The 461,373-nt window shown below is 36.5% G+C and carries 419 protein-coding genes, 8 tRNA genes, 2 rRNA genes, 2 other RNA genes, 2 pseudogenes and 1 riboswitch (2 of these 434 cut by a window edge); of the genes and pseudogenes, 251 read left to right on the top strand and 182 right to left on the bottom strand.

All coding sequences use genetic code 11. The features are described from left to right. From rplQ to ctlX, 6 genes are all read left to right on the top strand, one after another. Window positions 1-240 carry the 3' portion of a 50S ribosomal protein L17 gene (rplQ, locus tag P164_RS10400; RefSeq protein ID WP_028376327.1) on the top strand. The gene continues 258 nt to the left of window position 1, outside the view, so 240 of the gene's 498 nt are visible here — the last part of the coding sequence; its start codon lies off the left edge, out of view; the stop codon is at window positions 238-240. Window positions 241-348: 108 nt separating this feature from the next. Next, entirely contained in the window at window positions 349-1,461 is a 1,113-nt protein-coding gene (gene carA / locus P164_RS10395; protein ID WP_028376326.1) for a glutamine-hydrolyzing carbamoyl-phosphate synthase small subunit, read from the top strand. Window positions 1,462-1,670: 209 nt separating this feature from the next. After that, entirely contained in the window at window positions 1,671-2,960 is a 1,290-nt protein-coding gene (eno, locus tag P164_RS10390; protein ID WP_028376325.1) for a phosphopyruvate hydratase, read from the top strand. Between the two features lie 280 nt (window positions 2,961-3,240). Next, window positions 3,241-4,527 carry a citrate synthase gene (locus P164_RS10385; RefSeq protein ID WP_028376324.1) on the top strand — a complete coding sequence of 429 codons (1,287 nt, stop codon included), beginning with the start codon at window positions 3,241-3,243 and terminating at the stop codon, window positions 4,525-4,527. Window positions 4,528-4,614: 87 nt separating this feature from the next. Next, complete coding sequence (locus tag P164_RS10380) at window positions 4,615-5,529, top strand: dimethylarginine dimethylaminohydrolase family protein (protein ID WP_028376323.1); 915 nt, start codon at window positions 4,615-4,617, stop codon at window positions 5,527-5,529. 87 nt (window positions 5,530-5,616) lie between these two features. Further along, window positions 5,617-6,549 carry a citrulline utilization hydrolase CtlX gene (gene ctlX, locus P164_RS10375; RefSeq protein WP_028376322.1) on the top strand — a complete coding sequence of 311 codons (933 nt, stop codon included), beginning with the start codon at window positions 5,617-5,619 and terminating at the stop codon, window positions 6,547-6,549. A 2-nt stretch (window positions 6,550-6,551) separates the two neighbouring features. On the opposite strand, the gene P164_RS10370 is transcribed toward ctlX, so the two are convergent. The 3 genes from P164_RS10370 to P164_RS10360 form a co-directional block, all read right to left on the bottom strand. Continuing rightward, window positions 6,552-8,012, bottom strand: a complete 1,461-nt coding sequence (locus P164_RS10370) for a BCCT family transporter (RefSeq protein ID WP_028376321.1) — start codon at window positions 8,010-8,012, stop codon at window positions 6,552-6,554. A 56-nt stretch (window positions 8,013-8,068) separates the two neighbouring features. After that, entirely contained in the window at window positions 8,069-9,505 is a 1,437-nt protein-coding gene (locus tag P164_RS10365; RefSeq protein WP_028376320.1) for an SDR family oxidoreductase, read from the bottom strand. A gap of 61 nt (window positions 9,506-9,566) precedes the next feature. Then, a complete protein-coding gene (locus tag P164_RS10360) occupies window positions 9,567-9,998 on the bottom strand; it encodes a hypothetical protein (RefSeq protein WP_028376319.1) in 432 nt (143 codons plus the stop codon). 149 nt (window positions 9,999-10,147) lie between these two features. Between P164_RS10360 and argS the strand changes: the two genes are divergently transcribed. Further along, window positions 10,148-11,923, top strand: coding sequence for an arginine--tRNA ligase (gene argS, locus P164_RS10355; RefSeq protein WP_028376318.1), 1,776 nt, complete (start codon window positions 10,148-10,150; stop codon window positions 11,921-11,923). Between the two features lie 3 nt (window positions 11,924-11,926). Here argS and P164_RS10350 read toward each other — a convergent pair whose 3' ends face one another. From P164_RS10350 to P164_RS10340, 3 genes are read right to left on the bottom strand one after another with little or no spacing between them, the layout of a single operon-like run. Then, window positions 11,927-14,467, bottom strand: coding sequence for a carboxypeptidase-like regulatory domain-containing protein (locus tag P164_RS10350; protein WP_028376317.1), 2,541 nt, complete (start codon window positions 14,465-14,467; stop codon window positions 11,927-11,929). After that, entirely contained in the window at window positions 14,457-15,368 is a 912-nt protein-coding gene (locus P164_RS10345; protein ID WP_028376316.1) for a FecR family protein, read from the bottom strand. Before P164_RS10345 ends, P164_RS10350 begins: the two co-directional genes overlap by 11 nt. A gap of 54 nt (window positions 15,369-15,422) precedes the next feature. Then, complete coding sequence (locus tag P164_RS10340) at window positions 15,423-15,935, bottom strand: RNA polymerase sigma factor (RefSeq protein ID WP_028376315.1); 513 nt, start codon at window positions 15,933-15,935, stop codon at window positions 15,423-15,425. A 150-nt stretch (window positions 15,936-16,085) separates the two neighbouring features. Between P164_RS10340 and P164_RS10335 the strand changes: the two genes are divergently transcribed. After that, the gene (locus P164_RS10335; protein WP_028376314.1) at window positions 16,086-17,150 is read left to right on the top strand and encodes a hypothetical protein; all 1,065 of its coding nucleotides are present in this window, start codon (window positions 16,086-16,088) and stop codon (window positions 17,148-17,150) included. Window positions 17,151-17,380: 230 nt separating this feature from the next. Here P164_RS10335 and P164_RS10330 read toward each other — a convergent pair whose 3' ends face one another. Continuing rightward, window positions 17,381-18,118, bottom strand: a complete 738-nt coding sequence (locus P164_RS10330) for a bacteriorhodopsin-like (protein WP_028376313.1) — start codon at window positions 18,116-18,118, stop codon at window positions 17,381-17,383. A gap of 108 nt (window positions 18,119-18,226) precedes the next feature. Here P164_RS10330 and P164_RS10325 point away from each other — a divergent pair, with 108 nt between their 5' ends. The 3 genes and pseudogenes from P164_RS10325 to P164_RS10315 all read left to right on the top strand — a co-directional run bounded on the left by P164_RS10325 (window position 18,227) and on the right by P164_RS10315 (window position 21,525). Beyond that, window positions 18,227-19,093, top strand: coding sequence for a Brp/Blh family beta-carotene 15,15'-dioxygenase (locus P164_RS10325; RefSeq protein ID WP_051621331.1), 867 nt, complete (start codon window positions 18,227-18,229; stop codon window positions 19,091-19,093). Window positions 19,094-19,238: 145 nt separating this feature from the next. After that, window positions 19,239-20,566, top strand: a pseudogene (gene ffh / locus P164_RS10320) (signal recognition particle protein). Between the two features lie 77 nt (window positions 20,567-20,643). Next, window positions 20,644-21,525: a bifunctional 5,10-methylenetetrahydrofolate dehydrogenase/5,10-methenyltetrahydrofolate cyclohydrolase gene (locus P164_RS10315; RefSeq protein ID WP_028376311.1), complete on the top strand. Its 882-nt coding sequence runs from the start codon at window positions 20,644-20,646 to the stop codon at window positions 21,523-21,525. A 70-nt stretch (window positions 21,526-21,595) separates the two neighbouring features. Here P164_RS10315 and ppgK read toward each other — a convergent pair whose 3' ends face one another. The 11 genes from ppgK to P164_RS10260 form a co-directional block, all read right to left on the bottom strand. After that, the gene (gene ppgK / locus P164_RS10310; protein ID WP_028376310.1) at window positions 21,596-22,339 is read right to left on the bottom strand and encodes a polyphosphate--glucose phosphotransferase; all 744 of its coding nucleotides are present in this window, start codon (window positions 22,337-22,339) and stop codon (window positions 21,596-21,598) included. Window positions 22,340-22,418: 79 nt separating this feature from the next. After that, a complete protein-coding gene (locus P164_RS10305) occupies window positions 22,419-22,898 on the bottom strand; it encodes a thiol-disulfide oxidoreductase DCC family protein (RefSeq protein WP_028376309.1) in 480 nt (159 codons plus the stop codon). Continuing rightward, window positions 22,882-23,934 (bottom strand): AI-2E family transporter, encoded by a 1,053-nt coding sequence (locus P164_RS10300; RefSeq protein ID WP_028376308.1) that lies wholly within the window; start codon window positions 23,932-23,934, stop codon window positions 22,882-22,884. Before P164_RS10300 ends, P164_RS10305 begins: the two co-directional genes overlap by 17 nt. Further along, window positions 23,931-24,350 carry a VOC family protein gene (locus tag P164_RS10295; protein WP_028376307.1) on the bottom strand — a complete coding sequence of 140 codons (420 nt, stop codon included), beginning with the start codon at window positions 24,348-24,350 and terminating at the stop codon, window positions 23,931-23,933. The genes P164_RS10300 and P164_RS10295 overlap by 4 nt, the downstream gene beginning before the upstream one ends. 19 nt (window positions 24,351-24,369) lie before the next feature. Further along, window positions 24,370-24,615, bottom strand: coding sequence for a Rho termination factor N-terminal domain-containing protein (locus tag P164_RS10290; RefSeq protein WP_028376306.1), 246 nt, complete (start codon window positions 24,613-24,615; stop codon window positions 24,370-24,372). Window positions 24,616-24,709: 94 nt separating this feature from the next. Next, a complete protein-coding gene (rluF, locus tag P164_RS10285; protein ID WP_035899752.1) occupies window positions 24,710-25,492 on the bottom strand; it encodes a 23S rRNA pseudouridine(2604) synthase RluF in 783 nt (260 codons plus the stop codon). 31 nt (window positions 25,493-25,523) lie between these two features. Continuing rightward, window positions 25,524-26,363, bottom strand: a complete 840-nt coding sequence (locus P164_RS10280; protein ID WP_028376305.1) for an alpha/beta hydrolase — start codon at window positions 26,361-26,363, stop codon at window positions 25,524-25,526. Between the two features lie 48 nt (window positions 26,364-26,411). Next, a complete protein-coding gene (locus P164_RS10275; protein ID WP_028376304.1) occupies window positions 26,412-26,615 on the bottom strand; it encodes a hypothetical protein in 204 nt (67 codons plus the stop codon). Window positions 26,616-26,726: 111 nt separating this feature from the next. After that, window positions 26,727-27,095 carry a cupin domain-containing protein gene (locus tag P164_RS10270; RefSeq protein WP_028376303.1) on the bottom strand — a complete coding sequence of 123 codons (369 nt, stop codon included), beginning with the start codon at window positions 27,093-27,095 and terminating at the stop codon, window positions 26,727-26,729. A gap of 20 nt (window positions 27,096-27,115) precedes the next feature. Next, entirely contained in the window at window positions 27,116-27,661 is a 546-nt protein-coding gene (locus tag P164_RS10265) for a hypothetical protein (RefSeq protein ID WP_028376302.1), read from the bottom strand. 25 nt (window positions 27,662-27,686) lie between these two features. After that, window positions 27,687-29,210, bottom strand: a complete 1,524-nt coding sequence (locus P164_RS10260) for a helicase HerA-like domain-containing protein (RefSeq protein WP_028376301.1) — start codon at window positions 29,208-29,210, stop codon at window positions 27,687-27,689. A 150-nt stretch (window positions 29,211-29,360) separates the two neighbouring features. On the opposite strand from P164_RS10260, the gene P164_RS10255 reads away from it, so the two are divergent. Continuing rightward, the gene (locus P164_RS10255; RefSeq protein ID WP_028376300.1) at window positions 29,361-29,993 is read left to right on the top strand and encodes a 7-carboxy-7-deazaguanine synthase QueE; all 633 of its coding nucleotides are present in this window, start codon (window positions 29,361-29,363) and stop codon (window positions 29,991-29,993) included. Window positions 29,994-30,050: 57 nt separating this feature from the next. Here the strand turns inward: P164_RS10255 and P164_RS10250 are convergent, their stop codons facing one another. Beyond that, entirely contained in the window at window positions 30,051-30,602 is a 552-nt protein-coding gene (locus P164_RS10250) for a DUF2911 domain-containing protein (RefSeq protein ID WP_028376299.1), read from the bottom strand. Window positions 30,603-30,857: 255 nt separating this feature from the next. Between P164_RS10250 and asnB the strand changes: the two genes are divergently transcribed. The 5 genes from asnB (at window position 30,858) to secDF (ending at window position 40,413) form a co-directional block, all read left to right on the top strand. Beyond that, entirely contained in the window at window positions 30,858-32,540 is a 1,683-nt protein-coding gene (asnB, locus tag P164_RS10245) for an asparagine synthase B (protein WP_028376298.1), read from the top strand. Between the two features lie 305 nt (window positions 32,541-32,845). Beyond that, window positions 32,846-34,786, top strand: coding sequence for a DNA topoisomerase (ATP-hydrolyzing) subunit B (gene gyrB / locus P164_RS10240; RefSeq protein ID WP_028376297.1), 1,941 nt, complete (start codon window positions 32,846-32,848; stop codon window positions 34,784-34,786). A gap of 117 nt (window positions 34,787-34,903) precedes the next feature. Next, entirely contained in the window at window positions 34,904-35,905 is a 1,002-nt protein-coding gene (locus tag P164_RS10235) for a DUF6588 family protein (protein ID WP_028376296.1), read from the top strand. A 186-nt stretch (window positions 35,906-36,091) separates the two neighbouring features. Then, entirely contained in the window at window positions 36,092-37,018 is a 927-nt protein-coding gene (mdh, locus tag P164_RS10230; protein WP_028376295.1) for a malate dehydrogenase, read from the top strand. Window positions 37,019-37,398: 380 nt separating this feature from the next. Beyond that, on the top strand, window positions 37,399-40,413 hold the full coding sequence (gene secDF / locus P164_RS10225) for a protein translocase subunit SecDF (RefSeq protein WP_028376294.1): 3,015 nt from the start codon (window positions 37,399-37,401) through the stop codon (window positions 40,411-40,413). Between the two features lie 94 nt (window positions 40,414-40,507). On the opposite strand, the gene P164_RS10220 is transcribed toward secDF, so the two are convergent. The 8 genes from P164_RS10220 to P164_RS10185 all read right to left on the bottom strand — a co-directional run bounded on the left by P164_RS10220 (window position 40,508) and on the right by P164_RS10185 (window position 48,240). Then, window positions 40,508-41,425 carry a glutaminase gene (locus P164_RS10220; RefSeq protein WP_028376293.1) on the bottom strand — a complete coding sequence of 306 codons (918 nt, stop codon included), beginning with the start codon at window positions 41,423-41,425 and terminating at the stop codon, window positions 40,508-40,510. Beyond that, window positions 41,426-41,911, bottom strand: coding sequence for a DUF192 domain-containing protein (locus P164_RS10215; protein WP_028376292.1), 486 nt, complete (start codon window positions 41,909-41,911; stop codon window positions 41,426-41,428). Window positions 41,912-41,916: 5 nt separating this feature from the next. Beyond that, window positions 41,917-42,852 carry a prolipoprotein diacylglyceryl transferase gene (lgt, locus tag P164_RS10210; protein ID WP_028376291.1) on the bottom strand — a complete coding sequence of 312 codons (936 nt, stop codon included), beginning with the start codon at window positions 42,850-42,852 and terminating at the stop codon, window positions 41,917-41,919. A gap of 62 nt (window positions 42,853-42,914) precedes the next feature. Beyond that, the gene (gene yidD / locus P164_RS10205) at window positions 42,915-43,163 is read right to left on the bottom strand and encodes a membrane protein insertion efficiency factor YidD (protein WP_028376290.1); all 249 of its coding nucleotides are present in this window, start codon (window positions 43,161-43,163) and stop codon (window positions 42,915-42,917) included. A 13-nt stretch (window positions 43,164-43,176) separates the two neighbouring features. Further along, entirely contained in the window at window positions 43,177-44,664 is a 1,488-nt protein-coding gene (gene cysS / locus P164_RS10200) for a cysteine--tRNA ligase (RefSeq protein WP_028376289.1), read from the bottom strand. A 44-nt stretch (window positions 44,665-44,708) separates the two neighbouring features. Beyond that, on the bottom strand, window positions 44,709-45,389 hold the full coding sequence (gene folE, locus P164_RS10195) for a GTP cyclohydrolase I FolE (protein WP_028376288.1): 681 nt from the start codon (window positions 45,387-45,389) through the stop codon (window positions 44,709-44,711). A 168-nt stretch (window positions 45,390-45,557) separates the two neighbouring features. Then, the gene (locus tag P164_RS10190; protein ID WP_028376287.1) at window positions 45,558-47,054 is read right to left on the bottom strand and encodes an OmpP1/FadL family transporter; all 1,497 of its coding nucleotides are present in this window, start codon (window positions 47,052-47,054) and stop codon (window positions 45,558-45,560) included. Between the two features lie 22 nt (window positions 47,055-47,076). Beyond that, window positions 47,077-48,240 (bottom strand): hypothetical protein, encoded by a 1,164-nt coding sequence (locus P164_RS10185; protein ID WP_028376286.1) that lies wholly within the window; start codon window positions 48,238-48,240, stop codon window positions 47,077-47,079. A gap of 130 nt (window positions 48,241-48,370) precedes the next feature. Here P164_RS10185 and proS point away from each other — a divergent pair, with 130 nt between their 5' ends. The 4 genes from proS (at window position 48,371) to rpsT (ending at window position 50,391) form a co-directional block, all read left to right on the top strand. Then, a complete protein-coding gene (gene proS, locus P164_RS10180) occupies window positions 48,371-49,843 on the top strand; it encodes a proline--tRNA ligase (RefSeq protein ID WP_028376285.1) in 1,473 nt (490 codons plus the stop codon). Window positions 49,844-49,929: 86 nt separating this feature from the next. Beyond that, window positions 49,930-50,001: transfer RNA gene (locus tag P164_RS10175), tRNA-Glu, on the top strand. A 46-nt stretch (window positions 50,002-50,047) separates the two neighbouring features. Further along, a tRNA-Glu gene (locus P164_RS10170) sits at window positions 50,048-50,119 on the top strand. Window positions 50,120-50,142: 23 nt separating this feature from the next. Next, the gene (gene rpsT, locus P164_RS10165; RefSeq protein ID WP_028376284.1) at window positions 50,143-50,391 is read left to right on the top strand and encodes a 30S ribosomal protein S20; all 249 of its coding nucleotides are present in this window, start codon (window positions 50,143-50,145) and stop codon (window positions 50,389-50,391) included. Window positions 50,392-50,738: 347 nt separating this feature from the next. Here rpsT and rho read toward each other — a convergent pair whose 3' ends face one another. Then, a complete protein-coding gene (gene rho, locus P164_RS10160; RefSeq protein WP_028376283.1) occupies window positions 50,739-52,475 on the bottom strand; it encodes a transcription termination factor Rho in 1,737 nt (578 codons plus the stop codon). A 210-nt stretch (window positions 52,476-52,685) separates the two neighbouring features. Between rho and P164_RS10155 the strand changes: the two genes are divergently transcribed. Next, complete coding sequence (locus P164_RS10155; RefSeq protein ID WP_028376282.1) at window positions 52,686-53,096, top strand: DUF4293 domain-containing protein; 411 nt, start codon at window positions 52,686-52,688, stop codon at window positions 53,094-53,096. A gap of 90 nt (window positions 53,097-53,186) precedes the next feature. Here the strand turns inward: P164_RS10155 and P164_RS10150 are convergent, their stop codons facing one another. Continuing rightward, the gene (locus tag P164_RS10150; RefSeq protein ID WP_028376281.1) at window positions 53,187-53,681 is read right to left on the bottom strand and encodes a metallophosphoesterase family protein; all 495 of its coding nucleotides are present in this window, start codon (window positions 53,679-53,681) and stop codon (window positions 53,187-53,189) included. Window positions 53,682-53,771: 90 nt separating this feature from the next. Here P164_RS10150 and truA point away from each other — a divergent pair, with 90 nt between their 5' ends. Both truA and P164_RS10140 read left to right on the top strand, forming a co-directional pair. Further along, a complete protein-coding gene (gene truA / locus P164_RS10145; protein WP_028376280.1) occupies window positions 53,772-54,542 on the top strand; it encodes a tRNA pseudouridine(38-40) synthase TruA in 771 nt (256 codons plus the stop codon). Continuing rightward, on the top strand, window positions 54,526-56,298 hold the full coding sequence (locus P164_RS10140; RefSeq protein ID WP_028376279.1) for an ABC transporter ATP-binding protein: 1,773 nt from the start codon (window positions 54,526-54,528) through the stop codon (window positions 56,296-56,298). The genes truA and P164_RS10140 overlap by 17 nt, the downstream gene beginning before the upstream one ends. A gap of 6 nt (window positions 56,299-56,304) precedes the next feature. Here P164_RS10140 and cdaA read toward each other — a convergent pair whose 3' ends face one another. Beyond that, entirely contained in the window at window positions 56,305-57,087 is a 783-nt protein-coding gene (gene cdaA / locus P164_RS10135) for a diadenylate cyclase CdaA (protein WP_028376278.1), read from the bottom strand. Between the two features lie 236 nt (window positions 57,088-57,323). Here cdaA and P164_RS10130 point away from each other — a divergent pair, with 236 nt between their 5' ends. The 3 genes from P164_RS10130 to P164_RS10120 all read left to right on the top strand — a co-directional run bounded on the left by P164_RS10130 (window position 57,324) and on the right by P164_RS10120 (window position 60,138). Further along, complete coding sequence (locus P164_RS10130) at window positions 57,324-57,683, top strand: BlaI/MecI/CopY family transcriptional regulator (protein WP_028376277.1); 360 nt, start codon at window positions 57,324-57,326, stop codon at window positions 57,681-57,683. A gap of 1 nt (window position 57,684) precedes the next feature. Next, window positions 57,685-59,484, top strand: a complete 1,800-nt coding sequence (locus P164_RS10125; protein ID WP_028376276.1) for a M56 family metallopeptidase — start codon at window positions 57,685-57,687, stop codon at window positions 59,482-59,484. A 501-nt stretch (window positions 59,485-59,985) separates the two neighbouring features. Then, window positions 59,986-60,138 (top strand): hypothetical protein, encoded by a 153-nt coding sequence (locus P164_RS10120; RefSeq protein ID WP_028376275.1) that lies wholly within the window; start codon window positions 59,986-59,988, stop codon window positions 60,136-60,138. Here the strand turns inward: P164_RS10120 and P164_RS10115 are convergent. Continuing rightward, window positions 60,135-60,647 carry an adenine phosphoribosyltransferase gene (locus tag P164_RS10115; RefSeq protein WP_028376274.1) on the bottom strand — a complete coding sequence of 171 codons (513 nt, stop codon included), beginning with the start codon at window positions 60,645-60,647 and terminating at the stop codon, window positions 60,135-60,137. The genes P164_RS10120 and P164_RS10115 overlap by 4 nt on opposite strands. 83 nt (window positions 60,648-60,730) lie before the next feature. On the opposite strand from P164_RS10115, the gene P164_RS10110 reads away from it, so the two are divergent. Next, complete coding sequence (locus P164_RS10110; RefSeq protein ID WP_028376273.1) at window positions 60,731-61,120, top strand: DUF423 domain-containing protein; 390 nt, start codon at window positions 60,731-60,733, stop codon at window positions 61,118-61,120. Between the two features lie 58 nt (window positions 61,121-61,178). Here P164_RS10110 and P164_RS10105 read toward each other — a convergent pair whose 3' ends face one another. The 5 genes from P164_RS10105 to thiM form a co-directional block, all read right to left on the bottom strand. Beyond that, a complete protein-coding gene (locus P164_RS10105) occupies window positions 61,179-63,233 on the bottom strand; it encodes a hypothetical protein (RefSeq protein WP_028376272.1) in 2,055 nt (684 codons plus the stop codon). A gap of 486 nt (window positions 63,234-63,719) precedes the next feature. Further along, a complete protein-coding gene (tenA, locus tag P164_RS10100; protein ID WP_028376271.1) occupies window positions 63,720-64,373 on the bottom strand; it encodes a thiaminase II in 654 nt (217 codons plus the stop codon). Continuing rightward, window positions 64,360-65,193: a bifunctional hydroxymethylpyrimidine kinase/phosphomethylpyrimidine kinase gene (thiD, locus tag P164_RS10095; protein ID WP_028376270.1), complete on the bottom strand. Its 834-nt coding sequence runs from the start codon at window positions 65,191-65,193 to the stop codon at window positions 64,360-64,362. Before thiD ends, tenA begins: the two co-directional genes overlap by 14 nt. 3 nt (window positions 65,194-65,196) lie before the next feature. Beyond that, a complete protein-coding gene (thiE, locus tag P164_RS10090) occupies window positions 65,197-65,856 on the bottom strand; it encodes a thiamine phosphate synthase (RefSeq protein ID WP_028376269.1) in 660 nt (219 codons plus the stop codon). Beyond that, window positions 65,857-66,651, bottom strand: a complete 795-nt coding sequence (gene thiM, locus P164_RS10085; RefSeq protein ID WP_028376268.1) for a hydroxyethylthiazole kinase — start codon at window positions 66,649-66,651, stop codon at window positions 65,857-65,859. Window positions 66,652-66,701: 50 nt separating this feature from the next. Continuing rightward, window positions 66,702-66,793: riboswitch (TPP riboswitch) on the bottom strand. Window positions 66,794-67,155: 362 nt separating this feature from the next. On the opposite strand from thiM, the gene P164_RS10080 reads away from it, so the two are divergent. Together P164_RS10080 and P164_RS10075 are read left to right on the top strand one after the other, a co-directional pair. Continuing rightward, window positions 67,156-68,022: an inositol oxygenase family protein gene (locus P164_RS10080; RefSeq protein ID WP_028376267.1), complete on the top strand. Its 867-nt coding sequence runs from the start codon at window positions 67,156-67,158 to the stop codon at window positions 68,020-68,022. Between the two features lie 25 nt (window positions 68,023-68,047). After that, window positions 68,048-69,616, top strand: coding sequence for a solute:sodium symporter family transporter (locus P164_RS10075; RefSeq protein ID WP_028376266.1), 1,569 nt, complete (start codon window positions 68,048-68,050; stop codon window positions 69,614-69,616). Between the two features lie 33 nt (window positions 69,617-69,649). Here P164_RS10075 and P164_RS10070 read toward each other — a convergent pair whose 3' ends face one another. The 5 genes from P164_RS10070 to P164_RS10050 all read right to left on the bottom strand — a co-directional run bounded on the left by P164_RS10070 (window position 69,650) and on the right by P164_RS10050 (window position 74,377). Next, entirely contained in the window at window positions 69,650-70,102 is a 453-nt protein-coding gene (locus P164_RS10070) for a hypothetical protein (protein ID WP_028376265.1), read from the bottom strand. 54 nt (window positions 70,103-70,156) lie between these two features. Then, window positions 70,157-72,571, bottom strand: a complete 2,415-nt coding sequence (locus P164_RS10065) for a DUF4982 domain-containing protein (RefSeq protein ID WP_035899748.1) — start codon at window positions 72,569-72,571, stop codon at window positions 70,157-70,159. A gap of 107 nt (window positions 72,572-72,678) precedes the next feature. Then, the gene (locus P164_RS10060) at window positions 72,679-72,903 is read right to left on the bottom strand and encodes a hypothetical protein (protein ID WP_028376264.1); all 225 of its coding nucleotides are present in this window, start codon (window positions 72,901-72,903) and stop codon (window positions 72,679-72,681) included. A gap of 140 nt (window positions 72,904-73,043) precedes the next feature. After that, window positions 73,044-73,823, bottom strand: a complete 780-nt coding sequence (locus P164_RS10055; RefSeq protein ID WP_081817363.1) for an anti-sigma factor — start codon at window positions 73,821-73,823, stop codon at window positions 73,044-73,046. Beyond that, window positions 73,820-74,377 (bottom strand): RNA polymerase sigma factor, encoded by a 558-nt coding sequence (locus tag P164_RS10050; RefSeq protein ID WP_028376263.1) that lies wholly within the window; start codon window positions 74,375-74,377, stop codon window positions 73,820-73,822. Before P164_RS10050 ends, P164_RS10055 begins: the two co-directional genes overlap by 4 nt. A 120-nt stretch (window positions 74,378-74,497) precedes the next feature. On the opposite strand from P164_RS10050, the gene P164_RS10045 reads away from it, so the two are divergent. The 7 genes from P164_RS10045 to P164_RS10015 all read left to right on the top strand — a co-directional run bounded on the left by P164_RS10045 (window position 74,498) and on the right by P164_RS10015 (window position 86,753). Further along, the gene (locus P164_RS10045) at window positions 74,498-75,010 is read left to right on the top strand and encodes a fasciclin domain-containing protein (RefSeq protein WP_028376262.1); all 513 of its coding nucleotides are present in this window, start codon (window positions 74,498-74,500) and stop codon (window positions 75,008-75,010) included. Between the two features lie 241 nt (window positions 75,011-75,251). After that, window positions 75,252-75,776, top strand: coding sequence for an RNA polymerase sigma factor (locus P164_RS10040; RefSeq protein ID WP_028376261.1), 525 nt, complete (start codon window positions 75,252-75,254; stop codon window positions 75,774-75,776). 99 nt (window positions 75,777-75,875) lie between these two features. Further along, window positions 75,876-77,027 (top strand): FecR family protein, encoded by a 1,152-nt coding sequence (locus P164_RS10035; protein ID WP_028376260.1) that lies wholly within the window; start codon window positions 75,876-75,878, stop codon window positions 77,025-77,027. Between the two features lie 147 nt (window positions 77,028-77,174). Beyond that, the gene (locus P164_RS10030) at window positions 77,175-80,579 is read left to right on the top strand and encodes a TonB-dependent receptor (protein WP_234405847.1); all 3,405 of its coding nucleotides are present in this window, start codon (window positions 77,175-77,177) and stop codon (window positions 80,577-80,579) included. Between the two features lie 10 nt (window positions 80,580-80,589). Then, window positions 80,590-81,936, top strand: coding sequence for a RagB/SusD family nutrient uptake outer membrane protein (locus tag P164_RS10025; RefSeq protein WP_028376258.1), 1,347 nt, complete (start codon window positions 80,590-80,592; stop codon window positions 81,934-81,936). An 83-nt stretch (window positions 81,937-82,019) separates the two neighbouring features. Then, the gene (locus P164_RS10020) at window positions 82,020-84,839 is read left to right on the top strand and encodes a M16 family metallopeptidase (RefSeq protein ID WP_035899744.1); all 2,820 of its coding nucleotides are present in this window, start codon (window positions 82,020-82,022) and stop codon (window positions 84,837-84,839) included. A 177-nt stretch (window positions 84,840-85,016) separates the two neighbouring features. Continuing rightward, the gene (locus P164_RS10015; protein ID WP_028376256.1) at window positions 85,017-86,753 is read left to right on the top strand and encodes an ABC transporter ATP-binding protein; all 1,737 of its coding nucleotides are present in this window, start codon (window positions 85,017-85,019) and stop codon (window positions 86,751-86,753) included. 48 nt (window positions 86,754-86,801) lie between these two features. Here the strand turns inward: P164_RS10015 and P164_RS10010 are convergent, their stop codons facing one another. The 9 genes from P164_RS10010 to P164_RS09970 all read right to left on the bottom strand — a co-directional run bounded on the left by P164_RS10010 (window position 86,802) and on the right by P164_RS09970 (window position 94,930). Next, window positions 86,802-87,953 (bottom strand): porin, encoded by a 1,152-nt coding sequence (locus tag P164_RS10010; RefSeq protein WP_028376255.1) that lies wholly within the window; start codon window positions 87,951-87,953, stop codon window positions 86,802-86,804. A 275-nt stretch (window positions 87,954-88,228) separates the two neighbouring features. Next, a tRNA-Arg gene (locus P164_RS10005) sits at window positions 88,229-88,302 on the bottom strand. 139 nt (window positions 88,303-88,441) lie between these two features. Beyond that, on the bottom strand, window positions 88,442-89,308 hold the full coding sequence (locus P164_RS10000) for a M57 family metalloprotease (RefSeq protein WP_028376254.1): 867 nt from the start codon (window positions 89,306-89,308) through the stop codon (window positions 88,442-88,444). A gap of 170 nt (window positions 89,309-89,478) precedes the next feature. Further along, window positions 89,479-89,754, bottom strand: coding sequence for an ATP-dependent Clp protease adaptor ClpS (locus tag P164_RS09995; RefSeq protein WP_028376253.1), 276 nt, complete (start codon window positions 89,752-89,754; stop codon window positions 89,479-89,481). A 25-nt stretch (window positions 89,755-89,779) separates the two neighbouring features. Continuing rightward, complete coding sequence (prmA, locus tag P164_RS09990) at window positions 89,780-90,616, bottom strand: 50S ribosomal protein L11 methyltransferase (protein ID WP_028376252.1); 837 nt, start codon at window positions 90,614-90,616, stop codon at window positions 89,780-89,782. A gap of 9 nt (window positions 90,617-90,625) precedes the next feature. Further along, a complete protein-coding gene (gene tpiA / locus P164_RS09985) occupies window positions 90,626-91,375 on the bottom strand; it encodes a triose-phosphate isomerase (RefSeq protein ID WP_028376251.1) in 750 nt (249 codons plus the stop codon). Between the two features lie 213 nt (window positions 91,376-91,588). Beyond that, window positions 91,589-92,665 (bottom strand): ABC transporter permease, encoded by a 1,077-nt coding sequence (locus P164_RS09980; protein WP_028376250.1) that lies wholly within the window; start codon window positions 92,663-92,665, stop codon window positions 91,589-91,591. Continuing rightward, window positions 92,662-94,374 carry a BT_3928 family protein gene (locus P164_RS09975; RefSeq protein WP_028376249.1) on the bottom strand — a complete coding sequence of 571 codons (1,713 nt, stop codon included), beginning with the start codon at window positions 94,372-94,374 and terminating at the stop codon, window positions 92,662-92,664. Before P164_RS09975 ends, P164_RS09980 begins: the two co-directional genes overlap by 4 nt. Window positions 94,375-94,378: 4 nt before the next feature. Then, a complete protein-coding gene (locus P164_RS09970) occupies window positions 94,379-94,930 on the bottom strand; it encodes a DUF1599 domain-containing protein (protein ID WP_028376248.1) in 552 nt (183 codons plus the stop codon). 155 nt (window positions 94,931-95,085) lie between these two features. Here P164_RS09970 and folP point away from each other — a divergent pair, with 155 nt between their 5' ends. Both folP and P164_RS09960 read left to right on the top strand, forming a co-directional pair. Then, complete coding sequence (gene folP / locus P164_RS09965) at window positions 95,086-95,913, top strand: dihydropteroate synthase (protein WP_028376247.1); 828 nt, start codon at window positions 95,086-95,088, stop codon at window positions 95,911-95,913. A 104-nt stretch (window positions 95,914-96,017) separates the two neighbouring features. Beyond that, window positions 96,018-96,971, top strand: a complete 954-nt coding sequence (locus P164_RS09960; RefSeq protein WP_028376246.1) for a calcium/sodium antiporter — start codon at window positions 96,018-96,020, stop codon at window positions 96,969-96,971. A 72-nt stretch (window positions 96,972-97,043) separates the two neighbouring features. On the opposite strand, the gene P164_RS09955 is transcribed toward P164_RS09960, so the two are convergent. Then, window positions 97,044-98,060: a glutamine synthetase beta-grasp domain-containing protein gene (locus P164_RS09955; RefSeq protein WP_028376245.1), complete on the bottom strand. Its 1,017-nt coding sequence runs from the start codon at window positions 98,058-98,060 to the stop codon at window positions 97,044-97,046. 201 nt (window positions 98,061-98,261) lie between these two features. On the opposite strand from P164_RS09955, the gene P164_RS09950 reads away from it, so the two are divergent. The 12 genes from P164_RS09950 (at window position 98,262) to P164_RS09895 (ending at window position 112,246) form a co-directional block, all read left to right on the top strand. Further along, window positions 98,262-100,445, top strand: a complete 2,184-nt coding sequence (locus P164_RS09950; RefSeq protein WP_028376244.1) for a glutamine synthetase III — start codon at window positions 98,262-98,264, stop codon at window positions 100,443-100,445. 413 nt (window positions 100,446-100,858) lie between these two features. Then, window positions 100,859-102,244 carry a hypothetical protein gene (locus P164_RS09945; protein WP_028376243.1) on the top strand — a complete coding sequence of 462 codons (1,386 nt, stop codon included), beginning with the start codon at window positions 100,859-100,861 and terminating at the stop codon, window positions 102,242-102,244. Window positions 102,245-102,342: 98 nt separating this feature from the next. After that, window positions 102,343-103,734 carry a hypothetical protein gene (locus P164_RS09940; RefSeq protein ID WP_028376242.1) on the top strand — a complete coding sequence of 464 codons (1,392 nt, stop codon included), beginning with the start codon at window positions 102,343-102,345 and terminating at the stop codon, window positions 103,732-103,734. A gap of 125 nt (window positions 103,735-103,859) precedes the next feature. Further along, complete coding sequence (locus P164_RS09935) at window positions 103,860-104,348, top strand: hypothetical protein (protein WP_028376241.1); 489 nt, start codon at window positions 103,860-103,862, stop codon at window positions 104,346-104,348. Further along, on the top strand, window positions 104,349-105,149 hold the full coding sequence (locus P164_RS09930) for a CsgE family curli-type amyloid fiber assembly protein (protein WP_028376240.1): 801 nt from the start codon (window positions 104,349-104,351) through the stop codon (window positions 105,147-105,149). A 1-nt stretch (window position 105,150) separates the two neighbouring features. Beyond that, complete coding sequence (locus tag P164_RS09925) at window positions 105,151-105,558, top strand: curli production assembly/transport component CsgF (protein WP_028376239.1); 408 nt, start codon at window positions 105,151-105,153, stop codon at window positions 105,556-105,558. A gap of 10 nt (window positions 105,559-105,568) precedes the next feature. Beyond that, window positions 105,569-106,963 (top strand): CsgG/HfaB family protein, encoded by a 1,395-nt coding sequence (locus P164_RS09920; protein WP_028376238.1) that lies wholly within the window; start codon window positions 105,569-105,571, stop codon window positions 106,961-106,963. Between the two features lie 32 nt (window positions 106,964-106,995). Further along, window positions 106,996-108,501, top strand: coding sequence for a carboxypeptidase regulatory-like domain-containing protein (locus P164_RS09915; RefSeq protein ID WP_028376237.1), 1,506 nt, complete (start codon window positions 106,996-106,998; stop codon window positions 108,499-108,501). Window positions 108,502-108,583: 82 nt separating this feature from the next. Next, window positions 108,584-109,762 (top strand): AIR synthase related protein, encoded by a 1,179-nt coding sequence (locus P164_RS09910; protein WP_028376236.1) that lies wholly within the window; start codon window positions 108,584-108,586, stop codon window positions 109,760-109,762. Between the two features lie 22 nt (window positions 109,763-109,784). Next, on the top strand, window positions 109,785-110,783 hold the full coding sequence (locus P164_RS09905) for a DUF3078 domain-containing protein (protein ID WP_035899740.1): 999 nt from the start codon (window positions 109,785-109,787) through the stop codon (window positions 110,781-110,783). An 82-nt stretch (window positions 110,784-110,865) separates the two neighbouring features. Then, window positions 110,866-111,606, top strand: a complete 741-nt coding sequence (locus P164_RS09900) for a hypothetical protein (protein WP_125411774.1) — start codon at window positions 110,866-110,868, stop codon at window positions 111,604-111,606. A gap of 106 nt (window positions 111,607-111,712) precedes the next feature. Further along, window positions 111,713-112,246, top strand: coding sequence for a hypothetical protein (locus P164_RS09895; protein ID WP_028376233.1), 534 nt, complete (start codon window positions 111,713-111,715; stop codon window positions 112,244-112,246). Between the two features lie 87 nt (window positions 112,247-112,333). Here P164_RS09895 and rhaM read toward each other — a convergent pair whose 3' ends face one another. The 10 genes from rhaM to P164_RS09845 all read right to left on the bottom strand — a co-directional run bounded on the left by rhaM (window position 112,334) and on the right by P164_RS09845 (window position 130,808). After that, window positions 112,334-112,654, bottom strand: a complete 321-nt coding sequence (rhaM, locus tag P164_RS09890) for an L-rhamnose mutarotase (protein WP_028376232.1) — start codon at window positions 112,652-112,654, stop codon at window positions 112,334-112,336. Window positions 112,655-112,743: 89 nt separating this feature from the next. After that, the gene (locus P164_RS09885; RefSeq protein WP_028376231.1) at window positions 112,744-114,120 is read right to left on the bottom strand and encodes a sulfatase-like hydrolase/transferase; all 1,377 of its coding nucleotides are present in this window, start codon (window positions 114,118-114,120) and stop codon (window positions 112,744-112,746) included. A 54-nt stretch (window positions 114,121-114,174) separates the two neighbouring features. Continuing rightward, window positions 114,175-115,554 carry a DUF4998 domain-containing protein gene (locus P164_RS09880; protein ID WP_081817362.1) on the bottom strand — a complete coding sequence of 460 codons (1,380 nt, stop codon included), beginning with the start codon at window positions 115,552-115,554 and terminating at the stop codon, window positions 114,175-114,177. A gap of 36 nt (window positions 115,555-115,590) precedes the next feature. Next, a complete protein-coding gene (locus P164_RS09875; protein ID WP_035899739.1) occupies window positions 115,591-117,342 on the bottom strand; it encodes a RagB/SusD family nutrient uptake outer membrane protein in 1,752 nt (583 codons plus the stop codon). Window positions 117,343-117,378: 36 nt separating this feature from the next. Next, window positions 117,379-120,570: a SusC/RagA family TonB-linked outer membrane protein gene (locus P164_RS09870; protein ID WP_028376229.1), complete on the bottom strand. Its 3,192-nt coding sequence runs from the start codon at window positions 120,568-120,570 to the stop codon at window positions 117,379-117,381. 20 nt (window positions 120,571-120,590) lie between these two features. After that, window positions 120,591-122,048 carry a fasciclin domain-containing protein gene (locus P164_RS09865; protein WP_028376228.1) on the bottom strand — a complete coding sequence of 486 codons (1,458 nt, stop codon included), beginning with the start codon at window positions 122,046-122,048 and terminating at the stop codon, window positions 120,591-120,593. Window positions 122,049-122,088: 40 nt separating this feature from the next. Further along, the gene (locus P164_RS09860; protein ID WP_028376227.1) at window positions 122,089-123,777 is read right to left on the bottom strand and encodes a fasciclin domain-containing protein; all 1,689 of its coding nucleotides are present in this window, start codon (window positions 123,775-123,777) and stop codon (window positions 122,089-122,091) included. A gap of 9 nt (window positions 123,778-123,786) precedes the next feature. Then, window positions 123,787-125,280 carry a RagB/SusD family nutrient uptake outer membrane protein gene (locus P164_RS09855; RefSeq protein ID WP_028376226.1) on the bottom strand — a complete coding sequence of 498 codons (1,494 nt, stop codon included), beginning with the start codon at window positions 125,278-125,280 and terminating at the stop codon, window positions 123,787-123,789. Window positions 125,281-125,290: 10 nt separating this feature from the next. Further along, complete coding sequence (locus P164_RS09850; protein ID WP_028376225.1) at window positions 125,291-128,575, bottom strand: SusC/RagA family TonB-linked outer membrane protein; 3,285 nt, start codon at window positions 128,573-128,575, stop codon at window positions 125,291-125,293. A gap of 1 nt (window position 128,576) precedes the next feature. Further along, entirely contained in the window at window positions 128,577-130,808 is a 2,232-nt protein-coding gene (locus P164_RS09845; protein WP_028376224.1) for a fasciclin domain-containing protein, read from the bottom strand. Window positions 130,809-131,409: 601 nt separating this feature from the next. Between P164_RS09845 and P164_RS09840 the strand changes: the two genes are divergently transcribed. From P164_RS09840 to P164_RS09785, 12 genes are all read left to right on the top strand, one after another. Then, on the top strand, window positions 131,410-132,633 hold the full coding sequence (locus tag P164_RS09840) for a glycoside hydrolase family 105 protein (protein WP_028376223.1): 1,224 nt from the start codon (window positions 131,410-131,412) through the stop codon (window positions 132,631-132,633). A gap of 23 nt (window positions 132,634-132,656) precedes the next feature. Then, on the top strand, window positions 132,657-133,664 hold the full coding sequence (locus P164_RS09835) for a DUF4861 family protein (RefSeq protein ID WP_028376222.1): 1,008 nt from the start codon (window positions 132,657-132,659) through the stop codon (window positions 133,662-133,664). 174 nt (window positions 133,665-133,838) lie between these two features. Further along, window positions 133,839-134,672 carry a 5-dehydro-4-deoxy-D-glucuronate isomerase gene (kduI, locus tag P164_RS09830; protein WP_028376221.1) on the top strand — a complete coding sequence of 278 codons (834 nt, stop codon included), beginning with the start codon at window positions 133,839-133,841 and terminating at the stop codon, window positions 134,670-134,672. 1 nt (window position 134,673) lies between these two features. Continuing rightward, on the top strand, window positions 134,674-135,435 hold the full coding sequence (locus P164_RS09825; RefSeq protein ID WP_028376220.1) for an SDR family NAD(P)-dependent oxidoreductase: 762 nt from the start codon (window positions 134,674-134,676) through the stop codon (window positions 135,433-135,435). Window positions 135,436-135,488: 53 nt separating this feature from the next. After that, on the top strand, window positions 135,489-136,916 hold the full coding sequence (gene uxaC, locus P164_RS09820) for a glucuronate isomerase (RefSeq protein WP_028376219.1): 1,428 nt from the start codon (window positions 135,489-135,491) through the stop codon (window positions 136,914-136,916). Window positions 136,917-136,921: 5 nt separating this feature from the next. Then, window positions 136,922-137,929, top strand: coding sequence for a sugar kinase (locus P164_RS09815; protein WP_028376218.1), 1,008 nt, complete (start codon window positions 136,922-136,924; stop codon window positions 137,927-137,929). 8 nt (window positions 137,930-137,937) lie between these two features. Next, window positions 137,938-138,609, top strand: coding sequence for a bifunctional 4-hydroxy-2-oxoglutarate aldolase/2-dehydro-3-deoxy-phosphogluconate aldolase (locus P164_RS09810; RefSeq protein WP_028376217.1), 672 nt, complete (start codon window positions 137,938-137,940; stop codon window positions 138,607-138,609). Next, window positions 138,606-139,598 (top strand): TRAP transporter substrate-binding protein, encoded by a 993-nt coding sequence (locus tag P164_RS09805; protein WP_035899735.1) that lies wholly within the window; start codon window positions 138,606-138,608, stop codon window positions 139,596-139,598. The genes P164_RS09810 and P164_RS09805 overlap by 4 nt, the downstream gene beginning before the upstream one ends. A gap of 1 nt (window position 139,599) precedes the next feature. After that, window positions 139,600-140,070 carry a TRAP transporter small permease gene (locus P164_RS09800; RefSeq protein WP_035899733.1) on the top strand — a complete coding sequence of 157 codons (471 nt, stop codon included), beginning with the start codon at window positions 139,600-139,602 and terminating at the stop codon, window positions 140,068-140,070. Then, window positions 140,067-141,353: a TRAP transporter large permease gene (locus P164_RS09795; RefSeq protein ID WP_028376214.1), complete on the top strand. Its 1,287-nt coding sequence runs from the start codon at window positions 140,067-140,069 to the stop codon at window positions 141,351-141,353. Before P164_RS09800 ends, P164_RS09795 begins: the two co-directional genes overlap by 4 nt. 26 nt (window positions 141,354-141,379) lie before the next feature. Further along, entirely contained in the window at window positions 141,380-142,819 is a 1,440-nt protein-coding gene (locus P164_RS09790) for a tagaturonate reductase (RefSeq protein ID WP_028376213.1), read from the top strand. Window positions 142,820-142,845: 26 nt separating this feature from the next. Further along, window positions 142,846-144,462 (top strand): UxaA family hydrolase, encoded by a 1,617-nt coding sequence (locus P164_RS09785; RefSeq protein ID WP_028376212.1) that lies wholly within the window; start codon window positions 142,846-142,848, stop codon window positions 144,460-144,462. Window positions 144,463-144,495: 33 nt separating this feature from the next. On the opposite strand, the gene P164_RS09780 is transcribed toward P164_RS09785, so the two are convergent. After that, window positions 144,496-145,542 carry a LacI family DNA-binding transcriptional regulator gene (locus tag P164_RS09780; RefSeq protein WP_028376211.1) on the bottom strand — a complete coding sequence of 349 codons (1,047 nt, stop codon included), beginning with the start codon at window positions 145,540-145,542 and terminating at the stop codon, window positions 144,496-144,498. A gap of 253 nt (window positions 145,543-145,795) precedes the next feature. Here P164_RS09780 and P164_RS09775 point away from each other — a divergent pair, with 253 nt between their 5' ends. The 18 genes from P164_RS09775 (at window position 145,796) to P164_RS09690 (ending at window position 166,172) form a co-directional block, all read left to right on the top strand. Next, on the top strand, window positions 145,796-147,250 hold the full coding sequence (locus P164_RS09775; protein WP_051621409.1) for a glycoside hydrolase family 28 protein: 1,455 nt from the start codon (window positions 145,796-145,798) through the stop codon (window positions 147,248-147,250). Window positions 147,251-147,298: 48 nt separating this feature from the next. Further along, on the top strand, window positions 147,299-150,406 hold the full coding sequence (locus P164_RS09770) for a SusC/RagA family TonB-linked outer membrane protein (protein ID WP_035899731.1): 3,108 nt from the start codon (window positions 147,299-147,301) through the stop codon (window positions 150,404-150,406). A gap of 4 nt (window positions 150,407-150,410) precedes the next feature. Then, a complete protein-coding gene (locus tag P164_RS09765) occupies window positions 150,411-152,039 on the top strand; it encodes a RagB/SusD family nutrient uptake outer membrane protein (protein ID WP_028376208.1) in 1,629 nt (542 codons plus the stop codon). Window positions 152,040-152,127: 88 nt separating this feature from the next. After that, a complete protein-coding gene (locus tag P164_RS09760; RefSeq protein ID WP_035899729.1) occupies window positions 152,128-153,759 on the top strand; it encodes a glycoside hydrolase 43 family protein in 1,632 nt (543 codons plus the stop codon). Between the two features lie 7 nt (window positions 153,760-153,766). Next, a complete protein-coding gene (locus P164_RS18980; RefSeq protein WP_081817360.1) occupies window positions 153,767-155,659 on the top strand; it encodes a pectinesterase family protein in 1,893 nt (630 codons plus the stop codon). A gap of 3 nt (window positions 155,660-155,662) precedes the next feature. Beyond that, window positions 155,663-156,445 (top strand): rhamnogalacturonan acetylesterase, encoded by a 783-nt coding sequence (locus P164_RS09750; protein WP_051621327.1) that lies wholly within the window; start codon window positions 155,663-155,665, stop codon window positions 156,443-156,445. A 23-nt stretch (window positions 156,446-156,468) separates the two neighbouring features. Beyond that, a complete protein-coding gene (locus tag P164_RS09745) occupies window positions 156,469-157,284 on the top strand; it encodes an SDR family oxidoreductase (protein ID WP_028376205.1) in 816 nt (271 codons plus the stop codon). A 72-nt stretch (window positions 157,285-157,356) separates the two neighbouring features. After that, entirely contained in the window at window positions 157,357-158,523 is a 1,167-nt protein-coding gene (gene uxuA, locus P164_RS09740; protein WP_028376204.1) for a mannonate dehydratase, read from the top strand. 3 nt (window positions 158,524-158,526) lie between these two features. Continuing rightward, on the top strand, window positions 158,527-158,871 hold the full coding sequence (locus P164_RS09735) for a cupin domain-containing protein (protein WP_051621326.1): 345 nt from the start codon (window positions 158,527-158,529) through the stop codon (window positions 158,869-158,871). A 202-nt stretch (window positions 158,872-159,073) separates the two neighbouring features. Next, complete coding sequence (locus tag P164_RS09730) at window positions 159,074-160,045, top strand: tetratricopeptide repeat protein (RefSeq protein ID WP_028376202.1); 972 nt, start codon at window positions 159,074-159,076, stop codon at window positions 160,043-160,045. Between the two features lie 94 nt (window positions 160,046-160,139). Then, a complete protein-coding gene (locus tag P164_RS09725; RefSeq protein WP_028376201.1) occupies window positions 160,140-161,189 on the top strand; it encodes a flavin monoamine oxidase family protein in 1,050 nt (349 codons plus the stop codon). Window positions 161,190-161,202: 13 nt separating this feature from the next. Beyond that, window positions 161,203-161,856: a Yip1 family protein gene (locus P164_RS09720; protein ID WP_028376200.1), complete on the top strand. Its 654-nt coding sequence runs from the start codon at window positions 161,203-161,205 to the stop codon at window positions 161,854-161,856. Between the two features lie 8 nt (window positions 161,857-161,864). Then, window positions 161,865-162,515, top strand: a complete 651-nt coding sequence (locus P164_RS09715; protein ID WP_028376199.1) for a hypothetical protein — start codon at window positions 161,865-161,867, stop codon at window positions 162,513-162,515. A gap of 51 nt (window positions 162,516-162,566) precedes the next feature. Then, a complete protein-coding gene (locus P164_RS09710) occupies window positions 162,567-163,289 on the top strand; it encodes a DsbA family oxidoreductase (protein ID WP_028376198.1) in 723 nt (240 codons plus the stop codon). 130 nt (window positions 163,290-163,419) lie between these two features. Next, window positions 163,420-164,232, top strand: a complete 813-nt coding sequence (modA, locus tag P164_RS09705) for a molybdate ABC transporter substrate-binding protein (protein WP_234405846.1) — start codon at window positions 163,420-163,422, stop codon at window positions 164,230-164,232. After that, window positions 164,225-164,629: a molybdopterin-binding protein gene (locus tag P164_RS09700; protein WP_051621325.1), complete on the top strand. Its 405-nt coding sequence runs from the start codon at window positions 164,225-164,227 to the stop codon at window positions 164,627-164,629. The genes modA and P164_RS09700 overlap by 8 nt, the downstream gene beginning before the upstream one ends. Further along, window positions 164,626-165,297, top strand: a complete 672-nt coding sequence (modB, locus tag P164_RS09695; protein ID WP_028376195.1) for a molybdate ABC transporter permease subunit — start codon at window positions 164,626-164,628, stop codon at window positions 165,295-165,297. The genes P164_RS09700 and modB overlap by 4 nt, the downstream gene beginning before the upstream one ends. Next, window positions 165,294-166,172, top strand: coding sequence for a sulfate/molybdate ABC transporter ATP-binding protein (locus P164_RS09690; protein ID WP_028376194.1), 879 nt, complete (start codon window positions 165,294-165,296; stop codon window positions 166,170-166,172). The genes modB and P164_RS09690 overlap by 4 nt, the downstream gene beginning before the upstream one ends. A gap of 172 nt (window positions 166,173-166,344) precedes the next feature. On the opposite strand, the gene P164_RS09685 is transcribed toward P164_RS09690, so the two are convergent. Both P164_RS09685 and P164_RS09680 read right to left on the bottom strand, forming a co-directional pair. Continuing rightward, on the bottom strand, window positions 166,345-169,950 hold the full coding sequence (locus P164_RS09685; protein WP_028376193.1) for a ShlB/FhaC/HecB family hemolysin secretion/activation protein: 3,606 nt from the start codon (window positions 169,948-169,950) through the stop codon (window positions 166,345-166,347). 226 nt (window positions 169,951-170,176) lie between these two features. Next, window positions 170,177-171,043: an SdiA-regulated domain-containing protein gene (locus P164_RS09680; protein WP_028376192.1), complete on the bottom strand. Its 867-nt coding sequence runs from the start codon at window positions 171,041-171,043 to the stop codon at window positions 170,177-170,179. Window positions 171,044-171,250: 207 nt separating this feature from the next. Between P164_RS09680 and P164_RS09675 the strand changes: the two genes are divergently transcribed. From P164_RS09675 to P164_RS09655, 5 genes are all read left to right on the top strand, one after another. Continuing rightward, complete coding sequence (locus P164_RS09675) at window positions 171,251-172,135, top strand: DUF808 domain-containing protein (protein ID WP_028376191.1); 885 nt, start codon at window positions 171,251-171,253, stop codon at window positions 172,133-172,135. Window positions 172,136-172,407: 272 nt separating this feature from the next. Further along, complete coding sequence (locus P164_RS09670; protein WP_028376190.1) at window positions 172,408-175,455, top strand: SusC/RagA family TonB-linked outer membrane protein; 3,048 nt, start codon at window positions 172,408-172,410, stop codon at window positions 175,453-175,455. 10 nt (window positions 175,456-175,465) lie between these two features. After that, window positions 175,466-177,109, top strand: coding sequence for a RagB/SusD family nutrient uptake outer membrane protein (locus P164_RS09665; RefSeq protein WP_159106026.1), 1,644 nt, complete (start codon window positions 175,466-175,468; stop codon window positions 177,107-177,109). Between the two features lie 170 nt (window positions 177,110-177,279). After that, window positions 177,280-178,068 carry an SDR family oxidoreductase gene (locus P164_RS09660; protein ID WP_234405845.1) on the top strand — a complete coding sequence of 263 codons (789 nt, stop codon included), beginning with the start codon at window positions 177,280-177,282 and terminating at the stop codon, window positions 178,066-178,068. Between the two features lie 162 nt (window positions 178,069-178,230). After that, a complete protein-coding gene (locus tag P164_RS09655) occupies window positions 178,231-178,455 on the top strand; it encodes a tautomerase family protein (RefSeq protein WP_028376187.1) in 225 nt (74 codons plus the stop codon). Between the two features lie 10 nt (window positions 178,456-178,465). Here P164_RS09655 and P164_RS09650 read toward each other — a convergent pair whose 3' ends face one another. The 3 genes from P164_RS09650 to P164_RS09640 all read right to left on the bottom strand — a co-directional run bounded on the left by P164_RS09650 (window position 178,466) and on the right by P164_RS09640 (window position 183,605). Then, window positions 178,466-179,242 carry a DUF1080 domain-containing protein gene (locus tag P164_RS09650; RefSeq protein ID WP_028376186.1) on the bottom strand — a complete coding sequence of 259 codons (777 nt, stop codon included), beginning with the start codon at window positions 179,240-179,242 and terminating at the stop codon, window positions 178,466-178,468. Window positions 179,243-179,276: 34 nt separating this feature from the next. Further along, window positions 179,277-182,309 carry a beta-L-arabinofuranosidase domain-containing protein gene (locus P164_RS09645; RefSeq protein WP_028376185.1) on the bottom strand — a complete coding sequence of 1,011 codons (3,033 nt, stop codon included), beginning with the start codon at window positions 182,307-182,309 and terminating at the stop codon, window positions 179,277-179,279. 267 nt (window positions 182,310-182,576) lie between these two features. Next, on the bottom strand, window positions 182,577-183,605 hold the full coding sequence (locus P164_RS09640; RefSeq protein ID WP_028376184.1) for a LacI family DNA-binding transcriptional regulator: 1,029 nt from the start codon (window positions 183,603-183,605) through the stop codon (window positions 182,577-182,579). A 250-nt stretch (window positions 183,606-183,855) separates the two neighbouring features. On the opposite strand from P164_RS09640, the gene P164_RS09635 reads away from it, so the two are divergent. The 18 genes from P164_RS09635 to P164_RS09550 all read left to right on the top strand — a co-directional run bounded on the left by P164_RS09635 (window position 183,856) and on the right by P164_RS09550 (window position 211,276). Further along, entirely contained in the window at window positions 183,856-186,957 is a 3,102-nt protein-coding gene (locus P164_RS09635; protein ID WP_028376183.1) for a SusC/RagA family TonB-linked outer membrane protein, read from the top strand. A gap of 18 nt (window positions 186,958-186,975) precedes the next feature. Next, window positions 186,976-188,337, top strand: coding sequence for a RagB/SusD family nutrient uptake outer membrane protein (locus P164_RS09630; RefSeq protein WP_028376182.1), 1,362 nt, complete (start codon window positions 186,976-186,978; stop codon window positions 188,335-188,337). A gap of 45 nt (window positions 188,338-188,382) precedes the next feature. Continuing rightward, window positions 188,383-189,816: a DNRLRE domain-containing protein gene (locus P164_RS09625; protein ID WP_081817359.1), complete on the top strand. Its 1,434-nt coding sequence runs from the start codon at window positions 188,383-188,385 to the stop codon at window positions 189,814-189,816. Window positions 189,817-189,829: 13 nt separating this feature from the next. Beyond that, a complete protein-coding gene (locus P164_RS09620) occupies window positions 189,830-190,594 on the top strand; it encodes a glycoside hydrolase family 16 protein (protein ID WP_028376180.1) in 765 nt (254 codons plus the stop codon). Window positions 190,595-190,701: 107 nt separating this feature from the next. Further along, complete coding sequence (locus tag P164_RS09615; RefSeq protein WP_028376179.1) at window positions 190,702-191,478, top strand: glucosamine-6-phosphate deaminase; 777 nt, start codon at window positions 190,702-190,704, stop codon at window positions 191,476-191,478. Between the two features lie 13 nt (window positions 191,479-191,491). After that, window positions 191,492-193,042 carry a family 20 glycosylhydrolase gene (locus P164_RS09610; RefSeq protein WP_081817358.1) on the top strand — a complete coding sequence of 517 codons (1,551 nt, stop codon included), beginning with the start codon at window positions 191,492-191,494 and terminating at the stop codon, window positions 193,040-193,042. Between the two features lie 28 nt (window positions 193,043-193,070). Then, window positions 193,071-194,543: a sodium:solute symporter family protein gene (locus P164_RS09605; RefSeq protein WP_028376177.1), complete on the top strand. Its 1,473-nt coding sequence runs from the start codon at window positions 193,071-193,073 to the stop codon at window positions 194,541-194,543. A gap of 12 nt (window positions 194,544-194,555) precedes the next feature. Further along, on the top strand, window positions 194,556-195,704 hold the full coding sequence (locus P164_RS09600) for an N-acetylglucosamine-6-phosphate deacetylase (RefSeq protein ID WP_028376176.1): 1,149 nt from the start codon (window positions 194,556-194,558) through the stop codon (window positions 195,702-195,704). Window positions 195,705-195,717: 13 nt separating this feature from the next. Further along, window positions 195,718-197,355, top strand: a complete 1,638-nt coding sequence (locus P164_RS09595; RefSeq protein WP_081817357.1) for a beta-N-acetylhexosaminidase — start codon at window positions 195,718-195,720, stop codon at window positions 197,353-197,355. A gap of 53 nt (window positions 197,356-197,408) precedes the next feature. Continuing rightward, the gene (nagB, locus tag P164_RS09590) at window positions 197,409-199,340 is read left to right on the top strand and encodes a glucosamine-6-phosphate deaminase (RefSeq protein WP_028376174.1); all 1,932 of its coding nucleotides are present in this window, start codon (window positions 197,409-197,411) and stop codon (window positions 199,338-199,340) included. A gap of 71 nt (window positions 199,341-199,411) precedes the next feature. Continuing rightward, on the top strand, window positions 199,412-201,232 hold the full coding sequence (locus P164_RS09585) for a sodium:solute symporter family protein (RefSeq protein ID WP_028376173.1): 1,821 nt from the start codon (window positions 199,412-199,414) through the stop codon (window positions 201,230-201,232). 31 nt (window positions 201,233-201,263) lie between these two features. Then, window positions 201,264-201,890 (top strand): copper homeostasis protein CutC, encoded by a 627-nt coding sequence (locus P164_RS09580; RefSeq protein WP_051621324.1) that lies wholly within the window; start codon window positions 201,264-201,266, stop codon window positions 201,888-201,890. Window positions 201,891-202,040: 150 nt separating this feature from the next. Further along, window positions 202,041-202,646 carry an RNA polymerase sigma-70 factor gene (locus P164_RS09575; protein ID WP_028376171.1) on the top strand — a complete coding sequence of 202 codons (606 nt, stop codon included), beginning with the start codon at window positions 202,041-202,043 and terminating at the stop codon, window positions 202,644-202,646. Window positions 202,647-202,722: 76 nt separating this feature from the next. Then, complete coding sequence (locus P164_RS09570) at window positions 202,723-203,835, top strand: FecR family protein (RefSeq protein WP_051621323.1); 1,113 nt, start codon at window positions 202,723-202,725, stop codon at window positions 203,833-203,835. Between the two features lie 10 nt (window positions 203,836-203,845). Next, entirely contained in the window at window positions 203,846-207,202 is a 3,357-nt protein-coding gene (locus tag P164_RS09565) for a SusC/RagA family TonB-linked outer membrane protein (RefSeq protein WP_051621322.1), read from the top strand. Window positions 207,203-207,212: 10 nt separating this feature from the next. Beyond that, window positions 207,213-208,673: a RagB/SusD family nutrient uptake outer membrane protein gene (locus P164_RS09560; RefSeq protein WP_028376169.1), complete on the top strand. Its 1,461-nt coding sequence runs from the start codon at window positions 207,213-207,215 to the stop codon at window positions 208,671-208,673. Further along, a complete protein-coding gene (locus P164_RS09555; RefSeq protein WP_028376168.1) occupies window positions 208,660-210,126 on the top strand; it encodes a hypothetical protein in 1,467 nt (488 codons plus the stop codon). Before P164_RS09560 ends, P164_RS09555 begins: the two co-directional genes overlap by 14 nt. Before the next feature lie 10 nt (window positions 210,127-210,136). After that, a complete protein-coding gene (locus P164_RS09550; RefSeq protein ID WP_234405844.1) occupies window positions 210,137-211,276 on the top strand; it encodes a cytochrome-c peroxidase in 1,140 nt (379 codons plus the stop codon). 10 nt (window positions 211,277-211,286) lie between these two features. On the opposite strand, the gene P164_RS09545 is transcribed toward P164_RS09550, so the two are convergent. After that, window positions 211,287-212,129 carry a helix-turn-helix domain-containing protein gene (locus P164_RS09545; protein ID WP_028376166.1) on the bottom strand — a complete coding sequence of 281 codons (843 nt, stop codon included), beginning with the start codon at window positions 212,127-212,129 and terminating at the stop codon, window positions 211,287-211,289. Between the two features lie 200 nt (window positions 212,130-212,329). Between P164_RS09545 and hxlB the strand changes: the two genes are divergently transcribed. Both hxlB and hxlA read left to right on the top strand, forming a co-directional pair. Then, window positions 212,330-212,911: a 6-phospho-3-hexuloisomerase gene (gene hxlB / locus P164_RS09540; protein ID WP_028376165.1), complete on the top strand. Its 582-nt coding sequence runs from the start codon at window positions 212,330-212,332 to the stop codon at window positions 212,909-212,911. 37 nt (window positions 212,912-212,948) lie between these two features. Continuing rightward, window positions 212,949-213,578: a 3-hexulose-6-phosphate synthase gene (gene hxlA / locus P164_RS09535; RefSeq protein ID WP_028376164.1), complete on the top strand. Its 630-nt coding sequence runs from the start codon at window positions 212,949-212,951 to the stop codon at window positions 213,576-213,578. A gap of 95 nt (window positions 213,579-213,673) precedes the next feature. On the opposite strand, the gene P164_RS09530 is transcribed toward hxlA, so the two are convergent. Then, window positions 213,674-215,158 (bottom strand): hypothetical protein, encoded by a 1,485-nt coding sequence (locus P164_RS09530; protein ID WP_028376163.1) that lies wholly within the window; start codon window positions 215,156-215,158, stop codon window positions 213,674-213,676. Window positions 215,159-215,361: 203 nt separating this feature from the next. Between P164_RS09530 and P164_RS09525 the strand changes: the two genes are divergently transcribed. Genes P164_RS09525 through P164_RS09510 form a run of 4 tightly spaced genes read left to right on the top strand, consistent with a single transcriptional unit; the run spans window position 215,362 to window position 226,595 of the window. Next, on the top strand, window positions 215,362-217,716 hold the full coding sequence (locus P164_RS09525) for a class I SAM-dependent DNA methyltransferase (RefSeq protein ID WP_028376162.1): 2,355 nt from the start codon (window positions 215,362-215,364) through the stop codon (window positions 217,714-217,716). Then, window positions 217,716-219,098, top strand: coding sequence for a restriction endonuclease subunit S (locus tag P164_RS09520; RefSeq protein ID WP_051621321.1), 1,383 nt, complete (start codon window positions 217,716-217,718; stop codon window positions 219,096-219,098). The genes P164_RS09525 and P164_RS09520 overlap by 1 nt, the downstream gene beginning before the upstream one ends. Before the next feature lie 2 nt (window positions 219,099-219,100). Continuing rightward, the gene (locus P164_RS09515; RefSeq protein WP_028376161.1) at window positions 219,101-223,555 is read left to right on the top strand and encodes a sacsin N-terminal ATP-binding-like domain-containing protein; all 4,455 of its coding nucleotides are present in this window, start codon (window positions 219,101-219,103) and stop codon (window positions 223,553-223,555) included. After that, complete coding sequence (locus P164_RS09510; RefSeq protein WP_028376160.1) at window positions 223,545-226,595, top strand: type I restriction endonuclease subunit R; 3,051 nt, start codon at window positions 223,545-223,547, stop codon at window positions 226,593-226,595. Before P164_RS09515 ends, P164_RS09510 begins: the two co-directional genes overlap by 11 nt. A 54-nt stretch (window positions 226,596-226,649) precedes the next feature. Here the strand turns inward: P164_RS09510 and P164_RS09505 are convergent, their stop codons facing one another. The 3 genes from P164_RS09505 to P164_RS09495 all read right to left on the bottom strand — a co-directional run bounded on the left by P164_RS09505 (window position 226,650) and on the right by P164_RS09495 (window position 228,988). After that, window positions 226,650-227,150 carry a YqiA/YcfP family alpha/beta fold hydrolase gene (locus P164_RS09505; protein WP_028376159.1) on the bottom strand — a complete coding sequence of 167 codons (501 nt, stop codon included), beginning with the start codon at window positions 227,148-227,150 and terminating at the stop codon, window positions 226,650-226,652. Window positions 227,151-227,683: 533 nt separating this feature from the next. Then, window positions 227,684-228,085, bottom strand: a transfer-messenger RNA (tmRNA) gene (gene ssrA / locus P164_RS09500). 81 nt (window positions 228,086-228,166) lie between these two features. Continuing rightward, window positions 228,167-228,988 carry a GIN domain-containing protein gene (locus P164_RS09495; RefSeq protein WP_028376158.1) on the bottom strand — a complete coding sequence of 274 codons (822 nt, stop codon included), beginning with the start codon at window positions 228,986-228,988 and terminating at the stop codon, window positions 228,167-228,169. Between the two features lie 148 nt (window positions 228,989-229,136). Between P164_RS09495 and P164_RS09490 the strand changes: the two genes are divergently transcribed. Next, on the top strand, window positions 229,137-230,342 hold the full coding sequence (locus P164_RS09490; protein ID WP_028376157.1) for an NAD(P)-dependent oxidoreductase: 1,206 nt from the start codon (window positions 229,137-229,139) through the stop codon (window positions 230,340-230,342). Between the two features lie 181 nt (window positions 230,343-230,523). Here P164_RS09490 and P164_RS09485 read toward each other — a convergent pair whose 3' ends face one another. The 8 genes from P164_RS09485 to P164_RS09450 form a co-directional block, all read right to left on the bottom strand. Beyond that, window positions 230,524-230,934 carry a DUF2809 domain-containing protein gene (locus P164_RS09485; RefSeq protein WP_035899726.1) on the bottom strand — a complete coding sequence of 137 codons (411 nt, stop codon included), beginning with the start codon at window positions 230,932-230,934 and terminating at the stop codon, window positions 230,524-230,526. After that, the gene (locus tag P164_RS09480; RefSeq protein WP_051621320.1) at window positions 230,918-231,592 is read right to left on the bottom strand and encodes a DUF1361 domain-containing protein; all 675 of its coding nucleotides are present in this window, start codon (window positions 231,590-231,592) and stop codon (window positions 230,918-230,920) included. The genes P164_RS09485 and P164_RS09480 overlap by 17 nt, the downstream gene beginning before the upstream one ends. 65 nt (window positions 231,593-231,657) lie before the next feature. Continuing rightward, entirely contained in the window at window positions 231,658-233,034 is a 1,377-nt protein-coding gene (gene creD / locus P164_RS09475; protein WP_028376155.1) for a cell envelope integrity protein CreD, read from the bottom strand. A gap of 104 nt (window positions 233,035-233,138) precedes the next feature. Then, complete coding sequence (locus P164_RS09470) at window positions 233,139-233,432, bottom strand: winged helix-turn-helix domain-containing protein (RefSeq protein WP_028376154.1); 294 nt, start codon at window positions 233,430-233,432, stop codon at window positions 233,139-233,141. A 61-nt stretch (window positions 233,433-233,493) separates the two neighbouring features. Beyond that, window positions 233,494-234,123 carry a hypothetical protein gene (locus tag P164_RS09465; RefSeq protein WP_028376153.1) on the bottom strand — a complete coding sequence of 210 codons (630 nt, stop codon included), beginning with the start codon at window positions 234,121-234,123 and terminating at the stop codon, window positions 233,494-233,496. Between the two features lie 107 nt (window positions 234,124-234,230). Beyond that, the gene (locus P164_RS09460; protein ID WP_028376152.1) at window positions 234,231-235,088 is read right to left on the bottom strand and encodes a universal stress protein; all 858 of its coding nucleotides are present in this window, start codon (window positions 235,086-235,088) and stop codon (window positions 234,231-234,233) included. Window positions 235,089-235,090: 2 nt separating this feature from the next. Next, complete coding sequence (locus P164_RS09455) at window positions 235,091-236,701, bottom strand: BCCT family transporter (protein ID WP_028376151.1); 1,611 nt, start codon at window positions 236,699-236,701, stop codon at window positions 235,091-235,093. 14 nt (window positions 236,702-236,715) lie between these two features. After that, window positions 236,716-237,861, bottom strand: a complete 1,146-nt coding sequence (locus tag P164_RS09450; protein WP_028376150.1) for a hypothetical protein — start codon at window positions 237,859-237,861, stop codon at window positions 236,716-236,718. A 135-nt stretch (window positions 237,862-237,996) separates the two neighbouring features. Between P164_RS09450 and P164_RS09445 the strand changes: the two genes are divergently transcribed. Next, entirely contained in the window at window positions 237,997-238,344 is a 348-nt protein-coding gene (locus P164_RS09445; protein ID WP_028376149.1) for a DUF1801 domain-containing protein, read from the top strand. Window positions 238,345-238,618: 274 nt separating this feature from the next. Then, window positions 238,619-239,518: a hypothetical protein gene (locus P164_RS09440; RefSeq protein WP_028376148.1), complete on the top strand. Its 900-nt coding sequence runs from the start codon at window positions 238,619-238,621 to the stop codon at window positions 239,516-239,518. A gap of 78 nt (window positions 239,519-239,596) precedes the next feature. Here P164_RS09440 and kdsA read toward each other — a convergent pair whose 3' ends face one another. After that, complete coding sequence (kdsA, locus tag P164_RS09435) at window positions 239,597-240,412, bottom strand: 3-deoxy-8-phosphooctulonate synthase (protein ID WP_028376147.1); 816 nt, start codon at window positions 240,410-240,412, stop codon at window positions 239,597-239,599. A gap of 762 nt (window positions 240,413-241,174) precedes the next feature. Between kdsA and typA the strand changes: the two genes are divergently transcribed. The 6 genes from typA (at window position 241,175) to P164_RS09405 (ending at window position 247,979) form a co-directional block, all read left to right on the top strand. After that, the gene (gene typA / locus P164_RS09430; protein WP_028376146.1) at window positions 241,175-242,968 is read left to right on the top strand and encodes a translational GTPase TypA; all 1,794 of its coding nucleotides are present in this window, start codon (window positions 241,175-241,177) and stop codon (window positions 242,966-242,968) included. A 128-nt stretch (window positions 242,969-243,096) separates the two neighbouring features. After that, complete coding sequence (locus P164_RS09425) at window positions 243,097-243,444, top strand: hypothetical protein (RefSeq protein ID WP_028376145.1); 348 nt, start codon at window positions 243,097-243,099, stop codon at window positions 243,442-243,444. Between the two features lie 147 nt (window positions 243,445-243,591). Further along, window positions 243,592-244,593 (top strand): hypothetical protein, encoded by a 1,002-nt coding sequence (locus P164_RS09420; protein WP_051621319.1) that lies wholly within the window; start codon window positions 243,592-243,594, stop codon window positions 244,591-244,593. After that, on the top strand, window positions 244,590-245,690 hold the full coding sequence (locus P164_RS09415) for a DegT/DnrJ/EryC1/StrS family aminotransferase (protein ID WP_028376143.1): 1,101 nt from the start codon (window positions 244,590-244,592) through the stop codon (window positions 245,688-245,690). The genes P164_RS09420 and P164_RS09415 overlap by 4 nt, the downstream gene beginning before the upstream one ends. Then, a complete protein-coding gene (locus P164_RS09410) occupies window positions 245,683-246,972 on the top strand; it encodes an O-antigen translocase (protein WP_035899724.1) in 1,290 nt (429 codons plus the stop codon). Before P164_RS09415 ends, P164_RS09410 begins: the two co-directional genes overlap by 8 nt. Continuing rightward, complete coding sequence (locus P164_RS09405; RefSeq protein WP_028376141.1) at window positions 246,969-247,979, top strand: acyltransferase family protein; 1,011 nt, start codon at window positions 246,969-246,971, stop codon at window positions 247,977-247,979. Before P164_RS09410 ends, P164_RS09405 begins: the two co-directional genes overlap by 4 nt. On the opposite strand, the gene P164_RS09400 is transcribed toward P164_RS09405, so the two are convergent. Beyond that, complete coding sequence (locus tag P164_RS09400; RefSeq protein WP_028376140.1) at window positions 247,948-249,099, bottom strand: glycosyltransferase; 1,152 nt, start codon at window positions 249,097-249,099, stop codon at window positions 247,948-247,950. The genes P164_RS09405 and P164_RS09400 overlap by 32 nt on opposite strands. Window positions 249,100-249,137: 38 nt before the next feature. Between P164_RS09400 and P164_RS09395 the strand changes: the two genes are divergently transcribed. After that, window positions 249,138-250,259: a glycosyltransferase gene (locus P164_RS09395; RefSeq protein WP_410503390.1), complete on the top strand. Its 1,122-nt coding sequence runs from the start codon at window positions 249,138-249,140 to the stop codon at window positions 250,257-250,259. Further along, the gene (locus P164_RS09390) at window positions 250,228-250,626 is read left to right on the top strand and encodes a sugar 3,4-ketoisomerase (RefSeq protein ID WP_035899722.1); all 399 of its coding nucleotides are present in this window, start codon (window positions 250,228-250,230) and stop codon (window positions 250,624-250,626) included. The genes P164_RS09395 and P164_RS09390 overlap by 32 nt, the downstream gene beginning before the upstream one ends. Here P164_RS09390 and P164_RS09385 read toward each other — a convergent pair. The 3 genes from P164_RS09385 to P164_RS09375 are packed head-to-tail and all read right to left on the bottom strand — an operon-like array spanning window position 250,613 to window position 253,127. Then, window positions 250,613-251,545: a glycosyltransferase family 2 protein gene (locus tag P164_RS09385; RefSeq protein ID WP_028376137.1), complete on the bottom strand. Its 933-nt coding sequence runs from the start codon at window positions 251,543-251,545 to the stop codon at window positions 250,613-250,615. The two genes, P164_RS09390 and P164_RS09385, sit on opposite strands and share 14 nt — an antisense overlap. Then, the gene (locus tag P164_RS09380; protein ID WP_028376136.1) at window positions 251,538-252,428 is read right to left on the bottom strand and encodes a glycosyltransferase family 2 protein; all 891 of its coding nucleotides are present in this window, start codon (window positions 252,426-252,428) and stop codon (window positions 251,538-251,540) included. The genes P164_RS09385 and P164_RS09380 overlap by 8 nt, the downstream gene beginning before the upstream one ends. Window positions 252,429-252,443: 15 nt before the next feature. Next, complete coding sequence (locus P164_RS09375) at window positions 252,444-253,127, bottom strand: cell division ATP-binding protein FtsE (RefSeq protein ID WP_028376135.1); 684 nt, start codon at window positions 253,125-253,127, stop codon at window positions 252,444-252,446. Window positions 253,128-253,470: 343 nt separating this feature from the next. Between P164_RS09375 and P164_RS09370 the strand changes: the two genes are divergently transcribed. The 3 genes from P164_RS09370 to P164_RS09360 all read left to right on the top strand — a co-directional run bounded on the left by P164_RS09370 (window position 253,471) and on the right by P164_RS09360 (window position 260,025). Beyond that, window positions 253,471-256,488: a tetratricopeptide repeat protein gene (locus tag P164_RS09370; protein ID WP_028376134.1), complete on the top strand. Its 3,018-nt coding sequence runs from the start codon at window positions 253,471-253,473 to the stop codon at window positions 256,486-256,488. A gap of 54 nt (window positions 256,489-256,542) precedes the next feature. Next, on the top strand, window positions 256,543-258,291 hold the full coding sequence (locus P164_RS09365) for a TonB-dependent receptor (protein ID WP_035899721.1): 1,749 nt from the start codon (window positions 256,543-256,545) through the stop codon (window positions 258,289-258,291). A 99-nt stretch (window positions 258,292-258,390) separates the two neighbouring features. Beyond that, window positions 258,391-260,025 (top strand): amidohydrolase, encoded by a 1,635-nt coding sequence (locus tag P164_RS09360; protein ID WP_028376132.1) that lies wholly within the window; start codon window positions 258,391-258,393, stop codon window positions 260,023-260,025. 105 nt (window positions 260,026-260,130) lie between these two features. On the opposite strand, the gene P164_RS09355 is transcribed toward P164_RS09360, so the two are convergent. The 4 genes from P164_RS09355 to P164_RS09340 form a co-directional block, all read right to left on the bottom strand. Beyond that, window positions 260,131-260,898: a hypothetical protein gene (locus tag P164_RS09355; RefSeq protein ID WP_125411772.1), complete on the bottom strand. Its 768-nt coding sequence runs from the start codon at window positions 260,896-260,898 to the stop codon at window positions 260,131-260,133. A gap of 78 nt (window positions 260,899-260,976) precedes the next feature. Continuing rightward, window positions 260,977-262,104: a lactonase family protein gene (locus P164_RS09350; protein WP_028376130.1), complete on the bottom strand. Its 1,128-nt coding sequence runs from the start codon at window positions 262,102-262,104 to the stop codon at window positions 260,977-260,979. 141 nt (window positions 262,105-262,245) lie between these two features. After that, window positions 262,246-263,043 carry an MBL fold metallo-hydrolase gene (locus P164_RS09345; protein WP_035900044.1) on the bottom strand — a complete coding sequence of 266 codons (798 nt, stop codon included), beginning with the start codon at window positions 263,041-263,043 and terminating at the stop codon, window positions 262,246-262,248. Window positions 263,044-263,119: 76 nt separating this feature from the next. Then, window positions 263,120-263,584 carry a GNAT family N-acetyltransferase gene (locus tag P164_RS09340; protein WP_035899719.1) on the bottom strand — a complete coding sequence of 155 codons (465 nt, stop codon included), beginning with the start codon at window positions 263,582-263,584 and terminating at the stop codon, window positions 263,120-263,122. Window positions 263,585-263,713: 129 nt separating this feature from the next. On the opposite strand from P164_RS09340, the gene P164_RS09335 reads away from it, so the two are divergent. The 3 genes from P164_RS09335 (at window position 263,714) to P164_RS09325 (ending at window position 265,978) form a co-directional block, all read left to right on the top strand. Next, window positions 263,714-264,889, top strand: a complete 1,176-nt coding sequence (locus tag P164_RS09335) for a trans-sulfuration enzyme family protein (RefSeq protein ID WP_028376127.1) — start codon at window positions 263,714-263,716, stop codon at window positions 264,887-264,889. Window positions 264,890-265,098: 209 nt separating this feature from the next. Beyond that, window positions 265,099-265,815 carry a bacillithiol biosynthesis deacetylase BshB1 gene (gene bshB1, locus P164_RS09330; protein ID WP_028376126.1) on the top strand — a complete coding sequence of 239 codons (717 nt, stop codon included), beginning with the start codon at window positions 265,099-265,101 and terminating at the stop codon, window positions 265,813-265,815. Window positions 265,816-265,902: 87 nt separating this feature from the next. Then, window positions 265,903-265,978: transfer RNA gene (locus tag P164_RS09325), tRNA-His, on the top strand. 83 nt (window positions 265,979-266,061) lie between these two features. Here the strand turns inward: P164_RS09325 and P164_RS09320 are convergent. The 16 genes from P164_RS09320 to P164_RS09245 all read right to left on the bottom strand — a co-directional run bounded on the left by P164_RS09320 (window position 266,062) and on the right by P164_RS09245 (window position 285,314). Further along, window positions 266,062-266,898, bottom strand: a complete 837-nt coding sequence (locus P164_RS09320) for an alpha/beta hydrolase (RefSeq protein WP_410503389.1) — start codon at window positions 266,896-266,898, stop codon at window positions 266,062-266,064. Between the two features lie 156 nt (window positions 266,899-267,054). Beyond that, complete coding sequence (locus P164_RS09315) at window positions 267,055-267,807, bottom strand: hypothetical protein (protein ID WP_028376124.1); 753 nt, start codon at window positions 267,805-267,807, stop codon at window positions 267,055-267,057. A 53-nt stretch (window positions 267,808-267,860) separates the two neighbouring features. Beyond that, on the bottom strand, window positions 267,861-268,490 hold the full coding sequence (locus P164_RS09310) for a hypothetical protein (protein WP_028376123.1): 630 nt from the start codon (window positions 268,488-268,490) through the stop codon (window positions 267,861-267,863). 158 nt (window positions 268,491-268,648) lie between these two features. Further along, a complete protein-coding gene (locus tag P164_RS09305; protein ID WP_051621318.1) occupies window positions 268,649-269,494 on the bottom strand; it encodes a hypothetical protein in 846 nt (281 codons plus the stop codon). Between the two features lie 151 nt (window positions 269,495-269,645). After that, window positions 269,646-270,239, bottom strand: coding sequence for an outer membrane beta-barrel protein (locus tag P164_RS09300; protein ID WP_051621317.1), 594 nt, complete (start codon window positions 270,237-270,239; stop codon window positions 269,646-269,648). A gap of 204 nt (window positions 270,240-270,443) precedes the next feature. Further along, window positions 270,444-272,741 (bottom strand): catalase/peroxidase HPI, encoded by a 2,298-nt coding sequence (gene katG, locus P164_RS09295; RefSeq protein ID WP_028376122.1) that lies wholly within the window; start codon window positions 272,739-272,741, stop codon window positions 270,444-270,446. 333 nt (window positions 272,742-273,074) lie between these two features. Further along, window positions 273,075-273,674 carry a GNAT family N-acetyltransferase gene (locus P164_RS09290; RefSeq protein ID WP_028376121.1) on the bottom strand — a complete coding sequence of 200 codons (600 nt, stop codon included), beginning with the start codon at window positions 273,672-273,674 and terminating at the stop codon, window positions 273,075-273,077. Between the two features lie 140 nt (window positions 273,675-273,814). Next, the gene (locus P164_RS09285) at window positions 273,815-274,831 is read right to left on the bottom strand and encodes an inorganic phosphate transporter (RefSeq protein ID WP_028376120.1); all 1,017 of its coding nucleotides are present in this window, start codon (window positions 274,829-274,831) and stop codon (window positions 273,815-273,817) included. 1 nt (window position 274,832) lies between these two features. Beyond that, on the bottom strand, window positions 274,833-275,558 hold the full coding sequence (locus P164_RS09280; RefSeq protein WP_028376119.1) for a DUF2490 domain-containing protein: 726 nt from the start codon (window positions 275,556-275,558) through the stop codon (window positions 274,833-274,835). 203 nt (window positions 275,559-275,761) lie between these two features. Next, window positions 275,762-276,190, bottom strand: a complete 429-nt coding sequence (locus P164_RS09275; RefSeq protein ID WP_028376118.1) for a MauE/DoxX family redox-associated membrane protein — start codon at window positions 276,188-276,190, stop codon at window positions 275,762-275,764. Between the two features lie 165 nt (window positions 276,191-276,355). Further along, complete coding sequence (locus P164_RS09270) at window positions 276,356-277,399, bottom strand: M28 family metallopeptidase (RefSeq protein ID WP_028376117.1); 1,044 nt, start codon at window positions 277,397-277,399, stop codon at window positions 276,356-276,358. A 102-nt stretch (window positions 277,400-277,501) separates the two neighbouring features. Continuing rightward, window positions 277,502-278,203, bottom strand: coding sequence for an HAD family hydrolase (locus P164_RS09265; RefSeq protein WP_234405842.1), 702 nt, complete (start codon window positions 278,201-278,203; stop codon window positions 277,502-277,504). Between the two features lie 177 nt (window positions 278,204-278,380). Continuing rightward, a complete protein-coding gene (locus tag P164_RS09260; RefSeq protein WP_028376116.1) occupies window positions 278,381-279,712 on the bottom strand; it encodes a hypothetical protein in 1,332 nt (443 codons plus the stop codon). Between the two features lie 476 nt (window positions 279,713-280,188). After that, on the bottom strand, window positions 280,189-282,702 hold the full coding sequence (locus P164_RS09255) for a T9SS type B sorting domain-containing protein (RefSeq protein WP_081817356.1): 2,514 nt from the start codon (window positions 282,700-282,702) through the stop codon (window positions 280,189-280,191). Window positions 282,703-282,708: 6 nt separating this feature from the next. Next, complete coding sequence (locus P164_RS09250; protein WP_028376115.1) at window positions 282,709-284,247, bottom strand: hypothetical protein; 1,539 nt, start codon at window positions 284,245-284,247, stop codon at window positions 282,709-282,711. 8 nt (window positions 284,248-284,255) lie between these two features. Beyond that, complete coding sequence (locus P164_RS09245) at window positions 284,256-285,314, bottom strand: glutaminyl-peptide cyclotransferase (protein WP_028376114.1); 1,059 nt, start codon at window positions 285,312-285,314, stop codon at window positions 284,256-284,258. Window positions 285,315-285,402: 88 nt separating this feature from the next. Here P164_RS09245 and ffs point away from each other — a divergent pair. The 3 genes from ffs (at window position 285,403) to fsa (ending at window position 287,128) form a co-directional block, all read left to right on the top strand. After that, an RNA gene (ffs, locus tag P164_RS09240) (signal recognition particle sRNA small type) lies at window positions 285,403-285,502 on the top strand. Between the two features lie 45 nt (window positions 285,503-285,547). Continuing rightward, complete coding sequence (locus P164_RS09235) at window positions 285,548-286,351, top strand: SDR family oxidoreductase (protein ID WP_028376113.1); 804 nt, start codon at window positions 285,548-285,550, stop codon at window positions 286,349-286,351. A gap of 123 nt (window positions 286,352-286,474) precedes the next feature. Beyond that, window positions 286,475-287,128: a fructose-6-phosphate aldolase gene (gene fsa, locus P164_RS09230; RefSeq protein WP_028376112.1), complete on the top strand. Its 654-nt coding sequence runs from the start codon at window positions 286,475-286,477 to the stop codon at window positions 287,126-287,128. 87 nt (window positions 287,129-287,215) lie between these two features. On the opposite strand, the gene P164_RS09225 is transcribed toward fsa, so the two are convergent. Further along, a complete protein-coding gene (locus P164_RS09225; RefSeq protein ID WP_028376111.1) occupies window positions 287,216-288,631 on the bottom strand; it encodes a TlpA family protein disulfide reductase in 1,416 nt (471 codons plus the stop codon). 171 nt (window positions 288,632-288,802) lie between these two features. Here P164_RS09225 and P164_RS09220 point away from each other — a divergent pair, with 171 nt between their 5' ends. After that, window positions 288,803-290,428, top strand: coding sequence for an ABC-F family ATP-binding cassette domain-containing protein (locus P164_RS09220; RefSeq protein WP_028376110.1), 1,626 nt, complete (start codon window positions 288,803-288,805; stop codon window positions 290,426-290,428). A 74-nt stretch (window positions 290,429-290,502) separates the two neighbouring features. On the opposite strand, the gene P164_RS09215 is transcribed toward P164_RS09220, so the two are convergent. From P164_RS09215 to recG, 5 genes are all read right to left on the bottom strand, one after another. Beyond that, window positions 290,503-291,093 (bottom strand): hypothetical protein, encoded by a 591-nt coding sequence (locus tag P164_RS09215; protein ID WP_028376109.1) that lies wholly within the window; start codon window positions 291,091-291,093, stop codon window positions 290,503-290,505. A 145-nt stretch (window positions 291,094-291,238) separates the two neighbouring features. Continuing rightward, window positions 291,239-291,745 carry a DUF2007 domain-containing protein gene (locus tag P164_RS09210; RefSeq protein WP_035899718.1) on the bottom strand — a complete coding sequence of 169 codons (507 nt, stop codon included), beginning with the start codon at window positions 291,743-291,745 and terminating at the stop codon, window positions 291,239-291,241. Next, window positions 291,742-292,464, bottom strand: a complete 723-nt coding sequence (locus tag P164_RS09205) for a hypothetical protein (RefSeq protein WP_028376108.1) — start codon at window positions 292,462-292,464, stop codon at window positions 291,742-291,744. The genes P164_RS09210 and P164_RS09205 overlap by 4 nt, the downstream gene beginning before the upstream one ends. A gap of 70 nt (window positions 292,465-292,534) precedes the next feature. After that, on the bottom strand, window positions 292,535-294,961 hold the full coding sequence (pheT, locus tag P164_RS09200; RefSeq protein WP_028376107.1) for a phenylalanine--tRNA ligase subunit beta: 2,427 nt from the start codon (window positions 294,959-294,961) through the stop codon (window positions 292,535-292,537). Between the two features lie 201 nt (window positions 294,962-295,162). Continuing rightward, entirely contained in the window at window positions 295,163-297,268 is a 2,106-nt protein-coding gene (recG, locus tag P164_RS09195) for an ATP-dependent DNA helicase RecG (protein WP_028376106.1), read from the bottom strand. Between the two features lie 202 nt (window positions 297,269-297,470). Between recG and P164_RS09190 the strand changes: the two genes are divergently transcribed. After that, complete coding sequence (locus P164_RS09190) at window positions 297,471-299,540, top strand: M1 family metallopeptidase (RefSeq protein ID WP_028376105.1); 2,070 nt, start codon at window positions 297,471-297,473, stop codon at window positions 299,538-299,540. Beyond that, window positions 299,540-300,463 carry a patatin family protein gene (locus P164_RS09185; RefSeq protein WP_028376104.1) on the top strand — a complete coding sequence of 308 codons (924 nt, stop codon included), beginning with the start codon at window positions 299,540-299,542 and terminating at the stop codon, window positions 300,461-300,463. The genes P164_RS09190 and P164_RS09185 overlap by 1 nt, the downstream gene beginning before the upstream one ends. 5 nt (window positions 300,464-300,468) lie before the next feature. Here P164_RS09185 and P164_RS09180 read toward each other — a convergent pair whose 3' ends face one another. The 7 genes from P164_RS09180 to P164_RS09150 all read right to left on the bottom strand — a co-directional run bounded on the left by P164_RS09180 (window position 300,469) and on the right by P164_RS09150 (window position 307,417). Continuing rightward, complete coding sequence (locus tag P164_RS09180; RefSeq protein ID WP_051621315.1) at window positions 300,469-300,867, bottom strand: hypothetical protein; 399 nt, start codon at window positions 300,865-300,867, stop codon at window positions 300,469-300,471. Window positions 300,868-300,965: 98 nt separating this feature from the next. Continuing rightward, the gene (locus tag P164_RS09175) at window positions 300,966-302,426 is read right to left on the bottom strand and encodes a potassium/proton antiporter (protein WP_028376103.1); all 1,461 of its coding nucleotides are present in this window, start codon (window positions 302,424-302,426) and stop codon (window positions 300,966-300,968) included. A 100-nt stretch (window positions 302,427-302,526) separates the two neighbouring features. Then, window positions 302,527-303,045 (bottom strand): DUF3124 domain-containing protein, encoded by a 519-nt coding sequence (locus P164_RS09170; RefSeq protein ID WP_051621314.1) that lies wholly within the window; start codon window positions 303,043-303,045, stop codon window positions 302,527-302,529. 160 nt (window positions 303,046-303,205) lie between these two features. Continuing rightward, a complete protein-coding gene (locus P164_RS09165) occupies window positions 303,206-303,724 on the bottom strand; it encodes a hypothetical protein (RefSeq protein ID WP_028376101.1) in 519 nt (172 codons plus the stop codon). Window positions 303,725-303,727: 3 nt separating this feature from the next. Then, window positions 303,728-305,341 carry an FMN-binding glutamate synthase family protein gene (locus P164_RS09160; protein WP_028376100.1) on the bottom strand — a complete coding sequence of 538 codons (1,614 nt, stop codon included), beginning with the start codon at window positions 305,339-305,341 and terminating at the stop codon, window positions 303,728-303,730. A 240-nt stretch (window positions 305,342-305,581) separates the two neighbouring features. After that, window positions 305,582-306,862 (bottom strand): amidohydrolase, encoded by a 1,281-nt coding sequence (locus tag P164_RS09155; protein ID WP_028376099.1) that lies wholly within the window; start codon window positions 306,860-306,862, stop codon window positions 305,582-305,584. A 9-nt stretch (window positions 306,863-306,871) separates the two neighbouring features. Further along, window positions 306,872-307,417, bottom strand: a complete 546-nt coding sequence (locus P164_RS09150) for a DsrE family protein (protein WP_035899717.1) — start codon at window positions 307,415-307,417, stop codon at window positions 306,872-306,874. Between the two features lie 198 nt (window positions 307,418-307,615). On the opposite strand from P164_RS09150, the gene P164_RS09145 reads away from it, so the two are divergent. Beyond that, a complete protein-coding gene (locus P164_RS09145; protein ID WP_028376097.1) occupies window positions 307,616-309,943 on the top strand; it encodes an ATP-dependent helicase in 2,328 nt (775 codons plus the stop codon). Between the two features lie 33 nt (window positions 309,944-309,976). On the opposite strand, the gene P164_RS09140 is transcribed toward P164_RS09145, so the two are convergent. Then, window positions 309,977-310,801, bottom strand: coding sequence for a UDP-2,3-diacylglucosamine diphosphatase (locus P164_RS09140; RefSeq protein WP_028376096.1), 825 nt, complete (start codon window positions 310,799-310,801; stop codon window positions 309,977-309,979). 158 nt (window positions 310,802-310,959) lie between these two features. On the opposite strand from P164_RS09140, the gene aroC reads away from it, so the two are divergent. The 5 genes from aroC (at window position 310,960) to P164_RS09115 (ending at window position 315,810) form a co-directional block, all read left to right on the top strand. Next, window positions 310,960-312,024 carry a chorismate synthase gene (gene aroC / locus P164_RS09135; RefSeq protein WP_028376095.1) on the top strand — a complete coding sequence of 355 codons (1,065 nt, stop codon included), beginning with the start codon at window positions 310,960-310,962 and terminating at the stop codon, window positions 312,022-312,024. A gap of 131 nt (window positions 312,025-312,155) precedes the next feature. Beyond that, complete coding sequence (locus tag P164_RS09130) at window positions 312,156-312,569, top strand: MbcA/ParS/Xre antitoxin family protein (RefSeq protein ID WP_035899716.1); 414 nt, start codon at window positions 312,156-312,158, stop codon at window positions 312,567-312,569. A gap of 8 nt (window positions 312,570-312,577) precedes the next feature. Next, complete coding sequence (locus tag P164_RS09125) at window positions 312,578-313,030, top strand: RES family NAD+ phosphorylase (RefSeq protein WP_028376093.1); 453 nt, start codon at window positions 312,578-312,580, stop codon at window positions 313,028-313,030. A 74-nt stretch (window positions 313,031-313,104) separates the two neighbouring features. Then, a complete protein-coding gene (locus P164_RS09120) occupies window positions 313,105-314,550 on the top strand; it encodes a dicarboxylate/amino acid:cation symporter (protein WP_028376092.1) in 1,446 nt (481 codons plus the stop codon). Between the two features lie 135 nt (window positions 314,551-314,685). Then, window positions 314,686-315,810: a lamin tail domain-containing protein gene (locus P164_RS09115; protein ID WP_028376091.1), complete on the top strand. Its 1,125-nt coding sequence runs from the start codon at window positions 314,686-314,688 to the stop codon at window positions 315,808-315,810. Here P164_RS09115 and P164_RS09110 read toward each other — a convergent pair. The 5 genes and pseudogenes from P164_RS09110 to P164_RS09090 all read right to left on the bottom strand — a co-directional run. After that, a pseudogene (locus P164_RS09110) lies at window positions 315,790-316,125 on the bottom strand (HAD-IA family hydrolase); the annotation flags it as partial. The gene P164_RS09115 and the pseudogene P164_RS09110 overlap by 21 nt on opposite strands. Before the next feature lie 31 nt (window positions 316,126-316,156). Next, on the bottom strand, window positions 316,157-316,450 hold the full coding sequence (locus P164_RS09105; protein ID WP_051621312.1) for a hypothetical protein: 294 nt from the start codon (window positions 316,448-316,450) through the stop codon (window positions 316,157-316,159). A 9-nt stretch (window positions 316,451-316,459) separates the two neighbouring features. Continuing rightward, window positions 316,460-318,376 carry a mucoidy inhibitor MuiA family protein gene (locus P164_RS09100; RefSeq protein WP_028376090.1) on the bottom strand — a complete coding sequence of 639 codons (1,917 nt, stop codon included), beginning with the start codon at window positions 318,374-318,376 and terminating at the stop codon, window positions 316,460-316,462. Window positions 318,377-318,450: 74 nt separating this feature from the next. After that, window positions 318,451-318,849 (bottom strand): thiol-disulfide oxidoreductase DCC family protein, encoded by a 399-nt coding sequence (locus P164_RS09095; RefSeq protein ID WP_028376089.1) that lies wholly within the window; start codon window positions 318,847-318,849, stop codon window positions 318,451-318,453. After that, window positions 318,850-321,024: an endonuclease MutS2 gene (locus P164_RS09090; RefSeq protein WP_028376088.1), complete on the bottom strand. Its 2,175-nt coding sequence runs from the start codon at window positions 321,022-321,024 to the stop codon at window positions 318,850-318,852. 137 nt (window positions 321,025-321,161) lie between these two features. Here P164_RS09090 and ung point away from each other — a divergent pair, with 137 nt between their 5' ends. Then, window positions 321,162-321,827 carry a uracil-DNA glycosylase gene (gene ung / locus P164_RS09085; protein ID WP_028376087.1) on the top strand — a complete coding sequence of 222 codons (666 nt, stop codon included), beginning with the start codon at window positions 321,162-321,164 and terminating at the stop codon, window positions 321,825-321,827. Window positions 321,828-321,908: 81 nt separating this feature from the next. On the opposite strand, the gene P164_RS18710 is transcribed toward ung, so the two are convergent. The 7 genes from P164_RS18710 to P164_RS09055 all read right to left on the bottom strand — a co-directional run bounded on the left by P164_RS18710 (window position 321,909) and on the right by P164_RS09055 (window position 328,244). Then, window positions 321,909-322,070 (bottom strand): hypothetical protein, encoded by a 162-nt coding sequence (locus tag P164_RS18710; RefSeq protein ID WP_159106025.1) that lies wholly within the window; start codon window positions 322,068-322,070, stop codon window positions 321,909-321,911. 88 nt (window positions 322,071-322,158) lie between these two features. Continuing rightward, window positions 322,159-323,010 (bottom strand): substrate-binding domain-containing protein, encoded by an 852-nt coding sequence (locus P164_RS09080; RefSeq protein WP_028376086.1) that lies wholly within the window; start codon window positions 323,008-323,010, stop codon window positions 322,159-322,161. Between the two features lie 4 nt (window positions 323,011-323,014). Further along, entirely contained in the window at window positions 323,015-325,066 is a 2,052-nt protein-coding gene (gene ppk1 / locus P164_RS09075) for a polyphosphate kinase 1 (protein ID WP_028376085.1), read from the bottom strand. A gap of 71 nt (window positions 325,067-325,137) precedes the next feature. Then, window positions 325,138-326,010 (bottom strand): nucleoside phosphorylase, encoded by an 873-nt coding sequence (locus P164_RS09070; protein WP_028376084.1) that lies wholly within the window; start codon window positions 326,008-326,010, stop codon window positions 325,138-325,140. Then, window positions 325,991-326,947, bottom strand: a complete 957-nt coding sequence (locus tag P164_RS09065; RefSeq protein WP_028376083.1) for a DUF1835 domain-containing protein — start codon at window positions 326,945-326,947, stop codon at window positions 325,991-325,993. The genes P164_RS09070 and P164_RS09065 overlap by 20 nt, the downstream gene beginning before the upstream one ends. Before the next feature lie 10 nt (window positions 326,948-326,957). After that, the gene (locus P164_RS09060) at window positions 326,958-327,290 is read right to left on the bottom strand and encodes a translation initiation factor (RefSeq protein WP_028376082.1); all 333 of its coding nucleotides are present in this window, start codon (window positions 327,288-327,290) and stop codon (window positions 326,958-326,960) included. A gap of 3 nt (window positions 327,291-327,293) precedes the next feature. Beyond that, on the bottom strand, window positions 327,294-328,244 hold the full coding sequence (locus tag P164_RS09055; RefSeq protein ID WP_028376081.1) for an isopenicillin N synthase family dioxygenase: 951 nt from the start codon (window positions 328,242-328,244) through the stop codon (window positions 327,294-327,296). 151 nt (window positions 328,245-328,395) lie between these two features. Between P164_RS09055 and P164_RS09050 the strand changes: the two genes are divergently transcribed. The 12 genes from P164_RS09050 (at window position 328,396) to P164_RS08995 (ending at window position 343,899) form a co-directional block, all read left to right on the top strand. Continuing rightward, complete coding sequence (locus tag P164_RS09050) at window positions 328,396-330,405, top strand: thiamine pyrophosphate-dependent enzyme (RefSeq protein WP_028376080.1); 2,010 nt, start codon at window positions 328,396-328,398, stop codon at window positions 330,403-330,405. Window positions 330,406-330,549: 144 nt separating this feature from the next. Beyond that, window positions 330,550-330,708, top strand: coding sequence for a DUF1328 family protein (locus tag P164_RS09045; RefSeq protein WP_081817355.1), 159 nt, complete (start codon window positions 330,550-330,552; stop codon window positions 330,706-330,708). A 19-nt stretch (window positions 330,709-330,727) separates the two neighbouring features. Continuing rightward, window positions 330,728-331,213, top strand: a complete 486-nt coding sequence (locus tag P164_RS09040; protein WP_028376079.1) for a lipocalin family protein — start codon at window positions 330,728-330,730, stop codon at window positions 331,211-331,213. 87 nt (window positions 331,214-331,300) lie between these two features. Further along, a complete protein-coding gene (locus P164_RS09035; RefSeq protein WP_028376078.1) occupies window positions 331,301-332,005 on the top strand; it encodes an OmpA family protein in 705 nt (234 codons plus the stop codon). A 109-nt stretch (window positions 332,006-332,114) separates the two neighbouring features. After that, window positions 332,115-333,239 (top strand): NAD(P)/FAD-dependent oxidoreductase, encoded by a 1,125-nt coding sequence (locus tag P164_RS09030; protein WP_028376077.1) that lies wholly within the window; start codon window positions 332,115-332,117, stop codon window positions 333,237-333,239. Further along, the gene (locus tag P164_RS09025) at window positions 333,236-333,937 is read left to right on the top strand and encodes a methyltransferase domain-containing protein (protein WP_028376076.1); all 702 of its coding nucleotides are present in this window, start codon (window positions 333,236-333,238) and stop codon (window positions 333,935-333,937) included. Before P164_RS09030 ends, P164_RS09025 begins: the two co-directional genes overlap by 4 nt. Then, a complete protein-coding gene (locus P164_RS09020; RefSeq protein ID WP_028376075.1) occupies window positions 333,913-334,980 on the top strand; it encodes a type III polyketide synthase in 1,068 nt (355 codons plus the stop codon). Before P164_RS09025 ends, P164_RS09020 begins: the two co-directional genes overlap by 25 nt. Further along, a complete protein-coding gene (locus tag P164_RS09015; RefSeq protein WP_028376074.1) occupies window positions 334,974-335,780 on the top strand; it encodes an SDR family oxidoreductase in 807 nt (268 codons plus the stop codon). The genes P164_RS09020 and P164_RS09015 overlap by 7 nt, the downstream gene beginning before the upstream one ends. Window positions 335,781-335,809: 29 nt before the next feature. Further along, complete coding sequence (locus P164_RS09010; protein WP_028376073.1) at window positions 335,810-336,826, top strand: threonine aldolase family protein; 1,017 nt, start codon at window positions 335,810-335,812, stop codon at window positions 336,824-336,826. 252 nt (window positions 336,827-337,078) lie between these two features. Continuing rightward, window positions 337,079-340,432 carry a DUF2126 domain-containing protein gene (locus P164_RS09005; RefSeq protein ID WP_028376072.1) on the top strand — a complete coding sequence of 1,118 codons (3,354 nt, stop codon included), beginning with the start codon at window positions 337,079-337,081 and terminating at the stop codon, window positions 340,430-340,432. Window positions 340,433-340,447: 15 nt separating this feature from the next. Continuing rightward, window positions 340,448-343,009, top strand: a complete 2,562-nt coding sequence (locus P164_RS09000; RefSeq protein ID WP_028376071.1) for a circularly permuted type 2 ATP-grasp protein — start codon at window positions 340,448-340,450, stop codon at window positions 343,007-343,009. After that, window positions 343,009-343,899, top strand: coding sequence for a transglutaminase N-terminal domain-containing protein (locus tag P164_RS08995; protein WP_028376070.1), 891 nt, complete (start codon window positions 343,009-343,011; stop codon window positions 343,897-343,899). Before P164_RS09000 ends, P164_RS08995 begins: the two co-directional genes overlap by 1 nt. A gap of 6 nt (window positions 343,900-343,905) precedes the next feature. Here P164_RS08995 and P164_RS08990 read toward each other — a convergent pair whose 3' ends face one another. From P164_RS08990 to P164_RS08975, 4 genes are all read right to left on the bottom strand, one after another. Then, window positions 343,906-344,364: a GNAT family N-acetyltransferase gene (locus P164_RS08990; RefSeq protein ID WP_028376069.1), complete on the bottom strand. Its 459-nt coding sequence runs from the start codon at window positions 344,362-344,364 to the stop codon at window positions 343,906-343,908. A gap of 332 nt (window positions 344,365-344,696) precedes the next feature. Beyond that, window positions 344,697-344,927, bottom strand: coding sequence for a hypothetical protein (locus P164_RS08985; RefSeq protein WP_028376068.1), 231 nt, complete (start codon window positions 344,925-344,927; stop codon window positions 344,697-344,699). A gap of 285 nt (window positions 344,928-345,212) precedes the next feature. Beyond that, entirely contained in the window at window positions 345,213-346,523 is a 1,311-nt protein-coding gene (gene xylA, locus P164_RS08980) for a xylose isomerase (RefSeq protein WP_028376067.1), read from the bottom strand. A 2-nt stretch (window positions 346,524-346,525) separates the two neighbouring features. Next, window positions 346,526-348,016, bottom strand: a complete 1,491-nt coding sequence (locus P164_RS08975) for a xylulokinase (RefSeq protein ID WP_028376066.1) — start codon at window positions 348,014-348,016, stop codon at window positions 346,526-346,528. A 146-nt stretch (window positions 348,017-348,162) separates the two neighbouring features. On the opposite strand from P164_RS08975, the gene P164_RS08970 reads away from it, so the two are divergent. After that, window positions 348,163-348,864, top strand: coding sequence for an NUDIX hydrolase (locus tag P164_RS08970; RefSeq protein ID WP_028376065.1), 702 nt, complete (start codon window positions 348,163-348,165; stop codon window positions 348,862-348,864). A 68-nt stretch (window positions 348,865-348,932) separates the two neighbouring features. Here the strand turns inward: P164_RS08970 and P164_RS08965 are convergent, their stop codons facing one another. The 4 genes from P164_RS08965 to P164_RS08950 form a co-directional block, all read right to left on the bottom strand. Then, on the bottom strand, window positions 348,933-350,012 hold the full coding sequence (locus P164_RS08965; protein ID WP_028376064.1) for a mechanosensitive ion channel family protein: 1,080 nt from the start codon (window positions 350,010-350,012) through the stop codon (window positions 348,933-348,935). A 160-nt stretch (window positions 350,013-350,172) separates the two neighbouring features. Beyond that, window positions 350,173-350,415, bottom strand: a complete 243-nt coding sequence (locus tag P164_RS08960) for a GIY-YIG nuclease family protein (RefSeq protein WP_028376063.1) — start codon at window positions 350,413-350,415, stop codon at window positions 350,173-350,175. A gap of 119 nt (window positions 350,416-350,534) precedes the next feature. Further along, complete coding sequence (locus P164_RS08955) at window positions 350,535-350,777, bottom strand: GIY-YIG nuclease family protein (protein ID WP_117434314.1); 243 nt, start codon at window positions 350,775-350,777, stop codon at window positions 350,535-350,537. 99 nt (window positions 350,778-350,876) lie between these two features. Continuing rightward, the gene (locus tag P164_RS08950; protein ID WP_028376061.1) at window positions 350,877-351,140 is read right to left on the bottom strand and encodes a GIY-YIG nuclease family protein; all 264 of its coding nucleotides are present in this window, start codon (window positions 351,138-351,140) and stop codon (window positions 350,877-350,879) included. A 246-nt stretch (window positions 351,141-351,386) separates the two neighbouring features. Here P164_RS08950 and P164_RS08945 point away from each other — a divergent pair, with 246 nt between their 5' ends. Beyond that, entirely contained in the window at window positions 351,387-352,589 is a 1,203-nt protein-coding gene (locus tag P164_RS08945) for a site-specific integrase (protein WP_028376060.1), read from the top strand. A gap of 127 nt (window positions 352,590-352,716) precedes the next feature. After that, a complete protein-coding gene (locus P164_RS08940; RefSeq protein WP_028376059.1) occupies window positions 352,717-352,953 on the top strand; it encodes a hypothetical protein in 237 nt (78 codons plus the stop codon). Between the two features lie 202 nt (window positions 352,954-353,155). On the opposite strand, the gene P164_RS08935 is transcribed toward P164_RS08940, so the two are convergent. The 5 genes from P164_RS08935 to P164_RS08915 all read right to left on the bottom strand — a co-directional run bounded on the left by P164_RS08935 (window position 353,156) and on the right by P164_RS08915 (window position 358,001). Continuing rightward, the gene (locus tag P164_RS08935) at window positions 353,156-353,962 is read right to left on the bottom strand and encodes a hypothetical protein (protein ID WP_028376058.1); all 807 of its coding nucleotides are present in this window, start codon (window positions 353,960-353,962) and stop codon (window positions 353,156-353,158) included. A gap of 192 nt (window positions 353,963-354,154) precedes the next feature. Continuing rightward, on the bottom strand, window positions 354,155-355,285 hold the full coding sequence (locus P164_RS08930; protein ID WP_051621311.1) for a hypothetical protein: 1,131 nt from the start codon (window positions 355,283-355,285) through the stop codon (window positions 354,155-354,157). 318 nt (window positions 355,286-355,603) lie between these two features. Beyond that, window positions 355,604-356,044 (bottom strand): hypothetical protein, encoded by a 441-nt coding sequence (locus P164_RS08925; protein WP_028376057.1) that lies wholly within the window; start codon window positions 356,042-356,044, stop codon window positions 355,604-355,606. Beyond that, window positions 356,028-357,353: an AAA family ATPase gene (locus P164_RS08920; protein WP_028376056.1), complete on the bottom strand. Its 1,326-nt coding sequence runs from the start codon at window positions 357,351-357,353 to the stop codon at window positions 356,028-356,030. Before P164_RS08920 ends, P164_RS08925 begins: the two co-directional genes overlap by 17 nt. 216 nt (window positions 357,354-357,569) lie before the next feature. Then, complete coding sequence (locus P164_RS08915) at window positions 357,570-358,001, bottom strand: IS30 family transposase (RefSeq protein WP_117434313.1); 432 nt, start codon at window positions 357,999-358,001, stop codon at window positions 357,570-357,572. Window positions 358,002-358,159: 158 nt separating this feature from the next. Here P164_RS08915 and P164_RS08910 point away from each other — a divergent pair, with 158 nt between their 5' ends. The 8 genes from P164_RS08910 to P164_RS08875 all read left to right on the top strand — a co-directional run bounded on the left by P164_RS08910 (window position 358,160) and on the right by P164_RS08875 (window position 362,742). Next, entirely contained in the window at window positions 358,160-358,798 is a 639-nt protein-coding gene (locus P164_RS08910; RefSeq protein WP_028376055.1) for a hypothetical protein, read from the top strand. A 96-nt stretch (window positions 358,799-358,894) separates the two neighbouring features. Beyond that, complete coding sequence (locus tag P164_RS08905) at window positions 358,895-359,548, top strand: heavy metal-binding domain-containing protein (RefSeq protein ID WP_051621309.1); 654 nt, start codon at window positions 358,895-358,897, stop codon at window positions 359,546-359,548. Window positions 359,549-359,617: 69 nt separating this feature from the next. Continuing rightward, window positions 359,618-359,869 (top strand): hypothetical protein, encoded by a 252-nt coding sequence (locus P164_RS08900; protein WP_028376054.1) that lies wholly within the window; start codon window positions 359,618-359,620, stop codon window positions 359,867-359,869. Between the two features lie 467 nt (window positions 359,870-360,336). After that, on the top strand, window positions 360,337-360,561 hold the full coding sequence (locus P164_RS08890; RefSeq protein WP_028376052.1) for a hypothetical protein: 225 nt from the start codon (window positions 360,337-360,339) through the stop codon (window positions 360,559-360,561). A gap of 15 nt (window positions 360,562-360,576) precedes the next feature. After that, window positions 360,577-360,726, top strand: coding sequence for a hypothetical protein (locus P164_RS18705; RefSeq protein WP_159106024.1), 150 nt, complete (start codon window positions 360,577-360,579; stop codon window positions 360,724-360,726). 69 nt (window positions 360,727-360,795) lie between these two features. Continuing rightward, window positions 360,796-361,143 carry a hypothetical protein gene (locus tag P164_RS08885; RefSeq protein WP_028376051.1) on the top strand — a complete coding sequence of 116 codons (348 nt, stop codon included), beginning with the start codon at window positions 360,796-360,798 and terminating at the stop codon, window positions 361,141-361,143. A 208-nt stretch (window positions 361,144-361,351) separates the two neighbouring features. Beyond that, window positions 361,352-361,621: a hypothetical protein gene (locus tag P164_RS08880; protein WP_028376050.1), complete on the top strand. Its 270-nt coding sequence runs from the start codon at window positions 361,352-361,354 to the stop codon at window positions 361,619-361,621. An 11-nt stretch (window positions 361,622-361,632) separates the two neighbouring features. After that, window positions 361,633-362,742 (top strand): hypothetical protein, encoded by a 1,110-nt coding sequence (locus tag P164_RS08875; protein WP_028376049.1) that lies wholly within the window; start codon window positions 361,633-361,635, stop codon window positions 362,740-362,742. Window positions 362,743-362,875: 133 nt separating this feature from the next. On the opposite strand, the gene P164_RS08870 is transcribed toward P164_RS08875, so the two are convergent. After that, window positions 362,876-363,139: a hypothetical protein gene (locus P164_RS08870; protein ID WP_028376048.1), complete on the bottom strand. Its 264-nt coding sequence runs from the start codon at window positions 363,137-363,139 to the stop codon at window positions 362,876-362,878. A 441-nt stretch (window positions 363,140-363,580) separates the two neighbouring features. On the opposite strand from P164_RS08870, the gene P164_RS08860 reads away from it, so the two are divergent. Further along, complete coding sequence (locus P164_RS08860) at window positions 363,581-364,372, top strand: sigma-70 family RNA polymerase sigma factor (protein WP_028376046.1); 792 nt, start codon at window positions 363,581-363,583, stop codon at window positions 364,370-364,372. Window position 364,373: 1 nt separating this feature from the next. Continuing rightward, window positions 364,374-365,471, top strand: a complete 1,098-nt coding sequence (locus P164_RS08855) for a hypothetical protein (protein WP_028376045.1) — start codon at window positions 364,374-364,376, stop codon at window positions 365,469-365,471. Between the two features lie 580 nt (window positions 365,472-366,051). Here the strand turns inward: P164_RS08855 and P164_RS08850 are convergent. The 12 genes from P164_RS08850 to P164_RS08795 form a co-directional block, all read right to left on the bottom strand. After that, entirely contained in the window at window positions 366,052-366,810 is a 759-nt protein-coding gene (locus P164_RS08850) for an endonuclease/exonuclease/phosphatase family protein (RefSeq protein ID WP_051621405.1), read from the bottom strand. Between the two features lie 93 nt (window positions 366,811-366,903). Continuing rightward, on the bottom strand, window positions 366,904-367,761 hold the full coding sequence (locus P164_RS08845) for an endonuclease/exonuclease/phosphatase family protein (RefSeq protein ID WP_028376043.1): 858 nt from the start codon (window positions 367,759-367,761) through the stop codon (window positions 366,904-366,906). After that, window positions 367,761-369,500: a RagB/SusD family nutrient uptake outer membrane protein gene (locus P164_RS08840; protein ID WP_028376042.1), complete on the bottom strand. Its 1,740-nt coding sequence runs from the start codon at window positions 369,498-369,500 to the stop codon at window positions 367,761-367,763. The genes P164_RS08845 and P164_RS08840 overlap by 1 nt, the downstream gene beginning before the upstream one ends. An 11-nt stretch (window positions 369,501-369,511) precedes the next feature. Further along, entirely contained in the window at window positions 369,512-372,793 is a 3,282-nt protein-coding gene (locus tag P164_RS08835) for a SusC/RagA family TonB-linked outer membrane protein (RefSeq protein WP_028376041.1), read from the bottom strand. A 657-nt stretch (window positions 372,794-373,450) separates the two neighbouring features. After that, the gene (locus P164_RS08830; protein ID WP_028376040.1) at window positions 373,451-373,771 is read right to left on the bottom strand and encodes a DUF6730 family protein; all 321 of its coding nucleotides are present in this window, start codon (window positions 373,769-373,771) and stop codon (window positions 373,451-373,453) included. Further along, a complete protein-coding gene (locus P164_RS08825) occupies window positions 373,768-374,592 on the bottom strand; it encodes a relaxase/mobilization nuclease domain-containing protein (RefSeq protein WP_028376039.1) in 825 nt (274 codons plus the stop codon). Before P164_RS08825 ends, P164_RS08830 begins: the two co-directional genes overlap by 4 nt. Further along, window positions 374,589-374,885, bottom strand: a complete 297-nt coding sequence (gene mbpA, locus P164_RS08820; protein ID WP_028376038.1) for a mobilization protein MbpA — start codon at window positions 374,883-374,885, stop codon at window positions 374,589-374,591. The genes P164_RS08825 and mbpA overlap by 4 nt, the downstream gene beginning before the upstream one ends. Window positions 374,886-374,974: 89 nt before the next feature. Beyond that, entirely contained in the window at window positions 374,975-375,829 is an 855-nt protein-coding gene (locus tag P164_RS08815; RefSeq protein WP_028376037.1) for a toprim domain-containing protein, read from the bottom strand. 185 nt (window positions 375,830-376,014) lie between these two features. After that, window positions 376,015-377,232 carry a primase-helicase family protein gene (locus tag P164_RS08810; protein WP_035899714.1) on the bottom strand — a complete coding sequence of 406 codons (1,218 nt, stop codon included), beginning with the start codon at window positions 377,230-377,232 and terminating at the stop codon, window positions 376,015-376,017. 63 nt (window positions 377,233-377,295) lie between these two features. Then, window positions 377,296-377,577, bottom strand: a complete 282-nt coding sequence (locus tag P164_RS08805; protein WP_028376035.1) for a helix-turn-helix transcriptional regulator — start codon at window positions 377,575-377,577, stop codon at window positions 377,296-377,298. Window positions 377,578-378,301: 724 nt separating this feature from the next. Beyond that, window positions 378,302-378,700, bottom strand: coding sequence for a hypothetical protein (locus tag P164_RS08800; RefSeq protein WP_028376034.1), 399 nt, complete (start codon window positions 378,698-378,700; stop codon window positions 378,302-378,304). A gap of 1 nt (window position 378,701) precedes the next feature. Then, window positions 378,702-379,418: a helix-turn-helix domain-containing protein gene (locus P164_RS08795; protein WP_159106023.1), complete on the bottom strand. Its 717-nt coding sequence runs from the start codon at window positions 379,416-379,418 to the stop codon at window positions 378,702-378,704. Window positions 379,419-379,569: 151 nt separating this feature from the next. Between P164_RS08795 and P164_RS18700 the strand changes: the two genes are divergently transcribed. The 40 genes from P164_RS18700 (at window position 379,570) to P164_RS08615 (ending at window position 401,778) form a co-directional block, all read left to right on the top strand. Beyond that, window positions 379,570-379,842 (top strand): hypothetical protein, encoded by a 273-nt coding sequence (locus P164_RS18700; RefSeq protein ID WP_028376033.1) that lies wholly within the window; start codon window positions 379,570-379,572, stop codon window positions 379,840-379,842. A gap of 70 nt (window positions 379,843-379,912) precedes the next feature. Further along, window positions 379,913-380,524 (top strand): helix-turn-helix domain-containing protein, encoded by a 612-nt coding sequence (locus P164_RS08785; RefSeq protein ID WP_028376032.1) that lies wholly within the window; start codon window positions 379,913-379,915, stop codon window positions 380,522-380,524. 96 nt (window positions 380,525-380,620) lie between these two features. Beyond that, complete coding sequence (locus P164_RS18590; protein WP_125411771.1) at window positions 380,621-380,812, top strand: hypothetical protein; 192 nt, start codon at window positions 380,621-380,623, stop codon at window positions 380,810-380,812. Next, a complete protein-coding gene (locus P164_RS18695) occupies window positions 380,799-380,942 on the top strand; it encodes a hypothetical protein (protein ID WP_159106022.1) in 144 nt (47 codons plus the stop codon). The genes P164_RS18590 and P164_RS18695 overlap by 14 nt, the downstream gene beginning before the upstream one ends. Continuing rightward, on the top strand, window positions 380,939-381,286 hold the full coding sequence (locus P164_RS08775; protein ID WP_028376030.1) for a hypothetical protein: 348 nt from the start codon (window positions 380,939-380,941) through the stop codon (window positions 381,284-381,286). Before P164_RS18695 ends, P164_RS08775 begins: the two co-directional genes overlap by 4 nt. A gap of 2 nt (window positions 381,287-381,288) precedes the next feature. Then, window positions 381,289-382,596: a hypothetical protein gene (locus P164_RS08770; protein ID WP_028376029.1), complete on the top strand. Its 1,308-nt coding sequence runs from the start codon at window positions 381,289-381,291 to the stop codon at window positions 382,594-382,596. A gap of 5 nt (window positions 382,597-382,601) precedes the next feature. Continuing rightward, window positions 382,602-382,796 (top strand): hypothetical protein, encoded by a 195-nt coding sequence (locus P164_RS08765; protein ID WP_028376028.1) that lies wholly within the window; start codon window positions 382,602-382,604, stop codon window positions 382,794-382,796. Window positions 382,797-382,818: 22 nt separating this feature from the next. Continuing rightward, window positions 382,819-383,214, top strand: coding sequence for a hypothetical protein (locus P164_RS08760; RefSeq protein ID WP_028376027.1), 396 nt, complete (start codon window positions 382,819-382,821; stop codon window positions 383,212-383,214). Then, window positions 383,214-383,924, top strand: a complete 711-nt coding sequence (locus P164_RS08755) for a lambda exonuclease family protein (RefSeq protein WP_051621307.1) — start codon at window positions 383,214-383,216, stop codon at window positions 383,922-383,924. Before P164_RS08760 ends, P164_RS08755 begins: the two co-directional genes overlap by 1 nt. Then, window positions 383,911-384,381, top strand: a complete 471-nt coding sequence (locus P164_RS08750) for a hypothetical protein (RefSeq protein WP_028376026.1) — start codon at window positions 383,911-383,913, stop codon at window positions 384,379-384,381. The genes P164_RS08755 and P164_RS08750 overlap by 14 nt, the downstream gene beginning before the upstream one ends. Window position 384,382: 1 nt before the next feature. Continuing rightward, window positions 384,383-384,790 (top strand): YopX family protein, encoded by a 408-nt coding sequence (locus tag P164_RS08745; RefSeq protein WP_028376025.1) that lies wholly within the window; start codon window positions 384,383-384,385, stop codon window positions 384,788-384,790. Between the two features lie 3 nt (window positions 384,791-384,793). After that, window positions 384,794-385,075: a DUF3127 domain-containing protein gene (locus P164_RS08740; protein WP_051621306.1), complete on the top strand. Its 282-nt coding sequence runs from the start codon at window positions 384,794-384,796 to the stop codon at window positions 385,073-385,075. A gap of 10 nt (window positions 385,076-385,085) precedes the next feature. After that, on the top strand, window positions 385,086-385,469 hold the full coding sequence (locus tag P164_RS08735; protein ID WP_028376024.1) for a MarR family transcriptional regulator: 384 nt from the start codon (window positions 385,086-385,088) through the stop codon (window positions 385,467-385,469). Between the two features lies 1 nt (window position 385,470). Further along, a complete protein-coding gene (locus P164_RS08730; protein ID WP_028376023.1) occupies window positions 385,471-386,034 on the top strand; it encodes a hypothetical protein in 564 nt (187 codons plus the stop codon). Window positions 386,035-386,405: 371 nt separating this feature from the next. Beyond that, on the top strand, window positions 386,406-386,681 hold the full coding sequence (locus tag P164_RS08720; protein ID WP_028376022.1) for a hypothetical protein: 276 nt from the start codon (window positions 386,406-386,408) through the stop codon (window positions 386,679-386,681). After that, entirely contained in the window at window positions 386,678-388,225 is a 1,548-nt protein-coding gene (locus P164_RS08715; protein ID WP_028376021.1) for a class I SAM-dependent methyltransferase, read from the top strand. The genes P164_RS08720 and P164_RS08715 overlap by 4 nt, the downstream gene beginning before the upstream one ends. Before the next feature lie 7 nt (window positions 388,226-388,232). After that, window positions 388,233-388,901, top strand: coding sequence for a hypothetical protein (locus P164_RS08710; RefSeq protein ID WP_028376020.1), 669 nt, complete (start codon window positions 388,233-388,235; stop codon window positions 388,899-388,901). After that, a complete protein-coding gene (locus P164_RS08705) occupies window positions 388,901-389,809 on the top strand; it encodes a hypothetical protein (RefSeq protein ID WP_028376019.1) in 909 nt (302 codons plus the stop codon). Before P164_RS08710 ends, P164_RS08705 begins: the two co-directional genes overlap by 1 nt. Further along, on the top strand, window positions 389,806-390,267 hold the full coding sequence (locus tag P164_RS08700; protein WP_028376018.1) for a helix-turn-helix domain-containing protein: 462 nt from the start codon (window positions 389,806-389,808) through the stop codon (window positions 390,265-390,267). The genes P164_RS08705 and P164_RS08700 overlap by 4 nt, the downstream gene beginning before the upstream one ends. Beyond that, window positions 390,260-391,063, top strand: a complete 804-nt coding sequence (locus tag P164_RS08695) for an HNH endonuclease signature motif containing protein (RefSeq protein ID WP_051621305.1) — start codon at window positions 390,260-390,262, stop codon at window positions 391,061-391,063. Before P164_RS08700 ends, P164_RS08695 begins: the two co-directional genes overlap by 8 nt. Next, window positions 391,050-391,298 (top strand): hypothetical protein, encoded by a 249-nt coding sequence (locus P164_RS08690; protein ID WP_035899712.1) that lies wholly within the window; start codon window positions 391,050-391,052, stop codon window positions 391,296-391,298. The genes P164_RS08695 and P164_RS08690 overlap by 14 nt, the downstream gene beginning before the upstream one ends. Before the next feature lie 406 nt (window positions 391,299-391,704). After that, on the top strand, window positions 391,705-391,845 hold the full coding sequence (locus tag P164_RS18690; protein ID WP_159106021.1) for a DUF6965 family protein: 141 nt from the start codon (window positions 391,705-391,707) through the stop codon (window positions 391,843-391,845). Window positions 391,846-391,856: 11 nt separating this feature from the next. Further along, on the top strand, window positions 391,857-392,561 hold the full coding sequence (locus P164_RS08685) for a hypothetical protein (protein ID WP_159106020.1): 705 nt from the start codon (window positions 391,857-391,859) through the stop codon (window positions 392,559-392,561). Beyond that, entirely contained in the window at window positions 392,558-392,890 is a 333-nt protein-coding gene (locus tag P164_RS08680; RefSeq protein WP_028376016.1) for an HNH endonuclease, read from the top strand. Before P164_RS08685 ends, P164_RS08680 begins: the two co-directional genes overlap by 4 nt. A gap of 82 nt (window positions 392,891-392,972) precedes the next feature. Then, the gene (locus P164_RS18585; RefSeq protein WP_125411770.1) at window positions 392,973-393,248 is read left to right on the top strand and encodes a hypothetical protein; all 276 of its coding nucleotides are present in this window, start codon (window positions 392,973-392,975) and stop codon (window positions 393,246-393,248) included. 69 nt (window positions 393,249-393,317) lie between these two features. Further along, window positions 393,318-393,482 carry a hypothetical protein gene (locus P164_RS18685; protein WP_159106019.1) on the top strand — a complete coding sequence of 55 codons (165 nt, stop codon included), beginning with the start codon at window positions 393,318-393,320 and terminating at the stop codon, window positions 393,480-393,482. Continuing rightward, window positions 393,475-393,825, top strand: a complete 351-nt coding sequence (locus P164_RS08675; RefSeq protein ID WP_028376015.1) for a hypothetical protein — start codon at window positions 393,475-393,477, stop codon at window positions 393,823-393,825. Before P164_RS18685 ends, P164_RS08675 begins: the two co-directional genes overlap by 8 nt. Beyond that, window positions 393,810-393,953 (top strand): hypothetical protein, encoded by a 144-nt coding sequence (locus tag P164_RS18680; protein WP_159106018.1) that lies wholly within the window; start codon window positions 393,810-393,812, stop codon window positions 393,951-393,953. The genes P164_RS08675 and P164_RS18680 overlap by 16 nt, the downstream gene beginning before the upstream one ends. Before the next feature lie 123 nt (window positions 393,954-394,076). Further along, window positions 394,077-394,193 (top strand) — tRNA-OTHER (locus tag P164_RS18675). A gap of 13 nt (window positions 394,194-394,206) precedes the next feature. Beyond that, window positions 394,207-394,806, top strand: coding sequence for a terminase small subunit (locus P164_RS08670; RefSeq protein WP_051621304.1), 600 nt, complete (start codon window positions 394,207-394,209; stop codon window positions 394,804-394,806). Next, window positions 394,790-396,289 (top strand): phage terminase large subunit, encoded by a 1,500-nt coding sequence (terL, locus tag P164_RS08665; protein ID WP_051621303.1) that lies wholly within the window; start codon window positions 394,790-394,792, stop codon window positions 396,287-396,289. The genes P164_RS08670 and terL overlap by 17 nt, the downstream gene beginning before the upstream one ends. Before the next feature lie 3 nt (window positions 396,290-396,292). Next, window positions 396,293-397,633 carry a phage portal protein gene (locus tag P164_RS08660; protein ID WP_028376014.1) on the top strand — a complete coding sequence of 447 codons (1,341 nt, stop codon included), beginning with the start codon at window positions 396,293-396,295 and terminating at the stop codon, window positions 397,631-397,633. Next, on the top strand, window positions 397,633-397,989 hold the full coding sequence (locus tag P164_RS08655) for a hypothetical protein (protein WP_028376013.1): 357 nt from the start codon (window positions 397,633-397,635) through the stop codon (window positions 397,987-397,989). Before P164_RS08660 ends, P164_RS08655 begins: the two co-directional genes overlap by 1 nt. Further along, window positions 397,979-398,302 carry a hypothetical protein gene (locus P164_RS08650; protein WP_028376012.1) on the top strand — a complete coding sequence of 108 codons (324 nt, stop codon included), beginning with the start codon at window positions 397,979-397,981 and terminating at the stop codon, window positions 398,300-398,302. The genes P164_RS08655 and P164_RS08650 overlap by 11 nt, the downstream gene beginning before the upstream one ends. Window positions 398,303-398,897: 595 nt before the next feature. After that, on the top strand, window positions 398,898-399,623 hold the full coding sequence (locus tag P164_RS08640; protein WP_028376010.1) for a ParB/Srx family N-terminal domain-containing protein: 726 nt from the start codon (window positions 398,898-398,900) through the stop codon (window positions 399,621-399,623). Window positions 399,624-399,689: 66 nt separating this feature from the next. Next, the gene (locus tag P164_RS08635; protein ID WP_028376009.1) at window positions 399,690-399,965 is read left to right on the top strand and encodes a hypothetical protein; all 276 of its coding nucleotides are present in this window, start codon (window positions 399,690-399,692) and stop codon (window positions 399,963-399,965) included. Between the two features lie 57 nt (window positions 399,966-400,022). Continuing rightward, window positions 400,023-400,994 carry a hypothetical protein gene (locus P164_RS08630; protein ID WP_125411769.1) on the top strand — a complete coding sequence of 324 codons (972 nt, stop codon included), beginning with the start codon at window positions 400,023-400,025 and terminating at the stop codon, window positions 400,992-400,994. 5 nt (window positions 400,995-400,999) lie between these two features. After that, entirely contained in the window at window positions 401,000-401,221 is a 222-nt protein-coding gene (locus P164_RS08625; protein ID WP_028376008.1) for a hypothetical protein, read from the top strand. Further along, window positions 401,208-401,609, top strand: coding sequence for an NUMOD4 domain-containing protein (locus P164_RS08620; RefSeq protein WP_051621301.1), 402 nt, complete (start codon window positions 401,208-401,210; stop codon window positions 401,607-401,609). The genes P164_RS08625 and P164_RS08620 overlap by 14 nt, the downstream gene beginning before the upstream one ends. Further along, entirely contained in the window at window positions 401,596-401,778 is a 183-nt protein-coding gene (locus P164_RS08615) for a hypothetical protein (protein WP_028376007.1), read from the top strand. Before P164_RS08620 ends, P164_RS08615 begins: the two co-directional genes overlap by 14 nt. 35 nt (window positions 401,779-401,813) lie before the next feature. On the opposite strand, the gene P164_RS08610 is transcribed toward P164_RS08615, so the two are convergent. Next, window positions 401,814-402,866, bottom strand: a complete 1,053-nt coding sequence (locus P164_RS08610) for a nucleotide-binding protein (RefSeq protein WP_051621300.1) — start codon at window positions 402,864-402,866, stop codon at window positions 401,814-401,816. Between the two features lie 5 nt (window positions 402,867-402,871). Continuing rightward, a complete protein-coding gene (locus tag P164_RS08605) occupies window positions 402,872-403,078 on the bottom strand; it encodes a helix-turn-helix domain-containing protein (RefSeq protein ID WP_125411768.1) in 207 nt (68 codons plus the stop codon). Between the two features lie 118 nt (window positions 403,079-403,196). Here P164_RS08605 and P164_RS08600 point away from each other — a divergent pair, with 118 nt between their 5' ends. The 22 genes from P164_RS08600 to P164_RS08495 all read left to right on the top strand — a co-directional run bounded on the left by P164_RS08600 (window position 403,197) and on the right by P164_RS08495 (window position 413,693). After that, window positions 403,197-403,397: a hypothetical protein gene (locus P164_RS08600; protein WP_125411767.1), complete on the top strand. Its 201-nt coding sequence runs from the start codon at window positions 403,197-403,199 to the stop codon at window positions 403,395-403,397. 2 nt (window positions 403,398-403,399) lie between these two features. Next, on the top strand, window positions 403,400-403,723 hold the full coding sequence (locus P164_RS08595) for a hypothetical protein (protein WP_028376004.1): 324 nt from the start codon (window positions 403,400-403,402) through the stop codon (window positions 403,721-403,723). Continuing rightward, entirely contained in the window at window positions 403,720-404,022 is a 303-nt protein-coding gene (locus P164_RS08590) for a hypothetical protein (protein WP_028376003.1), read from the top strand. The genes P164_RS08595 and P164_RS08590 overlap by 4 nt, the downstream gene beginning before the upstream one ends. A gap of 53 nt (window positions 404,023-404,075) precedes the next feature. Next, complete coding sequence (locus P164_RS08585) at window positions 404,076-404,717, top strand: hypothetical protein (protein WP_028376002.1); 642 nt, start codon at window positions 404,076-404,078, stop codon at window positions 404,715-404,717. Continuing rightward, on the top strand, window positions 404,717-404,971 hold the full coding sequence (locus P164_RS08580) for a hypothetical protein (protein ID WP_028376001.1): 255 nt from the start codon (window positions 404,717-404,719) through the stop codon (window positions 404,969-404,971). Before P164_RS08585 ends, P164_RS08580 begins: the two co-directional genes overlap by 1 nt. 157 nt (window positions 404,972-405,128) lie before the next feature. Further along, window positions 405,129-405,356, top strand: coding sequence for a hypothetical protein (locus P164_RS08575; RefSeq protein WP_035899707.1), 228 nt, complete (start codon window positions 405,129-405,131; stop codon window positions 405,354-405,356). After that, window positions 405,356-405,706: a hypothetical protein gene (locus P164_RS08570; protein ID WP_028376000.1), complete on the top strand. Its 351-nt coding sequence runs from the start codon at window positions 405,356-405,358 to the stop codon at window positions 405,704-405,706. The genes P164_RS08575 and P164_RS08570 overlap by 1 nt, the downstream gene beginning before the upstream one ends. Window positions 405,707-405,711: 5 nt before the next feature. Next, window positions 405,712-406,017 (top strand): hypothetical protein, encoded by a 306-nt coding sequence (locus tag P164_RS08565; protein ID WP_028375999.1) that lies wholly within the window; start codon window positions 405,712-405,714, stop codon window positions 406,015-406,017. A gap of 160 nt (window positions 406,018-406,177) precedes the next feature. Next, on the top strand, window positions 406,178-406,711 hold the full coding sequence (locus P164_RS08560) for a hypothetical protein (RefSeq protein WP_051621299.1): 534 nt from the start codon (window positions 406,178-406,180) through the stop codon (window positions 406,709-406,711). A 226-nt stretch (window positions 406,712-406,937) separates the two neighbouring features. Then, complete coding sequence (locus tag P164_RS08555) at window positions 406,938-407,129, top strand: hypothetical protein (RefSeq protein ID WP_125411766.1); 192 nt, start codon at window positions 406,938-406,940, stop codon at window positions 407,127-407,129. A 70-nt stretch (window positions 407,130-407,199) separates the two neighbouring features. Further along, on the top strand, window positions 407,200-407,412 hold the full coding sequence (locus tag P164_RS08550) for a hypothetical protein (protein WP_028375997.1): 213 nt from the start codon (window positions 407,200-407,202) through the stop codon (window positions 407,410-407,412). Between the two features lie 301 nt (window positions 407,413-407,713). Beyond that, window positions 407,714-407,911 carry a hypothetical protein gene (locus P164_RS08545; RefSeq protein WP_028375996.1) on the top strand — a complete coding sequence of 66 codons (198 nt, stop codon included), beginning with the start codon at window positions 407,714-407,716 and terminating at the stop codon, window positions 407,909-407,911. An 85-nt stretch (window positions 407,912-407,996) separates the two neighbouring features. Continuing rightward, window positions 407,997-408,797 (top strand): tyrosine-type recombinase/integrase, encoded by an 801-nt coding sequence (locus P164_RS08540; RefSeq protein WP_159106017.1) that lies wholly within the window; start codon window positions 407,997-407,999, stop codon window positions 408,795-408,797. A gap of 163 nt (window positions 408,798-408,960) precedes the next feature. Beyond that, entirely contained in the window at window positions 408,961-409,581 is a 621-nt protein-coding gene (locus P164_RS08535) for a hypothetical protein (RefSeq protein ID WP_028375995.1), read from the top strand. 18 nt (window positions 409,582-409,599) lie between these two features. Then, window positions 409,600-409,968, top strand: a complete 369-nt coding sequence (locus P164_RS08530) for a hypothetical protein (RefSeq protein WP_028375994.1) — start codon at window positions 409,600-409,602, stop codon at window positions 409,966-409,968. Next, entirely contained in the window at window positions 409,968-411,260 is a 1,293-nt protein-coding gene (locus tag P164_RS08525; protein ID WP_028375993.1) for a major capsid protein, read from the top strand. Before P164_RS08530 ends, P164_RS08525 begins: the two co-directional genes overlap by 1 nt. After that, the gene (locus P164_RS08520) at window positions 411,260-411,559 is read left to right on the top strand and encodes a DUF6706 family protein (protein ID WP_028375992.1); all 300 of its coding nucleotides are present in this window, start codon (window positions 411,260-411,262) and stop codon (window positions 411,557-411,559) included. Before P164_RS08525 ends, P164_RS08520 begins: the two co-directional genes overlap by 1 nt. Beyond that, entirely contained in the window at window positions 411,556-411,840 is a 285-nt protein-coding gene (locus P164_RS08515) for a hypothetical protein (protein ID WP_028375991.1), read from the top strand. Before P164_RS08520 ends, P164_RS08515 begins: the two co-directional genes overlap by 4 nt. Next, a complete protein-coding gene (locus P164_RS08510) occupies window positions 411,828-412,256 on the top strand; it encodes a hypothetical protein (protein ID WP_051621297.1) in 429 nt (142 codons plus the stop codon). The genes P164_RS08515 and P164_RS08510 overlap by 13 nt, the downstream gene beginning before the upstream one ends. 160 nt (window positions 412,257-412,416) lie before the next feature. Then, window positions 412,417-412,635, top strand: coding sequence for a hypothetical protein (locus P164_RS18580; protein ID WP_125411765.1), 219 nt, complete (start codon window positions 412,417-412,419; stop codon window positions 412,633-412,635). After that, window positions 412,632-413,171 (top strand): hypothetical protein, encoded by a 540-nt coding sequence (locus tag P164_RS08500; RefSeq protein ID WP_028375989.1) that lies wholly within the window; start codon window positions 412,632-412,634, stop codon window positions 413,169-413,171. The genes P164_RS18580 and P164_RS08500 overlap by 4 nt, the downstream gene beginning before the upstream one ends. 66 nt (window positions 413,172-413,237) lie before the next feature. Next, window positions 413,238-413,693, top strand: a complete 456-nt coding sequence (locus tag P164_RS08495) for a hypothetical protein (protein ID WP_028375988.1) — start codon at window positions 413,238-413,240, stop codon at window positions 413,691-413,693. 188 nt (window positions 413,694-413,881) lie between these two features. Here the strand turns inward: P164_RS08495 and P164_RS08490 are convergent, their stop codons facing one another. Beyond that, on the bottom strand, window positions 413,882-414,529 hold the full coding sequence (locus tag P164_RS08490) for a hypothetical protein (protein WP_028375987.1): 648 nt from the start codon (window positions 414,527-414,529) through the stop codon (window positions 413,882-413,884). A 136-nt stretch (window positions 414,530-414,665) separates the two neighbouring features. Here P164_RS08490 and P164_RS08485 point away from each other — a divergent pair, with 136 nt between their 5' ends. From P164_RS08485 to P164_RS08450, 8 genes are all read left to right on the top strand, one after another. Beyond that, window positions 414,666-418,676 (top strand): phage tail tape measure protein, encoded by a 4,011-nt coding sequence (locus P164_RS08485; RefSeq protein ID WP_028375986.1) that lies wholly within the window; start codon window positions 414,666-414,668, stop codon window positions 418,674-418,676. Beyond that, complete coding sequence (locus P164_RS08480; protein ID WP_028375985.1) at window positions 418,677-421,094, top strand: phage tail protein; 2,418 nt, start codon at window positions 418,677-418,679, stop codon at window positions 421,092-421,094. Next, window positions 421,094-422,311, top strand: a complete 1,218-nt coding sequence (locus tag P164_RS08475) for a hypothetical protein (RefSeq protein WP_028375984.1) — start codon at window positions 421,094-421,096, stop codon at window positions 422,309-422,311. Before P164_RS08480 ends, P164_RS08475 begins: the two co-directional genes overlap by 1 nt. Further along, window positions 422,311-424,218: a hypothetical protein gene (locus P164_RS08470; RefSeq protein WP_028375983.1), complete on the top strand. Its 1,908-nt coding sequence runs from the start codon at window positions 422,311-422,313 to the stop codon at window positions 424,216-424,218. Before P164_RS08475 ends, P164_RS08470 begins: the two co-directional genes overlap by 1 nt. A gap of 45 nt (window positions 424,219-424,263) precedes the next feature. Continuing rightward, window positions 424,264-424,830, top strand: a complete 567-nt coding sequence (locus P164_RS08465) for a phage holin family protein (protein ID WP_051621296.1) — start codon at window positions 424,264-424,266, stop codon at window positions 424,828-424,830. A gap of 58 nt (window positions 424,831-424,888) precedes the next feature. After that, window positions 424,889-425,119, top strand: coding sequence for a hypothetical protein (locus P164_RS08460; protein WP_159106016.1), 231 nt, complete (start codon window positions 424,889-424,891; stop codon window positions 425,117-425,119). Continuing rightward, window positions 425,119-425,712: an N-acetylmuramidase family protein gene (locus P164_RS08455; RefSeq protein WP_051621295.1), complete on the top strand. Its 594-nt coding sequence runs from the start codon at window positions 425,119-425,121 to the stop codon at window positions 425,710-425,712. The genes P164_RS08460 and P164_RS08455 overlap by 1 nt, the downstream gene beginning before the upstream one ends. 93 nt (window positions 425,713-425,805) lie before the next feature. Then, window positions 425,806-426,492 (top strand): hypothetical protein, encoded by a 687-nt coding sequence (locus tag P164_RS08450; RefSeq protein ID WP_028375980.1) that lies wholly within the window; start codon window positions 425,806-425,808, stop codon window positions 426,490-426,492. Here P164_RS08450 and P164_RS08445 read toward each other — a convergent pair. After that, entirely contained in the window at window positions 426,489-426,755 is a 267-nt protein-coding gene (locus P164_RS08445; protein ID WP_028375979.1) for a hypothetical protein, read from the bottom strand. The genes P164_RS08450 and P164_RS08445 overlap by 4 nt on opposite strands. Window positions 426,756-427,072: 317 nt before the next feature. Between P164_RS08445 and P164_RS08440 the strand changes: the two genes are divergently transcribed. Continuing rightward, the gene (locus P164_RS08440; RefSeq protein ID WP_028375978.1) at window positions 427,073-427,417 is read left to right on the top strand and encodes a hypothetical protein; all 345 of its coding nucleotides are present in this window, start codon (window positions 427,073-427,075) and stop codon (window positions 427,415-427,417) included. 41 nt (window positions 427,418-427,458) lie between these two features. Beyond that, the gene (locus P164_RS18975) at window positions 427,459-427,881 is read left to right on the top strand and encodes a hypothetical protein (RefSeq protein WP_035899704.1); all 423 of its coding nucleotides are present in this window, start codon (window positions 427,459-427,461) and stop codon (window positions 427,879-427,881) included. On the opposite strand, the gene P164_RS08430 is transcribed toward P164_RS18975, so the two are convergent. Together P164_RS08430 and P164_RS08425 are read right to left on the bottom strand one after the other, a co-directional pair. Further along, entirely contained in the window at window positions 427,859-429,052 is a 1,194-nt protein-coding gene (locus tag P164_RS08430) for a tyrosine-type recombinase/integrase (RefSeq protein ID WP_028375976.1), read from the bottom strand. The two genes, P164_RS18975 and P164_RS08430, sit on opposite strands and share 23 nt — an antisense overlap. A 112-nt stretch (window positions 429,053-429,164) precedes the next feature. After that, window positions 429,165-429,238: transfer RNA gene (locus P164_RS08425), tRNA-Met, on the bottom strand. Window positions 429,239-429,416: 178 nt separating this feature from the next. Here P164_RS08425 and P164_RS08420 point away from each other — a divergent pair. Beyond that, window positions 429,417-429,809 carry an START-like domain-containing protein gene (locus P164_RS08420; RefSeq protein ID WP_028375975.1) on the top strand — a complete coding sequence of 131 codons (393 nt, stop codon included), beginning with the start codon at window positions 429,417-429,419 and terminating at the stop codon, window positions 429,807-429,809. Window positions 429,810-429,861: 52 nt separating this feature from the next. Beyond that, window positions 429,862-430,701, top strand: a complete 840-nt coding sequence (locus tag P164_RS08415) for an aminotransferase class IV (RefSeq protein ID WP_028375974.1) — start codon at window positions 429,862-429,864, stop codon at window positions 430,699-430,701. A gap of 3 nt (window positions 430,702-430,704) precedes the next feature. Here P164_RS08415 and P164_RS08410 read toward each other — a convergent pair whose 3' ends face one another. From P164_RS08410 to P164_RS08390, 5 genes are all read right to left on the bottom strand, one after another. Next, complete coding sequence (locus P164_RS08410; protein WP_028375973.1) at window positions 430,705-431,265, bottom strand: YqgE/AlgH family protein; 561 nt, start codon at window positions 431,263-431,265, stop codon at window positions 430,705-430,707. 112 nt (window positions 431,266-431,377) lie between these two features. Continuing rightward, window positions 431,378-431,650 carry an HU family DNA-binding protein gene (locus P164_RS08405; protein ID WP_028375972.1) on the bottom strand — a complete coding sequence of 91 codons (273 nt, stop codon included), beginning with the start codon at window positions 431,648-431,650 and terminating at the stop codon, window positions 431,378-431,380. A gap of 184 nt (window positions 431,651-431,834) precedes the next feature. Next, window positions 431,835-432,797: a methionyl-tRNA formyltransferase gene (gene fmt, locus P164_RS08400; protein WP_028375971.1), complete on the bottom strand. Its 963-nt coding sequence runs from the start codon at window positions 432,795-432,797 to the stop codon at window positions 431,835-431,837. Next, window positions 432,794-434,698, bottom strand: coding sequence for an ATP-dependent DNA helicase RecQ (locus P164_RS08395; RefSeq protein ID WP_028375970.1), 1,905 nt, complete (start codon window positions 434,696-434,698; stop codon window positions 432,794-432,796). Before P164_RS08395 ends, fmt begins: the two co-directional genes overlap by 4 nt. Next, complete coding sequence (locus P164_RS08390) at window positions 434,689-435,231, bottom strand: AAA family ATPase (RefSeq protein ID WP_028375969.1); 543 nt, start codon at window positions 435,229-435,231, stop codon at window positions 434,689-434,691. The genes P164_RS08395 and P164_RS08390 overlap by 10 nt, the downstream gene beginning before the upstream one ends. 148 nt (window positions 435,232-435,379) lie before the next feature. Here P164_RS08390 and P164_RS08385 point away from each other — a divergent pair, with 148 nt between their 5' ends. The 3 genes from P164_RS08385 (at window position 435,380) to murA (ending at window position 437,762) form a co-directional block, all read left to right on the top strand. Further along, complete coding sequence (locus P164_RS08385) at window positions 435,380-435,670, top strand: DUF493 family protein (protein ID WP_028375968.1); 291 nt, start codon at window positions 435,380-435,382, stop codon at window positions 435,668-435,670. A gap of 120 nt (window positions 435,671-435,790) precedes the next feature. Beyond that, window positions 435,791-436,429 carry a DUF4290 domain-containing protein gene (locus P164_RS08380; protein WP_028375967.1) on the top strand — a complete coding sequence of 213 codons (639 nt, stop codon included), beginning with the start codon at window positions 435,791-435,793 and terminating at the stop codon, window positions 436,427-436,429. 19 nt (window positions 436,430-436,448) lie between these two features. Further along, a complete protein-coding gene (gene murA / locus P164_RS08375; RefSeq protein ID WP_028375966.1) occupies window positions 436,449-437,762 on the top strand; it encodes a UDP-N-acetylglucosamine 1-carboxyvinyltransferase in 1,314 nt (437 codons plus the stop codon). 95 nt (window positions 437,763-437,857) lie between these two features. Here murA and P164_RS08370 read toward each other — a convergent pair whose 3' ends face one another. Continuing rightward, the gene (locus P164_RS08370) at window positions 437,858-438,379 is read right to left on the bottom strand and encodes a 5' nucleotidase, NT5C type (protein ID WP_028375965.1); all 522 of its coding nucleotides are present in this window, start codon (window positions 438,377-438,379) and stop codon (window positions 437,858-437,860) included. A 401-nt stretch (window positions 438,380-438,780) separates the two neighbouring features. Here P164_RS08370 and P164_RS08360 point away from each other — a divergent pair, with 401 nt between their 5' ends. Beyond that, window positions 438,781-439,467 (top strand): ATP-binding cassette domain-containing protein, encoded by a 687-nt coding sequence (locus tag P164_RS08360; RefSeq protein ID WP_028375963.1) that lies wholly within the window; start codon window positions 438,781-438,783, stop codon window positions 439,465-439,467. Between the two features lie 322 nt (window positions 439,468-439,789). On the opposite strand, the gene P164_RS08350 is transcribed toward P164_RS08360, so the two are convergent. The 3 genes from P164_RS08350 to P164_RS08340 are packed head-to-tail and all read right to left on the bottom strand — an operon-like array spanning window position 439,790 to window position 442,359. Further along, window positions 439,790-441,094, bottom strand: coding sequence for a cryptochrome/photolyase family protein (locus P164_RS08350; protein WP_028375961.1), 1,305 nt, complete (start codon window positions 441,092-441,094; stop codon window positions 439,790-439,792). 50 nt (window positions 441,095-441,144) lie between these two features. After that, the gene (locus tag P164_RS08345; RefSeq protein ID WP_028375960.1) at window positions 441,145-441,843 is read right to left on the bottom strand and encodes an SDR family NAD(P)-dependent oxidoreductase; all 699 of its coding nucleotides are present in this window, start codon (window positions 441,841-441,843) and stop codon (window positions 441,145-441,147) included. Between the two features lie 3 nt (window positions 441,844-441,846). After that, complete coding sequence (locus P164_RS08340) at window positions 441,847-442,359, bottom strand: SRPBCC family protein (protein ID WP_028375959.1); 513 nt, start codon at window positions 442,357-442,359, stop codon at window positions 441,847-441,849. Between the two features lie 308 nt (window positions 442,360-442,667). Here P164_RS08340 and P164_RS08335 point away from each other — a divergent pair, with 308 nt between their 5' ends. After that, window positions 442,668-443,507: a DUF2911 domain-containing protein gene (locus P164_RS08335; RefSeq protein ID WP_028375958.1), complete on the top strand. Its 840-nt coding sequence runs from the start codon at window positions 442,668-442,670 to the stop codon at window positions 443,505-443,507. Window positions 443,508-443,561: 54 nt separating this feature from the next. Here the strand turns inward: P164_RS08335 and P164_RS08330 are convergent, their stop codons facing one another. The 9 genes from P164_RS08330 to P164_RS08290 all read right to left on the bottom strand — a co-directional run bounded on the left by P164_RS08330 (window position 443,562) and on the right by P164_RS08290 (window position 454,069). Beyond that, entirely contained in the window at window positions 443,562-444,533 is a 972-nt protein-coding gene (locus P164_RS08330; protein ID WP_028375957.1) for a Gfo/Idh/MocA family protein, read from the bottom strand. Then, window positions 444,533-446,263: a sodium:solute symporter gene (locus P164_RS08325; protein ID WP_028375956.1), complete on the bottom strand. Its 1,731-nt coding sequence runs from the start codon at window positions 446,261-446,263 to the stop codon at window positions 444,533-444,535. The genes P164_RS08330 and P164_RS08325 overlap by 1 nt, the downstream gene beginning before the upstream one ends. A gap of 108 nt (window positions 446,264-446,371) precedes the next feature. Further along, the gene (locus P164_RS08320; RefSeq protein ID WP_028375955.1) at window positions 446,372-448,879 is read right to left on the bottom strand and encodes a PIG-L family deacetylase; all 2,508 of its coding nucleotides are present in this window, start codon (window positions 448,877-448,879) and stop codon (window positions 446,372-446,374) included. A 149-nt stretch (window positions 448,880-449,028) separates the two neighbouring features. Then, the gene (locus tag P164_RS08315; protein WP_028375954.1) at window positions 449,029-449,619 is read right to left on the bottom strand and encodes a Maf family nucleotide pyrophosphatase; all 591 of its coding nucleotides are present in this window, start codon (window positions 449,617-449,619) and stop codon (window positions 449,029-449,031) included. A 34-nt stretch (window positions 449,620-449,653) separates the two neighbouring features. Then, window positions 449,654-450,607: a geranylgeranylglycerol-phosphate geranylgeranyltransferase gene (locus P164_RS08310; RefSeq protein ID WP_081817350.1), complete on the bottom strand. Its 954-nt coding sequence runs from the start codon at window positions 450,605-450,607 to the stop codon at window positions 449,654-449,656. A 38-nt stretch (window positions 450,608-450,645) separates the two neighbouring features. Continuing rightward, window positions 450,646-451,380, bottom strand: coding sequence for a head GIN domain-containing protein (locus tag P164_RS08305; protein WP_028375952.1), 735 nt, complete (start codon window positions 451,378-451,380; stop codon window positions 450,646-450,648). A gap of 30 nt (window positions 451,381-451,410) precedes the next feature. Further along, on the bottom strand, window positions 451,411-453,150 hold the full coding sequence (locus P164_RS08300) for a PspC domain-containing protein (protein ID WP_028375951.1): 1,740 nt from the start codon (window positions 453,148-453,150) through the stop codon (window positions 451,411-451,413). Next, window positions 453,143-453,487 (bottom strand): PadR family transcriptional regulator, encoded by a 345-nt coding sequence (locus P164_RS08295; RefSeq protein WP_028375950.1) that lies wholly within the window; start codon window positions 453,485-453,487, stop codon window positions 453,143-453,145. The genes P164_RS08300 and P164_RS08295 overlap by 8 nt, the downstream gene beginning before the upstream one ends. 69 nt (window positions 453,488-453,556) lie before the next feature. Beyond that, on the bottom strand, window positions 453,557-454,069 hold the full coding sequence (locus P164_RS08290) for a DUF4870 domain-containing protein (RefSeq protein ID WP_028375949.1): 513 nt from the start codon (window positions 454,067-454,069) through the stop codon (window positions 453,557-453,559). Window positions 454,070-454,214: 145 nt separating this feature from the next. On the opposite strand from P164_RS08290, the gene P164_RS08285 reads away from it, so the two are divergent. The 3 genes from P164_RS08285 (at window position 454,215) to P164_RS08275 (ending at window position 455,949) form a co-directional block, all read left to right on the top strand. Next, complete coding sequence (locus P164_RS08285) at window positions 454,215-454,676, top strand: DUF4442 domain-containing protein (RefSeq protein ID WP_028375948.1); 462 nt, start codon at window positions 454,215-454,217, stop codon at window positions 454,674-454,676. 138 nt (window positions 454,677-454,814) lie between these two features. Beyond that, window positions 454,815-455,615, top strand: coding sequence for a TIGR00266 family protein (locus P164_RS08280; protein WP_028375947.1), 801 nt, complete (start codon window positions 454,815-454,817; stop codon window positions 455,613-455,615). A gap of 136 nt (window positions 455,616-455,751) precedes the next feature. After that, window positions 455,752-455,949, top strand: coding sequence for a hypothetical protein (locus P164_RS08275; RefSeq protein WP_028375946.1), 198 nt, complete (start codon window positions 455,752-455,754; stop codon window positions 455,947-455,949). Window positions 455,950-456,005: 56 nt separating this feature from the next. Here P164_RS08275 and P164_RS08270 read toward each other — a convergent pair whose 3' ends face one another. After that, entirely contained in the window at window positions 456,006-456,950 is a 945-nt protein-coding gene (locus P164_RS08270) for a LysR family transcriptional regulator (protein ID WP_028375945.1), read from the bottom strand. A gap of 1,107 nt (window positions 456,951-458,057) precedes the next feature. Between P164_RS08270 and P164_RS08265 the strand changes: the two genes are divergently transcribed. The 4 genes from P164_RS08265 to P164_RS08250 all read left to right on the top strand — a co-directional run. After that, window positions 458,058-459,576, top strand: a 16S ribosomal RNA gene (locus P164_RS08265). Between the two features lie 151 nt (window positions 459,577-459,727). Then, window positions 459,728-459,801, top strand: a tRNA-Ile gene (locus P164_RS08260). Window positions 459,802-459,943: 142 nt separating this feature from the next. Continuing rightward, window positions 459,944-460,020: transfer RNA gene (locus P164_RS08255), tRNA-Ala, on the top strand. 243 nt (window positions 460,021-460,263) lie between these two features. Then, window positions 460,264-461,373, top strand: a 23S ribosomal RNA gene (locus P164_RS08250); it runs 1,721 nt beyond the window's last position. Together the 16S and 23S rRNA genes with 2 tRNA genes alongside form the textbook arrangement of a ribosomal RNA operon.

The following is a 461,373-nucleotide window of genomic DNA, read 5'->3' as shown; positions in this document are numbered from 1 at the left end:
GTAGGAGATCGTCCAGGTGGTTATACGCGTATTATCAAGTTAGGTAATCGTTTAGGTGACAACGCTGATATGGCGATGATCGAGCTTGTTGATTACAATGAGATTTATAACTTAGGTAAAACTAAGAAAAAATCTACTCGTAGAGCCGGTAAGAAAGTTGCTAATACAGAAGCTGATGCTGCTGCTACTAAAAAGGAAGCTCCTAAAAAAGAGACCAAAGGTTCTGATGAAGAAGAATAGCAATTTCTTTAATATCGAATAAATTTTAAAAAGGATAAGCCGTTTAGGTTTATCCTTTTTTTTATAATTAATTTTGCCACAATTCAATTAGTATTTTAAAAGAACAACATGAAGTATCAAACCAATCGTAAAGCATTAATTCTACTTGCTGACGGAACTATTTTTTATGGTAAAGCTGTAGGAGACAAAGAAGGTACAGCCTTTGGAGAAGTTTGTTTTAATACCGGTATGACCGGATATCAGGAGATTTTTACTGATCCGTCTTATTTTGGTCAGTTAATGGTTACTACAAATGCTCACATAGGTAACTATGGTGGCAATAATGATGAGACCGAATCTGGTTCTGTGAAGATTGCAGGTTTAATTTGCCGTAATTTTAGTTATAATTATTCACGTACTCGTGTTGATGAGTCTTTGCAATCTTTTCTTGATAAGAATAATCTATTCGCAATTTCAGACGTAGATACCCGGGCTTTGGTTTCTTACATAAGAGATAATGGTGCTATGAATGCTGTAATTTCTACAGATGTCGATAATATAGAGGCACTCAAAAAACAATTAGCAAACGTACCAGATATGAATGGTCTGGAATTGGCGTCAAAAGTGTCAACCAAAGAGCCCTATTTTTTTGGTGATGAAAATGCATCATACAAAGTGGCTGCTCTTGATTTGGGAATTAAGAAAAATATCTTGCGTAATATGGTTTCACGTGATATATATATTAAGGTATTTCCTTACAATGCTACATTTGAAGAAATGGAATCCTGGAATCCCGACGGCTATTTTCTTTCGAACGGGCCTGGAGATCCAGATCCTTTGAAGCAAGTTATAGAGACCACAAAGAATATTTTAGCTGCCGATAAACCACTTTTTGGGATATGTTTAGGTCATCAAATAATTGCACTAGCAAATGGTATAAGTACTTTCAAAATGCACCACGGGCATAGAGGAATAAATCACCCTGTGATGAATCATGTCTCAGGTAAAGGCGAGATTACTTCTCAAAATCATGGGTTTTCGGTAAATTATGAGGAGGCTAAATCAAATGCTAATTTAGAAGTTACACATCAACATTTAAATGACAATACGGTTATGGGTTTAAGGATGAAAGACAAAGCTTGTTTTTCAGTTCAATATCATCCTGAAGCTGGGCCTGGTCCTAATGATGCGACCTATTTATTTGATGAATTTATAGGTTTAATGAAAAAGAAAACTGCATAAGCATAAAACCAGATAAATAACACTTTTAAGAAATTATAGAAATGTGATAAAAATAGCCATTTCTTAATAGGTTTTGTAAGTATTTTATATCTGGGCTTGTAGTTTTAAATTATCATTAAATTACAGCTAAACCACTTGCTAAGGTTTATAAATACTGGCTTATTCAGTATATTGCGCATACTAAAAGAACTAATCAATTTTAAAATAATATGAGTATAATTATCAATATCCACGCACGTCAAATCTTAGACTCACGAGGAAACCCCACAGTAGAAGTAGATGTTTTAACCGAAAATGGAGTTTTAGGTAGAGCAGCAGTTCCTTCAGGAGCTTCTACTGGTGAGCACGAGGCTGTTGAACTTCGTGATGGGGGTAAAGATTATATGGGTAAGGGCGTTTTAAAAGCTATTGATAACGTTAATACAATTATTGCTCAAGAACTCCTAGGGGTTTCTGTATTTGAACAAAATTTGATAGATCAAACAATGATTGATCTTGATGGAACGGCTAATAAATCTAAATTAGGTGCTAACGCAATTTTAGGAGTTTCTCTTGCAGCAGCAAAAGCAGCAGCAAATGAATTGAACATGCCTCTTTATCGTTACGTAGGTGGTGTTAGTGCAAATACACTTCCTGTACCTATGATGAATATTATAAATGGTGGGTCACATAGTGATGCTCCTATCGCTTTTCAGGAATTTATGGTTATGCCGGTTAAAGCAGAAAGCTTTACACACGCTATGAAAATGGGTACAGAGATTTTTCATAACCTTAAAAAAGTATTGCACGATCGTGGCCTAAGCACTGCTGTAGGAGATGAAGGAGGTTTTGCACCAACACTCGAAGGAACTGAAGATGCTATTGAAAGTATTCAAAAGGCTGTAGAGAATGCAGGTTACAAATTTGGAGACGAAGTAATGATCGCTTTAGATTGTGCAGCAGCAGAATTTTATGTAAACGGAAAATACGATTATACTAAATTTGAAGGTGATAAAGGTGTTATTCGCTCTAGTGAAGAGCAGGCAACTTATCTTGCCGAATTAGCAGCAAAATACCCTATTATCTCTATAGAAGATGGTATGGATGAGAATGACTGGGAGGGATGGAAATCTTTAACAGAAAAGATTGGCGATAAAGTACAGCTGGTAGGTGACGATTTGTTTGTTACTAATGTTGAGCGCCTTTCTAAAGGAATTGAAAACGGTATTGCTAATTCAATTTTAATTAAAGTAAATCAAATTGGTACGTTAACTGAAACTATAGCTGCTGTTAATATGGCTCACAATGCCGGTTATACCTCAGTAATGTCTCACCGTTCTGGTGAAACTGAAGATACAACTATCGCAGATCTTGCAGTTGCACTTAATACAGGACAAATAAAAACCGGTTCTGCATCGCGTAGTGATCGTATGGCAAAATACAATCAATTGCTGCGTATAGAAGAAGAATTAGGATCTGTTGCTTATTTTCCTAAAATGAATGCTTTTAAAATAAATTAATCTTATTAAAAAATATAATTTAAAAACACCCATATGGGTGTTTTTTTGATTTAAAGAGGTTTAGAAAACTCCTTATTATTTCAGATATTTTATTGAGATCATTTTTCATTTTAGAGGTTAAAACTTTATTGTTTTAAAATAGCTGTCTATATAAACCGGTTGTCAAATTATTTTGTTTTTTTTAACCTCGTGAATGCCCTATTTGCTTTAGTAATCTCTCTTAATTTTGTATTTTAGCAACACTTGAATTTTTTGATAATTAGCTAAAACATATAATATAATGGCAGATAATGCTACGTTGACAATTGAGGGTAAATCCTATGAATTTCCTGTTATTACAGGCACTGAAAATGAAAATGCAATCGATATAGCTACTCTAAGAGCTGTAACTGGTGGTTATACTACTATAGATCCTGGTTATAAAAATACGGGTAGTTGTGAAAGCGCAATTACATTTTTAAACGGAGAGGAAGGCATATTACGATATAGAGGCTATTCTATTGAGGAACTTGCAGAAAAAGCTTCTTTTTTAGAAGTTGTTTATCTTTTAATTTTTGGTGAGCTGCCTACTCAAGATGAGCTTAAAAAGTTTCATAATGATATTAAAGAAGAAAATCACGTAGATGAAGATATAAAGAAAATCTTGAATGGTTTTCCTAAATCTGCTCATCCTATGGGGGTTTTAGCTTCACTTACTTCTGCATTAACAGCATTTAATCCTGGAGCGGTAAATGTTGATTCTGAAGAAGATATGTATAAAGCTATTGTTAAACTATTGGGTAAATTTCCTGTTTTAGTAGCCTGGACAATGCGTACTAAAATGAGTAAACCTCTTGATTATGGTGATGACAGTTTAGGCTACGTAGAAAACTTACATAAAATGATGTTTTCTAAGCCTAATAGCGAGTACAAAGTAGATCCTGTAATTATTGAGGCTATTGATAAACTCTTAATCTTACACGCAGATCACGAGCAAAACTGTTCTACATCTACCGTACGTATAGTAGGTTCTTCACACGCAGGTTTATTTGCTTCAATCTCAGCGGGTATTTCGGCACTTTGGGGACCATTGCACGGAGGAGCAAATCAAGCAGTTATAGAAATGCTTGAAGCTATTAAAGCAGATGGGGGTGATACTAAAAAATACATGCAAAAAGCTAAGGACAAAGAAGATCCTTTCCGTCTAATGGGCTTTGGTCATAGAGTTTACAAAAATTTTGATCCCAGAGCAAAAATTATTAAAAAGGCTGCAGATGATGTACTAGAGCAACTAGGTATAAATGACGAGGTATTGACAATAGCTAAGGGGCTTGAGAAAGAAGCTTTAGAAGATGATTACTTTGTAAAGCGTAAGTTATATCCTAATGTTGATTTCTATTCAGGTATAATTTATCGTGCTTTAGGTATACCCGTCGAAATGTTTACAGTAATGTTTGCAATGGGTCGTATACCGGGTTGGATTGCACAATGGAGAGAAATGCGTTTACGCAAAGAGCCTATAGGAAGACCTCGTCAGGTTTATATAGGAGAGACTTTGAGATCATTTAAACCTATGGAAGAGCGCTAAACCTTCTGGTTTTCTATTATAATAGCGGGTTTTTGATCATTGTCAGAAACCCGCTTTATGTTTATATATTTTTGATAATTACATTTTATGATAAAACTTAATATAAACGATGAGACCTCACGTCTTCGTTCTGTGATATTAGGAACCGCAAAAAGCAATGGTGGCGTGCCTGCTCTTGAAGATGCATACGACCCTAAATCTATGTTGTATATTAAATCAAATACCTATCCTAAAGAGGAGGATATGGTAAGTGAGATAGAAGCTGTAGAAGAAGTTTTTAATAAATATGGGGTACAGGTTTTTAGACCCAAATTAATTGAGAATTATAACCAAATATTTACTAGAGATATAGGTTTTGTAATTGATGATATATTTATAAAAGCAAATATATTACCAGATAGAGAACAGGAAATCGAAGCTATTGAGCATGTTTTAGCTCAAATAGATCCCGATAAAATAATACGATTTCCTGAAGAGGCTCACATTGAAGGGGGTGATGTAATGCCTGTGGGAGATTACATTTTAGTGGGAGTTTATAGAGAACCAGATTATTCAGATTATATTATTGCACGTACAAATATGCTTGCAGTAAAATTTTTACAGCAAACATTTCCTGAAAAAAAGGTTATGTCTTTCAATCTTAGAAAATCTAACGTAAATCCTTATGAAAACGCCCTTCATTTAGATTGCTGTTTTCAACCCGTTGGAGATAAATATGCCATTCTACATAAAAATGGTTTTTTAATAGAGGAAGAATATGAGTGGTTATTAAATCATTTTGGTAAAGAAAATGTCTTTGAGATAGATTCTGATGAAATGTTTAGTATGAATTCAAACATTTTTTCTATATCTCAAGATGTTGTAATATCTGAACGAAATTTCACCAGATTAAACACGTGGCTTCGCAGTAAAGGTATTACAGTAGAAGAAGTTCCTTATGCCGAAATATCTAAGCAAGAAGGACTTTTAAGATGTAGTACACTTCCTTTAATTAGAGAGTGAAATACTTTAAAATTTACATTTAAATGCGTAGGAAAATCGTGTGCACAATCAAAATACGTATTCTACATTTGCTTGAAAATTTTCCCTATGAAACAAGTTACTGATACTGTGTTAATGGTGCGCCCTGTTGCATTTAGAATGAATGAACAAACCGCCGTTAATAATTACTTTCAAGAAGAGTTAGCTCTTAAAAATGATGAAATAAACAAAAAGGCACAAGGGGAGTTCGATAAGTTTGTATCAAAGTTAAAAACTGCCGGTATTAACGTACTTATTTTAGATGATGATAAAACATTAGATACTCCAGATTCAATATTCCCGAATAATTGGGTAAGTACCCATGAGAATGGAAATATTGCTATTTACCCCATGTATGCAGAAAATAGAAGAAAAGAGCGCCGAGAAGAGTTCTTTACCCTTCTAGAAGAATCAGGATTTATAATTAATAATATCATTGACTATACAGAAGCAGAAGAGGAAGGCCTTTTTTTAGAAGGTACAGGAAGTATCATTTTAGATCGAATAAATGAGAAAGCCTATTGTGCACTTTCTGCACGTGCAGACGAAGATTTGTTTATCGAATTTTGTGAAGAGTTTGAGTATCTTCCAGTTATTTTCACTGCGTATCAATCTGTTGAGGGTAAACGTCTGCCCATCTATCATACAAATGTTATGATGTGTGTAGCAGAAGAGTTTTGTGTGATTTGTTTAGAGTGTATAGATGATAAGAAAGAGCGAAAATTTGTACTGAATCAGCTAAAGGAATCAGGTAAAGAAATCATTTCCATTTCTGAGAAACAAATGCATCAATTTGCCGGCAATATGCTTCAGGTTGCTAATGCTGAAGGTAAAAAATATCTGGTAATGAGCTCGAGTGCACATCAATCGTTAAATAAAGGTCAGATAGAAAGTATATCTAAATACAGTGAGATTCTTAGCAGTGATTTAGAAACTATTGAAACGTGTGGTGGAGGTAGTGCCCGTTGTATGATGGCAGAAATTTTTCTTCCTAGAAAATAAATCTATTTTTTCCAGTGACTCAGGTTCATTAACCATTTAAGAATCATCCAAACCATAAATAAACTTAGAGGCAGTGATGTTATTATGAGCAACTTTTGTGCGGCTATTAATACATTACTTTCTTTACGTACAAATCCTAATATAACGAGGCCTACCGCACTTAGAGTGAGAATTATACTCCATAAAATACGGTGACTCTTTGAAGGTTCTTTTGTTGCAGTAGAAGTAAATGTGCTTAATACATAGATTGCAGAATCTAATGAAGTAACTAAAAAACCTATAAGTAATAAAACAACTATACTATTTACAACAACCTGAAGCGGGTAATTAGATAGAAATACAAAAAGCGACGTAAATACATTATCAAATTCTCCTGAATACATTTGCCAACTTGTTATAAGTTCAAATGCTGACTGCCCAAAAACTGTAAACCACAGGAATGTTCCTAAAGAGGGAAGAAGTAGTACTCCTATTATTATTTCTCTAATGGTTCTTCCGCGACTAATACGAGCGATAAAAATACCTGTAAACGGTGCCCAGGCTATCCAGAATGCCCAGTAATAATAGGTCCAATCTGTTAGGAATTGCGTGCCGGGATTGTAGTTACCCAGCGCAAGGCTCATAGGTATAAAGTCTACAACATAATGATAAAATGATATTGCAAATTGTTTTAGTATGGCTATTACATCGCTTTGTATAATGACAAAGAAAAGTAATGCGAGGGTGAGGTAAATATTTGCAGTAGATAAACGCTTAATACCTTTTTCAACACCGCTTAATGCTGAAGTTAAAGAGAGTACGCCTACTACTAGAATAAGTGCTATGATGTAGTTAGAACTTAATGTAATTCCGAGTAAATGATCTAAGCCGCCTTTAATTTGGCTGGCACCTAAACCTACGGCTGCAACAAGACCAAATACCGTTGTAAGCAGGGTCAAAAGGTCAATTATAAATCTTCCGGTAAATTTTAATTTATGTTCTTTATTTTCTAAGTTGTTGAATATTGTACTACTGGTTAAAACAGGTCTGCTAAATTTAAAAACTGCTGTACCTATGGCTAAAGCAAAAAGTGCATAAAATGCCCATGCCGTAAATCCCCACTGGTAAAATGTAAATTCAAGAGCGATTGTTTGTTTAGATGCATTGGTATTTATAGGGGGATTTAAAAGCATATAAACAGGTTCTTGTACGGCTCTTAATAAAATACCGGCTCCCATTCCTGCACTGTAAAGCATCGAGACCCAGGCCATTCTTGAAAATGCAGGTTTTTCATTAGATTTTCCCAGTTTATAAGTTCCCCATTTAGAAATTGCCACAGCGACTAATATAAGAACACAACATAAACCCAGAACCAGGTAAAATTGGCCGAAGTAGTTTCGAACTTCGAGAGATATATTCTCAATTATGTTATAACTCTCTTCAGTAAAAGCATAAAAGAAAAAACATATAATTAATAGAATCACAATTGCTGTTTTAAGCAGTAGCGCATCCTTAAAGATTTTTGTGGGTCTGATAGTTCTTATTTTTTAGGATTATATTTTGCGATACTCCGAATCATTCCATCAAAAATGAAATAGTGAAAAGGTAACATGCTAAACCAGTACAATCTACCCCAAAGCCCCCGAGGTCTAAAGGTAGCTGTTTGATGCAGTACATTATGATCATCAATTTCCCAATCTAACCAGGCTTCGCCCGGTACTTTCATTTCAGCAAAAAGCAATAATCTTTTTTCTTTTTTATCGGCTAATAATACTCTCCAGAAATCAAGAGAATCTCCCTCATATAGTTCGTGAGAATGGGTGCGTCCTCTTCTAAGTCCTACACCACCAAAAATTTTATCTATAAATCCGCGTATCTTCCAAAGTCTATTTGCATAATACCAGCCACGATTTCCCCCTATAGACCAAATATTTTCTAGTGCTTGTTCGGGATTTTTTAGTTGTATTCTTTGTCGATCTTTTAAACAACCAAATTCAGGAACTTTAATATATTCACTTACATCTTTTCTAAATCTTCCGCTTACCATAGAGTCTTTCCAGCTTGAGACAACTTGATTTTGTTCTATCTTTTCAAAAGCCAATTTGATAGCCTCTGTGTAGGTGAGCGGTTTTATATTGAGTAATTCCTGTAATCTGGTGTCTCTGGTAATTACTTCAACGCGCATACTGTCTACCAGATTTAACGCAAGTTTGTAACTCGTGGAGGTTACAAAATATAACCAATAGGAAGATATTTTAGGACTCATTATCGGTACATTAATAATGGTAAGTGACAGACCGCGTATTTTAGCGTAGAGCAACATCATCTCTTTGTAAGAAAGAATATCTGGACCGCCAATGTCAAATGATTCATTATAACATTTGTCATTTCCTAAAACACCAGATAAGAATTGTAATACATTGCGAATTGCAATCGGTTGGCAACGGGTGGTGACCCATTTAGGAGTGATCATCACAGGTAGTTTTTCACATAAATCACGTATAATTTCAAATGACGAACTTCCTGATCCTACAATTATCGCAGCTCTTAAAACAGTAAGATTAAAATTTCCCTGATACAAAGTATCTTCTACTTGTTTACGGGATCTAAGATGCTTGCTTAAGTTTTCTTCATTAACAATACCACTCAGGTATATTACTTGCTTACAAGCAGTTTCCGCGAGGTATTTATTAAAGTTTTGTGCAGACCGTTCTTCTTTCTCATCAAAGTCTGATGTAGATGAGGTCATTGAGTGAATAAGATAATAAGCTGCGTCTAAATCTTTAGGAAGCTTGTTTAAGTCTGGTTCTTCGAGAAAATCTATTTCTACAATTGCAATACGTTCGCGTGTGCGCGCATTTACAGATAGCCGGTTTTTGTCTCTAACAGCACAAATAATTTCGTGCCCTTGCTCAAGCAACATAGGTAGCAAACGCATGCCAATGTAGCCATTAGCGCCTGTGAGTAAAATTTTCATAAAGCATTTTTATAAAGATAGGTATTACTAAAACTATTTAAGGTACTGTTAGGTACTCAAACTACATACCTTCGGGAAGTTCTGGTAAGTTTTCTGCTTTATAATCCATTATTTTTTTGATAAAACTGTGGGTAGTTTTGTCTTTAGCTTTAGCTCGTATTTTTATAAAATAATTATCTCTGTAAATACTGTATTCTTCAGCCTTGCCTTTGTATAAGGTGAGTTTGTAATACGGTATTATTAGCGCATAGGATTCTAGTAATGATCTAAAACCAACGATAATACCATTCGGGCGCATTTCTATATTGCACGTATCAACATAACTGTCAAGAATGAGCAGGTTATGAATCTCAATGCTTGTGGTCGTTATAAATAATTTTGAAGAGCCAATGCCGCGCATTTTTATACGTTCACGCAGTGTAAATGGCGCACCTACCTCAGCATTAATTTTTCGTTTTATTTCCGGGTTATTGTAAGAAACATTCAGTAACATTTTTTCTTTTAAAGATACAAGTTTGTGTAGAAATTATATTTAGCAATCCTTAAATAGAATTAAAATAGAGACTATGTATTAGGCTGTAGGCTTTTCGCTTTGCTAAAGCCTGCTTTTGCTTATCTTTGCGGCTTCAGAAAAAAACACTCATGAATTTACCAGAAAAATTAAGTCAAGCCGTTAAAGATGCAGTACGAAACCTTTTTAATGCCGAATTAAACGAAGTAGAACTACAACCTACACGCAAGGATTTTGAAGGTGATTTAACGGTTGTGGTATTTCCTATTTTGCGAGTTGCTAAAGGAAACCCTGCGGTTATTGGCGAGCAAATAGGGGCCTATGTAAAGGAGAATCTTACCGAAATTTCTGATTTTAATGTGGTTAAAGGTTTTCTGAATCTGGTTATAGCAGACAGTTACTATTTAGAGTTTTTTAAGCAAATACGTTCTATAGAAAATTACGGACATAAATCTGCAGAAGGTAAGGCTTTGATGGTAGAGTACTCTTCACCAAATACGAATAAGCCGTTGCATTTAGGCCACGTACGCAATAATCTGTTAGGATATTCTGTAGCAGAAATCATAAAAGCCTCAGGTAAAAAAGTTTATAAAACACAAATTATAAATGACCGTGGGATTCATATTTGTAAAAGTATGCTTGCCTGGAAAAAATTTGGTGAGGGTGAAACACCGGAGTCTACAGGTTTAAAAGGAGACAAACTGGTAGGTAATTACTACGTGAAGTTTGATAAAGCCTACAAAGAAGAGCAATCATATCTAGTAGCTCAGGGAAAGACAAAGGAAGAAGCAGAGAAACAAGCTCCTTTAATCCTCGAGGCACAGGATATGTTACGCAAATGGGAATCAGGAGATAAGGAGGTAGTTGCGCTTTGGGAAATGATGAACAGCTGGGTTTATGCAGGTTTTGAAGAAACGTATAAAAATCTGGGTGTAGATTTTGACAGTTACTATTATGAAAGCAATACCTATTTATTAGGTAAAGATAATATTGAAGAAGGCCTTAGAAACGGAGTTTTTTATAGAAAGGAAGATGGTTCAGTCTGGTGCGATTTAACAGCAGACGGTCTTGATGAAAAAATAGTTTTGCGTAGCGATGGTACTGCGGTATATATGACGCAAGATATAGGTACAGCAATACAACGTGTAAAAGATCACAACGATGTAGGCGGAATGATTTATACGGTAGGTAATGAGCAGGATTATCATTTTAAAGTCTTGTTTTTAATTCTGAAAAAACTAGGATATGACTGGGCTGAAAACCTGTATCATTTAAGCTATGGAATGGTAGACTTGCCAAGCGGAAAAATGAAAAGCCGCGAAGGTACTGTAGTTGACGCAGATGATCTTATTAATGAAATGACAACCACAGCAGGCAATATTGCTGAAGAATTAGGTAAGCTTGATGGCTATAGCGATACAGAGAAGCAGGAGTTGTATAAGATAATAGGGCTGGGTGCATTAAAATATTATATTCTTAAAGTAGATCCTAAAAAACGTATTCTTTTCAATCCCGAAGAGTCTGTAGATTTTCAAGGAAATACAGGACCTTTTATACAGTATACCTATGCGCGTATTCAGTCTATTTTGAGAAAGGCAGTAGATAATGGGGTGCCGGTTACTGCAGATCATAATGACTTACATCCTAAAGAAAAAGAACTGATAAAGCAAGTCGCTTTATATCCTGAAACCATAAAATTAGCAGCAGAAAATCACAGTCCGGCTTTAATTGCTAATTACACGTATGATTTGGTTAAAGAGTTTAATTCTTTTTACCAGCAAGTTTCGATTTTAGGAGCAGATAGAGATGAAGAGAAAAGCTTCCGCGTAGCGCTCTCAAAAAAAGTTAGTGAAGTAATAGCATCAGCTTTTAGCTTATTAGGAATAGAGGTTCCTGAGCGTATGTAGATTTTAGAAATTTATGCGTAAGGAGGCATTGGGCGTAATTCCTAGCGAAGTATTTACGATAGCTAGGGTTTCTTGTCTATTTTCAGGATTAACTTCATAATACTGCTGAATTGTGTTTTGAGTATCTAGAATGTTGAGAACGCCTACAGTAAATTTTGACATAACTTTTTGCCACTTAAATTCATAAGCTAGAGAAGCATCTAACCTAAAAAAATCATCTAGATTTTCGGCGTTAGGTAATCCATAATTTACAACGCTATAGTTATTGCCAGCTGGTAAGGTTTCTGGCTCAATAGGTTTTGTATATGGTCTGCCACTTCGGTATGTTGCACCAGCTGCAATTTTTAAATTTTTAAAGATTGCATAATTTGTTGCTAGCGTAAAGGAATGTCTAATATCTGTATTGTTAGGAAACGAAGCTGGGCTTAATTTTTCAAAGGTATAATCATTTTGTGAAAACGTATAGGTAAGCCAAGCACTTGCGTTGCTTAAATTTTTGTTCAAAATAACTTCAATACCATTTGCAGTATAACTTCCTGAAGTCTTAATGAATTGAAATTGATTTTGAAAACCTTGATTTGAAGCTGTAATACCAGAGACCCTTTTATAAAACCCTGTTATGTCTATAAGCCAGCCCCGATGATTGTAGTCAAAACCCAGAGATAGTTGTTTACTGCGTATAAGTGGGATATCATTATCGTTAGCTAAAATCCATCGTCTATTTTCAACGCCTAGAAAATCATTTTCAAAATCAATAATTTGAGTGGCGGTCTGATATTTAAACTCACCCTGAAGTTTTACTGAGAAGTAGTTTGCAAACTTTTGCCGGGCATTAATTCTGGGCTCAATGCGAAGCTTTTTAAATTTTTCAAAATATGAAACCCGTACACCAGATCTAAGAAACAGCCCCTTATATTCTAAAGATAAATCATTAAATATACTGTGGCTCCGTAATACGTTTTTTTGCCGTTGGTTAAAAAGAGGTTGGTTAACACGAGTTACATTGCGTATTCCGGTTTCAATAAATTGATATCCATGCAACCAACTTAGTTGTGGAGATAATAGTAGTGTGCCTTTGTATTTTATACTGGTTTCTAACACCTCATTTTCTTGATCTAATTGCTGTTGCGAAGCTGTTTCAAACTCTTCAGAATCTATATTGTATTTGGTATAATAAGCATTTATATAGGTCGTGTACGCGTTGGACCACGTGGAGCTGAGATTTACACCAAAGGCTAGATTTTTTTGTGATAATTGACTTTGTTTAGCGGGAATATTCTCTTCGGTAGTAGTTTCTTCATAAAAAAGATCATTGCTAATTTTGATAAAGCTTAAGCGTATTTTTTGCTTGTCGTTGAAATTGTAAAGCATTTTCCCTGAATAATCGTAAAACGAAAAATCTGAGGAGGTTTGTTGATTTGGATTTGTAGTTTCTTGTTGATTATTAATTTCAGAGTCCTGAAAACTACGTTTGTAATAGGCTTTATAGGTAGGTGTTTGCAATTGATCTGTTAGAGATCTTCTGCCAGAAAATTGAAAGGCAAGTTTATCACTTAAAGGTATCTGTAGAAATGCATCTGTACTTAGGGCATTTAAACCCACGCTGCCTGTTAAGTTTTTGTCTATTTTATCTGAAGTAAACATACTTACAGTGGCGCTAACACCACCACTATATTCTGAAGAAGTTCCATTTTTTCCTACTTCTACGCGTTCTGTGAGGTTGGGATTGTAGGCCGAAATCAACCCAAAAAAATGACCTGAATGATACATAACTATATCATCCCACAACATTAGATTTTCGTCTTGAGTACCACCTCGTACATTAATATTGTTTAAACTTTCATCAATACTTTCTATGCCCGGTAACACTTGTATAGTTTGTAGAACATCGGGATCTGTGAGTCCCGGCAGAATACCAAATTTTTTACTGTTAATGATTAATTTATCATCCTGACTGCGTTGTAACCCTCTAGTGAGAAACCGAGTAATTACAATTTCTTCTAAATTAATTTTCTCTGGTGTAAGCGGTATATTTAAGCAATTTCCGGTAGTTGAGACTAGCTCTTTTACAGGTATAGTAGAGGTTTTATAGCCAATAAAAGAAATTGAGATGTTAAGATTTACTGTTTCAGTAACGATGCTGAAAGCACCATTATTATTTGCTATAGAGCCTTGATTTTTACTTAAACTTATACTAGCACCCGGTAATATTTCACCTGTTTCTGAATCAGTTACCACCCCACAGAGTGAGATGTTTTTTTTAGAAGGAGAGATGGTAATATACCGCTCATCTAGTGCTATTGCTTCAAAGGAGGTTTTAGTATTTAAAAATATAAGAGCTTCGTTAAGCGTACTAAACTTTAAATTTGATGGTACTTTAAAATCTGCAATAGTCTTTACGCCGTATGAGAATTTAACATCAAATTGATTTTCCAGTTGAGTTAGCAATTGCTCTAGAGCCTGACCTTGATTATTTTGAGTATAACCAGGCAGGTTTACATATAACAAAATTATGATTAGAATGTACCACTTTTTAATTTGCATACAAGCGAATGGTTTTCTTTCCTATATATTCAAAATTTAATCCTAAGGGAATAGCCACAGATTTCAAAGCTTTTTCTAAATCTGTTGTACTAAAACTGCCCGTAAATAATTGCTTTAGGTCTATATATTCAGTAGTGATTTTCACATCGTACTTTCGTTCTAATTCATTTATCACGTATTTAACAGGTACCTCATCAAAATTGCTTTCATCTGTAATCCATGATGGTTGTTTGGCAGCAAGGCCGTCTATTTTTTCTCCTGAGCCATTTATAAAACGGTACCGCTCACCCGATAATAGAATTATTTTTTGATTATTAAAAGTTACGCGCACTCTGCCCTCATAACATTGCACTTCAAAATAATCATTGTGATCTCTTACATTAAACTGAGTTCCTAAAACTTGTACAACTCCTGTAGTTGTTGTTACCTTAAAATCGCTTCCCTTTGTTACTTTAAAAAAGGCTTCGCCTTCTAAATTTACTTCACGGTTCCCTTTTTTCCACTCTTTAATAGTGTAAGAAAGCCTACTTTCCGAATTTAGCAGAACATCTGAAGCATCAGGTAGTTGTGTTTGTTTTGTTTGTGCAACTTTGGCTACGGTATCTATCTGCCGCTCACTAAAAATAAAGTAGGTTGAAAATAATAAAATTACTACCGCCGCAGCCGCAGCACCCATCCATTTAAAATTAGGTGTTACTAATTTTGATTTGGTTCTTTCTTCTAATTTAGTCTTTAAATCTGCATAGCTTTTTGTCAAATCTAATTGCTCAGTCTTCAGGTTAGTAGAATAATTCGCTATTTGAGCATATTTTTTATAATCAGAGGTTTTTTTAAATGCTTCTAATTCTAAAGGACTCATTTCGCCATTAAGCCATTTTAATATGTTTTTTTCATTTTCCATAAACGCTATTCTATGAGTAAGACAACCATAATTTGAAATACCCTACTTAGATATTTAGATATTAGGTATTTCAGCTCTCAATGCTTTTAAAGCTAGACTCATTCTTTTTTCTACGGCTTTGATTGAAATGTCTAACAGTTCTGCAATTTCTTTGTATTTTTTTCCGTCAATTCTATTCATTAAAAAAACCTCTCGCTGACCTTCACTCAGATTAGAGATTGCAGTTCGTAGTTTTGATTTAAATTCTTGTTCTTCCAGTATAAATTCAGGATCTTGAAAAGAGCGATCCTCGGTAAGAGTTTTTTTCTCATAGTTAAGCACAACTTTTTGATGCTTTACACTATTTAAAAATTGATTATTTATAGTCGTAAATAAATAAGTTTTTGCTTTTGAGAATTCAATACGATTACAATTCTCCCAAATTTTAATAAATGCCTCTTGTGTTAAGTCAAGTGCCTGTGACTCATCTCCACATTTATAGAATGCAAAATTTTTTGCGCCTTGTATTAGAGAAATATAAAAATTCTGAAATACAGTTTCTTTACATAAATTATTTAATTCTGAAATTTTCAAAGCATTAGGGAATTACAGGAGCTTATTATAAATTAAAAAATAACAAAATTAATCTTTATTATTTTTGAGGTAGGGTAAATAGATTTTAAGTTGTCTTAGTGTTGAATGTGATAAAATTTAAATTCAAATCTAAATTTAATAATTATGAAAAATTTGAAATCAATACTAGGAATTTTTACGATTGCTACACTTTTGTTTACCTCCTGTCAAAACGAAGAGGACGTTTACATAGATCAAGGAAGTGAGACTAATGCGTCTAATTCAAAAACTGCAGATTTACTAACGCGTAATAATGCTTCTGATGGGTCTAACGATGATATACTAGATGGGATTAGTTGTGCTTCTATCGTATTTCCTGTTGTAGCAACTATAAATGGTCAAGAAGTAACTTTAGTTAGTGAGTCTAGTCTTAGTCTTGTTGCAGAACTTTTTGCAAAATTTACAAATGATGATGATTCGGTAGAATTTCAGTATCCTATACAAGTGCAGTTAAGTAACTATTCTAAAGTTACCATTGCAAATCAACAAGAGTTTGACGCTTTAAGGAAAACTTGCGAAAGCAGTGATGAAACAAGAGACGACGCAATCTCGTGTTTAGATCTTAACTTCCCAATACGCGTTTTTACTTTTGATGCAAATGCACAACAAACAGGAAGCGTTGTCTTAACTAGTAAACAAGAGACTTATACTTTTATTAGCGGCCTAGATGAGAATCAATTTTTTAGTATTCAATATCCTATAAGTGCGTCTTCTGAAAGTAATAGCCAGATCGCTATAAATTCTGATCTTGAATTTGCAGAGCAACTAGAATCGTGTGAAGCGAGTGATGATTTAGAAGATGAAGCAGAAGCAGAAGCCTTAAATTTGAGAAAAGAACTAGAAGGTTTTCTAAGTGATACTACATTTAAAATCGATTCTGGCATTAAAGCAGGAGCAGATTTTACGTCAAATTTTGCAAATTTTACATTTAATTTTGCAAATGATGGCCAAGTTAAAGTACGTAATAAGGTTACAAATATTTTAGAAAATGTCGAAGCTGAGTTTGAGACTGAGTCAGAGACTGTGGTTCTTCTTGATTTAGAATTTGAAGGAAACTCTAGTTTTTCAATTCTCAATGGTACTTTTAAAGTAATTTCTCAGACTTCAAGCAAAATAGAACTTGAGAGCAGAACAGACAGTAGTTTTAAAATTGTTTTTTCTAAAATTTAAGACCATTTTCTACAATGATAAAGCTATATCGTATTTGCGATATGGCTTTTTGTATTTAAAAAATATCAAGCTTAAAAGTTATTGAAGTGATAGCATCAGCTTTTAGCTTATTGGGAATAGAGGTTCCTGAGCGTATGTAGATTTTAGACATAACATATAAAAAATAAAAGCGGAACTAAATAAATAGTTCCGCTTTCAGTTTAAACCTTTTTATTACTAACTAAAATCGCTTAAACAGTTTTCTTATTTTCGGTAGACATTATAGCGAGATTATATACAACCAGGCCAAATCCTATTTTGTTAATTGCATCACCAATGTTATAAATAACATCCATACTTAGACCATCAAACCAGCCGCTATAAAATCCGGGAGTTCCTGCCATATATCCTAAAGGATAAATTGCCCAGCCTACTAAAACAAACCAACATAAGGTCTTGTGTGCTTTTAAAACGTGCCCACCGGCACTAGTTGCTAGTTTTTTAGCACTTCCCAGCCAGATATCGTATACGATTACAAAGTAAGCGATACCCGAAATTAAGCCCCAAATTTGTGCCTGATCACGATAAATAGTTTCCCCGATGTAACCTGTAACCAGCATTACAACAGAAAGGAAAATAAGGCGCCACATTAAAGAGCGTTTTGCACCCGCAACTCTTAAAATCAGATAAAATTCAACACACATTAAAGGTACGGTAAGAACCCAGTCTACATATCTAAAGAAGGTAGGTGATTCTGAATAGTCTTCCCAGTATCCTCTCATATAGAAGTAATGTACGGCTGCAATAAATGTAATTAATCCTGAGACTAGAATTGAAGTTTTCCATTTACGGTCAAAGTCGTTCATTGATAAGAAGAAAAACGCTGATGCAGCCATCATAGCCATGCTTCCCACAAAAAAGGTGAAGCCAACGTAGTCGTCTGTCGCCATTTGTGCAATGGCACTAAAAGTCATTGTAAAAGTTTTCATAGCAATATTTTTTTTGTTTAACTAAATTTACAAATCTTTGAACATAATAATTGCATTTTTAATAAATTTTATTTGTAAAAATTGCATTTTTCTTAAAAATAATACGTGTTGAGGTCATTATTAATAATCATAACTTTTTTTTTACTCTGGGTAAGTTCTTTTTTAACACCCTGGGGTGAAAATTTTTGTGGTCTTATTCTAATATTGACCATAGGAGTATTACATGGTTCAAATGACATTAAGCTTCTTGTGAATTTAGATGCTACAAAAAGTAATTTGAATTCTAAGTGGCGCTATCTCTTGTTTTATATACTAATCGTAATTCTAGGAGCGGTTTGTTTTTATCTATTGCCTACAAGTGCATTACTTTTATTTATAGGTATAAGTGCCTATCATTTTGGAGAACAGCATTGGAGTAACCAATTTATATCTAGAGCACGTAAAACTAAGATTTATGCGTTTTTTTATGGTCTAACTATTTTCTTGCTCTTATTTTATTTTAATCCCCTTGAAGTTCAGGAAGTGGTAGTAAACCTGACGGCATTTGAGGTGCCGTTAAGTTGGTTTCTTCCTCTGTTACTAACAAGCCTCGGTATTCTGTTTATTCTTACGTACGTGTACCGAAATCTGCTAACTTGTAATTTTGTTTTAGAAGGGTTCTACCTACTTATATTTAGCATCATTTTTAGTAGTACTCCCTTAATTTGGGGTTTTGCTATTTACTTTGTGATTTGGCATAGTATTCCTTCGCTTAACGATCAGCTTATTTTTTTATATGGAGATGTTTCCCGAAGTAGCATATTTAGATATATAAAAAGCTCTGCTATCTATTGGTTTTTTTCGATTTTAGGACTTTTGGGAGTATATTTTTTCGTGGGTACAGATGTTGCTATGCTGCTTCCTATTTTGTTTTCTTTTTTAGCGGCGATTACATTTCCGCACGTTTTTGTAATTGATCAAATACAAAAGATGTAAACCTTTAATCTCAGTAACAAAATCATTAAATTTGTAACCGTATTCCGTAATTTGGAATTCTGTATTTCGAAAATTTCTCGAAACATAAAATAAGAATCCATCAATTGCCTCTTTAAATTACAGGAGGTTGTTTATTTGAGAACCTATGTTTGATAATTTAAGTGATAAGTTAGATAAGGCGATGCACGTGCTTAAGGGGCACGGTCAGATTACAGAAGTAAACGTAGCCGAAACTCTTAAAGAAATACGTCGTGCACTTGTAGATGCAGACGTAAATTATAAAATCGCAAAAGATTTTACCAGTACCGTTAAGGATAAAGCACTGGGGCAAGATGTATTATCTGCGTTAAAACCGGGTCAGTTAATGACTAAACTGGTTAAAGACGAACTCACAAAATTAATGGGAGGAGATGCAGAAGGAATTAATCTTTCTGGTAATCCTACTGTTATTTTAATGTCTGGTTTGCAGGGTAGTGGTAAAACTACTTTTTCTGGGAAGCTGGCAAATTATTTGAAAACTAAAAAGACCAAAAAACCTTTACTTGTAGCCTGTGACGTGTATCGTCCTGCAGCGATAGATCAACTTCACGTGGTGGGAGATCAAATAGGCGTTGAGGTATATTCTAACAGAGAAGAGAAAGATCCTGTAAAAATATCACAAGCCGGTATTGCTCACGCAAAAGCAAATGGTTTTAATGTGGTAATTATAGATACCGCGGGTCGACTTGCTGTTGACCAGGCAATGATGAATGAGATTGCGGCTGTGCATAAAGCAATTGAACCTCAGGAGACGTTATTTGTAGTTGACTCTATGACCGGTCAGGATGCTGTAAATACCGCAAAGGCATTTAATGATATTTTAAATTTTGACGGGGTTGTTTTAACAAAATTAGATGGAGATACCCGTGGTGGTGCAGCTTTATCTATTAAAACGGTTGTTAATAAACCCATTAAATTTATAGGTACTGGTGAAAAGATGGAAGCTATTGATGTCTTCTATCCTTCCCGTATGGCAGACCGTATTCTTGGGATGGGAGATGTTGTATCTCTTGTAGAACGTGCTCAGGAACAATTTGACGAAGATGAAGCCCGTAAGCTGCAAAAGAAAATTGCTAAAAATCAGTTTGGTTTTGATGATTTCTTAAAGCAAATTCAGCAGATTAAGAAAATGGGTAATATGAAAGATCTTATCGGGATGATACCCGGGCCGGCAAAGCCTTAAAAGGTCTTGATATAGATGATGATGCTTTTAAAGGTATTGAAGCTATAATACACAGCATGACTCCAGATGAGCGTACGCAGCCTTCAATTATTAACAGCAGTCGTAAAAAACGTATTAGTAAAGGATCAGGAACTTCGGTACAGGAAGTCAATCAATTATTGAAGCAGTTTACTCAAATGAGTAAAATGATGAAAATGATGCAAGGAGGTGGCGGAGCCAAGATGATGCAGATGATGAATAATATGCGATAAAATTAGTTAAATGTTAATGGTTAAAAGTTGTAAGTGCTTTTCCAATAACAATTAACGCCTAACATTTATTATTGAATATGACTATTCTAGACGGAAAAAAAACCAGTGATGATTTAAAAAATGAAATCGCTCTGGAAGTTAAAGAAATGAAAGCCAGAGGTGAAAAAGTACCTCATCTTGCAGCGGTTTTAGTAGGGAATGATGGTGCGAGTCTTACTTATGTAGGAAGTAAAGTGCGTTCTTGTGAGCGTATAGGTTTTGATTCTACGTTAATTAAGTTAGCTGAAGAAACTACTGAGGAAGAACTTCTAGATCAAATAGATAAGCTTAATAAGAATCCTGAAATAGATGGGTATATTGTGCAGCTTCCGTTACCAAAACATATTGATGAGCAAAAGGTACTACTTGCTGTAGATCCAGATAAAGATGTAGATGGTTTTCATCCTACAAACTTTGGCAAAATGGCTCAGGATATGCCGGTTTTTATTCCTGCTACACCTTTTGGTATTATGGAATTATTAAAGCGCTATAATGTTCCTACTGAAGGTAAACACACTGTTGTAATAGGTCGCAGTCATATTGTAGGGCGTCCTATGAGTATATTAATGTCTCAGAAAGGTAACCCGGGTAACAGCACCGTAACTCTTGCTCATAGCCGTACAACTAATTTAGAAGAATTAACTAAACAGGCAGATATTATTATTACCGCATTAGGTGTTCCTGAATTTCTAAAAGCAGATATGGTTAAAGAGGGCGTGACGATTATAGATGTAGGTATAACTCGAGTTCCAGACAAGACTAAAGAACGTGGTTACCGCATTACTGGTGATGTAGACTTTGAAGCGGTAAGTAAAAAAGCAGATTTTATTACTCCTGTTCCTGGTGGAGTAGGACCTATGACTATCGCAATGTTGTTAAAGAATACTTTGCTGGCAAGAGCAAGACATAATGCACTATAAGTTTAATAAATAGGTTACAATAAAAAAGAGGTCTTTATAAAGACCTCTTTTTTATTAGGATTATAATATTTTATTTCAACAGATGCCGTGCACCCAGAGCAGCACCTATAATTCCTGCGTGATTACGTGTATGAGCCGCCATAATAGGAATATCAGTTTTAAGATATTTAATATATTCATCTAAGTTTTTACTGGCGCCACCACCTATTATTATAAGTTCGGGTTGACTAATTTGACTTACTAACTGAATAAATTTATTAAAGCGTTTTCCCCACTTTTTAAAACTCATTTCGTTATCTAGACGTACCCGACGAGAAGCAAATTCTTCAATTGAGGTTTTCTTCTTGTACTTCATTTGTCCCAATTCAAAATTAGGAATGAGTTCGCCATTAAAGAAAACACCACTTCCTATACCGGTTCCTATAGTTACGGTTATAACCAGACCTTGCACTCCTTTCCCAACACCAAACTCCATCTCTGCGAGACCAGCAGCATCTGCATCATTCATTACATTTACAGGTAAGCCTATTTTTTGAGAAATCATATCATCTACCTGTAAACCCAACCAGGATTTATCAAGATTACCATGTTCAAGGGCTTTACCTTTATGAATTACTGTAGGAAAACCAACACCCACAACACCTTTCCAATCCCAATTTTTTACAACTTCGGCAATCGTTTTTACCATTGCTTTAGGTTCACGGGGCATTGGAGTGTCTAGTCTAAATCTATCGCCTAAATATTTCTCCTGATCCAGATTAACAGGTACTCCTTTAATACCAGATCCTCCTACATCAACTCCAAGAATTTCCATATAATGTGTTTATTCTTAATTATAAATTTGCTTAAAAACGTTTTCTTATTTTAAGCTGTTTGCATTAATAGCTGGCAATTTATTGAAAAAGCACAAAAACGAAGAGAAGAATACAAAAAATATATAAAAGCCAATACGGTTTTAAATTTGTAGGATTACTACCAAATAGAATTTTAACCCATTTGAATACCATAGGTCTGTTTTTGGCTATAAAATTATAAGCATGATCACTCAACCACCTAAAAGCGCTGTATTTTATATACCATCTGTGAAAAGGATAATCTTTAGAAGGAATAGACTCATACAATTTATAAGCAGAATCGGGACCGCTATAAATAAACCCATCTAAATCTATAAATCGGCTGGCTTTTTTAAATTCTTTAAGTGGGATATCTGGAAAATTTTGAGCAGATTCCTGAAATGTTGTATAATAAACAGCATCGCCCGTCGCAAATTTCCAGCGGGTGACCCAAAATTTACAGAAACCACATGCTCCATCCCAAATTAAGATAGGTTTACTATTAGGTATATGTGTTGTTCTGTTAAGCTTCTGAAACATCAGTGTTTAATTCTTCTTCAAGTTGAGGATCAGAGTCTCCATATTCGTGCTTGTAAATTTTTACAATTAGTAAGAATAAGCTGATGACTAGTGGTCCAAATATTAACCCTATAAAACCAAATAAAGGCACACCTACTATAACTCCAATTAAAGTAACTAAAGGATGTACGTTTGCTAGTTTTTCGAGTACATAAAGTCTAATAAGATTATCTGTAGATCCTACTACGACTAGACCGTAAATAGCAATACCTACTGCTTGCAAGTTGTCACCACCCGCTACCATTAGAATAACAACTGGGACAATACCTAATAAAGTTCCCACAAATGGAATCATACTTCCTATAGCTGTAATAACAAACCAAAAGAATGGATCGGGTACCCCAAAAATGAGAAACCCTATCAAAGCTACTACACCCTGTGCAATTGCTACAAGTGGTATTCCCAGTGCATTACTCTTTACCATTGCAACACTTTCTTCGCCAATACGTTTAATGCTTTCAGCATCTAAAGGGATAAATGCAAACAAAGATTTGCGCATTTCGGTACGATTTATAAGCATGTAATAGAGCATAAAGTACATAATACCTACAGCTATAAATACATTAAAAGTGCCACCTGCAAAATTCTGAAGGTTTGTAGATACCCAACTGGTAATAGAGTTGGTATCTATGGATTCGCTAACCTTAAAGCCTAAATCTGCCTCCCAGGTCCCCACTTGTTCTTTAACAACTTCAATCACCCGTTCTGAGTTTTTTACAGCTTTTCCTATTTTATTGGTAAGCATCATCACGGTTAGCCCTATAGGAACAATAATAATAAGAAAAGAAGCGAGCATTGCAAGACCAGCCGCTAAACCGGGTTTCCAACCACGTTTTACCAGTTTTTTTACAAACTTACGTAGTAAAACGTATAAGGTTATCGCTCCTAATACCCCAGATAAATAAGGAATCATCTCCTCAAGGATTAGTATAAAGAGGAATAGTATTAAAATAATTAAAAAAAGCTGCCTTACGAGTTCTGGTTTGAGTTTATTCATTTTGCAAATAGTTGAGACATGTCTTTAAAGCTTTTAAATTCTAAAGCATTACCACAAGGATCATAAAAGAACATAGTGGCTTGCTCACCTACCTGACCTTTAAATCGAATGTAAGGTTCAATTACAAACTGTATATTTTTAGCTCTTAATTTATCTGCAAAAACCTGAAAATGTTCCCAGTCGAGGACCACACCAAAATGAGGTACGGGAACGTGTTTTCCGTCAACCTCATTATGATGTATTGTGGCCGACTCTTCTTTAGGTTTGTAGTGAATTACTAATTGATGCCCAAAAAAATCAAAGTCAACCCACTCATCTGTACTGCGACCTTCAGCAAGTTCTAAAGTATCGCGGTAAAATATACGGGCTCTTTGTACATCGTCAACAGGTATTGCAAGATGAAATGGTGAAGGCATGGTTAGATTAGGTTTTTGGTTAGTTGTTTCTTAAAGCTTTAATAAGTTCTTTTTTGGTCATTTTTGAACGACCGCTTATGTCAACGTCTTTAGCCTGCTCGTATAATTCTTTCTTAGTGCGGTCTTCATACTTTTCAGCTTTACCACCTTTTTTGCCAGAATCTGGCGTGTTTGCTATACGTGCAGATTTTTCTTTGCTGTAACCCTTATCGCGTAAAGCTTCGTATTGTTCTTCATTTTTTACAGAAGGAATTCGATCTGCCATAATTTTAAATTAAAAGGTGTTATTTAAAATTATAACGAATATACGAGTTGACAACCCGCATTAACACAGGTTTAATTATTGAATTCTTCGACAGTTATTCAATTCTTCTTCGTGGGCCACTTGGTTTTGGAGTGTTGCTTCCTTCAGCGATAAATTCTTTAGTACTATTTACTAAAAGCGCATTTAGGTCTTTTAATTCGGTTTTAGTAAATTCTCTGTATTTGCCTACACCTACATCAAGGTGTATATTCATAATACGCACACGTTTTAAGCGGGTTACATTGTAGCCCAGGTGTTCACACATACGGCGTATTTGTCTATTGAGACCCTGAGTGAGAATTATTTTAAATCTGTTTTTACCTAACTGCTCTACTTCGCATTTACGGGTAATAGTGTCGAGTATAGGTACGCCACCAGCCATACTTTTTACAAAAGAAGCGGTCACGGGCTTGTCAACTTCTACAATATATTCTTTATCATGGTTATTGCGTGCACGCAGTATCTTATTTACAATATCTCCATCATTAGTTAAAAAAATAAGTCCTTCACTAGCTTTGTCAAGTCTTCCCACAGGAAAAATACGAGTGGGATAGTTGATGTAGTCTATTATATTATTCTTTTCGACACGCGTATCTGTAGTGCATACAATACCTACAGGTTTATTAAAAACCAAATATACAGGTGCATCCTGTTTTTCGCCTACAAGCTTACCATTTACACGTATTTCGTCATCGGCACTTACCTTGGTGCCCATTTCGGGTACACTGCCATTTACAGTAATTCTACCTGCGTCAATTAATTTATCTGCTTCACGTCGAGAACAAAATCCTACCTCGCTGAGGTATTTGTTTATTCGGGTTTTAGTGGGTTCTTCCATAGTTGTAAATGTAACGTGTTTAAAAATCAAATTAACGTTTAAGAAAATCTACGATTTGATCGTTCACTTTTGTATCGTAAAGAGAATGATTTAGCCCTTTTGTTTCTATATATTCTGAATTTTTATAAGTAGCGTGTATTGACTTTGAGCCTGAAGCCGGAGTAATAGTGTCGTCTTTATCGTGAATGATTAAGGCGGGAGTTTCAATATTTTTAGCAAAAACTGAAGAAGAAAAATCTTTAGTTTTAAAATTGAATCGCTTCAAGAAGTAATTCTCGAGTGCATTCATTACCCGGTCGCTAAGATTTAATATTTTTTGATAATCAGTTAAAATACTTTCAAGTCTATCTGGAGCACCTAATACGACCAGTTTTTTAGGTTTGAATGTTGATTTTTGAGATTGGTTAAATAGAACTGTCATCCCTCCAATAGAATGACCTATCATATAATCTGGCTGGTATTTATCTAATATAGCAGTTAAAACTTGATCATAAATAGGTACGTATAGATATTTACCCGTACTGTAGCCGTGTGCAGGTGCATCAAATGCTATAATTGTATAATTTTCACTTTTTAAGCGTACAATCATTTCTTTCCAACGATGCGTGTGACTTTCCCAACCGTGTACGAGTAAAATTGTTTTTTCTCCACCAGACCATTTATAGGGTTGAATACTCAGCTCATCTATTTGTAAAGCCGGTTCAAGATTTGGTTTTAAAAAATCTTCGTGATGCGGACCTATTCTGCCTCTTCTAGGCTTACTAAAAATTTTAAAAGCCTTTTTTGCTGCCGCTTGAGGACTAACTAGCGCCAGAGTGTTTACGTAGTTTCCTAAGATTTTAGGAAGCATTTTCATAAAAAGTTTATTCATAAAAAAACCCTCTTTTGAAGAGGGTCAAATATAAGGGTTATGATATTTCTAGCGTTTGTTTTCAGCATCTATCACGTCAGTATCTTTTCTATATTTAAGAAGAGATATACCAGATAAGAAGAAAACGCCTCCTAAAATGGCCATTGCCCAAGGGCTAAGTCCTGTGCTTATACTTCCGAAGATGCCTAAAACACCTGCAACCAGTGCAATTGCACCTCCTATTACCATAACTAGAGCTAAAATCTTAATCATAATTGAAATTCGTATTGGTTATGGTTCAAAAGTAGCAGAATGTAAACGTTCAGCCTCGTAGATTAACGATGCTTTGGCTTATAATTAATAGGATTTTAATAAATAGAGAAACTATTTCTCTCTATTAACGTGCTCAAAATCAAAAGCAGGCTTGCATACAGATATATATGTACAGGGTTCGTCAAACGGATTACTGTACTGAACTCTGGTGCCTGCATTAATTTTTATTGACTGCCCTGCTTCTAAAATTATAGATTCTTCATTTATAAGAAATTGCTTTTTACCAGCTATAATAAATGTATATTCATCAAATTCTGGAGTTTGAAAGGGTTCACTCCATTGTGGCGGCGCAATCATATGTGCAATACTTAAATCTGAATTGCCATCGCTTGCTTTACCGAAATGTTCACCTATATACTTCCCGTCATCTGTAGGTACTATAAAAGGATTCTTTTGAATATAATAATTTTTGTTTTTCACAATACGTTCGGTTTGAAGACTTACCAGCCTATCATAAAATACTTAATTTTGGCGTTATCCGGAATTTCCGCTTCAGAAACTTTAGCATCCATATTAAAACGTAATTCTCCGGCTAGCTCTTTACGGTCTATCGTAAAATAGGCATTGATATCATCTACAAATACCACTACGCTACTAATTAGAGTTTCAATACGAGAGATATCGTAAGCTTCAGTAATATCTTTAAACGTACTATTTAGATTGATGCCTTCCTGGGTTGTGTATCGCGCATCAAATATTTGAACTGTGCGTATTGTCTTAGGTGTACCTTCTTTTATAGGCATTAAACTCAAAAGTTGTTTGCCGCCCTTTTCATAAATCTCGATTGCATTTACATTAAGCTCTTCGCTCAATCCAGAGTTTTGATCAACAACACTGTCATTTTCAAAAAGTGTTTTTAATTCAGAAGTTGTGGTTTCTTTTGTAAGTGGTCCCACACTGTCTGCAGTTACACTGTAAGGATTGTCAGAATTACAAGAGACGAGAAAAAGGTTAGTTAATAGGGTTATGAGTAAAATACGTTTCATTAGAATATTAGAGTTTAGTTTGTTTTTATTTGATCATCTTTCCTAAGATACCTAAAACACCACGTATTACCGTCGCGCTGGTAAGCACTTTAATTATTGCTTTTTCTGTTGTGCTGCTTCGGGTAGAAGTACGAGCACTACGTTTTACTGTTGCACGTTCTTGTTGCGCCTTTTCTTTTACCTCAGCACTCTCTGCTTTTTTAATCTTTTCATTCAATAATTCGTAAGCACTTTCCCGATCAACAGTGGAGTTGTATTTAGAAACTAGCGTAGATTTTCGGTTTAAATCATCAAGCTCATCCTGGGTTAAAATATCCATACGCGACATGGGTGCGCGCATCATTGTAGCTGCAAGGGGAGTAGGGCGACCTTTCTCATCGAGTGCCGAAACTAAAGCTTCGCCGGTACCCAAAGATGTGAGCACTTCCTTGGTATCGTAATATTCAGAGTCAGGATAATTCTCGGCAGTAAGTTTTATGGCTTTGCGGTCTTTTGCTGTAAAAGCCCTAAGTGCATGCTGAATTTTTAATCCTAACTGACTTAAAACACCTTCGGGTACATCTGTAGGATTTTGAGTAACAAAATATAAACCTACACCTTTAGATCGTATTAATTTGACAATACTTTCAATTTGATTGTGCAAAGCTTTAGAGGCTTCCCTAAATATAAGATGTGCTTCATCTATAAATATGACCAGCTCGGGTCGTTCACTATCTCCCTGTTCTGGAAATGTACTGTATATCTCTGCTAGTAAGCTCAACATAAATGTTGAAAATAATTGCGGTCGATCCTGAATGTCTGTTAGCCTTATGATATTAATTTTTCCTCTTCCGTTCTCATCAAGACGTAAAAGATCGTCAACCTCAAAAGATTTTTCTCCAAAGAAAATATCTGCTCCCTGTTGTTCTAGTTGTACAATTTTACGTAGAATTGACCCTGCCGAAGCTGTAGATATTCTTCCGTATAAATCCTGTATTTCTTCTTTACCTTCCTCTGTAGCGTATTGCAATACTTTTTTAAAATCTTTAAGATCAAGCAGTGGTAAACTTTTATCGTCGCAGTACTTAAAGAGTATGGCAATAATACCCGCTTGTGCATCTGAAGCATCAAGAATACGCGAGAATAATACAGGGCCAAATTCACTCACGGTAGCTCTAAGCCGCACTCCGTTTTGTTCAGATAGCGTAAGTAATTCTACAGGAAAATCTTTAGTTGTATAGGGTATTCCTATTTTCTCATGGCGTTCGTCAATTTTAGGATGACCAGCTCCTGCCTTTGCAATCCCGCTCAAATCACCTTTCATATCCATCAATAAGACAGGAACTCCTTTTTCTGAAAGATTTTCAGCTAAGACCTGCAGCGTTTTAGTCTTACCGGTACCGGTCGCTCCTGCAATTAAGCCGTGGCGATTTAAGGTTTTAAGCGGAATTTTTACGTGGGCACCACTAATGGTTTTTCCATTAAGCATTGCTGCTCCCACAGTAATAAATTCTCCTTTAAAGCTGTTGCCTTGTACAATATGTTCTTTAAACGCTTCAGATTGATCCATAAGTTGAAATTTGGTCAAAAATAAGGATTAATACTAAAAAGCATAGGGGTAGAAAAATTTAAATACCACTCGATAATCTTTTACTAGTGTATGCTAAAATAAGTTGTTAAGCCTTGGCAACGATTTTAATGCGCCGTATCTTTGCCGCTTATGACAAAAGAGGCAATAGCAACCCGGGTAAAGCTGGGAGAATTACTTCCTTTAATGGAAGAGTTTTATACAATTCAGGGTGAAGGAGCACATACAGGTACACCGGCTTATTTTATACGGGTAGGTGGTTGTGATGTAGGCTGTCATTGGTGTGATGTAAAAGAAAGTTGGGATGCTGCAATACATCCTCCTACAGAAGCAGCTGCAATTGTAGCAAATGCAGTTAAGTATAGTAAAACCATTGTTATTACAGGGGGTGAACCACTAATGTGGGATATGGAGCATCTTACGAGTCTTCTCAAGGCAGAAGGCCTTAAGGTGCATATAGAAACCTCTGGCGCCTACGAGTTGAGTGGTCACTGGGATTGGATTTGTCTTTCTCCAAAAAAGCGCATGTTACCTAAACCGCGTATTTATAAAGAAGCGCACGAATTAAAAGTAATAATCTTTAATAAATCTGATTTCGCTTTTGCGGAAGAACATGCAGCCCTCGCAAATGAGGATTGTGAATTGTATTTACAATCAGAATGGAGTGTACGCGATAAAATGACGCCTTTAATAGTAGATTATGTAATGGCAAACCCCAAGTGGAAAATAAGTTTACAAACTCATAAATATCTTAATATACCGTAAAGAAAAAAGGCTTCCAGTTATCTGGAAGCCTTTTTTAATTTATTTAGAAATACAATATTATTGAATTTCTTCAACTGGTATTTGTATATACGTGTCATCCCACCCTAAAAACATGTCAGAACCTGCTTCCGTAGGTTGAAAAGATATTGAGAATGACTCAATAGGAGCAGCTGTTTTATGAACTGGCGTTGTAAAACGTACCAGGTCGCGTTCTTCTTTATAACCGTAAGCTCCCCAGGTGTCTAGATCTTTATTTAGTATTACAGTCCATTCTTTTTCTCCTGGTATGGTAAATAGTGTGTAAGTACCTGCAACAACTTTTTTGTCGCCCAGCATCATATCTTTATAGAATTTAATCTCTGTAGATTCATTAGCACCGGTGCGCCATACCTCACCGTATTTCTGTAAACCATCTTTAGTTGCAAAAACATCACGTCCTTTACGTTGAGGTCTGCTGTAAATAACACGTACTCTAGGAGCTTTATCCTGCCCTCTAAACATTGCAATGTCTAATGGACTTTTATCTAATTCACTAAATTTTTGAGCGTTTACCGTATTGCCCATTACTAAAAATGCAAGCAAAAAACTGCTGATTATAAGAGATTTCATTTAATTTTTTTTAGAATTTATTTTTAAATATGCATACAAATGTACAATGGTCAAGAGCTTAGGTTTGTTAAGGCTTTATTAAAATGCCAGATGATTTATAATATAAATTTTAAGTATTAAAGAATGCCGTTTTTAATTATAAACTAATACACTTTTGAGATAAAATGTTATAATATGTAACTATAATGACTTTATTCGTTTGTCAATTAGAATTGAATTAGCATCTTTGACCTATCAAATTAAAACAATACGATTATGTGCGGGATAGTATGTGCCTATGAATTGAAGCAACCGGCTGAAGTGTTAAGACCTCAGTTATTAGAAATGTCAAAAAAAATACGTCACCGTGGTCCAGACTGGAATGGGGTGTATGCAGATGATAAAGCAATATTAGCTCACGAGCGTTTATCTATTGTAGATCCCAGATCGGGAAAACAACCATTGTTAAGCCCAGACGGAAAACTAATTCTTGCAGCTAATGGCGAAATTTATAATCACCGCGAACTGCGTAAGCAATTTGAGGGTAAATATGATTTTCAAACAGAATCAGATTGTGAAGTAATTCTTGCTTTGTATCAAGAAAAAGGCCCTGCCTTTTTAGATGAGATGAATGGAATTTTTGCCTTCTCTTTATATGACGCTGCTAAAGATGAGTATTTTGTAGCAAGAGATCATATGGGTATTATTCCACTTTATATGGGTTGGGATGAGCACGGTACTTTTTATGTAGCTTCAGAACTTAAAGCTCTTGAAGGAACCTGTACAAAGATTAAATTATTTCCTCCAGGACACTATTTACACAGTGCAGATGGTGAATTGAGACAGTGGTACAAGCGTGACTGGATGGAGTATGATGCTGTAAAAGATAACGAGACCAGTATTGAAAAATTACGTGATGCTTTAGAAGCAGCGGTACACCGTCAACTAATGTCTGATGTACCTTACGGAGTACTACTTTCTGGGGGATTAGATTCTTCAATCACTTCTGCGGTAGCAAAAAAATATGCTGAAAAGAGAATTGAATCCGGAGACACAGATGGGGCATGGTGGCCAAGATTACACTCGTTTTCTGTAGGGCTTGAAGGTTCGCCAGATTTAGCTGCTGCTCAAAAAGTTGCAGATCATATAGGTACTGTGCATCATGAAATAAAATTTACAATACAAGAAGGTCTTGATGCGATAAAAGATGTTATTTATAACCTCGAGACTTACGATATTACAACCATTAGAGCTTCTACGCCTATGTATCTTATGGCGCGTGTGATTAAATCTATGGGTGTAAAAATGGTACTTTCTGGAGAAGGTGCAGATGAGGTTTTTGGAGGGTATTTATATTTTCATAAAGCTCCTAATGCTCAGGAATTTCACGAAGAGACAGTACGTAAATTAAGTAAATTACATATGTATGATTGCCTACGTGCTAACAAGTCACTTGCTGCTTGGGGTATTGAAGGTCGTGTGCCATTCTTAGATAAAGAATTTATGGATGTGGCAATGAGCATTAATCCTCAGGACAAAATGATTAATGGAGAGCGTATGGAGAAGTGGGTGCTGCGTAAAGCTTTTGAATCATACTTGCCAGAAAGTGTTGCCTGGAGACAGAAAGAGCAATTTTCTGATGGGGTAGGTTACAGCTGGATAGATACTCTTAAGGAGGTTGTAAATGAGAAAATAAGTGATGAGCAATTAGCCAATGCTAAGTATAAATTTCCTATACAAACACCTACAAATAAAGAAGAGTACTACTATAGAAGTATTTTTACAGATCATTTCCCTAGCGATGCAGCAGCGTGGTCTGTGCCTCAGGAAGCCTCTGTAGCGTGCAGTACTAAAATTGCTTTAGAGTGGGATGAGGCATTTAAAAATATGAACGATCCTTCTGGAAGAGCGGTTGCAAATGTGCATTCTGATGCATATATTAAAAAACAACACGCGTAAGCTGTTGAGGTTAAATTTTGAAGCCGCTTTCTTGTTTAGAAAGCGGCTTTTTTTTGTCATTAAGGGTATTGAAAATAATATAAACTATTAATAACCTGTTTTTACGCTTTTTTTACACATTTTGTTGATAACTTAAAGCCTTTGGCTCGGGTTTTGCCTATATATGGGGATGCTATTTTTTATATTTGTTAGCTATCAAAAAACACGACCTTTGAGGGTTATTTTTTGATTATTAGGCAATAATTAGATAGAGCAAAAAGTTTCCGCTTTAAGAAAAACAGAACATTTTAATTAAATAAAGATATATGAGCGAAGAAGCCAATAAGAAGCAATATTCGGCAGATAGTATTCAGGCGCTTGAGGGAATGGAGCACGTGCGTATGCGCCCCTCAATGTATATTGGAGATGTGGGAGTACGTGGTTTGCACCACTTGGTTTATGAGGTTGTAGATAATTCAATTGATGAGGCTATGGCTGGGCATTGTGATGCCATAGATGTTGTCATAAATGAAAATAATTCGATATCAGTTAAAGATAACGGTCGCGGTATACCGGTAGATTTACACAAAAAAGAAGGTGTGTCTGCTCTACAGGTAGTTATGACTAAAATTGGTGCCGGAGGTAAATTTGATAAAGACTCCTATAAAGTTTCTGGTGGTTTACACGGTGTTGGTGTGAGTTGTGTAAATGCACTTTCAGACCATTTGCGTGCTACTGTTTATCGTGATGGTAAAATATGGGAGCAGGAGTATGAGAAAGGTAAAGCGATGTATCCTGTTAAAGCTATAGGTGATACTACAGACAGGGGTACCGCGGTGACTTTTTTACCAGATCCTACAATTTTTCAACAAACTATAGAATTTAATTATGATACGCTGGCAAGTAGAATGCGCGAGCTATCTTACTTAAATAAGGGCATCACAATAACCCTTACAGATAAGCGTCATAAAAATGATAAAGGTGAGTTTGATGTAGAAACTTTTCATTCTGAAGAAGGGTTGAAAGAGTTTGTACGGTTTATGGATGGCAATCGTCAGCCTATAATAGGCCACGTTATCTCTATGGAAGGTGAGAAGAATGACATTCCTGTTGAGGTTGCAATGATTTATAATGACAGCTATGCAGAGAATCTACACTCGTATGTAAACAATATTAATACACACGAGGGAGGAACACATTTAGCTGGTTTTAGACGGGGTTTAACAACTTCTCTTAAAAAATATGCAGATGCTTCTGGTCTTCTCGATAAATTGAAATTTGATATTGCAGGTGATGACTTTAGAGAGGGTCTTACTGCAATTATTTCGGTAAAAGTTGCTGAACCACAATTTGAGGGTCAAACGAAAACTAAATTAGGTAACAGAGAGGTTACTTCAGCAGTATCGCAAGCAGTTTCAGAAATGCTTGAGATCTATTTAGAAGAACACCCTGATGATGCCAAAACTATTGTTCAAAAAGTTATTCTTGCAGCTCAGGCACGTCACGCAGCTAAAAAAGCGCGTGAGATGGTTCAGCGTAAAACGGTGATGAGTATAGGTGGTTTACCTGGAAAATTAGCCGATTGTTCAGAAACTGATCCTAAAGAGTGTGAAGTGTTTCTAGTCGAGGGAGATTCGGCAGGTGGTACTGCAAAAATGGGTCGTGATCGTAATTTTCAGGCAATTCTTCCACTTCGTGGAAAAATTCTGAATGTAGAAAAAGCGATGCAGCACAAGGTTTTTGAAAATGAAGAGATTAAAAATATCTTTACTGCATTAGGAGTTACCATTGGTACAGAAGAAGATAGCAAAGCACTTAACTTAAGTAAACTTCGTTATCATAAAATTGTAATTATGTGTGATGCCGATGTAGATGGTAGTCACATTGCAACATTGATTCTTACCTTTTTCTTCCGCTATATGCGCGAATTAGTTGAAGGTGGTCACGTCTATATTGCTACTCCGCCTCTTTACCTGGTTAAAAAAGGTAAAAAAATGCGCTATGCCTGGTCTGAAAAAGAACGTGATGAGTATAACGAAGCTATGGGCGGTAGTGCCGGTATTCAACGTTATAAAGGTCTTGGGGAGATGAACGCAGAACAACTTTGGGATACAACTATGAATCCTGAATTTAGAACGCTTCGCCAGGTTACTATAGATAATGGTACCGAAGCAGATCGTATTTTTTCTATGTTAATGGGAGATGAGGTGCCGCCTCGTAGAGAGTTTATAGAGAAAAATGCTATTTATGCAAATATAGACGTCTAGTCTTATTTATAAAGAATTGTTTAAAACCTGTTTTGAAAGAAACAGGTTTTTTTATTGTTTTAAGTTATGATTACGAGTGCTTTCGCTATTTTTGACTGAACCAAATCAATATCATTTATGAAAAACTATCTACTTACTTTAATTGTTACAGCCTGTACATTATCAGCTTATAGCCAGGATGATGGTTTTGAAGCTATTGTAAAAGCAGGAAGAGCAGATGCAAACACGTTAATGGGGGCGTATATAGCACCGGCTATGGAAGGTCTTGTTTATAGTATGTCTGGAGGCTGGTATCATACTGCAAAGACACACAAGCAATTGGGTTTTGATATTACTATAGGTTTTAACGGGGCTATAGTTCCTTCAGAAAAGGAGATATTTTCTTTAGGGAGTCTTAATTTTCGAAATCAATATACTGCCAGTTCAGATTTAACACCTACCGTTGCCGGTAACGCTACACCTTCTGAAGTTACATTTAACACCTCTGAGGGTGATGTTACCTTTACTATGCCAGAGGGAGTTAAAGATGATTTACCTATTAATGCAGTTCCTGCGCCGGCAATACAAGCGAGTTTAGGTGTTTTTAAAGGTACAGATTTAATGGTGCGCTTTGTTCCTGAAGTGGGAAGTGATAATGTAAAGGGGAAGCTTTTTGGTGCGGGATTCAAACATAACATTATGCAGTATTTCGGTCCTTTAGATAACTTGCCCTTAAATGTGGCGGTAGTAGGTGCATTTACAACGATGAATGTAGATTATGATATTCAGGCAGAATCTACCATAGATGGTTCTAATCAGGCTGCAGAGTTTAAACTGAATTCATATACGGTACAGGGAGTAGCATCTTTAGACTTTCCTATTGTAACTGTGTATGGCGGGTTAGGTTTTACAGGTGGTAAATCTGAGTTGAATGTATTAGGTACTTATGAGTATGCAACAAACGGAAGTGCGACCAATAATGGTACAATTACAGATCCTATAATGTTGTCTTATAATCCGTCTAGTGTGAGAGCTTCTTTAGGAGCGCGTTTAAATCTTGCATTTTTTAAGATTTTTGCAGACTATACGGTTCAGGAATATAGCAATGTTAGTGCAGGTATTGCATTTAGTTTTAGATAGCATTTTACAGTTTATAAAATAAGGATGACTTTCAGTATTGAAAGTCATCCTTATTTAGGTCAATTTTAAAAGCTTAGTTGCTATCATACTCTTTTAGAAATCGTATTTTTGAAAAGCGCAAACGTTAACGTTTTATAGTTGGTTTTTGTGCTTAATTAATATATTATTCACTAAAATAAAAATAGAATGAAAGTTACCGTAGTAGGAGCAGGAGCAGTAGGTGCGAGTTGTGCCGAATATATTGCAATGAAAAATTTTGCCTCAGATGTTATTCTCTTAGATATTAAAGAAGGGTTTGCAGAAGGTAAAGCAATGGATTTAATGCAAACTGCGTCATTAAATGCTTTTGATACCCGCATAACTGGTACCACAGGCGATTATTCTAAAACAGCTAATAGTGATGTAGCTGTAATTACTAGTGGGATTCCTCGTAAACCGGGTATGACCAGAGAAGAATTAATTGGCATAAATGCAGGAATCGTAAAGGATGTTGCGACTAATTTAATTAAACATTCTCCTAATGTAATTATAATCGTTGTGAGTAACCCTATGGATACTATGGCTTACCTGGTACATAAAGCTACAGGACTTCCTAAAAATCAAATTATAGGAATGGGTGGTGCGTTAGACAGCGCTCGTTTTAAATACCGTTTAGCTGAAGCATTAGAATGCCCTATCTCTGACGTAGATGGTATGGTTATAGGCGGTCATAGTGATACAGGTATGATTCCATTAACCCGTTTAGCAACCCGTAATAGCGTATTAGCTTCAGAATTTTTAGCTGAAGATCGTTTAAATCAGGTTCTTGAAGATACTAAAGTAGGGGGTGCTACACTTACAAAATTATTAGGTACTTCTGCGTGGTATGCTCCGGGAGCGGCTGTGTCAGGAATGGTGCAGGCAATCGCTTGTGATCAGAAAAAAATGTTTCCGTGTTCAGTTTTATTAGAAGGTGAATATGGCTTAGAAGATATTTGCATAGGTGTTCCGGTGCTTTTAGGTAAAAATGGTATCGAGAAAATCGTTACTATAGAACTAAGTGATGCCGAAAAAGCAAAAATGCAGGAAAGTGCAGATGCCGTGCGTAAAACCAATGGATTACTTGAATTTTAATTTGAGATCACTTTGATTAAAAATGCCACCTTTGGGGTGGCATTTTTTTTTAAACCTAATTGAATGCACGTATAATTCTTAAAAATCTCGAGGAAGTCACTAAGCGGCAAATTGAGGTTAATATCTATTAAAAATTAAAGGATTAAAGTATCTGCTTTTAAGATTGTGTAGCTATATAGTAAAGACTGAATTTTATTTATTTCGTAAATAATTGATTCACAAATTATTGGTCTGTTTTTAATTAATTAGTTTTAATATTAAAAAGTTAAAGGAATCTAAAATATATTTATTGGCGTTTCTGCATTGAAACCCTATATTTGCACGTTTTAAAAAATTGCCCGGAAAAAGTTCGGGAAGAATTAATAAATATTTATAGAATAATGCAGAATAAAGGACTCATACGAGTATTTGCGATTTTATTTGGGTTGGTGAGTTTATACCAGCTTTCGTTTACGTACTTTACAAATAAGGCAGAAGACGAAGCTTCGGCTTACGCAGAGCGTCAGGTATCAAATACTGTAGAAGATTATGTAGATAGACGGGGTGAAGTAGAGCGTCGCTATTTAGATTCTGTAGGTAATAATCCTATCGCTTTAGGTATTACTTACAATGATGCAAAAGCTAAAGAGCTTAATAAAGGTCTGGATCTTAAAGGTGGTATGAATGCTATTCTTGAGATTTCTGTTGCAGATATTCTTAAAGGTTTAAGTAATAACAGTACAGATCCTGCATTTAACCAGGCATTAGATCAAGCTGCTGAAGCACAAAAGGATAGTCAAAATAGTTTCCTTGATGATTTCTTCGATGCTTTTAATGCTCTTCCGGGAGACAATAAACTAGCTTCTCCAGACATTTTTGCAAATACTACTTTAGGAGAGAAAGTAAACTTCAACATGAGTAATGCTGAGGTTGAGCCTGTTATTGAGAAAGAAGTCGAAGAGTCTATAAAGTCTGCTTTTGAAGTATTGCGTAATCGTATTGATAAGTTTGGGGTTACTCAACCTAATATTCAGCGTTTAGACAATCAATCAAGAATACTTATTGAACTTCCTGGTGCAACAGATATTGAGCGCGTGAAGTTTCAGTTAGAAAGTACTGCTCAGTTAGAGTTTTATAAAACACATTATGCAGCTAACGTTGCTCCTTATTTATTTGAGGTAAATACAGTTCTTAAAGATCTTGTAGCTCCTGCTACAAATGAAGAGGTAGAAGCTGTTACTGTTGATTCTACCGAAACTAAAGATGATTCTATTGAAGAGTTATTAGCTAGTGAAGAAGATTCAGTAAGCACAACTACTCAGAATAATCCTTTATTTGAGCTTTTCAGCTTTAATCCTGCTATTCAACAATATGGGCAGGCTGCTGTTGTAGGTTATGCTCAGGCAAAAGATACAGCGACAATTAACAGCTATTTATCTAAACCGGAAGTTGTGCGTTTACGCCCACAAGATTTGCGTTATGCAAAATTTAGATGGGGAACTGCAGAAGGAGAAACTAGTGTAGTAGGTCTTTACGCATTAAAATCTGACAGAAGCGGAACTCCTGCTATGGACGGTGATGTGGTACAGGATTCTCGTCAACAATACACACAATCTGGCTTACCATCTGTAGGTATAGATTTTGAAGGTCAGGGTCCAGGACAATGGGCTAAATTAACAGGAGAAGTTGCAAGTGAAGGAAATGCTATCGCGATTGTTCTTGACGATGTAGTTTATTCTGCTGCAACCGCTAAGCAGGAGATTAAAGGTGGTGCTACAGAGATTTCTGGTAGTTTTACGGTTACTGAAGCTCAGGATTTAGCAAATGTTTTAAAAGCTGGTAAATTACCTGCTTCAGCAAAAATTATTTCTTACGACGTTGTAGGTCCTTCACTAGGTCAGGAAGCTATCAACAGTGGTTTGATTTCTTTTGTACTTGCATTGGTTTTAGTACTAGTTTGGATGGTATTCTATTACGGTAAAGCAGGTCTTTTTGCAGATATTGCTCTTGCAGTAAACATTTTATTTATTTTCGGAATTCTTGCTGGTCTGGGAGCGGTACTTACACTTCCTGGTATTGCAGGTATCGTACTTACAATAGGTATGTCTGTAGATGCAAACGTGCTTATTTTTGAGCGTATTAAAGAAGAGCTTGCAAAAGGTAAGTCGCAAAAAGATGCAATTAAAGATGGTTTTAGTAATGCACTTTCTTCTATTCTTGATGCTAACATAACAACATTCCTTACTGCCTTAATTTTATTCTTATTTGGTACAGGACCTATACAAGGTTTTGCTACTACTTTAATGATAGGTATAGCAACATCATTATTTACAGCAATTTTTGTTACACGTCTCTTCATCGACGGATACGGTAAAAATGGTAAGTCACTAGAATTCTGTACTGCAGCTACACGTAACTTATTCACTAATTTCAATAAAGATTTCTTAGCAAAACGTAAAATTGCTTATATCGTAAGTGGTGCATTGATCATTGTTAGTTTAATTTCTTTATTTACTAATGGTTTAGATCAAGGGGTAGACTTCGTAGGTGGTCGTAACTACACAGTGCGTTTTGAACAACCTGTAAATGCTAGTGAAGTTGAAGGTAAACTGATTGCAGAACTAGAAAGTGCGCAGGCCAAAACATATGGTGAAGCAAACCAGTTAAAAATCACTACTAAATATAGAATTGACGAAGAGGCTTCTGAAGTTGATGATGATATTCAGCAAAAATTATTTTCTGCTTTAGGTAGTTATTTACCAGGAGATCTTACTTATGCTCAATTTGTAAAAGGTGGGTCTAGTGAAGCTAAAATAGGTATACTTGAGTATAATAAAGTAGGTCCTACTATCGCAGATGATATAAAGAAAGATTCATTCTGGGCAGTTTTAGGTTCTCTTGTAGTGGTGTTCTTATACATCTTATTACGTTTTAGAAGATGGCAATTTTCATTGGGAGCTGTCGCTGCAGTATTCCACGATGTATTAATTGTTTTAGGTATCTTCTCATTGACTTATAAGTTTATGCCATTTAATATGGAAGTAGATCAGTCATTCATCGCTGCGATTCTTACAGTAATTGGATACTCGCTGAATGATACGGTGGTTGTATTTGACCGTATCAGAGAATTTATGAAAGAATATGGTCCTACTCGTAAAATGGATCTTATAATAAATCAGGCAATCAACAGTACTATAAGCCGTACGTTAAATACCTCGATGACTACATTAATCGTATTACTTGCGATCTTCATTTTTGGAGGTGCTAGTATAATGGGCTTCATGTTTGCATTGATTGTGGGTGTTGTAGTAGGTACATACTCATCTATCTTTATCGCAACGCCGGTTATGTTTGATACGATACAGAAAAAGGCTTTAAAGCCTGAAGTAGAAGTTGAAGAAGAGACAGTAGCTTAACTACTGAATTTAATTCATAAAAAGAGAGCCGATAGTTTAAAACTATCGGCTCTCTTTTTTTATGCCTAATACTTAAAAGTATTCTTGGGTTTATTTAGAATACAGATTGCTCTGTTTTAGTTGTAAGAAGCTCCAGTGCTTTTAGTCCTAATTCAGAATTACCTTTAGAATTCAAAGGTGGACTCCAAACCGCTATACTGTAATATTTAGGATGCAAGGCTACAATGCCTCCGCCCACACCACTTTTACCCGGTAAACCTACGCTAAACGCAAACTCACCAGACTCATCATAAAACCCACAGGTAAGCATTAATGCATTAATACGTTTTGCTAATGTAGAATCTAGTACAGCGGCTTCTGAGCTCAAATCATATTTTCCGTAGTTAAGAAAAATTGTAAAGGCTTGTGCCAGCTGTTTACAATTCATCGCTATAGCACACTGATGAAAATAAAAATCTAAAACCTCATTAACATCATTTTTGATATTACCAAAGTCCTTCATAAGATGCGTTAGTGCAGCATTACGATATTTGTGCTCCATTTCTGAAGCAGCAACTTTATGATTGTATTCTATGGTTTGATCTTCGGCGAGATCTCTTACGTATTGAAGTAGTTCTTCCTTAGGATTATCAAGTTCAGACATCAAAATATCTGCCACTACGAGAGCCCCGGCATTAATAAACGGATTGCGTGGAATACCTTTCTCATATTCTAATTGAACAAGCGAATTAAAAGGGTCTCCAGAGGGTTCTACGCCTATACGCGTCCAGATATGATTGCCTACTAATTTAAGAGCAAGTGACAGGCTTAAAACCTTTGATATACTTTGTATTGAAAAGCGTTCTAAAGCATCTCCGGTAGCGTATCCTTTTCCGTCTGTGCATTGAAGATAAATACCAAACTTATTAGGATCTACGTTCCCTAGCTCAGGTATGTAGGTTGCTACTTTGCCTGCTGCGTTAAACAGAGAGATTTCTGCAACTATCTCATCAAGAACTTTTTGATAATCCATTTAATTACGTGTCCAGCTTACAGAGTCTCCTTCTTTAATATTCCATTCTTTTGCAAAACCCGCATTAGTTTCAAGAACATAAGTAACCGGTACTTCTGAAGGTAGATTAGATTCATCAAGAGGCATCGCATTCTCAATGATAGTGGCAATTTTTTTATCTTTAGTAATGAAAAATAAATCTAACGGGATGTAAGTGTTTTTCATATAGAAATTGTGAGGTCGCTCATCTTGAAAGATGAAAAGCATACCTTGATTTCCTTCCATAGATTCTCTATACATAAGACCCGTAGAGGTCTCGTATTCTGTTTCAGCAAATTCTATATCTAAGGCTTTAGTGCTGCTGTCTACTTTAATTATGTTGAGTTCTCCTTCTTTAGTGAATGTAATAGGGGCTTGATCTAATGCGTTCTCTTCAGAAGTATTCTCATCTTTACAAGAAGTGAGTACGAGAGCAGTTATAATTAATAAAAGAAATTGACGGTACATTGTATTTAGTATTTAGGGTTTTTCTTTTGATTAAAACCGCGTATAATTAAAAATATTCCAATAAGTATAAAAGGAACACTCAGTATTTGACCGGTATTCAACCCAAAGATCCAATTTTCACGACCTTCTACCTGTGCTCTTTTAAAATATTCTACAATAAATCGAACCGTCCATAAAAGCACGAGAAATAAACCGAAAATGAGTCCTTCTTTTTTGCGTAGTTCAGTTTTCCAATACACAAACATCAAAATTAGAAAGACAAAAACATAACCTGTAGCTTCCATTAGCTGACCCGGAAAACGATATGGTATATCTGCAATATAATTTGCAAATTGAGGATCGTCTGTAAGTGCTCTAAAAGCTTTATGCTCATTAGGAATTCCGGTAAGGCGTTGCACCTCGTATTTATTGTATTGATCCTGAACAAATTTAATTCCGAGATTAGAATCGGTTATTTTTCCTACCATTTCAGAGTTAAAGAAGTTACCTATACGCACAAAAATAGCACCCAAGGAAACAGGGAGTATTACGCGGTCTAATAACCACAAGACACTCTTTTTTAATATTTTTTTATTGTACAGGTACATGGCGAAAATCATACCTATTGCAGCGCCGTGACTTGCCAAACCCTGAAAACCGGTGTATTCTATCTCGGGTACAAATCTAAATGGAAGTAAAACCGATAGCGGATCTTCCCATAATAATTCGGTTTGATAAAAGAAAACATGTCCTAATCGTGCACCTAGTAAGATTGCTAAAACCGAATAGATAAATAAAGGATCTAGTTTTTCTTCCTCGACACCCTCGTACTTATAAACTTTCTTCATTAAATACCAGCCTAGAGAAAAGGCCAGAACAAACATAAGGCTATAATAATGTATGGTTAAAAATCCCAGATCTAAGCCTGTAGAAGGATTCCAAGTCATTTTTAAAGGAAGCATAAGCATAAAAAGTTTTGTGCGTAAATATATAAAAGCCTGTAGGCTTCTAAGTTGTTTTTATATTAATTATGTGAATGGTGATTTTCCCGTTTAGGGACAGGGTCATAACCAGAGCCGCCCCAGGGATTACAACTTGCAATACGTTTTATTGCTAACCACATTCCCTTAAAAACCCCGTACGTTTGAATGGCTTCTACGCTATAATGAGAACACGTGGGTTCATACCTGCAGGCAGGAGGCAAAATAGGCGATACAAATTTTTGATATAAACGAATGGGAAAAATAAGTATGTTTTTAGCTAAATTTTTCACCTTCAATTATTATTTAGGAGAATGTATATGTGGTTCCATCTCGACCATCCTTAAGTTGAATCCCTAATTCTAGAAGTTGATCTCTTATTTGATCACTGGTTGCAAAATCTTTGTTAGCACGGGCGTCTTTTCGAAGTTGAATTAATAACTCAATCGCACCGTTAAGTTTATCTGAATTAGACTCAGCTGTAGCATTTAAATCTTCAAGGCCTAAAATATCAAAAACAAACGAATGAATGACTTTTTGAAATGCTTCAAGGTCTGTCTTAGTTATTGTGGCTTTGCCTTCTTTAATCTGATGAATAAACTTAGCTCCTTCAAAAAGTTGGGCTATTAAAATAGGTGAGTTAAAATCATCATTCATCGCATCATAACACGATTGTGACCAGGATGCTACATCTATTGAACTTTGTGCTGAAGTAGGTAATCCCTCAAGCAAATTAATGGCTTCCATAAGACGGTTAAATCCTTTTTCGCTTGCGAGTAACGCATCATTACTAAAATCAAGAACACTGCGGTAATGTGCCTGCATTATGAAGAAGCGCGCAACACTGGGGGAGTAACCTTTTGTTAAAAAAGGGCTTTCACCGCTAAAAATTTCAGCCGGAAAAATATTGTTACCGGTGCTTTTAGACATTTTTTTGCCATTAAGGGTAAGCATATTTGCATGCAGCCAATAATTAACCGGGTCTTTACCGTTTGATGCTTCAGATTGAGCAATCTCACACTCGTGATGCGGAAATTTTAAATCCATACCACCACCGTGAATATCAAATTTTTCGCCAAGGTATTTTGTACTCATAGCTGTACACTCTAAGTGCCAACCCGGGAAACCGTCACCCCAGGGTGATGGCCAGCGCATAATGTGCTGGGGTTCTGCTTTTTTCCAAAGTGCAAAATCCTGAGCATTTTTCTTTTCACTTTGAGCAGTAAGTTCTCGAGTATTGGTAATCATATCCTCAAGTAATCTACCACTCAGTTTGCCGTAATTATGAGTTTCATTAAATTTTAGAACGTCAAAATAAACAGATCCATTTTTAGTATACGCATATCCGTTCTCTAAAATTTCCTTGATAATTTCTATCTGTTCAATGATATGCCCTGTTGCGGTAGGTTCTATGCTGGGAGGAAGGCAATTAAATTTTTGAAGTATGGTATGAAAGTCTATAGTGTACTGTTGTACAACCTCCATAGGCTCTATTTGTTCTAGTCTTGCTTTTTTAGATATTTTATCTTCACCCTCATCTGCATCATCTGTTAAATGACCCGCATCTGTGATATTTCTAACATAGCGTACTTTGTAACCTAAATGCTTTAGATATCTAAAAATCATATCAAAAGACATAAACGTGCGTACGTTACCTAAATGTACATTACTGTAAACTGTAGGTCCGCAAACATACATCCCTACGTTTCCTTCTAATATCGGTTTAAAAAGTTCCTTTTCGCCAGATAAAGAATTGTAAAGAGTAACGGCTTGATTAGAATACAATGACGTCATAAAAATGGTTTGTATATGCTTATGTTAAATGAGAAGTACGTTGCTTAAAAAGCAGTATCTAATTTAATGTAATCTAGAAATTCACGACGTACAGATTCTTCTTTAAATCTTCCGCCAAATTCACTTGTTACTGTGCTGCTTTCAATATCGCGAATGCCGCGGCTATTTACACACAGGTGCTTTGCATCAATAACACATGCAACGTCCTGAGTTCCTAAAGCCTTTTGTAATTCTTGAACCACTTGCATCGTAAGGCGTTCCTGAACCTGTGGTCGCTTAGCATAATAATCTACAATACGATTCATTTTAGAAAGTCCTACAACGCTACCGTTAGAAATATAAGCTACGTGCGCTCTACCTACGATAGGTAATAAGTGGTGCTCGCAGGTTGAGTAAACAGTAATGTTTTTCTCTACAAGCATTTCGCCGTATTTATAATTATTTTCAAAGGTTGAAGCTTTAGGCTTTCGCTGTGGATTAAGACCTCCAAATATCTCATTTACAAACATTTTAGCAACTCGGTTTGGAGTTCCTTTTAAACTGTCATCTGTAAGATCTAAGCCTAATGTTTGCATAATGTGAGTTACATCATCCTTAATAAGAGCAATTTTTTCAGCATCACTCATTTCAAAAGCATCTTCTCTTAGGGGAGTTTCGGCTGAAGCGCTGTGGTGATTATCACCTGCTTCATCGATTGCTTTTAGTTCTTCGTTTTCAAAATTCATATTCATAAAGCTATTAGTCGCTGCTTAGGCTAAAGGCTTGCAAAGATAGTTAATTTAACAATTTAAAAACGTCTTAAAGTCATCAGTTTTAATTGTGTTAGAGATGTTAAAGATCAAAAAAACCCTCAAAAATATTTTGAGGGTTTTCTACTACTTTGCGCAAATTCTTTAAAGCTGAAAAGAGAGAGATGCGACAATATTTGTATTTATTGTGTCTATATATGCTGTGTTAGCAAATGCCCCATCATACAAAGCTGTATTACTTTGCTGTTTTGCCCAGTCATATGCTAAATCAATTCGTGCATTACCTATTGCATAACCCAGACCTAAGGAGTAACCACTACGGTCACTTAAAATTGCATCGTTTTTGTAAGGACTTTCTATAAATTTATAACCTCCTCTAAAACTCCAGTCACCAGAAAGAAACTCACCTCCTATTTTATACGTAGAGGCGCCCGTTAATTGATTCTCAATATTTGCATTTACTTGCTGAAAAAAAACATCATTATCTGGTCTGTATTTCATAGACGTATAATCTTCATATGAGTAATCAAAGCTTATAAATCCGTTAGAGCCAAAAATATATGCTATACTACCTGTTGCTTTTCCGGGTGTTTGAAGATCATAATCTTCATATATGTTGGTGACATTTGGAGATAAAACGACATTGCCATTAATTCCGTTGGTCGATAAATATTGGTCAGTTTCTTCAGAAATAGTGTAATACGTAGGAGTATCATAGGTAGCTCCTAAGCGTAAACTTGGAGAAATATGATAAATACCTCCTAATTGCAAGGATGCGCCAGTACCATAAGTTCTTAATTCATTATCAAACCGTGTGCTTGATACTGCGTTTGCTGAGCCATTTGCATTCTCAAAGAGAATAGTTTCTTTTCTGAAATTAAATGTATGTGCATTTAAATTTATTCCCAAATACAAATTTTCAGAAACCTGTGCAGCTGCGTTAAATGTAAATCTACTATTATTACCATAACTTAAATACTGATATTCCTGATCAAACGAATTGCCGTTCTGAGCGCTAGTATAGTTTGTATTGTTGATGTTGTCAGTTTCAGGATTTATTAAATATCCCTGATATCCTAAAAAAGCTTGTTGCGCACCAAAACTTTCATTTTCGCCTAAAAATTGATATAAACTTGCTGTAGTTTCATCATCTCGCAATTCTAAAAGATCTAATGGAACTCCCTGCGCATATCCTGAAAAGTAATCTGCAATAGAATTTGTACTTGTACCTGAAGCCACATACCCGTTGTCAAAATCGTTTGAACGATCATAATTAAAACTAAATGCAAACTTTCTAAGTTTACCGTTTCCTTGAGAAACAAATACACCTCCAAACTGGTTTAAGTCTATATCAGATTTGTCAGAAACAGTAATACCATCATTATAATAAGTTTGATTATCATAGTTTCCAGATGATAAGGATAATGATACAAAGCTTTTATTAAAAACTGCTGAACCTGCCGGATTGTTGTTAATAGCAGAAACGTCACCGCCTAAGGCGCCAAATGCACCGCTAACACCACGATACCTTGCGGTACCCGTAATGTCTTGTGAACTGTACCGTACCGCATCGCTTACGGTTTGGGCATAAAATACCTGCCCACTTAAACCTATGAATAGGAGTATGAGAATATTTTTCATTATGAATTATTTTGATGTTTGATTAACGGCCACCACGTCTTCCTCCAGAACTGCTTCTGCTCGATCCAGAACTACTTGATCTCGAAGGGGCAGATGTTCTTGCCGGAGCAGCACTTCTCGTTGGAGCAGATGTCCTTGCAGGAACTGAGCTCCTTACTGGAGTGCTCGCAGAGTTGCTTCTTGAGTACGTGCCCGATCTTGAGGGTGTAGCTGTAGATCTATTAATAACCGTTTTAGAATTTGTTGAAGTTCTTGTGGTATTGCTGCTTCTACGTGCTGTACTATTATAAATAGAATTGGATCTCGACGTATTAGCAGAGGTTCTCGAAGCATTACTTCTAGAAGTAGGATTTACGCCTACATTGTTACGGCTGTACGTTCTACTAGTACGTGCGTAATTTACTGATGAATTTCTTGATCTTGAAGTAACAGTAGATTGGGAATTTGCAGTTCTACTAGTGCTATAGGTGTTGTTTGAGCGTCTGTTGTTGGCATAGGCATATCTCCCGTTGTTATAACCAGAGTAATATCGGTTAGCATAAAATGGGTAATTTCTATAGCCATATCCAAAATATGGATTATACCCATAATAAAATGGCGATCTCCATCCTAAACCGTAACCATATCCATAACCAAAGGCTGGATATCCTCCCCAGGCATAACCTGAAAAGAAAGGATCGAAACCAAAACCTACGTAGCCATGAGGGCCATATCCAAAACCACCATATCCAAAACCACCATATCCAAAACCATTACCCCAAAAAGGCCTGGCAAAACCAAAACCCATTTGATTGTAAAATGATGGATATATATTTACAATTACCTCATCATAGGTATCTCCCCAACCTGCATTTGAATTGTAGGTAAGGTCTCCTTGAGATATCGCATTTTCATCAGTATACTGAGAATTTGAGCTGTAAGATTCTACATCTGTAAATATTGATCCATCATCCTGTGCTGTCTGCAAATCTGATGCACCCTGAGAAAAATAATTTGCATAAACGCTAGCATTAGAGCTTGCTACTTCCTGCTCATAATTAGTGTCAGACATGCGGGTACTAGTGCCATATATTCCATCATTCATAGAATATTGAGATGGCCCGCAGGAAATAAATCCTACTAAAGTGAAAACAGCAGCAACAGCTGGTTTTATAAAAGTTCCTAGAGTTAAGTTCACGCCTCGCATATCATCCGTATTTTATTGTTGTACATTGTAAATTTAGTTAGTTTTGCGGTCAATTTTGTGCATTTAACAAACATGTTGCAAAACTTTCAATTAAAGATAAAGTCACAATATTTGTGCCAAATAAACATATATGGGAAAGAATTTAACTACGAGGGCAGAGGATTATTCAAAATGGTATAACGAGTTGGTTGTAAAGGCTGATCTAGCTGAGAATTCGGGTGTTAGAGGTTGTATGGTGATTAAGCCTTATGGCTATGCGATCTGGGAAAAAATGCAGGCAGAATTAGATCGAATGTTTAAAGATACGGGCCATGAGAATGCTTATTTTCCGTTGTTTATTCCTAAATCTTATTTTAGTAAAGAAGCAAGCCATGTAGATGGTTTTGCAAAAGAATGCGCAGTTGTAACACATTATCGTTTAAAAAATGATATAGATGGGAGTATTATTGTTGATCCCGATGCTAAACTAGAAGAAGAGTTAATTGTTCGCCCAACTTCTGAAACAATTATTTGGGATACTTATAGAAAGTGGATTCAGTCTTATCGAGATCTTCCTATAAAAATTAATCAATGGGCAAATGTGGTGCGTTGGGAAATGCGTACACGTTTATTTTTAAGAACTTCAGAATTTTTATGGCAAGAAGGTCATACAGCTCATGCTACGCAGCAGGAGGCGATAGAAGAAGCGCAGCAAATGATGCGTATTTATGCTGATTTTGCTGAAAATTTTATGGCAATGCCGGTTATAAAGGGAACCAAGACCGAAAGTGAGCGTTTTGCAGGAGCTTTAGATACGTATTGTATTGAAGCTTTAATGCAAGACGGTAAGGCTCTTCAGGCGGGTACCAGTCATTTTTTAGGTCAGAATTTCGCTAAAGCATTTGATGTGAAGTTTGCAACTAAAGAAGGCGGGCAGGAACATGTTTGGGCAACATCCTGGGGTGTTTCAACGCGATTAATGGGTGCTTTAGTAATGACACACAGTGATGATAATGGACTCGTATTACCTCCTAACCTTGCTCCAATACAAGTTGTAATAGTTCCTATTTATAGGGGAGAAGATCAGTTAGATTCAATTTCACAAGTTGCAAGAGAGCTTCAGCGTGAACTTAAGTTATTAGGTGTTTCTGTTAAATATGATGATAGAGACACACACAAACCAGGTTGGAAATTTAATGAGTACGAACTTAAAGGTGTGCCATTGCGTATAGCAATAGGCCCAAGAGACCTTGAGAAGCGTACCGTTGAGTTAGCACGTAGAGATACCCTTACTAAAGAAACTGTTTCTAAAGATGCTATAGTAGACCGTGTACAGGAACTTCTTACAGAAATGCAAAAAGCGCTTTTTGATAAGGCAAAGAATTTTAGGGATAGTCATATCACCGAAGTAGATACCTATGATGAATTTAAAGATATTTTAGAAAATAAGACCGGATTTGTTAGTGCGTTTTGGGATGGTACAAAAGAAAGTGAAGAGCGTATAAAATCAGAAACTAAAGCTACGATTAGATGTATTCCGTTGAATTTCAAAGAGGAAGAGGGTGTGTGTGTTTACAGTGGCAATCCTGCAAAAATGCGTGTTCTCTTTGCTAAGGCATATTAATTGAATTTTTTTTAAAAAATATTCAATTAGCTATTGCACGATCTAAAAATATGTGTATTTTTGCATCCGCAATTAAGCGAAAGATTGGTCCGTTCGTCTAGGGGTTAGGACGCCAGGTTTTCATCCTGGTAACAGGGGTTCGAGTCCCCTACGGACTACAGTAAGGTTGGTTGTGCGCCTAAAAGCATAAATATTTGACATAATGGCCCGTTCGTCTATCGGTTAGGACGCCAGGTTTTCATCCTGGTAAGAGGGGTTCGATTCCCCTACGGGCTACAATTTAAAAACAAAACAAGATAATGGCAAATCACAAGTCATCTCTAAAGAGAATTAGAAATAGCGAAGTAAAGCGTTTAAGAAATCGTTACCAGAGCAGAACTACTCGTAACGCAATGAAGAGATTGCGTGAGGCAGATAAAGCTGAAGCAACAACTTTGTTTCCATCTGTGGTTTCTATGATTGATAAGTTAGCTAAGAATAATATCATTCACGATAACAAAGCTTCTAACTTAAAATCTCAACTTGCTAAGCACGTGAACGCGTTATAGTAACTTGTTTTAAAAACTTAAAAACGCCTACAAGCAATTGTAGGCGTTTTTTTTGTTTATAATCCAGATTTATTTGAGCACTATGTGGGTTGTGCTTTTAAGAGTTGAAGGTTTCTAAATATTTATAATTTAGAGGAATTGATAGTTTGTTTTATTTATAGGGATTCTAAAGATCTTTTTTATTTAGTGAGGTTATTAAACTAATTCTAAGTTTATGATCGAGGTTGGTGTCTAATTTGATTTATCAGGATATAAGTATCATTAAAAGTTTAAGGCTGAGAAAATATAAAATGAAAAACCCGGTATCTTGAGATACCGGGTTTTATTATAATAAATATTGACTCTTATTATCCGTTCATTGATATTAAGAACTCCTCGTTATTTCTAGTTTGTTTTATGCGCTCGCTAACAAATTCCATAGCTTCAACGGGATTCATATCAGCAAGATATTTACGCATTACCCACATTCTTTGTATTGCGTTATCACTTAATAATAAATCATCTCGTCTAGTACTTGAAGAAGTAAGGTCTATAGCAGGGAAAATTCTTCGGTTTGCAATCTTACGATCTAACTGAAGCTCCATGTTACCGGTTCCTTTAAATTCTTCAAAAATAACCTCGTCCATTTTTGAGCCTGTTTCTGTAAGAGCAGTAGCAATGATAGTCAATGATCCGCCATTTTCTATATTTCTGGCAGCACCAAAGAAACGCTTTGGCTTATGAAGTGCATTTGCATCTACACCACCACTTAAAATTTTACCTGAAGCAGGTTGTACTGTGTTGTAAGCTCTTGCTAAACGCGTAATTGAATCCAGTAGTATAACCACATCGTGACCACACTCTACAAGGCGCTTTGCTTTCTCTAATACAATATTTGCAACGCGCACATGCTCGTGAGCTTCCTTATCAAAAGTAGAAGCTACAACTTCGCCTTTTACATTACGTTGCATATCTGTTACTTCCTCAGGACGCTCATCAATAAGTAATATCATTTGATAAACCTCTGGGTGATTAGCTGCAATTGCATTTGCAACATCCTTAAGAAGCATAGTTTTACCTGTTTTGGGTTGTGATACAATCATACCACGTTGCCCTTTTCCTATAGGGGCAAACAAATCCATCACACGAGTGGAGATTGTGCTTTGACGGTCTGCAATATTGAATTTTTCTTTAGGAAATAAAGGTGTTAAATGCTCAAAAGAAACGCGATCACGTACTACACTAGGATCTAAGCCATTTATTTTTGATACTTTAATAAGTGGAAAATATTTCTCACCTTCTTTAGGTGGGCGAATAACTCCAAGTACAGTGTCTCCTGTTTTTAATCCAAATAATCTGATTTGAGACTGAGATACATAAATATCATCTGGTGATGATAGATAATTGTAATCTGATGAGCGTAAAAAGCCATACCCATCCTGCATAATATCTAATACTCCTTCGCTTTCTATTAGTCCTTCAAATTCATAATCTGGCTCTCTGTAACGGTTACGCGTGTCTTTGTTTCCGTTATTGCCAGAGTTTGTATTGCGGTTATTATTACGATTATTAGAGTTGTTATTGTTGTTTGAGTTGCTATTACTATTACCGTTAGTATCTCTTTCTCTAGTATTAGAGCGGTTATTAGAATTAGAAGAATTTTCGTTACGAGCTCTAGTTTTTTGAGGCTTATTGTCGTTTTGTTTAGAAGAATCAGACTCAGACTTTGCAGGTCTTGGTTTGCGCTGTCTGTCTTCTTTTATTTCAGGTTTTTCTGTCTTGACATCCTCATTTTTAGCTGCAGCAGCTGGCTCTGGTTTCTTAGAATTATCTCGTTCAGGACGATTATTCTTAGGATTGTTTTTGTTTTGAGCTCTTGGTTTTGGTGTCTTTTGAACCTCTGGAGTATTCGGTTTTGTAGATTTCTCGTTAGAGGAGACTTCTATAACTTCTGCCACAGCTTTAGGATCTGCAGCTTGTTGATCTAGGACTTTATATACTAAGTCTAGTTTTTTTAAGGTCCTGTATTTGGGGATATCTAGGCCTTTAGCTATTTCCTGAAGTTCGGGAAGTTTCTTAGCTTTTAATTCTGAAATATTAAACATTAAATATAAGTATGAATTTCTGTATCGTATTGAATTTGAAAGCTGACAAAAAATTTTGAAGAAGGTCTAAGAAATTTTTCGGCAAGTAAGTAACCAACAAAGAAGTGGTTAGGCTTTCTAATGCAATTATACGATAATATTTTTTATTTAAATGATCCTAGTCTCAAAGAAGTTTATATTTTTGTGACCCTTAACAGGTTTATAGAATATATGATTCAACGTATACAGAGTATTTATCTTTTTCTTGCGGCAGTAGTTTCTGCTTGTTTGCTTTTTGCTATTCCGGTATATAGTACAGCAGGAGGTGACTTAGTTTACGCTGTTGATAAATTAGAGTTAGTAGGGTTGTTTTTTGGAAGCGCTTTACTATCTTTGATTACTATTTTTTTATTTAAAAACAGAAAGCTTCAGTTTGTTCTGGGCCGACTTAATATAATATTGAACTTTATTTTGCTAGGTGTATTGGTTTACCAGTCGCAAATCTTATCTGGAGGGGCGGCGGCTCCTGAGAAGGGTATTGGGATGCTAATCCCCATCATTTCTATCGTTTTTATCGCTTTGGCCAACAAAGCAATTAAGCGGGATGAGGATCTTGTAAAATCTGTTGACCGGTTACGATAGATCTACTATCTTAGTTAATTAGTGCAAAAACCCTGTAAGTATGCCAACTTGCAGGGTTTTTCTTTTTATCTAAATTAGATCGTGTGTGATTTATTTTCTTTCGATCTCAATAACTTCGAGATTTTCTATATTTCCGTTATCTACGGTAAATCTTAGCATAGTACGTACTTTATGAAAGCCGTGAATGCCTATTGCACCAGGGTTCATGTGTAACAGATTAAGCTTGCGATCTGGCATTACTTTTAAAATGTGAGAGTGACCACAAATAAAGAGTTTAGGCGGGTTTGCGCGTAATTTTTCGCGTATTGCCGGGGAATATCTACCGGGATAACCACCAATGTGAGTTATCAAAACATCAACACCTTCACAGATAAATCTATTATTTAAAGGAAATTCTTTCCTGATTTCGTGATCATCTATGTTACCAAATACTGCCCGCAAGGGTTTTATTTTTTTTAAGGCGTCTGTGACTTCAAGACTGCCTATATCTCCCGCGTGCCAGATTTCATCTGCTTTTTCGGCATACGCTAAAATACGATCATCTATATAGCTATGCGTGTCACTAAGGAGGAGAATTTTTTTCATAAATTAATCAGATTTAGTCAAAATCTATTGAGAAGAATCATGACTTCCTGCAAAGATGTATCTTTGCAGGCTTAATTACAAACCTACAGATTGCGGTATTTTATCGAGATAGCATATGATGGTCAACCCTATCACGGTTGGCAGCGGCAGCCCCATAGTATAAGTGTGCAAGAGGTTTTAGAAGACGCTTTGTCTACATTATTACGAGGTGATGTTGCTGTTACCGGAGCTGGGAGAACAGATGCCGGTGTTCATGCAAAACAACTCTTTGCTCACTTTGACGTAGAGGTTGCTTTTTCAGAAGAAGAATTAAAGCATTTGCAGCACCGTTTAAACCGGTTTATGCCCCAGAGTATTGCGGTAAATTCAATTTTACCTGTTAGGGAAGAAGCACACGCGCGGTTTGATGCTGTTGCGCGCAGTTATGAATATAAAATACATCAGGCTAAGAATCCATTTTTAAACAATCAATCTTATTTTTTTGAGAAAGAACTTGATGTAGATCTTATGAATCTTGCGGCTGGGCACTTGCTCGGTAAACAAGATTTTAAAAGTTTCAGCAGATCAAATACAGACGTGAAAACTTATCTTTGCGAGATTACTAAGGCGAACTGGGAACGTAAAGACGAGCAATTAATTTTTACAATTACTGCAGACCGTTTTTTGCGTAATATGGTACGTGCTGTGGTAGGAACCTTATTAGATGTTGGGATGCAAAATATAGCGCCTTCGCAGGTAAAAACTATAATTGCCAGCAGAGCACGTTCTGAAGCAGGAGCATCGGCACCGGCACACGGGCTATACTTAACGGCAGTTAAATATCCAGAAGAAATTTTTAAGATAGATGGCAGAAGAGACTAAGGGTAATGCATTTGATTTTGGGCTTTTTAAGCGTTTGCTTGGTTATACTAAGCCATATCGCGTAAGGCTTTACTTTGTGGCTTTTGCCGCAATATTAATATCTGTTTTTGCTGTATTAAGGCCTATCTATCTGGAGCTTGCAATAGATCAAGGTATGCAGCCTAAAGATATTGATAGCTTAATTTATTATATTCAGCTTACCCTGGTTGTTTTATTAGGTGAATCCCTATTTCAACTGCTATTTATTTATTTTGCAAACTGGCTGGGTCAACAAGTAGTACGTGACATTCGTGTGAAACTTTTTGGTCATATGATTCGCTTTAAAATGCAGTATTATGATAAATCTGCTGTAGGTAGGTTGGTTACCCGTGCTGTTAATGATATTGAAACCATAGCAAGTATATTTAGCGAAGGTCTATTTATGATAATTAGTGACATGCTCAAAATGCTTGTTATTGCGGGTGTTATGCTTTATAAAAGCTGGCAATTAGCACTCATCGTTTTTGTTATTCTACCTTTTATACTTTATGCAACCCGTATTTTTCAAAAGAAGATGAAAGTCGCTTTTGAAGAAGTACGTACGCAGGTAGCTAATTTAAATTCGTTTGTACAGGAGCGTGTAACCGGGATGAAAATCGTACAGATTTTCTCAAGAGAAGATATAGAGCGTGAGAAATTTGATGGCATAAATAAGAAACATATGCGTGCCTGGAATAAGACGGTTTGGTATAACTCGATTTTCTTTCCGGTTGCAGAAATGGTTACTTCAATAACAATTGGTCTTTTGGTTTGGTACGGCGGTCTGCGGGCAGCACAAAGTGATGTTATAACTATAGGTTTAGTTACTGCTTTTATACAATTTTCGCAAATGCTTTTTACGCCTTTAAGGCAAATAGCAGATAAGTTTAATACGCTACAAATGGGTATGGTAGCCGCAAACCGGGTCTTTGCCATACTAGATACCGATTCTAGAATTGAAGATAAAGGAACTCATATTTTAAAGAATATTAAAGGTGATCTTGCTTTTGAAGATGTGCGTTTTAGTTATATTTCTAATGAAGAAGTCTTAAAGGGGATTAACCTCGAAGTAAAAGCAGGAGAGACGGTTGCCATTGTAGGTTCTACAGGTGCAGGAAAATCTACGATAATTAATCTACTAGGTCGTTTTTATGAAATAGACAGTGGTAAAATTAAAATTGATGGTATAGATATTAAAGAGGTAAAACTAAGTTCGCTGCGTGCTGAAATCGCTGTTGTTTTGCAAGATGTATTCTTATTTGCAGATTCTATATTAAATAACATAACCTTAAATAATCCTAATATCACTGAAGCAGACGTAATTGAAGCTGCTAAAGCTATTGGTGTAGATTCTTTTATAAGTAGTCTGCCTAACGGCTATCATTATAATGTTAAGGAACGAGGGGCAATGCTCTCTAGTGGCCAGCGACAGCTTATTGCATTTCTACGTGCATACGTGAGCAATCCTGGAATTTTGGTTCTTGATGAAGCAACTTCATCTGTAGATTCTAATAGCGAACAGCTTATTCAAAAAGCGATAAATAAAATTACAAAAGGCAGAACTTCTATTGTTATAGCACACCGCCTTGCCACTATAAAGAAAGCAGATAAGATTATTGTTATGGATAAAGGCGTAATCGTTGAGATAGGCAGTCATAAAGAGCTCCTTCAAAAGGAGGGTGGTTATTACCGCAATCTTTATGAAGTTCAATTTGCGGCTAATCAAGAAATCGTTTAATTCTTTTTAAGAAAGATCTTTCCGTAACAGTTCTATAAGTTCCTGAGTGGTTTTAAAGAGTACAAATTCCCCATCTTTTAAATAACTTATTGCTCCGGTTTCTTCACTCACTACTAGGGCTACTGCATCTGTTTTTTCTGTTATACCTACAGCTGCTCTGTGCCGTAAACCAAAACGTAGCGGTATGTTACGTTCATTAGAAACAGGAAGAATGGCTCGGGTTGCGGTAATTCTATTTTCTTCGATAATTACAGCTCCGTCGTGAAGTGTAGAGTTCTTGAAAAAGATACTTTGTAAAATGGGTTTGTTTACTTCCAGATTCATAGAATCCCCGGTGTTTTTTACAAAATCTAGATTTGTAGTACGTTGAATCACAATTAACGCTCCCGTTTTATCGCTTCCCATTTTCTCACAGGCTTCAATGATTACTTCAACTTTAGTGTTTGAAGAATCTTTGGCTTCATCTTGTAAAAATTTAATGTGCTTTAAAAATCCGCTTTTGCGACCTATGTTAGTAGATCCTATCATTAAAAGAAACTTACGTATTTCTTGTTGAAAGACAACAATCAAAGCAAACATCCCAGCACCTATAAACTGTCCTAGAATGGTACTTAACATTTCCATTTGTAACAACTGGGTGATTTTCCAGATGACCCAGATAATACAAATTCCTAGAAATATATTAATAGCAACAGTCCCTTTAACAAGTTTGTAAAGGTAGTAGAGTAGGGTTGCAACTAATAGAATATCGACTAAATCGAGTATTCTAAAATTTTCAAGAATGTCCAAGGGCTAATAGGTTTCTGTAAAAATAGGTAAAAATTTCACGCTTCTAGAATACGATTTTATAGTAATGAGACTAAAAAACTATATATATAGTTTTAAAACTATAAAAATAGTTGTTTACCTAATTTTTTAGTTTTACATTTGATCAACTGCTTATAATTAGTTGTTTAAGTATGTAATTATAGTTACAAAAGCAGAAATAGCATAGAATGAAAGCCAAAACCCCTAAAATTATAGAGATGGAAAAATTAACAAATAAGGAAGAAGAGATTATGCACGTGCTTTGGAATCTAGAAAAAGCATTCGTTAAAGAAGTGCAGGCTGGTCTCGAGGATGAAAACTTACATTACAATACCGTATCTACAATTGTTAGAAATCTTGAAGAGAAAGGTTATGTGGGATATAAAGCATATGGTAAAACACATCAATATTTTCCTATTATTACTAAAGAAGCTTACGGTCATAAATTCTGGAACGAAGCTACAAGACGATTTTTTGATAGTTCGTATAAAAATATGGTTTCCTTTTTTGCTAAGGAAGAGAAGATTACAGCAAACGAATTGCGTGAGATTCTCGAATTAATTGAAAATAAACAGTAGTATGTTACTTATAACCTACCTATTAAAAAGCGCCGCTATATTAGCTATTTTTTATGTGGCCTATAAACTGTTATTAGAAAAAGAAACCTTTTTTAAACTAAACAGACATTTTTTATTTATTGGAATCCTCACAGCAATCTTTGCACCCGCAATTACATTGAGTCGTACAGTTTATAAAAAAGAACCGCTTATAAATTTTGATATTCCCGTGCAGAATAGCGTCTCGCATGACGTTACAACAGCGGCCTGGCTAGATATCAATGGCTGGCAAATTGCCGGTTTAATATATGGAGTAGGGGTTTTAATAATGATTTTTTTACTGTTTAAAAAAATTATAAATATTCTGATTTTTATTAAAAAGACAGCCTCTACAACACGTAATGGATTTCATTATATTCAAATTGATGGTTTAGAAACTCCATTTTCATTTTTTAATTATATTGTTTTAGACCATACGGGTCATAACCAGGCAGAACTGGATATGATCATTCTTCACGAGCAAACCCACGCGCGCCAGCGTCACAGTTTAGATATGCTTCTGATGCAAGTTACATTGGTGATGCTTTGGTTTAATCCTTTTGCGTGGCTTTATAAGAAAGCAGTAGATCAAAACTTAGAATACCTCGCAGACTTTGCTACAGCCAGTCAAGTTGCAGATCAAAAACAATATCAAATGGCATTGGTACGCGTTGCTTTACCGCAAAGAGTACCAAGCCTTACACATTCATTTTATCAATCATTTATTAAAAAGCGAATAGTTATGTTAAACAAACAAGAATCAAAAAGGATCAATAAGTGGAAAATGCTTCTGGTTTTACCGGTAATGGCAGCATTTATGTGGAGTTTTAATGTAAAAGAAGTTGTAAGCTATACTTCGGAAAGCGAGGCGGAAAATGCTACTGTTTCAGGGGAGCAAGCTGCACAATCTGCGTCATTAGCAACCTCTCAAAAAGAAACTGGTGAAACTTCAGAAATGAAAACAAATCCAGTTATAGAATTAACTCCTAAAACTGAATCACCTATGACCAACTTAAAAGAATTTAAAAAGGTGATTTCTAAATCTGCTACAAAAGCAGAATTAGATGCTTTAGTAAAAGAGTTGAAATCTGAATACAAGGTTTCGCTAAAGTATTCAAAGCTTAAATACAACAGCCAGGGCTTAATTACATCTATAACTTTAAATGTAGTAGATGAAGAATCTGGTAGCAAATCAAGCTCGTCTTACAATAGCTCAAACCCTATAGGAGATATTGTTATTTATAGATCTGAAGATGGAAGTTTTGGAGTGGTTTCTGCTTCAAATAGTATCACACAACGTTCAGGTACAAATACAATTGTAAGTGGTAGTGATGCTATGCGAGAACAAATGGATGCTCGTCGTGCTCAAATGGATGAGCGTAGAGCAGAAATGGAGAAGCGCCGTGAGGAAATGGATAAAAGACGTGAAGAAATGGACGCGCGAAGGTTAGAACTTGATCAGCAACGTGAAGAAATGGAGAAGCAAAGTAAATCCATTAATCAGAAAATTGATGAAGAAGAAAAACCTATTAAAATTGAGTTGCGCGAGAAACATTCAAATGCAAAATATGTTAAAGATCAAAATGCTGAAAATGAATCCTCAAAAGCTCTAATCGTAATAGATGGTAAAGTTGTGGAGAATAAAAATTTAAATAGCATAGATCCTGCTACTATAGAATCTATAAATGTTCTTAAAGGTGAAGAACAAACAAAACAATATAAAGATCAAATGAAAGGAAAAACAGGAGTTATCATAATTAAACTGAAAAAAGGTAGCAATTAGTATTTATAATTTATCAACTTTTAAGACCTGCTTTTCTTATTTTGAATTGCAGGTCTTTTTTATTAAATATGATGAGTAGGTTATTTTTATGTCAAATTAGCCTCGAAAAACCCTAGAATTGTAAAATTACTTAAAATAGAACCCTGTAATTGTTTCATATTTTATACTTAGCTGTCAGTTTAATTAATCTATGTAATCGAAAGTAAGAAGTAGGTATTGTAATATGTAGCATATTTCATTTTTATACTTACAATACTGTATTCAATTGCATTAATAATGCTTGAAATAATTGTAGATGTGATTTTTACTTGCATTCTTTGTAGAACAAATCATTCATCAATCAAAAAATCACAGTTATGGTAACTTTAATTCTTACAATTATCGAGACACTATTCAGTTAAAGAAATGAAGTCTTAACACTTTCTGAAAGCGCGCTCAGAATTGTGTTTAATAATCTAAATTTGAAAGAAATAGATCTTTAAAGTTTAAAATTTGAAGTTTATGAAAAAGCAACTATTTAAAACTTTGGCAAAAATCAATAAAAGGGTTTTGCCTAGTTTTACTAAAAAAGAGTTAGACCTTACTAAGGCTAGCAAATTTCAATTGGCGCTTTTTGGATATAAATTATGGGTTACTAAAAATTCTTTAGACTAGTAATGTACAATGCTATGAAGTGGATAGTTGCTAATTTTAGATCTTCCTTCCAGGAAATTTAGTTCCATTAAAAAATTACATTGTACTACAGTACCTTCACATTTTTCTACCAGTTTACAAGCTGCTGCTGCTGTCCCGCCAGTTGCTAAAACATCATCGTGAACAATAACTAAATCTCCGGGTTTAATACTGTTCTCCTGAATTTCGATAGAATCTTCACCATACTCAAGCGCATAGCTTTGGCTAATTATGGCTCCCGGTAATTTTCCCGGTTTGCGAATGGGCACAAAACCCAGTTTTAATTTTTGGGCTAAAAGAATGCCTAATAAAAATCCTCTACTTTCTATGCCTACAATTTTTGTAGCATCAAAACCGTATAAACCCTTTGCAAGTAGCTCTACAGCTTTGTTTGTAGCTTCAGGATTAGCGAGTAGGGGACTAATATCTTTAAAAGTTATCCCTTCTTTAGGGAAGTTAGGTACGTCTGTAATATAATTTTTCAAATTCATTTTTTGAAGATATAATTTTCAGCTCAAAGTTGTGTTTAAATAGTTCTCAAAATTTACCTTTAAATTCTATTCAATTATAAATTATGGAAATTTTAGTAAGTCAGTTTTTTGGATCGTTGTTTGGTTTTTTAGCAATTGTGTTTGGTGCTTTTGGTGCTCACGCGCTCAAGAAAAAATTAAATGAAGATCAAATGAGAAGTTTTGAGACTGGAATAAAATATCAAATGTATCACGCCATTCTATTATTGGTTTTAAGCTTCAATCTTAATTTTAATTCGCGTTTAGAATCAGTAATTATTATATGTTTCAGCCTTGGTACATTTTTATTTTCTTTTTCCATTTACGGTCTTTGCCTTAGTAGTGCTGCAGGAACTAAAATGCGATTTTTAGGACCTATAACTCCATTAGGAGGCTTGTTGCTTGCTGTAGGGTGGTTATTATTAATGGTACATTTTTTTCAGAGTTATTTTTAATTATAAAAGGCTCCCAGATAGGGAGCCTTTTAAATTTAGATTAGATAAATTCAGGGACTTAATTATTGTATAAATACATAGAAGCGGCTGCTGCTAGCGTATTGTTAACTGTAGGAGCGATATTACCACCTTGAGTAAGTGCATTTGCAAATGCATAAACTGCGCCTTGTGCAACATCTACTACAAATACTGTTTTAGTCTTATGGTCGTAAGCAATATCTATAGGGTTATTCATTAATGTTGCAGCTCCAGTAATTATATTTTGATTACTTGTTGCAATGGTACCGCCATCGGCAGTTGCAGTAAGTAATGCGTTAAAGTTTTGTACTACGTGAATTCCACCGTCAATCGCACCACCTGCAGCAAGACCTATATTTGTCATAACAAGTACATCATCTGCTTCACTATAATCAATACCATGTGTTCTTACGATACCTGCAATACCTATAGTTTTAGTAGCAGATATAGAACCGTCTGTAGTATTTGCCGTTAAAAAGTCTTCAAATACTGCGAGTTGGTTAGAACCAGGTCCGTCAATTACAGCAAGAAGGTCATTACCTTTAAATGTAATTCCCCAAACGCTTCTTAATGTTCCCCCTGTTAGATCTACAAAATCTGGAGTAAATGAATTTACAAGAGTAAATGCAGTACCAGAATACGAGTAAACAAATAACATTCCACTTGCGTTATCAGCAACTACAACTTTATTGCCATAAACGGCGATCTCTCTTGGGCTTGTTAAGTTTGCGTTAGCAGTACTTGTAAAAGTTGCTGTCGCAGTCATCGCTGCGCCAGAGAATGCGCTATAGTATTCTAGTTGCGCTGCAGGTGTGCGAGCTCCCTGAATTAAAATATTTGTAAGTGCAGAGTAGAAGATACCTTCAGAACCTGTAGCACCAGAGGTAACAGTTTTTAACGTAGCACCAGAACCGTCATAAATTGTTATATCACCATTAGCAGTACTAGTAGTATATAATTGTGTCATTTTATTCATAGAAGCCATTCCGGTTTTACCATCTGTCTCGTCGCTCGAGAAGTATATTGAAGAAGCTCCTGCAAGATCTTTGGAAAACGAAGGTGTTAAGTTACCACCAGTTCCGATACTCGTAAATCCTAATACTTTCCCGTTTCCTACTTCAGAAATGTAAACCGCATCAGTTTCAGAGTCGTAAGCAACATCAATAGGATTTCCCATCATCGTGTTTGATCCTGCAACACGTACTTGCATACTTAATGGTAAAACTTCACCATCTGATAAAGCATCAAATTTTGTTGAAAAATTAGAAATCATATGAAAACCACCATCATTATTTGCATCAGCAGCACTACCTATATCTGTCATTATCATAACATCATCATTGCCATCGTATGTCAAACCGTGTGTTCTCACGATACCTTCAATCGTAACTCGCTTAGTAGGATTTAAAGTACCCGTGGTTGCATTAGCAGCAAAATCTGCAAATACGGCAAGTTCATTAGAGCCAGGACCATCTACTACTGCGTATAAATCATTTCCTCTAAATGCAATTCCCCAAACAGGAAATTGAACATCTACAGTTGCAGTAAGACTAAAACTAGAACCATTTAATGTATATACATAAAAGGTATTATCAGAATTGTCTGAAACAACATAAGTATCACCTATTACAGCAATTTCTCTGGGACTAGTTAAATCTGCAGAGCTAGTAAAGTCTGCCGTTAGAGTTGAGGTGTTAAGGGCACTTGTACCGGAGAACGCTTGCAATACACCAGATGGCATTGCAGCGGCTTGTACTAATAAATCTGAAGCAGCATTGTAATAAATCCCTTCGGTTACTGTAGAATTTGTAGTAAAAGTTACTAGTGAATCTCCAGAAATACTGTATTTGAAAATTGAAGGATTTGAAGCGTTTGTGTTTGTAACGTAAAGCTCAGAACGTCTTCCCGGAGTTACAGGAACTGCACAAGGCGCACAAGATCCCCCACAATCGATACCTGTTTCTGTACCGTTCATTATCCCATCATCACAAGTTGCAATTGCAATAGGATCTTCAGAATAGTCATCATTGTCGCAACTACTTAGACTCAAAAGAGCCAGTGAAAGCATACTAATTTTGGTAAAAATGTGTTTCATAATATTGAGTATTTTGGATTAATTAAGAGTTACATCCGTTAGGATACTCAATATGTACGGAGTATTGATAGTTAGGGTTTTAGCAATGTTTATTAAATATTTGTTAAAAACCAGAAGCGGGATTTACACATTTTGAATATTTTATATCTATTTAGAAAAGTTTCTTTTATCCAATTGGCAGATTTGAAAATCCAAAAGTTCACGGCTTAGACTTAAGCTCGTTTTGTAGTAGTTTGAGAAATGTAAACCTATCTCATTAACTTTTGATTCGGTTAATTTGACTACGTCTATGAGCAAAAAAAAATCCCTTAGAATAATCTAAGGGATTTTGAAATATATAATTAACGCTTATTGATTTCGATATTAAAGGCGGCTAATCCAAATAAATATAAAGAAAACATTTTGTCAATCTTACTTACTTATCTTAATGACGATAGGTTTATGCCCGCGTGACAAAATTTATTTTATTTAATTGAATTTTAACAATTAGACCTCCCAGCTATTCAGTTTAGAAGCACTATCCCAAAACATAAATTCAAGTTGACAACCCGTGTAAAAGGCATTGTGCATTTTTTCAAGTTGACTTTGACTACAGTTTTGTGCTACCCTATCGCATATGGCAATTGCTTGATCTACCAGCAATCCAAATTCTTCACCGGCATAAGTATCAATCCATTTTTGATAAGGATTGTTTTTTGAGGTTTGATTAGCATAAATAAAATCACCTACTTCTTTATAAATCCAAAAGCACGGTAATACCGCTGCCATTGCAACTTCAACCTGATCTAGTGCGGCTGTACTTTTTAAAAAGTGAATATAGTGATGGCAGGCAGGGCTTATTTGCTGTGACTTGGTGATTTTAAAATCATTAAAAAAGGATTCGTGTAAAGCATTTTCAACTACAATAGCTCCTTCAGCAAAGCGAGTATAAGCAAGAATATCCTGCACGTCGTGACAACGCGCTGCGATTAATGCCAGTGCTCTCCCAAAATTTTCTAAATAAATTGAATCTTGTTGAATATAAAATTGGAACTGCTCAAGAGGTAGCGATCCATCTGCTAATTGATTGATGAATGGCATTTTAATTATCGTGTCGTATATAGGTCGAATACGTTCCCAGCTAATATTACTCCATTTCATTTTTTATAAGTTTTTGAGGATCAAAAAAGTGATTTAATGGTCCGTTACCGTTACCTATCACCACATCTTTTGCGTGATAGATTGCTTTATGCACATAGTCCTGTCCTAATTGTACTGCACGCTCTAAGGTTTTGCCTTGTGCGATATACGAAGCAATCGCCGAAGAAAGCGTACAACCAGATCCGTGCATATTTCGGGTTTCATAACGCTCAAAGGAATATTCTAAAACGCTTCCGTCTTCTTTAAAGTAGAGTGAAGTGAGGGTGCTTTCATTTAAATGTCCACCTTTTAATAAAACCGATTTGCATCCTAGTTGTAAAATTTTTTGACCAGCAACATACATATCGTCGAGATTTTTCACGTCCATTTTGGCTAACAACGCAGCCTCATCCATATTAGGTGTAATGATTGAAGCGATTGGAAACAAATGAGTAACAAGACTTTTTATTGTTGCTTCTTCAATCAATTTATGACCACTGGTAGCTACCATAACGGGGTCAAAAACTATAGGTATGCTAGGATGCTGGTTGAGGTATCTTGCAATAGTTTCTACCAGTTGCGGGGTATGTACCATTCCTATTTTTACTGCGGAAGGTAATATATCATCAAAAATAGAAGCTAATTGCTCATCAACTACAGATACAGGAATTGAGAAAATTGACTTTACTCCGGTTGTGTTTTGAACGGGTAGTGCTGTTAATACCGTAGTAGCATAACACCCCAGAGCAGAAATTGTTTTTAAATCTGCTTGAAGTCCCGCGCCACCACTGCCGTCAAAACCTGCAATACTCATGACAGAAGGATATGTATAATTTTTCATGAGCTAGCTTAAGTTGCGTTTATATGTTGATGCCTTTTCAATTTCATTACGTATTAAAGAAGCTGCTTTTTGAGGATTATCTGCACCACATATTGCCGAAACAACAGCCACACAATCTGCACCAGCTTCAATTATCTCTCTTGTATTTGATGCTTTTATACTGCCTATTGCAACCAGAGGTTTTTCGGTAGCATTTCTAATTTGCTGTATTCCTTCTATTCCCCAGGCAGTGACGGTATCAGTTTTTGTGGGAGTTTTAAACACCGGACTTATTCCCAGATAATCTGATGTATAGGTTTGCTCGTTGTATAATTGCTCTAGATATTCGATAGAGTAGCCTAATAACTTACAGGTTTGCCAGTCTTTTCTAATTACTGTGGGATTTATATCGTTATTACCTACGTGTATTCCGTAAGCTTTTGCTTTCTGGGCAACGCTTAGATTGTCATTAATTATTAACGGAACATCATATTTAGAAAGTACTTCTTTTAACCGAATAGCTTTGTCTAAAAAACGGTTATGTGTGGTGTTTTTTTCGCGTAGCTGTATAAGGTCTACACCACCTTTAACAGCCTCTTCTGCTAATTTTAGAAAGTCTTTGCCAGCACAGGCTTCCTCAGATAGGACTAAATATAAGCGGTACGGAAATGAATTTATATTCATTTAATTAGAAAGTTTAATATGCTGTAAAAATTCGGTTTCTGTGATGTTATACAATTTGTCCAGAATATTCATTTGTAAACTTCCTGGACCTGCGCTGTTTTTTGCGGCGAGTTCTCCTGCAATACTAATTAGGGCAGTTGCTGCAACTGCAGCTTCAGTTTTATTAGTAATTACGGCAATAAATGCAGCAAGTATGGCGGTTGCAGAACACCCCATACCCGTAATTTTTGTCATTAATGCATTCCCATTATTTAATTTAAATTCTTGACCTTCATTTACAATAACATCAGTTTCGCCAGAGATTACTACAAGACATCCAAATTCTTTAGTTAAGTATCTGGCAGCATCTATAGCTTCAAGACTAGACGCAGTACTATCAACACCTTTAGTTTGTGTTTTATTGTGTTTTGCTAATGCCAGGATTTCTGACGCATTGCCACGTATTGCAGCAGGTTTAAGTTCTAAAAGTCTATTTAATACCTCATCGCGATATGGCGTAGCACCTGCGCCCACAGGATCTAAAATCCAGGGTTTGTTGTTGTGGTTTGCCTCGGTTGCTGCAATGAGCATAGATTCTACCCAGTACTCATCTAAGGTGCCTATATTAACTACAAGTGCGTTGCATATTTTTTGCATGGAAGCCATCTCATGGTGTGCGTGCGCCATAATAGGAGATGCGCCAATGGCGAGAAGTGCATTTGCAGTGTTATTCATCACCACATAATTTGTGATGTTTTGCACTAGTGGCGATTGATTTCTTACGGTTAAAATATGTTGCCAGAGTTTCTCGTTCATCGCGTATGTTTTAAAAATTTGCGGCTAGAGGATACTGCTCTTTCTGGAATTGAAGTTCTGATACTTTTCCCTACGCTGGTGTTAACCAAACAGGTTCAAAGGGACTGTCTCAATTCTAGATAGAATACCCCTAAAGCCAATTCAAAGATAACAGTTTTAAGACAGATTACCGAAGCAGCAAATACCAAACTATTAATATTCTGGTATACTCTAGATGCTCAATAATATTTATGTGATCTCTTATAAAACTCCCGTTTTTGCAATGGATATGGCGAGGTTGTACATATAACTGCATAGTTTATCCATATGCTTAATAAAGATTAAATCTATTCTTGTAAAGCGTATTGATTACCTAAAAACTAAGATTTTAAAATTTTAGGTTTGAACAAACTCGAAATCGATTGCGAATTGTTGATTTTAGTAAATTTATAGAGGTTTCAAGAGTTTTTAGTCAACTCTTTAACTATGTGCCAACAAAAAAAGTTTAATTAAAAAATATATACTATGGATGCTACAGCAAACGGCCCTATGCATAATCTAGACGATTGGGAAGATGATTTATTAAACAGATATCCAGATCCGGAACCTTCAGAGAAAAGTGAGGAAGAATTTAGAAACTATATAGATTCAGATCGGGTAGATACAGTTAAAGAATTTTACCGCGTAAATCACAAATATCAGACGTATGACTTTGTTACTCAAAAGGAAAACGAATTTTTAAAGTTTGATCGCAGAGAAATGTCTATTTGGGAAGCCATTGATTTCCTGAATACGCTTGTAGACGATAGTGATCCTGATATTGACTTAGATCAATTGCAGCATTTACTACAAACATCTGAAGCTATACGTGCAGACGGTCACCCAGACTGGTTTGTACTTACCGGATTTTTACACGACGTAGGTAAAGTATTATGTCTTTTTGGAGAGCCACAATGGGCAGTTGTAGGAGATACTTTCCCGGTAGGGTGTGCTTTTTCAGACAAAATAGTTTACCCGGAGTTTTTTAAAGACAATCCTGATACCTACAATCAAGAGTACAATACCAAACTAGGTGTTTATGAAGAAAATTGTGGTCTAGATAAGGTTAAAATGAGTTGGGGACACGATGAATATCTGTATCAGATTCTTAAAGATTATCTGCCCGAACCTGCTTTGTATATGATACGGTATCACTCGTTTTACTCACAACATAGGGAAAATGCATATGCACATTTAATGACTCAAAAGGATCACGAGATGTTTGAGTGGGTTAAGAAATTTAATCCCTACGATTTATATTCAAAAGCACCGGTGCCACCAGATTCTAAAAAGTTGAGACCGTATTACGAAGAATTGGTAAAAAAATACTTACCAGAAACCTTAAAGTTTTAATAGGGCACAGAAGACTTTTTAAATTATGACAGCTACCTATATAGGTTTTTTTGGATTCACCTTATTTGTAATTTTTTATACGACATGGAAACTTCGTAAAGATCAGTTTACAACCGCAAATGGTTATTTTTTAGCCGGCAGAACTCTTACCGGAACTGTGATTGCGGGATCAATGATTCTTACAAATATATCTACAGAACATCTTATAGGTATGAATGGGAGTTCGTATCAAAATGGTATTATCGTAATCGCCTGGGAAGTCACCTCGGCGATTGCGCTTGTTATTGCAGCCTTATTTTTTATACCCCGATTTATACGAATGGGGCTCACCACAATTCCTGAATATCTCGAGAAACGTTTTGACAGTACCACACGATCTGTAGTCGCATTTTTATTAATGCTCTCCTTTGTGGTAACACTGTTGCCAATTGTATTGTATACAGGTGCGATAAATATCGAAAGTGTTTTTAGTTTTTCTGAAATGTTTGATATTTCTAGATCTACAGCACTTGTCTATACCGTCCTGGTTATAGGAGTAATCGGTTCTTTGTATGCGATTTTTGGCGGACTGAAAGCTGTTGCCTATTCCGATACTTTGAATGGAGTAGGGCTTATGGCAGGAGGAATTTTGATTCCGCTATTTGCGTTATATCAAATAGGTGACGGAAGTATTTTTGGCGGAATGCAAACCGTTTATGATTTTGCTCCCGAAAAGTTTGACATCATAGGTGCTGAAGATTCTAACCTTCCTTTTTCAACTTTGTTTACCGGATTAATGATTAATCAGGTATATTTCTGGGGGATGAATCAAGCTATTATTCAGCGTGCATTTGGTGCCAAGAATCTTGCTGAAGCGCAGAAAGGGCTTATTTATACTGGTGTTTTGAAGCTTTTTGTCCCCATTATCATCGTGTTGCCGGGACTTATAGCGTATTATTACTTTCAAGATGAATTTCAAGCAACACCAGATTTAATTTATCCATTGCTCGTAAAGAAAGTATTGCCTACCTACTTATTCGGCTTCTTTGCTGCCGTAATTCTGGGAGCAGTATTAAGTACCTTTAATAGTGTACTCAACTCTGCAAGCACCATATTTTGTCTTGATATTTATAAGAAGCTTATTAACCCAACCGTATCTGATAAAAAGTTGGTGCGCTTTGGTAAGTTATCTTCATTAGTTTTAGCAGTTTTAGCTATTGCTGTTGCTCCTATGGTTGCATACGCACCAGATGGGTTGTATTTGTTATTACAGGAACTCAATGGTATTTTCTTTATCCCGATTTCTTCAGTAATTATAGCCGGTATTTTCTTCAAACAAATAAATGCAAAAGGAGCAAAGGCAGGTTTACTATTTGGCTTTTCGTTCTATATTCTTACAACGTTTATTCTAAAATTAGACATCCACTTTGTGCATCTTTGGGGTATTGAGTTTGTTCTAAATTTCCTGATTATGTTTCTGGTATCTAAAGTTACCTTTAAAGGTAATTATGTTCAGGAATTGTACCCCAATCCAAGTGAACCCTGGAAATATGTAAACGTGGCAGGGTCTATACTGGTAGCGCTCACCGTAGGAATATATATATGGCTATCCTAATAGAATTTTTTTAAGTCAATTATAAAGATTGACTTAAAAGGCAAGTTGATAAACCGGCTCATCTTCTTTAAAGTCAAAGAGTTTTGAAAAGTCCATCACATTTGCAACATTATCAAGTTTGCATAAAACAGCGACTGCCTCACACATTCCATTAAACATGACTTCTTTTGAGTTGCGGTCGATAGTTTTGTTTTGCTTTCGCGAAAGCGGAAGTGTGTATCCACAACCTTTTAAAAAGGCAGCTTCAATTTCCAATAATTCTAAAGGTGAGTAGCCATTTAATCTGCGACCAAAGGCTTCATTCACTTTGCCTACGTAAGTAAGTTGTAAAGAACCGTGTCCTTCCGTTAGATGTTTCCAGGTATCCGTATTATCGAGAATATTGCCTACCGCACAACTTTTACAACATTCTGGGTTGAGATTACCATTGTGAAAGGCGGTATAAAGCTTACTAATAGCTTGTTCCAGACGAGATGAGGTTTTCATAGCTTATCGTTTTTCTTTTTTATAAAGTTACAAAAAAGGGAGATAGGTAATGTCTCAATTTATTGATGCACTATTTAAATCTAGTGTAGCCGTTTTTAAATTAGTTCCACTTACTTTAAGTTTAATAGTTCCGGGTTTAGTATCACTTTGCACTAAGACTACAAGTTTACCGCTAAATAATTGCATCGTTGGCTCGTGAAATAATTCAAGCGAAGTCGCATCACCATTACAGGCAGCACGATAACTTCCCTTACCTGTAACTTTAAATTGTAACTGATTTGTGGCAGTAGGGCAAGGGTTCCCTTCTTTATCTACCACAGAAACGGTTACAAATGATAAATCTTTACCATCTGCATTTAAAGTGGTGCGATCTGCATTAAGTTTTAATGCATAAGGTTTACCGGCAGTTTTCACTTCTTTTTCAGCAACTGGGTTTCCTTTAGCATCTAATGCTACAACTTTAAGGGTGCCGGGTTCATAAATCACATCATTCCACATTAATCGAAAACGAGTTTGTGGAGTTGCATCATTTTTAGTTTGTATTCCCTGACTTTTACCATTTATAAAAAGTTCTGCGCTGTCGTAACTGGTATACACAAAAACCGGAGTTTTCTCACCCTCACGACCTTCCCAGTTCCAATGCGGTAACAGATGCAAGGTTTCCTGCTGAGTGTTCCAGCGGCTGCGGTATAGATAATAACGATCTTTGGGAATTCCTGCCAGATCAATCATGCCAAAGTACGAACTGCGTGAAGGCCAGCTCTCATCATAAGGTGTAGGTTCACCTAGATAGTCAAAACCCGTCCAAACAAACTCTCCAATAACCCAGGGTTTATCATCTTGTAAAATAAAATCATCTTCAGGGAGATTAGACCAGCTGCAATATTCTAAATCATATGACGAACTCTGAAAATCTGGATATTGTTTCATACTTGCCTTTTCAGCCGGAAATTTATAAACACCTCTTGAGCTCACTGTCGAGGCAGTTTCTGAGCCTAAAATAAAACCTTGAGGAAATTTATCATAAGCATCTTCATATAAATGCACTCGGTAATTAAGTCCGGGAATATCGAGAATAGCACCAAACCCAGACTCCATGGTATTTTTAACCTGGTCCATACCCACAGTTACAGGGCGTGTAGGGTCTTCTCTATGGAAAATATCTTGCAACCATCGCGCTCGTTTTACACCTGCGCTTCCGTACTGATCTGGCACTTCATTACCTGCACTCCACATAACGATAGATGGATGATTTCGGGTTGCACGAACTAAATTAACCACATCCTTTTCGGCATATTCATCAAAAAAACGGTTGTAACCATTTTCAACTTTAGGTTTTTTCCACTCGTCAAAACTTTCTGCGAGAAACATAAAACCCATCTCGTCTGCAAGTTCCAATTGCTCAAACGAGGGCATATTGTGAGAACTACGTATGGCGTCACAGCCTAAGTCTTTTAAAATTTTCATCTGGCGGCGCAGTGCAGCTTTATTTACTGCGGTACCGAGGGGTCCCAAATCGTGATGCAAACAAACTCCTTTAAATTTGCGGGTTTCTCCATTAAGTTGAAAGCCGGTTTCTGCTGAATAGGAGATAGAACGAATACCAAATTTTGTCGTCACTTCATCTTTTAATTCATTACCCGAATAAAGTCTTGAAACTGCTGTGTACAAATACGGATTTTCAGGACTCCATAAATTGGGTTTTTTAACCTTTAGATTTTGATCAAACTGATTGCTATACGCTATTGCTGTAGAATCTTGAGTAATTTGATTACCATCTTTATCAAAAACTGTGGTAACCAGTTTTAAATTATTTCCGCTAACCTCAGTTTTAATATTAATTTTTGCTTCTTCTTGCGTAGCAATAGGAGTAGTGATAAAGGTTCCCCATTGATCTATACTTTGTTTGTCTTTAATTATAAGGCTTACGTTACGATACAAACCAGCACCTGGATACCAGCGTGAGGAGAATTCTTTATTACTTAATTCTACGGCAAGTGTGTTTTCACCATTTTTTAAAAATGCCGTGATATCAAAATAGAAATAAGAATATCCATAAGCCCATTCGCCAATTTTTTTTCCGTTGAGGTAAACCTGTGGTTCGCTCATTGCTCCTTCAAATAATAAAAGCACTTTTTTATCTTCTGAATATTCTGGCACTTCAAAATTTGTACGATACCAGCCGGTTCCTGTAAAAGGTAAAGAGCCGGTACGTCCTGTTTTTTCGGTGGCGGTTTGTTCACCATTTTGAGTTATGGCAACGGTTTGTTTATCGATCTCCTTGTCAAACGGACCGTAAATAGCCCAATCGTGAGGTACTGTTACCTCTTCCCAATTAGAATCATCAAAAGAAGGAAGTGCAGCATCTTTAAAATTTCCTTTTTGAAAACGCCAACCAGTATGTAATTCAGTAACCGTACGGGTTTGACCAAATAAGGTTAACGTGGAAAGTAAAAAAAGAGAATAGATCTAAGAACCATAATTGAACGCATAAATTTTAATACCGATATAAAAATACGGCATTAAATGTAGATAGTACGCTTTATGATTATTTGATAGGGATGTAGTTATTTTCCTTATGGAAACATATCACAACGGCACGCATACCATTGTTTTGTAAAAGACTCCAGCTTGTCTAGATAAATATTAATTTTTTTTTGCCCTTCAATGAAATGCTCACCGTCTTCAAGTTGCGGTTTATTGATTGTAGTATTAATTATGATTTCTGAAGGAATCAATAGTGATTTTACGCGTTCATCTAAAACAGCGTACTCTTTTAAATCTGGAAGAATCAATTGCATCCTTATGTTTTAAATTAATTTATTGCACTTTATAGGTCGTAAAAAGGCAAGTAAGCTTTCTAAAATTGGCCCTTTTCACGCTGCAATTTGAGGATCTAAAATTTATTTAAAGATTGAAATCCTAGAGATTAATCTTAGATTTATCTGAGGTAAACATTAGATACCAGACGGGAAACAGTAGGATGATCATTACCTCCTGCAGGTTCTATAGTTATGTTTAAAGATGTTGCTTTATCTATATAATTCATCGCCAGCAAATCACTTTCTTTAGCAATAACACCCATATCTATCATCACACCTTCTACATCTGCCCACATCTGGTAATCGTGATTTTCGTCTAACTTAGGTAAATCTTTAGCGTTAACGATGATTGATTTTTCCTTGTGATTCACATAAGTAACAATCTTTGCACCGGGAGCTAGCTCATTTCCCTTGAGAATGTATTGTTCAGTTTCAGGAGATTTTAAGAGCGCTAACAGTTTTGATGTGTGTTCTGCACTGGTATTAAGATTTTCTATGTTTTCAATCAAGACTGAATTTTCAGTATCTACTAGCTTTAATTGATTGCGAGTGTCACTTAATTGTTTTAAAATGTAAAGACTAGTAATCATAAATAGCGCAGCAAGTGTAGCCGCTATACCTAGATATGTCTTTAACGAGTTTTTTTTCGCGACAGAATTCCCTTTGAGGTTTGAGCCCCTAACAACCTTCATTAAAGAATCTTTTACTTTTTCTGGAGGAGTAATTGCATTTTCTAAAGCCATTAACTCAAAATTAGATTCCAGCGAGTTTAATTGTTCTTTTAAATCGGCATCTTTCAGTATTAATTCTTCAATCTTTTGTTCATCGGCACGACTCAGCTCACCTAAAAGATATTGCTCTAAGATGTTATGTTCTAATATGTATGACTTATCCATCATCGTATCATTTCAATTAAAATCATTAACCATACCAAAGCTTTACTATAGGTGGTCTGCAATTTTTTTAAAGCTTGTTTTATATATGATTTAAATGTTCCTAACGGGACATTCATTTCTTTATGAGCTTCGTTATGTGTTAACCCTTTAAAATAGACTAACTCTAAAGCTTTCTGGTGGTGTGTTTCTAATTGTTTAAGGCTTCCTTTAAGTTTTAAGTAGTCCTGTTCTTGAGTTAAAGGTTCTTCTTCTAAATTATATACGCTAAAATCATCTGTCTGGATGAGTTTATTTTCTGACCTTAAAAAGTTTAGCGCTTTATTTTTTGCAATACGATAGGACCAGGTGTAAAATTTCCCTTTTTTAGAATCGTATTGATGGGATTTCTCCCATATCGTTAAGAACGTGTCTTGTAGAATATTTTGAGATTCCTGTTCATCTTTACAAACCCTAAGGATTACACCATACAATGCAGGAGCATATTTGTCATAAAGACTCGCTAATGCTGACTCTTCTTTATTCTTAAGTCTTTCAATAAGAAATTTGTCGTTCTGCATGAATGTTAAAGATTTACCAAAAAAGAGCTTATGCTCATCTAGCGTAAATTATCTCGTGTAAATATAAATGAATGCGCTTCAAAACACAGCGCAAACGTTTAACCAAAAAATCAAATTTTTATGAAAAAGCTAGTATTTATTTTAACTGCTGTATTTACGTTAACTGCAAGTCAGTTTGTATCTGCGCAAAAAACAATTGTTGATGTCGCTGTAGGCAACGAAGATTTCTCCACGTTGGTAACAGCACTTAAAGCGGCAGATTTAGTTTCTGCATTGCAAGGTGATGGTCCTTTTACAGTATTTGCACCTAATAATGCTGCATTTGGTAAAGTAGATTCAGAAACTTTAGGAATGTTGCTAAAGCCCGAAAACAAAGATGCTCTAGCCGGCATACTAACGTATCACGTAATTTCTGGTAAGCTTGCTGCTGCAGATGTAGTTGCTGCTTTAAAGGAAGGAAACGGTAGCGTTACATTAGAAACTTTAAATGGACAGAGCATTACTGTAATGCAAAAAGATGGTAAGATCTGGTTAAAAGATCAAAAAGGAAATTACAGTGAGATCATTGCTACTGATGTTATGGGTAGTAATGGCGTAATTCACGTAATTGACACTGTTGTAATGCCAGAATAATTAGGGAAATCAATTGCTATGATTGTGAAGGGAAATCTTTTTTAAAGGTTTCCCTTTATATTTTTAATGGGTCGAAGACTTATGAAGAACTGAAATTTCGGATCATTTTTTTAAAATATCGTCAACATTAAAGTTGCTTCTGTGCGTCTTAAGTAAAAACATATAATAATTAGCTTTAAAATCTGCTGTTAAAAAGAACTAAACTATATTTATCCGGTAACTATAAGAAAGTCCCTACTTTTTGAATACTTCGGCCGGCGAAATAAAATCTGTTTTTCAAAACGATTACAAAAATCTTTGTGTTTTTGCATACGGCTATGTGCTTGATAAAGACAATGCAAAAGATATTGTGCAGGAGGTTTTTGTTAAATTGTTAGAGCTAGATCATTTAAATCATATAAATAATTTACCTGCTTATATTAAAACAAGTGTTTACAATGCGTGTTTAAAATCTATACGTCAAAACTCAACAACTAAAATTCTAACTCAGGCAGAACATCGAATACCTTCTGAAAATCTTACTCAGGAAAATCAAATAATACAAGAGGAAGAGTCTCGCAGTATTCTTAAAGAATTAGATCTTTTACCTAAAGAATGCAGAAGAGCTTTTGAACTCTGCGTTATACATGGTTATAAATATACAGATGCAGCAGAAAGTCTTCATATTTCTAAGAATACATTAAAAACACATATAAAAAAGGCATATAGAATTTTGCGAGAGTCAATGAAATATGCGCAGGTTTTATGGGCTTTCATTGGTTATTAAATGTTAAATTTAGCCTTTTTATAATTTTTTTCGCATTTGGAGTCACCCTAAACTATTTTGTAATGCTCTTACTAGTAGAACCCATATTATGGTGCTACTATGAAAAAAGAAATTAATCTTCTTATAAAAAAACTCAACGGAACACTTACTCCTGAGGAATCTGTATTATTTGATCTTTGGAATAATGAATCTGCAGATAATAAACACTTCTTTAATAAAATATCCACTTTAAAATTAAGAGGTGCAGATATAGAAGAATTACAAAATCTTGACACAGATCAAGCCTGGGAAATTGTTTTAAGTAAAGTAAAAGATCAAAAACCTGCTGTATCACTTTTACCTAAGAAAAAAATTAAAGTATGGCATTATGCCGCTGCCGCTGTTATTGCCATTCTTATAACTTTTAATTTTGTATATCGTCCTTTTGCTGACGCCGTTAATACTCAAAACGCCCTAAGTGTAGAAACTGAAAATGGAGCGATTGAAGTTATTCGATCTAACAAGCAGATTCAATTATTTGATAAAAAAGGGATTCAGATTGCATCTCAAAATGCAGATACATTAAGCTATACAAATTCTACAGCAACTACAGAAATTGCATACAACACTTTAAACGTACCTAACGGAAATTCATTTACCTTAAAATTAGGAGATGGTTCGGTTATACGGCTTAATGCCGGCAGTAGGTTAACCTACCCTATAAATTTTAAACCGGGTACAGAGCGATTACTTACTCTTAAAGGCGAAGCGTACTTTGATGTAAGTAAGCAAAAAAACCAACCTTTTATTATTTCAACTCAAGGTTTAAACGTTGAGGTTTTAGGTACATCTTTTAACGTAAACTCTTATGCCGAAAATAATCTGGTAGCAGTAGCTCTGGTAGAAGGTTCTGTGCAAATGTATAATGATTCTAAAATTCAAAATCAATCTGTTGTTCTTAAGCCAAATCAGTTAGGCTCCTTTAATCCAAATTTAAACTCGATTTCTGTACAGCAAGCAAATATGTGGGAACATACTGCCTGGTTAGAAGGGAGATTGATTATTAGAGACGCATCCTTTACAGAAATTCTTCAGAAAATTGAAAGAAAGTATGCGGTTACCATCATAAATAAAAATACAACTATTAATAAAGAACGTTTTAATGCAAGCTTTGATACCGAAACTGTAGATGAGGTTTTAGAAGCTTTTGCTCTTGATGCGCCATTTAAATTTACGCATAAAGAGAACGTGATAATCATTAATAATCTGTAAAAAAAATCAGGAAATGCGCCAACATTCCCTGATCTAATAAATGTAAAGTCAACTAGTTCAAATTAATTAACCTAACAACGTAAATGTATGAAAATCCCTATTTGTACGAGGCATATAATGTCTCGTTTACACAAACATTCTCTAGCGATGAAAATCACTACGCTATTACTTTTTGTATCCTTATTTAGTCTACAGGCAAACTCGTATTCCCAGCGGAATAAAGTTACGCTTAATCTTAATGACGCCAGTATAGTACAGGTACTAGCCGAAATAGAGACCAAAACAGATTTTAAGTTTATTTATAATGTAAAAACATTAAGTACAGATAAACTACTATCTATTCACGTGAACGACGAAAAAATTAACGTGGTTCTCGACCAAATTTTAGCCGCGTCCAAGACAGATTATGTCATACGTAAAAATCTAATCGTACTTAAGCCCGCTCCAGAAGTTGCTGTAAGTTCATTTATTGAGTCTGTAGAAAATTCTGTGCAAAAGCGAGTAACTGGTGTCGTTATAGATGCTAATGGTTTGCCCTTACCCGGAGTAACAGTTAAGATTAAAAATACTCGTATAGGGGCTTCAACAGATTTTGACGGTAAGTACAGTATTGCTGCTGCGGCTAATGAAACTCTTATATTTTCCTATGTTGGTTTTGAAACCTATGAGACTGCCGTAGCTGGCAGAAGCCAGATAGATATAACCTTAAAAGAGTCACTTGAAGAAATGAGTGAAGTCGTGGTTATAGGATATGGTGAAGTAAAAAAAGAAAACATCACGGGTTCTGTGGGAGTGGTCGATATGGAAGGTTTTCAAAATCAGGCACCAACCATTAATGTAGATCAAGGCTTACAAGGTCTTGTAGCGGGTGTAAATGTAAGTTCACCTAATGGCCAACCGGGTTCGGCTTCAAAAATTCGTATACGTGGTACAACTTCTCTTTTTGGTTCTAACCAGCCTTTATATGTTATTGATGGGATTCCTGTTGTTTCAGAAAGTAATATACCGGTAGGTGGTACCGAAGGCAGTAACCTGGGGCAAGAATTAGACAATCAAGGATTGAGTACGCCTATAGGAAACATAAACCCTAGTGATATTAAATCTATTACCGTTTTAAAAGATGCGTCTGCTGCTGCTATTTATGGATCTCGTGCAGCAAACGGAGTTATCGTCATTACGACAAAACAAGGTACAAAAGATGGTAAAACACAATTTGAGTTAAGTGCTTCTACCACTGTACAAAAGACACCTACTTTAGATGTTTTAAATGCAGCGCAGTTTAAAGAAGTATGGCTTACTGCTGTTAATTCAAGTTCAAATACAGATGCGTTTTCACAAAGTATTCGTGACGGTTCTTACTTCGGAAACGCAGATACAAATTGGGAAGAGGAACTTAATCCATCTAATCAGGTTTCTTCAAATTATAATTTGAGTATACGCGGCGGAAACGCAAGTACACAGTATTCAACGTCACTTTCTGCACTTAGTGAGCAGGGAGCACTTGAAGGTTCAGACAGAAAACGCTATACATTAAATCTAAACTTAAATACTAAAGCGACCGAAAAATGGACGTTTGGCACACGTTTACAAACCACTTTTTCAGATCAGAACGCTACAGATTCAGGCTTATTTGATCGTATATACATTTACAGACCAGATGTTCCTGTTTTTGATGAAGATGGAAATTATACATTTTCACCAGGCAGTAATTTTGAAAATCCAATAGCATTATCCCAGGCAAATAATACGAATAAAACGTTCCTGTTTTTAGGTACATTTTTCACTCAATTAGAACTGGTAGAAGGTTTAAAAGCGGAAACCAGATTGTCTATTAATTACAATACAGGAAATCAAAACAGCTACTATCCTGAATACTTATCGCGTGGTGGGTGGAGTCGTCTGCAAGGAGATGGTGATGGTTACGCACAGGATAGCAGATCACAATCGTCTGTAGTGCAATGGAACTCAAATCTTACCTATTCAAAAACTTTTAATGATTTACACAGCATAGAAAGTGTATTAGGAACTACGTTTGAGAAAGTTAGTTCTTCATATAATAAAGCTTTTGGAGAGGGCTTTAGCAATGGAGTTTTAAGCAACGTGAGTAGTGCAACTTCTAGTAATGGAGGTTTATCAACTAGCCAGGGCTCAGGACTGCATTCTTATTTTGGTCGTGTTCATTATGATTATGACGATCGTTATTTACTAACGGTTTTGGGTAGGGTAGATGGTTCTTCAAAGTTTGCTGTAGAAAATAAATATGCTTTTTTCCCTGCTGCTGCGGTAGCCTGGAGAGCTTCCGAAGAAGCCTTCTTAAAAGGAAATAAAACACTAAACAACCTAAAATTTAAAGCGAGTTTGGGAACAACCGGGCAACAGGATTTTGGTCCGTACCAGTGGCGTACGCTATATGAAACGTATACTTATGGTGGTAGCGCAGTTATTTTAACGCAATTGGGTAACGACAAGCTGAAATGGGAAACTACGCAGCAATTAGATTTTGGTGTTGAGTTTGGGTTCTTAAATGATCGTATTTCAGGGGAATTTGGATATTATGAAAAAAATACCAGAGATGCTATATTTCCTGTAATTCCTCCCGGAAACACTGGGACGGGATCAATATTAGCAAATGTAGGAGAAACCCAAAACAGAGGTTTAGAACTGTTAGTTAATATAGGAGTTATTCGTTCTAAAGATTTTTCGTGGGATTTGCGTATAAATGCTACTAAAAATAATAATAAGCTTACTAAAATAGCAGATGATTACAAAGATGATGAAGGATTTGTAACCGGTATTCCCGGTAATGGTGGTCGGTTACGAGAAGGGAGCCCTATAGGTTTAATTTATGGGTATAGAGCAGAAGGTCTCTTTCAAGATCAGGCAAGTATAGATGCTTTAAATGCAAATGCAACGGGCGGGGTCTATCAAGACGACGAGACAGCACCTGGAGATATAAGGTTTAAAGATATTTCAGGACCAGAAGGTGTGCCAGATGGTATAATATCATCTTTTGATCAGGAAGTAATAGGTGATGCACAGGCAGATTTGTTTGGGGGTATTTCAAGTACTTTTAGATATAAACAATTATCTCTTGCGGCTCAGTTTAGTTACTCTGTGGGAAATGATTTATTCTGGTTTTCGCAAACGCGTAATGTAAACTTTCAAAGCTCATTTTTTGCTGAAAATAAAATTACAGATGTTCTTAACGCGTGGACCCCAGAAAATCCTACAAATGTACCTAGATCTGTTTACAGAGATCCTAATGGTAATGGTAGCATCTCTAGTTTTTATGTGCACGACGGCTCATATCTACGATTAAATACGCTTAATCTACGCTATGAATTTTCTAAAGAATTTTTAAATAGATTCTCATTTTTTAATGGTTTAGCCATTTACGGTATCGCTCAAAACCTGTTTACGATTACAAACTATCCCGGAGCAAATCCGCAGGGAGGAAGTTTGTTTGATAATGACATATCGGGTTCAGGAAGAGATACTAACAGATATCCGCTTCAAAGCGCTTACACCTTAGGTATTAACTTAAGATTTTAATTCTACACTTATGAAAAAATATATTTTATACAGTTTACTAGCTGCATTGACGGTTTCTTGTGAAATAGTTGATGCGATAGATCAAAATCCACCAAATAACCTCGTTCCAGATAATGTGATTCAAAACAGCGATGATGCAGAAGCATTACTTAGTGGAGCTTACGGTCAGATTGTTTCTTTTACTTCTGCACATTACTATATGTATTCAGAATTAATACCCAGTGCGATGATAGGTACGATGAGTACAGCGGGTGGGGGTACTGCAAATTCAGAATTTCAGGAAAACGATTTGCATTCAGATAACGCTAACGTAAATAGTTATTGGAAGATTATTTACGCAGTTATGGATGCTTCTAACAATAGTATTAAACTCACGCAACAACTTTCTGAAAGCGAAATTTCAGAGACGTTGCGAAGTGAGATTATCGGCGAAGCCCATTTTTTACGCGCGATGACCACTTTTGATGCGTTGCGCTATTTTGGTCAGTTTTACGATAGATCTAGTGCGTTAGGAGTAGTTCTAAGAACCGAACCTGTAAACTTTGTAACCCGTAGTAAGCCTAGAAGTACTGTTGAAGAATGTTATACACAGATTCTTGCAGATCTTGATTTTGCAATAAATAACGCACCAGATTTTACGGTAAATTACAGAGCTTCTAAAATAGCTGCTCAAGCACTAAGAGCTCGTGTTTTATTATATATGGGAGCCTACGCAGATGCAGCTGCCGCAGCAGATCTTGTTATAAATAATACTGCGCGATCGCTTGAACCCTCCTATGCAGATGTTTTTAGTAAAGGTTTAAATTCTAAAGAATTAATACTGCAGATCTATAGAGACGCTAATTCAGACACCGATCAAAATAACAGAAAGCGTTTTTATTCGGGTAGAGCCGGTAATACGTGGTTTCCTACCTTGATGGCAGGTGACTCGAGGCAACCTTTAACCTATTCTGGTTTGACGGTGCTAAAAACAAACAATGCAGCCACTTTTAGACCCACGTATTTTATGCGTCTTGCTGAACTATATCTTATTAAATCTGAAGCTCTTGCCCGCAGCGGTGCAACTGTTGAAGCGAGCCTTATACCCCTAAATGTAATACGCAACAGAGCAGGTAATGATGATGCAGTGGCAACCACAACAGATGAAGTTTTAGAACTGGTTTTTGAAGAAACTATAAAAGAACTTGCTTTTGAGAATGGTGCAGACTGGTTTGCAGCCATACGTTTTGATAAGGCAATGCAGTTAAAACCTACCATCACCAGTATCAACCAGTATATTCTCCCAATACCTCTGGCAGAAATAGAAGGTAACGAATTCATAAAATTTGAAGATCAAAACCCAGGTTACAATTTCTAAAAATTAAGGATTAGCCATATAATTCTCTTTTACAGGATTGCTTGCAATATCTGCAGGTAATCCTTTTACTTAAAAACAAGCACATGACACGTTTACTCACAATTATTAGTATTGTTTTACTAACCTTTAATGCTCCCTTACAGGCACAGGAGAAAACAAATTTTACCAATTTAAAACAGCAGTTACCTTTAGATCCTTCAGTGATTACAGGAAAACTAGAAAACGGTTTAACGTATTACATAAAGGAAAATTCAAGACCTCAAGATAAAGCAGAACTGCGTCTGGTAATTAATGCAGGTTCTATCTTAGAAGATGAAGACCAGCGCGGATTAGCGCATTTTGTAGAGCATATGGCATTTAACGGTACCACAAGTTTTCAGAAAAATGAACTTATTGATTATTTACAAAGTATAGGGGTTGAGTTTGGTGCAGATTTAAATGCGCATACTGGTTTTGATGAGACCGTATATAAGCTTACTGTTCCTACAGATGATCAGGAGATCTTTGACACCAGCATGCAAATTTTAAAAGATTGGGCTGGTGGTATTACTTTTTCAAATGAAGAAATAGACAATGAGCGAGGTGTTGTAGCAGAAGAGCTGAGAGCACGCAGCGGTGCGGGATCTAGAATGTATGATGAGTCTATACCGGTAATAACAAACAATGCGCGCTATGCAAGTCGGTTACCTATAGGAAGTCTGGATGTAATTCTAAATTCAGATTATGAGGCTATGAAACGTTTTTACAGAGACTGGTACAGACCAGATTTAATGGCTCTTGTACTGGTAGGTGACTTTGATGCTAAAAAAGCAGAAGCACAAGTAAAATCTCTTTTTAGTGACTTAGAAGTACCACAAAGGCCTAAGGAGCGTACTGTGTATAAAATAGAAACGGCTAATAAACCGGTGGCTAAGGTGATTACAGATAAAGAGACTCAGAATACTACGGTAGCTTTTTACTATAAGAAAGAACACGAGAAAACGCTAAGTTTTGAAGATTATAAAACTTCACTTCTTGAAAGCTTATACTCCGGGATGTTGCGAGAACGTTTTAATGAACTTACACAAGATAAAGATGCGCCTTTCTTAAGTGCTTCGGCAGGAATAGGTTTTTTCTTAGGCAATAAAGACAGTTATTTTTTAAGAGCAAATTTAAAAGAGGACCAGGTATTAAAAGGAATAGAAGCCGTTATTGCAGAAAGCGAGCGTGCAAAACGTTTTGGCTTTACAGAAACAGAGTTAGAACGCTACAAAGCAAAAGTTCTTCAGAATGCAGTGCTTTTTAAAACGGAAGCAGATAAAATACCCAATCGTATTTATGTAGAAGCGCTAATTGATAATTTCACTTTTGAAGATCCTGTAGTTAGTGAAGATTTTAGGTATAATTTTTATAAAGAAATTTTACCAACGATTAGCTTAAACGAGGTTAACGCAGTAGCACAAACCTGGGTAGCTACTTCAGATGTTGCTATTATTGTAAATGCTCCAGAGCAAGACCTTGCCAAATTACCTGAAGAAGCTAAGCTTTTAAATATTTTAAAAAATGGAGAAGGTTTGAATTTAAAGCCTTATGTAGATGATATGGCGAATGTAGCGCTGATGAAAGATAAGCCGCAACCCGGTAAACTTACAGCTACATCTTATAATGATAAAGTAGACGTTACAACCTGGGAATTTGCTAATGGGGTTACCGTTATTGTTAAACCTACAACCTTTCAGAATGATATGATTGCTGTACGTGGGTTTAGACCGGGTGGTAGTTCTGTAGCACCAGATAGTATTTATGTTTCGGCACGTGAAGCCGGTAGAATTGTTTCAGAAAGTGGGGTAAATTCAATTTCTAATATTCAATTACAAAAATTGAATATGGGTAGAGATGTCAAAGTAACGCCATATATTAATTATTATGATGAGCTAATTTCAGCAAGCAGCAATAGAGAAGATCTGGAGCGTATGTTTCAAATGATTCATTTATACTTTACAGCGCCTAATAAAGATGCAAATATTTTTGGCTCTCATAAAGAGCAATTAATTTCTTTATATAAAGGGGCAGATGATAACCCGGGTTCTTATTTTGAAAAAGTGATTGCACAGACGATGATGAATAATCATTTACGAGCTGTACCTCTTGAGGTCGATCAAATAGAAGCAGAGCTAAATATTGATGAGGTTTATGATTTTTACAAAGAGCGTTTTTCTAATGCAAATGAGTTTACATTTATTTTTGCAGGGAACTTTGATCCTGATCAAATTAAAGAGTTATCAACACAATATCTCGCGAGTTTACCATCTAATCTAGATGAAGGAAGCAACTGGGAAGATATAGGTTTAAGGAGAGTCACCGGGAAAATTAAAAAAACGGTAAATAAAGGGATTGATGATAAAGCTCAGGTAGCAATGCGATATACGGGCACACTTGATTATTCTCCTGAAAAATTGAAAAAACTCAACCTACTTGCAAAGGTTTTAAAAATTAGACTTACTGAAGAATTGCGAGAAGAAATGGGTGGCGTTTATGGTGTGCGCGTAAGTGGTTTTACAACAGACAGGCCTTACGACTGGTACAGAATGGATATACGTTTTACTTGTGCTCCTGAGAATGTTGAGGTATTAAAGGACAAGGTTTTTGAAGAAATTGCCGCTATTAAAAAAAATGGCGTTTCTCAAGAAAATGTTGATAAAATTAAAGAAGCAGAATTAAGCAATACTGAAGAGTTTCTAAACTATGACTCGTTCTGGATCGCTAAAATTAAAGAAGCTTATGAGTTGGGGCGGGATTATGACAGCTTTTTAAACTACAAAGAAGATATTTCAGCAATCGATTCAGATTATTTTAAAGATGCAGCAATGATTTATTTTGATGAAACTAATTATGCAGAATTTGTATTACTCCCAGAAGAGTAATAGAATATTTTAAATGTTTTTGTAACCCTCACTTATTGGTGAGGGTTTTTGTTTTTATAACTATTTAGAGCCATATTTTAAATCAAGTAATTGTTGTTTAGCGTACTCCTTAAATAAGATTACAGGGGAGGATAATTTTTTACAAATTTTAACGACTAAGGTTTTAAACTATTTTTAATGTCAGAAAAAAAAGTAAGTATTCTCAGTGCTTTTAAAACCATTATTTGGCCCAGAAGAAAGCTGGTGTTTATAGGGTTAATTTTAATTGTGATTAGCAAGGCAGCAAGCTTTGTAGCACCCCTGTCTCTTAAATATTTAATGGATGATATTATACCTAATAAGAATGTAGAACTACTCAAGCTCTTAGTCGCAGCTGTAGGACTCGCTATTTTAATTCAAGCAGCAACGTCGTTTTTATTGACTAAGATTTTGAGCGTACAGGCTCAATATATGATCTCAGAGTTGAGAGCTCAGGTTCAAAAAAAGGTACTGTCTTTACCCATTCGGTTTTTTGATAATACAAAATCGGGAGCGCTGGTCTCCCGTATAATGAGTGATGTAGAGGGCGTACGTAACTTAATAGGAACAGGATTAGTACAACTGGTAGGAGGTAGTATCACAGCTGTGGTATCACTCGTTTTGCTGTTACGCATAAGCTGGACGATGACTTTGTTTACGCTTATTCCACTGGCTGTTTTTGCACTGATTGCGCTAAAGGCTTTTAAGATCATTCGACCTATTTTTAGAAATAGAGGGGTTATAAATGCCGAAGTCACAGGAAGGCTTACAGAAACTTTAGGGGGTGTACGCGTAATTAAAGGTTTTAATGCTGAAGAACAGGAGAATAAAATATTTGAAGAAGGTGTAGAGCGACTTTTTCAAAATGTAAAAAAGAGTTTAACGGCGACTGCGTTAATGACCAGCTCTTCAACATTTTTGTTAGGATTGGCTACCACCGGAATAATGGGAATAGGAGGTTATAAAATTATGATGGGCGAATTAACTATAGGTGATTTCCTGACTTTTACATTTTTGTTAGGATTAATGATAGCGCCCATTGTTCAAATGAGTAATATAGGAAGTCAATTAACAGAAGCTTTAGCAGGTCTTGATCGTACTGAAGAACTGATGAATATGACACCAGAATCTGACGAGAAAAACCGTACTCAACATCTTCAAAACTTTAAAGGACATATTGTTTTTGAGAATGTATCTTTTGCTTACGAGGAAAATAAAGAGGTGTTGACGGGGATTAATTTTGAAGCAAAATCGGGTGAAGTTGTAGCTTTAGTTGGAAGTTCAGGTTCTGGAAAAAGTACCATCGCAGGCCTTGCGGCCACATTTTTAAATCCGCAGTCTGGTACAATAACCGTAGATGGGCAGGATATATCAAAAGTGAATTTAAATAGCTTTAGGAAACATCTTGGTGTTGTTTTACAAGATGAATTTCTATTTGAAGGCAGTATACGACAGAATATTTTGTTTCCCAGGCCTAACGCTACTGAGGATGAATTGCAAGCGGCGGTTAATGCAGCATACGTAAATGAATTTACAGATAGGTTTGAGGACGGTTTAGATACTTTAATAGGTGAGCGTGGTGTAAAATTGTCTGGTGGTCAACGTCAACGAATCGCAATCGCGAGAGCTGTTTTAGCAAATCCTAAAATTTTAATTTTAGACGAAGCAACTTCTAATCTCGATACCGAAAGTGAGGCATTAATTCAAAAAAGTCTGGCTACCTTAACTCAGGGAAGAACAACCTTTGTTATAGCCCACCGCTTAAGTACCATTAGAAAAGCAGATCAAATCTTAGTCATAGAAAATGGTCAGATTGCAGAGCGCGGAACACACGATGTACTTATTGCTAACCAGGGGAGATACTATAACTTATTTACCTATCAGGCACGTATCTAAAGTTTTCTCTAAATTTTTCCGAAGTAAAAACCTTTAAGGGCCGTTGATTTATAAGAGCAATAAAGGAGCTATAAATCCAACTCGCACTTCATTTTTATTAAAAGATGATGCGCCAAATGAATTTATCGCATACTCTGAATAATCATAGTACCTACCTATATAGGCAAAATAAAACTTTACATTAAGATCTTTAAACGGACTGTAATACACAGTAGGTATCACGCCATAACTGGTTCTTATCAATTTATTGTCAGCTTGTGCATTATCGCGAGCGCTACTGGTCATTAATGTCAACAATCCTTCAATTTTAGGGCTAAAACGATACTTACCACGAAACCAGTTTTCAATATAGGTCACATTTTCTGCGGCTATTTCGTTATCAATAACCCGGGTAACAATGCCCTTTGTATCAATTTCTTCATAACTGTAATGAAAGTCATACATTAAGGTTATGTTTTTGTTTTCATATTTATGTCCCAGTGTAAAAAATGTGGTACCTCTATCTTTAACTTCTGTAGAATGACTCAAACTGTATATTGTTTCTAGTTTACCGTCAAAAAAGCTTCCGCGCCAGTTGCCTACAAAGGTAACCGGCCAGTCTGGTTCCTGTATATTTTCTGCAACCACATCGCCATAGATGTCTTCATAAAGGGCTGTTCTTGAGTTTAACACCTGTATCCCAAACGTATTATGTTCAGCAGTTTTATAGCTTAAACCGGCTCCGGTAACAAAGGCCAGTGCATTACCATAAATATCATTGTATTCAAGCACATCACGAGCAATAAATTCATACTCATAACCACCGTATAAAGCTGTCATTTTGCCAAGATACATATTGAGTGCATTACTCAATTTAACATCTATATATGCCAGTTCTATATTACTTCCCAGCCTATCGAGGCTTTGTACATCACCACTTTTATTGAAGCGATTTCTAAATTTAAATTTGAGTTTATCATTTATTTTTGCGGCAATTCCCAGGGCTGTAAAGCCATTTTCAAATTGGAGACCGTTGTAGTAATTGTCACCACCTCTAAAGGTATAGGCTTGAAAGTCCATACGTAGATCAAAGGTGATATCTATATTTTTTAAAAGACCTGCTTTATCAACCGGAATTATAGGTTCATCAGGGCTGCCGTCTTGTTGAGAAAACCCCCAAAATGAGGTGAATGTTAGAATGGCAAATAAAACAGACTTCATAGAATATGTAAAAATTAGATAGGCAGAAATATAGCTAAGTTGAGCGATACATCAATTTTAGGTGGCTTTTAGAAGATTTTCTTCGGAAGCTCTTTTAGAAAATTACTAAAATTATTTTTAAAAAATGTGGCGCTTCTTATTAAGCTAACGCAACAGATTGACAATACTTCACTTTTTGAACTAAAATTTATACAGACTTTGAGTTCTAAATTATTAGGTATGAAAATATGATAAACAAAAAAACCACACTTTAAAAAGTGTGGTTTTAAATTTTGTGACCTTGCCAGGATTCAAACCTGGAACCTCCTGAGCCGTAATCAGGTGCGCTATTCAGTTGCGCCACAAGGCCTTTATTTCAGCAAAAAATCAACATATATTTGTCTCATTTTGCGGGTGCAAATATAAGTCTTTTTTGACTATCTACAAGAATAAACTAAAAAAAAAGCCATTTAATTTTTAAATGGCTTTCTCTAGGGGTATTTTGTTTACTAGTACATGTTATTTAAAGCGGTAATATCATTAGCATTAAACTCACCATCTTCACTAGCGCTAAAGCAAGCTAACATAATTGATGTAGCATCATAACCACTAGGTGTACCGGGTACTAAGTTTACATCTCCACCTTCATTTACATTATCTCCACAACTCTGTCTGCTAAACCAGTCTGTATGTCTAAAACCTACAGAATGTCCTATCTCGTGCGTAATAACGTGCTCTACTACATTTGTATCATAATTTGCTAAACCATAGATCTGAACAAATTTATGGGGTAAACCATTACTTGGAAACCCTGCGCTCCCACCTGCACCACTTGGGTTATTTACAGTATTATTGTAAACAACCATATCTTTATTTTGATAGTTTGTACCAAAGGTTAGATTGAAGCTTATAGATACGCCACTTAATCTATTGTAGTTATCTACTGCCCACTGTAATGCTGTACGTTCTTTTGTACTTAGTGCCTGGTTTCCGCCGGTATATCCTATTATAGATATAGTACGTCCCTGAGATACTAAAGCAGAAGTTCTGTATTGTTTACTCTGCGTTGCACCTTTTTCTACTTTTGTCAAATTGACCATTGCGGTTAATTGCTCTGGGGTTACGATAACATCTTCTTCTAAGAATAGGCGGGGTTCAGAAGTGCCATCAGGAAAATAGAAATCATCCCATTTTACAAATCGGGTATTCATTCCTAAATCTTCAACCTGATCAAGAATTGCCTGAGACACCTCAAGTGTAGCAGTTTGTTGCATTTCTACTTCAGGAGTTTCGGTTGCATCTTCAGAACAAGAGGCAAAAACTAAAGAACAACCTAAGCTGAATAGAGCAGCTTTTCTAAATGTGTGTACTAACATAGATTTAAATTTTATTAATGATTTCTGAAAACTATTAAAAAAAACTTAATATGAAAACCTTTAAACGTTAAAAGTTTGCATATTATCGACTGAATCGATTTAATCGGTAAGTAATTAACAAGAAAAAGCCTCTGAGAGGAGGCTTTTAATTAATTATATTTGAGTTAGTTTCAGATGATTTCGGCGCTCAATCCCGCATCAAGTAATGCGCTGCATCTGGGTTCTAAATAATCGTAACTACCTGTTTTAACGGTACATTTACCTTTATAGTGAACAATGAGTGAGCATTGTTCTGCTTGTATGGGCGTATGCTCGCACACATGTATTAAAGTTTCTATAACGTGGTCAAAGGTATTAACGTCGTCATTATAAACAATTATCTCATTATTTCGATCTTCGGCCTCGAGGACATCTACTTCTTCTTGAATCTTTTCTCTTGTGCTCATATGTAAAAAACTTAAATTCAGGGTTTTAATTTTTTACAAATTTACAAGCTACCCAATTATTTCTTTCAAAATTCATGATAAAATTTAGCCCATGTTGATTACAAACTTCGGTAATTGCAGGAATATCTTGGGTATAAAAGCCGCTAAGAAGCAAAGTACCTGTATGATTTAGACAACCTGCATAAGCTGGTATATCTGCTAAAAGAATATTTCTATTAATATTAGCGATTATTAAATCATACTGTTTGCCGTCTAGAAGTTTTACATCTCCTTCAAAAGCTTCAATAAATGACACTCCGTTTCGCTCTACATTTTCTACCGTGTTTTCATAACACCACGGGTCTATATCTATTGCCTCAACCGGCTTAGCGTCTTTCATAGCAGCGAGTATTGCTAGAATACCAGTGCCACAACCCATATCTAAAGTTTTTTTGCCGGTTACATCTAGCTTTAAAAGATGTTTAATCATCAAATGTGTGGTCTCGTGATGACCTGTACCAAATGACATTTTAGGTTCAATAACAATATCATACTCGGTATCTGGTTTAGGATGAAAAGGTGCTCTAACCGAGCAAATACCATCAACTTCTATGGGCTCAAAGTTTTTTTCCCATTCCTCATTCCAATTAACAGGTTCGATATGATTAACAGTATAACTAATTTCAAACTCCTGATTTTTGAGAATATAAATATTCTCAAGTAAATCATTGCGATTTAATGAGGATACGATATAAGCTTTAACGCCATCTTCGGTCTCATCAAAACTTTCAAAATCAAGTTCGCCAAGTTGTGCAATGAGTATTTCTACCCCCGGGTTTACGGGATTTACTTTAAACTCATACTCAGAATATGCTTCAGCCATTAATATATATTAAAATGCATTTACAATTGCCATAAAATCTTCTGCTTTTAATGAAGCGCCACCTATTAAACCACCGTCAACATCTGGTTTTGAGAAAATTTCCTGTGCATTGTTAGGTTTTACACTTCCACCATAAAGAATGGTAACTTCATCAGCTATTTCCTGTGAGTACTCATCGGCAATGGTTTTGCGTATAAATGCGTGCATTTCCTGAGCTTGATCAGGGCTGGCAGTCTCACCGGTTCCTATTGCCCAAACAGGCTCATAAGCTAATATTATATTTTTCCATGCAGCTGCATCTAAGTGAAATAATGCATTACTAATTTGTTTATTTACCACTTCAAAATGCTCGCTAAAGTTTCGGTCTTTTAATTCTTCTCCAAAACAGTAAATTACCGTCATATCATTTTCTAATGCAGTATTTACTTTTTCTGCTAAAAGATCTTCTTTTTCATCAAAATACGCGCGACGCTCACTATGACCTAAAATAACTGTTTTAATACCAATACTTTTTAACATACCTGCACTTATCTCGCCGGTAAAAGCACCCGAAGCAGATTGATGCATATTTTGAGCAGCTACGCTTATATCTAAGCCTTTTACAGCCTCAAAAGCACTGTAAAGATTAGTATAGGGAGGTGCAATTATAACTTCTGCCTCAGAAGTTTTAGCGATTTTCTTTAAGTCTGAAATTAAATCTTGAGTTTCAGCAAGATCTGTATTCATTTTCCAGTTACCGGCTACGATGTTTTTTCTCATTGTATTTTGATTAGTAGTTGTTTGTATTAATAACTATTACGTTGTGATATTATTATTAAATTCAGTTTTATAAAGTTTTCCTGAAGATTTTCGGCACATTTGCTTTTATTAAACGGTCGCAAAGCGGAAAATAAATCGTGAAAAAGTGACTATGCTTAAAATAAGAATAAGCTATAAAATTAACGTTAGTAAGGCTATTCTACAACATTTGACCTACCTAATACGTACTTTAGGATCGAGAAGTCCATAAATGAGGTCAACCAGAATGTTTATGAGAATAAACATCGTTGCAATTACTAAAACAGATCCCATAATTATAGGTAAGTCTAGTGTATTTAAGGCATCAACGATTTCTTTTCCCAAACCATTCCACCCAAAAATATATTCTACAAAAACGGCTCCCGCTAGCATCGAAGCAAACCAACCCGAAACAGCTGTAACTACCGGGTTTAATGCATTTTTAAGGGCATGGCGCCATACAATTTGCCATTTGTTTAAGCCTTTTGCCTGTGCCGTACGTATATATTCCTGATTGTAAACCTCTAAAAGCGAATTACGCATTAATTGAATGACAACAGCTAATGGCCGAATGCCTAAAACAATAGCGGGCAATACTATATTTTTCCACTGTATAGTAATGGCTTCGCCAAAATCATCGATCTCATAAAGGCTTCCTGTCATATTAAGATTTGTATACTTGTGAAGTACATATCCAAAAAGCCACGCAAATAGAATGGCGCTAAAAAAACTGGGGACACTCATTCCCAGTGTACTTATTACCTGTATAAATTTGTCTAACCAGGTATCACGAGCATTGGCAGATACGATTCCTAAAAAAATACCCAATAGTATGGCAAGTGTAATTGCACTCACTGCAAGAACTATAGTATTTGGTAGCGTTTCTGAAATAACTTCAACAACGGTTTTTCCTGTTTTTTGAAACGACTCTCTTAAGTAAGGTTCTTTTAAAACTATGGCGTGAACACGTGTTGTTATGAGTGTGATATACGTGTATTTACCAGAGGATAAACTGGTATAATTTGCACCAGATTTATTGTGTATTGAGATAGGGGATAAGTCATTTAAATAGTACCCATACTGCGTTAATATGGGTTGATCAAAACCATATTTATGCTTAATAATCGCCAGTTGCTGAGGATCTTCGTTTTGATCAAGCATCATACGCGCAGGGTCTCCCGGAAGCACGGTAAATAACAAAAACACCACAGTAACTACTCCAAATAGAGTAAGCAGGGCATAACCGATTTTATTTAGAATGTAAGTAATCAGAGCGTTTTAATATCAGATAGTTTTAATGTCTTATAACTAGCGTTTTTGCCCATTAAATCTGTAGCATATTCTTCAATAGTACTTGTAAAACCTGCTGCAGCACGTCTTTCATTTACAGATTCAGGGTCTTTTATTGGCCAAATGAAAAATCCGTTTGCCGCTGTAATCTGAGCTTGAGTTCCGTACAGTTGTTCCTTGCGTTGCTGCATAAGATACTTGTCTTCTAAGGCAGCGACTTGAGTCATTGGGATTTCTCCCTGAGCCGCAGCTTTTTTAAATAGATCTAGATATTCTTCTATCTGAATAGGATTGTGCCGTATCACTTCAAGCGCGATAAGATTAGTAGGTTCGCCTACTAATGATTTTCCGGGATAGCCGTAATTATCTAAAATCGTTTTAATAATTTTTAAATTACTGGTGTCTATCATGCGCTGTTTTTTCCAAAGATCACCAGTGTAATCTTCTTTAGCGATACCTAAATCCTGCGCAAGTTTTTCACGTTTATCAGGATCTGATTCCTGTAATAAAGGGCGATACAATTGGTCATAGCGCGAGATGCTGTCTAATTTGTTTTTTAATACTAAATTGAGAGCAGATTTTGCAGTTGGCAAAACTTCAAGATCAATTTCTTTAGCATCGTTCCAGTGTTTTTTTTGAAGAATTGTACCATTATGTAACTTTAAAATACCGGGATTACTGCGTACAATTGTTTTTAAAACGGTAGCGTCTGTAAAGTAAAAATCAAAATTTATATTCTGTTTTTCTTTGAGATCATTAACCTCATTTTCGCCCGAAGATGTAAGACCAATTACGGTATATCCCTTTTTTAATGCGTCGTTTGTGAGTTCCTTAATAACCGGCCAGCCATTCCATTCTGTTTTATTAATATCGTACGCTATAATTACGATGAGATTGGGTGTGTTTAGAAAATCTTCAGTATAATTCTCACCTTCTTTTTCTATTGTAAAATCGTGTATAGGTGGTACATAACCTTGTGTAACAACTTCGGTTTCTACACCTAGAAACGTTCCTTCAGAAGAGGGGTATTCTCCTTGAGTGGTAATAATTTTTTGAGAACCATTAACGTCAAATTTCCAGTGGTAGTCAAAAACGGCTTTCTCTGCTCCCTCAGGAATTTCCATTCCTTCCTGAATATTTACACCTACTTTATACGCTCTAAAGTCAAAAACCGGAAGGTGCATTAAAACATAATATCCAAAACTTAAGCATCCTATAAATGTGGCAAAGATGACAATAGACCTACCGAAATTAGAAAAGAAAGGCTGAATGTGTTTTAGATTGAAAAACAAAAACAAAATAAGAATTAATAAAACTACATCTTTTGAAAACGACTGCCACGGGGTAAGCGGTAACGCATCTCCAAAACAACCACAGTCTGTCACTTTATTAAAATAGGCAGAATAGAAGGTAAGGAAGGTGAAAAACAAGATCATGAGCAATAGAAGCCACATCGTAGGCTTTTTATAATAGCCTATAATTAATGCAACTCCCAGAACCAGCTCAACGATAACTAACAAGATTGCAAGTCCCAGTGCAAACGGACTCAAAAACTCCATATTTAAGACATCTGGAGAGAAGTACTCCTGTAGCTTAAAAGAGAATCCTACAGGATCATTGAGTTTAATAAATCCTGAAATTATAAAGAGAATACCTACAAAAATGCGAATTACACCAACTAGTTTTTTCAAATTTTTATTGTTTTGCGGAACCTTCTTCCATTAATATTAAGGCAAATACTGCGTAGTTAAGCATGTCCTGGTAATTTGCATCTATCCCTTCAGAAACCAGGGTTTTGCCTTTGTTATCTTCTATTTGCTTTACCCGTAATAATTTTTGTAAAATAAGATCTGTTAATGAACTAATACGCATATCACGCCAGGCCTCACCATAATCGTGATTTTTATTTTCCATTAGATTTTTAGTGATAGCTACATGTTTATCATACAACTTTAACGCTTCATCAAGATCTAAATCGGGTTGATCTACCACTCCACGATCTAGTTGTATCAACGCCATTACCGAGTAATTTATGATTCCTATAAATTCTGAAGCTTCGTCTTCATCTACTTTATGTACAGCATTTTGCTGAAGCCCACGTATACGTTGTGCTTTAATAAAAATTTGATCTGTCAATGACGGAAGTCTCAATATGCGCCACGCACTTCCGTAGTCATTCATTTTTTTAGAAAATAAATTACGACAGGTGGTAATTACCGCGTCGTATTGTGTCGAAGTCTGCTTCATTAATATAGTTTAACTACCCGAGGGGCTTTGGTGCTTCAATTGTATCTGAATGTATATTTCTTGAAGTCTATAAATATCGATTCAAGAAAGAGGCTCATTCATTTTGCGTAAATTTCGCCTAAAATAAGCAATCTAAAAAAACATAGTACATTTTCATGAAAAGCATTAACTGTAAAGGAACACTTATAGATCTTTCAAAACCGAAAGTGATGGGAATTCTTAATGTTACCCCAGATTCTTTTTTTGATGGAGGTAATTACTCTAGTGATTCTAAACTATTGAATCAAACAGAAAAAATGCTAAAAGAAGGTGCTACTTTTATTGATGTAGGAGCATACAGTTCTAGGCCGGGAGCTACAGATATTTCTGTAGATGAAGAGCAAAAACGTCTGTTACCCGTTATAGAGTCTATTTTAAAACATTTTCCTGCAACCCTACTTTCTATAGATACCTTTAGGGCTGAAGTGGCGCGCAAAGCAATAGATACAGGTGCTGCAATAATAAATGATATTTCCGCAGGTATGCTTGATGAGCAAATGCTTACTACAGTTGCAGACTTACAAGTGCCTTACATTATGATGCATATGAAAGGTACTCCGCAAACAATGGCAGGTCTTGCGTATTATGATGATGTGCTCAAAGAAGTGCTTTTTTATCTAAGTGAACGAGTAGCCGCTGCTCGAGAATTAGGTGTAAATGACCTTATTTTAGACCCTGGATTTGGTTTTGGTAAAATCAGTACTCATAATTTTGAACTTTTAAATAATGCTGAAAAGTTTGAAATAACGGGTCTACCTTTTCTAATTGGGATTTCCAGAAAAGGAATGATTTATAAAACACTTGACATTTCTGCTGCGGAAGCTTTAAATGGTACAACGGTTCTTAACACTATCGCTTTGCAAAAGGGAGCTTCTATTCTGCGGGTGCATGATGTGAGAGAAGCCGTGCAGGCTATAAAATTACTAGAGGTACTTTCAAATTAAATTGGAATCTTTATTAAGTTCACTTATTTCTTGAGTTAGGATGGGTTTCTATATTCTCCATTTTATGGGTTGGTTATGTATCTTCGCTGCATTAAAAAAGGTTTATGAGTATTGTTTTTATTTTGGTGGGTCTCACGCTTCTGGTTATAGGAGGTGAGTTTTTAGTTAGAGCTTCTGTGGGTTTATCTTTTAAGCTTAAGCTGTCTAAAATGGTAATAGGCTTAACAGTAGTTTCGTTTGCCACCTCGTCTCCAGAATTATTAGTTAGTTTACAGGCAGCGTTAGACGGTTCGCCAGATATCGCTTTGGGCAATGTCATAGGGAGTAACATCGCAAACATTGCATTGGTTTTAGGGCTTACGGCTATTATTTCTACATTAGGAATAGATAATGATTTCTTTAAATTTAACTGGCCGGTTATGGTTTTGTTTTCTTTAGGACTCTATCTGGCACTTATGAATGACCGTACGATCTCAAAGCTAGAAGGATTTATTCTACTGGTATCTTTAGTTTTTTACCTCATTATTTTAATACGTAGGGCAAAAAAGTCACAAGCGACTCAAGAAGGGCAAAATGACGAAATTGATGCCGGTCTCTCTAAAACCTCCTATTTTAAAATTACAGTTTGGTTAGTTATTGGTGCTGTAGCTTTATATTTTGGATCAGAGTGGTTAGTACAGGGGGCTAAAGAATTAGCAGAATCTGTAGGGATAAGCGACTATGCAATTTCAGTAACTGTTATTGCAATAGGTACGAGTGTGCCAGAGCTTGCGGCTTCAATCATAGCAGCTTTAAAGAAGGAGAAGGCAATCTCGTTAGGAAACCTCATAGGGTCTAATATTTTTAATATCGCTTCAGTATTAGGATTAACGGCAGTGATAACTCCTATACCGGTAATTGATGATCGAATTCTAGATACTAATATGTTTTGGTTATTAGGTTTTGCCATTATTCTTTTGCCGCTGGGATATCTTCCCTTACGATTAGAATTAAACCGCTGGAAAGGGTTTATTCTATTTGCTGCCTATTGCGTGTTTATAGGTTTAGCTTTCAGTTAAAGATTCTTTTCAGTATACAGCATAAAAAAAGCCCGCTTATTGCGGGCTTTTATTTTATATATAGAAAACTTACTATAATTTAGCTTCAGCTCCTTTTACAGTTTTAACAATTCTACCGGCAATACGGTATGGGTCACCGTTAGAAGCAGGACGACGATCTTCTAACCATCCTTTCCAACCTCTTTCAACAGCAATAATAGGAATACGTATAGACGCTCCTCTATCTGATACACCATAAGAGAAATCGCTTATAGAAGCAGTCTCATGTTTCCCGGTTAAACGCTGATCGTTAAACTCGCCATAAACTTCTATATGCTCTTTAACTACAGGTCTAAATGCTTCACAAATCGTGTCATAAACATCCTTAGAACCAGCAGTTCTCAATGTTGTGTTTGAGAAGTTTGCGTGCATTCCAGAACCATTCCAGTCACCTTTAATAGGTTTTGGGTGGAATTCTATATAATACCCGTAATCTTCAGTTAGACGTTGTAATAAGTAACGCGCTACCCAAATTTCATCTCCTGCCTTTTTAGCACCTTTAGCAAAAAGTTGGAATTCCCATTGGCCACTTGCAACCTCCTGGTTGATACCTTCAAAGTTAAGACCTGCATCGATACATAAATCTGCGTGCTCTTCTACGAAAGCTCTACCGTGTGTGTTTTTACCACCTACTGAACAGTAATACATACCTTGAGGACCAGGATAACCACCTACAGGGAAACCTAAAGGAAGTTGTGTGTTTTTATCCATTATAAAATATTCCTGCTCAAAACCGAACCAGAAATCATTATCGTCATCGTCAATTTGTGCTCTATAGTTAGACTCGTGTGGAGTACCGTCTGCATTTAGAACTTCAGTCATTACTAAATAACCGTCTCTGCGTGCAGGATCAGGATATATAGCTACGGGCTTTAGCAAGCAATCAGAAGATCCACCTTCAGCTTGCTTAGTTGAAGAACCGTCAAAAGACCATACTGAACAATCTTCTAGTTTTCCACTAAAATCATCTTCAACTTTGGTTTTACTTCTTAGATTGGCAGTTGGCGAATAACCATCTAACCAGATATACTCTAATTTTGATTTGCCCATAATAAAATTAATTTTAAATTTTTTGAATTAAACTAATAACAAATATAACAAATCTTTAATATCTAGCATTTCAATTTTAGGGGGTGTGTAGTTAAAATTGATTGAATAAATTTAATTTACCCCCTAGGATGTAGGGGTGTATTGCGGAATTATATATTTTTACCCTCTAGAATTTTTAAATTCATAAAAATCTATCAAAAAATGAATACTTTACGATTTTTTGCTCTTAAAGAAAGTCTTTCGAGAAAACCTGTTTTTATTGAAGAAAGTGAAAGAAGATCAGCGCTTTATGGTAAACATGTCTTTGGTAAGCATGCAATGCGCCAGGTTCTTTCTGTAGATGCCTATGATGCGGTGCAGGATGCTGTAAATACAGGTACAAAAATTGATAGATTAATGGCAGATAGTATAGCCGCAGGGATGAAGCAATGGGCTATAAGTCTTGGAGCAACACATTATACACACTGGTTTCAACCATTAACAGGAGCTACTGCAGAAAAGCACGATGCTTTTTTTGAATGTTTGCCAGACGGAAGTGCTATAGAAAAATTTGAAGGAGCAAAATTAGTTCAGCAAGAACCAGATGCTTCTTCGTTTCCACATGGGGGAATTCGTAATACCTTTGAAGCTCGAGGGTATACAGCCTGGGATCCTACTTCCGCAGCCTTTATTTTAGATACTACCTTATGTATTCCTACAGTGTTTGTTTCTTATACAGGAGAGGCCCTAGATAATAAAACTCCTTTACTAAGAGCACTTAATGCAATTGATACATCAGCGACCGAAGTTGCTAAATATTTTAATAAAGGCGTTACCAAAGTGACTGCAACTCTAGGTTGGGAGCAGGAGTATTTTCTTATAGATTCTGCTTTGGCTGCTTCACGCCCAGATATTATGCAAACCGGTCGCGCATTATTAGGTCACGCTCCCGCAAAAGGACAGCAATTAGATGATCATTATTTTGGGTCTATACCGTCAAGAGCATTAAATTTTATGAAAGATCTGGAGCAACAATGTATGCTGCTGGGTATTCCTGTTAAAACTAGGCATAATGAAGTTGCTCCAAACCAGTTTGAGCTTGCTCCGATTTTTGAAGAAGCCAATCTCGCTGTAGATCACAATTCGTTAATTATGGATTTGATGGCGCGTGTTGCAGAGCGTCATAAATTAAAAGTTCTTTTTCACGAGAAGCCCTTTGAAGGCATTAACGGAAGTGGAAAACACAATAACTGGTCACTGGCTACAGATACAGGTGTTAACCTGTTAAGTCCGGGAAGCACCCCTATGAAGAATTTACAGTTCTTGACGTTCTTTATTAACACAATAAAGGCGGTTCAGGATTATGAGGAATTGCTAAGAGCTTCAGTAGCATCGGCATCTAATGATCACAGGCTGGGAGCTAATGAAGCGCCGCCCGCAATAATGTCTGTCTTTATAGGAAAACAATTAACTAAGGTTCTTGACGAACTTGAAAAAGTATCTGACGGAAAATTGTCACCTCAGGAAAAGACAGATTTAAAACTGAATGTAGTAGGTAAAATTCCTGAAATTTTACTGGATAATACAGATCGTAACCGTACCTCGCCTTTTGCGTTTACAGGAAATAAATTTGAGTTTAGAGCTGTAGGATCTACCGCAAATTGCGCTAAGCCAATGGTCGTTTTAAATACCATCGTTGCTAAACAATTAAAAGATTTTAAGATTGAAGTAGACTCCCTTGTAGATAAGAAAGGAATGAAAAAAGACGATGCCATTTTTAATATTCTTAGAGAATATATAAAGGCATCTAAGAAAATTCGTTTTGAAGGAGATGGTTACAGTCCAGAGTGGGAGTCTGAAGCTAAAAAGCGAAAATTAAGTAATAACCGAACCACGCCTGAGGCTCTAGATATTCAGCTTTCAAAAATCACCACATCATTGTTTGAGGAGATGGAGGTTATGAATGCGGTTGAACTGAAAGCACGTCATGAGATAGAACTCGAAGAGTATGTGAAACGTGTACAAATAGAAAGTAGAGTTTTAGGTGATATGGCAAGAAATCATATAATTCCTACAGCAATTAGATATCAGAATTTACTCATCGAGAATGTTAAAGGTTTAAAAGAAATTTTTGAAGCAGACTATAAAATTATAGCGAAAGAGCAGATTAAAATTATTGAGCAAATCTCTACGTATATCAAACAAATTAATGAGGGTATTACAGCAATGATAGAAATACGTAAAAAAGCTAATCAATTAGGAATGAAAGACCGGGCTTCTATGTACAAAGACTCTGTAATTCCTTTTTTTAAAGAAATACGTTATGCCTCAGATAAATTAGAATTATTAGTCGAAGACAAATTATGGCCTCTTGCTAAAAACAGAGAATTATTGAATCTTCGTTAAAATCTCAGTCTTGTTTTTAACACATTTACGTAAATAAATTGTTACCTAAATAATTCTTTCCTACTTATCGTGTAGGTTAAAGACTACACTTTTTTTTCTGTATGATAAAAGGGTGTTTTTCCCTTTTCAGCCGTCAACCTACTATCTACAAGGCTTTTATAGCTACAACGATTTCGCTAGATGTAACTTTCATCGAAAAGTTATAGAAATCATAAAATCAGCACTTTAGTTTTTCCTAATTTAGCCTTGCGTTGAAACCGAAAACGGATAATGCTGATTGAAATTCTTCGCAACCCTCTATCTCCTAAATTTTTTGTTTTGGTTGTTTAGATCACCCCTTGATCATAGCCAGAAACTGTTGTTAAGTATATTATTAACCATTCTATATATTATTAATTTAAAAACTTTCTATTATGAAAAAAGTTGTACTAAGCGTCGGAGCGCTAATGTTGGGAGTTGTCGCTTTTGCGCAGAATAATACTGGTACCAGTATTCAGGAAGGCTCAAACCAAATGATTAAGGTGCGTCAGGTAGGTGAGATCAACAATACTGATGTGAATCAGGATGGAGATGGAAATTACACGTCTGTTCTTCAAACAGGTCTTAACGGCCCATCGGTATCAGATCCAGGAGGTCTAGGGAATGATGCACAGGTTATGCAAGATGGTGTAACTAACAAATCTTACACCACACAAGATGGTGATGAAAATAACGCATCTACAGATCAATTAGGTACCGATAACTATTCTGAAATTCAACAGGGTGTAGGATATGCGGTAGGAAATGTTGCAGATGTTATACAAGATGGTGAGCGTAATGCAGCTATTACCCGTCAATTTTTTGACGATAACAAAGCTTTAACTACTCAAATAGGAAATGATAACTATGCTGATATAAATCAAAATGCAGCTCCTAACGATGCTAGTGCGCCGGGAACAGGTGATCGTAATGATGCATTTATTTTTCAGGATGGAGACATGAACCAGTCGTTCATACGTCAAAATACTGTTGACAATGTTCTGGGGGGTAATGTTGCAGTTGCTCAGGTTGAAGGAAATAACAACTATTCAGATCAATTTCAAGAAGGTCAAGAAAATGAGGCTTTTGTAAATCAAGGAAATGAAGCTGTATTAGATGCATTAACAGTACCATCATCATGGGTTTCTTTAGCTAGTGGTAATGTAACATCACCTATTTTAGAGTCTAATGGTGCAGGATCTACAAATGCTAAAGCTTTCCAGATTCAGGACGGTACTGGAAACAGAGCTGAAGCTCATCAGTTTGGTAGTGGGACGGCCGGAGGAGATATTAGTATTCAAAGTCAAGTAGGTTCTGAAAACATTTCAAGAGTTTTTCAGAATAATGACGGAAATGTTAATGGTGATGGTAACTATGCAGATGTTGAGCAAAGCGGTTCTGATAATACAAATTTCACAATGCAATGGGGAAGAAATAATGATGCATTTCACAAGCAAGAAGGGACTGCAAATATTTCAGAATCTTTCCAAAGATGGAATGGAAACTATCTTGATGTATACCAAAATGGTACTGCAAACCAGGCAGATGTTACGCAATTTGGTATAGATGGGTCAGTAGTTATTTCTCAATATGGAACAGGAAACCTTTTCGCTGCAGAGCAAAACGGATTTAATCCAGGAGGAGGGAGTAATAATCAGGTTAATGTTTTACAACAAAACGCTGGTATGACAAATGTACAGGACCCTACTGTTCTTACAAGAGATATTCCTTCTATGCGTACTCAACAAACACTAAGATCTGATATGGATCTCAATAACTAATTAAATAATAATAGATAAACATCGGTTCTTTTTAAACCGATGTTTTCTTTTAAAAGAAAATTAACCATTCTATATATTAATAATTAAAACATTCTATTATGAAAAAAGTAATTTTAAGTGCCAGCGCACTCCTTATGGGTGTAGCCGCATTCGCACAAAGCAATACTGGTACCAGTATTCAGGAAGGCTCTAACCAGATGATTAAAGTGCGTCAGGTAGGGGAAATCAATAACACAGATGTTAATCAGGCGGGCGATGGTAACTACGCGTCTGTTCTTCAAACAGGGCTTAATGGTCCTACTGTTTCTGATCCGGGAGGAATGGACAATGAAGCTCAGGTAATGCAGGATGGAACAACGAACAAATCGTATACTACGCAAGACGGTGATGAAAATGAAGCTACCACAAATCAAACTGGTATCGATAATTATTCAGAAATTCAACAAGGTGTAGGATACGCTGTAGGTAATGTCGCTGAAGTTATTCAGGATGGGGAAGGCAACGAGGCATTTACACGTCAATTTATTGATGATAATAATGCTTTGACTACTCAGATGGGTAATTTGAATTACGCTGATATTCGCCAGAATGCAGCTCCTAATAATGCCAGTGCACCGGGAACAGATGATCGTAATGATGCTACTATTTTCCAAGATGGAGACATGAACCAATCATTCATTCGTCAAAATACTGTTGACAATGTTTTAGGTGGTAATGTAGCTCTTGCGCAAGTAGAGGGAAATAGTAATTATTCTGATCAGGTTCAGGAAGGTCAAGAGAATAATGCTACTGTAAATCAAGGGAACGACGCTGTTTTGAACGCAGGTTACTATGATCCTAATTCTTTTGGATGGGGTACTGCAAGTGGAACATTTATATTTCCAGTTTTTGGATCTAACGGTTCAGGATCTGAAAATGCTAAGGCTTTTCAAGTGCAAGATGGAACTAACAACTTAGCTCAATCTCATCAATTTGGTAGTGGTAATTCAGGTGGTGATATCTCAGTTCAAAATCAAGTGGGATCTAACAATGAGTCTCTTGTTTATCAAAACAACTTAGGTAGCGCTAATGGAGATGGTAACTATGCAGATCTTGATCAGGATGGAGATGGCAACTTAGCATCTGCAATTCAGTGGGGTAGCGATAATGATGCGTATCATAAACAAGAAGGAAATTCTAATAACTCTCAATCTTTTCAAAGATGGAATAGTAATTATGTAGATCATTTCCAAGATGGTGCTAATAACTTTGCGGTTTCAACTCAATTTGGTATAGGTGGTTCATCTGTAATCTCTCAATATGGTTCAGGTCATAACTTCTTTGCAGATCAAAATGTATCGAATCCAGGAGGCGGTAGTAATAATCAAGTAAATGTTTTACAACAGGATTCAGGTATGACTAATGCACAGGATGCTACAGTATTAACTAGAAATACTCCTGCAATGAGAACTCCACAAACTCCAAGAACTGATATGGATCTTAATAACTAGTAAGAGTTTTTAATTAATTATAAATTATAAAACCTAAGGGGATTGATAGAATATTAATCCTCTTAGATTTTATTTTAAATCAGAAGCTTATGTATTACAAGTATATTTTATTAAATAGTTTGCTAATGCTTTCATTTCAAGCTATTAGCGCTCAAAATTATATAAGTAATCCCAATGTAGAGGAGAAAATTTTAGAAGGAAGCATGCTCAATCAAGAAGCTTTAAACCTTGTAGGTTTATTTAATGATACAAATTCTAGAAATACTGAACTTAACAATAATGAGATTTATATTAAACAAATAGGCAGTTATAATCTGACCAATATTAATATCACTAGCAAGGCAAGTGATATTAGTGTTACTCAGAATGGTAATGCCAATGATGTGAATTTAGAATATAATGTTAATACGGCAATTTCAGAAATACAACAATTAGGTAACCGTAATAGTATTACAGATTTTGTGTTGGATCCATCCGCAGATATTTCTCTTGATCTTATACAAAATGGTAATGATCTAAGCTTTGAAAGACAGGGAGTCAATGATTTGACTAAGTCACTTAAATTTAGACAAAATGGATTTTCCCAATCCCTTATAGTAAGAAGTATAGATTAAATGCAAATTTTATCTAACATAATAGTATATAAAAAATCAATTTTATTTTTGATTTTTTGTGTTTTAACCAATCCGGTAATAGGACAATTTTTAAATAAAGAAATTGAAGCAAAAATTATCGTAGATCAAAACAGTGAATTTTTTACAATAAGAGCAATTGCAGAAAACAAAACTTTTGCAGATCGAAGTTTACAATATGAGTTTTCAGCATTTAAAAGCGATTCTTTAAAAAAGATTTCTAAAAATACACAGGAGGGACGCTTTGTGATAGGAGCTAATGAAAAAAAAGAATTAGCAGAATCAATTTTAAACTCTTCAGAACGTAACAGGGTAATTATCCTATTAGTTATTTATGATGAAAATAAAAAACCACTTGGACAAGACCGGGTAGTTTTTAATGATATTGAAGAAAACGAAGAGTTGACAATTTCTAGACCTGTTCCGGAATCTAGTAAAATTGAAATTTCTAAAGAGACATCTTTGAGTCAAGATGGTTTTGAAATAGAAGGCTTAATTATTGAAAATAGCATAACCAAAGTGGGGCGTGATTTTTATCAATTATTTTATTCAAAATATTTCTTGTCAGGATTAAAATCAAATAAAAATATTATCATCACTGAAAGTCCAGGTAGAAGCAGAAATACAAGGATTTCAATAAAAGTAGATAATCAATTAGTATGGCAATTTTTTTCAAATCCATCTAGAGATTATTTAGAACGACAAGCAAATGCAACACTTAATAGTGTTCTGCAGCAGCTTCAAAATCTTGAACGTATTAAAGACGAGTTTATTAGATATTAGTATGAAGAAAATTATTTACATTATATTCTTGGCTTTTAGCTTTAGCTGTTACTCACAGCAATTTTCTTATAAGCCCCTTAATCCCGCTTTTGGAGGGGACACCTTTAATTATAACTGGCTATTAAGTTCAGCAACATCCCAAAATGCTTTAACTGCAAAACAAAGTGCTAATGAAACTCAATCAGATCTAGAGCGCTTTGGCGACAATTTAAATAGGCAGATTCTAAGTCAAATATCACGATCTCTGTTAAACACGCAAATTGCAGGTATCGGCGACTTTCAAGAACCCGGAACTTTCACTTTTGGCAATCTTAACGTAGAAGTCTTTGAAGGAGAAGAAGGTTTAACCATTAATATTTTAGATACATCAACAGGAGAACAAACTCAGGTCATAGTCCCCAATAATTAATTACAACAATATGAGACATTTTATACGCTTTGCTATTTTGCTAGCCGTATTTAGCCTGCATTCTTGCGGAGCCTTTTTTAATCAACCCTTAGATCAAACACCTTCTCATTCTGGAGAATTTTCAAAATCAACTAGATCCCTTCTTGATTTACCTGCAGCCCAGGATCCTGTTGAGGTAGCAGTGTATAACTTTAGAGATCAAACGGGGCAGTATAAAGCTGTAGAAAATGGTAGCACATTTAGTACTGCCGTTACACAAGGAGGGACTACCATTTTGCTTAAAGCTTTAGAAGATTCTGGATGGTTTATTCCTATTGAAAGAGAAAATTTAAGCAATCTTTCAACTGAAAGAAATATTATAAGAAATACAAAACAGGAATATATAAAAAATTTAAATCCTAATGAACCTCCATTGCCCCCTCTAAAATATGCTGGAGTAATTCTTGAAGGAGGTATTGTTTCTTATGATACAAATATAATAACAGGAGGTATTGGTGCACGATATTTTGGGTTAGGAGGATCTGCTAAATACCGGCAGGATCGTATAACAGTTTATTTAAGAATGGTTTCTACAAGTAACGGAGAGATTTTAAAAACGGTATATGTATCTAAAACAATTCTATCTCAGGCTCTTGATGCTAATTTTTTCAGATTTGTTAAATTTCAACGCTTATTAGAAGCAGAAATGGGGATTACTCAGAATGAGCCTGTTCAAATTGCAGTTCAAGATGCTATTGAGAAGGCTGTGCGCGCATTAATTATAGAAGGTGTAGAAAGTGGTTATTGGTCTGCAAAAGGTGGGAAAGCTGTAAATGAAGAGTTGGTTCTAAACTATAATGAAGAAAAAGAACTAGAACAATCTGCACGATTATACGAGCGAACATTTTATGAGCCAAAATTTAATGACGCCTTAGACGTAACATTTGCAGCTACACTATTTGATGGGGATTATACCGAAAAACGGATAGGGCCTATGGCAAAGCTGGGTTACAGCCATTATTTTAATAAAATTATAGGTTTCAATTTGAATGCAGGAGTATTTCAGTTTAAAAGCGGAAGTACTTACGAAGATGTTTATGGAAGTATCGATCTCAACGCTCAATTTAGATTACTTCCTAATGATAAGCTTTCTCCATATTTATTTGCTGGTGGAGGTATTATCTTAGGATTTAGCGATTCTAAACAGGCCTTAAATTCTAAAAAGACAAGTGGCAAAATTCAATATGGAGCAGGAATCGAATACTCGATTATGCCTAAATTAGGAATTAAGATTTTTGCAGAAAACAATATCACTTTTACAGATGAAATAGAAGGTGTAGTGAATGGTAAGAGAGATGATTTTTATTGGAATTTTGGTTTAGGTCTTAATTATTACTTCAATCTTAAATCTAAGAAACAAAATTAGTACAACAATAAAGTATTAAACAGCTTTTATTTATGAGAAATATTATATATATATACATTCTTTTTATAGGCATTTTTTCTATAGGATGCAGTGAAGATACAATTAGTGAAATAGGAACTGGTAAATTAGCAGGTACAGTTGTAGAACAAAGTTCAAATATCCCTCTTGCAAATGTCAAAATCTCTACAAACCCGGCGTCAAGTACTACATTTTCTGATGATGAGGGCAATTTTCAGTTAGATGAAATCTCTTCAGGTTCATATTCTGTTCAAGCTGAACTAGAAGGTTATGCCACAGCTTTTGAAGCAGCTGCGGTAACAGTAGGAGGGATAAGCAATGTTGTTTTTGAATTAAAAACAGCTTCAGATAATAACAAGTCTCCTTTGACGCCAAATTTACTGTATCCAGAAGATGGTGATATAATATTTACATCTGATATAGAGTTTGTATGGTCTTCTGCATCTAGTGATAATGATGATATATCCTATATCTTACAGTTAAGAAATGGCAGAACTAATAGTTCTGAAATATATACAATTGTAAATGATACTACATTTAGTGTGTCTAACTTAGAATTAGGAACTAGTTATTTTTGGCAGATAGCAGCAGATGATTCAATAAACGATAAAGTTCAAAGCTCTATAAGCCAGTTTCAAACAGATTTAAATGAAGATTTTAACTTCTTATTTACACGCCTTCAAGATGGTAACTCTGTCATATATGCTGGATCTTCTAAGGACTTTGGAGTCGAATTTCAGGTTACATCTAGTTCTACTAATAGTTATAGGCCCAGAAAAAATTTAGACGTCAATAAAATGGCCTTTTTAAGAACTTCTGGAGGGGTTACTAATATATTCACTGCTAACTTAGATGGTACAGATTTAAAACAAATTACCTCATCCATACCTGTAAATGGCTTCAGATTAGACGAAATAGATTTCGCGTGGGCAGTAAATGGTTCTAAAATTTACTATCCTAGTTTTGATAAACTTTATAGCGTTGATGCTACAGGAGGAGGAACAAGACTTATTTATCAAACCACAGATGGTAGTTTTATAACCGAGGTGAGTACTACAGATTTTAACAATAATGTGATAGCACTCAAAACAAATAATTCTAGTGGATATGGGGTTAAAATTTTTACCTTAAACCTAAATACAAAAACTATAGAGCGTACAATTCTTGAAAATGTTAATGGCGCAGCAGGAGGATTAGGTTTAAATGCTAATGCTTCGCAATTAATTTATTCTAGAGATATTAGTGGATCTGAAAACGACCAATATCGTATTTTTCAAAGTAGATTATTTTTATATGATTTTAACACGGGTCTATCAACTCAATTAGAGACAGATGTAGCTTTAGGAGAGAATGAACTTGACCCTATATTCTCTCCATCTGAAGGTTCTATTGCTTTTACACGAGTAAAAAATAATATAGGAGCGACTCCTTCTATTTATAATTATATTTTTAATGATAATTCTGGAGACGATGATCAACTCTTATTTTTAAACGCAGCAATGCCAGATTGGGAAGAATAATTTAATTAACTAATCAACCTTAAGAACGTCCTGAAATTTCAGGACGTTTTTATTTCTTACTTTTGCCAAATAATTAACAAGGATGAGTCAGGAGATTTCTAAAAGGTACGCGGGTCGTGGTGTTTCGGCTGGTAAAGAAGATGTGCATAACGCAATTAAAAATGTAGATAAAGGGTTGTTTCCACAAGCCTTTTGTAAAATTGTTCCAGATTATCTTACGGGTAGCGATGAGCATTGTCTTATTATGCATGCAGATGGCGCAGGTACAAAATCTTCATTAGCCTACATGTACTGGAAAGAGACCGGTGATATTTCTGTGTGGAAGGGAATAGCCCAAGATGCATTAATTATGAATGTTGATGACCTGCTTTGCGTGGGAGCAACAGATAATATTTTGCTTTCCTCTACTATAGGTAGAAATAAAAATCTAATTACGGGTGAGGTTATTTCTGCAATTATTAACGGTACTGAAGAGCTTATTGAAGACTTAAGCAATCACGGCGTTACCATTAAAAGTACTGGTGGTGAGACGGCAGATGTAGGTGATCTTGTACGTACAATTATTGTAGACTCTACGGTTACTGCGAGAATGAAGCGAGAAGATGTTGTAGATAATGCACATATTAAACCTGGTGATGTAATTGTTGGATTGGCAAGTTTTGGCCAGGCTACTTATGAAAAAGAATATAATGGAGGAATGGGAAGTAATGGTCTTACTTCGGCACGTCACGATGTTTTTGGTAGTTATTTAGCCGAAAAATATCCTGAAAGTTTTGATCACGCTGTACCCTCAGATTTAGTGTATAGTGGTTCTAAAAAACTAACGGATGCGATAGATAATTCATCGCTAAATGCAGGGAAATTAGTTTTATCACCTACGCGTACCTATGCACCTGTCATTAAAAAAATTCTTCAGGAAGTTGATCGCAATTTATTACACGGCATGGTACATTGTAGTGGAGGAGCACAGACCAAAGTTTTGCACTTCGTTAATAATGTACATATTGTAAAAGATAACCTTTTTGAACTTCCGCCATTATTTAAACTTATACAGGAAGAAAGTGGCACGAGCTGGAGAGAAATGTATCAGGTTTTTAATATGGGACATCGTATGGAACTTTACGTAGATCCTGCTTTGGCTGAAGAAATCATTGCTATTTCCAAATCTTTTAATATAGAAGCTCAGGTTATAGGAAGGGTTGAAGCTTCAGAATCTAAAAAATTAACAATTAAAAGTACGTTTGGCACGTTTACCTATTAGTAGTAATTAAATAATTTTCGGTTTGTATAAGATTTTTTTCTCCTTAGCGCTATTGTCTGGCTTACTTTTTAATCAAGCACTAACGGCACAGCACGTGGCTTTTCCACTACCTATTAAGAAAAACCTTATTAAAAAACTTACAGACCAAATCATTATTCAAGAACCCACAAACTGGACTGAAATAAACAGAGTAGGTCTAGATTTGAGTGAAGTTGCTTTTGTAAACTGGAATTCAGGAGGTAGTAACTCTATTTCAGGATTAGCAGAGCTTGTTATAGAAAGAAATTATAATGATGAGCGCACTAAATGGAGAAATAAACTTTCAGGTAGATTTGGTATAAATAGTCAGGAAGGAAGAGAGATTAGAAAAACCGATGACATGATTGAGATCACGTCTGATTATGGGTATCGCAGGGATACTATTTCTAACTGGTATTATTCTGCAAAATTTAGATTTGCTTCACAATTTACAAATGGTTATAAATACCCAGATACTAGTGTGCCTATTTCTCAATTTATGGCACCCGGCTATATATTTTTAGGAGTAGGAAGTGAATATGGTAAGCGTATAGATAACCTATCTATATACGCTTCTCCCTTAACTTATAAATCAACATTTGTTTTAGATCAAGATTTGGCAAATAATGGCTCATTTGGTGTAACACCAGCCGTACGTGATGCTGATGGAAACATCATTAAAGAAGGTGAGAATGTAAATAGCGAACTAGGAATTCTCTTACAAAGTGTGTTGAAGGCAAAGCTAATGGAGAATATAAATTTTACAAATTCTATAAATCTCTATACAGATTATTTAAATAGCTTTGGAAACGTAGATGTTGACTGGGAATTAAATTTGAATTTTAAGGTGAATAGTTTTGTACTTGCCAGATTAGGTTCGCATTTAAAATATGATAACGATATTAAGATTACCGAAACAAATGTTGACGGTGAGGAGATTACGATGGGAGCCAGAACACAATGGAAACAGCAACTAGGTATCGGGGTTATTGTTGACTTTTAAAAAAAAACTCATTTTCTGAAAACCCTCCATTCTGTTTTATCGTATGTTTATTACTCTCAACTTTTTCTATGATTAAAACATTATGAGTTTTCTAAAGTCCATAAATTCTAAGGATAGAATTTACTTTATACTTTTCGTCGTATTAGCCATATTGGTTAATTTGACCGTTATTGCGTATATGGACTTAGAAACCAGTCGATTAATTCGATTGATTACTGTTTTTCTCTTTTTTATATACTACACTTTAAAACGAGGACATTTTAACGTTTGGATGCTTTCTGTTCTAGCATTTTTCTTTGTAAAAGATGTGTTTTTTCAGTTTTATGAGGAGGCCTGGGGGTATAAACTTTATTTAATTTTTGGAACATTAGGCTATTTGACCATTGTTTTAGAGCGTTTACCCAAACTTTCTGAAATTAAATTTAAGCCGGGAATTGTTCTTATAACAGCCATTTTAGTGGCAGCTAATACTTATACGCTTTACATTATTATGAATATGGTAAGTTATACCTTTCATGATGGTGTAGAACCTGTACTTTTATATTTATATGGAGCATCAATGATGCTACTAGGTGTAGAGGCAATCGCCTATAACAATAAGTATAACAGCACACGTTCGTTAATTTATACCTTCTTTGCATTTGGTTTTGTTTTTTCTGACATTGCCGCACTTTTTGCATACTATTTTGGATTCGATATTTTTTATTACTTCGATAGATTCTTATTTTTATCTGCTCTGGGTATGTATGTTCACTACAGCCTCAACTATGAGAGTATTAGAGAAGAGTACTTTCAGTATGAGATGATAGATAAAAATTTATAGGTCACCCGGCTTCTCATTTCTATTAACTTTTTCTTTTTTATAGTAAGCATCAGATTTATTTTTCCTGAAAAGTTTTAATATTGATTCAACTAATTAATTTTAAATGATGAAAAATCTTCTGGGCATAGGTTCACGCATAAAACACGATCAATTGGGTCTGGGTGTTGTGACAAACATTACTTCAAAATTGTACTGGGTAACATTTATTGAAAACGGGTTAGAAACGATAGATATTGATTCTGATTTTGAGGTTATTGAAGCGGTTGAAGATGATGTTGACAGTGTTAGCTTCTATGAAGTCGAAAAGACGCTAAGAAATCTTCTGAAGCAGTATTCAGATATATCAGAGGTTGTTCCTATAGCAGATAAATGGAGAGGAGGCTCGATTACTTTAAATCCCGCTGATCCTAATCTGGCCAATAAAGAAATCCCTATAGATAGTTTTTTTCATAAGATTGTTATGGTACGGGATCGCATACGTGTTATGGAGCAAAAAATTAATGCTAGTAAAAACCTGGATGATCAGGAGAAAATAGATTTACAGCAATATATTACGCGTATTTATGGTAGTCTAACCACTTTTAATGTTTTATTTAAAAACAGTACGCAAAATTTTAAAGGAGAAGGTAAATCTAAGTAGCGATAAAAGCTCAGATTAAATAAATTCAGTAAATGGTCTAAGAGAAATTAATGAATCTCTTAGACCGTTTTCTAAAAACAATTGGTTTTACCTATTGTTTTTCAGTTTAAACACTTCTTTTAAAGTCCCTTCAACGGGAGAGTTATCAGCATTTGTTTCCATAATATCTGCCATATTGGCCCACCATTTTTTAACTATGGGGTCATTCGGTAAACGTGCAGTGCTGTGATTTGATTCTAAATTTTGAAAACCAAAAAGTGTCCCTGTATGCTCATCGAGATAGATAAAATATTCCTTAATTCCAGAATTATTAAGAAGTGATTCTAGTTCTGGCCAAATATGATCGTGACGGCGTTTATATTCTTCTTCAAAACCCGGTATTAATTTCATCGTAAATGCGTGAGTCATAAGTTTAAGAGGCTTATTGTTTTTTTTAAAATTTATAATTTCTAGTCGTATAGTTTACCTTCGGAAACTGCACTATCTATATAAAGGCGCTAATTTCTTAATTCTACATTAACTTTTGGAGTATCCTTGCTAAATTCAGCTTTAAGTACATCCTGAAGGTATCTTAGTTTTATAGGATTAGTTAAGCTTAGATTCTTAGTTTCAGAAGGATCAATTTCTATATTGTAAAGGGCATAATCAGGTGCACGTTCTAAGTGTCTGGTGCGTATTAGCTTAAAAGGTTTGATAATTAAGCTTTCTTGAAGATGACCGCGTAAGTAAATAGGTTTTGAGCGTTCTAAAGTAGTTTGTTTTAAAAGGTGCTGAGCAGGCTCCCCTTCTACAGTAACCGGTATTTTAGTTGTTAATGCCCATTTTAAAAAGGTAGGCATCCAGTCTGTAACATTTATATAATTAGAACTTTCACCTTGTTCGATGTGATTTTTCCAGGATATAATAGCCGGAACCCGTATAGCTCCCTCATAATTTGAAGTTTTAAAATCTCGAAGCGGTAAATTGCTTCCCAGCGTTAAATTAGGTCCGAATTTACCTGCATAGAGTTCGTTTGAAGGAATCCAGTTTTGCTGTGCTCCATTGTCGCTTATAAACAAAACAACAGTATTTTCTATTAGGTTGTGATCATTTAGAGCATTTAGAACCCTGCCAATACCAGAATCCATATGGCTCATTGCAGCTGCGTATGCTCTGCGGCTGCTATCTTTTATCACAGTATATTTTTCTAACCATTGTTGAGGCTCTTGCAGGGGTATATGAGGAGCGCTGTATGCTAATTGTAGATAAAAGGGGGTTGTAGTGTTTTGCTCATAAATATAATTGACTGCGGCATTTGTCAAAAGATCTGTTACGTGACCATCTTCAGTAATAAATTTTCCATTTTTATACCAGGTACTATCGCCATTTTTGTAGGTGTGTGCGTATTGATCTAGTTGACCGTGCAGAAAGCCGTAAGAAGTATCAAAACCATAAGCTTCGGGCCCATTTTCGGGTTTCAAGCCCAGATGCCATTTACCCATTAAAGCGGTTTTATAGTTTAACGCTTTTAAAGACTGCGGAAGAGTTTTAAGAGAGTCTGGCAAACTCAATTCACTGCGCCCGCTAATGGGAGCAACAATGCCCATTCTACTGGCAGGTCTGCCAGTTAAAAAACTAGCACGAGCAGGTGAGCAGGTGGGATAGGTGTAAAACCTATTAAGTTGAAGACCAGATTCTGCAAGGCTGTCTAATGTAGGTGTCTTAATTTCAGAACCATTAAAACTAAAATCATTCCAGCCGGCGTCGTCTGCGATAATTACCAGAAAATTAGGTTTTACAACTTTTTGAAAATCTTCCGTAACGTCTGTTTTAGTTTTATTTTGACAAGCGCTGAGTACTAGAAACAGCAATGCTGCAGTAAAAAGCTGCAGCATTGTTAGTTTATTAATAATTTTGATTAAGTATTTAGATTTCAAAGTAATACGCATTTAATTTTTAAGGTCGATTAATCTTTTAATCTCATTTAAGTAAACTTGTTTAGCCTCATCTGTAAGTTGAAAGTAAAACGAACCACCAGAATCTGCTCCAAACCCAAAATAAGTACGAGGGCCTGCAGGAGACTCACCGGCACCTTCATAAAATTCTACATTGGGCTCAAAACGTACATAAAGCATGGCACCACCTTCATCATTATTTGCTTCGCCGGGAGCACTTGTAACCATTACTTTTCCGTTTGTTTGGGTAGCAGTGTAAAGAAGGTTTATAGGGGTGCTTAGCCAGGATAATAAATCATTATTTTCTAGCGTAACGTTTTGAAAAACGGCATCTGTGGGGTCTTCAATCTTAGCCTTCATCACTACCGAAGAAGTTGTGAACGGTACAGGATCACTTGCCTGATTAAACCAATTAATACGACTATTGCGAGATATCCATTGAGAATTTAAAATTAAGGGTACTGTTAATGAATTCCAGGCCGTTTTACTGGTGCCATTAAAATTACCAGAACTACCGGAACGACCTATAATTACTAAATCTGCACCGTTCAATTCATCAATTTTACTTTGATCATTGGGGTCAAATCTACTATGATCATACTTCGTGCTTACAATAAAGCCGTTTGTACGCAACCATTCAATTTGAACATTATCATTTGCACCATTTGCAATAAAATAAATTACCGGAGGTGCAGCAAATGAGGTCTCTGTATAATTAGAATATATGGTATCTATTGCCGTAGGAGTAGGGCGGTAGGCTGATCTATATTTAAGAACAGATTTATTTTTATAATCTGGTATAGAGATCGTATTTAAATTAGCATCTAAATATACATCTTCAGTATCACCATCTAGATTGATATAGGTGATTTCGGTACCTATTATACCGCTGCTAGCGGCTGTAGGGCCATATTCTAAATCAAGTTTATTATCTAATAAAAGTCCCGATATTAATTCTCTGTTTAAAGCGCTATTTTTAAACTCTTCACCAAAAACGGCAGCCGCACCTTTCAGGATTTTAGAACTTTCACCGGTATTACTAAAAGTTTGAACTTCAAAAGTATATAGGCGTTCTTCAAGGTTTTCAATAAGAGCATTTATAGTATCTGGAGTCGATGTTGCATTTACAGGAATAGACAATGCGCCAGCATCCCAGGTAATTTTAACCTCAGATATGTTCTCATCATCTATGACACCCTTAACAAGTACTCTATTTTCTCCAGACTGAATTTCAAAGAATTTTAATTCTGCCAGAGCATTTGTTTCATCATCAGGACTTAGCAAGTATTGATCGTCAGACTTACAAGAAATACCACTAATGACAATAAAAGTCAAGAGTAGTAGTCGTGTCGAAATTTTTCTAATCAGTTTCATAGTAACTCTTTTATATTAAGTTTAAATGCTAATTATTTAATCTTCGGTACTCCAAACAAAGGGTAAGTACCAGTTTTCTTTAGACATCAGTTTTGTACGGATTGAGGCAGCCTGTGAATTGCCGTCTGCAGCTAATTTTGCGTATACTTTATCGGCTAAAAATGACGGGTCGTTTCTTCTTAATGCGACCCTCACAAGGTCTCCCCATCTGTTACCCTCGTATGCTAGTTCTAGAGCTGCTTCTTCAATGATATTATTCTCTATAGAAATTAAGCTGTCACCTACAACCGGTGCGCGTTCTATGTAGGCGCGGCCTCTTAAACCACCACTACGATGCCAGTCTGCTCTAAATCTGGGAAAGTCGCCATTACGCGCATCAAAGTCGTATGGGAACGGCTGAAACGTTTGCTCTATATCTGTCTTATCTGTCACGCCAGCAACGGTATATTCATTGCGTATCCCAAAGTTTAATAATGCATCTGCAATTCTATGTTGATTGTCACGGTTTGCAGCTTCTGCATATCGAAGATGTAAGGTTGCAGCTCTGTACAAAAACCAATTTCCATCTGTTTGAAAAACGTCGATAGGCATTTGTCTAATAGGATCTAAGAAGTTATAGATATACTTCATAATTACCTCATCACCATCTATCATATTATAGGAGAAGCGCTTTCCTCTAGCGTCATACGGAAAGCCATTTTGCTGCTTTTGATTTTCCCAAAGATTCATTGCATTCTTTGAAGGCTTAACCAGATAATCACCACCGCGATTAGAAAATAGGTCTATAAAGGGATTTTTAGGAGCAAAGTCGCTATCAAACGGTAATGACCAAATCCATTCGGTATTCCATAATACATCGCGCTCTCTGGCAAAGATTGAGCGCCATCCTTGCGTATTATTATTAACCAGAGATCGAGCATCCTGCTCACTATATCTTCTATATCCTACGGCTAAATCATTATTTGAGGCAATCTCAGCATATTTAATTCTGTACACATCATAACGCTCAACATCATTACCGCTTCTGGAGCCTGTTTCCATCACATTTTTGTAGTGTATTGCTGCCTGTGTATAATTTTTATTCCACAATTGTAAATCACCTAAAATGCATTCTTTATTGATAAAAAATTTTGCCGTATTGTATCCATCTACATCAATAACTAAAGTGCTGTCCTCAGAATAAGGGCTTGTATAGTTAAGCCCTTCAGTAAACTCAACGAGGTTTTGTATTAACTCTTGAAAAGGGATTTTTGGATATTTTGAGGTGTCTAATACATCATTCAGGTTTTCTAAAGGTTCTGTAATATAAGGCACTTCACCATAATGAATACCTAACTGCAGATATACCCATGAGCGTAATGCACCTATATCTGAATAGCGCTGATTGTATTCTGTCTGCGTGAATTTTTTATCAGCAAGCATCTTATCAAAATTCTTAAGATTGTCATTACAGTTTTGAATAACCTCATAGAAGTCTTTAGGATTTGCAAATCTATTATCTGATGTTACAGCGTGTTGCGAAAGTTCAATAAGTTCTGGATCTGAGTTACGTGTTGTAGTCATCAAATCTGCACGTAATTCATTAAGTAATACGTATTTTTCAGCAAGCTGCATAAACTTTCCGTAGGTACCTACAATTGCTGCATCTGCATCAAAAACATCTCTGTATACCTGATCAGAATTTAATTTATCTTGAGGCTCAACGTCTAGATACTCCTGGCAGGACGTAAAGCTTAATATAAAAGCAAGCACCCCAAGAGTTATAGTTTTTCTGTTAATTTGAATCATTGTCATCATTTTTCTTAGCTCTATAAGATTATGTTATTATAGCCCCAGGCGTACGCCTATTTGTATTGTAGTAAATTGAGGTACAAGACCTATATCTGCACCTTGTCCAAAAATGGATGAGGTAGCGCTAAACTCAGGATCGTAACCTAAATAATCTGTTAGTGTAAATAAATTGTTTGCTGTTGCATAAATTTTTACGGCATTTAAATAATCAAGATCAAGTGGTATATCATAGGCCAGAACTAGCGTTTTAAGTCTTAAATATGAACCGTCTTCAATCCATCGGTCTGAAAAAGAGGCATTACCCATAGGATCTCCCCAAACTGCTCTGGGGATTGAAGTTTGCTGCCCTTCTGCAACCCAGCGATTACGTACTGCAATGCTCTGATTTTCATAACCACTCATTTTTTCTAAATTATTGCGAAGGCCATTATAAATATCATTACCCACAGAAAAGTTGAATAAGGCTGAAAGACTAAGTCTTTTGTAGGCAAAACTCGTACTCACGCTTCCTGTAAAGTCTGGGTTGGGATTTCCTATTACTGTGCGGTCTTTCTCATCAATTACCTGATCACCGTTAAGGTCTGTAAATATTACATCACCACCTTGAAAAGGAGCAAAATTACCATTACCCAAAGGTATTTTTGAACCTGCCGTAGTCGCCTCTGCTGTTGTGGCATAGACGCCATTTGTTTGATACCCAAAAAATAAATTAGCATCTTCCCCTTCGTGCGTGATATATGTAGCACCACCAAACTGAGATAAAATCATCTCATTAGGAATATCTGTTACTTCATTTATATAACGTGATAGCCTAAAACCTAAATCAAATTTTATATCTGAAGTATTTACTAATCTGCTGTTTAATGAAAGATCGATACCGCGGGTTTGCATAGTACCGCTATTAGAAACAATATTATCAAAACCACTTGTTGTGCTAATGGTTTCATACGTAATCATATCTGTTGTTTTATTCTCATAAACATCAACCGATGCATTTAAGCGCTCATTAAAAAGCGCTATATCTGCACCCAGATTAATTTTACGTACCGTTTCCCACTTCAATTCTGGGTTTCCTATATTATCACGCACCAGACCTTGAAGTCCTAATAAGTTTTGTGATACATACAATTGTTGAGCTGTATAGTTACCTATATCATCGTTACCTGTAAACCCTACACTACCTCTCAACTTTAAGAGGTTAATCGCCTTTATATTTTTTAAGAAATTTTCTGAAGAAATAAGCCATCCTGCAGATAATGATCCCATTGTAGCAAAACGAGATCCTCCTATAGTTACACCTCCATCTTCAATTGCATCACCAAAACGGCTAGAACCATCTAAAGCTGCATTAAAGGTTACAAAGTATTTATTTAGATAATCATACTCTGCGCTTAAATAGGAGTTTACCCAGTTCCATTCGCCCAGTGCACCACCTACAAATCGTAAAAGATTACTTCCTGCACCTACACTGGTAAAATCATCTGTAGCAGAATTAAACCCTAGGCCCAGATCACTTTCAGAATTATTATTTTGAGTACGTAAGCCCAGGCGCAGGTCAAGTTTATTTTTAAAGTCTAATTGTTTTGAGTAATTAAGATAGGTATCTGTAAGAATGCTGTACAATCGTTGCACTTCACTACCACTTCTGTTAGTTGCAATTGCAGTAGGCAGCACAAGATCTGCAACACCAAAATCTGGAATAAAGAAACTCTCGCGCTCTTTGTTATAGCTGATACCAACTATGGTATGGGCACTAAAATTTTTATTAAACTGATATTTAAAATTAAGGTTACCAAAAAAGCGGTAATTTTTATTTACTCCAAAACCATTATCTAAAATAGCTAAAGGGTTACTTACATTAAATAAATCTACATCGTCTAAATTAGGTGAAACTTCACCTGAAGCATTTATGGCATTTATCGCCATAAAAGGAGATTTAGTTAGTGATAAATATAACGGACTCGTTTTGTAAGCTAAGCCTTGATCGCTTTGGTATTCTGTATTATGTATAAAAGAAAGGTTAGCGTCTACAAAAAGTTTGTCTGTAAGTTTTAAGGAAGCATTTAAACGAGTGTTGTAGCGCTCCAGGCCAGAATTTTTTAGGATTCCGTCACTGTTTAAATATCCTACCGAAAGACCATATTTAGCGATATCGTCACCACCTCTAATCTTCAGATAATAGTTTTGATTACCACTATTTTTAAAAACCTGTTCTTGCCAGCTTGTATTATTTCGATATCTGAAGTAGTTACCGGTAGAACGGTCCTCACTTACCCAGGGCTGATTTTCAATTTGGGTTTGACTGTCTCCACGGGTAGCTACTAACTGCGATAAATAACTTCGATATTCACCAGAATTTAATACAGGAAGACGATCTGGAATTTGGTTAACACCGCCGTACATTGTAAAATCTATTTTAGTGCTTAAATCTACAGCTCGGGTTGTGGTAATAATTATGACACCATTTGCACCTTTTGTCCCGTAAAGTGATGAGCCATCTTTAAGAACAGAAACATCTTCAATATCTTTGACATCTAACATAGATAGAGGAGAAGAGGTGTTATTCTGAATTATCCCTGACCCGTAATCTTCATCATCGTAAATCAAGCCATCTACGATTAATAGCGGTTTGTTAGTTGCATAAAGCGAATTAAATCCTCTTAAGGTAAGATAAGCCCCAGAGCCTTGTACCCCAGATTTGCGTACGCTGTTAAGACCAGCAACTTTACCTTGTAGAAAGTCTCCTACAGATTCATTAACAGGATTGCTCCATTGCAATTCATCAAAATCTTCAACGTGCGTAGCCTGTGTACCGGTATATTGTAATTGATCGTTACCCGGTAAACGAGCAACTTCATAAAATGGAGAATAATTAGCTTCAAACAATTCTATTTCAAAACCATTTTCTCTATTATTAATAGGGAATACTTTTGCTTGATATTCTAAACCACTTATACTTAATAGCGCATTTAGATGCGGTACTTTTATTGAAAATGTACCATCTTCATTAGTAATAGCAGCAGAAAAGTTTTCAACGGCAATACTTATTCCTGAAATTCCTTTGCCGGTTTTAGCATCTTTGATAAGACCTTCTACTGCTATACCTTCTTGACTCCGGGTTTTAACCGCTGTAGAATCTGCAGAAGTTTGCGCATAAAGTCCTTCATCTATTCCACCGAAGAACAGTATGCTAAGAAGACAGGTTAGTTGTAATTTTTTGAGCATAACGATTGGTTTAAAAGACTTTATTTAATTACAGGTACTAGTTTAAGATAATCTAGACTTAAGGTGTTTGCACCGTCTGAGGTTGAGTTTGCAGCCATAAGCGAGACCAGTGTTTGACCACTTCCTTTTAGAGTTAATTCAAATTCACCTACATAAACTTCTTCGTAAACATTAGGCGCTACGTTAGTATAAGGTAATTCTGCAAATGGCTCATTTAAGCTACCATCAACTGCAGATATAAAACCTCCTATATTCACGCGTTGCTGAAAGGTATTAGTTTGTATATCATTTATAGCTCGCCAGTAAACCTTATAGGTGGTGGTGTATAAATTAGACGCACCATAGTAAATGGTAAATCTATTTACACGGTGATTCTGTATCATTATATCATTAAAGATGTTTCCGCTAGGATCTTCTTTTTCACGATAAAATGTATTGCCGCGTTTATCTCCCTGGCTAAATTGAAAAGGTTCTTCTCCTTCAATGATCGTTGTGAGCAGGCGGGTTTCGAGGGGTACTTCTAATTTACCCATCACATAAACAACGCCATTGCTTAATTGTATCTCTTCAGCTATAGTAGCGTCATTTAACGGTACTTTTACTCCAAATTTAGACACTAACGTATCGGGTAAATTCTCGCGAGCAATTGCTTTATGAAAAGCCAAATCTCGTACTGTAAAATAATTTGTATAGGTTGTAGTAGAGTCTTCACTTATACGATTCATATAAGGTCTTAATCGCTCGGTCTCCGTTACAAAGCTTCCGTCTTCTAAAAGAAAAAAGGTGTATTTATTTTCCTCATTATTAAGATTGTAGACATTTGTAAAGTAGGAGTTCGTTAATGAATCTGCATAAATACCGGGTAGTGCTAATGACTTTTGAACGCTATCTCTAGAATAAATATTAACATCATTAAGATCTATTAAATATTTACTCATTGCGTTAGTAGAAGCTTTATTCTTTATAAACTCCCAAATATTCTTTTTAGGAGTCAAAGCTTTATCGATGATATGATATAAACCGTTTGATGTGTACTTATCTGCTTCTATAACATTTGCATCTACCATTACCTTACCGAATTTAAACTCCAGGTATTTGTTTGAATACATTTTTACGGTAACCGTATCTTGCTTCGTTACTGAAGAGAAAGCGGTTAGTGCAATATGATTTTCTACAAAGAGTTTCTTTGCAGCTGCACTTGCTAATGCTGACGCTTCTACCTGAGCTAAAGCCTCATTTGTAGGAGCCCACACCGTAAAAGTTTTTGAAGAAGCAAGAATCTTATCATAGCCGGTTTCCGTGAGTAATTTGCCAAATTCTGAAGTTTGCGCTGATGCGGTGAGTGCTTCACCCAGATTAACACTTAAATTGGTATCGCTGGTTTCTGCGTGTTCTTCCCAGGGGTCAGAACAGGAAATTACACCTGCAAGTAGTAGACCGGCAATAAGTGGCTTTATATAAGTTTTTATTGATATCATCCTAAAGGGATTAAGTTTTTTACTCATTTTATTTTGTGTTCTATTCAAAGATTAAACCATCTCCACCAGCTTGAAATTTTGGGTAAAGCTGGTCCATATCTATAGGTCTGAACTCGATTACATCAATCCACGTGTTACCGTTGCTACTATCTTGAATAGCTTCAAGTGTAATGTTATGAGTTCCTGTAGTTTCAATAGTTATAATACCTACTAACCTGCAATTAAATCGGTTAGTACTGGGTTCTATATGCCGCTTATAGCCTTGAGATTCTAATACCCGTTCTGGAAGATCTGTGTTACCATACTCTCTAAAATTTATAAGTCTGGGTAACGCAACACCATCAACAGAAACTTGTGCAGCGGCAGAAGAGCGTTCATTAACTCTATACGATACCCATACTTTATACTGCCCTTTGATAATTACAGGAGAAGTAAACGTCATGGGGTTAAGGTGACCTTGTCTAAATCTGTTTAAATCAATTACATCACCGTGCCAGGCTCTGTCAAGCTGCGAGCTACTTCCTATGGCAGCGGCTATATAACCCAATGATTGGCTATCTGGCCAGGATACTAAGCTTAACTCTGAGTTTTTAAGATAAACACCAGGAGCTCCCGGGGTTCTAAAGACCGAACTTAATTGTCTAAATTCCGGTTGATCTGCAACATCAAAATACACGGGAGCAGGTAATCTTTTCTTAATAAAAAAGTTTTCATTTACCAGGTGTAGCGTACCGTTTGATGCGGTTATATCACTGTTATCTCGATCTATGGCAACTCCTTTTTCAAGAATCCCGTTAAACGTTTCTTCGTTAAGTAATAAGGTGTCTAATGCCAGTTTAACTGTAATTACTTCTAGCGGGGCCTTTGTAATGACCGCAGGAGTAACCGCAAGATCTGCCAGATAGTTAAGCCCGGGCAGGATTCGGTATGCTACGAATAGGTTTAAACTATCCTTAGGGTTTAAAGGGTCTCCTAAATGGCTATATCTGTTTTTTAAATCTTCTAGCGTATTTAAGCCAGAATCTTCAAATGCTTCATTTGTTTGTGCTAACACGGTTAAGTAACTGGGAATACTATCTGCATCATAAGTGACCGGTAAATTTAGTTTGTCATACCAGCCGGTAGCTTTTACAGCTTCTGTAAAGAGCGTAAGAGAGGTGTCACTATCTAACGTTTGTGCAAGCGTTTTATCTGCAACGCGTAGCACCTTATCTAAAACGTGAATAACACCATTACCTACTTCAATATTAGAAGAGATAATATTTGATGTTTTATTTACAGTTATACTTGAAGTCCCATTTTTATTAGACGCTCCTGTGATTAAGAATTGTCCTTGTAAACTGGGCGCAGCGATTTTACCGTCTGTAAATTCTGTCGTTTTTATAGTTTGTTCAAGAATATGAAGTTTAGTTAAATCCTGTAATTCATCTACAGGGATGTCTGATAGTGAACTTACACCCATATCTGATAGTAAAGCAGCCACAGCATCATTGTCTGGTAAGAACAATGTGTAGGTGCCATAGGTATTCATAAAAGACGCGTAATCTGTAATTTCCAAAATTTCTAAAAAGGATGAATATTCCTCGTTAGCCTTTAAAAACTCCGTTATATTAAGTGTCTCATCTGTAGATTCTTTAAATTTTTCTGAAGTACAGTTAATAACCGTACTGGCCAATACAAAGACTAGTATAAGTCTGAGCAAAATGGGTAAGGTGAATATTTTTTTCATGACTTAAGATTATTTATAAAATGGGTTCTGTATTAAAGCTTTATTAGTAATCAGCTCATTTTCACTAATAGGTAAATAATGGCTGTTAGGGTCTTGCAGTTTTGTAGTAATACTTTGCTGTTGATTTGCAGGAGCACTTTGTAGTGCTACGCTCAATAATATATCGAGATATGCATAATTTTCTTTGCGCGCATTGCGCAGAATATCAAACCAGCGTTTGCCTTCAAAAGCAAATTCACGAGCGCGTTCTGCAAGTATATAAAGTCTAATTGCGTCTTGATTGTCTACACTAATCTGTTCTTGAGTTTGGCGTATAGCATCTCTTTTTTCGCGCAACTCACTTACAATAGCCAGCGCTTCTTCACCACGATTTAACTCATTAAGAGCTTCAGCTTTCATGAGTAATGCATCTGCATATCTGTAAACAAACCAGTGAGTGTCTGACTCTTGTAATGATTTTCTAACAGTTGTATTGAGACCGGTATATTTATAAATTTCATTAGTACCCGGTACAAGCGAACCACGTTCCCCGCGTATATCTTTATTTTCAGGATTATTAAAATCTACACCAAATACTTGCTCTAAAACAGGAGTGGCTGCGAGGTACTGTGGGCGCTGAAAGAATATACTATAAAATGGATTTAGGTTTTGAGTGGTGTATTGAAACTCAAATATACTTTCTGAAGAATTTCCTTGGGCGTAGACGATATTCAACCATTGTGAGTTGGCATCGATAAGCGCAAAGTCGCCGGTGTTTATGATTTTATTGGTTGCTTTTAAGGCTTCTTCATAATTTTCCATCCATAGGTAAACATCAGCCTGCATCGCATTTATAGCGTATTTAGTAATTCTACCTTTGTTTTGATCGCGAGCACCATAATCTTCAACTCCTAACCGTTCTGCCTCATTGAGATCTAAAAGTACCTGCGCAAAAACCTCGGCTTGTGGTGTTGTAGGTATTTGAAAATTTTCTTTATCAGATAAGGTTGCTGTTAACTTTACCGGTACATCTTTAAAGGTACGTGCGAGCGTAAAGTATAAATAAGCGCGTATCGCTAAAACTTCAGATAAATAATTATTGAGTTGCTCTTGTGTTAGAGTGGGATCTTGAGCTAAAACGCCAGGAGCCAACTCAATAACCGTATTACAATAATTAATAACCCTGTAAAATGAAGACCAGTTTGAAGTGGTATTAGAGGGTAAAATATTTGTAGTTAATACATCGCGTTGATCTTCTGAAGCCTGAGCACCGGGACTAACCATACCTCCACGTAACTCGCCATACATAAATATGTATTCTGCAATAGTCAAATCGTTTTCAGAAGGAGGTGGGTTAAGTAATGAAGAGTAGACACCTATAACACCAGCCTGTATATCTTCTTTTGTTTTCCAGAATTCATCGCGTACCGTACCATCTTCTGGTTTTAGGTCAAGGTAGCTATCACATGACTGTGTCATTACAGCCAGGATAAGTATTAATGTGTATAATATTTTAGTGCGCATAGCTTAATATTTAAAATCGTGTTTGAATACCTATGGTGAATCTGCGTGTAGGAGGTGTACGTGAGTAATCTATAGCTATTTCAAAGGGATCACCACCACGTCTTGAAACCTCAGGATCCTGACCTCGATAATTTGTAAATGTGAGTAAATTGTCTGCAGTTAGAAATACACGTAAATCATCAACTTTCATCTTTCTTAAAAATGGTTTGCTGAAACTGTAGCTAAACGTGGCAGATCTAAATCGTAAAAATGAGGCATCTTCTACATAGCGGTCAGAACCTAACCAGTTATATCCACCGCGATAAATAGCTCTGGGAATATTAGTCACATCTCCCGGGTTGCGCCATCTTGATAATACTGCGGTACTTTGATTATCAAATGAATATAGATTTGTGGTGCGCATATCGGTACCATTAATGATATCATAATTTAATCTGTAGGTAAAAAACATTAAAAGTTTAAACTGATCATTAAAGGTGATTGTAGGACCAAAACCTCCTGTAAATTTTGGATTGCTATTTCCCAGATATACGACATCACGACTGTCTATGTTACCATCTTTATTGATGTCTTCATAAATAGCATCTCCCGGTTGAAATACATAATCAGTATTAGGGAAATTAAATCGCATAAACACTTCCTGACCATTAGGACCTATAATTACATTGTTATTTGCATCTCTTGCTTTAGTGGCTTCTAAATCTGTATAGACCCCTTTAAAACGATACCCGTAGAAAGAACCAAATGGATTATCAATTTGTAAGAAGCGTTTAAACTCGCCGTTACGATCTATATTGCCACTCTCACTTGGGAAAAATTCTGAAATCTCTCGTATAATGTTTTGGTTTTGAGAAATATTGAAGTTAAAATCTATCTGCCATTTATCAGATTTGTAAGGAGTGGTATATAAACCTACTTCCCAACCTTGATTATCTATTGTTCCTACGTTTTGGTCAGACACACTGCCGTAACCGGAAACAGACGATATTGCTAAATTTTCAAATAGTAAATTAGTAGTTCGGTTTTGATATACATCTACATCAAGAATTACTTTCTTATTAAATAATTGAAGATTAAGCCCTAAGTTTTTACCGGTAAGGGTTTCAGAACGTAAATTATCTAATTGAATATTTTGAGGATAGACACCATTTAAGCCTAGATATTCAGTATCAAAGTTTCCGTAGATATTAAAATAACGGTAATCATATCTGGGTGTTCCTCCAGATTGACCATAACTGGCACGTAAACTTAAATCGTCTAAGAAATCAAAGCTCTCCATAAAAGGCTCTCCAGAAACTCTCCATCTCGTAGATATTGAAGGAAACAGGGAGTACCGGTTGTCTGCACTAAACTTTGAATTACCATCTCCGCGTATACCTACATTAAGTATATACCGATCGAGCAGGCTGTATTGTGCACTTACTAATGCAGCAACACTGCGTGATTGGCTGTTATTAGTGTATAAGCGTAAATTAGAATTTTGCGTTCTTGATGGGACTGAAGGATCAGTTAAAAGAGAAGAAGCCGTATTAGCTGTTAAAGCCTGATGTGACTCATATCTGTAATCATTTGTTTGAAGGCTAAAAAGTGCCTGTAAACTTTGTTTTGTGCCTAAATCTGGTGTATAGATCAGGTTTGTTTTTGTCGTAACTGTAGACGCATCTATATCTGCATCTGAAGCCTGATTAACAACCGTTTCTGTGATAGGTCTGCCGGTTGCGTTTTGAGGTAAAAAAGCTTTTGCTTTTGTGCTGTTAAAGTCAAACTGAAGGTCAAATGTAGATACTAAACGCTTAGGTATTAGATCTACCTGTAAGTTAAAATGTGGTACAATACGATCACCGGTTTGTTTATTACTGGCATATTCTGCGAGTGCTACCGGGTTGTAGGTACTCGGGTATGAACCTTGTATATTTATTGCCGGTGAAAAGTAGTTAGGGGTTAGATCACCCACATCGTCATACTCATAAATGCTCATGTTAGGCATCTTAGTGTATGCTACACTTCTTAACCTATCACGATCTGAAGTGCCAAAGGTATTTACATAATTACGATCTGTATCCGTATGGGTATAGGAGATATCTGTTCTAAACCGAATACGGTCTGAAACGATATAATCTAAATTTAATCTACCGTTTATACGTTCAAAACCGGTTCCTTTTGTAACTCCTTTAGAATTGTAATATCCTACCGATGTATAATAACGCGCTTTCTCACCCCCGCCTTGAAGCGATAAGGTATGCTCCCCGGTAAGACCGGTTTGGGTAATCGCTTTTACCCAATCTGTGTTATTTCCGTAGTTTTTAAAGAAATAAACCTCCTGGGGGTCATACTGAAATTCTTTAACGGTAAGCGTATTTAAAGGAATACCATCCCGGTTCATAAACTCTTCTGGGATTAATTGTGAATATTGGTCACCATTGAGCATAGGGATTGTGTTGGGTAATTGAGAATAGGTTCCTGTAAAATTGTATCCTATTTTAGGAGATCCTACAGAACCCCTTTTTGTATTGATTACTAAAACACCACCTGAGGCACGTGAACCCCACATTGCGGTTGCGGCAGCATCTTTTAAAATGGTAATACTCTCAATATCTGAAGGCGCTATATTTAAAAGTGCCGCATAACCCTGTTGATCTGCTGTCCCAAAATTAAAATCCTGTGGGATTGAAGTTTCATACGGCATACCGTCTACCACGATCAACGGGTCTGATGACCCAGATATTGATGAGGTACCTCGTATTCTAATTTGCATACCGGCACCGGGATCACCAGAGTTTGCAACAATATCAACCCCGGGAACACGGCCCTGTAAGGCTTCATCAATCGAAGCGGCCTGTGTATTTTCTACCTCGCTGGCGTTAACTGTTACATTACTGGTAGTTTGATTACGTTCTGCGATATTTAGCAAACCGCTTTCAACTTTTTTATCTACCGTAATCATTACCGTTTCTAACTCATCAACAGATGCGGTAAGTTTTACAGCATAACTGCTTTTTCCGGTAAGCGGTATCGTTTGCGAAGTATATCCCAGCGTTGAGATCACTAATTTGTTAGAAGGGCTTTTAACCCGCATTGCAAAATTTCCATCAAAATCAGAAATAACACCGGTTACGGTACGATTGTCTGCATCCTGTTCTGCAATGGTTGCTCCGGGAATTGGCTGGCCGTTACTGATATCGGTTATCGTTCCACGTACTACTAAATCACTGTTTTGAGCATTCAAAGCAGTGTTTGAAAAAACCAGCATTAGAAGTGTGAAACAATATAAAAAATAGGTAGTTTTTTGTCTCATCTTATTCTGTATATAAAAGATAGTTGTCAACTAGGTGAATTAATGATCGGTCTGCCAGATTGTTACTAAAGGCAGGTATGTAATTTGCAACGCGATTTGCAGCATCTGTAAAGAATAAATCATCTTGAGCGCTGCTAATATTGATATAGGTTTTTTCGCCCAGTTCGTCTTTTAGTAAGGTTTCAGTAAGACCGTTTATGAGTCCGTCATCAGACGCAGTACGTGTAGCTAGAATATGGTATTTTATAAAGTCTGCAACTTTATCTTTCTCACCCTGAGAGCTGGGGTTATAATTAGGAATACCTGTCGTGGTATCTCCCGGAAGTACGCCATCTCTAACAGCTTGAATGATAGCGTCATTGTTAGGGATTACAAATGTGTAAGAAGTACCTAACTCTATACCATCTATAACTCCCGCATTTTTGTCATAAAGTGATGCATTCTCTAAGAAACTATAAAAATTAGCATATTCAGAATCAGGTACTTCAGCGAGTCTTTTTAAATCAAGACCTTGTGGTTCTTCACTAAACTCTAGAAGTTTATCTATGTAATAGGTACGGCCGTTGCGTTGATCTTCAAAACCTAAAATATTAACCCGGTTGTCTAAGACCTCATTTCCTGCCGCATAAACCTGACCATTTTCCCATTTGATATATTCACCAGGAAGGTCAAAGTCTCCAGAACGGATGATTCCTGAACCAGATAAATCATTTAATTCGTTATTTGGAGTAGGTATGATTCCATTAAATAGAACACGTATTAAACGTGATCGTGCGATGTTTGCCGGCAAGACATTACCTTCAGGAGAAGTATAAGTATAGGAGGATGTGGGAATGTCATACCCAAAACCAAGATCTGCTAATACCGTATCAGATGGTAAGAATAGGGTATACCTCGCAGATAGGTTACTTATAATCTCGCGAAAACCCGAACCATCATTAAATAGTCTGGTTGCCAGCGTAAACTTAGGATCTAAATATGCAGAAGTATATACACTATAAAAAAGATTTGATTCCTGCACTTTATTGGTTCCGTAGAAAAAACCATTGCTCAAAACCTGAGCTTCAATAACATTAGAGTTAAAATCTATACGCAGATCTTCTCCCAGTTCATTATTATAGCCCGAAGCTAACGAAGGCCATACGGCACTTTGAACCATATGCGCATTAAAGAAATCTTCAAAGACATATTTTGGTAATTTATTTAAAGCAGTATAATTCTTAAGTAAGATTTCATCAATAAACTCTTGTAGAACTGCATTTTCGGGCACTATTAAGGTGTAGGCTTCACTTTGACCATCATTATCAGACTCTTTAATATAGTTTTCATTATTAGGTGAAAACGAAAGAGCTGCATCATAAACCTTTACAAAAACATTGTCAGATTTACGTGTGAAATTTTGATACGTTGTAGTAGCATCCTGATCAAAAATATAATTGACCAGATTATTCTCGAGCATACTTCTAAAAAGGCTGTAATTACTACTTTCTTCAAGCTTTTGATCCAGGTTGATTAGCGGTATTGAAACTTCACTTACTTCGTGTATTATTCCATTTTCTGCAACGATATCGGTTTCTACGGCTTCGGCTTGAAGTACGTTAAATCCCGTATAGGTAGAGTTAGGATAGAAATAATTATAGTCACTTGCCCCAAGACCCGCATTAGTCATATACTCCTCTAAAAAGTAAGTGAGGTATTTATTATTATTGTCGCCGGGAATGTAGTAATCTCCACCAGGTGAATTATTTCTGTTAGAGCCTACAACAATCATAGACTTACCATTAACAGTTTTAGTTTGAAAACCATCGTAGTAAGCCGTTCTTCTTCTAAATGAATTGCTTTCTTCCCAGCCGCCACGCGATTGATAATCACTTAAACGTTCTGTTCTAAACGCATTATAAATAAGTGCGTAGCGTACAATCTTTGCTGCAGTAACCGAATCTATTTGAGAAACATTAGAAATATTGTTTTCGGCAAAGTATTTACTAAATGCAGCATCATTAGGAGCCATCATCGTCCAGTAGCCAGACTTACTTAAAATATCTTTATAACCTGCCTTATCAATAAGCGTCGTGAAGTTTGAAAAATTACCCCGTGCTTCAAGTTGTTGAAATATGGGGTCTTCTAAATCATCAGGACGGGCGTAATATTCATCTACTTCTTCTCTGCTGCAACTACCCAAAGTAACCAGCACAAAAAGGAGTAATAAATAGTGATGTAATTTTTTATTCATTCTTAAAAACTGTTAAATACGAAATGAAATTTTAACGTTCGAATTAATTGCGAAATCGTTTGCAATCAAATGTAGTGGGCTGTTAGTTGCTTGGCGTCCTGTACCTTCCTGCTATCTCAGTGGTTAAACGTTTTACTTAAACTATTTTAACAAAAAAGAATCATAATGAGGGTAGTTGGTCGTAATTATCAGCGATTTGAAAGAGTTTATTTTTGAAGGCACTATTCTCCCTAGTATTCAATTTTTTGGTTTTAAAGGCATTTGTTATAAAAGTGGACTCGAATAAGGGTGTGTAAAGGAGAGAGGATGGGAGAAAACCAGAAAAATGTAAACGAAAATTACACTCATAATACAGTTTAAACTATGACAAGGTAGAATTTCACCAATTTTAAATTTTCTGCATTAGAGTGCTTCACAACTTTTTTGAGATATATCTGTGAAAATGGAAATCATTTTAGATATTTTAAAATAGTTTATAGAATTAACGCGCAATTTTTTGTTTATTTTACAATGTATGTTATGTTTGTGTAATCGATTGTATAAAGATGCATTTGTCTTTCAATCGTTTTAGTGAGTTCTATAAATCTTTTATTTAGAAACTATGAAAGTTCATTTTATCCATTTCTTTGCATTTGTATTGCTATTAGCAGGCATGACTTCATGCAAGGATAATTCATCAAAACCACAGGAATTATCAAGTGTAAAAGTTAAAGACACTTTAGCTGATCAATTATGGTCTGTACAAATGGCAGAGTCTATTATGAAGCGTAACCCACAGGCTTATCAAATAGATGGTAGAGATGATGCTAAATGGGATTATGTACACGGTTTAGTCTTAAAGGGTTTTGTAGATTTATATGAAGTATCTGGTCGCGAAAGATATTATGATTATGCAGCGCAATATACAGACACACTTATTGCTGAAGATGGTACTATTGCAACATACAAATTAGAAGATTACAACATAGATATGATTAATGCAGGAAAATTATTGTTTCCTATCTATACAAAATCTCAAAATGATAAATACCTAAAAGCAATGCAGCTTTTAATGAAACAACTGGCAGATCATCCTAAAACATCCCAGGGTGGTTTCTGGCATAAAAAACGCTATCCTTCTCAAATGTGGTTAGATGGCCTTTATATGGGAGCACCTTTCTATGCAGAATATACTAAAACATTTGAAGAGGGTAAGAGTCTTGATGATGTTGCACTACAATTTGAATTAATTCAAAAAAATGCATTAGATGCAGAAACCGGTTTGCTTTACCACGGTTGGGATGAAAGTAAAGAGCAGAAGTGGGCGAATCCTGAAACCGGAGTTTCACCTCATTTTTGGTCGAGATCATTAGGCTGGTATGCTATGGCTTTAGTAGATGTACTTGATTATTTTCCTGAAGAGCATCCTAAGAGAGCAGAACTAATTTCCTATTTAAATAATCTTGCTGAGGCAATAGTTGCTTTTCAGGATGAGAGCGGTTTATGGTATCAGGTAACTAATTTAGGTGATAAAGAAGGTAATTATCTTGAGGCTTCCGGTAGTGCAATGTTTGCATATTCATTTGCTAAGGGAGCTAATAAAGGCTATTTAGATGCTAAATTTAAGGATGCAGCAAATAAAGCATTTGATGGGTTAATAAACCAACTTATCGTAAGAGATGAAGATGGTACGATTACCCTAACTCAGGTTTGTGCGGTAGCCGGTCTTGGTGGCGATCCCTACCGGGACGGTTCTTTTGAATATTACGTAAACGAGCGTAAGCAGGATAATGATCCTAAGGGTACAGGACCTTTCATAATGGCAGCATTACAATTAGAGCGTTAATAATTATTCAAATACATAAGAATATGAAATCAAGATTTTTAGTTGGGGCTTTTGCAGTTTTAGCATTCACAGCCTGTAAAGAAAATAAAGACGATAAAGCTGAAAATGAAATTAAGGAAGTTTCGGTAGATAAGAAAGGAAAAACCTACGCCGAGGTTTCTATAAAAGAAGGCGGAAGCTGGAATATGGAGACCAGAGAATATCTGCAGGGAAGTTTTAAAAATGTTGACTTTTTGGAGGTTCCAGAAGCCCATACAGATCATTCTTGGTATATACGTTACGAAGGTCCCGGTTGGGAAAATAAGCAGGTAGCGTACCGTTTATATTTAGACTGGCGTAATGCACTCGATATATTTGGGAAACGCGTAGATACCTTAGTGTTACCCTATGTGGGTCAGGATGGTTTTGACTCGTATCATGAAAATGCACCCTGGGGACAAGACATTTTAAAAGCCGGTAAATCTATGGGTATAGGTGGTTATGGGCGTTTTACAGGAGATACGATAGCACATTTTAATACGGTAGAAAAAACTACGGCTAAAGTTGATAATTCAGATGAGGCTTCTTCAGTAACCATTAATTATACAGGTTGGAAAACAGGAGAGGTGATTACTGATCTTAAATCTGAAATAAGCATTTTTCCTGAAGACCGTTTCTTAAAAATAAGCTTAACTCCCGGCTCTGCTATAGACGGCTTAGCAACAGGTATTGTGAAGTTTGATGATATCGCGCGTATTGAGCAGACTAGTGAAAATGGTAAGTGGGCCTATATAGCAACCTATGGAAAACAAACACTTGCAGGGGTAGATGATCAATTAGGTATGGCATTATTTTATAATACAGAACAAGCTACAGTTACAGAAGGACCTCACGATCATTTAGTAGTTTTTAAACCTTCTTTAGAACCGCAGACGTATTATATTATAGCAGCGTGGGATCAGGAAAAAGACGGTATAACCAGTGAAGAAAGCTTTAAACTAGACATAAAACTGAAACTTCAAAAGCTAGATGCAGAAGGTGTACTAGAATAATTGCCTACGACTTACCACACAGTACAGGATGAGCCCTAAAAAATCTAAACTTATTTTTAGAGCAGTTCAATAATTAAGTAAGAACGGTAATAAATCAAAAATGTATATTTTACATTTAAAAAAGGATTCGTAAATTACCGTCTTTAAGAAATTACAATATTTAAAATAACAACCATGACAAACTCAGAATTTAGATACGCACACCATCCGGAAGATGTAAAAAGATATACTACTCAAGAACTTAGAGCGCATTTCTTAATTCCGAATGTGTTTGTGAAAGATGAGATAAATCTAACCTATACGATGTATGACCGTTACATCGCGGGCGGTGCGTTCCCGGTAAGCAAAGCTTTAAAGTTAGAGCCTATAGATGATTTAAAGGCCGAAAATTTCTTAGATCGTCGGGAATTAGGAGTTATCAATGTAGGCGGTAAAGGTAAAATCACTGTTGATGGTACTGTTTATGAACTTTTACACAAGGAAGCACTATATATAGGAAAAGGAGTCAAAGAAGTGATTTTTGAAGCAACAGAAGAGCAGCCATATTTCTATATAAATTCAGCTCCCGCACATCACGCGTATCCTACCAAGAAAGTAACTAAGAACGAAGCAGAAATTGTTGAATTAGGCGACACAAAATATTCTAATAAACGTACTATAAACAAGCTTCTTGTAAACAGCGTTGTAGATACTTGCCAACTACAAATGGGAATGACAGAGTTAGCTCCCGGAAATGTATGGAACACAATGCCGGCGCATACCCATACACGCAGAATGGAAGTGTATTTCTATTTTGATCTTGAAGAGGGGCAGACCATTAGCCACTTTATGGGGCAACCAGACGAAACCCGTCATATATTTATGAAAAACCACCAGGCAGTAATATCACCAGAATGGTCTATTCATTCAGGTGCAGGGACTTCTAACTATACCTTTATTTGGGGAATGGCAGGCGAGAATATGGATTATGGAGATATGGATGGCGTTTCACCAGAAGATTTAAAATAACATGAGTTTATTCAGTTTAGAAGGTAAAACAGCTTTAGTTACAGGCTGTAAAAGAGGAATAGGTTTCGCAATGGCGGAAGCTCTTGCAGAAGCGGGAGCAGATATTCTGGGAGTTTCAGCATCTTTAGAAACCTCAGGCTCTGCAATTGAAAAAGCAGTTTTAGCAACCGGAAGAAAATTTACCGGCTATCAATGTGATTTTTCAGATCGTAAATCACTCTATGCTTTTATAGAAAAAGTAAAAGCAGAAAATCCTACAATAGATATTTTAGTGAATAATGCAGGTACCATTTTGCGCGCTCCTGCAGCAGAACACAGCGATGAATACTGGGATAAAGTAATTGAAGTAAATCAAAATGCACAGTTTATTTTAAGTAGGGAGTTGGGCAAAGAAATGATAAAAAGAGGTAGTGGTAAAGTGATTTTTACCGCTTCACTTTTAACATTTCAAGGCGGAATTACGGTTCCAGGCTATGCAGCTTCAAAAGGTGCTATAGGTCAACTTACAATGGCGTTGTCTAATGAGTGGGCAGGTAAGGGAGTTCAGGTAAATGCAATCGCTCCGGGATATATCGCAACAGATAATACAGAAGCATTGCGCGACGATCCTGAGCGTAGTTCTTCAATTTTAGGAAGAATTCCTGCTGGCAGATGGGGACAGCCAGATGATTTTAAAGGCCCTATAATATTTTTAGCTTCAAAAGCCAGCGATTATATGAGTGGTCATGTGATGACTGTAGACGGTGGCTGGATGGGTAGATAATTTTTTATTCCATAGATAAAATCTCTTTTTTAGATCGTAATACGTTAATACAAATGAGTTCAACTAAGACGTCAAATCACGTAAATAGCACGTTTATCACAGATAATTTTTTACTGCAAAACAAATTTGCAGAAGATTTGTATCATAATTATGCTGCTTCACAGCCTATAATAGATTATCACAATCATTTGCCACCTGCAGAGATTCTTGCAGACCATCAGTTTAAAAATCTTACTCAGGTTTGGTTAAAAGGAGATCATTATAAATGGCGTGCAATGCGTGCGTTAGGTATAGATGAACGTTTTATTACCGGTGATGCTACAGATGAAGAGAAGTTTTTAGCCTGGGCAAAAACGGTTCCGCATACCCTGCGTAACCCATTATATCACTGGACGCATTTAGAATTAAAACGCTATTTTGATATTGATGAATTGCTAAATGAAGAAACCGGACCGGCTATTTATAAAGAGGTAAACCGAAAGCTTCAAACTCCTGAGTATAGCGTACACGGGCTGCTTAAAAAAATGAATGTAGAGACCGTTTGTACAACAGAAGACCCTCTAGATTCACTCGAATTTCACAAAGCTTTTGATGCTAAAAAAGCCGGACTCAAAATGAGTACCGCATTTAGACCAGATAAAGCAATCTTAATAGAAGCTGATACTTACAATGCATACCTTGATGATTTAGCAGATGTTTCGGGGGTGCGTATTGATGCTTATGAAGACTTAAAAGAAGCATTACGTAAGCGTATCGAATATTTTAATGAAAATGGATGTATGCTTTGTGATCACGGTTTAAATTATGTTTCCTGGGAGCCGGTATCAGAAGAAGAGGTCAAGCAACTATTTAAAAAACGAAGAGGCGGTGCTCAATTAACACATCTCGAAGCAGAACAATTTAAAACCGCAATTCTGGTATTTTTAGGAGAAGCCTATCACGAATTTGGGTGGGTACAGCAGTTTCATTTAGGTGCATTGCGTAATAACAATAAGCGTATGCTTAGCCAGTTAGGGCCAGATACCGGTTGGGATTCTATAGGAGATTATAAGCAGGCAGAAGGTTTATCAAACTTTTTAAATGCGCTTGATAGTAAAGACAAATTAACAAAGACCATCATCTACAACCTTAATCCTGCAGACAATGAGATTTTTGCAACGATGATAGGCAACTTTAATGATGGTAGTGTACGAGGCAAAGTGCAATGGGGATCTGGCTGGTGGTTTTTAGACCAGAAAGACGGTATGGAAAAACAACTGAATGCGCTTTCTAATATGGGGCTGGTAAGTTGTTTTATAGGTATGCTTACAGACAGCAGGAGCTTTTTATCGTTTCCGCGTCACGAGTATTTTAGACGTATACTTTGTAATTTATTAGGTAAAGAAATGGCCGCGGGAGAGATTCCAAAAGATATGGATCTGGTAGGTAAAATGGTAGCAAATATAAGTTATCATAATGCTAAGAATTATTTCAACTTTTAAATTTAATGGCTGAAACCAAAAATATAGTAACCTTTGGGGAAGTGTTGTTGCGTCTTTCTCCTGCAGAGAATCGCAAATTAATGCAGGCAACTTCTTTAGACTTTTTCTTTGGAGGTACAGAGATGAATGTAGGCGCTTCATTATCGTATTTAGGCGAATCAGTTAAGCATATTACTGCAGTTTCTAATGATCTGGTAGGTGATGCAGCTATCGCAAGTATGCGTCAATACGGTCTAGATGTTTCTTCGGTACAAAAGGTAAATCATCCCATAGGTCAATATTTACTTGAAGTAGGCTCGGGAATGCGTAGCAGCCAGATCGCTTATAACAGACTCAACGGCTCTTTTGCTAATATTCAGGATATAGATTGGGATACTCAATTTGAAGATGCAGATTTCTTTCACTGGACCGGGATTTCACCCGCAATTTCAGAAGGGGCATACCAGGCTTTAAAAGCGGCTTTAGTTTCCGCGAATGCGAAAGGAATACATATTACCGCAGATCCTGCATACCGAAGTAATTTATGGCAATATGGCCGTAATGGTCAGGAAGTTTTAAAAGAACTGGTAAGCTTATCTACAATTTTCATTGGGGGTGTTAATGAGATTAATGAGATTTTAGGAACTTCATTTAAACTCGATAAGGACGGCTTTATTGAAGCTAGTAAACACCTTATGAATGCCTGTCCCAATATCACACAGGTTTTTGATAAAATACGTACCGGTGTAAGTGCCTCGTGGCAGAAAATTTACGGCAGAGCCTGGGTTGAAAACACCTATTTAGAAACGTCAGAATTAGAGATAACACAAGTGGTAGATCGTATAGGTACCGGTGATGCGTATGCAGCAGGGCTTATTTATGGCCTAAGACATTTTGATGCCGAAAAAGCGCTTGATTTTGCAAATGCTGCCTGTGCTTTAAAGCATACCATTTTAGGAGATGTAAACCTTGTTTCGGTAGCAGAAATTACTGAAGTGATGCAAGGAAATACTGGAGGAAGAATTAAAAGATAATATAAATAATGGCAAAATATACGCGAATAGAAGCGGTAACCCGAATGCACGAAAACGGAATTGTTCCGGTTTTTTATCATCAGGATATCGAAGTTTGTAAACAGATTTTAAAAGCCTGTTATGAAGGTGGATCTCGAGTTTTTGAGTTCACAAATAGGGGAGATTATGCACACGAGGTTTTTGGCGAATTGAATAAATATGCTAAGGCAAACCTTGATGGAATGATCTTAGGTGTTGGATCTGTTTTAGATGCCGGTACAACTTCATTATACTTGCAATTAGGTGCAGATTTTATAGTTTCTCCTATAGTAAATGCAGAAATGGCAAAGGCTTGCAACCGTAGAAAAGTAGGATGGATGCCCGGCTGTGGTTCGGTTACTGAAATCTCATATGCTGAAGAATTAGGTGCTGAGGTAGTTAAGATCTTTCCGGGCCAGCAAGTAGGTGGGCCAGAGTTCGTAAAAGCTGTTAAGGGCCCCTTGCCGTGGGCGAGTATTATGCCTACCGGTGGTGTAAGTCCTACCGAAGAGAATTTAAAGTCCTGGTTTAATGCCGGTGTGCATTGTGTAGGTATTGGCTCAAAACTCTTTATTAAGAATGCAGATGGTGCCTTTGATTACACCGCAATAACAGCAAAAATTGAAGAAGCTCTTGATCTTGTAAAAAAGATTAGATCATGAACATTTACTCAAAATATATAGTATTCTTCTTAAGTACAGTATTACTGTTAAGTAGTTTTAGTTGTGCCGAAATAAGTGATACGCGGGTTATTAAACTTGCTCACGGCCTAGATGTTACACATCCCGTACATAAAGCAATGGTCTTTATGGGAGAGCGCCTTGAAGAAAAATCTGGAGGTAAATTATCTCTAGATATTTATCCCAGCCAGCAATTAGGTTCAGAACGCGAGTGTCTAGAACTTTTACAGATAGGAAGTCTGGGAATGACAAAAGTTTCAACAGGAGTTTTAGAAAATTTTGCACCTCAATTAAAGGTTTTTGGACTGCCATTTTTGTTTAGAGATGCAGACCACCGTTTTGCAGTTTTAGAAGGTCCTATAGGCGAAGAATTATTAAATGCTAGTATTCCGCAACGACTTAAAGGCTTAACATTTTATGATGCCGGTAGTAGAAGTTTTTATACAAAAGAGCCGGTAGAACATCCTGAAGATTTAAAAGGATTAAAGTTGCGTGTGATGGAAAGTCAGACCGCGATGAATATGGTTAAAAGTTTAGGAGGCTCTCCTACACCTATCGCCTGGGGAGAGTTATATACAGCATTGCAACAGGGTGTTGTAGACGGTGCCGAAAATAACTTACCTAGTTTTTATCTATCTCATCACTACGAGGTTTGTAAATACTTTATCGTTGACGAGCATACCGCTTTACCAGACGAATTATTAATAAGTACGGTAATCTGGAATAAGCTTTCTCAACAGGAACAAAAGTGGGTAAAAGAAGCTGCGATGGAGTCTCTAGAATATGAGAAAAAAATCTGGCACGAGGCCGAAATGGAAGCACTAAGTGAAATTCAAAAAGCGGGGGTAAAAATTATTAGACCAGAGAAAGAACCCTTTAGAGCATTAGTGCAACCTATGTACACTGAATTTGAACAGAATCCCGAGATGAAAAAATTAATCGAAGCCATTCAAGCGGTAAAGAGTGAATAGTATGAAAAAAACATTAGATAAAATTTTAGGTTCGATTTTGGTTTTTTTGATGGCCTCAATCGTTATAGCAGTTCTTTGGCAGGTATTCTCAAGATATGTATTGCAATCTGCGAGTTCGTTTACCGAAGAGATTGCACGCTATCTGTTAATTTGGATAGGTATTCTGGGAGCTGCTTATGCTTCAGGACAGCAAGAGCATCTGGCAATTAATATTCTTCCGCCCAAATTAAATCCTGAAAACCGCATAAAGCTGCGTATCGGCATTAATATTTTGATTATGCTCTTTGCATTTTTTGCATTAATCATAGGTGGAGGTAATTTAGTGTATGTTAATTACGAGTTGGGACAATATTCTGCTGCTTTAGGTTTGCCTTTAGGAGTTGTGTATATGGTTCTTCCCATTAGTGGGATTTTAGTTATTATATATAAAGCTATAGAATTAGCGAACCCAAAAAAATACTTGTTATCATGATTGAAATTTTAATTCTTGTACTCGTGTTTTTTGTATTGCTGGCAATAGGAGTTCCGGTGGCTTGGTCTATTGGGATCTCGTGTTTACTTACCATCATGGTTTCTATAGATTCATTGGCTAGTTTTACTACCATTGCACAGCGTATGGCAACTGGTCTCGATAGTTTTTCACTCCTCGCAATACCGCTATTTGTACTGGCAGGACAAATAATGAATCAGGGGGGTATTGCCCTACGGCTTATAAATTTTGCAAAGGCTTTAATGGGGGCTTTACCGGGGGGTCTTATCTATGTTAATGTAATTGCTGCGATGCTTTTTGGAGCAATCTCAGGTTCTGCAGTAGCGGCAACATCTGCAATAGGTGGTATTTTAGGACCTTTTATGGAAAAAGAGAACTACTCTAAAGAATTTGGTGCAGCAATAAACATCACGGCCTCTACTACTGGATTAGTGATACCTCCTTCAAATGTACTTATTGTTTATTCTTTAGCGAGTGGTGGTGTTTCTATCGCATCTTTATTTCTTGCGGGTTATATACCTGGTATTTTAATGGGATTAGCCCTTATGGTAGTGGCGGCATTCTGGATTAAGAATAAAGGATATCCTGCAGGAGAACGTAGTAGTATGGGAGTTGTTTTGCGTACTTTTTTTGATGCGTTACCTAGTTTATTTTTATTAGTTGTAGTTATTGGCGGGATCGTTACCGGTGTATTTACCGCTACCGAAGCTTCAGGTATTGCTGTATTGTACACCTTAGTTTTATCATTCGCCTATCGCGAATTAAAAATATCAAGTTTAAAAAGTATCTTTTTAAGTTCGGTAGGTACAACGGCGATTGTAATGTTACTAATTGCGACTTCTATGAGTATGTCGTGGGTGATGTCTTTTGAAAATATTCCGCAGAACGTAAGCGCAGCTTTATTGGCACTTAGCGATAATAAGTTTGTGATACTTATTATCATAAACGTCTTACTACTTTTTGTAGGTACGTTTATGGATATGACTCCAGCTGTTTTAATTTTTACACCTATTTTCTTACCTGTGGTAACAAGTATGGGCGTAGATCCTGTGCAGTTTGGTATTATGATGGTAATGAATTTGTGTGTAGGATTATGTACACCACCGGTGGGAGCCGTTCTTTTTATTGGAGTAGGGGTAGCAAAAACATCAATTCAAAAAATCATGAAACCGCTTTTACCGCTTTATGCAGTAATGGCTATCGTTTTACTTTTAGTAACATTTATACCGGCAATCAGTCTTTGGTTACCTTCTTTATTTGAATAATTTAAATCCCTAACGTAAACAACCCGATGAAAAATTTAACCAGACAAAACTCAGGATATACTGAAAAACTACCCATTAAGGTTATTCAATATGGAGAGGGTAATTTTTTAAGAGCTTTTGTAGATTATATTATAGATAAACTCAACAAAGAAGCCCAGTTTAATGCAGGTGTTGCTGTAATACAGCCACTCGCAGGAGGACTAATACAAATGCTTAATGAGCAGGATGGTCTCTATAATCTGTTTTTAAAAGGAATTAAAAATGGTAGTGAGACCGAAGAAATTCATACCATTTCGTGTATTCAAAAAGGGATTAATCCATATGAAGATTATGCGGCTTATTTAGCATTAGCTGAAGAAGAAGCGTTAGAATTTTTGATTTCTAATACTACAGAGGCAGGTATAAGTTATGATGATCAGGATACGCTGGAAGGTGCTCCGCATAATAGTTTTCCTGCAAAAGTGACTGCATTGCTTTATAAACGCTTTAAGCACTTTAAGGGAGCTGCAGATAAAGGTCTGACCATTATTCCGTGTGAATTAATTAATCACAATGCAGATACACTTAAGAAAATAATTTTGCAGTATGCAGACTTATGGGAGCTTAGCGATGATTTTAAATCCTGGATTGAAATTCACAACAGTTTTCACAATACATTAGTAGATCGTATTGTACCCGGCTATCCTAAAGACGATATAGAATTATATCAAAGTCAGCTAGAATTTAAAGATAATTTGATTGTTTCTGCAGAGACTTTTTTACTGTGGGTTATTGAAGGTGGAGCAGCTTTAAAGGCTAAAATTCCCTTTGATAAAATAGATGAGAATATTCTCGTCGTTGATGATATGCAGCCGTATAGAACGCGTAAAGTACGTATTTTAAATGGTGCACATACTACTATGGTCCCTTTTTCTATTTTGTATGGTAACGATACGGTAAAAGAAACGATAGACAATTCTTTTACAGGAACCTTTGTACGTGATGCAGTATTCAATGAGATTAATCACACATTAGATTTACCTGACGAAGAACTTAACACGTTTGCAGATGCAGTATTTGATCGATTCAGAAATCCGTTTATAAAGCACCAACTTTCGAGTATAGCACTTAATACTGTTTCTAAATTTAAGGTTCGTGTTTTACCAAGTTTATTAGCTTATCACGAAAAATACAATCGATTACCAATAAATCTTACCTTTGCACTAGCGTGTTTAATTCGGTTTTATAGAGGCAGCTATAAAGAGCAGTCTTTACCTGTACAGGATGATGCTGAAGTGGTTGCTGTATTTAATAAATTATGGTCGACTCATGATTATAAACTTATTGCACATGAAGTTCTGAGTTATACAGCATTTTGGGATCAGGATTTAACTAAAGTTGATGATCTTGAAGATCAAATCACAAAAGCATTAGAGCTAATTGATGCACACGGCATAGAAGAAGGATACAATAAATTTAAGGGTTAAAATTGGCCTTTTTAATATAGAATAAAATGATAAGTAAGCTTATAAAAGTACATCCCAGCGATAATGTAGCCGTAGCACTTGTAGATTTATATACGGGAGATAGCTTACAATTTGAGGGAAAAACACTTTTGGTATTAGACGACTGTAAAGCGAAGCATAAAATTTCGTTAGTTGATCTCGCTCCAGGAGATTCGATTTATATGTACGGTGTTTTAGTGGGTAAGGCTTTAAGTCAGATACCAGTGGGCGGAGTACTTACTACTCAAAATGTAAAACATGAGGCAAATTCGGTATCTCAAAAAACAGAAACTACTTCGTGGACAGCTCCAGATATCACCAAATGGAAAGACCGAACCTTTATGGGATACCATCGAGAAGACGGGCAGGTAGGGACCGCAAATGTATGGCTGTTTTTTCCATTGGTATTTTGTGAAAACCGAAATATCGAATTATTAAAAGATGTTTTTGAAAAAGAACTTTCATTTCATAAAGCTAGCCGTCAACGCCAATTATTGCGCAACCTAATACAGGGTGTACCCGAAGATACCGCGGTAGTAGAAATTGAAGAAGAGCAAGCTATTTTTGATAATATTGAGGTGAAATTTATAACCCATCAGGGTGGTTGTGGGGGTATTCGACAGGATGCTGTCGCACTTTCAAAATTACTGGCAGGTTATGTAAATAACCCTAATGTTGCCGGGGCAACTGTATTGAGTTTGGGTTGTCAAAACCTGCAAATAGACATCTTTAAAAATGCTCTTGCGGGTATAACTTCAGATGTAAAAAAGCCTGTTTTAATTTATGAGCAGCAAGCTGAAGGAACTGTTGATGCGATGCTTGCCAGGATAATTAAAGATTCTTTTGAAGGTATTAAAAAAGCTAATGGCATTCAGCGCAAGCCTGCGTCTATTGCCAAGTTAAAAATGGGATTAGAATGTGGTGGTTCTGATGGGTTTTCGGGTATATCAGCTAATCCTGCATTAGGATATGCTTCAGATTTGCTGGCAGCAGTAGGAGGCTCTCCTATACTTTCAGAATTTCCTGAATTATGTGGCGTAGAGCAAGAACTGGTTAATCGTTGCGTTAACGACGAAGATGCATCCCGTTTTATGCAACTGATGAAAGCTTATGAAAAATCTGCTATCGATGCAGGTTCTGGCTTTGATATGAATCCGTCACCAGGGAACATCAAAGATGGCTTAATTACAGATGCGATGAAATCTGCAGGTGCAGCAAAAAAAGGTGGCACATCACCTATACAGGCGATATTAGATTACGGCGAATACGTAACTAAACCGGGATTAAACCTGTTATGCACACCAGGAAATGATGTAGAAAGTACAACGGCTATGGTAGGTTCTGGAGCTACAGTTGTAGTATTTACAACCGGGTTAGGAACACCTACAGGAAACCCAATTGCTCCGGTTTTAAAGGTAGCTTCAAACAGTACACTTGCCAGACGTATGCCAGATATTATAGATATAGATAGCGGTGGGGTTATACGTGGCGAAAAAACCATTGAAGAGATGGGAGAAGAAATTCTAGAATACGTAATACAGGTTGCAAGTGGTGCAATTGAATCTAAAGCAGATATTCTGGGGCAAGACGATTTTATTCCGTGGAAAAGGGGCGTCTCCTTATAATTTAAAAAATAGCGTTAATAACTACTAAGGGAGTTACAGATTTACTGCAACTCCCTTTTTTAATGAAGTCTCACGTTCATAAAGTTCTGGCATCAAAACTACCTTTTTCTCAACTTTAAGGCTTTTAGATTGTTCATTTATTTGTTCTAGAAAAACCTGTGCAGCAATTTGGCCCATCAGCATAGGAGTTTGACCAACACTGGTTAACGGGCACTCCAGATATTTTGTAAAAGGTTCATTACTAAAACCTACCACGCCTACCTCTTCGGGTATTTTTATTCCGCGGCTGCGTAGTTCTCGTAATCCACCCAGAGCTACATAATCGCTGGCCGAAAAGAAAGCATCAAATTTTATATTCTTATCAAGAAGCTCTTTTACAGCGTCAATACCCGCTTCAACGGTGCTGCTAACCTCTAAAATGAGGTTTTCATTTATAGCTATATCATAGGCTTTTAAGGCTGCAATATAACCGTCATAACGATGCTTGTATATTTCTAATTTAGGATCACCACCTATATGTACAATTTGTTTATATCCTTGTTGAATTAAATGCTCTGTCGCCATAAAAGCACCTTCAAAATCATTTATGGTAACCGAACTGACACCTTTAATATTTTTTTTACGGTCAAAAAAGATAAGCGGTACGCCGTCGTCCTGTATTTCCTGAATATGAGATAAGTCTTCTGTTGTTTTAGAAACCGAAATAAAAATACCGTCTATATGCGTGTTGAGTAGGGTTTTAATCTGGCGGGCTTCATTTGCCACATCTTCGTGTGACTGGCAAATGATAACGTGATATCCTTTAGGGGTCAATTCTTCTTCAATACCGCGTATTACTGAAGCAAAAAAAGTGTGATTAATATACGGTACGACAACTCCCACGTTAAAGGTACGACCACTTTTAAGTGCGAGAGCTAAAGTATTTTGCTGGTAATTTAATTCTTTTGCCATTTTCAAGACCAGTTCTTTGGTCTTGGGACTTACCCGGTTACTATCATTTAATGCTCGGGAAACAGTCGCTGCACTGATATTTAATTTTTTTGAAATATCATAAATGGTAATCTTTTCTTTTTGGCGCATGTCGTAGGGTATGTAATCGTTTTCAATTTAAAATAAATTTTCAATTCGAGATACTTTTGCTTGTATTTATAGCATTCTTTTTTGGATTTAATGAGTAGTTTCTGACTTAAACAAATTAATTGTTTAAAATAAATGAATATTTAATAATTCTTTAAGCATTTTATTTGCATAATCATATTAAATAATTACTTTTATGCAATCGATTGTATTTTATGTTGCAATTGTGAATGCTTTAATCTTGAAAATATTTTCAATGTCTAATCAAAAAAGAAATCGATTGCGTAAAATTTCGCTGACTGTTTGCCTAATAGTTATAGGAGTATTCGTAGCATGTAAAAATCAATCTCAAACGGGGGGAATCCAGGAAGCCACAGTAGAAGTTGACCCTTGGCTAGAAGCAGACCGAATCATAGAAAAAATAGGAACTATAGAATTTCCTGACGTACAATTTATAATTACAGATTATGGTGCTGTGGCTGACGGTACAACTTTAAATACTCAGGCTTTTAAAAACGCTATTGAAAAGTGTAATGCTTCGGGCGGTGGTCGTGTAATTGTACCTGCGGGAACTTATCTAACGGGGCCTATTCATTTAAAAAGTAATGTAGACTTGCATCTTGAAAAAGGAGCAGAAGTACTGTTTACAAAAGATCACCAAGCGTATTTACCGGCGGTACACACCTCATATGAAGGTATGGAGATTATGAATTACTCCCCCTTAATTTATGCTAAAGGGCAAAAAAATATCGCAGTAACAGGAAGCGGAACGTTCAATGGACAGGCTAGCAATGAAAATTGGTGGCCATGGTCTGGAGCAGAACGTTATGGGCATCAAGAAGGTACTCCTCAACAAAAAGATGAACACAATTTGCCTACACTATTTAAAATGATTGAAGATGGTGTTGCTGTTGAAAATCGGGTTTTTGGAGCAGAACATCAATTGCGTCCTTTATTTTTTCAGACTTTAGAATGTGAAAATGTATTAATTCAGGGGGTGACATTTACTAATGCACCGTTTTGGGTTATACACCCTTTAAAATCAAAATATATAACGGTAGATGGCGTAACGGTGAACAGTCACGGTCCTAATAATGATGGTTGTGATCCAGAATATTCGAGTTATGTGCACATTACCAATTGTAAATTTAATACCGGTGATGATTGTATTGCGATCAAATCTGGTCGTAATGCAGACGGTCGTCGTGTAAATATTCCTAGTGAGAACATAGTCGTAGAAAATTGCGAAATGAAAGATGGTCATGGTGGTGTGGTAATGGGAAGTGAGATTTCGGCAGGTGTGCGGAACGTTTTTGTACGCAACTGTGTTATGAACAGTCCTAATCTTGATAGAGCAATACGCATTAAAACAAATACACTTCGTGGAGGTTTTGTCGAAAATCTTTATGTAAAAGATATTGAGGTAGGGCAGGTTAAAGAGGCTGTACTTAAAATCAATTTATATTATGGGATTTACGGAGTTCAGGAAGGGGAATTTATACCCACTATAAAAAACATAAACCTCGAGAATATTACAGTAGAAAATGGGGGAGAGTACGGTGTTTTAATTAAAGGAAGACCCGAAAAGTTGATATCGGGAATTACGTTAAAGAATGTGACTATAAATGGTGCACAACAACCCACATCAATAGAAAATTGCGAACCTATAACATACATCAATACCAAAATAAACAATACCATTATGAAATAAACCAGACTGCTTATTTAAAAATTTACACACACAATTAAACTTATTAAAATGAATTATTTAATTACTCATCTCCTCTTTCGAGGAAAAAAGAGAGGACTGTTTGTACTTGCTTTCAGTCTCTGTTCTTTATTCGGCTTTAGCCAGAATGCGCGTACCATTACAGGAACGGTTTCAGCAGCTGATGACAGTATGCCCTTACCCGGAGTTAACGTATTAGTTGAAGGTACAAATGCTGCAACTGTTACTGATTTTGATGGAAATTTTCAGTTAGAAGTTACAGGTAATGACGCAACACTTGTTGTAAGTTATGTAGGTTTTTTAACCAAACGTCTGCCGGTAGGCTCTCAAAGTAGTTTTACGATATCGTTGGAGACCGATGTTCAATCTCTAAGTGAGGTGGTTGTCGTAGGATATGGTACCGTTAAAAAGTCAGACCTTACCGGTGCAGTAGGTACGGTTGACTCAGGAAGTTTAACCGAACGTAACCTTACAAATCCTGTAGAATCTTTACAGGGGCTGGTTGCCGGTGTTGAGGTAAGTAATTCAACCGGTCGTATTGGCGATGGTTACAATATCACTATACGTGGTCAAAATTCTATTGGCGGTGGAGGTAATCCTTTATTTGTGGTTGACGGTGTACCTACAGATAATATCGATTTCCTCAATCCTCAGGATATTGAGCGTATGGATATTCTAAAGGATGCTTCCTCTACAGCGATCTATGGTTCTCGTGGGTCTAATGGTGTTGTTATCGTTACAACACGTAGTGGAGCAGGTGCAAAAGGTGGTCTTACCGTAAGTGTAGAATCATTTGTTGGAGTTAAAGATGTTGCGCGTTTACCTAAATTTATGGATCCGCAGACGTGGTGGGAATATCACCAGGGTGCTTATTTAGCTACTGCTGCTAAAGACCCAAACACCGGTGCAGTAACTGAGGCGACTTTATTTGATGCCGTTGCAGGGACAGGAAATTCAGAACTATTTAGACGTGTAGCTGCAAACCAGTCTTTTGATTGGTATGATGCTGTTTTAAAAACAGGTATTCAACAAAACACTTATGTAAATGCATCTGGAAGAGCTGAAAACGGTTTAGGTTATAACTTAGGATTAGGGTACCAGACAGAAACCGGAAACATAGAAAATGAAGAGTTAAATAAATACACGTTAAAACTAGGTGTAGATCATAAGATTAATGAGAAGTTTACCTTAGGTACTAATATTACGGTAACCTTAACAGATCAGGATCAGGGTAGTGATATAGCCATGCAGGAGGCTTTTAGACTAAATCCATTTTTAGATCCTTATGACATTGATGGAGAAACGCTATTTCCATTACCTGGAAAACTAGTTGGTCCAGACGGAAATTTTATTATAGATAAGACCAGTACGTATAATCCTCTTTTAGAAATTGAAAATGCAATCGATAACATTCGTAGATGGAATATAATTGGGAATACGTATTTTGAATATAAGCCTCTAGAATGGTTGTCCTTTAAGACCTCGCTTGCTGCAGGATATTCAGATAATCGCCGAGGAAGATCTTGGGGACCACTTACAGATACCGGTAGTAAAAACAACGATCTGTCTTCTGCTCGATTGGATCAGATACAAAACTTCAATTATACCTGGGATAACCAGTTTAATATAACGAAGACTTTTAATGAAATACATAATGTAAATCTTTTAGGTTTATACAGTATGTTTTCAGATCGTAACGAAAGTTCTTTCGCATCCTCTCGAAATATGCCTTTTGATACCAGTTTTTACAATATAGGTAGTGGGGAACAGGGCACTTATGATTTAGGTTCTAATTATTTTAAAACTACATTAAGATCCTACGCATTACGATTTAATTACTCGTATGACGATAAATATTTACTTACACTTTCTAATAGATGGGATGGTTCTTCAGTATTTCCTGAAGATAACCGTTGGGATTCATTTCCTTCAGCAGCATTGGGGTGGAATATCTCTAACGAAGATTTCTTAACCGAGTCTGCTGTTGTAAGTAACTTGAAACTTCGTGCTAGTTTTGGTTATACCGGGAATAATAAAATTAACCCGTATTCCTCATTAAATACACTAGATACACAAACGTATTATGATTATGCAGGTCAGGCTTCAAACGGATTTATATCTAACCAGATTGCAAACGCACAATTAAAGTGGGAACGTACCCGTGAATTTAACGTAGGTCTTGATTTCGGTTTATATAGAGATCGTATTACAGGTAGTATTGATGTTTATGATCGTTTATCTGATGATCTACTATTTACTCAGGATTTACCAAGTGAAACCGGTTTTGCAAATATCGCAGCAAACGTTGCTTCTGTAAGTAACCGTGGGGTAGAGATCGCACTCACAACACGCAATATTCAAACAGAAGATATCACCTGGACAACGTCGTTTACTTTTACTAAAAATACTAATGAATTACGCTCTATTTACGGGCAGGATCAGGTAGATGATGTGGGTAATAACTTGTTTATAGGAGAATCGCTAGATGCGCTTTATAATTACAAGTTTACCGGAATCTGGCAAGCAGACGAGATTGATGAAGCTGCAGGTTATGGGTTAAAAGAAGGGCAGGAAAAACTTCTCGATGTTAATGGTGACGGTAAATATACACCAGATGCAGATCGTGTTATTTTAGGATCTACAAATCCAGACTGGACGGGTAGTTTCTTTAGCTCTTTACGCGTTAAGAATTTTGACCTTTCTACTTCAGTAATTGTTACGCAGGGAGTTTTAGTTTATAGTAATTACCATGCAAATTTTGCAGATACCCGTGATCGCGGTCGTCAAAAATTAGATATAGACTGGTATATACCTGCAAACGATGCCGGTATTCCTGCCAGAGCTTCTAACACACATCCACAACCTCGTAATGAAGGTAGTTTTTGGAGAAATAATGGAGTAGGCTATTACAGAGATGCGTCTTTTGTTAAAGTAAAAAACATAGCCTTAGGATATAACTTAAGTGGTAAAGCATTAGAATCTCTTAACCTTTCGCAGCTACGCGTGTATGCTAACGTACTCAATCCATTTGTTTTTACAGAGTATGACGGGTACGATCCCGAGTGGGCAGGGGCATCACTTCAAACAGGAAGACCTAGTTATGTTACCTATCAGGTAGGTTTTAATTTAAAATTTTAAGAAGATGAAAAAGACAAGATATATAATAGGATGTCTGGTACTGCTGCTCGCGGTGACCAGTTGTCAGGATTTTTTAGAGGAGGAAAATGAGTCGTTTGCCGTTGCCGAAGAATTCTATCTTACAGCAGAAGGATATCAGTCGTTGATTAATGCAAATTATTCACAACTACGTGAACTTTACGGAAATGAACCATGGTTGTATGCCTGCGGAACAGATTTATATGCTGAAGGTCGTGATGCCGAACCTACGGGATTAAGCCAGTATACAGATCTTAACCCTTCATCTGAAGGTGTAGCAGCACTGTATGATAACGCTTATAAAGCGATTCAAACCGCAAATACCGCTATTTTTTATGCAGACTTAACTGCAAATACCAGTGTACTTACGCAGCAAATAGGACAGGTGCGCTATTTAAGAGCAAATGCCTATTTCTTATTGGTTCAAACTTATGGAGGTGTGCCTTTGGTTACAGAATATTTTAAAGAGCCGGTCCTTAGTTTTGACCGTGATTCTGCAGAGAATATCTACAGTTTTATTATCACTGAACTAGAAGGAGCACTAAATCAGGTAGCTACAGGTGCTTTTCAGGGAAAAGTAACACAGCGTGCCGTAAACCATTTATTAGCTAAAGTGTACTTAACCAGAGGTTATGAAGATTTTGGTACGCAGGCAGATTTTGATACGGCTGCAAGTTATGCAGATGCTGCGATTGCAGGAGAGCGTTTAACGCTGCCATTTGATGAATTATGGGCACCGGGTAATCCCACGTATGCAATTAATTCAGAAACATTATTTTCTGTACAATATGATCCTAAATCGGTGAGTACCGACCCTCAGACTTTGGGGCATCAACAAACATCGTATTTTGGACCGTATCAAGGTGGAACTGAAGTAGCTGGCAATGCACCGAGTAGAAGGTATTTATTATGTCCTACTCAATTTGCTATTGATTTGTTTACTGAAGACGATACCCGTTATAATGCGACATTTATGGTTGAGGTTTATAATCGTTATTTTGACTTTTACGATGTAGAAGATACGAGTACTCTTCCTGTAGCGCATTATTACGCACCAGCCTGGGAGGCAACTCCTGCAGACAAGGCTGCTTATATGGCTGCACATCCAGAAGCTGTTTATCACGACTATGGTAGTTATGTACCTTCAGTAAATCCTTCAACAGATTATCAAACTATTCCGGTTAGAAAATTTGATGATCCTGCAGCTCCATTTGGTGGAAGTACCAGCAGAAGAGATATTATTTTATCACGATTAGGAGAAACCTATTTAATCGCTGCAGAAGCATATCTTCAGGCAGGCGATCCGGCAACGGGTTTATTACGTCTTAACGAAGTACGTCGCCGTGCAGGAGTTGTACCAGCGCAAGCGGGAGACTTTGATATAGATTATATTCTTGATGAGCGTGGACGTGAATTATTAGGAGAGTATCACCGTTGGTTTGATCTAAAGCGTACCGGCAAATTGGTTGAGCGTGCTTCTGCTTATCACTATCTGGTTAATGAAGCTAATTTTCAAGGAGCTAACGGCGAATTAAAAATTCTTAGACCTTTACCACAAACCGCTATCGATTTAAATCAAAACAGAGATTTTCAACAAAATCCTGCGTATCAATAGCCTTAATTAATTGCAAAAACAAAGAAAAAAGCTTGCCGGTTTCGGTTAAGCTTTTTTCTGTTTTAGAATAATGCAGAATCTAAACCTTATGGAATATTTAAAACGGATATCACTCTTTGCCTATATACTCGCACAAAGCTTTACGAGTGCGGCTCAAAAAAGTATTTCGCAAGTTTGGGTTGCAGATCAGAAAAACGGTACCTATACAAATCCCATACTTCACGCAGATTATTCAGACCCAGATGTTGTGGGTGTTGATGGGGATTTTTATATGACGTCTTCAAGTTTTAATGCTGCTCCGGGATTACCAATATTACATTCCCGTGATTTGGTAAACTGGCAACTTATAAATTATGCATTACCCAGGCAGTTTCCAGATGAGGTATTTAGTATTCCGCAGCATGGTAATGGTGTTTGGGCACCCAGTATACGGTATCACAATAACGAATTTTACATCTTCTGGGGTGATCCTGATCAGGGGATTTTCCGCATTAAAACAAAAGATCCACGAGGTGAATGGGATGAGCCTGTTTTAGTATTCAAAGCTAAAGGAGCAATAGACCCATGTCCGCTTTGGGATGATGATGGTAATGCATATTTAGTACACGGGTGGGCAGGAAGTCGCGCCGGTGTAAAAAGCTTACTTACCGTACATAGAATGAATGTAGAAGCAACACAAGTTCTTGACGCCGGCAAGCACGTTTTTGATGGTCATGAAAATCACCCTACTGTAGAAGGGTCTAAATTTTACAAACGCAATGGCTACTACTATATTTTTGCACCTGCAGGCGGGGTAAGTACCGGCTGGCAATTAATTCTTCGATCTAAAAACGTGTATGGGCCTTATGAAGAGCAAGTCGTTTTAGAGCAGGGGAGTACATTGATTAATGGTCCGCATCAGGGAGCCTGGGTGGCAACTGGGCAGGGTGAAGACTGGTTTTTTCATTTTCAGGATAAAGATGTCTATGGTCGTGTGGTCCACCTTCAGCCTATATCGTGGAAAAATGATTGGCCGGTTATGGGTAAGGATTTTGATAATAATGGAATAGGAGAGCCGGTATTAGCCTATACAAAGCCGAAAGTAGACTTAATATATCCTATTGCAACACCACCTGAAACAGACGAATTTAATACCGATACTTTAGGAATACAATGGCAGTGGCAGGCAAATCCTAATGTAATGTGGAGTGCGCAAATACGCGGTAAAGAATACCTGCGCTTGTTTTCTATAAAGCCTGAAACACGACAACCAAATTTGTGGATGACGCCTAACTTACTCCTTCAGAAGTTTCCGTCACCACAGTTTACAGCAACTACACTTGTTAAATTAGAACCTGAAGAAGCAACTACGGGTAAACGGGCGGGCTTAATGATTTTTGGGATGCACTATGCAACACTCACCTTAACACACGATAAAGACGGATTTTTTATTGAGCAAACACAGGCGCTAGATGCAGAGAACGGTGCAGATGAGTTTACAAATGAGGTAAAACGAATTGCTACAAACACTGCTTATTTTAAAGTTGAAGTAAGTGCACCCGATGCGACTTGCAGGTTTAGCTATAGTGAAGATGGGAAAGCGTTTAAAAAAATAGGAAAAGCATTCACCGCCAAACCCGGAAAATGGGTGGGAGCAAAAGTGGGTATATTTAGCGTAAGCAGTCTAGATGCAAAACGTGGCGGTTACGCAGACTTTGATTTTTTTAGAATTATAAAATAAAAAAGCGATGTATAGAATTTTAAACCTGTTAACTCTTTTTTTAATACTTACCGGTAGTTGTATTGCACAGAAAAAGGAGATTGAGGTAAAACCTTACACGATTAGCACCACTTATCAGAAACTAAAAAAAGAGTATCCGTTTATCACACCGGTCACAACTTTAAAAGAAGGCCAATTTTCTGCGGAAGAAGACGTCGTTTATGCCCGTGTTTCTGGTAAAGATTTAAAAGCAGACGTGTATTACCCCAAGAATAAATCAGTAACAAGTCCAGCGGTTTTGCTGGTTTTTGGAGGTGGCTGGATTAGTGGAAGTAAAGAAAATGTAAGGCCTATGGCACAGCATTTAGCTAACAATGGGTTTGTAGCAGTTACTGCAGAATACCGTTTAAGCACAGATACACCTTTTCCCGGGGCGGTTTTAGATTTAAAAACGGCTTTACGATTTATGAGGGATCACGCAGAGAAGTACAACATCAATCCAGATCAAATTGCAATTCTGGGTAATTCTGCCGGTGCTCAACTGGCCACTTTAGTAGGAGTTACAGGTAATTCAAAAAGATTTGATAGTATAGATTATAAAACGTCAGATGTAGTGCAGGCAATTATTAATGTTGACGGTATCGTTTCTTTTATTCACCCGGAGGCTGAAGAAAGTGAGATCGCAGGGAAGTGGCTAGGCGGTTTACAGGATCAAAACCCAAAAAACTGGAGAGAAGCTTCTCCATTAGAATATGTAAATGCCACTACACCACCCACGCTTTTTATAAACAGTACCGTATCTCGTTTTCACGCTGGTCGTGATGATATGGTTTCTCAATTAAACGAGTACGGGATTTATAATGAAGTACATACCATCCCAGAAACACCGCATTCGTTCTGGTTAATGAATCCCTGGTTTGAAAAAACATTACAGTATAGCCTATCATTTTTAAACCGGATTTTTATTGCGGAAACAGCTCGTGTTTACCACAAGATTACAGTTGCTCAAGACGACAGTGGTGATTTTAAAAGTATACAGGAAGCCATAAATAGTACCCGCGATTTGGGTCCTGATTACGTACGTATATTTATAAAAAAAGGAATTTACAACGAGAAAATCACCATCCCAGCCTGGAAGCGAAAGATTGCCCTAATAGGAGAAGACCGTGATCAGGTTATTCTGGTAAACAGCGATTATTCAGGGAAAGTAGATGCGGTGACCCGGGAGGTTTTGAGTACGTTTACTTCGGCTACTTTAAAAGTTGAGGGACAGGATTTTTATGCTGAAAATTTAACCATACAAAATACGTGGTGTAATAAAGGTCAGGCAGTATCATTACACGCAGCAGGAGATCGTTCTGTATTTAAAAATTGTAAAATTTTAGGATGTCAGGATACTGTTTATACTGCCGGCGAAGACAACCGTATGCTATTTGAAAATTGCTATATTGAGGGAACTACAGATTTTATATTTGGGCAGGCAACCGCATTCTTTGACAATTGTGAGATTAAAAGTTTGGCAGATTCTTATGTTACGGCAGCTTCAACCCCAGCAAGACAGCAATACGGTTATGTATTTTCAGATTGTACACTTACTGCAGATGCTGCAGTCTCAAAAGTTTATCTAGGCAGACCCTGGAGACCCTATGCGAAAACCGTTTTTTTAAATTGTAAACTGGGAGCCCACATACTTCCCGAAGGATGGGAAGTCTGGGATGGCGATGTCATGTTTCCCCACAAAGAGCGCACGGTTTTTTATGCGGAATATAACAGCAGCGGTGCAGGAGCAAACCCGCAAGAACGCGTATGGTGGTCGCATCAGATTTATGAAAACGAGTTGGCACAATACACTAAAGCTTCCGTTTTAAATGGCCATGATAACTGGAATCCTGATGCATATTCTTCAATCTTAAACAATTAAAAAATGAATTTAAAACAGCTACTCTTTAGTTTCTTATTTGCTTGGGTTACGTTAGTTTCCGCGCAGCAAAAAACCACATTGTATCTCATAGGAGATTCAACAATGGCAGATAAAAAAAATCCTGAGGTTAATCCTGAACACGGCTGGGGACAAATGCTTCCGGGGCTTGTGAGTGATTCCTTAACTATAAGTAATCACGCAGTAAACGGTCGCAGTAGTAAAAGTTTTATAACAGAAGGCCGCTGGCAGGTAGTTTTAGATTCGTTGAAGACGGGGGATTATCTATTTGTACAATTTGGTCATAATGACGAAAAAATTTTAGACAGCACACGCTACACCTTCCCGTTTACACAATACCGCTACAATTTGGAGCGATTTGTAAACGAGTCACGAGCTAAAGGTGCGATTCCCGTTCTGCTGTCGTCTATTGTGCGACGTAATTTTAATGATGCCGGTGTTTTAGTAGATACCCACGGGGACTATCCGCTAGTAGCACGCATGACCGCAAAAGATCTTAATGTACCATTTATAGACCTTCAATTTCTAACAGAAAGACTTGAAAAAGGCTATGGAGTAGAAGATTCTAAACAGCTGCATTTGCATTTTGCAGCCGGTGAAAACACGTATTACAAAACCGAAAAACACGATGATACACACCTTTCTAAATTAGGGGCAACTTTGGTCGCTACATTGGCATTACAGGAAGTTGCACTACAGGATTTAGCATTAAAAACCTATATAAAAGATTCCGTTTTAAGCAAAGAAATTGTTTCTTTAAAAGACTAATCAATAACCAAAAAACCAAGAATATGAAATCGTTGATTTCTGTAGAGAATAAAATAATTGTAATTAGCGGAGCAACCGGTGTTCTGGGTGAATCGATGACCCGATCACTAGCTGAAGCAGGCGCTCACGTTGTAATTCTGGGGCGTAGCAAAGATAAAGTTGATGCGCTGGTAAGTAGCATTAAGCAACACGGGCACGAGGCCACCGGCGTAGTGGCAGATGTAACCAATAAAGAAGCTTTGACGCAGGTAAAAGAGGAGATTGCAGAACATTTAGGTTATATAGATGTTTTGATTAATGCCGCAGGCGGCAATATGGCCGGAGCTTTAATTATGCCTAACCAAACGCTTGCAGATGCAGACTTAGAGCAGATGCGTAAGGTGATCGATTTGAATTACATAGGAACCTTCTTACCTACGCAGATTTTTCTCCCGTTGTTAGAAAAGTCAGTAAAAGCGTGTGTTGTTAATATCTCATCAGTTGCAGCACATTTACCTCTTACACGGGTGATGGGCTATGCTTCAGCAAAATCTGCTATTGAAAATCTTACTCAGTTTCTGGCAGTTGAATTTGCACAAAAGCAGGAAAATCCGGTTCGGGTAAATGCACTGGCGCCAGGCTTTTTCTTAACCGAGCAAAACCGTGATTTATTAACCAATAAAGATGGGAGTCTTACCGATCGAGGTGAGAAAATCATCGCACATACACCACTGGGAAAATTTGGTAATCCTGAAGATTTAAATGGTGCCATTCACTGGTTGTGCAGCGATGCCGCAAGTTTTGTTACCGGAACAGTTGTCACTGTAGATGGTGGTTTTAAAGTATTTGCAGGCGTTTAATGCTGCATTTTAATTTCAAATTTAGAATTAGGCAGATGCTGTTGCGATCTGTTATCCTTTAAAATTTATAAGATGAATCAAACAATGCGTTGGTACGGGCCTAAAGATCCTGTATCGCTTCAAGATATAAGACAGGCAGGTGCAACCGGTGTGGTACACGCAATGCACGAAATTAAAAACGGAGAAATCTGGACACTCGAAGCGCTTGAGAAGCGTAAAGCCGAAATTAATGCGGCAGGTTTAGACTGGCATGTGGTTGAAAGTTTACCGGTAACCGAGCCTATGAAAACCCGAACCGGAGTGTTTCAGCAGCATATAGAGAATTACAAGATTTCGCTTCAGAATTTAGGTAAGATAGGTGTAAATGTGGTGTGTTATAATTTTATGCCCGTGTTAGACTGGACGCGTACTCAACTGGCATATCCGCTGGCAAACGGAGCAACGGCATTGCGTTTTGAATGGGCACTTTTAGCAGCTTTTGACTGTTTTATGCTTAAACGTAAAAATGCAGAGCGAGACTATAAGGAGTCTATACTTGCAGATGCGAAACATTTTATGAATACCGCTTCTGAAGCAGAAAAAAAGAAATTAGAAAGTGCGATAATCGCCGGACTACCTGGAGCAGAAGAAGGGTATACCTTAACTGCTTTTCAAGAAGCTTTAGATACTTATGCAACTATTGACGAGGCTAAAGCTCAAGAACATTTGAAGCTATTTTTAGATGCAGTCTTACCCACTGCAGAGCAGGCAGGTGTAGCGATGGCGATACACCCAGATGATCCGCCGCACGCGTTCTTTGGCTTGCCACGTATTATGAGCAAAGCTTCAGATGTTGCTCGTTTACTGGCAGATAATTCTAGTGCTTTTAACGGAATTACCTTTTGCACCGGCTCTTTTGGAGCACGACCAGATAATGATTTGGTACAAATGGTTAAAGACTATGGCAGCCACATTCATTTTATACATTTGCGCAGTACAAGACGCGATACCAGCGGCAGTTTTTATGAAGACAATCATTTAGAAGGTGACGTGCCTATGCCGGCTGTGATTTATGAATTATTAGAGGTAGAAAAGCAATGCGGTAAACAATTACCTATGCGTCCTGATCACGGGCATCAAATGCTCGATGATTTAAAGAAGCCTTTGGCGCACCCGGGATATACCGCAATTGGCCGTTTAAAAGGTCTGGCAGAATTACGTGGCGTTATTGCCGGAATCGAATATATGCAAAACCGATAATCAATGTCCATAAAATGGGAAAGCGATTTATTTTTTAAATCTAAAAAAGCTAATTGGGAGCAGGCAGATAGCGGGATTACCCGTCAGATTGTAGCACATAACCAAGACCTTATGGTCGTAAGTGTAAAATTTAAACCCGGAGCCATAGGCCGTATTCACGACCATTTGCACACACAAGGATCTTATGTGGCTTCGGGAAAATTTAAGATTACTATAAATGGTAACAGCGAAATTCTGGAAGCCGGTGATGGTTTTTACGTTCCCCCACACGCACCCCACGGTGCCGAATGTCTGGAAGAAGGGATTCTCATAGACGCCTTTAATCCGGCTCGGGAAGATTTTTTATAAAACTTGAAAAGCGGCTTTTTAGCTGCTTTTTTTTTGCGCTAACGCTGAATTTGTATTAGAATATAATGATGAAAATTTCGAGCTAATTAGTTACAAATGAGGAAAGCTGTAATTACTGTTTAAAATTATATACTATCTTGTTGATATAATTACAGATAATTATTAATCTATGAGTTATTAGCCTGCTATTTATATTTTAAGGATGAAAAAAACACTACTAATTTTAACTGTTATGTTCGGTTTTTTTGCGGCGTTTGCTCAGGAAGAAGACGGTTCCCAACAAGATATTCTTCTCAGCCAATTATCAAAAAATGCTTGTGAGTGTATAGATGCTATAAGTACTTACGATAAGCATAGGGCAGAGGTTGCTTTAGAAATCAATAAATGCCTTGACGAGTTAGCCGGTGTATACCAGATGGGTTCAAAATTTCAAAATATAAATCCTGATAAAGATGCGGTGGTAAGTGAAGATGGTAAACAAAAAATAGATATTGTTATAAATACAAATAAGGAGTCTGATGAATACAAAGATTATTATTATACAGTAGAGCGTTATATGATGCAAAATTGTATGGCTTTAAAAGAGACGATTACAAGTAATGACAAACAAAGCGATAAATCACTGTCTGAAAATCGCAAAGCCTATATGTATTATGTTGATGGTGTCGATGCTTCAGAAAATGAAGAATTTGCGAAGGCTGCCGCCTATTTTGAAAAAGCAGTCAAAGAAGATCCTGATTTTGCTTTTGCTTGGGACAATCTGGGATTGATGTATAGAAAGCTCAACAAATTTGACGAAGCAATCGCAGCTTATGAAAGCTCGCTAAAAGTTGATCCCTATGGTTTGATGCCCTTACAAAATATTGCCATCGTTTATCAGTATAAAGAAGACTACACCAACGCTCTAAAATCGTATGAACGTCTGGCAGCAATAGATGCCAGTAATCCTGAGGTATTTTACGGTATAGGAACCATTTATGCACTGAAACTAAATGAATATGAGAAAGGGCTTGAGGCAATGTGTAAGGCCTATAAGCGCTATATTGAACTTAAATCGCCCTACAGAGCAGATGCTGAAAAAGTGATGCGTATTATTTATGCTGAAATGAAAGAAGCAGGTAATGAAGCACAATTTAATGAGATCTTAGAAGCAAATGATATTAATACGGATTAGGATGTGAAGAGTACATAAACTAGAGAATTTTCAATCTGACAATACTTTTGTTTTTTTAACTACAACTAAACCTAAGCTTCCTTAATTTTACTAGATGATACTAATAATAGGTGCGGGTTTAAGTGGGTTGTTAACAGGATACCGTTTACAGCAAAAAGAAATTCCTTTTAAAATTTTAGAGGCCAGAGATCGGGTAGGAGGAAGAATACATACCGCGTTTGATACCGCTGAGACGCCGGTAGAAATGGGAGCTACCTGGTTTGGTGATCAACATACATATTTAATCGCTTTACTAAAGGAGCTTGGCCTTTCTTCTTTTGAACAGTATATGACGGGTACGGTGTTTTTTCAGCCGTTTTCTACTTCTCCGGCACAATCTATTCAAGTACCCAGCCAACCGCCCAGTTATCGTATTGCCGGCGGCACTTCGCATTTGATACAAACACTTTATAAAAAGTTAGATGAAAATGCGGTTTTACTCAATCAGCCTGTAAACGAAATTCAGTTTCATTTTGATAAAGTAGTCGTTAAAGCAGATGATGTTTTTGAAGCTGATAAAGTGGTTCTTGCACTTCCGCCAAAATTGTGGTCTAAGCGTATTCAATTTTCACCGGCTTTACCCGACTTAATAACACATACGGCACAACAAACACAAACCTGGATGGAAGATTCTATCAAAGTGGCACTAACGTTTAAGACACCATTCTGGGAAGAAAATAAGCTATCGGGAACCCTATTTAGCAATACCGGACCTATAACTGAATTTTACGACCACTGCGATCACAAGCGTTCTAAATATGCGTTGTGTGGTTTTATGAATGCTTCTTTTAAGTTGCTTGATGCTACTGAACGCCAGATGCGGGTTATGAGCCAGTTACAAAATGTTTTTGGCGAACCGGTAACCCATTTTATTGAATATAAAGAATGCATCTGGAGCCGGGAAACGCATACCTATGAATCTTCTGAGAGTCCGCTTTTTCCTCATCAAAATAATGGGAATCCTGTTTTTCAGGATTCATTTTTTGAAGACAGATTACTGGTGTCGGGTTCAGAGACGGCAACTGAGTTTCCGGGATATATGGATGGTGCTGTATATGCAGCAAATGAAACCGTTCAAAAATTAATAGATGGTAAAAACCCTTAAAATAAATTAGCCTATGCAACAAACCACTACTCCTCAGGAATCTGTAGAAAACCTGACAGACCGTGAAATATTTACTCGAATATGGGTATTTCCGCGGGAAGTTTTCAAATATATAGAAGCTAAAAAATACGACGAGCATGTTTATGTGTTGCTCATTTTAGCGGGTATTGTGCGCGGCTTTGACCGCGCTATCGAAAAAGATTTAGGAGATAATTTAAGTTTGGGAGCCGTACTGGGTTTTAGTATTGTAGGCGGTGCTTTACTGGGGTGGGTTTCGTATTATATTTATGCTTCGTTACTTAGTTATACCGGTAAATGGATAGGTGGTAGAGCAGATTCTAAAGGTATTCTACGGGTATTGGCCTACGGGTCGTTACCTATGATTTTAACCCTTGTATTTTTAGTTCCACAGGTAGGTATTTACGGAATAGCATTATTTCAGGCAGATGGAGATATTACCAGCGGCGGAATGTTAGAAAATATTGCATTCTGGGGTTCGGTTTTATTAGAAACGGTTCTGGTAATTTGGTCGCTTGTTCTCATAATTATAGGTATTTCTGAAGTGCAACAAAGCTCAATAGCTACTGCAATCTTAAATCTGCTATTGCCTATAGTTATTTTCATCTTACCCATTTTACTTATTGCGGGTCTTTTTTCAGTATTATAAACTAAAATATGTACAAAAAGCTGGTAGTTTTAGTTGCTTTAGTGTTTTTAAGTTCTTGCGCTGCTAAGTTAAATGGTTTACAGGTGTATCAGGATTTAATTAATCGCGAACCTATTACAGATTTTAAATCCTATCTACCGGAAGAAACACCGCTTTTAAAATCTAATACCGACTATAAATTCAGTTTAAAAGTAGAAGATCCTGTACTTATTTATAAAGCCGATTCGTTGACTCGATCTAATTTTAAAATGCTTCACTTTGCTCCGAAACCAGATAGCATTTATCGTATTTCGGTATATAGTCTATGCGATTGTTTAGGCATTAAAAAACAGTTATTTGTACCTCAAATGCGGCTAGCAGACATTGAGGGTAATAGTTTTAAGGCGAACCTGGTGGCGCAGAAAATAGACTATCCTAAAAAAAGTAAGGCAAAGGCACTTTCATTTATGCGAGAATATGTTTTGGTAGATTCATTACCAGAGACGCTACGTATTTATATCTATGCAGACAACTCGAGACCGGGTCAGGAAGTAGATAAATTTTCAGTTAATACATTGGCCGGTTTGTTTCCGCTTACGATACCTTTTTCTCTAAAATCTACTACTGTAGGAGATTTTGTCATTCGCGTTTCGGCAGCGCATAAACTTAGCCCATTGTAAGGTATACGCTGTATTTACGACTAGTATCTGGTAACCCCTATAAATTATAACATGACACCAAATACAATGAAAGTCGAAATATGGAGTGATATCATGTGTCCGTTTTGCTATATAGGCAAGCGTAATTTTGATAAAGCTTTAGAGCAGTTTTCACATCGTGACCGCATAGAAGTTATATGGAAGAGTTTTTCATTAGCACCAGATCTTAAAACAGATGCTTCGATACACAGCAAACAGTATTTACAAGATCGCAAGGGTATGAGTGCAGAGCAGGCACAAAATGCGATAGATCACGTAACCGATTATGCTAAGGCAACCGGCCTTGATTTTGATTATGATAAGGTAATTGTCGCAAATACACATAAAGGGCACCAATTGATACATCTTGCCGGTCAGCAAGGTCTGCAGGATGCTATGAAAGAACGCTTGTTGAAAGCATATTTTATAGACGGTTTAAATGTAGATGATACAAATGTGCTGGTACAGTTGGGCGTAGAAGTAGGCCTTACTGAAGAAGCGATACATACCGAATTGAGAGAAGAGAACTTTGCTGCTTTTATAGAGCAGGACATAGCAGAAGCACAGCAACTGGGAGTAAGCGGTGTTCCGTTCTTTGTTTTTGACCGAAAATATGCGGTTTCAGGAGCACAACCCGAAGAGCAATTTTCTGAAGTTATTGATAAAGCATATAGCGAGTGGCACGCTAAACACAATTCATTAGAATTTGAAGTGATGCAAGGGCAGAGCTGCGATGCAGATGGAAATTGTGATTAAGAAAAATAGAACTAGTACATTTTTGATGAGCGCTTTCAGAACCCTGAAAGCGTTTTTTTTTAGTGCACGGTAAATTTTAAACGATTTGTTCTAGTTTCTCTCAGAGTAAGTTCGTTTTAAAAGCCTTATTTTGTTATCACTCATACTCTATTTAAAAATGCACAACAGTTTTAAGATTGTAAATAGACTGCTCGTAGTTTTAACCGTACTTGGTATAAGTATGCTTTTGATTACTTGTAAACAAAAATCTGAAACCGTTTTAAGTATCGCAACTGCGGCAAATATGCAGTTTGCGATTCACGAATTAGCAGCAGACTTTACGGCCAAAACAGGTGTAAAATGCCAGATTGTAATAAGTTCATCTGGTAAACTTACCGCTCAGATTAAAGAAGGCGCGCCCTATGATATTTTTGTAGCGGCAGATCTAACCTATCCGCAGGCGGTATATGATGCCGGGATGGCGATAAATCCTCCTAAGATATATGCATACGGTAAACTGGTTTTATGGTCCTATTCAGACGAGTCATTGCCTATTTTACGTATGCTTACCAGTGCTTCTATACAGCATATTGCACTGGCAAACCCTGAGACTGCACCCTATGGCAGTGCGGCTATTTCAGTATTAAAAAGTCAGCATTTATACGATTCTATCTCCCATAAGTTGGTTTATGGCGAAAGCATAGCTCAGACGAATCAATTTATAACTTCTGGCGCAGCCGAGATAGGCTTTACAGCATTAGCAGTAGTAAAATCTCCTGCACTTAAAAACAAAGGTAACTGGGCTATTATCGATGAAAAACTTTACGATCCCATAGCTCAGGGCGTGGTGGTGCTTAACCGGGAAGGCGCAAACTTAAATGCGGCAGCGGCTTTTTATGATTATCTTTTTTCGCCTGAAGCGCAGAAAATACTTTCAGATTTTGGATATTCGGGAAATGAATAAACTACACGGTCATATACACGCTTTGGAAGTAAGCGGCAATTTAACGATAGTTGAGGTTGCTGTGACTTCTGAGTTATTTCTCAAAGCAATCGTGATTGATACCCCGCAAACTGCAGACTATTTACAAAAAGGACATAAAGTATCGCTTGTCTTTAAAGAAACTGAAGTAATTATAGGAATAGGTGAACAATCTAATGTGAGTTTGCAAAATCAACTACCTGCGACCATTTTAGGTATTGAAAAAGGAAAATTATTAAGTAAAATCAAACTCAGTACTACTGCCGGTGCTCTTACTTCAATCATAAGTACAGCAGCAGTTATGAAGCTAAATCTTGCGGTCTCAAGTGAGGTTGTAGCAATGGTTAAGTTAAACGAAGTTATGCTACGTAGATTATGAATTGGGAACCTCTGTTGCTCACATTTAAACTTGCTCTGGTGGTTACTTTAATTTTATTAATCATCGCAACTCCCATTGCCTACTGGCTTAGCAACTCTAAATCCCGTTTAAAACCGGTCGTAGAAACTTTAGTAAGTATGCCTCTGGTTTTACCGCCCACCGTTTTAGGATTCTATTTTTTAATGGCATTTAGTCATAATAATGGGGTGGGAAGTTGGTTAAATTCTGTTTTGGGTATAAAACTGGTTTTCTCATTTACAGGATTAGTAATTGCTTCAGTAATTTACAGTTTACCGTTTATGGTGCATCCTATACAATCTGGTTTGAGTTCGATCTCCAAGTCGATTACAGAAGCTTCTTATGTAATGGGAAAATCAAAATGGGAAACCTTATTTAAAATTCAGTTACCTCAAATTAAACCGGCAATACTAACCGGTATAGTATTGTCTTTTGCGCATACGGTAGGAGAGTTTGGTGTGGTTTTGATGATAGGTGGAAACATTCCCGGTAAAACAAAAGTAGCATCTATAGCAATTTACGATGAGGTGGAAGCACTTAATTATGACGCGGCTAATTTTTACTCGTTGGTACTTTTTGCAATTACTTTTTGCATACTGCTTTTGGTTTATCTCGTAAACGGAAACTACTTTAAAAGCTTCTTCAAATGATAAAACTTGATCTCAGCAAAACGTTACAGGCGGCAGAAGGGGAAATGCTATTACGTTTAAATCTACAAATTGAAGCGGGCGAGTTTGTAAATCTTTACGGTCCTTCGGGTGTGGGTAAAACCTCGACCTTACGTATGATTAGCGGTTTAATGAAACCCGATTCAGGAACTCTTAGTGTTCATGAGGAAGTTTGGTTTGATGCCTCAAAAAAAGTAAATCTTCAGCCTCAAAAACGAAAAGTAGGCTATGTCTTTCAGGATTATGCCTTGTTTCCGCATATGACGGTTCTTGAGAATTTAGAGTTTGCTAAAGCGAAAGGAAGCCAGAATAACCCAATCCCAGATCTTTTAGAACTTATGGAGTTGGGCCAGTTGCAAACCCGTAAGCCCGATACATTAAGCGGTGGTCAAAAACAGCGCGTCGCGTTGGCACGTGCACTCGTTCAAAAACCTGAAATTCTATTGCTTGATGAGCCGCTGGCCGCTTTAGACACTACAATAAGATACAAGCTGCAGGAATATCTTAAACGCGTACATAACGAATTTAATTTAACCACGATTCTTATCTCTCACGACATTAGCGAAATTGTAAAACTAGCAGATCGCGTGGTTTGTTTAGAAAATGGTTTAATTGCAAAACAAGGAACTCCCGAGCAGGTATTTATTAATCAAAATCTAAGTGGAAAATTTAAATTCACTGGTGAAGTTCTAAAAATAGATATAGAAGAAATTATAGGCATTGTAACGGTGCGCATTCATACCGAAGTCGTTAAAGTGGTCATTCAACATGAGGAGGCAGAACACTTAAAACCCGGAGACAAGGTGCTGGTTGTTTCTAAAGCATTCAACCCGTTACTCTATAAATTAGAAGGATAGTTTAGTATTTAACATTTTTTATTTTCAGAAAAACAAGTAGTCTCGTTTCTAAAATTTTAAAGCGTCTAGAATTCTCATTTTTACTTCAGGTTAAAATGATAATGTTGTAAAGCAAAAAATCCTGCTTTGTTAAAAGCAGGATTTTGATTTGATTTAAATTGTGTTTTCAATTTTAGAACGCAAAACCTAAAGTAAAAACTAAGCGGTTAGACTCATCACTCAAGTAGTAACCCACATTTGCGGTAAGTGCCTTAAATCCGTTTATAAATACAGAACCCCCATAACTGTTGTGCCATTGGTCTGAATTATCATTTTCCGTCCATACACGGCCGTAATCAAAACCTGCAGAAACACCTATACGTAGTGGTATAAAGTTGGTTTTAATTTCAGAAAGTCCTACTCGTAAATCGGTGCTTTGATAAAATGATGTTTGCCCATTAAAACGCTCATTACGAAAACCTCTTAAACTTTGATTTCCGCCTAAAGTTGCCCCGTGGTAAAACTCGTAGTTATCTCCAAAGTTCATATGTGCACCTACTTTTGTTGCTAAAACTGCCATTCCGCTAGGGTGTAAGGGTATATCAACAGAAAGGGTTGGTTTTAGGTAGGTAAACTCGTTGTTGTATTCATCAATATTAGACTTGTAACCCGCAACCAGATCAAACTGATACCCTCTTCTAATAAAAGCAATCTCACCTGCTTTGTTTTTATACTGAAAACTGGCTTCTGCACCGGCATAGGTTTGATTGTCAAACACATCATCTGTAGGGTTTAAATTTACAGGAGGTATATTAATACCTGTAACACCGTTTATGTCGTACTCAACATTAAGGGACTCAATACCGGCACCTAAACTAATAGTTACATTATCCTTTCTGTATTTTAAAGATGGAAAGACACTCCATTGTTTGATGCGTACCCGGTTAAAATCGCGATCTACGGCATCATCGTCATAAAACGTGTCGTTTCCGGTTCCAAAATAATTGATTGCATAATTAGGACTGGTGTAGCGTGCATCTAAGGCAAAATTCCAGTTGTAAAATACGTGAGCAAATTCTCCCTGATAAATAAGTTCAAAACCGTTGGTTGCTGAATAAAATTGTGCTGTTATAGATTGTTGAGTTGAGAACGGGTTATTAGCCAAACCATACGTTGTATAGGTGTCTTTTACACCTACTTTAAAACCGGCATCCGGGTCAAAACCAATACTTGGGAACAATGTGTTTGCATTTAATTTACGAGAAGCATCATTGTAGTTATTAATTGTATAACTATCAACTAACCATTTGCGTGTAACCGAATTGGTAAATGTGTTTTTCTTACTCTTGTAATCATACACTTTTGCACGTTTAGTATTTTCAAAATCGTAAATGTCATTATTTTCTCCTCCTAAAATTTTAAGCGGAATATAATGGTCGCCGGTTCCTATAATTTTAAAGGTGTCGTCATCATCAAGACCGTAAATCCAGATTTCTTTAGTAAGTGATTGATCATACGTTCTTTCAAAAATAACATCTTCTGAAGTAGTTAATCTTACCGTTGTTTTTCCGTCTGGTTGGCGTGTGATTAAGAAGTCATCTTTTTCACCGGTTCCGGTAATAATCTGGTGACTCATTAAATAATCGTAATACCGTTTTGCGATAGATTTAAGATTATCACGACGCCCTTTCAAACTACGTTTGATGTTAACAATGCTTTCATCTTGTGCAGCTTCGGGAAGCGTAGCAAAAGCTTTATCAATTGTTTCGTCAGTTAGATTTTCCTGAATAAATTGTACTTGCTTTTCCCAGTCTGCCCAGGTGATTTCCTTTAAAAATGCCTGATCAAGAGGATATGCGTAACGACTCATCCATTTGACATTATCAACATCATCATCATATTTTTCCATAGAGCGAAAATCAATCATCCCCATTTTTAAAATACTAAGTACGAGACCGTCGTATTTAGGAAACGCCTGATCGCGGTCACGACGAATAGCTTTATATGATTTGTTACCGTCTTCTTTCTCGTACTCGGCCCAACGCCATTGGTCATAGTGACGGTCGTAGTCACCTACAATAAAATCCATGAGGCGTATCTTTAAATACGTGGGTTCATCTACCTGATTCTTCTTAGAATCGCGGGTTTCTGCCAGTAAATCTTTTGTACTTATAATATCGTCTGCATTACCAAAACGTGAAAAATCTTTATTCTCATCACCTGCATGAGCTTCAAACATATAAAGCTTGTCACCATAATCTTCATTGTAAATGCCCAGCTGTTTCTGTTTTGGTAAGTAATAGAGTTTAGGTTGTGCATTGTAAATATCTAAACTATCAAAAATAGGATTTAAAGCAAACGGGGCATAGGGTTGTGCAGTGGTGTAAAAGTCCTGTACAATATCTTCTGCAATGGTATTCTGCATAAAGTCTTCTACATAATGATCTTTAATTTTAGACTGAATAAAACGTACCGCACTTTTACGAATTTCACGAGCTGTATATTCATGTTCTTCATCATCTATAAGGCGAAGCGAGTGCGATTGATTACCACCGCCTTCTGAAATTGCACGAAGATTGCCGGGTAATTTTGACAAATCAAGTACAGGGACTTCAACTTCTCTACTGTACAAATCGCGGTAATGATTACCCCATAGCATTCGGTAAAATCCACTTTTGTTTGTTTCTTCTTTAGTGTAGATCGAAGTTTTAAATGTAGGCCCAAGATTACTAATGTCAGGATAGGTTACATCTTTAGGCTGTGTTTGCTCAGAGCGTATTACTTTTTCAAATAATTTTTTAGTTTCTCCTTTACCAGTTTCAAAAAACTCAACCTTAGTACTGCGATTTTTATAAACCGTAAGTCGTGCAAAACCATTTGTTTTAGCCGCAAACTCATCATCTTTTGTGTTGCGCACCTTATCGAGTTTTGCAGATGCAGCCCCACTTATAATTTGAGGAACATCGTGATGAGTAAGGTATTGAAGGTTTCTGTCACTTGCCGAAACAAAAATCACATCAGGAAACATACCTGCCAGGGTTTCTAAAGTACCGCCTAGCTTCTCACGTTCATTGCTATGAAAATCCTCTTTGCTAGTACCTCCTATACTCTCAATAAAACTTTGTTTAGAGTTTGAGGAAACCGAGTGATACACCGCAACTATCACCGTTTTATTTTGCTCGTCTTTTAAATCATCTTTAAACTTTGCAAAAAAATCATCACGAGTTTTAATGTCACACTTGTTGTTGAGATACAGATGATCATCCCAATCTTCAAGAAACCACTGTGAATCTATCATCAACAGTTCGGTGTTTTTCATACCTAGATCTTCAATTTCGCGAGGACAACCGTCATTAGGCCAGAATTTGACTTTGCTATGGTCTTGTATAAAAGACTCCATATCGTCTATATTTTCGTGCCCATTCTTATTCCATTCATTTTCCCCGGGCATAAAAATTACGTTCCCATTAAAATCACTTAAGGGTTGCATTATACTTTTTTCAAGAAGTTCTTCAGTTTTCTTTTGATCAGATTTTTTTGGGGGATACCCATCTTTAGTGATGTTTCCTAAAGCTACGAAAGTTGCATTTTTATCGCTTTTAGACATTGCATTGATAGCCTGTAAAACTGATTGGGTAGGATTACCCGTCTGCAATTCTGTATTGCCTGTAAAATAAAAAACCTGTTCAATTTCCTGTTTCTGAGCAAAACCAAATTGGCTTATTAAGAGTATAAGAGCTAAAAATAAATATGCTTTATTAATCTGTGAGGGTACCGCGGGTGCGTATTTGTGAATCATATGGTGGAGGTGAAATTTTATAAATCGAAAGTATAGTAAATATGTTAATGCTTAAAAACTTTTAACCCTCTATAACACTGTTTTAATGAAGTGTTAAGAGTTTTTAAATTACAGCTCTAAAAATTCAATCAAATAGATCTACGGTAGAGTATTTTAGAAACTGAAACTTCTCTGAAGAATTTTAGCGAAAAGTATGCAGGTGAGATGTATAAATCGCTCTAAAATATTATTGTTCATCAAGGGTGACTTCCATAAGAGTTGCTACACCCGAAGCAGCTTCATTAGCAATATAAAGTTTACCGTCTGGACTAAAAGTTATTCCTTCGGGCTGCGCAAAGTGAAAGGTATTTAATTCGTGTAGGGCTTTAATACTTCCGTTGGGATTTAGAATGAGCAATTTTGGTTTTTTACCATCTACAATGTAATAATCTCCTGTTTTTGGATGAATTGCCAGATCTGAAGGATTGAAGGTTTTTTGTTCTTTTTTCTTTTGAAAACCAGCAAAAGCTTCGGCATTCATATCTATTTGTACCACCGGATTTTCTTTCTGAACTTTAGTATCTAAAGGAATTTCATAAAGACCCTTAAACCGTTTTTCATTGAGTCCTTTATCTTTAGAAACTGTGATAAGATTACGAGTTTTAGGGTTGAAAGCAAGACTCTCTATATTATTGTCTTCGTCAAAGGGGGTATTAAAATGACTTACATTTAATGTGTCTTTCATATAATTAAGAACCTCAAAAATACGACCGTCGCTGCGCATTATATATGCGTTTGTGCTATCTAACGCAATGGCCTCATAATCTCCATTTTCAGCAAATTCTACGTCATAAGAAATCTCTTCGCTATTCAAGTTATAATGATAAATATAACCGTCTTCGTCTTGTATACAGGCGAGTGTAGAATCGTTAACCCAGGCCAGACCGCTTACTTCGTTTAAAAGTTCTGGCAATTCCCAGGTTTTTACAATAGTGTAAGTAGCGTTTTCTAGTATCTCTTTTTCTTCAGCAATTGATTTTTTATAAAAAGCATAAGATAATATGCCAGAAAAGCACAACGCGCCAACAATCACATAATGTGCAAGATATTTCATAGCTGATTTTTAAAAGGATTTCGTTTGTTCTTAACTGAAGTAAAACTAAGAAATAGAATTCTACACGGGTCTGGCTTTAAAATAACTTTAATGTTTGTAGGCTTAATTGAAATCTAAACACATATATAATCCAATAAATTATAAAATATTTAATTCCATTTTAAAAATCGGGAACTTATATTGCTGCCCTAACCAAAAACAGGCTTTATGGCTTCAGGATTTTTTGCCCTTTTAGATGATATAGCAGCATTAATGGATGATGTTGCAGTAATGAGTAAGGTAGCAGGTAAAAAAACTGCCGGAATTTTAGGCGATGACCTGGCTGTAAATGCAGAGAAAGCTTCGGGATTTATGTCTGACCGTGAATTGCCTGTTTTGTGGTCAATTACTAAAGGTTCGCTTCTCAATAAAATTATCATTCTGCCAATTGCCTTCTTGCTGAGTGCTTTTTTACCGGTCGCGATAACTGTGATTTTAATTTTAGGAGGGCTCTATCTTGCCTACGAAGGTGCAGAAAAATTATACGAGTATTTTGTGCCTCACAAGAAGCATAACGATATTCAAAATCTGGACAATCTTTCTGAAGAGGAGTTAATGACCCGTGAAAAGGAAAAGGTAAAATCTGCAATTTTAACCGATTTTATACTGTCTGTTGAGATCGTAATTATTGCTTTGGGTACGGTGAGCACAGAACCCATAGCAACTCAGATTGGCGTTGTTACCGTCATTGCCCTTCTGGCTACCGTGGGCGTTTACGGAATTGTTGCACTCATCGTGCGTATGGATGAATTTGGGACCAAACTAATCAACTTAAACGAGGAGGAAGATAGTTTTTCAGACAAGGTTGGTTTGTTTTTAGTAAATGCATTGCCCTGGGTAATTAAAAGTCTTGGTGTAATAGGTACCATCGCACTTTTCCTTGTTGCCGGAGGAATTTTTGTGCACAATCTGGACTTTTTTCATCATTTAGAAGAAATTCTGCATTTGCCGGCAATCCTTTTTGAATTCCTTGCAGGGTTGGTCATTGGCTTTATTGTTCTTTTGATATTTAATGGTGCAAAAAAAATAATCAAACCCAAAGCAGCGCACTAGTTCTATTTTTTAATAGTTACTGATTTAGCAAAATCTATTTAAGTACTATTGTTAATTCAACATAAAAAAACCTGTAAGTAACTAATACTTACAGGTTTTTTTATGTTTTAGAATATAGTACATCGACTCTTAAATAGATTGTGATTCATGATCAAATAACAATTCATTAACATAAAACTGATTTTTTATTAATGAATTCAATAAAAATACTTAATTTCACAAATGTAAAAAACACACTTAAATAACTAAATCGATTTCTTAAACTAACCTTTATGATTAAAAAGCGACTCAAAAAATTAGGGGAATCAAGTAAAAAACAACATAATGTATTACGCAATATTTATGTATTTATTTTTATGATTTTGCCTGCCTTAGCCTTAGCGCAAAGCTCGGAGGTGACAGGAACCGTAGTTTCAACGGATGACGGAATGCCCATTCCGGGTGTTAATATTGTATTGAAAGGAAAATCTACAGGAGCAGTAACAGATTTTGACGGTAATTATACAATTACAGTAACTTCTCCAGACGATATACTTGTATTTACTTTTTTGGGTTTTGAACCTAAGGAAGTTAAAGTAAATGGTCAACGTGTTATAGATGTAAGCTTAGCGCAAAACTTAGATCAGTTGAGCGAGGTGGTTGTAATAGGTTACGGTAAGCAAGAGCGAAGTGCTATCTCTGGAGCTGTATCAGAAATTAGTGCAAAAGAAATCTCAGAGAGTCCGGCACCTAACTTAAGTAATGCTTTAGTAGGACAATCTGCTGGTATTATTGCTACCCAACGTTCGGGAGAACCGGGTAATGATGGGAGTAATATATTTATTAGGGGTATAGGTACTACAGGAGATGCTTCTCCAATTTATGTGATAGATGGTATTGTGCGTAGCTCAAGAGATTTTTCTCAATTAAACTCTAATGAGATTGAGTCTTTTTCGGTTCTTAAAGATGCTGCAAGTGCTGCGGTATTTGGAGTGCGAGGAGGTAATGGGGTTATTCTTGTAACTACTAAAAGAGGTGCTTCCGGTAAAATGCAAATTTCATTTTCAAGTAGTATTGGGGTTCAAGAACGTACAAACGAACCAGAATTTTTAAATTCGTACGATTTTGCAACACTGTATAATGAGGCGTTAGTAAACCAAGGTGATGAGCCGTTTTATACGCAAGAAGATTTAGATAAATATCTAAATAATTCTAGTCCAGATACACATCCCAACTCCGACTGGCTTTCAGTTTTAGATGATACTGCTCTTTTAAGAAAATATGGTATATCTGCAAATGGAGGTTCAGAAAATGTACAATATGCAGTTTCTTTTGGGTATTTAGATCAAGATGGTATTGTGCCTTCCAATAATTTTAAGCGTTATAACTTTAGATCGAATATTGATGCACAAGTTACCAACACGACCAAATTATCTTTTGACCTTTCTGGGCGTGATGAAAATGCAAATAATGTAGCTTCTCCAGAGTTGTTTCGTTGGATTATGGGAACACCACCAAATGAAGTGCCAATACAATGGTCAGATGGTAGCTACTCGGGCGGTCCTGCATATTTGGCTTTGCCGGAAAATGGATACAGAAATAAACGCGAACAAGCATTTAGAGGACGTATACAATTAGAACAAGAATTGCCTGTTGAAGGTTTAACCATAAAAGGTATTGCTTCTTACGACAAGACTTTTACAGATCAAAAGAACTTCGTATACCCGCAAACACCTTATTTCGATAGATTAAGTGATGGTACTTTTGTAAAACAACCCGCAATTACTGAGTTGTATCAAGATAACAACGATTTTCAATCTATTACTTTACAAGCGCATTTAAACTATGAAAAGTCATTTGATAACTCAGATTTTTCAGCGTTGATCTTGTATACACAAACTCAAGAAAAATGGAGATTTTTAAGTGGCTATAGAGATCAATACACTCTAAATATTGACGAGTTAGATTTTGGTGGTGTTGCAAATAGAAACAATAGAGGTTATTCGGGTACCAGAGCAAGACAAGGTGTTGTAGGTAGATTAAACTGGACACTTGCTAATAAATATATTTTAGAAGGAAGTTTTCGTGCAGACGGGTCAGAACAGTTTGCAGCAGATAAACGTTGGGGATTCTTTCCTTCGGGATCTGTAGGATATATCATATCTAGAGAACCTTTCTTACAAAACTCGGAAGTTATAGATTTTCTAAAAGTGAGAAGTTCTTATGGGGTTTTGGGTAATGACCGTTTAAACAATGCTCGTTTCTTATACCTGCAATCATTTAACCAGTCTGGTAATGCAGTCTTTGGCGACGGAGATGTGCAGCCTTCTATTATAGAAGGAATTTTAGCAAACCCAAATGTTACTTGGGAAACCGTAAAGAAATTTAATATAGGATTTGACGCTACCCTATGGAACAAAAATTTATCGATAACCTTTGATTATTTTAACGATAAGCGTAGTGATATCTTAGGAACCCGTAATTTATCGGTACCCGACTTATTAGGAGTTGGCTTACCTGTAGAAAACCTTTCTAAAGTAGATAACCGTGGTGTAGAATTAACCTTAGGTCATTCTCGTACAGTAAATGATGATTTTAGTTACTCAATAGGAGGGAACTTTACCTATGTTAAAAACAAGATTGTATTTATTGACGAGGCCGAGTCTGTAAATGAAAACATAAGAAGAACAGGATTACCTATTGGTGCACAGTTTGGTTACAAAGCATTGGGACTTTTTCAAACTCAGGAAGAAGTAGACAATGCAGCTACTCAGGTAGGTAATACAGCACCTGGAGATATACGTTATGAAGATATAAATGGTGACGGAACTATTGATGACCTGGATCGTGTTTATATAGGAAGCTCAAATACTCCAGAAATTATCTTTGGTTTTAACTCTAATTTTCAATATAAAAACTTTGAATTATCATTCTTACTTCAGGGTGCTACAAATGTTAACCAGTATTATTCAGGTGAAGCAGCATGGCCATTTTTTGTAGGAGCAGGTGCATTAAAATCAAACTTAGATCGCTGGACACCTACCAATACAGATGCTAGTGAGCCACGTGTTTTGATCAATGCAGACAACAACCACGCAGGTTCTTCTTTCTGGCTGCGAGATGCATCATACTTACGACTTAAGAATATCGAGATTGCGTATAATGTGCCTAAAGATCTTTTTGGTAAAAACTTATTTCAGGGAATACGCATTTACGTAAATGCAAATAATGTATTTACATGGACAGGCATTGATAACTATGATCCTGAAAACGGCGATTCTAGAGCTTGGGGATATCCTCAAATGAGAATCTATAATGCCGGGATTAACTTTAATTTTTAAGAAAATTGATATGAAAAATATTATGATAAAACACTATCGATTTATAGGAGTATTTGTAGCCGTCTTAATAGCTACAGGTTGTCAGGAAGATTTTCTAGATCAGACACCTAAAGACTCACTTACTGAAGAGACCGTATGGACAGACCCTCAGGGAGCTACACAATTTGTAAATGCAATATATGGCGAGATGCCTTCTGGTTTTGATAGAAGCTATGATGGCTGGGCAAAAGGTTTGTATCTTCTTGATGGAGCATCAGATGATGGCGATGTGTCTATGGGATGGACGCATTCTACCTTATTACAAAATGCACAGTTTTTACCTAGCTATGTGCCGTGGGGAAATATGTGGGGAACCTATTATAACCTTATACGTAAAACCAATGTAGCTCTAGAAAATTTAGAGCGACTTGAAGACGAAGAGCTTAAAACACGTCTTACTGGTGAGGTTTATTATTTAAGAGGCTTTATCTATCACGAATTATTAAGATTATTTGGTGCTAAAACAGAAGGTGGTAAACCTACTGGTGTTCCATTAATAGAAACTTCTCTTGATATTGAAGACGACTTGCAAATACCACGTGCAACCTATGCCGAGGTAGTAGATTTTATAGTTGCAGACCTTGATAGAGCAGCCTCAATATTACCTACAAAAGGAGGTATAGCAGCTGGTAGAGCTACTGCCGATGCAGCAAAAGCTATTAAAGGTAGAGTGTTGCTTTATGCAGAACGCTGGGAAGAGTCTGCTGCTGCGTCTAATGAGCTTATTGGGGCAAACTATTCTTTATTTGGAAATTATAAAGAACTGTTTCTTACTAAGAATAATGAAGAAATCATCTTTGCAAAGAAATTTGCTTATCCTGATAAACATCACCAAAGCAATGCCGGTGGAACAGCTGGAGCAGGTTGGGATGTATACAACACGCCACCCTCTTTTAGAGGACCTAGTGATGCGGGTTGGGGAGGAAATTTACCTACCCAAAATCTGGTTGATTCGTATGATATGATTGATGGAGAACCACAAGACGAATCAACTTTATATGACCCGGAAAATCCTTATGAAAATTTAGATCCGCGTTTTGAACAAACTATTGTGCACAATGGATCTACTTTTAGAGGGCGTGAGATAGAGCTTTTTGAAGGTGGAATTGATAAACCATTTATTTATACAGGATATTTCTTGCGTAAATTTCACAATGAAGACTTAGCAATTTACTCACGATCAAGCGATCAAGACTGGATTTTTGTACGTTATGCCGAAGTGTTATTAAATTACGCCGAAGCTAAAAATGAAGCTACTGGTCCAGATGCATCTATTTATGAAGCTATAAATAGTATACGTAATCGTGCAGGAATGCCAGATCTGGAAGCAGGTTTGTCTAAAGATGCTTTACGTGAAGCTATTAGAAATGAGCGTAGAATAGAGCTTGCTTTTGAAGAGCACCGTTTCTTTGATATTCGCCGTTGGAAAATAGCCGAATCGCTACTTAATGGTCCTGTACAGGGAATAAAAATCATCAAGAATGCAGACGGCTCATTAGACTATGCTAAAGTTGATTTTGAGCAGCGTAGCTTCCCTAGTAAATTATATGTATTGCCTATTCCTCAGGGAGAGATTGATAAAAATCCTGCAGCAGAGCAAATACTAGGTTGGTAAAACAATTTTAATTGAAATTTATTTTAAAGCCTTGTCAATTAGTTTGACAAGGCTTTTTTTAGCTAAAGCCCTTACATTTCTCAATCTATTCAAACCTTAAGATGGTATTAACGGCTTCTTGGTTTTTGGCTGGTTAACTTTGATTTAGATACAAATTATAAAAAAGAGGTATGATGAAAGATGATGTAATAATAATTACCGGTGCTGCAATGGGACTAGGACTGGCGACAGCGCAATTACTTGCAAAAGAAGGAGCAAAATTAGTGTTGGTAGACTTTAATGAGGAGGCTTTAAACAGAACAGTAGAGAACCTTAAATCTACCTATCCGGAAGTAAAAATCATAAGTCTGCTGGCAGATGTTTCTAAAGAAGATGAGGTCAAAAATTATGTTGATACTGCAGTAAATGAATTTGGCAGAATTGATGGTTTTTATAATAATGCCGGGATAGAAGGTAAGCAAGCTTCGGTAACAAATTATGATCTAGATATATTTAAGAAAGTTATAGATATTAATCTTATGGGAGTTTATTATGGCCTGCGTTATGTGATCCCTGTTATGCAAAAGCAAAAGTACGGGCGCATAGTAAATGTATCTTCGGTAGGAGGTATACGTGGGGTTCTTAATCAAATGCCTTATGTAGCTAGTAAACATGCTGTAAGCGGAATGACCAAAAATGCTGCATTAGAATATGGTAAAGATGGTATTCTTACCAATGCAATTGCACCGGGAGCAATTTTAACTCCTATGGTTGCCGAAGCTTTTAAGCAAATCAACCCCGATGATCCCAAAGCTGCAGAAAAAGAATACGCCAGTCATAATCCTACACGTGCATTAGGAGATCCTAAAGATGTTGCTAGCGTGGTTGCTTATTTACTAAGTAAAACAAACGGATATGTAAGCGGGCAAACCATTGCTATAGATGGTGGGGAGTCTAATATGTACGGTAGTCCAGAATAACGAGATTCAGATGAATTTAAAAGTCCTGTTTACTTTTTAAACAGGACTTTTTTACTTTCGCAGAAGCGAAATACTATAGGAGTTAAAACTAAATCAACACAATAATTTTGTTCTAATTAAGCTAGGCTAAATAAACCCTACAATTGTCTTAATAATTACATTATGCCACACATCACACTTAAGAGTTTTCCATTAACTGAAGAAGAGCGAACAAAAGTAACCGAAGCATTGTCTCAAGCCCTGCAACAATCTCTAGGTAAGTCTGAAGCTTCTATTTCTGTCGCAATAGAAGAGGTACCCAAAGAAAACTGGCAAGAACAGGTGTATAACACCGAGATTGCACCACATATGGATACGCTTACTAAAAAACCGGGTTACTCGTACTAAGAGTTTTAGCTTATAACTTTTTAAGCTTGATATCTTTAAAGATGACTCCCTGACCTTCGGCTTGTAAACCTATATAACCGCTTGTAAGTGGTTTACCATCTACTTTATATTGTGGGTCAAAACCATTGGCAACTTCTCCACCGGTCTGAGTTTTTGTATACTCAAGCACTTGCTCACCATTTACTTTATGAATTACGAGCGAGTCTTTATAAACGATGAGATCTGCTTCAATCCACGTGTCCCAGGTATAGGTTTTTGAAGACGAACTGATACAATGGTCATTAGATTTTTGACCCTTATAAAACACATCAGTTCCCGGGGAACACATGTTTCCAGTGGGTCTGGGCTTGCCCGGTTCGGCTTCTGCCAGCATTTGATATTCTACCGAAATAGGCCAGTCCTGCTCTTTTAAAATAGTTTTAGGGTCTTGTGAATGAAACATAACGCCACTGTTGCGATATGTATAACTGGGTGCATCCTGCATCCATTCATCTGTAAATTTGTATTTGAATTTTAGATGAAAGGATTCATAAGGTTGCTTATAAAATAAATGCCCGTAGCGGTTGTCAAACGTGTCATAATCTTCATAACTCACCACGATAGCACTGTCTATAACACGAAAAGTATTGGCGTAATTATCTCCTAAGTCGTGGTGAAAAAATTTGGCTTCCCAACCATCCAAATTTTTACCATTAAACAAAATTTCCCATTCATTTTCTGCCGGTTTATTGCAAGAGAATAAACCCAATACAGGAAGTAAGAATACCATCGATTTAAAAACACGCATAATTCTAGTTGTTGTTGTGTTATAAATATCGGTATTATTCTAAAGCTACATCAAGATAAACGGAATGTCTTCCGTAGGTTTCATAAAAAGGTTTAAATACAACACCATCTATTGTAAATTCTAAGTGTTCAGGATTCCCTGAAATGGTTTCTCCCAGATTATTTGCTTTTAATACTATTTTTCTCCAGTCCTTACGTGGTGCATCTTCTTGTGCTGCCAGTAAAACCGGACCGTAAAATAGACTTGCTATATTCTGCTGATCCATCACCGGGTCTAAATGAAACTGAAAAGGCATTGTTAATTCTACCGTATCTCCATTTTTCCAAGTTCTGTTTATTGATATATACGTGCCAGGAACTGCTTTTGTTTTTTGAACCTTGCCATTAATTTTAACTGTAAATCCACCGGTTGCCCAACCCGGAACACGCACATTTAGATCAAATTTTCCTGTTCCGTTTACCGTTAATAGGGTGTGATTTTCCTTAGGAAAAGCTGTTTCTTGCTTTATGATGATATTGCGTTCTTTCCAGTCTAAAGTAGAGGGAATGAACAGATTTACATAGAGTGCTGTGTTGTCTTCATTTTTGAAATAAATCGAATTTTGAAGTTTGGTGCTGCTTTCTAAAGCCGTACCATTACAACAGGTAAAACCTTTCATATCTGGATTACCAAAATGCTTTTGAGAACCCGGGCGCAACGGGATGTGATACGTATTTGCGGGGCTGTCTTCTGCCACCGATGCTAATATCTGGTTGTATAACCCCTGCTCGTAATAATCCATATATTCGGGACGCTGCTCGTATAAAAATAAGTTGCGGGTAAGTTTGAGCATATTGTAAGTTCCGCAGGTTTCATTTTGTCCTCCAGATGAAAGTCCGTTTTCATAAAGCGTTGCCGGCTGACTCACAAAGCATTCTGCATTAGCCGGGTTGCGGGCACCTGCCACACCACCTATGCTGTACATATAGTCATTTTTGGTCTTGTACCAAAAATTATCGGCAACTTTAAAATATTCGGGAGTGTTAGAATCGCGATACATTTCTAATACACCTACAATCTGAGGAATGTGCTGGTTTGCGTGTAAACCGCGAAAAGTATCTACATTTTTAGCAAGACCGTGGGAGTGTTGTGCGTCACCATAAAACATGTCGATATTGTCAAACAGTTTTGCTGTTTCCAGATAGCTAGGTTGGTTAGTTATACGCGATAAACGTGCCATAGCCTCATTCATTCCGCCAAATTCTCCTGCGATATAGGTGTTCCACATACTGATTAGTGTTTCGGTAGGAACCTGACTTAAACGGGCGTGTACCCAATCTCCCATACCTTTTGCAACTTCAAGAGCTTTCTCATTTCCGGTAACTTCATATACATCCATAAGACCTGCAAGAATTTTATGCAGTGTATAATAGGGCGCCCAGATTTTTGTGTTTTCGGTGCCGTATTTAGCACCGTGTTCTAGCATGATAAATTGGTCTGGCGGGTATGCGCTAATAAATCCTGTTCCCCAGTTCCAGTAATCGGTGCGAATGCCTGCCTCGCTCAAGTCTGAATCATAATCGGTTTTACCTGCTGCTACAGGAACCGCTGTAGGCTCTGAAACAAAACTGCCACCTGCCGTTTTAGGTTTACCTGAACGTTGTGATAACTCATAAAGCGTATTGACCATATAGTCAATTTTTTCGGCGAATGCTTTTTGAAGTGTTACATCATAGCTTGTGCTGGCGTAGGCTTGTGCAATAGCAGTAAGATAATGACCCGTAGCGTGACCGCGTAATTTAGTTTCTTGTGAATCCCAAACGCCTAAAGGCTCTGCACCCTCAGGTTGTGGTTGACCAAAAGCATTACGAAACATATACAGGAAAGCATCTGGATTGGTCTCGACAAGAGTATTGATGAATTTATCCCGGTTCTCAATAAATTTTGAACTGTGCTCTTGTGAATCTGCATTAAGCGAAACAGCGCTAAGATCAAAAGTTTCGAGTTTGCGTTCTGGTGTATTTTGTGTGCTTGCAGTAGTTACAGTTACTGTTGCTTTGGGTTTAAAACTGGTGCCGGGTACATTTCCGGTTACTTTATAAGTACCTGTTTTTAATACCGAAGCATTATCTGTAGGAGCAGGCCAAAGAACCCGTACCTGCGGACCATTAATTCCTTTTTTATACGTGCCATTTACATAACGGGGTAATCTGGGTAATTGTCCTACAAGCGTGGTGACAGTTACATCAGAGACTCCAGTTAAAAATTGATTATAAAGTTGGGGTGTATCTTTAGGAAACTGCGGTAAATCATCTTCAAGTTCTTTACGCTCATTTACAACACCTTCCTCACCTTTTAAAGAGTTATTATAAATCGTATTTATTTGATTTTCGCTTAACGGAATACGGTAAATTCTAAAGTCGTGCAGTTTGGCATCAAGTGATTTCCCAATACTTATTACAGGGTTTTTACCAAAAATTGCATCCAAATCAAATTTTAAATTACCGGCTGTTTTTGCTAATTCACCATTTATATACGTGTGCATAGTTTGCGCAGGGAAATCGATAACAACGGTAATATGTTGCCATTTTTTTACAGGAAGTGCATCAATTTTAGTTTCAGCAATGACTTTGGAATCTTTAGAAATTCTGGTTACTAAACCATTTTCTTTTTTGGTTCCTGAAGGAACTACATATAAATATGTGCTTTTATCTTTACCGAAGTTAAAAAACTCTGCGTTTTGAATTTCAGAATTTAAATAAATCCAACCCGAAATACTAAGTGATTCGATGTTATTTAGGGTAGCTGCAGGAAGCGTGATGTAAGTTTTAGAGGTAGCATTTAAATGGAGTACTTTATCAAATACAGGGTCTTCTACATAAGAGTTTTCGGCAGTATTAAATGTGGCATGTAGATTGTTACGCGACCAATCTTTTGCATTTTCATCAAAAATATACCGAGCGATAAGTCCTGTTTCTCCAATGCCATCCAGAATTTGATCTCCGTTTTGCGCGTGTAATTGTGTACTATAGAAAATAGCGCATAGGAAGTAAAAAACTAGGTAAGGAGAAAATTTAAAAGCATTCATAGTTTTAGATTTAGAAAAACTGCTAATGTGTAGGCCTGTGATATACAATCTTTAAATAATATAGTGAAGCATACGAGTTACGTAAAGTTACAATTAGCGGGATAAGATTCTGATCTGATGTTAACCGTACTTGATACTATTTTAATAGAATAAGACAAAACAAGTTCCTCAAATGGAGAGAATAGTATCAAAAAAGAAAAATTTATTATATTAGAAATAATAATAAACTTATGTTGAGGATATTGAAATTGTCATATAATAAAAAGTTTACATAGATTTTAAAGTAGACTCTCTAACGATGAGTTCGGTCTGTATGGAGATAGTCTCAGATTTTATCGATTCTTCTTCATCTTCTATTAAGCGAATAGAAAGTTTGGCAGCTTCTACACCCATCTCAAAAGCGCGGTCATTTACAGTTGTAATATGCGGTTCTATAACACGAGAAATCGGGTAGTTACTAAAGCCTACAATTGCTGTTTCATCTGGAATTTTTACGCCTGCTTTCATAAATACCTGTAAGACGCTTACCGCTGTATAATCATTAGCACAAAAGATACCGTCTGGTAAAACAGGTAGTTCTAAAAATTTATTGGCCTGTATTACGCCTTCTTCATAACTCAGATTATGAGTAAGGCCAACCATATTGGGCTCGTGTGGGATTTTATGTTTTTTTAAAGCAGCTTTATAGCCTTCATAACGTGCTTTAAAAATTGCAGTAGACTGGTTACCGGCAATATGGGCAATGCGTTTACAGCCTTTATGTATAAGATGTTCGGTAGCGGTAAATGATGACTCAAAGTCATTAATCACTACGCTGTTTACATCCATATTATAAGGAACACGGTCATAGAATACCAACGGGATCCCTAATTTTTTAAATTTTTTAAAATGATCGTACTTATCGGTTTCTATGGCGAGACAGACAATAATGCCTTCTACCATTTTATTTTGAAGAATCTTTGTAATCTCCTGTTCCCGCTTCATTAAATCTTTAGACTGAAAGATGGTTACATTATAACCTGCTTTATACGCATAATCTTCAATCCCACTAATTACCAAAGAGTGGAAGTAGATATCAATACGCGGAACAATGATCCCTATAGACTGGGTTTTCTTTTTTCTAAAACTAGAAGCAATAGAGTTGGGCGTGAAGCCTAATTCTTCAGCTTTTTGTTGGACCAATTTTGTGGTGGCTTCACTAATGCCAGGATGATTACCCATTGCTCTAGAAATTGTAGATGCAGATAGGTTTAATTCTCTGGCTAAATCTTTTAATGTCGTTCTTGATTTTTTCATATATAAACAACAAACGTTTGCGTAAAGATATTAAAAGTTTTATTAAATCGATTTATTTATAATAGTCAAATTAACCATTAAAAATATATTTTATTGAGATATTATCAGTAAAAATAACTATTCAGTGATTTTTGTGTCATAATGTTTCTTAAATTTATTATGCAAACGTTTGCATAATAAATTACTTAATTCTACATTTGAGACAATCAATTGCTTTAGAATAGTCTAATCGATCAACGAATTTTAAATTATGAGCAAAAAAAACAACAGGCATCCGGTAGGATTTAAAAGAAGTGTCAACTCTCTTTTGCGGCAAGTTGCAACCGCAGTACTCTTCTTTTTAATATCTGTCTTATCGTATGGTCAGGATGCAACAGTTTCTGGTACGGTAACAAATGCAAGTACAGGCGAACCGCTTATAGGGGTGAATGTAATCCTAAAAGGAACATCCAAAGGAGTTTCTACAGATCTTGATGGGAACTACAGTATCTCAAATGTAACTTCAGATGCGGTTTTAAGCTTTTCATTTTTGGGTTTTGAAAATAAAGAGGTTTCTGTAAGCGCACAGATCGCTATTAATATAACACTAACGCCAGTTGCTAATGAACTTGATGAGTTAGTTATTGTGGGTTATGGTAAAAAGAAAAAACGAAATTTAACCGGTTCGATTGCTTCGGTAGGTAGTGAGGAGATTGAACAAACCAATCAGCAGGATGCGGTTTCTATTTTACAAGGTAGAGCAGCTGGTGTGCAGGTAACGTCAAACTCTGGTGCTCCCGGTGGTGCAATGACTATTAGAGTGCGTGGAAATTCTTCATTAAACTCTGGTAATGACCCGCTATATGTTGTAGATGGTGTGCCTATTGAGTCTAACAGTTTGTCATCGCTGAATGGTTCAGAAAATTTTGGATTAAATCCATTGGCAGATATTAATCCCGGAGACATAGAATCTATCGAGGTTTTAAAAGATGCTGCATCAACCGCAATATATGGATCTCGTGCCGCAAATGGAGTGGTGATGATTACAACAAAAAGAGGTAAGGAAGGTAAAGCACAGATTAATTTAACCGTATTTACAGGTGTTAGTGAGATTACGCGTAAGCTTAGTGTTTTAAATGCGAGTCAGTACCGAGAAGTAATTCTGGATTCTTACCGTAATATGGATAATCCTGTTGAACCTATTTTTGCAGTTTTAGATTCGTTAAGTCCCAGAAATAATGGTGATGTAGACTGGCAGGAAGAATTACTGCGTGTTGCGCCACAATACAAAATAGACCTTTCGGTACGTGGTGGTTCAGAAAATGTAAAATACTCATGGAGTTCGTCATTCCTTAATCAGGATGGTGTGATTTTAAACAACAATTATAAACGGGTTACTTCCCGGTTAAATGTTGATTTTAATGCTTCAAATAAACTGAAATTTGGTCAAAGTATCTCATATACTAACGCGATCAATAATAGAATAAATGCCGGTGGATCGGGTAACTTAAGTGTTGTACGTGAATTATTAATTCGTCCGCCAACTTATTCAATGTACTTGCCAGACGGTTCTTTAAATGGATATCAATTTGGGAAAAGAAATCCGGTAGGTCTTGCTGAGTTAGCAACACATTTAAATAAGACAAACCGTATAATAGGTAATGAGTATGCCGAATATCAATTTACAGATGCTCTAAAATTAAGAAGTAATGTAAATCTTGATTTTGTATCTATGAAAGAAGATGAATTTATTCCTTCTAGCTTAGATTATAGACCGGGCTATAATACCGGTGCTGTGCGCTCATTAACCAATTTAACTTGGGGTAATGAGACCTATTTAACGTATGATAAGCAAGTAAATGAGGTACACAATATTTCCGGACTTTTAGGTTTTAGTTTCCAAAACTGGAAATATGAACAAACCGGTCTTGACGGAATGTTTTTCCCTAGTGATAATATTAGAACTCTTAATGGTGCAGGTACAATCTCTGGACAAGAAGTAAACATTAGTACAGAGCACTCTATGCTTTCTTACTTTGGACGTTTGTCTTATGATTATAAAGGAAAATATTTAGCAGAAGTAAATCTTAGAGCAGATGGTTCCTCACGTTTTGGAGCAGATAACCGATTTGGTTATTTCCCATCAGCATCTGTAGGATGGCGTTTTTCTGATGAAGAGTTTCTAAAAGACAATACGGTTATTAATGATGCTAAATTTCGCTTTAGCGCAGGTCAAACCGGTAACGAGGCGATAGGAAATTATACCTCACAGGGTGAATTTGCAGTGGGTGTAAATTACTTAGATTACTCGGGAGCAGCTCCTACAGTAATGCCTAATGCTGGTTTAACATGGGAAACTACCACACAATATGACGCTGGTTTAGATTTATCACTGTGGAATAACAGAGTGAGTTTAACTACAGATTATTATGTAAAACTTACTGAAGATTTGCTTTACAATGTGCCAATTCCAAGAACGACTGGTTTTTCATTTATAACCCAAAACATAGGGAGTATAGAAAACAAAGGTTTTGAATTTACTTTAACGACACGTAATCTGGTAGGCGACTTTAAGTGGGATACCAACTTCAATATTAGTTCAAACAGCAATCAGGTTAAAGATTTACCGGATGAACTGTTAACCAACGGGTATATCCAAAACGGAAACTACCACATTTTAAGAGAAGGCTTGCCAATTGGGACATTCTACGGGTATAAATTTAATGGAGTTTACTCAAGAGATGAGGACAATGTGAATGGTATTACTAACGGATCTCAAGGAGCAGTTTTCAAAGGAGGAGATCCTATCTGGGAAGATGTAAATGGTGATAATATTATAGATGCAGACGATAGACAAATAATAGGTGATGCAACTCCAGATTTCTTTGGTGGAATCACAAATAACCTGTCTTATAAGAATTTTAGCTTAAGTGTTTTCTTTCAGTTTTCTTATGGTAATGATATTTATAGTGAGATTAATCACCAGCGTAACTCAGTAGTACGTTATAATAATCTTTCTACAGATGCATTAGATAGATGGAGAGAGCAGGGTGATGTTACAGATTTTCCAAGACCATTGCGTGATGATCCTTTAGAAAGCGACAGTCGTATTCAAAGTCGTTGGGTAGAAGATGGATCTTATATCAAATTAAAGAATGTAAACCTGAGCTACAGTTTTCCTGAAAAGCTAATTGGTCGTTTTGGTCTTTCAAAATTAGATGCTTATGTAACCGGGACTAATCTTATTACCTGGACAAAATATACAGGTTTTGATCCTGATGTAAACTCATACAGTGGTTTGCGTGCAGGAGTAGATGAGGGGTCGTATCCGCAGAGTCGTACGATTATTCTAGGATTGAATTTTGGATTTTAAGAGGTAAAAATTAAAGACATGGAAAAATTACAGAAATTACTAGTAGCCCTTATTTTGTTGAGTACCCTATCGTGCTCTCAGGATATTTTAGATAAAGAACCATTAAGCAGTTTTTCTGCACAAGGCTTTTATAAAACCACAAGTGATGCTCAGGCAGGTGTATATGGTATTTATGAGTCTCTGCAATCTAACTACCGCATCAATTTTGCATATTGGGGCGAGGGTAGAGCAGATGCTGTTGAGACCAATCACTCAGGAGATCCTTTATTACTAAAGCAGAATTCTTTAAATAAAACCATGAGTTCTGCACAGTGGAACTCTTTATACCAAACGATAAGTCGAGCAAACTACGCAATTAAGTATGTGCCGGAAGTTTCAGAAAGTGAATTTGGTATGCGATTAGTAGGAGAAGCGAGAGCTTTAAGAGCCTTGTCCTATTTCTATGCAGTACGCATCTGGGGTGATGTTCCTTTAATTACAGAACCTTATGAAAGTGTAGAACAAGAGCTTTTTGTAGAACGTACAGATAAAGAACTTGTACTTGACCAGATTGTAGAAGATCTAAAATTTGCTGCAGAAAATTGCAATACAAATTTTGGCGGTGAGCGCGATCGTGTTCTTATAACTCAGGGCGGTGCAAATGCACTATTGACTCAGGTATATATGTGGCGTAAAGACTATCAAAACGCAAGCAGCACAGCAGATTTAGTTTTAGACAACAGTTTGTATTCATTAGTGAGTATGGCCGACTGGTCTAAAATTTTTACTACAGGTTATTCTAACGAAAGTATTTTTGAAGTAGGCTATAATGATGTGCAGACAAATGCATTACGTGTATTGTATGCTTTAGGATCTGATAGTGATTATTTACCCAGTCAAAAATTTAGAAATTCATTTGAAGACGGGGATTTAAGACAAACAAAAATTTATGACACTACAGCTGCAGAGCCTCGTAAAATATGGAAGTATTTTGGCGAAGGATTTAATGATGAGAGTCCGGACCCTTCATCTAATAATATTGTTTTAGTACGTCTTGCAGATATTATGTTATTAAAGGCTGAAGCTCTAAATGAATTGGGACAAACAACTGATGCACTAGACCTGTTAAATGTAATAAGAAATCGCGCAGGTCTTGAAAATCTTGATGAGGCTGGAGCAATTGCTGCATACGGAGATGTACAAGCTGCAATACTTCACGAGCGCGCTATAGAACTTTCTTATGAAGGTCACCGCTGGTTTGACCTGGTAAGAACCGGTAAAGCGATACAGGTTATGCAGCCTATAAGTGGCTTAAGTGACGAGGCAAACCTGGTATGGCCTATACACGAAGATGCTTTAAATAGAAACCCTAATCTTGATCAGAACTCTTTTTACCAGTAGTAAGACGAGACAGTTAGTCAATGTTTAATTAATAAAATTAAAGTGATGAAGAATATTAAAACTAGTTATTTTTTGCTAATTGGGGTTCTTATAAGTCTGGTAACCAGTTGCGAAATACAAGAAAATTTTGAGTATCAAAACTCGGGTTCTACAGGAAACTTAGGTGTTTCTGCCTGGGAATATATTCAGTCTAGCGATTCACTGGTTTTGCTTGAAGCAGCAATATCGCGCGTTGGGCTAGAATCTATTTATATGGATATGGAAGCCAAAACATTTATAGCGCCTACCAATGCTGCTTTTGAACAATACCTAGCGGCAAATTCGTATGCAAGTCTAGAAGATGTGCCAGAGCCTATTTTAAGAAATACTCTGCGTTATCATATAGTAAATGATGTTGTATTGTTTACAGACCCTGAGCTTGCAGATAGCAATAATCCTATTGCTTATAGTACAGTAAACGGTCAAATTATGTATTTGTCTCATAATACAAATTATCAGGGACAGGTAAATGAAGGAACCAGTAAACAGTGGACTATTGTTACTTCTAATTTGGTTCCTACCAATGGGGCGATGCATATTGTTTCTTCTATTGTATATTTTTCTGCGCCTGCAAGTAATTTAAATATCCCAGATCCTTCTGTAAAAACGGATACGATTTATCCTAAGCATGACAGCTATATCAATGGAGGTTCTAGCTCTGGTGTAAACTATGGTAGAGATATAATTATGAAAGTGAAAAATGTTACGGGTAATGGTGACTTTGATCGTAAGGCATATATGATGTTTGACCTAAATGAGTTTGATACGGAAGGGGTAATTACAGATGTACGTCTGGACATGGCAGTGAAGTTTACCGCTGCAAAAGGAGTAAGTATGAATCTGTTTGCGGTGAGTGATACTTTATGGAATGAGTCGAGTTTGACATTTGATAATGCAACACTACCTACCGAAGATCCTATAGCTAGTTTAACAACTACTAAAATAACCACTTTTGCTTTTGACGTAACCGATTTTTTTAACAGCCTTGACAAACGTCAAAGTGTTTCTTTCGTACTAGACGGAGAAGCAGGAACCGATGAGACCGATGAGTTTGCTACTAAAGAAAATACAACTTTAAGTGCACCTATGCTTATTGCAACCATAGCTTCAGGTAATAATGTACTTGATTTAATTACCAACACAGGGTTTACCGTTACTAGCGGGGAAACCTATGTATTGAGTGATGAAGTTCTTGAAGTATCGGGTGCAGCTGCTGCAGATATCATTTTTACATTAGAAGAAATTCCGCAAAATGGATGGTTAATACGTGGTGCAGATATTCTTAAAGCGGGTGATCGTCTTACCCAACAGGATGTAAATTCTAAGAATTTAGTGTATATAAGTAACGGGACAGGTACAGAAGATGCTATAGTATTATCTGCTAGAGACCGTGCAGGATCAAGTTTGGAGAGCTTTAGTATTGATATTACAGTTCAATAAAAAACAGCACAAGATGAATTTTAATTTTCTAAATAAAAATACCACAGCCAGTTGTGTACTGGTTGCATTTTTACTGCTGTTCAGTTCTTGTGCAAACTCTCAGGATAATGAAGAACTACCTATTGTAAACTCAACCCGGGTTATAAATTTCTCGGGTTATGAGTGGGTTGTTCGTACCAGTGATGAAGGTAAAGAAGGTCCCGGGCCTAATTACTTTTCAGATTCCGAAGAAAATGTTTGGGTAGATGAGGAGGGCAGATTGCATCTTAAAGTCGTTGAACGCAACGGAAATTGGTACTGTTCCGGGGTTATTTTGCGACAATCTTATGGATTTAAAAAGTATATTTTTTACGTGTCTAGCCGGGTAGATAATTTGGATCAAAATATTGTAGGTGGTTTGTTTACCCATATCACTGATGATCAAGAAATAGATATCGAGTTTTCAAGATGGTCTGATCCCGAAAATCAAAATTCGCAGTTTGCGGTTCAGCCTTCTTTTAAAGCCGGAAACAAAGTACGTTACGATCTTAATCTCGACGACAACCTATCTACTCATTTTTTTGATTGGAAACCTGAAAGTATCGAGTTTGCCAGTTATAAAGGGCATACACGTACTCCAGAAGCAGATGCAATTGTAAATACGTGGACGTATACAGGAGAAGATGTGCCACCACATACAGACGAAAGGTTAAAAATAAATCTGTGGCTCTTTAGAGGAGCAAGTCCTGCAAATGGTACCGGAGGCGAAATGATTATTGATCGCGTCGAAATTTATTAGGTCAAAAAAAATTCAATTAAACATATACGATAGGAGAAAAGGCTTTGCAGTCAGTTTGTTGATTGCTAGCTGGTTTATGAGCTCTTATCGGCAAAAAATAAAATTAAATGTTAGAATCTCACGAAGCTATAAATGTCCTTTCAACAGGTGAGTTAGCTGGTATTGCAGCCGGTAAGACAATAGAAAGTTGCATTAATAAATTGCAAAAAACTCAGGACAGTATACGCATAGTATTTGCGGCTGCACCTTCTCAGGATTCTATGTTAGCGTACCTATCAAATTCTAAAACTATACATTGGGATAAAGTTGTTGCGTTTAATATGGATGAGTATATAGGCTTACCTGCGGGGGCTCCACAGTCTTTTGCAAACTATCTTGAGGAGAATTTATTTTCTAAAATTTCGCTTAAATCGAAATATACCATAAACCCCAATCTAGATATTGATGAGGAATTAATACGGTATTCTAAATTAATAAGCGAAGCGCCTATAGATATTGTCTGTTTAGGTATAGGTGAAAATGGTCATATTGCATTTAATGATCCGCCGGTAGCAGATTTTAATGATCCGCACATTATAAAAACTGTAATTTTAGATAAACCATGTCGTACGCAGCAAGTAAACGATGGTTGTTTTGAAGCACTTGATGAGGTGCCAAAAAAAGCATTAACGCTTACAATACCTACTCTTCTAAGCGGTAAAAATTTGTTTTGTGTAGTACTGGGAGCTAAAAAAAGTGAGGCGGTTAAAAATACATTTGCTGGTGCAGTTACTACCGCTTGTCCTGCATCTATTCTTACAACGCATAACAATTGCAAGTTTTTCTTTGACGAAGCAGCATTTAAAGAAGCAGCTAAGCTTGAAGTAAAGATTCTAAACGACTAATTTGATACTATCTATGAGATTCAATTTTTTATACAAAGCAATATTTAGCGTTTGCATAATATTAGTAAGCTCATGTGGTGTTATTGCTCAAAAACAGGAAACCGATTTTAAGGTAAAAGGCTTTCATCTAGATTTACGTATTCAGGTAATGACGCCAGCTGCATTAAAAGATTTTGCAGACCAACTAGCTGAATTTGGGATGAACACGCTAGTGATGGAGTATGAGGCAACATATCCTTTTAAAAAACACGCAACCATTACTAATGAGTATTCATACACCCGCGAAGAAGTAGAAGAGTTCATTGCCTATTGCAATTCGTTAGGAATTGAAGTGGTGCCCCTACAGCAAAGTTTAGGACATTTAGAATATATTTTACGTAATCCAAGATACAGCGAGTTAAAAGAAGATCGTATAGATATCTCTCAGGTTTGTCCTATGAAAATAGTTGAAAGTAAACAATTGTTTACTGAACTGTTTACAGATATGGCAGATATGCATGACTCTGAATACATTCACATAGGCGGTGATGAAACCCGACTCTTAGGACATTGCGAACTCTGTAAAGCACGAGTTGAAGAAGTAGGCACCTCTAAGCTGTTTGTAGATTATATGTCTATGATTACACAAATCGTGGTAGACCTGGGTAAAAAGCCGGTAATGTGGGCAGACATAATTCTTAAACATCCGGAGGCAGCTCAGGAATTACCCAAAGAAACCATTTTTGTTGACTGGAATTACGGTTGGAAAATTAATCACTTTGGTGATATACCCGCTTTACAAGAAAAAGGTTTTTCATTTTGGGGATCTCCCGCAATACGCAGTCATCCGGATAACTGGTATGTAACCGACTGGAAAACACATTTTAAAAATCAAAGAGATTTTATACCCTATTCTCGTGACGCGGGTTATGAAGGTATGGTGATGACCTCGTGGTCTACAAGTGGGGTTTACGGGTTTACTTGGGATGTAGATTATAGTGTGGTAGATATGGTACAGCTTAGAAATACCTATCCGCTTTCTGGGTTTAGAATTCTCATTGCAAGCTATGCCGAAGCTCTAAAAACTAAAGACACGCTAGATACTAAAAAGTTTATAGAAAGCTATGCTAAAACCCGTTTTGGACTAGCTACCAAAGATATCCAGCGATTTGTTACGTTCTTAGACAGCAAACCCGAATTGATTGTAAATGGAACACCTAAAGAAAGTGAGAGTATAGCTGCAATGATTGATTATTTAGGGGCTATACGTGATGAATTGGCTCTTGTAAATGTAAATAATAATAAAGATGAATTTGCTCATTTTAAACTTATGGCAGATTTAAGAATTTATTACTTAAACTTTAAACAAGTAGAAGCTGCCTATAATTCTGTAGACTATACAAGTGATCAGGCACCGCAACTGTTAAAACAATTAGATAGTTTGTTAGCAGAAGCTAAAATATTAAACACCAGATTCTATAATTTGAATAAAGGGTTTTTATATGATGCAGAATTAGAAGATCAAAATGCATTACGCCTACAACAAGTAGAAGTGTTGTATGATCGTTTATCAAAACTGAAATAAAAAATAAATAATAAACAGACCCTCTTACATGGAATTATTAGACTGGATTGTATTGTCACTTTATTTTGTAATGCTATTATCTATAGGGTTATGGGCGTATTTTCGGGTTAAAAATTCTGAAGACTTTTATACAGCCGGTGGTAAATTACCCTGGTGGTTGTCGGGTATTTCACATCACGTATCGGGGTATAGCGGGGCAGTTTTTGTTGCTTATGCCGGTATCGCTTATACCCACGGATTTACCTTGTATGTATGGTGGGCTTTTACCGTAGGTATTGCAACTATGATTGCTGCGTATCATATTGCACCCAGATGGTCTAGATTACGTATTTATGCAGGTGTTCAATCACCCACCGAATATTTATTAATGCGCTATAATCTTACCACGCAGCAACTTATTGCATGGGCAGGTGCAATTATTAAAGTCTTTGATACAGGAGGTAAACTTGCAGCAATTGCGGTGCTTTTAAATGTATTTAGTGGAACTTCCATCACCTTTGGTATCCTGCTAGTGGGTACCATCTCACTGGTTTACATAACCATTGGCGGACTTTGGGCCGATGTATGGAATGATTTTGGACAATTTGTAGTACAACTGCTTGCCGGCTTAACGATGTTTGTAATGATTATCATCAAACTTGACGAAGGTTTTGTAGGCATATTTAATATGTGGGATCGGCTTCCGGAAGGAAACTCAGATTTTTTTAACGATCCGTATACCTTATCGTTTGCTTTTGTAATGCTGGTCATTAATTTCTTTAGTTATAGCGGAGGAACCTGGAATCTTGCTACACGATTTATATCCTCATCATCAGGAAAAACGGCTAAAAAAGCAGCAATTTTATCCTCTTGTCTTTACTTTATATGGCCGCTTATTTTACTCTATCCTATGTTTGCTGCGCCTTTATTTTTTGAAAATCTTTCAGACCCCACATTGTCTTATGGCAAGATGGTTTTAGATTTTCTTCCACAAGGACTGGTAGGATTAGTATTGGCTTCATTATTTGCAAATACACTCTCAATGACGGCTTCAGACTCTAATACGGTTTCGGCAGTAATAAGTAGAGATATTTTACCCAATCTTTTTCCGAAGATTAAAAACTACTCAAACAAGCAACTGCTCAAACTCGCTCGTATTACAACCTTAAGTTTTACCATACTTACCATTGTTACCGCTTTAAATGCAGGGGTTTTTGGCGGTGTTTTTGGATTGATTATTTCTTGGTTTGCTGCTCTATTAGGACCTATTGCAATCCCAATGATTTTAGGTCTATTACCTGTTTTTAGAAAAAGTGACGGGCGAGTAGCGATCATATCTATTGTAGGTGGTCTATGTTTTTTTATTGCACTCAAATTTTTCCCGGTAGATTCATTTGCGTTAGAAGTGGGTGGTCCTACGTTTGTATCGCTCATTCTTTACATTGTTCTGGGATTCTTAAATAAACGGGAAGTCCCCGCACGTGTTAATCAATTACATCTTAATCTGGATAATAATCATTAAAGCCACCATAAGATGACAAGCATTATAAAAGGTATTCACTATAAAACGGAGCAACCTGTTGCGTTAGAAATCAATGCTGGTTTAATCAAAACAAGTACTACGGGTAACGGGGTTAATCCCAATCAATTTATTGCACCAGGTTTAGTAGACTTACAAATAAATGGGTTTAAAGGTATCGATTTTAATGAACCGGTTTTAACCGAGGAGCAAGTTCTCGCAATTACTCAGGCTTTGTTTGAGGAAGGAGTAACCCGTTATTTTCCCACATTGATAACCAATAGTGATGCAGCTATAAGTAACACACTCAACGTATTGTTAAATAGCTGCTCGCAAAATAAACATATAAATGAGAGTATTGCAGGGATACATCTCGAAGGCCCGTTTTTATCATCAGAAGATGGTCCTCGTGGTGCGCATCCTTTAAAATATATACAAAACCCAGATTGGGATCTTTTTTGCAAATGGCAGGAAATTGCTCAAGGCAAAATAAAAATCATAACCCTTGCACCCGAATTACCGGGAGCTATAGCATTTATAAAACACTGTGTAGCGGCAGGTGTGATCGTAGCAATAGGGCATACAGCTGCAAATTCTGAGCAAATACGTGAGGCCGTAGCTGCGGGAGCACGATTTTCTACCCATTTGGGCAATGCTTCACATTTGGTTTTACCAAGGCATGATAATTACATTTGGGAGCAACTCGCTTCAGAAGAGTTGTGGGCGACCTTAATTGCAGATGGTTTTCACTTACCCCAAGCTTTGCTTAATGTGTTTTTAAAAGTGAAAAAAAACAAGAGTATTCTGGTAAGTGACGCTACAAAATTTGCCGGTTTAAAACCGGGATCGTACCAAAGTCATATAGGTAGTGCTGTTGAGCTTGATGCCAGCGGCAAACTTTTTATGAGTGGAAGTCCTAAAATGCTTGCCGGTTCTGCTCGCTCCTTATTAGACTGTGTAGATTATTTAATAAGTACCAGACTAGACAGTACAGCAAACATCCTCGATAGGGCATCATTGCGTCCTAACGAACTGTTGGGAGACACAAGACGTTGTGGTATAAAAGAAGGAAATATCGCAGATCTTATTGTTTTTGAAAGAGATGCCGGCACAACAAAAATTATACAAACTATCAAATCGGGAGAAGTTGTTTATTCTCTTTAAATCGAATTGAATTATGAAAATACAATCCAACCTCAGTAGTAATAAATTGCCTTTTGCAATTTTTATTTTCTGTTTTACACTCTTTACTACGCATTTCGCGAAAGCACAAAAACAGGTGCAAATTATACCGCAACCCACAAGTGTAACTTATGGTAATGGGGCTTTTAAACTAAGTGACAAGGTCACCATTACTGCAGCAGACGGACTTGAAAATGAAGTGCAGTTTCTTTCAGCTTTGCTTAAAAAAGGATTTGCTAAAACTCCAATAGTAGCAAATAAAAAGAACGGAATTCATTTAAAACTGGATGCAAATTTAAGTGGAGAATTAGGCGAAGAGGGATACAAGTTGCGCGTAGAACGAAAAAAACTTTCTATTACGGGAGCTACTGCAGCGGGTGTTTATTATGGTATTGAGTCATTGAGACAGCTGCTTCCCGTAGATTTTGAATTTGATAAAACCTTTGATTCGATAAAAATTCCAGTTGTAGAAATTACAGATACTCCGCGCTTTCCTTGGCGTGCCTTTATGCTTGATGAGTCGAGACATTTTAAAGGAAAAGAAGCCGTAAAAACTATTTTAGATCAAATGGCGATGCTTAAAATGAATACTTTTCATTGGCATTTAACAGACGATCAGGGTTGGAGAATTGAGATTAAAAAATATCCAAAATTAACCGAGATAGGTTCTAAGCGAAAAGATACCCAGCTGAGTAGAAAAAGCGAGGAGCGTGTAGGAGAACCGCATGAAGGATTTTACACGCAAAGCGAAATTAAAGAGATTTTGGCATACGCCGAAACTAAGCATATTACGGTTGTTCCTGAGATTGAGATGCCGGGTCATGCCACAGCTGCAATTGCTGCATACCCCTGGTTGAGCTCAATGGGCGTACCGCAGGAAGTATCGGTAACCTTCGGAAAATTAGATGATTCTTTTAATGTTGCAGATCCTAAAGTGATCACATTTTTAACCGACGTGTTGGATGAGGTAATTAAGTTATTTCCGGGAAAAGTTATTCATATAGGTGGTGATGAGGTCAATTTCAAACCGTGGGAAGATTCTAAAGTAGCGCAAGACTTTATGCGTAAAAATGATCTGGAAACTCCTATAGACTTACAGATTTATTTTACCAATCAGATATCAAATTATATAGATAGTACCGGAAAAAGAATGATGGGGTGGAATGAGATTATGGGTACAGATATTCACGAAGATGATGGTGAAACCGCTGCCGAAGCAAAACAAAAACTGGCAGAATCTGCTATTGTACATTTCTGGAAAGGAGATTTAAAACTTATCAATGAAGCAGTTGAGCAAGGCTATGATGTGGTAAATTCTAATCACTGGGATACATATCTAGATTATACCTATGAGCGTACACCTTTATCAAAGTCCTATGCATTCAATCCGGTTCCTGAAGGATTAAATACGCAATACCATTCTAAAATTTTAGGTACAGGAGCTCAGATGTGGAGCGAGTGGATTCCTACTGTTGCCAGTATGGAACAACAGGTTTTTCCACGACTGGCAGCCTATGCAGAAGTAGGTTGGACTGCTTTGGAAAACAAAGATTTTGAACGATTTGAAAATACTATGCAACAGATTAAGCAACGCTGGAAATTAATGGGAATTAATTTCTATGAAGAAAATTAAAAAGGATTACCCAAGCATTCAACTACAGTATAAAACGTCACAAGAACACAACTATGCAAACAAGCGTTAAGAATTCGACACTTATAAATTATGAACCGGCGGGTAAATTTGAAGAGACCCGTTTTGAAAAAATCCACAACATCAGCTTTTCGCGATCTGGTGAGGCTTCGGTTATCGTAGCACACGAGATAGCAGATTTAATTCGTAGTAAAGCAGCTGCGGGAGCACAGTGTGTGTTAGGTTTAGCAACCGGTTCATCGCCTATTAATGTGTATGCTGAGTTGGTACGTATGCATAAGGAAGAGGGTTTAAGTTTTAAAAACGTAGTAACCTTCAATCTTGATGAATACTGGCCTATGGATAAGTCTGATGTACAGAGTTATCATTATTTTATGCACGAGCATTTATTCAATCATATAGACATTCCTGCAGAAAATGTAAATATCCCTGATGGCACAATTGCTCAGGAAGCGATTAAACCCTATTGCATTGGTTATGAAGCTAAAATAAAAGCCGCTGGTGGATTAGATTTTCAACTTTTGGGCATAGGTAGAACGGGTCACGTAGGTTTTAATGAGCCGGGCTCGCATTTTAATTCGGGTACCCGAATGATTACTTTAGATTATTTAACCCGTGCAGATGCTGCAGGTTCATTTAGAGGTATTTCTAATGTTCCTAAAAAAGCCATCACGATGGGAATCAATACGGTGCTTAATGCAAACCGTATTGTGCTCTTGGGTTGGGGACAAAATAAAGCAGAGATTTTAAAAGAAACTATAGAAGGAGAAATCTCTTCTACGGTTCCTGCAACGTATTTGCAGGAACACGATAACACCACGTTTGTACTGGACGACGCCGCAGCTTCAGAACTTACCCGAGTAAAAACACCGTGGCTGGTAGGTACCTGTGATTGGACTAAAGAACTCACTGCAAAGGCTGTTTTTTGGCTTTGCCAAAAAACAAACAAAACAATATTAAGTCTTACCGATAAAGATTACAACGACCATGGTATGTCAGACTTACTGGCGTTACAGGGCTCTGCATACAACCTGAACATAGAGATGTTCAACAAGTTGCAACATACGATTACCGGCTGGCCGGGAGGTAAACCGGGAGCAGACGATACTAACCGTCCTGAGCGTGCTACCCCAGCCAAAAAACGAATAATAATTTTTAGTCCGCATCCTGATGATGATGTAATCTCTATGGGAGGCACTTTTGACCGTCTGGTAGAACAGGGTCACGAAGTGCATATCGCTTATCAAACCAGTGGAAATATTGCAGTAAGCGATACCGAAGCCTTGAAATTTGCTGAAGTAGCCGCACAATTGGGTAATAACGATTGTGAGCGTTTCAGTAAAATTGCAGAGCAAATTAAAAACAAGCAGCGTAATGAAGTAGATCCTCTAGAAGTACGCCAGTTAAAAGGCTTAATCAGGCGTTGTGAATCTCTGGGAGCTACACGATTTGAAGGCGTTGCAGACGAGCAGGTGCACTTTTTAAACCTTCCGTTTTACGAGACAGGAAGTATTAAGAAAAACCCGATGTCGCAGCAGGATGTTGCTGTGGTAAACGAGCTTATTTCTACAGTAAAACCGCATCAGATTTATGCTGCGGGCGATCTCGCCGATCCCCACGGAACCCACAAAGTCTGTCTTGATATTATTTTTGAATCCCTCGAGCAGCTCAAAAAAGAAGCGTATATGAGCGATTGCTGGGTGTGGTTGTACCGCGGTGCGTGGCACGAGTTTGAAATGCACGAGATTGAAATGGCCGTACCTATGAGTCCAGACCAGGTGCTTAAAAAACGACAGGCAATTTTTTACCACCAGTCTCAAAAAGACGGAGTAATGTTTCAGGGAGAAGATTTACGCGAATTTTGGGTACGTGCAGAAGACCGAAACAAAGAAACGGCTCAGAAATACAGAGATTTAGGACTGGCACAATATGCCGCAATGGAAGCTTTTATGCGCTATCATTTCTAAAAAGAATACTGAAAATAGCATCAGTTAAAGAATCTAAAATAGTAATAACAATACCAATAATAATAGATAGTATGGTAGCTCTAGAAACGCTTGATTATGCCATTATCATCAGCTTTTTTGCAATCACTTTAATCATAGGATTACTGGTCGCAAAAAAATCAGGTAAGAGCTCTTCAGAATATTTTTTATCGGGTAGAAATATGCCGTGGTGGCTACTGGGAATCTCGATGGTTGCCACGACGTTTTCTACAGATACGCCTAATCTGGTTACTGATATTGTGCGTAATCAGGGAGTAAGTGGTAACTGGGTATGGTGGGCTTTTCTAATCACCGGTTTGCTTACCGTGTTTGTATATGCTAAGCTATGGCGTAAATCTGGGGTAAATACAGATATTGAATTTTACGAATTGCGTTATGGTGGCAAACCTGCAAAGTTTTTACGCGGATTTAGAGCTATTTATTTAGGCGTTATTTTTAATGTTTTGGCGATGAGTGCTGTGACTTTGGCGGCGATAAAAATCGGTCAAATTATGTTAGGGTTGAGTCCGTTAGAAACTATAGGCTATGCAGGATTGGTAACGGTTATTTTTAGTACCATTGGCGGATTTAAAGGAGTGGTCTATACCGATTTTATTCTCTTTTTTGCCGCTATGGCAGGAGGAATAGGAGCTGCGTATTACTGTGTGAATCTACCAGAAGTTGGCGGTATGAGCGGACTGATGACACATCCTGAAGTAATAGATAAACTAGCTATTCTGCCAGACTTTAGCGATACAAGTTTAGTAGTTACCTTACTTATTATTCCGCTTGCGGTGCAGTGGTGGAGCGCGTGGTATCCCGGGGCAGAACCCGGTGGCGGTGGGTATATCGCTCAGCGTATGCTGGCTGCAAAAGATGAAAATCACGCAATAGGCGCTACCTTTTTCTTCAACGCTTTGCATTATGCATTACGCCCGTGGCCATGGATTTTAGTAGCCTTAGCTTCTCTAGTTGTATATCCTGATATTGCCAGTATTCACGAGGCATTTCCCAACATTGTAGAAAGTAAACTGGGAGATGATTTGGCCTATTCGGCGATGCTAACTAAGTTACCAACCGGTCTTTTAGGTTTGGTAATGGCTTCGCTAATTGCAGCATATATGTCTACCATATCAACGCATTTAAACTGGGGGTCATCCTACGTGGTAAACGATTTTTATGCCCGCTATGTTAAGAAAGAAGCCTCTCAAAAAGAACTGGTAAATGTAGGTCGAATTTCTACCGTAATGTTGATGGTAGTGAGTTCGGCATTGGCACTGGTGCTTACTAACGCGTATCAGTTATTCAATATAATTTTGATGTTTGGAGCGGGTACCGGACTTATATTTATCCTGCGTTGGTTCTGGTGGAGAATCAATGCGTGGAGTGAAATCTCGGCAATGTTCTCTTCCGGAGTAATTTCAATACTATTTAATTTTAGTCCGTTAGGCTTGTTGTTATTTGGTACTACCCAAGAAGATGGGATGCTTCCAAACTGGTCAACCTATCCGTTGATTGTATTGTTAACGACCGTAGTGTGGGTTGCAGTTACCTTTTTAACCAAACCCGAAAAAGACAAAACCTTATTTGATTTCTACAAGCAAACGCAACCCGGTGGACCGGGCTGGCAACGCATTATCCAGCGAGCCAGTAAAGAAGGAAATAATTTAATTACCAATACCCAAAAGTGGTCTGTGCCAGCAGGAATACTAGCCACTTTAGTAGGTTGCGTTACTATATATGGTGCACTGTTTAGCACCGGCTACTGGATATACGGGTACTTTACTCAAGCCACGATTTTAACAGCACTCACGCTTATTTCAACCTTAGTTCTGGTAAAACTATGGAAGCGCATAAAAACGCGAGTTTTTTAGAATAAATCGAAAAGTTCAAAGCGTTAAGAATATGAAAATCAACAAAGAAGCCTGTGTAGAAAGTGTAGAACAAGCAGTACAAGCACAACGTCAGGGCGCAACCCGTATCGAGCTCGTGTCTCATTATGAAGTAGGAGGATTGACACCATCAAAAACCCTAATAACGGAAGTGCAACAGGCAGTAAGCATACCCATACGGGTAATGATACGTCCGCGAGCAGGAGGATTTAATTATACTCAAGAAGAACTTGATGTCATGCTATCCAGCATTGATGAGTGTAAAGAATTGCAAGTAGAAGGCGTGGTATTTGGGGTTTTAAAAGCAGATAATACACTAGATACTGCAGCAATAAAGACCCTTACAAAACGCGCGTACCCTTTAAAAGTGGTTATCCACAAAGCGATAGACGAGACTCCGGATATATTTAAAGCGCTGCAAAAACTTTTAAAAATTAAGGGAATCACTACCATACTTACTTCGGGAGGAAAACCCAATGCTACTGAAGGTGCAACTATTTTAAAAGAACTTATACGCATTGCAGGTAGCCAAATTGAGATTATGGCGCAAGGTGAGATTACGTCTATGAATTTTGAAGAACTTCATCATATTATTTCAGCAAATGCGTACCACGGGAAATATCTTGTAGGGGAGATATGAGCAATTTAGGCGAATACAGAATTCTTAAATTTCATAAGCTTTTAAGAGTGACTAAATAATTTAAATAAGTGATTATTCAATTTAATTTTTCTGCCATTATTCATTTTCATTCTAAGTAAGCCTTAAGTTTGTAGTTGTAAGACTCATTTAATGCCCCTACAAAATAAAGACGCTACAGATGCATTGCTATTTTCTCAATTCAAAAAAGGAAATGAGCGTGCCTTTACGCACTATTTTGACTTGTATTACGCGGCGCTTGTTGGTTTTAGTAAACAATTTGTTTATGATGAAGATCAAGCACGGGGAGTAGCTCAGGAAGCTTTTGTAAATCTTTGGGTAAATAGAAATCTGGTTGATAAACCTGCGGGAATTAAATCTTTTTTATATACCTCGGCAAAATCTAAATGTCTCAATCTTTTAAAGCACGAAAAAGTGGTGCGTAAATATCAAGACAAAACCCTGGCCGATAAAGAACGCAATCTTAATTTAGAAGTGTTGCATGCACTCGATTTTGATAGTTTTAGCCTATTAGAATTAGAGGAAACAATCGCTCATTTAATTGCAGAATTGCCAGAGCAAACGCAGTTAATATTTAAAATGAAACGAATTGAGAATAAAAAAAATTTAGAAATAGCTGAGGAGCTTTCCATTTCTGTAAAAACGGTAGAAGCTCATATGACACGGGCATTAGCCTACTTAAGAGAATCCCTCATCGACTACCTTCCGGCCTTTTTAATTGCTCTGATTTTAAAGTAATCTTAAAAAATTCACAATTTAACATAGGGTTTGTTGATACTGAGTTGTACCTAATATAAAGCAACTCTAAAAATCAATGAATTCATCAATTCTTTATAAATACTTTAATAATGAAGCTTCAGAAGAAGAAGTGGCTTTATTGTTTGATTGGATAGCAAAAGATCCTCTCAATAAAAAGGAGTTTATCAGATTAAAAACGGCCTGGACATTATCAGAATCCAGTACGATTGCACCTGCACGTTTAAAACACGATAGGGCACAACTTAAACTTTCTAAAAAAATATTTAAACCCTGGCGTTATGCTGGAATTCTTATAGTTCTGGTAGGAGTGGGCCTTGCCTGGTTTGCCACTCAACAAAATAAAGCCAAAATAGAGGAGTCTATTGTGCTTGAGATTAATCAAGAAGAGAATCATAATCTTACAAATGTTACGCATAATATTATTACCACTTTAGAAGGTACGGTCGTTGCAGAAGTTGCTAAAGATGAAATTCATTTTCTGGAGCAAAAAGATACGCTTAAGGTGACCAGCCAATTAATTAAAGTACCCTTCGGTAAAACCTATAAGATTATACTCTCAGAAGGTTCGGTGGTGTATTTAAATGCGGGTAGTTCACTTCAATTCCCAAGTTCATTTACCGGCAAAACCCGTGAAGTGAGACTTACGGGTGAAGGATTTTTTGATATAGCTAAAAATGAAAATCAGCCATTTATAGTACACGCAGCAAGGCTTAATGTTCGCGTTTTAGGAACTCGTTTTAATGTACAGGCTTATGCCGAAATGAATAGCGTTGAAACAGCACTAGAAGAGGGGCGTGTACAAGTAGGACTTGAAAACGGCTCAAATTTAGAATTAACCTTAATTCCCGGTGAAGTGGCTACTTATATAAAGAGTTCTAAAAGCCTAATTAAGGCTAATAAAAATATTGAAGCTATTACTGCCTGGACTCGTGGCGAACTTCTTTTAAATAATACGCCCAGTACCGAAATATTTAGAAAGTTAGAAAGACATTTTAATGTTAAGATTCTAAATGATTACGAGGCACTCAATAGACAAACCTTTAGTGGTGCCGTAAAATTAGAGCGTAGTATTGAAGAAATTTTACAATTACTAAAGCTAGACACTCCATTTGATTTTACAATTAAAAATAACCAAATCACCATTACTCAACCTTCTCCAAAAAACTAAGCCTTTGCGTATGAATTCATTATTACACACCTTTAAAACAAGTCGTGTTTTAAAAATAATTTTTGCTTTTATAATTCTTATAACCACTCAAAATGTATTTTCTCAGCAAAAGTCTATTACCCTTGATTTAGAAAATACCACTTTAAACCAGGTGGTTAATAGCATCGAAAAACAAACTCCCTATCGTTTTGTTTACAATGCCGGAAAGGTAGATTTACAACAACGCATACAAACTAAAACCATAACGGGCACAATAAAAACACTGCTTAATGCAGTTTTTAATACTCTTCCCTATAGCTATCGCATTCAGGGAGAACAAATCATTATTCTGGCTACTGAAGTAGAAACAACCCAGCAAACCCAAACGCGAGTTATTAAGGGTAAAATTACGGGTCCTGATGGGTACGGACTTCCGGGTGCTACGATTAGAATTCTGAATACTGGTAAAGGTGCGATGACCAATCTTGACGGCGAATTTCTCTATAAACTTACCGGAACTCTTATTGAAGAAACCCAACTTGAGATAAAATATTTGGGTTACGAGTCTCAAATTATTTTGGTAGGTGACCAAAGTACGTTTGCAATTCAACTTACTGAGGCTCAAAACGAGTTAGACCAAGTGATTATTACTTCTTCTTACGGAACAAAAAAATTAAAGGAAGAGGTAGTAGGAAGTATTGTTACGCTAACAAATGATGAAATACCCACACAGCAAGCTACCGAAAGCGTTGATAAAATGCTTGAAGGACAACTAGCCGGTGTTTTGGTTGAAAATACATCTGGAGTAGGTGGCCCGGTGAAAATTAATATACGTGGTCAAGGTTCATTAACACCTTTAGGTAATGCTATTTTAGGAACATCTACCCAGCCTCTAATTATTATAGATGGTGTTATAATGACTGAAGAAACAGGTATTGATAATGCCTTTTTTGATGGTTCAGGAACTTCTGCAGAGACCTTTAATAATCCTTTGGCACAAATAGCTCCAGATGATATTGAAAGTATAAATGTTTTAAAAGATGCAGCCGCTGTGGGTGTTTATGGTGCAGATGGTGCAAATGGGGTTATTATAATAACCACAAAAAAAGGTAAGCGTGGTAAGACTAAATTTAATTTTTCGTCTCAATTAGGTATCTCTGAAGCGATTAATCAAATCAAGTATCTAAGTGGTGATCAATACACGCAATTACGCAATGAATACCTCAAAAATACAGGAGGTAATCTCTTACCACAAACAACTATAAACACAAATTGGTTTGATTTACTTAATCAAACAGGTGTTTACAAAAAGTACAATTTAAGCGCCTCAGGTGCTTCAGAACGCTTCAACTATAGAGCCAGTGTAACCTATTTAGATATAGATGAACCACAAGTGGGTAATGGTGCTAAACAAGTTAACGGAAATGTAAGTCTTGGCTATACTGCACCTAAATTTAATATAGGAATCTCGCTTACACCTAGCTATATAAAAAAGACAGAGCCTAACGCATATTACAACTACGCTTTCATCCCTACAATAGCGCCGTATAATGAGGATGGCTCTTTTGCAGACATAGGGGTTACCACTCTGGCAAACCCCTTTGCTGCAATAGCGCAAAACAGAAATGAATCTAATTCCTACGGCATCTTAGGAAGCTTAAATGTAGGATATCAACTTACTCCCGGTTTAAAGGTTTCTTCTCTTTTTGGTCTGGATTACAAAGACAAAACGCAGGATCGCTATTTTTCTGGGGCAAATGAAAGCGGACAAGGTAACGGAACTTTTAGTTTAGATGGCGTTAGTTATCCCAAATGGGGACGCAGACTTATAAACGATAGAAATTCTACGCGCTGGAACTGGCAAACACAAGCCTTTTACGAAAAGCAATTAGGTGTTCACCATTTTGATATTTTGGGCGGTTTAGAATTAAGTGAAGAAAAAACCGATTTGGCTTACGATTCGGGTACCGGTTTTATCAATCCGGGTGTGATTAATGCCGTTAGCGATGCCATACAAGATGATGATCCTGCTACCGAAGTTGATGAGCGTCTTTCAAATCAGGTATATCGCGTTGATGTTAACAACAACTCGAGAGTATCTTTTTACTCGCAGTTTAATTACAATTATAAGGGTAAATATTTTCTCCTGGCAAACTTTAGAAGAGATGAAAGTTCTGTTTTTGGGACTGATAGTAACATAGCGTATAATGGCGGTGCAGGTTTGAGCTGGATTGTTTCTAAAGAAAATTTTCTAAATTCTGTAGATTGGCTAGACTTCTTAAAATTAAAAGCTAGTTACGGAAGTACAGGAAACTCTCGTATAGGTTCGTACAGATCTTTGGGTCTTTATACCCGCAGAATTAATGGAGGCTATAACTTTCTTAGCGAAGCTGTTCCCAGTGCAGCACCCAACCCTAAGTTGAAATGGGAAAAGAATAATAAGTTCAATGCAGGTCTAGATCTCAATCTATTTAACAGGTTACAACTTACTGCAGAATATTATTATGATGATTTACAAGATTTAATCACCTCTCGGGATATCCCAACCGAAAATGGGTTTAGCTTCCTGCAGCTTAATGCAGCACAGATGTACAATAAAGGTTTTGAATTTAGTGTACGTATGAAGTGGTTTACCGCAGAAAAATTTAAATGGAGCACTTCTTTTAATCTGGCAACGCTAGATAATAAAGTGACCGATTTAGTAGGTCTTGGTAGCGATTACTCGATTGCTTCAAATGCTTTGGCTCAAAAAATAGGCTACAGTACTTCTACCATTTGGGGAATTAACTGGGTAGGTATCGATCCTGCTACAGGACGGGATTTGGTCTCAAAAAACGGACAAGTTTATGACTTAGCCACCTATCGCTCTTTATTTAATGAAGATGACTGGGAGCCTATAGGCAATAGACAACCCGATGTTTATGGCGGTTTTAGCAACACTTTTCAAATAGGGACAGGGTTTACACTGGCAGTTAGAGGTTCTTATCAAATTGGAGGTAAAGAGCTTATATCAGATATATTGTCCTCACAGTATAATGTAACTACAAATCGTAATCTTTCTGTAAATGCTTTTGATTACTGGCGTGGTCCCGGTGATACTTCAGCTTTACAGCCGGTAGTAACCAGCTCAAATCCGCTGGCATCAAATATGAGCAAGAATGTATATGATGCCACATTTGTAAAATTAAGTAACATCAATCTTTCTTATAACGTGCCTATAGATACTTCAAAACTCTTTTTAGATCAGTTATCGGTATTTGTAGATGTTTCTAATGTTGCGTATTGGTATAAAGATAACCCTGCAAATGGGCGCAATGGTATACGCGAACTCAATTTTACCTATCCTCAGGCACGTACAATTTCTTGCGGATTAAAAACCAGTTTTTAACCAGACAGTTATGAAAAATATATTTTTAAAATTTACGATAGTGTTGCTAAGTCTTAGTGTTTTAGGCTGTAGTGACTTTTTAGAACAAGAACCGGGTAGTCAGATATCTATAGACGAGCAACTGGCAACTAAAGAAGGAATACTCGAGGCGCTCGCGGGTTTATATTCTAATGTAGAAGCTACACTACGTACGAGCCCTTATACAGTTTATGCAGATTTACAAGGCGGAAATATAAAATTCTCACCCGTAGCTTCGGGAAGTAGACTAGGTCAAATCAATGTGCCGGCAAATCTGGAACAGGTTTATAGCTTTACTGATACGGCTTTAGATAGTGACCTGGATAGTTTTTACGATGCCTGTTATACAAATATAAATGCAGCTAATCTTATTATCGAAAATCTGGATACTGCCGCAAATCTTTCCGCAGAAGAGCGTGATCAGATTCACGCAGAAGCACTTGTATTTAGAGGATTAATGCATTTTATGCTGGTACAGGTCTATGCGCAGGACTTTAATTTTTCTTCGGAAGTTAAAAAAGGAATTGTTTATAAAACCGAAAGTTTACAGGAAGAATTGCAGTATGCTGCCAGAGCAACGTTAACCGAAACCTATGATGCAATTGCAACCGATTTTAATACCGCACTTAATCTTTTTACAGAGACACAGGTTCTTGCCGGTCCAGATTATTCGTATGTAAATTTATCCAATGCTAAAGCTTTGTTAGCACGTGTTTATCTATCTCAGCAAGACTGGCAAAATGCTTTTGACCTTGCAGAAGATGTGATTTTAACTTCAGGTGTGACGCTTACGCCTCAGGCAGATTATGTAGCCTCATGGGAACAGCCACTGGCACCCATTTCTGAAACCTTATTAGAACTTTCGGTACGAAGAGACACTGACGGATCACTAGGAGGATCGCTGGCGGCAACTTACGGTATAAGTTCGTCAACCTCGTACGGCGATTTTGTTGCATCACAAGATTTACTCGATTTATACGAAGCAGATGATGTACGTAAAGACATGTTTATTGAGGCCTCATTACCTACTTTAGAAGGGATACAGCAGGTAAACCGAAACTATTATTTTACTAAAAAATTTCAGGGAGAACCGTCTACTCCGGTCATACGATTGAGTGAGCTGTATCTTATTGCAGCAGAAGCGGCACAGCAACTTGGCCGTACTAGTGATGCGCTTGGGTATTTAAACGCAATTCGGGAACGATCAAACTTACCAGCCCTTACAGATGCCGCAAATCTCGAAGAATTAATTTTTCTGGAGCGCAGGCGCGAACTCGCTTTTGAAAGGCATTTACTTTTTGATCTTAAACGACAGGGTCGCTCTATAAACCGCAATGACGGGTGTATTGCACAAACCTGTACACTCAACTACCCGTCAAACTTTTTTGTACTTCCCATACCCCAAAACAATATAAATCTTAACGCAAATCTTATACAAAATGAAGGCTACTAAACTTCTATTATTACTCGTTTTAGGAATCATTTTGGCGTGTACAGATGATGATCTAAGCAATCAGGAAAATCAGGATTTTACATCCTTTGTACGATTTAATTTTCTAGTTAACAGCAACAACGAACCGTTAGAATTTCCTGAGGTAACCGGAAGACGGCTTCCGGTGTCTAGCTATACCAATACCTCATTAAAGACGGTAAAAATCCCGGTAAGTATGAGTTCGCGATCACTTGAAGGAACAATTACAGCGGCTTATGAAATCGCATCTACTTTACCTGCTACGGCGTATACAGCAATACCCGAGCAACTTAGTTTTACGGCAACACAGCCTACAGATACCATTTTTGTAACCTTCAATTACCGATGGACAGGTAATGACGAACTCGAGTTTACCTTGACTTCGGTTTCTGATGCTTCGGTTCAACTGGGAAATTTAAACACTACGAGTCCTAATACAACTTTTACATTAGCACTGGGAGACATAAACACTTCGTATCGTTTTAATACCAGTCGTATCGAGTTAGCCGGTACAGCAGGGGAGACGACCACTTTTAGAGTAGAATTTCCTGCAGGTTATATCGCTTCAGAAATTGACGATGCTTCTTTATTTCAATATTTAAATGGGTTTGATTTTGATCTGGAACGCTCAAAATTAGGTGTAGATTTTATTGAATATACCCTTACGCTAAATGAAAATCTGGCTAATGACGATGTAAACTTTCAGTCTATTGTATCGCTTGCACCGGTAACTAATTATCAAATTTTAGGTAATAGTAATTTATTGGTAATAAAGCCTATTAAGACCAATCGGGTTTTAGCAACTAATCCTGCTTCGCATTTTTACGACACCAGCAATCCGTTTTATTTAGCACGAGGCGAAAACTGGATTGATCACGATAATGATGGCCTATGTACCTGGAGATCCTGGACAGCATTTGCCGTGCCTGTAGTGGTATCTGCAGATGATCCCAATGCAATTTTAGGTTCAGATAACGGTACTCCCGAGACCGATGATGATATTTATTACGATGCCTATAAAATTGGGTTTAAATCACCTTTAGCGGGCAGAACTACAAATCCGTTTAACCTGCAACGTTTCTTTAGTAATGAATCTACCAATGCCGATAACTCGCCCGGGTTTAATATAGAGGCTGCAATCGAATTTTTTCCGGAATCGGGGACTAGCTTAACGCAAGGAACAGTTGCGGTTATTCCGCAATTTTTAGCGATTTCTAATCAAGATGATGAGCAGTTTGAACTGGCAATTTCAGGTAGCGGAACCTATAGGCAAGTGCATGAATCCTTATGGGAAATAAAGCTGGAGCTGCGTATAGCTAATGACAAATTGTATGGCGGCACCATAACTTCAGAATACTTTATTTACAGTGATAGGGGTTATGATGATCCTGTAGATCTCCCCGGAAACAGTTGTGTAAATGAAATCGAACTTTAAACTCTTACCTATGCGATTGTTATTTGGATTACTATTTTTTGCAGGTTTTTGTGTAGGTTGTAAAGAACAGGCAGCAGAAGCAGATTATGAGTCTATAGCCTACTTACGGGAAGTCTATGCATCAGGGAATCCTGAAAATTGGCCAAAACCCCATTTAGATAGTTCTTTAACAGACTTTGAGGACATTGGGCATTTGCCTGAAGTGATTCATCCTGAGGACAACCCTTTTTCTAAAGCAAAAGTAGATCTGGGTAAGAAGTTATTTTTTGATCCGCGATTGTCTGTTAGTGGACAAATAGCCTGTGCTTCATGTCACAATTCTGAATTGGCCTGGACCGATAATATCACGCGTTCCTTTGGCCACGATCGTCAAAACGGTAAACGGAATGCGATGACCATTATGAACGCAGCATTTGCCCACGAATTGTTTTGGGATGGAAGGGCAAAGAGTCTGGAAGATCAGGCGCGGTTTCCTATCGCAGATCAGGTAGAGATGAATGAAGAACTGAATATTGCTGTTGATAAGATTGCAGCAGTTGAAGGTTATAAACCGTTATTCAAAGAGGCATTTGGAGCGGAAGAAGTATCATTAAATAAAATTCAAAAAGCAATTGCAACCTTTGAGCGTACCATTGTAAGTCACACCAGTAAATTTGATCGGTTTATAGACAACAAACCTGAGGTGTTTACAGATGAAGAAGTGCTGGGTTTGCATTTGTTTAGAACCAAAGCCCGATGCATCAATTGTCACAATACAGGGTATTTTAGCGATAATCAATACCATAATGATGGGCAGGTCTTATTTGGAACTAAAGATGAAGATTTTGGGCGCTTTAATGTAACCGGAGATACTGCAGACATCGGTAAATTTAGGACACCTACCTTGCGTGAAGTAGCCCGCACCGGCCCGTGGATGCATCACGGTCATTTTCCGTCTATAAAAGATGTAATTGAATTTTATAATCTGGGAAACCCTCAGGTGGTTCAAAAACGATATTTAGGAACTCCCCGGGATTCGCTAATTCCTGAAGTCTCCCCATTACTTCAAAAATTAAATCTTACGCGTGAGGAAATGAATGCCTTAGAAGCTTTTATAGGTACATTGTCTTCTGGAGATACGCGTGTACGCGCTCCGCAATTGCCACAATAAAAGGATAAGTTTAAGCATACAAGGTATTGTCGTGTACAATCACATGTTGTTTAACCTTATCCTGAAATTCGTTTGGAGACTGATTGGTGTGTAATTTAAAAAACCGACTAAAATAGGACGGGTCTTTAAATTGTAGATTGTAAGCGATTTCTTTAATGGTATTTTCGCTGTGAATGATTTGGCGTTTCGCTTCAAGAATAACCCGATCGTGTATTAATTGAACAGCCGTTTTATCGAGTTTTTCTTTCAATATTTGGTTGAGTCGCTTGGTACTCATATCGAGCTTGTTTGCGTAAAAAGCTGCTTTACGCTCTTCAAAAAAATTGAGTTCGATGAGCATCATAAACTCATAAATGCGTTTTTCATTAATATCTTGCAGGGTAAAATGCTGTTCTTTTAACTGAATTAATTTCAGTAGAAAAACCTTGAGAAGCGCTTTAATCATAATGAGATTTACTTCATCCTGACTGTATTCTTCGTTCATCAAATTGTAAATCGCCAGAAGACCTTTCTCACTTTCATCTGTAACCTGAAGACAGGAAAACTCCCCCTGAATATTAAACATTCTAAAAACATCCAGTAAAAATTCCTTTAGGTCATCTTCAAGGAGTTCTTGCTTAAACGAAATAAGTACTCCTTTTTTACCCGCTTTATTGAGTTGGTGTACACGGTAAGGCGGAATCAAATAAATCCAATCGCCTCGTAAGGTTTGAAAATCGTGCTGTGGCTCGTGTAGCGCTTCCTCATTATTCAACCATACAATTTCAAAAAACTCACGTCTTCCGGGGTCATCTAAATAGGAAGGAGGGCAATTTGCAAGATCGCGTATGTAGATTGTTTTATCGCTTAGCATACTAGGGAGTGCGTTAGGTTAATTTTCAGCTTAATAAGATGTAAAGAGAGTCTAATTTCCATATAGTACCACAATACCAGCGCTTCTTAACAAAATTTTATGTGTGATTGGCAAATTGTACCAGACATCTGCCATATAGTAACACTGCTCTGCATATTCAACAGGTAACTTTGCTAAGCGTTATTAAAATTAAAAAATGTATGGAAACTTTAGATAGCGATTTAGCAAGTATTAGTGAGCAGGCAATGACCTCTATACTCCATGAGCATTTAGAACTTATGAAGCATTTTGATTTTGAAGAACTACGCAATTTAGTCGCTCCCATTACAAATGCAGGTTCTATCTTTTTAATAGGTATGGGGCGTAGCGGTCTTATGATGCAGGCGGCAGCAATGCGTCTGATGCATTTAGGTTTTGATGCTTATGTTGTAGGAGAGACCACCACACCAGCCATACAGGAAGGTGATTTACTTATCGCAGGCTCTGGATCTGGAACCACGGCTACAGTAATTAGAGCAGCTGAGACGGCTAAAGAAGTGGGAGCAGAAGTGGTAAGTTTTACGACCGATAAAACGTCGAAGCTAGCAGCATTGAGCAGATATGTTGTACACATACCAGCAGCGCGGAAGGAGGCGCATAACAATACAATTTCAGAACAATATGCAGGAAGCCTTTTTGAACAGGGACTCTTATTGTTTTTTGACGCACTTATACAAACCCTTTGGAAGGTAGATGGCAGCAGTGCCGAAACTTTATACAAGCGTCATTCCAATTTAGAATAACACGCAATACACTAATAAATAAATTAAAAAAAATAGTATGACTAAGTTACAAGTAGCAATAGATTTATTAAGTACTAAAGAGGCACTGGCTCTTGCAGAGAAAGTAGCACCTTATGTAGATATTATAGAATTAGGAACGCCGTTAATTAAGAGTGAAGGTGTTTCGGTAATACGAGCGATGAAAGATGCATTTCCTGACAAGCAGGTATTTGCAGATTTCAAAACTGCAGATACCGGTGAGTTAGAAGCGGGTCTTGCTTTTGACGCAGGAGCAGATTTTGTCACGATTTTAGGATCTGTAGATGATGCGACGATTAAAGGAGCTGTTAAAGCAGCAAATGAGCGTAATAAAGGAGTTGTTGTAGATACAATAGGTGTTAAAGACCGCGTAAAGCGCGCCAAGGAAGTTTCAGAATTTGGAGTGAAATTTGTTGAGCTACATGCCGGTTTAGATGAGCAGGCTCTTGATGGTTACTCGATACAGGTGCTTATTGATGAAGCTAAACGTGCCGGTGTACCGGTATCTATCGCAGGTGGTGTTAATAAAGACACGATTAAAGCTGTTAAAGAATCTGGAGCTGTTGTAGTGGTTGCCGGTGGTGCAATTTACGGCGCTGAAGATCCTGCAGCTGCAGCAAAAGAATTACACGATTTACTAAACGCTTAGTAGATTTATAAAATAAATTTAAAACCCCCTGCAAATCGACAGATTTGCAGGGGGTTTTTTGTTGTGGTGTGTTTGCTTTGACCCGGTAGGCTTATTTATAAATTAAAGGTGTAACCTAAAGAAATATAACCACTCGATTCTAAATTGGTTATTGTTGTTTGTGGAGGCTCTACATAATCTTTAGTAAAATCTAACGCTTTACTTTTGCGTTCGACATATCCAAAAATACCACCAAAGTCTAATACGAGATTGTGCTTCTCACCATAACTGAAACCAAGCCCCGTGAGCAATCTTGGGCGAAGGTCTTTTTCAATAGAAAGACCGGGACCAAAAGCTATATGAGCTCCTAATTTTCGACTTTTGTCAAGCTTAAATCCGTATCTGAAGTTAACCGATATGCCGAATTCACCTGAAATACGACCTTCATCAACTACATTATAAATTGTTGTGGAGTCATTTTTTGCATTAGCGATAACAGAATATCTATCATTCTTCAAATTAGAATAATAAAATGAAGTACCTACACTATAATAGTCTCTTGATTTGAAGATAGGGAATGAAAATTTAATTTCTTCCGTATCAAGAATTCCGGTTGTGTCTCTGGGTGATTTAGTTACCGTAATCTCTGTTTGATCACCATTAAACTGTATGGGGAACGATTTAAAGTAGTTGCGTTTGTTTAGAAAGATAATAGGAGCTATTAAGTTATAAATCTTATCTGCTGTTGTAGCATCAAGTAATTTATTTGTGCCACTAATTAATTTATCATAGTCGTTTTTTATCTTCTCAGATAACTCTTTTTCTACTTTGTTTTCAACCTTACTTAGAAATATGATGAGCTGTTTATCATTAAGTTTCTCTTTATACTCTTTAAGGTGCAAATTAATTTGAGATAGATTAAGAGCCAGGCTGTCATTTAAAATGGTAATGATTTTCTGGGAATTATAGTATAGTAAAGTATCAGAAAATGATGTTGTATACTCAGAAGCAATTTGATCTAGTCGTGCAGTATAGAGTCTCGATTTTAGGTTGTCAAAAATGGTCAAGCTCTGTTTTAATTTTGCGGCATCATTGGCAAGTACTTGCTGATTGTATTTAACTAGTGTGTCAAATTTTTCTTGAGGTATTTGTATTTCCTGTTTATTGTTTTTTACTTCAGAAGAATCTTTTTGTTCAAGTTCTTTGATTATTTGCTCTGCATTATTAAAAGAGGCAACCAGTCCTGAAAGGGCATCTAAGGGAAGACTATCAAAAGTAGGCAGATTTAGAGCTTCTGTATTATAGGTACTGTCCTTAGAGTTGATAGAGATGCGGTATCTGTTTAAGTTTATATTAGCTACATAGATTTGGTATAAATCACCTTTCTTAATTTTTTTAGGTAAACGATATGAATTCTTTTTATCGTAATCCAGAATTATTTTAAAAAGCTTGTGGCCTTCTTCATAGTCAGAGTTATCTGCATCATTGCTAATAGTGGATTGAGCTATTAAATCTTCCAAAGTCGTTTCACCACCTTTATCCTGCGCCGTTAAAAGAAAAATATTCCCTAGAAAAAAACTCGTAAGTATTAATTGCTTCATAATCGTATTATTTTGATTTTAAGTTGGTTGTTAACGTAAATTAAAGGTTTTAGATTTTTTTAACAAATCTTATATATGGGTGTTTTCCACCTTTTTTAGATCAATACAGATTTCTGTACATCCTATATTTTCTTTAATAATATATTTGAGCAATGCAGAAAGAACGCTATATTCCCAAACAATCCATTTAACCTACACTTTTAATGAATCAACAAGTACACAACAAACTCGTTTCGTTTATATGGTCTATAGCAGACGACTGCCTGCGTGATGTTTATGTGCGCGGTAAATACCGTGACGTTATCTTACCTATGGTGGTTTTGCGCCGACTCGATGCGCTGCTCGAAACCACAAAAGATGCCGTTTTGGAAGAAGTTCGGTTTCAAAAAGAGGAAATGGAGTTTGTAGAGTTTGAAGGCGGCGGTTTGCAGGATGCTTCAGGCTATGTGTTTTACAATACCAGTAAATGGACGTTGCAACGCCTGCACGATACGGCAACAAACAGCCAGCAACTGCTTCAGGCAAATTTTGAAGAATACCTGGCGGGTTTCAGTAGTAATGTAAAAGAAATTATAGACAAGTTTAATCTCAAAAGGCAAATCAGTCATATGGCCAATAAGGACGTATTGCTAGATGTGCTGGAGAAATTTACGTCACCGTATATCAATCTTACCCCAAACGAAAAACCCGATCCGGAAGGCCGAAAACTACCTGCCCTCACTAATCTTGGAATGGGTTATGTTTTTGAAGAACTCATCAGGAAATTTAATGAGGAAAACAACGAGGAAGCCGGTGAACACTTTACACCCCGGGAGGTAATTGAGTTGATGACGCATCTGGTTTTTGAGCCCGTAAAAGAGAATCTACCGCCTGTAATGACCATTTACGATCCTGCTTGTGGAAGTGGTGGGATGCTCACCGAATCTCAGAATTTTATCAAGGATGAGGAAGGTGCTATAAAAGCTTTGGGCGATGTGTACCTCTACGGGAAGGAAATCAATGACGAGACTTACGCCATTTGCAAGAGTGATATGATGATAAAGGGGAATAACCCCGAGAACATTCGCGTAGGTTCTACTTTATCTGTAGATGAGTTCGCCGGTACTACTTTTGACTATATGCTGTCTAATCCGCCGTATGGCAAATCGTGGAGCAGTGAGACTAAATACATCAAAGATGGGAAAGAAATTATAGATCCTCGTTTTAAAGTAGTGCTTAATGATTACTGGGGTAATGAGGAAGAAGCAGATGCCACACCAAGAAGCAGTGACGGGCAGTTGCTGTTTTTGATGGAAATGGTAAACAAGATGAAGCCTTTGCACAAGAGTCCCGCAGGTTCCCGCATTGCTTCAGTACATAATGGGAGCAGTCTGTTTACAGGTGATGCCGGTGGAGGTGAGAGCAACATTCGCCGCTATATTATTGAGAACGACTTGCTGGAGTGTATTGTACAAATGCCTAACAACCTGTTTTACAACACAGGAATTACGACCTACATCTGGTTATTAAGCAACAACAAAACCGCTAACCGAAAAGGAAAAGTACAGCTTATAGATGCCGGGCAATTATACCGTAAACTGCGGAAAAACCTGGGGAATAAAAACTGTGAGTTTGCACCCGAGCATATTACAGAAATTGTTGACGTGTACATGCGTATGACAGCGCAGACTGCTGAAGCATCGAATGCAGAACAGGCAGAAGCGCAGGTGTTTGATAATGCAGACTTTGGCTATTATAAAGTAAGTATAGAACGCCCACAGCGTTTAAAGACGCAAATGACACTAGATAAGATCGAAACCCTGCGTTTTGAAAAGTATCTGGAAGAACCGATGCAGTATGCGTATACCACTTATGGAGATAGGGTATACACTGATTTGGCTTCGCTCGAAAAAAATATTATTGCCTGGTGTGAAGAGAACGAATTAGATCTTACCAGCAAGAACAAAAAGAAACTGCTAAGCCCGGCTACCTGGACCAAAAATCACGAACTCGTTCAACTGGCGCAAAAACTTTACGACTCATTGGGCGAGCAAGAGTATATGGACTTTAATGCCTTTACTAAAGAAGCGGATAAAATCTTTAAAGACTTAAAACTAAAACCCAGCGCTACACAGAAAAAAGCCATTTACGGGGCGGTGAGTGCATACGATGCCCAGGCTGAAAAGGTTATTAAGAAAAAAGAAAAACTAACCGGAGACAAACTCAAAGATCTCTTAAGCCATTTAGGTTGTACCGCAGAAGAACTTGTAGACTTTGGTTATTTCCCAACCGCTAAAACAGGAGAATACCTTACCTACGAGACCGAAACCAACCTGCGTGATACCGAAAACGTACCGCTTAAAGAACCCATATACGCCTATTTTTTAAGAGAAGTAAAACCCCACGTACCCGAAGCCTGGATCAATCTGGATGCTACCAAAATAGGCTATGAGATAAGCTTTAATAAATACTTCTACAAGCATACACCCTTACGCAGTATCGAAGAAGTTACTCACGATATTTTGGAGTTAGAAAAACAAAGCGATGGTTTAATTGCTGAAATTCTAAACCTGGCCTAATGGAAATACCACAAACAAAAAACAAGCGGGCTGAGACAACAAAAGGCTATGAGCACTATAAAGACTCGGGTGTTGAATGGTTGGGGGAGATTCCCGTACATTGGAAAGTATTAAGCTTTAGATATATAATTTATGTTCTAACCGATTTTACAGCAAATGGTTCTTTTGGTGATTTAGCGAAAAATGTAGAATATTTAGATTTTAAGAATTATTCAAGGTTGATACGTTTGACTGATTTAAGGAAGGATTTGAAAAATGATGGAATATATCTAAGCGAAAAATCACATAACTTTTTGAGCAAATCGGAATTGCAAGGAGGGGAATTATTAATGGCAAATGTTGGAGCTTATGCCGGATTAGCTTGGATAATGCCTTATTTGAAAGAAAGAGCTTCTTTAGGACCAAATATGTTTTTAATTAAGTTAATAGATGATTGCTCTATTAAGTATTTTGAATTGTTAATTAATTCTTTGTCATATAAATATTATATCCAAGAAGTTGCAAAATCCTCAGCACAGCCAAAACTGAATAAAGACAATATACGCCAATTAAGGATTCTCTTTCCACCACGTAAAGAACAAACTGCTATTGCACAATTTCTATATGAAAAGACAGAGAAGATAGATGCCGCGGTAGCTTTAAAGGAGCAACAGATTAAGCTGCTTCAGGAGCGTAAACAAATACTCATACACAAAGCAGTTACCCGTGGTTTAGATGATTCGGTTGCATTTAAAGATAGCAGTGTGGAGTGGATTGGTGCCATTCCTGAGCATTGGGATATAACCGCAGTTAAATATTTATTGGAAATACCAATTACAGATGGCCCGCATACAACACCTGACTTATTAGACGAAGGCATTCCATTTATTTCAGCTGAAGCCATAAAGAATGGTGAAATTGATTTTAACAAAAAACGAGGATTTATTTCAGAAAAAGACCATCAAATATTTTCTTTAAAATATTTACCTAAGAGGAATGATATTTATATGGTCAAGTCAGGTGCTACAACTGGTAATATAGCAATGGTCAAAACTGATGAAGAGTTCAGTATTTGGTCACCCTTAGCAGTTTTCCGGTCAAATTTAAAAAGAATTATACCTAAATATTTATATAATTATTTAGAATCACCTTCATTTAAAAAAGGTGTTGAATTAAGTTGGAGCTTTGGTACACAGCAAAATATAGGTATGGGTGTTTTATCAAATCTCCCTATTTCTTATCCTCCAATTTCAGAACAGAGAGAAATCTCAGAATATATTGAAACAGCTTCTCAAAAAATTGAAACTGCCATAAGCTTAAAACAGCAGGAGATCGAGAAACTTAAAGAGTATAAAAGCAGTTTGATCAATAGTGTCGTAACGGGTAAAGTAAAGGTGTTTTAGGTATGGAAAATACGTCAATAAAAGAGCAAGTTCAGGCTATAATAAATAAACGTTGGGAAGAACTCAGAAATCCAAAAAGCCTCTTGAGTTTAAATAGTATAGAAAAGCAAACTAACCAAGGTTATAATGGCAGGCAATTATTGGAGTTATTCCAAAACTGTGAAGACGAAGGGGCTTCCAGGGTTAAAATTTATTTAGACACTCAAAGACAAGTTTTAGAAATAAGCAATGATGGCTCTAAACCTTTTTCAATAAAAGGATATGATTCAATTTTTTATCCAGGCTTATCTTCTAAGGTTTCGTCAGATTATATAGGTAATAAGGGGCTTGGCTTTCGTTCTATTATCAATTGGGCTTCAAAAATTTCCATTATAAGTAATGGTTTTGCGTTGGTATTTGATTCTGATATAAAAAGGGATATACTTTTAAATCAAATTGGCTATTCAGAAAATGAGTTATCACAAATAAGAATAGAAAGAAAGTTAAATGATAACATTTACCCTTTACCTTTATTGAACAGCTGTAAAATTAATGAGGTTGTTAACCCTAGTGACTTCACAACAACAATATCTGTAGAATACGAAAAAGAGTTTGAAGTAAGCATTAAGGAGCAATTAAAATCCATAAGTGAAAAGACATTACTCTTCTTAAAAAATATAGAAACCATTGAAATCGGCGGTGACTTTATTAATCAAACTATTACAGTAAAAAGAAAGAAGATCTCAGATAATAGATTTGAGATAAGTCATAATGGTAATGTTTACCATGTAATAAGTGACAATGGAGTTGTTGATAAAAGCTTGATTGAAGATAAAGATTCTAGTGAACCTAAAAAGTACAGTGTAAAAATAGCTTACAACGATAGTTTGACTTTTAAAGACAAGGTGTTGTATAACTATTTTAAAACTCAAATTCCTTTTGAGTTACCTTTTGTCGCTCACGCCAGTCTAGAACTAGATCAAAATAGAAACCATAGTCTAAAGTCCAGGGTAAATCCTTTTGTATTAGAAAAGTTATTTCTACTTCATCAAGAATTAGTTGAAGATTTAAAACAGAAACATTTTAAGTCTTGGTTACCTTATCAATCTATTAATCGTCAAGGTAATAATATTTACGAACCGTATTTAAACTTAATTACCAAACATTGGAATAAATTTGAAGTATATCCAATTCTATCTGGTCTATATGTCACGTCATTGGTGGCTAAAAATTTAGGAAATCGAATTGCGGCATTTATCTCAGATAATCAATTGGAACATATTTATGGTGAGCAGATGGTATTCTGTGATCTTAAAATTACTCCAAATCAATACATAGATAGGCCCAATAATTATAAGGCCATAATTGAAAGTTTAGCTGTTAATTTGACAATAAATCAAAGAGCATTATTTATAAGCTTACTATTAGAAATTTACCCTAGAGAAAAGTTTAAGGTGTTAATTGATGAGAAACTTCAATTAATAGAAGCAGATGATTTTGTTTACACAGATAAGACATCAGAAAATAAAGGCTTACAGGTACCTAGCTATTCAAGTATACGATTTTTAAATTCTAATTTATACCAAGCTTTAATAGTACAGCTAAAATTGCAATCAGCACCGTACAAATCTAGAAGCTTAAAAGATAAGTTAGAAGTCATTTCAGATGTTCATTCTTTTGAACCACAAACAGTAATAAAAAAAATAATAAGTGAAACTGACAATTACCTTAAAAATAATGAGTTTAAAAAAGATGATGTCATAAAAGAGTTTTATCAAAAACTATATTACAATTATAAATTAAGAGGTGATAGTCAAGTATTAGACTATGATGCAATAATACCTTGTTTGACTGAAGATAATCAGCTTAAAAACACTAAAGGACTTGCCTTATCAGACGAGTTTGAAATTGGCAGGATTTCAAACCAAATTTTCGGGAATTTGTATGAAAGCTCAGATGTAATTGCTAAACTCTCTAAATTTGGTTTACAAAATGAGGATATTGGTCAGGTTGAAAGATTTTTGAGATGGCTTGGTGTTAACCCTATTTCTATAATTGAAAAAATTAATTCCAACATTGAACCTAATTTTTTACAATATTCCGCAAAAGTACATAATGCATCAATAACAAATTATAATCTATATACCATCAAGAATTTTGAGAAAATTCTGAATACTGAATCTGTAGGTATAAATCATCTTATTAGTTGGCTTATAATTGATGATAAATTAAAGTTTCTTTTTAAGAATTATACTGAAAAATATTCTGCTATTAATGAAACGCTACAATATACCTTTCGTGGAACAAAAAAGGATATTAGACCGTTTGAAAATTATATCTATTTCAAGATATCTAATCACTTCAATATCACCAATTATCTAATAACGAGTAAAAAACAAGAGTGGTTTAATCCGTTCAAAATTGATTATGATTATTTATTCAAGATTAATAATGATTTAGATAAAACAGAGGTAGATAAAATTCTCACTTTTTTTGGAGCAAAAAGGGATTTTAATGATTTAGATATTAATTATTTAAAAATAAAAACGCAAGAGCTTGCTGAAAGGCAAAATAAAAATGGCTCACAGGTATTTTACAAAAATCTTGTTGGGCATTTTAAGGAAAATAATGAACAGATATTGGGCGTAGATTTATACGCTAGAGAAGGTGATGATATTGTCGTTAAAGAGGCTGGCCAAGTTTATTTTAGTGATCGGATACAATTACCGGACACGCTCACAAGAAAATTCCCAATCTTTTACTATCCCTCTAGATCAGGAGCTTCACGAGCAATACAAATGTTCGGTCTCAAAGATTTAAACACTCTAGATCTAAGAATTAATGAGAAAAAGGTAAACGATTTAATTACTAATGATTTTAAAAAATTCATTAAAGAGATTAAACCTTTCATCTTAGCTTTTAGATTAGATAAAATCACAAGAGAAGACGTAAAAAATGGCCAGGTTCAATTATTAAATAAGCTAAAAATAGAATGTTGCGAAAAATTAGTGTGTAGTATTAATGATGAGATATTTAACATCGAACCCTACAACTACATATTTAACGATGATACTTTTTATTTTAATATACCCCATAACTCAGATGTAGTTGAATTAAGGCAGAAAAAACTTTTTAGAGATAATTTATCAGACGTTTTTTTAAAAGTTTTTGACACGTTTGATGAAAAGAAAATCTTTGAGGCTATTATCATGCAATCACAAGATGATAATGTATATGATTTGAAAAATGAATTAGCAGATGGGATTTTGGATGAAGCAAAACTTTTGTTGGGAGAAATAAGCGTAAGGTTGTCCATTTGGAAATCACTCTTTAAAATTAAGGGTATTGAAGTTCCCGTAGATTTCAATGAAAATAATATAGAGCAATATATTATGACATATTTTCCTGAAATGGATCGAAGGATGTTATTCAATTCTGATGGTAATTTAGAGGAACTCGCAAAAATCAGGTGGTGTTTCAATAAATTAAATGTCGATTTAAAGAAGTATAATAACGTTACAGATTACAAGCTCTCTTTTGATTCCTTATATACAAAAGAGCTTTCTTCATTTTATGAGAAGCATAAGAAAAAAGTGAAAAATCAGGTTTGGTATTATTTATCTCGAACTTCACGAGAGGAACAAGCCTACTTTATAGAGTATTTACACCAAATTGAAACTTTAATTAGTGATTTTAGTTTAAATCAAAACAAAAACATCTATGATTTTAAAATTGAAATTCTGAAACTTTTAAATAACAAATTAGCATTTGTTGAATTTGAATTTGATGATGATAAATTTCAAGATTATGATTTGGTTGAGAATAAAAATAATGAAGAATTTAGTGAAGATGAGAAACTTCATATTCGAAAAGACAAGTTATTAAATAGTCTAAGTTATTTTGAAAATAATATAGATTTCATAAAGAAAAAACTATCCGAAAAGAAAACTCAAAGTATTGAAAATAAAGAACTTCAATTTAATTTAAATCAAAGTAGTGAACCAGAACTAGTGGAGGATTTTGAAGTTGAAAACGTATTTGACAATAATATAGGAGTGAATGATGGATTTTGGTTAGGAGGAGCTAATGGTTCAAATACTACGCTATCAGACAATGAAAAGAAAAAATTAGGAAATAGTGTTGAGGAAGTAGTCAAAAATTATTTGCTTAGTAAACCCGATTTATACTCTAAAGTAGAACTTATAGCAAAAACAAATGAAAGTGCACACTATGACATTAAATACTTTGATAACAAAGGTGATGAGTTGAAGTACGTAGAAAGTAAGTACTACAATGGATTTTCTTTTGACATATCAGAATCTGAAAGAGAATTTGGTTATACTAATGCACAAAAATATGAGATTTGGTTAGTGAATAAAAATTCTAAAATATTCGTCATTAAGGATATTAAGAATCTAGGTAAACTAAAGCCTTTAAAATATAGGGTGAAAATAATATTAAAAGAACATGCAGTCTAAAACCAATGAACAAGCCCTTGAGGCAGCGATAGAACAAACGCTTACCGGCACAACACTAGAGCGTTTAAAAGAAGACGGCACCAGTGTTCGGGAGGCGCAGGCGGGCTATCATACTCCGGGAACTTTTGTAATTGGTGATGCAACAGATTTTGATGCACGCTATTCACTAGATAAGCACTTTTTTTGGGAGTTTCTCGAGAACACGCAGCAAGACGAACTCGATAAACTCAAACGTGCCTCAGACTGGCAGTTAAAAATCCTTGAGCGTTATGACCGTATGGTTAAAAAATACGGCCTATTACGTCTTATGCGCAAAGGGCTTGAGGTAGAAGATGCACATCTTACGCTGTTATATCAGTTACCACTAGCCAGTAGCAGCAAGACCATACAAGATAATTTTAATAAAAACCGTTTTAGCATTTCCCGTCAGGTACGCTACAATCCAGAGAATCTTAGAGAAGAGATCGATATGGTTGTGTTTATAAATGGGTTGCCTATTGCCACCTTAGAACTTAAAAATCACTGGACGGGACAGAATGCCGCTACTCACGGGGTTAAACAATACAAATACGACCGGGACTTTAGACAACCGTTGTTAAACTTTGGGCGTTGTCTGGTGCATTTTGCAGTAGATACCGATGACGTGTTTATGACCACTAAACTTACTGGGGCAAGTAGTTTTTTCCTTCCGTTTAACAAAGGCAACAATAGCGGTAAAGGGAATCCCGTGAATCCGTTTGGGCATAAAACTGCCTATTTGTGGGAAGAAGTTTTTCAGCCTAAAAGTCTGGTCAATATCATTCAGCATTTTGTGCGTTTTGATGGGAAATCTACTGACAAGCTGGCAACACGTACTTTATTTTTCCCAAGGTATCATCAGTTGGATGTTGTGCGTAAATTGATTGATGACGTATCTCATAAAGGAGTTGGTCAAACCTATTTAATACAACACTCGGCAGGTTCCGGTAAATCCAATTCGATCACTTGGGCGGCCTATCAGCTAATAGAAACCTATCCTGCAACAGCAGCAGTACCCGGAGCAAAAAGTCTGGAGCATCCGCTCTTTGATTCGGTAATTGTGGTCACAGACCGCCGTATTCTCGATAAGCAGTTACGCGATAACATCCGCGAGTTTTCCGAAGTAAAGAACATCCTGGCACCTGCCCGTTCTTCTCAGGAATTGAAAGACAGTCTGGAACAGGGCAAAAAAATCATCATTACCACGATTCAGAAATTTCCATTTATTATAGATGGGATATCCGATCTTAGTGACCGCAGGTTTGCAGTTATTATTGATGAAGCCCATAGTTCGCAGGGAGGTACCACCGCCGGTAAGATGAATCAGGCAATGGGAATGGCAGAAACTGACGAGGATGAAGAAGACGGGCAGGACAAAATCTTAAAAGCGATGAAAGCGCGTAAGATGAAAGGCAACGCCTCTTATTTTGCTTTTACCGCAACTCCTAAAAATGCAACCTTAGAACGTTTTGGCACCAAACAGGAAGACGGCAGGTTTAAACCCTTTCACCTGTACTCGATGAAACAAGCCATTGAAGAAGGTTTTATTCTTGATGTACTTGCTAATTATACCACCTATAAGAGTTATTACGAGATTGAAAAGTCTATTGAAGACAATCCGTTGTTTGATACAGCAAAAGCGCAGAAGAAGCTTAGAGCCTTTGTGGAAAAAGATAAACGTACCATAGCGACTAAAGCAGAACTGATGATGGAGCACTTTATAACAAAAGTGGTTAATACAAAAAAGCTGAAGGGGAAGGCAAAAGCGCTGGTTGTTACTCAAAGTATAGAATCGGCTATACGGTATTATCAGGCAATTAATACCTATCTGGAAAGTAAAGGAAATCCTTTTCAAATTATAGTGGCATTTTCCGGTAAAAAGAAGGTAGACGGCATTGAATATACAGAAGCAGATCTCAACGGTTTTGCCGATTCTGAAACCAAAGATCAATTTGATACCGATGCCTATAAAATGCTGGTTGTAGCCAATAAATACCTTACCGGTTTTGATCAACCTAAACTGGCTACGATGTATGTAGATAAAAAACTACAAGGCGTTCTTGCGGTACAGGCACTGAGTCGTCTTAATCGTTCGGCATCTAAATACGGTAAAAAAACAGAGGACTTGTTTGTACTTGATTTTTTCAATAAGGTAGATGATATTCAAGAATCCTTTGAGCCTTTTTACACATCTACAACATTAAGTAAAGCTACAGATGTGAACGTACTCCATGAGTTGAAAGACGCATTGGATGAAGTGGGCGTTTATGAATGGACTGAGGTAGAAGATTTTGTTGAAAAGTATTTTGATAAGGTAGATGCTCAACAATTGAGTCCCATTATAGATACTGCTGCAAACCGCTTCAATGTAGAACTTGATCTTGAAGATAATGCCAAAGCCGATTTTAAAATTAAGGCGAAACAATTCGTAAAAATTTACGGTCAGATGGCAGCTATAATGCCATACGAAATGCTAGTCTGGGAAAAATTGTTTTGGTTTCTAAAGTTTTTAATACCAAAACTAATCGTAAAAGATCCAGATGGCGAGGCAATAGATGAGTTGCTAGAATCTGTTGATCTTTCTACCTACGGTCTGGAGCGCACAAAAGTGAATGAGGCTATTGTTTTAGATGACGGGGAATCTGAGTTAGATCCTCAAAAAGCGACTCCGAGGGGAGCTCACGGCAGTACCGAAGAAAAAGACGAGTTAAATGAGATTATTAAATCATTTAATGAACGCTGGTTTCAAGGGTGGGATAGTACTCCAGATGAACAAAGAATCAAACTTTTAACGCTATCCAAAAGTATAGAAGCTCATCCTGATTATGAATTAAAATATCTAAATAATCCAGATACCCAAAACAAGGAACTTGCACTTCATAGAATGTTTAAGGATGTTTTAAATAAACAGCGCAAGCAGGATATGGAATTGTATCGTTTAACGGCTAAAGATGAATCTTTTTATCAAGGAATATTTGATACGATGAAGCGAATTATAGATCACAGTCGACCTAATCTTTAAAATCTGCTAATGAACCTAAACCCACCTCTTTTCCAGATGGGTTTTTTTATAGCCTTATCTCACTATCCCCTGCAACTCAAAAAACAACCCTACTTCCTCCTCAAAAATATCTTTTGGTGTACGATGACTCATTTCAGCACGCAGATGCACATGGTAATCAAAACCCCGTTTAAGTTGGTCTCCTAAAAAGCTTAATGTGTCGCTGGGATCGACAACAGTGTCTTTACCGCCTAAAACCACCTGCCCAAATCCGGAACTCGGAGCTTTAAAGTCCGGGATATTTTGAACAACAGAGCGCTTTACTAAAGCAGGATTAAACAGTAAAACAGGCTTGTTGAAAGCCAGCCCCAGGTGGTATGCTGCAAAACCGCCCATACTGCTGCCCATAACGTAATCAATAGCCTCCGTTTTATAGATTTCGTAGATCTGCTGTACTGCATCAGGATTATTTTTATAGTCTAAATCTGGCGCTATAACAGTCGCGTACTGTTCAAGAATAGCCTTTTTAGCAGCACTGAGTTTGCTTTCGAGTCCGTGAAGGTAGAGTATGGTCATAAGGTATGTTGTTTGGTATTTAAATGTACAGAATCTTTTTGCCGTTTTGAGTTCTTGGATTCTTGGTTTCCTTTTGCTGTTTTCCGTTTGTATATGGTTTTCTGTTTTCCGATTTCCGGTTTCTACTTTTTACCGCTTACCTCTAAGCTCTCACTTTAATCATTAATATTAACATTTAACAGATAACAAAAAATCCCTAAGCAAAAAGGCTTAGGGATTTTAAGATTGTGGAGTCGGGCGGGCCAGGGTCACAGACCGTTCAACAAATTGACTCAAGTACTGTAAATTCTAAATCAGGTTTATTAGAGACAGATCGTTTCAATTAACTTTTAACAGATAAAAAAAAATCCCTGAGCCAAAAGGCTTAGGGATTTTAAGATTGTGGAGTCGGGCGGGCCAGGGTCGCAGACCGTTCAATAAATTGACTCAAGTACTGTAAATTCTAAATCAGGTTTATTAGAGACAGATCGTTTCAATTAACTTTTAACAGATAACAAAAAATCCCTGAGCCGAAAGGCTTAGGGATTTTAAGATTGTGGAGTCGGGCGGGTTCGAACCGCCGTGCAAACAGGCAACTCAATAGCTTTCTACGCGCTTATTTGCCAATTGTTTTTCGAATACAACCCGGTCGGCAACTACCAAGCAATACCTTATTCTCGATTAAGCTTCACTACCACATCAAGACCCTGCGATAGCTATGTTTACTTTTTCGGTACCTCTAAGCGAAACGCCGTAAACCAGGGCTTTTCAGAGGTATCATGGTCTCATACCTTGTATGAGATTAAGTAAATCCTACTGTGATTCGGATTATGCAGCCATGGCGTAGTTATTCTCGCCGTTTAAAAAGTGTGAAACATGAGATTTACGAGCTTGTGTCCCAGCGCTCGGCGTGCTTACTACTCAATTAGACCCGCTGTCAAAACCAAATCGACCCCGTTTCTAAAATATCCTCGATAATTTGAGGGCTGCAAAGATACTAAAGTTCTTCGGCATTCAAACTATCAAGGATTATTGTTTTATTTCTTTTCTATAGAAGCATCGTCTTTTAATGCTTCGGTCTTGATATCTCCTTTACCATATACCTTTACAGAAGCCTTATCCTGTGCATATACTTTCAAGTTATTGGCTGCATACACTTCAGTTGCCGTGCGACCACTTAAAGTCACGTACCCGTCTTTAGATTCAAATCGAGCACCTTTGTAATTTGATTTTCCTGATGAGGTTAATTGCAGCGTATTTGTTTTTCCTCTTGGCGAAAACTCTGCGTTTTCATCAAGTGTAAAAGTACTTTCGGTAGTATTATAATCTCCTTTAAGATCGGTACGATCGGTCATTTTTAAGGTGAAATTTTTAGCATTTAATCTGCAATCACCACCAGCATTCCCCATAAGGTTAAACATGGTTTTATCGCTATTCAGTTTAAATTCAAACCTTGAAGCATCGTATGCGGTTAACGTAAAATCAGAAACTTCAAGAAGCCCGGGAGACTTAAATTCGGCATCCTTCTTAAGAATAATATGTTGCGGATTATCTAGCTTTAAATAAACTTTCAACTCCTTAGCATTAGTAATGCGCATATTAGGTTTTATAACCAAAACGCTGTCTGTTACTTTAAAATCAATTACACTTACTAGATTACGATCTGTAGTTAAAATGTAACTGTTGTTAGGCGATTGTGCCAATTCTAACTCAATACCTTCACCTATCTCTACCGTGTTAATACCAGACTCCAGTTTTCCCACAATAGACATTACATCTTTATCTCCTTTAATTTTGTTCTGCGCATTACACGAGGTTAAAATTGTAGTTACAGCAAGAACAAGTAGTTTAAATTTCATAATTTTTTATTTTCTCAAAAATACGCAGAATGTTAACACTTTTATCTCAATAAACTATTAAAACTTAACCCGCCGGAGGTTAGCATACCTGTGCATAAATCTATTAAAATTGTAAATTACAGACTTAAAATCTCAATACATGACCCACATTACATTTGCATTACTTAAAGAAGGAAAAACACCACCAGATCACAGAGCAGTATTGTCACCTACTTCTATGACTGACGCTCAGGAGCGATATCCTAAAGCCCGGTTTATAGTAGAATCTTCGTCTGTACGGGTTTTTCCTGATGTAGCCTATGAGAAGGCCGAATTTGAGGTTTTGCGTGACGTGTCTGCAGCTGATGTAATGCTAGGTGTTAAAGAGGTGCGCATTGAGGATTTGATACCTAATAAGAAGTACTTTTTCTTTAGCCATACCATTAAAAAACAACCGTATAACAGAGCCTTATTAAAAGCTGTTTTAGATAAAAATATTGAACTTTATGATCACGAAGTAATCACAAATAAGCGCGGTTTACGCTTAATAGGCTTCGGAAGATATGCAGGCCTGGTAGGTGCTTACAATGGTTTTAGAGCCTACGGTTTAAAACATAAGTTATATGATTTGCCACCGGCATCAATATTGACAGATATAGATGCATTGCACGGTCAATTGGCTAAAATTGAGCTACCCGCTTTAAAAATAGTCCTTACCGGAACCGGAAAAGTAGCGACCGGAGCCGCCGAAATTTTAAATACAATGGGTATTAAAAAAGTTTCGGTAACAGAGTATCTCACAAAAACATTTAAGCAAGCGGTTTATGTGCAGCTGGGCATAAAAGATTACACGAGAAAAAAAGATGGTTCAGCTGCCAGTAATGCTGAATTCTTTAAAGACCCCTCAGGTTATGAATCTAATTTTATGCGCTTCGCGGAAGTAACACAGCTCTTTATAGCGGGGCATTTTTATGGTGATGGAGCTCCATATTTATTTACCCGGGAAGATGCTAAAGCCGAAAATTTTAAGATAGAAGTCATTGCCGATATTTCGTGTGATGTAGATGGCCCTGTAGCCTCTACGCTGCGCGCCTCTACCATTGCAGATCCTTTTTATGGTTATGACGCAAAGACTGAAACTGAAGTAGCAATGGATGCTGAAGGTGCAATAACGGTAATGGCAGTAGATAATTTACCCTGCGAATTGCCAAAGGATGCCAGTGAAGGTTTTGGTGAGATGTTTATAGAACACGTACTGCCGGCATTTTTTGATAAGGATAAAGATGGTATTCTACAACGCGCCCGTATGACACAAAATGGTAAACTAACAAAACGTTTTAGCTACCTGCAGGATTATGTAGACGGTAAAGAATAAAACGAAAAACGAAATACGAAAGGGGAAAAGGGAAAAACGAAAGGGAAAAAGGAAAAGGGAAAAACGAAAAACGAAAAACGAAGTAATTAGTATCTGCTCAATAAGATCATTTTGAGCGCAGTCGAGAAACCTTTTAGCGAACTTATAAAATCCTTGTATCGCCTACTCAATCACAGATAAGCTATTTTCTCTTCGGAAGCTTTTGGGAATTAGGTCGGGAAGATTGTGCATATTCTATACCCCAAATTGTTAAAATTCCTAGAGTATACATCAATATATCTAACCATGAGAAATGACTGCCAAATATTAAAGCGGCCCATTTCTTATAAGCTATAGGAAAGAATTGTGTGAGATTTATAATCTGAAGAAATTCTATTATAAAGGAAAAAACCAGGGTGATGATCAATCCGTTTTTAACGGAAACCTTTGATGCAGTCATTAATAGACAATACACCAAAATCACAACTAAGAAATCTCCCAGATTTGCCCGTACAAATCCGGTTTTAAGAAAGGTAGCGATGGCAATTTCTAGAATCAAAATAAACACAAATCCCAGCAGATAGGCGAGACGAGAATTACGGATTAGTTTCATCTGTATTTAATAGTTTAAGAGATTTAAGAACGGTATAGATTAATGTTAGCAGTAGCCCTAAACTAGCGCTAACAACTAAAATAGGCCAATTTTCAAAAGGGTTTATTACAAAATACCATACATCGTGTAGCAAGGCGAGCGGGTTAGTAAGTACATCCCACGAATTATAGCGAAGTACTCTACCCAGATATAGGCCATAACCACACAGGCAAAATATTATAAATGTAAGCATCTGTAACATTACGCTGTTTATTTTTGGTTTCCATATTTTTTGCATTGCCACCACCGAAACTAATCCTGCATATAATGCTAAACTAGAAAATGCCAAAATGAGTATAAAATCAAATAGATATTGACCGGTAGTATTCATTTTTAAGTGAACAAAATCTGTAAATATGTAGGGCGCATTGGGCAAAAACAAAACCCAGATAAACGTTAACAGGCTTAATAAAATAGGCTTTTGAAGCAGTGATTTGTAATACAGCATCGTCCACGTGATACCTAGCGGAACAAGTGCTAAAAAAAGATTCCAAATTAGAAATAAGCCAAATAAACTGTGGGTTATTTTGATGCGTGTCATTATCAAAAGAGCACAAACAGCAGCGGCAAAAGTCAGCCTTTTTAAGTGTTGATAGTTTTGAAGAAATACTGTTTTCATTAAATTAATTTTTTTAAAAGCCAGCCTTGCTCTGGAGCAAGCCGGCTTCTATTTTTTAGCATTATTTAAGAGTTCCAGTCAATTTTCCGCGAAGCGTACATCACGACTGCAAGAATGATAAATAACCCAATGCTTCCTACGAGCAGTGCATAATTTTCAAGCTGAATAATGACATATATGAAGCTGTACAATAGGGTTAGTGAAGCACCAATAAATAAAGGAAACTTTACGTTTTTGAGAATACTTCTAGAGTATAAGGTGATCAAAATAACCACAGAACAACCGGAAACAAAATAGGCGTTGAAGTAACTGCTGTGCTCAGAAATAGAAATGAGTAGCGTGTAAAACATAATTAGTGAAATACCTATCATCAGGTACTGAAACGGATGAATAGGTATTTTACTTAACGTCTGTATTAAAAAGAAAATAAGAAAGGTGAGCCCAATAACCAGAAAACCGTATTTGGCAGTTCGTTCACTTTTTTGATACTCATCTACCGGAATCATAAAATTTACACCAAAAGCATACGCATTCAAATCAGGTAAACGGTCAAAGAATTGTTGCGAGAAGGGGCGGTTAATATCCAATACGTTCCAGCGCGCATCAAAGCCGGTTTCAGTAAGCTTGTCTTGATTATAGGGAAGATAGTTACCCGTAAAATTGTTTGTTTCCCAATTGGAAGTAATTTGAGCTTCGGTGGTTTTGCCTATGGGCACAAAACGTATTTGTTCGCTACCGTTTACTTCTAAATTTATGCTAAATGCAACTGCCTTTTCCTTCGGAAGTTGAGCAACTTCAATAGGTTTGCTTTCCATTAAATGCATATTCAACCCATTAGTCCTGGGATTTTCATTTGTATCGTATTTTGAAGAAAAAGGATAACTATGTTCATTAAGTTTAATCTTTACTTCGGCGCTTACTCCCTTTAAATTAGAGGTCTTTAAAATTACGCGCGCTTTATCCCACAGAATATCTTCGGGTTGAAGTGACACATCAGAGAAGTCTGGGACGGCAAACGTTCCGTTTAATAGGGTTTGTGAACTAAACACCGTGGTTTTGTAAATGCTTCGGTTTTTAATTTCGGGGTTGACTGTTGAGGTTATATTTAATTTTTCGGGAAAGAAATATGCGTATTTAATTTCTTCTACAACTTCAGTTAAAACTTCTCTAGTTTGTTTATTCGTAATGGCTTTCTCGTGGTAGGTTTTATACGGGATTTTAAAAATAGGTCCGTAAATCAAAACTTCATCTCCCCATTTTTCATTGATTTCGCTTACAACTTCCTGCTGCCGAAAGGCGCGTTCTTCAATAAGATTTTGCACAAAAAATAGCGGAATTAGGAGAATAAGGGTAAGAAAACCTACCATAAACATACGTGCAGTGATTGAGTTTTTAACCCAATAGATAATCTTGTTGTGCTGCTGTGGTTCTTGCGTGCTCATATTAAGAATTTTAAAAAGTGGTTACTATTTATTAGTAAATGAGAATTCATTTAGTAAAGTACTTTGAAATACAAAGTGGATAAATAAAAAAATAGATTTTAGTATTATGGGTTTATCAGTTTTTCTAGAGCCTCAATATGTTTTGTAAACGCATCTTTACCTAAAGAAGTAGCGATATAACGGGTATTAGGCTTTCGGTTAATGAATGATTTTTCAACTTTGATGTACGCTTCTTTTTCTAATGCTTTAGTATGACTGGCGATGTTGCCGTCTGTCGCGCCCAGCAATTCTTTCAGCATATTAAAATCGGCAAAATCATTAACCATAAGAATGCTCATAATCCCCAGTCTAATGCGGTGATCAAAAGCCTTATTTATATGTTGAATGATGTTTTTCAAGGTATTGAATCTGTTATCTGGTTTAAATTTTCAGTCTCTAGAGAGCGAATAGGCGAGGGTACTAGCGGTCGTATTTGTTGTACAATATAGCTCCATAAATAATATGAAGCACACCAAAGCCCAATGCCCAAAAATACAATCCGTATCCTATAAATTGTGTTGCAATAAGACCAATTATTATATTGACTATGCCCAAGTATTTAATATCACCAATGGTAAATTTACTGGCATTCACCAGGGCAAGACCATAAAATAAAAGTGTTGCAGGAGCAACCAGCCCGGCAATATTATATTGAATAAGGACTATACAAAATAGACCACCAGTAATAAGCGGAATCGCAAAATTTGCCAATAAGCGTTTTGAAATAGGATTCCAGATTTTTTCATTCTGTTTTTTTGCTTTGCGTAAGGTGAGTACTAAACCAGTCACTATGGCTGCAAAAAGTACTAGAAGAGCGATGCCAATTAAATTGAAAAAGAGGGTGGTATAGGTGTCATCTGAGATGTACTGAGTTTCTGTATAGCTTAAGTCTTCAAACTTTTGAATCTGAAAATAGGCAGCTATTGCGCCAATAAGTGCGTAAATGCCTGCTAGAATTCCGGAGAGTCCGCTAAGTGAAATAAATCGAGATGAGCGACTCATCATATTTTTGATGTCGCTAATATCTTTGAGATAGTTTTTTGTTTCCATACAAAAGTACTTTGAATTGCAAAGTAAAACTAAAATTTTGTACAAACCAAAAATAAAAAAAGCCTCACCAAAAGGTGAAGCTTTTAGTTTTTGCTCACATTCAGAAATTACCTCACAACCAGTAACGGGGAGCTAAGGCTTTCATTAAAAAGCTCTTCAGTAAGACTTCCTATTAGCAGCGTAGAAATATTGCTGCCACCTTTGTCTGAAAGAATCACTAAATGAGGTTTGCGTTTTTCGATCTCCATTAAAAATTTCTGACCGATGCTTTTGTCTTTTGCAAAGAGAAATTCGTTAGTATCAGGAGGAGTTACCGCTAGTTTTTTAAAAAATTTAGCAGATTTCTGTCTGAGGTGCGTTTCTACTTTTACCAGTGCATTATCACGTACAACATATTGAGAAAACTGAATAGGAATATGATAAATATGAAGTGCATTTAATTGTACAGCTGTTGTGTTGCGCAGTTCTTCTGCAAAGAAAAATGATTTTCGGGATGGGCTCGAAAAGTCTGTACCTACCCAAACTGTATCTAAGTGCAACTCGGCTGTTTTAGGTACGGTAAGTATACTGCATTTTAATAATCTCAGTAATTTTGAAGTTACCACTCCTGTACCATCTTTTGCAGGCTTGTTACCTACTACAACAAGATTAATCTGATATTTATTGGTGATATAATGTATGAGAGATTCGGTGTTAGAGTCTTCAGAAATAAGGACTTCCCAATTTACATTAGCAGTAAATGTATTTTCAATCTGTTCATTAAGTTCATCGCCTATGAGTTGGTCAAGGTTCACTTTTTGCAACTCTTCTTCAAACAGGTCTGAAATCTCGTATTTCTTAATGTTATGAACAAAATAAACGTTTTCTACCGCTAACTTTTCGGCGAGAAACGAGCTGTATTTAATTAGATATTTATCTATTGAAGACAGGTCTAATGCAACAAGTATGTTTTTTACTTTTTCCATTTTTATTCGGCTTTTTTTCTACGTGCGACAATTTCTTTGACAACATCTTCATAATCGTCCATCTGCTTTTCTGATTTCTTTTTTTCTAATTTTTGATAATCTTCCCGCAGTCCTATGTAGAGGGAATAGCACATAATCAATAAAATAATAGCAAAGGGTAAACCGGTGACAATGGTTGCGGTCTGTAATGCCTCGAGGCCACCGCCAATTAAAAGTACAGCAGCAACGGTACCTTCGGTAATTGCCCAAAAGATGCGCTGACCTACCGGAGCTTCAATTTTCCCTCCGGTAGTTAAACTATCTACAACAAGAGAGCCAGAATCTGATGAGGTTATGAAGAAGCCTGCTATAAGAATAACCGCAACAACGTTTATAACCATTGAGAGTGGGTAGTCTTCAAAAAAGACAAAAAGCGCCGTAGCAACATCATCCTGTACCGCTGATACTATTGCTGTATTACCACCTAGTGCCTGTTGAATAGCAACACTACCAAAAGTTGACATCCAGAAAAAGGTAACTAAAGAAGGTACTAATAACACGCCCAAAATAAACTCTCTAATGGTTCTACCTTTTGAAATACGGGCAATAAACATACCCACAAAAGGAGACCAGCCTATCCACCAGCCCCAGTAAAAAACGGTCCAGTTATTTTGCCAGGATGAACCTTCAAAAGTCTCACTCCAGGTAGAAATTTTGATGAAATTAAAGAGATAGCTTCCTGTATTCTCAACAAAAGAGCGGAAGATAAAGAGGGTAGGACCCAGAATTAAAGCAAGTAAGAGCAATACAACCGCAATACGCATATTCCATTCACTCAAAATACGCACGCCTTTATCAACTCCCAGAACCACAGAGGTGGTTGCTATTAATGTTATACCGGCGATTAATAACACCTGAGTAAGTGTACCATCGGAAACACCAAAAACATGATTCAAACCACTGGCAATTTGCTGGACACCAAAGCCTAGTGAGGTCGCCAGTCCAAAAAGAGTTGCTAGAACTGCAAAAATATCAATAGCATCTCCAATCTTTCCGTGTATTTTATCTCCTAAAAAAGGATAAAAAACAGACCTGATGGTAAGGGGTAAGCCACGGGAATAGGTAAAGTAGGATAAGGCTAATCCTACCAGCGCATAAACACCCCAGGCGTGAAACCCCCAGTGTAAAAAGGTGAAATTCATCGCTTCCTGCGCTGCGGCTACCGTATTAGGAGCTGCGGTAGGCGGGGTTGTTAAATGAGTTACAGGTTCTGCAACGCCAAAAAACAGTAATCCTATACCCATACCTGCGCTAAACAACATAGCAAACCAGGATATGGTTTTAAATTCGGGTTTTGCTTTTTGACCACCTATTCTTAGTTTCCCATATTTACTTAGAGCGAGATAAATCAGAAAAATCAAAAACAGATTGATGCATAGTATGAAAAACCAATCTGCTTTTTCTGCTACCGCATGCTGTATATCACTAAATATTTTCTGCGCTTTTTCCTCAAATAGGATCGTAAGTGTAATACTTATTACAATAATTATTGCCGAAGTAAAAAATACGGGTCCGTTGACCTGTAAGCCAAAGATGGATTTCCTTTCGTCACTGCGTGTAATTTTTTTTGCCATAATTTTTTATTTCATTAAAAGTAGTAACCAACATTTATATTAAACCGAGCTTCCCATTTTGCATCGGGATTACCTACTGCAAAATCATCTACAAAGTTTCCGCCTAGCCAGGAATGATTATATCCTGCGGCATAATCTATATAGGTATAAACAGACCCTGCAGTAACCAGAACTCCGGTGACATTTTGAAAAGAATCTGTAAACTCCTGTTCTTTTTTCTGCATATAACCAAAATCGTTATACAATTCAATTTGTGAAATAGGTCCCCAGTTCACTTTAACTTTTTTAGAGATAGCTGCGGTGTACATATTAAAATCGCTGGCAATGGCATACGGGGTACCGTAAGCTCCCATCATAATGGTTTTATGAGATTCACCCGGGGCATTTTTTGGAGCATGAGAAACGGTTATAGCTTCTGTTTTTAAGTTCCAGTTTTCCCAATCTACCTCGTAGTGCAGAGCAAGGGCATAGTGACTTCCGTTTTTATCTGTGTCTATATTGTACAGACTCCCATACTGTCCTGAAAAACCTATTCTATGCGCAGCCTTATCACCCAATTTTCGTACGACCTTTCCATTAAATTGATTAGTTTCTTTGTTGCGACCCACAACATCATACGAATATCTGCTCGAGCTGTTTTCTACATCTCCGCCAAAATTTAATTCTTCGGCATTTTTCAAAAAAGCAAAAGCATATTCCCAGTCATCGTCTGTATGCACATATTTTAATCCCATATCGTGATCATCTTCGAGACCTACGTAATAGGTAATATTGAAAAACCAATTATGTGAATTGTATTGCTTAATACCAAAAGGAACATAGACTAGGCCGGCGTGCAGCTCATTTTTTTCATTAAAGCGATATCCTACCCAACCTTGCTTTAAAAAACTTCCACCAAAGGCATCGGAGTAAAAGCGATATTCGGCATTTAAAAAGATGTTTTTATAGGAAGCTTTCGCATTAATTCTAAACATGTCATACCCTAATTCACCTCCTCTGGTTTTTTGTTCTTCTTTCCAGGAAGAATACACATAATTAAATCGCAGTGCACCGCCTAACTCAAGCCTGGGTTTCTCATCCTCCTGACTGAAACAACCCAGAGGTGCCATTAAAAGAATAACTATTTTAAAGTGGTTAGGAAGCTTTAAAATTTTATGCATTGTCGTTGTTAGTAGGGTTAATTTGGAAAACTAAGCGGAATTTTACGCTTTATTAAATTTTAGTATGTCAATTAGTATTTTTTTAAGGGTGACAGGCTTAACTTTATGAAAACCTTTTGATTTACAGTATTTTTAATGAATCCTGCAGAAGACTATATTTTTACGAAACCCGAACCGTATCGAAGTATTTTAATCGAATTGCAGGTGCTAATTAAATATGCCGTGCCCCAGGCAGTACTATTGTATAAATGGCATTTGCCTTTTTATTATTTGAATGGTAGGATGTTTTGTTTTCTAAATTTTAGAAAAACTTTTGTCGAGCTTAGTTTCCCTAAAGGTATTTTACTCAAAGATTCTAATACAAGGCTTACAGCAGGAGAAGGCCGGAAAAATCTACGTTCGCTGCGCTATCAAAATCTAGAAGAACTAGATGCAGAAATTGCAATTGGATTTTTAGAGCAAATGAAAGAGCTTTTAATATAAAAACCTGACTCAACTGAAATATATTTCTTATTTGAAGTCCTAATATTTATAGTTAAAAACTAATTTAATTAGGTTTCTTAGTTATTGATAAACTTGTTCTTGGTTAAAAATAAGTAGTATTTTAATAAACGAAGTAATCTATATACCGGGTCTTTTTCTATTTTTCCCTCATCTTATCAATTTTGATATGAAATAGGATTTAGAAGCCTATAAATTGAGTTTAAAATCTCAAGACAAAACTGATTGATCAATAAAACAAGATAAAAAGAATAAAATGAGAAGAATTTTGAAAAGTCTAATGCTGACATGTTTTATTATATGCACAGGTATAGTTATAGCACAGGAACCAGAAACGTTTAACACTGAAAATTATATATTGTACAAGCCATCAAAAACCGATGCCATATTAATACTTTTTGGTGGATTTGGTGAAGATGGAGTGGGTATTGAAAACGAGTTTCCAATAACGGATTTAGCTATTTCAAAAAATGTAGCAGTATTCTATTTAAATTACAATAGAAAAATCATTTTACAAGATGAAGAGAAAACTCAATTGGCTGCAATGTTACAGACATTGATATCCTCAAATGATCTTCCCAAGGATGCCATTTACATAGGCGGTTTATCTAGTGGCGGGGCAATGGCTCTTTTAATTAGTAATTATTTGACTGAAAATGTAGCGTACGACATCAAGCCGGTTGGTGTTTTTGCAGTTGACTCTCCAATAGATCTTGCAGCAATGTATCGTATTGCCAAACAAAATGTGGAGCGTAATTTTTCACCCGCCGACGCTGGGGAAAGTACATTTATACTTCAATTCTTTAATACCCAATTAGGAGATCCGGATGTTGAAATCACTCCTTATGAAAAGCACAGTTCGTTTGTTTATGAAACCGAAAACTTCCAAAACCTTAAAGCTTTAAAGAATACTAAAATCCGTTTGTACACGGAGCCAGATAAAACCTGGTGGAAACAAAATATGGGTGTTGAGTATGAGCAAATGAATGCGTTTCATTTAGAAAGAATGTCTCAGTTTTTGATGAGTCAGGATTACAAACACGTTGAGTTTATTAGTACTAAAGATAAGGGATATAGGGCAGACGGTACTAGACATCCGCACAGTTGGTCTATTGTAGATCAGGAAGATTTATTAAAGTGGATTCTTAACTTATAGAATATAATGAAGATAAAAATAAAAAATCCGTGTAGAATGAATTTTCTACACGGATTTTTTACTTCTATAATTTTTATTTTACTCGGCAACTACTTTACGTATTGCTACCAGCTTGGTTAATAAATCTTCTAGCAAACTTAAATCAAGCATATTGGCTCCGTCACTCTTTGCATTTTTAGGATCAAAGTGCGTTTCTATAAACAGACCATCTACACCTGCCGCAATACCTGCTTTTGCCATAGTGCCTATAAGTGCAGGACGACCACCGGTTACGCCACTGGTTTGATTGGGTTGTTGTAAACTGTGGGTTACATCAAGTACGGTAGGTGCATATTGACGCATGGTTGGGATGCCTCTAAAATCTACAATCATATCTTGATAGCCAAACATCGTCCCACGATCGGTAATCCATACATTTTCATTGCCGGTTTCGGTTACTTTGGTTACGGCGTGTTGCATAGATTCCGGACTCATAAATTGTCCTTTTTTAAGGTTGACAACTTTACCGGTTTCGGCGGCAGCCACAACAAGATCGGTTTGACGTACCAGAAACGCAGGTATTTGTAAAACATCTACATAAGCAGCAGCCATAGCGGCATCTTCATTTACGTGAATATCAGTTACGGTAGGTACGTCAAAAGTTTCAGAAACTTTGCGTAGAATCTTTAATGCTTTCTCGTCTCCAATTCCTGTAAAACTATCAAGACGGCTGCGATTTGCTTTTTTAAAACTTCCTTTAAAAACGTAAGGAATATTCAATTTATCAGTGATTCCAACAATTTTTTCAGCAATGCGTAATGCCATTTCTTCGCCTTCTATAGCACAAGGTCCTGCGAGTAAGAAGAAGTTGTTAGAATCTGTATGTTTTATTTTAGGAATATTTGTGAGTTTCATCGCTTAGGTTTTAAGGCAGTAAAGATAAGGCATTGGAAATAGGAAAAAGTTAGAAGTTAAAGGTTAAAAGTATAAAGTAGAAAGTAGCACCTTAAATGCACCGTTTCTTGGCTCGCGGCACTCAGGGGCCGGAAAAATTTAGTATCAGTCGGCAGTCTTAGTGGGCAGTATGCTGAATTCAAAGTTTAAGGTTGAAAAATTCAAGGATTTTTAAAAAGGTTATTTTTTAAAGATTCCGGGGTTCCACCAGAAAAAGTAAAAAGTTTGTCAGTTTTATGGCAGCGTTTTCTAGGTAAGTGTTAAAAGGTAAAAAGCAAAAAGTAAAAAGTAAAAAGTGGAAAATAGCAAGTTACACGGATTGTCAGTTTGAGCGCAGTCGAGAACCTATCGTTGATGACAACTACCAGCTACAAATTACGTATGGGAATAAATCAGAAGCAAAAATTCTAATTTACGGTTGACTTTTAACAGCAACCACATAAACGCTAATATAGATACTTATAGCATTACTTATTAACCCGCGGCAGGGATAGCAGCGGTATCCTTTTTTGTGAACGAGAGACTTTCTACGCCTTTTGGCGTATTCCGTAAAGTTATTAGCAAAAAAGATATAGCGAATAGCCCGGTTGCTGCTTGTGACTGATTTTCAATTTTTTAGAAGTTTTTTAATAAGCAGCAAGCCGCCCAGATTATAATTAAAAATAAGTGCTTAAAAATCCATTAATTAACCATATCTTTGCGCCCTTAAAATAAGGGCATCTTATGGAAATTAAAAACATTGCGATTATCGCTCACGTTGACCACGGTAAAACTACGTTGGTCGACAAAATCATGTACCATTGTCAATTGTTTCGTGAAAACGAAAACACGGGAGATCTTATCCTGGATAACAATGACTTAGAGCGCGAACGCGGTATTACTATTACGTCAAAGAACGTTTCAGTAATGTATAAGGGTACAAAAATCAACATTATTGATACTCCTGGTCACGCCGATTTTGGTGGAGAGGTAGAGCGTGTATTAAACATGGCTGATGGTGTACTTTTATTAGTTGATGCTTTTGAAGGACCAATGCCACAAACCCGTTTTGTACTTCAAAAAGCGATAGACTTAGGTCTTAAGCCTTGCGTGGTAATCAATAAAGTAGATAAAGAAAACTGTACTCCAGAAGAAGTTCACGAGAAAGTTTTTGACTTAATGTTTGAATTAGGTGCCGAAGAATGGCAGCTAGATTTCCCTACCGTTTACGGTTCTGCTAAGAACAACTGGATGAGTGATCATTGGGAAAATCAAACCGAAAATATAGAGCCCCTTCTTGATATGGTTATGGAGCACATTCCTGCACCAAAAATTGAAGAAGGTACAGTACAAATGCTTATTACATCATTAGACTTCTCTTCTTTTACCGGTCGTATTGCGATAGGTCGTTTACAAAGAGGGATTCTTAAAGAAGGTATGCAAGTATCTTTAGTGAAGCGTGACGGTACCGTTAAAAAAGTAAAAATTAAAGAATTACACACCTTTGAAGGTTTAGGACGTCTAAAAGTTCCTGAAGTTCTTCCGGGTGATATTTGTGCACTTGTAGGTATTGAAGGATTTGAGATAGGTGATACTATCGCAGATTTTGAAAATCCTGAAGCTTTGAAAACTATCGCTATTGATGAGCCTACAATGAGTATGCTTTTCACTATTAACGATTCTCCTTTCTTTGGTAAAGACGGTAAATTTGTGACTTCACGTCATATTAAAGACCGTTTATGGAAAGAGCTTGAGAAAAACTTAGCGCTTCGTGTTGAAGAAACCGGTAGTGCAGATAAGTTTATGGTTTTTGGTCGTGGGGTATTACACCTTTCTGTATTAATCGAGACTATGCGTCGCGAAGGTTACGAACTTCAAATAGGTCAGCCACAGGTAATCATTAAAGAAATTGATGGTGTTAAATGTGAGCCTATAGAAGAATTAACAATCGACTTACCAGAGAGTGTTTCTGGTAAAGCTGTTGAGATGGTTTCTATGCGTAAAGGTGAGATGCTAAGTATGGAAGCTAAAGGTGAGCGTATGATATGCCAGTTTATGATCCCATCACGTGGTATCATTGGCTTACGTAACCAATTGCTTACAGCTACTGCAGGTGAGGCTATTATGGCACACCGTTTTAAAGAGTATCAGCCTTTTAAAGGTACTATTCCAGGACGTATTAGTGGTTCTTTAGTTTCTATGGAAAACGGAAATGCAATACCGTATTCTATTGATAAATTACAGGATCGTGGTAAGTTCTTCGTATCTCCGGGTGAAGATATTTATGAAGGTCAGGTAATTGGTGAAAACTCACGTCAGGATGATATGAATATTAACATTACCAAAGCGAAGAAGCAGTCTAACGTACGTTCATCTGGTGCAGATGATAAAGCGAAGATTGTACCTGCAATCAAATTCTCATTAGAAGAAGCATTAGAGTACATTCAGAAAGATGAGTATGTTGAGGTAACACCTAACCACCTGCGTTTGCGTAAGGTATGGTTAAATGAAAATGATCGTAAACGTAACAAGATTTAATCTTACGTTTTAAGTTATAACAAAAAGCATTTCCGCAAGGAAGTGCTTTTTTTTTGCATTCTTTTTTAATTTGACGCAACCCTTTTTATTATTTTACATCTATTTTATATAACGCTAAAACAGTTCGTATGTTAATTAGATTTAAGTTGGTAATGGTTTTAATGGCAATACTATTTGCCGGTAGTTGTTCTAAAGATGATCAGGATTTCCCTACTACTACCGCAGAACTGCAAGTAAAGGTTAATGATACCTTACTTATAGCATCTAGAGAAACTGCGCCTGTTGAGGGTGGTCGTGAAGTTTCGGTAGAACCAAAACACGGAAAAGTATTTATAGATGCTTTTACGATAAAATATCTTGCAGATACAGGTTACACCGGTGAAGACTATTTAGAGATTACAAATAAAGGGTCTATAGGTGATGGTAACTATTTTATAACTTCTGTTGAGCAATATGCTATAAAAGTTAGTGAGTAGAACTAATAGCTATTAACACGATTAAAAAAGCACTTCTAACCCAGAAGTGCTTTTTTAGTTTAGCATGTTTCTAGAATTAATCCTAAACTTTGATTGCTGTTGCTCAAATCAATTTTTTGTAATTTACCCTGTTCTAAAACCGCACGTTTGTCAACTTTCAAAATTTTAAAATATACTACAGCATACAAATCCCGTTGGGATCGCTTTGTAGCTTCGTTAAACGGAACCTACAAAGGTTCTAAAAATACTTCATTCTTATTTCAGCGTGATTTTATGGAGTATCATAACGATCGGTTTGAAGATTACAGTTTGATGGTTTTTGAAGGCGATCAGGTGCTTGCGGTGCTTCCTGCAAATAGAGACGGGAACAAAGTCTATTCCCATCAAGGTTTAACTTATGGTGGTCTTGTGCTTGATGCCGAAATACGCCTGCAGACTGTCTTAGAAGTTTTTAAACAATTACTTCAATTTCTTTCGCAAAGCGGAATACTAACACTTGAAATTAAAGTGTTACCGCAATTTTATCAGGAATTACCGGGAGATGAACTCGATTATTTGCTATTTCTAACGGATGCAACACTCGTTAAAACCGAAGCAGCTTCCGTAATTGATTTACACAACCGCATCCCACTGCACAGCTCGCGTAAAGACGGAATACGGAAAGCAAAAAATAACGGTTTAGAACTCGTAGAGACTAAAGATTTTACATCTTTTTGGAATACCATTCTTATCCCAAACCTGCAGTTACGACACGACACTATACCTGTTCATAGCTTAACGGAGATTAGTATGCTTGCCGAAAAATTTCCATACAATATACGTCAGTTTAATGTGCTTGATGCAGAAGAAACCTGCGTAGCGGGCGCTACTATTTTCGAAACGCCTACAGTAGCACACGTTCAATACATTTCGGCAAATGAAGACCGGCAGCAACTGGGAAGTTTAGATTTGCTTTTTGATTATTTAATTTCAAAATATAGTAAAGAAAAGTATTATTTTGATTTTGGAACTTCAAACGAAGAAGCCGGTAAGAAGCTCAATGGCGGACTCCAATTCTGGAAAGAAGGTTTCGGTGCCCGAACTCGCGTTCAGCGCACCTATAGCGTCGCTACAGCAAATCATACCCTCCTTAATGATGTTGTACTATGATTCCGTTTTTAGATCTTCAGAAAGTTAATGCGCCCTATACAGCGTCTTTTAAGAAACGGTTTGATGATTTTTTACAGGATGGTACTTTTATTTTAGGAGGTGCTGTTTCTCAATTTGAACTGGAATTTGCAAAGTACTGTAACACATCTCATTGCATCGGGACAGGAAATGGTTTTGATTCACTTCGGCTTATTTTTGAAGGCTTAAAGCTACAAGGAAAACTAAATATTGGAGACAGCGTTATAGTCGCTGCAAACTCGTATATCGCTACTGTTATTGCGGTTTTAAGTGCCGGGTTAAAGCCTTTGTTTGTTGAAGTTGAAGAACAGTTTTTTAATATTGATTTACAGAAAATAGGCGTGCCTGATGCATCTGTAAAAGCGGTTTTAATCACACATCTATATGGGCAATTAGGAGCAGTTGAAGCAATTTCCGCTTATACTAAAAAGCACAATTTACTGCTGATTGAAGATGCTAGCCAGGCTCATGGAGCTAAATTAAATGGTTGTAAATCCGGAAGTTTTGGTGTTGCGGCGGCCTTTAGTTGCTATCCTACAAAAAACCTGGGAGCATTAGGCGATGCAGGTTTGATCACAACTTCAGATGCAACCCTTGCAGAGATTATAAAAAAACTAAGAAACTACGGTAGAAGTTCAGCCTATGAAAATGAGTATACAGGTTTTAATTCGCGTCTAGATCCGTTACAAGCTATATTTTTAAGTGAGAAGCTAAACGATTTAGATGCACAAAATACCCAGCGCAGATCAATTGCCGCGCGCTATGCTGCAGAAATTAATAATGAACATATAAAACTTCCGCTTTGGGATTTATCTGAAAATCATGTTTTTTATGTTTACGTAGTTCGGGTTAAAAACAGATCACATTTTTTAATGTATTTAGAATCTTGTGAAGTTGGTTTTGCACTTCATTATCCTATACCGCCGTATAGGCAGGCGGCTTTAAAAGACTACAATTCACTCAGCTTTCCCATAACGGAAACTTTAGCAAACGAGAGTGTAAGCATCCCTTTAAATACAACACTTACCGAATCTGAAATTACAATCATAATAGCAGTTTTAAACGCGTATAATGCTTAAGTATTTACGACTGCTTATCGCACAAAATATACTGCTTAAAGTAAGTTTGTTTAATGCCATAGGTATTTTTGTGCGTGTGGTTTGCGGGTTAATCACTTCAAAATTAATTGCGTTTTATCTGGGCGCTTCGGGAATGGCAATTCTTGGGGATTTGCGTAACTTTTTAAGCTCGGTACAGAGCGTAAGTCAGTTGGGAATTAGTAACGGGGTCATTAAATATACTGCTGAATATAAAACAGAGAAATATAGATTTAATCGTTTAGTAGCGACTGCTCTAAAAATAGGATTAGGATGCTCGATAGTAGTAGGTTGTATCTTAGTAGTATTCTCAAATCCTATAAATTATTTTGTGTTTAATGGCGTACATGACTATGCATCTATAATTAAAATTACAGGTTTTGTATTGCCTCTATTTACTCTTAATGCATTACTGGTAAACGTTATTAATGGGATGGGAGCTTATAAAAAAGTCATTCAAATTAATGTAGCCACTAATGTTCTGGGTGTGGTCGTTTCCGCCTTATTAATTATTTACTTCAATCTTTTTGGAGCTTTACTGGCCTTAGTAATTTCAGGAGTAATGGCTTTTGTGATAACAGGTGTTTTTCTGTTGAACAAGCGGCATTATTTTTTACAAATGGTAGGAGAGCGCATAGATATTGAAATCGTAAAAAAGTTAGCTTCTTATGGCGGGATGACTCTTTTTTCTGCAATTGCATCACCCTGGGTTTATATAGCGATTCGTAAACATATTATTAAAACTGACGGAATTGTAAATGCCGGTTACTGGGATGCGATGCTGCGCCTTTCTGAATATTATATGATGTTTGCCACCACATTGATGACGCTTTATTTTTTACCTAAGCTCTCTGCGGTTGCCTCAAAAAAGGAATTTAGAACAGAAGTTTTAAATTTTTATAAAACCATTTTGCCATTTTTTGGAGTTGGTTTAATTCTTATTTTTTTGTTGAAATCATACATTATAAAGATTGTATTTAATGCCTCATTCTTAGAGATGCGATCTATTTTTATATGGCAACTTGCAGGAGATTTTTTTAGGGTGGCTAGCCTGGTAATTGCATATCAATTAGTAGCAAAAAATAAGTTTTGGTTATTTATAGGTACTCAAATACTATCCTTATCAATAATCTACTTATCTAGCCGGATTTTTATAGATGCTTATGGCTTTATAGGTGCAGCAATGGGACATTTATTAAGTTATGCCTTGTATTTGCTGGTTATGGTTGGGGTATTTTACAAATCCTTATTCGGTAGATTATGATTAAATCACTGGCTTCATTGCGTTTTGTGTTTGCTTTTATGGTGTTTTTACATCATATAGGTATTTTACAAGATGCTATAGGTCACGCCTTTTTTTACAGTCTCAGCGGTTTTATACTCTCGTATGTTTATCAAGAGCGATTTGTGCAACAGCGGTTTACTACACGTGCATTTCTAAAACTTCGATTTAGTAGATTATATCCTTTGTATATTCTCACACTGCTGGTTGCAATTCCTCTTACAATTGATGCATTTGCGCTTGAGCCTATTGAGGAAATTTTAAAATTGGTGAGCAGTATTTTTATGCTTCAAAGTTTTATTCCTGTAGCAGATTATTATTTTTCTTTTAACGGTTTGGCGTGGAGTATATCAGATTTGTTTTTCTTTTATACGCTCTTTCCAATACTTATTAAAGGGCTGTACAAAGCTTCCGCGAAAGCATTACTGGGAAGTTCTATTTTAGTTATGCTGGGTATTTTTGGCTTAATGCAAATTGTACCCGAAGCCTGGCAGCACTGGTTTTTTTATGTGAATCCGTTTTTGCGTTTAGCAGATTTTGTATTGGGAATGGTACTCTTTCAATTATTAAAAAATGTAGTATTTAAAAAATACGAACCCAGATTCACATTTTACGAAATAGTTGCGTGTTTACTGCTTATAGGATTTTACTGGGGGGCACCATTGTTTCCTAAAGTGTTGCGGTATTCAATCTATTATTGGATTCCTATGACAGTTTTTATTGGTGTTTTTGCAGTTCAAAAAGGATATATATCGCGTCTTTTAACTAATAGGGTGATGCTACTTTTAGGAGAACTCAGTTTTGGGTTTTACCTCTGGCATCAGCTAATTATACGTTATGCCTATCGTTTTGTAAATCATTACCAATTGGGAATAAATATATGGCTATTGATAAGCCTGTGTTTTATACTAATACTTGTAGTAAGTTGGTTCTCGTATCGCTATTTTGAAATGCCAATCAAGCGGAAACTGCGTCAGTTTTGGGTTTAGCCGTTTCCCAGGCTTTAATGTATTGTTTTGCTATAGCAGTACTATCGTGATATTCTTCTATAAACTTTCGGGCATTCAAGCCTATTTCAGTGATGAGAGAAGGATTTAAAATGAGTTGCTCCAAATCATCAGCGATTATTTCAGCGTCAGGTATAGTATGTATAGCCACACTATTTTTAGCAAGCTTGTAGTGTTTTGTAAAAAGCTCACCGGCACCGGTAAACACTACTTTGCCTTTTGCCATCGCTTCTAGAGCATTGTAACCTTGATCTTCGGCGTAGGTCTGATCTAAAATGATATGTGCATTATCGTATGCGTTTATATATTCGGCGTACGGAATATTAGAAACTGAAACTACCTGAACACGATTGGGATATTTATTCTGAATAATTTCAAGTGCTGCTTCAAAATAGTTGTTTCCTTTTTTATAATAATTTACCTGATTGATGCCGTGAAAAATCACAATAGGATTTGGTTTAGGAAGTGGTAGCGCAACGAGTTTTTCTAAATGAATAGGATTGGGAATAAGACCATAATAATCATCCACATTTGTATAAGCAGGATGGTAATCAAAATCTGTACTTATAATGAGGTCCTTTAATTTAAATATGAAGTCGTGGTATTTTTTATGACTTAAAGAAATATACTGCTCACTATACGGAAACTCAATTTCAGGATGTTGTAAAATAGGATGATGCTTCAGTTTATTAAGGTTGCTTAAATAAATTAAATCATCGCCACAGGCCAGAATAACTAATTTAGGAGTTAATTGCCGCAGCTGTTCTATGATTCTACGTTCTATAAAATAAGGAGTTTTTAAGGGGTATTCATTAATAAGCTGAATAACATCATAAGGTTTTTGATCTACCAGATAATCTAATGCTCGGTAACCAATTTCAAGCGTAGCAATATCAAATTTTGTGAGTCGGTACAGGGCTTTTCGATAAAAGTTTAACAGCGAGTAACCGGTTATACGCTTTGCTTTTAGTTTTACGTCTGAAGGGTAGTCTTTAAAAGCATCCCCCGTACTCATTAAAGTTACGGTGTGACCTAAATTTTCCAGTCCGGCTTTTAGACTGTTGTGCAGATTGCTGTATTCACCTACCAGCAGAATTCTCATAATTTGCGTTACTTTTAGCCTGAAAAGATACACATTCTCTGAGATCAAATCTTAAAAATATAGGTATTCTAACCGAGTCGCTAGCGGGAGGTGGTGCAGAGCGATCTGCAGCTTTACTATCAATAGAGCTTACAGATTTGGGCTATGAGGTGCACCTTTGCACAATTACAGACGCCGTGGGGTATGCCTACAAGGGGAAGTTGCTAAATCTTGGGTTATTGAAGAATACCCGTAATGATCCCTTTAATAAATTAAAAAGGTTCCTCTATTTTAAAAACTACCTGAAACAGAATCAGATTCAGGTGGTGCTTGATTTTAGAATGCGTAGTTCTATTATTAAGGAAATTGTAATTAGAAAGTTTTTTTACAAAACGAGTCTTCCGGTTTATATGGTGCGCAGTTCACATATAGCGTATTACTTTCCAAAAAATAAAACGCTCAACAAATGGTTTTTTAAGAATAGCTTTATAAATGTACTCAGTCATTCAACCAGATTAGAGCTAGAAAAATGCTACAAGCTTCAACATATTGAAGTTATACCCAATTCTATTTCGTTAGCATCATACGCAGATTATTATGATTTACCAGATGGAATTCAAAATACATATATCATTGCTTCGGGAAGATTAGAACGGGGTGTTAAGCAATTTGATAAATTAATTGAAGCGTATGCAGAAAGTATATTGCCCGAACATAATATAGATTTGTTGATTCTGGGACAGGGTGAAATGCTTGAAACTTTAAAAGCACTGGTGGCAAGGAAACATTTACAACATCGTGTACATTTTAAAGGCTTTGTCGACAATCCTGAAAATTATGTGGCCAATGCGCTTTTTTCGGTAATGTGTAGTAACTACGAGGGATTTCCCAGAGTTATTCTTGAAAGTCTGGCGTGTCAAACTTCAGTAATAGCGACCAACAGCCCTACCGGTCCTGCAGAAATTTTAGACGGCAGTAACGGCATTCTCGTACCGTATCAAGATTTTAAAGGCTTAACTAAGGCCATGAATGAATTAGCCTTAAACACCGAACTTAGACTTAAATTTAAAGCTGCTGCCCGAGCTAGTATTCGTAAATTTGACACTTCAGTAATTAGTACAGACTGGCAAAATTATTTGGAACGCATTTATGAATATTCCCAGACGCATAGCATTACCTAAGATAGAGGATCAACGAGGAAATCTTTCGGTAATAGAACAAGATTCGCTCCCTTTTAAATTTAAAAGGGTTTACTATTTATATGATGTGCCTAGTGGCGCTTCGCGTGGCGGCCATGCACATCGAAAACAGAGTGAATTTCTAATTGCATTATCAGGAAGTTTTGATGTGCTTATAAAAACAGGAATCGGACAGGAGGTTTTTACCTTAAATAAACCTAATGAAGGCTTGTTGATACCTAATGGATATTGGCGTGAGCTTGATAATTTTTCAAGTGCTGGTATTTGCCTGGTTGCAGCAGAAGACGCTTTTAAAGAAGACGATTATATTCGTGACTTTGAAGATTTTGTCGCATTTAAAAACTCGTAAGTCGCTTTCCTTTAAAAAGCATTTTCTGTTTAAAATAGCGTATGCTGTTGAGCATTGCTGGAGGTGCGTTTAATAAAAAACGCTGCTTGTTATTTAAAAAGTTGGTATCTACATTTTTTCTCATTGCTATGAAGGCTTCAGTAGCGCGTTCTGCCTTATAAGAATTACAGAGGTAATAATAGTTGAGATTAATAAACCTCTTTAAGGAGTAATTACCTGCGTTTTCTAAAAGGTATTTGGCATAATCAGGTTGTTTTTTAAAACTCAGTTTGCTGCGCGTAATTTGATTTTCACTTTCGTATCTATAGTGGCAGGTCGTAGTAGCGTCAAAAGCCAATTTATAATTGAGGTTTGCACGTATAAAAAAATCGGTATCCTCAGCGTAGGTTATTGTTGGATCAAAGCCGCCAATAGTGCGAATGATTTCTTTTTTAAAACCGAAACTACTGGGAGTAATAAACGGCTGTTGTGCACTTGTTATAAAAAAATCTTCAATGAGAAGAGTAGTTGTTTTAAAGCCTGTGTTTGTTTTTGGTTTTATGAGTAATCCGTTAGGCAATAATTCACTGTAAGCAGTGCCGTAAAGCTGAGCTTCAGGGTAGGAATCAATAAGATTTGCAATCTTTTGAAGATGATTGGGAAGCCATATATCATCTGCATCTATAAGGCAAATTACACTACCTAAGGCGTGTTCTATTCCCGTGTTTCGGGCATTTGAGAGTCCGTTATTAGCTTGATTTATAAGTTTAGTTTTTTCATTTTTAAGACTTAATACGTGATGTTCACTTCCATCGGTACTCCCGTCATTAATAACCACTACTTCATAATCTGTAAAGTTTTGAGCATACACAGATTGTAAGGTTTCTTTAATGAAATTTGCCTTGTTATATAGCGGTATGACGACAGTAATTTTAGGCATCTTCTTTCAGGATTTTAAGAAAATAATACAAACGATAGGCATCAAATAGTTTTAACGAGGGTTTTGAAGAAAGTAAGTTTTTTATCACCTTCTTTTGAATGCGATGGAACAATTTTATATAGCCATTAGCAACACCTGTTTTTTGCATTTTGAGTGCGATTTGCTGTAAGGGTCTGTAATCTTCTGCAATAAGGTCGTGACGCTGCAAATAGACTAAAGTTTGCAAACCTTCATAGGTTTTTTGAAGATATGATTCAGAATCTTCAAGTCCTAAATGCATCACCGGATTTTCAAGATGCAAAACAACTGCCTTAAGTTTTTTTAATCTGTAGGTTAGGTAAATGTCTAACCCATACAAATTTGTAAGAGGCATATTCAACTCCAGATAAAGACTTTTAGTGATGGCTAACCCCGCTGCGGTGATAGATTTGTAAGGATTGAATTCACGTTCTTTTTTTAACCGGCTTTCGCGGTTTTTACCATAAACCCAACGCAGCATTTTGTTGTTTTCAGGAAATTCTTTTGAGTATGCGATACCTCCAAAAATAACCTGAGCACGTTGCATATTTAAAACTATTTGCTCAAGAAAATCTGAGTTAACCGGCATTACATCTGCATCTAAAAAAAGAAGCCAATCATAGCGCGCCTCTTCTGCAAGAAATTGGCTGGTAGCGGTTCTACCTCTATTGGTTTCAAACTGCGTATAGGTACAATGTTGAAGACCTATTAAAAACTGATTTTTAGATCGTGTCTGAAAATCTGTAGATGCATCGTCTGCCAACCGTATTTCGTATACGAGATTTAAGGTTTCAGCCATAGTGCGAATGCTGAAAACCAATTCTGAAACATCAGTATTAAAAACCGGTATGAGAATAGATAACATACCTACAAGTTAAACTTAAATGGTCTTTTGTACGACTTCAAAGATTTTATTTCCGTCGCATTTAAGAGTTTTTGAAGGGTATTTTAAAAGCAATGCATAATCGTGAGTAGCCATTAAAATAGTATTGCCATTTTTGTTGATTTCTTGAAGCACGCCCATAACCTCTACAGAAGTTTGCGGGTCAAGATTTCCGGTAGGCTCATCTGCTAAAATAAGCTCAGGGTCGTTGAGCAAAGCACGGGCAATTGCTACACGTTGTTGCTCACCGCCAGAAAGCTGATAAGGGTATTTAAAGCCTTTGGTTTTCATACCTACCTTGTCTAAGACTTCATCAATCTTAGTATCCATGTCTGCCTGAATTTTCCAGCCGGTTGCTTTTAAAACAAACTTGAGATTTTCTTTTACGGTACGATCATTTAGTAATTTAAAATCCTGAAAGACAACGCCAAGTTTTCGGCGTAAAAAAGGAATTTGCTTCTCTTTTAAGGTCACTAAATCAAAATCTACAATAGTGCCTTCACCTTGTTGCAAGGGCAAATCACCATAAAGCGTTTTCATAAAACTACTCTTACCACTTCCGGTTTTACCTATGAGATATACAAACTCACCTTTATTTATAGAAAGACTTATATCTGAAAGAATAAGGCTTTCACGCTGAAAAATAGATGCATTTTTAAGTTGCAGAACCGGTGTTGACATAAAATAAAATAAATAAAACCCACTCAGTGTGGTGATTAACTGCTAAAAATCTACAGATATTAGTTGGCTGATTCAATTCAGTTTTAAAGTAGTATTCATCATACGATTTATATACTGCTATTTTAAAACCGAAATCAAAAGTACAATAACTATTTGATTTGATTACAGGCTCCTCACGTCAAAGCGTTGTTGAAAACTCGTTTAAAATAAGCGTTTAAAGTTCTTTTGAAGAACTGCACTCTAGATATAATTATCCTAGTTTTGTAGCGTTACTGGTAGTAGTCATTTAGTTTAGCTAACGCTGAAGAATCGCTACTAATTGAATTTAAACACAACCATTTTTATGATGAAGAAATATGTACTTCTGGCACTAATAACGCTGGTTACGTTGCCCGTAGTTACTGCACAGCAGTCTGAGGCTTTTACAAATGAGCTTGCAAAATACAATAAGGCACTTACCTTATACAACAGTAAACAATATCTGGCTGCTCAGGCTCTTTTTGGAGAAATTAAGCAGGAAACTACAGACCCTACGATAGAAGGAGATTGTGCGTATTATATCGCTAATGCTGCAGTACGACTCAATCAAAGTGGTGCAGATGCTTCTATGGAAAAGTTTGTAGAAACCTACCCCACAAGCACAAAACGAAATGCGGCGTACTACGATGTAGCAGAATATTATTTTGAAAACGGTAAATACGCAGCATCAAAACGCTGGTATGAGCAGGTAGATTTAGACCGCTTGAGTTATTTAGAACTAGAGCGTTTTAACTTTAATATGGGCTACGTTCATTTAAAAACTAACAGTCCTGAAGAGGCTAAAGAATATTTTAGACGCGTACGCAACTCAGAAAAATACGGTCCGCAAGCCAAATATTATGAAGGGTTTATGGCTTATGAAAATGATGATTACGAAGAAGCAAGTCAACTTTTTGAAGAAGTAGAAGCAGAAGAAGGCGTTCGGGAAGATCTGAGTTACTTTAAAGCCGATTTAAACTTTAAAAAAGGAAATTTTGAGGAGGCTATACAATTGGCTAAAGAGCAATTGCCTGGCGCAACCCGCTTAGATGCTTCAGAATTAAATAAAATAATAGGAGAGAGTTATTTTAATTTGGGTAATTTTTCAGAAGCACTTCCTTATTTAAAAGAATATAAAGGTAAACGCGGTCGCTGGTCTAACACAGACTACTACCAGTTAGGTTATGCCTATTACAAACAAGGCGATTTTGAAAGCGCAATAGGGGAATTCAATAAGATTGTAGACGGTAAAAACAGTGTGGCTCAAAATGCGTATTACCATCTTGCCGATGCCTATTTACAAACAGACCGCAAGCAGGAAGCGCTTAATGCGTTTCGTAATGCGTATCAAATGGATTTTGTGCCAAAGATTAAAGAAGATAGTGGTTTAAACTATGCTAAGTTAAGTTACGAGATAGGTAATGCATATGAGCCGGCACCGCAGGCAATAGGAAATTACTTAGAAGCCTACCCTAATACAACAGAGCGTCAAACCTTAGAAACGCTTCTAATTGATTCTTACATTACTTCTAAAAATTATGAAGGTGCTATGGCGCTGATTGAAAATAATAGAAATTTTCAAGACAAGGAAGCCTACCAAAAAGTAGCATTCTACCGAGGAATCGAATTATACAATGACGGAAACTACAGTGAAGCCATTGCAAATTTTGAAAAGTCACTTAAAGACCCGCGTACTGCTAATTTTACAGCACGCGCATTATACTGGAAAGCAGAAAGTGAGTACACGCTTAATAACATAGACGATGCACTACTAACGTTTAAGCAGTTTGAGCAAAGCAATGCGGCGAGTACGTTGCCAGAATATAAAGACCTGGGTTACAACTTAGGTTATGCATACTTCAAAAAGAAAAACTACGATCAGGCAATCAAATATTTTGAAAGTTATAGCAAGTCTGGCGCTTCAGACAATGTGCGTAAAGTAGATGCGTTTATGCGTCTGGGAGATAGTTACTTTATAAGCAGTAAATACTGGCCGGCTATGGAAGCTTACAATGCAGCAATAGAGATGCCGGGAGGTGATCGCGATTATGCAACCTTTCAAAAAGCAATTAGTTATGGTTTTGTAGATCGTAATCCTCAAAAGATTGAGGCGTTAAACAGTTTTACAGCTCAGTTTCCAAAATCGAGCTACCGCGATGATGCTTTATATGAATTGGGTAACACTTATGTAGCTACCGGTAATAACGATAAAGGTATTGAAGCCTATGATCGTCTGGTACGCGAAATACCAAAAAGTAAGTTTGCTGCAAAAGCGCAGCTTAAAAAGGCACTTATTTACGATAATACCGGTCGCAGTCCGCAGGCTTTAGCACTGTTTAAAAAAGTAGCTCAGGATTTTCCGGGAACTCCAGAAGGGGTTCAGGCAGTTGCTTCTGCAAAGTTGATTTATATAGACAACGGGCAGGTAGAAGAGTACGGTCGTTGGGCAAATGGTCTTGATTATATTTCTGTAGAAGATTCAGAATTAGATGATGCTGCTTTTTCTTCCGCGGAAAAACAATTTGTAAATAGTAACAATCCTGTTGCTATTCAGAATTTTGAAAAATATCTAAGAGAGTATCCTAACGGACAACGTGCTATGGAAGCACACTTTTACCTGGGGCAGTTGTACTTTGGTAAAGAGGAGTTTGCGAAAACAATCCCGCATTACAAGTATGTTATTGATAAAGAGCGTAGCGAGTTTACAGAGCAGGCGTTAGCACGTTTAGGGCAGGTTTATTTGAGTGAGCGTAACTACGCCGCTGCTGTACCTGTGCTTCAGCGTTTAGAGAATGAGTCTGATATACCACAGAATACCATTTTTGCACAGAGTAACTTGATGAAGTCACATTACGAACTTAAAGATTACGTGCAATCTGTTTCTTATGCAGAGAAGGTTTTAGCAAATGCTAAAATTGATAATAAGGTAAAAAGTGATGCTCAGGTAATCATTGCCCGTAGTGCGATGAAAACGAATAATGAAAGTCGAGCGGCAGAAGCGTATGCACAGGTTTTAAAAATTGCAACAGGAGAATTAGCTGCAGAAGCTTTGTATTACGATGCATTCTTTAAAAACAAAAAAGCTGACTTCAAGGGCTCTAATGTACAGGTTCAGAAACTGGCTAAAGATTACAGCGGTTACAAAGAGTATGGTGCAAAAGGTCTGGTGTTAATGGCTAAAAACTTTTACGAGTTAGGAGATGCATACCAGGCGACTTACATTTTAGACAGTGTAATTACAAACTTTACAGATTATCCTGAGGTAGTTGCAGAGGCGAAACAAGAACTAAAGCGCATCAAAGCAGCAGAGTCTAAAACGAATTCATCTTTAGGAGAAAATTAAAATTCAGCATTGCTTAAAAATCTGTTGAAACAACTTAATTAGAACAATCAAACAATGATTAAAAATATAAAATCAATTTTCACTTTAAGCTTTATACTGGTAGCAGCAAGTTATGCACAGGCACAGGATAAAGATAATTTAGGAACTGAAGTTGTAAATGTAGTTAAGCCTTATACTCCTGAGATAGGTGATGCCTTTAAGGTAAAAGCAACTCCGGCTTTAAACGATTCGGTGAATACGGCTAAGAAGAAGGTAACTTACGGGATCTTTAGTGTACCGGTAGCCTCTACTTTTGCACCTGCAAAAGGTAAAGCAGCAGCGGTAAAAAAGGCTAAGCCTGTAAAGTTGTATGATAATTATGTGACTTTAGGTTTTGGCACCTACACCAGTGCTTTGGCAGAATTGTACACCAATTTTGAAATAGACCGAAATTCTAATTTCGGTATTTATTTAAATCACAATTCATCGCAAGGTGGTATTGAGGGTGTGGTACTCGACGATAAGTTTTATGATACCGATTTAAATTTGAATTACAGCTCGCGTAATAACAATTTCAACTGGCGTACAGATTTAGACCTGGGGCACAAATTATATAACTGGTACGGTTTAGATCCGCAAGTGGCACAAAATCAAACAATCGTACAAAATATAGATCCTACCCATAGTTTTTACAATGCCGGTTTAAGTGGAGCTATAGAATTTAATGAAGGCTTTTTTGAAGGAGCAACAGCAAGCATAGGATATTTTGGAGACTCATTTAAATCTAGCGAAATACGAGCAGTAGTTGCACCAGAATTTATGGTGCCTATCGCTAAGCAAAAATTAAGCTTAGACCTTAAACTTGATTATGTAAACGGAAGTTTTGAAAATGAAGATTCGGGTATTACGAAAACAGATTATACGCATTTAATTGTAAGCGGAAACCCAAGTATTCAAATTTTAAAAGAAGACTTAACGCTTGATTTAGGGGTGAATGTGGCTGCAGATTTTAATCCTGATGCTTCTAAAGCAGACCTTAAAGTATATCCTAGCGTTAGAGCATCTTACCGTCTGGTAGATGAGTATTTTATTATTTATGGAGGTTTAGAAGGTGACTTAAAACAAAACACTTATCAGGAGTTAGCTTCAGAAAATCCGTTTGTATCACCAACATTAAATACCATTTCTCCTACAGATCAGAAATTTGATTTGTACGGTGGTATAAAAGGTAAATTAAGCAGTGCGATGAGCTACAACCTGCGCGCAAGCTATTTGTCTCAAGATAACCGCTTATTGTTTAAAAATAATGCGAGAACTGTGGGGAGCGCAGATGCAATGGGTGCAGCAGGCTATCAATTTGGAAACTCCTTTGGAGTAGTAAATGATGATTTGCGTACGCTTTCCCTTTTTGGAGAATTAAACTTTGACGTAAACAGCAATTTAAAAATGCGTGTTAATGGAGAGTTATTTAGTTATGAAACAGAGCTAGAAGAAGAAGCATGGAATTTGCCAGACTTTAAAGCCTCTTTCTTTGCAGACTATCAGATCGATAAAAACTGGTTTGCGGGAATAACCTTATTTTATGTAGGGGAACGTTTTGATCAGACAGATGTGGAAACAACAGCGATAAGTACAAACCCTATAAAAGTTACCTTAGAAAGTTTTTTTGATGCAAATGCACATGTAGGATACCGCTTTAATGATCAACTTTCGTTTTTTGCACGCGTAAATAATGCGTTAGGCAATAATTACCAGCGCTATATTAATTATCCGGTACAGGGATTACAGGGGATGGCAGGGGCGACTTACCGTTTTGACTGGTAATTTTTAGTAAAATAAAATCTTTAAAAACTCCCGAATTTCGGGAGTTTTTTGTTTTAGGAGATACATGCTTAATTTGTACTTTCGTAAAAAAAAATAAATATGCGTTTTGCTTTGTTGGGACTCTTAAGTCTCTTTGTAGTGGTAGGTTGCCAGGATAAAAAAACCGAAAAAGAGAGTGTAGATCTTCTCGTAATTAATGCAAATATTTATACTGTAGATGCTCAATTTTCAAAGGCAGAAGCTTTTGCCGTACGAGATGGCAAGTTTGTTGCAATAGGATTATCAGATTCTTTGCAGGCAAAATACTCTGCAAATGAGGTTCTTGATGCTCAGGGAAAAACCATTCTTCCGGGTCTTATAGATGCTCATTGCCATTTTTATAGATTTGGTCAATCACTGCAGAATGTAGATCTAGTAGGTACCACAAGTTTTGATGAGGTGGTGGCGCGAGTTGTTGCTTTTCAAAAAGAAAATCCTTCAGAATTTATCTACGGAAGAGGTTGGGATCAAAACGACTGGGAACAAAAAGAGTTTCCGAATAAGAAAAAATTAGATTCACTTTTTCCTGATACGCCGGTTGCGTTGCAGCGTATAGATGGTCACGCTTTGTTAGTAAATCAAAAAGCTTTAGACCTGGCGCAAATAGATGCAACAACACAGACTAAAGGTGGTGAGATTATGCGAGACGGTAAGGACCTTACCGGTATACTCATTGATAATCCTATGGATCTGATTACGGCTATTATGCCGCAAATGACCCGCGATCAAAAAGTGAAAGCATTGCAAGATGCGCAGCAATACTGTTTTGATTATGGTCTTACAACGGTTAATGATGCCGGTTTAGATCGCAATACGATTCTGCTTATAGACAGCTTACAACAAGCGGGAGGCTTAGATATGCGTATGTATGCGATGATAAGCAATACACCTGCAGACGTTGACTACTTCTTAAAACGCGGTATTCTAAAAACCGATAAGATGAATGTACGTTCTGTAAAAGTGTATGGTGACGGGGCTTTAGGTTCCCGTGGCGCAGCGTTGAGAGCACCTTACGCAGATCGTGATGGGCATTATGGAGCTTTAGTAACTCCCGTTGACAGTATGTATAATCTGGCTCAAAAACTGGCTAAGACAAACTTTCAGATGAATACGCATGCTATAGGTGATTCTGCAAATACTGTTATATTAAATGCATATACCGAAGCTTTAAAAGGGCAGTCAGACAAGCGCTGGAAGATTGAACACGCGCAAATTATCTCACAGGAAGACTTTGATTACTTTGACGATAATATTTTACCTTCTGTACAACCTACACACGCTACCAGTGATATGTACTGGGCAAAAGATCGTTTAGGGGAACGCAGAATGAAAGGGGCATATGCATACAAGCGATTACTCGAAGAATCTGGTGTTATCGCTCTGGGAACCGATTTTCCGGTAGAGCAGGTGAGTCCGTTTTATACATTTTACGCAGCGGTTGCCCGTAAAGATTTAAAGCAATTTCCCGAGAACGGTTTTCAAATGAAAGATGCCTTAACCCGTGAAGAAACTTTACGTGGAATGACCGTTTGGGCTGCATTTTCTAATTTTGAAGAAGCTGAAAAAGGAAGTATTGAAGTGGGGAAGTTTGCAGATTTTATTTTAATGGATGAAGATATTATGACTGTTGAAGAAGATTTAATTCCCAATCTAAAAGTGAATCAAACCTGGTTAGGTGGTAAAAAAGTAAAGTAGATTCTAATAACATCTAACAAAAAAAGCACCCTTCTGATTTTTTCAGAAGGGTGCTTTTTTTTGTCATTTTAATGCGACCACAATACGTATATAAAATAATTGAGATTACTTAAAATAAATATTCCGATCTAGTGATCCTAATGCTACTTCTGCGAGATATGGAGATAAATATGCCATTAATGTATTGCAGGAATTATATTTATTTACATTTTTAATTTGAATTGTAAACAGATACCTATCAGCATAAGAAGCACTAAAATTTGCTTCTTTTTCTAAGTCTTTATATACCACATAAGCATTTTCAAAGTTGTCTAAATTCACGGTCATCATTCCCACACCTTCCGCAGGTAAATAATCTATATTCAACTGTTTAGCCACGTTAAACATCGTTTTAAAACTATTTATTAATTGCAACCTGTTAGCGGTATAAGAAACATTTTCCATTTCAGCAGGTATCTCAATACCACGTTCCTTAAAACGCTTCTTCATACCCTCAATAGATTCTGTAAATTCTTGTTTACCTTTAATATCTGCAAGATCTAAATCTGTGATAGTAACAATCATTTCAGAATTACCCTGGTCTACTTTTATATATTGTTTGAGCTCATATTTTTGTGCGGTATTTTGATAAGAAGGATAAAATATAGTGTTGCTGTTATTAGAATTATTATAATTAGCATCGCCTGTATATTTGTAATCTCTAATTTTAGGAAGTACATCAAACAAATGTATGGCAGCGTCAGACCCGCTTTGTAAACAATGATTGTAAGTGTCTTTTTTTAAAACCTTAAAACACATTCCGTCAAGATTATTTGTTTGAGCACATAAATTAAAGGAGTAGCTGACGAGTAGAAATAAGAATAGTTTTTTCATAAATTGTATTGAAATAGTTGGGTGTTTATGTATAGCCTAAAGTATTAAATTCTTATAATTTATATTCTTTTTGCTCAATTACTCAAACAATATACAAACTGGAGCAGGAGCGGTTACCTGAGCAACATAGGTTAACAGACCGGTTATAGAATCTCGTTTGTAAGAAACCAGATTATTACCGTTTTGATTGGCTACTATTATGTATTTCTCATCTGGAGTGATTTGAAAATTACGCGGATCTTTACCTTTAGTAGGCTCGTTAGCCACAAGTTTTAAGCTTCCATCTTCCTTAACCTCTAAAATAGAAATGCTGTCGTGACCGCGATTAGAAGCATAGACAAACTTACCATCCTGAGATATGTGAATGTCTGCCGCTTTAGAAAAGTCGGTAAAATCTTCCGGAAGGATTGAAGTCGAGCTGACAATACTGTAATTTCCGTTTAGGGTTTCAATCTGACTTACCGTGTTGTTGAGTTCGTTCAACACGTAAACGAAGTTTTTTGTTGGATGAAAAACTAAATGACGCGGACCTGCTCCTTCTTTAAAGTCCAGTTTCTGAATGGTTGCAGGTTGCAGTTTATTAGTTTCGATATTGATTGAAGAAAACCACAACTGGTTAGTTCCTAAATCTACCGAAATAATGCCGCTACCATCAGGATTAAACCAGGCAGAATGCGCGTGCGGGCCTTCCTGACGATCTGTGGTGCCTTTGCCTTCGTGTTGCTGTACATCTAGTAACTCGCTTAAACTACCGTCTTCCTTCAGTTTCAGTAATCCTACATTACCGCCTGTGTAATTAGCAACCAAAACATAATCCTGATCATTTGTAACTACAAAACACGGGTGCGCTCCGCCGGTTTGACTTTGATTTAATTGCAATAGCGTATCGGCTTTAACCTGAAAGGATTCAATCGTACCGGGATCGTTTTCATTAACAGCGAGCAATACATTTTTGTTTTTATTGAAGCTTATAAATGAAGGATTTGATACTTCAGCAGCAAGAACCGGTTCTGTAAAGCTCCCGTCTTCTTTTAATGCTAATTTGTAAATACCTTTACTTGCTCCATCTGTATAGGTGCCTATGTAAAACGAGGTAATTTCTTCTTCGTTTGCTGTAGATTGGGTCATTGATGTTTCGGTTTTTGTTTCGGTGTTTTTACAGGAAATAATGCTGAACAGACTTAGAGCAAGTACTATAGATTTCATAAACAGATGTAAATTAGTGTTGACTTTCCGCTTAAGCGAAATCTAAAATTAATGTATTTCTCGAGTCTATTGTATACTTTGAGTAAAAAGCAAAAAAAATCCCAATACAAAAGTATCGGGATTTTTAAGCGTTAAAATTGATTATTCTGCTTTGTTTGGGTACCAGTCTAGCAGAATAACTTCGGTATCAATGCCTGCAGCATTTACTAAGCTCTTAAATTTATCGGTATCACTTAAGCCGTCCTGACCTCTAAAATGATAAGGGTACACTTCTTTAGGAGCGAAAGCAATCACACCATCTGCAGCACGATCTACAGTCATTGTATATGGTAAATTCATACATACAAAGGCTTTGTCAATATCTTTAAGATTGCGCATCTCGGGAATATCTTCTGTATCGCCAGAAAAATACACACGCATCCCATCTTTTTCGATCACATAACCATTACCACGACCTTTAGTATGAAATTGTTTTGCTTCCTCTCTAAGGTTGTACATAGGTATTGCAGTAAGCTCATAACCATCCCAGGCTTTAACTTCATCATTTGCAATAACCGTTACTTTGTTTTTAAGATCTGTTTTTAAAGCATCTACAACGGCTTGAGGAGCAAAAATCGTGGTTGCAGAATCTGCTACCGCATTTAAAGTTTCTTCATTTAAGTGATCTCCGTGAATATCTGTAACGAGAATTACATTAGGTTTTGGCTGACCTTCAAAAGCTGACGCACCACCTACAGGGTCGATGTAAAATACCGCATCGCCAAAATCAAAAACTGCGGTTGCGTGTTCAATAGGAGTGATGTTAAATGTTGCTTCTACTACAGTTGAGTCTGAAACCATTGCAGTCTCTTCAAGTTCTGAAGAAGATTCTGATTTATTTTCATTTTTACAGCTGAATAGAAGCGTAGCTGTTAACACTGTTAGTACTAATGTTCTCATTTTCATTTTTTTTTAGTTTTAGAAGGACAAAGAAACTAAGAAAAATAATGAAAACGTACTAAAGAAATTGTAAAGCTTAAAGCTTGATTTGCATTTTTATATCTGCCCGTAAATAAGGATTGGGTTGTTCTAAAGGAATCTCCATAAAACCGAATTTACGATACAGGTAAATTGCATTTTCCAGTTTGCGGTTAGAGTAGAGTATAAGGGTTTCTAATCCTTTTTTACGCGCAAAATCAAGGGTAAATTGTAACAATTGTTGTCCTATTTTTTGACCGCGTAACTGAGCATCTACAGCCATTTTTGTAAGTTCAAATAGGCCGTTTTCATCGGGCATTAATGCTACGACGCCCACAACCTTATCTTCGTGCTTAGCAACCAGAATATCGCCACCGGTTTGTATAATAAATTTTGAAGGGTCGCTTAAAACCTCTTTGTCGTGAGGTTCTACTACAAAAAACTGCTCAAGCCAGTTGAGATTAAGGGCTTCAAAAGCAGTAGCATATTGCGGTTTGTAAGTGTCAAAAATCAAAAGAATCATCTTAAAGTGAACGGTAAAGGTAAAACAGATTGTGTATTTATTTTAAGCCTTTGGCTTCCATTTTATTAAGCCTTAACGTCATTTTACTGCTGCTTTTTGTAAATTAGTTGCTCATTAAAAATAAGTTCCATGACCAATCCTAAATTCGGAAAAAATACAATTTGTACCCACGTGGGTGAAGTGGAAGATACCCAGTTCAAAGGGGCTATTTCGCCTATATATATGTCAACTTCCTATGCTTATGAAGATGTTGCGGTAAAGCGCTATCCGCGTTATTTCAATACGCCTAATCAGGAAATGTTGGGCAAAAAAATAGCTGCTTTAGAAGGCACAGAAGCCGGGATGATTTTTGGTAGTGGTATGGCGGCGGTAAGCACGGCTTTATTAGCGTTTTTAAATGTCGGCGATCATATAGTTTTACAAAAAACACTCTACGGCGGAACCTTTAATCTGGTAGAAGAAGAGTTTTCAAAAATGGGTATTGAATACACCTTTACAGATGGTTTGGCTCGTGAAGATTTTGAAAAAGCCATACAGGCAAATACTAAGGTCTTATATATTGAGACGCCTTCAAACCCATTAATGACCATTACCGATATGCAAATGATTGCAGAGGTTGCAAAGGCTAAAGGTATTGTAACTATGATTGATAACACATTTGCTTCACCGGTAAATCAAAATCCAGCACAATACGGTATAGATATTATTTTACACAGTGCTACTAAATATATGGGCGGTCACAGTGATATTCTTGCGGGCGCGGTAGCTGCATCCAATGCACATATGGAGCAGATCTGGCATAAAGCCAAAAATCTGGGTGGCAGCTTGAGTGACTTTAGCGTGTGGATGCTTGAACGCAGTTTAAAAACTCTGGTATTACGAGTTAAGCAACAGAATAAAAATGCGAAGAAGCTAGCGAAATGGTTAGATGAAAAAGAGGAAATACAGGCTGTTTATTATCCGGGTTTAAAGTCGCATCCAGACTATGAGTTGGCAAAATCACAGATGAGCGGTTTTGGTGGAATGCTCTCTTTTGAATTGTCTGAAGAACTAGATACAGCTGCCTTTCTAAAGGAATTAAAACTTATTAAACCCTCGATGAGTCTTGCCGGGGTAGAGTCTACTATTTTATCGCCTACACAAACTTCACACGCTTTATTGAGTGCCGAAGAGCGCAAGCATCAGGGAATCAACGATGGTTTGTTACGGTTTTCGGTAGGTATAGAAGACAAAGAAGATCTAATCGCAGATTTAGAACAAGCATTAGAAAAAGTAGTTAAGGATAGTTTGAATTTTAGTATTTAACTGTTTTGCACTTTTATTAATAGGTTTAACGTCAAAGATTATATTTTGAGTCAAGTGTCATTGATAAAAGTTGAGACAGTAGGTTTAAAAGTAATATTGTAAACTAAATAGCTACGCTAAATAGTGAACGACTAACTCTAAACAACTAAAGCCCCGAGTTAGTTTAAATAGGTTTTTACGACTTAATTACCTTATAAAAAGACAACGTATTGAAATTAGATATATTAGCTATTGGCGCTCACCCCGATGATGTAGAATTATCCTGTGCGGGCGTACTGGCAAAAGAAATAAGTCGCGGTAAAAAATGTGGCGTTTTAGATTTAACCAGAGGCGAACTTGGAACGCGTGGTTCTGCAGAAATACGTGATCAGGAGGCGGCAGCTGCAGCAGCAATTTTAGGTTTAAGCGTACGCGAAAACATAGGATTAGCAGACGGTTTTTTTGTAAATGATAAAGAATCACAACTGCGCATCATTGAAATTATACGCAAGTACAAACCCGAAATTGTATTATGCAATGCTATAGACGACCGTCATATCGATCACGGTAAAGGCAGTAAACTCACTAGTGATGCGTGTTTTTTAAGTGGACTTAAAAAAATTGAAACTCATAAGGACGGGCAGCTACAGGAGGCATGGAGACCCAAACATGTGTATCATTACATTCAGTGGAAAAACTTAAAACCCGACATTGTTGTAGATATTACCGGGTTTATAGATATTAAGATGCAATCTGTGATGGCGTATGGGTCACAGTTTTACGATCCTAAGGCAGGAGAAGACAATACGCCGATAAGCAGTAAGAATTTTCAGGAAAGCATACGATACCGTGCGCAAGATCTGGGAAGATTAATAGGAACTGAGTATGCAGAGGGCTTTACAGTAGAACGTTACGCAGCTGTAGACTCAATTTTTGATTTGATTTAAAATTTTTATTATAATGTATTGCTCATAATAGGTATTTGCTTTACATTTGCACCCGCATAAATCGCTAGCGAATTATGTTTTTTAAATGGTGGTTGTAGCTCAGTTGGTTAGAGCGCCTGATTGTGGTTCAGGAGGTCGTCGGTTCGAGACCGATCTTCCACCCGGAAGTAAAAATCCTTGCAGAAATGCAGGGATTTTTTCGTTTGTATAGGTTTTGAAGGAAAGGGATCGGTTGAGAATTTGATTTTACTCCTTTTTTAGCAGCTCGCTTATGGTATTAGTAAACTCGCGATTCCAGACTTTATAATCGTGACCGCCATCAAACTCCCGGATTTCGGCATCCCCGTTAAGTTCGTTGTATTTAGATTTTAAGAATTCGGCGTCTTTTTTAAGAAATTCAAATTCTTCACTGCCATAGATCAAAAATAAATCGGGATAAGAAACGTCTTTTTTCCATTCAGAACGTCGAATTGCACCGCCAAATGTCGAAAAACACAGATACGTGCCTACAAGATCAGGATGCATATTTAGCATACTCATTCCGAAGCCTGCGCCGTTTGAAACCCCATAAAAATAGCGGTCTTCTTTGGTGAGTTTTTGATTAAATTCTTTTTCTACTGTTGGGATGAGTTCTTCGGTAAAATAAAGCATATGATTGGGAAACCGGTCAACTACCATAGAATCCTGAATGCGGCTCGGTTTGTTATCTACATATTCAAAATTACGGAACTGCATATAGAACTTTGAACCATCTCCCGTAGTCCTACTGGTGCTGTCTGCGATCTTACTGTTAGAATGACTTCCTACATAAAGCACCGGTTTTATGATGTTATTTTGTATTAAAGAATCTAAAGTCTTTTTAAAGAAACTGCCTTCCGTTTTTCTACTGCCATCTGTGGCATAAATAATCGGATAGTTTTGTACAGGATCAAAATCTTTGGGTAGATACACGTTGTGTTTGCGGTATTCTTTTAAATGCGTGCTGTAAATGTAATCTGTGTAAAACCGGGATTCATTAGCTGTTGCTGTTTGTGCAGCAGCAAGAGTTGCTTTTAGAAGTAAAAGAGCGAAGAGGGTTTTTATTCTGATTAATTTTTAAGATTTTTTGGAGATAGGTATTTTAGTAAAGGATCACCAGGTGTAAAACCCGATAGCTATCAAGATAAGCGTTTTAAATAAAAGAGATTTTCTGAGAATTAGAGGCTTGTGCAACGGATACCGGTGTTGTACACAGTTTTTTTAATTAAACTTTTCGAGATTATTACTCCAATAATTATCTATTAAATCAAATTTTTCTTGTCCAAATCCATTTTCGTTCTTTATATATTTTATCAGGGTCGTATCTTTTTCTGCAATCTTGTAAATATAAATTCCGTTTTTCTCATTTTTTAAGCATCCATACCCGACAATCAATCCTTTATCAATGATTTTATAGTTATCTATAAAATACAAGTGACTGATCCAATCATTTTGGGCACAGCCAGCTCCTTGATAAGAATAATAAAATCTACTGGTTTCGATTTTTTTAGAGCTAGGATAATTAGTGAAGTTATCAATAAGAATAAATTTTTGTAAACTGGAATTGTAAATTAATAAAGTTTCCAAAACTCTATTAGATGGATGAATAATAATTACATCTTTATATCCATCTAGATCAAAGTCTTTTATTTCAAAATCCGTTATATTTTCAACTTGTGAGAATTGTATTTCTCCTGATTCATCTTTTATTTTAAACTCTCCATTTTTATCAATAAAAAACTCATATCTGATTTTGTCGATTGTTTCACTTTCATATTTGTAATATATAGAATCGTTTTCTTTTTTTAAATTCTTGAATTTATCAGTGTCTGATTTTTTCAGATTGCAAGAATTTAAAATTAGAAATGTAATTATTGTCGATATTTTTACGGTTCTTCTCAAATTGTGTATAACGGTCTCGTATAGCAATAAATGGTGCGGAATTTTGAATTCAGATTTGCCTAATTCTTCCAAATACAAACTAATTTTTCCATTAAGCCTAATGCCCAAATTGCTTGTATCGTGTGTTAGCGGAAGTTTATATTAATATCTTCTGTTATCTCATTAATAATTTTAAAAATCAAATTGGCAAAATATATGAGAAAATTAGTCTTTGTTATTCTTATAATTCCCAAACTTCCGGCAACTACCACTTTATGTTCTTTTAAGAATTTGTAATTGTCCTCTTTAGTAATATCTTTCTTTCTATCAGTCAAAAGCATTCCTCCATTGTGCGTTATTAGATTCCTAATTTTTTGAAACTTCTGTATTTCATTATAGTAAGTTGCATTTTTGTTAGCAGATTTTATATTAGCGACTAAACTCAAATAATTATAAAACTTCGTTATTCCTGAACCACTTAAATGTTCAATTTTTATTTGGCTAACTGATTCTTTTTCAAGAATTTTACACAAACGAAATAATCTGAATTCAAAATGAGAAAACATACTTATAAATATTGAATTTAATAGTATCCAATCGGAATTTGCAAGATGAGCACTTTCGTCTAGCCAATTTTCGTCAGTTTCTCCTTTAGTTAGTTTATAGTGAAATTCTGAATTTTGCTTTTCAATTAAATTTAATGAATCTTCGGAAAGTTTTATGAGCGATTTTATGTTTTCACAGAATACTTTATTATTAATTAGTTCTTGTTTCATCTGCTTTTTTTAAATTTCCGCTAACGTGTTTGTATATGGAAAGTTGCGTGTTTGTTTGCGAGGATTTTCCGAAGGAAAATCAGATATAGCAAACGTGCAACGACCTTTGTTTTAGCATAACACCAGCAATTTTTTATATACGGTGTTGCCAGTAGTTATTAAAATTGAAGTTTTTGAGTTTTATATCTAGATTTTGCTTGAATACTTTTACTAGAATTATCGTCTTCATTATCTGGATCATTTTTCAAACCGAAAACATCAATAATTTCTAAGATTGTAGATTCATTCATTTCAATCCATTTAGTTAATGGTTCAATGAGTTCCTCTTTAATTGATATTTTATCTTCATTTTTATCAATAATACTTTTAAGGCCATTTATTCCACCAATATACCAACGACCTGAGAGATTGTATTTATTTTCTACTTTCCGAAGAGCTGAAATAGATTTAGCATTTTCTTTTATGATTGCATATAAAATAGGTAAATATGCCGGAAACGAAACCCATTTCGCAAATTCTTTTCTCAATGCGTGTGGGTAAATAATTTCATTAGAAAAGTCATTAGTGACATTCCTTATCTCCGATTTTTGAGATTCTAATAATGAGGTTAAGTCTTCTTTTGTTAAGTTTCCTTCAGAAACTTGTTCTATTTTCTCATTAATTGATTTAATTAACTTCGTTTCAATTTCTTCAATCGATTGAGAATTGTCTTCGAATGATTCCTCAAGCAAGTTTTTATCAGTTCGTTGACCATAGAGCGAATCAATAAAGTTTTTATCTTCTCTAAAATCACTTGGCGAATACATAACTTTAGTGTTGTAATTTAATGTAATAAAAAATAATAATACTAAAAGGGTAGGAAAACCAATAACGAACCAAATAAAAATATAATGCAGGTTATCGTCTATTAATCCGATTGCAATTGTAGCGTTAACCTCCGCCAATGCAGCGAATATGGCTATTATGGTTAATGGACTATTTATCCGATTTACTTTTTCTGTCATATTGTTTCTTTAATTACTTGTTGTTCTTCTAATTACTGGCAACGTGCGACTAACACAACAAGTTGTGTTATATCTATTTTAATACTAGTCTCTAAATATATATATATAAAAGGCTTCTTTTACGCTTATCTATAATCAAACAAATTAGAATTTACCAATTTACAGGTATCGTAAGCCCAACAGCGGCTGCACCTGAGAATTGTTCTAAAGCAGGGTGGAAGTAGTAGGTAAACTCGAGATCTACATTATTTTGAGGACCCAGAGCGACACCCAGAGTAACCGGGATGTGTACAAAAACACCCTTTTTATCAAGAGTGGTAAACGGAGTCAAGGTTTTAAACGATCCAGCAGAAAGTCCCACACCTAACTCGACGTAAGGCGCAACCCACGGGATGGGTGCAACTAAGCGCGCTTTACCACCCAGCAAAAAAGCATTTGAGGTTACTTCATAATTAGGTGCATCTGCATATTCAGAGCTATTTCTATCTGAGGTCAAAATTAACCCGGCATAGGGGCGTAAACTAAACCAGGTTTTAAGACCCATTACATATTCTCCCTGTGCATAAAACCCGGTACTTATAAAATCTTCATTGCCGGTTTCACTTTCGTCCATTGGGGCAGTTATGCCTAATCCTATAGAGACATCCAGAAATCTTCCTTGTTTTTGTGAAAGCAATTGCATACTGCAAAAAAGAGTAAAGAATAGTGCTGCTGCGGTGCAATAATTATTTGATTTTTTATTCATTGTTAGTTGATTGATTACTAACGAATATAATTATTCAAATCTTAATAAATCAAGTTATTTTCAATCTAAATATCCGTTGAAATTCCGTTTAAAATTGAACTTATTTAAATAAATAATTCTGCTTTTTTTTTACATAAACCCCATAAAAAATGCCCGAGAGCTTTTGCAGCAATCGGGCATATTATATATTCTAACGTCTAATTTCTACTCGTCTTTAACGTCATAACGGTCTAGCATCATCACTTTATCCCAGGCAGCTATAAAGTCGTGTACAAAACGCTCTTGTGAATCATCTGCAGCGTAAACTTCAGCCAGGTTACGCAGTTGCGGATTAGAACCAAATATTAAATCGCAGCGGGTTGCGGTGTATTTAGTCATTCCGGTAGTGCGGTCGTTTACATTAAATAAAGTTTCTTCCTGATTTTGAGGTTTCCACTCATATTCCATACTGGTAAGCACCTGAAAGAAATCATTAGTCAATTGGCCGGGACGCTCTGTAAATACCCCGTGCTTAGAATAATCAAAATTCTGATCTAAAACACGCAGTCCACCTACAAGTACGGTCCATTCTGGCGCAGATAAAGATAGAAGTTGAGCACGATCTAAGAAAATACGTTCGGCTTCCACTTTATAACCTACCTTGTCATTATGATAATTTTTAAAACCGTCAGAAACAGGTTTTAACCATTCAAAGCTTTCTACATCAGTTTGTTCTGGTGTTGCATCGGTACGACCGGCAGTAAAAGGAACGTCTACTTCAAAACCAGCATCCTGCGCAGCTTTTTTAACAGCAACACAACCACCCAGAACTACTAAATCTGCAAGAGAAACTTGTTTGTTTCCGCTCTGCGTATTTTTAAAGTTGGCTTTTATGTCTTTTAACGTGTTTAAAACCAGATTAAGTTCTTCGGGTCGATTAAGGTCCCAATTATTCTGAGGTTCTAAAGCAATACGAGCACCGTTTGCGCCTCCACGTTTATCACTATGGCGATAAATTGCAGCAGAAGACCACGCAGCATTTACTAATGCCGAGATGCTAAGACCGCTATTTAAAATAGCTTGCTTTAATGTCGCAACATCAGCAGCATCAATAAGGTCATAATCACGTTTTGGGGTAGGATCTTGCCAGATCATATCCTGCTCAGGAACTTCAGGACCTAAATAACGGTCTTTTGGTCCCATATCACGGTGCGTTAATTTATACCAGGCTTTAGAAAAAGCATTTGTAAAATAGTCAAAGTCATTCAAAAACTTTTCACAAACCTCACGATAAGCAGGGTCTACTTTTAATGCGATATCAGACGTCATCATCATTAAATCGTTAATCTTGCCGGGTATATGGGCATCTGGTGTCTTGGGAGCATTTGGGTCTATAGGTGTCCATTGTCCTGCGCCTGCAGGGCTTTTTACTTGCTTCCATTCAAAAGCAAAGAGATTAGTAAGGTACGTGTTGTCCCAGTTTGTAGGGTTGGGTGTCCACGATCCCTCAATACCATTTGTAGAAGTATCGGCACCGTTACCATTACCTACAGGGTTGTGCCATCCAAAACCTTGCTGATGTAAAGGTGCTGCTTCTGGAGCTGCGCCTATTTTATCTGCAGGTACTGCGCCATGACTTTTACCAAAAGCGTGCCCACCGGCAATTAAAGCTACCGTTTCTTCATCATTCATCGCCATGCGTTTAAACGACTCACGAATGTTACGCGCAGAATCCATAGGATCCATATTTCCGCCCGGCCCTTCAGGATTTACATAAATTAAGTTAGAGTGCGTTGCCGCTAACGGATTCTCTAAATCGTGATATGCATCTTTAGGACCACCTACCCAACGTAATTTTTCACTTACCATCTCATCAGGATGACCTAAATGATCTGTGCTTTTAGGAACTTCATTTACTCGCTTACCATCCCAAAATTCTGGTCCCCAATAGGTACTGCGATCGGGTTCCCAGGCATCGCGACGACCGCCAGCAAAGCCAAAGGTTGGGAAGTTCATAATTTCTAAGGCACAATTACCCGTTAATACAATTAGGTCTGCCCAGGAAATTGCTGCCCCATATTTCTTTTTTATAGGCCAGATAAGACGACGGGACTTATCTATATTTCCGTTATCCCACCAGGAGCTAATAGGAGCAAAGCGTTGCATCGCTTGGGCTGCACCACCACGACCGTCTGCAATACGGTAGGTACCGGCAGAGTGCCATGCCATGCGTATCATCTGCGGACCGTAATTGTTGTAGTCTGCAGGCCACCAATCTTTAGAAGTGACCAGGAGCTCTTTAATATCTGCCTTAAGCTGTTGTAAGTCTATCTTATTAAATGCTTCTTTGTAGCTCTCATTGCTTAACGGATTTGAAACAGGTTGTTCCTGATGTAATAATTCTACTTGCAAGCGGTTAGGCCACCAGTCATCAATTTGTGGTGCTGTTCCTAAAGCGCCTCCTACACGTGTACCGCGAAATGGGCATTGCTCGAGACCTTCAGGATTACTAATGTCTTTCATAGTTCTTTTTTTTTTTTTTGATTATATGTATTTTGAAATGGGGAAGAAACAGGTGATTTACAAAATCAACAGAAGTTTTGAATAGCATTTTGTATGCATTCTAAATCCTTATTTTAATACACCCTTTAAAAATATTAGATACCTCGTAAAATCTAGCGTTGTAGGCGTTAAATTTTGTATAAAACCTAGGATTCAGGATGTTTTTCTGAGGAAAGTCTTGTGGTAATAAAACTTAATTTAAGGAATTTGAGCGAATAAGTAGTTTTTAAGCGTGATGTGACAAAAGCTTTTATTAATTGTTTGTAGAGCTGCAATTTTAGCTGTTACATTAAATTAAGAATAATATGCCATTTTATAGTTTAGAGTTTTCTTGACACTCATCCATTCGGTTTCTGTAATAGAAAATACTACAGTATCCCGGAAACTTCCGTCACGGTTTATGCGATGATTGCGTAAAATACCATCTTGCTTAGCTCCTAATCGCGCAATAGCTTCCCGTGATTTTAAATTAAACCAGTTGGTCACTATTTGTACAGCAATGCAGTTTAATTGTTCAAAAGCATACTGCAATAATAGATATTTACAATGCGTATTTACGCCGGTACGCTGATAACTTTGGGCATACCAGGTATACCCTATTTCAAGTCGGCGATGTTCGGGCTGTAAGGTGTAAAAACGGGTGCAGCCTATGATAGTATCTGTATTTACATCAAATACCGTAAATGGATATTCAAGACCTTGTGCTTTTTGATTTAGCGCAGTTTCAATGTAAGCATCTATATTAGCTGCCGAAGGGACAGAAGTATACCATAACTCCCACAATTTTCCGTCTGAAGCCGCTTTTAGAAGTCCATCGCGGTGTGTTTTCTCTAACGGAATTAATTTAACCGTATCACTTTTTAAAACAAGTTCTTCTTCAATCCAGTTTTCCATGTGGTGCAATTACGTAGTGAAGTTTCAATAATTGGACTTGACTCCTAATAGAAGTTTTGAATACTGAAAACTTCACCTTAAATGTAGAAAATTATATTGAACTGTTTTTCTATTCCGCAGTAGGTATAAAGTTTTTGTGTCTAGATGTAGGTGATAAGGAGGTAAGTTAAAATAAAAGCAAATATAGGAGCGATACTCCAAACCGTAAAAAAGCGTTTTACCGTTTTGTTTTTAAAGGTCTCTTTAAAGCCATTTTTACTAATGCTTAAGGCGATAAATGCAGCACCGTTAAGTTGAACGAGTGAGGTAGGGATCCCCTTTGTAACAGATGCTGTTAGTAATAAACTGGCAACGAGCATGGCAATTATTGTAGCGTAAAACGGACTTACTTCTACAATACCTTTCCCGGTTTTTTCTGTGGCTTTATGGCCTAGTAATGAACTACCTATTGCAAAACAAGGCGCAACAATTAATACCGAAAGAATAATGATAGGTAAAAAGTTTTGAATGGCCTCTTCACCAATTTCGTTAGCCGTAAGAGAAGCAATAGGAGCTGCAGCATTAGCAACATTATTTGCACCTATAGAAAAGGCCACATAAAGTGAAGATATAATAAGCATAACCTTTAAAGCTTTATGCTTTCCTAAATGCGTATAGTTTGCTGTAACTACTCGTTTTTTTAACTGTGGAAAAATATATTTTGAAAGGATGAGCATTATAAGAAATGCAACAAGTGGTAGAATAATCCAGGCCGGAATAACCTCATAAAAAAGCTTATATGTATTTAAACCGTCAAGTGCGGTGGCTGCACCGGCTATTGAAAGCACCGTTGCCTGACTCGTAGATTGTGGTACACCTAATAGATTAGATATAAAAATCGATAAGCCTACCGAAAATAAAATTACGGCCGTATTAAACGGCGTAAAATAACTTTGCTCAAGCAAGCCGTTACCCAGTGTTAGTGATACTTCCTTACCGGCAAGAAGTGCACCAGTTATAACCATTATACCAAATAATCCCGGTATTATAGAACGTTTTATGACGTTTGCACCGTAGGCTGCAGAAAAAGCCGGAGCTGTACCGCTACCGCCCATATTGATAGCCAGAAACATCGCCAGTAAAAAGGGAATGGTAAGTATGTGAACCAGATTAGACATATTAACTCTTGAGCTTTAATTTATGATGAATGGTGAGGCGTATGATGTTGCGGTTGTAAAAATCTGTACCCGAAGCCCGTTGCTGAAACCAGTTAAAATAGCCCAGTTCTATGCCTAGATTTTCAATAAACATATATTGGGCGCTTGAGCCATATCGATTTTGATCAAAAACATTTTGAACGATGCTATTACCTATATTTAAGTGAATTTCATCAAAGGCTTTAAAGGTGAGTTGCGCAGTGGGAGCATAGCGCAGTTCTAGCTTATATCTGGCCCGTATATTACCGAAGTCAAAAGAACCATCGGGTTGTTCAAAAAACCGAAATTCGCCCCAATAACGATGATTTAAAGATAGTTTTGCACCCAACTCCTGAGCATAAGCGAGCTCTGCGAGCGGTCTTAATTCGGCGGTCGTAGTGTATGATTTAATTGTGGGATCTTGAGGTGAAGTTTGTTCTAAATAGGCTAAACCTGCAGCAGCACTCCACCCTTTTGAAAGTTTGCGTTCTGCCATAGTACGTGCTATAAACTGGTGCTGTCTCCACGGAAACCAATAAGTGCGCTCTTCTATTTCTTGCCGTAGCTGGTAGGATTCATTAATTTTTAATTTTAAAGAATAGCCGGTCCAGAGCAGCTGCTGATGATCTATCGTTTTCTGTGCATTTAGAAACGTGCTAAATGCCAGCAAAAAGCTGTACGTAAAAAAACAGATTTTACTATTTATCATTACAAATTAATATCTATAATTCCTATAGGGTTTATAGGGATTAAATATAGATTTAAATTTGATTCATATATCTATCTGTTGAAATTATTATAGGGAATTTTAGGAGTGGAAAGTAAACTTTAAAGAACGTGTCTTAATTTTCTAGATTTGTAGTTGATATCCTAACTCTATTGATATTTGATCAAGCAAAACAGTTATTGAGACTACTTAGTTCCTTTTTTTAATAAAAACTTTAGTGCACCTGTAGACCACAGTGCCCAAAGAATTAGTACCGGTTGAAAAAACAAACGCATAAGGCGTTTGCCGTCTGTATCAAGTCCAAAAGCATCTATGCCATTTGTATATTGTGAGATATTACCGGGAAATATTAAGACGTAAAAGAGCGCCAAAGCCAGTCCTACTTTGACTTTATACCTCACTAAGAAAATCATCGACAGACCAAAAAGTATTTCTACCACCCCGGAAGCCAATACTACAAAGTCTATAAATGCAGGATCTGTGGGTAGCCAATTAGGCACTTGAGCCTGAAATTCATCTCGCTGAAAAGTAAGATGGCCCACACCCGCAAGTGTCATTAAACTTCCCAAAAGTATTCTAAATACATTTTGTGTTTTTGTCGTTTCGGTACTCATAATGATTAAAGTTGGCTTTAAGTGACAAAAGTAAGTAGCTCTCTAAACGGGTAGTGTTAAAGGATGTGTAAATTCTAGACACGGTACAGTCTTACCAGTTATTTGTAAATAAAAAAAGCTCCTTAAAAAGTTAAGGAGCTTTGAAGTTTTCGCGTAGCGCAAAGATTATTTTTTATCAACCACAATACGGTCGGCACGATTGGCAAGTTCCCAGGCGGTTAAAAATACCAACTGACTTCTTTTTGCAAGCATAGGGTAGTTAATTTTATCTGGCGTATCAGATACTTTATGGTAATCTGCGTGAACCCCATTAAAATAGAAAATTATAGGTACACCTTGTTTAGCGAAATTGTAATGATCTGAACGATAGTAAAAACGATTAGGGTCGTTTTCATCATTATAGGTGTAATCAAGATCAATATTCATATACTTGTTATTTACAGCAGTAGAAATGCTGTCTAGCTCAGTACTCAATTTATCTGAACCTATTAAATAAATGTAATTCTCGTTGTCTTTGTGTGCATCGTCAACACGGCCTATCATATCTATATTGAGATCTGCTACCGTATTAGCAATAGGGAATATTGGGTTTTCTGCATAATAACGAGAACCGTATAAGCCTTTCTCTTCTGCAGTAACATGTAAAAATACAATTGAGCGTTGTGGAGTATATCCTGCTTTTACAGCTTCATTAAAGGCTTCGGCGATTTCTAAAAGTCCTACTGTACCAGAACCATCATCATCTGCACCATTAAAAACCTCACCGGTATCGCTTACGCCTACGTGGTCTAAGTGTGCCGAAATTATTATATACTCATCTGGCTTAGTACTTCCTTTTATATAAGCAACTACGTTTTCTGAAGCTTTTATGCCACTGCCGGCTCTAAAAAAACTTTCAGGTACTGTTTGAAAATAGGTGCTATCTAAAGCTGACGCTATTTCTTGATTTTCATAATATTCTTTTAAATAGGCTACCGCCTTTTTCTGACCTGGCTCACCGGTATTGCGACCTTCAAACTCATCTGAAGCGTACACATAAAGCATTTCTTTAAGTTCGTCTGCTGTGATGCTATTTGCAAATGGCATAGGATCAACATCGCTCATAGAAGTTTCAGAAGAGGTGCCTTTTGTATTTTCATTCATTTTTGGACCGCATTTAACGAGCAATACACTTGCCAATACACCGGTCATCCACATTATTTTTTTCATAAAGGATTTTGATTTTAAAGATTTTAAAAATACACTTTTGCTGTATGTGAATTAACTACATTGTTAAATTTTAGCTTAATTCTAACAATCTAAATCAACTTTTTAGTATTCAATATAGAATAAATCTCTAATTCCCTTAGAAAGCTTAATATGAGTATAATCAGGCATAAAATGCTGAATGGCTGGTATGGTAGAAAATTCTGATTCTGAATGTGTAGTGGTCAAAATAATTGATTTTGAATTACCATTTGCGGCAGCTTTTGCCCCGGTAGGACTGTCTTCAAAAATGAGACTCTCTGAAAGTTTAATAGTAAGATGCTCTGCAACCATCTCAAATACCTGTGGGTCTGGCTTGCCACGTTGTACCATATCACTGTGAACAACAGTTTTAAAATAGGGTTGTAGTGATAAAGCTTCAATTGCAAATTCTGCATTTTCTTTAGGTGCTGCTGTACCTATTCCCATAGGTATTTTTAATGCCTTTGCAGTATCTAAAAATTCCTGTAAACCGGGTAACATCTTTATATCATCAGCATAAATCTCCCGGTATGCGGCTTCCTTATCCCACGCAATTTGTGCGATTTCTTTTTCTGAAAAGCGATTACCAAATAGTCTGCGTATAATCTCGTTATTAACCCCGTGAATATCTCGCTTCACTTCCTCTAGTGACATTTCTAAACCTAAATCTTTAAGTTTTTTTTGCCAGGCACGGTGATGAATCATCATGTTGTCGATCATCGTTCCATCCATATCAAAGATGAGCGCCTTTACAGGGATTTTGTGGGTATAGGTTGTTTTAGCCAAAAGACTTCAGTTTTGAATTCAAATGATTTAAAGATAAGAACTCCATTAAAGTATTTAAACCTCACTTAAGGATAAGTAGAAGAAACTTTAAATAAAAATTTGAATATCGTTAAATGTCAAAAAGCACTCAAACATAAGTGCTGAGTGCTTTTTACAATTTTCATAAAATTTTAGTGTCTATTCAAGACCAGTTAATACTTCGATACCTTCAGGCGCTACGGCACGCATTTCGAATTGTGTTAAAAAGTCGCGTTCCATTTTGTCAAGATAGTCTGTACGGTTTTCAATAGCATTCATACTGTCTACAAGTACCTGCATACTTTTTTTACCCGAACGTAAATTTTTAAATACATCCTGAATAAAGGCAGCCATTTTTTCTTTACCCAATTCGTTTTCCATATCAAGAAACTGTTCTGGTGTAATTAATAGGGCTTGTAGTTGTGGTTGATCGTTTAATCCTGATTTTCGTTTATCTATATCAACGGCCTGACCTTGAACATAGGTAGACACAGTGGCATAATGTTGTGGGTTACTTTCTTCAATATATTTTAGCTTAACATACTTAGCTAAAGATTGCAGCAGCATTTTGTCCAGTTTATCTTCCGGCTTAAATGCATTTGCTAAAAAGTAGTAGGCTTCATCTTCTTCAATAGTAATATCTATCTTGTTAGGGTTTACGTTTTTTGTTGTATTTAAAATGGTGTTGTAAACACTTTCGCTTCCGTAGATAGGAGAAGAAACCTGCGCGTAAACAATTTTACCATCAGGATCATTTACCTTAGTAATATCTTCTAAAAAGCCACGAGTCTTCGCAAAGCGCTCTTCAAGTTTAGGGATATCCTGTGCATCTACGTTTATGTAATTTGCATATTTACCCTTCTGAAAATCTAAATTTCCGGCTAGTAAAATTATTCCGCCTTCAACCTGCTTGTTTTCAAATGTAGATCCGCTTGGTTTGGGTTCACCTTTACCTATATAAAGATTTTCACAATCGTCACAGTTAGCAGTAATGGCATAGGTATAATTAAAGGGGTCAAGATATTTTGCAGAATTACTATTACGCTTCATAACCTCAGGATACCATTTGTTATTTTCTCCTGCACGCAAAACACCATTGGAGTAAACTAACTCACCTTTATATTTCTTAATGTCTTTAGAATCATCAATTTTTTTAAATTTCCCCTCGGTAGTAATCCTCAATTGAGATTGTGGTGTAATTACTACCTCGCAGCCTACAATTACAGTATATATGAGACAGTCTTCGCAGTTTTGTGGCACTTTGCTCGACGCGATACGATCACCATCAAGCTCAATAGTTTTTACTTTAATGTGTTCATTAAGTTTAAAGGAAAGGGTCTGCGTATTTACAGGTAAATTGGTGAGTGTGTAAACACCGTCTATGGTTTCATTTTCTAATGAAATATTTACCTGCCCATCCATATGACTAGATTTTTGAGCAGTTACTAATTGTACAATTAGCAATAAAAGAATAAATACCGATTTTTTCATCAAGGCGTAATTTTTTCTTTATAGGGATCTATTTTTAAATGTTTTTTAAAAGGTAAATTATGCTACACTTTGTATTAGAAACTGTTGCATTATTGACTCAGATAGCCTCAAAAATAGATTAATTGATACTTAGCGATTTACAAATAACGATAAGTGTGTAGTTAATCTAAAGAATGAATATTTTAGTCTAAAAGGGTGTTTTTCAGAGCGTATTTTATGTAGTTAAGCTTAGAATTTGATTGTTGATTTAACACTTATTTTGTTAAAAATTAGCTTAAAAATCAATAAAAGCTTTTTACAAGTGTAAAACCAAATGTTTAAAGAAGAGAACCGCAAAGTTTCAAAAATCTGAAACTTAAAAATTAAGAAAAAATTAACACTTAAAATCTATCTGTCAGATTATTTCCATCTTTTTTCATCAATGAATTGTAGAATTCTTGACTATTAGTTTCTTAAAGATTTTGTAGAACAGGAAACTATCTTTTAAGTGTCATATGACCTTTAAATTCTGAAATAACCCCGTTAATATCTGTAAGTGTAACTGTGTACCAATAATCGCTTGAAGGCAATGCAACTCCACGCGTGGTACCATCCCAGCCATTATCAAAACCATAAATTGATTTTAAAAGTTTACCGAAACGATCATAGATATATATAGTTACTGCATTATATTCAGTTTCGCTAAGGCCTAGCGGAGTCCATGTATCGTGATAGCCGTCATTGTTAGGGGTGAAGAATTTTGCAAATCCCAGTACAGGAATCTGAATACTAGTTATACCACATCCGTTTTTATCACGAATATAAAGTGTTCTTAAACCCGGAGAAACCTGCTCAAAAACAGGAGAATCTTGATAGGGTCCTAAAGCTTCATCTAAGGTATACTCATAGTCACCGGCTCCTAGGGCAGATACGTTTACAATACTTAAACTAGTCTGCCCGTTTAAAGTTGTAACTGCGATATTATCTCTGGTTAATGTTGCTGCTTCAGAAGCTATGACTGTAATTTCTTTAACTTCAGAATGACAACCAGAAGCTGTTTTAGCGGTTACTGTATACCTTCCAGGTGCGGTTATTACTAAATCAGGATTAGTGCCTAAAACCACATTATTTTGATCGCGCCATTCATAAGTATAAATGCCCTGTGCATTTATTGTTTGCAGTGTAAAATTAGGATCGGTTACGCATATGCTTCCTAAATCTGCTAACTCAAATACAGGGATGGGATTTACATTTAGCCTTACATAAAGACCAATAGCATAACAAGATCCTTGCGTATCATCTTCTATACGAGTAAACAAAACCTGCTGACCTGGGATTTCGTTTCTATAGGCATCTTGAGGTAAAATTTCATTTTGTTCGAGTAGCGCATCTTCTTCGGTCCTAAAATAGCTAACTACAAAATTTCTTCCTGTTGGAAACTGCGTACTAATTCGGTTTGTCGCCTGAGTAAGGTCAAAAGTTGCTAAACCATCTACAATACCATCAGTATCACAAGTGTCTAGTTGTTCTTCATATCCTGTAGGTAGGCTTGTTACAGAAACCGCCAGATCAATACGAGTTACTTTGTAGCAGCCGCTTGCTGCGGTGGTACGCGCAAAAACGGTCTGACCGTTTCTATTATTATAAGGTCTTGCTCGAATAGAATTTGAATCTAAATCTGCATCAGCCGAATTGCTGTAGAATGTAACTGTGGTATTTAAGTCTGAAGTTATAAACGGGATTGCTTCCTCCAGATTAAAGTTCGTAAAACCATCAGGAGTACCATCTTCATCACAATTTGTGAATGTAATTTGATTTGCGGCTACTACATCATCTAGCATAACCGCGCGTACTGAAGTTCGTTTACCCCTTAGGCAACCCGCAGCTTCTGCTGCAACATAAAAATCCTGAGTCGACGTAATTGTTGGAGTATAGGTATCACCAGTAAAAACGGGAGTGCCTCCTGAGGCAGCGGTGTACCAGTTAAGTGTTGTGCCATTTGATGTTGCACTCAAATTAACTACTCCCGGACCACAACCCGTATCTCCTGTTGTGGCGGTGATCTCCGGAATAAAAATACGTGTGTCAACGGCAATATTTAGTTTAGGATCTCCCGGCATTCCGCCATATTCTACAATGTATCCTTTTGCTTGATAATCAGGATTTTGTTCTCCTGTAGTGCGCAAGTCATTCCAGGCACCGGGAGTGCCTATGTTAGGAGCTGTGATATGCGCATAATCTTCACCGCCATTAGCGTCGTTGGGTTCATTTGTATTCCAGAAAGCAAAATTAGGAGTATTACCATCTGCTTTACCATTCCAAAATATTAGTCCGCCATTTGCGGCTTCGGGACCGGTAACCCATTTCCACACGCCCTCGGTTTGTTCATCTGTGCCACCTATCCACCCAGAGCCTTGCGATTGTTCTCCACAAAGAATAGCTTCTTCCCTAGAGGTTAAAGTTGCGAGGTATCCTTGTAAGCCATAATATCTAGAATTTTCTGCCGCAACACGTGCATCTTGCCACGTGATTAAATTTGAGGGTATAAACATATAATAATGGCCAGTAGATGGGAGGTAATTTGCCTGACCTATAGTAATTGAAAATATGCGTTCACCAGATACGGTGGCAAAGGTACTTCTATAGGTTACCGCCCTAACTGCATCTTCGATTTCTGATGTAGTAACAGCGGGATTAAAAGCAAGAGTAAGTTTTCCGGTAGCAATATCAAAATTAGTTGAGAGGTTAGGATTTGGAGGAAGTTCTAGAAAGTCACTTCCACGTTGATATCCCGATGAAATTTGAATATACACTGCACGCACTACATCGCCGGAAGTGTTTGTTAACGAGAAATTTGTTACTATAGGGATACTTGATAGCGGGCAATATTCCTGATCTCCAGTAGCTTTTAACTCAGGAGGACTCATTGCAATTACCTTTTGAAGTATACCTAAAAAGAGAAGGAGTAGGAGTGAAGCTGAAATATTGGTTATGCTATTCTTTCTCATCATATAAATTTATTCAAAAGTAGTGCTTTGGTAGGCACCAACATCGCTGCTTGCTGCCCGGGAAATCCCTAAGATATCTAGAGGAACTTGTTGCGAGGCTTGGGGGTTGCCAATATTTTTTGCAGGCGAGGTAAGGTCTATTCGGTAATCGTTGCGTAAGGTGTTTTTATAAAGTGGATTTTCACTGCGCAAGATATCTTTATAGAAAGTTTCATTTGTAAAATCGTATTCGGCTACATCTGCAAAATCATTAAATTGATCATCAAACCGAATTAAACAATTCTCAAATTTAAAATTGAATCCCGCTGCAATCACCCGGCTAAGACTTAATTCTTCAGATTTATTGCCGTAAATTATGCAGTTTGTAAAATAGGCTTTAGTAAGATCAGCAGTTTGTAGCTCGGCTTCCGTTTCTAAAAAATTATCAATTTGTACTGCAGGCGTATTTCTAAAACTCTGCGTCCAGTAGTTTGCAAAGGTACTATGCACAAATGTGTAGTCGCCACCCATTCGCAACCATAGATTAGAAATCCCGGAGTTGCCTACTACCAAATTTTCACCTAAAACAGATCCGTTCAACCCATATAGACCTACGAGTGCTGTATTATAAATTTGAGTATTAGAGAGTGTAACCGCTGCGGTTGTCGTTGCAGAAGGCCCCTCTGCTAAAAGCCCAAAAGTATTATTCTTTATAGTGGTGTAATTTAAATTACCGGTACTGCCAGGTGTAAACCAGATTGTTCCCCACTGCCCGGGTACATTCGCAAATTGAGGTTCTAGGCGATCACCCTCGAGAATGATTTCATTTTCCAATATGGTCTGATCTTCACTTAGCAATCCATTTGCTTCCAGACGTGCATTATTTGCGAGTATAATACCACTGTTTTGATGAAAATGTAAACGCGCTCCAGCATTAATGGTAAGGATTTTTCCTTCTGCAATTCCGGCGTAGCCGTAAATCACATAGGGTTTTTCATTGGTGAAGGTGAGCTGCTCATCATTTAAAATAAATCCTTCAATTTCTACAGGTTCTCCTTCAGCGTTTGTTCCCAGATTGAGAGTTTCTTTTATGCCCTGAGCGTTACGATTCGGAAATAAAAAAACGGCATCTTGTAGCAGTGTTACTAATTCTACCTTTTGCAAATTAGCACCGCTGTCAAAATGTATCTGATCTGTGTATAAGATCTGATTTGTATTCTGAAGTGCTGCATCTGCTGTGATCTCAACAAAAATAAATATGCTGTCTTTAGGTAGGAGTTCAACATTTTGAAACGTTTTACCCGCACGACCATCTATGTTTAAGCGGTAAGCAGAATTTTCTCCTTTTGCCAAACCTACTTGTGGAATTGTAATGAGGTTTGCAGACCTGTTAAAGACCTTAAATCTATATGTGCTACTTGATATATTTGAAAAAACAGTGTCTAGAAATAGCGTGTCCTTAGAAAATTCTAACCCTCCATCACTTAGAGTGGCTTCAAAATCTTCTCGGCAAGAACTTACAAGAATTAACGTAAGAAAAACGACTAAAAAATGAATGTGTTTTTTCAAGGCCCTACTTATTTCTTAAGTATGCGTATCTCAAAGAGCTTGTCCCAATGTTTACCTGTAACGTATAGTTTATTAGTATTTTGATTGTAAGCTATTCCATTAAGTACTTCATTACCGGTATCTTTTATGGTTTTAATCTCTTTTTTTAGAGGACGTAAATCAACAACACCTTCAATAGCACCCGTCTCTGGGTTTATAATCGAGATACTGTCAAATTGATAGCTGTTTGCGTAAATTTTACCATCAACCCATTCTAATTCATTAAACTTAGAACGTAACTTTTTAGAATCTACAACTTGTATATAATCCTGTTCGGCAAGCGTTTTAGAATCTAGAATCCATATTTTTTCGGTACCGTCAGATTTATAGATCTTTTGACCGTCATTACAAAGACCCCAGCCTTCTTTACTTTTTGAATATTGAAAAGTACCTTCCTTTTTAAAGGTATTGAGGTCGTAAATAAAACCCTGATTAGATTGCCAGGTAAGTTGTATGATTTTAGAGTTTATAATAGTCAAGCCTTCTGCGAAAAAAGACTTATCAAGATCTATTCGATTTAGAATTGCACCTGTAGCTAAATCTGTTTTTAGTAAGGCAGAATGCCCATACTCACCCACACTCTCATATAGAGTATCATTATGAAATTCTAAACCCTGTGTGTAAGACTCTGTGTTATGAGGATAGGTATTTATAATCTCATAGGTATATAAAGACGGAGTTTGGCTAGAAACAAAGGTCAGCGTTGTGTTGATAATCGCAGATTTACCTCCTACAAAAATTTCGGCCTTTAGCTCTTTAGTGCCTAGTTTAGAACTTTTAACTTCAGTTTGAAGTGGTGAGTTATCCTTTTTATGTCCCAGTTTAAAATCATCTAAGTAATAAGTGACCGAATCGATCTCTATATCCCCTTTAGATTTGAGGCTGATATTTAGTGATTCGCCATTAATTAGGGTTTGAGCAGGTTTATCTAATGCTATAGAAAAACTTTTACTAATATCTTTTCCGTTACCGCAAGAAGTAACGATAGCAGATAAAACAAAGATAACGAGAAGGTTATAAATGCGCATAAGGACTTAAATTTTGAGACCAAGTTAAATCAATAAATTCAGTTTAAAAAACGTTTGGTTTGCTACACTATTACTGTATATTTGCAGCTGGCAAGTCCTACACAACCAGCTCCTGTCGAACTCCCCCAGGGCGGGAACGCAGCAAGGGTAGATGGTCGTAGCGGTGTGATGTAGGTAGCTTGCCTTTTTTTATGCCTTATATTTACGTATTTTCCCCGCTCTAAAATTTTACTATGTCTCAAGTTGTCCTGATCACAGGAGCCTCTTCCGGAATTGGAAAATCTACAGCACATTATCTCGTTACTAAAGGATATACAGTTTACGGTACCAGCAGGTCTCCTAAACAGCCAGTAGAAAACGGAGTTCATTTTGTTGCTCTTGATGTTACAAATCGTGCCACAATTAAAAATGCGGTCGCTTATATCCTTGAAAAAGAAGGGCGTATAGATGTTCTCATTAATAATGCAGGCAAGGGTATTACCGGCCCATTAGAAGAAATTCCCGAAGAAGAACTTAAATCTATTTTTGAAACCAATTACTTTGGGCCTCTCGCGCTCATTAAAGAAGTTTTGCCGTCTATGCGTGCAAACAGGTCTGGTCTTATACTAAACGTGACCTCAATTGCCGGTTTTATGGGTTTGCCATACCGAAGCGCATATTCTGCTACAAAAGGTGCATTAGGTTTAACAACTGAAGCCCTGCGTATGGAGCTGAAAGAGTTTAATATAAAACTATGTAACGTAGCTCCGGGCGATTTTGCTACTAATATCGCTTCCGGAAGATATCATGCACCTTTATCTACAGAATCTGCCTATGCAGAGAACTACGGAAAGTCACTTTCATTGATGGATGAACACGTTGATCAAGGAATGAATCCTCAACTAATGGGAGAAGCTATATATAAAATTATAAATAGTCCAGATCCTGATGTAAACTATAAAGTAGGTGCATTTATGCAAAAGTTTTCGGTGTTTTTAAAAGGTATTTTACCCGGTAAAATCTATGAGCGATTGCTTCTCAATCACTATAAACTTTAAGATGGGGGTTAATATAGTTTAAGTGCTTAAAGCGCTCTGTATAATAACTTTTCTTTACAATGAATGACGTTTTAATTGCTTAAATTTGAAGTTGAAACTAATTGATAATTCAAAAATCTTTACATGAAATTTTTTATTGATACAGCAAACCTTGATCAGATTAAGGAAGCCCAGGAATTAGGAGTTCTTGACGGTGTAACTACAAACCCATCATTGATGGCTAAAGAAGGCATTAAGGGTAGAGATAATATTTTAAAGCATTATGTAGATATATGTAACCTTGTTGATGGTGATGTAAGTGCCGAAGTGATCTCAACAGATCTTGAAGGTATGATTAAAGAAGGTGAAGAGTTAGCCGCTTTGCACGAGCAAATCGTTGTAAAGATTCCTATGATTAAGGATGGTGTTAAGGCTTTAAAATATTTTAGCGATAAAGGAATACGTACAAACTGTACACTTGTATTTTCTGTGGGTCAGGCATTATTGGCTGCAAAAGCAGGAGCAACGTATGTGTCTCCGTTTATAGGTCGTTTAGACGATATATCTACAGATGGTTTAGGATTAATAGCAGATATACGTTTGGTCTATGATAACTATGCTTTTGAAACTCAAATTTTAGCAGCTTCTGTACGTCACACAATGCACGTTATTGATTGTGCTAAATTAGGATCTGATGTAATGACAGGACCTCTTTCTGCAATTGAAGGATTGCTGAAACACCCACTTACTGATAGTGGTTTAGAGAAATTTTTAGCAGATTATAATAAAGGAAATTAGGAATATAGTTTCTAATTTAATCAAAAAAATCCTGCTCATCGAGCAGGATTTTTTTGTTAAGATATTTATTTTAAATCCTGATTTTTTTTATTTGTTGAGACCTTCTAAAAGTTCATTTTCAAAATTAGAACTGTATAAGTTGGCGTGTGCGTTTATAATAAAACCCTTTCGGTCTAATATAAAAGTTTTAAGAAGCGAATTAATCGCTAAATCATCTGCTATTTCCTTATAGCGATCTGCAAATTGTATTTGTTTAGTCAAATCAAAATCATAACGTTTTGAAGTGTCTATCCAATCATGATAATTATCGTTTACATTAATGGCTAAATATGTGTATTCAGGATATTTTTGAATAAGTGATTTTGCCAAAGCTTGTGATCGTTTAGCCTGCGATTTCTTTGTATTAGACCAGAAAAAAATGAAAGTAGGTTTCTTAATAAGGCTTCTTAGGCTAATAGTATCTTGTTTTGAGTTAATGACCCATTCTTCGGGGATACGTTTGCCAGTTTCGATATTTTTATTTGCCTCATACAGCGCTTTAATTTCTGCTTTATTATCGTCAGATGCGATACGCTGCATATACATATCATAAAGTGTCTCGCCACCTTTTTTATCATTACTGTTAGCTAAATAATTTTTTATAGTACGAGTTAATAAAAAACTCTCTACCTGCTCATCTTTTACTTTAGTCTCTATGAGACGTAATTTATGCAAGTTGTGCGTAAACGATTGCGGGTTATAAGGTTCCGTTTTATAGTATTGTCTATATGCAGCCTGATTGAAATAATTGATTAAAAAGCGCTGATATGAAAATAAACTTAATAGCGAAGCATCATTAAAATCTACTTCTTTTCTGCAGTCGTAAAAACTTGTCGCCAGAGAGTCCATATATTTTAGGCGATCATCTCCAAAATGAGAGGTAGGATAAACTTCTTTGCGAGCGCAGAAATCGTATTTAATAATAGCTTCAGCGATTTTAATAAATTCTGAACTTACTTTGTTCTTCTCTATAAAATTAGCCAAAAGCTGTTCCCGCTCTTGCTTCAGTTTTAAAATATTTTGATTGAAGGTTTCAGGATCTGTTTGATACACATCACCACGAATCATCAAATCATTTTCATCTTCGTTTCTAAGAAAAAAATGAATTAATAAATTATTTTCAGCTTCACCATAACCTCCAAAGGTCAAGGTCTCATCAAATTCAAAAGTATTTACACGTAGGAGTAGACTATCGCCGGGTTCTAGATAAATAAGTTGTTGCTCATTATGAAAGATGTTATATAGCCCTTTTTTAACAGATTTTAATTTGTAAGAAAATCTGTTGTTTTGATCAAGCGCAATAGTATCTATTAGCAAATCATCTTTCTTTAAAATGATATAATTTGAAGTAGGGTTTACGATTTCCCCACCTATGTAAGTGCCAGATTTTGAGTATTTAGTGTCTGAAGAACATCCCAATAATAATGCAATTGAGAACGACGCTAGGATTAGCTTAAAGCTCATAGGTAATTTTTAGTCTATAGGAGAAATTTTAAATAAGACATCAAATGTAACTTTGAAGGTTGAAGAGTCCTGTTAATTAGAAGTTAAAACATATATTATAAAAGTTAATATTTCTTGTTTTAGGTTATAAGCTGTACTTTTGCAAATCATTAAAAAATTAGGGTTTAAGCTATGTTATCAGTATCAAATTTATCTGTTCAATTCGGTAAAAGAGTTCTCTTTGATGAGGTGAATGTATCATTTACACAAGGAAACTGTTATGGAATTATAGGAGCTAACGGAGCAGGAAAATCTACATTTTTAAAAATTATATCGGGTAAAGATGACGCTACGAGCGGTAACGTACATTTGGAGGCGGGTAAGCGTATGTCTGTACTTGAGCAGGATCACTATGCTTTTGACGACTATACTGTTTTAGATACCGTTCTTAAAGGTAATAAGCCACTATATAAAATAAAGTCTGAGATGGATGCACTTTATGCAGACTACACAGACGAGAATGCAGACCGTATAGGAGAATTACAAGTGAAATTTGAAGAGATGAATGGCTGGAATGCAGACAGTGATGCAGCTGCTCTTTTATCTAGTTTAGGTATTTCTGAAGATTTACATTACAATCTGGTCAAAGATCTTGATAGTAAACAAAAAGTACGTGTGCTTTTAGCACAGGCTTTGTTTGGTAATCCAGATGTTTTGATAATGGATGAGCCAACAAACGATTTAGATTATGAGACCATTAACTGGTTAGAAAACTTTTTGGCTAATTATGAGAATTGTGTGATTGTGGTATCTCACGACCGTCACTTTTTAGACGCAGTTTGTACACATATATCAGATATTGACTTCGGAAAAATTTCTCACTTTAGCGGAAACTATACATTCTGGTATGAGTCTTCACAGTTAGCAGCGCGTCAACGTGCGCAACAAAACAAGAAGTCTGAAGAGAAGAAAAAAGAACTTGAAGAGTTTATACGTCGTTTTAGCGCGAACGTTGCAAAGAGTAAACAAGCAACATCTCGTAAGAAAATGATTGAAAAGCTTAATGTAAATGACATTAGACCTTCAAGCCGAAGATATCCTGCTATTATATTTGAACGCGAGCGTGAAGCAGGAGATCAGATTTTAAATATTGAAAAATTAGCTTCTTCTATAGATGGAGAGATTTTATTCAAAAACATAAATCTCAATCTTGCAAAAGGTGATAAGCTAGTTGTCTATTCTAAAGACAGCCGTGCTACTACTGCTTTTTATGAGATCTTAAATGGAAAACAAAATGCATTAGAAGGTAAATATGAGTGGGGTGTTACAACAAATCAATCCTATTTGCCTGTTGATAATCAAGAGTATTTTGAAAATGATTTAACCTTAGTAGATTGGTTACGTCAGTATGCAAAAACAGAGCAGGAGCGTGAAGAAGTATTTTTAAGAGGTTTCTTAGGGAAGATGATTTTTTCTGGAGAAGAGGCGCTTAAAACTTCTAATGTGCTTTCCGGAGGAGAAAAAGTACGCTGTATGTTAAGCAGAATGATGATGCAACGTGCAAACGTTCTTATGTTTGATGAGCCTACAAACCATTTAGATCTAGAGTCTATTACGGCTATAAACAATAGTCTTAAAAACTTTAAAGGCACAATTTTACTAACTACTAGTGACCATGAGTTTGCACAAACGGTAGGTAATCGTATCTTAGAACTTACTCCTAACGGTGGTATCGACCGTTATTTAAGTTTTGATGAGTATATGAATGATCCTAAAATTAAAGAGCAACGTCAACAAATGTATTCGTTAAACGTATAGTATCATAAATTTTAGATATAAAAAAAGCCTTAGTTAATTTATTAACTAAGGCTTTTCTAGTTTAATTCGTTGCTTTATTCTTCAGCAAGAACTTCAAAACTAAATCGGTTTCCGGGATTTTGTCCTGATATAGAGGTTTTTAATTCCACGATATCTAAGGTCTTGGCATCTTGTAAAACGGTATAAAACGCATCTACTGTAGTTTGATTGTAAGGGCCAAAGAAAAATTCTCCTGCCGTATTCAATTTTATACCTAAACGTACTTTGTAAGCTGTAGTGTCTTTAGTTGCTGTAAGAGCAATGCCATCTGCAGCTAATCTGCCAGTGCCTTTACTAATAAAGACATCTGTAGTTTTAAAAGGTATAGGAGTTTTGCGCAACGTATCAGTTTTTTTGTATCTAAATAAATAAAATTCTGCAAATTGAGCATTAGGTACCAGTTCTGTAAGACTTACAGTTTCATTTGCATTTGTGGTTATAGATAATGGCACATTGAGATCTACGTAAAGTGTATCGTTTAGATTATACGTTGAGCTCGATTCGGGAATGCTAACCAGATTTGATACTTCAAAAGAGCTTAAAACAGGTTGATAATTGTCATCTGAGCTTGTGCACGCAATGTTAAGTGCGAAAAGCGAAAGGAGTAAAAAATGTGAAAATTTCATTAGTTGTTTGTTTAAGATTGTTTGTTAATCTATAGATGAACAATAATGAAATAGGTTGCGCCAGGCACTAAAATTTAACGATAAGGCATAAAACACTCCATTACTTTTTCAAAATGATTGAGTAATGGAGTGTTATTTTTAAAAACTAGTTCTTAAAGTGCTTAAATAAGGTGTATGCGCAAAAAACAGCAATAAAACCGCTAAGTACAATTCTAAATGTAGGCAATGTTTCTCCCTGAGTAAGCGGGTATAAACGATACAATGAGTAAAGCAATAAACCGGCGTTTAATGCGAGATTAAGCATAGATCGTTTTGGTTTTTCTTCTTTTTGAATAAGAGTTGAATTTGTATCTGTGACAAATTCTTCATCCTCAATACTACTTTGGGTCGCTTGTTCTTCAAAATCTGTATCTGAGATTTCAGAATTTACAAATGCCTTTTCTACAAGATGTTTGGCCTTTACAAGATTTTCTTTTTCAACAAAAACCAGGGTTTGATTAATATAATTAGTACCAAAACCAGCGCGAATTGCACTTTCGCCATCATTACGTACAACACTGTGAATACCGGCTTCTTCTAAGTAATTCTGAATAAACTTTCCATTAATTTCAGATCCAGTATAAACGCGCTCGTAATTAGATTCTTTAATCATATAGCTTTATCAAATTTGCATTTCCAAATGGCATTATTAAAATTTTTACCTAGTGCAAAGCCATAAAATAAAACCACTGCGGCAATTGATTTAAACATAAAAAAGAATACCATGACATCCTGGCTAAAAGATTGCTCACGGGTAAAAAGACCGTCAGGTACTAGCATAGTGGCTATTACACTTGAAAGTAGAATGGTGAATATTAAATTTTCAAAATTCTTGAATGGCCACATTAAAAGTTTTCTCAAGGGGTGTAAATCATTTCCCCATTTATGAATTAAGTAATAATACCCATTACCCATAGGTGCAAATAATAGCGGGTCGTCTGTTTTGTTTAAAACAAACATTTTTGAAGGTGCCATTATTTTAAAACCGCTTAATGAGAGATTATGCGTTTGTTCTAAATTAGCAATTTCAGTAAGTGCTTCCTGTGGGAATGCACCTTTAAAAAACCGTGAATCTAAAAACCGAAGTCTGTAATCAATACAGATTTTTTGAATACTTTTTTCGTGAAATATGCGCTTAGAGTCTAAAAGATCAAAGTCAAATTCATTAGTATCTTCAATCGAGTCACTAGCTAGATTTTCTAAGATACGTTCATTTGGAGACGGTGTCTTTTTTAAAAATTGGTTTACCCAATTTATAACAGAGTCTTCGTTCGTTTTTTTAAACTGTTCACGCAACAACTTGTCGTGAATATTAGTTTTTTTTAGTAGCATTTTTCTTTTTTTTTAGCATTTAAAGTTAACTAATAAGCTACTAATTTACAACACGACAAATGCTAAAGTATTAACGCAGCGATGCATTTAAACGTTGTTCAAAACGCTGCTGCAGTTTATGCATAATTTTATCTATTTCTTTGTCTGTAAGTGTTTTATTTTCGTCTTGTAAGGTGAAGCTCACAGCATAACTTTTTTTGCCTTCGGGAAGATTAGAACCTTCATAAACATCAAAAAGAGAAACCTGTTTTAGTATGTTTTTCTCAACAGCATAAGCCTCTTGATAGATCTCATCAAAAAGTGTCTCTTTATCTAATAACAAGGCAAAATCACGACGTACAGCGGGATTTTTTGGTATAGGCTTAAAGCTAATTTTGTTTTCTTGTATAAGGTCTAGAATAACATCCCAGTTGAAATCAGCAAATAAAATTTCCTGATCTAAATCAAAATGATTGCGTATTGATTTTACAACAACTCCAAAATTAACAACCTCCTTTTTTTGTATGGTATAATTTAAACCTTCAGAAAATTGTGCGTTTTTTACGGGCTTTACAGACCAATCAGTTAAGCCTAAACGACCTAATACGGTTTCTACTATCCCTTTTAGGTTAAAGAAGCTTGCCGGTTTTTGAGGAGCATTCCAGCTTTCAGCATTTACATTTCCGCTTAAGAATAAGGTTAGATGTTTGTGCTCTTCTCTTCCGCCGGGATAGTTATGGTAACTTTTTCCGAATTCAAAAAGTTTTAAATCTGGCTGACGTCTGTTTGTGTTAAAAGCTAAAACTTCAAGACCAGAAAATAATAAAGATTGGCGCATTACCGAAAGATCTGTACTTAGGGGGTTGAGCATCTTTACACTATAATCTGCTTTAAATGCATCATTTAAAACGGCGTATTCGGGATTAGTCAAAGAGTTATTTAGCATTTCATTAAAGCCTTGAGCTGCTAATAAATTACCGGTAACCTGTTGAATTTTATGATCTGCAAAGCGACTACTTTTAGATACAGAAGCATTCAGTTTTGCTTTAAATTTTATTTTATTGTAGCCATAAACGCGCAAAATTTCTTCAACGACATCTACTTCACGGGTTACATCATTGCGATAGGCAGGTATGGTCATACCAATACCAGATTCGGTAATGTTGTTTATTTTAATATCAAGCGACGATAAAATAGATTTTATGGTTTCCTTTGGGATTTCTTCACCAATCAATTTTTCGGCACGCTCAAAATTTAAAAATACCTGATGATCTTCAATTTTCTTAGGGTAGATGTCTATCACGTCACTGGTAACTTCACCGCCAGCGGTCTCCTGAATTAGTAAAACCGCTCGTATTAGGGCATATTCGGTCAAATTAGGATCTATACCGCGCTCAAATCTAAAAGAGGCATCTGTATTTAACCCGTGGCGTTTTGCACTTTTACGCACACTTACTGGATTAAAGAAAGCACTTTCTAAGAAAATAGCTGTAGTATCTTCAGTCACACCGCTATTTTCGCCCCCAAAAACACCCGCAATACACAAAGGCTTTTCAGAATCACAAATCATTAAATCTTCTTCATGAAGATCGCGCTCTATACCGTCAAGTGTAGTAAACTTTGTACCTGCAGCAACGGTTTTTACATTTATTTGCTTTCCGCTAATTTTAGAAAGGTCAAAGGCATGTAGGGGTTGCCCCAGTTCGTGTAAGACGTAATTAGTAACGTCTACAACATTATTTTTAGGCGTAAGACCTATGGCTTTTAGTCGGTTTTGTAACCATGCCGGAGAATCTTTAACAATAAGGCCACTTATAGTAATCCCACAATACCGCGGTGCGCGCTCTTGATTTAAAACCTGAACACTGATTTTTTGAGTGCGGTTATCTATACGAAATGCACTTGTAGATGGGGTTATAAATTCGCTGTTAACGCCCATTTGTATTAAGCCTGCGCGTAAATCACGGGCAGTACCCATGTGACTCATCGCATCTGCACGATTAGGAGTTAAGCCTATTTCAAAAACTTCATCATCTTCAATATCATAAACTTCAGACAAGAGTGTTCCTGGTTTCAAATCACTGTCGAGAATTAGAATCCCATCGTGACTTTTACCTAGACCTAGTTCATCTTCAGCGCAAATCATCCCATTACTTACCTCGCCTCGTATTTTACCTTTTTTGATTTTCCAGGCTTCGCCTTTTTCATCATAAAGTGTTGTACCTACAGTAGCCACCGGTACTTTCTGGCCGGCATCAACATTGGGAGCACCACATACAATTTGTACCGGTTCGCCTTCCCCAAGGTCTACGGTTGTGATTTTTAATCGATCTGCATTAGGATGTTTTACACAGGTAAGTACGTGACCTACCACAATCCCTTGTAGACCTCCTTTTACACTTTGAAACTTATTAATACCTTCTACTTCAAGACCTAGATCTGTAAGTAAATTGCCGGTTTTCTCTGCTTCCCAATCAATATTAATAAACTGTTTTAACCAGTTGTAGCTTATTTGCATTCCCCTAAATTTTGAAAGGGCAAATATAACATTTACGCTGTTTTTTTGCGCACTAAGTTGGGTTTAATACCGAGTACGTTACTTCCTTTTTAATTTCAAATAAAAACACTCGTATAGCGACTGTCTTTAATAGAAAAAAGGTTGTGTTTATTAAAAGAGAGCTTGTGATTTATCTTTTAGAGTAGAATGTAAATCTGAAAACTAGGAAATATAATTCCATATATTTTTAAACTTCATCAACTGCGCATACATCTGGCGTATGGGTTGATTTTCTTCTTTAAGAAGTTGCGGATCTTCATTAAGCAGGGCAGAGGCATAACTTCTGGAGATTTTCATAATCTCGTTATCTTTTATAATATCAGCAATTTTTAAGTTGAGCACACCACTTTGCTGAGTTCCCATGATATCACCGGGACCTCTAAGTTTTAAATCTACTTCGGCAATCTCAAAACCATCATTAGTACTGGTCATAGTCTGTAATCGGGTTTTGCTGTCTTCAGACAACTTGTGCCCCGTCATTAAAATACAGTAGCTCTGGTCTGCTCCACGACCTACACGACCGCGCAACTGATGCAGTTGAGATAGGCCAAAGCGCTCTGCACTTTCTATAATCATAACAGAGGCATTAGGAACATTAACACCTACCTCAATAACGGTAGTGGCAACCATAATTTGCGTCTCGCCATTTACAAAGCGGTTCATTTCATAATCTTTGTCGGCAGGTTTCATCTGGCCGTGCACGATTGATATTTGATAGTCTGGCATTGGGAATTCGCGACTTATGCTCTCGTAACCATCCATTAAATCTTTGTAGTCGAGTGCTTCGCTTTCCTGAATTAAGGGGTAAACAATATAAATCTGTCTTCCTTTCTTTATCTCATCTCTTATAAAACCGAAAACTTTAAGACGGTTGTTGTCATATCTATGTACCGTTTTAATTGCTTTTCTTCCGGGCGGCAACTCGTCTATCACCGAAACATCTAGGTCACCGTAAACACTCATTGCCAACGTACGTGGAATAGGTGTAGCGGTCATTATAAGAATGTGCGGTGGTAGCTCATTTTTATGCCAAAGTTTACTGCGTTGAGCCACACCAAAGCGATGCTGCTCATCAATAACAGCCAATCCCAGATTTTTAAATTTTACTTTGTCTTCTAAAAGCGCGTGCGTTCCTATTAAAATATGAAGCGAGCCATTTTCAAGATTCTCGTGAATTTCTCTTCGAACTTTAGTACGTGAAGAGCCGGTAAGCAAAGCGATATTTATATCGAGACCCTCGCAGAGCTCGGTAAGTCCCTGATAATGCTGTATAGATAGTATTTCTGTAGGAGCCATCAAACAGGCTTGAAACCCATTGTCTATAGCTATTAACATAGTTAATAAAGCGACAATGGTTTTGCCACTTCCTACATCTCCTTGTAACAGGCGATTCATTTGAGCGGGTTTTCCCAGATCATTTCGTATTTCTTTAACTACGCGTTTTTGAGCTCCCGTAAGATCAAAGGGTAAATGATTGTTATAAAAAGTGGTAAAATTGGCACCTATTTGCTCAAAAGGATAACCTTTAATTTTCTGTTTGTGCAGCTTGTTTTTGACTAAAAGCTGTAACTGAATATAAAAGAGTTCTTCAAATTTTAACCGAAACTGTGCCTTTGCAAGATTTTCCTGACTTTGCGGAAAATGAATATTTAAGAATGCCGCTTTTTTAGGCATAAGCTTCAGCGTATCGAGTATCGATCTTGACAGCGATTCTTCAATATCTTGCTGCACTTCCTGAAACAGCGTTTGCATAAGAACATTTACCACTCGGTTTGTGATGCCTCTGTTGGTTAATTTTTCGGTAGAAGGGTAAACAGGTTGCATAGCGACCCGCAAACTTTTTTCATGTTCCTCTAATAATTCTAAATCAGGATGTGCAATAGAATAGGAGCTTCCAAAACGCTGTACTTTTCCGAAGATCACATACGGAATATTGATTTTTAAACTCTCTCTAATCCATTTTACACCCCTAAACCAGACCAGCTCCATTGATCCCGTTTGATCTTTAAACGTTGCAACCAGTCTTTTTGATCTTCCTTCTCCCGCACTTTTTAAATGTGTGATCTTTCCTATTATCTGCACATCTGCACTGGTAGGTTGTAATTGCGTAATGGTATAGTATTGAGTTTTATCAATATAGCGATTGGGAAACAGATTCAAAAAATCCTGATAGGTGTGTATGCCTAATTCAGAACGCAGCAACGTCGCCCTGTTGGGACCTACGCCCTTAAGGTAATCTATAGGAGTTTGAAGCTTGCTAGAGTTCATAAGAACGAAGATATAAAACCCAATTATTTTATTTGGGTTTTACAAGATAAACGAGGTTAAAAAGCATGGGGATGTGTTTTAAAGTTGGTGATAATAATTTTTAAAAGGCTGTGGCCTCTAATCAGGCTAATTACTTTGTTTTTAAAGGAGCGGTTTTAAAATCAAATCCTTAATTTGGCAGGTTCTTAGATAGTATGACTTTATGAAATTGATTTTTACGGTTTTTTTCGCTTGCTTAACAAGTGTAATCTATAGCCAACAGACCGAGACGGTTGACTTTGAACGTATTTACGCACTCCTTGATTTTGATTTTGCAAACGGTACCGTTACCGGCGATATGGAAATTAAATTCACTATGCTTGAAGATGCAGACTTTGTATATCTCAATGCGAAAAACATTACTAAATATGCTTCTACATTAAACGGTAAGTTAATAAGTACCCATACAGATGATGGGCGTATGATCTTTACCCGAAGCTTTACTAAAGGAGAGACGTACTCATTGGTTTTAAAGTATACCGCAAAGCCAGACAAGGCACTGTACTTTGTAAATAATGGTGGTTTTCAGCAAATCTGGACGCAGGGGCAGGGCAAATACACTTCTAACTGGTTACCTAGTATAGATGATATGAATGATAAGATAGAATTTGACCTATCTATTATTGCATATCCCGGGCAGGAAGTTGTTTCTAATGGTGTTCTGGTTGAGAAAGAAGAAAAGGGTGACAAGTTTATTTGGCATTATGAGATGACAGAGCCTATGTCTAGCTATCTTGTTGCTGTTGTTCTTGGAGATTATAAAAAGATAAAATATGTTTCAGACTCCGGTATTCCTATGGAGTTGTACTATTATCCCTCAGATTCTCTAAAGGTTTTAACGACCTACAAGTATAGCAAGGAGATTTTTAATTACTTAGAAGAAGAAATAGGTGTTAAGTTTCCGTGGCCTGTATATAGACAAATTCCCGTTAAAGACTTTTTGTATGCCGGTATGGAAAATACGACGGCTACCATCTTTAGCGATCAATTTGTTGTAGATCGTAATGGTTTTATAGATCGCAATTATGTAAGTGTTAATGCACACGAGCTTGCACACCAGTGGTTTGGAGATTATGTGACCGAAACTTCGGGAACACATCATTGGCTGCAAGAAGGTTTTGCGACCTATTATGCCTTGCTCGCAGAGCGGAAAGTATTTGGGGATGATTATTTTTATTGGAAACTGTATCAATCTGCCGAAGAATTAAAGGCGCTAAGTGATAAGGGTAAAGGAGAACGATTACTTGACCCTAAAGCAAGTTCTCTCACATTTTATCAAAAAGGAGCCTGGGCATTACATATGTTGCACGAAAAAATAGGAGATGAGGCATTTAAAGCTGGAATAAAAAGCTATCTCAATACCCATAAATTTAAAAACGTTACTACTGAAGATTTCCTCAAAGAAATGCGTATTGCAAGCGGCGAAGATTTAATTGATTTTGAAAAAGACTGGTTGCAGCAAACTGCATTTCAGGATAAAGCTGCTTTAGAGGTACTAAAAAAGTCACCGATAATCCAAAAGTATATGCGTGTTGTCGCATTGCGCAACGTTCCGTTTAGTCAAAAGCAAAACAAACTTTTAGATTTATTGGCTTTACCTGATGAGTACACAGGACAAGAGGCAATTTACCAGCTTTCTGAGGTTTCTCCCGGGGCGGCTTCCCGTATTTACGAACGTGCGTTCTACACTAATAATCCCTGGGTACGCCAGGCGATTGCGCTAACGGTACAGAAAGTACCTGCAGAAATGAAAACAAACTATGAGCGCCTACTTAACGACGATTCTTACATAACCCGTGAGCAGGCATTACTTAATTTATGGACTTCGTTCCCTTCAGATCGTCATAAATATTTAAACCAGATGAAGGGCATACAAGGCTTTTCAGATCATAATATTGAAATCACCTGGCTTGCACTTGCAATTTCTACTTTAGATTATGAAGAGGCTTATATACGCGACCACTTTTTTAGACTAACCCGTTTTACAGGCAGTAGATATTCATATGCTACGCGAAAAAATGCATTTCAAAAATTGTATCAGTTACAGTTGTTTGAGCCTAAAAGTTTAGAGAATTTAATTGATGGCTGTTTTCATATCAACTGGAGATTTTCTGAGTCTTGCCGCGGGATTTTAGATATGCTTATAAAAGATCCTGAGTGGAAAAAAGAGTTGCAAAAACTAAAGTTAAAAGAGGAAAAACAACAGAAATTTTTAGCTGAAAAATTGACTTAATGAGAGCTTTGGTAATTTCTGGTGGGGGTAGTAAAGGTGCTTATGCCGGTGGCGTGGCTCAATACCTTATGGAAGAGTTAGGTCATAAATATGATCTTTTTTTAGGTACTTCTACCGGAAGCCTTTTGATCTCACAACTTGCTAATAATAACATTCAGCGTGCGTATGAGGTTTATACAAACGTAAACCAGAACACCATTTTTAATGTAAACCCGTTCAATATTAAATCTAAAGGCGACCGGGAATATGTGTCTATTAATTACTGGAACACCGTCTGGCAATTTATGCGTAGGAAACGCACCTTTGGCGAAAGCAAAAATTTACTCAAGAATATTAAAAAAAATCTTTCCCGAAGTGAGTTTGAACATATAAAAAAAACTGCTGCAGATGTGGTGGTTACTGTGTCTAACTTGTCTAAAAATACTGTAGAATATAAATCTATTCGCAATTGGGAATATAATGATTTCTGTGAGTGGATCTGGATTAGTTGCAACTACGTGCCTTTTATGAGTCTGGTTAATAAAAATGGCTATGAGTATGCAGATGGGGGTTTTGGCTGTATTGTACCTATACGGGAAGCGATACGTCGTGGTGCTACCGAAGTTGATGCCATAATTCTTGAGTCAGAGAATATGGAGTATAATAAGGTTTTGGGTAAAAACCCGTTTTCGCTAATGGTAAATTTATTTGGTTTTTTAATGGATCAGGTAGAATATCACGATGTGATTGTGGGTAAGCTGGCCGCAATAAATAAAGATGTCCCCCTTAACTTATATTACACACCCTCAAAACTTACCGAAAACAGTCTTATTTTTAATAAAAAGTTAATGACCAGCTGGTGGCAACAAGGATGGGAATATGCTGCAGATAAGGCAAAACAAGCCCAGGACAATAAGCTTAGGGCAATCTCAGAATCAGATTAAGCCGGTTAATTAACTGTTATTGTTTTTTCGATAAATGTATCTGTCGTGCTTTTAAAACGCAGTGTGTAAACGCCGGCTTCAGTAGGTGTAAAGGTATATAAGGCTACCCGTGTAGGTACATCCATCGTGCAAATACAACCTTTGTAAATTGCTTCAACACTTACGGTTATTATTTTTCCATCTATGGTTTCTTTAAATTCATTAAATAAGCCACAGCCATTAGAAACCGGAAAGAAGACTTCTAGGATTAAGTCTTTGTTGACTTCAGTTTCTGTACTTCCTTTAACATCAATAACGACGGTTTCTGCGGTACTCTCACAATCTTGATCTTCTGTGTCTTTAGTTGTTGAACATTGCAATGCAAGAAATGCTACCGTAACAAGTAAAATTAGTTTTGATTTCATTGATGATTTTTAAGCAGATGCAGAAACTAGAGAGAGGTTGCGTACTCGTTATTAGATTATTTTCTGCTTTTTGAAAAAAGCGCTGAATACTGTAAAATTTATCTATTTAAACAGACCTCTACTTCTTCAATACCTTCTTCGTTTTCAGATAATACCACCAGCGTATCATGTTTATTAATAACAGTAGAACCTTTAGGAGTTAAAAACTTGTCATTGCGCTTTATCATGGCAATAATTGCAGTTTTAGGAAACCCTAATTCTACAATTTTTTTATCTACGGCATAACATTGCGGCGTAATCACAATTTCTTTCATTGCCGTTTTTGGTATTTCAGAAATAAAACGGGCAACATCTGCTTTTGAATCTTTTGCTTCGGGCAGCGCGACACCCAACCATTTGGCCACAATAGAAAGAGAAGTACCTTGTATAAGTACTGAAGTTACCGAGATAAAGAAAACAATGTTAAAGATCATATTGGCTTTCTCGATACCTGCAAGAAGCGGGTAAGTGGCAAATACAATAGGCGCTGCACCGCGTAGACCTACCCACGAAATATACAATCGTCTTCTCATTTTCATTTTAAAAAATGCCAGACTTATAAAAACCCCAACCGGGCGTGCTATAAAGATTAAAAATAGTGAGACCACGATACCTATACCAAAGAAAGGAACAATCTCTGTAGGGAAAACCAGCAATCCCAAAGTTAGAAACAGTACAATCTGCATAAGCCAGGCGAGCCCGTCAAACATTTTAAGAATGGTTTGCTTATGTATTAAATCTTGATTTCCCAGATATACTGAACAGATATATATTGCTAAAAAACCGTTGCCTCCTATAGATTCTGTAGCAGAAAAGGTTATAAACATCAAGGCGATTACCAGAACCGGGTATAAACCTTCAAAACCTAATTCTATTTTATTAATAATTAATTTACTGAGTTTACCAAAAACAAAACCGGCAATCCCACCCACGATCATTTGTTGTAGTAGCAAAGGTATTACCGAAAATAAGCCTTGATCCTGATTGATTACAAGCGTCAGAAAAGCAATGGTAAGTACGTATGCCATAGGGTCATTACTTCCGCTTTCTAATTCTAGCGTAGGCCTTAGATTGGTTTTTAACGCAAGACTTTTTGACCTAAGTATTGAAAATACCGCTGCGGCATCTGTAGACGATACTATAGAACCTAGAAGTAGACTTTCGTAAATGGTAAAATCGGTTAGATAAAAAACAAACACTCCGAGTGTAACGGCTGTTAAAAGAACACCAAGGGTAGAAAGTAATAATCCCTGACGTAAAATAGGTTTAACGCTTGACCAGTGTGTATCTAAGCCCCCTGAAAATAAGATGAAGTTCAGAGATACAATACCTATAAACTGAGCGATCTCCATATCGTCAAATATAATACCTCCTATACCGTCTGAGCCGGCAGCCATTCCTATACCCAAAAACAATAACAAGGTAGGGACTCCAAATCTATAAGACGTTTTACCTACTACAATACTTATGAAGAGCAGCAACGAACCTATTAAAACAATATTCTCAATGGTGATATTCACGTGTAGGGATTTTAGGTTGTAAAAATAGAAATTAAGCGTTAGCGTTTAAATCCTGGTTGTAAATACTTAAATTAAGATTGAAGTAAGGTTTTTTATAATCTTATTTTATGCGTTTACCTTGAGTCGTAAATGATAGCCCTTGCTGACCTCGAGTTGAAATCATAATAGCTTCAAAAATAGGATCTGTAAGTGCATTATTATTAAGCCAGTCAAAGATAAAATTTGCTCCAGTACCACCGGTGTCATCAGATTCTTCGATAATGATATCTACAGTTTCTAAGGGTTTAATGAATATGGGGTAGTCAAAATACGTGCGTATAAGTTCGCCAGACGTACTGTAATATGCTGCTTTTGTAAGGTATATAGAATCTTTATCACTGGTATTACGCATACTTACGGTAACGGTAAGATCGTGCGTATTGTGTTCTGAAGTACTGTAAATCTCAGAATAGATGCCTAGATAGGTACGTGCTTCTGTTAATGAATCATCTACAGGTATTGTTGCACTCCTTTTTTTCCAGTTGATAGGATTTATAGAACTCATTTCTTTCTGTTGCTCACACGAACAGATTAACAAGACCAGAAAAAAAGATAGACTAAGAGATTTGATGATTTTCATAAATTCAAAAATAGTATATCATAAATTAGTAAGATGTAATTAATACAGTTGAACATCGCTAATTTATAAATTAGCCTGTAATAGTAGTCTTAAACTTAAATAAAGCACGCTATAGACCTCACAATTACAGTCTCTTAAAATATAAAAGATAAAAACCTATTTAGTTTAAAAGTTCCTGCACTTCGGTTTTTAAGTAAATAAGCGCAACGGTTATTGGATTTTCTGCTTCTGAAAAATTTGACATCATCTTCTCGCGTAAGGCATTAGCGTCTGCTAAATTGGTGTCTAAAACGTGTTTACGTAATTGTGCAATTAACGTATTTTTTGAAGATTTAATTACATTCCAGCATTCATCAGACATATAAATCTGCTGTGATAAATTATGCTCAAATTCTTGTTGTACTTGTGCGATCACAGATTCTACATAAATTTTCTTATCTGAAGAATTAGGTTGAACACGCAGTAATAACTGAAGCGGATTTGAACGTTCTAAAAATAAGGTTAATCGCTCATAAGCCTGTAGGCGTAAAGGGAGAGTTTCGGTTTGTAATTCTTTATGTAATAAAAAACGTCTGCGTCTATCTTCATTTGTAAGAAAACCATCAAAAAAATAATACGCTAAGCCACCTACTACCAGTGCCGGCAATACCGGTATTAAAAAATTTAAAATATCATCCATAATCTAATAACGTACTTCTTTTTTAGTATCTACTTGAATTTTTCTGCCTGCAGTTTCTTTATCATAATTGCCACCTAAATATTCACAATCTAGAATTTCATTCATTCCGTTAAAAGGAACTTCTACTTTATGATAACTAAAACACGCAGCCAGCGTCTGTGTTAAGTTTTTATCGCCCAGGCTCAAATCAACATCTTCTGTAGTTAATTGACAAGGATGCTCGTAGCCACAGGCGTGGGTAATTTCTATTAATTCCTTCCTGAAATTTTTAAAATAGAAATTGGTACGTACAGCTTTGTCTTCAATATTAATACCAGATTGTAGCCATTTATTTTGCGTAGCAACACCGCTGGGACAGGTGTTGTTATGACAGGCTTTTGCTTGAATACAACCTATTGAAAGCATAGCCTCACGTGCAACGTTAATAACATCAACGCCCATTGCAAAAGCCATCGCGCCCTTTGCGGGTAGCCCTAATTTACCACTGCCTATAAAAACAATACGCTCTGTTAAATGGTGTTTTTTAAATATCTTATAAAGGTCGCTAAATGCATATACAAAAGGAAGTGAAACGTGATCTGCAAAACTAGGAGGTGCTGCACCGGTACCACCTTCGCCACCATCTACCTGAATAAAATCTGGACCTTTACCAGATTTTACCATAAGTTGAGCCAGTTTTTCCCAGTCCTGAAGTTTTCCTATTGCGGCCTTGATTCCTACAGGAAGCCCGGTAGCATTTGCAATATCTTCAACAAATTTTAATAAGCCCTCAACCCCTTCAAATGCAGAATGGGTAGCTGGGGAAATAACGTCTTTACCCATAGGTACGTGACGTATTTCAGAAATTTCCTGAGTGATTTTTGACGCTGGTAAAACGCCACCTTTCCCGGGTTTTGCACCTTGTGATAATTTTACTTCAATCGCTTTGACTTCTGGGTTTGCTTCAACTAATGCAATTAATTTTTCCATAGAAAAATTTCCGGCTTCATCACGTACTCCAAAATAACCGGTTCCTATTTGAAATACAACATCTGCTCCCTGTTTATGATAGGGTGAGAGACCGCCTTCGCCTGTATTGTGATAAGCGTGCGCCAGTTTACAACCTTTATTAAGAGATTCTATAGCTCGGGCAGAAAGCGATCCAAAACTCATTGCCGAGACATTAATCGCAGAGCCAGGTCTGTAAGGTTTTCGGCGTTTATTATGAAGCCCCATTACTTTTGCACAAGGTAAAAAATACGGGTTTTTTGAATTGGGATGATCTAAAGGGGCTTTAAAACCCATCATCGCATTGTTTATAAAAATGTAATTGGCTTCGTAAATATTTTGATCTGTACCAAAACCTTCATAGTTATTTTCATTTTTTGCTGAAGCATAAATCCAGCCGCGTTCTATACGATTAAAAGGAAGTTCTTCACGATTGCTTGCTACTATATATTGGCGTAATTCTGGGCCAATACTCTCAAGCATATACCGCATATGACCTACAATAGGAAAGTTGTGCGTTATGATGTGTTTTTTATTGAAAAAAATATCCCGAACGGCGATAACAACTAAAAATACGATAAGCCAGATCCACCACGGAATACTAGACAAAAAAGAAAGGACTTCACTCATAGATAGGTATTCATTACAGTCTTCAAACTTACAGATTTACAGACTTTTTTAGGAGGCGTTTGTAAAATTTTAGCATAGAAAACAACGGCTTAGATACTTCAGGTCTAGAAAATCACTTTAAATAAATCCTGAAGATTTAAAGCTATTCTTTATGTTAGTCTAAATAATTCACTAAACAAACAAACCCACAGGTAGCTGTACCTGCGGGTTAGTTTTTACAATTAGTTTAAGAGGTAGAAGCTATTTTTTATTGAGATAATCTAGCGTCAACTGGCTCATAACTTTAACTCCAAGTAGCATACCTGCGTCGTCAATTTGAAAATCTGGTGTATGATGCGGGTATGCTTCTTTATTACCCGGTGTCATCCCACCCAGAAAAAAGTATAAGCCCGGCACTTCTTCCTGAAAATAACTAAAATCTTCGCCGCCTGTGGTAGCTTTTACAAGATTTACCTTATCTGCTCCTGCAACTTTTTGGAGCGTAGGGAGCATTTGTTCTGTAAGTGCCTCATCATTATAGGTGATTGCAGTATTTGATTGAAATTCTATGGTCGCACTTCCGCCGTAGGCTTTTGCAAGACCTTCAGTCATTTCTGTCATTCTACGAATTATAAGTTCACGCATATTAGGATCAAGCGTGCGTACCGTACCTATAAGCTCTGCACTTTCCGGAATAATATTAAATCGTACTCCTGAGGTTATTTTACCAACCGTTATTACTGCAGGCTCTACTAATAAATTTGACTCTCTACTTATTATAGATTGAAAACCGTCTATAATTTGTGATGAAATATAAATAGGATCTACACCTCCCCAGGGCTGTGAGCCATGAGTTTGTTTACCATTTACTTTTACGACAAAGCGTTCTACAGCGGCCATAATACCTCCCGGTTTGTAATTAATTTGACCCACAGGTGTTGCACTATTTATGTGTAGGCCAAAAATCGCATCTACATCAGGATTTTTGAGAACCCCTTCCTTTATCATTAAAGAAGCACCACCTTCTTCTCCCGGTGGTGGTCCTTCTTCAGCAGGTTGAAAAATAAATTTTACGGTACCGTTAATCTTATCTTTATGTTGAGATAATATTTCTGCAACACCCATTAAAATAGCAACATGTGTATCGTGACCACAGGCGTGCATTACCCCGGTTTCTGTGCCTAGAAAATTTGCAGTAACATTACTTTTAAAGGGTAAATCATTACGTTCTGTTACAGGCAAGGCGTCTATATCTGCACGTAAGGCAACTACCTTACCCGGTTTTTTTCCTTTTAAAATACCTACGACGCCTGTTTTTGCGATTTCTGTTTGAACCTCAATACCCAGCGATTTTAAATGTTCTGCAATTTTTGCAGCTGTCTCAAACTCTTGATTGCTCAATTCTGGATGCTCGTGAATATCGTGGCGCCAGTTAATTACTTTATCTTCAATAGATTCTGCAGCCTTCATTATCGAAGCATCTGGAGATTGCGCAAATGCGGTTAAACCAATGCTGAGGAAAAGAATGTTTAGTTTTTTCATATAGATTTTTTAAAATGAAATTAAAGCGTAATCGAGATTTTGATAATAGATAAGTGCATTCATTGCAGATAATGCGAGTTGCGTATGTTGCCACCTTTTTTCTGAAGTTATATCACGAGCCCCAGCAGTTTGTCCACATAGCACCACAGGAATATTTAACTTATATAATTGTTCTAAGAGTTCGATATTGGGATTATCAACACCATATTTTTCTTTGTGAAATTCGTTATTGAGTAGGCTAAAAGCAGCACTACCATGAATCACAAGTACAGGTTTTAACTGATTTTGTGGTACACCTGCAGCGTGGTTCATATTTAAAAAACGGGCTACAGTATTAAAATAAGGGTTAAGTTCTGAAGGGTTTTCTGGAGACTTCGAGATATCAAACACAACTTTATAGGTTTGAGAAACATCTATCGGAATATCAAGTTTAGAAACGGTGTAAGTTGCTCCAAAGTCATTGATTAATGGACCGGTGATTTTTTCTTGCGCTCTTAAATTTTGAGAAAAAGCACTTATAAAAATAAAAAGAGCAAAAGCAAATTTAAAATGCATAGCAGATAATTATAGCTTAAAGATATTTAAAATTCATTAACGATTGCATCCCACGTATCGATTTCGTTTTGCCATACAATAACCCGGTATAGAAATCTTCTGTTTTTAATCAGACACTTTTTTTAATAACTATATGCATTATGGCTCGGGTAAAAAGCTAAGATTCCTTAATTTTCACTTCTTAAAAAATCAATTGTTTTGGAGGCACTTTTAGAAGGATTAAATGACGCACAACGTGCACCGGTATTACAAAAAGACGGGGCGATGATGGTGATTGCCGGTGCAGGCTCTGGTAAAACGCGTGTACTTACAATGCGTATCGCATACCTGATGCAACAAGGGGTAGACGCATTTAATATATTATCTCTAACGTTTACTAATAAGGCCGCTCGCGAGATGAAAACGCGTATAGGTACGATTGTGGGCAATAGTGAAGCAAAAAATCTATGGATGGGTACCTTTCACTCTGTATTTGCTAAAATCCTACGTATTGAAGGGCATCACCTGGGGTTTCCTCCCAATTTCACGATTTATGATAGTCAGGATTCTCAACGTCTTATTTCTGCTATTATTAAAGAAATGGGACTTGATAAAGATATTTATAAATACAAGCAGGTACACAGTCGTATCTCTTCCTTTAAAAACAGTTTGATAACCGTAAAGGCCTACTTTCAAAATCCAGAATTGATGGAAGCTGATGCGATGGCAAAAAAGCCACGTATAGGTGAGATTTACAAAGAGTACGTAGATCGTTGTTTTAAAGCAGGCGCAATGGATTTTGATGATTTACTGCTGCGCACAAATGAATTGCTCGCACGTTTTCCAGAAGTACTAGCCAAGTATCAGAAACGTTTTCAATACATTCTTGTAGATGAGTACCAGGATACAAACCACTCACAATATTTAATTGTAAAAGCCCTGGCAGACCGCTATCAGAACATTTGTGTGGTGGGAGATGATTCACAAAGTATTTACGCCTTCCGGGGTGCAAATATTAATAACATATTAAACTACCAGAAAGATTATGATGATGTAAAAGTCTATCGTCTGGAGCAAAATTACCGTTCTACAAAGAATATTGTAGAAGCAGCAAACTCTGTTATTGAACATAACAAAACCAAGCTTGATAAAATTGTCTGGACGGCAAATGACGACGGACCCAAAATAATTGTGCACCGCTCATTAACAGATGGTGAAGAAGGGCGTTATGTAGCAAGTACCATATTTGAGCAAAAGATGAACAAGCAGCTCAAGCACAGTGATTTTGCTATTTTATATAGAACTAATGCGCAATCTCGTGCGATGGAAGACGCTTTGCGTAAACGGGAAATACCGTATCGTATTTTCGGGGGATTATCGTTCTACCAGCGTAAAGAGATTAAAGATGTTTTAGCGTATTTACGAGTATTAACAAACCCCAATGATGAAGAAGGTTTAAAGCGTATAATTAACTTCCCTGCACGAGGTATAGGCGCAACCACCATAGACCGTCTGGTAATCGCTGCAAAGACGTATAATAAATCAATTTTTGAGGTGATGGAGAATATTCAGCACCTTGAAATACAAATTAATAATAGTACAAAAAATAAGCTCTACAACTTCGTCAATATGATTAAGAGTTTTCAGATTACTGCTGAAAACGCCGATGCTTTTGTTACTGCTGAAGAAGTAGCCCGTAAAACAGGATTGCTTCAGGAACTAAAGAAAGATGGCACGCCTGAAGGTATTGCACGTATCGAAAATATTGAAGAGCTGTTAAACGGTATTCGTGATTTTGTTGAAGGCCAGAAAGAAATCGTAGATGCGACCGGTTCACTCGCCGAATTTTTAGAAGATGTAGCCCTTGCCACAGATCTTGATAAGGAGGTAGATGATGTAGATCGGGTGTCTTTAATGACGATTCACTTGGCAAAAGGACTAGAATTCCCGTATGTTTTTGTGGTAGGTATGGAAGAAGATTTATTCCCTAGCGGAATGAGTATGAATACCCGTAGCGAGCTTGAAGAGGAGCGTAGATTATTTTATGTTGCCTTAACGCGTGCAGAGCATCAAGCTTATTTAACATATACCGAATCGCGTTATCGCTGGGGAAAATTGATAGACGCAGAACCCAGTCGTTTTATTGAAGAGATTGATGACTCATTTCTTGATATACAAACGCCTATGGAATCTTACAGGTATAAGCCCCTTGTAGATATAGATATTTTTGGGGAACCAGATAAAACTAAGTTACGACTTAAAAAACCGGTTGCCGGAAGCGCACCCACCGTAGGAAAACCTACACCGGGACAATTACAGAAATTAAGAAAATTAAGACCTGAAAGTACGAGTACACCATCTTTTAAAACAGATGATTTAAATGGAAATTTAAAAGCAGGAAGTAGAGTAGAACACAACCGTTTTGGTCACGGAGAAGTATTAGGAATTGAAGGAATAGGACAGGATCAAAAAGCAGAAATACGTTTTCAAACTGGTGGTATCAAGAAGTTGTTGTTGCGTTTTGCAAAATTGAAGATTTTAGAATAGACTAGAGGTAGTTTTAAAAAATCTAATAGTTTATTAACTGAACATCTTTATCGAAGCCAAAAGAGCAACGGGATCAATTTCTGTATTCACCGAATCATCGTCTGCGGTTACTGGTACATTTTGCTTTTCGTATTCCATTAAAGACCATACACCATTGTCATATTCTAACGCGGTAAGATGCTCAATCCAGTCTCCACTGTTTAGATAAATACAGTTTTTTTCTTTATAGAAAACTTTGCGTATTTGTGGTTGATGTATATGACCGCAAATCACGTAATCGAAGTCATTTTCAATAGCGAGTTGTGCAGCGGTTTCTTCAAAATTTGATACAAAGCTTACCGCTTTCTTAACACTGTTTTTAATTTTTTTAGAAAGAGAATATTTTGGTTTACCAAGTTTTGTAAGCCACCAGTTTATGAAGCGGTTAAAAACTATGAGAAAGTCATAGCCCCAGCCACCTAACTTCGCAATCCATTTTGTATGTTGTATAGAGGCATCAAAAACATCCCCGTGAAAAATCCAGGCTTTGCGACCGTCAAGATCTAAAACTAGTTTATCTACTATTGAAATATTCCCCAGATTCACAGGGCTAAACTTGCGTAATTTTTCATCGTGATTCCCGGTGATGTAAAATACTTCTGTTCCCTTAGCAGCAAGTGAAATTATTTTTTTAATCACCTGTAAATGCGATTTTGGGAAGTAGCGTTTTCTAAATTGCCAGATATCTATAATATCCCCGTTAAGAACCAGCGTTTGTGGTTTAACACTTTGCAGGTAATTCACGAGTTCTTTAGCGTGAGATCCATAGGTGCCTAGATGTACATCAGAAAGTACTACAAGTTCAACGTTACGTTTCAAAAACTGTTATTTTAAACAAATAAAAGCCACGGGTGTTACTACAGTTTTACGTGAATATTAAATTATTTTTTAGAATTAGTATTTAAGTGCTTAATTAGATGCCTTATCCCGCTAGTTTTTGGCTAAAACATTTTAATTTCGCCATTTAAATTTATGATATGGCAGGTAATACATTTGGTAAACTATTTACGCTAACAACTTTTGGAGAATCACATGGTGAAGCTATAGGTGGAATTATAGACGGTTGTCCCGCAGGAATAGAATTAGACTTAGATGCTGTTTACCGCGATATGGAGCGTCGCAAGCCTGGTCAATCTAAAATTGTAACCCAACGTAAAGAGCCTGATACCGTTCAGTTTTTCTCTGGTATTTTTGAAGGTAAGACTACCGGCACGCCTATAGGCTTCAATATTGTAAATACCAATCAAAAGTCTCACGACTACAGCCATATAAAAGACACCTACCGCCCTTCTCATGCAGATTATACTTATGATCAAAAATATGGGGTACGTGATTACAGAGGTGGTGGCCGTTCTTCTGCACGGGAAACAGCAAGTCGTGTTGCGGCAGGGGCCATAGCCAAGCAAGTTTTAAAAGATGTGAAAATAAATGCATTTGTAGACTCGGTAGGCGAGATACATATGACAACCCCGTATCAGGAGCTTGATTTTTCTTTAATAGAATCTAACGATGTACGTTGCCCAGATCAGGCATTCGCCGAAAAAATGATTGATAGAATAAAAGAAATACGCAAAGAAGGAAACACTATAGGTGGTACCGTAATGTGTGTTATACAAAATGTACCGGTAGGACTGGGCGAACCTGTATTTGATAAGTTACATGCTGAGCTAGGTAAAGCAATGCTTTCTATAAATGCAGTTAAAGGTTTTGAGTATGGTAGCGGTTTTCACGGAGCTTCTATGAAAGGAAGTGAACATAATGATTTATTTAACGCAGACGGAAGCACCAAAACAAACCTGAGTGGAGGTATACAAGGGGGTATAAGCAACGGTATGGATATCTATTTCAGAGTAGCGTTTAAACCTGTAGCAACCATAATGCAAACACAACCTACAATTGACAAAGATGGTAATGACGCAGAAATGCAAGGTAAGGGACGCCACGATCCTTGTGTAGTGCCCAGGGCAGTACCTATAGTTGAAGCAATGGCGGCTCTGGTATTAGCCGATTTCTTTTTAATTAATAAAGCTTCTAAAATTTAAGAATAACTTGATAAAGCATAAAAAACCTGAATATATGTTCAGGTTTTTTTATGTGCAGAATAAGGAAAAAATACTTTTTTGCTTAGGTAATTTTACCTAAATTTGAATAATAATAGTTAAAGGTCATAATTATGAGTTATTCAAAAATAGATCAGGATATTAATGAGGTCAATGAAGCTGCGGTTATGTATTACTTAGACAATACAGAGGTTAATTTAGCAACTTTAGATGCCTTGCGGGAGCGTTCTTTTTTTAATGAAGCTACACTTGCTGATTGGTTAAATATTAATGTAAAAACTCTTCGCAATTATAAAAATAACAACAGTGTTATTAAGGAACATGTGCAAGAAAAAATCGTCCTCTTAATGGCGCTATTCAATCACGGTAAAATGGTTTTTGGCTCATTTGAAAAATTTTCAGAGTGGTTAAAAAGTCCTAATTTTTTCTTTGATAAAAAGGCTCCTGCGGTATTTTTGAATACTTATAGTGGCACAAAGTTTATAGACAATCGCCTCACCGGGATGCAATATGGAGATAATGCTTAATTATTAATATGGAGCTTTACCGTATTGCAACAGAAAAATACGCCAATATACTTACTGCTTCTGGTGCTGCCGCAAGGTGGAATAAAGCCGGTGAGCAAATTCTGTATTCTTCATCTAGCCGAGCTCTGGCGACCCTAGAGCTTATTGTAAATTATCGTTCTATTGAGCCTGATGTAAAGTTTAAGGTTATGATACTTTCTCTATCAGATGACAGTTCACTTATAGATTTTTTAGATAAAGAACGACTTCCTTTAAATTGGCACGGAATTTTCGCTTATCCAGTTTTACAAAATCTAGGTTCATCCTGGTATCGCGCACAAAATAGTCTGGCTTTACGTGTTCCTTCAGCTGTTATTCCTCAAGAATACAACTATCTTTTAAACACCTCACATCCTGCTTTTGCCTCAAAAGTCAAATTAGCTCATATTGAAGATTATTTTTGGGATGATAGGCTGGCATAAGCGCTTACTTCAGATTTAAATTCTGTTGAATTTGTTTATCTTTCCCAACAAGGAAAAAACACCTCTATTTTTATATGAAAAACTTAGCATTGCATTGGAAGATTATTATTGGTCTTGTCCTGGGTATTATCTGGGCTTTAATCTCGAGTCAAATGGGATGGAGCCAGTTTACCATAGACTGGATCGCTCCCTTTGGAAAAATCTTCATTAACCTTTTAAAGTTAATTGCTGTTCCTCTTGTGCTTTTTTCAATAATAAGCGGTGTAGCAAATTTAGGAGATCCTGCTAGTCTAGGAAGAATGGGTGGGAAGACCCTTCTCGCTTACTTAATTACTACCGTGTTAGCCGTAAGTTTAGGTCTGCTTCTTGTTAATGTAATAGAACCCGGTAAGCTTGTTGATGAGCAGAGCCGTATCGATAACCGTATTAGTTATGAGATTTGGGCTGCAGATGAAGGTTACGTCATTAAAGACGGAGTTAATTACTTGCAGGATCCTGAGTTTATGGAACGTGCTAGAGAGATTTCAAATTTATCACATAGCCAACTTAAAGATGCTGCAGTAGATGATAAAATGAAAACTGCAGATGCTACTAAAAATGCAGGTCCGCTTCAACCCCTTGTAGATATTGTACCCGATAACTTTTTTAATTCTCTTGCGGATAATGGATTAATGTTACAGGTTATTTTCTTCGGTTTATTTTTTGGAGTAAGTATGTTATTTATAGATCCTAAAAAGTCAGCTCCGGTTACGCGTGCTGTAGATGGGATTATGGAAATATTTTTAAAAATGGTAGACTTGACTATGCAGGCAGCGCCATTTTTTGTTTTCGCTTTACTGGCAGGTGTTGTGAGTCAGATGGCGGGTAATGATATAGGTAAAGTTGTTGAGATTTTTAAAGGATTGAGCTGGTATTCATTAACCGTAGTACTTGGTTTAGCACTTATGATCTTTGTGATCTACCCACTTATATTTAAAATATTTGTTAGAAAGGTTTCTTATTTCGGATTTTTTAAAGCTATGGGACCTGCACAAACACTGGCATTCTCTACATCGAGTAGTGCAGCAACGCTTCCCGTAACTATGGAGTGTGTAGAGGATAATCTGGGAGTTGATAAAAAAGTAACCAGTTTTGTACTGCCTATAGGTGCGACCGTTAATATGGATGGTACCTGTCTTTATCAGGCTGTGGCAGTAGTGTTTCTAGCTCAACTTCATATGATAGATTTAACTTTAGGGCAGCAGCTTACTATAGTGTTGACCGCTACACTTGCATCAATAGGTTCTGCGGCGGTACCCAGCGCAGGTCTGGTAATGCTAATTATAGTTTTAGAATCTGTAGGTTTAAACCCAGCGTGGATAGGTATTATTTTTCCTGTAGATCGTATACTAGATATGTGTAGAACTGTAGTTAACGTTACGGGTGATGCAACGGTCTCTTCAGTGATCGCAAAAGGGGAAGGTCTGTTTAACTACAATCCTCATAAAAAGCCTGATGAAGCTTTTGATATTGAAGAATAATCATTAAAAGACTAAAAATAAGACACTTACGTTTTGTTTATTAAATAAATAAGTTTATTTTAGGAATCCCAATCTATTAAACGGTTTCCCTATACAACCACTTAACTTACCATTTGCCGATCTAAATGAGTAAGTATGAGAAGAATTTTATTTTTATTTTTTATCGGAACGTATGTTGTAAATGCACAAGTGGGGATTGGTACCACAAATCCTAGTGCATCAGCAATGCTTGAAGTAAGTAGTTTGTCTTCAGATGGAAGCTATAAAGGTTTTATGCCACCCCGAGTTACAGTCGTTCAACGCGATTTAATACGAGCTGATGAAAGTGACCTTGGTTTGCTTATTTTCGTAAGTGATCCTGTGGCTTCTATCTATGGTTTGCAGGTGTGGAATGGTGTTTTCTGGGAAAATGTGCATCTTTTACAAAATTCGATTCAACCTACAGAAGTAGCATTTACTTCTACGAGTAGAGATCAAATTGAAAATTCGGGTGCTATTGATTTAGAATTTAATATTACTAACCCATCACTTACCGCGCCTATAAATATTACCATTTCGGCCTCTGCCTATAATGATTTAGATGAATCTTTAGCACAAGTAGTAACAATTCCTGCAGCGACTTCAGTTTTTAATGCATCTTCGATTTTTAGAATTACTAATGATGATCTTGTAGAAGGTAATGAGGTTATAAACTTTAGCATAACTAACGTAAGTGGAGGTTCTGGAGCGCCTACCATAGGTATAAATTCTAGCTTTTTACTAATGGTAATAGATGATGATATTAAAGTGTGGATTAATGAGATACACTATGATAACATAGGGGGAGATATTGATGAGCGTGTTGAAATTGCAGGTTCTGCAGGAGTAGATCTCACGGGTTATTCTATTGTGCACTACAATGGCGCAAATGGAGCCGTAATTAGCACTTCTAACATTACCGGTAGTATTCCAGACCAGCAAGCAGGTTTGGGTACTTTAAATATTAATATACCGTTACAAAATGATATTGAAGGAATAGCTCTGGTAGACCCTTTAGGAGGTGTTATTCAATTTTTAAGTTATGAAGGTGTCATAACTGCGACGGCAGGACCGGCAAATGGTATGACATCTATTCAGTTACCTTTAGATGAAACCATTGCTCCAGAAATAGGTTTTTCACTACAGTTAGTAGGTGCTGGTAATCAATACTCAGATTTTATTTGGGCAGCAGGAATCGCTAATTCCATTGGTCAAATTAATTTAGGTCAAATATTCAACTAAAGCTAATAAATTTTTACAATCATAATTAGGATTCTCAGCTAGCGGATATTTGAACTTACCATCGCGAGCTATAAATGCTGTTTGCATACCGGTACGCTGTGCACCTATAATGTCCCAGCCGTGGGCAGCAACTAAAAGTGTCTCCTCAGGTTTTGCTTTCATTTTATTAAGTACATATTGATAGGGCTTAGGATGCGGTTTAAAAGCCTGCGCTTCGTCTACACTATATATATTATTAAAAAGATGCTCGAGTTCTGCAGTTGCCATTTGTTCTTTAGCAACAGTAGAATTGCCATTGGTGAGAGCCACAAGCGTAAAACCTTCTTCTTTTAGCTTTGTAAGCGCTTCAAGGACATCTGCGTGTGGCTGTAGTTTTTATCATTCCCAAAATACTTTTAATTTCTTCTTCAGGAATTACTTTTCTGAATTTAGCGGCAGTCATTTCAAATGTTGCCTTAACTATTTTGCTGAAGTCCTCATGATGACCGGTTACAGCTTCTACTAATGAATAATGCAAAAGAGCACTAAACCAAATGTCAAAAGCAAGATCACTACTTAGAGAGGCGTTAATACGTCTTGCCAGGGGTTTAAGATCTAATAAGGTCTCATTAACATCAAATATTATATGTTTTGGTCTCAAATTTAATAGTTATAGGTTTATAGTATATCCTTTAGGATAACGCACTTCATAACTAAAGTTTTTAGTAGAAGAAGCTTTAGAAGCAAGTTCTAGATTCCATTTGAGAATACCGGTTTTCTCATCATATTTTGCGTCACCAAAGGATTGATCTGATATTTTTATATCTTTATTTTGAGAAACAGGAATACGGTCTTCTAGCAGTAAATTAATTTGAGAGCTTTTAGTATTACGTACCGAAATTTCAAACGCCTTAGCTATAACGCGATTACCTCCTAAAAGTGACTTACTTTTAAAATTGTCCTTTTTCTCACGCTTCACGATAATATTAGGGTCTATTCCTAGTGAGATTTCCAAACTGTCTGTAGTTGCCAGCGGATTTATAGCTGTCTTTCCCGCATAACTTCCTTCAAAATAAATATTGGCCTCACCTTGTAGTAAGTCAAAACCTTCCCAATTTGTTACCGTAGCCGTTAAAAAAACATTTTCGTTAAGTTCTGGAGCTGCATAGTGTTGGTAGTTTGCGGGTAACTCAAACGTATCAATTTCAATGGTGGTTATATCTGTATTAGAAACTATTGTATAACGCTTTTTGATTTCAAAACGCGTATTTGTTAAGCTCTCTTGTTTAGTTTCAACATTTTCACTGTATGATTTTTCTGGAGCAAGTGAGCTGTTTCCTCTAATAGTAATTCCGGTTGCCTTTCCGCTTAATGCACGAGAAACATCATCACCTCCATAACCTACCACTACAACTTCATCAAGTGATTGACTGTCTTCTTCAAGCTGCACATTCATCATTGAGGCATAAACCGGTAAAGATTCATCTCTAAAACCTAGAGAGGAGAAGCTTAGTTGCTGGCCGCCATTAGGTTGTATCGTTAATCTGTATTTGCCGTCAAAGTCTGTAGTTGTGCCATTTGATGTGCCTGTTTGAATAACATTAACGCCGGGTAGTGGTGCGCCCGAATTATCACTTAATATACCAGAAACACTGCGAATGGTAGGGTTATATTTAAGGTTGCTTCGATTTATAGCACCTGTGCTACGGTAATTAGCGCTTACAAAGTTGAGGTATTTGGTTTCCAGATTGGGTTTAAAATTATTGGTATTGGGATCACCTGTAGACAGCACAAGTTTAACATCTTCCCAGTCGATACCACTTTGTTGATAAATACTGGCCTTGTAATTTAGCTGTATGGGGCTTGAAGTATTTGCAGCACGTATATCGTAAAGAGGAAACCATCCTGCATTTTGAATGATATAGGATAACGCTAAGTTTAAAGTTTTAGAGGTTTCACTTTGAAGCTTGATGGTAATCTCTCCACGTGTTTCTTTACGAGAATCATCAAGTTTTGACATTTGCTGACGGTAGTCATCTATTCTTTGAGTTAAATCCTGAAGCTCCCGGGTTAGCGTGTAGATGGTATTTTGAATTTCGGTGCTGCGTTCCCGATAATATGTGCTTATTTGCTTTACTTTTTCTATAGAAAGATCTGTATTGTCACTGTTGATTCGCTGATTTTGAGATAGCAAGTTTAGCTCTCTGTTAAAGCCTTCAATTTTATTTTGAATGGAGCTTTTACTGAAAAGCAATTTGTCTAATTCAGATTTTAAACCTTCATATTCTGCCGAAGCAGCCTTCTTCTCCAGGTAATCAAGATCAAAGGCGATTGAAAGAATACTGGCATCCTCAAGACCTCTTAACTGAATACTGTTTTCCAAAATGTCTGGAGAAAGATTATTGAAAACCAACTCATTTACTCCGGGTTTAATAACCACCGAAGCAGACCGTTCTATAGTAGCTCCCTGTAAAAAAACCGTTACCTTTTCAATCTTAGAAGTTTGCTTTAAGATAGGCTTATCTGTAGCAAAAGAACTCCAATTACAAAAAAAGAGGCAGAAAAAAATTGTAATTATAACTTTCATATAGAATATATTTTCCTTAAAAATAAAGGAAAAGTTTAGATTAAAAAGCACGTTTTTAAACAGATAACAAATTATTATTCTAAGAAACGCGATTTAAGTTCTGGTGTAGGAATCATACAGCTTTCTTTTTTGCCAAACCACTTATATCTGTTGCGGGCAATAAAATCATAAACGTAATTTCTAATAAAGCCGGGAATAATCATAAAGCCATACAGCAATGGGTATCCTTTATCTAAAAATCGAGATATACGCAGTGCCGCAGTTGATTTTACAGAAACTTTATCTTCTTCTACGAGAATTATAGAATCTGTTTTTTGAGGATCAATTTTGTGCTTTTTTAAAAGCCGCATACCTGTTTCACTCTGTAGTGAAGCAAATTTAAAAACAGCTTTTGAATCTTGCTTTATAATAAAATTGATCGCCCCATTACATAAGTTACAAACCCCGTCAAAAAGAATTATTTTAGAGTCCATCTACTGTTTTGCGCGTTGTACAAGTTCAAGTGTTTCTACATCTACATTTGTAGTAAACATCCCATAATCTACTATTGCTTTGCCTTTTTCTATGTTATGAATTGTGCCTACCGCTCTGCCATCTGGTAATCGCACGCGGTCGCCTACTTTTAAAGTAACCTTGGGTTGCTCTTTTTCTATTTGAATTTCTTTCTGCTTTTGTTCTTTTTTCTTTTCGCGTATAACTTCGACTTTTTTCTCAGCTTCTTGTTTTATGAGATCTTCACGAGCCTTCTGTGCGCGTTTTTCTTTTGCAGATTGCTTGGCTCGTTTTGAGTTTTCGATCTGTACAACCTTAAACAACTCATCAATAAGCGCTTTTTTATTCTTGTTTGTATAAAACTTATCGCTGAGGTCGTTTAATTTTTGGCCAAGGTATATTAAACGCTGATTACTGTCGTAAAGCTCCTGATAGCTTTCTAATTTTTCCTGAATTTTTGTATTTATTTTAGAAAGTTCTTGCTTTTCTTTTGCCGCTTCCTGCTCTTTAGTTTTTAAAGATGTTGTGGTTTTAGCAAGTTTGCTGCGCTCTTTCTGTAAATCTGCAATACTCTTGTCAAAACGTATTTTGCCGCGCTCAACTTTCTTTTTTGACCTGTTAATAAGGGAATAGGGGATGCCATTTTTTTGTGCAACCTCAAATGTAAATGAACTGCCGGCTTCACCAACGTGCAATTTATATAGTGGCTCTAAAGATCTCGAGTCAAAAAGCATATTTGCATTTGTGATTGCTTCAGTCTCATTAGCCATCATTTTTAAATTTGCATAATGCGTTGTAATAATACCATAACTACCGCGCTCATAAAATACTTCTAAGAAGGTTTCGGCTAAAGCACCACCTAATTCAGGATCACTACCGGTACCAAATTCATCAATAAGAAAAAGTGTATTCTCGTCACACTTTTTCAGAAAATAGTTCATATTTTTTAATCTGTAGCTATAGGTACTTAAATGGTTTTCTATGCTTTGATTGTCACCTATATCTGTAAGAATCTTTTCAAAAAGGCAGAATCTTGAATATTCATGAACTGGAATTAACAACCCGCTTTGCAGCATAATTTGTAACAGTCCAACCGTTTTAAGTGTGATACTTTTACCACCTGCGTTAGGACCACTTATAACAATTATGCGGTTTGCCTGATCTAATGTTATATCCTGCGGAAAGGTTTTTTGACCTCGTTTCTTATTATTTATTAGAAGTAATGGGTGATAAGCATCTTTAATTTGCAGCTCACGGTCTTGTGTGATTTTTGGTAAGACTCCATCAAGTTTTTTTGCGTATTTAGCTTTCGCCGAAATCACATCTATTGTGCTTAACAGTTTTTGATAATCATCTAGTAGCGGACTAAATGGCCTTACATAATCTGTTAATCCTTTCAAAATGCGCTTTACCTCTTCCTGCTCATCGTACTGCAGGTTGTTAAGTTCGCGCTGGTGATTTTGAGTCGCTTCAGGCTGAATGTAAACAATGCTTCCGGTTTTTGAATTTCCCAGAATAGAACCTTTAACTTTACGTCTGTGCATAGCTGTTACCGCAAGTACACGTACGTTATCGACAATAGATTCACGGATCTCATCAAGATATCCGTATGATGCATATTGTGATAATGCCGAAGCAAAACTACTATTGATTTTTCCTTTAACTATATTAATAGATCTTCTGGTATTTAAAAGTAACGGTGATGCATCATCTTTAATCTCACCAAAGCGATCTACAATTGTATTAATCTCATCGGTTAAAGCTGTAGTGTACTCGGTATCCTCAACGGTTTTAAAAAGTGTAGGGTAGTAGGACTGAAATTTTCTAAAGTATCTTAAATGGGTATTAGCCGTCTCAGATAAACTTCCTATTTTTCTAAAACTACCCACTTCAAGTGTGGTATCTTCAATACCCAGCATTTTGAGTTCGTGGTCAAGTGCATCAAAACCGTGATTAGGTATAGGCGTCTCGTGAGTATCAGAACTTATATACTCCTGTGTTTGATTAAGTGCAAAAATTGTCTTCTTAAAGCTTCTTTGTGGTATTAACTTAAGTGCCTTAAGTTTACCTTTATCTGTAACGCACAACTCACTTACCTGAGCACAAACGGTATGAAATTCTAAATCAGCAAGTGTTTTAGGGTGGATTTTTATCATAGCAATGCCTATTTTAAGGCCGAAAATAACTTAGTTTTTTTTGAAATTTAATTTAAATGAACAACACTGAATTTTATAGGGAATCAGTCTATAATTATTCACTAAAATTACACTAGACTTACAAATTTAAGATATTCATGAACGTTGACATACACCCCAGCTGGAAAGCTGTACTCAACCCAGAATTTGAAAAAACGTATTTCAAATCGTTAATAGATTTTGTGAAGCAGGAATACGGCCAGCACAAATGTTATCCTCCCGGAGCAGCCATTTTTAAAGCTTTTGATCTTTGTCCTTTTGAAGAAGTAAAGGTAGTCATACTGGGCCAGGATCCCTATCACGGTGTGGGCCAGGCACACGGTTTGTGTTTTTCGGTACCGGAAGGGATTGCCGTACCGCCTTCGTTAATTAATATATTTAAAGAAATAGCTACAGATCTCAACAATCCCATTCCGCAAAGCGGAAATCTAGAACGATGGGCAAAACAAGGCGTTTTACTTTTAAATGCAACATTGACTGTTAGAGCACATTTGGCAGGTTCACATCAAAAGCAAGGATGGGAAACATTTACAGATCACGTAATCTCTGTGTTGTCCCAGCAGCGGCAGGGAATTGTTTTTCTACTTTGGGGTGGTTATGCAAGAAAAAAGGCTAAAAAAATTGATACGAGCAAACATTTAGTTTTAGAAAGTGGGCATCCTTCTCCCTTGAGTGCAAACCGGGGGTTTTGGTTTGGCAATCGTCACTTTAGTAAAACAAATGACTATTTGAAAGAAAATGACAAGTCTCAAATAAACTGGTAATGCACTAAAATAAAAAAGGCTCAATTGGTTAGATTGAGCCTTTTATGAAAGGGTTTGATTTGAGATATCATCAGAAGTAATTTATGAAGCTCGTTCAAAAACTACCCGCTGATTCAAGGTTGTTTGTTTAGGGGCTACACGCTTCTGCGATTTCTCTACTTTAGGACCACCTGCTACACTAAATTTAAAAAGGATTAAATTAATGACAAGTAAACATCCTAAAACGATTAGAAAAGTAACCATAATTGTAATGTTTAAAGTAATATATTAATATTCCGCAAAGATTGACCTTTTTTTTAACTTACGAAATCTTTGCACTGTAAAACTTTCATTAATTGATAGTTAAATAAAAATTAACGTCCTGCTCTTTGTCGATCATATTGAGACCTTTAAGATGTACTTGTACATTTTCAAGTTCATTGGTTTCAATTTGTGATTGTGACCAATTAGTTTTTGAAATCCAGACTTTTATATCTTCAAGTTTTTGATTATAACGTTTGGCTAGAAGCTCTTCAATTTCTGGTATTTCTTTAAATAATACTGTTTTGTTATTTAGCACTTCTAAAAATACCTCAAGAGTATTTTTTTTAGTTTTAATAGCATCTGTAGTTGCCGCAATTACAAAACTAGACCAGGGAGTGGGAAAGTCACTTACCCTTCTAAATACACCCGAATCTACTAAAGGTTTAGTAGTGAAATGTTCCCACATAAAATAATCTGCGTCACCCTTAGTTAGACATTCTGCAGCAGTATCAAGATTATTAACTACTACACAATTAATAGCAGAACTTTCCCAACCTAATTGTTTAGCTTGTATAAAAGCCATAACATGAGAACCTGAACCGAATCTACTTATGGCAGGTCTTGTATCTTTTAAATCATCTATAGTCTTAAATTTACTTCCATCAGCAACATGAACTCCCCAAATTAAGGAACTAGAAACATAGTTTTGAATAATTCTTGAAGGATTACCTGCAGCGATATCTTTAACGACACCTTCGGTAAGTATAATTGCAACATCAATGTCACCTGCTCGTAGTGCAGCATTCATTGCGCCTGTACCACCGGCATATTCAACCCACTCAACAGCTATCCCGGCATCTGCAAACAGACCCTCTTCAATACATAGATGTATAGGTAAATTAAAATGTTCTGGAACGCCACCCACTTTTAAGGTATTCATCTGCTTAGTTTTTATTTTTTAAGTAATCATAAATTGCATATTGAGAACGTATTTGAGGCTCACCTTCTACGCGCTCTACATATAGATTCTGCTCGTTTACGTCCTGTATTCTCGCTTTACAATTATCATTTAACTGTAATGTAAAAATATCTTTTAATTCAGTAAATAGTTCTTTATCGTAGATAGGGGTAAGTACTTCTATTCTTCGATCAAGGTTACGCGTCATCCAGTCTGCAGAGCCTATATACATTTGTTCATCACCATTATTGTGAAATAGATATATACGACCGTGCTCGAGATACCGGTCTATAATGGAAGTGATAAATATATTTTCACTTAAACCTTTTACTCCGGGAATTAAACTGGTAAATCCTCTTACGATAAGTCGTATCTGCACACCTGCCTGACTGGCCTTGTATAATAACTCTATCATATCTTTATCCTCAAGACTATTCATCTTAGCAGTTATTTTTGCCGTTTTTCCGGCTTGAGCTGCTTCAATTTCTGAATGAATTAATTTTTCAAAAGTGCGTCTTGTGGTAAATGGAGATATAAGTAAATGCTTATTCCTTGGGATTATTAATTTTCCTTCAAGAACTTCAAAAACCCTACTTAACTCTTTAGTGATTTTATTGTTAGCGGTAAATAAACCGTGATCGCAGTAAATCTTAGAAGTTTCACCATTAAAGTTTCCTGTGCCTATATAGGCGTACCGTTTAGCTTTATTATCTTCTGTTCTAATTACCATTAAAATTTTAGAATGCACCTTTATTCGTGGGTAGCTATAAATTACTCGTGCTCCTTTTTCCTCAAATTTTCGACCCCAGGTAATGTTGTTTTCTTCGTCAAAACGTGCTTTTGCCTCTATAAATATGGTAACCTGTTTTCCGTTTTCAATAGCTTTAAGTAGAGATGTGGTAAGAACAGACTCATCTGCAACCCTATAAAGAGAGATTTTGATATGCGTAACTGCGTCGTCTGAGGCAGCCTGTTCTACAAAGCGTTCTACGTAGCCAAAGCTCATGAATGGGAAATGAAGCAAATGATCTTTAGCGCGTATAGCTTCAAAATAATCTGTAGCCTTTTCTAAAGCCTTTAGCTTAATTACAGGCTTTTTATCATAATGTAAATCAGCATTTTCAGTTGGATCTGGAAATTTAAAGAAGTCATTAAAATTATGATAACGACCTCCCGGCATCATATCTATTTTCCCCAGCTTCAAAAGTTTCCGAAGTTTTTTAGCAATTGGTTTTGGCATACTCGCGTCGTAAAGCAGGCGTGTAGGTTGCCCTTCTTGTCGCTGCTCTAGAGATTTATAAATGCGTTCTGCCAGTATCCCTTCTAATTCATCATCTATATAAAGCTCTGCATCTCGTGAAAGCTTAATTTCAAAAACACCGTCTATTGATTCTGAATTAAATATTGATGTAATTTCATGTCTTATAATATCATCTAGAAAGGTAATGTAGTAGATACCTTTATGTTTGCCTAATTCAATAAAACGATCGTTAATGTCTGTAGGAATTTTTATAAAACCTATTTTTTTAGAGTCTGAAAAAGTAACACAGAAATAGAGGTTTTGATTTTCAAGAAAAATCTCTTTGTCTTTAACGGGATCAAAGAGTATGGGTTTAATCGTATTCTTTAAATGGGATACATACCAGATATTTGCAACCTTTTTCTGAATAGGAGTGTAGTCTTCTGAAGCAATAAGAACAATATTATTTGCAGCAAGCTCCGGTTTAATCTCATCATTAAAAATAGATCCAAAAACTTCTTGCTGTTCTTTAACCTTAGCAATTATCTCTTTAACTGTTTTGTTAGGTCTAAGTGCTAATTTTTTTCTGATACTTTTTTCAACACGTTTAATTTGCCGTAGTTGACTCACGCGTACTCTAAAGTATTCATCAAGATTTGAAGAATAAATAGCTAAAAACTTCATACGTTCAAACAGCGGATTAAAACGTTTATCCTGTGCTTCCTGTAATACGCGAGCATTAAAGCTGAGCCAGTTTAAATCTCTATGTTTTAAGTTGTCAGCTAGTTCTGAATCCATGTATTCGTTTATTTTTTTTCAAAAATACGAAAGGCTTCTGCTGTCTGAATTAAGCTTTTGTTAAAAGAAAATTATAGTACTGCTATACGTTCAAGGGCGCTGCTTATCATTGCTTCGATAGTATTAGTACCATTTTCACTAAAGGTACCCATAATACGATTTGCCATAATCGCATTAATAGAAATCGCTCGATGTCCTAATAGCGCACTCAATGCATAAATACCAGAAGTTTCCATCTCTAGATTTGTAATCGTTTCAGTTTTAAACTCAAAATTTTCAATTTTCGAATTGAGTTCTGAATCTGCTAAAGCAAGTCTGAGCGTCCTACCTTGAGGACCGTAAAAGCCTATATTTGTAGCTGTAATTCCCTTAAAAATTTTAGGATTAGAAAAGTGATTAATCAAAGTTTTATTACCGTTAACACAGTATGGTTTACTTTTTTCTGAACTCCACGAGGTATGCGTTACAAATGCATCTTCAATATCACGATCTCTTAGATTAGCGGAGTCGTAATAATGAATTAAACCGTCAAACCCCAAAGCTTTCTCGCTAATCAATATAGAATCTACAGGAATGTGCTTTTGTATAGCTCCGCTGGTTCCCAGACGTATGATGTTTAAAGCGGTATGCTTCTCTTTTATTTGGCGCGTTTTAAGATCAATATTTACAAGAGCATCAAGTTCGTTTAGTACAATATCAATATTGTCTGTACCAATTCCTGTAGAGATAACGGTGATACGCTTTCCTTTAAAATAGCCGGTTTGCGTTTTAAATTCTCGTTTATGCCTTGTAAGTTCTATGGAATCAAAAAATTGGGTCACCGTTTCTACACGATCAGGGTCTCCTACAGTGATGATTGTATCTGCTATTTCGCCGGGTAAAAGATTAAGATGGTATATGCTTCCGTCAGCATTAAGAATTAATTCAGAGTGTGGGAGTTGCATTCTCACTGTGTTTAATTAATTTATGATTTGCAGGGTCATAGCGATACTTATATTTAGCTGTACCGCCAAACTGCATATCAGTTTTTAATACATTATAAAAGTCTTCTGAGCCTTGCAAAACTTGAAGTCCTTTTTCTGTCAGCATCAAAACACCTTCTTTAAGCATAAAGAAGGGTCTTAAATTTTTGATCATACTAATGATTTGAGTGTCGCCATACCCGTAATACCCTTGATAATTTAGCGCATAGCCACATAATTGATGTTCTGAAGTGATCTCGTGAAGGTCTATAAGTTTAAGAATATTTGTCTCAAGTGTATTGAGTCCGGTATTGATATTAGGAAAGCGCTCTATGTGCGCGCGTATGCAGCTTGATAGATAGTTGAAATTTGATTTTTTACTTATTTCAGCTTTAAGTTCTATGGGTTTTTCATCACAATAGAGTTTCCAGATGTGGTGAGCTAGTTCTAAATCTTCAGTTGAAAGTTTTAGCTTATTGTCATAATGCATAGCTAATTGCTCATCGTTTAACTCTGATAAGCCTTTAAGTTGAGCAAGACCTTTAACCCAACCGCTACACACCATATATATAGGAGCTGTTTTTTTATTTTGAATAAGGTAGCTTAATGCAGCAAGCATATTAACATGACAAAAAAGATCAAATTCAAACCAGAGTACAATTTTATCGTAATTATTTATTACGGCAAGTTTATTAAGTTCGCTAACAAACTTATTCTCATAATCTACATTATCAATATGATATTGCTTTTTTAGAAACTCTTTGCGTTGTTCTATAAACTCCTTAGAGCCTACAATTACCGGCGTAGGACCTTCACAAAGCATTTCGCGCCAAACGATAATATCTCCTTTAAGATTTAAATTTTCAAGACGTGAAGTAAGACTATCACCGTTTGTGATATGCAATATAGAATTTCCCATAGCTTAGCAATTAACCTCCTACCCGTTTTGTTTTAAAGCCTTTATCTTTTAAGAATGACATTATTTTATCACGGTAATCTCCTTGAATTATTATTTTTTCTTTTTTAAAACTACCCCCTACACCCAGCATTGTTTTTAATTCTTTAGCTAAAATTTTGAAGTCACTATCTGCACCGGTGTAGCCTTCTATAATGGTAATAGGTTTTCCTTTACGTTTTTCATATTTACACAACAACGGGTCATCCTGCATCCAGATGCCGAGGTCGTTTACATCCTCTGTATCTGCTGAAGGTTCTGGTTTGTGATCGGGAAATAAATTTTTTAATTGGTCAGAAAGATCCATAAATTATTTTTTAATCAATCCTATCTCAACTAGGCGCTGATGTAAAAATTCACCTGCAGTAATATCTTCAAAAGCTTTAGGGTGCTCCTCACTTATACATTCTTCTAAGCAATTAAGGGGCATCTCACTACGCGGATGCATAAAGAATGGTATAGAATATCTTGGAGTATCCCATTGTTCTTTAGGCGGATTTATAACCCGGTGTATTGTAGATCTTAGCTTATTGTTAGTTAGTCGTTCTAACATGTCTCCTACATTAATTACAAGTTCATCCTCATTAGGTATAGCATCTATCCATGCTCCATCTTTACGTAGTACTTGCAATCCTCCTGCAGAAGCTCCCATTAACAGTGTTATTAGATTGATATCTCCGTGCGCGCCTGCTCGCACAGCTCCTTTTGGTTCCTCTGTAATAGGTGGATAATGTATGGGCCTTAAAATACTGTTACCATTTTTCGCCCAATGGTCAAAATAAAACTCATCTAACTCAAGGTACAATGCAAGAGCTCGTAAAACATATATTCCGGTTTTTTCAAGCATTTTATAGGCTTGCATACCCGTTTTATTAAATGTTTTTAATTCTTTGACCTGTACATTTTCAGGATATTCTTCAATAAGATTAGCGTCTGCATCTGGTTCCTGGCCAAAATGCCAAAATTCCTTCAAATCACCTTCTTTTTTGCCTTTAGCGTGTTCTTTACCAAAAGAAATATAACCACGTTGACCACCTAAACCTTCTATCTCATAACCTTGCTTAGTTTCTTCCGGAAGATCAAAAAATGACTTTACATCATTGTATAGGTCGTCTACTAACGCATCATTTAAGAAATGGTTTTTAAGAGATACAAAGCCTATTTCTTCATAGGCCGTCCCTATTTCATTTACAAATTTTAACTTTCGATCTTTGTCTTCACTAAGAAAGTCTGCTAAGTCTACACTCGGGATATTATTCATAACAAATTGTGATTCAATAAAAAATTTGACTTTCAAATATAAGATTTTCGGGTTGCAAATATTTTAAACTAAACTTAAATAAATGGGCTTTGATTGATAATGTCAAAAAATAATCGGGATATTAATTACTTTTAGATAATCAAACTCAATTATGATATCTGACATTAATGCTTCTAAAATGTTGAATTTTAAACGTGGTTTACTAAATGATACTACGCTTGTAAGTCTTTATAAATCAATAATTAAACCCAGGCTTATCGAAGAAAAGATGCTTGTCTTGTTACGACAGGGGAAAATTTCAAAATGGTTTAGCGGAATAGGGCAGGAGGCTATTGCTGTGGGAGTTACAGCTGCTTTAGATACTGATGAATATATTTTACCGATGCACCGTAATCTGGGTGTGTTTACAGGTAGAAATATTCCTTTAGATCGTTTGTTTAGTCAGTGGCAGGGTAAGGCTAATGGTTTTACAAAAGGACGGGATCGCAGTTTTCACTTTGGCACTCAAGAATACAAGATAATAGGTATGATCTCTCATCTGGGACCCCAATTAGGTGTTGCAGATGGTATTGCATTAGCACATAAATTACGTTCAGAACAGAAGGTGACAGCCGTTTTTACGGGTGAGGGAGGTACTAGTGAAGGAGATTTTCACGAAGCGCTTAATGTTGCTTCTATCTGGGATTTGCCAGTTCTATTCTGTATAGAAAATAATGGCTATGGCTTATCAACTCCCACAAGCGAGCAATACAGATGTGAGCATCTGGCAGATCGCGCAATTGGATATGGTATGGAGAGCCATATAATAGATGGTAACAATATTATAGAAGTTTACGATCGTATACGCAGTGTGGTTGCCTCAATGCGCACTAACCCAAGACCTGTTTTAATAGAGTTTAAAACCTTTAGAATGCGCGGGCACGAAGAAGCCAGTGGGATTAAATATGTCCCAGACGATTTACTAAAGCATTGGGCCGCTCTTGATCCTGTTGAGAATTTTAAATCGTTTTTGTTGGCGGAAAACATAATCTCTTTAAAAGATGATGTGGCATTTAGATCAGAAATTATAACTGAAATTGAACAGGCTCTTTCTAAAACTTTTGCTGAGGACGATATTAGTTCTTCGGAAGAAAACGAACTTAATGACGTTTATGCCCATTCAAATTTTAAGGCTGTAACTTCTGAGAAAATGGAAACTGAGGCTATTCGGCTTATAGATGCAGTTACACAAGCCTTAGATTTAAGTATGCAAAAGAACGAGAACCTCATTATAATGGGGCAGGACATTGCAGAATATGGTGGTGCATTTAAGGTTACTGAAGGTTTTGTCACTAAATATGGCAGAGAACGCGTACGCAATACACCCATTTGCGAATCTGCAATCGTTGAGGTAGCTATGGGTTTAGCTATTAATAATTTTAAGGCTGTTGTCGAGATGCAATTTGCAGATTTTGTAAGCAGCGGTTTTAATCCAATAGTTAATTATCTAGCTAAATCTCATTATAGATGGGGGCAGACTGCAGACGTAGTTATACGTATGCCTTGTGGTGCAGGAGTAGGCGCAGGACCATTTCACAGTCAGACTAACGAAGCCTGGTTTACTCACACTCCCGGATTAAAGGTAGTCTATCCTGCATTTCCTTATGACGCAAAGGGACTGCTTGCTTCATCAATAGAAGATCCTAATCCTGTGTTATTTTTTGAGCATAAAGCGCTTTATAGAACTATAAGACAAGAAGTACCTACAGCTTATTATAATTTAGAGCTAGGCAAAGCGGCCCTTGTAACTACCGGGCATCAGCTTACCCTGGTTGCTTATGGCGCTGCCATACACTGGGCACTTGAAGCTTTAGAAACAGAAAACGAGTGGTCTGTAGATTTAATTGACTTAAGAACACTCGTTCCCTTAGATTTTGACACGATTTCAGAGTCGGTTAAAAAAACAGGAAAGGTTTTATTAATTTCTGAAGATTCATCATTTGGTACCTTGATGGCAGATATATCGGCAAAAATAGGAGAAGAGCTATTTGTTTATTTAGATGCCCCCGTAAAGCGTTTGAGTAGTTTAGATATGCCAATTCCTTTTGCAGCTGTACTTGAAGATTTATACCTTCCTAAAAATAGAATTACTTCAGCTATCGCGGAAATTATGGCTTTCTAATGTTAAAATTTTATTGATTTCTAAAATCTTATTTGTTTTTGTTAACTCATTTTAACAGCGTGTAGTTAAACACTATTAATAAATAAAACTACAATCTAAGCTAACACTACTTTTGAATCATTACTAACCAAAAAATCAAAAATTATGTTACGTTGGACAGTTATCTTTATCGTTATTGCAATTATTGCAGCAATCTTCGGATTTGGTGGAATCGCATCTGGTGCTGAAAGCATTGCCAAAATTTTATTCTTCATTTTTATCGTATTATTCTTAATTAGTCTTTTATCAAGATTATTTAAATAATATAAACGCTTATTCAATTATGAAAAAAGTAATCACTTTAGTTTTAGTTTGTCTGGTTCTGGCTTCTTGCGGTACTAGTAAAGTTGTAAAAGAGTCTAGAAAAACCTTAAAGGGTTATTGGAATCTTGATAATATTAATTATAACAATGCCACTGGCATTTATGATGTTACCTTATTTGGTGATGCATCCTCAGAATGCTTCGTAGGAAGTACATGGAGATTTATTCCTAACAATAATTTTGGTAACTACGAGATTAATGGTAGTAAATGTTCTGATGGTCAACGATATTTTGTTTGGAGTATTCCAGATCAGCAAGAAGGTTCAACCTCTTATGATATCTTACTGAAACCTACAGATGCTAAAATGAAATCTACAATGAACAATGCTGGTTTTAGATTAAATATTAATTATCTATCAGAAAACCAACTTACATTTACGCAAACTGTACAGGTAGATGGGAAACCATTTACTATCGTGATGAATTTTTCTAAAATTTCTGAATAACAAAAATATTTAAATAATGCTTTCTCTATAAGTGCTTTAACTTATACTGAAAGCATTATTTTTATGCTAACTATTAATACTACAAATATGAAATCTATATTAAGAAATGTTTCTGTTTTAGCAATTGCTATTACAATGCTTACAGGCTGTGAAGCCACTAAAAATGCAAATAATCAACAAAAAGGTACTGCTATTGGAGCAGCCGGTGGTGCAATCATAGGCGCTGTAATCGGTAATAACGTAGGTACTAAAGGTGACGGTGGTGCACTAGGTGCCGTTATAGGTGGTGTTGTAGGTGGTGCTGCTGGTAATGTACTTGGAAAACGTATGGATAACCAGGCAAAACGTATTGAAGAAGAGATTCCTGGAGCACAGGTAGAGCGTGTTGACGATGGTATTATCGTAAACTTTGATGAAAATAGTGGGGTTTATTTTGCAACTGCAAAGTATGATATCAATGCTGCTTCTCAACAAACTTTAAATGGTCTTTCTAAAGTAATGAAAGAATATCCACAAACTAATGTTCTCGTAGTAGGTCATACAGATAGTAGTGGTGCTGCAGATTACAATATGACATTGTCTAAAAACAGAGCTCAGGCAGTTACTAATTATTTAACTTCTCAAGGTATAAGTGCGGGTAGATTTACCACCCAATGGTACGGTGAGGAGCAACCTAAATATGATAACAACACAGCAGAAGGACGTTCTAAAAACCGTCGTGTAACTTTAGCAATTGTTCCTAATCAGGAAATGGTGAACGAAGCTAAAAAAGAAGCTGGCGAAGGTCAATAAAAGAAATTGTTCTTACGTTTTTACGTAAGCTAAATATTAAAAACCTCATTGCGATTTTAAATTGCAATGAGGTTTTTTTATGAACTAGAATGAGTATCTTGATACTGCTTTGAAAAAACCGATTAAAATAGCCATCATAGGCGGTGGGCTCGCGGGTCTAACAGCTGCTTTGCACCTTTGTAAAGCAGGTTTCTATATTCAACTTTTTGAAAAAGAAAGCTATCCCAGACATAAAGTTTGCGGAGAATATATCTCTAATGAGATTCTTCCATACTGGCATTCTTTAGGTATAGATCCTTTTAAATGGGGCGCTATTGCCATATCAAATTTTGAATTTACAACAACTACCGGGCAGCCTATTCAAACTCAGCTTCCGCTAGGTGGTTTTGGAATTAGCCGGTATACTTTAGATTTTAATCTCGCTGCAGAAGTTAAAAAGGCAGGTGCAAAGCTCGTTCGTGCACAAGTAGAATCAGTTTTTTTTAAAGAAGATTCTTTTGAATTACAGGTGCTCTCGGGAGCAGTTTACCATGCAGACTTTGTTATAGGTTCATTTGGGAAACGTTCAAATTTAGATATTTCGCTTTCGCGGAATTTTATCAAAACCAAAACACCCTGGTTGGGAGTAAAAGCTCATTATCTAGCTCCGGTTACAGAGGACACGGTAAGTCTTCATAATTTTAAGGGTGGATACTGCGGAATTTCCAAGGTTGAAAATGATAAGGTGAATGTGTGTTACCTAACTCATTTAGATGCATTTAAAGCATCAGGAAATCTTGAAGGTTTTCAAAGAAATGTTCTCGAGCAAAATCCTAGACTAAAATCCTTTTTTGCGAGTGCAGCGCCTGTATTTGATAAACCTTTGAGCATTAGTCAGATTTCTTTTCAATCTAAAAATACGGTAGAAGACCACGTGCTTATGTGCGGTGATAGTGCAGGACTTATTCATCCGCTTTGTGGCAACGGTATGGCAATGGCAATAACTGGCGCACAAATTTTAGCCACATGTATTCAAGAATTGGTTATATCAGATTGGAGCAGATCTCAACTAGAGCATACGTACACTACACGGTGGAATAAGGAATTCAATTCTAGATTAAAAACTGGTAGAATTTTACAGGGTTTATTGCAAAATGAGACCGCTACACACTATAGTCTACAGGCGATGCGTAAATTTCCATTTTTAATGAAACAAATTATAAAATCAACCCACGGTAAACCGGCAAGCTTTTGAAAAGTAGAAAACTTACTCCAGAATTAATGGATGACCCGTCATTAGATGAGGTGACGCTTAAAGCTGCTTTAAAAGATGTGACTTTAGTTAATAAATGGCTCGGCGGTCAACAAATTACAATTGATGGGCTTAATTATTTTTTTAGGAAATTTCCCCAAGACTCTTATAAAATTGTTGATTTAGGTTGTGGTGATGGGGAGATGTTGCGCACAATAGCAAGCTATGCCCACAGACAAAATGTAAACGTAGAATTGCTGGGTCTAGATTTAAATGAGAAAAGCATCAACCTCGCTAAAGAGAAATCTAAAGATTACCCTGAGATTAGTTTTAAAAAGCAGGATATATTGACACTAGATCGTGCATCTTTTCAATGCGATATTGTGGTGTCGGTTTTAACGATGCATCACTTTACAAATGAAGAGATACTTGTATTTATGCAGCAGTTTTTAGCACTTTCAAAACTGGGTGTTGTTATAAATGACTTGCAACGCAGCAAAATTGCACACACACTTTTTAAAGGTTTTAGCAAGGTGTTTATGAAAACACATATAGCTCGACACGATGGACTGATATCTATTGAGCGCGCATTTAAAAAGAACGAATTATTAATGTTTACAAATAAGCTTCCCGTGAGTTCATTTCAATTAAAATGGCGCTGGGCTTTTAGATATTTATGGATTTTAGAAAAACAGAAGTAAAAATAGCCGCCGTAGGAAAAGCGATCCCACAATATCATAGGGAAACTCATGATATCATGCCACTTTTAGACATTTGGTTAGAAGGGCAGGAGGAGCGTTTTCGCCGCAAGGTAAAAAAGATATTTAGTAATGCTGCAGTAGATAAACGTTACAGTATAATGGCTCCTGAAGAAGTATTTACAGCATCTTCTTTTGAAGAAAAAAATGATATTTATGTTCGGGAGGTCATTAAGCTTGGGGAAACTGCCCTTACTGAGGCTTTAGAAAAAACAGGCTGGGATGCTCAAAGTCTCGACTACATCATTACGGTGAGCTGTACAGGCATTATGATACCCTCATTAGATGCATATTTAATTAATACATTAAAGCTACGCCAGGATATCACCAGACTTCCAGTAACCGAAATGGGTTGCGCAGCCGGCATTTCTGGCATTTTGTACGCAACTGATTTTTTAAAAGCAAATCCGGGGAAACGCGCTGCAGTAATTGCGGTAGAGAGTCCTACGGCTACCTTTCAGCTTGATGATTATTCTATGGCAAATGTGGTGAGCGCAGCAATTTTTGGAGATGGTGGCGCTTGTATTTTATTATCTTCAAAAGAAGAAGATGAGGGGCCTAAAATTAAAGCGACCGGTATGTATCATTTTTATGAAGCAGAACATATGATGGGCTTTAAACTTACTAATACCGGGCTTAAAATGATTTTAGATCAAAGCGTTCCTGAAACCATAGCAAGTCATTTCCCGGCAATTATAAATCCGTTTTTAGAAACTAATAATCTTACGATTGAGCAGATTAATCATTTGATATTCCACCCCGGTGGAAAAAAAATAGTTCAGACAGTTGAAGGATTATTTGGCGAGATGGGTAAAAATATTGATGATACTAAAGAAGTTTTACGTTTGTATGGCAATATGAGTAGCGTAACAGTGTTGTATGTTTTAGAGCGCTTTTTAACTAGAAAAATTCCTGAAGGTGATTACGGCTTAATGCTTAGTTTTGGTCCGGGATTTTCTGCACAACGTATCTTATTAGAATGGTAAATTTTGAATTTAATGCAGCTCCGGGATCTAATTCCTGGGCTCTTATATTAGGCGGAAGTAGTGGTTTAGGTTTTGCATCGGCAAAAAAACTAGCACAGCACGGCCTTAATATCTGTATTGTACACAGAACCAGACGTAGTAAATTAGCAGAATTTGAAGTCGAATGTGATATCCTACGCGAAACTGGTATTCAAGTTATAAGTTTTAACAAAGACGCCCTGCACGAACAAACCAGAGCCGAACTCATTACTTTTTTTACTGAAAAGCAAGCAAGGCTTAAGCTCTTATTACATAGTATTGCAAAAGGTAATTTGAAACCTATTTATAGTTCAGATTCTTCCGCAGCGACTCTTACGGGTAACGATTTTATGCTCACCGCAGAGGCAATGGCGGTGAGCTTATACGACTGGGCAAATGCTTTCGCGAAAGCAAACCTCTTTGAAAAAAATGCATCAATACTTACATTTACAAGTGAGGGAAGTACAAAACCGCTACCTAATTACGCCGCAGTCTCTATGGCTAAAGCGGCTTTAGAGGCTATTGTGCGCAGTTTGGCTTATGAATTTGCACCCTTACAAATCACCGCAAATTGCATACAGGCAGGTGTTACAAACACCGAAAGTTTACAATTAATTCCCGGAAGTGAAATTTTAATAGAACAAGCGCTTGCCCGCAATCCTCAAAAGCGATTAACAACCCCTGAAGATGTAGCCAATGTAGTTTACTTATTAATTAAACCAGAAGCAAACTGGATTAATGGAGCTGTAATTCCCGTAGACGGTGGTGAGCATCTTAGATAAACAGATTAGACAACCTAAATAAGAATACAATGAGAATAGATTTGCGTAGCGACACCTTAACTAAACCTTCGCAAGGTATGCTGGAGGCTATGATGCATGCAGAAGTAGGTGATGATGTATATAAAGAAGATCCTAGTGTAAATAAACTTGAAGCTCATATAGCAGAGCTTTTTGGGATGGATAGTGCCCTGTATTTCCCTACCGGAAGTATGACGAACCAGGCAGCGATTAAAATACATACGCAGCCGGGTGAACAGCTTATCGCAGATAAATATGCACACGTTTACAATTATGAAGGCGGTGGTGTTTCTTTTAACAGCGGGGTATCGTGTAGATTACTAGATGGTCATAGAGGAATGATTACTGCAGATCAGGTTGAAGAAAGTATAAATCCGCCAGATTTTTATCATAGTCCGTTAACTTCACTCGTATGTCTTGAGAATACTACAAATATGGGAGGTGGCGCCTGTTATGATTTTAGAGAAATACTAAAAATACGTAAAGTGTGCGATGACCATGGTCTAGGCCTGCATCTTGATGGAGCCCGTTTATGGAATGCCCTTGTCGTAACCGATGAGTCTCCTAAAGATTATGGTGCTGCGTTTGACACAATTTCTGTTTGTTTATCAAAAGGTCTGGGAGCACCTATGGGATCTGTTCTGGTAGGTAAACAAAAATATATGGACAAGGCAATGCGCGTGCGTAAAGTGTTAGGAGGTGGTATGCGGCAGGTAGGTTTTGCAGCTGCTGCCGGTCTTTATGCTTTAGAGCATAATTGGCAACGTATGGATGAAGATCATAAAAAAGCTCAGGAGCTTTCTGTAGCATTAATGCAGCATCCAGATGTGGCTCACGTAGAGCCGGTAGAAACAAATATTTTGATTTTTAACTTAAAAGCAGAAGTTGACGAATTACAATTTATTGAAAAACTAAAAGCTGCCCAGATTTATATAAGTGCCTTAGGTAAAGGTAAATTACGCATCGTTACGCATTACGATTATACAACCGAAATGCACAAGAGGTTTATTGAATTTTTAAAAAAATAGAATTAATAACTTCAATCTTGCGAGAGCATTCCCGATTGTTGTAAGACTTAAAACAAAGCGGTTTTTTAAGATTTCAGCTTATAAAATTGTTTATTATAAAGTCTGTAAGTCGTTTTTTATCAATTCGCTAAAAATTGATTTTAGAATTATACTTTTTATCACATCCTGCTCAATTAACTACAGGGTGTGCTATATTTAGTACAGATTAGTTTATATAGGAAGGTATATTATAATTTATAAAAACAGCTGTGTATGGCGTTAAAAGTCGTTATTTCTCATAAAACCAAATATAAATATGACAAGCGTATAGCGCTATCACCGCACATATTTAGATTACGACCTGCACCTCATAGCAGAACACCTATAGAAGCATATTCTTTAAAAATAAAGCCTGAAAATCATTTTTTTAACTGGCAGCAGGATCCCTTTGGAAACTATTTGGCACGAGTTGTTTTTCCTGAAAAAACAGATGAATTATCAATAGAAGTTGAAATTTTGGCTGATTTAAAAACGATTAATCCGTTTGATTTTTTTGTTGAAGAATCTGTCGAAGATTTTCCGTTTCAATATTCAGAATCCTTAAAGAAAGAGTTACTACCTTATCTTGAAGTAACAGATAAAGGCCCGCTATTAGCAGAATTTTTAAAGACGATAGATACTTCAAAACAACTTACAATTTATTTTCTAATAGGTATTAACAGGCATATTAATGAATACCTGAACTATACCGTGCGTATGGAGCCTGGTGTTCAAACCTGTGAGGAAACACTCGAAAAAAAATTAGGTAGTTGTCGTGACTTTGCGTGGCTACTTGTGCAGAGTTTGCGCCATCTAGGTATGGCAGCACGTTTTGTGTCAGGATATCTTGTACAGTTAAAGTCTGACGAAAAATCGCTTGACGGCCCGTCTGGTCCAGAAGAAGATTTTACAGATTTGCATGCCTGGGCAGAAGTTTATGTGCCGGGTGCAGGCTGGATAGGTCTTGATGCAACATCAGGATTATTAGCTAGTGAAGGGCATATTCCGTTAGCGTGTACACCCTCATTTGAAAGTGCCGCACCGGTGGTGGGTTTTTCAGATCCTGCAGAAACCGAATTTGAATTTGATAATTCTGTTACCCGAATTTTTGAATCTCCGCGCGTAACAAAACCATATACCGAAAGCCAATGGAAAGCGATTTACAATCTGGGGTTTGAGGTTGAGAATGAATTACAAGAAAATGATGTACGTCTTACCATGGGTGGCGAACCTACATTTGTTTCTATAGATGATATGGAGTCTGAGCAGTGGAATACTGCAGCAGATGGCCCTGAAAAACGCAAACTATCTGAGGGCTTATCAAACCGGTTATTACACAAATTTGCACCCGGCGGTATGTTTCATCACGCTCAGGGAAAATGGTATCCCGGCGAACCCATTCCACGTTGGGCAATAGGTATGCATTGGCGTAAAGATGGTTTACCCGTCTGGAAAGAAGAACGCCTTATGGCTTCCTTTACAAAAGAATATGAATTACCAGAGGTAATAAGTAAAACCTTTTTGCAGGAATTGGCAATAAATCTAGGCGTTCGATTAGAATACATTATGCCGGCCTACGAAGATGTATTTTATTTTATGTGGGAGGAAGGGAGATTACCTGTAGATGTAGATCCCTTAAAAGGGGATGATACTGCAACATCGGTACGTAATCGTCTTAATAAAATATTAGAACAAGGTCTTGATAAGAAAATAGGCCATGTGATGCCTCTTGCTAACATACGCGGGAAATGGGTTACGAATGCATGGGAATTTAGAAGAAAAAATTTATTCCTAATTCCGGGAAATTCACCTGTGGGTTATAGACTTCCTTTAAACTCATTAATTGAAAATCCGGAGGTAGCTTCTCAAGATATCTCAGAGCCAGATTTATTTGATAAACGAAAACCTTTTGGTAAATACGGCGAAGCTCTTGAGCAACGTTTAGCTTCCGCGAAAGCGAAAAAAGGAAAAAAAGTAGATTATAACGCAGATAAAAAAGAAAAGAATCCTTTTGCACGTACTGCTATTTGTGCTGAGGTAAGAGAAAAACGCTTATATCTTTTTCTTCCGCCGCTTGACGATGCAGAGACCTTTTTAGATCTTATCGCTTCGATAGAAGCTACCGCAAAAAAACTGGATGTTCCTGTTTTAATGGAAGGCTATGAGCCTCCACGTGATATTCGTTTAGAAGTATTAAAAGTTACACCAGATCCCGGTGTAATCGAAGTAAATGTACACCCATCAAAGACATGGGGTGAGCTTACAAATACAACTTTAACACTGTATGAGGAAGCGAAAAAGAGTCGCTTGGGTACCGAGAAATTTATGTTAGATGGTAAACATACCGGCACTGGTGGTGGTAATCACGTTACTTTAGGAGGTACAACACCTTCAGATAGTCCGTTATTGCGCAGACCAGATATGCTGCGTAGTTTATTAACCTTTTGGCAACATCACCCGGGATTATCATATTTATTCTCAGGTGGTTTTATAGGTTCAACCAGCCAGGCACCGCGTATAGATGAGGGTAGAGCCGAAAATTTATATGAGTTAGAAATAGCATTTTCGCAGATTCCTGAAGGAGAAGAAGTTCCGTTTTGGTTAACAGATCGCTTATTTAGGCATTTATTGACAGATATTACAGGAAATACGCACCGTGCAGAATTTTGTATAGATAAGTTGTATTCGCCAGATTCTTCATCGGGCAGATTGGGTATTTTAGAACTTCGTGCTTTTGATATGCCACCGCATCCTCAAATGAGTTTAATGCAAATGCTACTTGTACGTACACTGGTTTCCTGGTTTTGGAAAGAGCCTTACAAGCATAAACTTGTGCGCTGGGGAACGCAACTGCACGATAAATTCTTGATGGAGCATTATGTCAAAGAAGATATTAAGGATATTGTAAGTCAGTTAAATGCTGCCGGTTATCCATTTGAATTAGATTGGTTCGATCCGTTTTTTGAGTTTCGTTTTCCACTTTATGGATTGATTAAAATTAAAGATATGCAGGTAGAACTGCGCGCCGCAATCGAACCATGGAATGTTCTTGGGGAAGAAATGACGGGCGGTGGTACCGCGCGTTATGTAGACTCATCACTCGAGCGTGTTCAAATAAAAATATCAAACTTTAACGATGAGCGGTATGTAGTTACCTGTAACGGTGTAAAAGTTCAATTGAGCAGCACCGATGTTAAAGGTGAGTATGTAGCCGGTGTTCGTTATAAAGCCTGGGATCCCTGGTCTGCTTTGCACCCAACTATAGGTGTAGATACGCCATTAGTTTTTGATGTAGTTGATTTATGGAATAAGCGTTCTATAGGTGGCTGCACTTATTTTGTATCACATCCCGGTGGAAGAAGTTATGAAACCTATCCTATTAACAGTTTAGAAGCAGAGTCACGCCGTATAAACAGATTCTGGGAAATGGGACATACACAGGGAACAATAGATCCTTCTGAAACAGAGCCTAATAGCGGTGCTGTGAAACGCAGTTTAAAATCAACACATTCAGAAAAAACATTTAATTTTAAAGAAATTCCTGTCAACCCAGAATTCCCACATTTACTGGATTTACGAAAGAAATAATTTTATACCCTACATATGACCGTGGCTACAAACGCTTGGTTTACTAAGTATTTTACAGACAATACCTACGATGAGATGTTTAAACCAGATCTTAGCGTTAAAGGGGATTGGAATACGCTTTTAGAAAATTTTAAACAAATAGGTGTCGAGGGCTTAACTCAGCGTCAGAACGATATTAATTGGCTTCTTGAAGAAAATGGTGTTACCTATAATGTCTATAATGATCCTAACGGTCTCAATAGACCCTGGAATTTAAATGTAGTTCCATTTTTATTAGATATTAAAGAGTGGCAGCAAATTGAAAAAGGACTCAAACAACGTGCAGACCTATTAGACAAGGTTCTTAAAGATGTTTATGGGGAGCGTAAATTAATTAAAGAAGGTATTGTACCCCACGAAGTGATTTATGGGCATCGCGGATTTTTAAGACAATGCGATAAAATACATTACAAGATAGACAGACATTTGCTTTTATATGCTGCAGATTTGGCGCGTGGGAGTGATGGCAGAATGTGGGTTGTAAATGACCGGTCGCAGGCGCCTTCAGGTATGGGTTATGCTTTAGAAAACAGATCTACTGCTAATCGTGTCTTTGCAGATATCTTTGCAGATATGAATATTAAGCGACTCTCAGAATTTTTTAAAGAATTTAATGAGTTACTAGTAGAAGCTTCTCCTGAGAAAATTGAAAATCCCAATATTGTTATTTTAACGCCGGGATCACATAATGAGACGTACTTTGAGCACGCTTATTTAGCGTCTTTTTTGGGGTATCCACTGGTTCAGGGAAATGACCTGGTTGTTAGAGATGGTCATTTATATATGAAATCTTTAAAGGGTTTAAAACGCGTGCACGTCGTATTGCGTAGGGTAGATGATGTATTTACAGATCCTCTAGAATTGCGAGAAGATTCACATCTGGGCGTAGCCGGTTTGCTTGATGTGGTAAGACGCCAGAATGTCTCCATAGTAAACCCGATAGGCAGTGGTATCTTAGAAAACCCAGGCTTAATCCCTTTTATGCCGGCTATAAGCAGGTTTTTTCTGAAAGAAGAATTGCATCTTCCGCAAATTGCATCCTGGTGGTGTGGTCAGGAAAAAGAACGAAAATATGTACTTGAGAATCTCTCAAAGCTGGTGATCAAACCTATAGATCGCACCAATAGAGAACACATTCATTTTGGCGAACTGCTTTCAGAAAAGGAATTAGAAGCGCTAAGAAAAGAGATAGAAAAGAAACCTTATCATTTTGTAGCTCAGGAGCACATTAGCTTTTCTACAACCCCTAATTTTAGTAAAGGAAATTTTGAGCCGCGCAATATGGTTGCGCGTACGTTTACAATGGCCGGTAAAAACGGCTACAATGTAATGCCCGGTGGTCTCGTGCGTGTAGCTTCAGAACGGGATAACCTAAGAGTTTCTAATCAGCGGGGTGGTACCAGTAAAGATTTTTGGATTATAGGAAATCATAAGAACGAAGAGCAACCTAGTTTTAATTGGAATAGAAAATCTGCAGTTTCTGTAAGTGGCCTTGATGATTTACCAAGTTTAACTGCTGAAAATTTATACTGGGCAGGAAGATATGTGGGACGTACTTTAGTAAATGCTCGTTTTCTAAGAATGGTACTCAAACAAATGAACTCTACTGAAGCGAGTCATCAACAGGTAGGAGCTGTTAAATTAGATACACTTTATAAAGCCGTAACCCAAATGACGGGAACGTTTCCTGGTTTTATGGAAGACAGTGCAAATGGTAAATCTGCTCTTGAAAATCCACTTGAAGAAATAGTATCTGTTGTACTCAATCGGAATCGAGTAGGAAGTCTTGCTAATACAATGAGTATGTTTAGCAATTCCTATTACTCAATTCGTAATTTATGGAGTAGTGATATGTGGCGGGTTTTTGAAAATATACAGAAGATATGGCGCAATCTCGAAAATGAAAAAGACCTCACTATAACAAAGTTAATTAGAGCACTTAATCAGCTTATAACACGACTCATAGCCTTTATGGGGCTTATCGAAGAAAGTATAATGGTAGATCAAGGATTGCTGCTTTATTTTATAGGTTTACAACTAGAACAAAGTATGCTTACTATTACCAAGTGCCGGTCTTTGCTTGTGATTAAACAACCGGGACAAACAGAATATGAAGTTTTAGAATCTTTGTTAAGTAGTCATGAGAGTTTAAATATTTACCGGTATAGTTACCGTTCCTATATACGTATAGAACCTGTAATAAGCTTACTACTTATGGATTTGCATTACCCAAGATCGCTTGCATTTCAGTTAGGTCGTCTTCAAAAAGATATCGCCAGATTACCACATTCAATAAAATCTGATGTGTTGATGAATTATGAGAAATATGTCTTTGAAGCTTTTGCCAGTCTGCGTTTAGCAAGTTCAGAATCTCTTGCTAAAATAAATAGTGAGGATAGTTTAATTAGGGAGGACTTAGATAAATTATTAGAAAAACTAAGTGATTTGCTTTTTCAAACATCACAAGCTATATCAAATACCTATTTTAATCATACCTATAAGCAGAGTCAATTAGTCGACCAAAACTTCCCGTTATAATGCTCTATTCAATCTCACATACAACTAAATACGATTACGACGCACCGGTAAGTTATTGCCATAATATAGCAGTATTAAAATCGAGACGTTCTCTAGGTCAGGAGTTATTAGAATACAAAATACATATAAGCCCTGAAGCAGATGAGATTTCTGAACGTGTTGATTTCTTCGGAAATTATATAACCCGTTTTTCAATTCAGAAAGAGCATAGGCAGTTAAAAGTTACTACTGTGAGTAAAATACGCAGGGAGTATGAGCAATTTAAAAATGACTTTAGATCTGATGCCTGTTCTAAAGTAACCTTAGAACAAGCTTTATCATTACTTAGCAAAACTGAACCAGATATTTTAGAAGCAAAGCAATTTGTTCTCGAATCTATTTTCATTAAAAAGACAGATGAGTCTATTCTTAATTATGCTAAAGAAAGCTTTAAACCCGGTCGCTCTGTATTTGAAGCAGCAGAAGAGTTAATGCAGCGTATTTATATAGATTTTGATTTTGTCTCGGGTTTTACGAGTGTGAGCACACCTATAAATGAAGTGATGAAGAATCGTAAAGGGGTTTGTCAGGATTTTGCACAGATAGCAATTGCCTGTATACGATCTATAGGATTGCCTGCACGCTATGTAAGTGGTTATATAGAAACCTTACCGCCTCCGGGGCAGCAAAAATTAGTAGGAGCAGACGCGAGCCACGCCTGGTTTTCAATTTTTATTCCGGGTTTTGGATGGGTAGATTTTGACCCTACAAATAATCAAATTCCCGGCGATCAACATCTTGTTGTAGGATGGGGAAGAGATTATTATGATGTACCACCTTTAAAAGGTGTGGTTTATGGTAGCGGTAAAAGTAAATTAAAGGTTGAGGTAGATATATCGCGCGTAATCTAGGCGAAACTAAGCACCAGCCAGATATTTAATAAAACACATACTCCCGCCTACGCCGCTGTATTGCCCGTAATTAGGGATAATATCATAGTGTCTTCTTTTATAAAGAGCAATTGCCGGAGGTTGAAAGATACCTGTCTCTAAAATACATTTTGTGTAGCCTAATTCTGCTCCCCAGTTTTCTAAAGCTTCCAGTATTAAACTGGCGTACCCTCGTTTTCTATACAGCGGTTTAGTATACATTCTTTTTATTTCTAAACTCTTAGGGCCATATTCTCTGAATGCTCCGCACCCCACAGCGATTCCACTTTCATAAGCTACAATAACATTATTGATACGTTCTAAAGAATTAAATTGATTATAAAATGCGTGATCATCGCCATCAGTAAGTTTGAGGGTTTCATCGAGTTCTTTTATCAATTTTAAGAAATCAGCATTTTTTGAGTCTGTACGGATTAGATTTAGCATATTTCTAAAAGATCAAATTGGTTGGTTGAACTCGAAAGATACATTTCCTATCAGCTAATGTCAAGAATTACTAATATTATTTATAGTCTAAAGTTGAAAAAAGAATTATGAGAAATGCATTAATAGTTTAAATAATAGACATTTAATTAATAAAGGCTATCAATTGAATTGCATCAAAAAAAATGCTCTAGGACTTCAAAATTTTAAATAAAATCCAATTAAAAGAAACGCTCAAATTAGGGCAAGAATAGCATTAAAGCCTGAAAATCTCAATTTGAAATTGTAAAATCAGTTTCTTGATTTGTAGTAGAATAGAAATTGCGATTGATAGATTAGTTATTAAAATCAGGAAGGATTACCAATTCACCAACAGAAAGTCCCAAACAGTAAAGTTCTTTTTTGATACGCTCATAAACACTAGGTTTAAAATAATCTACAGATATGGTGTTCTTGTTTAGATTAACTTCTAAAACACGCACTTCCATAATTCGGTTTAAGCACTGTTTAATAACCTCTTGCGTGCATTCGATATTGCTTTCGATAATTTTAAACGTTGCTTTCATTACTGTAAATTTTAATCCTGTTCGTAATTACGGTTTAAAATTACGATAGACTTACCTATAAAAACAACGTTATAGTAAAATAAGAGAGTTGATATTCAGTTAATTAAATGTTAATTACAACTAAACCGATTAATGTATCCTTATGACTAATAAAGTGAATTTATTAATCCTATCTTTTTTTATTATTAAAAATTATTAAAAGTTCTTTGAGTATCAATTGAATGTGATTTATGAACAAAAAAAAGGCATCCCTAAGGATGCCTTTGCTATATTAAATAAACTTTTTTAAAATGAATTAGCAACAAGCTGCTCATACAATTCTTGCTGGCCGCTAAACGATTTAGGTTCACCATTGCTTCTCCCTATATCACTTAGTTGTTCTAGAGAAAGTGTACCTTTTTCAAAAGCAGCACCATTTCCAGAATCAAATGATTCATAACGTGTTTTACGCAATGCTTTATAATTTGTATTCTCTAAGATGTGATCTGCTGCTATTAACCCACGTGCAAACGTATCCATACCGGCGATGTGTGCGATAAATTTGTCATTAAGATCTGTAGAGTTTCTACGTACTTTAGCGTCAAAATTAATACCGCCGCCTTGTATACCACCACCTTCTAAGATAACCAGCATAGACTGTGTGATTTCAAAAACATTAATAGGAAACTGGTCTGTGTCCCATCCGTTTTGATAATCCCCACGGTTTGCATCAATGCTTCCTAACATACCTGCATCTACTGCAACTTGTAATTCGTGCTCAAAAGTATGACTCGCCAGTGTAGCATGGTTTACTTCAAGATTCAATTTAAAATCGTTTTGTAAGCCATATTTATTGATAAAACCTAAAGTAGTTGCTGCATCAAAATCATATTGATGTTTGGTGGGTTCCATAGGTTTTGGTTCAATCAAGAAATTACCGGTAAACCCTTGTTTGCGACCGTAATCCTTACACATATTTAAAAACTGACCCAGGTGATCAAGCTCACGGTTCATATCTGTATTTAATAAACTCATATAGCCTTCTCGACCACCCCAAAACACATAATTAGAACCACCTAGTTCTATTGTTGCATCTAATGCAATTTTAAGCTGAGCCCCCGCGTAAGCTAATACATCAAAATTAGGATTAGTAGCTGCACCGTTCATGTAACGCGGATTGCTAAAGAGATTAGATGTACCCCATAAAAGTTCTATGCCACTATCTTTTTGTTTGATTTTTGCATAATCTACCAGAGTGCGCATTCTGTTTTCAAATTCTCCAAGAGTAGGGGCCTCATCAACCACATCTATGTCATGAAAGCAATAGTAAGGAAGTCCTAACTTTGTCATAAATTCAAAAGCAGCATCCATTTTATCTTTTGCACGTGCTACAGGATCTGAATTTTTGTCCCATTCAAATGTTTCAGTAGGTGCTCCAAAAGGATCACTACCTCTATTATTTAAAGTATGCCAATAGGCCATTGCAAAGCGCATATGCTCTTTTAACGTTTTACCGGCTACTACTTTGTTTTCATCATAATATTTAAAGGCCAGAGGGTTGTCGCTTCCTTTTCCTTCAAACTGAATTTTACTAACGTCTTTAAAATACGTGCTCATAATTAATTATTTATTTGAATATTATTTTTCCATAGGGCATACCATTCTGCATAGGTTGAACTTAAAGCTGCAGTGGGCTCTATGGTTTTAATTCGTTTTAGACTTTCATTTGCCTCGCTTAGTGTTTTATAGTGACCAAAACCATAAGCGGCACCTCTGGCAGCACCTTCGGCGCCATTAGTCTCATAAAGCTCTAAACTGGTTTGTGTTGTATTTACAAAAATCTCTCTAAAGACAGGACTTAAAAACAAGTTAGCCTGAGTGGCTTTAACCAGATTACCGCCGGCACCTATTTCCTGCATAATTTCAAAACCGTAATTCATCGCAAAAACAATTCCTTCACATGCAGATCGCACAAGATGTGAGGTTTCATGCCTATTGAAGTTAAGGTTTTGTAATCCTGATGTTGCTTCTTTGTTATTAAAAATGCGTTCCACACCGTTTCCGAATGGGTAAAACCGAAGACCATCACTTCCCGCAGTCACTTTTGAAGCTTGTTCATTTAAAAAATCATAAGAGATTAAATGTTCTGAACCTCCAGAGATAATTTTACGCAGCCATTGGTATAAAATACCAGAGCCATTTATACACAACAGGATACCATTGCGTTTTTGTACTTCAGTATCATTAACATGTAAAAATGTGTTTACGCGGTTATTTTTATCAAAAGCGTTTGTATCACTAACCGAATAAATTACCGCTGAAGTTCCTGCGGTTGTCGCAATCTCTCCAGGTTCATTAACATTTAATGAAAGTGCATTGTTAGGTTGATCACCTGCTCTATAAGTTATTTGCACATCCTCTGCCAGTCCTAACTCCTGTGCTATTTTAGGGAGTATTGTTGCTTGATTTTCAAAATTAGATACAATCTCAGGAATAAGATGTACGGGTAATCCCATGGCATCTAAAACATCTGTTGCAAGTTCCCCTTTTTTAAAATTCCACAGGGCAGCTTCAGAAAGACCAGATTTACTTGTCTGGGCTACGCCCGAAAATTTAGCAGCTATGAAATCTCCAGGAAGCATCATATGAGCTGCCTGTTCAAAAAGATGAGGCTCATTTTCCTGAATCCATTTAAGTTTTGAAGCAGTAAAATTACCAGGACTACCTAATATCTTATCCTGAAAAAAAGCAGAACCTTTTTCTTTGTATATGTTATCGCCTAAGGGAGCTGCTCTGCTATCGCACCATATTATAGAAGGGCGTAAAACATTAAGATTACGATCTGTAAGCACTAGACCGTGCATTTGATAGGAAATGCCTATAGCCTTAATAGTTTTAAGATCTACCCCTCCAGATTTAAGCTGTTTAATGCCGTTGCAAATATACTTCCACCAGAGTTCTGGGTCTTGCTCTGCCCAGCCTTGTTTAGGAGCAAGCATTTGCATCTCTTTGTCTGGCACCGTTGCATTTGCAATTGCTTTGCCGGTATTCCCATCTAGAACAGCAAGTTTAATTGATGAACTTCCTAAATCTATTCCTAAAAAATACATGTGTGTGCAATTAATGGATTAAAAATGTAAAAAACCACTCTTATAGTTTATTTGACTACAAGTATATACATAAAAATCTATTCCACATAATTTTTATAATTTAGAGCCGTAAAAAATTCGAACTAATATATATACATTATAAGTTAATGAGTAGTGATCACAATGAGCCAAAAGCTATCATATTAGACAGCATAACTATAGATTGTGTAATATTTGGTTTAAAAGAAGGCTCTCTTGAGGTACTTCTTGTTCAGCATGCAGAAGGTATAAATAAAAATAAATGGGCGCTTCCCGGGGGTTGGATTTATGAGAATGAAAGTATTGATGCCGCTGCAAATAGACTTTTGCTCGAGCTTACCGGTATTGAAGATGTTTATTTAGAGCAGCTTAAAGCTTTTGGAGATCCTGATCGTTTTCCATTATCTCGGGTTATTACTATAGGATATTATGCATTAATAAAAGAAGAAGATTATGATCTTAAGCCGGGATTTACAGCAGTAAATGTAGCGTGGTTTAAAGTATCTCAAGTAGAAGATTTAATATTTGACCACGCTCAAATTCTAGAAACAGGTTTAAAAAGACTACGTCGTAGAATACGTCAAGAGCCAATAGGATTTAATTTACTTCCGCAGAAATTTACCTTATTGCAATTAATGCATCTGTATGAGCAAATTTTAGGTAAAGAAATGGATAAGCCTAATTTTAGAAGAAAAATATTAAAGATGAATTTGTTAACTCCGCTAAATGAAAAGGAGAAAGATGTTTCTCATCGAGCGGCTAAGCTATATCAATTTAATCCCGACACCTACCAAAGTTTATTAGAAAAGGGTTTTAATTTTGAATTTTAAGCATCTGGTTCTTCCTTTTCTACGCTAACCTGGTTTGTATTTTGAGCTTTAGCTTTAAGTACTTCTAATTAGTTTTCTTTAAAAATAAGAGTTCTGTGAGGAAATGGGATTTCTATACCTTCCTTGTCAAATCGTTTTTTAATGCTTTCATACAAATCACATTTCATAGAAAATGCCTGATTATAATTACTGGCCCAGGCCCAGGCACGTATTGTAACAGAAGAGTCACCCAAAGCTATAACACGAACAACAACTTTATTTTCTTCATTATATTTCTCGAGTTCGCTACGGTGATCAATTAAATTAGGATGGTCTTCGCACTCTTCGCGCATAATACGTTTGGCAAGATCAATATCACTATCATATGAGATGCCAACCTCTATCCATTGGCAACAAATATGAGTACCTAAGTCATAATTAATAAGTTTTTCCTTATTAATAATAGCATTGGGTATTACAATCATTTTATTTTCATAATTGCGTATGATCGTATGTCTAAGTGTAATATCTGTAACTGTACCCACCATAGATTCATCAACTTTAATTATATCGCCAAGTTTAAATGGTTTAAAAAATATAATAAAAAGACCGCCTACGAGGTTAGACAATGCTTCTTGTGATGCTACACCTGCCACTACAGCAACGATACCGGCACCACCTAAGGCGGTAGCTGCGAAGCTACGCATAGATTTAAATGCTATAAGCATAAGTATACCACCTAGAAAATAAACAGCAAAAATCGCTATGTATCGTAAAAATTTATAACTGGTGGTATCTTCATTATTAGCAACTCTGTGTTTAATACTTCTTTTAAACCACGTTTGCACAAGCGATGCGGCGAAGAGTGTTAAAACAGCTACAATGCCTAAATAGAGAACGATGTAGAAGTTTTCTCTGGCGGTTTTATATTGTTCTTCATCAATAAATATAAACCCCAGCGCCATAATTCCTAAAACTAACCAAAGAGCGTTGAGAATTTTTTGGGCAAGATGAATATTGGAAGGTGCGTCATTAGGATATTTAATTTGTGTACGCTTTTCTAACCAGTGGTGTAGTTTTTTAGTTAAAAACCGAAGTATTAATACAATGGTTATAACAATGGCAGCATAGATAATAGCTTCTTTATGGTTTGTCCAGAATTCAGTCATACTGTAAATATTGAAAATAGGAGGATAGCAGGTTTTCAGACAATTGCCAAAGACCATAAATTTTTCAGATAGTGTTCAATTTTCAAAATTAAGGTTAATTAATTTCTGCGGAAACAATTAAAATCAATTCATATTTAAAACACGATTATTGAAAAAAACATTAAGCTATAGCTTTTTCAACACGACCTTGCCCAGATTTAAAGAATTTTTCCATTTTAAGTGCTTCTTTTTTAGAATTAAAAACCTCTATATGAATAACCATCCACGGTCTGCAGGCTTTAGTCCATCCCTTGTTTGCTAATTCATTATGCGATTTAAATCTAGATATTAGATCTGTAGTATCTCCAGTGTAGTTTTTCTTAAACTCTTTAGAATATAAAACATAGACAACGTGTTCAGACATAATTAAAAATAAAAAAGGCTTCACATTGCTGCGAAGCCTTTAGTAGCGAGAGGGGGGCACGATCCCCCGTCCGCCTCTGGCGGATATGAAACCTCCTAACTATTTGTTTAAAAAAGTATCTATAATTTTAGCTTTTGCAACACGACCTTGCCCAGATTTAAAGAATTTTTCCCTTTTAAGTGCTTTTTTTTAGAATTAAAAACCTCTATATGAATAACCATCCACGGTCTGTAGGCTTTTGTCCATCCCTTATTTGCTAATTCATTATGCGATTTAAATCTAGATATTAGATCTGTAGTAACTCCAGTGTAGTTTTTCTTAAACTCTTTAGAATATAAAATATAGACAACGTGTTCAGACATAATTAAAAATAAAAAAGGCTTCACATTGCTGCGAAGCCTTTAGTAGCGAGAGGGGGGCACGATCCCCTGTCCGCCTCTGGCGGATATGATACCTCCAAACTATTTGTTCAAAAAAGTATCTATAATTTTAGCTTTCGCAACACGACCTTGCCCAGATTTAAAGAATTTTTCCATTTTAAGTGCTTCTTTTTTAGAATTAAAAACCTCTATATGAATAACCATCCACGGTCTGTAGGCTTTAGTCCATCCCTTATTTGCTAATTCATTATGCGATTTAAATCTAGATATTAGATCTGTAGTAACTCCAGTGTAGTTTTTCTTAAACTCTTTAGAATATAAAATATAGACAACGTGTGCAGACATAATTAAAAATAAAAAAGGCTTCACATTGCTGCGAAGCCTTTAGTAGCGAGAGGGGGGCACGATCCCCCGACCTCCGGGTTATGAAAATTCAAAATCGCACTATAAATTACATCAAAAACACTCAAAATCAATTAGTTAAATAAAATTCTATTTTACATAATATCATTTGATATCAAGGAAAATGGCAATTTGTTGTACCTATGTTGTACCTAAAATTTAGTAATTTAATGGTCTAATTTTTAGATTATGGCTTCTATTCAAACAGTACTTAGAAACAAACCAAATGCTAGATTGTTGTACCCAATCGCCATCAGAATTACAAAAGACAGAAAAACTTCTTTCATTTTTATAGGTCAATATATAGATAAAATGCAATGGAACGCCAAAAAGGGTTTAGTAAGGAAGTCACATCCTGATGCGATTTACATTAACCAGCTTATTCTATCAAAGTTGAGTGAAGCAAATAAGCGGCTCTTAAATGCAGAGTCCGAGAAAGAATACCAATCTGTCTCAACTATTAAAACCAATATTGTGAAAAAGGATCGGTTTGATTTTTTTAGTGCGGTAAAGATTCAGTTGCGACGGCTTGAAGAGCGGGGGCAGTTTCATCAACGAGATGTGGTAAAAAGTAGAATGGAAAAGTTTAAAGCTTTTGCTAAATCAGACAAATTACATTTCAATGAAATAACTGTAGACCTTTTAAAACGTTTTGAAGCCTATCTGAAAAATGAGATTGGTTTAGCACATCGCACTACAGTAAACTATATGATTGCCATAAGAACCATTTATAATATTGCAATAGGGGAGAAGTGGGCAGAACGCAATCATTATCCATTTGGGAGAGGTGGATATACCATTAAATTCCTTGAGTCAGATAAAATAGGTCTCAACGTTGAAGAAGTGAAACTTTTAGAAAACGCTAAAGACTTAACTTCATCCCAACAACACGCATTGAATATATGGTTAATCAGTTTTTACTTCGCCGGAATACGAGTAGGGGATGTATTGCAATTGAAGTGGTCTGATTTTATAGATAATAGGTTACGCTACCGTATGGGAAAAAACCAAAAGTTAGTATCTCTGAAAATCCCTGAGAAGGCAAAACCTATACTAGAATATTATAAAGGTTTGGCTGAGGATGATTTTTTATTTCAGGAGTTACGTTTTGTAGATCCTAAAGATGCTAAAATTCTCCGTACACGAATTAAAACGGTCACCCGCACCTTCAATCGTCATTTAAAAAAGATTGCCGAGCATCTAGGAATTTCTAAAAGTCTGAGTATGCATATCGCTCGTCACAGTTTCGGTAACATTTCTGGAAGTAAAATCCCCATTCAAATGTTGCAGAAATTATACCGGCATTCATCAGTGACTACAACAATTATGTATCAGTCTAATTTTATGCAAGATGATGTAGATGATGCATTAGATAATGTTGTGAATTTTTGACAGGAACATTCCGATAGTAATCTAAGTTTGGAATAGCTTATATTTAATTTAGTTATAAATCAATTTAGACGATTTCAATCAAATTGTTTTAGCGGTTTGAATTCAACTTTGAAAGCAGAAGGTGATTATGAAAACACTTACGGATTATGAAACTTATATAATTAGCGGCTTGGCACAAGGAGCTACTGTTAGGCAGGTGAGAAAGCTTTTACAGCATTTTGGTCAAAAGCCTAATTCAGAGAGTAGTATTGATAAAAAGCTTCAGGAATTACGTAAAAGATTCCAATGTAAAACTACGTTTCAGCTTGTATATGAATTGGGAAGATATTCGGTTGAAATAGATATAGAAGGTATTTTAAATTAATACAGTCCAACAAATTATCATTTGATTTATGAGGTCGCTTTATGTAAAAACAGGAATGCTGGAGTACTAGCTTAAAGTATAGTTTTGATTTAACGAACCGCCGTATACGAGACACGTACGTGCTGTGGTGTGAGAGGCGCAGTCCGTTCCTATTTAGGGGCGGATCCGTCTACTCTATTGGGGGTAGTTTATTACATCATTATCAACTGAAATTCTTAATTCCAATGCTAATTATTGCTGCGATAAACGTAGCTGCGATAAACATTAATGTTGCAACTATCCAATTTTCTTTAGCAGCATAAAATAATCCAGCAGGAGTAATACCATACACTTGAAAAATTGTGCTTTTAGTCTTCAAATCATTTTCTACTGAAAGTGAGATTACATTATGCATATTATCAACTTTCCTTAATGTCGACTGATGTAAGGAAACGTATTCTCCATTGTTAAAAGCCGCCGCTTCTTCTTCACCTTTTAAAAAACTCGCCATTGTAATTTTATTTAATTTATAAAGAGATTCCATTCGTGGATGTGGAGAATATTGTTTTCCATAAATATCAATTAGTAGTCGCGCTAAATCAATTTTCAGGTTATCATTTATAGATACTGGTTCACCTCCGAGTACTCTGTATCTATGTTTTATTGCTTCGAATCCGAAATTAATATTTCTCATATTGATATGAATCCATTTATGTTCTGGATACTTTCTCACAAAATCAAAATATTCATCTAACATTTTTTTTTCTAAGTCATTATAATTTTTATCAATTTGATTAGGAAGTATACCTGTCAGTTCAGCAATTTTATGAATAGAAAAGGAATGCGATTGGGCATTTTTTACCGAACGAACTGCAATTGATGTAATTCTTGAAGTATTTCCTTGAGGCAAATTGAAAAAGCTTTCGCAAGAATAATGAATGATAAGATATTCAGAAGGATTGTCACTTATACTTTGTAATATTTCTTTACCTTTTTTTCTTTTTTTATTTCTTTCTGATGCTTTTGACATTTTGTTTTTTCAAATTACTCCCAACTTGTTTGTGTAAGGTAAGTCGCGCTGAAAATAAGCTGTTACCTTTCGGATTAACACAAGCCGAATTTTTAAATTTCTATGTTTATTTTTCTTTGTAAATATGTCCAAATTTAAAAATTTGGCGATCTCGAAAAAGCACCTGAACCTCTGTGTTTACAAATGCTCGCGCTATTTTATATATACATCTTTGTTGCCAGTAGTGTATTTCGTAACGTCATTCGTAAAAAAGTCATCAAATATATGAATTTTCAATTGTTGACTTGAAGTCTTAGGCTCTAAGTATTTTTTCATATCCTCAAAAATTTCAGACGTGTCTTTTAAATCATCATCGGTGTAGATTAAAGTAAAGATTCCGTGTTTTTTGAAATAGGATTTATGCTTCTTCATTTCTTTGTTAAAGTTCTGACTTGCTTTTTCGTTAATTGCTTTTTGAGTCATTCCTTTAGTTCCTTTCAAATGTCCGTGTGTTGACCACGGTGACAATTCAAATCCGACTTTATTCAAGTCATTTGGCTCAATTATAGTAAAGTCCAAACGATACTTATGCACCACGTCAATACCTTCATAACGATATTCAGGTATTAATAGGGGAATATTTTCAGGTCTGCTATGATTTAAGACATAATCCCGATACATTTCAGCTATTTCCATTTCATATTTAGAACCCGAATTTCTTACTATGACATTAACAAAAAAGTTCAGATAGTCAGTAACATCTCTAAATGTAATTCGGTCATTTTTTCCTGGTATTACAAAACCAGTTTCCAAAATATGACCAATTGACCAATATTGGTTTTTGAAATGCCTTATTTCGCTCTTATCGTTTTCCCAAAATCCGCCATTTACAAATCTTGGTGTAATTAATACACCATAGTTAGCATTATTTTGACCAATATATATTTCTGCATCTTCAATAGTCGGTCTTTTTTTCGACAGAGCATCAAAGTTTCTCAAATAAACTCTCTTTAAAAAAAGGAATAGATAGTCTTTGAAAACTGTATGTTTTTGAAGAAGTTGGTATGTTTCATATAAATTGGAATTTCCAGCATAAGACCCACGATTTTTCAAGTCGTCTTTATATCCTTGAAGCCATAAACTTATAAAATGGTCGGATGAAGTAATTAGTTCATTCTTTATATCGATAAATTGGTCAAATTTTCCTCCGATTTTACCATTTAGAGAATGTACGTTATCAAATTTCGTTTTGTGCAAAACATCTGGCAGTAAAATTTTAATTTCCGCTGATAGCCCTTTAATTAATTTGTTTCTTGCTGTAAGTTCAGGGTCTCTTTTTGGCATACTTTGGGTGGTTTTATTAGATTACTGGCAACGTCTCCGGCTATGAGTAGTTGCGTGGTTTGGCACTTAACTTAGCAAGCACACACCGAACTGAAAATCCGCGAGGATTTTCAGAAGAGGCGATAACAATCAATTACTTATAGCCATTGTGGCTGTTGCACAACCTCTTTTTTAATCAAATTTCAAGTTAATAGTAGTTTTCAATAATACCATACAATTAGAAAACAACAAATTACCTGTTCCTAAAAATTAGGAGCCCCCTTTTTTCTTAGAATTTTAGACTTGTGCAACGGTTTTTTTGTTGGGCATTCGTTTTTTCTACGTATTCTTTTTTTTCGTTTTCCAAAATTCGTGTTCTTTATCTAAAAACACAATATGAAATATATTATCCTCAATATGTCCAATTATACACTCCTTACCTTGAATATGCATTGTACACCAAGTTACGTCGGGTAGAACGTGCTTTGGATGTGTGAAAGCAGATTCTGGCGGAAAATCTACTTTTGTATATGGTTTAATAATTTGTTGAGCAGTTGCTTGAGCCATCGTGATTTGGCAGATAGCTCTCAATTTATTTATCATTAAAGCGAGAAGTTTTGCTTCTTCCCATTCTTCAAAGTCTTGACCTTGATTAATGTCGAAATCTCTAAAACTTAAAACAATAAAAGTTTCCCTCTTATTGTCTCTCGTTTCTAGTGTTTTTGATTTCCTATTTAATGAAGCTTTACTTCTTGATTTGAATTTATTTCCCTTTCCCATAAAGCAATTGATTTAATTTTTCATCAATGTCAAAGTAAGGGATAGCACCATATTTGCCGTCTAGGTAATTTTTGTCAAATGCAGACTTATTACGGACTTTATCTGTTTTAAAATCTCCTAAAGAAACTAATTCAGATGCACCAAATTGATTTTTCTCCACAAACCATATTTGGTCTCTTCTAAAGGTTTCTTTATTTAAAAGTGAAATGTCGTGAACAGCACATATTAATTGAGCGTGATTTGTGTTGAACTTGTGAAAAAAGTCAATTAATCTCAAAGTCAAATGGCTGTGAAGTCTTGAATCTAGTTCATCAACTAAAAGCACTTTGCCATTTTGTAATGTATCGAACCAAGGTCCTAATAAATACAATAGTTTTTTTGTTCCTTCTGATTCTTGTTTATCAAAATTGAACGGAACAGTATCAACTAAAATATTGTTTTCATCATATTTTCTATGATAAGTAATAAGTTGATCTCTCTTTGGTTGTTTAGATTGTATTTTGTGGATGCTAGTTAAAAGATTTATTATTTCTTCGTCCTTTTCTTTTTGCTTTAGAACTTCCAAATCTATATCGTTTACATCTTCTTCAGTTGTTGATAAACTTGAAATTTCTAGATATTTGATGAAGTGAAGAACCCAATTAAAAAAGTTTTTGTCCGATTTTAATTTATCTATTGTATACCTTTTATGTCCTCTGTCGTGAATACCATTAACAAAATTAAATTTCTTAAACCATTCAACTATACTAGATGAAGTTTCTTTTCCTAAAGTAGCTAACAGCGAAAGAAATAAAACATTTTCCTTTACATCTGTCTCTTTACCTAACGCTTCTTCAAAGGATGATTTGTTTATTTTAATATCTTGTAAATCTCTTTTAAAAAGATAAACCTCTTTTGAAGTTGTATGAAACAGCCATTCAGCAATAATTTTATTGTCGTCTATTTCAAATCCATATCTATATTTTACATTGTTATTAATAAATACTATTTCGAAATAACTGGATTCATTTTCGCTTTTAGAACTTAAAATAAATTTTTCTAATGGAAATTTTCTTTCATTATTGTCCATAAGTGCATCACGAAAAGAATTTATTACTGTTCCTTTCATAAATCCCATAGCTTCCAATAAGTTACTTTTTCCACTAGCATTATTTCCATAAATAATTGCAGATTTAAGTAAACTTAATTTAGAATCTATTTGAAAAGTATGTGTTTCGTTATGTTCTTTAAATGATTTGGCTTTTACCATTGAGAGAGTAGTCAGATCTTTAAAAGACAAGAAATTTTCTACACTAAATTCTATTATCATTTCTATTTGTTTTTGTTAGTGCAAAGATATAACAAAAATGAAAATATGCAAATAAATTGCAAAAAATGAAATTTGATATCTTTCTGGGTCTGTTATGAAGTGCTATCTGGATTCTTTTGAGTTGTTGTTCTGATACCTTAGAAAAACAGTTCCTTTAGAAAAATACCTTCTGATTAGGCCATTAGTATTCTCGTTTGTTCCTCGTTCCCACTTGGCTTAAGGATGAGCAAAGTAAACAGGCATTCCAGTCTGTTTAGTAATGGTACCTTGCAGGGTTATTTCTAGACCATTATCATAGGTTAGGGTCTTTGTAAGCTGGTTATCAAAAGCTTTGAATTCTTTTACAAATTGCTTTCTTACAATAGCTGATTTACGATCTTTTAATTTTACAATGCAGGTATATCTTGATTTTCTTTCTACGATGGTTCCTATAGCACTTTTCTGACCTTTTCCAGTCACTAAATCACCTTCCCAGTTACCTATTTCCTGCCTGTTTTCAATGTGTAAGGGTCTTTGCTCAATACTGATTTGATCTTTGATTTTAGAGCTTCTTTTTGTGTTTGCACACGCCCTTCTGCGTTGTGATTTTTGATAGGGTAGGAGCTTTATAAGTTTCTTGTTTAGCCTTGCTTGTCTGTTTAAATATATATGTTCATGTCTAGGTTAACCCCTTTTTTTAAGCCTCACCCTATTGGGGCTTCTTATGGTCTTTTACCTCCATACGCATTATTCTCCTTCTTTTAGTACAGATTTCCTCATTTTCAAGTTGATAGATTTGTTTACTTTAGTATTTTAATTAAATGTCGATGGAAGAAATTATATGTTATTTAAAATGCTTTATTCTTAAAAATTCTACCCTACTTATTAGCATTCTGAACAATATTGTAATTGGTTTGATTTCCGGTTTTTTAGCCTCTTATCTTTACACTAAGTACACAGATCGTTACAAAACCACTAAAATTAAGATATCAAATGTCATAGGTGTAAACCAGGATGATGAAATTGGTAACGTACTGATGATCAAAATTAAAAACTTGTCGATTAGACCATTATATGATATAAAATGTGTTCTTAAATCTGTTCGGTTTGTTGATTCATATAATAATATTTTTGAAGAAAATTTTAATATATATAACACCTATTCTATAAGTTATATCGAAGGCTCTAAAAATTTAAATAGATCGACCCATTTAATTAATTTTAAAATGGATAAACCATTTGATAGCCAAGATTTAAGTTGGCTTTTAGAGATAAGTTATATAGATGCTTTTACGGGTTTACCTAGATTTATAAGAAAAAACTTTTCACGAACTCAAATACAAACAGGGGAATTCGGAATTTTAGGAAACATGAAATTTTACCAATTTGGTAATCCTAATAGGGATTTAACAAAGCATTTTGGAAGGTTTTTATTTCAAAATGAAGATCATTTTTTAAACAATTAATATGAAACTACTTTATTCCCTATTTTCAGTATAGATTTACTCATTTACAGTTATTTAGTTTTAGCTATTTTAGAACCTCACTAATCGATTATTATAATGTCTGAAATTACAGAATGCCCCAATTGCCAAGCAGATTTAAGAAAAAAAGCTTTCTATTCTAATAACAAACTTTTGACGAATAATGAAAGGGACCTTATAAACGAATATTCAATAGAGAAAAAGAAAGGATACTGTGAAAAATGTTCTCTAGCATTATATCAACAATCAGTAGAAAAGCTTAAGCAAGAGGTTGAACTTTTAAAATCAGAATTGAGGGAACTAATTAAAAACATTCCCATTTTAACCATACAGAATTTACCATGTTGGAAATATAGAATATTACAAATGGTTACCGGGCAATCAACAACTGGAACTGGTGCATTAACTGAATTCACATCAAGTTTCACAGATTTTTTTGGACAACAATCATCTCGACATAATGCCAAATTAAAAGCGGGTGAGGAGCTATGTATGGCTCAAATAAGACATGAAACCTATGAATTAGGAGGTAATGCTATTATTGGAGTTGATGTAGATTATTCAGATGCTGGAGGAGGTAAGGGGATGTTAATTGTTTGCATGTCTGGGACTGCAATAAACGTAGATTTAATTTGCTTTAGTGAATTGCAACAAAGGAGTTTTGGAACTTTAGAGAAAAAGAAACATAGATTAGAATTTCTTAAAAATTTCAAAACCTATAAAACCGTTTAATTATCAACTTATAAAAAAAAAATACTCTACTTTTTACTGTTTACCACAGCGTGCTTTGCTCAAATTAAAGTGACACCAGATGGATTAGAATTTGATGAATACGGTGATTTTTTAGTCATCGAGGCAGATACGGTTAACGCTAAAGAATTTTACAATCGCGCTGTAAAGTATGTTGAAATGAATTACCGTGATCCTGAAGAAGTTTATAAAGGTAAAGTCGAAGGAGAATATCTGAAGATCGAAACTTTTAAGCTTAATCTAACTACGGCAAATAATGCCGGGATTAAATTACCAATAGATGCAGGTACTTTATTGAAATGAGATTTAAAAGTGGTCGGGTCCGTTTTGAAATTACAGATTTGAAAATGACTGCACAGAATGGCGGCCGCCCTTTATTTTTTTCTGGTAGCATATGGCAGGGGTATCCCATTTACAATAAAAAAGGAGAGATCAGACTAGAAGAATCTAAGTCTGATATTGAGAATTATTTCAATGGCTAATTATTTACCATTAAAAAAATGCTCTTGGGTCAGAAACCTAAAGATGATTGGTAAAACAACATTTACAACTTGTACAATTATACTATTGCCCTGCTCACAACAGGGCTTTATTTTTACCCAGTATTTTGATTTAGAAATTTTGTATATCTATGAAATGTACATTAATATGATTACTTCAAAGAAATAGTTTAACAAATCCGGCCATTGGCTCACCGGTAATCAATCCGGTGGTACTATATTCATTGATATGTTATTGGACAGTCATGGCGGGCATTTAAATATAAAGCTATGTCCAATAACACATCACAAACAGAAAACAATGAGCAGGTTATAACTGCTCTAAAAGATTTAATCCGTTTAGATAGCGGTGGCGTCAAGTTTTGGCGCGAGTATCACAAAACTTTATTTGAGGCTTTTTTACGTAGCGATCTCGCAAACGATCACGAGGTACGTACCAGTTTTATGGCTGCTCATGAAGAGAATATGCAGTTCTTTACTAAACTCAAAATTTAGGTAAGGAGGTATTAAATGCCTAATTCAAAACTATCCCTACTTAATGCAAACGCCTATGACCGTTGGTTACTAGAAGCCCAGATCACTCCAGAAGAAGAGGAGCGCATCGAGGCCGCAGAGAATAAAAAGATTATTAATAAAATGTGGGACTTTCTTTCCCATTAAAAAATCACACTACTGAGCTAAGCCTCGCCATCCGCGGGGCTTTTTATATATTAGCAAAAAATAAGTGATATGAAAGAGGGGATATTTTATCAAGATTTAATGCAACTAGATGATTTAATGAAAGAATTAATCAATTTAAATAACCAAATTATAAATGGACCTTGGATAACCATAGAGAATCTGAAAAAACTAGAAAATAAATTAGAGGATTTAAAGGTTGAGAGAAACGATCGTCTAAATAATCTGATAAATACAAAACCTGATTTGGAGACCATAGATAAGGAAAGTTTAATGTTATACTATGCGATTATTCACCTCTCTAAAGATTATGTTATTACAGATTTGAGGAATATGATAAAATTTAATGATGAAATTAATAGAGTTTTAAAGATCTATTTTATAAAAGATAATGAATAGAATATCAATTACAATTTAGCTTTAAATCCTCGCTACCCGCGGGGCTTTTTTATCGATTAAATGCATATATGTAAGCTTTTTTACATTTTTATGACTAAGTAGACGCATATTTACAGTTTAATGTATTTAATTTGTCACAGTTGTGTTACATCTATGACACACATATACAATAAGTAAGAATCAATATTAACCCAAAATTTTTATTAATATGTCTAGTACTATAAATGAGAACACAACAAATAGATGGGTATATGGTCTTAAAAAATTAATAGAGATAAGAAATCTTGCTATTGATAGTTTTAATACAAACCTATTCAATAATGATCCGATTATAGATCCAGAGGCTGAAAAGCTTTTGGAGAATACAGCAGATCGTAAAAGAATTTTTGCTGCTATTGATAAAATGAAGAACAGTGATTTAAAAGCTCTAGAAATAGAATTAAGTAATGAAGAAACCATTACTCTTAGCATAGATTAAGCTTTAGCAATATGGAATTAAATATTGCTTTTAGTACAATATTTTATATTGCTGTTTTTATTCTTCCAGGTTTAATTTTTCGAAGAATATACTTTTCAGGAGATCACAACAAACAATTTTCACAAGGTAATTTAGTTGAACGTATTGCTTGGACAATCTTTAGCAGTGTAATTACCTTAATTAGTGCAGTAATTATTCTCTATTTTATAGATGATTTCTTTAAGCTTAAAATACTTACAGAGTTTAATTATTCACATCTTCAATCTATTTTCAATCAAATAGCTGATAACAAATTCCCGTCTAAAGAAACTTTGACCGATGTATATCCAACATTTATCATCGGTCTTTTAGTTTTTTATATATACTGTTTTTTATTAGCCAAATTGCTTCGTCAGATTGTTCTATTCTTTGGATTTGATAGGATGTTTAATTTTTTAAGATTTAATAACTACTGGTACTATTATTTACAAGGAAGAGCCCCATCTTTTAATAGACAATCAATTAAAAAGTTTTGGGCATCTCAAGTTGATGTTTTAGTTCAAATTAGTGACTCAGAAACCAAATTATATAAAGGCTTCGTTTTAGACTATTTCATAGATAGTGCTACAAACCAACTTGATATTATATTTCTTAAAGAAGCACAGCGTTTTCGAAATAATAAAGAAAATAATGGAGTAGAATTAGTTGATATACCAGGTACTGCATTAGGTATTCCATTTAGTAAAATATTAAATATTAACCTTACATATATTTATAAAGATAGTAACCTTAGTGAGGCACGTAAACAACGGGTAAAAAGAGCATCTGGTCTTTTATTCTTGACATTATTTGCTCTGAGTATCTTTCTCTTATTTATTGAAGAATGGCCATTAGTGGGACCTATTGATATATTCTATAGAATACTATTTTTCTTAAATACATTTGCCTTTTCTTCAGTATTAGTTACGTGGTTTAACAATTTAGCAAACAAAGGCTCTGGTGATGGTGCGGGTTATGCATTGTCATTATTACTATTGCAGTATACTTGGATAGTGGGTTTATTACCATGGTATATTGCTATTCCAGGTTCATTTACTGCTTTCTACTTAATATATGTTATAAAAGGGGATTCAAAAAAATAATAACCTAGTGTCCACATAGCAACTGCTGTCACTCACTATCATTGTAATTACACAAATACTAAACAGATCAACATAGTAGAGTTATATGAAATATTTGATTACTAAGGATAAAAGAAATTAATATTGTTTTGACTTAATTATGACTTTTTAGATTGGGAAACATTTTTTCTACCGCTTTGAAGAAATCTGAGATATCTAAACGTTTTTCTTTACAAATTTTGAATAACGTTTCTACTGGGATACGATAATTAGACTTGCTTTTTATTTTGCGAACAGTACTTTCTAAGATATTGTGATGATCTGCAAATTCAACTTGAGTTCCACCTTTGGAAAGAAAGGGATCTATCCATTCTTTTGTTATAAACTCACATATAGCTGAATTAATATCCTTATCCATACGAGCAAAGGAATTATAAACATAAAGAATTTTCTCGTTCGATCGAACGAGATAAAGATTATTTTACTATATTTGACTCATAATTATATATTTGCGAAACTTCTTTAAGTAAAATATTAGAAGCATTCGCTTTGAATCTCGAACAGAAAACTGGTAATTTTTAGCAACGAGAGGATAAGCAGGGATGCTCACGACCCGGGCGTGGGCTCTCGCTTATTGTTGCACGGTATACCAGTACCTCTGTTCGATAAGTTGAGACCTGCGCCTTTTTCTTTTTCTAAGCACATCTCAACATTCAAGCTTTGTTTCTTCCTTAGCGAAGCCTCGCAACTATACCCTAATTTCAAAATGTGCTCTTGGGCTGGTATAATCATACACCTGCTTAAGATCAGTACACCCTTAATTTAAAACTATGTAGAATAAACAAAAACGGGTACAGTTATGAAGCATTATCCCAGTGAAATACATTTTGAGTCCTTTAAATCGGGCTGCAGTCTGGCATTTAATGGCCTATACAAACACTATTACCGCCCCATCTACTGGATGGGTAGGACGTTGATCAAAGATGTGTTCGTGGTAGAAACACTCGTACAGGACGCCTTTTTAAGGCTCTGGTACAAACGCGACGATATCGAGTCGCCTCAGCATTTGGTCAATTTCCTCTATGCGGTCATTTCCAACGAATGCAAGTGGTTTTACGTAAGACCGGGGAATCAGTTTCAACGCAGTATCTACTCCTATGATACAATTCCCAATTATCAGGACTATAGGTGGGGCTATGATCCTGAAGCAGTCGATACGCATATGGAAGATCAGCAAAGCAGCCAAAAAGAATACGAGCAGGTAGTCGCTATATTGCCCTTGCTCGGAACGCAGTCCAAACGCCTTATTGAACTGGGTATGCAGCACGGCTTTAAATACAAAACCATTGCGGAGCACATGGGTATCAGTATTAAGGAAGCCAGCAACCTGATGAAAAATGCTATACAGCAGCTCAAAAACATCCTGCAGCAGGAGTGTCTGGTGGATGAGGAAAGTTCGGTTTCAGAAGCTTCCAATCCACCCCAGGAGCTGACCGAGCAGGAAACCCGGGTATTGACCTTGCGCTGCGAACAGCAGTATTCCTTTGCTCAGATCGCAGCCGAACTCCAACTCACTCAAAAGGAAGTACACCGCGCCTTTACGACGGCTTATAAGCTGTTACAACAGCACGAACACTTACAATCCGCTTAAGATGAAAACCAAAACCCTCAGCCTTACCCGCAAGATTCAACTCAACATAGACCTGCCCAATTATGAGGAGCGTAAAGCGGCTATGGCCAAACTTTACGACTGGCAATACTGTTGTTTTAAGGCTTCCAATATCATCGTCTCGCACCTCTATGTGCAGGAAATGATCAAGGAATTCTTTTACTTGACCGAGGACATTCAGTATAAACTAGCAGATCAAAAGAAAGACGAAAACGGCATTCTGAACCGTTCGCGTATCAACACCACCTATCGCGTGATCTCAGATCGGTTTAAGGGTAAAATCCCAACCGAAATCTTATCGAGTTTAAACCGGAATTTAGAAAGTACATTTAAAAAGAATGCACCGGAGTACTGGAGCGGGGAGCGTTCTCTTCAAAATTTTAAAAGAGATAATGGATTTCCCTTTGGTCCTTATAGTATGTGTTGCTTTAAATATGATGAAGAGCGTAAGTGTTTTTGCTTTCGGCTGTTTAAAATTCCCTTTTGCACCTATTTGGGCAGGGACTTCTCCGATAAGCGCGTATTGTTGCACCGGGTACTTAAAGGGGAAACGCGCTTACGCACCTCTCAGATCAAATTAAAAGACGGCAAGATCTTCTGGCTGGCAGTCTTTGATATCGAGCAGGAACAACACGCCTTAAAGCCCAATTTGGTTGCCGAGGCTTCTTTATCATTAGAATATCCCATTACCGTCAAGGTTGGTAGTAATCGAATGACTATTGGAACGAAAGAAGAGTTTTTATACCGGAGACTGGCGATACAGGCCGCCCGTAAACGGGCGATAGCCGGATCGGTACATTCCCGGGGTGGCCACGGGCGCAAGCGCAAGCTTAAAGCCGTTGAAAAGTTTAAGAAAAAGGAAACCAATTACGTCAATCAGCGCCTGCACGTGTATAGTCGTAAACTCATAGATTTTTGCGTCAAGCATCAAGCCGGTACCTTGATACTGCTGAATCAGGAAGCTAAAATAGAAGCCGCACAGGAAAACGATTTTGTACTTAGAAACTGGAATTATTACGAACTCATGACGAAAATCAAATACAAAGCGGAAAAGGCTGGGATTGAATTGGTCGTAGGATAAATTTGAACTGAATAAGCGGGTGCTTGTACACCCATAAGGTGAGATCATAGCTACTCACTAAGTGCAACGGGCACATACAACGCGCGAGCTCATCGTATATTAATACTAGGCGGTAAAAATGGACTTTGAATTTAATAATTTGGAATTTTAAACTAATTGAGGGGGTGCTTGTACACCCATAAAGTGAGATCATCGATACTCACCAAGTGCTCTGGGGCACATACAACGCGTGACATCTGACTTTTAAGACAAATGGCGATCTAAAAAATAAAAAACGCTGAACTCCTAACTCAAAAGTCTAAACTAAAAAGAGGGTGCTTGTACACCCGTAAAGTGAGATTACAGATACTCACTAAGTGCGACGGAGTACATACAATGCGTGAGCTTGCTTATTAATCAACTCAAGAAACAAAGCCAAGCTGATGAAAGAACAATAAACGACACTCTGAATGAACAATAAAATAATCCTTAATAGGGTCGAGGGTACTTGTATACCCGTAGGGTGAGGTTTACGCTCACTATATGTCACAGGGCATATACAACGGGCGTGAGCGAACTTTAAAGCTTAAGTTATTACAAACTACCATTGAAAAGTAGCTAACACAGGTAGATGATCTGAAGCATGTTTTTCATCAATGACGTCATGGCTTTTTATCTTGAAAAAAGACTGCGGTTTAAAAGCTATAAAATCAATAGCCTTAGTGGGGTTTTGTACCGGTATTGTAGGTGGGCATGATGTACAGCTTCTTGTAAATAGGTTATCCAAAGAATCAATTACCGGACTGTTTGCGACAGCATTAAAATCTCCTGCTACCAGTACAGGTAGATTTATATCCTTCGTGATATTTAAGAGTTCTTCTATTTGTAAGATCCGGTTGGTATCCTCCTTTTGAGAATCTAAATGTGTACTTGCAAACCAGATGGAATGAGCATCGGATAACTGTATCATAGACATGGCTAAAACTCGAGGTTCTCCTTGGGTTTCAGAATTTGAGGGGAGTTTATAGACCTTAGATTCTATAATAGGAAATCGAGAAAGAATTGCAACGCCATAGGCTCCGTTTTGAAAATCTATAGCCTTACCAAAAAATACTTGCATACCTAATGCGTCACCAATCTGCTGGGCTTGGTTTCCTAAACCTGAACGATCGGTATTGGAGTCTATTTCCTGTAAGGCAACCAGATCTGCATTTCTATCTTTGATTACTTGAATGATAGCTGACAGATCTATACGATCCTTGTGCATAGGCGGATTCGCGTGATGAATATTATAGCTTAAAACCTTCAGCTCATGTGAAGCATTCTCGAAATTAACGGTTAACGCTTTTTGTGAGAGCATAGGATTACTTGATAAAAAAAGGATTATAATCAAGATAATACCTTTTGTCAATTTTTGATTCACGGCTTTGTATTCGTTCATAATGTTAAGCTACTAATTATCTGAAAGTTCAACTTTAGCAATTACGGGAAAATGATCTGATATATAACGTTGTCCGCGTTGACCATCTAAAATTTGTAAAGTTGAAGGTTGCACCGCTCCTTTGTAAAATACGTAATCTATTCTACTATCTGCGGTTCTGCCTGCTGCATCCCATCCATTAGCGCTATATTCAGGACCATATACCTTGTCCGAATCCAGATTAAGATACGGATCCTTCAATCCATTTTTCAATAGTGTATCAATAACTTCACTATTTGGTGAACTGTTTAAATCACCAGTTAGTAAAACTGCTGATGCACCGGCAATTTCATTTATTTTTTCAGCAAGTAAGGCCGCACTTTCAATTCGTGCTTGTTTACCCCGGTGATCAAAATGCGTATTGAAATGATAAAATGTAATCCCAGAGTTTTTATCCTTAAATAATGCCCAAGTTACAATACGGGGTAAGGCTGCATCCCAACCTTTGGAAGCGACTACTTCTGGAGTTTCCGAAAGCCAAAAAGTATTACTATCCACCACTTCAAAACGATCTTTTTTATAGAAAATCGCGGAGTATTCTCCTTGGGTATGCCCTTCGCGACCTATACCTACATAGGTATAATTAGGAAGCAGCTCTTGCATATCCAAAAGTTGAGTATGTGTGACTTCTTGAGTACCGATCAGGTCTGTTTGATAAAACCGAATGCTGTGGGTAAGCCAATCTTTACGATTTTCCCAAATGTTAATTCCATCATCAGCACTGTTGTATCGCACATTAAAGGAGCATATAAGGAGTTCTTTTTTTTCTTCCTGAGCAAATGCACTGCTGATAACCAGCAGTGCAAATACCATAAAGCTTATTTTTTTCATTACTTCCAACCAGGATTTTGTTCAAGATTAGGGTTGAGTTGCAGTTCTATACGGGGTATCGGATATAGATAATCTTTATTTTCATCAAAGCTTCTGTCATTGAAATCAGGATGTGGATCAATTAAGCCATTGGCATCTAAGGTAAAATCTGAGCCCAATTTATAATATTGAACACCACTAACTGGATTTGAGGGACGTTCCCCTTCATACAGCACTACATTGATACTGCCGTCTCCGGTAAGGTCATACTCACCGGCTCCGGAAAAATAAAGGCCTCGAATAGGTTGGGTTAGCGTTTGACCTGCTTTCCAGCGAACCACATCATCCCACCTGAAGTTTTCCATATACAATTCAATACGGCGCTCCCGTCTTATTTCTAAAATTACACCAGCATTTGCACCAGTCACACCAGGATACTGAGCAGCCATAAATGAATCGGGTGCCGCGTTCGCAGTATCTATAATTAAATCAGGCATCCCTACACGTTGTCTTAAGGAATTGATGGAGCTGTTTAAATCTTCTTGTGATAGTGTTCCTAATTCGGCTTTGGCTTCTGCATAATTTAGAAGCACTTCTCCAAAACGATAAATCGAAAGATCAGTAATAGACTGACCATTGGTGTCATACACAGGCTCGGTCACGTACTTTATAATTTGATAACCAGTTACGGTAGCGCCAAGATTAGGAGCTAGTTCAATACTTTGCCCTTTACGCGTATATCCGGGAGTGCGAATCGTCTGTGCCAAACGAGGATCTCGATTTTGTATTTCTTCCGTAAAGGATAGTTGATTATATCCAACTGCATCTGTAAATCGTGTTCCATCAGCATTCAGATAGCTATTGACAAGATCTTTCGGCATACCTGGACGACCATAAGAACTTGTCGTGGTATAGTAGTTTACATTATGACCAATATTCAAATCTTCAGAATAGGCGCGTGCTAAGATCACTTCGGTTTCATTAGCATCATGCGAATTAAAAAGCTCTAGATAATCCTGTTCCGGATTACCCGTACTGTAAATCTGATAAGGAGAATCCTCAATCAATGCTGTTGATGCCGCAACAGAAGCTTGGAGGTATTTTTCATAACCTTCAATCCCTCTGTATTTTTCGTAAGTACCCTCATAAAGCCCAATCCTTGATTTTAACGCCAAGGCCGTGTATTTGGTAACCTCATAAGTATTTTGCTCTTCATTGAGGTTTTCAATAGCCCAGTCCAGATCTTCGAGCATTTTATCAACAACATACTGTCTTGAATCTCTAGGTTTGGTAAGCGCTTCTGTATCGTCTGGATCTATAGGAGCATCATACCAAGGTAAAGCACCAAAGCGCTGAAACTTATCAAAATAAAACCGCGCTCTAAAAAAGCGAGCCACACCTCCGTAATGGGCTTTTGCTGCTTCATCATCAGACTTCTCATATTCTTGCAGGAAAAAATTAATATCCCGCAAATATTCCCAATTCCAACCGCCTCCGGTTGTAGGTACGAGCCGTGCGCCTCTCATTTCTTCACTCAGTTCCGTTTGTATAATATTGTCGGTACTAGCTTCTCCGTTATAAATCGAAGTGCTTGGCCACATCCGGTAAAACCCGTTGGTATACAGTTGAAGGTCACTAGCGGTATTGAAAAAGGTTTCTGCAGTAATTTCAGATAGCGGTTGCTTGTCTAAAAAATCATCACTGCACGAACTGATGCTGGTTGCAACAAGCAAACCGGCAAGTATATGTTTAACTTTCATATGGATGTTTTTTAAAATTTAAGAGATAAGCCTAAAGAATAGGTTTCTGAAAATGGGTTGGTTTGTGCGGTTCCGCGATTTGCAGAGGTAGATGGACTGTTTAAATTAACAGAAGCACTTGCTGCTTCTGGATCGATATAATCGGTCAACTTAGAAAAGGTCAGTAGATTTTCACCACTGAAGTAGATACGCAATTTTGTTGCTGAGGTTTTCGATATAATACCGTCAGGAAGCGTATAGCCTAAGGTTAAATTTTTAAGCCTCAGGTAGGCTACGCTTTGCAGATAGCGATCATTTACTTTTTCTAAAGAACCACCCAAGGCGATATATCCGTAATTTCGAGGATAATACGCGTCAGTGTTTTCTGGGGTCCACATATCGTCTACCATATCTTTTCTAATAAAAGAATTATAGGGTCTGTTGTAGGGACCCCAGAACATACGAGAGTCTGAATTCGGATACCAGTCTTGTTTACCTACGCCTTGAAAGAACACCGAAAAATCAAAACCTTTCCAATTCGCATTTGCTAAAAAGCTGTATAAATATTGCGGTGCAGAATTTCCGATGATTTCACGATCCCCGGGGTTGTCCACCGTATTTTCACCTTCTCCTATATAGCCATCACCATCAAGGTCTCGATATTTTACGTCGCCTGGCTTTAATCCGCCTCCGGATGTGATTCTATTTGAAACAAAACTTTGATCCGCGTGATTGGCAATCTCTTCTTCAGTTTGAAAAAGACCATCGATACGATATCCCCAAAGTTCACCAATGGTCATACCTTCATAAAAGTCTACTAGACTCCGGTTTGGATTATCAAAGTCGGTTATTTTAGTTTTAGAGTTGGAGAGGTTCGCGGTAACAGACCAATTGAATGTATCTTCAGCGAGTTCAAAATAGTCGTTATAACTCACAGACAATTCAAAACCTTTAGTTCTTAAATCTGCGGCATTTTCTAAGGGAGAAGCAGTTCCTAACACACCTGGTAGTGTAGCCCCTGGCGAAAGCATACCTTCGGTATCTCTTTGAAACCAGTCGAAAGAAGCAGATAAGTGATTGTTTAATAAACCTACATCAACTCCAAAATCAAGCGTGCTTACTTTTTCCCAAGTGATCTCAGTAGGGTTTAAGGCTGGGGATTCTATATAATTTAAACGACTTCCATTGAGTACATAGTCATACAAGCCATTAGGTAAAGTCGGGAAATAGGCATAATTACTAATATTTTGATTTCCTAATGAACCATATGAGGCACGGAATTTTAAGAGGTCAAAGGTTTCACCGGTAGCATCCTCAAAGAATTGCTCTTTATTAACGAGCCACGCACCGGAAAATGAAGGGAAAAAGCCCCAGCGATATGCAGATGGAAACCGAGAAGTTGCATCATACCTACCATTAAACTCAGCTACGTATTTATCTTTATAATCATACGATAATCTGTAAAATAAACCTTGAAGCGCCCATTCTGAAGCGCTACCGGAGGCAGTAGGGTTTGAAGTTGCAAGGCCTAAGGAATTCAGGTCATTAGAAATCAAGTTCTGTTTACTGGCATTGATACTTTTAGTGATAAAAGTTTCTTGGTTAAAACCAATAGTAGCTTTGAGGGTATGATCTGCGAAATAGCCTTTATATTCTCCGTAGATGTTCAATGCGTCATACTTACTTTCGGTACGATATTCATTAAGGTAATCATTACCCATGAGATCCAATTGCTCGGGATAGATGGAATAGGGGATACGGGTGGAACGTTGAAATCTACTATACTCATTACGTCTTATCGCATAGTTACCATTCAGGGTCACTCCATTTACAGGCTTCAGTTCAACCGAAGCTATATTACTAAACTCATTATTATTGGTTTGTTGTTTTGTAGTGCCTTGTAGTAATCCGGCATAAACACCATCACCAATTGTGTAATTATTCAGTTCGGTACGCCATAAAGCACCTCCGTCCGGATTAACAGGGACATAAGATGGGAGTGCGTGTACCCATATTAAACTACCCCAAAGATTGCTGTAGTTTCCATATTGACTTCCACTATGCTCCAAGTCTTCAGAACTGTTATACTGCATATTGTTTGAAAACGATAACCAGTCTGTTGCTTGAATATCTACTTTGCCACGTAAATTGTATTTATCGTAACTGTCGTCTTGAACTTTGAGAATTCCTTTAGATTGAAAATTACGATAGGAGAAATAGGCTTTTATTTTTTCAGAACCCCCGGAAACGGAAGCGTTATAAATTTGTGTCGGATAGGTCTTTCTAAAAAAGGTATTCCACCAATCTGTATGTCCGTAGTGCACATATTGATCTCGACCGTTACGCTGGTCAATAATTACACGTGCTAGGGAAGGATCTTGTGAAACTTCATAAAGAGCCTGCATATCTTCTTCAGTATAACCGGTATAAGACGCTCCACTGTTATTTCTAAAAGCTTCGTCTACAATTGAAACCGCTTTAAAAGGGTCTGTAAGAAAATCGGTATTCATTGTAGGAGAGTTGATCGCTGTGGTCACTCCCAGGTTTACTTGTACATTTCCTTTATCAGCGTTTTTAGTGGTTACTAAGACAACACCAAAGGAACCTCGGGCTCCATAGATCGCTGCCGCTCCGGCATCTTTTAAAACACTGATTGATTGTACATCATTTGGATTGAGGTTACTCAAGCTTCCTTCTATACCATCAATAAGGATCAGCGGTGTTCCCCCGTTAATAGAGGTGAAACCTCTAATGTTAATACGAGGTTCTGCACCTATTTTACCGGTATTTTGAGTGACATTAAGTCCAGGACTCAGACCTTGAAGACTTGATGTGACATCCGCAACGGGACGTTGTTCTAGATTTTCAGTGTTGACCGTACTAACTGCTGTAGAAAGTTTTTCACGGCTGGTTTCTCCGTAACCAACTACAACCACTTCATCAAGCGCATTATTATCTGTTTGTAATTGAACTTGGATTGGCGCTAAAGATTCAATTGTGATTTCCTGAGTTGTAAAGCCTATATATGATATTTTAATAATCGCAGGTAATTGAGATACATTAAGCTCAAAATTACCATCAAAATCAGAGGAGGCTCCATTTGTCGTATTTACTTCCATAATAGAAGCGCCTGGCAAAGGCATTCCTGTATTGTCAAGAACCGTTCCTGTAAGTTTTTGCTGTTCGGTGCTTAGATTTAAAGGTGTACTAGCTGCATTAAGGTAGTTTGAGGAGTAGAGTAATAAAGTAATAGTGACCAAAAATTTAGGCACAAGGGCATGCAATTCGAAAAAATGGAGTAATTTGTTTTTCATCAGTTTAGAACTATGGATTTGTACTGTAGTTTTAATTTTAATGACCCGTTTCTGGTGCAACAGAAACGGGCTTTAAATTTGGGCTAATTCAAAAAAATGTGTCTTATAATAGGGCCTTTAGGAAGTTAAAATTCTATTTCAAGACAAAAGAAAAGCTTATTTGATCCAATTGTATTAACTGAATTTTATCTAAAAGTTAAATAGTAAATGGTTTTAGTGAAAAGATTAACCTAAGATTTACAAACAAGCGAATTAGAAAAAGTTTGTTTAATCTACTTCTATATTTTTTTATAAAATAGGAAGCATTAGCTCAGGATGATTGTTCTATAAACGAAGAGGTTTAGTTTTTTTTTCAAAGGATAATAGTTTAGATACCCATTAACTTCAGAAGGTTCTTGTACACCCCAAAAGCGAGGACGCAGATACTCACTAAATGCAACGGGGCATGTGCAACGGCGTGAATTCACTTATACTTTAACGCAACATTTTTACGTTAAAAATAAAAATTATGGGATAGACAGTGTAAGGTCTCTAAGTGCTATAGTATTCGAAACCGAAATAGTCATCCTACTTTAAATACCTTCCCATTATTTTTTCTTTCGAAAAGGCCTTCACAACGGCTAGGTTTTTTTGAAAGAAAAAATTAATTCCCATTTTTCATATCAGCGTTAGCAGCAGATAAATGAGAGCAAATGCTTGTGAAAGAAAAAGAAGTAAGGCTATCACTAACAACCAATTCGGAATGGTCCGGGAATGTTTAATACGCTTTAGTATTTCTTTCCTATTTTCCTGTTGAGCTGTTTGATTTATATGTAGTTTTTTAAGATGTTCCTCAATTAACTTTTCAATTTGTGAACTGTCGGCTTGTATAGCCGTGCTTTTAAGGCTTTTTTCAATGCGCTCTAAGCGATTGACTTCTTCCTTAAAGGAATGCAATTCTTCAACGAGCAATTCTGATATTAGTTCAAGCTTTGTCATATTCCAATTCCTTTATCGATTACAATTTTTAGGGCTTTCTTAGCCACAGCTTTGGCCAAGCTCGGTGCAATAGGAATGCTCCCTCCAGATAGAACAACACTTTTTGCACGGTTGATGGATTTGAGTAAATTACTAGCCGACATCGAGCGATGTACTTCACTTCCTTTTATATTTTGACCTTTGTATTCAAAGCGAAAACCCTGCAGCTGTTTGGATTTATTGATCACCGGAACTACAGTAATTTGCTGCTTTTGCATTCGATTGATGTAAGTCTGAAGATCTTTAGAGGGGTCTTGAATGGCTTGCTGATGTGCCTTATGGATTTCACCTCGCGTATGTGCGAGCGCTTTATTTTTTTCAAGCTGTACGTCCTGCACGGTTTGAATACCCATTTGCTTTGCAGTTCGCTCAGCAGCCAATTGACTCTGCTTTCCAATAAAACTGTCGTTATACGCTTTCCCCTTTAGATCAATACGATTGACGTAAAGATGCACGTGTGTATGCGCTTTATCTCGATGTACATAAGCCACTGCCTGTCGGTCTTGCAATTTCATGTGTTCAATAAAGGTTTTAGTGAGTTTGCCTAAATCCTCAGTATTCATTTGAGCTCCATCGGTCACCGTTGGGCTTAGAATAAAACTCAAAGTATTGCGCTCACAATTTTGATTGAGCGCTTGCACTGCTTTAAATTCCTGACTGATTTCTTCTGCAGTTTCTCCAGTGATTAGGTCGCTATAAACTTGCTCAGCTTCTTTCTCTTGATTATTGCCATATCGCAAAGCTCCAAGAGTACGGGATATGGAACTTCCTTTGCCAATCATTTGAGTATGGATTTTAAATGTTTCTTAATTTCTTCAGCCACTAAAATGACTTCTTCACTGAGCTTTGGATTTCCTTTTTTATACATGTTTCCAATCCGTTTAAAATTGTTGTGATACGTCACCAGCATTTTATAGGTATTGATATGCTCTTCATTCATCCGCTCGGTGATCTGTTGTTCCATTAAGCTGTTTCTGCAAAAGGCACTTAAAGAAGAACCTGCAGCTTTAGCTTTTACCTGCAGCAATTTTTTCTCATAAACGCTGCATCTAAATTTGATAAGTGCTCGTTTCATCGTTTGTGTTTTTTTCTTTGCAACCACCGGGAGCAAAGCAAGATTGTGGCCACAGCCACACATCTTGCCCTGCTTTCCAGAAATCAGTTTTAATTTGTTTTCATTAGCCAGGCATTAAGATCTTTTTCAGCAGTATAGAACTCAGATTTATCAATGCATTTTGAAGTTGAATTCAAGAAGAAAGCTGTGATTTTTCTACTGGCTTCATCCTGATCCAGATACAATTCAATAACTTCATAATTTTCAAAATAGGGGAGTGCTTTATCTGCAAAAGCAATGGAGTTTAAAATCAGAAAATCAGCCTCTCGTTTTAAATTTGGATATACTGTAATAAGCGATAACAGGTCAAACATTCCTTCTAGAATAATTAAATATGAAAATCCATTTTTAACCAAAGTCAGATCTTTTGGAGAACTGGACGATTTACAGTGGCGATTTCTAAATTCCCATCCTCCGGAATTGTTCTTCAGTGCAATTGAGAAATAGTATTTATTTCCAATAGTATAATGAACTTCCCTACAGAATCTCTTTGCAGCAATCAGACTAATTTTTCGTTCACTCAAATATTCTATTAGTGCTGGATGTTGAATCGTTTTTACGTGCTTGATTTCAATTCTAGATTCCTTAAAATTGGTTTCCTGCTGTTTGGGTAGATCATAATGAACCGTTTTAAGCTGAGCTAGAATCGCTAATGCATCGCTCACGGATACTTTTGAAAGGGCACAAACCAGATCGATACAGTTGCCGCCTTTACCTAATCCGTGATCGTACCAGCAGTTTAATGTTTTAGAAACTTTAAAGGATGCTTGGGTTTCTGACCGAAGGGGACTCAGAAACCAAGCTTCCTTTTCCGAATTGCGAGTGGGAAGGTGTCCTAAAAATTCCAGCGCCTTCACGATGGAAATTTTTCGGGCATTTTCACACGATAGTTTTTCTTTTTTCATCAGGCTTTACTTTGGAGTTATTTTTTGATGAAGTGATGTTTTAGGCTGCTATCCCTTATGGGTTTTAGTTTTCTTAAATCATCAAAAGGGCATCAGCTCATCATTCTTTTTTTTTCATCTGCATCACTTTTTATTTTGATGATTTAAAGATGAATAAATGATGAGTACTTTAATAGCTACAAATACTAATCTTCAGCTTCATCATTCATCAGTGCATCAAAATTTTCAATTAGAAAATCCTTAGTGATGGTAAAATACCTTCCTTTAGCCTCGGTAAACTGAAGTGATCCGTCTTGCCACATCAGCAGCTTTTGGTAGCAAAGCGTATTAGATTTGTTAGTGATCCTCCAATCTTTTTTAAGCAGCCTTCTCAATTGAGTAAGATCTGTTTTGATTCTGGTTTTACTCAAGAGATTCAAAGCATCAATGGGACAGAGATCAATTTCAGTAAGATTGAAATGATCCAATGCCAAAAGCAGAATCTCAGCAAGTTCTTTTTCTACCCGGTTTCGATTATGGAGCACTAATCGGGTTAATGCTTTTGTTCTAATTTGACTCGAATGAAACCACATTCTGGTAGCATGCTTCGAATGGATTTTACGATGCTTCAAAAAGTAAAGAAAGGCTGGGACTTCAGCTTCTAGATGTTCTAAGTAATTGGTTACTTCCTGATCAACCCTTGGAATTTTTCGAATCCAAAATCGGGTCTCGTTTCCATCTATCTTTATAAAATTATCCTCATTATTACTACAGAGTATAAACTTTCCAAAAAACTCAACCTCTCGTTTATCTTTACCTTTCGCTTCAAGCATATTGATATTGGTTGTGCTCAGGTATTTGATTCGTTCTGTGAGTTCTTCTTTATTAAAGAGCACCTCATCAATACAGATTAGCAGTTTATTTGCCCAATCTGCATTAAACTGACTGGTAAAACTGTCATTAGTCAGATAGGTGAGATTGTTTTCAAAAATGATTTTCAACCATTTTAAGAAGGTGCTTTTACCGGTGGAACGTTCTCGTGATACCAAACATAAAATCGGCAGTATCTGAACTGGCCGCAAGTAAAGTAGTTGCAGGTAATCCAGTCCTAACTCATAATGCTCTCCAAAAATATGCTTGATAAATTTTTGAGTGTAACTTATGGTTCCTTCCTTTGGTTTTTTGCTAAGCGGAGAGTAGGTATTATAAAAATGGTAGTATGCTGGTTTAAAATCAGTATGACTGGGAATACAGGTAAACCCATCATACTTTAGTATTTTACTTAAATAGGTTTTACCATGATCCTGTCTTATAGTTTCAATACTCCAGGGAATTAAGAATTCATTAAAGTGACCTGCAATAGTAGGTGCTTTAACTGATTTGTAATAAGAGGTTCCTACACGTATATATGGTATGGCTTTCATAATAAGGTATTTTAAATGAAAAAGGAACACCCCATCCGTGAGATGGGGTGTAAATTGAACTAATCAACGTTTCTTAGAAGTTGTACTACGATTCTTATCTTCAATTTGAAAATGAGAATCTTGTTGATTGTTTAAAAGCCATTCATTTAGCAAATCAATATCGAAATAGATGAGTTTGCCACTGGGTTTGCAGTGTGGTATCGCTCCGGTAGAAGTTAATTTGTAAAGGTAGCTGCGAGACATACCTGTATAATCGCAGGCTTCTTCAATAGTAAGTACTTTTTTCTGGGCGAGCAGAAGCGATTCAATTCGCTCCAGCCTTTCGTCTAATTTAATCGTGTTCATAATATTCGTTTTTAATGTGAATACTGAACAAAGCGCTTTGTTTCTTTTTTATAGAATTCCTTAGATAAAAGTAAGTAGGAGTTTAGTTTAGAGGCTTAAACTAAACTCATTTTTATACACAAAATGGATTAAACGAAAACCATATAATTTGATATCAATTGAAATTATTCATTCACAATAGAGTATAAATTAAATGGATCTCTTTTAAGATTGGTAGACTTATCAACATTTAAATTCTGAGAAAGTTTTAATTCAGACCCCAGCAAAGAGCTTAAAAACGTCATTTTAGTATAGAAAAGAAGAAAAAAGTTTGCTGATTTTAATTAGAACACCAGGTTTTTGAACTTGTATAAAAGTAAAGTGAGCTATTTCAGAAGAAAAATAGAGGGAAATTAACTTTGAATTGAATTGATTTAGATTGGTAGAACACGGTCATTTTCAAGTGTTAAAAATGTTAAAGTTGTACCTATGTTGTACCTTTAATGAGTCAGGCAGCTACAAATTAATGTAACTGCCTGATTATCAAGTAGCGAGAGGGGGGCACGATCCCCCGACCTCCGGGTTATGAATCCGCTAAGCTTATAGTTTGAAACGTAAACACTAGGTTTGCAGCGTGTTATTCTTAAAAAAATCGTGTTATAGTATTCGATTTGGTATGCGATTCAGTAATCGTTTTTTAAGCATTTGAGCACCGGGCTTATCCTTATGCTCAGTGAAGTAATTGCTATTTAAAATTTATTATTTCGTACTCATATCGCAAACCACCAGCTACAAAAAACATTAACCCTTCTGAATCTTTTTCTATGGTAATTTCTTCTTCAGAAAAAATATTCACATTAGCTATGTTTGATATTTTTGGATAATTCAAATCATACCTTCCGAAATCTATTTCACTCAATTCTATTTTATTGTAAAATTCATCAGACTTGAAGTAAGTAATTTTACCGTCCGCAAGAAATTTAATTGCATTCAATCTTATTTCATTATCTGAATTAACGTATTGTTCGGAAACAAAGGTTGATGAGTTTAAAACGGTTACGTCTCTGTTTGGTATTTCGCTGTCATCACTTGAACAACTAATAAATAACACAGCTAAACTTAAAATTGTGATTATTTTTTTCATTTTACATCTGTCTTTTTATAATTCTAAATATTTGGTAAACGTCGTTTAGATTAATAGTGAATCGCTTTACAAATTCACGGCTATTGTTTCGGCTTTCACAAATAATGTCGCCATTTTCTTTATTAAAATCAACTATATCCTTATGGTAAATACTGTCTTTACACAATATAATAAAGCCGTGATTAGCATCGTGAAACCCATCCTTCCAAAGATGCCTACCTATTTCCCTAGCTAAAACTAAAGCTCCATCTGGAACATCGTTTATCATTCCTCCATTCATACTTTCACCTTTAATCTTAAAAGCTTGATAATGGCCTCTCCCGTAACGGTCAACATTAAAAACAACCTTTTCAAAATCTGAATGAATACCAGCTTCTTCTAAGCTTTCCAGGTAACTAGCATAAGCATCGAAAGGAATTAAATCAACTTCAATATCAAAGCTTCCGTCCGGTTTTTCCGTGAATTTGTTACCATTTGTGTTATAGATATCATCAGAGTCACTAGAAAAATAAACCGGCACAGAAGAAATATAATTTTGTGATTCAATATTATTTTTTTGTGACAGAGCTTTTTCTAAAATTGTGATTTTCTTTGGAGGAATGTTACTCCCGTTCTCGTAGTTGTAAATAGTATTCTTATGCATTCCTGCCAAATTAGCCAATTCTTCTTGACTAAGCCCCGCAGCTTCTCTTTTGATCTTTAATTCACTACTAGTCATAAAAAAGTGACTTGAAAACGTTAAAATTTGAAAAATGTGACTTAATTGTGCTTTAATCACAAAAATGTGATTATATTTGTGATAACAAAACACAAACAAAGTGTTTGACAAATGTAAAACAATTAAACCAATCTCAAATTGACAGATTGCTATGATAGATAAAAGAACGGCTAGGGCGATTAGAAAAGTGTTAGGAGCAAAGCACATTCAGAAAATAGTGGACTACGCAAATGAGACAAATTTCAGTCACGGCTATAAGAATGAAGAAACTCTCAAAGCAATGGTTGGTTATTCTTTTAGAAACTCAAGAGAGATTCCGCACATCGAATCATTGATTAAAAAATGTGCTCAGCATTATAAAGATGAAAAGATAAAAGCAATCGAGGCCAACAAGCAGTTTGTTGAATCCTTACAATCCGCATAAAAAAGCCCTGTAGTTGGAGCTACAAGGCAAACACATAAATCTCAAATATTCACTATTAAATTTTCAAATTATGCACCACAAAAGTACTACAACCGTAAACTTACCACAAGCTGTAATTGCAGGCCTAGATTTAAAGAATCCTATTGATTTAGAATTCGTAGGCATTAAAAAAGATATGACAGTTCGCTTCTTTCAAAGTGGTCAGTGCTATCCATTTAAAAAACTTCAAGCAACTTATTTCGCTTTAATTCTTAATGAGTTTTACAAAGATAAGCCCGCTCAAAAATTCTTCAAAGTATTAGAGAAAGAGGAAGGTATTACGCTTACTACTGTACGCAAAGTTGAATTATACACTTACTTTATGTGGGGTGGTTTAGATCACAAGCCAGATATTAAAAATGGTGAACTACAACCATCTGAAAATTTTAGACACATTGAGAATTGTCCATCACTGGCTTTCGCTAATAAATCTTTAAAGATTAATGGTGCAGAACTAAACACCAGAGATCTTCTAATCATAGATATGTCTGCTAGAGGCTGTACAGATTATGAGATTGCAGACGCACTTCACATTACTGTTATCACGCTAAACCACCACAAGAAGAACCTTTTCACTAAGACCGGTACAGACTGCAAGCTTAGTCTGGTTTCCGCTTCTTATAAAAATCAAATTCTAGCATAATGAATCCTTATCTGCAAATAGCAAAAGACCATTTGTCTCTTGAAGACTTACAGGCTCTTATCGCTGAAAAAGCAGATAAACCAAAAACAATGTCTTATGAGCAACAACGCACAGCTTACTACGCAGAAGAGTTCAAAAAACTGTCAAGGACTCAAGTTAGAAGCCAGAATGGAAAACGGAAGATGGTTAGTTAATGGTAAACGATTAGCTGATACCAGCGATACGGAGAAACAATTTATAAATCAACTCTTTAAAGAGGCAAAAATTCAAACTAATGAGCAAGCATAAAACAAATTCTAGAGACTTCAATGTTGAGAGCTATGATTTAGGAGAATCTGCAGGAATGCAATTAGGTGTAATAATGGGATTCTTATTTGCCTTTTTCTTATTCCTGATCTATCAAATCTATCTACTATGAAAGATTCAGTTTTTATAAACCTTTTAAAAAAGGCTGAGCTTGATACAGGCAATGACCTAGAGACTGTAGGATTCACAGCTAAACTGAATCAATACGAAATGAGCTTTTATGCTGAAATGGTTACCGGTCACAATGTTACCATAGAGGATTTCGGACACAATTACGGAAGCAACTGGAATCAGCTTGAACCTACCCAAGAGCAGCGCCTGGCCTTACAGCGATTAATGAATAAAACGGTTGAGAAACTTGAGAAGCGAGAAGATCAGCCAGAACAAGAATATTTAGATCCCTACGCAGAATTCGGATTATCAGAATCAATGTTTTTTAACCAAAATAACTATTAAGAATGAGTACAGCAATCGCAGAATTAGAAAAAGACCAAACAATCGATTTGGCAAAATTAGAAGCTAATCTTTTACCAGAGCTTCAAGGATGGAAGGAAAAGCAACTCGCAATCGTAAAGGAAAATCCTTATGTAGCAATTCAAGACAATTCAACTTACGAGGAGGCAAAAAAAGCTAGAACAACTCTTGTTACGGCTAGAACAGATGTGCAGAAACAAGAGAAAACTATCGCTTCAAAACTGAAAAATTTCAGAACAAAAGTTGCTGAAGCTTCTCAAGAACTTATTGACATCACTCTTCCTCACGAAACCAAACAACAGGAAGAAGTAAGACGCTACGAGGAAATCAAAGAGCGTGAGAAAGCAGAGAAAGAACGTCAGGAGCAGGAGCGTAAGGATAAGATTCTGGGAGGAATCAATGAAACTTATTCAAAATGGAAGGAAACTATTTCTGATCTAAAGTTTGCAGGCCTACAAAAAGTTAAACAAGAATTAGCTGATGCTATTGTAGCTAAAGACGGTGAAGAACTGGAAGAGTTTGAAATGGATTGGGCTGAAAAAAGAAACCTACTTAAGTCTCAGATAGGTGAACGTGAAAAATATTTGACTGAACAGGAAGAGGCTAGAGTAGAACGCGAAAAACTTGAGAAAGAAAAAGCAGCCTTTGAAAAACAGCAGGAAGAAGCTCGCGCTAAAGCCGAAGCCGAAGCAAAGGCTAAGGCAGATCAGGAAGCTAAAGAGCGTGCAGCAAGAGAAAAAGCAGATGCAGAAGCTAAAAAACTGCGCGAAGCAGAGGAAGCGAAATTGAGAAAAGAGCGAGAAGAATTTAAAGCAGCAGAAGAAGCCCGTCATCAAAAAACATTTGAAATCCGTTGCAATCGACTTGAAGAAGTAGGCTTTAAATCAACCGAAGAAATGGAATTCATCTACAAGGAACTTGACTTGAAGCTTGACAAATTCCACGATGATGTTTACGCGATGGACATTGAAGAGTTTGAAGACTTTATTCAGGAAGCTAAAACGGAATTGGTTAACGCTAAGGCTAGAGAAGATCATAGAAAACAAAAGGCAGCCGAATCCAAAGCAAAGGCAGAACAGGAAGCTAAGGAACGTGCTGAACGTGAAGCCAAGCGTCTTGAAGAGTTGAAGCCAGATAAGGAAAAGGCTTTGGCGTATTTAAATGATTTAGTCTTTAAAGCCGAGCCACCAACCTTTAATGAAGAAGTTGTGTTTGATGTAATTGCTCGATTTGTCAACGAAGTCAAAGCAATTCAAGAAGCTTATAGAGTTGAACTAACCGATTTAAAATAAACCAAATGTACTTCACAGACAACCGCATCAGTATAGATAAAAGAATGGAAGAAGGCAAAACACTTCTATTCCCGGTAACAGATCCAGACTACCGCCAGAAAGCGGAGAAACACGCTAGACGAAAAGGTAGCTATCCTTATAGCGCTTTTAAAACAATACAAAACGAAACGGTATTCGCAGGAATTGCGGTGCCTCAATAATTAACCATTTAATATTTAAACAATGTCACAAGAATCAGAAGTAAAAAAAGCAGCAGGAACAGAGGTAGCATTCCTTATTCCAGATACTGAAAGCTTAGGAAAGCTAAGTAGCCTAGAACCACAATTCAGTCTAAACCTTAAATACAAGTCAGCAGACGATTGGGCCGCTTTAAAAGGTCAGGCATTACGCGCATTCTTTATGGGATTAAAAGAAGTTCCTAGCGAAGACGGTGAGTTAGTAAAGTGCGGTGTTTTTGTAAGCGAGAAGGAGTGTTTTCTATCAGGCCAAATGACACTTGTAGAAGCTGTAAAAAACCTTAATCCAAAAACTCCGGTGCAGATTACTTACCAAGGTAAAAAGCAAAATAAATCAACAGATGGCAGCACTATGCTATTTGATGTAGAAAAACTAGGATAATGAATTTTCTAGATATAGCAGAGCAAATTGCATCAGAATCAAAAGGTCTCGACTTCGGGGCCTTAGATTCTCTTGAAAGCAAAACCCAGCAATGGCTTCAAAAAAGAAGAGGCCGTTTTACAGCTTCCGAATTTCATCGGTTAATGGGTTATAGATCTAAGGCTGAGTTTCCAAAAGGAGCTGAGACATACGCAATGGAGAAAGCGGTTGAAGCTTTGACTACTGAAAGTGATCATTTCACCAGTGCAGCAATGCAACACGGAAATGCTTACGAGGTTGAAGCAGTTGAATACTTTATGGAGATCACAGGCATTGAAGTTGAAAAGTATGGTAATGAGCAGGAATTTATTGAGTTAGGTGATGATGTTGGATGTACACCAGACGGTAGAATAGGATATAAAGGTGGCTACGAGGGCAAAGCGCCAAATAGCAAAACTCATTTGTTCTACTTGACTAATGTAAAGAATGCAGCAGACCTTGAAAAACATTGCTCAAATTACTTCTGGCAGGTTATGGGGAGTATGTATGTGACCGGCGCTGATTTCTGGTATTGGGTTTCTTATGACCCGAGATTTAAAAAACCTGAGCACCGCATGCACATTTTAAAAATTGAGCGTGACGAAGCAGCTATTGAAGATTTGAAGCGAAGACTTCGTCAAGGGATTAAATATCGTAACGATAAAATTAAGGAACTAGATGCCTTTACCTAAAAAAATAGACATACGCTCAGAGATACATAATGGAAAGTTTACACGTAACCGTGATGTTATTGTAGATGCCATTGCTCAGTATGAAGGTAAGGAAGTCACACTGTCAATTAAGCGATTCTACAAAAAGCGAAGCAACGATCAAAACGCATACTATTTTGCTGTGATTGTAGAGCATTGGAGGAATCTATTGAGAGAGGAATGGGGAGAGGTTTTGACAAAAGACCAGGTACACGAATTCCTTAAGCAGAATCTAAGCTTCGAGGAAAAAGTGGATGAGGAGACAGGGGAACTCATTTTTAACCCCATTAACGGAAGACCTATTGTGAAGCAGAAGTCCACCACTTCAAACAACACTTGGGATCAAGAAGAATACCATAAGGCAGCTAGAGATTTAGCTTTTGAAATGTTCAATTACGAGATCCCGCTTCCAGATAAAGAATTAAAAGCAACTTATTAAAATGAGCACGCCAACTGAATACAAAGTATATCATCCCGCAAAAGGAATCCTTCCTGTTTATGGATTTAATGAAAAATATGTTTTCACTAATGATTTAAATAGTCCAGAGCATTTGGAAAACATTTTCCCTATTGAAAATTCTGTTTTGCTTGAAAAAACACCTTTCCCCGACACCGAAGGAAACGCAATCTACGAGGGTGATCAGCTAATTGATTTAGATGTAGAACTCGAAGAAGGAGTGAAGCTTGAAGAAACTAAACAGCAAGTGTACTGGTGCGATAAAAAAGGAGCGTGGATGCTTGACCACTCATTTAAGCAAAATAAAGGTTCTGGAGAATTTCTCTACAAGGAACTTAGAGACTTCCGGTTCAAAATAGCCGGTAATATTTATCAATCAAATAATAACTAAACAATGGAAAACACAATTGTAGGACAGGTAAAACAAATTGGACCTGTAGAAACTTTCGGAGCAAATGGATTCCGAAAAAGAGAGTTAATTCTTCAAACAGTAGAAGAATATCCTCAATTCATTAAAGTAGAATTTGTACAAGGCAATGTTGAATTACTTGATAACCTCGAAGCAGGTCAAAACATCAAAGTAAACTACAACCTAAGAGGGCGAGAGCACACTAATGATGCAGGAGAATACAATGTATTTAACTCAATTGTTGGTTGGAAAATCGAACAGGTATAAAAATGAAAACATGACACCACGTGTAAAAGCATTACTAGATCAAATTTCCTCCGGGAAACTACAGACGGATATGGCTAGAGTACTCCACCACATTAAAAATAAGCCATATACAACACTTACTGAATTAGAGCGCAAACTCAATATGAAGCATCAAACCGCTTCTGCTAGAGTAAGTGATTTACTTGATCTAGGATTGATTGAAGAGCAGGGAACTAAGAAATCACACCACAGTTTCCAGACTTATTTCAAGTTTCAACCTAGCATCAGTAAGCAAGAGTACAACGCTAGAAAGCGTAAAAAGACCAAATATCAACACTGGCTCAAAAAAGGGTTAAGCCAGTTTGAAGAGTTTATCAACCCATCACTAAAACACGAATTATCACAAACTAAGTAACATGAAAAAAGTAGTAGAAGATTACAGACCAAACGAGATTGTTTTTACAGCGGAATCAACACGAGTTCCTGCAGTATTAGGTCAATTTGAAACAGAGGAGGATGCAAGAGTATTTATGAGTACAAACCTATTAGCAATGGGCTCTAAATTGACAACAACTCGTTATATGGACGATTTTGAACTGGAGCAAATTAGAGATGAATACTCCGAAGAACTTGAGGACGTGCTACCACGATACAAGTCAGATCACATGAAAAAGCTTGAAGACCTGGAACGCGCAAAGCAAGTTGAAAAAGAAGCTAAAGAAATGGTTAATGCGAGTTTGAATAAAATTCAGCAATTGGCCGCAGAAGCAAATGAGCGTATTACTGAAATAGATCTTGATCCATCAGTAACCTGGGAAGTGCCCTATGATGGTAAACGCTATTACTATACTCTTATTGATGCTGAATTGAAACTGGCAAAAGTAAGAGAGATACCACAGTTCGAGATTGAAGACCTTCTTACCAGCTGTGATAAGAACGCAATCTATTTTGACCGCCTTAAAAAAGCTGCAAACGAATAGTGGGGAGACTCAACCATAAACGCGGCCGGCCTTCCAATTACCGAAAATCCCTAAAGAACAATCCTTACTGGGACTTAGTGAAAAGGAAGGTCAAGATCCGCGATAAATTCCAATGTATCATTTGTGCCGCTAAGATCCGATTAGAAATACACCACATACTCTATCAGATCAACGGCACAAAGATATTTGGTAAAGAACTTGAATTTTTAGAATGGCTCTGTTGTCTTTGTGAAACCTGCCACCAACACGTTCACAAATCGTCAAAGCATTCACTTAACCCGAATAATCCTAACAAGAAAAGCATCAATGATTTCAAATAACTACAGGACAAATGTAGGGGAGAAATCGAGAGTGCGCAATAATAGATAACTATGAAAATTTATACAGGCACCATCGTAGAGATATCAAAATTAGATCCGGACGGAACCGGTCACCAAAAAAGAAAAATTCAATTAGAGGAAGAAGGAAACCAGATTTCATTCATAGAGTTTAACGGAGCCAGAATGCTTGCTGTGCTCTCTGAATTCAAAGAAGGAGATAATGTCCTTGTAGCTGCAGTTAATAAAGGTAGCGTGTCTAAAAGCGGAGCCAGATACAACAATATTATAGCCAAATCAATTAAGGCTGTCAAAACTCAATTAGTATGAAAACAATTTTCAATTCAGAATTTTTCCCAACTCCGGAAGCTGTAATTGAGGATATGCTTTTCGGAGTTGATATTCAAGATAAAGTTTTCCTTGAGCCATCAGCCGGTAGCGGTCATATAGTTGAAGTCTTAAACGAACGAGGAGCAAAACAAGTATTGGCATTTGAAGAACTTGAAGATCTTAGAGCAATACTAAGTTCTAAATGTAAAGTGATAGGCGAGGATTTTCTGCAATGCAAGCCAGAGCAGATAAGTCACGTTCATTACATAATAATGAATCCGCCTTTCAGTAACGCAGATAGGCACATCCTGAAAGCTTATGAAGTAGCACCCGAAGGATGCCAGATAATAGCATTATGCAACTGGGAAACTATCAACAATTCATTCTCTAGAAATAGAAGACAATTAGAAGTATTAATAAAAGAAAACGGAAGCTCTACAAATTTGGGTCCTGTTTTCTCAGAAGCCGAACGCACTACTGGAATCGACATAGGACTAATCAAATTAATAAAGCCGGTCATTTCAGATCAAACAAAATTTGAAGGATTCTATTTGGATGCAGATGAAGAATTTGGAGGGCAGGACGGGCTTTTACCTTACGATGAAGTAAGAGATATAGTAATGCGATATATCGGAAGCTTAAAAGAGTTTGACGAGTTTGTAGAGCGCGCCAATAGATTAGACGCATACATCAAGCCGGTAGGAATGGGCGGACAGATAGGCATCTCATTAACGCATCGCAAATCAACGCTTGACAAAGAAGAGTTTTCAAAAGAGCTTCAGAAGAAAAGCTGGGAGTGGATTATAGGTAAACTCAAAATTAAAAAGTTCGTGACTTCTAAAGTTATGGAAGACATCAACAAATTTGTAGAGCAGCAGACGCACATACCCTTTACGCAGAAGAACATTTATCAAATGATGGATATGATTGTTCAAACGCGTGGCCAAACGATGGATAAGGCAGTTATTGAGGCTTTTGATAAGATCACAGGTTATCACCACGATAACAGATATAATTTACCGGGATTCAAAACTAATAAGCATTATCTGGTAGGTGAGAAATTCATCTTTCCAGATATGGTAAAAGTTTCTTACGGTGGAGGAATAGAGACAGGCTGGTCTTCAGAGAATAAAATGGACGATATCAACAAGGTCCTTTGCTACTTAACCGGTAAAAGTTGGGATTCAATGCTGAGCTATTACAACCGCATAAGAACCGAGAACTGCTATTTATCAGTGAATGGAGTGACCATTACAGATATAATCTACAACAAGGTTTTAAATAGATCAGGAAACAAATACGGGAGCCCTACAGCATTCACAGAAGAATCAGCTAAAGAGTTTGCTGATACATATTACCCAAGCAAGAAATACAGCCTTTTTAAACGCCCTGAATGGGGGAAATGGTGTGACTGGGATTTCTTTGAGTTCAAATGTTATAAGAAAGGTACTGTTCACTTCAAATTCAAAGAGCGTGATGTATGGGCATTATTTAATCAACGAGTGGCGAAAATTAAAGGCTTTCCGCTACCTGAAAAACTGTAGAAATAGTATGAGCACAGGATGGATAAAACTTCACAGGAGTCTTTCTGAATGGGAATGGTATGACGATATAAATGCTCGAATATTATTAATTCACTTGCTCATTTCAGTCAATTATGAAGACAAAAAATGGAAAGGTTTGATGGTTAAAAAAGGTTCAATGGTTCTTAGTTGGAGCACTCTTTCTAAAGGTTGTGGGCTAAGTATTAAGCAATGTAGAACTGCAATGCAAAAACTTGAAGAGAGTGGAGAAGTGGCAAGGAATACGGCAAGCAGATTTCAAGTGGTAAACCTAGTAAAATGGGATAAACTTCAACAATCAGAAGATCAAGAGGGCAAGCAAACGGGCAGCGAAACGGCAGGCAAAAGGCAGGCAGAGGGCAGGCAAGGGGCAACAACTAAAGAAGATAATAATATAAAGAATATAAGAATTAAAGAAAAGGGAGGGCGTTTCACGCCACCATCACAAATTGAAGTTTATGAATTTATGATTGAAAAAAAAGTTGGCGAATCTAGGGCGAAAATTGAGTCTCAAAAGTTCATCGATTTTTATGAATCTAAAAACTGGCTAGTAGGAAAAACAAAAATGGCGAAATGGAAATCTGCTGTCTCTGGATGGATTACAAGAATGGAAAAATTTACTTCAATTAAACCTAAAACCTTCTCAACAAATCGATAATGGAAAATTTACAAAACAAACTATCAGATTTAGCAAAAAGCAAATCAGAAGATTTAATCGGAAGAAGAAAGTATGAGTTTTTTAAAAGTCTGGACTTAGATAATATCACTGAGGAAAATATAGCATATCTAGAAAAAACTTGTAATGGTATGCGAGTTTCTGAGGCCATTCGCCTAAGGGATGCTTATGCGGCAGTTAAGAACCCGGTAAACTTCATCAAAGAAACCCTAGAGCCAAAAGAAAAAATAATCCGCGAACCGGTAAAGCTTACAAAGGAAGTGCTCTGGAGAATGTTTAGTGATAGCTATTTCGCTAATGAAAAGGTTAGATACTCTAAGTCGCTTGAATGCGTAGAGAATATTAAGCCGCTTATTTATTATTTCATCGGTGACGAAGAGAATTTTGTAAGATGTAAAAATGTTTCTCTTGTTTCAAAACCTAGCCTTGATAAAGGGTTGCTAATAATTGGCGGTTATGGCAACGGAAAAAGCAGCACAATGAACGCACTTGATTCTGCCTTACGGAAATCAAACATAACCTTCAGAGGTTATTCAGCTAATGAAGTTGTAAAAATGTACGAAACCTGTGGAGCAGATCCGCAACAAAATGTGAGAGATAAAGATGAATTCTGGAAAACCGTCCTATCCGGAGTAAAGTATTTTGATGATGTGCTTACTGAGCGTATAGCCAATAATTTCGGTAAAATAAATCTGTTCAATGACATAATTCAAGAGCGTTACAAGAAGAAATTAAGAACGTACATCAGCTGTAATTTCAATGACGAGTTTCCTGAAGACGTGAATGAAGGTCTGGCACAATTTGGAGAAAAATACAGCAGCCAGGTTTATGACAGACTTTTTGAAATGTTTAATGTGATTGTGTTTAGAGGTAAAAGTTTTAGAAAATGAAATTATCAATTAAAAAAGCAGATGCTAGAAAATTAGATTTGATTGTAGATATTATTTGCCATCATTTTCAAATTGAGCCAAAAGAACTTTTTGCAATTTCAAGAAAACGTGCAATAATAGCAGCGAGACAGCATTTTCACTACTTAGCTAGATTATGTACGACTATAAGTTTAGAGACAATTGGTGTTTATTCAGAAAAGTATGGAAACCCATTTGATCATTCAACTGTATTACATTCTCACAGGCAGATTGAAAAGTATAAATCAGCTTATAAAAAAGAGCGTGAAGATATAGAAGCCCTGGAGCTTATAGCAAGCGAAGCTTTATTTAATAATCATTTCGACAAGGATTTTAGCGAGTATAAAAAAGACCTTTTAGAAAAGGTGAATAGTACTATAAGCTATCATAGTTTATTAAAGATTATGAGGCAGCATTTATACACGCTTAGTAATGTGTAAATATTCAGAAATGGGAAGGAGAATATCAGGTGCAGACCTAAAATTCATAGTTGAAAATCGTTTGAATCTTTCAAGTGTTGAAATAGCAACTAAGCTAAATATTCATCCTTCAACGGTTCAAAAGGTTTTAAGAGATGCAGGACTTCAAGTAAGTAAAAAATTGATGTATGAGCGAATAGCCAACAAGGCTAGAGGTCGAACAACCTTCACTCCTGAAATGGATGAATTTTTAAAAGCTAATTACCTCAAAATACCAGTGAAGCCATTGGGTGAGCAGATAGGAAAAAGCTATTGCGGTGTAATGATTCGATTAAGACAGTTGGGCTTAGAAATACCTAAGGAAATCAGAGAAGCCAGAAAGAAAAAAGGGCAACGGAAAAAAGGAGATATACCGCCAAATAAAGGAAGACGGCAAAAAGAATGGTTAAGCGGAGAATCTTTAAAAAATGTACAAAAAACCCATTTTAAAAAAGGTCACGAGCCGCACAATACAAACTACAACGGACACGAGCGAGTAACTAGAGACGGTTATATCGAGATTAGAATTAAAAAAGGAAAATATGTTTTGAAGCACCGGCATATTTGGGAGCAGCAAAATGGGAATATACCAGATAAGCATATTCTATCCTTCAAGGACGGTAATCCTTTAAACTGCCAAATAGAAAACTTAGAAATTAAATCAATGCGGAATAATATGCTTGACAACTCATTGCAAAGATTCCCAAAACCAATACGTAAATCACAAAAATTAATCTGGGAGATTTCCCATAAAATCAAAGAGCATGGCAAAGAATAAATTATCAGACTTAAATGATCACCTTTTCGCGCAATTAGAGCGATTGAATGATGAAAATATCAAAGGTGAAGATATGGAACAAGAGATTAGAAAATCAAAAGCAATTACTTCTGTTGCTGCACAAATTGTAAACGGAGCACGAGTTACTCTCGAAGCGGTTTCACTAGCTGCAAACGGAAAGGTAGACAGTTATAAACTTCCTGAAAACTTCGGAGTTAAGCAGATAGGAAACTAATTTAAAACTATAATTTAATCGAAAACTTTTTCATATAAAAACTAGGAAAAATCACAAGGTTTTCGCATATTGCATACTCGTTACCAATCTTCCTAAGTCCTGTTAATCAGGCAACAAATTTCAAGAATACTTTTTACCAATTTTCCCTTTAGGCTCTCGCCTTCAACTTTCCTTTACGGGCATTTTATGTCCTTTCGATTTTACATTTCTGCCATTTGGCAATTTAATATTTAAGATTATTCCAAACTCACAATACGAACTCAGCAGGGAGTGAGAAAAGAGGATGCTGCCGAAAAGCGTGAGGCTATGCGGTCAAAGAAATTGACCAAAAGCGCTTAATCAATTCAAACCCAGACAAGGCTTGAGTAATTCAAAAATCAAGCCTTTGGGTTTTTAAAAAGTAAAAATGAAAATCTCACAATGCGAAACAGTAATCAATCTCGATAAGGCAATAACCAGTCACGAGAATATGATTCTAGGAAACGCAAGCGAGAAAGCAAAGCAGCCATACCGCGAAAGGTTGGAGAAACTAAAGGGATTGAGATAATGATAGTCTACATGACCATAAATAAGCTAAACGGAAGTTTCTATGTCGGAATGACTAACGGCAAAAAATCAGGATACTTAGGTTCTGGACACCTTCTAGAGGAAGAAATTAAAAAATATGGTAGAAAAAATTATAGAAGGTTCGTGTTGGAAAAATGTGAAAACAGAAAATTAGCAGGTAGTAAAGAGAAATATTGGATTTCAAAAGCTAAGAATAAATGGAAAGATAGACTTTGTTTAAACTTGACCACAGGAGGTGAAAAAGGGTATGTTTTTAATGATATAGTTTTAAAAAAATTATCCAAAAAGAACAAACAATATTACTTAGATAGACCTGAACTAAAAAAGATTTATCAAGAAAGAGCAAAAAAAACAATACTTGCTTACAATAAAAAATACGGTCCTGCTAACCGTAAAATTACGGCAAAAGAAGCAAAGTATATTAATGAAGAATATTCTTCTTACCGTAAGAAATTACCAGAGTTAGCAAAAGAACTAGGTTGCTCAATAACTGTAGTTTCAAAGTATGTAAAACTTAAAAAGAAAAGTAATGGTTCTGGTAATGGAGGTGCTAAATTATTTGAGCCAGATGTTATACAGATAAGAAAAATGTATGCCTCTGGAAATTACCTACAAAGAGAAATAGGTGATAAATATGGAGTTGCTGCCTCAGTTATAAGTTCAATTGTAAACAGAAAATCTTGGACTCACATATGAAATCACATACAAAGATTTACATGAAGGCTTTAGGTTATAGCGATACTGATTTCGTGCCAAGTGAAATAAGTGGGAAAAAGGCGGTTGATATTTGTCATTTAATTCCAAGAGGCGCGGGGGGTAATCCAGATAAAAGCCTTGATCGAATAGAAAACCTAATGGCCCAGACACGTGAAGAGCATATTCAATTAGGCGATAAGCGACACACCACCGCAGAACAATTCAGAAAGCATAGAGATTTTCTTGGACTCAACGGGGTAAGTTTTGATTACGCTTGGATGGATGCCCAGATAGCGAAGTATGAAGTTTATGAAATGGATGCAGTATGAGCGCAGTATTAACAATTATAACCACAGGAATAGTTTGCGGGGGAATCGCATCATTGATTTTGCATTTTATACTGACTAGGAAATGAGAAAAGAATCAACATTAACTCCAAAAGAGTTTAAGAAGAAATACATAAAAAGCCAAACCCTTTGGTTTAGATGGATGTTCTGGCTAAAGATATCAAGCATAAAGGTTGGAAAGTATCATGCTGTATCAGGATATCGCTACACTTCAAGAGGTCTTAACCCTTTAAATCCGCTTTCATATTTGGTTTTGATAATTGGATTACTTGTAGTTCTTATCCAATCTATTATTCAAGAATATATCCCTGAAGTTATTAGGGCATTTAAGTACAGATAAAACTTTTGTTTTCCCTTTGGAGAAAATGAGACTCAAATACTGATAATCAATTAATTACAAAATATCAATATGAAACTAAAAATCATTGAAAAGTTTGTCGATAAGCACACAGGAAAAACCATTCTGGCAAAAGCAACAATCGAAACTACCAAAGAACGTGGAGATGAAATCATAAAGGCTGGAAAAGCAGTCGAGATAAAGCCGAAGGCTAAAAAGGAAAAGGACAATGAATAGAGAGCAACTACTTCAAGAAATAGAAAAGGAATTCGGACCCGGTTGTGCTGCAATATGCAAAGAGCGCGCAAGACAGAAAGAAGTGAAAGGTTATGATGTTGAAAAGGATCTTAAAACCTATTACGAGAATGAGGAATTGGCGAATGCAAGCGCAGCTTATGCAGTTACCCCAGCTACTCAAATGCACCACTTTAAAAGATCTTCTCTTTGGCCTTGGAGTCCTGATATGTATAATGAAACACCTCTAAACCGCCAGAGAGAATTTGAAAAGTCAGGAGCGCTTATGGCCGCTCAACTTGATGTAACCATTTCAAAAAACCAAAAGATATGTCAGCAACAGTAAACACGCTAATCAGAATCCAAAGAGCAAAAAGGGAATTAGAAAAAACCCCTGAAGGAATAAAGCAAAAGCTAAATCAAGATTTGGCAATAGCTGCTTCAAAGAATACCAAGCCCCATTTTGACGCTTAGTTGTCGCTAATCGTGGACTCAGTAATGGTTGTTTCAAAGCTAGGGGGAGTTTGGTTGTAACGGAAAGTATTACCCGGCAAATTACTGAAAGACTGGCTTGGCAGTAAAAAGCAACTGCAAAATGAAGTAGTGGCGAAATTGGTAAGACGCTCAACCCGTAGTGAGTTGAATTGGTTCCGATCGTGACGGACGTTCGTAAGTGGTCTACGACAAATACAGGTTCAAATCCTGTCTACTTTACAAATATTGAATTATGAAGTTAACCAAGAAGCAAGAAAAGTTCGCAACAGAATATGTAAAGCTAGATGATGCATCGGCTGCATATCGTATTGCGTATTCTGCTTCTAAAATGAAAGATACTACTGTAAACCGAAATGCTCATGAGCTTCTTAAAAACAGCAAGATAGCAACAAGGGTAGCCGCGATTCAAAAGGTTGCAGCCGATGTAGCTGAAAAAGAGTTCAGAATTGATTCTAAAGAGATCTTACAGCATTTAAATATTTTACGCACTAGCAGGATAGATCAGTTTGTAGAATTGGTTGATAAACGTGTTTACGATACAGACGAAAAAGGAAATAAAACTTGGTCCATTCAAAAATCACTTCAATTCAAAGCATTTGATAAGCTGACAGAAGAGCAGTTGATGTGTATAGAAAGCGTAAAGCAAAACCGTTACGGAGAAATTGAATTAAAACTTCACGGTAAGGAATGGACTATTGAGAAGATTGCTAAACACATTGGTTTCTATCAGGTAGATAACGAACAGAAGAAACCACAAACAGAAACAACCCCAGAAGAACGGGATAAGCGAATAAATGAATTAATCGAAAAACACAATGCTAACAGAAAGTGAAGCACTTGAACTCGAACAACTCATTTACGATAAGAATATTGAGGAAAGCAAGGAAGATCTTTTAAAGTTCACACAAACGACTTTTAGCAAGTTCAACCCTTCTGATTTTCATTATAAGTTCTATGACATACTGAATCGCTTTGCAAATAGAGAGATTAAGAACCTAATCGTTTCAGCTCCACCGCAACATGGTAAATCAGAAGGAAGCTCAAGAAGGCTCCCGGCTTATATAGTTGGTAAACGACCAGATGATAAAATTGCTCTTGTAAGCTATGCAGCCACAAAGGCTCAAAAGTTTGGACGGGAGATCATCGGAATAATTCGGGAAAAGCAATACAAAGACATTTTTCCAAATGTTCAATACCCTGAGAGAGGCTACACAGGTGCAAAAGCTAATACCAACGAAAACAGAGAGTCAATCAATAGTGATGGCTCGATGAAGTTTGTCGGGGTATCTGGTCCACTTACTGGAGATCCTGTTGATGTTTTGATACTGGATGACTTGTATAAGGATTGGGAAGAAGGTAATTCGCCAATAGTTCAGCGCAAGGTTTGGGATTGGTATATCTCAGTTGCTGATTCTCGATTAAACAATACTAGTCAGCAATTGATTGTATTTACAAGATGGAGTGAAGAAGATTTGATTGCTAAACTTGAGGAAAAGAATCTAGTCGTTGAATGGAATGGAGATGAAAGCATTGATGATCTTGTTTCTAAACTTCGACCAGATCAATTTTTAAAGATTAATTATCGAGCACTTAAGGAAGGTGAATCAAACGATTATGATCCTAGAGAACCAGGTGAGGCTCTATGGCCTTGGAAGCATAGTAAGTTCAAGCTTGAGAGTACACGATCAAAAGATCCTGACAAGTTCGACTGCCTTTATCAGGGTGACCCTGTAAATAAAGAAGGTTTAATGTATGGTCCATTCAAGACCTACAATCAATTGCCTGAATCTAAAATACGGAAGAACTATACAGATACAGCTGATACCGGACAAGATTATTTGTGTTCAATAAACTATGATTTGCCTTTAAGTTCTGTTGATCCACATTTATATGTTACTGATGTACTATACAGCCAAAAGCCAATGGAATACACCGAGCCTGAAACTATAAAGCTTCTAAACTCAAACAAAGTCAATAAGTCGAGAATAGAAAGTAATAACGGAGGTAGGGGATTTGCAAGAGTAGTTGAAAAAGGAGTTAAAACCACAACCGTAGAATGGTTTCACCAAGGCAAAAACAAAGAAGCTCGAATATTCTCACAAAGCGCAACAGTAAACAAAACATTGGTTTTCCCTTCAGACTGGCACATCAGATGGCCTGAATTCTATAAGGCAGTAACCAAATATAAAAAGCTATTTCAAGCTAATAAACACGACGATGCTCCGGATACAATGACGGGGATAATCGAAACGGAACAGAATAAAGCAACTGTTTCAAAACCAACAAAACCCAAAGGATTAAACTTTGGATCATAGATTATGGAAGAAGAATTTGACTTTGATTTCACAAGCGCAACAGCAGTAAAAGATTTTCTAGCAACGCAAGACAGCCGCCAGAAGAAAATATCTGAATACGCACTTGAATACAGCGGAAGTGATGACGGTAGAAAATTACGTGACCTGCAAATCGGAAAGCGTGAAGATTATACACAAGGGTCTAAGCCGGTAAAAGCCGAGCGTATCAAAGTGCAGCAGCAAAAGAAAATCGTCAACACGGCAGTTTCTTTTTTGTTTGGTGATGCTCCAAGTATCACTGCTAACGATATGAACAACACCAGTGCGATTGAAATCCTTGACGTTTACAAGAAAAACCGAATCAGTAATAAGTTGCAGGACTTTGCAGAGAGTGTAATGAGCACGACAATAGGTGTTTTTATATTTTCAATGCTAGATGACAAGCAAATCAAATCGCGTTTCTACACCACAGACAACGGAAAGTACACTCCTCAGTATGATGTGTACGGTGATCTTGTTGCGTTCTACTGGCAGTTTGTGATTGGCGAAGTTGAGCACATTTGGATTTTCACAGATACTGAAATTCACAAGTATGAAGATGAAAAGTATCAAACTTCAGACGCTCATGAATTTGGAGTGATTCCAGTTGTATTTGTCGAGCAGGAAGAACCAGAATGGTTTATCGTGAAAGAAATGATTGATCGTTACGAAATGCTCAAGTCAAAGCTTGCCGGTTCAAATAACTACTTCGCATTTCCTATTCTGAAGCTTAAAGGCGGGACCGTAGTAAACAAAGACGGAGAAGATGAAACCTTAATCGATGTTACAGATGATGGAAAATCACTTTTACTTGGTCACGCTATTCATAATAATCAGGTAATTCAGGCAGATGCCGATTTCTTACAAAGAGATTCAGCAGCAGCAGATATTAAGCTAGAAAAGGAATGGCTCAAAGAAGACATTCACAGTATCTCGCAAACTCCAGATCTATCTTTTGACAACGTGAAAGGTATAGGTGCTCTTTCTGGACGTGCCTTAGAATTAATGCTACAAGATGCCATAAACAAAGCAAAGCGTAAACGTGGAGCTTATGACACAGCAATCAGCCGTATTCTATCTGTAATCAAAAGCGGTCTAGACATCACAGATGATGAATTGACCTTTGATATCGAATTCAATTATTCCATTCCTCAGGATATCGCAGAAGAAATACAAATGCTCTATAACGCAACCGGAGGCAAAGCAACAATGAGTCAGGAGACCGCGGTGCAGCACAATCCAAAAGTTAAGAATCCAAGTGAAGAACTGGAAAAGATAAAAGCGGAGGGTGTGAGGAATCTAGGTGAGACTTTTAATGTGGGATAATGGTAAGTAAGAAGTTTAAAACGCCTTTGTATGGCAATCAGTTCACTGTAATTCTTTTCAAAGAAGAGAAAGAGATTTACGATAATATCAAGGGTTTTAGTCACAATAGATCTTTGAATGATTATGACGGATGCGTTTTTACTTCTAATGGAGATACCTACTTAGCGCTTAATATTAGCCGTAAAGGTTTTCCAACTCCCGGTATTATAGCGCACGAAGCAAAGCATTTAGTAAACTCAATATTTATAGACATAGGCCACGAACTTTGCCGATACAATGACGAACCAGAGGCTTATTTGTTGGGATGGATAGTAAACAGAATTCACGAATTATTAGCAAAGAATAATGAAAAGTAGAGAGCATGTAGTTACCAATGGAAGAGCGGTATTCTACGCTTGCATGTGGGAAGACTTCAGACAGGCGGCAATGGATAAAGGTTGGGCTTTAGGTCTTCACGGTTCTTTAGCTAGCGATATGGATATTATGGCAATGCCTTGGACTGAAATCGCTGAACCGGTATGGGAAATGATTTGTGCATTAAAAAAATGCTTTGATGAACCTGAAAAAATAGATATAACCGAAACTGAGATGCATAATAACCGAAGAGTATTCACGCTCTCAATTTGGGCTGATTTCTATATCGATTTAAACATTATTGACCAAAACTAAAAACAATGAACGACAAGGGTAGAGAATTATTAGAAGCTTTCTTCAACATTTATGGAGATATGGATGAGTTTAAAGCTTATGTAGAAGCGCAAGGTTATTCACCAGAAGATTTAGGATTATGATGACACCAATGCAATCCGAAGAACTCAAACAAGATCTTAAAAGCGAAAAGCCAAAGTACAAAATGACCAGACGCGAAAAGAGAGATTTCAAACGCAAACTTTCTAAGCCGAAGTATCAGAAAATCGCTAAACGGATAATTCAAAATAAGAAATAATGGAATTAGTAACCACATCAGTAATATCCTTTGCAGCAGGTGCAATAATTGTCTATTTCGCAGCAAAGAGTATTTATAAAAATAAGAAGTAGGTGGGAGTATTCACGATCACATATAAAAACTACCCAGTTCATTTAGAAGTAGAACCTGACTTCCCTAAATGCACATGCGGCGAAACTTTCAAGGTTCAAGACTGCTATAACAAAAAGAAAGTCTTTCAGCTTACAGCAGCTAATTGCTCAAACTGCGGCGAAAACTTTTGCGGTGAAAGCTATAAAGATCTAAAAAATACAATTCCTAAAGCGCAAATTAAGAGAGATGAATATTCAAGAATCTAAAGAATACGACAAATTCAGCCCAATAACCGGGAACCGTATCATCAACAAAGCAAAAGTTGATAAACTGACCGAAGATATTGAAAACGGACTTAACCTCTTACCGTATTGCCCTATCATAGTTTATCAAGACGATGAAGGTTTTAAAATTGTAGACGGTCAGCATCGTTTCACTACTTCTGAAAAAATGGGTCTTCCTGTTTACTTTGTGGTTTGCGATAAGCTTAACCTTCGCCAGATAGCTAGAATGAATAGCCGTAGCGATAAATGGAAAAACAGAGATTTCCTAATGTGCTATATCAGATTAGGGATTGAAGATTACCAAAAGCTTCTGGAGTTTATAAATGAATACGAGATAATCTATTCCGCGGCCATTGACTTGCTAATGATCGGCAACATCAAAGGCACTAAGAATTCAATGGAGTTATTCCGAGACGGGGAATTCAAAGTAAACCATTGGGAAGAGGCTTGTGAGATAACCAAACTCACCAGAGACTTATTTGATCTATACAAGTTCCGAAATGACCGCTACTTAATTCAGGCCATGCAAGAGATTAAGAAAAAGGGATTGTGTGATTTTGAAGTGCTGAAACAAAAGATAACATCAGCACCGATGCTAATGGATAAGCAGAACAGTTCAAAGGAGTACATCTATAACATTGAGCGAGTTTACAATCATAATAATCAGAAACGAGTAGTAATATTTTAAGGTATGACAGCAAAAGAAGTACTCTAAAATTTCCTATACGGATGGTCTAATAAGCAGCACGCCTTAATGGTTAAGAACACTCAAAAAACTTGGCTAAGCAATAGACCCAAAGGGAAGGAATTAGCATCTATCAAGGAGCTAATTACAGATAGATTAAAGAACGCTAATATTCAACAAGAGATTAAGATTTCATCCGTAATTACTGACTTTATAGTGACCGGAACAATCGAAGGTCAAAGTGTGAAGAAGAAAATCAGACTGCTTAAAGAATTGAAACCTTACACGCCCTCTGAAAGTGGAGAATGGGGAGTTAATCCAATTAGCGCTTTAAAAAATATATAGATGCCAAACAAATGCGAAAACCGTCTCCTATCAATCCTAAGTGCTCAAGAATGGCACTTGGACAGATTGTACGCGGAATATTCTCGCGAGTTTGGTTTCATCTTCCAAAACTACTCAGGACGTCAAAGCCAGATCAGAAACAAACAACTCAATAAAGCGTTACAAGGTTTCAATGATGATCTGGAGAAACTACTTGAAGAGCAAATCGGCACAGGGTTTCAAGCTTCAAATATCTGCAATGATGATTTTGTAAGTGATTACATCAAAGGAATAGAAGTACCAGAATCACAGGTCAATCAACTATTCGCTAAAAACAACGGAGCAGCTAAAGCATTTATCAATCGCGCTGAAAAGGGATTGAGACTTTCAGAGCGCGTATTTCGCTTAACCAGACAAACCGAAGAAAGCTTAAATGTAATTCTGGAAAGCGGAGTAGTGAATGGTAGGAGTGCAGCGGATATGGCGCGGGATTTAAAAGTGTACCTGAAAGATCCAGACAAACGATTCAGACGTATTCGAGATGAAAACGGAAAGCTTCAATTAAGCACACCCGCTAAAAATTATAATCCTGGTCGTGGGGTTTACCGGTCCAGCTACAAGAACGCACTCAGATTAAGCCGCAACGAAATCAACATCGCTTATCGCACGAATGATTTTGAGAGACGTAAAACTATGACTTTCGTAATGGGTCAAAAAATTCAGCTTAGTGCAGCTCACCCAGCTTATGACATCTGCGACGAGATGGTAGGTACTTATCCTAAGGAGTATAAATTCACTGGTTGGCATCCTAACTGCCTTTGTTTCTCAACCTCCATACTCTTACCTCGCGAAAAGTTTAAAAGCTATCTGGGAGGCGGAGAGATAGATCAGAGACATACTATTAAAACAATTCCTGCAGCAGCACAAAACTATTTAAACGCCAATGCAGATACATTACACAACTACAAATCAAAACCCTATTTCCTAGAAGATAATTTCAAGTACAGAAACGGAATTTACGTGCCAAAAGTAACGGCACTTGCAAAATAGAAGATATGAAAAGCGTTACAGTTGCCTTACTGGAAATAATTGAAGAGACAAGAAGAAAATTCTTTGAAGAGCACGGCAAAAATGCTGAAGATGAAAAGCGGTTATTTATTAACTGGTACGTGGAGAATAACAATGCACCGCTTCGGGTCCTGATTAATGATTTGTCAGATTACTATTTGCATATTTCAGAGAACCGAATAATACGCTACCTCAATGAAGGAAAATGAGAATTGGAAAGACATACCGGATTTTGAAGGTCTTTATCAGGTTTCAGATTTAGGTAGGTTAAGAAATTTGGAAACCGGCAGGTTTATAGGAAGTGTAGAAACCTTAACGGGTTTTGTGAAAGTTCGTTTTTCTAATAAAGATCACTTTTCAATTCACAGGCTTGTAATGGAGCTTTTCAATAAATACGAACCATTGAACATAAGGCATATTGACGGTAACAAAGAGAACAACGCTTTATCTAATCTGGAATACACAAATAAAAGAGTTCCAGGTATAAGCGAAATCAGTATAAAACTCAGAAATTCTAAAGTAGAAAACAAACTTGATAAGTTCATAGAGTCTCAATCAAAGTGGAATCAAAAAAAGTACGGCAATGAACAGAAATAAGAAACTACTCAGTAAGCGCGTAAAGCAGTCAGGTCTTTTCTTTGAAATAAAAAAAGCGCGTGGATTAAGTTCTAAACGGGCAATTATTGAGATCTCTCAGGCTCTTGGGGTTTCTGTGAGTGTTACCACTAAGGATTTGGTGAAGTATCGGAAGGAGGTTGTTGTTTGATGCTATCCGCATTGATGCGGAAAGGTTAAAATAATTTATATGTCAAAATAAATTTCAAAATCTTTGATTACATTTTGAAAAGTATCAGGAAGTTTTGGAGTGAAATTTATTTCTAATTCATTTGATTGAAAATCAACTACATTTTGAAGATCCTTTTGAAGTTTATTTAGATCATTTACAATGAGTGATTTGGTTAGTAATTGGAGATTAATTTTAATATGTTGTAATTCTTCAGGAACAACTAAACAATTCAGTTCATATTCCCACCTTATTAATTCTTTGCAAAGTTGATCAATTCTATCAATTGAATTTTTGATTTCGATCGGAACTCCAGGAGTTCCGAATTCTCCGAAACCTTCAATTAATTTGTTTGCGCAGGACTGAAATAAATCCACAAAATTTTTCAAATCAGGTAAAGTCACATCTTTTACCCAATAGAAAAATTCTTTATCAGTTACTCTTTTTGTTCTTTGTATTACCAAACCTTCTTCTATTTCAATATACGTTTGGTTTATTTTTTTCAATCTTGATTCTAGTAATTTTGATGCAAATTCAAATTCCCAATACTTTGATTTTTTTATTACTATTTGCTTGATGTAATTTGGTTCATCTTGAATGTCTTCCAAGTTTTCCATTATAAAACTCTGCAATTCATTCCTAACTTGATTACAAAATGGACCAAGGGCGGCAATAAGGTTATGATCACTTCTTTCATCATCATACTTTCCCGGATTAACTCCTATTAAATCTGTAGGTAAATGGAAATTTTTAGTAGAATTTGGAATTATAAAAAATACTTTTCTTTTACCCAATCTACCAATGAAAAGACCCAGTTCAAAAATTACATTGTCTCTAACTGTATTTAATTTTTCTTTTCTTATTTCAATAATGTCATCTGGCTTAAATACAAATATTCCAAAGTCAAAATTTTCAAGAGCATTTATTAAATCGTCTAAAGAACTATTTGAAAGCTGAAAAATACCCTGTGTCCATACTGTTGGATTAGAATCATATTGAAGGTTTTCTTGAATTGCATATGCAATATCCAATGCTTCTATTGAAGAACCTATAAATATTCTTGGTTTCATATAATTTATTTAAGCATCCATTCCCTTCCTAAAGCAGCAGCAAGTATCTCAAGTTTTGCAAGTGAAGGGTTCTTTTTTCCATTTTCGTAAGCTGAAATATCTGAATAGCTGATACCCTCACATTTGTCTGCAAGATCTCTAAGGCTAATCTTATTTTCCTTTCTAGCCGCTCTTAATTGTTCCCGTATTGCCACTGGTGCTAAAGTACTCATATTTAATTTTTGTTCAAACTTAATCAAGCGTTAGCATATTAACTAACATTTTAACAGTTTAAAGTTAGCATATATGCTAACAAATTATATATTTGAAACATCAAAACAATTGAAAACTATGAGTGATTTACAAAAATTAGCATCCGCGCAAGTATTAGGAACGCAAGCTTTCAAAGAAGGTAAAATGAGAGTGCCGGCTCACGATGCTGAATTAATTAAACTCATTGAAGGAAACCAAGTAGGAAATCCTATGACTCTTAAATTACTAAGTGCCTGGACTGCTAACTGGGATTTAGCAAACCTTAATAACAACGCGTAATTATGAAGCACGAATATGCATACCAATCAGATAAGATCACTCTATTTTATAAGAGATACGTTGCTGAGCCGAAGTGGCTGACAAAGTTGTTATCCAGAATAAAGGAAGATTTCAACTCTTCAAATTTCCGATCGCTAGAACAGGTTAAGGAATATTTCAAAACCTTAGACATTGATAAAAGAAATTTTGAAATAAAAGAAAGAGTAGGAGGCACTTGGGTTGGGGGTTCAATTTATAGTATCGACATAGAATTTAGCCTTAAACGCTTTCCTATGCCAATCATTCAAGTGAGCGAAAGATTTAAACCAAACGAAAAAAAGCTATGACACCAGATATCATTTCACCAAGCAAGGGGATAAATAAAATAGCCAGACCAATGAATAAGGCTAAAAATACTTTTGTTGATTGGTTAAAGAAAAGTAACGCAACAGATATTGATGGTTTGGATGATGAAACTTATGATGAAGAATGGGATTATTATATGTTGATATCTGGATTTGTAGGTGACGATTTGTATTCTGCAACTTTTATGGTATGGCAAGGTAAAGAGTCAATAGACTATAGCGATGAAGATAAAAGATATTCAAGATTAACTATTGATGAATTCTTGAAGTTGTTAATATGATAAGTAAACTGGAGGTTAAAGCTCCGATGGTAATTGTTTAAGGAAAATGAACTATGCTGAAAAAAACTAAAATTGACTTTTCAAAATTGATAGGTAATAAATACTCTATCGAAGTAAAAATGTTTCTATTGGATTGGATGCTAAAGACTGGAAAAGATTTTGATAATCAATACGGTTGGTGTCGTGATGGCATTAATAAATCTCTCTTTTCTTATTCTGCAAATAGTCACAATTTAGAATATGGATTGCCAGAAACACATAAACTTGACTGGCACTTTGATGCAATCTTTGCCCGTGCTGTTTATTCTAAAACTAATACATCACTGAAAAATTGGAGGGAATCTGAAAACATTTATCCAGATAGATTCAGAATGCTAGAAATTGAAACTTTTAAACCAGAATGCAAACAGCCTTATTTGGGTTGGTTAATTTCCGATATACAAAAGCTTGAAGGCTCTATTCTTAATAAAAATTATCATCACAAAGGTTATAAGGAAAGAACACTGCCTAAAATAATAGATATTTCAATATTCACTATTGGTAAGGGTTGGACTGTAAAATACACATTCTCATTTAAAGAGTTTGATTATGAGCCGGGATGGACTAAAGCATTTAACCAAAAAGAAGGTGAGAGTATTTGGCAGTTTCTACTTCGATCTTATGAAGAAATAAATAAAGTATTGATTATTAACTAATGAACCGCCAAGCAGAAATACTCGCCACTTTCCCAGATGCTGAAACAATCCTTTCAAAAAAGGAAATCATTGAGCGTGGTCAGATCCGCTATTACTTCAATACAGAAAAGCACGTAGGACACACCCTTTCAAGAATGGTTAAGAACGGGATTCTGGTAAGAGTGAAGAAAGGCTATTACAAGCGAGGCAAATCAACACCCAAACACGGGAGATCCGTACAACAAATTGAAAATCAAATCGAACTTTTTAAATAGGAATTATGGAACAGATTATTAAAATACGTTTGGCCTGCAATTTAGTCGGTCTTTATGCTGGTTTTTGGCTGCTCACAAGAGAGATTGATTTTATTAATCTTTTAATTTTTTTCGGCAATCTATATATGCTGTATTTAACCTACAAACAAGTAACCTAATGAGCGATCTATCCAAAAAAATCCTAATCGATGAACTAATCGAGCAAGGACACCCAGAGCAAGTAGAGAACGTGATCTACCACGCATTGAAAGATTATGCTTGGAGAAATAAGATAACCTGGCAGGGAATAATCGCTTCAAGTATTGTAAACAGAATTGAAGACGCTGAAACCGAAGAAAGCCCGGTGCTGATGAATGGAGATACAATTGAAAAAATATTTGAGTGATGGAAAACACATTAGAAAATAAAGCAGCTTTCTTTGCCCAATATTGGGGTCAGGAAGTTGCTTTTATACCTGACTATGATCAAGGTGTAACTTTAATAAAGTCGGGAGTCCGCAAGCCTAAAGAGATTAAGTATTTAGAACTAACCCAGCTATCAAATATAATTGATGAAGATTACAAGATAGCGCAAAAGTTAGACGGAAACTTTGGCACTTCAGCTCTAGATTATAGCCTTCAATTTATAAATCATTCAAACTTAGATTTCCTGCACTCCAAAGGCTACGCATTACCATTTAGAGGTATAGATGTAGAAACTCTAATCTCTTGGGGTTGGGTTAAACTTAAAAAATAGAAATTATGATAATAGTAAACCTTTATTGTGATGAAGATTACAACCCCGAAACAGATGGGTTTCATCTTCATTTAGCGGGAGTAGTAAATGACACAGTTGATTTATACCACGACCCCCAACTAATACAAGAGTGCATAGAGAATGATCCAGATTTTGAACCTAAAGCAGGACAGTTTTATGAAGTTCAATTAATCAGAGGAACGATAGCAAGTGACCCAGTGCCTGAACCTGCATTTGCAATTGATCGCGTAATTGAAAAGAAACGCAGTTCAGAAACGGGAGATTGGGAAACTCCTTTAGTGAGAATGTAGTCGTGAAATTCCACTCCAGATATTGCCCCGAATGCAAGAAGCAAACGCTATTCCTTGAAAAGCTGGTAAACCCGAGAAATACCAAATGCAAATCAATTGAAGACGTTTGCCAAAATTGCAATACACCCTATAACCCAGAACAACTAAAAAGAATAAAGCTATGACCACACTACACCTTAACCTAAAAAAGAAATGGTTTGATATGTTTCTGGCAGGGATTAAAAAAGAAGAGTACCGGGAATTAAATCATTATTGGTTTAAAAGAATTGTATTCAATCACAAGAAAGTAAATCAGTTCTATAACGTGCATACAGATTTAGGAGTCAAAAACTTATTCAGCAATCCTTTGCTTGCAAAATCAATAGCTTTCAAACCAATAGACACCATCACCTTCTCAAACGGCTACGCAAAAGATCGTCCTCAATTCGTTATAGAACTCAAGGGAATAGAAATAAGAGAAGGAAAACCAGAATGGGGAGCAGAACCTAGAAAAAAATACTTCGTGCTTAAAACAGGTCAAATATTAAGCGGCGGGATAGACTGGGAGCAAAAAGAACTAGCCAGTAGAATAGAACACAGCAACGAGTATTTTATTGACGGATTCGTTCACGGAGTTAAGAAGTATGAAGCAATAGGGGTTTATACTGTGAGTGGGAATGAACTGGAAGAGGTGAGGGATATTGAAGAAGTTTAAAAGCACAATTAACCAATCCGCACGTATGAGGGTAGCATATCCAAATAGTAGACTACCATTGAGTTCATCCGCCCTACAAGTAGCTTTTAAAATGCCGTATTCGCTTTATGCGTTGTTCTGGAAAGTTTACCGGCTTAGATTGAATTAACCAAATATTAACCGCCCTTAGATTGGGCATTTTACACACCGAGCGTTCAGGAGAATTTAATAGTCAAAGGAATTTAAAATGATGACAAAATACCAGCTTAAATATTTTACAGATGCCACAGAAGAAGTGTTAGAGACCGTTTCAATGAAAAACTTAAGAGCAGTCAAGTATTACTTATCTAAAAAAGATTTAGTAGGTAATGCAAGTATTTGGGATTACTCGAAATCTAAAGTTTTTTATTATAAGCCTAGATTTATTTTAAATGGTTGACTATGTGCCGTAGGTAAATTCTCCTGAACGGATTAGCATATGAATTTTAAAAGCGTAAAAACACAAAACTATGATAACTGATAAAAGCTGGATTGATGCAAGTATAGAATTGCCAGGTGATGACAAGCAAGGAGATCATCTATTACTATGCAAAAGAAACAAGAAACACCCTAAATGGAAAACTATTAGACAAGGACACTGGGAATGTGGTAAGTTCTATATAGATGGCGGTATGTATGAAGATGATTACATAAGCCACTGGCAAACATTGGTAAAGCCTTAAATAGCTTTTATTATTTATATGCGGTGTTGTGGTGGCGAAGCGGACGTTTTGCAAACTAAACTTCAAATCTTGCAATAAGTTAATTGCAAAATGCACCACAACGGCTCGGGATTAAGTCCTGTGGATGCGCAGCATACACGTAAAGGACTTGGGCTGTGCATCTATAGGTCTTATCCTTTGTTGATGTGCAGTTGCCGAAGGGTAGTACAGAAATTAGTAAAATACAATAACACCGCGATGCGCAGTTCTTCCCGAGCCGTTGATGGGAATTGAGTATAGCGGGAATCTTAAAATTTATACCATGGAGAAATCAATAACTATAGAAAAAGGGCAGCGAACAACTAAGTTAACACTAATGACAGAAAGTTTTAAAGTTTTTGATAATAAATTACTTGAAGAATTAGAAAGCAAAACTGATTTTGATAAATTCTTTGGACCAAAATATACTGTTGCTAAAAAAACTTTCAAAGTTACGGTGAAGATAGAGGAAATTTTATAGTGGAGCTATACGGCCGCAGGCAATTCCCATCAACGCTCATATATAAAAACCCATGTTAACCACCAGTAAAACCAACACCTTAATTATGAATATTCGAAAATGGTTAGATCTGTATTCGAGAGATTGTAAGTTAAAATACAACTCAGAAAGCACACGTAATACCTACACAGCCTGTGTAAAAAAATTCCTTTTACACTTCAAAGATGAAGTTGAACCTAAAAGTATAAGCAATTCAAAGATTAAAGATTGGTTACTTACATTTCAAACGCTTAATACGCGCAAGCAAATGCTGTGCAGTATCAATTCTTTCTACAAATTAACAGTTGGTATGCCGGTTAAACTTTCAAAGATCCCTTATCCTAAAAAAGCAAACCAGCTCCCACAGGTAATCGACAAAGATTTTTTAAAAGAAACGATTCCCTTAATTCAGAATCTGAAACACCGGGCTATTTTAACACTTGCTTACTCCACAGGATTAAGAGTGAGTGAAGTAGTGAATCTTAAGATCAAACACATAGAAAGCAAACGAGGTTTGATTTTAGTTAAAAATGCAAAAGGCAACAAAGATCGTTACGTGCCACTAAGCGAAACAGTGCTTCAAACTTTAAGGGAGTATTTCAAAGCGCACCAGCCCAAAGAGTATTTATTTAACGGCCAAAATTCACTTAAATACAGTTCTACAAGCTGCAACGTTATTGTTAAAAAATATTTAGGCAATAACTATCACTTTCACCAGTTGCGACATAGCTGCTTTACGTCAATGCTAGAATCAGGTACAGACATTCGCATCATTCAAAAAGTAGCAGGACATAAAAGCAGTAAAACAACAGAAATTTACACCCACATCAGCAATCAGTTTTTATCGCAGGTAAACACACCTCTTTAAACTTTTTTAAATAACAAACATCCAAAAGCCTCAAACAGGCTCTTTTTTTATTCCCAAAACTTAAAAGCATACCACCTACGCACACCCACGCGCGAATACAACCAATACCAATCCTTCACTAAATACATTTACGATCAAACGTATTAATCAAAACGATCGTAAGATGACATTAAAAGAATTTATTAAGAAACTCAAATTAGCGGCTGGTGATCCAGAAGCAGCCGAGGAGCTTAAAAAATTTGGCATAGAAGCCGAAACCATTGAGGAATTTGAAGGACTCGATGTGCCTACTACTCTAGACGAAGCACTTAAAATTAAAGGTGTGCAAAGCGAATTTGATAAAAGACTTGCAAAGTCTGCTGATACTCGTGAAGCAAAACTTAAAAAGAAGTTCGGCTTTGGCGAAGAGGAAGAGGAAGAAGAGGAAGAGGAAGAAATCCAAACGAAAGATCCTGCTATGAAAGCATTGCTTGCAAAGCTTAGTAAAATGGAAAAGGATCTGGAGGACCAGAAAGCTGAGAAGCAACAACAAACAGCGGCTCAGAAGAAGCAAAAAGCGATTGACTACTTGAAATCTAAAAACATTCCCGCGGTTTACGTGCATGAGTTGGATTTGGAAAAAGACTTTGAAGAGCAGTTTGAAGCTGTTTCTGCTAAAGTTAAAGAAGACGGTTTTTCATTAGACAAGCCAGAAAATTTTAACCAAAGACAAAGATTGCCAGTTCCCAGAAACCCTGGTGACAAAAAGCCGTCAAAAGAAGAAATATCCAAAATTGTTGGATAGTCACTAAAAACCAATACCATGGCAGTATTAGATTTAAGCGTAGAAGATCAGAAGGAGTATTCCGAAGGGATCGATGGCGTTGCTATCAAAAAATACATTCACGGCCTTGAAGGTGGAGCTGTACTAGATATGACAGGATTCACCGACAAATTTATATTTGAAGGTCATGGAGTAATTAAAGAAGACGGTGAATTCAAGCCGCAGCCTATAGATGGCTCTAAACACGCTTTACTCGTTGGGGTAGTTCGTTCTACAACTAGAACAGCAAAACCTTCTACCGGTGTTATGACCGGAGGTTACATCAACAACGAAGTTGTAAAGTACACGTTCAACCAGAATTCCTTAGATGCTTTAAAGGCAATAGGAATTTATAACCAACCAGACTAATGGCAACAGCATCTATATTTAAAGATCTGATCGAAGAGTACATGGAAGGTGTAGTTGTAGGTCAGTACGAGAAAGTTAATGGATCGAAAGATGCCCCAAACTATCTTCACGAAAGCCTACTTACCCCGGAGTACAGCGCAGATATGACATACAATTCTATCAGCGGATCTTTTACAAGAGTAACTGCAGATATTGTATCGTTTGACTCTCCTTTACCTATCAAGTCAAGAGCATCTATGAAGAGTGCTTCTGGTGAGATACCTAAGATTGGTATGAAGTTTATTTTGAATGAAAAGCAAATGAACACGCTTCGCATTCTACGTAATACTCCAGGAAGAAAATTAGAGTTAGCTCGTAAGATTTTCCAAGATTCTGAAAATGCAATTTTCGGTATTAAAGAAAGATTAGAGGAAGCTCTTCTTTTAGGAATCTCAAGCGGTGTCACTATCATTCCAGAAGCAGACAATACCGGAACAGCTGTTCGTGTTGATTACAACATACCAGCTTCAAATCAGTTCGGTGTTACTAAAATATGGAGTGACGAGACATCTAAGCCTCTTTCAGACATCAAAAATGCTATGAAAGAAGCTCGTAGTAAAGGAGAATATCCAAACACTATTTGGATGGGATCTGATACTGTTGAGAACTTGTTTAGCAACGATCAAATTAGATTGCAATTTGCATTTAATCAAAACATAAACGGAACCGCTGATAACGTTCCTATGTTAGATCAAGATCAAATTGTAAGCCTATTTTCAAGAACACTAAAACTAAATCTAATTGTTGTTGACAGAACTTTTGTTCACGAAAAAAACGGCAAGAAAACAGTTAGTGAAGGATGGGCTAAAGATATGGTTGTTCTTACAACAGGAACAAACCTTGGATCTTTGGTTTACTCAACTCTTGCAGAAGAGGAATTTCCAGTTGAAGGAGTAAGCTACACGAAAGCTAATGATTATATCTTAGTAAGTAAGTGGGGTACAACTGACCCAGTTAGCGAAGCAACAGGAGGACAAGCAATTGTTTTCCCAATTCTTCAGAATGTAGAATCTATTTTCTACATCAATTCAGAGGAAGCAACTGCAAGCTTAGACGAGCAAACAGAAGGTGATGCAGTTTATACCTACCAAGGTACTGACTACACCAAAGCTTCTGTAGTAGCTGGATTGAACGCAGCCGGAGCGCCTAATTCAACAGTAGCTCAACAAGACGCAACTCTAGCTAAGAAGATCGATGGTCTTTCTGAAGAAGGAGTGAAAACTTTTGAAGCTGAACTTGTAGAATCTACATAATGACAAATACTGACTGGCTTAATGAACTCGTTCCTGAGGTTAGTCAGGGCATAAAAACTGCTGTTATGACGGCCAGAGGGGTAGACCCTTTGGCTGTTTATAATGGTAGCGAATCCGTAGAATTAGCAGAAGCTGATTTATATATGCGGATGCTGATTATGCCAGAATTCTCTGAAGGGAGTTTAAGCATTAAGTACAATACTAGTTCTTTGGAAGATGCTGCTAATAGAATTTACCTGAAATATGGAGATGAACGCTATAGAAGCGGACAAGCTACTATTAAAAGGCAAAAGCTATGATAAAGCGATATCCACATAAAGCAGTCGTTAAGATTGAAACCACGAGTGAAGGTCCTATTCCAGAAGTTACAACCACAACGATTGAGTTAGAAGGAAGGTATGAGCCAACAAGCGGGAATAAATCTCTTGACTATTCAGCTAAGTTTTATTGTCCACTTATATATGAATTGGATGTAAACGCCAAAATACTAGACGGTCAGAAGATGGAAATCAACGGTTCGTTTATTGGCATTTCAAAAGCTTGGAACTATCAAACGCATTGTGAGATATGGCTGGACTAAAACCAACGTTCAACTTAGGAGCAATTAAGAATTATATGCAGGATCAGATTAATGAGATTGCAGATAAATCTATTCAGGCACTTGAGTACGAAGGAGAACTCTTTATAAACAAAGCCCGGCAATCGGGTAATTATACAGACAGAACTGGAAACTTAAGAGCGTCTATAGGTTACATCATATTACAGGACGGTAAAGAAGTAAAGTCTTCATTTATTGGCACTACAAATGATGGAACAGAGCAAGGTTACAAAACAGCTCGTGAAGTTGCTTTGGAATATCCGAAAGGAATGGTATTGATAGGAGTTGCAGGAATGGGTTATGCAGCCGCTGTAGAAAGCAGAGGCTTTGACGTAATTACTGGAAGTGCTCCAAATTCTAACGAGATTAAAGATTTATTAGGTGCAATCAACTTATAACATATTACTGGCCTTATACCAGATCTTAAACGTGCCGGTTGTTACCGATGAAATCCAGACCATTAAATTCGGTCAGGTTTCAAAAATCACTCAATCAGAATTTATCGCGCTTAACACGATCAACAATCCGAATCAGTACTTGCAGAACGGTTTTGCGAATGTGAACATTCACACTCAAAAGCTATCCGCAGGAGAAGACAATCACAGCAGATTTCAAAAGCTAACAGACATTATAATTCCATTACTGGATGAAACTCAAATAACAACCGAAAACGGCACTTTCTATTTTCAAATAGATGATGACAAGGGAATATTTGATGACCCAGACAGAGACGGAATGAGTTATTATAACATAAGAATCGAATTTCAAACATTATGAAAACGAACAACATTTTAGGCGTTGAAAAATTTGAACTCGGTACACCTGGTGATGGTGTAATGGGAGCAGTATTAACGGAATTTACCGATATAGAGGTAGGATCGGTAGTTATTGAAGGGTCAAACTCTAACGAAACAAATATACCTACAGAAAAAAACGATAGTTATCTTACTGTTGACGATACAGCAGATCCAACTACAGTAACCGCTCGTTTATTTGGAGTTACTCCAGCACAACAAGTCATTTTAATGGGAGGTAAAGTCGGAACAGTTGATGATGGTGACGATGAAGGTTTTTATATGGCACCTGCATCAAAACCTAGTATTTATCTTTCTATGAAAATTAGTGGTAAAGAGATAAAAGGCAAAAGAGCAGTATTAAAAATTCCTTTTGGAAAAGTCAACGCAAGAGAGCAAGGTACAATCACTAAAAACGGTTTGCCAGCAATCGACATCACAATAACTGCAAACACACCAGTTTCTGAAGCGGGAGTGCAAGGAAGCCCATACACAAAGGGATTTGAGGACGTAGTTTAATTATTTTGGTTAATAATTGAAAGCCTATGCTGTGACCGGTATAGGCTTTTTTTGACATCTTGAAAAATGAACGACAAACAAAAGCTTATAGCGGCCTTGATCGAAAAACCAAGCCGATATATAATAGACGTGCAAGACAGCACAATGCTTCCCGACAATTTGAAGCAAAATAAAGAATTAGAATTTGTAGTAAAACCTCCTTCTATGGGAGTGCTGGCATTATGCGCAAGTGAAATTCAAAACTTACCTAACCACCTCACAAAGCCAGAGGCTCAAATAACATTTGCAGATGCTTTGCCTTATGCTGATAATATGATAAGGGTCATCTGCATACTGGCCCACGCAAAAGAATCAGCTTATCCAGAATGGTACGAGCCTTTCTTGAAAAAAAACTGCACCCCGAAAGACATCTACCAGATATTTCAAGAAACTACACTTAAGATGCAGTCAGATTTTTTTTTGCACTCTTTCCAGATTGCCAGCCAGACAAATCCGATGATGATGAGAAGCCAAGAAGATTAAACCCTTTTCAAACGATAGGTAGTGTATCGCACTATTACCATTACGACTATCATAAAGCACTTTGGGGAATGAGCTTTCAATCTATAGTACTACTTAACGCATCTATACCCAAATCAAAGTCAGATAAAAAAGAAGAGCCGGAAACCAATGACTTCAATTCAATCATATCTAAAGCGATGAAGAAATAATTAGATATCAATCCTCTTCATTACATTATCTATCTGCAAGTGTTTAATCCCCACCGGCACTTGCAGTATTTCACATCTTAAGTATTTATCTTCAAATACCGTTTCAAAAGTCACGCCATCAGCAATTAAGAAGTCAGGTAGATTCCCAACGATAAACTGCAATTTCGTTTCATCAAAAAACGGACAAAGCGAAATCCCTTTTGAATTGGCGTAATCTAAAAGGGTGTTGAAAATATCCTGCTTATTGATATTCCACTTCTTGCCCTTCCATTCACCAAATTGATACCAATACCGATGTGATTTGAAAAACCCGGAAGGTAAGTTGTATTTGACATTATCCAGTTTTAAACATTCCCAGCCAGTTCCGCAACTTCTACCAAGTAGTGCTTCATCATAGCAATCACCTATCCAGTGAGCTTGTAAAATGAATTGATAGGGCTCTACTGGTTTTCCGTTATAAGTTGCCTTAGTACTGCTCCAGTTTTGAATGATTCCGAAAAGCGTTCTGATATGCACATAAGCATTAAGAAGATCAGAGATTTCAAGAGTTACGGTTGTTCCATCATACTCCGCTCCAAACTCCTGAGCGAGCTTTAAAGCCTCCGGAAAGTTCTTTGATTTGGATTTTCGGAATTGAAGGATGTACATAGCCGCAATTTAGGGAAACGAACTGATTTATTTATTCATAGAATCCTATCACAAATCAAATACCACCTACGCACACCCAACGCCAAAAACCCAAAATTCTTAACCCTGTAAAACTACTTTGCAGGAAAAGAAAACAATGGCAGTACGGGGAGACAACAGTTTGTACTTCAGCACGGGATTAGATAACACAGGACTTCAACGCGGAGCAGGAGATGCGATTGGTATTGTTCAAGACCTTGCAGGATCAATCGCACGTATAAATCCTTTCGCTGCACTTGTGATTGGTGCCGCTTCAGCATTTGCAGCAATAGCAAACGAGGGTTATAAAATGGCTAAAGATTTTGAATCTGCAATGGCAGAAGTCAAAACAATTGCCGGTCTTCCACAAAAGGAATTTGATGAGTTAACGCGAAAGGTATTTGATCTTTATACGCAGTTAGGAACAGAGCCGCCAGACGGTTTAGCACGTGGATTATATGATATTATCGGTTCTGGTTATGAGGCTGCAGACGCTCTTGAATTATTAGAAATTGCAGCTAAAGCAGCAACAGCGGGTGTAACAACTACTGCAGTTGCTTCGGACGGTTTAACTACAATCCTAAACGCTTTTGGTCTTGAAGCAAAAGACGCAGCACGAGTAGCGGATGTTATGTTCGCTGCAGTTGATCGCGGTAAGATATCCTTTGAAGAGCTTTCCAGGCAAATCGCACAAGTAGCACCGTTAGCGGCTGCATCTGGTTTCTCTTTTGAAGAAATAGCAGGTGCAATTGCAACCTTGACAAAACAAGGTACACCAGGAGCACAAGCAATGACGCAAATTCGTTCAGCGATTGAAGCTGCAAACGAAGTGTTAGGTGAAGGCGCTTCTAAGTCTCTTACACTACAACAAGCGTTTCAGAAATTATACGATGAAGCTGGAGGTGGTCAAAACAAATTGAAAGAACTTACTGGTAGAGTAGAAGCTGTAAACGCTGTTCTTGCAATTGCTGGTCCTAATCTACAGGGAGCAACTGAAGATATGCTCGCAATGAGCGAAGCAGCAGGAAGTGTTGACAGAGCTTTTGACATTATTACTGAAACAACAGCTAATCAATGGGAAATATTTGGCAATAGAGTAAAGGCTAAATCTTATGAAATAGGCAATGCAGTTCTTGAAATGAGTAACGGTATTGCAGCTAATCTAAATCGCATAATTGGCCCTACAGAAAGCTTATCTAAGAAATATGAAGATCAGGCTGAAAAGGTTAATGAGCTTTACGCAGAATACAAAGATCTCAACACAGAAGAAAGTAGAAGAATCGAAATACTCGCAGAGATTGAGAGAATAAACCCTTCTGTAGTTGCTGGTATTAATAGCCAAACCGATGCTTATGATAAATTAGGTGAGGCTGTACGTAGGTTTAATGAGTATGCTCTAAATAAGACTATTGTTGATGATAAGTTTGGTGATGATCTCAATAATATACAGGAAGTTGTAAATAGATTTTCAAAACAACAGCGTGAGACCGGATCAGACCTTTACAAAGAGTATGCTGAATTTTTGGGTGGTTTGCCAAAGCTTCAATCTTCCTATCAAAAAGAGTTAAATAAAATCATTGATAGTGAAGATGATCGACTAGAAAAAATAAGAAAGATCAGAGCATTGCTAGTAGATAGCAACGCCTCAGGTCAAAAACGTGTAGATGTTCCTTTTTCAGATTTAGAGCAATATGATAATCTTGGTAAGACTTTAGGCACTCTTGAAGAGCGCTATAAAAAAACACAAAAAGCGGCAGATAATTATGCACGCTCGCTTTCTGATAACAATAGAGATTCAGGCTTTGTTATTCAGGAAATACAAAACATAAATTCACTCCAAGAACTTAACGCTAAATACGGCAAATTTGAAACAGAATCAATTAAAGAAGCTGTATCTGCAAGGCAAGATTACCTAAAAGAGCGCATTAAAATTGAAGGAATACTTCAGGAGCTTAATAGCGTTTCAATTCAAGATTATAAAGCCAACAATGAGGCACTTAAAAAATATCTTGAATCTGATAATGAGGAAATTGTAAAAGCTGCTAAAGCCAGACAACGCGCATTAAATAGTAATTACACGCCTACAGGCTCGGGAGCAGGCGGTACAGTCAAGGACGCATTTATTGAGATGCTAAAATCTCAAGAAGATAAATACAAGGCTTACGAGGCAGTTGTTAATCAAATTGGTCAGGAAATAGCTGATAAGCAATTTGAATCCCTTCTTAAGCAAGGTGCAGATTACGGTGAATTTTTAAAAAATAAATTAGCTCAAACTAAATCCTTTGCAGATCAGCAAAAAATTGCAGTTGCTGCAGAAAATGCGGGGATAGATTTAAATAGAGAGATTGCAAAATTTGTTTCAACACTAGATCCTATTACCGTACCTATAGATGTAGAAATAAACAACACGTCTATAGATTATATAAGACGTCAGTTACGAGCAGTTGAAATAGAAAGAGACGCAGCAAGTGATACAGATAGGCCAGATATTCAAGATCGCGTTAATTACTGGAGAAAAAGACTTGAGGAAGCCGAAGAAGGAACTGAAGATGAAAAAAATCTATACGAAGATGTTTACCGGGCATTAGATAGCTTAACCCATCAGCAGCTTAGAGATTATATAGAATACTGGAGACAAAGATTGAATGTAGCCAATCTAAGCGCAGATCAAATTACAGAAATAGAAGGTAAAATTTCAGATGCTCAACGAGCTGTATGGCAAAAGCATATTGAAGATATATCTGAAAAACTTAGATCCTCTGCTGAAATATTCAGGAACATTGGAGAGGAAGGGATGGCAGACCTTCTAAATGGTTTGGTAGATGTTACTCGTCAGGTAGATTCTTTATTTAAAGTTTTAGACGAAAATACAAGTGAAGGAGAGGTAATAAGTGCCGGTATCGGAGCAGCTATAGATCTTACAGGAATGATTATTTCAGCTTCTGCAAAGAGAAAAAAGGCTGAAGAGGATTTTTATAATTCGGTAATATCTCAACAAAAAGAATACAATAGACTTCTAAACGAACAAGTAAGAACGCAAGCTTCAGCAAACGATAACGTCTTTACAGAAGATTACATCAATAAAATTGAAAAAGGAATCGACGCCTTAAAACTTGCAAACTCAAGTTACCAGGATAGCTTAAATGCGCTTAGTGATGGTCAGGTTAAAATAGGTCAGCGAAATGCGGTAGATATTAACAACGTTCTCAAAGGAGCAGGATCTGGAGCCGTACTTGGTGCAGCAATAGGAAGTGTTGTTCCTGTTATTGGTAACGTAGTGGGGGCAGTAGTAGGTGGCGTAGTAGGAGCAGTAGCTGGACTTTTCGGAGGGAAAAAGAAGAAAGATCAATACACTTCGCTACTAGAAGAATATCCGGAGTTAATTAAAACAGCTGCAGACGGGCAAAAGTCATTTAACGTTGAATTGGCTCAAACACTTGTTGATCAAAAATTAGTTAATGATGCTACAAAAATACTTATAGAAGATACCATCGCCTGGCAGGAGCAAATTGACAAAGCAAAAGAACAGATTGCAGAAGTTGTTGAAGTTTTAGCGGGTGACTTAGGTTCTAGTCTTAGAGATAGTTTAGTTACTGCATTTGAGCAGGGAGGTGATGCAGCTCAAGCAATGGGAGACACAATTTCAGATGTGCTTGAAGATATCGTTGAGCAGTTAATCTTTGATCAAATATTCTCTGAACAGTTCAAGAAGCTTCAAAAAGAAATGGAAAAATCTTTTGATGTAGGTGGTGATAACTCATTTGCAGATGACTTCGCCAGATTCTTTGAAGTTAGCAAAGGGTTGACAGATCAATTCAATCAAGCTCTTAGAGATGCACAAAATGAAGCCGAAAGTTTTGGATTTGATATTCTTAACGGTGACGGCTCAAAAGCTCAGGGATTAAGTGGAGCGATTACGGCAATCACAGAGGACACTGCAAACATTCTAGCAGGATATCTCAACGCAATGCGATTAGATGTTCGCCAGGGCCTTGTGGTGAACCAACAAGCAGTTACTTATCTGGCTCAAATAGAAGTAAACACGAGGTACAATAGATATCTGGAAACTATAGATGGAAGGTTCGCAAGTATTGAATCAGCAATACTACAATTTCAAGCAGGAGGATAAATGAAAATATACAGATACATAAGCGAGGTAAAGACTGAGCTTGAAGATATTGAGATCGACGGTCAAACCGAATTACGCCAAAAAATAGGAGGTGAAGACTTGGTGACTTCAAGGTTTACAATTGAAGGGCGAAAGCTTGATTTGCAGATAGGAGATTTTATTGAATTCAAGGATTCGGTTTATACAATTCTGGATGAACCACAGGTGAAGAAGTCTCAAAATACATTCTCCTACAATCTGCAATTCAAATCAGATATGTATATCCTGAAGAATGTTCAGGTTATGCTTGATGAAGATTCAGAATTTTTCTTGTTTGGGGATGCTATTGATGCAGTTAGTTTGATAATCTCAAACCTTAATCGCGTTTATGGTGCCGGAGTTTACTTTGCAGATTACGTAGAACCCACAGAAGGAAAAAACCTGAATTTTAATAATGAAAACTGTCTGGCCGCGCTTCAAAAACTAGCGGCAGAGTTTGATTGCGAATTTCAGGTGAAGGCAAAGCAAATCACTTTTCGGAAAAAGATAGGTGCTGAAACTGATCTAAAATTTGAATATAAAAAAGGGCTTCGAGATATCGAGCGTTTAACGCTTCAAAATGCTGAATTGGTTACTGTGCTATATCCTTATGGTAGTGCACGAAACATTACTAACGAATACGGCTCAACTCGACTTAAAATATCTAAAATCCAAAATAACGTTGATGTGTTCGGCACCATTGAGCGAAGCGCAACCTTTGAAGATGTTTACCCGAGATTAAACGGAGTTGTTTCTTCTTCATCAAGTATCACAAAATTCAGAGATACTAGTATAGACTTCAATATAAACGAGCAGTTAATTGGGGGCGCTAAAGCAAAAGTAGTTTTCAATACCGGAGATCTCTCAGGGCGTGAATTTGAGATTTTAAAATATACAGATTCTTCTAAAGAAATAGAACTGATTCCTTACACAGACGAAACAGATTACACTTCTCCTAACGAAACGTTCAGGCCGAGAGTTGGTGATAAATATGTTCTTGTCAATATTAAAATGCCTCAGGCATATATTGATAATGCAGAAGAAGAACTTTTGGAACGTGCAACGGAGTATCTGGAGAAGTACAGCCAGCCGAATGTAATTTATAAGGTTTCACCACATTACCCGTATTTACGCAGAAATCAAACCGATTTGAATATTGGGGATGTTATAACGCTTACAGACGAAGACTTCGGAATTGATTTTCAGGTTAGAATTTTAAGCCTTACTCAAAAACTAAATAATGTATTTGAATATTCTCTTGAGATAGGAAGTCAGGTAACCATAAGTTACATCGCTCAAGTACTATCAGATCAGCGAAACATAAAGAATACCATTTATCAGAATGAAAAATATGTAAGTGAGCAATTTAATCGTGTTTACAACAACATCGGAAATTTCAAAGCTCCCTTGTATGTAAATATGGGAGAGTTTGATCCTGAAACACTTTATCACAACAGCCTTAATCGTGTTGATTACATTTTTAAGTTCAATGAAGAAGGTGTGAAAGAATGGTACACCTACATAGGGGAAGATAACCAAGCAGCAGAATTCATTCTTGCAAACTGGCAGTTTATAGACGACAATTTTGAAATTATTGCTACAAACACGCTACTCGCTGAAAATGCAAATATTGGCGACTGGCTTATTCAGAACGGACAAGTTGTTTCTCAAGCGATTTACGAGAGTGAAGAGCCTGAGGAAGTAGAACCCAGAGTACAACTTAACGCAATTGACGGTAGTATTGAGCTTGTTACCAAACTAAATATTCAAGGTGCTGCAGGAGTAAGACCTTACAAACAGAGAATCTCTTTAAATAGTAGTTCAGGCGCGGTGTTTTGTTTAAGAGACGGAGATATTTATCAAGAATCTTCATCTTCATTTTTGAGTAGTAATGGATTAATTGCTGGTTTCCCGGGTTTAGATATATCTCTTTTAACTCAAAGTAACATTAAAGGGAATGCTTCAGTAATAGGTAGGGGAAATTCAAACCTACCTATAAACAATATAGCTGGCATTGAATTTATTGCCGGAGTATTTGGATCTGCTAACAACGAAAACCCAAGCGGTGTTGAAGCCTACGGTGGGTACTTTCTTGATTTGAAAACACAGGGCAGGTTTAAGGGTATAAAAAAACTAGAAACACAAACCACATACTTTGTAGAGCAGTTTGACGAATATCTCTCTTGTTACAACACTTCAGATTTAGACATTACACTACCTAATCCAATTTCTATTCCGGAAGGAAGAGTTATCACAGTTAAACGAATGGATAAAGTTATAAATGTAATAGGTCAAATTTTCACAAATCAAGACGTAGCATTTGTCGGATTAAATATTGGTGAGTGCTGGACCTTCATAAATGATGGAACATATTGGCATGCAAACAAATTAATATTTTAATGACATCATTCAACAATATAAATTTTTCAGACCTAAATATCACCGTTCAATTTATAACGGGCTATTTAGATATGCCCGCACGTCAAGGAGAAACCTTCTATGATTGGGGCGATGAGATTGAGCCGCTTATAAGTGAAGAAGACATTTATTTTGGCACACGTAGAATAATCATTGAAGCTTTTTATAGAGGAAGTGACTGGTATAACTCAGCAAAAGTCTTAGAGCAAATTACAACCGAAGAAACGCTATCAACAGAATACGGAGATTTTCAAGCTAAGCTCAATCAGGTTAAAATCCTGAAAGACTACAAAGGAGTTAAAACTTTAAGTATTGAATTTATAGAACTTAACCCGAATCTATCTGGAGCACTTGCCAACGTAGCACAATTAGACGGAGTTAGACTTGATGGTCACGATCTATTCTCAGAGTTTGGTTTACTTGTTGAAAACGTAAATGGTTTTGATGCTCCAGAACTCAAAGCAGCTCAACAGACCATCGATAAAACAAATGCACTTAGCGAATTTCGTCAACCTCCTGAAATTAATGTGAAAGTCAATGGCATCTACGCATCTAAAGCGGAAATGAGCACGAAAATAACCGAATTAAATAAGTTATTCGCTAAGGAAGGATTGAGACACTTTGTTTATGACGGTTACGGGTACCAGTGCTATTGCACCGACGGATACAAAATAACCACTAATAAGAACTGGGTTTCTATAAATCTGAAATTAAAAGTAATGAGCTGGTATAACATAGAAGCAATTGTTCAGGAAGTCATCGACCGGGTTGAGATAGGAATCAGGCCTCAAAGCGATTTATCTGAAACAGATGATTCTAAACCTGAATATGTTTTTGGCAAAGAAACGTTTGTAGCTGCTGACACCTCAAAATTAGGAGGACAACTTCCAGAGTTCTACGAAAATAAAGTAGATGCAACTCTGAAGGTTAATGAACAAGGGGAAATAGGTCAGAATATATCTGATTTTAATTTGGACTTAACCTGGAATACTGGTGACTCAACGATTATTGATTTGCTTCCAGATACAACTTGGATAAGAGGCGTTTTTATCAATGGAGGTGAAAACAAGGGCGGCAAATTAATACCAGTTACAGACTGGATCATTTCAGAGAATCTTTCCCAAATCGAAATTATTAAAACAATAGAAGACGGCTCTTACATAAGCATTGAAGGGCAGCGCTACGTAAACACTATATAATGGCAACAGATTATTATCCAAAGATAGAAACTGATCAGAAGATCCAAGAGGTCGAAAAGAAGATTAATTCAATAACAACTGGATCTTTTGGGCCAATAACTCCTGAAACAGCAGCCACGTTTAATGTAGATGGTTTTGCAACGGCAAAAACCGAAGGTGATTATGTTTTTGCACCTGGCACAGCGAATGAGGTTACAATAACTGTTACAGCTGCAGATCGCACCAATGCAGTAGTGAAAATAAATAAAAAGGGAACGGCTTATACCAAGGAGATTATTGATTTAGGATTTGAAGCTATCACTACAGAAATACCATCGCCTACTTCTTCAGATGATAATGCAGCGGCTTCTAAATCAACATACATTCAAACTTCCGCTGTTCAAAAAAGGAGCAATGCGCAGGATTTAATTATTCCTTCATTTAAGCAAGTGGGGTATTATTGGCGAAATGATGGTAGTTTGATTTTAGGTACTGGTTATGTTGCTACATACACAGAAGAAAAAGTTTTACTTAAACCATCTACAGATTACCGTTATGAAGGTCTGTTGATAGGAACGGGAGCTGTACTCTTATATGACAAATTTGATAAATTAATTAAGGCGTATTCCCCGACTGATACGCCTGAATTTAATAATGGTTCAAGTCAAATAGAGCAGTTTCCATTTACGACATCTTCAGATATATCTTATGGAAAGTTCAGCAGTTTTAAACCAGACCGCACTTTAAAAGTGATATACCTTGGAGCTAAAGAAATTAGCGAATATGATCTAATTAAAGAAAAAGTTCTATCTAATGAAAATCCAAAAATAACAGAATCACGGCTTCAAATTTTAGATACACATCAAGCTATCAAAGGAGTAGAAAAGTCTATTTATTTTGATAACATACTTCTAAATATAACCGGTTTAAACTCTTATAAAGGAGCCTTTTATTGTATTGACGGAAAAAATGACAGGTACAGATTTTTCTTAACGCCAAATAACACAACTACAAGAGTGGCTAATTTGAGAGTGTTGAGTGAAAATTTAAACCTAATAAAACAGAAAAACATAAATATTGACGTTCTTGACAACACGTTAGCGACTAGGTATAACTGCCTTTACATCGGTGATTCAATTGGAGAATTTCAAAATTTACCTTATTTCATAGATCAATTATTTAAGTCAAAATTAGTGGCAGGTAGCTTACCTCCTTATTGGGTAGGAACAAATGGCGGGGAGAATGGAAGTGGCGGCAACTTTCAGCCAAATAGACGCATTAGACACGAATCTTATTCTGGTAAAACTTCAGGGTTTATGGTTCAAAAATCAGCGCCGAATAAGTTTTATAATTCAGCCACCGGTACACTTGATATAAATAACTACGCAGCTAACATAGCCCAGTATTATGACGAAAATGATTTGTTGCAGACTGGATTAACAGGTGTAGGAACAGGAAAGATTGATTGTGTTGTTTTTAACATTGGTTATAACGACACTAGGTCAGATATTGTTAATACCTCATTTGCTGGAAGTATGAATAATTATAATGAATTTATAGCAGCGGTAAGAGTTCACAATCCAAACTGCAAATTTGTTATTAATCTTATCACATTGCCTTCAATTGATGACCCTATACAATCGGCTACTTTGTTGCACATATATAAATTAAAGAATAACTGGTTTTACAGACAGCAATTGCTTGATAATTTTCTAGGAACAGATTCTAATATATTCATTGGTGATATGGGGTTGTGCTATAATCGTTACTATGCTTTTCCTAGAAACACAACCACTTTAGTAAATAGTTTGTATGCTAACAGTAATGAAGGTACTGTTTCAGACCCAACACACCCCACAGAATTTGGTACACGAGAAATTGCTGAGAATGGTGCACCTACAATTTTAAAAGCCTTAAAAAGTATATAAACTATGCACTCCACCAAAACCCACCACATAATTAAACCCTAAGCAATGATAATCTGGCAATACATATCAATAGGGCTAAAAGTTATTTTAGCCTTTATTATAAAAAACCTTGTGATCATTCACAAAGGTACTGCCATTGCCAAATTCAAAAGCACAATGTACCTCGCCATCCTAACATCTGCACCTATGGGATTATTTGAAGCGATTAGCCAATGGATAAGCAGTAATGGAGGTTACATATTTTTTGTACTTCTAGCCATCGCTATTGATTACGGTGTAGGTATAGTGGTCCATCTTAAAAAGCGAGACTTCAGTATCAAGAAAAATATATTGGGAGTTATTACTAAAATGGCTCTAGTTTTTGCCGTAGGTGTATTGTTTGAGGGGTTTCAATTTCTGCACCCAGACGCAAATATTATTACTCAATATTTGGGATTAATCTTGAGAGTAATGGTTTTCTTATACCCAGCCGGTAGTGCATTAATGAATGTATCTATTCTCACTAACGGATCTTTTCCTCCGGTGGGATTTATGAACAAAATAACAAAGTTTAATAAAGACGCAGATATAAGACATTTTCAACCAAACAAAGACAGCGATGAATCAAACTAAAAACAGTACAACTAATTGGATATTCATTGCCATAGTCAGTATAATATCTGTTTTCGGGGTGATGAATACGGTAATTAATAAACGTGCCTTAGATGCGATGCCTGAGCTTTTACCTATAGTTGAAAGAGATCGCCTTATCAATATTATAGAATCTAACAAAACACGCATAGATAGTCTTTGCGATGTGATAGATACTTTACGGCACGAACACCGCATCCAAAATATTAGAATAAAAAAGGCTTCAAAGCCTCGTACAATAATAATTCACGACACCTTAAAAGTTGAATAATGATAACCGAAGATCAATACAAAGAAATTGCCGATGAATTAAGGGTTGAGACAGCGGCTGTCAAAGCAGTTCACGAGGTGGAAGCTGCAGGTAAAGCTTTTAATGATAACGGCACTATTGTCATTCTCTTTGAAGGGCATAGATTTTACCGTTATCTAAAAGAGAACGGTAAAGATGTTGAAGAGTTGTCTAAAAAATACCCAACTCTAGTATTTAAGTATCAAACAAGAGAGCATTATGCAACCGGTAGAACATTTGAGGAAAAGCAAATAAAAGAGCATTTACGTTTCAGACAAGCTATTGAAATAGATCCTGTTGCTGCTTTTAAATCCGTGAGTTTTGGAGCCTTTCAAATAATGGGTTTTAATGCTGAAAGTTTAGGGTTTAAAGATGCTTCTGATATGTATTATTATTTAAAATCGAGTGAAGCAAATCAATTAAAAGTCTTTGTAAAATTTTGTGAAGTAAACAACCTGACACGTCATTTACGTGCTAAAAATTGGGCTGCATTTGCAAGGGGCTATAACGGTAAAGATTACGCCAAATATGGTTATGATATAAAACTTGAAAAAGCTTATAAAAAATACGTGTAATGAAATTCCAACAAAAGATAATTGCAATAGTTCTAGGCATCTTATTAATAGCCGCAATGACTTTTGCCTTTATCGCTGTTAACCAACTTGACTATGGAAACACTTAAAAAAATAGCGCCGTATATTGCAATTATCGTTTTAATTTTTATTGTATTCAGACAATGCAATTCGGCAAATGATAATGCTAGTTCGTTAGAATCTACACAAGGATTTTTAAACGATACTATTTCCTATTACACTAATAAGCTAGGTCAGGAAGTAGCTGAGAAAAAAGCGATTTCCGGAGATAAAAACGCTTTAGAAATACTACTTTCAAAACAAGTAGATAGCACCGGGCAACTCAAACGCCTGGTTAAAAAATACCGTAGCATTTCGGCAGCAGGTAACATCACTCAAGAAGCAAGAATTGATACAGTTGAAATTCCTTATGAGATTAAAGTTCCGCATGACTTCAATCGTAAATGGAATAAAAAAACAGATGATTATAATATAGCCGGAACTTCAGATCAAAACGGTGTAACCATTGATAATCTAACAATACCTAACACACTAAGCTTCGCAATTGGAGATAAAAAAACAAGTTGGTTTAAATCTGAATATCGGGTTGAAGCTGTCAACAGTAACCCATTAGTGAGAACTAGTGGATTAGACGCCTACACTTTAGACATACCTAATAAGCGTCTGGGATTGAGCCTTTACGTAGGCTATGGTGCAAGTAGCAATTTTACACTAGAGCCATCTGCAGGGATAGCACTTACATACACCCTATTTAGATTCTAATCATTATACATTATCCAGATCCAACCTTCTGCCGGCATTTCGTAATCTTTAATTACAAATAGTTGAGAATATCTTGTATCGCCAGGATACTTATACATAACTGAACAGGTATTAACTAACCAAACCAACTTAAAATTAGCCATTATTTTAGGTTTTGGAAGCGCTGTATTTTCAATCGTTTTGTAAAAACGAACCTTTCCTACTCGCTTTAGAACTTCCTCAATAGCAGCTTCAGACGTATTTTCAAATCTAAATTTCTTCATTATTCACTATTTGAATTATAATCTGTTTTATACATAAATTAGATTATAATTTATTTCTTGGAATACTTAAACAACCAATTGCAGAACTTTTCCCAGTTACTTGGATAGTACTTTTGACAATTTTCACAATAGACTGGTGGCCATTCACCTCCAACTCCTAAATCATTCCCGCATTTTTTACAAAATTCTGCCATATTATAAATTTAAGTATAAAATAAACAAATAAAAGTTTCCATTATGTAAACTTTTAAACTATCTTTACATCAGTAATAAGCAAGGGTTCTTTGACATATCGATTAACAAAACAAGTTATTAAAATGGAAAACTTAATTGACCGAGTTTGGGAATACTCAAAAAACAATCCTGAAGGTTTCACATTAAACGTTGAAACTCTAAAAGCTGTAAAATTTGGAATTGTAGTTGCATACAATGATACTCAAAACAGCTTCGGCAAAGAAGCCTTAAAAAAAGTTATTAATCACGCTCTTAATCATAACAAAATAGTAGGAGGTTGGCTCAATGAAGACAACAAAATGTACTACTTTGATTCTATAAGAGTCTTTAAAAATTCAGAATTAAAACAAGCGATTGAGTTTGCAAAGCAAAATGAACAGCTCGCAATATTTGATCTTACTAACTTAATAGAAATTAAAATAAACTAGGGGAGATAATCTCCCCGCCCTTGCTTTTAATTTATAATCAAATGGAAACACAACAAAAAACATCCATAGCGAATTACAAGCGAATGGGAATTGAAATTGAGGTTCTGGATTCAGATCGTATAAAAATCAGTCAGACCAAACTTATTAATGGCTTAATCCTTAACCAACAGGAATTGGTGCAACGTGCTCGTGAAGTATTCCCGGGCTGCAAAGTGGTGCCGGTAGTTTTTTCATTAGAGGTTGATTCTATAGATATATTTTGGATAGAAAGCCGAATGAAAGAGTTTGGCATCAAACGGAATGATTTAATCAAACAGCTAGCATTAAGTAAATCATACTTAAGTAGAATCTTTAACAATGGGCCTCATAATGTGGAATTGTCAAAGCCTATGAAAGCAACTTTCTTTTACTACTTTTTGACATATGAAATAAACCGAGATTTTAGAGAGCATCTAAATACTTAGAATAATCTTCTGGAAGGTCTGCGTCAATTACGTGAATGTAATCCAGTAAGGCTTTGCTTTCGTGGCCTGTAATATTGGAAAGCAGCTCCAAGGTTTTATCCTTATTATGTTCTTTTCTTAAGTTCCTGTAAACACGGCTTATAAAGGTATGACGAAATGAATAAATGGTATATCCAGATTCAATTCCCATTTTCTTTTTAAGCCGTCTGTATTTTAGGGTAAAGTAAGATCTACGTCCGTCTAAATCCCTATCCCATTGTCCGGGGCCATCTGGAGTGAAAACTAAATCATTTGGATTAGATCCTTCTAAATATTCTTTGAGGTCCTTAAAAATGATCTCAGGTATAATTTTAGTCTTGCTGCCTTTAGTTTTGGTTTGCTCAGTAATGAGACGCTGTTCGAGATTTATATCTTTAACCTGGAGTCTGCAGTTTTCCTTTGGCCTCCAGAAAAGGTATGATACAAAATAGATAAACATCAACATAACTTTATCATCGCTCAAGTTTTCGATTATGTTTTCGACTTGAGCATCTGAGTAAGTCTGATCTCTTTTTTCTACTGTTTTAAGTTGTGGAATATCGTGAGCAATATTTCTATCTAGATATTCATTTTGTACTAAATTTTCAAAAATTACACCTAAAGAAGTCTTATAATTGTTTCTGGTCCTGTTGGAAGTAGTATCGGATATATGAATAAGAAATCGACTAACAAGTCTTTTTGAAACCTTCTTAACTGGTGTATTTGAGTAGCCGTTACCTTTTATCCAGTCAATAAATTTATTTACATGAACTTCATAAGTAGAGTAGGTACGCCCGCCGACTTCTTTCTTTTTAATTGATAAAGAATATTGCAAAGCGTCAACCAGGCTTATTTCACCTTCTAAAAGCTCGTCGTATGGATTAAAACCTTGTTTCAAGGCTTGCGAAATACCATCCTTCATTAAATGAATTTCCCTAAATCGATCATCAAATTCAGGAAAATCTCTATTTACATTTAAATAAATAGGACGCTGTCTAACGTATTTTTCGCTTCCCGGCTCTTTAAATGAATAGTAAACATACCACCTAAAACCCTTTTTAGTCAGTTTTTGTTTTTCTTCAGTGGTAAATTTTTGAAGCTTCTTCTTGTCAATTACTTTAGGATAAATCGATATATTCCTAAATTTTGACATATTCAAATCGTTTTCTCTGTAGTATTCGATTCTGTATTCGGATATAATCTTCTGAAGATTTGAAATCATAGGAATGCTTTGTAGGGCTGCATTCCTATGGGTTTCAAATGTGTAGCGAGAGGGGGGCACGATCCCCCGACCTCCGGGTTATGAATCCGACGCTCTAACCAACTGAGCTACCTCGCCAAAATTCTTTTATGTAAAAAAGTATTTAATACAATTGCCAGCTATCTGCTAAGCGGGTGCAAATATAATAACAATTACCAACCCTGCAAGCATCTTAAATATAAAATAAAAAAATTACTGCTTTCTTTTTTACTGAGCAATTAATATTTATATTGGCGACCCAACCGAATAATAGAAAATGGAAGAAAAAATAAAATTTGAGATCGAGTTTCCTATTCAGGCCTCACCGTCACTTTTGTATCAATATATGTCTTCACCCTCTGGAATGTCTGAGTGGTTTGCAGATAATGTTAATTCACGTGGCGAGTATTATACCTTTATTTGGAATGGTAGTGAAGAAAAGGCTAAACTATTAGGAAAGAAAAGTGATGAGCGTATAAAGTTCAGATGGATGGATGATGTAGAGGATGAAAATCTATATTATTTTGAACTGCGTATTGTTGTAGATGAGATAACAAAAGATGTTTCGTTAATCGTGACAGATTTTGCTGAGCCTGGGGAAGAAGATGAAGGTAAAATGTTTTGGGAAAATCAAATTTCTGAACTGAAACATATCATAGGTTCTAACTAGAAACAACTCGTAAATAGTATATTTGTCCCTTCTTAAAAAAGGGACTTTTTTTATGGTTAATTTTAACGGCATTATTACAGAAACACCGCAATTCTCAGCACACAACAGAGGTATGCTTTATGGAGATGCGGTGTTTGAAACAGTCAGATTTAGTAGTGGTAAGATCTCATTCTGGGAAGATCACTATTTTAGGCTAATGGCTTCAATGCGCATTTTGCGTATGGAAATCCCAATGCATTTTACGTTAGAGTCTCTGCAAGATGAGCTTTTAAAAACGGTAGATGCTTCGGGATTAACTGATAAATCGGCTAGTATTCGATTAACGGTGACTCGTAATGAAGGAGGGAAATATTTACCTACAGATAATACCGTGAGTTTTTATGCTTTTGCAACTGAGTTAACAGAGCCTTTTTTTATTCTGAATGAATCTGATTATGAGGTTGATCTTTATAAAGATCATTACTTAAATGCAGATTTATTAAGTACGCTTAAAACAGCAAATAAACTCATTCACGTTACAGGAAGTATTTTTGCAAAAGAGAATAACCTTGCAAATTGTCTTTTAATAAACACTAATAAAACAATTGCAGAGGCTTTAAACGGTAATCTTTTTATTGTAAAAGATAATCACATTAAAACTCCACCACTTACTGAAGGTTGTCTTAGAGGTATTGTACGTAAGCAACTGTTAGATATTTTAGAGAAGACAGATTCTTATACGATAGAAGAGGCTGCCATATCTCCTTTTGAACTACAAAAGGCAGATGAGCTTTTTATAACCAATTCTATAATAGGTATTCAGCCTATAACTAAGTATCGCAAGAAGAAGTATACAAATACTGTTTCTAAAAATTTAATAGGAAAATTAAATGCTAAAGCACGTCTAGGCTAGTATTTAATTGTAACTGGGGTTTTCTGGTGCATTTGACCAGATCACATAGTCACCACCTAGTTCAATCATTTTTTCCTTCCAGAATTCAGGAAAGCATTTGTTTATGATTTCTTTATCATAGATATTTTCTGCTACAATCCACGAGTTTGCATTAAGTTCATCATCTAATTGATCACTATCCCAACCTGAATAACCTAGAAAAAAACGAATTTCTTCTGCTGTGATTTTCTTAGAAGTTATAAGATCTACTACGGTGTCAAAATCACCTCCCCAATAAATTCCACTAGAAATTTCAATACTATCAGGGATAAGATGCGGTACTTTATGTAAAAAATAAAGATTGTCTTGCTCTACCGGTCCACCATTATAGATTTGCATTTCGATCTCAATTTCGGGAATAAGTTCATTGAGAGTAAATGTGAGGGGTTTATTTAAGATAAAACCTACAGAACCTTCTTCAGTGTGGTTAGCAAGCAAAACGACAGATCTGTTAAAAGAAACATCTCCTATAATAGCAGGCTCGGCTATTAATAAATTGCCCTTTTCAGGTTTGTTTGTCGTCATAAATAAAGTCTTTTAACTAAGCTAATCTTTTTTTATTAATTAACAAAAAAATAAGAAAAATAAAAAAAGCCCTTAAAAAAGGGCTTTTGAAAAATATTTAGAAGCTATATAATTAATTTACAGCGTCTGATAATTCAGAACCTGCTTTAAACTTAACTACATTTTTAGCTGCAATTTGAATAGTTTTTCCTGTCTGTGGATTTCTTCCTTCACGAGCTGCACGTTGAGATACAGACCATGAGCCAAAACCTACTAAAGAAACGCGATCTCCGTTCTTTAAAGATTTTTCAACATTGCCTAAGAAAGATTCTAATGCTTTTTTAGCTGCTGCTTTAGTAATTCCAGCACTTTCTGCCATTGCATCAATTAAATCTGATTTGTTCATAATGTAAATTTTAAAATTAAATGTCGGTTAAACTTTTATTTATATTCTAACAAATTTAGACGGATATTTCGTTCAGGCAAGTAATAGCGCAGGAAATTCAGTTTTCTGTTAATAACTTTAACATTTTGTTAACAAGGATAGCTGTTTTTAACAAAAATTCAGAAACATCAGCAGTTATGCGGCCTTACAGCATTTTAGCATCTTCATTAAAAGTAAATCCATTTAGTAAATCTTTTACCAGCATTTTTTTCTTACCAGAAAGTTGAACTTCTATTAATTCAATCCAATCATTTTGGGTTGCAACATATAGTTTGCCGTCGTGCACCAAGATTTTGCCCGGTTCTGTATTCAATAAGGGTAATTCTTCATTAGAGGTCTTAGATGCCTGATAAATTTTTAATTGATATTCCTTATCATCACCATTGCTAAAATGCGTGTAAGCAACAGGATATGGGCTCAAACCACGTATTAAGTTATGAACGTCTACAATAGATGCTGACCAATTGATTCGGGTATTCTCCCTGTTTAACTTGTATGCAGTATGCAGCTGCTCCTGTTTAGACTGTATAGTAGTTGATACTTCACCCTGTTCTATATGTTTTACAGTTTTAAGTATTAGATCACTACCTAGATGCATCAGTCGATCGTGTAAAATTCCCGCACTTTCATCTGAAGCAATCTTGAGCTTTTCCTGAAATATAATTGCACCGGTATCTATCTTTTCATCTATAAAGAAGGTACTTATACCGGTTTCGGTTTCTCCCTTTATAATAGCCCAGTTTATAGGAGCTGCGCCTCTATAATCAGGAAGTAGTGATGCATGTAAGTTAAAAGTGCCGTATTCTGGCATTTGCCATACTACCTGCGGTAGCATTCTAAAGGCCACAACAATCTGCAAATTTGCTTTAAGTGCTTTTAATTCTGCCAGAAAGTCTTCATCCTTTAAATTAGTGGGTTGTAAAACGTTTAGATTCTGACTTTGAGCATAGGTTTTAACAGCACTCTGTTGAATTTTTTGACCTCTACCCGCAGGTCTGTCTGGCGCAGTTATAACACCCACAATCTTATAATTATTTTCAACCAGTTTTTGTAATCCGGCAACAGCAAAATCTGGTGTTCCCATAAAAACAATTCTTAAATCTTTCATTTCAGTTTATATGAATTAGAAGGAGTTATTTGTATTTTTTCAGTAGCTAAAAGATTTTTCAGCGCCTTTATAATTTCAGCTTCTTCAAGCGTATATAGTGTTTCAACAATGGATGTAGAGGTGTGATTTTTAACCTGAAGCAAAGCTACTATTTTAGACTCAATCATTTTAGTGGTTACTAATTTAGCTTTTCGCCTTGCACGTATACATACATCGCAAACTCCGCAGGGAGTTAGTTGTTTTTCTTCAAAATAAGCCAGAAGCTGTATACTTCTACAAATAGTATTTGTATTTAAATAGCTTATTATACTGTTTACTTGATTTACTTTTCGGGTATTTTGAGCGGTAATATGTTTTGAAATTTTATTTACTGTTAAAACATCTTCGCGTTGTACCAGAAAAGTAACAGCAGAGTCATAATTTTTGTGGTCGTAAAGAGCGACATTATCAACCTGTAGTTGTAATAATATTTTATGAATCTGGGCTAGAGGCACACCGGCTTTTTTAGCTATAATCGTATGATCTATAGCTAAAGGTTGATCATATATACCGCCATATGTTCTTAAAATACTTTTCACCACGGTGTCTATACCCGGGTTTTTAATGAGGTAATAAGTTAAATTAATAGGTGAAATTGTAAATTGAAGGGTAGACTTTCTATAAAATTCTTGAGACAAGACCAGAACACTATTACGATCTAAAAGCTGTAATGCATTATAAGTGATAAGCGTTTTAAAATTATACGTATTGCAAAATTCCATAAAATCAAAACGAAATGTTTCCTGCTCACCTTCACCGTAAGAAACCTGAAAATAACTATTGAGTTTTTTGTAAACCTTTTTTACATACTCAACAGCGGGTAATACATTTAAGAATTGATTTGCCAGTCTGCTTTCATCAGAGGGATTATAAAGTATAATGCTTTGTGCTGTGGTACCATCTCTACCTGCTCTGCCTGCTTCCTGAAAATAACTTTCTAGACTTTCAGGTAATTCTACGTGTACAACAGTTGTAACATCGGCTTTATCTATCCCCATTCCAAAAGCACTGGTAGCAACCATTACCTGGGTTTTGTTTTTAGACCAATCTTCAAATCGTTGCTGGCGTTCACCATTGCCTAAGCCACCGTGATAATAATGGGAAGTTATGCCATTTGCCTGTAAAAATGAAGCATAGTTTTGAGCGGTTTTACGACTACGCACATAGACAATAGCGCTACCTGTATATTTTTTAAATAGTTGTATAAGCCTGCCATATTTATCTTCTTCAGCTACTACTTTATAGGCCAGGTTTTTACGTTCAAAAGAATTTTGAACAACCATAGCTTCGGTCATATTTAATTGTTCAATTATATCTTCCTGAACTTTTTTTGTAGCGGTAGCGGTTAGCGCAATACAGGCAACCTCTGGAAAGTTTTTTCTAAATGCCGAAATGTTGCGGTAAGCCGGTCTAAAATCGTGTCCCCATTGCGAGATACAATGTGCCTCGTCTACAGCGATTAGTGAAATGTTCATTTGCTTTAGTCTGGCAAGCACTAATTCATTCTGAAGTCGTTCGGGAGATAAATACACTAACTTATAATTTCCGTAGATACAATTATCTAATAACGCATCAAGGTCATTATAATGAATACCTCCCGGTATGTACAATGCTTTTATATTTCTTTGGATAAGCTGCATAACCTGATCCCGCATCAATGACAATAAGGGAGAAATTACCACAGCTATGCCTTCTTGTAGTAATGCAGGAATTTGATAGCAGATAGATTTACCTCCACCGGTGGGTAATAGCGCAAAGGTATCTTGCTTGTTTATAACAGCAGATATAATCTCAAGCTGCTTTGGTCTGAAATTTTCATAACTCCAATATTTTTGTAAAATATCAAGGGGAGTTACAGACATAAATCTAGATTTTCAAGAATAAATGCAACCCGGTTTTCAACATCTGCTTTAGGCACTTCTATAGGTTTATACCCGTAGGCTTTATAAGTCTTTATCAGTTCTTCTTGAATATTTAGCGCTTCTTCAAAACTTTCATAGCGTTCCTGATCTGTAGTATGTATTTCGCGCCACGGCGGAAGGACAAAAATGTGGTCGTACTTATACACATTGCAGGCCTCCTTAAATTTTCCAGGATAATCCTGTCCTATAAAGTCCATATAGGCAGTCACATCTGGGATACCCCGATCTATAAATACAAATTGCTGATCAAGTTGGGATGCCTCTTGATATTGCTTTATGCGGCGTTCTAATAAAAGTTCACTAAACAAAAGAGGCTGCGTCAAAAAAAGCTGATCAATTCCTTCTTCCTGAGCGGCCTTTGTAACCTCTCTAGACACTTCATCAAAGCAGGTGTGACCTTTAGCCTTTAAAGCATTAAGGAGTGTGGTTTTTCCTGTGCTGGGTCCTCCTATGAGAACGATACGTTTTGTCATCAATTGCGTTCTGTTTAAATACAAACAACACCTATAACCATTTTAGATTAGTGCCGCATATCTAAAGTTTTCGGTAAAAATACTCAAATAGAAGTCGTTTAAAAAATTAGTTGTAGAATGGTATCTTTGCAGTAGAAAAAACAAAACTATGAGTACAGATACTAACTCTGATGAATTTTATGCAAAACTGAAAGGAAGACTGGAGGAAACTACCAACTGGCCTACAGAATACTTATATAAATTTATAGTTCCGTCTGAAGCAGAGAAAATAAATAAGATTGAGCATATATTTGATAATCTGGGTGCTGTGATTACAACTAAAGCCTCTAGCAAAGGAACCTATACCAGTATTTCAATTAATTTACAGATGAAAGATGCAGATGCCGTTATTGCAAAATACAAGGAAGTATCTGTTGTTGAAGGTGTAATTTCATTATAAAAAAGAATAATCTATCTAAAATGGGGTTAATTTAACCTTGATAGATGGGCTTTTGTACATTTTTTAGTACTTTGCCACTAGGTTTTAGTTACAAACCACACTTCACTTAAATTTTTACAGTTGATAGATCAATTAGAATATAATACTGAGCGCGAAAAGCTCATCATACCTGAATATGGCCGTCATCTCCAAAAGATGGTTAATCAGGCAATTGCTGAAGAAGACGATAATAAACGTAATATAATTGCCCGTAGTATTATTGCTGTAATGGGTAATATTCAGCCGCATTTTAGAGATGTTCCAGATTTTCAACACAAACTTTGGGATCAATTATTTATAATGAGTGATTTTAAACTTGATGTTGAATCGCCTTATGAAAAACCTTCTCGAGAAAAGCTTGAGGAGCATCCAGAACCTTTAGATTATCCTCAAAACTATCCTAAATATCGTTTTTATGGTAACAACATAAAACGTATGATAGATGTTGCCGTAGAGTGGGAGAAAGGTCAATTGCGTGAAGCTTTAGAGTTTACAATCGCTAATCACATGAAGAAGTGTTTCTTAAACTGGAACAAAGACACCGTAGATGATGACGTGATTTTTAAGCATCTTTTTGAGTTAAGTAATGGGAACATTAATCTAGCTAAAAAGGAGGAAGACCTTAGGGATACGCAAAAGCTAATGCGACCTAAAAAGACTAACAAAACTACTAATTATCGCAAGAAACCTGTACGTGGTGGCGGTAAAAAACGATACTAAAAACTAGCCATATTTTTTAATGGGAACATTTCAAATAGAAGGAGGGCATCAACTTAAAGGATCCATCCAACCGCAGGGTGCAAAAAATGAAGCATTACAGATTTTGTGTGCCGTTTTATTAACCCCTCAGGAGGTTATCATAAATAATATTCCTGACATAGTTGATGTAAATAAACTTATAGATATTCTAAGCAATCTGGGTGTAAAAATCCAGAAGCTGGGTAAGGGTAAATATTCTTTTATAAGTGATGCATTACACCTTGAATATTTAGAAAGTGAACGCTTCAAGAAAGAAGGTGGTGGTTTGCGTGGTTCTATTATGATTGTAGGCCCGTTACTTGCTCGTTTTGGTAAAGGTTACATTCCGCGTCCTGGTGGCGATAAGATAGGCCGTCGCAGATTAGATACCCATTTTGAGGGTATGATTAAGCTGGGAGCTAAACTTAGATATAATAAAGAAGAACGTTTTTATGGCGTAGAAGCTCCTGAAGGTTTAAAAGGAACATTTATGTTGCTTGATGAAGCTTCTGTTACCGGTACCGCTAATATCGTTATGGCAGCTGTACGCGCTAAAGGGCAGACTACAATATATAATGCAGCTTGCGAACCTTACTTACAGCAATTGTGTAAGATGCTTAACAAAATGGGGGCTAATATAAAAGGTATTGGTTCTAACATGTTAATCATTGAGGGCGTTGAAGAATTGGGAGGATGTGAGCATACTATATTACCAGATATGATTGAAATAGGCTCGTGGATAGGTCTTGCAGCGATGACCAAAAGCGAAGTAACAATCAAAAATGTTAGCTGGAATGATCTTGGGATAATCCCGGCAACCTTTAGAAAATTAGGGATTACTGTAGAGCGTAAAGGAGATGATATTTTTATACCTGCACATAAAGAGGGTTATGAGATAGAGACCTTTATAGATGGTTCATTTATGACGATTAGTGATGCACCCTGGCCGGGTTTTACTCCAGATTTATTGAGTATTATTTTAGTTGTAGCGACACAGGCAAAAGGTGAAGTTTTAATACATCAAAAGATGTTTGAAAGCCGTTTATTTTTTGTAGATAAATTGATAGATATGGGTGCAAAAATTATTTTGTGTGACCCGCATCGCGCCACTGTAATAGGTCACGATTTCAAATCAAGTCTCAAAGCAACTACAATGTCATCACCAGATATCAGAGCTGGTATTTCTTTATTAATAGCAGCATTAAGCGCAAAAGGGACATCTACAATTCATAACATAGAACAAATAGATCGTGGTTATGAAAATATTGATGAACGACTACGAGCAATTGGAGCAAAAATTATTAGAACTGCTTAATTGTTCTCTTACAACATAGCATTAAATACAAAATCCCGAAACCTAAGTTTCGGGATTTTGTATTTAAGACTTAATTTTTTTTACTGAAAATTTATTTATAAGAGCAAATTTGCTACTTGTTGCCATGTATCTGCGCGGTCAAAACCAATAGTGTGTGCGTTGTGAGGTGATGAAAACTGAATACCTCTACCTTCAAAAGCCTGTAAATTATAGGAGCGATCGTCTATTAAAATATCTCCCTTTAAAATGTGTTTGTGTCCACATAAAATACGGTTTTGCCACGGTATAAAAGGAAAGTGTGTGTCTAACCAATCAGCTTTGTCTTCTAAGCTCGTTTTAAATTGCATAGCCGCAGAAGCAATATATAATTCATATTTGCCTTGAAGTGCTTTCAAAATTTCCTGGCTATCTTTTATAACATCAAGATTTTTAAAGAATCCTGGTTCGTTGGCGTGATTACGTATATATGCCTGATGCTCTTCAGGAACCATTTGCCAAACTTCAGAACCTAAGCAATCTTCTTTTTTAAGAGTTGCATTATATTTTTTGTTGTATAAATCAATATGTGCCTGGTACGTGTCTGCAATGACTTCGTCCATATCTATAAATAGGGTCATAATTATGTTTTTAAAAGCTTAAAATACAGCTTGTATGTCAATAACACATACAGGTCGTATATTATTCTACTATCGCACGATAGATATTCCTTGTATGTATTAAATTTAATTAGAATCTAATTTTATGTGGAAACTTTACAGGGATATTACGGGTTACGCTTTGTTGTTTACACTGGTTACGCTTTTTTTTGGAAGCGGGATAATTTCAATTATATTCTTCGGAATCTTAGGAACACCCGTAGGATATTTTGCGTTCAATTATTTCCAAAAAGAAGAATTTTACGGGTACTATAATTTAGGATATACGAAATTTCATCTTCTGTCAAAAACCTGGTTTGTGAACTTAATATTATCTCCAATTTTAGTTTTAGTTTTTTTACTTCTATCAAATCTCTTGGCTTTTGGCACTCCTGCAAGTAACTAATATACACAAACAGTTCGGTAATAGAGAATTACTGAAATCATGTGATTTTCAGCTTGAAACTGGAGAAATTTTAGGTATGTTTGGTAGCAACGGAGTCGGTAAAAGCACACTGCTAAAAATTTTATTTGGTACTTCAACAGCTTCCGAAGGATACTTGAAAATTAATGAAGCACGCTATCCTGTGCGACACACCATTTGGGATAAAAATTTTATAATTTCTAAAGGTTTAATAGGTTATTTGCCGCAGTTTAGTTTTTTACCCAAAACCGCTAAAGTATGGGACATTATTCCCAGCTATTTTAATGGAGAAGATCAAAATTTAATATTTAGAGCGCCGCGTATGGCGGATATAGCAAAATGTAGAGTGAGCGAACTTTCATTAGGTCAGAAGCGCTATTTAGAGGTTTTGATTTTAGGAAATTTAAAACATCCTTTTCTACTTCTCGATGAACCATTTTCTATGGTAGAACCGCTATTCAAAGAACTCATTCACGCTTTTTTAATTTCGCTTAAAGCGAAAAAAGGCATTTTACTTACCGATCATTACTATACAGATGTATGGAAACTAGCAGATCGAAAACTAATACTTACTAATGGTAAACTCAAAGAGGTTAATAGAATTGGAGATTTAGTTGCCGGTGGTTATTTAAGAACAAACACTTAAGACTTACTAAAATTAAATTCACTTAGTTTTTTCTCTTATACTTCTTATTCTTTTTTTGTTGTCCCGGAGCAAATGCTTTGGCGCTCTTAGCACCGTATGCTTTTTTAACCTGACCTGGGGCTCTCGATGAACTTGTATTACGAGATGTTCTATAAGTTGTTGAACACGCAGTTAAACTGTATATGAACGTTAAAAGGCTTAAAACTAAAATGAACTTTTTCATTATTGCAATTTTGACACAAAATTACAGAAGAATGAACGTTGTCGATTATTTTTTAAGCAAACCTTAAGCCTATTTTATAGATATTTGGCAGACTTAAATTTAGGAGACGGCAGCTTTATAAGCTGTTAAGCAACGTTCCCGAGCTTCTTTATGATCTACCATTTTTTCAGGGTATTCATCAGTGTCGTATTCAGGAATATAGGTTTTGATATATTTTTTGTCTTTATCAAATTTATCTACTTGAGTCATAGGATTAAAGATTCTGAAGTAGGGAGCTGCATCTACACCGCTTCCCGCAGCCCATTGCCAATTACCTACATTACTTGATTGCTCATAATCTAGAAGCTTTTCGGCAAAATAAGTCTCCCCCCAGCGCCAGTCTATTAAAAGATGTTTACATAAAAAACTCGCAACCAGCATACGCACGCGATTATGCATATAACCGGTAGTATTTAGCTCTCGCATCCCGGCATCTACTAAAAGAAATCCTGTGGTTCCGGTTTTCCATTTTTCAAATTCCTCTTCATTATTACGCCATTCTATGCGGTCATATTTTTTTTTAAAAGCATTATCTACCGTTTCAGGATAATGATAAAGTATTTGCATAAAAAATTCGCGCCATACCAATTCACTTAAAAATACCTGATTATTTTCAGCACGTGCTTTTTTTACCATTTTACGTACACTTACGGTACCGAAGCGTAAATGGGGGCCTAACCGTGAGGTACCGTCCTGAGCAGGAAAATTGCGGGTGTCTTCGTAATTATCTATTAGAGTAGGGGTAACATCATAGTCGGGCACTTTAATTGAAGCATTTCTAAAACCCATATCACCCAAAATTAAATTGGGTAATCTGCTATTTTTAACAAGGTTACTTAAGTATTGGCTCGTATAGTGAATTTTTAAGTCTGTGTCTTCGTTAAAAGTCTCGAGCCATTTATTTTTATAAGGTGTGTAAACAATATATGGGTCGCCGTCTCCTTTTACGACATCATCTTTTTCAAAAATAACCTGATCTTTAAAGGTCTTAAATTCTATATTTTTTTCTTTAAATAAAGCCGTAAGCTTCTCATCACGTTCTTTTGCATAAGGTTCATAATCTCTATTGGTAAAGACTTCTTTTACCTCGTAATCATTTAAAATCTGTTTCCAGACATCTTCTGGTTTTCCATAAAATAAGGCTAATGAACTATCATATTTTTCCTGCATTTCGTTGCGCATCGTCTGTAATGTGTCAAATATAAAAGTGACACGTGCGTCATCTTCAGGAAGTTTATCGAGAATTTTTTTATCAAAAATAAAAATAGGTAAAACGGGATTATCGCCTTTTAGTGCTTCCAGAAAGCCTACATTATCATCTAATCTTAAATCTCTTCTAAACCAGAATATTGAAACTGTATTCATAATTATTAGGTTGGTTGGTTAGATTGTTTGAACGGGTTTAGGGAACTCGATCAATTTACGTTTAAAGTTGACATACCACCATCTACACCTAGAACCTGACCAGTAACCCAGGTACTATCTTCACTCAATAAGAATGCAGCTATTTTAGCAATATCATCTGCAGTTCCTACACGTTTGAGTGGGTGGCGTGCATCCATCATTTCTCGTTTTTTATCATTTGCTAAAAGTTTTTCTGCCAGTGGGGTATCAGTCAATGAGGGTGCAATTACATTCACTCTAAATGATGGAGCATATTCTGCAGCTAGTGCTTTTGCAAATCCCTCAATCGCACCTTTAGCGGCAGCAACGCTGGTGTGAAAGGGCATACCTACTTTTACAGCTACCGTGCTAAAAAATACAAGACTTGCCTGTTCAGATTTTTTAAGTCGATCTGTAACGGCTTTTAAAGATTTTACAAGGCCGAAGAAATTGAGATTCATATCATCTCTAAACGTATCTTCGGTTAGCATTTTAAAAGGCTTTAGGTTTATGCTCCCCGGGCAATATACAAAACCATCAAGTTGATCGGGTAAATTTGTAGTATCTAACGTAGCACTTTCAACATCATATTCAATATGAGTAGCATTTAAAAAATCTAAATCTTCACTAGTACGAGAGGCGATAAATACATTATAGTCTTCGTGTATGAGTTGTACAATTGCTTTTCCAATACCGTGAGAACCTCCTATAAGTAATATATTTTTTTTCATAACTTAATTTAATATGTCGTGTTTGCTAATACCGTTATCGATATTTTTTGGTTCAACGTAAGCTCCAAACATTTTTAAAAGCTGTTCCTGTCTATACTCAAATATTGAATCTAATTTTGGTTTAACCAAAATAGGATGTACTGCTCTACCTATAATGCCAAGAGGTAGCTTGTAATCTACAAGATCTTCCATAGATACACCACCGGGAATTTTTTTGATAAAATGTTTGTGATGCCAAAAAGCGTAAGGACCGTAGCGTTGCTCGTCTATAAAATATTCTTTCTCTTTTAAAGCTGTTATTTCTGAAACCCACTTAGTATTAAATCCCGGTAGCGGTGTTACAGTATATTGCAACAACTGCCCCGCAAACATAGGACGATCTGCCCCAGAAAAGACTTTAAAGTTCATTTCTGAAGGAGTGAGCATTTCTAAGTTTCTGGGATTAGTCAAAAAGTCCCAGGCTTCATCAAGTGAAATGGGTAGTTTTTGAATGCTGTGTAGCTTGTAAATTTTCATAAGTAGTTTCAAAAGAGCATTTACCGAAGTCTTCAATTTTGAGAGTTGTAAATATAGGGGCTATATTGTTTAAGTTAAAGCGAATTAAGTTAAACAAAACTAAAATCTACACCTTTGTGGGTTTCTAGGATTAGGTTTGCAAATAAAATGTTTCATTGAAATGATAGTTTTTTCTAGTATTGAATTTTTCGGCTTTAATTAGTAATTTGTTAACATATAAGACGGTAGTATAAATTATATTGTAATACTTGTCTTAATAAGACAAAACATTGATTAACAGAATTATAATACTTAAAAATTTTTATCAGATGAAAAAAATAATGCTCGTATGTTTTATTGCTTTGGGTCTTTCTACTCAAGCTCAAATACAAACTCCTTCTGCTAGTGCACATGCAGAAATGGAGCAGGTGGTAGGTCTTACAACCGTGACCTTAGATTACTCGCGTCCTAATATGCGCGGTCGTGAAGTTTTTGGGAATCTAGTCCCTTTCGGAAAAATCTGGAGAACAGGTGCAAATGCGACAACAAAATTTACAATTGATAAGCCTGTAATGATAGCAGATAAAGAACTTGCTAAAGGAACTTATAGTATTTATACGATTCCGGGAGCAGATATGTGGGAGGTTATATTTTATACAGATGATTCAAATCCCTTAATTACAGAATTTGAGGATAGTAAAATTGCATTACGCACAATGGTTGAGCCTGTAGAAATGCCTATTTCTATGGAAACATTTACAATTTTAATAGATGATGTAATGGCAGATAGCGCAGTGATGAATATCATCTGGGAAGATACAGTAGTACCTGTAAAATTTAATGTTATGACAGATCAGGAAGTAATGACAAGTATTGACCAGGCATTATCAGGACCGGCTGCCGGAGATTATTTTAATGCAGCAGTGTATTACTTAAATAGCGGAAAAGATATTGAGAAAGCAAAAACCTGGATGAATAAGGCAATGAGTATGAAAGAAACGCCACGTTTCTGGGAATTACGTCAGCAGTCTTTAATTTTAGCTAAAGCAGGTGATAAAAAGGCAGCAATAGAAGCGGCTAAAAAATCACTGGCAGGCGCCAAAGAAGCAGGAAATGGGGATTACATAAAAATGAATGCCGACTCTTTAAAAGAGTGGGGAGCGATGTAATTAAAGTATCTTAAAGAAATTATAAGCCGTAAATCTGATGATTTACGGCTTTTTTTATGCGTAGTGTAATCCTATTAACTCTCTAATCTCATCTAAGGTACTAATGAGTGTTTTGCTAAAATCAAAAGACATTAGTGGGCTTTCTGTTTTGTGCGCTCTCAGAAGTTCTGCAAAATGCATAATTTCAAAATGATATCCTTTGGCGGTATATCTAAAATCGTGTTCGACTTTTACGCCATTTAAAATTGTAGTAACCTTGTCTGTATGGTGAAATTTACTATGTAAATAAATAATGCCATTGTCACATACCAATGTAGCCGTGGTAGGTGTATCCTTTAAAATACTTGAAGATAGAAACGCTTGTGTTTCTGAATTGTAGTTAAAGGTAATTTCAATTTCTTCGTCGACTTCAGTTTTTCCTATTTTTGCTTTGGCGTTAATTGTTTCAGGAGTTCCTATTAATGCCAAAGCACAGAAAACGGGGTAAATACCTATATCTAACAATGAGCCACCACCTAGATCTTTATTGTACAACCTACCTTCTAAATTAACAGGTGCATTAAACGAGAAATCAGCATTAAGTGTTTTTACCGCTCCAAACTTCCCGGACTCTAATTCTTCTTTGACAAATTTGAAGTGCGGCATCATACGGGTCCACAATGCTTCCATCAACAACACATTGTTAGCTCTAGCTACAGAAATCATTTCTTCAACCTGCTGTAAATTCATAGCAAAGGGTTTTTCACACAGTACCGCTTTTCCGTGAGAAAGACAAAGCAGCGTATCTTCATAATGACGCACATGGGGTGTGGCTATATAAACCGCATCAACATCAGGATCTTTTGCAAGTTGCTCATAACTGTTATAACATTTTGTCGCTTTGTAATTAGCTCCAAATTCATCAGCTTTATCCTGCGATCGTGATGCTACTGCATAAACAACAGAGTCGTTCACGTGTTGCATATCTGTTGCAAAACTATTTGCAATTTTGCCTAGTCCTAATATTCCCCAACGAATTGTTTTCATTATTCTAATAGCTCTGTTTTAGGACTGTCTTTAAAAGTAGTTTGTAAAGTCAGCCCAATTAAAATGACTAAAGCACAACCTACAAAGTTGAGCCATAAATACGGTAATTGTATGTATTCTAATTTATCTAAACTGAATAATATGATGACAATAAGTTGAGTAAGTATCGCAGCGATAAAAACAGCTTTAGACTGGATTTTTTTAATAAAGAAGGCCGACATAAATATACCTAGAATCGTACCGTAAAATATGGAGCCAATTATATTTACTAACTGTATTAAATTGTCAAATAGATTGGCCGTACAGGCTATTAAAATGGCAAGAATTCCCCAACTGAGTGTAAACCACTTTGTAGCATCAACAAAGTGAGATTCTTCTTTTTCTTCATCTAGATTACGTCTGTAAAAATCTACCGTGGTCGTTGCTGCGAGGGCATTAAGTTCTGATGCAGTAGATGACATCGCTGCAGATAGAATTACTGCAAGTAGAAGTCCTATAAGACCTCGGGGTAAATTATTAAGTATAAAATGAATAAAGACATAATCTTTGTCATTAACTTCTACATTTTGGTCTGCCTGATTAATTACCATACGGGCTTTTTCTCGTAGTGTTTTTTCCTCTTTATTAAGATTTGCCAAGGCTAGAGCTGTGGTAATTTGCTCACCATTTGCTGCTGTGATTTGCTTAGATGCATTTTCTGCAACTAAATAACTGAGTTCAGATTTATCTGACCGAAGCTCATTTAATTTATTCTGAAGTGTATTGTATTCTTTTTCAAAAGGTGTGCCTACAACTGCATTTGTTGCAGCGGGATTAAAGTTTAGAGGTGTAGGATTAAATTGATAAAAAACGAAAACCATAACCCCTACAAGCAAAATAAAGAATTGCATAGGTACTTTTAATAGACCATTAAAAATCATCCCCAATTGCATTTCCCGAATAGATTTTCCGCTTAGATAGCGTTGCACCTGACTTTGATCTGTACCAAAATAGGAAAGCATTAAAAATGTACCACCTAGAATACCACTCCAGAAGGTATAGCGATTATTAAAATCAAATGAGAAATCAAGAACATCGAGTTTACCACTTGCTCCTGCAATTTCTAAGGCATTATTAAAACTGATGTCTTGAGGCAGGTAGCTTATAATGAGAAAGAAAGCGACAAACATACCTAAGAAAATCACACCCATTTGTTGTTTTTGTGTGACGGTAACTGCTTTTGTTCCTCCAGAAATTGTGTAAACTACTACAAGTAGACCAATTATAATATTGAGTGTATTTAGGTCCCATCCTAATACGGCAGATAAAATAATTGACGGAGCAAATATGGTAATACCTGCAGCGAGTCCGCGAGATAATAAAAATAAGCCGGAAGCAAGTGAGCGTGTGCGTTGATCAAATCTGCTTTCTAAATACTCATAAGCCGTATAAACATTAAGTTTATAATAAATAGGAATAAAAAATATACAAATTACAATCATTGCGATAGGCAACCCAAAATAGAATTGAACAAAACCTAAACCATCATTGTAAGCCTGGCCCGGAGTAGATAAAAAGGTAATCGCACTGGCTTGTGTTGCCATTACAGATAACCCTACTGTCCACCATTTAGATTCATTTCCACCGCGTATATAATCCTGAACATTAGTACGTCCACGTGTTTTGTAAACACCATAAATTACAATAAAAGCAAGTGTAGCAACCAGAACAATCCAATCTATAGTTTGCATACTAAGCCGTATAATAATTCATTAATAAAAAAAACAAGATGATATATACTGCGTTGAGTATAAGTACCAGCGTATAGTATTTAGACCATCCTTCTTTTTTAGGTTGCATCATTGTTTAATTTTTTGGTCGTTTTTTCCTATTGAAAGCATATTGGTAAAAAGCCTGTATGCTCCAGAAACTCCCGCCGGAAGTTCTCTAAAGAAACTGAGACCGGTATAAATATAATGACCTTTACCATATTTTGCCACAAGCAAGCTACCTTCATTTGGGTCCTCATCTTTGTCGTGCATAGAAATTATGGGTTTGTATGCTTCATTCCAATTTTTAGGAAAGTATAAACCACGTTCTTGTACCCACCCTTCAAAGTCTTTTGCTGTTATTTTATTCGGAACATTTAAAAGTTCTGCTGTAGGATCTAGAATTGTTACTTCTGCAAACTCATCGGTAACCCGGTCGCTACTCAACTCAAGTGGAAAAGGCCCCAGATTAGGAAAGTTAAAACCACGGGCTGTATTGTATTGTACAATCATCGTACCTCCATTATTTACATAATCTAGCAACAGGGGTTGTTTAAATTTGAGTTCGTCTAAAACATTATAAGCTCTTATACCCATAACTACAGCATCAAACTGTTGTAAAGTCGCTTTAGTAACTTCATTAATGTCAAGAAGAGCCACTTGATATCCTATTTGCTCCAGGCTTTCTGGGATGGCGTCACCGGCACCGGCAATGTAGCCTATATAGTTTCCTTTTTTAGCAATATCAAGACGCACGAGCTTATTAGTAGACGGGAGAACGAGCGTTTGCAACGGGATATGCTCATAATCGATTTTAGTAATTTTAGTGTTTAGTGTTTTTCCGTTTAACTCAAGTTGAGGTTGTAAAATGCCTTCACTCGCATTCTTGGGAGGAGTAACGGTAAAAGCAATATTTTTTGTTTCTCCTTTTTGTGAAATAGTTACAGGCTGCGCTGCGCTTACCTTCCAGCCGTCAGGTACCTTTAAAGATACGGTGCCTTTTAAATTAGAACTGTAAGCGGTGACCTCTGTTGTAATCGTTTTAGGTTCTGCATTCGCAAAAATGATTACAGGGTCTTTTACCAGTATCGAAGCTTCGGGGACAATCTCAAACGGTTCATAAACTTCACCAATTACGCGGTCATTGTATTTGTAGATTACATCTGTAGTAATAGGGATTTCTACATCACCTAATTTTAAATGGAATACCGCTTTAAATGTTTTAGGAGTTTCAGGTAGACCTATTAATTTTTGATCAGTAACCTTATACATTCCTACAGATCCTTCTTCTTTTAGCCAATATGCCGTTGTAATAGCGGCAGTACCTATATTCAGTTTTTGCTGCATATTGTAACGTTTATTGAAGTTTAGCGATCTAAGTGGCTCAGCTACCTCGTATTTTTTGCCAGAAGGCTCCAAAACAATACTTTCAATTCTTACAGGAAATTCACTGCGATTTATGGCTTCAAAATTTACGTTTATAGTTTCATTGGCCACTGCAGTTTGTTGTGAACTGGCAGCTTCTAAATACAAACCTGCGCAGGCCTTAATTATTGCAGTAATTTGAGTGATTTTTAAATCGCGCCAGTGTGCATTCTTAAGATTTTTAATCAGTTCATACGCTTCTAAAAGCTGAGGTAAACTCGCTGCCGGATTTTTAAAATCGTAATTCTTTTCAACCGCTTCGAGAATTTCTCCTATGTCAGCGCCACCATCTACCCGATTCCAGGAGGTATCAATTCCTTCAAAAAGATTCCCATTTTGTGGGTATTCACCTTTTAAAAGCTCTAGATATTCTATTTGGTCTCCACGAGAACCTGTATTACCAAAACCTTGAGATTTATGCTGACTGCGGCTTAATGCAGAAATTTCGGTATTACTTAAACCGTAAGCAGGGTAGTAGCTTCCTACATCAACTTTGACGAGGTTGCTCTTATCTGCATTATCAAAAGCTTCCTGCCCGCCGTAAAACCAATAAGAGGTATTAAAAAACAGACGCTTGGGTTGCCATGTTTCTGTAAGTTCTAATTGTTTTGGAAAAGTGTTTACATCATTTACCAGATCAAAAGCCTGTACACTTAGCATTGCAGATGTGGTGTGATGACCGTGTGTGGTGCCGGGAGATCTGTGATCAAAACGATTAATAATAACATCTGGCTTAAAATTACGTATAGCCCATACCACATCGCTAAGAACCTGATCGCGTTCCCAAAAGGCTAAGGTTTCTTCGGGATTTTTTGAATAACCAAAATCATTAGCGCGGGTAAAACGTTGTTCTCCTCCGTCTGTACGGCGGGCAGCTAATAACTCCTGAGTACGTATTACGCCCAGTAATTCTCTAATTTCTGGCCCTATTAGGTTTTGTCCGCCATCACCTCGAGTTAGAGCAAGGTATCCTGTATGGGCATGTACGGTATTAGCGAGATAAGAAATCATTGCAGTATTCTCATCATCTGGGTGTGCAGCAACATAGAGGGCCGTACCTAAAAAGTTTAATCCTTTAATTTGCTCAAAAATTTCTGAAGAGGATGGCTTTTTTGGTTTTTGAGCTTGCATTTGTAACGTAACGCAGCAAAGTAGAGCGATTAAAAAGCGCATGTATTGAGTATTTTAATGTTAGAACAGGTAGTTTCAAAGATAGGTAAAACGGCATCTAAGAAGATTTCTTTACGGTTTCTTTAACAAAACTAAAATACCTGAAAAGAGCTTTATTTAATGATAGAAATTATCTTTTTTAAAGAATGAATCTAGTGTTCCAAAATTTGTTTAAGTAGCGTGTATAATTTCTGTGTAGGCAATCCCATAACCGTATTATAAGAGCCTTCTAATTTTTCTAATGCAATGTGACCTATCCATTCTTGAATGCCGTATGCACCTGCTTTGTCAAAAGGTCTGTAGATTTTAATATAATGCTCAATTTCTTCTTCTGAAAGCGTCCTGAAGTGTACTGTTGCAATATCATTAGTTGTTAATTGTTGTTTAATTGTAGTCACACATACTGAAGAAATAACCTGGTGACTTGTACCATTTAATAACTGAAGCATTTGAGTTGCGTGCTGTGCATCTTTAGGTTTACCCAGAGCTTGATCATCTTTAAAAACAAGTGTGTCTCCCGTAATGAGGATTTCATTTTCTATTAAGTCTTCAAGAAAGGCGGCTGCTTTTTTCTGTGCAATATATTCAGCGATTTCAAAAGGTTGCATTCCGTCGGGATAGGTTTCTTCAACCGGTTTTAGACGTACTTCAAAATCGACTTCAAGAGCGCTTAGTAGTTCCTGACGTCTTGGCGATTGGGATGCTAGAATGATTTTATTATTTTTCAGCAGGTTAGGAAGCATAAGTTATACAGATTTGTTCTAAATATTTTAAGCTTTAATACTTAAGTGTCAAAGTCAAAACCCCCAGAGATAAAATACCTGTTAGCATAATAAACTTTAATAGTTTTGATAGGTATGCATAGTGCTTTTGTTTTTCTGCATAGCGGGCTTTTATACAAAATAAAACTAACGGAACAATCACCGCGGCTACTAAATACAGCGATAACCAAACATTGGTTTGCACATACAAATAGATATAGCCTAATATTGTAAAAATGTAAACAACGCTTATGTAACCAGCTATCTTTGCTGTGCGCTCCAGACCTAAAAGAATAGGCAGTGATTTTATACCCACTGCATAATCGCCATTTGCATCTTCAATATCTTTAACGAGTTCTCTTAGAAAATTAAGCAATAAGGCAAAAATCCCATAATCACGTACGACTGAAAATGGAGTAAGTAATTCTTTTTGAAAACTGTTTAAAAAAGGTAAAATATCAAATATTAAAAGTATAAAAATAGCTGAAGCTACCACGAGACTAACTACTAGGTTTCCGATGAGAATTACTCTTTTTAAAAAGTTTGCATAAACATACAGCAATGCTGAAATAAGCACAAAAACGGTCGTAAAATTAGATAGTCCCAGACGGTTACATAACAAAAAGCCTAAACCTACTCCACCAATGTTAAAAACGAGATAACTATTAAATGCAAAGTTTTCTGAAAAATAGTGGGGGATATAGGTTTTTGAGGGTTTGTTAATTAAATCACTTTCAACGTCATTTAAGTCATTAATTATATAACCGGCAGCAGCAATACACACCGTTGCAATTACTAATAATGCAAAGTTGAAATGGGTTAGAAGCACAGGTAAATGTAGTGCCTTTAAAAACCCGTAATGAACCAGAACCTGTGTTAATATAATCAACAGCAGATTTTTATATCTAATAAGTTTTAAGAAGGTCAATCTTTTGTTTTTAGAAAAGACCAAATATAATAAAAGCCACATATTCTGTGGCTTTTATGATTGATTGATGAATGATGATTTTATTGTTTGCTAATGTTTCCGCCAGAACTTTCAATTACCGCTACTTTTTTAGGAGATCCCCAGTAATCAATATCCCCGGCGCTTGAAGCTTTAGAGGCAATTTCTTTAGAAGCATAAACTCGAATACTTCCCGCGCTTGAAGCTTCAGCATCACAAAATTCAGATTTTAGATCCTTTGCATTAATCGTAGCGGCAGAACTTGCATCAAAACGAACTGTTTGTGCTTCACCCTCAAGATCTAAAGTAGCGGCGCTACTTGCTTCTGCTACAATCTCACGAATTTCTATAGGTAGCTTTACCGTTGCTGCACTTGACAGATCAAAACTAATACGATCTCCTGTTAAAGCTTCGGTAGCTGTAATATTTGATGCGCTACTTGCTTTAATCTCTTCAATGGGTTGCGTGTAAGTCACGTGAATCTTACGTGATGTCGCGTTTCCTATGTTTGAATTGTCTGTAGTTTCTATGCGTAGTGTGTTACCTTCAAAATGTACGTCTAAGTATTCTAACAGATTTTCGTCCATCTCTGCTACAACAGACGGTGTAGTACCTTTTTCTAAAACTACGTCCCAGCCGTTACTACTGTGAATTTTAGAAAATTCCTGGCTTAGGTTTAGGTCTTTTGTTACAACATTACCAGTACCGTTAACTTGCCCCATTTCAAAATTGAAATTACACGAGGTCATTACTAAGGCGATAAGTGAACCTATAATTAATTTGATTAGTGTGGTCATAATATTTGATTTTGATTGATGCGTAATTTTTTAATTTATAGAATCTTGTCTAGTATAAACACTGTCTTTAATACCTGTTTGTTTAACCATAACGCCATCTTTTTTAGGGGTTACTTTAGCTTTATATTCATAGATGCCATCTGTAGAAGTACTATCTGTTGTTGATTCAGAATATTCCCAGTCATTTGTTTCTGTAAATTCTTCTAAAGGGCAATCTGTGCACATAAGAGTATTAGATCGCATAATTGTATGATAACCTATATGATCGTGATCGAGTAAATCTGAATATCTACTTCTGTGATAAGAAGATATATTTTCATCGGTTAGTAAGGTCATTCCTTCTGGAATTGCGATGATTAAGTTTATTTCCTGATCTCTAAATTTACTTGCTAATTCGGTTACAAAAAAGTTATCTAGCAGGAGTGTGCCATTTTCGTATTTAAAGTTATAATAAATAGTGCCGGCGCGTGCTTCGGCTTCTTCATAAGAGCTTCCCTGAGCATTCTTTTTGATGATAAGTTTAGCTTCGGGCGAATCGCTTTTTTGAATACTTAGATTTACATCTCGATTATAGATAACTTTCTTTCCGTTTTCATCTGTACGTATCTTCCAGCTAGTATTGTGGTATTTGTCTGCCCCATACTGGTTTTGTGTCACCATTTTTACTTTTAAAGTGTCTGTAGGATTAGCTGCGATAACTTCAGTAATTAAAACTTCTCCATCAACAGCAGTAGCCATACCTTGTCGTACTCCTAATACCGCAATGGCAATTAATGAGATTAACCACAAGCCCAGTAGTGATAGTTTTGCCGTAAGGCTTAACCTCTTTAGTGTATTAACCAAGATGCGTAATCCCAGATAAAATAACATAAAGAAGGGTATACCTATCGCCAAAAAGGTAAGTAGTGTAATTAACCAGATAGGAGCTCCTGATGTATTAACCATCTCGGCATAACCTAGAATTCTTCCTTGTTGTCCAAATACATCTAATGTCCCGGCAGATACTAAGGCTACAAATAAAGCGATTAGTGTAGAACCGCCAATTATTATGAGTAAAATACCTATGAATTTTACAAAAACTTTGAGGATAAACATAACTAACGCACCCAGACTAGTTGCTAAAGAATCTGCTCCTTTCCGGGCTTGATTACCATACTTAACATAGTCAACATTTTTTACAGAATCTGCAACAGTGTCAAAACCCTCTTTTACTTTACGCTGTATATTGTCTATGTTTACGGCCTTTCCCCGCATTTCAAGTTTTTCTGAAGTCGTAAGTGCTACCGGAACAAATATCCAGAAAGCTATATAAATTAGAATAAAACCACCCCAGGAGAATATTGTTAATAAAACGAGTGCTAGACGTATCCATACTGCATCAATCTGAAAGTAATGACCCAGACCAGCACAAACCCCACCTAGATAGGAAGTATCTGTATCTCGGTATAATTTTTTAGAACTATTTGCAGTGTAGACAGGAGCACCCTCATCTTCAAAAAGATCTTCGTCAAGACGGTAATCTTCGGGTTGCCCCATTATTTTAATGACTTCGTCAACTTCGGTAAGACCTATTACCTGACGTTCATTTTTTACGCGTTCATTAAAAAGTTCACCAATTCGAGCTTCAATATCCTGAATAATTTCATCACGACCTTGAGCGTCTGTAAATGACCTTTTTATCGCGTCGAGATAGCGTTGTAATTTTGCATAAGCATTCTCATCTATGTGAAAAAATAGGCCTGCTAGATTAATATTAACTGTTTTATTCATTGTTTTTAGCTTTATGATTGGTTACCAGTTGAACGGCTTTTTGAAGGTCGTCCCAGGTTGATGATAGTTCATTTAAGAAGAGCTTTCCGGTATCTGTGAGCCCGTAATACTTACGAGGCGGCCCGCTAGTAGATTCTTCCCAGCGATAGTTTAATAAACCGGCATTTTTAAGTCTGGTAAGTAGTGGGTAAATTGTACCTTCAACCACCAGTAACTTAGCGTCTTTTAGCGTGTCTAATATTTCGGCAACATAGGCATCTTCATCCTTTAATATTGATAAGATGCAATACTCCAAAACACCTTTACGCATTTGCGCTTTTGTGTTTTCAATCTTCATAGATTCTTAGTGTTAAGCGATTAATAACTGTTCGTTTTTTGACTCACCGCAAGGGTGCAATGATTTTGCTTAAGCTTTAGGTGATGAGTCTAAAGGTGCTTTCTGGTTAGAAGCACTAAGCGGTTTTAAAAAGTTTATACTCAAAGGATATTTATATGGTTCTCCATTACTGGCACTTACTGCGGCAGATATGACTGAAAAGAGCGACAACATACAAAGTGCCAGTAATAATATCCCAAAAATTAGCCCTGTAACAATTAAACCTAGAGCGTCACCTGGAATTGTAAAACTCTCAAATGATTGTAGATAAATAGTGTCAAATTGATCTGAGGCATTGATTGCCTGCCATATTATAAATGGTATCGCAATAAGTATAATAGCAATAGCATAAAGAGTTGTACTCATTTGAAAGTTTAGGGCGCGCCTCCCATGATTATCAACATATACAGATTCTTTCTTTAAAGCTGCCCATATTAATAAGGGTGCTATAAAATTTCCTAACGGAAATATAAATTGCGCAAATACAGATAGGTGAATAAATGTAGCTACGTTTTTTTGATAATTTGTAATACTAGTTTCCATTGCTTATTATTTTCTTATGCAAATATATATATAAAGGCAGGTATTTTGTATTACATAGTACTTAAATTTAACATTATATTAACAAAAAAGAAATTTAGGAAAGTGGAATGTTAAGTCTATTTTTGAAAAAATTAATTCTTTAGTTATGTCTGTAACACCGCGTAAATTCAACACCTTTATACTATTTAAACTGCCGTCTGCTTGGTTGTGTGGTGTGCGTATAAAATCAATATCATCAAAGACAGCAATTACTACAGTAACCCATAGATGGATTAATCAGAATCCATTTAATTCTATGTTTTGGGCAGTGCAGGGTATGGCTGCAGAGTTAAGTACAGGAGCTATGGTTATAGATCAAATAAAGGAAAGCGGGTATAAAATTTCTATGCTGGTGGCTAATAACAAAGCTTCATTTACAAAAAAGGCTACTGGTAAAATCACTTTTGCGTGTAATGACGGTCATAAAATTGAAGAAGCAATTCAAAAAACAATTGCGACCGGTGAGGGACAAACATTTTGGATGCAAAGTGTAGGTACAAATAAGGAAGGAATAGCCGTTAGTACATTCGATTTTCAATGGACAGTTAAAGTTAAAAGTAAAGGTTAATATTGAAACTCTTCATTTTCAGAAATTAGGAGAGTCCTTGATTAAAAAAATCTAAATAGACTGAAATATTTCTGTAACTTTTCGTTTGAGTATCGTACTTATTAATAAAATCAATCAAATCAAAAACGAAATTTTACGATGACTGCACACGAAATAGATTACCAAATTTTTGGAGAAGAAATGCAATATGTCGAGATCGAATTAGATCCGCAAGAGGGCGTTATTGCTGAAGCCGGTACTTTTATGATGATGGAAGACGGTATTAAAATGGAAACCATTTTTGGAGATGGATCTAAAAATGATACCGGTTTATTAAATAAAATATTTGGCGCAGGTAAGCGATTACTTACCGGTGAGAGTATGTTTATGACTGTATTCTATAATGAATTAGTCGGAAAGAAAAAAGTGTGCTTTGCCTCGCCATATCCAGGTAAGATTATTCCCATTGATTTAACTAAAAACGGCGGAAGATTTATCTGTCAGAAAGATGCTTTTTTATGCGCAGCAAAAGGAGTTTCTATAGGTGTTGAGTTTTCTAAGAAATTAGGCAGAGGACTTTTTGGAGGTGAAGGTTTTATTATGCAGCGTCTCGATGGTGATGGAATGGCATTTGTGCATGCGGGAGGTACCACCTTTAAAAAAGAATTGCATCCGGGCGAAAAACTTAAAGTAGATACCGGTTGTATTATAGGTTTTGATCATACTGTTAATTATGATATTGAGTTTGTAGGCGGTATTAAAAACACATTGTTTGGTGGGGAAGGGGTTTTCTTTGCAACTCTTACTGGCCCTGGTACTGTATATATTCAATCACTCCCTTTTAGTCGTTTAGCAAAACGAGTTTTGGCTTCTGCACCACAAATGGGTGGTAAAGATAAGGGAGAAGGTAGCCTGTTAGGAGGTCTCGGAGATTTACTTGATGGAGATAATAGGTTTTAATTGAATTGTTTAAATGTATTCATTACGTTTTAACACTATTTTTAGAATTAATAAAGTAAATTTAGAATCATCTTAATAAAAGGGCTCGTGGTTTAAAACTACTTAAAAAATTTTCTAACTTAAAAATAATTCGAATATGGCAAGAGCAATGTTTGAGTATACTAAGACGATCTTAAAAAAAGTAAGTTTTGATAGTGTACTTTTCTGCAAAGAATTACAGAAGGCTGCAAAACGACTACTCCCGTATGAAATAGAAGAACTTCGTGTCTGGATTCAAGAAATAACTAAAACTAATCCAGAACTTAATCAATGTGTGATTTATCTTAGTGTTTAAAGTGAAATATTAAAAAAGGGCTTCTTAGAAGCCCTTTTTTTTATGTATTTATTTAATTATTTTTTCTGAGGAATAGGACTTATAATTTGCACATTTTGAAAAGTAATAGCTCCCTTCACCACACCTGCAATAGTGTTTCTCAATGATTCTATAATTTGCATTTTTAATTCACTTTTGTGATAGAGTAAGCTAACTTCTCTTGCGGGTGCCGGGTCTTTGAAAAAATGTAAATATTTTTTCTCTTCACTTTTAATTTCAAGCGTATGGAGGTAGGGCAGAAGTGTCATGCCTAATCCCTCATTAGCTAGTCGCACTAAAGTCTCAAAGCTACCACTCTCTAGAGAGAAGGTATCTTCTTCATAATTTCGGTTTGCTTTACATAAATTAATTACACCATCTCTAAAGCAATGTCCATCTTCTAATAACAGCATATCATTAAGATCTAAATCTTCTGTAGTTATTTTTTCAACGGAATGTAATTTATGGTTAGCAGGAATGTAAGCTACAAAAGGTTCATAATATAAAGGACGTTCTTTAATAGAATCAAGATTTAGCGGTGTAGCTGCAATAGCTGCATCTAGATGGCCATCTTCAAGTCGTTCGATAATTGTTTCAGTAGGGAGTTCTTCAATTTTCAATTTTACCTTAGGATACTTATTGATAAAATTGCGAAGAAACATAGGTAATAAAGTGGGCATTACAGTAGGTATAACGCCTAATCTAAATTCTCCACCTATAAATCCCTTTTGTTGGTCGACAATATCTGTAATCCTATTTGCTTCATTAACAATATTACGTGCTTGAATTACAATTTTTCGGCCTATATCGGTTAATTCGATTGGTTTTTTTCCGCGATCAAAGATGATAATGTCAAGCTCATCTTCTAGTTTTTGTATTTGCATACTCAGGGTAGGCTGCGTTACAAAAGTCTTTTCTGCTGCTTTAGTGAAATTTTGATTTTCGGCAACAGCCAGAACATATTTTAATTGTGTGATCGTCATAATGCTATTTTACACCTCAAAAATAAAGCGAGCGATTGATTTTTCTTATATAAACCTGTAAAATATTATTCTATTGATTATAATGACTTATAATAGCGTTATATTCTTTTGAAAGAAGAATTCTTATAGAACCGTCAGCAACCTTATTAAGTAAGAAAATTGATTTGCACTTAAAATGAATAATTATTCTTCATTATGCTAAGTAGCGCATAGAATTATTATAAATGTCCATTGAGTTCTTTTTAAGTTGTCTTTTGAAAATTTGAGAATTAAATCGCAAACAATTTAAAGTGGATCATTACAATCCTATTGATGTATTTTGATAGCTTACCTTATCCTATTAGTATATAGGATAGTGGTGTAGTAACTAAACACATTAAAATTACTAGTTAACTCAATCTTTTAATTATAACTTATTGCTTTAATCGAAGTCATTCTTAGTAATAAAGAGTTTCACTTAGAATAATTCTACTTATTAATTTATGCTGAATCTCTATTTGGATATCTAAAAACGCTAGGTTTGATATAATTTTTAAATTAATTTAGGTTGTAAGTTATTGGTTTTAAGATGTTGTAAAATTAGTTTGTAAATACTTTTAAAAAAGCCTTGTTTGGTTAGATAATCGTTCTATATTTGCGCCTTCAAAATCGGGTATAAAAATCGGTTTTACGTTCTTAGAAAGTGTGATTAAAAAAAAGATACGATTAATTCGTGTTGAATTAAAAAAGGGTAGTATCTTTGCCCTCCTGAATTTTGGCAACGAAATGTAGGATTAGTTCTTAAGAATCTTTTAGAATGAGGCTTAAAAAAAACTTAATTTTTTATTTGTTTGGTAAATAAAAAAGATTGTATATTTGCAGCCGCTTTCGCAGAGAGCTACGCACATTGAAAACGAGATGATTTGGTAATAAAAATAAGGTTCGATTCCTTAGCATCTAACAAAGAAATTCTCTTGAGAGATAGAGAAAGTTCCTTGACATATTGAATTGACAACGCGTATTATTTAGAGATAAATAATATTTGAATTAAAGACTAGAATAACCATTTTGAGCACTCTGTAAAGAGTAATTAGATTTCCTTATATCGTGGAATATTATAAAAACACTACGATGAAGAGTTTGATCCTGGCTCAGGATGAACGCTAGCGGCAGGCCTAACACATGCAAGTCGAACGGTAACAGCACTTCGGTGGCTGACGAGTGGCGCACGGGTGCGTAACGCGTATGCAATCTGCCTTGTACTGAAGTATAGCCCAGGGAAACTTGGATTAATCCTTCATAGTCTATTTGAGTGGCATCATTTAAATAGTAAAGGTTACGGTACAAGATGAGCATGCGTCCTATTAGCTAGTAGGTGTGGTAACGGCACACCTAGGCTACGATAGGTAGGGGTCCTGAGAGGGAGATCCCCCACACTGGTACTGAGACACGGACCAGACTCCTACGGGAGGCAGCAGTGAGGAATATTGGACAATGGGCGAAAGCCTGATCCAGCCATGCCGCGTGCAGGAAGACGGCCCTATGGGTTGTAAACTGCTTTTATATGGGAAGAATAAGGTCTACGTGTAGACTGATGACGGTACCATAAGAATAAGCACCGGCTAACTCCGTGCCAGCAGCCGCGGTAATACGGAGGGTGCAAGCGTTATCCGGAATCATTGGGTTTAAAGGGTCCGTAGGTGGACTAATAAGTCAGTGGTGAAAGTCTGCAGCTCAACTGTAGAATTGCCATTGATACTGTTAGTCTTGAATTGTTATGAAGTAGCTAGAATATGTAGTGTAGCGGTGAAATGCATAGATATTACATAGAATACCGATTGCGAAGGCAGGCTACTAATAATTGATTGACACTGATGGACGAAAGCGTGGGGAGCGAACAGGATTAGATACCCTGGTAGTCCACGCCGTAAACGATGGTTACTAGCTGTCCGGCTCGATTGAGAGCTGGGTGGCCAAGCGAAAGTGATAAGTAACCCACCTGGGGAGTACGTTCGCAAGAATGAAACTCAAAGGAATTGACGGGGCCCGCACAAGCGGTGGAGCATGTGGTTTAATTCGATGATACGCGAGGAACCTTACCAGGGCTTAAATGTAGTCTGACAGATTTGGAAACAGATTTTTCTTCGGACAGATTACAAGGTGCTGCATGGTTGTCGTCAGCTCGTGCCGTGAGGTGTCAGGTTAAGTCCTATAACGAGCGCAACCCCTGTTGTTAGTTGCCATCGAGTAATGTCGGGAACTCTAACAAGACTGCCAGTGCAAACTGTGAGGAAGGTGGGGATGACGTCAAATCATCACGGCCCTTACGTCCTGGGCCACACACGTGCTACAATGGTAGGTACAGAGAGCAGCCACGTCGCAAGGCGGAGCGAATCTATAAAACCTATCACAGTTCGGATCGGGGTCTGCAACTCGACCCCGTGAAGCTGGAATCGCTAGTAATCGCATATCAGCCATGATGCGGTGAATACGTTCCCGGGCCTTGTACACACCGCCCGTCAAGCCATGGAAGCTGGGGGTACCTGAAGTCCGTCACCGCAAGGAGCGGCCTAGGGTAAAACCGGTAACTGGGGCTAAGTCGTAACAAGGTAGCCGTACCGGAAGGTGCGGCTGGAACACCTCCTTTCTAGAGCTTTGCTGCATAGCAGACAAAGCCACGACTATAAGGAAAGAAAAGTTCGAATACTTATTTTAGTTTTTAATGTTGTTGATTCAAGATATTTTTCGATTGATGGCTCACTTTAAGTAGTGAGTCATTCGATTGATCAATAAAGGACAGTCTCATAGCTCAGCTGGTTAGAGCGCTACACTGATAATGTAGAGGTCGGCAGTTCGAGTCTGCCTGAGACTACTATGTGCTAAGGCACATATATGTTTTAGGTTATAAGCTTGAGACGTTAGTTCATAAGAAATATATTGAAGGAAATTTTTAGAGGTTGAGTAGCCGTTATAAGTACTGTTAACTAATAACTGTTAACTATCTTTTAAATAATGGGGGATTAGCTCAGCTGGCTAGAGCGCCTGCCTTGCACGCAGGAGGTCATCGGTTCGACTCCGATATTCTCCACCAGGCAATGCCTGGAGGTATGAAATAGTATCTTCAGAGCTTGCGGTGAGTAGCATAGATGATTTGATTGTCTATCGCGACTCGCGATCGTTCATTGACATATTGGGAAATAATAAGAATACGAGAGAAACAAATTTTTAGTTAGCTAGTAATAGTTAATTATATATTATAGATAGAACTCATTAGAATACAAAAGAATACAAGGCTTGGTAGCAATACCTAAGTCCTTATAAGAGCAAGAAGTACAATAAGCTAAATAAGGGCGTATGGGGAATGCCTAGGCTCTCAGAGGCGAAGAAGGACGTGATAAGCTGCGAAAAGCTGCGGGGATTGGCACATACAAATTGATCCGCAGATATCCGAATGGGGCAACCCACTATACTGAAGGTATAGTATCCGCAAGGAGGCAAACCCGGGGAACTGAAACATCTAAGTACCCGGAGGAAGAGAAAACAAAAGTGATTCCGATAGTAGCGGCGAGCGAACTCGGATTAGCCCAAACCGGAATTGTTACGGCAGTTCCGGGGTTGTAGGACCACGACATTTTATGCATAATGAATTAGAACACTTTGGAAAGAGTGGCCATAGACGGTGATAGCCCGGTATAGGTAAAGAATGTTATAGATAGTGGTATCCTGAGTAGTGCGGGGCACGTGAAACCCTGTATGAATCTGGCGGGACCATCCGCTAAGGCTAAATACTCCTGAGAGACCGATAGTGAACCAGTACCGTGAGGGAAAGGTGAAAAGAACCCTGAACAAGGGAGTGAAATAGATCCTGAAACCATACGCCTACAAGCGGTCGGAGCGGCGCAAGCTGTGACGGCGTGCCTTTTGCATAATGAGCCTACGAGTTACTTTATCTAGCAAGGTTAAGATGTTCAGCATCGGATCCGTAGCGAAAGCGAGTCTGAATAGGGCGCATAAGTTAGGTTGAGTAGACGCGAAACCGTGTGATCTACCTTGGGCAGGTTGAAGCTGTGGTAACACATAGTGGAGGACCGAACCCGTTGACGTTGAAAAGTCTTGGGATGACCTGAGGGTAGGGGTGAAAGGCCAATCAAACTCGGAAATAGCTCGTACTCCCCGAAATGCATTTAGGTGCAGCGTTGATTTATAGTTTTATAGAGGTAGAGCTACTGATTGGATGCGGGGGCTTCACCGCCTACCAATTCCTGACAAACTCCGAATGCTATAAAATGTTGATCAGCAGTGAGGGCATGGGTGCTAAGGTCCATGTCCGAGAGGGAAAGAACCCAGACCATCAGCTAAGGTCCCCAAATGTATGTTAAGTTGAAAAAACGCGGTTGAACTGCCCAGACAGCTAGGATGTTGGCTTGGAAGCAGCCATTCATTT

Origin of the sequence: Leeuwenhoekiella sp. MAR_2009_132, assembly GCF_000687915.1 — a bacterium.
Taxonomy (GTDB): domain Bacteria; phylum Bacteroidota; class Bacteroidia; order Flavobacteriales; family Flavobacteriaceae; genus Leeuwenhoekiella.
The sequence above is the reverse complement of the archived record's forward strand: the minus strand, read 5'-3'. Positions and strand labels throughout refer to the sequence as shown.

Excerpts from the sequence above, each read along its gene's own strand:
- P164_RS09060 (WP_028376082.1), bottom strand. The coding sequence starts at position 327,290 with ATGGATCTTTCTGACCAATTAAAAAATTTATTTCCCGATCACAAACCA.
- P164_RS09520 (WP_051621321.1), top strand. The coding sequence starts at position 217,716 with ATGGAAATACCACAAACAAAAAACAAGCGGGCTGAGACAACAAAAGGC.
- P164_RS08610 (WP_051621300.1), bottom strand. The coding sequence starts at position 402,866 with ATGAAACCAAGAATATTTATAGGTTCTTCAATAGAAGCATTGGATATT.
- P164_RS08450 (WP_028375980.1), top strand. The coding sequence starts at position 425,806 with ATGGAAACACTTAAAAAAATAGCGCCGTATATTGCAATTATCGTTTTA.
- ung (WP_028376087.1), top strand. The coding sequence starts at position 321,162 with ATGAACGTTGACATACACCCCAGCTGGAAAGCTGTACTCAACCCAGAA.
- P164_RS09770 (WP_035899731.1), top strand. The coding sequence starts at position 147,299 with ATGAATTATTTAATTACTCATCTCCTCTTTCGAGGAAAAAAGAGAGGA.
- P164_RS09565 (WP_051621322.1), top strand. The coding sequence starts at position 203,846 with ATGAATTCATTATTACACACCTTTAAAACAAGTCGTGTTTTAAAAATA.
- P164_RS10235 (WP_028376296.1), top strand. The coding sequence starts at position 34,904 with ATGAAAAACTATCTACTTACTTTAATTGTTACAGCCTGTACATTATCA.
- mdh (WP_028376295.1), top strand. The coding sequence starts at position 36,092 with ATGAAAGTTACCGTAGTAGGAGCAGGAGCAGTAGGTGCGAGTTGTGCC.
- P164_RS10025 (WP_028376258.1), top strand. The coding sequence starts at position 80,590 with ATGAAAAAATATATTTTATACAGTTTACTAGCTGCATTGACGGTTTCT.
- thiD (WP_028376270.1), bottom strand. The coding sequence starts at position 65,193 with ATGAAAAATTATACATATCCTTCTGTCATGAGTATTGCAGGTTTTGAC.
- katG (WP_028376122.1), bottom strand. The coding sequence starts at position 272,741 with ATGAAAGACATTAGTAATCCTGAAGGTCTCGAGCAATGCCCATTTCGC.
- P164_RS09530 (WP_028376163.1), bottom strand. The coding sequence starts at position 215,158 with ATGAAGCAATTAATACTTACGAGTTTTTTTCTAGGGAATATTTTTCTT.
- P164_RS08490 (WP_028375987.1), bottom strand. The coding sequence starts at position 414,529 with ATGTACATCCTTCAATTCCGAAAATCCAAATCAAAGAACTTTCCGGAG.
- prmA (WP_028376252.1), bottom strand. The coding sequence starts at position 90,616 with ATGGCTGAAGCATATTCTGAGTATGAGTTTAAAGTAAATCCCGTAAAC.
- P164_RS08420 (WP_028375975.1), top strand. The coding sequence starts at position 429,417 with ATGGAAGAAAAAATAAAATTTGAGATCGAGTTTCCTATTCAGGCCTCA.
- P164_RS09190 (WP_028376105.1), top strand. The coding sequence starts at position 297,471 with ATGAAATTGATTTTTACGGTTTTTTTCGCTTGCTTAACAAGTGTAATC.
- P164_RS08605 (WP_125411768.1), bottom strand. The coding sequence starts at position 403,078 with ATGAGTACTTTAGCACCAGTGGCAATACGGGAACAATTAAGAGCGGCT.
- P164_RS08290 (WP_028375949.1), bottom strand. The coding sequence starts at position 454,069 with ATGGAAACTAGTATTACAAATTATCAAAAAAACGTAGCTACATTTATT.
- P164_RS18980 (WP_081817360.1), top strand. The coding sequence starts at position 153,767 with ATGTATAGAATTTTAAACCTGTTAACTCTTTTTTTAATACTTACCGGT.
- nagB (WP_028376174.1), top strand. The coding sequence starts at position 197,409 with ATGCAAACAAGCGTTAAGAATTCGACACTTATAAATTATGAACCGGCG.
- P164_RS09020 (WP_028376075.1), top strand. The coding sequence starts at position 333,913 with ATGGATTTTAGAAAAACAGAAGTAAAAATAGCCGCCGTAGGAAAAGCG.
- P164_RS09485 (WP_035899726.1), bottom strand. The coding sequence starts at position 230,934 with ATGAAACTAATCCGTAATTCTCGTCTCGCCTATCTGCTGGGATTTGTG.
- P164_RS08810 (WP_035899714.1), bottom strand. The coding sequence starts at position 377,232 with ATGAAAGCCATACCATATATACGTGTAGGAACCTCTTATTACAAATCA.
- kdsA (WP_028376147.1), bottom strand. The coding sequence starts at position 240,412 with ATGAAACTCACAAATATTCCTAAAATAAAACATACAGATTCTAACAAC.
- typA (WP_028376146.1), top strand. The coding sequence starts at position 241,175 with ATGGAAATTAAAAACATTGCGATTATCGCTCACGTTGACCACGGTAAA.
- P164_RS09885 (WP_028376231.1), bottom strand. The coding sequence starts at position 114,120 with ATGCTGCAGCTTTTTACTGCAGCATTGCTGTTTCTAGTACTCAGCGCT.
- P164_RS09120 (WP_028376092.1), top strand. The coding sequence starts at position 313,105 with ATGAAAAACTTAGCATTGCATTGGAAGATTATTATTGGTCTTGTCCTG.
- P164_RS09825 (WP_028376220.1), top strand. The coding sequence starts at position 134,674 with ATGAGTTTATTCAGTTTAGAAGGTAAAACAGCTTTAGTTACAGGCTGT.
- P164_RS09080 (WP_028376086.1), bottom strand. The coding sequence starts at position 323,010 with ATGAATACCTTAAAAGTGGGTGGCGTTCCAGAACATTTTAATTTACCT.
- P164_RS08295 (WP_028375950.1), bottom strand. The coding sequence starts at position 453,487 with ATGAAGATTGAAAACACAAAAGCGCAAATGCGTAAAGGTGTTTTGGAG.
- P164_RS09270 (WP_028376117.1), bottom strand. The coding sequence starts at position 277,399 with ATGAAAAAAATAATGTGGATGACCGGTGTATTGGCAAGTGTATTGCTC.
- P164_RS08800 (WP_028376034.1), bottom strand. The coding sequence starts at position 378,700 with ATGAAAAAAATAATCACAATTTTAAGTTTAGCTGTGTTATTTATTAGT.
- P164_RS18710 (WP_159106025.1), bottom strand. The coding sequence starts at position 322,070 with ATGGTTACTTTTCTAATCGTTTTAGGATGTTTACTTGTCATTAATTTA.
- P164_RS08285 (WP_028375948.1), top strand. The coding sequence starts at position 454,215 with ATGTCTGTAACACCGCGTAAATTCAACACCTTTATACTATTTAAACTG.
- P164_RS08410 (WP_028375973.1), bottom strand. The coding sequence starts at position 431,265 with ATGACGACAAACAAACCTGAAAAGGGCAATTTATTAATAGCCGAGCCT.
- P164_RS09815 (WP_028376218.1), top strand. The coding sequence starts at position 136,922 with ATGGCTGAAACCAAAAATATAGTAACCTTTGGGGAAGTGTTGTTGCGT.
- P164_RS09340 (WP_035899719.1), bottom strand. The coding sequence starts at position 263,584 with ATGATTCTTTTGATTTTTGACACTTACAAACCGCAATATGCTACTGCT.
- P164_RS09775 (WP_051621409.1), top strand. The coding sequence starts at position 145,796 with ATGTCTAATCAAAAAAGAAATCGATTGCGTAAAATTTCGCTGACTGTT.
- P164_RS08890 (WP_028376052.1), top strand. The coding sequence starts at position 360,337 with ATGTCCAATAACACATCACAAACAGAAAACAATGAGCAGGTTATAACT.
- P164_RS09580 (WP_051621324.1), top strand. The coding sequence starts at position 201,264 with ATGAAAATCAACAAAGAAGCCTGTGTAGAAAGTGTAGAACAAGCAGTA.
- P164_RS18590 (WP_125411771.1), top strand. The coding sequence starts at position 380,621 with ATGAGCAACAACGCACAGCTTACTACGCAGAAGAGTTCAAAAAACTGT.
- P164_RS08575 (WP_035899707.1), top strand. The coding sequence starts at position 405,129 with ATGAGCGATCTATCCAAAAAAATCCTAATCGATGAACTAATCGAGCAA.
- P164_RS08940 (WP_028376059.1), top strand. The coding sequence starts at position 352,717 with ATGAAAACACTTACGGATTATGAAACTTATATAATTAGCGGCTTGGCA.
- P164_RS08625 (WP_028376008.1), top strand. The coding sequence starts at position 401,000 with ATGAAAAGCGTTACAGTTGCCTTACTGGAAATAATTGAAGAGACAAGA.
- P164_RS09630 (WP_028376182.1), top strand. The coding sequence starts at position 186,976 with ATGGAAAAATTACAGAAATTACTAGTAGCCCTTATTTTGTTGAGTACC.
- P164_RS09070 (WP_028376084.1), bottom strand. The coding sequence starts at position 326,010 with ATGCAACTCCCACACTCTGAATTAATTCTTAATGCTGACGGAAGCATA.
- P164_RS08310 (WP_081817350.1), bottom strand. The coding sequence starts at position 450,607 with ATGTGGCTTTTATTATATTTGGTCTTTTCTAAAAACAAAAGATTGACC.
- eno (WP_028376325.1), top strand. The coding sequence starts at position 1,671 with ATGAGTATAATTATCAATATCCACGCACGTCAAATCTTAGACTCACGA.
- ctlX (WP_028376322.1), top strand. The coding sequence starts at position 5,617 with ATGAAACAAGTTACTGATACTGTGTTAATGGTGCGCCCTGTTGCATTT.
- P164_RS10130 (WP_028376277.1), top strand. The coding sequence starts at position 57,324 with ATGGAAAAATTAACAAATAAGGAAGAAGAGATTATGCACGTGCTTTGG.
- P164_RS08905 (WP_051621309.1), top strand. The coding sequence starts at position 358,895 with ATGTCTGAAATTACAGAATGCCCCAATTGCCAAGCAGATTTAAGAAAA.
- argS (WP_028376318.1), top strand. The coding sequence starts at position 10,148 with ATGAATTTACCAGAAAAATTAAGTCAAGCCGTTAAAGATGCAGTACGA.
- P164_RS09935 (WP_028376241.1), top strand. The coding sequence starts at position 103,860 with ATGCTTTCATTTCAAGCTATTAGCGCTCAAAATTATATAAGTAATCCC.
- P164_RS08430 (WP_028375976.1), bottom strand. The coding sequence starts at position 429,052 with ATGTCAAAATTTAGGAATATATCGATTTATCCTAAAGTAATTGACAAG.
- proS (WP_028376285.1), top strand. The coding sequence starts at position 48,371 with ATGGGAAAGAATTTAACTACGAGGGCAGAGGATTATTCAAAATGGTAT.
- P164_RS08615 (WP_028376007.1), top strand. The coding sequence starts at position 401,596 with ATGAACAGAAATAAGAAACTACTCAGTAAGCGCGTAAAGCAGTCAGGT.
- P164_RS09930 (WP_028376240.1), top strand. The coding sequence starts at position 104,349 with ATGCAAATTTTATCTAACATAATAGTATATAAAAAATCAATTTTATTT.
- P164_RS09645 (WP_028376185.1), bottom strand. The coding sequence starts at position 182,309 with ATGAATGCTTTTAAATTTTCTCCTTACCTAGTTTTTTACTTCCTATGC.
- P164_RS09875 (WP_035899739.1), bottom strand. The coding sequence starts at position 117,342 with ATGATTCAAATTAACAGAAAAACTATAACTCTTGGGGTGCTTGCTTTT.
- P164_RS08270 (WP_028375945.1), bottom strand. The coding sequence starts at position 456,950 with ATGACGATCACACAATTAAAATATGTTCTGGCTGTTGCCGAAAATCAA.
- P164_RS09165 (WP_028376101.1), bottom strand. The coding sequence starts at position 303,724 with ATGGATGATATTTTAAATTTTTTAATACCGGTATTGCCGGCACTGGTA.
- fsa (WP_028376112.1), top strand. The coding sequence starts at position 286,475 with ATGAAATTTTTTATTGATACAGCAAACCTTGATCAGATTAAGGAAGCC.
- P164_RS08315 (WP_028375954.1), bottom strand. The coding sequence starts at position 449,619 with ATGCTTCCTAACCTGCTGAAAAATAATAAAATCATTCTAGCATCCCAA.
- P164_RS08325 (WP_028375956.1), bottom strand. The coding sequence starts at position 446,263 with ATGCAAACTATAGATTGGATTGTTCTGGTTGCTACACTTGCTTTTATT.
- ppgK (WP_028376310.1), bottom strand. The coding sequence starts at position 22,339 with ATGGAAATTCTTGGAGTTGATGTAGGAGGATCTGGTATTAAAGGAGTA.
- P164_RS08840 (WP_028376042.1), bottom strand. The coding sequence starts at position 369,500 with ATGAAAGTTAAACATATACTTGCCGGTTTGCTTGTTGCAACCAGCATC.
- P164_RS10120 (WP_028376275.1), top strand. The coding sequence starts at position 59,986 with ATGAAAAAGCAACTATTTAAAACTTTGGCAAAAATCAATAAAAGGGTT.
- P164_RS09575 (WP_028376171.1), top strand. The coding sequence starts at position 202,041 with ATGCCCCTACAAAATAAAGACGCTACAGATGCATTGCTATTTTCTCAA.
- lgt (WP_028376291.1), bottom strand. The coding sequence starts at position 42,852 with ATGCTTCCTTTAAAAATGACTTGGAATCCTTCTACAGGCTTAGATCTG.
- folP (WP_028376247.1), top strand. The coding sequence starts at position 95,086 with ATGAAAAGCATTAACTGTAAAGGAACACTTATAGATCTTTCAAAACCG.
- P164_RS09805 (WP_035899735.1), top strand. The coding sequence starts at position 138,606 with ATGAACATTTACTCAAAATATATAGTATTCTTCTTAAGTACAGTATTA.
- P164_RS09780 (WP_028376211.1), bottom strand. The coding sequence starts at position 145,542 with ATGCGCCAAAAAGAAAAGATTACCATTTATGATATTTCAAAAAAATTA.
- P164_RS09260 (WP_028376116.1), bottom strand. The coding sequence starts at position 279,712 with ATGAAAAAATCGGTATTTATTCTTTTATTGCTAATTGTACAATTAGTA.
- P164_RS08480 (WP_028375985.1), top strand. The coding sequence starts at position 418,677 with ATGAAAATATACAGATACATAAGCGAGGTAAAGACTGAGCTTGAAGAT.
- rho (WP_028376283.1), bottom strand. The coding sequence starts at position 52,475 with ATGTTTAATATTTCAGAATTAAAAGCTAAGAAACTTCCCGAACTTCAG.
- P164_RS08960 (WP_028376063.1), bottom strand. The coding sequence starts at position 350,415 with ATGTCTGAACACGTTGTCTATGTTTTATATTCTAAAGAGTTTAAGAAA.
- P164_RS09225 (WP_028376111.1), bottom strand. The coding sequence starts at position 288,631 with ATGAGCTTTAAGCTAATCCTAGCGTCGTTCTCAATTGCATTATTATTG.
- P164_RS10315 (WP_028376311.1), top strand. The coding sequence starts at position 20,644 with ATGACTATTCTAGACGGAAAAAAAACCAGTGATGATTTAAAAAATGAA.
- P164_RS09350 (WP_028376130.1), bottom strand. The coding sequence starts at position 262,104 with ATGAAATCTATAGTACTTGCTCTAAGTCTGTTCAGCATTATTTCCTGT.
- P164_RS08730 (WP_028376023.1), top strand. The coding sequence starts at position 385,471 with ATGAAAAAAGTAGTAGAAGATTACAGACCAAACGAGATTGTTTTTACA.
- uxuA (WP_028376204.1), top strand. The coding sequence starts at position 157,357 with ATGAATCAAACAATGCGTTGGTACGGGCCTAAAGATCCTGTATCGCTT.
- P164_RS10215 (WP_028376292.1), bottom strand. The coding sequence starts at position 41,911 with ATGTACCGTCAATTTCTTTTATTAATTATAACTGCTCTCGTACTCACT.
- P164_RS08985 (WP_028376068.1), bottom strand. The coding sequence starts at position 344,927 with ATGAAAGCAACGTTTAAAATTATCGAAAGCAATATCGAATGCACGCAA.
- P164_RS09745 (WP_028376205.1), top strand. The coding sequence starts at position 156,469 with ATGAAATCGTTGATTTCTGTAGAGAATAAAATAATTGTAATTAGCGGA.
- P164_RS09650 (WP_028376186.1), bottom strand. The coding sequence starts at position 179,242 with ATGCGTGTTTTTAAATCGATGGTATTCTTACTTCCTGTATTGGGTTTA.
- P164_RS18680 (WP_159106018.1), top strand. The coding sequence starts at position 393,810 with ATGTCAGCAACAGTAAACACGCTAATCAGAATCCAAAGAGCAAAAAGG.
- P164_RS08590 (WP_028376003.1), top strand. The coding sequence starts at position 403,720 with ATGACACCAGATATCATTTCACCAAGCAAGGGGATAAATAAAATAGCC.
- P164_RS09360 (WP_028376132.1), top strand. The coding sequence starts at position 258,391 with ATGCGTTTTGCTTTGTTGGGACTCTTAAGTCTCTTTGTAGTGGTAGGT.
- P164_RS09945 (WP_028376243.1), top strand. The coding sequence starts at position 100,859 with ATGAAAAAAGTTGTACTAAGCGTCGGAGCGCTAATGTTGGGAGTTGTC.
- P164_RS09245 (WP_028376114.1), bottom strand. The coding sequence starts at position 285,314 with ATGCGCATTTATAACCTTCTCGTTATCTTTGTTTTATCTGCTATCGTT.
- P164_RS09920 (WP_028376238.1), top strand. The coding sequence starts at position 105,569 with ATGAGACATTTTATACGCTTTGCTATTTTGCTAGCCGTATTTAGCCTG.
- P164_RS09280 (WP_028376119.1), bottom strand. The coding sequence starts at position 275,558 with ATGATAAATAGTAAAATCTGTTTTTTTACGTACAGCTTTTTGCTGGCA.
- P164_RS08405 (WP_028375972.1), bottom strand. The coding sequence starts at position 431,650 with ATGAACAAATCAGATTTAATTGATGCAATGGCAGAAAGTGCTGGAATT.
- P164_RS09450 (WP_028376150.1), bottom strand. The coding sequence starts at position 237,861 with ATGCATAAAATTTTAAAGCTTCCTAACCACTTTAAAATAGTTATTCTT.
- P164_RS09895 (WP_028376233.1), top strand. The coding sequence starts at position 111,713 with ATGAAAAATCTTCTGGGCATAGGTTCACGCATAAAACACGATCAATTG.
- P164_RS08825 (WP_028376039.1), bottom strand. The coding sequence starts at position 374,592 with ATGATTGGCAAAGGAAGTTCCATATCCCGTACTCTTGGAGCTTTGCGA.
- P164_RS10070 (WP_028376265.1), bottom strand. The coding sequence starts at position 70,102 with ATGAAAACCTCATCTCGTCTGGAACAAGCTATTAGTAAGCTTTATACC.
- P164_RS09045 (WP_081817355.1), top strand. The coding sequence starts at position 330,550 with ATGTTACGTTGGACAGTTATCTTTATCGTTATTGCAATTATTGCAGCA.
- P164_RS09790 (WP_028376213.1), top strand. The coding sequence starts at position 141,380 with ATGAAAAATTTAACCAGACAAAACTCAGGATATACTGAAAAACTACCC.
- P164_RS09055 (WP_028376081.1), bottom strand. The coding sequence starts at position 328,244 with ATGAATAATATCCCGAGTGTAGACTTAGCAGACTTTCTTAGTGAAGAC.
- P164_RS08910 (WP_028376055.1), top strand. The coding sequence starts at position 358,160 with ATGGAAGAAATTATATGTTATTTAAAATGCTTTATTCTTAAAAATTCT.
- pheT (WP_028376107.1), bottom strand. The coding sequence starts at position 294,961 with ATGCAAATAAGCTACAACTGGTTAAAACAGTTTATTAATATTGATTGG.
- P164_RS09570 (WP_051621323.1), top strand. The coding sequence starts at position 202,723 with ATGAATTCATCAATTCTTTATAAATACTTTAATAATGAAGCTTCAGAA.
- P164_RS09005 (WP_028376072.1), top strand. The coding sequence starts at position 337,079 with ATGGCGTTAAAAGTCGTTATTTCTCATAAAACCAAATATAAATATGAC.
- P164_RS08515 (WP_028375991.1), top strand. The coding sequence starts at position 411,556 with ATGATAAAGCGATATCCACATAAAGCAGTCGTTAAGATTGAAACCACG.
- P164_RS08710 (WP_028376020.1), top strand. The coding sequence starts at position 388,233 with ATGAGCACAGGATGGATAAAACTTCACAGGAGTCTTTCTGAATGGGAA.
- P164_RS08345 (WP_028375960.1), bottom strand. The coding sequence starts at position 441,843 with ATGAAAAAAAATATATTACTTATAGGAGGTTCTCACGGTATTGGAAAA.
- P164_RS08965 (WP_028376064.1), bottom strand. The coding sequence starts at position 350,012 with ATGACTGAATTCTGGACAAACCATAAAGAAGCTATTATCTATGCTGCC.
- P164_RS08280 (WP_028375947.1), top strand. The coding sequence starts at position 454,815 with ATGACTGCACACGAAATAGATTACCAAATTTTTGGAGAAGAAATGCAA.
- aroC (WP_028376095.1), top strand. The coding sequence starts at position 310,960 with ATGGCAGGTAATACATTTGGTAAACTATTTACGCTAACAACTTTTGGA.
- P164_RS09585 (WP_028376173.1), top strand. The coding sequence starts at position 199,412 with ATGGTAGCTCTAGAAACGCTTGATTATGCCATTATCATCAGCTTTTTT.
- P164_RS09795 (WP_028376214.1), top strand. The coding sequence starts at position 140,067 with ATGATTGAAATTTTAATTCTTGTACTCGTGTTTTTTGTATTGCTGGCA.
- P164_RS08975 (WP_028376066.1), bottom strand. The coding sequence starts at position 348,016 with ATGTATTTTTTAGGAATAGATTTAGGAAGTTCATCAATTAAACTTGCT.
- P164_RS08470 (WP_028375983.1), top strand. The coding sequence starts at position 422,311 with ATGGCAACAGATTATTATCCAAAGATAGAAACTGATCAGAAGATCCAA.
- thiM (WP_028376268.1), bottom strand. The coding sequence starts at position 66,651 with ATGAACGAGAAACTCTGGCAACATATTTTAACCGTAAGAAATCAATCG.
- P164_RS09900 (WP_125411774.1), top strand. The coding sequence starts at position 110,866 with ATGAGTTTTCTAAAGTCCATAAATTCTAAGGATAGAATTTACTTTATA.
- P164_RS09125 (WP_028376093.1), top strand. The coding sequence starts at position 312,578 with ATGGAGCTTTACCGTATTGCAACAGAAAAATACGCCAATATACTTACT.
- P164_RS08585 (WP_028376002.1), top strand. The coding sequence starts at position 404,076 with ATGCTGAAAAAAACTAAAATTGACTTTTCAAAATTGATAGGTAATAAA.
- P164_RS09205 (WP_028376108.1), bottom strand. The coding sequence starts at position 292,464 with ATGCTACTAAAAAAAACTAATATTCACGACAAGTTGTTGCGTGAACAG.
- P164_RS10115 (WP_028376274.1), bottom strand. The coding sequence starts at position 60,647 with ATGAATTTGAAAAATTATATTACAGACGTACCTAACTTCCCTAAAGAA.
- P164_RS08370 (WP_028375965.1), bottom strand. The coding sequence starts at position 438,379 with ATGACCCTATTTATAGATATGGACGAAGTCATTGCAGACACGTACCAG.
- P164_RS09465 (WP_028376153.1), bottom strand. The coding sequence starts at position 234,123 with ATGGAAACAAAAAACTATCTCAAAGATATTAGCGACATCAAAAATATG.
- P164_RS08705 (WP_028376019.1), top strand. The coding sequence starts at position 388,901 with ATGGAAAATTTACAAAACAAACTATCAGATTTAGCAAAAAGCAAATCA.
- P164_RS08595 (WP_028376004.1), top strand. The coding sequence starts at position 403,400 with ATGAAGCACGAATATGCATACCAATCAGATAAGATCACTCTATTTTAT.
- P164_RS09665 (WP_159106026.1), top strand. The coding sequence starts at position 175,466 with ATGAAAAATATTATGATAAAACACTATCGATTTATAGGAGTATTTGTA.
- P164_RS09275 (WP_028376118.1), bottom strand. The coding sequence starts at position 276,190 with ATGAGTACCGAAACGACAAAAACACAAAATGTATTTAGAATACTTTTG.
- P164_RS09685 (WP_028376193.1), bottom strand. The coding sequence starts at position 169,950 with ATGATTCACAAATACGCACCCGCGGTACCCTCACAGATTAATAAAGCA.
- P164_RS09150 (WP_035899717.1), bottom strand. The coding sequence starts at position 307,417 with ATGCATTTTAAATTTGCTTTTGCTCTTTTTATTTTTATAAGTGCTTTT.
- P164_RS09635 (WP_028376183.1), top strand. The coding sequence starts at position 183,856 with ATGAGCAAAAAAAACAACAGGCATCCGGTAGGATTTAAAAGAAGTGTC.
- P164_RS09600 (WP_028376176.1), top strand. The coding sequence starts at position 194,556 with ATGACAAGCATTATAAAAGGTATTCACTATAAAACGGAGCAACCTGTT.
- P164_RS09725 (WP_028376201.1), top strand. The coding sequence starts at position 160,140 with ATGATACTAATAATAGGTGCGGGTTTAAGTGGGTTGTTAACAGGATAC.
- P164_RS10350 (WP_028376317.1), bottom strand. The coding sequence starts at position 14,467 with ATGCAAATTAAAAAGTGGTACATTCTAATCATAATTTTGTTATATGTA.
- P164_RS09310 (WP_028376123.1), bottom strand. The coding sequence starts at position 268,490 with ATGAAACAAGAACTAATTAATAATAAAGTATTCTGTGAAAACATAAAA.
- P164_RS09625 (WP_081817359.1), top strand. The coding sequence starts at position 188,383 with ATGAAGAATATTAAAACTAGTTATTTTTTGCTAATTGGGGTTCTTATA.
- P164_RS08675 (WP_028376015.1), top strand. The coding sequence starts at position 393,475 with ATGAATAGAGAGCAACTACTTCAAGAAATAGAAAAGGAATTCGGACCC.
- P164_RS08745 (WP_028376025.1), top strand. The coding sequence starts at position 384,383 with ATGAGCACGCCAACTGAATACAAAGTATATCATCCCGCAAAAGGAATC.
- P164_RS08740 (WP_051621306.1), top strand. The coding sequence starts at position 384,794 with ATGGAAAACACAATTGTAGGACAGGTAAAACAAATTGGACCTGTAGAA.
- ppk1 (WP_028376085.1), bottom strand. The coding sequence starts at position 325,066 with ATGGATTCAGAACTAGCTGACAACTTAAAACATAGAGATTTAAACTGG.
- P164_RS08765 (WP_028376028.1), top strand. The coding sequence starts at position 382,602 with ATGTACTTCACAGACAACCGCATCAGTATAGATAAAAGAATGGAAGAA.
- P164_RS09115 (WP_028376091.1), top strand. The coding sequence starts at position 314,686 with ATGAGAAGAATTTTATTTTTATTTTTTATCGGAACGTATGTTGTAAAT.
- P164_RS08620 (WP_051621301.1), top strand. The coding sequence starts at position 401,208 with ATGAAGGAAAATGAGAATTGGAAAGACATACCGGATTTTGAAGGTCTT.
- P164_RS09440 (WP_028376148.1), top strand. The coding sequence starts at position 238,619 with ATGAGAAGAATTTTGAAAAGTCTAATGCTGACATGTTTTATTATATGC.
- P164_RS08970 (WP_028376065.1), top strand. The coding sequence starts at position 348,163 with ATGAGTAGTGATCACAATGAGCCAAAAGCTATCATATTAGACAGCATA.
- P164_RS08510 (WP_051621297.1), top strand. The coding sequence starts at position 411,828 with ATGGCTGGACTAAAACCAACGTTCAACTTAGGAGCAATTAAGAATTAT.
- P164_RS08695 (WP_051621305.1), top strand. The coding sequence starts at position 390,260 with ATGTGTAAATATTCAGAAATGGGAAGGAGAATATCAGGTGCAGACCTA.
- P164_RS09015 (WP_028376074.1), top strand. The coding sequence starts at position 334,974 with ATGGTAAATTTTGAATTTAATGCAGCTCCGGGATCTAATTCCTGGGCT.
- P164_RS10010 (WP_028376255.1), bottom strand. The coding sequence starts at position 87,953 with ATGAAGTCTGTTTTATTTGCCATTCTAACATTCACCTCATTTTGGGGG.
- P164_RS09355 (WP_125411772.1), bottom strand. The coding sequence starts at position 260,898 with ATGAAAAAACTATTCTTATTTCTACTCGTCAGCTACTCCTTTAATTTA.
- P164_RS08880 (WP_028376050.1), top strand. The coding sequence starts at position 361,352 with ATGTCTAGTACTATAAATGAGAACACAACAAATAGATGGGTATATGGT.
- P164_RS10140 (WP_028376279.1), top strand. The coding sequence starts at position 54,526 with ATGGCAGAAGAGACTAAGGGTAATGCATTTGATTTTGGGCTTTTTAAG.
- P164_RS08830 (WP_028376040.1), bottom strand. The coding sequence starts at position 373,771 with ATGACAAAGCTTGAACTAATATCAGAATTGCTCGTTGAAGAATTGCAT.
- P164_RS09675 (WP_028376191.1), top strand. The coding sequence starts at position 171,251 with ATGGCTTCAGGATTTTTTGCCCTTTTAGATGATATAGCAGCATTAATG.
- P164_RS08795 (WP_159106023.1), bottom strand. The coding sequence starts at position 379,418 with ATGACTAGTAGTGAATTAAAGATCAAAAGAGAAGCTGCGGGGCTTAGT.
- P164_RS09455 (WP_028376151.1), bottom strand. The coding sequence starts at position 236,701 with ATGGCAAAAAAAATTACACGCAGTGACGAAAGGAAATCCATCTTTGGC.
- P164_RS08440 (WP_028375978.1), top strand. The coding sequence starts at position 427,073 with ATGGAAAACTTAATTGACCGAGTTTGGGAATACTCAAAAAACAATCCT.
- P164_RS08550 (WP_028375997.1), top strand. The coding sequence starts at position 407,200 with ATGATAACTGATAAAAGCTGGATTGATGCAAGTATAGAATTGCCAGGT.
- P164_RS08520 (WP_028375992.1), top strand. The coding sequence starts at position 411,260 with ATGACAAATACTGACTGGCTTAATGAACTCGTTCCTGAGGTTAGTCAG.
- P164_RS09870 (WP_028376229.1), bottom strand. The coding sequence starts at position 120,570 with ATGCTCAAAAAATTACAACTAACCTGTCTTCTTAGCATACTGTTCTTC.
- P164_RS09835 (WP_028376222.1), top strand. The coding sequence starts at position 132,657 with ATGAAATCAAGATTTTTAGTTGGGGCTTTTGCAGTTTTAGCATTCACA.
- P164_RS09050 (WP_028376080.1), top strand. The coding sequence starts at position 328,396 with ATGATATCTGACATTAATGCTTCTAAAATGTTGAATTTTAAACGTGGT.
- P164_RS09810 (WP_028376217.1), top strand. The coding sequence starts at position 137,938 with ATGGCAAAATATACGCGAATAGAAGCGGTAACCCGAATGCACGAAAAC.
- P164_RS09855 (WP_028376226.1), bottom strand. The coding sequence starts at position 125,280 with ATGCGCACTAAAATATTATACACATTAATACTTATCCTGGCTGTAATG.
- P164_RS09915 (WP_028376237.1), top strand. The coding sequence starts at position 106,996 with ATGAGAAATATTATATATATATACATTCTTTTTATAGGCATTTTTTCT.
- P164_RS09800 (WP_035899733.1), top strand. The coding sequence starts at position 139,600 with ATGAAAAAAACATTAGATAAAATTTTAGGTTCGATTTTGGTTTTTTTG.
- P164_RS10110 (WP_028376273.1), top strand. The coding sequence starts at position 60,731 with ATGGAAATTTTAGTAAGTCAGTTTTTTGGATCGTTGTTTGGTTTTTTA.
- P164_RS10280 (WP_028376305.1), bottom strand. The coding sequence starts at position 26,363 with ATGAATAAACTTTTTATGAAAATGCTTCCTAAAATCTTAGGAAACTAC.
- P164_RS09210 (WP_035899718.1), bottom strand. The coding sequence starts at position 291,745 with ATGATTAAAGAATCTAATTACGAGCGCGTTTATACTGGATCTGAAATT.
- fmt (WP_028375971.1), bottom strand. The coding sequence starts at position 432,797 with ATGAAAGATTTAAGAATTGTTTTTATGGGAACACCAGATTTTGCTGTT.
- tpiA (WP_028376251.1), bottom strand. The coding sequence starts at position 91,375 with ATGAGAAAAAACATCGTAGCCGGTAACTGGAAAATGAATACAGATCTT.
- P164_RS08835 (WP_028376041.1), bottom strand. The coding sequence starts at position 372,793 with ATGAAAAACAAATTACTCCATTTTTTCGAATTGCATGCCCTTGTGCCT.
- P164_RS10075 (WP_028376266.1), top strand. The coding sequence starts at position 68,048 with ATGACAGCTACCTATATAGGTTTTTTTGGATTCACCTTATTTGTAATT.
- P164_RS08845 (WP_028376043.1), bottom strand. The coding sequence starts at position 367,761 with ATGAAAAAAATAAGCTTTATGGTATTTGCACTGCTGGTTATCAGCAGT.
- P164_RS09680 (WP_028376192.1), bottom strand. The coding sequence starts at position 171,043 with ATGAAATATCTTGCACATTATGTGATTGTTGGCGCGTTGTGCTTTTCT.
- tenA (WP_028376271.1), bottom strand. The coding sequence starts at position 64,373 with ATGAAATGGAGTAATATTAGCTGGGAACGTATTCGACCTATATACGAC.
- P164_RS18695 (WP_159106022.1), top strand. The coding sequence starts at position 380,799 with ATGAGCAAGCATAAAACAAATTCTAGAGACTTCAATGTTGAGAGCTAT.
- P164_RS08495 (WP_028375988.1), top strand. The coding sequence starts at position 413,238 with ATGAACGACAAACAAAAGCTTATAGCGGCCTTGATCGAAAAACCAAGC.
- P164_RS09960 (WP_028376246.1), top strand. The coding sequence starts at position 96,018 with ATGAGTATTGTTTTTATTTTGGTGGGTCTCACGCTTCTGGTTATAGGA.
- P164_RS09160 (WP_028376100.1), bottom strand. The coding sequence starts at position 305,341 with ATGAGTGAAGTCCTTTCTTTTTTGTCTAGTATTCCGTGGTGGATCTGG.
- carA (WP_028376326.1), top strand. The coding sequence starts at position 349 with ATGAAGTATCAAACCAATCGTAAAGCATTAATTCTACTTGCTGACGGA.
- P164_RS18705 (WP_159106024.1), top strand. The coding sequence starts at position 360,577 with ATGCCTAATTCAAAACTATCCCTACTTAATGCAAACGCCTATGACCGT.
- mbpA (WP_028376038.1), bottom strand. The coding sequence starts at position 374,885 with ATGAAACGAGCACTTATCAAATTTAGATGCAGCGTTTATGAGAAAAAA.
- P164_RS08390 (WP_028375969.1), bottom strand. The coding sequence starts at position 435,231 with ATGACAAAACGTATCGTTCTCATAGGAGGACCCAGCACAGGAAAAACC.
- P164_RS10020 (WP_035899744.1), top strand. The coding sequence starts at position 82,020 with ATGACACGTTTACTCACAATTATTAGTATTGTTTTACTAACCTTTAAT.
- P164_RS10380 (WP_028376323.1), top strand. The coding sequence starts at position 4,615 with ATGATAAAACTTAATATAAACGATGAGACCTCACGTCTTCGTTCTGTG.
- P164_RS08555 (WP_125411766.1), top strand. The coding sequence starts at position 406,938 with ATGATGACAAAATACCAGCTTAAATATTTTACAGATGCCACAGAAGAA.
- P164_RS08990 (WP_028376069.1), bottom strand. The coding sequence starts at position 344,364 with ATGCTAAATCTAATCCGTACAGACTCAAAAAATGCTGATTTCTTAAAA.
- P164_RS08545 (WP_028375996.1), top strand. The coding sequence starts at position 407,714 with ATGGAGAAATCAATAACTATAGAAAAAGGGCAGCGAACAACTAAGTTA.
- P164_RS09130 (WP_035899716.1), top strand. The coding sequence starts at position 312,156 with ATGAGTTATTCAAAAATAGATCAGGATATTAATGAGGTCAATGAAGCT.
- modB (WP_028376195.1), top strand. The coding sequence starts at position 164,626 with ATGAATTGGGAACCTCTGTTGCTCACATTTAAACTTGCTCTGGTGGTT.
- P164_RS09100 (WP_028376090.1), bottom strand. The coding sequence starts at position 318,376 with ATGAAAGTTATAATTACAATTTTTTTCTGCCTCTTTTTTTGTAATTGG.
- P164_RS09410 (WP_035899724.1), top strand. The coding sequence starts at position 245,683 with ATGCTTAAGTATTTACGACTGCTTATCGCACAAAATATACTGCTTAAA.
- P164_RS09170 (WP_051621314.1), bottom strand. The coding sequence starts at position 303,045 with ATGAAAATCATCAAATCTCTTAGTCTATCTTTTTTTCTGGTCTTGTTA.
- P164_RS08485 (WP_028375986.1), top strand. The coding sequence starts at position 414,666 with ATGGCAGTACGGGGAGACAACAGTTTGTACTTCAGCACGGGATTAGAT.
- P164_RS09345 (WP_035900044.1), bottom strand. The coding sequence starts at position 263,043 with ATGAGAACATTAGTACTAACAGTGTTAACAGCTACGCTTCTATTCAGC.
- P164_RS09865 (WP_028376228.1), bottom strand. The coding sequence starts at position 122,048 with ATGATATCAATAAAAACTTATATAAAGCCACTTATTGCCGGTCTACTA.
- secDF (WP_028376294.1), top strand. The coding sequence starts at position 37,399 with ATGCAGAATAAAGGACTCATACGAGTATTTGCGATTTTATTTGGGTTG.
- P164_RS09610 (WP_081817358.1), top strand. The coding sequence starts at position 191,492 with ATGAGATTCAATTTTTTATACAAAGCAATATTTAGCGTTTGCATAATA.
- P164_RS09545 (WP_028376166.1), bottom strand. The coding sequence starts at position 212,129 with ATGCTAAGCGATAAAACAATCTACATACGCGATCTTGCAAATTGCCCT.
- P164_RS08395 (WP_028375970.1), bottom strand. The coding sequence starts at position 434,698 with ATGTCTGTAACTCCCCTTGATATTTTACAAAAATATTGGAGTTATGAA.
- P164_RS10335 (WP_028376314.1), top strand. The coding sequence starts at position 16,086 with ATGAAAAATTTGAAATCAATACTAGGAATTTTTACGATTGCTACACTT.
- P164_RS09400 (WP_028376140.1), bottom strand. The coding sequence starts at position 249,099 with ATGAGAATTCTGCTGGTAGGTGAATACAGCAATCTGCACAACAGTCTA.
- kduI (WP_028376221.1), top strand. The coding sequence starts at position 133,839 with ATGACAAACTCAGAATTTAGATACGCACACCATCCGGAAGATGTAAAA.
- P164_RS09550 (WP_234405844.1), top strand. The coding sequence starts at position 210,137 with ATGCGATTGTTATTTGGATTACTATTTTTTGCAGGTTTTTGTGTAGGT.
- P164_RS09380 (WP_028376136.1), bottom strand. The coding sequence starts at position 252,428 with ATGTTATCTATTCTCATACCGGTTTTTAATACTGATGTTTCAGAATTG.
- P164_RS08530 (WP_028375994.1), top strand. The coding sequence starts at position 409,600 with ATGGCAGTATTAGATTTAAGCGTAGAAGATCAGAAGGAGTATTCCGAA.
- P164_RS09425 (WP_028376145.1), top strand. The coding sequence starts at position 243,097 with ATGTTAATTAGATTTAAGTTGGTAATGGTTTTAATGGCAATACTATTT.
- P164_RS08920 (WP_028376056.1), bottom strand. The coding sequence starts at position 357,353 with ATGATAATAGAATTTAGTGTAGAAAATTTCTTGTCTTTTAAAGATCTG.
- P164_RS08655 (WP_028376013.1), top strand. The coding sequence starts at position 397,633 with ATGGTAAGTAAGAAGTTTAAAACGCCTTTGTATGGCAATCAGTTCACT.
- P164_RS10015 (WP_028376256.1), top strand. The coding sequence starts at position 85,017 with ATGTCAGAAAAAAAAGTAAGTATTCTCAGTGCTTTTAAAACCATTATT.
- P164_RS09095 (WP_028376089.1), bottom strand. The coding sequence starts at position 318,849 with ATGGACTCTAAAATAATTCTTTTTGACGGGGTTTGTAACTTATGTAAT.
- P164_RS09390 (WP_035899722.1), top strand. The coding sequence starts at position 250,228 with ATGAATATTCCCAGACGCATAGCATTACCTAAGATAGAGGATCAACGA.
- P164_RS10255 (WP_028376300.1), top strand. The coding sequence starts at position 29,361 with ATGACAAAAGAGGCAATAGCAACCCGGGTAAAGCTGGGAGAATTACTT.
- P164_RS08535 (WP_028375995.1), top strand. The coding sequence starts at position 408,961 with ATGACATTAAAAGAATTTATTAAGAAACTCAAATTAGCGGCTGGTGAT.
- P164_RS10185 (WP_028376286.1), bottom strand. The coding sequence starts at position 48,240 with ATGCGAGGCGTGAACTTAACTCTAGGAACTTTTATAAAACCAGCTGTT.
- P164_RS08475 (WP_028375984.1), top strand. The coding sequence starts at position 421,094 with ATGACATCATTCAACAATATAAATTTTTCAGACCTAAATATCACCGTT.
- rpsT (WP_028376284.1), top strand. The coding sequence starts at position 50,143 with ATGGCAAATCACAAGTCATCTCTAAAGAGAATTAGAAATAGCGAAGTA.
- P164_RS09035 (WP_028376078.1), top strand. The coding sequence starts at position 331,301 with ATGAAATCTATATTAAGAAATGTTTCTGTTTTAGCAATTGCTATTACA.
- P164_RS09480 (WP_051621320.1), bottom strand. The coding sequence starts at position 231,592 with ATGAAAACAGTATTTCTTCAAAACTATCAACACTTAAAAAGGCTGACT.
- P164_RS08945 (WP_028376060.1), top strand. The coding sequence starts at position 351,387 with ATGGCTTCTATTCAAACAGTACTTAGAAACAAACCAAATGCTAGATTG.
- P164_RS10000 (WP_028376254.1), bottom strand. The coding sequence starts at position 89,308 with ATGTTAGTACACACATTTAGAAAAGCTGCTCTATTCAGCTTAGGTTGT.
- P164_RS08540 (WP_159106017.1), top strand. The coding sequence starts at position 407,997 with ATGAATATTCGAAAATGGTTAGATCTGTATTCGAGAGATTGTAAGTTA.
- cysS (WP_028376289.1), bottom strand. The coding sequence starts at position 44,664 with ATGACGTCATTGTATTCTAATCAAGCCGTTACTCTTTACAATTCTTTA.
- P164_RS08760 (WP_028376027.1), top strand. The coding sequence starts at position 382,819 with ATGTCACAAGAATCAGAAGTAAAAAAAGCAGCAGGAACAGAGGTAGCA.
- P164_RS09495 (WP_028376158.1), bottom strand. The coding sequence starts at position 228,988 with ATGAAATTTAAACTACTTGTTCTTGCTGTAACTACAATTTTAACCTCG.
- P164_RS10035 (WP_028376260.1), top strand. The coding sequence starts at position 75,876 with ATGAAAAAAGAAATTAATCTTCTTATAAAAAAACTCAACGGAACACTT.
- P164_RS10155 (WP_028376282.1), top strand. The coding sequence starts at position 52,686 with ATGATTCAACGTATACAGAGTATTTATCTTTTTCTTGCGGCAGTAGTT.
- P164_RS08735 (WP_028376024.1), top strand. The coding sequence starts at position 385,086 with ATGACACCACGTGTAAAAGCATTACTAGATCAAATTTCCTCCGGGAAA.
- P164_RS08860 (WP_028376046.1), top strand. The coding sequence starts at position 363,581 with ATGAAGCATTATCCCAGTGAAATACATTTTGAGTCCTTTAAATCGGGC.
- P164_RS09735 (WP_051621326.1), top strand. The coding sequence starts at position 158,527 with ATGTCCATAAAATGGGAAAGCGATTTATTTTTTAAATCTAAAAAAGCT.
- P164_RS10260 (WP_028376301.1), bottom strand. The coding sequence starts at position 29,210 with ATGGATCAATCTGAAGCGTTTAAAGAACATATTGTACAAGGCAACAGC.
- P164_RS10050 (WP_028376263.1), bottom strand. The coding sequence starts at position 74,377 with ATGCAGAACGACAAATTTCTTATTGAAAGACTTAAGAATAAAGAAGAG.
- P164_RS08635 (WP_028376009.1), top strand. The coding sequence starts at position 399,690 with ATGGTTAAGAACACTCAAAAAACTTGGCTAAGCAATAGACCCAAAGGG.
- uxaC (WP_028376219.1), top strand. The coding sequence starts at position 135,489 with ATGAGTTCAACTAAGACGTCAAATCACGTAAATAGCACGTTTATCACA.
- P164_RS09615 (WP_028376179.1), top strand. The coding sequence starts at position 190,702 with ATGTTAGAATCTCACGAAGCTATAAATGTCCTTTCAACAGGTGAGTTA.
- P164_RS08720 (WP_028376022.1), top strand. The coding sequence starts at position 386,406 with ATGAAAATTTATACAGGCACCATCGTAGAGATATCAAAATTAGATCCG.
- P164_RS09445 (WP_028376149.1), top strand. The coding sequence starts at position 237,997 with ATGAATCCTGCAGAAGACTATATTTTTACGAAACCCGAACCGTATCGA.
- P164_RS08775 (WP_028376030.1), top strand. The coding sequence starts at position 380,939 with ATGAAAGATTCAGTTTTTATAAACCTTTTAAAAAAGGCTGAGCTTGAT.
- P164_RS08305 (WP_028375952.1), bottom strand. The coding sequence starts at position 451,380 with ATGACCACACTAATCAAATTAATTATAGGTTCACTTATCGCCTTAGTA.
- P164_RS09335 (WP_028376127.1), top strand. The coding sequence starts at position 263,714 with ATGACCAATCCTAAATTCGGAAAAAATACAATTTGTACCCACGTGGGT.
- P164_RS09710 (WP_028376198.1), top strand. The coding sequence starts at position 162,567 with ATGACACCAAATACAATGAAAGTCGAAATATGGAGTGATATCATGTGT.
- P164_RS09730 (WP_028376202.1), top strand. The coding sequence starts at position 159,074 with ATGAAAAAAACACTACTAATTTTAACTGTTATGTTCGGTTTTTTTGCG.
- P164_RS10125 (WP_028376276.1), top strand. The coding sequence starts at position 57,685 with ATGTTACTTATAACCTACCTATTAAAAAGCGCCGCTATATTAGCTATT.
- P164_RS09715 (WP_028376199.1), top strand. The coding sequence starts at position 161,865 with ATGTACAAAAAGCTGGTAGTTTTAGTTGCTTTAGTGTTTTTAAGTTCT.
- P164_RS10360 (WP_028376319.1), bottom strand. The coding sequence starts at position 9,998 with ATGTTACTGAATGTTTCTTACAATAACCCGGAAATAAAACGAAAAATT.
- P164_RS08755 (WP_051621307.1), top strand. The coding sequence starts at position 383,214 with ATGAATTTTCTAGATATAGCAGAGCAAATTGCATCAGAATCAAAAGGT.
- P164_RS08415 (WP_028375974.1), top strand. The coding sequence starts at position 429,862 with ATGGTTAATTTTAACGGCATTATTACAGAAACACCGCAATTCTCAGCA.
- P164_RS08870 (WP_028376048.1), bottom strand. The coding sequence starts at position 363,139 with ATGGATAAGGATATTAATTCAGCTATATGTGAGTTTATAACAAAAGAA.
- P164_RS10220 (WP_028376293.1), bottom strand. The coding sequence starts at position 41,425 with ATGGATTATCAAAAAGTTCTTGATGAGATAGTTGCAGAAATCTCTCTG.
- xylA (WP_028376067.1), bottom strand. The coding sequence starts at position 346,523 with ATGAGCACGTATTTTAAAGACGTTAGTAAAATTCAGTTTGAAGGAAAA.
- P164_RS09950 (WP_028376244.1), top strand. The coding sequence starts at position 98,262 with ATGAATACTTTACGATTTTTTGCTCTTAAAGAAAGTCTTTCGAGAAAA.
- P164_RS08680 (WP_028376016.1), top strand. The coding sequence starts at position 392,558 with ATGAAATCACATACAAAGATTTACATGAAGGCTTTAGGTTATAGCGAT.
- P164_RS08600 (WP_125411767.1), top strand. The coding sequence starts at position 403,197 with ATGAGTGATTTACAAAAATTAGCATCCGCGCAAGTATTAGGAACGCAA.
- P164_RS08330 (WP_028375957.1), bottom strand. The coding sequence starts at position 444,533 with ATGAAAACAATTCGTTGGGGAATATTAGGACTAGGCAAAATTGCAAAT.
- P164_RS08995 (WP_028376070.1), top strand. The coding sequence starts at position 343,009 with ATGCTCTATTCAATCTCACATACAACTAAATACGATTACGACGCACCG.
- P164_RS08770 (WP_028376029.1), top strand. The coding sequence starts at position 381,289 with ATGAGTACAGCAATCGCAGAATTAGAAAAAGACCAAACAATCGATTTG.
- P164_RS09720 (WP_028376200.1), top strand. The coding sequence starts at position 161,203 with ATGCAACAAACCACTACTCCTCAGGAATCTGTAGAAAACCTGACAGAC.
- P164_RS09910 (WP_028376236.1), top strand. The coding sequence starts at position 108,584 with ATGAGTCAGGAGATTTCTAAAAGGTACGCGGGTCGTGGTGTTTCGGCT.
- P164_RS18585 (WP_125411770.1), top strand. The coding sequence starts at position 392,973 with ATGAGAAAAGAATCAACATTAACTCCAAAAGAGTTTAAGAAGAAATAC.
- P164_RS10055 (WP_081817363.1), bottom strand. The coding sequence starts at position 73,823 with ATGATGGATAAGTCATACATATTAGAACATAACATCTTAGAGCAATAT.
- P164_RS08385 (WP_028375968.1), top strand. The coding sequence starts at position 435,380 with ATGAGTACAGATACTAACTCTGATGAATTTTATGCAAAACTGAAAGGA.
- hxlA (WP_028376164.1), top strand. The coding sequence starts at position 212,949 with ATGACTAAGTTACAAGTAGCAATAGATTTATTAAGTACTAAAGAGGCA.
- P164_RS08935 (WP_028376058.1), bottom strand. The coding sequence starts at position 353,962 with ATGTCAAAAGCATCAGAAAGAAATAAAAAAAGAAAAAAAGGTAAAGAA.
- P164_RS09995 (WP_028376253.1), bottom strand. The coding sequence starts at position 89,754 with ATGAGCACAAGAGAAAAGATTCAAGAAGAAGTAGATGTCCTCGAGGCC.
- P164_RS10345 (WP_028376316.1), bottom strand. The coding sequence starts at position 15,368 with ATGGAAAATGAAAAAAACATATTAAAATGGCTTAATGGCGAAATGAGT.
- P164_RS09290 (WP_028376121.1), bottom strand. The coding sequence starts at position 273,674 with ATGGAAAACTGGATTGAAGAAGAACTTGTTTTAAAAAGTGATACGGTT.
- P164_RS10060 (WP_028376264.1), bottom strand. The coding sequence starts at position 72,903 with ATGCAATTGATTCTTCCAGATTTAAAAGAGTACGCTGTTTTAGATGAA.
- thiE (WP_028376269.1), bottom strand. The coding sequence starts at position 65,856 with ATGAATATAAATTCATTTCCGTACCGCTTATATTTAGTCCTATCTGAG.
- P164_RS10045 (WP_028376262.1), top strand. The coding sequence starts at position 74,498 with ATGAAAAAGCTAGTATTTATTTTAACTGCTGTATTTACGTTAACTGCA.
- P164_RS10330 (WP_028376313.1), bottom strand. The coding sequence starts at position 18,118 with ATGAAAACTTTTACAATGACTTTTAGTGCCATTGCACAAATGGCGACA.
- P164_RS08850 (WP_051621405.1), bottom strand. The coding sequence starts at position 366,810 with ATGCTCTCACAAAAAGCGTTAACCGTTAATTTCGAGAATGCTTCACAT.
- P164_RS09700 (WP_051621325.1), top strand. The coding sequence starts at position 164,225 with ATGAATAAACTACACGGTCATATACACGCTTTGGAAGTAAGCGGCAAT.
- P164_RS08660 (WP_028376014.1), top strand. The coding sequence starts at position 396,293 with ATGGAAGAAGAATTTGACTTTGATTTCACAAGCGCAACAGCAGTAAAA.
- P164_RS08950 (WP_028376061.1), bottom strand. The coding sequence starts at position 351,140 with ATGTCTGCACACGTTGTCTATATTTTATATTCTAAAGAGTTTAAGAAA.
- P164_RS08885 (WP_028376051.1), top strand. The coding sequence starts at position 360,796 with ATGAAAGAGGGGATATTTTATCAAGATTTAATGCAACTAGATGATTTA.
- P164_RS09385 (WP_028376137.1), bottom strand. The coding sequence starts at position 251,545 with ATGCCTAAAATTACTGTCGTCATACCGCTATATAACAAGGCAAATTTC.
- P164_RS18685 (WP_159106019.1), top strand. The coding sequence starts at position 393,318 with ATGAAACTAAAAATCATTGAAAAGTTTGTCGATAAGCACACAGGAAAA.
- P164_RS09375 (WP_028376135.1), bottom strand. The coding sequence starts at position 253,127 with ATGTCAACACCGGTTCTGCAACTTAAAAATGCATCTATTTTTCAGCGT.
- P164_RS09595 (WP_081817357.1), top strand. The coding sequence starts at position 195,718 with ATGAAAATACAATCCAACCTCAGTAGTAATAAATTGCCTTTTGCAATT.
- P164_RS09510 (WP_028376160.1), top strand. The coding sequence starts at position 223,545 with ATGCAGTCTAAAACCAATGAACAAGCCCTTGAGGCAGCGATAGAACAA.
- P164_RS10300 (WP_028376308.1), bottom strand. The coding sequence starts at position 23,934 with ATGAATAAACTCAAACCAGAACTCGTAAGGCAGCTTTTTTTAATTATT.
- P164_RS08525 (WP_028375993.1), top strand. The coding sequence starts at position 409,968 with ATGGCAACAGCATCTATATTTAAAGATCTGATCGAAGAGTACATGGAA.
- P164_RS09655 (WP_028376187.1), top strand. The coding sequence starts at position 178,231 with ATGCCACACATCACACTTAAGAGTTTTCCATTAACTGAAGAAGAGCGA.
- P164_RS09760 (WP_035899729.1), top strand. The coding sequence starts at position 152,128 with ATGGAATATTTAAAACGGATATCACTCTTTGCCTATATACTCGCACAA.
- P164_RS08455 (WP_051621295.1), top strand. The coding sequence starts at position 425,119 with ATGATAACCGAAGATCAATACAAAGAAATTGCCGATGAATTAAGGGTT.
- P164_RS08750 (WP_028376026.1), top strand. The coding sequence starts at position 383,911 with ATGCCTTTACCTAAAAAAATAGACATACGCTCAGAGATACATAATGGA.
- P164_RS10385 (WP_028376324.1), top strand. The coding sequence starts at position 3,241 with ATGGCAGATAATGCTACGTTGACAATTGAGGGTAAATCCTATGAATTT.
- P164_RS08335 (WP_028375958.1), top strand. The coding sequence starts at position 442,668 with ATGAAAAAAATAATGCTCGTATGTTTTATTGCTTTGGGTCTTTCTACT.
- creD (WP_028376155.1), bottom strand. The coding sequence starts at position 233,034 with ATGAGCACGCAAGAACCACAGCAGCACAACAAGATTATCTATTGGGTT.
- murA (WP_028375966.1), top strand. The coding sequence starts at position 436,449 with ATGGGAACATTTCAAATAGAAGGAGGGCATCAACTTAAAGGATCCATC.
- P164_RS09880 (WP_081817362.1), bottom strand. The coding sequence starts at position 115,554 with ATGAAACTGATTAGAAAAATTTCGACACGACTACTACTCTTGACTTTT.
- P164_RS09365 (WP_035899721.1), top strand. The coding sequence starts at position 256,543 with ATGATTAAAAATATAAAATCAATTTTCACTTTAAGCTTTATACTGGTA.
- P164_RS10030 (WP_234405847.1), top strand. The coding sequence starts at position 77,175 with ATGAAAATCACTACGCTATTACTTTTTGTATCCTTATTTAGTCTACAG.
- P164_RS09670 (WP_028376190.1), top strand. The coding sequence starts at position 172,408 with ATGATTAAAAAGCGACTCAAAAAATTAGGGGAATCAAGTAAAAAACAA.
- P164_RS09860 (WP_028376227.1), bottom strand. The coding sequence starts at position 123,777 with ATGAAAAAAATATTCACCTTACCCATTTTGCTCAGACTTATACTAGTC.
- P164_RS10250 (WP_028376299.1), bottom strand. The coding sequence starts at position 30,602 with ATGAAATCTCTTATAATCAGCAGTTTTTTGCTTGCATTTTTAGTAATG.
- P164_RS09555 (WP_028376168.1), top strand. The coding sequence starts at position 208,660 with ATGAAGGCTACTAAACTTCTATTATTACTCGTTTTAGGAATCATTTTG.
- P164_RS09370 (WP_028376134.1), top strand. The coding sequence starts at position 253,471 with ATGATGAAGAAATATGTACTTCTGGCACTAATAACGCTGGTTACGTTG.
- P164_RS09765 (WP_028376208.1), top strand. The coding sequence starts at position 150,411 with ATGAAAAAGACAAGATATATAATAGGATGTCTGGTACTGCTGCTCGCG.
- hxlB (WP_028376165.1), top strand. The coding sequence starts at position 212,330 with ATGGAAACTTTAGATAGCGATTTAGCAAGTATTAGTGAGCAGGCAATG.
- P164_RS09845 (WP_028376224.1), bottom strand. The coding sequence starts at position 130,808 with ATGAATAAAAAATTACATCACTATTTATTACTCCTTTTTGTGCTGGTT.
- P164_RS09605 (WP_028376177.1), top strand. The coding sequence starts at position 193,071 with ATGGAATTATTAGACTGGATTGTATTGTCACTTTATTTTGTAATGCTA.
- P164_RS08930 (WP_051621311.1), bottom strand. The coding sequence starts at position 355,285 with ATGCCAAAAAGAGACCCTGAACTTACAGCAAGAAACAAATTAATTAAA.
- P164_RS09040 (WP_028376079.1), top strand. The coding sequence starts at position 330,728 with ATGAAAAAAGTAATCACTTTAGTTTTAGTTTGTCTGGTTCTGGCTTCT.
- P164_RS08785 (WP_028376032.1), top strand. The coding sequence starts at position 379,913 with ATGCACCACAAAAGTACTACAACCGTAAACTTACCACAAGCTGTAATT.
- P164_RS10295 (WP_028376307.1), bottom strand. The coding sequence starts at position 24,350 with ATGCCTTCACCATTTCATCTTGCAATACCTGTTGACGATGTACAAAGA.
- P164_RS08445 (WP_028375979.1), bottom strand. The coding sequence starts at position 426,755 with ATGAAGAAATTTAGATTTGAAAATACGTCTGAAGCTGCTATTGAGGAA.
- P164_RS09155 (WP_028376099.1), bottom strand. The coding sequence starts at position 306,862 with ATGAAAAAACTAAACATTCTTTTCCTCAGCATTGGTTTAACCGCATTT.
- P164_RS09515 (WP_028376161.1), top strand. The coding sequence starts at position 219,101 with ATGGAAAATACGTCAATAAAAGAGCAAGTTCAGGCTATAATAAATAAA.
- P164_RS09305 (WP_051621318.1), bottom strand. The coding sequence starts at position 269,494 with ATGACAGAAAAAGTAAATCGGATAAATAGTCCATTAACCATAATAGCC.
- P164_RS09690 (WP_028376194.1), top strand. The coding sequence starts at position 165,294 with ATGATAAAACTTGATCTCAGCAAAACGTTACAGGCGGCAGAAGGGGAA.
- folE (WP_028376288.1), bottom strand. The coding sequence starts at position 45,389 with ATGAATTTTGAAAACGAAGAACTAAAAGCAATCGATGAAGCAGGTGAT.
- P164_RS10305 (WP_028376309.1), bottom strand. The coding sequence starts at position 22,898 with ATGTTTCAGAAGCTTAACAGAACAACACATATACCTAATAGTAAACCT.
- P164_RS10105 (WP_028376272.1), bottom strand. The coding sequence starts at position 63,233 with ATGAAACACATTTTTACCAAAATTAGTATGCTTTCACTGGCTCTTTTG.
- P164_RS08340 (WP_028375959.1), bottom strand. The coding sequence starts at position 442,359 with ATGAAAATTTACAAGCTACACAGCATTCAAAAACTACCCATTTCACTT.
- rluF (WP_035899752.1), bottom strand. The coding sequence starts at position 25,492 with ATGGAAGAACCCACTAAAACCCGAATAAACAAATACCTCAGCGAGGTA.
- P164_RS08320 (WP_028375955.1), bottom strand. The coding sequence starts at position 448,879 with ATGCGCTTTTTAATCGCTCTACTTTGCTGCGTTACGTTACAAATGCAA.
- P164_RS09620 (WP_028376180.1), top strand. The coding sequence starts at position 189,830 with ATGAATTTTAATTTTCTAAATAAAAATACCACAGCCAGTTGTGTACTG.
- P164_RS08875 (WP_028376049.1), top strand. The coding sequence starts at position 361,633 with ATGGAATTAAATATTGCTTTTAGTACAATATTTTATATTGCTGTTTTT.
- P164_RS08955 (WP_117434314.1), bottom strand. The coding sequence starts at position 350,777 with ATGTCTGAACACGTTGTCTATATTTTATATTCTAAAGAGTTTAAGAAA.
- P164_RS09215 (WP_028376109.1), bottom strand. The coding sequence starts at position 291,093 with ATGAAATTTTCACATTTTTTACTCCTTTCGCTTTTCGCACTTAACATT.
- P164_RS10290 (WP_028376306.1), bottom strand. The coding sequence starts at position 24,615 with ATGGCAGATCGAATTCCTTCTGTAAAAAATGAAGAACAATACGAAGCT.
- P164_RS08275 (WP_028375946.1), top strand. The coding sequence starts at position 455,752 with ATGGCAAGAGCAATGTTTGAGTATACTAAGACGATCTTAAAAAAAGTA.
- asnB (WP_028376298.1), top strand. The coding sequence starts at position 30,858 with ATGTGCGGGATAGTATGTGCCTATGAATTGAAGCAACCGGCTGAAGTG.
- P164_RS09090 (WP_028376088.1), bottom strand. The coding sequence starts at position 321,024 with ATGATAAAAATCCACCCTAAAACACTTGCTGATTTAGAATTTCATACC.
- P164_RS09785 (WP_028376212.1), top strand. The coding sequence starts at position 142,846 with ATGATAAGTAAGCTTATAAAAGTACATCCCAGCGATAATGTAGCCGTA.
- P164_RS08855 (WP_028376045.1), top strand. The coding sequence starts at position 364,374 with ATGAAAACCAAAACCCTCAGCCTTACCCGCAAGATTCAACTCAACATA.
- P164_RS18690 (WP_159106021.1), top strand. The coding sequence starts at position 391,705 with ATGAAAATCTCACAATGCGAAACAGTAATCAATCTCGATAAGGCAATA.
- P164_RS08815 (WP_028376037.1), bottom strand. The coding sequence starts at position 375,829 with ATGAAAAAAGAAAAACTATCGTGTGAAAATGCCCGAAAAATTTCCATC.
- P164_RS08805 (WP_028376035.1), bottom strand. The coding sequence starts at position 377,577 with ATGAACACGATTAAATTAGACGAAAGGCTGGAGCGAATTGAATCGCTT.
- P164_RS09660 (WP_234405845.1), top strand. The coding sequence starts at position 177,280 with ATGATGAAAGATGATGTAATAATAATTACCGGTGCTGCAATGGGACTA.
- P164_RS08670 (WP_051621304.1), top strand. The coding sequence starts at position 394,207 with ATGAAGTTAACCAAGAAGCAAGAAAAGTTCGCAACAGAATATGTAAAG.
- P164_RS09850 (WP_028376225.1), bottom strand. The coding sequence starts at position 128,575 with ATGAGACAAAAAACTACCTATTTTTTATATTGTTTCACACTTCTAATG.
- P164_RS08500 (WP_028375989.1), top strand. The coding sequence starts at position 412,632 with ATGAAAACGAACAACATTTTAGGCGTTGAAAAATTTGAACTCGGTACA.
- P164_RS09010 (WP_028376073.1), top strand. The coding sequence starts at position 335,810 with ATGAGAATAGATTTGCGTAGCGACACCTTAACTAAACCTTCGCAAGGT.
- P164_RS08560 (WP_051621299.1), top strand. The coding sequence starts at position 406,178 with ATGACCACACTACACCTTAACCTAAAAAAGAAATGGTTTGATATGTTT.
- P164_RS09460 (WP_028376152.1), bottom strand. The coding sequence starts at position 235,088 with ATGGAAAAAGTAAAAAACATACTTGTTGCATTAGACCTGTCTTCAATA.
- P164_RS08300 (WP_028375951.1), bottom strand. The coding sequence starts at position 453,150 with ATGAATAAAACAGTTAATATTAATCTAGCAGGCCTATTTTTTCACATA.
- P164_RS10275 (WP_028376304.1), bottom strand. The coding sequence starts at position 26,615 with ATGATTAAGATTTTAGCTCTAGTTATGGTAATAGGAGGTGCAATTGCA.
- rhaM (WP_028376232.1), bottom strand. The coding sequence starts at position 112,654 with ATGACTCACGCATTTACGATGAAATTAATACCGGGTTTTGAAGAAGAA.
- P164_RS08465 (WP_051621296.1), top strand. The coding sequence starts at position 424,264 with ATGATAATCTGGCAATACATATCAATAGGGCTAAAAGTTATTTTAGCC.
- P164_RS09640 (WP_028376184.1), bottom strand. The coding sequence starts at position 183,605 with ATGAAAAAATCAAGAACGACATTAAAAGATTTAGCCAGAGAATTAAAC.
- P164_RS09220 (WP_028376110.1), top strand. The coding sequence starts at position 288,803 with ATGTTATCAGTATCAAATTTATCTGTTCAATTCGGTAAAAGAGTTCTC.
- P164_RS09185 (WP_028376104.1), top strand. The coding sequence starts at position 299,540 with ATGAGAGCTTTGGTAATTTCTGGTGGGGGTAGTAAAGGTGCTTATGCC.
- P164_RS10265 (WP_028376302.1), bottom strand. The coding sequence starts at position 27,661 with ATGAAACGTATTTTACTCATAACCCTATTAACTAACCTTTTTCTCGTC.
- P164_RS08700 (WP_028376018.1), top strand. The coding sequence starts at position 389,806 with ATGAAATTATCAATTAAAAAAGCAGATGCTAGAAAATTAGATTTGATT.
- P164_RS10190 (WP_028376287.1), bottom strand. The coding sequence starts at position 47,054 with ATGAAAAATATTCTCATACTCCTATTCATAGGTTTAAGTGGGCAGGTA.
- P164_RS09415 (WP_028376143.1), top strand. The coding sequence starts at position 244,590 with ATGATTCCGTTTTTAGATCTTCAGAAAGTTAATGCGCCCTATACAGCG.
- P164_RS09235 (WP_028376113.1), top strand. The coding sequence starts at position 285,548 with ATGTCTCAAGTTGTCCTGATCACAGGAGCCTCTTCCGGAATTGGAAAA.
- P164_RS08580 (WP_028376001.1), top strand. The coding sequence starts at position 404,717 with ATGAACCGCCAAGCAGAAATACTCGCCACTTTCCCAGATGCTGAAACA.
- P164_RS09180 (WP_051621315.1), bottom strand. The coding sequence starts at position 300,867 with ATGAAATCAAAACTAATTTTACTTGTTACGGTAGCATTTCTTGCATTG.
- P164_RS09065 (WP_028376083.1), bottom strand. The coding sequence starts at position 326,947 with ATGGGAAATTCTATATTGCATATCACAAACGGTGATAGTCTTACTTCA.
- terL (WP_051621303.1), top strand. The coding sequence starts at position 394,790 with ATGCTAACAGAAAGTGAAGCACTTGAACTCGAACAACTCATTTACGAT.
- P164_RS08925 (WP_028376057.1), bottom strand. The coding sequence starts at position 356,044 with ATGGGAAAGGGAAATAAATTCAAATCAAGAAGTAAAGCTTCATTAAAT.
- P164_RS09505 (WP_028376159.1), bottom strand. The coding sequence starts at position 227,150 with ATGACCATACTCTACCTTCACGGACTCGAAAGCAAACTCAGTGCTGCT.
- P164_RS08715 (WP_028376021.1), top strand. The coding sequence starts at position 386,678 with ATGAAAACAATTTTCAATTCAGAATTTTTCCCAACTCCGGAAGCTGTA.
- P164_RS09300 (WP_051621317.1), bottom strand. The coding sequence starts at position 270,239 with ATGAATAAAAAATCAAATAATTATTGCACCGCAGCAGCACTATTCTTT.
- P164_RS09940 (WP_028376242.1), top strand. The coding sequence starts at position 102,343 with ATGAAAAAAGTAATTTTAAGTGCCAGCGCACTCCTTATGGGTGTAGCC.
- P164_RS08685 (WP_159106020.1), top strand. The coding sequence starts at position 391,857 with ATGACCATAAATAAGCTAAACGGAAGTTTCTATGTCGGAATGACTAAC.
- P164_RS08690 (WP_035899712.1), top strand. The coding sequence starts at position 391,050 with ATGGCAAAGAATAAATTATCAGACTTAAATGATCACCTTTTCGCGCAA.
- P164_RS10080 (WP_028376267.1), top strand. The coding sequence starts at position 67,156 with ATGGATGCTACAGCAAACGGCCCTATGCATAATCTAGACGATTGGGAA.
- P164_RS09255 (WP_081817356.1), bottom strand. The coding sequence starts at position 282,702 with ATGATGAGAAAGAATAGCATAACCAATATTTCAGCTTCACTCCTACTC.
- P164_RS09525 (WP_028376162.1), top strand. The coding sequence starts at position 215,362 with ATGAATCAACAAGTACACAACAAACTCGTTTCGTTTATATGGTCTATA.
- P164_RS09750 (WP_051621327.1), top strand. The coding sequence starts at position 155,663 with ATGAATTTAAAACAGCTACTCTTTAGTTTCTTATTTGCTTGGGTTACG.
- P164_RS18700 (WP_028376033.1), top strand. The coding sequence starts at position 379,570 with ATGATAGATAAAAGAACGGCTAGGGCGATTAGAAAAGTGTTAGGAGCA.
- P164_RS09925 (WP_028376239.1), top strand. The coding sequence starts at position 105,151 with ATGAAGAAAATTATTTACATTATATTCTTGGCTTTTAGCTTTAGCTGT.
- P164_RS08350 (WP_028375961.1), bottom strand. The coding sequence starts at position 441,094 with ATGAATACAGTTTCAATATTCTGGTTTAGAAGAGATTTAAGATTAGAT.
- P164_RS10150 (WP_028376281.1), bottom strand. The coding sequence starts at position 53,681 with ATGAAAAAAATTCTCCTCCTTAGTGACACGCATAGCTATATAGATGAT.
- P164_RS08650 (WP_028376012.1), top strand. The coding sequence starts at position 397,979 with ATGAAAAGTAGAGAGCATGTAGTTACCAATGGAAGAGCGGTATTCTAC.
- P164_RS09405 (WP_028376141.1), top strand. The coding sequence starts at position 246,969 with ATGATTAAATCACTGGCTTCATTGCGTTTTGTGTTTGCTTTTATGGTG.
- P164_RS18975 (WP_035899704.1), top strand. The coding sequence starts at position 427,459 with ATGGAAACACAACAAAAAACATCCATAGCGAATTACAAGCGAATGGGA.
- P164_RS09955 (WP_028376245.1), bottom strand. The coding sequence starts at position 98,060 with ATGGGCAAATCAAAATTAGAGTATATCTGGTTAGATGGTTATTCGCCA.
- P164_RS08640 (WP_028376010.1), top strand. The coding sequence starts at position 398,898 with ATGAATATTCAAGAATCTAAAGAATACGACAAATTCAGCCCAATAACC.
- P164_RS09970 (WP_028376248.1), bottom strand. The coding sequence starts at position 94,930 with ATGAAGCAGACTTCGACACAATACGACGCGGTAATTACCACCTGTCGT.
- P164_RS09000 (WP_028376071.1), top strand. The coding sequence starts at position 340,448 with ATGACCGTGGCTACAAACGCTTGGTTTACTAAGTATTTTACAGACAAT.
- P164_RS09840 (WP_028376223.1), top strand. The coding sequence starts at position 131,410 with ATGAAAGTTCATTTTATCCATTTCTTTGCATTTGTATTGCTATTAGCA.
- P164_RS10365 (WP_028376320.1), bottom strand. The coding sequence starts at position 9,505 with ATGAAAATTTTACTCACAGGCGCTAATGGCTACATTGGCATGCGTTTG.
- P164_RS09285 (WP_028376120.1), bottom strand. The coding sequence starts at position 274,831 with ATGTCTAATCTGGTTCACATACTTACCATTCCCTTTTTACTGGCGATG.
- recG (WP_028376106.1), bottom strand. The coding sequence starts at position 297,268 with ATGAACTCTAGCAAGCTTCAAACTCCTATAGATTACCTTAAGGGCGTA.
- P164_RS08570 (WP_028376000.1), top strand. The coding sequence starts at position 405,356 with ATGGAAAACACATTAGAAAATAAAGCAGCTTTCTTTGCCCAATATTGG.
- gyrB (WP_028376297.1), top strand. The coding sequence starts at position 32,846 with ATGAGCGAAGAAGCCAATAAGAAGCAATATTCGGCAGATAGTATTCAG.
- P164_RS09560 (WP_028376169.1), top strand. The coding sequence starts at position 207,213 with ATGAAAAATATATTTTTAAAATTTACGATAGTGTTGCTAAGTCTTAGT.
- P164_RS08565 (WP_028375999.1), top strand. The coding sequence starts at position 405,712 with ATGATAATAGTAAACCTTTATTGTGATGAAGATTACAACCCCGAAACA.